Origin of the sequence: Spiroplasma endosymbiont of Andrena trimmerana (assembly GCF_964019575.1) — a bacterium.
Taxonomy (GTDB): domain Bacteria; phylum Bacillota_I; class Bacilli_A; order Mycoplasmatales; family VBWQ01; genus Spiroplasma_E.
Genome location: NZ_OZ026455.1, coordinates 173,015 through 634,387, shown reverse-complemented (window position 1 = coordinate 634,387; position 461,373 = coordinate 173,015). Strand labels below are relative to the sequence as shown.

The window sequence follows — 461,373 nt, the reverse complement described above, 5'->3', positions numbered from 1 at the left end:
AACAATTAAATGATTGTTACCAATTTTAAATTTACCTAAAGTTGGTAATTCTGGGTCATAGTATAAAGAAGGGCTAAAATATGTTCAATTAATGTCACTGCTACGATAAGTAGCTAATGCTTGAACTTGTTGTTGTGCATGTTCTTTTCATGCTTCAGGAAATGCACTTGTTTCTACTAATATTTCATTCTTATCATCTAACAAACTACCAGCACCAACAACAATTAATAACCTTTTAATATTTTGACATTCATGCATGATAGTAATTAAGTTTTTAGCAACTTGCTGATGAATATTTTGGGGATTATCAATAGTAGGGCCGTAAGCACTAATTAAAATATCAACATCATTAACAACCGCTTTAATACTACTTTTATTAGTAAGATCAGCTTTTTTAATGGTCAATCGATTATCATTATTAAGAATTGGCATTTTAATAGGATTTCTAGTAATGGCAACAACTTGATATCCCTGTTTTAAAGCTTCTTTAGTTAAAGCAAGTCCTGATTTTCCTGATGCTCCAATAATTCCAATTTTCATAGTTAATACTCCTTTTCAAACTTAATTTTAACGAAGAGTCAACAATATACTATAGTAATTATAGCATAAGTACACCTTATATTAGGTATTAGTTTGGGTGTTAGTAAATCATAAAATTATGATTTTAATTTATAATATTGCTACTTTTACTCATAAATTTACAATTATATATAATAATTTAATTACAAAAATATTTTTAAAATAAAGTCTTTATTCAAAAAAACAAAAAGATGAAGGAGAAAATATGTTATTTAAAGAAAATACAGAAAATTCAAATGTTACATTTTGTATTAAAAACCCTACTGTAAAATATGAATTTCAATTACATCAAGATAATAATCCATTAGAAATTGAAACACTAGAAAAAGTAACAGTAACTTGTCATCGCGGTGATTATATTATTACAGGAGTTATTGGTGAACATTGAGTTGTTAACCAAAAAAAATTTAAAACTACTTATATTCCAGTTATTAATAATATAAGTAAGGGGGAAGCTTGAGCAAATCCCGATTCTAAAATAAAAATAGTTAATCTTAATAAAGATAATAAAAGTGGAAAATTATCATTACCTTGGGGTCCAAATGGTACTAAAAAAGAAGTACAATATACTAAAGAAGATGTTTTAATTTGAGATGAAGATGGATATTGATATCCTTGCAAAAAATCAGTGTTTGAAAATACTTATTTAATTAGTCAATCTAAAACAGAACTTGAAGAACAATTTCAAAATTTACTTAAATTAACAAATAATGATGATAATTTAGAAACTCAAGATGTAAGTTCAAATAGTGAAACAAGATTGAATGTTAATGAAATTAATAATTTAATGCCTTTATCAACAAATACAACAATATATAATTCACAAACACCAAAAAATTTGAACTAAAAAAATAAAATGTAATAAAAAATATTAATTTAAATAATTAATATTTTTTATTTTCTTAATATTTATCACAAAAAGTATAAAGTAATGATAAGATTGCAGCGCCAATTAGAACATCATTTTGATTATGATTTGCTACTTGCGTAGTAAAACTAGGTAATAAACAAATATTATTAAAAAAATATTGATCAATAATTCTTCCAATATTATTATTTGTTAATGAAAATTGTTCTTTTAATATTTTACAATAATCATTATTATTTTTAATTAGTATTGAAGTTTTTTTAGTAGCACCAACATCAAGATGTAAACCTTTTTTATATAAAGGTAAATTTAAAACTTGATCATTATTTCAAATGTCATATAAATCAAAAATTTTATGTTTTTGAAAAAAATAACTAACTTTATTTTTGAATTTACTTTCATCATTATGATAACTCAAATAGTTTTTTAGCATTAATATCTCAGTTCTAGCACCAAGTAAAATCAAAGATTTAATGTTATGTTTCAATAACTTATTAGTTAAAAATTTAAAAAACTGTTGCTGATGTTTAACAAGCTTTAAATCTTCATTTAAAATATTTGGTTGTGGAATAACAGTTTTAACGAACAAATGTAACTTTTTATTTTGTAAATTACTAACACTTAAATCTTCTTTTTTATTAATAATTAATAATGCAATTGAAAAAATATTTTCAAAATCATGAGCATACGAATTGTTCTTTTTTTATGTAATAAATTACGAAAAGTCTCAAAATCAAAAATAAGAATTGGATATTCAATCTTATCTAAAAATTTACCAATAACATTAATATTTAATTCAATATCTAAGTTATTTATTTTTAATTTTTCCATTGCAATACCTTTTCTAATACATTTATTTGATAAGCGTACTGATTTCACTAACTTCGTTTTTAATAATTTTAGTTTTTGATGGATAACCATAACCAGCAGACACTAAAATTGTAACATGATACTTATTAGGTTCAATAATCTTATTTGATTCTAAGTAAGTTAATAATTGTTGTTCATTAAAACCACCTAATACAACATTATCAATTTCATGAGCAGTTAATAATAATAAAAGATTTTGTAATAAAATAAAAGTTTGACATTGTGCCCAATGATTTATTTGTGTTTTTTTGTCATGATCAAAGAAATTATTAAATGTTGATTTATAAATTTCGTATTGTGGTTTTGTTAAATTACGTCTTTTCATAACAGTATCAACAAATCATTGATTACTAGTATTGAAATTTTCACCACTATAACTTAATAAAATAAATAAATGTGAACAAGTACTAACTTGTTGTTGATTATTTATGATTGGTTGCAATTGTGCTTTAATTTTAGAATTACTAATAACTAAAATTTTTCATGGTTCTAAACCATATGAAGATGGGGTATGACGCACATAGTTAAGAATATCGTTAATTTTACTATCACTAATAATTTTACTAGGATCATAATTACGAATTGATTTACGATTTAAAATTAGACTTTCCAGCTCTTTAACATAAGGCATTGATTTGTCATCTCTTTTCTATAAATTAATTTTACTACTAAAATATTTTTAATTAAAAATCTTTATTCTCTTTTGAGAATAAAGATTTTTGATTTAATGTGATTATTTAATAACTTCAGTAACTTGTCCAGCACCAACAGTTCTTCCACCTTCACGGATTGAGAATTGAGTACCTTTCTCAAGGGCAACTGGGTGAATTAATTCAACAGTAATAGTAACGTTATCACCTGGCATAATTAATTCCGATTTTTCACCTTTATTAATAAAGTCTCCCATACTTCCTGTAACATCAGTTGTACGGAAATAAAATTGTGGTCGATATCCTGGATTAAATGAAGTATGACGTCCACCTTCTTCTTTAGTTAGAATATAAACTTCACCTTTAAATTTAGTATGTGGAGTAACTGATCCTGGTTTAGCAATAACTTGTCCACGTTGAATATCTTCACGTTTAACTCCACGTAATAATACTCCAACGTTATCACCAGCTTGTGCTTCATCTAATAATTTTCTGAACATTTCAATACCAGTAACAACAACTTTTTTAAGACCTTTGTTAATACCAATAATATCAATTTCATCATTAACTTTTAAAGTTCCACGTTCAATTCTTCCAGTAGCTACTGTTCCACGTCCAGTAATAGTGAAAACATCTTCAACAGCTAATAATACTGGTTTATCAACTTCTCTTTTTGGTGTTGGAATTCATTCATCCATTGCTGTTAATAATTCTTTAATTTTTTCTTCTCATTCTTTTTTACCATCTAATGCTCCTCTTGCAGAACCACGAATAATTGGTGTATCATCACCTTCAAATTCATACTTAGTTAGTAATTCACGAATTTCCATTTCAACAAGTTCTAATACGTCATCGTCTACACTTTCCATATCACACTTATTTAAGAATACAACAATTTTTTTAACTCCAACTTGACGTGCCAATAGAATGTGTTCACGTGTTTGTGGCATTGGACCATCAGTTGCAGAAACAACTAACACTGAACCATCCATTTGAGCTGCACCTGTAATCATATTTTTAATGTAGTCAGCGTGACCTGGACAGTCAACGTGTGCATAGTGACGAGTTGGTGTTTCATATTCAACGTGAGCTGTATTAATAGTAATACCACGTGCTTTTTCTTCTGGAGCAGCATCAATAGAAGCATAGTCCTTAAACATACCTTTATATCCATCTGCTTCATGTTTTGAACAATAACTAGTAATTGCAGCAGTTAATGTTGTTTTTCCATGGTCAACGTGACCAATTGTTCCAACATTAACGTGCGGTTTTGTACGTTCAAATTTTTGTTTTGGGCCTGTTGATACAGGCTTTGATTTTTTTACTTCTTTTTCTGCCATTTTTGTTTCCTCCTTGGAAATAATTAATACTTATTTTTATTTAATTAAATTAAACACTAAGATAATTTTAAAGTAAAGTTATTATACTTTCAATTAAATTATTTTATTTTTTAGTAATTCTTCCTTTTTGATATTTACCAGCAACTGCTTCAGCAACTGATTTTGGTGCTTCTTCATAGTGTGAAAAAGACATTGTATATGTTCCACGTCCTTGGGTCATTGAACGTAATTCAGTAGCATAACCAAACATTTCAGATAAAGGCACTTTAGCTTTAACAACTTTACTGTTACCACGCATTTCATCTGCTTCAATAGTACCTCTTTTACCAGAAATTTTACCAACAATAGAACCATAATATTCATCTGGAATAATAACTTCAACATTCATAATTGGTTCTAATAATACTGGTTTTAATAAATCTTTATTATCTTGTAAAGATTTAGAAGCTGCAATATTAAAGGCACGTTCTGAAGAGTCAACAGGGTGGAATGAACCATCATATAATGTTGCTTTAACGTCAATAACTGGATATCCAGCAATTAAACCATTAGCTAATGATTCAATTAATCCTTCTTGTACTGGTTTAATGTATTCACGTGGCACTTTACCACCAACAATTTTATCAACAAACTCAAATCCTTTATCTGGATTTGGTTCAAATTTAATAATAACATGTCCATATTGGCCGCGACCACCTGATTGATGAATATATTTACCCTCAGCGCGCTCACAAACTGCTTTAATTGTTTCACGATAAGCAACTTGTGGATTTCCAATGTTAGTTGCTACTTTAAATTCACGTTTTAAACGATCAGTTAAGATGTCTAAATGCAGTTCTCCCATTCCTGAAATAATTGTCTGTCCTGTTTCTTTGTCTGATGAAACACGGAATGTTGGATCTTCTTCTGCAAGTTTTTGTAAACCTAAACTCATTTTTTCTTGATCAGCTTTTGTTTTTGGTTCAAGCGCTAATGAAATAACTGGTTCTGGAAATACCATTTTTTCTAAAATAACTTCATGTTTTTCATCACATAATGTATCACCAGTAGTTGTATCTTTTAAACCAACAATAGCAGCAATGTCACCAGCATAAACCTTTTTAATTTCGGCACGACTATTGGCATGCATTTGTAAAATTCGACCAACACGCTCTTTTTTTTCTTTAGTTGAGTTTAATACATAACTACCAGATTCTAATGTTCCCGAATATACTCTAAAAAAAGTTAATCTTCCAACAAAAGGGTCAGTCATGATTTTAAATGCCAACGCTGAGAAAGGTTCTTCATCACTAGAATGACGTTCTACTTCTTTTGATGAAACAGGTAATATTCCTTTAATTGCAGGTACATCTAATGGTGAAGGCAAGTAATCAATAACTGCATCTAACATTAATTTAACACCTTTATTTTTAAAGGCACTACCACATAATACTGGGAAAAACTCAGCAGCAATTGTTGCTTTACGAATTACTGTCTTAATTTCAGCAACCGTTACTTCTCTTTCAGCATATTTCATAAAGAAATCATCATCAAAGTGAGAAAGTGCTTCTAATAATTCCTCACGTCTACTTGCAATAACATCTTTAAGTTCTTCAGGAATTGCAATTTCTTTATAATCCTCATTTGGTTTACCATCAAAATGGTATGCTTTCATCTCAATTATATCAATAATTCCATCAAAAGCATCTTCTGCACCAATTGGTCATTGAATTGCATGAGCATTAGCACCAAGACGATCTTTTAATGTTTGAATTGAATGAGCAAAGTCAGCCCCAATTTTATCCATTTTATTTGCAAAAACAATTCTTGGTACATTATACCTAGTTGCTTGATTTCAAACAGTTTCAGTTTGTGGTTCAACTCCAGTTTGCGCGTCTAATACAGCAACTGCTCCGTCTAAAACTCTTAATGAGCGTTCAACTTCAACAGTAAAATCAACGTGACCCGGAGTATCAATAATATTTATTCGATTATTTCTTCAAACAGCAGTTGTTGCAGCTGAAGTAATAGTAATACCACGTTCTTGTTCTTGTTCCATTCAGTCCATAGTTGCGGCACCTTCATGTACCTCACCAATTTTATGAATTTTACCAGTATGGTATAAAACTCTTTCTGTTGTTGTAGTTTTACCAGCATCAATATGAGCCATAATTCCAATATTTCTAGTATTTGCTAGTGAATATTCTCGACCTGATTTTTCTGCCATTTTCTCTCTCCTTTATTATCATTTATAGTGAGCAAAGGCTTTATTAGCTTCAGCCATACGATGAATTTCATCACGTTTTTTAATTGATGAACCATTACCAGTAGCAGCATCCATAATCTCAGCTGCAAGTTTATCTTGCATACTATTACCATATCTTGCTTGTGAATAAGAAACTAATCAACGAATTGCTAAAGTTATCTTACGAGTAGCACTAACTTCAATAGGAACTTGATAGTTTGCGCCACCAATTCTTCGAGTTTTAATTTCTAATTGTGGTGTAATATTAGCAATTGCCTTTTCAAATACTTCTAATGGTACTTGTTGGGTTTTTTCTCCAACAATTTTAAAAGAATTATAAACAATTTTTTGAGCTACACTTTTTTTACCATCAATCATAATGGCGTTAATTAATTGAGTAACAATTTTTGAATCATAAATTGGATCAGCAACTAATTCTCTTTTAATAGCTTGATTTTTACGCATTTAGTTTTACCTCCTTATTTCTTATCTTTTGGTTTTTTAGTTCCGTATTTAGAACGACCTTGATTACGATTTACTACTCCGGCAGTATCAGAATACCCACGAATAACATGGTATCTAACTCCAGGTAAGTCTTTAACTCTCCCACCACGGATTCCAACAATAGCATGTTCTTGCAAATTATGACCTTCTCCAGAAATATAAGCAGTAACTTCCATACCGTTAGTTAAACGAGCACGAACAATTTTTCTTAAAGCTGAGTTAGGTTTTTTTGGTGTTCTTGTAGTAACTACAAGCGCTACACCTTTTTTTTGCGGACTGCTAATTGAAGAAGTTGTTTTTGTTAATGAATTATATGAAACATTTAACGCTGGTGATTTAGATTTGTATTTTTTATCTGTACGTCCTTTACGTAATAGTTGGTTCATTGTTGGCATTAATCGTTAGCCTCCTTTATGATTTTAAAGAATTAATTATATACACAATTCCTAGTGTATCAAAATTTAGTCCAATAAGTATAATACCAGTTTTTAATAGTAATAGTCAAATAAATTTTGAAAAATAATTAGAAAAAAATGACACAATTTAAATTATGTCATTTTAAATTAATATATATTAATTATTTATTCAATAGTATCTGTAAATGTAAATGTTCCTGAAATTTTATCACCTTGTGCTGTAACTGTAAATTTAACTTCACCAGCAACTTGTTTATCTTCTTTTTTCTTATCATTAGTTAAAGTAAAATCAGTACCTACACTAACATCTAATTTAGTTGTTTTTTTAATCGCTGCTGCAACTGCATCAGTAATTTCTTTATTAGTATTTAAATCACCAAAAGTTTTTTCACTATCTACTGCTGTTTTAAGATCATCAACTTTAACATCTTTAATATCTTGCTTATCAGTTTGATCACCACAAGCTACAACTGAAGTAGTAGCTACTGTTGTTAGGGCTAATGCACCCATAAGTCTTAATAAATTTTTCATTTGCATATCTTAGTACCTCCGAAATAGTTATTTACTTATTTTTTGAATTTTAACATACAAGAAAATTAATGTAAAGATTTTTTGCTTTGCACATGTTAATTAACATATAAATTTATATATTCAAATCTTATTTTTTTACTAGTCTTTGATTTTCATTAAATAAGGTTTTTTTAAAAAATGTTATATAATAATAAGTATCATTTAAGGCATGTTTTTATAGCATACTTATGGTAATTGGTGAAGAAAGGGTTGAAAATTTTATGCAAAAAAGTCAGATAGCACGAGCTGTACAAAAAAAATTAGAATTATCAGAAAAAGAATACAAAGAAGTGTTAGAATTTATCTTAGATAAAATTGCTACTGCTTTAATTAAAGGAGAAAAAGTAACACTACGTAACTTTGGAACTTTTACTATTAAATACCGCAAAGCTCGACCGGGAGTAAATCCACAAAATTCAGAACCGATGGCTATTCCTAGAAAGCGAGTAGTTAAATTTAATTCTTGTAAAGCATTAAAAAAGAGAGTTAATGAAGGTAAATAAATATTTTATTTTAGGAATGACTTCAATCAAATATAGATTGTATATTCATTCCTTTTAATTTGTAAAATTAGCAACCTTTTTTAATCTTAAATAATTAAAAAAATACTCTGTTTTAAATGAGTATTTTTTATTTTCTTCATATATTAATATTAAGATATATTTTTATAAATTACTTAATCTATTATATTTTTATTAAGTACTTTTTTTCTGATAAATTAGATATTTGCATTTTTTTATCTTTAGTTGTATGAATAAATGGTTTAGATTTTAAAAATGTATAAATTAATAATGGTAATAATATAAAAGCAGCAAATAAATCAATAAAGCCAAGAAATAAATAAAAATAAAAACCATTATGAGAAACATGTGCAATATAATATCCTAAACTTAAACAAACAATTGGCATTATAATTGTTCGTTGTAAACTAGCAAATAATGACAATTTACCACGATTAATTGATTGATAGAAAATAACAGCAACATAATGTAGTGTAGCTAATGGATAAAAAGCAAACTGCATAATGATATAAACTTTAAAGAATCTTGCCATTTCTAAATCTACGCCAAAGAAATGCATCATATATTGTCCTACTATTACTACTAATAATACTGAACCAATTAGCAACAATAAAAGTAATAAAGTTAAACGTCACATCAATTGTCAAACACGACTAAAGTCCTTTGAACCATAAACATAACCAATTAATGCTCTTGCTCCCTGCGTAATTCCAATAATAGGTGCATTAATTAAAATTAACCAAGGCATAATACCACCATATAATTGAACAAAAACCGGAATACCAGTACTTCCTCCACCATGATAGTCTGGAGGTGGCAATGTATTTAAAATTTTAGTAGTAACCATTGCCAAAATACTTTGGGCAATATTTTGTAATAAAGAAGTTGCACCAATTAATAAAATGCCCGTTACTATTACTCATTTAAGTTTTAAGTGTGCTACTTTAAATCTTAAATTATCGGCACTATATCAAATAATACCTATTGAAAATAAATTAATGCTTGCTCAAGCAATAATAGTTGCATATGCAGTACCTTCCATTCCTAATTTACCAGGAATAACAAAAATAAAATCTAAAGATATATTTACTAAACAAGCTGCAACATTAATTAAAATTGTTCATAACATCATTCCTTCACTACGTAACAATGAAACTAAAAAATAAGCAAAAAAAAGTAATGGTGTAGCAAGAATTAAAATTTGTGAAAATCTAACTGCTTCTTTAATTATTATTTCCCTAATTACTGGATTACTTCCAGCATCACTTCCAGCTTGAAATTCAATAATACTCTGACAACTAAAATACATAATGATCATAAGAACAATAGAAACTAAAAAAGATAATAGAAACCCATTTCCTAAATATTCTGACATTTGTTCTCGTTTATTTTGACCATATGCAATTGAAAACTTAATACCTGTTCCAGTAGCAACCATTAAAGCAAAGGAAACCATCATTGAAGAAGGAACAGCAGCATAAGTAGTAGCAATATTAATAATTTTTAATGCTTGTTCAGCAGTTATCATTATTCCTGAATTTTGATAATTATTATAACGATCAATAATACTTTGTCCACCTCATTGTGTAGCAATTCATTTATCAAAAATTTGATAAGTAGAAAAAATAATTACAGCAATTAAAGGTGGTGTGACCATAATAAAGATTGCTTTTCATGGATTTGCCGTGCTAAAAATAGCTTGTCTTTTCAACTTGTTTATTGAATTTCTTTCTGTTCTTTTATTGAAAGTAACTTTAGCAAGATTTTCTTTTTCCATAATATTATCCTTTCTAACAAAATTAATCTAATTAATATTATATTTTATAAAAGCTCATAACTAAAATATCTATTGCTGTCACAAATAAAAAACATGTTTAGTATTTTAAAAAATGTTAGAAGAAAAAAATTAAAATATAAATTTTTATAAAAAATATAATTACATTATAACCTAATAATAAATAAATATTTAAAAATAATCTCTTTAATTTATTTTTATTTAAAAACTATCATTACTTTCAATTGAAAAAACAATTGGTATTTTATTAGTTTTTCACTTAGTTCCTGTATGAAAATCAGGAGTAATAATAACATAAACCATACCAACTTGTTGATAATAGTTATTAATTACATGTTTAGCAAATTTATCACTAAAATATTGAATTGTGAAATTACCAGTTAAAGGATCACTCTTTAATTGATTAGAAGTATTAATAACATTCTTATTAATTTGTTGATATGTTAAATTAGGATTAACAATAATTGGATCCATTCCTGATAAATCCTTAATTGTATTTAAATCAGAACGCTTATCTGTTAAAGTTACTTTCAAAATGGCTGTTGTTCCTGTTCAATAAGGATCATTAACATCTGCTGTAATTTTAACTCAAATATCACCAGCAACCTGTTCTTCATCATCTGCTGCCACTTTTCCTTCTTCATCACTAAAATAATTAACAGTAAAACCAGCCGCTAACTTATTATTTTCAAATTGCTTAGCACTATTAAAAACAGTTGAATCAATTTCTTGATATTTTTTAGTAGTATCAACTTTAATATTAGATAAATCAGTAAGATTAGTAATCTTATCTAAATTGGCCTTTTGAATTGTTATTCTCAAATATTTAGTTTGACCTTTTCAATAAGGATCATGGTGATCGGCAGTAATTATAACATAAACATCCCCTGGTTCTTGTCCATCGTTATTAATAGTATCTTTATCACCATCATTTTTATAATAATTAACTTGATAACCAGCAGCTAGTTGATGTTGTTTAAATACATCTGCTGTATTATAAATATCTTTATTAATTTCACCATAAGTTGCTCCTAGTGTAAGCGTAAGTTTGATATTGCTTTCTTTAGTTGTTCTAAATAATGATTTTGATATTATTTGTAAATTTTTATGATGATAATTAATCTTATTATCTAATTCACTAGTAACTGATAAATTAGTTGTTGTGATAATTGGTGTAATAACAGTTGTTAAACGGGCGGTTGTCAAAGTTACGAAATAATTTATTATCATATTAGTAACTTATTTCCAAAAATGAATTATTTGAAAAATAATGAAAATTAGACAAAATTACTCTCTTTTCTTAAAACATTAAATTTATATTTTATATTCGACGTATTTAAAAAAAATAAAATATACATTTTGTAAGTTAAATTAAAATTATCAACAAGGAAAAAGACAAGAAATAATCTTGTCTTTTTTTGTAATTGTAAAATTTTAAAATTTTTAATAACAATCTTTAGCACTATTATCAACACGTGTTAGGGAACTAAAAAAGTGAACTACAACACAGTTGTTAAAAATAGTAGCTAGCATGTGGACTTGCATGGATAAATAAAAAGTGGAGTGATACCTAATAAAATATACTAACCATTTAATGGTAATTCTTGGGGTGGGAGCGAATTGGAAACTAGTATATATAGACCTGTTGTAGGGACCCATTGTATTAATTCTATTCTTTATTTAACCAACCTTGCCACTCCCCAGTGAGCAAGTGTTGGTTTTATTTTTTATTTTTTTTGAAAAATTTTTTTGGGCGAGAAAATAAATTTCAAACTTGTAAAAAAAATTGAGCGGTGCCGGTTCAATTAAAATATTAATTTGTTTAACACAAATTAAATAAATATTGAATCGAATGCCTCAATGTTTTTTAAAATTTCACAATTTATTTTTGAGCCCAGTTTTCATGGAATGAATAAAACGAATAGTAGTAGTATTAATAATCTAAACATCAAAATATATGTTCTTTATGCTAGAAGCAACAGAATATATTAGGAAAGGATTATTATGCAAATAGAATTTAAAAAAGAACAAATTGTTAAAGATAAACCACAATCTATTCTTATTGATTATGTTGAATATAAATTATCACTTCCAAAATGAATGATTAAAAATAATTCTTTTATTGTTGATAACAGTTACACATATTGAGTTTTTAATTTAGAAAATATTAAAAGAGAATTAAGTGGTAATGAATTAATAAAATTATTAGAACCATATATTAAAGACCAAAAAATAACTGTTAATAAACCAATTACTCCAAAAGAATATTATCTTAATGATATAAAACTTGAACCATTAACATTTTATGAACAGCATAATAGTTGATTTATGGGTGAAATAACTGATAACAAAACTAAAATTACTAATCCTTGTTTTAAATATAACATTACGTGAGAAGAAAACAGAAAAGGTTTTAAAATAAATAATCCATATAAGCATAATGATTTAGCAATTAATTATATAGTTACTTCTTATAAGGAAATTTCAAATCATAATGAAAAAGTATTTTTGTTGAACATGTAAACAAAATAAATTAGATTATTTATTCTTTAATACTAATGATATAAAAACAAGAAAATATTTTTTAAGAGATAAAAATAGTAAAGCAATTTGTTATGACTGTATTTTAAATATTAAGTTAATTAGGAGGTATAAATATGGATAAAGAATATTTAACTAAAAGAGAAACGATTTGCATACCAGACAGTGATGATATTGAATTTAAAATAGGGCTAATTAAACTGATTGATGATTTAAAAAAAGATAATTTAGTTTGTGGTCATAAAGAATTTATTGAAGAATGTAAATATTGTTGATGTAATTGTGATTTAGAAATTATTAAAACGGTTATTAGAGGTTAACTTAATTAATGCAATATGACTTAATTATTGGAATTGACCCTGCTGGAATTGGTAATAATGGAATGGTTATATATTCAAGTGAAACTAATAATATTGTTTTTAATGAAACATTTAATACATTAACTGTTTTATGAACTAAAAATATGTATAAAGAAAAATTGCAATTAATTAAAGAAAAATTTATTGATAAAAAAATATTAGTTATTGTAGAAAATTTCTTTTTAAGTTCAAAACAATTATTAACTAATCCATTATCAACACCTAAAATTATTGGTGCATTAATGGTATTAGTTCAAGATGTTTTTAACTGAGATTATTTCGAAAATCACCCAAAAAATAAAAATAAAATAACAGATTATAAAGGAAATATAAAATTAACAAAACATGAACAAGATGCTTATAAGCATATTCAATATTATTTAAAAAATCATAAGAAAATATTGATTTTTGATAATTATTTAAGGAATTCTAAAAATGAAAGATAAAGAAAATTATGTCAAATTAAAAGTAAAACTGAGTAACACTATTGAAGCAAAATATTACGAAAAAGGTAATAAGGAATTATATTATAGTGTTCGTGGTCAATGAAATGGATTAAATTATGTTACTTTAATTTTTAATAACCCAAAACTTTATAGACGCTGTATTTTATTAAACAAAAATGATGAAATTTTAGTAACTGGTCAAATCTTTAACACTTTAAACATTCCTAAAAATCGTGCATTTTGTTCAATCAATGTTAAATGATTTAAAAAATGAAAAGAGTAAAAAATGATATTATGAAAAATTTTATTGATAATACCAATATTAATAACATCTATAACACTAATAATAATTTTAATATTTATTATTAAAGAATTAAAAAATGAATATAAAGTATTAAAAATATTAAGTGAAATTGCTAATCAAATTAAAAATAAGGAGAAAAAATAATGATTAAACAAAAATTAATTGATTATATTGAAGAGGAATGAAATATTAATGTACATCATTGTGATTGTTGTGATTATTCTTATGAAAATGATAAACCAGAAAGAATTATGAAATTACTTGAATTAATAAGAAATGGAGAATTTGATAATGAGTAATAATAAAAATGAATTAAAAATTCCTAATTTTATTAAAAGTAATAAAGAATAATAAATGTGGTTATGGTAGATTTTATGCACATAAATGTAATAACTTTTGTAAACAAAAACAAAATAAAAGAGTTAGAAAAGAAAAGTTAAATTATGAATAAAGAAAAATTAATTATTTCTATGAAAGAAAGAATAGATTTATTAAATAATTCATTAATAGAATATTCATCCAAACTTTATGAGTTAGAAAACTGAATTATAAGACTTGAAAGAGGTGAATTTGACTAATGATAATATTACCTACTTTGTTTGAAAATAAAGATGAAATTGAAATATTATCACCATTTCCAAAAGCAATTCATACAAGTAATGATATTAGAGCAATTATTTTAAGACAATACCCAAATGTTAAATCCAAACACATAATTGTTTCTGACCCAGAAAGTAATGTTGCATTAATAGTTGGTGATAATGATGTTTATCAAGGTTGAATTAAAGTAACAATTAAAAAATTAGAAAATTAAAGGAGATTAAATATGACTAAACGCGAATTTTTAATTATAAATGAAATGTAGATGAAAAATTATTTTTTATTGATAATGTTGAATTTTTACATTCAGATACACATATAATTTTTAATTGAAATGATGATTATTGAAGCATTGATTATCATTCAAAAGAGATGAAAAAATTTATAGAACTATTAAATGATTTAAAACAAATTAAAGGAGAATAAAATGCCAAGTATAGAAAATCAATCAAATTATACTTTAACTAAATTAATTAATAGTTCTAAAAAAATTATTTTAGGTTTAGGAACAATTGGATTAGCAAATTATAGTAAATGAACTGAAAACAATATTAATCCTATTATTCCAACAACACCAATTCCAATAACTACTACAACTACAACAGAAGGTCCACCATGATTACTATTAAACAAGCAAGAAAATCAGTCATTAATGGATTGAGATACATATATTAGTTTAAATGCTTATGGTATATCAAATCTTATTAGTGGATTAACTGAGTTAATACCTAATAAATTTGAAACAATAAGAAAAATTTGTAATATGGCTACTGGTGGTTGTTTAATTTCAAGTGGTGTTGCTATGGGTATAAATAATGATTTTATGAATGCTTATGCAGTACCTACCATAGTTGCTGGTGCAAGTGAAATAATCCATAATTTATTACCTATTGAAACTATACATCATAATCAAGAAATGCAAGAAACACCATTTACAAATGAAGCTACAAGATTAATTAATGATAATAGATTTACTATTAATAGTGAAACTGCAAGTCAATATTATGGTAGTGATAATATGAGCGAAGTACCATTAAATCATGATAATGCTTCATTAAATTGAGATTATAATCACATGAGTTTATAAAGGAGGTGAATAATTTATGAATAAAGAAAAATTAATTGAATATTATAATAATGAAATTCAGACATATAAAGAGAGAATGGAACAGTTAAATAAAGAAATGGCCTTATTAGTAAGCATTATAAGTAATTCAAAATCGATGATTGAAAGAATTAATGGTGGTCAATTTGATGAATAATTAAAAATTAAAAATAAATAGTTGAAAGGAAAATATTCAAATGAAAGAATTTTTACATGAATTAATAATTATTGGAACAAGTGTTGGAACATTAATTTGTAGAGAAATTATTGTTTTATTAAAAAGATTTATCACAACTCCAAAACATGTTAGAGCAAATAACAAAATTATTAAACATCAAAAAAAATTAGCAAAGTTAAATGAAAAGATTAATAAAGGAGAAAAATAATATGACAAAAATTGAATTTAATGAAAAATATAGAAAACAAGATATCAGTATTGATAGAGATTTTGATTTACATATTGATAATTGTTTTAAATTTTCTGATATTGATACATTAGAAAATGCAGTTAATGATTATAAAAAATTAATAAGCGAAATGCCACAATTAGTTAAAGATTGATTATTAGGATAAGATTAGGAGAATGTTAAATGTTAGAAAATGAAAATAATGTTCAACAAACAACTGAACCTTTAACTGAAAATAATGCTTCTTCACAAGAAATAGAAAATAAAGTTAATGAAGCAGAAAATAAATTAAATAAACTTAATCAAGAAATTAAAGAAAAAGAAATAATTAATATATTTAAAAAATATCAAGTTAAAAATGAATTTTATGATTATTTAAAATGCTAAATTGTAAAGGTAAGTGCAACTAAATTATTTTTCTATCCAAATATTCGATTGGTGAAAGATAATTTAGTATTTTTCTCGGTTTTTGATTTAAAGACAATATAAATTTATGAACTTCATTTTTATTAGTTTTTGAAAAAATAAATTTTTTAGGAAATTTTTCTCTAATTAAACCATTAGTATTTTCATTAGTACCTCTTTGTCAAGGTGAATATGGATTGGCAAAATAAATTTTTACATCTAAATTTTTTTCAAGTTGTTGTCAATTTGAAAATTCTTTGCCACGATCAAAAGTAATAGTTTTAACAATGTTTTTAGGAAGAATTGATAAATAATAACTGACATTTTTATTAATAACTTTAGTAGTTCTGTTTTTAACTAATATTGCTAAAGTAAATCGTGATACTCTTTCAACTAAAGTTATTAAACATGATTTGCTTTTACCTCGTGATGATACTATAGTATCTCCTTCTCAATGACCAAGTGTTATACGATCATTAACATTTATATCTCGTTCTTTAATTGATTTACCATTAAACTTGCCACGATTTTCTTTAGATTTTCGTTTTTTACCTTTTCTTCTTAAATTTTTACTAGTAACTTTATCAAGCATTCCAAAATAAATTCAAGTATAAATTGTTTTAAAACTAATAACTCATTCTTTATGAAAATTTTTAATTCTGCCATAAATTTGTTCAGGTGATCAACCTAATAGTAATTTTTGTTGTACATATTTTACTAAATTCTTATTTTTAAACTTATGAAAACTAATATGTGATTGTTTTCGATTTTCAGCTTTATTTTGTGCAATTAATGAAAAATAATGATTATTATCTTTATTTCTATTAATTTCTCGAATAATAGTACTAATACTTCGATTAAGATTTTTAGCTATTTCACTAATTTTAAATTTAAATTTCAATTGATTCTCAATATAAATTCTTTCATCTATGCCAAGATGTTTATAACTCATATAAAAACTCCTTACTTTTTTCTAAACTAAATTTAGCATTATGAAATTTTTATATGAGAATTTTTTGCAATTTTATTTACTTGCACTTACAAGTATAACTCAGCTAACAAAAAAATTATTATTTACAAATTCTACTGCTCTTCTGGCAACATTTAATCCAAATATTAAACGCAATAATAAACCCGTCATAAATTCAACACTAATTATTTTATTAAAAGCAATATGGAAAAATAAAATAAAAGTAGTACCATGAAATAAAAAGGCTAAAGTTTTATTATAATTAATATTTAACATAATAAAAGGAATAAATAAAAATAAAGCTTGCAAAATTTCCATAATATCTCAATAAATTAAAGGAAAATAAAATATCATTCGACAACTAATAATAACAATAAATAAAGAAAAACTAAGTAATGAATAAACCACATTATCTTTTATCTTTTCTCAATTTACTCATCACTGAAAATTAAGACCAACTAAAAAAGCTAATAACCCAGGTATCAGTTGTAAAAATCCACCCTCACGAAATGATACATAAAATAAATCTCAATTAAAGTTATCATATCAATATAACTTACTAGTAAGTTGCAAGTTAATACTAACTATTAAAACTATTATTAATAAAATACTAGTAATAACTAAAGTTATTATTTTAACAATATTTCAACTTTTATTACTTAAGGAAAAATGGTTAGTAACAACTTTTACTAATGCACTACCACCAATAATAATTCATATCATTCATTTACCATAATCAAAAAATAATAATTTAAATCATAATCCTATCATATAACCTGTTGTTACATATCCTTCTTTAAAAGCAAAAAAATCTAAATACATAAAACTTGTAACTAAAGATAAAATCATAATAGCTAGTATTAATTTACTATACTCTTTTCAACTAAAATTATTATTGGCACTTAAAAAACCAAATGATATCAATATAACAAATAACATTGGTGAACAAAAATAAGCATTAAAAGCATGTAAACTACCACCAATATTTAAAGTAACATTTTGTACATTATTTCAAACAATAAAAATAGTAGCAAGCACAATAAGTAATCTAATGCCATTATTTCGAAAATTAATTTGTTTAAAATTGATAATATCCATTACTTAAACTCCTCACTATGATCATACATATTTGTCATATCAAAAAAAGGTGTTAAAATTGGCTGACCATCTCAAATTATTGATGGTGAATTAATATCTAATAATCAAACAATAGTAGCTGGAATATCATAAATTTTAATTTTATCTGGAATAATTCCGTGTTTTGGAATACAATTTCCTGCAAAAAGCAAAGGAATTTTTTGTTCAGCATCAGAAGAATGACCATGATATTGTGAAACACCTCCATGATCAGAACTAATAATTAATAAGGTATCTTCTCACATTTCTAAATCTTTTAAATTTTCAATAATACCTCCAATATATTTATCAGTCTGACTAATTGCTTGATAATATTCTTCACTATTTCATTCACGTGAATGACCTGCTAAATCAGGATTAACATAATAAAAAAATGAAAATAAAGGTTTATTACTTAATACGTTTTTGGTATTTTCAAAAGTTTGTTTATCATTTTCTGTTGCACAATAATTACCATTACTACTAATTAAAGTTTTTATATTTTCTTGGCCTTTGGGTTGAAAATTAGCAATCATTTCACCTTCACTAGCATAACCAAATAATTTTTTTGAAGGACCATACTTATCAATAATAGAACTAAAAATACTTACTTGATCAGCTTTTACTTCAGCATGAACAGTATGATGAACATTCCACAAATCTTGATCAACAACACCATGCTTAATAGGATCTGTAGCAAACATAACACTTGCTCAATTTGCAGCAGAAGAAGTTGGTAAAACATCACGTGTTTCCAGTGTATACGCACCATGATGCATTAAATAGTTCATATTTGGACTATAACCACTTTTTAATGCATAACTGGCCATACCATCAACACCCACCATAACTACATGTTTAGGTTTTTTTGCTTTGGGAACCAATTGATTAGTTGGTTCATTTGTTAAATAATCGTTACTATGTGGTACATAATTTAAAATTGGATCATGATAACTATCGTAACTAATAGTTATCATAATCCAAACTACTACTCACACAATATTTATTAGTAAAAAAACAATTATTTTTTTAGAATTAAACATCATAATACACCCTTTTTAATGAAATAATGATTATTAAATTTTACTATAAATAAATTTATGAAGTAACTATATATTAAATTCTGTCAATATCGAGTGAAAATTTCCCAAAAATATTTATCAAAAAAAATAAAAAAGAAGTAAAATTTAACAAATAAAAGTTGCTTTGTTTTGAAAGTAAATATTTTTATATTTACTTTCAAAGGAGAACAAAATTATGAAATATTTTAGTCCAAGTTATTGATTTAAATTGTGAGTATTAACTGCTCCACTTTTAAATAATAAAATACAAGGTATTAATGGTAAGTCAATTGATAATTCAAATATTAAAAATTGAGTTAGAAAAAATACGACTAGTTTAGATTTAGTAAATCAACAATTAAATTTTGCAAGTAATAATCAAACAGATTTTATTATTAACAACCCAACAACAAATAGCAAAATAAATATGAATAAACATCGTCATGAAAAACACAGAAATCGATTAAAAAGAACATTAAATGGTAAAAACGAAATAAGGGGTAGTTGAGGTAAAGTAACTTGTTCATTTACACCAAAAACTTTTGAAGGAATAATAGCTGATTATCATTATTGAAAAGATAATCCTGCATGAGAACTTGGCGAAAAATTTAAAGAGGATATGATGCAACGATATAATTCTAATGATATTTCAATTACTGCAATTTTTCCATGAACATGAAAAGAAATACAACAAGTAGGTAAAACAATTTGAGATAATTTTTCAAAAATTGAAAAAGTATATACAGATAGTTCTAGAAAAGAACGTATAGAAATTGTACTTTATGAAAAACCATTTAATTGATTTGATTTTGAATCAGTAAGAATAATAACAGAAGATGAGAAATATTATCCAAATAATCGTCTTGATAATTTAGAAAATGATTTTCCAGATTGAAATAAAGATATAAAAATTAATTTAGGAAAAATTAATCATAACGTTGATAACGAAATTAAAAGTGCCATAAAGAAAAAATATCATAATTTTAAATTATCAGAAGTTTATTTATTGGATAAATCTAATTACTCACACTTTATTGGCTATTTTGAAAAAAAATAATTGTTGGTACTTTTAGTCCCTATTCTTATGGTTTGACAAAACCAACTTTTACCTATGTAACACAAGATAAATTTAATGAAATTTCAAATATTATAGCAAATGATTCAAAAGTTAAACAATGATTTGCACATATAAATGAATGAAATTCTACTTTACCACAAGCAATCAATAATTCTAAAACATTTAATCCTCAAGCATTATATAATTGAAAAAGACAAGAAAAAGAAATAATAAAAGGTTATATAAGAGATTGAAGTTATATTTCAACTTTAATTGAACATGAATTAAAGTTAGATGAATTAAACAAAAATATTCAAGGAATCAAAGCAGATTTTGAAACTTTAAAAAAACAAGTTAATGAACTTGACAACAGACTTCTAAATCTAGAAAATAAATCAAATTTAAATTGTGAAAACACATTAACTATTGTTAATGGTGCTTTAAATACTATTCCCATAATTGGTAATGTTGTTGGTGGTATTACAACAATGGCTTCTGGTGCTTGTGCTATTGGTGGTGTATAATTTTATTTTTTTATATCTTTAAAATCAATTTTAAGGCATCAAATTTGCTGCTCGACAAACGATTTAAAATTTTATATAGTTAAGTATTCACAAAAATAATCTTTTATAAAAAGAATTTTATCTAATTTTAATTTGGTATTATTAGTATCCATATCTTCAAGGATGGTTTTTATTTGGTATATAAACCTTTTTAGTTTTTATCAACTCTTCTTTGATAATTGGTTTTGGTGCTATTTCTTTTAATTCATATATTTGATGATTATAACTAAGATATAACTCATTAATAAACGATTTAAGTACAATTACATCAGTTCTAGGTTGTATGTATTGAACTTTGCTATTTTTATAAGGAAAATACTTTTTACCATAATATGTTATAGTTGAACCACTATCCGTTTTTCTTTTAGAAAATCTTGAAAGATAAATATTTATTTCTTCTTGGTTTGGAGCTTTAATCATAGCAGATTTATTATTATCAATAGGTAAGGCAAATTGCTTATTAAAAATACTTATATATATTTTAAGAAATTGATTAGCTTCTTCTAAATTTTTAATTTTATTAAGTCTAAGTTCACTAATTAAGCGACTTTGAAGTGTTCCAAATAAGCGTTCGATTCTACCCTTAGCTTGTGGAATGGAAGTTCTAATAATTTCAACACCTAAATCATTACAAGACTTTTGGAATTGAGTATAAGTATCATTTTCCGTGTTTATTTTGCCAGCATCGATTTGTTTTTTATATCCAAAAACTGTTCTATTATCAGTATAAAATGTTTTTGGTATGCCATATTTAGTTAAAATTTGATAAAAAACATTATAATAACCATCTAATGTTTCTTGATGATCAAATCATAGTCCGACAATATTGCCTGTAGCATCATCAATTGCAGCATGTAAAAAAGCTTTTGGTTTATCCTTACCAAATCAATGATGATTACTTGCATCCATTTGAATTAATTCACCAAAATTTGTTCTTCGGTTTCTTGTAGGATGCAAGTTATTTTTCTTATTTTTATGTCTTTTTGGTGAAGTAATTTTTTCTTTAATTAATATAGTATAAAGTGTACTATATGAAATTTTAATTTTTTCTTCATTGTTTAATTTCTCATGGAAATGTTGAAAATTAAAATTATAATATTTGGTTTTATATAAATTTATAATCTTAATTTTGATTTCAAAATTTGTTGTTTTATTAGAAATTTTATTTCGGGATTTATGAATAAAACCAACTTTACCTTCTCTATTGAAAATTTGAATTAATTGGTTAATTCTTCTAATAGTTAGGTTAAGTTTATTCTTAGCTTGATGTTTAGATAATTTATTAATAATAATGTCATTTATAATATTAAACTTATATTTTTCTTTCATAGTCATGCTTCTTTCCATATTTATCACCAAGTATATTTAACTTTACTTTTGGGAAATTTTTGCTCGATAACTAATAGGAAATTATCACTAAATAATGACACTATATATTAAATTCTTGACTTTCATCATCCTCTAACTAATAAACTAACTCCAAGAACAAAACATATTGGTACAATAATAATTAAAAAAATAATTGCAAAATAAACTTGTTCAAAAGGATGAGAAACATAAGTATTTTTAGCCGCTTCTATATCTAGTTGATCTCAATTATAAAACAAATTAATAATACCATAGTGTTTTAAACTTCAAAAACCGTTACCAAGAAAATTATTATAATGATCATTAAAAATAGCTGTTCCAAATAATATTAAACTAATTATTAGAAAAAACAAAGTTAAAATGCATAAGAATAATCCTAGTTTTTGCTTTCAATCCCAAGATGTAACTTTTTTATATTCTACATTTTTATCCATATTTAACACTTACTAAACACTAAGAATATAATCAACGTTTAAAATAACCAAATATTAAAGATAAAACACTAACACCAAGAAAGATAGCAGTTAAAATTACTGTAAATACAATTCCGACAACTACTTGCGCAAGAGGATAAGTTAAAAGCTTATCACTAGTAGCATCTGTTCACATTTGATCATAGCCAGCTTTGCTTAAAAAACTATCAAGTCCTCATATAGAAATAGCATGAAAGCCATTTCCAGCATATTGTGAACTTCCTCCACTTGGGGCTTTAAAATTGGCTGTTGCAATTAAAATTAGTCCTAATGCTAAACAAAGCAAACTAATTACCAGTGAGGCAAAGCCAATTTTTATTCCTCAATTTTGTTTCTTAAAAAGATTTATAAGATTTTTCATTAAGGTTTCTCCTTTACTACCTAATTATTTTATTGTTTTACCAAAATAATGTATTAATTGGTATTATCACAATAAATAAATTATAGCGTAAAATTTTTTTATTATTTAAAAAAATTATGAATAAAAACATAAAAAAATCATTAGTACTTTTACTAATGATTTTTCTATATTATTATATTATTCTTCAATTAATACTTTAATACCAGGGCCCATTGCCGTAGTAATACTTATATTTTTAATATAAGCGCCCTTAACTGCTGCAGGCTTAACTTTTCTTAAAGTGTTAAGAATTGCTAAATAATTATCTTTTAACCCTTCTTGTGCAAATGACACTTTACCAAGAATAACATGAATATTACCTTGTTTATCAACACGATATTCAACTTTACCTTTACGAATATCAGCTATTGCTTTTTGAACATCCATTGTTACTGTTCCTAGTTTTGCTGTAGGCATTAATCCTTTTGGTCCTAATACTCTACCAATTTTTCCTAATTCACCCATCATTTCGGGTGTTGCAATAATAACATCAAAATCAAATCAACCTTTTTGAATTTTTTCAATCATTTCCTTACCACCAACAAAATCAGCTTGACTTTCCATTGCCTCTTTTTGTTTAGTAGTAGTTATCACTAAAACACGTTGTGTTTTTCCAGTCCCTGCTGGTAAAACAATAGAACCACGTAACATTTGATCAGCATGTCTTGGATCAACATTTAAACGAAATGCTGCTTCAACTGTTGCATCAAATTTTAATGATGAAGTTTGTTTAGCTAATTCTAAAGCACGATCAATTGGATAAACTTTAGTGTTATCAACTAATTTTGCAACTGCAAGATATCTTTTACTTCTATTCATATTAAACACCTTGCTTTCCATCTTCAACAGTAATGCCCATATTCTTGGCTGTTCCTGCAACAATTTTAATTGCATCTTCTAAAGAATAAGCATTTAAATCAGGTAATTTAATTTGAGCAATTTCTGTAATTTGAGCAATAGTAAGTGTTCCTACTTTTGTTAATTTAGCATTTGATGAACCTTTTGCAAGTTTCAATGCTCTTTTTAAAAGAAATGTTGTTGGTGCAGTTTTTATTTTAAAGTCGAAAGTTTTATCTTTATATGATGTAATAAAAACTGGAATTGGAACCGGATTAACATCATCTTTTTGATCTTTGGTTTTATCGTTAAATTCTCTACAAAAACGTGGCATATCAATACCGAATGATGCTAAACTAGCACCTGGTTTGGCACTACCAGCTGGTAATTGAATAATACCTTCACGATTAATATTTTTTTTATCTGCCATGAGCAACTCCTCCTAAATGGATTCTCACTGTGGTCCAAACGAATAAATCTTCCACAAGTTTAAACATAATTAAATTCTATTTATATATATATATAAATAGTACTTTACAAATAATAACATCATTATAATTAGTAGTCAAATATATTTTAATTTTATTTTACATAAAAATTAAATAGTTTAAACTAAACTTTAATTTTTTTACAACTATCATATTCTACTTTAATTTCGGTTTGACGACCAAACATATCAACAGAAACTGTTGCAACACCCTTATCTTCATCTAATTTAATAACTTGTCCTTCTCGGCTTTGTAAAGCACCAGAAGTAATATGAACAAAATCATTTAACTCAAAATCACGAATAATTTTTTTTGTCTCTTTAACTTTAGGTTGTGATGAATTTTTAGAATTACGATATAACATTTCATTAACTTCTTTAGTAGAAAGTGGAGTTGGTGGTACACCTTTACCACTAGAACCAATAAAACCATTAATTCCTGTTGTATTACGAATATCATATCAAGTATCTTCGGTTAAAATCATATGAACAAAAATATAACCCGGAAAAATATTTTTTTCAGTTATTTTTTTATCTTTATCTGGTATTGCTTCTTTAACAACTCTAACTTGAAAAATATTATCTTTTAAATTTAATTTTTTTTCAATTTTATTTTTCAAATCAGCAGCAACTTTATCTTCATGACCTTTGTTACAATTAACAATATATCATTGTGCTTGCTCAATTCGATGTTTATGTGTTTCTTCTAATGATGTAGTTTTCACTAAAGGGGTTTCTTTTTTTATTCTTTCGCTCATTTTTTGGCATCTCCATTTTTTACATTATTTTTAATAAAGGTAATACAAATAGTAATAACTGCTCAATTCCATAAAAGAATAGTGCTAAGACAGCAATAAATAATACTGTTGTAATAAATTTATTATTTAATTGTTTTCTTGGTGTTCAACGAGTTCTTCTAATTTCTCTTGATAAGTATAAGAAAAAATATTTATGATAAGTTCTCGCTTCTTTTTTATAATAAAAACGTTCTTCAGGCGTACGATTTTTACGTTCTTTTTCTCAAATTTCGCTAATATTAACCTTTTTATTTTTATCGGCTGTTCGTGGATCAAAACTTGGTTTTCCTTCAGAAGTTCTTTTTGTTCTTAAAGGTTTAATTTTACGTAAAATATTAAATTTACTTTTTAAAAGAGCCAATTTTTCAGGATTAACTTTTGGTTTTTCTTTTGATTTGTCTTCTGCACTCATGAAAATTTCTCCTAACGTGATTCCTTATGTAAAGTATGTTTTTGACAATGTTCACAATATTTTTTTAGTTCCATACGCTCTTTATATTTAATCTTATTTTTGTATGTATGATAATTACGATTTAAACATACAGTACAAATTAAAATTATTTTTTCGTTCATTAAATTCACCTAGAAAATTTAACCATTTTTAATTATATTATTATTTAAAATAAGTGTCAATTTTAAAATATTTTTATTTTAAAAACAAAGTTAAATTTTTAATCTTTCTTTAAAATTCATCATTTCTAAAATAATTGTACAAGAAAAAATAATGTTTTTTTAAAAAAACATTATAATATAAAAACTAATTTTAATTAACCATTAATACTTCCTAAAAGTGGTTGTCTTTCATTGGGTTCTATGATAACTTCTGGCATATCATTATTTGCATTTGTAACAAATTCCGGTTCAAACTCATAATCAGGAATTTTTAACTTTATTCTTTCTCGTTGACTACTATCTTCAATCTCCGTTACTAATTCCACCTTTTTATTTTCGGGAGTATAATTATCTATTCATTCTTTAAACTTTGTCAATGTTGGTCTTCAATCTTTTATTTTTCCGGGTTTAACAAAACTAGGAATTGTTTTATCTGAATGTCTCATTTCAAACTTATCTCAATTATTTTTTTCTAAATACTCATATATTTCCTTTAAATCTTTATTACTTAAAATACCTTTATATAAAGAAAAACTTTTCGTAATGTGTTCTTTTCTTTCATTAATAATTTTAATAATAATTTCCTCTTTACTATTTGAAGTATTAGATTTACTCATTGTAGAAAAATATGTGTGACTAACATCCATCATTGCTGAAATTGACATTAAATTTCCTCCCACAATATTACCATTTGTAAAGTTAATGCCTGCAGTTGCAAAAGTAGTAAGTGATTTTAAGTATTCAATAGTTTTTGTTACTTTTTGAATTTTATATAAATCAAAACCTGATATTCCACTAAGCACTTTAACTAATCCATTTGTACCAGTAAATAATTTATTTAATGCAATAGAAATCATTTCTGGAGTTAATTCATTACTTACAGCATCTTCTGTTAATTGTTCAGCAATTTCAGAATAAAGTCTTTCATCATTTGGTGGTAAAGTAGGAAAAGTAGGTAAATTTGGTTCGGTAGTTGTACTACCACCAGTTTCATTTAAATTATATGCTTGTCAAATAACTCAACCACCAAATGCAGCATATAACATATCAGCTACTCCACTTTTAATTAATTGGTAACGTTTTTCAATATTACTATCCCTAGTAACAGACTTAAGTCCTGCTATTGTTAGTAGAACTCCTGTTGTCGTATTACTTCAATTTTGTGCACTTAATGCTCCTGCTCTAATTGGACCATGAAGATTATTCAACGCTCATTGTACTTCTGTTCATGTTTCTTCTTTATTTATTTTCATTTTATTTATTCCTTTCATAGTTAAAGTAGTTTTAAATTAAATTTTTAATTTTATTGATAAAATGATACATAATTATTCATTAATAATGTTACTAATTGTTCATCTACTAATATTTATTGAGAAAGATGGCCCAATATCAAAAGCACGAGATATAGAACTACTTCTAAGTTGTTGATATATAGTGTTTTCATCATGTCACATAAATATATAAATAACTAATCCTTGTGATTTATGACCTGCAGGTGGCTGATTTACTACTCGTCAAACTGGTAATTGATTATCTTTGTCTTGAATTTTTTTGGTATTAAAGTTTAGTTCATTACTTTTAATTGTTGTTGTATTATTCATAACACTATAAGTTATGCTGTCTGTCGAATTAGCAAAAATTGTTGGATATAAAAATATAAAATTATTTCATGAATCAGCATAATCACTTCATTTTAAAAGCGTAGTTATTTCTGAATTATAATCTATTAGTTTTCCTCCATCTTTTGGAAAACTATGACTTAATGTTAAATTATTATTAGTATCCAAATTTTTGCTATCATATTGTAAATATCCAACGCTAATAATGTTACCAGTACTGTCAACTAAATATCTAATACTTATTTTTTTACTATTATTTTCAATTGAAAAATTATTAATAACAGATTCTAAATTTGGACTATCAATCATATTATTGAAAATATTTTCAGCAATTTTTTCTGCAATGCTTTCATTATTTTTTAAACTACTTTTAATAATAAATTGTTTAACAAAGTCAAGACAAATTCCCCTACTATTTTTTAAATGAGACTGAGCAATATAATATAATCCCAATGTTTCACTTAAATTATCATAGTTCTTAATTACATCAACAATACCTTTTGTTCCGGTTAATGATATATGAGTATTAGCACCACCAAATTGAATAAAAGTAAAATTACTTTTAGACTTTTTATTTGAAATATAAGCTGTTGTTGATATTTTGCTCAAGTTTTGTTTTTGAAAAATTTGCAAATCATTAGTACTTGTTAATTGTTCCTCTTTATAATTAATAGCAGCAATTTCTTTATCAAACTCATTAATAACATCTTTATTTATCTTTTCAGGGTTATAAGTTAATTTAAAATTATCAATATAAATTTCTTTTACATAAGGTTCTAAATTTGGATTATCAATAATACTTTTAATATCAAAAAGATGATATATTCCATCTTTATCTTGACTATTTAAAATAGTACTATTACTTAAATTACCATACGTAGTATTAGTAACCACTTCAGTAATTTCAGTTTTATTTTTATTTTCTTGTTTTAATTTATTAATACTTGTTAAATTATTAGTAATACTAGTGTTAGCAACAATATTAGTTGTTGCTAATGTTAAACTAAGTCCCAACCATAAATGTTTATTTTTTAACATTCTATTTTGCACCTCAGAATTTTATTTTTTAGTAAATCTATTATAAATTTCATTTAATTTTTTTTCATAAATGTTATGGAGTTTTGGTTGATAATATTTCATATCTTTTAACTTTGTTGGTAAATACTGTTGTTGTACATAATCATTAGCATAATCATGTGGAAATTTATATAATTTACCTTCACCTACTGATTTTTTTAATGTTTTAGATCAATTATGCTTCAAATAATCAGGAATTGGATATACTTTTCCTTGTAAAACATCACTATATGCTTTTTGTACTGCCAAATTAGCACTATTTGATTTCTCACTAAGTGCCATTTCAATAACTACTAAACCAAGTGGAATTATACCTTCGGGCATACCAATTTGACGAAAAGTATCAATAGCAGTTTTTACTCTAATTGCTAAAGCAGGATTAGCAAGTCCAATATCTTCGTAAACAATAATCAACATTCTTCTTAATAAAGCTTCATAATCACCAGTTGCTAATAACCTTGCTAAATAATGCAAAGCAGCATTAACATCACTGCCTCTAATTGATTTTTGTAATGCTGACTTTAAATCATGATGTTCATTTCCCTCTTTAGCATTTCAATTACTTGCTTTAGGCATAATAGCATTAATAATATCAATAGTTATGATTTCATTAGGATATAATTTTATTAATATTTCTAAAATATTAATTGCTATTCGTAAATCACCGGTTGCTAAATTACAGATTTTTTCCAAAATTTCATCACTAATATTAAAATTAAAAAATGAATTATTAGTAATTATTTTTTTTAAGCCTAATAACATTTCTTCATTACTAATTGGCTTTAATTCTAATAATAGACATCTACTTCGTAAAGCTGGATTAATTACAAAATAAGGATTTTCAGTAGTACAAGCCATTAAAATAAAATTGCCATGTTCTAAATATTGTAATAATAAATCTTGACGATCACGATTCATGCGTTGTATTTCTTCAATTATAATTATATAAGGTTTAGTATTTTGTGCTATTTTAATTAATTTTTCTAAATTTTCTTTTTTATCAATGGCAGCATTAAATACTCCAAATTCACATTTTAAATCATTAGCTAGTGCTTGAGCAATAGTGGTTTTGCCTGTTCCTGGATTACCATAAAATATTAATGATGTTAAAAACTTCTGATTTAATATTCGATTAATAATTCCATTTTTATCATTTATCAAATGACTTTGACCAATTATATCATTAATAGTAGTTGGTCTTAATATTGTTGCTAGTGGCTTATCCATACTCATCACCTTTGTTTTTAATTTAACGTCGTGAAGTTATTTTAACAATAGAACTAAAATTAATAAAGGTTAAATTATTATTTTTAATATTAACATCCAAGGAATGAAGCATTTTATATTCTTTATCATCATCATATTTAATAATGATACCAATGTTTTTTAAGTGCTGATATTTATCATTTTGTTCAGAAACACTAACAAGTTCAATATTATTTATCTTTTTTATGATATCAAAATTAATTGTCTCTTGAAAATGAATTTGATAGTTATCGCCATCAATATTAATTCCTATATTCATTTCTAAATTAATGTCATTAGTAGGAGAAAAATTATTCATATCATTAATAGCTTCTTGAAATAATAGTGAAATAAGTGAAATAGAATTATCTTTAAAAGTAATTGGATATATTACACCACTAGGAAGAACATTTGGATATAAATCAATAGAATTTAAATCTTTAACATTAAAATTGTTATTTTTAAAGGTTTTTTCATTTGGTTCTTTATTTTGAAATTGAATATTTATTGAAAACTCGATAGTATCTTGCAATTGATTTTTACCAACAATTGTTACTATTATAGATTTTGGTTTTTGATAATTTCCAGTAATCGCATTACTAGTAATAATATAATCTTGATCGTTAAAATCTTGATGTCATTTTTGCTTACCAAACTCATTTATTTTTTTACTAACAAGGAAAGCAATATGATTATCAATATCCACTTTGCTAACATTAGTATTATCTTCAATAGTTATTAATTGATTAATTACACTTTCATCATTTTCCAATACTGTTTTAATAACAGATAATGATTTTTTTGTTCAACTACCTTGAACATTAAAATTAATATTTAATTGACCTTTAATAATTTCACTACTATTTTTAGCACAAATAACAACTGTTATTTTCTTTTTTATCATATAATTATCAAAATTTTTTATTGAATCATAATTAATAACAAAATCACTTTTTGTTACTTTATCTGATAATGATTTTTCTTTATTAATTTCTTCTAAAAATTTCTCTTCAATAATTTTATTGACTTGAGATTCTATTTCATTTTTAGTTCCTTTTGTAGCATCTGACATTACTATTGTTTGTGATGGAATTGTAATTCTATTGTCTAAATCAAAAATATTAAATTTTTCTGGAATAACATCATTTTCAACACTAAAATTGAAATTTAAGTCACAAGGAAGCAAACCATAATTACTACCAAATTGATTAACACTCATTTCAATTTTAAATTGTTTTATTTTTTCTTTATAAGATGGTATTTTTATTGAAAAATTATTTTTAAGTGCATTTTCATCATTAATTTTAATATTAATAGCTGGATTTACTGGTAAATGTAGAAAAAAATTATTAGGAATATCTATTTTATTTGTTTGTAACACATTATCAATCTTTTTTAATAAATCACTAAGATAAAAAATTTTTAGTTTTTTATCAGTAGATATTAAACTAATATTATTTAATTTATCCTTGTAATCTATCAAATTATATTTTTTATTTGTTGGACAATTATTCTTATAATAATCTTCTCAATTTTTATCTTGATTAGGATTTCAGTTGTTGGAATTATTAGTATTTATGGCACTATTTCATTGATTATTTGCAATTATTAAAATCATAGTAGTAATAATTAAAACAACAACAAATAACAAAGAAAAAATTTTAAACCAATGTTTTTTTTCTTGCTTAACATTAGGTTTTTGCTTATAATTTGATTTTTCATTTTGATTAATACCAATTTTATACATTATTTCCTCCACCAAAAATCGATAATAAAACATAAAAAAACTTTATAATGATTAAAAAATCACTACAAAGCAACAGCTAAATTATATAAATAATAATATAACAATAAAACTTATAAATTAATTTTTAAAATTAAAAAAATAAAATTAAAATATAAATTTTATTGTTGTCTTAATTCTATCATAGTAATTTTTTATTAAATATATTTTTTGTAACTATTTTTTAATTTTAACTTTACTCGTGTTCAAGCATTATCAACTTGCTTATAGCTTAAATTTAATTTTTTCATAATTTGATGAACATTATATCCTCTTCGCTTTAATCTTAAAACTTCATTTTCATTAGTAGTAAAATTTGTAATACTAATAACTTCTTCCAAAAATGAAGTATATTCACAATCATTTTTTTGATATGCTAAATTGTAAAGGTAAGTGCAACTAAATTATTTTTCTATCCAAATATTCGATTGGTGAAAGATAATTTAGTATTTTTCTCGGTTTTTAATTTAAAGACAATATAAATTTATGAACTTCATTTTTATTAGTTTTTGAAAAAATAAATTTTTTAGGAAATTTTTCTCTAATTAAACCATTAGTATTTTCATTAGTACCTCTTTGTCAAGGTGAATATGGATTGGCAAAATAAATTTTTACATCTAAATTTTTTTCAAGTTGTTGTCAATTTGAAAATTCTTTGCCACGATCAAAAGTAATAGTTTTAACAATGTTTTTAGGAAGAATTGATAAATAATAACTGACATTTTTATTAATAACTTTAGTAGTTCTGTTTTTAACTAATATTGCTAAAGTAAATCGTGATACTCTTTCAACTAAAGTTATTAAACATGATTTGCTTTTACCTCGTGATGATACTATAGTATCTCCTTCTCAATGACCAAGTGTTATACGATCATTAACATTTATATCTCGTTCTTTAATTGATTTACCATTAAACTTGCCACGATTTTCTTTAGATTTTCGTTTTTTACCTTTTCTTCTTAAATTTTTACTAGTAACTTTATCAAGCATTCCAAAATAAATTCAAGTATAAATTGTTTTAAAACTAATAACTCATTCTTTATGAAAATTTTTAATTCTGCCATAAATTTGTTCAGGTGATCAACCTAATAGTAATTTTTGTTGTACATATTTTACTAAATTCTTATTTTTAAACTTATGAAAACTAATATGTGATTGTTTTCGATTTTCAGCTTTATTTTGTGCAATTAATGAAAAATAATGATTATTATCTTTATTTCTATTAATTTCTCGAATAATAGTACTAATACTTCGATTAAGATTTTTAGCTATTTCACTAATTTTAAATTTAAATTTCAATTGATTCTCAATATAAATTCTTTCATCTATGCCAAGATGTTTATAACTCATATAAAAACTCCTTACTTTTTTCTAAACTAAATTTAGCATTATGAAATTTTTATATGAGAATTTTTTGCAATTTTATTTACTTGCACTTACAAGTATAACTCAGCATTTAAATAATTAATTGTTTGATTTAAATACATTAAATTTCATTTATTAATTGGCAATTGATAATAATCCAAAATAGCGATTAAAATTGCATGTCGTTTAAATGATTTACATTTTTTATAGTATTTAATATGGAATGAAATTTCATTTCAATGCTTAAAACTAAAAATATTATTAAGATCCATTAGTTCCGAAACAATTTCTTCGGGTGTAAAATCAGCATTTGCTGCATAAAAAGATTTGAATTGCTTATTTTGTTTAATTCAATATTTAATCTCATAAATAATCATAAATAATGCAATTACTAATACCATTACCACTGTTAAATCTTTAAATATATTTACCGCATACAATAATTTTCGAAGTTCAAAACTAATTTTTTGATCAGTTTTATCAATAACAGTTAATAATATTGAAAGAATTATTGAAAATATTGATAAAAACAATGCTAATATATCCATAATTCTAATTTTTTGTGTACATTTTAATTTAATATATTTAAATAAATCTTTAACAACAATATTAACATCAATTGTTAATGTTAAATTTTGTATATTTGTTTGTATTTCTTCATACCTAGCTTCTTCTAACTTTTCTTCATCATCATCAAAAAACATAGTTTTCCCTCCATCCTATATCATAATTTTAACATTATCCGTAACTAAAACTAAAAAAATGAACAACTTAAAAAGTTGCTCATTTTTATATTTTAGTAATAGTTTATTTTGGAGTTCAAGTTTTTAATAAATCATTTTTAATATTACCTACTTGTGGCCCATAAATTACTTGAATAGCTGTACCTTTTTTAAAGATACCAACTGCACCAGTTGATTTTAAAATATTATCATCAACTTTAGTTTCATCAAAAACTGTAACACGCAATCTTGTAGCACAATTGTCTAATAATTTAACATTACTTCGTCCACCAAGACCTTTAAAAATATTTTCTAACATATCATTATTTTTATCTTTATTAGTATCAGGTGTTAATGTTTGTTTCTTTGTCATTTCTGCTTGTAAAGTTTTATGAATAGACTCTGCACCATCAAGATAAGTAATTTCAACTTTATTGGCAATTACTTTAATATTTTTAGTTCCACTTAATCTTAATAAAGCTTTTGAATAAATATTTGCATCTTTTAAAGTTGCAACTAATACTTTATCTTTAGCGTTAACATCAATAATATTTAATGCTCCACCAAGTCCAAGTAATAAATTTTCTACTTTTGTTCTACCTTTTTTTGAAGACTTATCTAAAGAACTTTCAACACTTTGTAAAGCTAAGTTGGTTGCTAATTCTCCTTCTTCACGACCTAAAGTTTTGTAATTTCTTCACTTAATAATGTAATAGAACCCAAAGAAATAAGCAGGTGCCATAATTAATCCAGTAGCAAATACTCAATAGAAGCCTGTTTCTTTACCAAGAATACTTGGTAATATTCCAAAGAAAGAAAAGTCAATAAATCCAGCAGCAAAACCTTGACCAACAACTATATTTAATAAATACGCCATCATAAAACTAATTCCTGCCATAAATGCATGGAAAACAAAACATAATGGTGCTACAAATAAGAATGAAAACAACAATGGTTCTGTAACTCCTGTTAAGAAAGAAGTTAGAGCAGCAGATCCTAAAATACCACCAACCATTTTTTTATTTTCTGGTCGTGCTAACATTCATATAGCAAGCGCTGCAAATGGATAACCATATTGCATATATGCAAATCGCCCACTCATAAACATTGTTCCTGGTGTTTGATTCATGTGTCCTACTGCATTAGAAGCAAATTGTCCAAAGAAAATATTGTACGCTCCTACAAATGTGTCAGATCCATTAGTTCACGTACCACCAATTCCAGTATATCAGAAAGGTGCATATTGAACGTGATGCAATCCTGTTGGTATTAATAAACGTTCAGTAATTCCAAAAAACATTGCAATAAATGCTCCACCAACTGTTGGATGAAAATTATCACCAGTTAACTGTCCATCAGTAAGTTGACCTGTATTCATACCAGCTGCTAAGCCATTACCAATTTCTCTAAAAGCAATTAATAACATTGGTCAAATAAAGAAAAAAGCTAATCCCATTCCTATTCCAACAAAAACAGCTAAAATTGGCACAAAACGTTCACCACCAAAAAAAGCTAATACTCTTGGCATACGAATATTGTATGAATGATTATGAACAACTGATACTAATCAACCAACAAGAATGCCACCTAAAACTGAAGTATCAAACGTAGGAAATAATCCTAAGACAGAAGAAAATAAACCAGAAGATTTACCACTTTCTGGAGTAATCTTTGCACCTTCACCTAAACCTCATGGATCAAATCCCAACATTCCTGTTTTAGGATTTCAAAAAAACATGCCACTAATAACTGAAGTCATAACAATAAAAGTAATAAATCCAGAAAGAGCAGCTACACCTTTACTAGCTTTTGCAAAACCAAAAGCAATAGAAATAGCAAAAATCAATCCTAAATTAGCAAAAACAACGTTTCCAGCTGATTGCATAATTGAAAAAATATTAATAATACCAACAAGACTATCATGATTAGGTAATTGCTTTAAAGCACTAGCAACTCCACCACCAATTCCTAACAATAAGCCAGCTATTGGTAATGTGGCTATTGGTAAAACAATGGCTCTTGATAAGTTTTGCATTTTACCAAACATTTTGCCACCTAATTTATTAAAAGTTCCTTTAAAAGTAAAACTAGGATTTTTCTTATCCTCAGGAGTTGTTTGTTTACTATGAAAAAATTTACTCATTTTCTCACCTCCATTCTATATTGTTCTATACAGATAAAAATATTATATATATATATATATATATATAATAGTAAAAACAACAATAAAATAAATAAAAACGATTTTTTTACTACTATAATAGTAATTTCGGAGAAATTTTATAATATATATAGGTATTAACAATAACTACTATAAATTTTAATAATATATTGTAATTAAAAAAATAGTAAGTATTTTAAAACACTTACTATTTTTATTTTTTTAATTTTAAGTATTAATTTAAATTAAACCAAATATCTAAACCAATAAATTTAATAATTAACGTACCAATACAATAAGTAAAAACTAAAGTTGTTAACATATATAAAATTCATGATTCTTTTATTCTTTTATGATCAAGAAATTTATTAAAAGGAATTGCTTTTACAGCAAATCCGCTAGCAATAAAACTAAAAAGATAAATACTTATTTCAATTATTCATTTTATTAAATGTGAATCATGCATATTTATTAACCTCCACTAACCCTTTTAATACGCTCATCAAATACCTTTGTTTCTTGCTCTTTTAAAATTGATGTATATTCAACTTTATCACTAATAATACGAACCATATGTAAATCAGTTACCAAAAGTCCACCAGAAATCGTTAAATTACGAATTTTTTCTTTAATTTTAAATGACATTTTCGATATTTGAATATTAGCAATCAAAGGTGTATGCCATTCAAGAATACCAACATAGCCTTCAGTTGTTTTAACATTAACTCACTGTACTTCTCCATCGAAAAAAATACCATCAGGAGTAATAATTTTAAGATTTAATGCCATACTATCACCTTCAATTATCTCAATTTCTTTGCCTTTTCAATTGCTTGTTCAATAGTTCCTACATATAAAAACGCTTGCTCTGGTAAATCATCACATTCACCATCTAAAATTTGTTTAAAACTATTAACAGTTTTACTAATCGGAATATAAATACCATTTAAACCCGAAAATTTTTCAGCAACATGAAATGGTTGTGAACAAAAATTACGAATTCTTCTTGCTCTAGCTACTATTTTTTTATCTTCTTCACTCAACTCATCCATTCCTAAAATACCAATGATTGGTTCTAATTCAGAAAAACGTTGAATTGTTTCAATAACTCTTTGCGCAACATCATAATGCTCCTGACCAACAATAGCAGGATCTAACATTCTTGATGAAGATTGTAAAGGATGAACAGCAGGATAAAGCCCTAAAGCAGCAATATTACGATCTAAAACAATTTTGGCATCCAAGTGAGTAAATGTTGTCGCAGGAGCTGGATCAGTTAAATCATCAGCTGGTACATATACTGCTTGTACAGATGTAATAGAACCACGTGTTGTTGATACAATACGTTCTTGTAAAGCACCCATTTCTGTCGATAATGTTGGTTGGTACCCTACTGCTGAAGGCATTCTTCCTAATAAAGCTGATACTTCACTACCAGCTTGTGTAAAACGAAATATATTATCAATAAATAATAATACATCTTGTTGTTTTTCATCACGGAAGTATTCAGCAATTGTTAAACCAGTTAATGCAACACGCATTCTAGCACCTGGTGGTTCTGACATTTGACCAAACACTAAAGCAGTTTTACTAATAACACCTGACTCTTGCATTTCATAATATAAATCATTACCCTCACGTGTTCTTTCGCCAACTCCTGAAAAGACAGAAATACCACCATGTTCTTTAGCTATGTTATTAATTAATTCTTGAATTAAAACTGTTTTACCAACTCCAGCTCCACCGAATAAACCAATTTTTCCACCTTTAGCATAAGGTGCTAATAAATCAATAACTTTAATTCCTGTTTCTAAAATTTCAGATTTTGATTGTAATTCATCAAAACTAGGAGGTGTACGATGAATAGGATATTTTAATTTAGTTTTAAGTTCTTTACCATCATCAATGACTTCACCCAATACATTAAAAAGTCTACCCAAAACTTCTTCACCAACAGGAACACTAATTGGTATTCCTAAATCAACTGCTTCAAGACCACGTAGTAATCCTTCAGTTGGACCCATTGAAATACAACGAACACTATCATCACCAATATGTTTTGCAACTTCAACAATTAATTTTTGACCATTATTATCAATACTAATAGCATTATTTAAATTAGGTAAACTATTATCATTAAAACGAATATCAATAACTGGGCCTGAAATTTGAACAATTTTTCCAATATTTCGTTTAGTTGGTAATTGTTTACTAGTTTTAACACTTTCTTTGCTATTAACTACTTTTTTAGTCACTTTTGCTTTTACTTTAGCAATAACTTTAGTGTTATCTTTTTTTAAAGAATTTTTATCACTAACATTTTTTTCTTTAATTGTTATAGATTTTTTACTAGTTGCATTTTTCATTTTAGTTTACTCCTTTATTATGATGATTAGGCATCAGCGCCACCAATAATTTCTGAAATTTCTTGGGTAATAGCACCTTGACGGGCACGATTATAACTTACTAATAATTTATCTTTCATTTCTTTGGCATTATTTGAAGCATTTTCCATTGCTAATCTTCGTAATGCTTGCTCTGACACTTGTGATTCTACTAATGCACCATAAACAATGGCACCAACATATAAAGGAATAGCACTATTAATAACAGTATTAGCGTCTGGTTCAAAATCAGTTTGAATTAAATTACTTTCTTGATTAGTTTTAATAGAAACAATTGGTAATAAATCAATAATTGTTGGAATTGTTGTTACCGTATTTACATATTTTGTATATGCAATTTTAATAGCATCAGTTTCTTTATTATTAAACTTAGAAAGTAACAACAAAGATATCTCTTGCGACTCATTATATGATGATTGAATGTTAATTTCAGTATAAGATTGCATAATTTTACAATGATGATTAGTAAAGTATGAAACTCCTTTACTACCAATAACAACTATTTCATCTTGTGGTTGATATTGTTCTAGTACTAATTTATTTAAATTATTATTAAAACCACCACATAATCCTAAATTAGAATTAAAAACAACTCATATTGTTTTATTAATAACTTGATCCTTTGTTTTTAAATAAATTGAATTACTTAATTTAGGTATTAGTTGATTGAATGTATCATAAACTTCAGAATAATAAGGTTTAATCATCTCAATTCTTTTACCTACTTTTTTTAATTTAGCTGTTGATACTAGTTGCATTGCTTTAGTAATTTTATAACTAGTATTAACAGATTTAATTTTTTGTCTAATTTGTTCCATGCTTTGAGCCATGATATTTCACCTTACCTTCCTAATACATTATTTGAATGTTTTAATTAGTGTTTCCCATTCTTCAAGACTACCATATATTTTAGGATTATAGTCATTTAGCTTATTAGTCAAATTATAAACAACCTGCATAATGCCTTGACTAATGCTCACTTGTAACTCTTCACTAAATGCTTGATCTTGCTGTAACTTTAAATAACTTTTTCGTTGTTGTTTTTGAAAATAAGTTATTACTTCCTTTTTAAAAGAATCCATCATTTCTACTGGTAATCATTTAATTGCCTTATTTTTAATTGCTAATAAAATAATTGCTTGATCAATTTGATTTAATGGTTCATTTTGTTTTTGTTTTAAAATTTCAATGGCACGTTTACCATGTTCAATAACAGCTCTAGTATTTTCATCTAAATCAGAACCAAATTGTGAAAAAGCTTGTAATTCACGAAATTGTGCTAATTCTAATTTTAATGTTCCACCTGCTTGTTTTATTGCTTTAATTTGTGCTGATGAACCTACCCGTGAAACTGATAAACCTACATCAACTGCTGGACGAATTCCGGCATTAAATAATTCTGACATTAAAAAAATTTGACCATCAGTAATTGAAATAACATTAGTAGGAATATATGCAGAAATATCACCGGCTTGTGTTTCAATAATAGGTAAGGCAGTAATACTCCCACCACCATGTTTTTCATTTAATTTAGCTGCACGCTCTAATAAACGTGAATGAAGATAAAAAACATCTCCTGGATAAGCTTCTCTTCCTGGTGGTCTTCTTAATAATAAGGAAATAGCACGATAGGCCACTGCATGTTTACTCAAATCATCATAAACAATTAAGACATCTTTACCTTCTTCCATTCATTCTTCGGCAATAGTTACTCCTGTATAAGGAGCAATATATTGCAAAGGAGCAACTTCACTAGCAGTAGCAACAACAATAGTTGTATACTCCATTGCCCCTAGTTGTGTTAATTTATCAACAATTTGAGCAACAGTTGAAGCTTTTTGACCAATAGCAACATAAACACAAAAGACATTTTTACCCTTTTGATTAATAATAGTATCAATAGCAATCGTTGTTTTTCCAGTTTGACGATCACCAATTATTAACTCTCTTTGACCTTTGCCAATCGGAATCATTGCATCAATTGATAATAATCCTGTTGCTAAAGGTTCTGATACAGATTTTCTAGTCATCACACCCAGCGCTATTCTTTCAATCGGTCTAGTTTTCGTAGTTTTAATTGGACCTTTACCATCAATCTTTTGCCCTAGTGCATTAACAACTCTTCCTAAAAGCATATTACCAACTGGTGTTTCAACAACATTACCTGTTCTACTAACAATATCTCCTTCTTTGATACCTGTGTCATCCCCCATTAAAGTAACACCAACAGCAGTTTCTTCTAAACTCAAAACCATACCATAAATATTACTTTTAGGAAAAAATACTAATTCACCATTAACAGCCTTATCTAAACCATGAATTAGCGCAATTCCATCACCGACAGTAACAACAATGCCTTCCTCATTAGCACTAATTTTTTTACCATAATTTTTAATTTGGCTTTTTATAATTTCTGAAATTTGATTAACATTTAAGGACATTTGTTTTACCTCTATTCATGACTTAATAATTCTTGTTTTAATTGATCAATTTGACCTTTAACGGAACCATCAAAAACTTGATTCCGTACTTTAACTTTAATACCGCCAATTAATGATTTATCAATCTTGTTAACGACTTTAATCTTATGTTTAATGACTTTCTCAATTTTCAATTTTATTTGATTTATTTGTTGGTTTGAAAGTTCTATTACTGAATAAATAATGCCATAGTTTACATCTTGATATTCATTACATAATTTGCGAAATTCTTTTAAAATGAAACGAACACACTGGAAATGATGTTCATCAATCAACAAAAAGAAAAAATTTAACATATATGGTTCAATATGATTTTTAAAAGTTTCACTAATAATTTGTTTACGTGTTTCAATAGTTATATTACTACTACTAGTAATATCAATAAATTCTGGATAAGTAGTAAAAATATCAATTAATTTATTACTTTCTTCAGCAAATTGAGTAATTTTTTTTATTTCTCTTGCTAATTGAAAAAGACCATTACTTCATTGATTAGCTAATCCTTCATCTATCATTTAACTTCACCACTATTCCAAATTCTTAATAAAATCAGTAATTAATTGTTCATGTTTTTTAGCATTCATTTCAGCACCAATAATTTTTTTAGCTGCTTCTAATGCTACTACTTTGATTTCTTCGTTAATCTTTGCTTCTGCCTCTTTACGAGCACGAACTAAATCACGATTTGATTGATTAGTAATACGCATACTCTCTTCTTGCGCTTTATCAATAATTTGTTTACGCTTATTGTAACCATCATTTTGTGCATTAGCAATAATTTCCTGAGCTTCAATTTTAGCAGCTTTTAATATTTGACTAGCTTCACCACGATCTTGATTAGCTAATGATTGCTTGCAAGCAGCATCATCAAGTTTTTCTTTAATTACTAAATGTCGCGAATGTAAAGCCTTACGAAACGGAGCATAAACTCATCTTCAAAGTACCATTAATAAAATTAATGTTGCAAAAATATGAGCAATAAAAACAGGAAGATTGGGAAATAATTGATTAACAATATCATCACCTGATACTAAATCATTGAAATTAAAATTCATAAAATCACCTACTTTTTAATATTTTTTAATACCTTATGCTACAAATATTAAAATTAGAGAAACAACTAATCCATAAATAGCACCTGATTCGGCAATAGCTGCACCAATAACAAATTGTGTTCTAATTTTAGATTCTACTTCAGGATTACGAGCAACCGCTTCAACAGCTTTACCAGCAGCAAAACCTTGACCAATTCCACTTCCTGCACAAGAAATAGTTGAAATTCCAGCTCCAACAAACTTTAAATTCATCAATCCATTAGGATCAGCTGCTAAATGATTAAAAAAATGAAAGACATGTGTCATTACTGTTGTTAATAATTCCATAATAAATAAATTCTCCTTTTTGTGTTTTATTTTTTTTCCATAATTGAACGTTCGGTATAAATTTCTTCTTCATGATTTATTGCTTGTTGTTTACGAAGTTTTTTTGGTAATTTAATAGTAAGTTCTCCCTTATGAGAACTTCCTTCCTCCATTTGTAACTTCCAATAAACAAGAGTTAAGGTGCCAAAAATTAAGGCTTGAATACTTCCAGCAAATAAATCAAAATAAATATGTAAGAATGGTCCAATTACACCAATTAATAAATTCATCTGACCAATAATTGGGATATTACTTCAAATATTAGCAGTTACCCCATAAAGCATTGCCAAAATAATACTTCCACCTAAAATATTACCAAATAAACGAAAAGATAAAGAAATCAAAGGTGCAAATTGAGTAATTAATTCTAGAGGGTTAATAATAAATTTTTTAAAAAATAAAAGTTTCTGAAATTTAATAGCAATATAATATATTCCAATAAAAGTAACTAATGCCATTGATAAAGTAACAGTATACATTGATGACTGTGGTTCAAGACCAATAATCGATAATCAATTACCAATTAAAATATAACCCATTACATATAACAAATAAACTGTCAGGTTTTTATACTTTACACCAAGAACATCAACAACAATTTTTTCAACTGATTTAATTATTAATTCAACAACTAAAACAATACCTCTTGGATCTTCATCAGGCTTCATTCGTTTTACTTTATAATAATAAATATAACTAATAACACTGATAAAGACTGTTGTTATCAAAATTGTTACCAATTGTGGCATAATTTGTAAATAATTCCAACTTTCCAATCCAGCTAAAGTTTCCATTTAAATTCCTTCTTTTAAGTTATTTTTTTGATATACACATAATGTTGCAGTAATAGTAGCAACCATTAATATTGACATTCCGGCAATTATAGTAAAAATATTAGCAAAGTTAAAGAAAATATTCAAAACTATAATTGAACCATAAATTAACATTCTTAATAAGAATCCAAAATATGCTAAGGTTTGTTTTAAATGTATTCCGCTGGTTAATCATTTTGACGATAAATATAAAAAGCATAACCCAATCATACTTCCTATAAAACCAATATTAAATCCAGCAATTAATAACCAATGGTTTGTATTAATTATAACTGTTATAATTAATCCTACATTAATTAATAATCAATAGCATAACATTGTAAAAAGTATTGAAAGAAAAAGGTTATTTCTAATTTTTTTCATTAAAATATTTATTTAGTTCCAAAAATTCGATCACCAGCATCACCCAATCCAGGTACAATATAACCATCATCATTTAATTCTTTATCCAACGCTGCTAAAAAAATCTTAACATCAGGATGATTATGATTAATTTTCTTAATAGCTACTGGTGCTCCTACAATGGAAACTAAAGTAATATTTTTAAAACCTACTTTTTTTAATTCTTTAATAGCAGCGTCAGCAGTACCACCAGTAGCAAGCATTGGATCTAAGATAAATACTAATGCATCACTTATATTTTTAATATTTTTGGGATATTTAAAAAAATATTTTTGTGGTTTTAAAGTTTCTTCATCACGATAAAGACCAACATGACTAATAATTGCATTAGGTACTACATACTCAAATCCATTTGTCATCCCTAATCCTGCTCTTAAAATCGGAGAAAGAATGATTGTCTTGGTTAATGTTTTACCAATAACTTTAGTAATGGGTGTTTCAACTTCAATTTCATCAAGAGGAATATCTTTAAATACTTCATAAGCCATTAACGTTGCAATTTCGCTTAAATTCTCTTTGAAATCTTTTTTTTGGGTTAAGTGATTTCTAATTCTTGTTAATTTATCTTGTATTAAAGGATGATTAACAATAAACAGATTTTTACTACTTTCCACTAAAAACACTCCTTTATCTTTAATGCGTATATTTTCAATAATTTAAAATATATACTAATATGAAATTTTACGCCTTTTAATTTATAAATCAATAAAATAACAATAAAAATAACGAAAAAAGATAAAAGATTTATTCAAAAATTATTTTTTTAATTGTTAATAACATTCTTATAGTTCAAAATTAACTAAATAAAAATATAATTTATAAATTTTATTTTAAAAAATTATAATCTAAAATATAAATTCAATAAATTTCTTTTATTGATATAGAAAATTATACATTTACAATAAACTATTAATAGTAATTTTTGTCTTATTTTTATCAAAAAAATCTTATGTTAAAATTAAAAGATAAAACTTCATACAAGTTTTTAAACTATTATTTTAATTTTAAAATAAATAGTTTTTTTATTTTGAAAGGAGAAAAAATGAAAAAAATTCAAAAATACTTTACATATACAGGTGGAATATTAGGTGGTAGTGCAGCGCTAAGTGGCATAAGTTATTTTTATTATGATTTAATTTCAAAAAATAAGGAAGCTTTATATGATCCAGAAGCAGGAATGGCACTCTTTGGAATAATGGTTAGTATAACAGATTCAACTTTTATTGGAGCATTTTTAGGTTCTAAACTAGGATATGGAATTAGCACTTCCATTTCAAATATTTATGATAAATGTTTTCCAACAAATATTTCTGATATTAATGTTGAAAGTAATAACGAACAACAAATATCTGAAAGAACTCCATTATTAAGAAATAACGATATAACAAGTATTAATGGTGAACAATTACCAATAATTAATCAAAATCATTGTCAATTAACTTTTTCATAAACTTAATAAAAATAAATGTTGGTAATTTACTAACATTTTTTATTTATGATTAAATAACAATAAAAAAAAGTTACTGTTTAACACCCATTTTTTTCATTTCTTCATATAACCTATTATTATTTCTATTATTTCATGTACCAAATTGATGATTAAAAGAAGTAAGCAAAGGATAAGAAAACCCAAGTTCTACTAATTTTTTAATACATTTAAAATAATCTCCTTTTAATGGTAAAACAACTTCAGTAACTTTCTGTTTTCATGGTTGTTTATATTGAATACCACTATAAATATCATTTAATTCAGGAACAATAAAAGCATAAATTCCACCAACACCAACTTCCATAAAATTATGTTTATTTGGATGAGGATATTCAAAAATTTTAATATGCAAAACCAAATGTTCTAGTAAATTACAATAAACTAATCGATCAGCATATTGATATGCAAATGGTGACTTTTGAGCTCATTTGGGAGTAGATAACAAAATTGCTTTATCTTCATCAATATGATGAATATATAAACCTTCTTTTCCCCTTGTTATTCCTTGTGATTTCTTAGACATTGTTGCATCTGAAAAATAATTTTTTGAAATACATCCATATTTATTTTTTAAAAAATTACAAACATTTTCATAATTCATTGTTAATAATTTTTCTACTTCTGACATGCTTACCCCATACTATACTACTTTATTTTTATGATAATAATGAAAATCAAGTTTTCTTTTTTATTACCCAAAATAATATAAATTAATCTTTAACAAAAGCTAAGACAAAACTAAAACTACCATGTAATAAAAAATGATAATCATCTTCAATAGCATTAACATTAATATGAACATCATCAAATGTTTTAATAGATTCTGATAAAGTATGACCTTCTACATTAACAATATAGTCACTATCTTGTTTTGCTGTTGCAACAATAGCATTAATTTTACTTTCAATTAATGATAAACAACGTAAAGCAATTGCTTCACCAAAAGTAGTGGTATTAATTTTAATTTTTTCTTCTTGCTTATCAATATTAACATTACTAATGTCTTTAGCTTTTGATACTAATTTTACACAAGCATTAAAACTACCTTTTAAAAAATTACTATTATTTGAAGCAGATACATTAACAGCAAGTGATTCAAATTTATCAATTTTAGCATACATATCATTATGATTAACAATTGTTATTTTATAATCGGTTCCATTTTCTGGTTTTTTTCCTTCTGGAACTAATTTATTAATTTCAGTTTGTACTTTAGTTTTAAATTTAATTAAAGCTGTATTATAAATATCTTTATTTAATTCAACAGGAGCATTAGTAACTTCCATATTAATATTACTAATATCAACATATTTTTGATTTGCATCATTTACCTTATCACATGCAATAAGTGGTAAAGAAATAATGCTCGTTAAAAACATCGTTTTAAATACTTTTAATATTTTTCTCATAGTTTTTCACCTATTATTCTCTCGAAAAAACTAATCTTCTTAGTTTTAACTTTATATTTCTTAATTATTTTTGATTATTAACTTATTATTATTTTGTTTTCTTGAATATTTTTTATAACTATTTGTTCCAATAAAAATATAGTAAATTAAAATATTAATAGAACCTATTAATACTGATACTAAACCAAAATATAACAATAGGCTAACTTTAAAAGAAGAAAAAGAAAATATAATTCCTAAAGTAATTAAAAAAAAGCCAGTAAATTGAATAAACTTTCAAGTATTAAATTTAAAGTGTTTTTTTGCCATAATTTTGCTCCTAATAATATATTTTGTATAATTATATCATTTTCACAAAAAAAGCAAAATTTTTAATTATTAAATAATAATTGTTATAAACTAATAACATGAACAGCAAAACTAATTGCTTCTTCATATTTATTAAAAAGAAAAAATAAACGTTTATTTTGAAAATTAATTTCAATACCAATATATTTTTGTTTATTTTTTATATAATTATTTTTTTCTCAAAAAAATGTAATACTTTTAACATTAACTAATGGTATTATTTGTAGTTCAAAAGAATCAATAAAATAAAGATTATTTCGTGAAATTAACAAGTCTATTTGATTTAAAGGTATAAAATCTGATGATTTGATAAGATTAATGTCTTTAATTTTATAACGTAAAAATAATTTTTTGGCATCACTATATTCAGTTTTTAAAAGAATATTTTGGCCAGAAATCTTATTAAGATCTTCATACTTTCCCAAAATGACTTTGTCACTATAATAAATATCTTCTTTAATTTTTTCTATTGAAACTGGTAATTCTTTAGTATTTATTTTTTTTAATTTTAAGTATTTATATAAAGTATTTATATCTTTAGGAATTTTTAATATTTTCTTTTGTTTATTTTTTTTAATTAATAAAATTAGTGCAATTAATAAAATCAATATTGTTGTGCATGCAATAATAATTAAAATTATTCATCAATTCATAGTATTATCTCCTTTTTTAATACTGTTATCTAATTATTATCTAATAATTTTATCATTAAAACTATTAAAAATAGTTGATGGTTTATTTGTTAAAATCTCACCTGCTACTCTATACCTTAAGTTAGGCAAGTTTATATTATGATAATCGTTAATTGGTTGTTCATTACTTAAATTACAACTTGTAGCTACTAAAGGCCCTGTTAATTTAATTAATTTTTGAATAAAATGTGAAGCACTAACTCTAATTGCTATTGTCTTTTTATTTCTTCAATATGATGTGTTTAAACTAGGTTGTTTTAAAACTATAACAGTAACTTTACCAGCACTAAAATTATTTATTAAAAATGACTGTAATTGATCGCTAATTATACCAATGCTTTTAGCTTGTTCTCAACTAGCAACTAAAATTGGCAGTTCTTTAGTATAATCACGTTTTTTTATTTGATAAATTTTATTAATAGCTTTGTCATCATTAAATTTACAAACAAGACCATAAATTGTATCTGTTGGTAAAGCAACCACTTCGCCATTAGCAATGATTTGACTAATTTCTTTAATTTTATTTTGCTGTAAAGTTATCATGAAAACACCACTATAAATTTTAACTAAATTATACACCTATTATTTTAAATATAATAGTTGTTTCAAAATAATGAATGCTGAGTTATACTTGTAAGTGCAAGTAAATAAAATTGCAAAAAATTCTCATATAAAAATTTCATAATGCTAAATTTAGTTTAGAAAAAAGTAAGGAGTTTTTATATGAGTGCTAAATTGTAAAGGTAAGTGCAACTAAATTATTTTTCTATCCAAATATTCGATTGGTGAAAGATAATTTAGTTGCACTTACCTTTACAATTTAGCATACTATTAATTTTATATATATGACTAATACTTTTAATATTAGTATTAATCATTTTCTTAAATAAAGAAAGTCACAAATTGATTCAATTATAATTTTGAGTATTGTTTTTATTAGTAAATAAAATGAAAATAAAATGAATTTTAAATTTGTTTTGAAATATCAAAGGGTTTTTTATATATAAAAGGATAATAGGGAACTCGTAATTAGGGATAGGTACTAATTGATTTATTAATAATATTTTTTCATAAATATGACTTTTAATTATAGAACATTCATCAATATCTAAAAATTCTAAATTTAAATTATATTTTTTGATAAATGTTTTTTGAAATGCTCACAAAATAGATTTAATACTATAAAATTTTTCTTGGATATAAAAATTAAATACCACAATTGAATATTGAATTCTTTTTAACATTACTCATTTTATTTTTTCATTAATATTTTTTTCTAATTCATAATTTCATGAATTTTCATTAATATTAATGACAGAAATATTCTTATATTTATCTAAATTATAATTACTATAGATATTTACCTTTTCAATTAATATACAAGGTTTTTGATTTAGTAAATGAAGCTTAAAATTATTACTTAAGTTATTTTTTAGGGAAATAATTAAAATATTAGGGAAATTTACTTTTATAAATGAAGTTATTTGAATTTTATTAGCATAGGAGTCATCAATTAAGAATATATATAAGGGAATGTTTCAGTTCTCATTTGCTATAAAACTTTTATGAAAAGTAATCATTAAAAATTTATTTTGTAAAAGATTAAGATTGGGAAAATAATTATTTTTTAATTGCGAATTTATAATAAAAAGGAGTTGTTGCCCTCATTGGTAGTCACTTTCTATTTTAAAAGTATCATCCAAGGCAAAACTAATATCACTATAATAATTAAATTGTAATTTAAATCAATTATCACTAAGAAAACTATTCAAATTACTTTTAAAAGTATTTGAATATAAAGACACCTGATATTCATAAGTAATAAAAGAAAATATTTTTTGAGTAATGTTACTAATTTCTGAAGTTATATTTGGAAATAATTGACTGTCAACTTTAATATTAAGTAAACAAATGAAATTAAAATAATTGGTTTCAAACTTATCAAAATCGATAGCAAACTCTTTAGCAATTATTAATCTAAAATGTTCGACTTCTTTTTTTATACTTAAGTTTAAATTAAATTCAATTTGTTCATCTTTTTCAAGAAAAAAATTAAGTTTAATTTTTCGTACATGAATTGTTAAAAATCATATTAGTTGATCATCATAATATTTTTTATAACCGATATTGATCATTATAATTTCTATTTTTTTGTATATATAGGTTAGGACTTTATCATTAGTTAAGAGAATTTTTTTATCTTTACTAATAAGTTTTATAATAATAATAATAGCGGTTATAAATCTTAAATGTCATTCATAACCATCTAATTGAAACCCTTTATTATGTTCAAATTTTAATTTTAATCTTAAATTTTGTTCAAAGAAAAAGTTATTCAAGTAAATAATGTCTTTTTTTAAATTATACTTATTTGTGTTACTTATATTGATAAGTCACTCACTACTTAAATATTTTTTTTGTCATACACATATTAAGAACAAATTACTCATTCTAACAAAAGGATATTCATTGGATATGTGGATAAACTGTGTAAGCAAAGTATTTATTGCTATTATTTCATTGTCACCATTAATTACAAAGTAATCTTGCTTTCTGGAAATATTACAATTACTAATTTTTATTAACATTGTATTAATAAAAGTAATATTTCTTTGTAAAGTTCGAAATGTAACATTAAATTTTTCCATTAGAAATGCTATATTAACCGAACAAGAATACTGAAAATATTTTAATATTTCAATGATACGCCACATTAAAACTGCCCCCGTTATCCTAATTGAAAGATTAAATGAGATTTTCCTTTTCAAAAAATAAAATAGTCACCTTTTGAGTGACAAAATTATTGTTCTTAAATTATTTTTATATGTTATAATGCTTGCCAAATAAATAGCATTCTTCATTTATTATTAATATCTTTAATAAATTTGTAATTATATTGTGGTAAATACTTTTTAATAAGAATAGTTAGTGCTTCTTTTTGATCAAAACCAAATTCAAATGATAATAAAAAAGATTTTTCTAAAACTGCATGACATTGTTGAAAAATTACTTCATAAAAATATAATCCTTTATGATCAGCAAATAAAGCTAATTTTGGTTCATATTGTAAATTATGTTTTGAAAAAGTATTTGCTGTCTCATCAATATATGGTGGATTTGAAACAATAATATTAAATTTATGATTTTTAAGATTTGTAAATATATCGCTTTCAACAAAATTAATATTTTTTAGGTTAAAATTATCATTATTAATCTTAGCAATAGTTAATGCATCTTTGCTAATATCACTTGCTACTATATTTCAATTAGGTTTCTTTAACGCTAAACTAATAGCAATAGCACCACTGCCTGTCCCTAAATCTAATACTTTTAAATTATCATTATTAAAAATGTTTTGCGCATAGACAAAAACATTTTTAACTAGTTCTTCGGTTTCATTACGAGGAATTAATACTCTATTATCAACAACAAACTTATGATCAAGAAATCATTGATAACCAATAATATATTGTAAAGGATAGCCAGCAACAAATTTTTTAACTAGTTGTAAATATGATTCTAAAAAATCTATTGCTATTGTTTGACTAAGATTTGCATATAATCAAGATAAATCTTTATTAATAAACTTTAATAAAATTATCTTATTAATTTGTTCATTTTTTTTATTAATTTTTTTTGCTAATAAAAGATAATCTCTATAAGTCATTAATTTATACTCCAAAAATAAATATTTTATTGAAAATTAACAGATGAATTATTATTTCTTGAAGTTTTTTTTATTAAATTATTAACAACGAGAATTAAAACAATAATACTAAAAATAAATAAAAAACTAATTGTTAATAAACAAATAATTGGAAAAAGAATAATGTAACTACAAATACTAATAATAAAACCAAAATTATTAATATTATTACCATTAATATTTCGTAAAAATTCTAAATTTTTTCATAATAAATAATGAAAAATTAAACTAGATGCACTAGCAAATCATAATGTTAAAACTAAAAATAAAATGTGAATAATACCACTACTAAAAGTTAATGTAATAAACGTTCCTAATGCCGCATATAAAAAAATAACTGATATTAAAAACAAAATTTTTGTTCTAGAGTCTAAAATCTTAAAATCCATAATAATTTCTTCCTTTTTTACTTTAATACTGTAATATTTTCATCAATATTTTCTAATTTTTCTTTTTGTTCACTACTAATTAAAGCAATAATAATTTCATCAATATTACCTTCCATAATACGATCTAACTTTAATAAAGATAATCCAATTCGATGATCGGTTACTCTATTTTGTGGATAATTGTATGTTCTAATTTTTTCTGAACGATCACCGCTACCAACAGCTGTTTTTCTTAAATTACCAATTCTTCCCTGTTCTTCTTCAACTTTTTTTTCATAAAGTTTAGCTCTTAATACCCGCATTGCTTTATCTTTATTATCATGTTGACTTCGTCCGTCCTGTGAAGTTACAACAACACCTGTTGGAATATGAGTAATTCTAATTGCTGAATCGGTAGTATTAACATGTTGACCACCAGCACCACTAGAACGATAAGTATCAATTCTTAAATCAGAATTATTTATTTTAATTTCAACTTCATTAACTTCTGGCAATACAGCAACCGTTGCAATTGAAGTATGAACTCGTCCTTGTGATTCGGTTTTTGGAACTCTCTGAACACGATGTCCACCAGCTTCAAACTTTAATTTAGCAAATACATGTTTACCTTTAATCATAAAAGCAATATAACTAAATCCACCATTTATTGCTTCTTTTGCTTCAATAGTTTCAATTTTTCATCGTTGAATTTCACAATACTTACTATACATACGATATAAATCACCAGCAAAAATATTTGCTTCATCGCCACCAACAGCTCCTCTAATTTCAATAATAACATTTTTATCATCATTTATATCTTTAGGAATTAGTGTTAGTTTTAATTCATTTTCTGCTTTTTCTAATTCAATTTCATTTGCTTTAATATCTGTTTTAAGCATTTCACAAAGTTCTTGATCCTGTTCGGTTGCTAATGCCTTTTTTGCTTCAATAATTTCTTTGTTAATTTTTTCATATTTTCAATATTGTTCAATAATTGGTTCTAATCTACTATGTTCTTTTGTTAATTCAGTGTATTTATCACGAGGAATTAATTCGGGATTTTCTAATTGCTTTTCAATTTCACTATATTTTTTAGTAAGTTGCATTAACTGTTCTAATGTTTTTTCATTCATAATATCACACCTGATTTATCTATTCTGATTATTTGTTAAGACACGATGATGACTACGACATCGAGCTTCATATTGTTCTTGCGCACCAATTAAAATAATTTCATCATCATATCTAGCTTCCCGGCCATTAATAATACGTTGTGTTCTTGTTGCTGCTTTACCACATTTTACACAAACAGCATCTAATTTAGTTACAAATTCTGCTAAAGCTAATAATTCTTTAGTAACAGGAAATGGTTCACCACGAAAATCTTGATCTAAACCCGCAACAATAACTTGCTTATTTTGATTTGCTAATGTTTTAATCACTTCAATAATTGATGGTTTAAAAAATTGTACTTCATCAATTGCAACTGCTTCTATTTCTTTATCTACATGTTTTAATATTTGCATTGGATCATCAATTACTATCGCTGTGATAGATACTCCTTTATGACTTACTACTTTTTTAGCATCATAACGAATATCAACCTTGGGTTTAAAAACTAGCACTTTGCGTTTAGCATACTGTAAACGATTTATACGTCGCATAAACTCTTCGGTTTTTCCAGCAAACATACAACCAGTAATTACTTCAATTCATCCCTCATTATAACGACTATACATTTATATCCAACTCCATCTCTAATTTTAATTGTTTGTTAATTCTGGTGATTTACTAGCAATTTTATCTAAACTATCAATCAATTTTTCAACTTCATTAATATTTTGTAAATATGCACCAGCTGCTGTCTGATGACCACCACCACCAAACTTTGCAATAGCATCATTAATTATTCATCTTGCACTACGAACACTAACTTTAATTTTACTATTCATTTGATCATAAGCAGCAATTAATCAAATTTTAATACCATCAATATTTGACATTACATTAACTTGGCTAGTTAAATCTTCTCTAGTTAAAACAACTTCGCCTTTAATATTTAATATTTTATTTTGACTAATAATTTTTGTTTGTAAGTCAGTAATTATTTTATTGTTAAATATTATATAAGCAACACCATTATCAGTAATTTTAAAATTTGATAATATATATCCTTTCAATCTTGCGATTTTTAAACTTTGAATATATAAACTTTGATATAAGTCTAATAAATTAAAATTTTGTTTAACTAAAAAACTAGCAACCTGAAAAGTTTCTTCATTAACAGAGCGATACAAAAATCTACCAGAATCGGTAACTAAACCAAGAAATAAATTTCTAGCTGCTAAAGCAGAAACTTTTAAATTCAATACTTGTGCTCATTTTGCCACTACTTGGCAAGCAGCAGAAGCCTTTTCTTCAATTAAATCAATATCACCATATTTATCAACAATTGGATGATGATCAATTTTAATTATCTTTTTTCCTTCTTCTCAAAATTGACCACTAATTCGTTCGCGATTAGCTGTATCAGTGACTATTACTAGTGCATTTTCATAATCTTCTTTTTTAACAAAAGTTGGTTGTGGAAATAATGATGCCATATGTTCATTTGTTTCGCCTGGAACAAGTACTTTTTTATTTTGAAAATTATCTTCAATAATTTTTTTTAATCCTCATTGTGAACCCAAAGCATCTCCATCAGGATTAATATGACGATGAATAATAATTGGATTACTGATTTTTATTAATTCATAAATTGCTTGTGCTTCTTTTTTAAACTTATTCATATTATATATCCTTTCTATCATGTACCAATTAATTGCTTTGTTTCATCATCAAAAACAAAAATTGAATTTTTAGTAATACTAATTCAACCAACAGTTCCCACTTCTAAATTATCATTATTATTTGTTAAAACTTCAAATTGTTCTGATTTAGTAGTTTCAACCAATAAATATGCTTTTTTATCATCAACTTTAGTAATATTTTTAATAACACCATTAATAATAATTGAATTTTTTAAAAAAGTAAATCGTGGTTTCTTTGCACTAAACAAAATGGCATTTGATTTAAAAGCAATAGTAGAAGCAGTTTTAACATCAAACTTACCTAAATTTACATTATAAAAATATAAATTATGAGCATTTCATTCTCCCTTTGCAATATTAATATGCTGTTCATTTATTTCTTTCAATAAATTTAAAGATAATGGTTTATCAGTGATTTCACTAACATTTCCTTGTTGAATAATTATTTCATTTTCAATAACAGTAACATTAGTCGCTAATAAATTAATATCAACTTGATTATTAGTTGTAAAAATAATAATTATTTTCAAAAATTTTTGTAATTTTTTAATTCAATTTGCTAATTGTTCTTTATTATCAACATTTAAAAGTTCAAATGGGTTATGCAAAATTAAAATTTTAGTAGGTACAATTAATTGTTGAATGATTTTTATTATTTGTCGCTCTACTATTGTTAATTGTGTTAAACGTAGTGACAATAAATGACTTAGTTCTAAATGTTTAAATATCATAACAATATTTTCACTAATTAAATCACGGACATCAATTAACTGTGAATATAAAGTTTGTAATTGTTGTTGATATGTTTCTTTATCTTGTAACTGTGGATTTTTTAAAATTTTATCATGATAAATTTTAATTTCATCTTTAATATTTTTTAAAAGTAAATGCATTTCATCTGGTAAAAGTTGCATTGCCACAAAATCTTGTTTCATATTAAATTTAATTCTTTGTACTTCTGCTAAGTCAATTCACTGGTCTAAAATTTGATCAATTTGACTACGAGTACATTTAATTTGTTGATATGAAACTAAATGATTAAGTTCGCTATTAAAATTTTGATTATGATTGTTACAAGTTTTTAACGTAGTTCTAATTTCACTTCTAGTAGTACTAATCTCTCTATTTAAATAATTATTTATTTCTTTAATAACAAAACTAATTTCTCGTAGTTGAAATTCTCATTTTCTTTCTTTTGGTGGATTACATCCACAAAAACATGGTCCCACTAAACTTTCCAAACTAGAAATACGATCTTGCAAAGATTGTAAAAATAATAAGTTATTATTTGCAATAATATTTTTTTCTTCGGCAGTAAATTTTTTAATTAGAATATCTGTTAATTTTTCACTTCCAGCAAAATTAAATTTCTCTTGAGCAAAGTTTTTATGAAAATGATTAATTTGATATTGATATTCTTTAATAAAATTATTACGAGTGCTTTGTGTTTCATTAATAAAATTTTTAATAATATTAATTAATTTTTCTTTAAAATAACCACTGTCTAAATTTAAACCTGTATTTTTTAAGTTTTCAATATCAGTCTTAATTTTTTGATTAATATTGCTTATTTCTTGTAAAAAGGGTTTATTAGTAATTGCTATTCTTGCTAAGTTACGTTGAATACTAAATAATTTATTTCAACTCTGTAAATGCATACTAACATAAGCCATTTTTCGTTCAAAACCAATACTATTATAAGTAACATCAATATCATCAATTAAAATTTTACCCTCCATAATAGCAGAAGAACCTGCTAGAGCATTAATTAATTTTTCAATATTATCTTCATCATTACTAAAAATTGCCAAGCAACTAGGATATTTTCCTTCAAAACTTCAATCTTTTACGGCTTTTTCAACGGATAAATTAATAATACTAAAATTAAAGTTACTAGTTTGCTCAGTATTATATCTAATACCTTTACTTATTACCAATTTATTAAAATCAGATGATTTTTCCATAAAACCATTCCCTACCTTAAAGTTTTTTATTTCATATACTATTAAAATTATATTCTATATTTATTGGGTTGTATACATACAATATTTTAACTTAATTAATGGTAAATATGTCTGTAAATAATTTTATTTTTAAAGTATAAAAAAAAGAAACTATTATTAGTTTCTAGTTTAATTAAAATTATTTTTTAACTTGTTTAGTATCAGTTAGTTTTAGAACATCTTTTGCTGTTTCTAATACAATAGTTTTAGTATTTTGTGGTTTTGCTTTGTTTATTTCAACAGTTTTTGATTTTGTTTCAACTTGTTTGCTTGCTTTTGTATTAAAGCGTTCAACTCTTCCTTTTGCTGAAACAAATGATTGTTTTCCAGTATAAAATGGATGACAACTTGAACATGTATCAACACGGATTTCTTTACCCTTAGTTGAACCACTTATAAAATTATTGCTACATGTTATACATGTTACTTTAGTTTGAAAATACTCTGGATGGATGCTTGCTTTTGCCATGGTTTCACCTCACTTATAAAATTACTATTAATAAAAAGTACTTAAAAATAATATCATTAACAATATAAAAAAGCAAATAAATATTAATGATAGATAGAGTTTTTATTTTGATAGATTATATTGTAAAAATGTGTTCTAATTCAATTAACTAGAGTAAAATCTTTAAATGATAAAATATTTTCTAAATTATTTTTATAATGTTTAAATTATTTTATAGTAATAGGTTTACTATAAGAATTATAAATCAAATTAATAATATTAACTAATTGAAAGTTAGTTAATTGATTACAACCAAAACCATTACGTTGTACCTTACTAACTACTTGTTGACAATAGCTTTCAAGTTCACTAATAGTTCATAAACAAAGAAAAAGAATGCTTTTCTTGTTTTAATAAAATTATCACTATTAATTTACTGAGATTGTAAACCTTCAATTTGTGCTTGTAATTATTTAATTATCTTCATGTTCTTTTAATTGTTCCTGGTAATACATTATTGTTTCACTAAAATTTATTGGTAAATCAGTTTTCATCATCGTAATTGAAAATCACAATATTTGAAAGTATCTTGTAAATCCTAGATTTTTAACATTTGTGTTTTTGGATTTAATAAACTTAAATTAAAACCTTTAACTTCAAATCCTGCAACATAATACTCATAGTCACTTAATAATTGAGTTTTAATAAAATGTTCTTTTACTGCATAATCATAAGGAACTAGTAAGCTAGTGTTTTGTTTTTTCTTGGTATTTTCTGAAAGCAATTAAATATTTGATTCATAATAAAATAACTTCTTAGCCTCTTAAATGTCCCATCATTGGACAAATTAAAGATGCTACTAAAAATGAACCAAAAAGAAATATTGAAATTCGAATATATCATTGGAATGGTAGAGTTAAAAAGATTGCTGTAACTAAAATAATTCATACTATTTCCAATATGAATTCAATAATTGATATATTACGAAAGAATTTTAAACGAGTTCGACAAATGGCTTTTGGGATTAAATTTTGCATATTAATCCTTCTTTTCTTAATAAGAAATAAAATAAGGTTCTATTTAACCTTATTATTTGTAATAATTAATTTATAGTTGAAAGTAAGGCGAGATAAAGTGTTAAATTTAAATAAACTTGAAGATTACATAATTGCAATTTTACTAACTTTTAAAAATAAAAAAAACTCTATTAATAATTGAAATTCTGATTATTTAATTGAAAATATTATTGTTAATCAATTTTATAAATTTTTTAATGAAATAAATTTTCAAGATACCAATACTATGAATTTAAGAAGTATTATTGACTCAGAAATTAGTGGTATAGCTCAAAATGTAAGAAATTTTAACAAAAAGTTAGGTCTTAATTATGTAGAAGAAGATTTTCTTGATCAACACTATAAAAAACTTAATTTTCAACTTTTAAATAGGGATTTAATACAAATAATATGTTATTGCGAAAGTCTTCTTCTTGATTTTGTTGATAAGAATTTTTTAATCTTTCAAATTCTTTTCCACAATCATTAATAATTTTAAGTATTTCTTCATAAACTCTAACATCTATTATTGGAGTTGATTCACTAATATGGCTTTTAGTTACTATTTTAGGAATTTCTATTCTTTTTCTAGGTTTGGAAATAGGTATAGAGAAAGTCTCTGACATATTTTTATTTTGTTTTAGTGGTATTTTAAGTCTAGTAAAATCTTTTTGTCTTTTTAATAAAACTTCTTTTCTATTTTTAAAAACATTACTAATATATGGTTTTAAATTAACATTAAATTCTTTAAGATCTCTGTTAATACTTCCTGTATTATCCTTAATGACTTTTTCCATTTGATTATATTCATGATTAACACTTTCTATATTATCATCTTGGTACGAAATAATTTCAAATGATAAACAATTGGAACTCAAGTTTATATTTTTATTAGAAAAAAGACCTCAAACCATAATAAAAGAACTTGGAGAATAAGATAAAAGTTCATAACTTCCAAAAACAGGAATTTTAAATTTAATTATTGGTTTCTTTGTTTGACAATGATGACCAAAAAAATCTTGACCATTAACTATTGCTTCTTCAACATCGGATTCTGCAGTATCAAAACTTAATGTAATTTCATCTAACGAAAATTTATCATATAAATAATTTGTATACTCTTCTTCATTAACATTCAAAATATAATTGTCTTCACATTGTTCTACTTCATTTTTAATTTGTTGTTTTTTTGACTCAAAAACATTACTAAGACAGTTATTTCTATTAAAAATCATTATTAGTACCCCCCTTATAAATTGTTAAATTAAATTTCTTAGTAAAATTATATTTTTTATAAAAAACAAAAACAAGTAAATATGAACTTTATTTAATTTTTTTAGTGTTTATATTTCTCTTTAAACCGCCAATACACTTTTTCTTACGATGATATCTTAAATAAGCAACTCCAGTAAGAATAAAAATTGAACGAAATACTGTAAAGACAATTCATGTTGTGTTAAAACCACTAGTACTATGATTAGGGTCTGGATCTGGGATTGGAGTTGGGGGACTAAGAGGAATGAGTGGATCAGGTGGAACTTTAGGATTATTAATTAATTGTAATATTGTGCCATTAATACACTTTAAAAACTTGTCTTGCGCAAAAATAGTGATATTTAAATTTACTCAATTTTTACTTGCTAAAAAATGTTTTAAAGTTGTTTCATCAAATGGTGTCAACACCAATACCATTATCGAAAAATATGTATAATAATTAACTACAGTATTTCTAGTACCAGCATACTTTGAACTGCTCCAATGGCACATAATGATATAAGTGCATGCAAGTACATTCTTTACCTCCTTCCTCTGATAACAAACTTTTACTAGACTAACCTTAAGTAAATAAAAATTCGCTTATTGAAAATGAATTTAAAATTCACTTATATATGTTTTAAGTTTGTTGTATATATTTTAGATATCTACCAAATATTTCCCTCTACCTTAACTATAAATTATTTATCATAATAGAATGTTTTAAATAGTTTTAATATTAAATCATTTACTATTTAAATTTATTAATATCGAAAAAAATATTGAAAAAAATATAAAATTTGATAACCTTTAATCATAAACATATAAGTTTTAAAAAACCTATTACTTTATTTAAAAGTAAATAGGTTTTTTTATTTAGAAATATATTAAAGGAGAAAATAAAGATGTTAGATTTTGCTAAATATTTTGATTTACAAAGTGATGGTGAATATTTTGATTCAATCATGAAAAATATAATTAAAGAAAATAGAAAAAATGAAAATGTAATTAATATTTCAGAAGAAGAATTAATATTAAAAGAAACTAATGATTTCAAAGAATTTAAATCACTAATTGAAAAAGAAATTAAAATGTTTATTTTTAATGATGTAAAAAAAACTCTACAAGAATGAAAATTAAAAAATTTTAAAAAAATTTATGCTCTTGAAGAAAGAAGAATAAAATATAGTCGTCAAAATTATCCAGATGAAGTATTTCAAACTCACTATGCTATTTATCAAAGAATTAATGAATATTTTAACAATGATTATAATACTTTGGTAATTTCTGAAATTTTAAAAAATTTAAAAGAATTAGAAAAAATCTATAAAGAACTTAATAAATTTGATGATGTTTTTACTGATAATTGTTTTTTATTAGAAGAACTATTACCAGAATTTCAAGAAAGTATAAGCAAAAATAGTATGAATGAAATGCAAAACAGAAAAAGAAATATTAAACAATTGGCAAAAGAAAATGAGCAAGAAAATGAAGAATGAGATATAACAGAAGAAGATGAAATTAAAGAATTAAAAAGTAACAATACTAATAGAAAAATTGCTCTTTATGAATTATTAAATAAAAAACTTGATGAAAAAAAGAAACTTAAATTTAAACCTTGAAATAATACTAAACATAAACAAATTGATCAAGAAATTACAAAAATTAAAAAAGAATTACAAACTATTGAAGAACATGAAGAAAATGAAAACAATAAAGTTATTGAACAAATAATTACCGAAGTTAACCAACTAACTACAAGTTCAACCTTCAATTAATACAGATGATGATATGAATAATTATTATGATGAACAAACAACTGTTCAAAAACAATCTTCAACTTTATAAAAAGTATTATATTTAATATAATACTTTTTAATAATTGAAAATCATTAAAATATTTAATAACATTGACATTTTTATTTTTAATATCTATACTGTATATAAATCAAATACAGTTTATAACTCAATTACTTTTGAATAAGTAATTGAGTTATTTATATTTGCTGAGTTATACTTGTAAGTGCAAGTAAATAAAATTGCAAAAAATTCTCATATAAAAATTTCATAATGCTAAATTTAGTTTAGAAAAAAGTAAGGAGTTTTTATATGAGTTATAAACATCTTGGCATAGATGAAAGAATTTATATTGAGAATCAATTGAAATTTAAATTTAAAATTAGTGAAATAGCTAAAAATCTTAATCGAAGTATTAGTACTATTATTCGAGAAATTAATAGAAATAAAGATAATAATCATTATTTTTCATTAATTGCACAAAATAAAGCTGAAAATCGAAAACAATCACATATTAGTTTTCATAAGTTTAAAAATAAGAATTTAGTAAAATATGTACAACAAAAATTACTATTAGGTTGATCACCTGAACAAATTTATGGCAGAATTAAAAATTTTCATAAAGAATGAGTTATTAGTTTTAAAACAATTTATACTTGAATTTATTTTGGAATGCTTGATAAAGTTACTAGTAAAAATTTAAGAAGAAAAGGTAAAAAACGAAAATCTAAAGAAAATCGTGGCAAGTTTAATGGTAAATCAATTAAAGAACGAGATATAAATGTTAATGATCGTATAACACTTGGTCATTGAGAAGGAGATACTATAGTATCATCACGAGGTAAAAGCAAATCATGTTTAATAACTTTAGTTGAAAGAGTATCACGATTTACTTTAGCAATATTAGTTAAAAACAGAACTACTAAAGTTATTAATAAAAATGTCAGTTATTATTTATCAATTCTTCCTAAAAACATTGTTAAAACTATTACTTTTGATCGTGGCAAAGAATTTTCAAATTGACAACAACTTGAAAAAAATTTAGATGTAAAAATTTATTTTGCCAATCCATATTCACCTTGACAAAGAGGTACTAATGAAAATACTAATGGTTTAATTAGAGAAAAATTTCCTAAAAAATTTATTTTTTCAAAAACTAATAAAAATGAAGTTCATAAATTTATATTGTCTTTAAATCAAAAACCGAGAAAAATACTAAATTATCTTTCACCAATCGAATATTTGGATAGAAAAATAATTTAGTTGCACTTACCTTTACAATTTAGCATTTTAAAAAAGGAGAAAGTTAAAAATGACTATCAATGATGATTTAATAAATACAATTTATCATGAGGCAGGACATGCTTTTATAAACTTAGCAAAAGGTATTTCATTATCAGAAGAAGGAATTACTATTAAAAACAATGGCGGTGGTCATACAATGATAGAACCATCAGAAAATGTTTCATTATTATCAATGATATCTTCTAATCTTGCGGGAAAAATTGCGGGAAAAATTATGGTAGGAAAATCAATTCCTCAATCAGCCTCACATGACATACAAAATATTTTAGAATTATTAGATGAACTATCAAAAATAAATTTAAGTCATAAAATACCAAAAATTTTACTAAAACAAACACAAGAAACCGTAAATACATTAATAGAAAATTATAAGACAATACATTTAATTGCAATAATGTGTCTTGTTAAAAAAGAAAATAATAAAGAAGAAATAGAATTTATTTATAAATATAAAGAGTTGCCAAAACACATCAAATGTAAAATAGAACAAGATACAAATTTGAATAATTTTTTAAATTCAGAATTTAATGTTGAAAGTTTTAAAAAATATCAAAATTATAGTTTTGAAGACTTTTTTAAATATGAATTGTTTGAATTTAAGACATTATTAAATTTCTATCCAAATTTAAAATCTGAAGCAAATGCTTATGAAAACTTTAGTAATAAAATAATTGATTTGTGTTTGAAAAATGATTCATTGAAATTAAAAATTATTAAAGAATATACAAAAGTAGTTGAAGAAATTGTTAAAAAATCAATAACAGTAGCAGAAGATTGAAATAATGCATCTATAAATTTTACTGAAACTATTTTAAGTAAAATATTATGAAAAGAAATACCATTTTATTCACAATGAAATAAAACAGATATAGATTTTATTAATCAAGAAAATAGCAAAGTTTCAACAAGTAAAGGTCAAAGTTCTAGTAATAAATTATAAAAAATATAAATCTTAGATACTTTAAAACTTTAGACATATTACGCAACTAATTAATTTTAAAAATTGAAAAAATATTTAATATTTTACTTCATTAATTCATTTATAGTAGTGTTTGGAGAAATTATAAGGTAGTGATGTTATTAATTTTTATCCATATATAATTTCATATATCCTTGAAATGAAATGAAATAAATTATCTTTTATACACTGAAAAAAGTTGTAAAAATATTATAATAAATAAATGACATATTTGAATATGTCACCATAAGTTTAAAAATTTTAAAGAGGTATAAAATGAAAAGAATATTAAATATTTTAAGTTGTTTAATATTTAGTGCATTAACTACTATTAACATTAACGCTTGTGACTTTTTTGATAACAATTCTCACAAATCAAAACCTTTGTATGAAAATGAAGAATGATTTAATGGCACAAGTTCTCAATATGAAGGTAATATTGTAGACAATATCAATATAATGTCTTGAAAAAAATATCATTTAGATTGACAATCATTTATTAAAAAGTATCAATTATTAAATTTTGATGATAAAGCAATTATTAAAGTTGAAATTGCCACATATAAAAACTGTATATGACATAATTTACCATTTCAAATTACAGGACCTAACTTATCAGTTAATACAGCAAAAATTAACACATCAAACAACACAAATGATGAAAAAAACAAAACTTGAAATATAGAATTTATGTATTATTATGGCAGTTGACTTACTCCGTTAGTTTTTATTCATATCTATGCTCAAGCATTTTTTTGATATAGTAATAATGGCAATATATATTTATCTATTCATTTAAAAGAAGAATCAAAAAATGCTGTAGAAGGAACACACTTTAAACTTCAAATAAATAGTGCATATTTAAGCTAAATTTATTAATTATAATAATAAAAAGGGGACAATATAACAATGAATGATGAAGATGAAAAATGTGATTTAGAAGTTAAATCAATTTTAGAAAAACAATATAAAAATGATCAAATCAAAGAGTTCTTAGTAAAACTTATAAATTCAAAAAAAGAAGAAAATAAATTTTATAGTAACTTAGAATTACTAGCGGATGTTTCACTATATTATAAAAAGATTAAAAAAACTGTTAAAATAACAAATAATACTTTGGAAATAATAAGCAAAATTTTAAAATTAAATGATACTGAAATAAATAATTTTTTAAGTTTAAGTTGAAATAAAATTCAAGAAATAACTACAGAAAAAATCATAAATATCGAAGAAATTAATGATTTATTAAATGAACCTTTTGTAAATACTTCATATATTAATCAAAAAAATTTAATATAGATTTCTAATTTAATATCTTTCTAAAATACTTACATTAACCTCATAAATAACACTCAAAAGTATTATAAATACTATTTTATTTTTGAAATAATGTAAAATTATTTTATAAAAGGGGTTAAAGTTTGAAAAAGGGGTATTTTATGAAAAATTTAAAAAGTATACTATCAATTGTAGGTGTTTTAGGATTTACAGCAGCAACAACAAGCAATGTCACTGCATGTATAAGTAATATAACAAGTAATTTTCAAGAAATAACAAATTGAAAAGAAAATAATGGTGAAATTCAAAGCTTAGTTAATAATAAAATACTATTTATGCAGGAACCAAAACTGGCGATGGCAAAGGTAATTTATTTAAAATTACTGATGATGATACAATAACAGCACTATCTAAATGAGATGAAAACAACGGTGAAATATGTAGTCTATTAAACATTAATAATACTATTTATGCAGGAACCAAAACTGGTGATGACAAAGGTAATTTATTTAAAATTACTGATGATGATACAATAACAGCACTATCTGATTGAAAAGATACTAATGGTGAAGTTCGTGGTTTACTAAATGTCAATGGCACAATCTATGTTGGAACTAAAACAACACCTATTAATAATGCATATACAGGAAAGTTAATTAAAATTACAAAAGATGACACAATAACAATATTATCAAAATGAAATGTAAATAATGGTGAAATTTATAGTTTAACTAGTTCAACAAACGAAAGTATTTATATTGGAACCAAAACTGGTGATGGTCAAGGAGATTTATATAAAGTTAAAGAAGATGGTACAAGTACACTAGTAACCAACTGAAAAGAAACTAATGGCGAAGTTTTAAGTCTAGTTAATGACAATAATACAATCTTTGTTGGAACAAGAACTACTGATGGTAAAGGAAGATTATTTAAAGTTGTCTATACAGTAGCAATTGGTATTTTTAGTTGAAGTAGCAGTGGTGGCGAAGTACATAGTTTATTAAATGTCAATGGTATTGTTTACGCTGGAACTAAAATTAGTGATAATAAAGGAAAACTATTTAAAAGTTTAAATCCAGAAGGATAATAAAAACTAATTAATTTAATTTATTAACTTCTTTTAAAAAAACCTAAAATTAAATTTTAGGTTTTTTATTATTTTTATCCTGTATAATTTTCAAACTTACCTCATTTTGGAATAAAAACAGTTACTACTTTTCCTGTTGGGCCGTTTCGATGTTTAGAAATAAGAATTTCAGCAAGATTACTTTCTTGTGAACTTGTTGTTTCTTCACTATTTTTTTCCTTATAATAATCATCACGATATAAAAACATAATTACATCAGCATCTTGTTCAATAGCCCCTGACTCACGTAAATCAGACATTAAAGGACGTTTTTCTTCACGTCTCTCCACCATTCTTGATAATTGTGATAAACAAACAATTGGTACTCTTAATTCTCTTGCCAAAATTTTTAAACTACGAGAAATATTTGAAACTTCTTGTTGACGTGATTCACTATCTCTACCAGTTAATAACTGTAAATAATCAATAATTACTAATTTAATGCTATTTTCACGACTTAATTTTCTTAATTTAGTTTGCAACTCTAAAACTCTTAAACCAGGTGTATCATCAATAATAATTCTTTTTTGTTTCAATTGCTCAGCAGTAGCACTAATACGATTTCAATCAGCCTGTGTAAATTTAGACTTATTACGTAAACGATTAGCATCAAAATGTCCTTGACAAGAAATCATTCTTGTAATTAATTGATCTTTTGGCATTTCTAATGAAAAAATAACAACAACATCGTTTTTATTATCTTGTTCATTAGCAGCATTTAAAGCAAAATTAAGTGCTAAGGCGGTTTTACCCATTGAAGGTCTAGCTGCTAAAATAATTAAGTCACCTCGCTGAAAACCACTAGTAATCATATCCAAATTGTTAATACCTGAACTTGTACCAGTAATATTAACTGTTGATTTTTGTAGTTGTTCAATTTTAGTTACCACATCATCAATGTGTTCACTAATTGGCAACATCTCTTCATGATTACGTTCACTACTTACTTGTACAATTTGAGCTTCAGCAGCAATTAAAACTTCATTAATTGACTTTTCACTTTGTAACTCTTTACCTATATTTTTTAAAGCATTTTCTAATTGTCGTTTAGTAGTTCTTTCAATCAAAATATCAATGTGTTCTTTTAAATTAGCATCAGTAATATATTGAGCCACTAAAGAAGATAAATATTCAATTCCACCAATTTTATCCAAATTATTTTGCTTAACTAATTCTTCGGCAATAGTTGTTATATCAATACCAGAATTATTTTTATAAAGATTGGTAATTGTTTTAAAAATAATTTGATTAGAATTAATTGTAAAATCATGTGGTGCCAATAAATTTAATGCACTTTCACATGCTGGTGATGATTGAATCATCGCACTTAAAACATTAACTTCTGCATTATTTATATATTGACCATTGTTAGACATAATTATTCTCCTAAAACTTCAACCTTTAATTGTGCAATAATTGTAACATCTAATTTAATATTAATGTTAGTTATACCTAATTCATTAATAGGATTAAATTTAACAAATTTATGTTTATCAATTTTAATGTTATATTTTTGCACTAGTTGTTCACAAATTTGTTTTGAAGAAATAGCACCAGAAACTTTACCATTATTACTTTTTAATTTAAATTGTAAAGTAATTAAATCTAATTGTTCTTTAATTTTTTGTAAATCTTCTAATTCCATTTCTCGTTGTATTTTTTTATTTTCAATTACTTTTTGATTAATTTTTAATGCTTCTGTTGTAGCAATTACAGCTAATTTTCTTGGTAATAAATAATTTTTACCATAACCATCACTAACATTAACAACTTCACCTTTTTTACCATAATTTTTAACATCCGTTAAAAGGACAACTTTCATTGTAAACATCTCACTTTCTATTTTAATAATTTTAATACCTTTCAGTAGTAGCACTCTCACTTTGATATACGCCACTTTCAATTAATTTTACCAATTCATCATACAATGCTCTAATTCCCAATTTACTACTTTGGACAGCAGCAGCACTAAAGTGACCACCACCACCTAAGTTTTCACAAATAATTTGAACATTTATTTCACCGTTGCTTCGTGCTGATAAACAAGCACGTCCTTGACGATCATAAGCAATAGTAAATGATGCTTTACAATCACGTAAGTCTAACAACATTTCTGAAATTTGGGCTAAATATGAAGTATGTACTTCTAAGTTTTCATCACCAACAGCAACTAAAAATCCTTTTTTAATTTCTTGGGCGTGACTAATTAAAGCAAATTTATCAATTAGTTCATTTAAACTATTTTTCAATAATCCTTTAACTTTAGAAGGAGAAGCTCCTCAATCAGTTAATAATCCACAGGCTTCAAAAGTTCTTCTTGTTGTTCTTACTTGGAAATTATTAGTATCAATTAAAATACCTGCAAACATTATATTTCATAAAAATTCTGATTCAATATTATTAAAATCATTATAATAAATAATTTCTGTCATTGCTTCAGCTGTTGAAGAAGTTCCTGCATCAATATAAGAAGTAATGGTGCTACTAATTGATTCATCAGAAACACGATGATGATCAATAACAATAATTTTTACAGCTTTACTTAATAAATCAGGACTATCAACACGTTGTGGATTATGAGTATCAACAACAATTAATAAAGTATTTGCATGAAGAAATTTAAGTGCTTGTTTACCTGTAATAAAATTACGACTAATATAACTTTCAGGAACAAGTTCATGAAGAATTTTTAATGTTTTTTCATCAACTTCATTTTGATTAATAACATAATGAGCACTTTTATTTAAGCTTTTAGCAATTTCAATAATAGCTGTTCCTGAAGAAATACTATCAAAATCAGCAGCCGCATGTCCCATAACTAAAATGTTTTCTGCTAATTTTATTTCATTATATAATGATTGTGCAAACATTCTAATATTAATTTTAGATTCTGATTGTTTTGCTTCAATAGTACCTCCAATAAAAACTGTATTACCACCAAATTCACGAATAACTACTTGATCACCACCACGATAAACTGCTAATTCTTTACTTTCAATAGCCAAATCATATAGATCTTTACTAATAGCATTACCATAAGAGAAACCAGCAGATAACGTAATATCTGCTTTAAATTTTTTAACACCTTCTCGAATATTTTTAATAAGTGGAAAGTTATCATTTCTTGCTTTATTAAATTCATTTTGATAAAGTAAAATATTGTAACCATCTTCAATATTACCTAATAATAAACCTGAATAATTATTAGCAAAATCATTTAATTCAGTTTTAATAAATGCTTCAACACGAATTTGATTCTCAACTCTTAATTTTTGTAAAGAATTATAAAAATTATCAATACTAATTACACCAAAAACTAATTTTTCTTGCTGCAATTTATTATATAAGAAATGATATTTAGTTGTTTCTTGTAACAAAATTGTTCTAGTTTGTACTAAATAAATAGCATCATAAAGCATATCTTCAATTTTAAGTGTAATTTGAGTAATATTATTACTAATTAATTGTTCTAAATCTCTTGATAGTTTAACAATTGATTTTCCAATTAGTCTACCTAAACCTTTATCTTCTAAAAATTCACTTACTCACATAATTGATAAATCACTATCTAAAACAATCATACCAACACTACCAAAAGTTAAAGCTTGTGCATTATTTAATTTTATGATTTCAGCTGTGTTAATATAACGATGACGAATTCATAAACTAAATAGAAAAATATAAAGACAAACAATAATAAAATTACCTAAAACTAAACTTAAAATTACAGTAATAGTGACCACTTGTTCTGCTGTCTCAATATTAACAATAAAATAAGTCAAGCCAATTAAAATTTCAACTACTAATCAAACAATCATTATTAAATGATAATTTCTTAACGATTTGAACACTTTGTCACTTCCTTCTAATATTATTAATTATACTATAACACTAATATTAAAAACAGCCATTATCTTTTATGTAATATAATACTATTAAGGTCTTTTTATTTTAATTTTAAACTATTATTTAAAATAAAATATTTTTAAGATAAAAAAATAAATAAAAATTGAGTAAGTTTACAAATCTTACTCAATTTTTTTATCTTGAATATCTTAATAATCCCATGATTTGGGCACGTTTTATATTTTTAGCAATTAAACGTTGATACTTTGGATTAGTACCTGTTGTTCTTGCTGGCAAAATTTTGTTATTATTACCCATAAATTTACTTAGTAATTCAATATCTTTATAATCAATATAAGTAATATTATTTTTAGTAATAAAACAAGATTTTCTTCTTGTAAAATTTCTTGGTTTACCAGTGTTCATAATTATCCTCCTTTAATTATTTAAATCTCAAATGATATCTTCTTCATCAAATTCTATATTTTGAATAGCCGCTTCTTTTTCTTGAAGCTGATTAGTATTAGTAAAGGCAATATCAGTACTATAATTAGGACTTTTAAAAGCATCATCTAAATGAATTTTATTCTCATCTCTTGGTTTTGAATAATTAATATTAGTGTTATTACCACTACTATCTTTTTTACGATTATCTAAAAAAGTAACAGTTTGTGCAACCACTTCAGTAATATATAGTTCTTTTCCATTCTGATCTGTTGATTTTCTTACTGACAGTCTTCCTGAAACTGAAATTAAAGAACCTTTAACTAAATAATTAGTCATATTTTCAGCAACTTTATTTCAAGCCACACATGAAATATAATCAGCTTGATTTTGAATATTATTAACTGCAAGTGTAAAAAAAGTAAAAGGTTTTCCTGTTGAAGTTTGATGTAACTTTAAATCACGAGTGATTCTACCAATTAATGTAACAATATTCATTTTTTATCCTCACTTTTAACTTAGATTTTATTAATCTTTTTGTTCAGTATTCGATGCATTATTATTAGTATTTGTTTTTGAATTTTGGTAATTAGTTTTTGTACGATAAGATGACTCAGTACCAGCGATTGGTCTTGGTTTTCTTTCACCATTTTCATCACGATTATAAGAAGGACGATTTCCTGGTCTTGTTGGTCGAGAGAAAGAACTAGATTCTACTTGGCGTTTTGGTTTAAACTTATTAATTTTTTCACTATCTAAATTAATAACCAAAAAACGCATTACGTCTAATTGTCTTTGTTTATTTAAAGCTACACGATTAAAGTTAGCAATATTTTCTGGTGAAGTTAGCACTTCAATAATAAAATAATGACCCTTAACTTTTTTGTTAATAGGATAAGCAAATTGACGAATAGAATCTTGTTCTTTAGTAATTTTTCCAGCATTTTTAGTTAAAATTTCACAAAATTCTTTTTTAATTAATTGTGCTTTTTCTTGATTTTGATCATCAATGATGTACATAATTTCATAATTATGCTTTTGTTTTAAATCTTCCAATGTTCGAAGACCTCCTTTTGGGCATATGGCTCTGATGAGCAAGGAGTAAATATATTAAGTTTGATTTTTAAATATTTGACTCATACAATATTATAACGTAATTACCTTTAAAGTAAAGGAAAAATAACAATAATTATTAATATAACATGAGAAAAAATGACTAAATAAAAATTTGATTTCAATAAGAAATTTTATTTTATATAATCAATTATTTTTTGCACTATTTCCTTAGGAGTTAAATCATTAGTGTCAATTACTAAAAAATTAAAGTTATTTTTTTCTTTTTCATATCACTGTTCATATTTTTTATTTAATAAACTTCAGTATTCATGAGGTACATGTTTTTCTGATTCACGACCACGAAGGTTTATGCGTTCAATTGTGTTTTTAAGATTTGCTTTTAAATAGACAATTAAATCAGGTTTAATTTGTGGATCAAAATAAAGTGATGAAATAATAACATTATTATAAAAATTTAAATACACTTCATAATCTCTATCATTCATATTGTTTTGAGCTTTTAATACTTCAACGAAAATAGGATCTTCTAAAATACTGCGATCAAAAATAACATTGTTAAAATTTTGTGCTTCTTTTAATTGTTTACTTCGTGCCATCAACATAAATACTTGCATTTTAAAAGCATATTCTAAAGGATTTTGATAAAAATCATCTAAATAGGGATTACTAGTAACTGGCTCGTCCATAATTTTATATTTTAATAATTTTGCTAATTCTCTACTAATAGTGCTCTTACCAACACCAACTACACCAGATAATACAATTTTCATTTTTTGCCTCCCATAATATATGATTACAATTAATTTATCTTAATATATAAATTTTCTCCCTCCAAATAAAAAAACATTTAATAAATTAAATTTTACTTTTACTAAAACTCGTTGCTTATATTTTCAAAGATTAACATAATATCAATTACATTTTTGAAATTATTGATAATACACTTTCTTGATTCTATATACCCTTTAATAACTATATTTATCATAACATAGAATTTATTGATAACGATACTACTACTTTTTAATACCTAAAGAGTTATCAAATAAATCAAATTGATATATTTATAAACTAAATTTTAAAAATAAAAGAGAAGTAAACTACAAACTAAATTACATTAATATAAACAGTAATCACATTAACTATTATATTTTCTTTCAAACTTGCTTGCCGCTTATTTAATTTAAATATACAAGAACTATTTCCCTTTCCATTCTTGATTCATACAAATTACAATCACAGTATACATCATTTTTTATTTATAATTTTGCTGATTTTGATTTAGAACTACTTTTTAAAAACTGATTATCATCATTTATTTTTTGTCTTTCAAATTCATTTGAGTATACAAAATTATTAATATATTTTATATTGTGATTAAAATCTTCTTTAAGAAAATTATTAGTATAAAAATTTTCATCATTTACTTTACACTTTGAGCAATCTTTAGAAACAGCAATTTCTTTCCAGATATTCTCTTTAAATAATTTAATTTCTTCACGATTTTCAATTTCTTTGTCTTGAAATTTTTTAATTTTTTCTTCCAATTCTTTTATTTTTTCTGCAACTAATTCTTCATTTGTAAATATTTTTTCATCTGTTATTAATTCTTTAATATCAATAATAACAGCATCAAAATATGAAAAAGCAGTTTTGTCTAAAATAATACCAAACCCTATACTTGCTAAACCTCAAGAAAGATAATTTTTAAATTGTTTAAGGAATTCTCAAAAACTATTAAATCTATCACTAGTCATTTCATTTTCAATATAAGCTGTAAATAAGGCTCCCATACAACATAAACAACCTAATTTAAAACCGTGTATGATTAAATTTTTCAAAGCATTTTTTCTAATACTTGAAAAAATAGTTGCTATATTTTCGTTTGAATTTACATTTTCAATATCATCATTAATTGATTGATAATTTTGAATAGGCATATTTAAATATCCTCCTTTAACATAAAAAACTCATTACTTTAAAAACCAAGTAATAAGTTAAACAAAAAACTTTAATATAAAATTTTAGAATTATAAGCTAAATTGTAAAGGTAAGTGCAACTAAATTATTTTTCTATCCAAATATTCGATTGGTGAAAGATAATTTAGTATTTTTCTCGGTTTTTGATTTAAAGACAATATAAATTTATGAACTTCATTTTTATTAGTTTTTGAAAAAATAAATTTTTTAGGAAATTTTTCTCTAATTAAACCATTAGTATTTTCATTAGTACCTCTTTGTCAAGGTGAATATGGATTGGCAAAATAAATTTTTACATCTAAATTTTTTTCAAGTTGTTGTCAATTTGAAAATTCTTTGCCACGATCAAAAGTAATAGTTTTAACAATGTTTTTAGGAAGAATTGATAAATAATAACTGACATTTTTATTAATAACTTTAGTAGTTCTGTTTTTAACTAATATTGCTAAAGTAAATCGTGATACTCTTTCAACTAAAGTTATTAAACATGATTTGCTTTTACCTCGTGATGATACTATAGTATCTCCTTCTCAATGACCAAGTGTTATACGATCATTAACATTTATATCTCGTTCTTTAATTGATTTACCATTAAACTTGCCACGATTTTCTTTAGATTTTCGTTTTTTACCTTTTCTTCTTAAATTTTTACTAGTAACTTTATCAAGCATTCCAAAATAAATTCAAGTATAAATTGTTTTAAAACTAATAACTCATTCTTTATGAAAATTTTTAATTCTGCCATAAATTTGTTCAGGTGATCAACCTAATAGTAATTTTTGTTGTACATATTTTACTAAATTCTTATTTTTAAACTTATGAAAACTAATATGTGATTGTTTTCGATTTTCAGCTTTATTTTGTGCAATTAATGAAAAATAATGATTATTATCTTTATTTCTATTAATTTCTCGAATAATAGTACTAATACTTCGATTAAGATTTTTAGCTATTTCACTAATTTTAAATTTAAATTTCAATTGATTCTCAATATAAATTCTTTCATCTATGCCAAGATGTTTATAACTCATATAAAAACTCCTTACTTTTTTCTAAACTAAATTTAGCATTATGAAATTTTTATATGAGAATTTTTTGCAATTTTATTTACTTGCACTTACAAGTATAACTCAGCATATATAGTATTAAAGTAGTATAATACATATAAAGCCAAGAAAGAAGGTGTATTTAATGATTAAAAAGATTAACGATGATCTAAATGATTATATTAGTGAACATCTAAAATATCAAATGCTTAGTTTTAAATTAAGTAATGATGCAAATCAAAAAGGATATCCTGGGTTTGCACGCTTCTTCCAAGTAGAAGCAGCTGATGCTGTTGTTCATATTCGTAAAATTTGTAACTATTTAATGGATCAAGATGCTCAAGTTGAAATTAAAGACATTAAAGTTCCAACTTTTACTACAAAAAACATTGAAGAAGCATTAAAAAAATTAAAATCTACTAAAGAAGAATTACTTGATTTTACTAATAAACTTGTTAAAAGTGCTCGTGAAAATAATGATAATTTAACTGCGAAATTTTATGACTGATTCTTAATTGATTTCTATGAAGAAATTGCTTATGAAAAAGACTTATTGGATTGAATTGCAATGTCTAATAGTAACCTTTATAAAATTGACAAACGTTTACTAAAAACTGAAGAGCCAGATACTTTAAAAGTTATTGTTCCATTTTATGAACCCGAATAAATTTCATATTTAACTCTTAATTTTCACCAAAAATGTATAAAAAAATTATACATTTTTTATTTTTTTTATAAAAATTTGTTGTATTTTTTTGTTTTTCTTCTACTTGATAGTTTAAACTGCAGTTAATATTTCTGCTTTTGTTTCCAAAGGTAATTGAGATTCTATTAAGCCCCTATTCTCTCATTTTTGTTTGCTGTCAATATCGAGTGAAAATTTCCCAAAAATATTTATCAAAAAAAATAAAAAAGAAGTAAAATTTAACAAATAAAAGTTGCTTTGTTTTGAAAGTAAATATTTTTATATTTACTTTCAAAGGAGAACAAAATTATGAAATATTTTAGTCCAAGTTATTGATTTAAATTGTGAGTATTAACTGCTCCACTTTTAAATAATAAAATACAAGGTATTAATGGTAAGTCAATTGATAATTCAAATATTAAAAATTGAGTTAGAAAAAATACGACTAGTTTAGATTTAGTAAATCAACAATTAAATTTTGCAAGTAATAATCAAACAGATTTTATTATTAACAACCCAACAACAAATAGCAAAATAAATATGAATAAACATCGTCATGAAAAACACAGAAATCGATTAAAAAGAACATTAAATGGTAAAAACGAAATAAGGGGTAGTTGAGGTAAAGTAACTTGTTCATTTACACCAAAAACTTTTGAAGGAATAATAGCTGATTATCATTATTGAAAAGATAATCCTGCATGAGAACTTGGCGAAAAATTTAAAGAGGATATGATGCAACGATATAATTCTAATGATATTTCAATTACTGCAATTTTTCCATGAACATGAAAAGAAATACAACAAGTAGGTAAAACAATTTGAGATAATAACAGAAGATGAGAAATATTATCCAAATAATCGTCTTGATAATTTAGAAAATGATTTTCCAGATTGAAATAAAGATATAAAAATTAATTTAGGAAAAATTAATCATAACGTTGATAACGAAATTAAAAGTGCCATAAAGAAAAAATATCATAATTTTAAATTATCAGAAGTTTATTTATTGGATAAATCTAATTACTCACACTTTATTGGCTATTTTGAAAAAAAATAATTGTTGGTACTTTTAGTCCCTATTCTTATGGTTTGACAAAACCAACTTTTACCTATGTAACACAAGATAAATTTAATGAAATTTCAAATATTATAGCAAATGATTCAAAAGTTAAACAATGATTTGCACATATAAATGAATGAAATTCTACTTTACCACAAGCAATCAATAATTCTAAAACATTTAATCCTCAAGCATTATATAATTGAAAAAGACAAGAAAAAGAAATAATAAAAGGTTATATAAGAGATTGAAGTTATATTTCAACTTTAATTGAACATGAATTAAACAAAAATATTCAAGGAATCAAAGCAGATTTTGAAACTTTAAAAAAACAAGTTAATGAACTTGACAACAGACTTCTAAATCTAGAAAATAAATCAAATTTAAATTGTGAAAACACATTAACTATTGTTAATGGTGCTTTAAATACTATTCCCATAATTGGTAATGTTGTTGGTGGTATTACAACAATGGCTTCTGGTGCTTGTGCTATTGGTGGTGTATAATTTTATTTTTTATATCTTTAAAATCAATTTTAAGGCATCAAATTTGCTGCTCGACAAACGATTTAAAATTTTATATAGTTAAGTATTCACAAAAATAATCTTTTATAAAAAGAATTTTATCTAATTTTAATTTGGTATTATTAGTATCCATATCTTCAAGGATGGTTTTTATTTGGTATATAAACCTTTTTAGTTTTTATCAACTCTTCTTTGATAATTGGTTTTGGTGCTATTTCTTTTAATTCATATATTTGATGATTATAACTAAGATATAACTCATTAATAAACGATTTAAGTACAATTACATCAGTTCTAGGTTGTATGTATTGAACTTTGCTATTTTTATAAGGAAAATACTTTTTACCATAATATGTTATAGTTGAACCACTATCCGTTTTTCTTTTAGAAAATCTTGAAAGATAAATATTTATTTCTTCTTGGTTTGGAGCTTTAATCATAGCAGATTTATTATTATCAATAGGTAAGGCAAATTGCTTATTAAAAATACTTATATATATTTTAAGAAATTGATTAGCTTCTTCTAAATTTTTAATTTTATTAAGTCTAAGTTCACTAATTAAGCGACTTTGAAGTGTTCCAAATAAGCGTTCGATTCTACCCTTAGCTTGTGGAATGGAAGTTCTAATAATTTCAACACCTAAATCATTACAAGACTTTTGGAATTGAGTATAAGTATCATTTTCCGTGTTTATTTTGCCAGCATCGATTTGTTTTTTATATCCAAAAACTGTTCTATTATCAGTATAAAATGTTTTTGGTATGCCATATTTAGTTAAAATTTGATAAAAAACATTATAATAACCATCTAATGTTTCTTGATGATCAAATCATAGTCCGACAATATTTCCTGTAGCATCATCAATTGCAGCATGTAAAAAAGCTTTTGGTTTATCCTTACCAAATCAATGATGATTACTTGCATCCATTTGAATTAATTCACCAAAATTTGTTCTTCGGTTTCTTGTAGGATGCAAGTTATTTTTCTTATTTTTATGTCTTTTTGGTGAAGTAATTTTTTCTTTAATTAATATAGTATAAAGTGTACTATATGAAATTTTAATTTTTTCTTCATTGTTTAATTTCTCATGGAAATGTTGAAAATTAAAATTATAATATTTGGTTTTATATAAATTTATAATCTTAATTTTGATTTCAAAATTTGTTGTTTTATTAGAAATTTTATTTCGGGATTTATGAATAAAACCAACTTTACCTTCTCTATTGAAAATTTGAATTAATTGGTTAATTCTTCTAATAGTTAGGTTAAGTTTATTCTTAGCTTGATGTTTAGATAATTTATTAATAATAATGTCATTTATAATATTAAACTTATATTTTTCTTTCATAGTCATGCTTCTTTCCATATTTATCACCAAGTATATTTAACTTTACTTTTGGGAAATTTTCACTCGATAACTAATAGGAAATTATCACTAAATAATGACACTCATTTTTGTTTGCTTGCATTTTTTGATTGTTCTGATAAAGGTTGCTGTAACTCTGGAATTTCAGTACTTATTAATTTTCATACTTCATTTAAAGATGTTAATTTTATTTCTTCTTCATTTATTTCGGTTTGGATTTCAATACTTACTAATTTTGATTGATTAATTGTTCTTAAAGACTCCTATTTTTTTTCCTTTTTTTCTCTAATTGCATTTTCTATTATTTCTTACAGTAATTGGTATTTCTCCAATTCATACAAAATGAATTGGATATTTATTATCTATAACTGGCATTTTTTTAATAACTCTTATATTTTATTTAAATGCATTGTTTAAAAATGATAATTCATCTTCAATATTTAATCTTGGAAATAATAACTCTTTTTTATTAACAGATTTATTAAAAACTTCATTCAAGTTGATATTGACTATTGGTTTAGTAATTTTTAAGACACCCAATTGTTCATGAATTTTTAATGAACTATTAACCAAAATTGGACTTAATAAAGCACTACTAATAATTAAAATATTTGCTAATAAATTTAAAATATTATGTAATTCAATAGTTTTATTATTTTTATGTAAATCTCATGGTTTTGTTAAATCAATTAATTTATTACCACTAGTTATTAATTTAAAAACGACATTAATTGCTTCATGAATTTGATACTCATCCATTTCAATATTAAAATCATTAATAGTACTTTTAATAATTTTAATTATTTCTATTGCTTCTGGTTGTAACTTATTTAAATTAACTTTGGGAATTTTACCATCACAATATTTAATGATCATTGTAACTGTTCGCGAAAGCAAATTACCTAAATCATTAACAAGATAAGAGTTATAACAATTTAAAAATAATTCATGACTATATTTTGCATCATGACCAATAATAATTTCTTTCATTAAAAAAAACCGTAATCCATCTGTACCATAACGATTTACTAATACTAAAGGATCAATAACATTACCTTTTGATTTTGACATTTTTCCTTCTTCATTAGTAATTCAACCGTGGGCCAAAATTCGATTTGGCTGTCTCAAGTTTAATGCCATTAATAAAATTGGCCAATAAATCATATGAAAACGACTAATTTCTTTACCAACTAAATTCACAATTTCACAATTTGAATCTAGTCAAAATTTTTTAAAATTAATGTCATCATCTTGTAAATAACCTAATCCTGTTAAATAATTACTTAATGCATCAATTCAAACATAAATAACATGTTTTGGATCTTCTAATACTGGTACCCCTCAAGTAAAACTCGTTCTAGTAACACTTAAATTTTCTAAACCTGGCGTAATAAAATTATTAATCATTTCCGTTTTACGATTAAGTGGTCATAAAAATAATGGATGTTCATCATAATATTTTAATAATTGTTTAGTATATTTTTCCAATTTTAAAAAATATGATGGTTCTGATAAAGTAGTAATATTACCTTGACATATTTTACATGTATTATTAATTTTATTAATTTGACTATCTGTCAAAAATTCTTCACAAGAAATACAATATGACCCTTCATATTTTCCCAAATAAATATCATTTTGTTTTAATAATTTGCTAAATATTTTCTGAACACTTAAAATATTATTTTTATTAGTTGTTCTAATAAATTTATCATAATCAATATTTAAGTTTTTTCATAAATTCTTAAACCCAACAACAATATCATCAACAAATTTTTGTGGAGTTTGTTTATTTTCATCCGCCTTTTTAGCAATTTTTTGACCATGTTCATCACTTCCAGTTAAAAAGAATACTTCATAACCTTGCATTTTCTTATAGCGAGCTAAAACATCAGCAATAATTGTTGTATAAGCATGTCCCAAGTGTAATTTAGCACTAGGATAATAAATAGGGGTAGTAATATAAAATTTTTTTGTCATTATTTGCTCCTAAATTTAATAATTATAATTTTACATTAAAATAGTATTATTTATTGTAATACTTATTTAAATTAATAATATTTTATTAATTTTTATTTTTTTATAAAATCGAACATTTTTGTTGATATTGATTTTCATTAAAACCATTATCAGAGTTAACAGCATCTATATCAACGTTTAAGTAAAACTGATAATCACTATTTACGTGTGAAATAACACTACTTTTTTCATTATCATAATTATTTACTGGTAAATACTGATTACCGTTACTCATTAATGGTTGATTTTGTAATTTTCTTGAACTTGCAAAATCATATCAATGTCTCAAAAGATCATTTTTTTCTCATTGTCTTCTTTTTTCTTTTTCTATTTTTTCTAAAATATTATTAAGTTTTAAAATTTTTAATCCAACCTTTTTCAATTCTTCTTTTTGATTACTTATATTAACTTTTTCACATACTATTTTGTTAATTCGTTTTTTTTCAAAATTATAATAACCAAAAGTTAAAAACTTAACTAATTTATTCTTAAATTTAAAAATTTTACTTGTTTTTTGTTTTTCGAAAATTTCTAACTTTTTAATACTATTTATATTATAAGAAAGAAATATAGATTGTTTTTTAATATTTGACTGCAATGTTTTTTCACATTTATATTTCTTATTATTAATATAATATAATATTATTTTTATTTTATTAATTTTCTTTTTTAATAAATTAATATCTATTTCTCCATTATCTTTTAAGTATCGATCATCTAAAACATCATAAAAGTGTTCTTCACTATCATAGCTTGTAATAAAATTAAAATCTTGATCTATAAAAGGAAAACTATTATCGATTTTGTATTTCTTCATAATTTTCACTCCTTAAACTTATATAATCTAGTGACTAATTACAATATTTTCTTAATCTTTTATTTTTATTGATTATTAGATAAAATAAAAAAACAAAAATTAATAAATTAAATGCTAATTAAATTTAATATTAAACATTATTTATCTTTAAAAACTTTTTTAAAAATATAATCAACATTTATTAAAAAAATATTATTATTACAACATTCATTTAACTGTTCACTAGTTAAATATTGATTAATATTATTCTTTATTAATACATCTTTAAAATTAATCATTTTATTTTGTGCTTCTAAAGTGCATTTTTGAATAAAATCATAAGCAATTTCACGTGTTATTTTTGGATTATTTTTAATAATAGCCAATAAAACTACTTGTGAAAAATAAAGTTCATTAGCTTTAGCAATATTATTTGCCATGGCACTAGTATTAATTACTAAATTATCTAAAATATTTGTCATTCTATTAATAATAAAATCTAATATATGATAAATATCAGGTAACATAATGCGTTCATTAGAACTATGAGAGATATCACGTTCATACCATAATAAATTATTCTCATATACTATACTATTATAACTTCGAACTAATCTTGCTAAACCACAAATATTTTCAGAACCAATTGGATTTTTTTTATGTGGCATTGAACTTGAACCTTTTTGTGAAATAGAAAATCCCTCTAAAAGTTCATTAACTTCGCTACGTTGACTCAAACGAATTTCTAAAGCTATTTTTTCAATTGTTGTAGCAATTGAACTTAATTGTGTAATTAAAAAAATCAAACGATCACGTTGTACTACCTGCGTAGCACAACTGTCAACTTCCATTTTTCATTTTTTGGCAATAAATTCACTAACTTTTGGCGAAATATGAACAAAATTACCCATAGCACCCATAATTTTAATAACTTCAACTTGTTTTCTTGCCAACTCCAACCTTACTAACTGTCTATTTATTTCATCGTATCATAAAGCAAATTTTAATCCTAATGAAGTTGGTTCACCAAAAATACCATGACTGCGACCAATTACTAATTGATTTTTATATTTAAACGCTAACTCTTTTAATTTAAATTGTAAAGTAATTAAAGCTTTTTCAATAATTTCATTTGAAAATTTTATTTGTAGATTTTGGACACTATCAACCATATCAGTTGAAGTTAAACCATAATGAATTCAACGACTTTCAGTTTTTAAGTTAGCACTTAACATTCTAGTAAACGCAACTACATCATGTTTAGTTTCTAATTCTAATTTATTCATTAATTCAATATCTAACTTAGCATTTTTTTTAATTAATTGAAAATCTTTAAAAGGAATTATATTTAAATGTTGTAATGATTCACAAACATCAATTTGAAAATTCATTCATAAGTTTAAACGATTTTTCATATTTCAAATATTAGTCATTGCTTTTGTTTCGTAACGTTCAATCATTTTTACTCCTTAATAAATATAGTTTGTTTACGATCTGGACCAACAGAAAATATTCTAATTGGAACACCCACCAACTCACTAATTTTTTTTAAATAATTTTTAGCATTTTCTGGTAATTCATCATAACTAGTAATATTAGTAATATCTTCATTTCAGCCAGGCATAGTAATAAAATGTGGTTGACATTTATTAAAGTTATTAATTTGAGAAGGTATGTATCTAATTATTTCGCCATTTAAAGTATAATGCGTACAAATGCTTAATGTTTCAATACCAGTAAGCACGTCTAACAACATAACAGCTAAACTAGTAAATCCATTAATTTGTGCACTATACTTAGCAATAACTGCATCAAATCATCCAATTTTTCTTGGTCTTTTTGAAACTGTGCCATATTCATTACCAGTCATACGAATATAATCTGCTAATTTACCAAAAACTTCACTAGGAAACGCACCAGCACCAACTCTTGTACTGTATGCTTTAGTTACACCAATAATTTCATTAATTGCTTTTAAAGAAATACCTGAACCAATAGCAATTGAACTAGCACTTGGATTAGAAGATGTTACAAAAGGATATGTACCATGATCTAAATCTAATAAAGTACCTTGTGCTCCTTCAAATAATATCTTTTTATTTCTAACTAATTGTTCATTTAAAAATTGACCAGTATCAATAATTAAATCTTTAAAGTATGGTAATAATTCTAATAAACGATTATATATTGTTTGCGCATTAAATTCTTTTTCATATCCATAAACATTTTTTAATATTTTATTTTTAATTAACAAATTATCAGTAATCAATTCTAATAGTCGTTCCTTATCTAATAAATCGCCCATTCGAATTCCAATCCGATTAACTTTATCAGCATAACAAGGTCCAATTCCTTTTTTAGTAGTGCCAATAGCTTTATCACCCTTAATTTTTTCTTCATATTCATCAAATGCTAAATGATAAGGTAAAATAATATGAGCACGATCAGAAATTCGTAAATTTTGACAACTAAAACCAGCAGCTTTTAAATATTCAATTTCAGAAACTAATTTTTCTGGATTAACAACACAACCATTAGCAATAACACAATATGAATCTTTATTAAAGATACCAGAAGGAATAATACTTAATTTATATTTTTGATGATCAAAAACAATTGTATGTCCGGCATTATCACCACCACTTCAACGAACAATAACATCAGAATTTTGACTATAATAGTCAGTTATTTTGCCTTTTCCTTCATCACCTCATTGACAACCAATAATAGCAGTAGTTTTAAATGGTTTTGGTTGATCAATTTTTGATATTAAAATATTTTTAGTATTAACAATTTTATTAGTAATTTTTTGATTTTCTTCTTTTATTATATGTTTTGACTTTTCAAAATCTACTTTCATCTTATTAACGATTGGCTTAAGAGTGTCAGTTTTTATTGATTGCGTTTTTACTTTAGTTGCTTTTTTTACATCTTTAACTTTTGGTTTAATAGTTTTATTAAGTTGTTCAACTTTAGTTTTTGCCTTTTCTACTGTTGGTTTGATTATATTTTTTTTTGCTTTCATATTGTCTCCTTTATACTCAAAAAAAAGTATTTATAAATTTATAAATTAATTATATAATTATTTAATAATGATTATCAAAATATTGTTATTAAAAATAAACTAGTAAAGGAAACTTAAAAAATGAAATGAAATTTTGATAATGACAGTTTTCAAAATGATAATAATGATGATTTTGACAAACTTTGTCCTATTTGTAAGCAGAAATTACTAGAAGCAAAACTTGAAAAAATAAATGAAATAAATCAATATCAGCAAACACAAAATGATATTTTATTAATTGAAGAAATAAAAAAAGAATTAGAAAAAATTAAAAAAGAAAAAGAAACACAACTTTATGTTTACTTATGTAGAAAACATAAAAATGAAAATATTCTTTAATATTTTTATAATATATTAATTATTTTTTATTATATTTATTCATAATATTTTCAAATTTACTATCAGTAATTCAACTACTAATGCTTTCTACAAAAAATTGTTTATGATCGTTTATATTCTTTAACTCATCATTACTAAACTTACTCAAAACTCAATCAGCCGTGTTAAAATTAGGATTTTTACCAACACCAATTCTTAATCTTTGAAAATCTTTACTACCAATTTGATTAAAAATACTTTTAATTCCATTATGACCAGCAGCACTAAATTTTTGTTTGTATTGAAATTGACCAAAATTTAAATCAACTTCATCGTGAATAATTAACACATTTTCAATTTTAATTTTAAAATAATTCATAAAATTTGAAACACAAAAACCTGATAAGTTCATAAAAGTTAATGGTTTTAAAAAAATAACATCAGTGCCATTAACAACAGTTTTAACATATTGACCATTAAATTTAGTTTGATTAATTTTTAATTGTAATGTTTCACAAATCATATTAATAATAATAAAACCAATATTATGACGTGTCAATTCATACTCTTTACCTGGGTTTCCTAATCCAATAACTAATTTCATCTACTTTAAATTTCCTCTTTATTATTTTTTACTATTTTTATTATTAATTTTTTTTATTAATTCATTTGTTTTATCATCATAAACTTTTGTTAATGATTTATTATTAATTGAAGCATCAATCATTTTTGCAATAAAATCAGCAATTGAAATAATTTTTAAGCCATTAAATTTTTTTTCTTCAGAAATTTCAATAGTATTAGTAATAACAACTTCCTTAATAATTCCATCAATAACAGATTGTTTCAAATTTTTTGAAGCTTGCCCACTAAAAATACCATGAGTAGCTAAAATATAAACTGATTTTGCACCATGTTCTTTAATAGCTTTTGCTGCATTAATAATAGTACCACCTGTATCAATCATATCATCAATAATAATAGCATTCTTTTCTTTAACATCTCCTAGTACAAACTTAACTTGACTTTGATTAGGAGTTGTTCTTCTTTTATCAATAATTGCCAAAGGTACACTTAAATAATTACCTAATCTTCGAGCACGAGTAACACCACCATGATCTGGAGATACAACAACTAAATTAGTTAAATTTTCTTCAATTAAATAAGATGCTAAATCTTGAGTTGCTCGTAAATCATCAACAGGAACATCAAAAAATCCTTGTTCTTGTGGTGAATGTAAATCAACAGTAATAACACGATCAACACCCGCAACAGTTAATAAATTTGCAACAAGTTTACAAGTAATAGGTTGTCTACCACCTTGTTTTCGATCTTGACGAGCATAACCAAAATAAGGAATTACTACATGAATTTTAGCAGCAGATGCACGAACTAAAGCATCAACAAAAATTAATAATTCCATTAAATTATCATTAGTTGGCGGCGAAGTTGATTGGATAATATATACCACTTTCCCTCGTACTGATGTTATAGATTGAATGTTAAATTCACCATCAGCAAAACGACTAATTTCTGCTTTTCCAGGTTCAATATTAAGTTTTTTACAAACTTCTTGTGTAAATTTTTGACTAGCACTTAAACCAAAAACTACAATGTTTTCTACATTATTCATTAAATCCTCCTTTACATGTTTCTAAAAAATTATAATTATAATTTCATTATACAATGTTTATTACAATTTAAGTATATTAAATTTAAAGACTATTAATTAAAAATAATTAATAAAAAGTTATATCTTTTGCAAGAAAAAATAAAATCATTATAATAGTTAACGGATAATAAATATTTAAAAATATGTTTATTAATAAACAAGGATTATTGCTGAGGTGTTTTATATACTTATTATCCACATTCTAATATCATTAATTTTAATAATTATTCTGAAAGGTATTTATTATTAATAATAGTAAATAACTGATAAAACATTGAAAATGTTAATTCTTCAGATCTTATTGTTAATGATCAAGATAAGTCGTTAATTAAATTAACGGCTTTTTCTTTGCTATTTAAATAAATACCCAAATTGTTAACTAATGTTTTTCTCTTATTAACAAAGCAACTTCTTACAAATTTTCAAAATAATTGTGGTTCATCAAGTTGAAATTTAGGATTTACTTTAAAATAAACAACACTACTTGTGACATTAGGTATCGGAGTAAAATTATTAGGACTAACATCAAAAATAATTTTAACATCACAATAAAATTGACACATAACAGAAAGATTATTATATACTTTAGTTTTAGGTTTAGCACAAAATCTTTGTGCAACTTCTTTTTGCATCATTAATGTAAATGAATCAAATAATTCAATATTTTCTAATAATTTTAAAACAATTTGTGAAGTAATATAATAAGGCAAATTTGCAATTACATGAATTTTTTGATTTATTGCAAATTCTTCATTAATGATTTTTTTTAAATCTAAATTTAAAAAATCATCATTTATAATTTTTAAATTTTTGTATTCATTTAACTCTTTTTCTAAAACAGGAATTAATTTTTTGTCAATTTCAATTGTTACAACTTTTTGCGCAGTGCTGAGTAATTTATTGGTTAAATGACCAATGCCCGCTCCAATTTCAACAATGCCATCTTCATCTTTAAAATTACTAGTTTTAACAATTTTATCAATTATATTATTATTAATTAAAAAGTTTTGTCCAAACTTTTTAACTGCATGTAAGTCGTATTTTTTCAATATTTTTTTTGGATTTTCCATTATTATTCTCCAATTCACATTTTTAGTTAATTATATACTAGTAATAATTAAACAAATAGTTAGCCAACTAATCATATATGCTAAATTTACTACTAGCAAATCTACATGTGGTAATATTAACATATATCAACTTAATAAATAAATATTAATTTGAGTGGGAAAAGGAGATGATTTTTATATGGCAACAAAAATAGAGGTTGCTAATGACGGACACAATAACCAAGACGTTAATATTGTTTCTCTAGATTTAGGAACAAGAAATTTAATTGTCAGAGTTAATGGAAGGGTTGTTTATAGTCAACCATCAGCAATTGTATTTGATACAGAAAACGGAGAAGTATTCATTGGTGAAGCCGCTTTATTAATGAAAGAAAAAACTCCAGCGAATAAAATTTTCAGAGAACCAATGGCTAATGGTGTTATTAGTGACAATAATGCTTTGATTGCTTTATTAACTGAAATTTTTACACAAATTATTGATGTGAAAGCTGAAAAAATTTGAGAAAATTCAGTAGCGCTTGTAGCTATTCCATCTAAGGTTTATAAATTAGATAGAACTGTTTTACGTGAAATTCTACAAGGAAAAAAAGTAGCTAAAATTCCAATTTATAGCGATAAATTTCCCAAGAGATATAATGAAAGTAATGAAAGCGTAATGAAAGCTGAAAAAGTTGTTATTGTTCCTGAAGTAAAATTGGCAGCTATTGGTGCTGGGGAAGCACTTTGAGATGCTTCAGGAGTATTTATTCTTGATATTGGTGGTGGAACTTCTGACTGTGCCATTTTATCAAGTGGAGAAGTTATTGTTCAAGATTCAATTCCAATTGCTGGAAATGCTATTGAACGTAATATTAAAGAACATTTTGAGAAAATGCACTATATATCTCTTAGCTCAATGGAGGCTGAAAAAACAAAAATTAGTGCTGGTATTTGAATAGATGGTGAAAAAGATAGTGAAAATAAAATTACTATCCATGGAAAAAGTACTAAAACTAAAAAACCTGAACAAATTACAGTTCCTAAGCAAGAAGTAGCTAGAGTAGTTACCGAAGCCTTTGAACCAATTGTTGCACTATGTAGTGACATTATCGATAAAGCTGGACCTGCCTTTTCAGAAATGATTATGAAAGACGGTTTAACTATCACTGGTGGGGGTGCTTTGCTTGAAAATATTACAACTTATCTAAAAAAACGACTAAATTTAGAACATGTGGTATCTGCTAATAATCCAAGAGAGTGTGTAATTAGAGGAACTCAAGCCTATGAAACTCATAAACAAGATGTATATGAAAAAGGATTCATTAGACCAAGTAATTAAAATTCCAGGTGTGTAGAAGGAGGAAAAAAAATGGGATTATTTGATAAAAAACCCAAAGAAAACTTAAATAAAAAAAGTAATATTAAGTCTATTAATGACTACCAATGATTAGCTTTAGATGTCGGAACAGAAAACTTTAAAGCAAGGTATGTTAACATTGGACTTACATATGATGCTCCAACTTATCTTGCTGAAGACTATGAAAAAAATGTTATTCTTTATGGTGAAGAAGCTAAAGCTTTAATTGATAAAACAAATGAAAATGTTGTTATTAAGCGTCCAGTTCGTGATGGTAATATTGCTGATCCAGATGCTTTACAACGTATCCTTGCTAAAATTTTTCAAGATTTTAGACTTGAAATTAAAGATTCAAAACAAGCTGATAAAAACCGTAATTTAATTGTTTTAATGGCAACACCAAGTGAAATTAATTCAGTACAAAGAGAAGCACTAGAAAATATAGTTCATCGTTTAGGAGCACTTCGTGGATTTGTTCAAGAAGAAGTTAAAATGGCAGCATTAGGTTCAGGCCAAGATATTTTTGGAACTGCAATTATGTGTGTTGATATTGGTGGGGGAAGTACTGATATTGCCGTACTTAGCAACGATTCAATCCTATATTCATATACAACACATTGTGCTGGAGACTATTTAACACAAAAAATTCAAGAATACATAGCTAAAAAGCATGCTTTAAAAATTGGTACTAAAGAAGCAGAAGATGTTAAAAAGAACATCGGTTCACTTCTTAAATATCAAGATGAAAAACCATACACTATTTCAGGTGTTTCATTACCTAGATTAGACTCTCAACCAGGAGAAACAATGTCAATTTCTAAAACTATTGAAATTACACCAGAAGAAATTCGCGAAAATGTAATGCAAGTTCAATTTAGAGAACATGTTATTCCATCAATTCGTAGAGTACTAAGAACTTCTGGGGAAAAAGCTGCTGGTAGTGTTAGTGACTTAAAGAAAAAAGGTAAGGGAATCACAATTTGTGGTGGTGGAGCTTACATTAAAAAAATTGATGAATTTATTAAAGAAGAATTGGCTAAGGAATATTTCATCGAAGTTAAAGCTGAAAAAAGTACAAAACCAATTCGTCAAAAATATGAGGGAGATATCTTTGAAGTACGTGTTGCTCAAAATCCTTTAGATAATGTTATTGATGGTTGTGTAAAATATCGTGATACAATTTACAAACAATTAATAGCTGAACAAAATCCTAACCGCGAAATTCTAACAAAAGACGAAGATTTAGGATAAAAAATAAGTTTAAATAAAATGCACTTTTAAAATTTATAGAAGTGCATTTTTTACCTATATAAATAATAAATTACTATATAAAATAAAAAATTAATAATCACGCTTAAAATACATCATTAACTATTTCAAAAAAAATATCATAAAAATCATATAAAATTATTAATACATCTTAAAAGATTTAAAGATTATAAGAGTATTAAACTAAGATATGAAAAGATTACTAACTATTTTAGGGACACTAATTTTAATTAAGAACAAGTTTAACTATTATGGCATGTAGTGAAACCAAACAATAAATACAATCCTTGCCAATACAAGTATCAAAATGAAATGAAAATAATGGTAATGATTTAGTTATCAGTTTCAAAAAAAGCAAACAAAAATATGAAATGCCTAGAAGGTACCAATTAATATTTTTTTCTTTCTGTAATTATTAATTTAAATAAGGAATTTGAAATTATTAATAATAATTTTTTTAAAAGGAGATTTTATGAAAAAATATCGTAAATTTTTTATAATTTTCATAGTTTTATTGGTTACTGGTTTACTTGCTTGAATTATTGTTTGAAGTTGCCAAGCTAATTATAATCGTGATTATTATCTTAGTTTATTACGTTATCGTTGATCATCAGAAATGACTAGTTTTATTAAAGAGAATGAACGAAAAATTAAAAACCCAGCTAGTCAAATGGCAAATAATGAATTTAATAGTTTTTATGATACTGCTAGTAAACCATTACCTTTTCTTGATTTTAATCAATTAGCACATGATTTAACTAATACACGACTAGGAACTCAAAACAATAATGTTGATTGAGAAAAATTATATAAAGATGTTGGTTTAAGTCAACTTGCTACTGAAACAGCAAAAAAAGAACAATTACGTTTTTATAATATTATGGCAGGAGTATATGGTAAAAATAACATTTTACGTTTAATGCAAAGTGTTACTCAAGCACCAATATCAAATAAAAACGTCGTTGCTTATAATCAATATTCTTATCTAATTAATAGTCAACGTCAAATTTATGGTCCAGATTTTGTTAATATTAAAGAAATTATCGCAAACTATCAAGCGGGTTGATGAGCAACTAATAACATAATTAGTGTTAGTACTCATGAATATGGTCATGCTTTCGATAATTTTTTATCATTAACGGATGCTGAACGTAGTACGTTTAATAACAATTGAAATTGACCTAAAAATAATAAAATCGAAAATTGTTTACTTAATAAAAATATTTTTAAAATTAATAATGATTATTCATCTGTTTGAAGAGCACAAAATCACGTGATGAGGCCGCCAATTTCTGATTGTAGTCAATTATTAATGGATTACTTAAATGATAAAGTTAATATTAGTAATAGCGATTATCAAAAAAGATTAGTATTCCCAATGATTATTGTGCAAAGTAATTATGGTCGTATATTTTGAAGCCAAGCGAAACCCTATAAAAAAGGTGAATTTTTTGCCGAAGCCTTTGCTGAATGATTATTAACGCCGCAATCTAGACGAGGGTGAAATTGAGAATTATTAAATGATTTTTTTATTAAAAAATTACCAACTTATTTATAAATTTTTCCATAAAATATTTTAATTAATAAACTTTTTTAATTCTTCTGTTTTTAAAATTCCTAGAATTTTATTAAAATTAATATTATTTATACTAGTTAATCTTAATAATCTTGTATTTTTAATAGTTTTTAATTTATCAAATATCATAGATTTCCTATCTTTTTTAATTTTAATATTTTAATCAAAGAAGTCTATTATATAGAGAAACATGAAGCAATATTAATAAAGGAAAATTATATAAAATAATAACCTAAAAATAAAATAATATTTATTTTTTTACAAATTAATTATTATTAATAAGTTTTATTAATCTTTTTTGTCTAACAAAATAACCAATTAAAATTAAAACTCCAGGAATAACAAATGTTGTTAAACTAAATAAACCTGTTAAAAATAATCATTTTTCTTCAATAAAATAATTATTTAAACAAAGTAAAAAGGGAATCACTTGAAATAGTCCATAAATAATTATTAAAATAATAACTAGTGAAAAATAATTAAAAAATGTAAATATTCCATAAATAATACAGCTAATAAGTAATATTATTGACATAATCATTCCAATTATTAAACCTATTTTAATAAAATTATTATTATTTATCATTTTTTCATTACTCCTTTTTTTACTTTATATAAAATTTTAATATAAAATGTTATAATATTATTATACTACTTATGGGAGAAAGATAATCTAATGCAAAAAATAAATATTTTGTTTAAAAATCAGATTCAAAAGAAAATTAAAGTAAATAATTTATTAAAACATAAAAATCAAATTGTATATTTTTATAATGTAATTGTCTTTAAAACATATATTAGTTTATTATTATTACTATAAATAAAAAATACAAACTTAAAATACTACCAATTGACTTTCCAATTGATAATACTACTACTTTTTCATCTAAATTAATAATTTAACAAGTTAATATTATTAATTTTTTAAAAAATTCTTTAAAAGAATACTATAAAAATAGTAGACACTGCTTATAAAAAAATAAATAATATAAAAACTTTTTTCTAACTAAAAGCAGACTGTAATTCAAAGTTTTACACTTCAAATTACAATCTGCTTTAATAATTTTATATTATAACTTTATTTTAAATATTTAACTAATAATCTATTGCAAATTTCAATCCATACCCTAAACTTCTAGTTAAATAGACATTAGAAAATGACATATCGAATGTTAATTTTGCAGGAAATAAAAATTGAATGTGTCAATCAAGATTATCAAAAAATAATGCAGTAGTTATACCTCTAACAACTTCAGCAGTTGCTAAAAAATCTTGATACGATTCTTTAAATGAAAAATTCATTCTATTATATGCTACTTCTTCATCTGTAATTTTTCCCTCATTAATTTTATTGATTTCTTTTCCCATTATTTTTAAAGGAACAGAAAATACATCATAATGATCTGAACCTCAGTCTATTTTATCTGAACCATTATTTAAAAATCATTCTAATATTCTAATAGATTTTGGTTTTTGAAAAGATTTTAAACCTGTAGAAACTACAAAATCTCAACTTTCATAAGCTGGATTTGATACTGATGAAGTTTTATAACTATGAACAATATCTTTTTTATTTTCACTAAATTCATAAGTTATTTCTTTAACTTCTTTTGGACTATTATTTATATTTAAAAAATTATTTGCATTTGTAAACGCTAAACCAATCGTTCCTAATAATGTTATTAAAGTTTTCATATATATTTTCCTTTCATAAATTAAAATATTACATTTTTATTTTTATAAATATTCCATAATTTATTTTATTAAACTTCTGGAACTCAATTAACTTTTAAATCGTTATTTTCACCAATAAAATGGTTCTTTCCTTCATCTGTTAATGTTAATTTAACATGTGTATCATGTTCTTTTAAATCTTCTGTAGTTAAAGGATCACCATCTACTTTTACAATATTAATCATATTAATATCTAATTTTGAAAAACCATTTTGTTTTTTTAATTCTTTTACTAAAATAGTTTTAAATTCATCAATATCTGCTTTACAATTTACAGTTGGAGTTGTTAAAAATTTTAAGTTTTGTTTAACAAATAAATTTAATGAAACATCATATTCAACTGTTTGATCTACTAGTTCAACTTTATTTGTTTCTTGTTTTACTCCTTTATATAAATTTAATTTAATTTTAATTGTAATAAAATTTTCTGAACCAATAATTAAACCTTGTTGATCTTCTGCAGAATATATTGCTACTAATTCATTTTCTTTAACTTCAATATTTTTATCTTTGGAAATTTTTTGAACTGGAACTGTATTATTAATTGGTACTATAATAGTTGCTAAATCTACTGTTAATTTTGATCAAACAAAATCATATGTATTATTTTCTTCGTTATATTTAATACCAAAACCTTCTAAATTACTAAAGTCATCAACATTATAACTAGAAGCAAATGATTTACTTAAAATACTTTCTGATGTTTTACAAGCAACTATTGCTGTTGTACTTACTGTTGTAAATCCAATCGTTCCTAAAATATTTAATCATTTTTTCATTTTTATAAAAACCCCCTTTTTTTATACACTTATTATATTATTATTTTAAAAAAAAATAAAAAAATACATTTTTAAATGTCAACAATATTTTTTATCGATTAAAATGTATTTTTTATATTTAAAATTATTATTTTAACTGTATAAAAAGTATAAGCCATTAACTATTTTAAAAGTAATAACTTTAACTTTATATAAAAAAAATACAAATTAAAAAACTAATTGTTTTTTAATTTGTTCACTAATTTCTTTACTTTCTAAAACTTCAATTAACTTTAAACCAAATTCAAATACAGCACCAATTGATTTTCCAGTTATAATATTATTATCAACTACTACTTTTTCATCTAAAATAATACTTTTATTTAAACCAATATTAGCGTCTGGAAAATGCGTAATTTTTTTGTTATCTATTAAATTTAATTGCCCTAAAATTTGCGGTGCTGCACAAATAGCAGCAATAAACTTATTACTATCTTTAGCAAAAATAACTAACATTGATTTTAATAATTCATTTTTGCTTAAGTTTTCTACTCCAATTTTACCACCCGGTAAAATTAGCATCTTATAACTTAACAAATCAATATCACTGATTTTCTTTTCACATAAAATAAAAACATTATGACTTGATTTGATTTTTAAGTCATTTTCAATACTTACTAAATCAATAATAATATTAGCCCTTCTTAATAGATCAATAGTAATTATTACTTCACCCATTTCATAGCCTGTTGCTAAAAAAATGGCTACTTTAAACTTCTCATTATTACTCATTATTTCTTTTCAATTCATTATTTAATTTAAAAACATTAATAGCATTTTCCCTAATTGCATTAATAATACTTTGTTTTGGGATCTTCTTTAATTCAGCTATTTTATTAACTGTAAATATTATATTTTCTGGATGATTAATTGTTAATCCATTTTTGGGATTTTTGCCTCTTTTTGGTTCAGGAGTTAAATATGGCGCATCTGTTTCAACTAATATTTTATTAATTGGTATATTTTTTGCTACCTCTTGTAACTTCAAAGCATTTTTATATGTCACATTACCTGCAAAAGAAATATAAAAACCTTGTTTTATAAATTTTTCAGCTATTACTTTTGTTCCCGTAAAACAATGAAGAACACCATTAGTAATATTTTCTTTTTTAATAATTTCAAAAGCATCTTCAAAAGCATTACGAATATGTAATAATACGGGTAATTTATGTTCTTTAGCTAATTTTAGTTGTTCAATAAATCAGTTTTTTTGCAATTGTGGTTCTGTAAATTTATGATAATAATCTAATCCAATTTCACCAATAGCAACTACTTTACCAGTTGCTATTAATTTTTTCAATTCTGAAATAGTATTACTATCGCAAGTATTTACTTCTGTTGGATGAATACCTACAGCTGCATAAAGATTAGGAATTTTTTCTTCACTCTCAAATTCATAAATTTGACTAACAGCTTGCTTACTAGTATTTAAGTCAAAACCAACATTACAAATACTACCAATACTATCACCTGCTGAATAAGCATCAGTTAATAATTTTAATATTTCTGTTTCATCATAATGTTTTGACATTAAATGACAATGAGTATCAAAAATTCCATTATTAGCCATATATTTTACCTTCCCTTTTATTTTCCTAAACAAAATCTTTTAAAAATTTCATCTAATAAATCAGTTTCAAATTTTTTACCTTGCATTTCTAAAATCTTATTTCATGCAGTTTGTAAGTGTACAATAATTAAGTCTATCGAAATATTCTTTTTTAAATCTTTTAATGCTTCTGAAATACTAAGTTCAATTTCATCCAAATATGCTAATTGTCTTGTATTCGCAAAAAGTAATTCTTTATCAAAATTAATTTCAGTAGTTATAATTTTATTTTTTATTCCTAAAATTAGATTTTCAATTTCGCCCATTATTGCACTAACTTTTACCACATTAAAATTATTTTTAATGTCTAATTTTAATTTTAACCTTAAATCCGTTTTATTAATAGCAATAAGGTAATTTTTATGTTTTATTTTTTCTAATAATTGTTTATCCTCAATACTTAAATCTTTTGAACCATCTAGTACTAATATTATTAAATCTGCTTCGTTTAAAGCCTTATGTGATTTATCAATACCTGCTTTTTCGATATCATTTAAAGTATGACGTATACCTGCTGTATCAATTAAATTTAAACTAATATCACCCAAATTAATTTTGCCTTCTACCAGATCTCTTGTTGTTCCTTCTTCATTAGAAACAATAGCTTTATCTTCATTTAAAAGCACATTTAATAGGGAAGATTTTCCAACATTAGGTTTTCCAATAATAACTGTATTAATTCCCTCTTTTATAGTTTTAGTAATTTTACTATGTTCTTTAATAACTTTTATTTTATTTAAAAATTTTTCAACTAAAGGAATAACATTATTAATTGTTTTTTCCTCAACCCCATCGTATTCAGGATAATCAATATTAACTGTTATATTAGCAATTAAAGTTAGTAATTCTGAAGATAATTCATCAATTAGTATTCTTGTTTTACCACTTAAACTATTAATAGCGGTTTTTAAAATAGTATTATTTTCAGCCATAATTAAATCATTAATAGCTTCTGCTTCAATTAAATCAATTTTATCATTTAAATAAGCTCTTCTCGTAAATTCTCCTCTTGTTGCCATTCTCATACCTGTAGATAGTAATAATTGCAAAATTTTTTGTGTTATTAGCACTCCACCATGACAATTAATTTCAATTGTATCTTCACCTGTAAAAGATTTGGGAGCGCGATAACATGCCAAAACAACTTGATCAATTTTATTCTTATTATGATCAATAATATATCCTGTTATTAAAGTGTGACCTTTTTGATTTAAAATATCTTTATCAAAAACCTTATTTAATAGCTCATAAGTATCTTTTCCTGAAATTCTAATAATACTAATTGCTTGATTTAAAGGTGCGGTTGCAATTGCAGTAATAGTATCATTTAACATTTTTTTCCTCTTTTCATTTAAACAATCTAAGATTTTAAATCTTAGATTACTCTAATTTTCCAATCTAATTACTACATGACGGTTATAACCTATACCTTCAGAAAAACTTGATATTCCTTCAATATTTTTAACTATTTCATGTATAATTTTTCTTTGGTTATTAGGCATTGATTCAAAATGAAACATTTCTTTACTTATTCTTATTTTTTTTATAATTTCATATATTCTAATTTTTAAATTTTGTTTTTGAATATTTAAATAATTATTAACATTTATTACTATTTGATAGTTTCTTTTAAATTTTGTTTCTAAATAAGTAATAAGTAAATTTTGTAAAGCACTAATTGTATAACCTTTTTTGCCAATTAAAATTGAATTTTCATTTTTACAATTAATATTATTTCTTCTTGATAATTTTTTATATTAAAAAGTTCCAATAAATCATGTCATTTATCATTCAAATAATTTTTAACATCATTTTCGTTAAAAATAAAAATTTTAGTAATGGTTTTAAATAAACGTTTTTCTATACCTAATTTTATATAAAATGTCTTGGGGGGTAAATTTTTGATAGTTTTTTCTAAATCAATATTTTTTTTAAATGATTTAATTTCCATCTTTTTTTCTCCACATTATAATAAATTACTTATTTTTTTTAGGTTGAACAACTATTTCAGATTTTGTAAATATCTTTTTAATCTTACTTGAAAATGGTGTACTAATTGTACCATTTTTTTTATAACGGCTACGTTTATGTTTATTATAGTAATGAAAACCAAGAGTTTGAAATATTTGTAATATTCCAGAAATAATTCAATAAATGCCTAATCCTGAAGGAGCAACACATACATAAAATAAAAACATAAAAATCATAACGCTTTGAATAATAACTTGTTTTTTTAATGCAGCTTTTGCTTCTTTAGTTTTAATCTTCTGTCGTGAACGATTTAAAAACATCGGTAATAACATAGAAACTAATTGTGTTGGTATATATATAACAATAATTATTAAATACATAAATTGGCCATGGGTAACCATAGTTCATGGTTGTTCAACTAAACTAATAGCACCAACAACAGTATTTTTTAATAAATTAGTTGATTTCATAACAGTAAACATAGCTGTTAAGAAAGGAAGTGATAAAAACATTGGAATAAAAGCAGCCATTGGATTTATTCCTTCTTTTTTATAAATAGCCATTAATTCCATTTGTTGTTTTTGTTTTGCACTTGGATCACGTGAATGTTTATATTTGGCTTGAATTTCGGAAGTTTTCATTTGCACTGATTGCATTTTTTCCTGATTTTGTTGGGCTTTAAAAGTAAATACTAATGTAATAAGTTTAATAATTAAGGTTGTAAAAATAATAGCAAAAATAACACTTACTGATCAATATTTTGAATTTACATCAACTCCACCACTTAATCCAGCAGAAATACTAACTAAGATTCAAGCAATTGGATAAACAAACATTCCAAAGAACGGTGATTTAGTTTGCGTTCAAGCTTCACTTCATGTTCTAATCCCTGTAAATCCATACTCATAAATATTATTACCATTAAAATGAAAAATGTGATTTTTTGCTACATCACTGTTACCAATAAGTAATTCAAAAAAAACAGCCGCTACATTATATTTTTGAAAATCATAAGCTGAAATAACATCACTAGTTGCAACATTAGGATCACCCATAGTCTGACCGCAACCTCAAAGTGTTGACATCAATAAAAAAGTCCCTAAAATAATTTTAGTTCATTTTCATGTTATTTTTAATCAAACGTTTTTTTTCTGTTGTTCAGGAAATAAAAACTTTTTATATTGCATTAATTTTACTCTCCTATAATGGGATTTTCATTAAAAGATGTAATAAAGAACTAAGATTTTCTTCATATGTATTAGATAAATAATTTTTTCTAATCATAATTACTATATCTACTGGTCAATCTTTTTTAATATCTACTAACATTCCTCGTACTTGACGTTTAATCTTATTACGTGCAAAAGCAAAACGAACTAGTTTTTTTCCTACTGATACACCTACTCGTATAGTCTCAAAATCTACTCTATTCATATAATAGATAAAAAATTGACCATTTGAAATACTTTTTCCTTCATTAATTAAATATTTAAAATGATGATTTTTCAAAAGGCGGTATTTTTTTTCCATATTTTGTTCACCTTATTTTATTTTTTAAACTATGCTGTTAATTTTTTACGTCCTCTTTGACGTCTTCTTTTAATAACATTAATCCCTGTTGCAGATTTCATTCTTGCAAAAAAACCATGAGTTTTTTGATGTTTTCTCTTACTTGGTTGATATGTCGGTTTCATTTTTTTCTCCTTTTTTTAAAATTCTAATAAAAAATCTAAAAAATCATTAAGAGTATTCTAACATAATATTTATATCTTAACAAATTATTCTGTTTATTTTTAATAAAAACAATATTAGTTTAACAAAAAAATAAATCATTTATAATATTAAATAATAAATATTATTATTTTTTATTTTTTTTAAAAGTATAATACAGATTATAATTATAAAAAAGTTATTAACATTAATCCACAATTTATCCACAATAATTATATTAATTAAAGAGGTTTTTAAAATGAATGACACTGATAATAAACGAGAAAACTTTCAAAATATTTGAAATAAAGTTAGAAATTTTCTTCAATATGATGAAATGATTGATCCAAGTATTTTTAATAACTATATTAAAAACACTTATATTTATGATATTTTTGAAAATAAATGTTTAATTATTGTTGATTCACTATTTGCAAAAGAAATTTTAACTAAAAATATAACATTTAAAGTTAAAGAAATTTTGGAAAGAATTATTCAACAAAATCTTCAAATTGAATTTTTAGAACTTAATGAAGCAAAGAAACAAAAAATATATGTAGAAAAAGATTTTGTTGAATTTAATAAATTGCAACAAATTAAAAAACAATTTCAATTTAATAACTTTGTTAAAGGTGAATCAAATAACGATGCTTATCAAGCAGCATTTTCAATTACCATAGAACTTGGTAGGTATTGAAATCCCTTATTTATCTATGGTAATTCTGGATTAGGAAAAACACATTTACTTCATGCTATTGAAAATGAAATACTAACAAAATATAATAATCAAAAAAAAGTACTTTACTTATCTTCTGAAGAATTTGGTCGTATGGTACCAGAAATTATTAAACAAAATGTTAATGATATTGAAAAATTTAAAGATTCATTTAATCAATACGATGTTCTTCTAGTTGATGATATTCAATTTTTAGCTAATCGTAGTAAAACAAATGAAATATTTTTTCATATATTTAATAGTTTTGTTAACAAACAAAAACAAATTGTTATTACATCAGATAAACATCCTGATGATTTATATGGTTTTGAAGAAAGAAATGTTTCAAGATTTCAAAGTGGTTTAAGTGTTGGTATTGATTCACCAGATTTTGAAACTTCATTAATTATTTTAAAAGAAAAAATTAAGTCTTTAAATTATGATCCAAGCATTTTTACTGAAGAATCTTTAAGTTTTATTGCTTTAAATTTTAATAGTGATGTTAGAAAATTAGAAGGAGCATTAAATAGATTAATTTTTTACAGCATTTTATATATAAAGCCTAATCATTTAATAGTGCTTGAAGACGTTATGAAAGCTTTTAAAACATCAAATACTTCATTAAAAGAAAAACTAACTATTAAAAAAATTAAAACAATTGTATCTGAATATTATAATATTCCAATCAAATTATTGATTAGTACTTCTAGAGTTAAAACGATAACAATAGCACGCCATGTAGCAATGTATTTAATAAAAACACTTTTAAATGAATCATATACAAAAATTGGTTCTGAATTTGGAGGTAAAGATCATACAACAGTAATGAATGCTTATAACAAAATTAAAAAAAATATTGAAACTAATTATGAATTTAAAAAAAATCTTGAAAGATTATCACGTGAATGTTTAAAACACAATTAATCCACTATTTTAATCATAAATTATTAACATATAAAATCCTGATTTTTTACTGATTTTATAAGTTAAAATTAGTTATTCACATTAATCCACATTTTAATATTATTAATAATTAAATAAATAATAATAATTAATATATATAATATATAATTAATTATTAATGTTTAAAAAATGGGAGATATTTATGAAAATCGAAATCAAAAGTTCTATATTATTCAAAATAATAAAAAAAATAATAAAAATAACAATTTCTAATAACAATTATGAAGAATTATCTTGTTTTTTATTAGAAGTTGAAAAAGAAAAAATAATTTTAACCGCATCTAATGGTAATTTATCATTAAAATATGAACTAAATAATAATGAAAAATATTTAAAAATATTAAATATTGGTTCAGTATTAATTAATACTAAAATTATTTATGATATTTTTAGTAAATTAGAAGATGAATGAATTTTATTTGAACTTAAAATTAATAACTTAATCATTAGTAATTTTAAAAATGATAATAATGATTTTATCTTCAAACTAAGTACGTTGACAATTGAAAAATTTCCAAAAATTAACTTTAATAAAAATATTAAAAATAAAGTATCTTTTAATAAAAGTTTGTTGCAAAATATAAATGAACAAATTGCTTTTGCAACAAATACAAACAATAATAAACCAGCATTAAGTGGAATTAATTTTAAATTTAATGATCAAAAGTTATTTGTTACAGCAACTGATGGATATTGTTTAGCAAAAAAGTGATTTTCTTTTGAAGAAAAATTAGAATTTAGTAATAAAGAGTTTAATATTCCAGTTCATTTATTAAATGAAATTGATAAAATTACTAGTGATTTAAATTCAAATATAAATTTTTATTTTGAAAATGATTATAATTTAATTATTGAAATTGAAAATTTTTTATTTCAAACACGAATGATTGAAGGTACTTATCCAAATACGGATGATATTATTAAAAATATTATAGAAAAAGAAAAAAATATTATTGAAATTAATAACGTTAGAGAATTTTTAAAAATTATTGAATTATCAATAATTTTAGCAAAAAAAGATACTTCACCTATGATTCAATTTTGAATCAATGTGGAAAAAAATGATTTTAAAATTAATTGTTTATCTAATAATGATAGTATAGGTGAAGTAATTGAACAATTTAAAAAATTTCATATTGTGAAATCTAAAAGTTTAAAAGAAGAAATAAAAGTAGTTTTTAATTCAAAATTAATTATTAATGCTTTAAAATCTTTTAATAAATGTAAAAAAGTAAATTTGAAAATTTCTTGACCAAAAAATTATACAATTATTGATAGTGAAGAAGAAACTGGGTTATTACAACTAGTTTTACCAATTGGAGAAAAATAATATGATATAACTAAAATAGTTATTTTTAATTAATAAGCTAAGAAAAGGTAAAAAATAATGAAGAAGAAATTACAATTGTTAAGTATGTTTACTATTTTAATTTTTACTAATTTAAATATAATTGCTTGTAAAAATAAGCAAGATAGTATTAGTCAATTTTATGTTTTAGGGGATAGTTTATCAGATACTGGTGCAGGAACATTTGCACAAAATCAATATTTAGAAAATAGTAATAGTAAATTTAAACATTTTCAATTAGATAAACCTTATTATAATAATTGTTGAAGTAATAATAAAGTAGCTTCACAATTAATTGCTGAAAAATTAAATATTAATTTTAAACCTGGGTGATTATTTAACATCAATGGTAAAACATTTCAAAGTTTGGGTAATAATTATGCTTATGGAGGAGAAGTTGCTGATAGCAGTGATAATAATTTAGATATTATTAAAACTTTTGATTTGTCTCATCAAACACAAATGTTGTTATTACAACATTCTTTACAAAAAAAAGATGTTATTTGAATAGAAATGGGAGCTAATGATATTGGTAATTTAATGAATAAAACAGATCCTATTATTATTAACAGTAAGATTAATAATATAATAAATGAAGAAAAAAAGCAATAAAATTATTAATTAAAAATGGTGCAAATAAAATTATTATTAGTGATGTTCCTGACTTAACATTAACACCAAAAATTAAAAAGATATTACATAATAATCAACAAAAAATACAAATAGCACGTAAAACATGTATTGAATATCAAAAACAATGAAAAAAAATGATATTAGAAATGAAAATAATTTATAAAAATATTATTACACCTTTTTTTCTTTCAAGAGAATTAGCAACTGATATGAATAATTTTAAAAATAAAATTCCAGATGGAATTGTTGAAACTAGTGCTACAATTTGTAAAATGATGTCTAAAGAAACAAAATATTCTTATAAACCAGTTTTTAATTCTGGAGTTAATGAAAGTAATTTAAATAAATATTTTTATTTTGATGAGTTTCATCCAGGTATGTGATTTCATCAACAAATGGCAAATAGTATTATTAATTTAATAGAAAATTTTAAATAGATTTTTTGTTAAATATTTTTAAAAAAGTAATTTATTATTTTTGAATAAAGATTTTTTAATTTTTCTTTTAAAAAAATTATGTTGTTTTAAATCAAAAAAAATGTATAATTTATACATAAAATGTAAAATAATATGCTTATTTTAAAGAATAAAAATTCTTTTTTTTGAATTTATTTTTGAAATTTTAAATATTTTCATTAATTTAATAATGAAAATATTTAATGATGAAAGAGAGTGAAAATAGTGAGCACAAGGACTCCAAATGATTATAATGCTAACTCAATTCAAGTTTTAGAAGGACTAGAAGCAGTTAGAAAACGACCTGGAATGTATATTGGTTCCACTGCAGAAAGAGGATTACATCACTTAGTTTGAGAAATAGTTGATAATGCTGTTGATGAAGTTATTGCCGGTTTTTGTACAAAAATTTCTGTAACTATTACTAAAAATAATGAAATATTAGTAAAAGATAATGGTCGAGGTATTCCTACTGATATACATCCAAAGACTAATATTTCAACAGTAGAAACGGTTTTTACTACATTACATGCTGGTGGAAAATTTGATAATGGTTCTTATAAAGTATCAGGTGGTTTGCATGGTGTTGGTGCTTCAGTAGTAAATGCTTTAAGTAAGTATTTGGAAGTTACTATTTACCGTGATGGTAATATTTTTTTTCAAAAATATATTGAAGGTGGTAAACCAGAATTACCATTGGCAGTTATTGGACAAAGTGATAAAAAAGGAACAACTGTTTTATTTAAACCTGATGAAAGTATTTTTACTGAAACTGTAAATTTTAGTTTTATAATAATTAAAACAAGGTTAAGACAACTTGCTTTTTTAAATAAAGGTTTAACTATTCAAGTTATTGATGAACGTGAAAATAAAGAAGAAACTTTTTGTTATGAAGGGGGCATTAAAGAATATGTTGCCTTTTTAAATAATAAATTTGAACCTTTAAAACATGAAATTATTTATGGAGAGTTTGAAATAAATGGTATAAACACAGAAATAGCTTTTCAATATAATGAAAGTGAAGAATCTCAAATATTTTCATTTTGTAATAATATTAATACACCTGAAGGTGGAACACATGAAGATGGTTTTCGTTTAGCATTAACAAGAGAATTGAATTCTTATGCGAAAAAAAATAATCTTTTAAAAAATAATGATGAAACATTTACTGGTGATGATGTTAAAGAAGGAATTTTAGCAATTATTTCAGTTCAACATCCTAATCCACAATATGAAGGGCAAACTAAAACAAAACTTGGTAATTCTGAAGTTAGAAAAATTGTTTCTAATGTAACTGGAAAAATAATTAATAAATTTTTATTGGAAAACCCTGCTGAAGCAAAAATTATTATTAACAAAGTTATTTTATCAGTAAGTGCACGTTTAGCATCTAAAAAAGCACGTGAGAATATTATGACTTCGAGAAAAAATCCTTTACAATTTTCTAATTTACCTGGTAAATTAGCAGATTGTTCTTCTAAAGAACCAACTAAAACAGAAGTTTTTCTTGTCGAAGGTGAGTCAGCTGGTGGAACTGCAAAGTTGGGAAGAAGTAGAGAAATTCAAGCAATTTTACCATTAAGAGGGAAAATAATTAATGTTGAAAAAGCACGACTTTTAAAAGTTTTTTCTGATGAAGAAATAAATAATCTTATTATTTCCTTTGGCTGTGGTGTTGGTAAAGAATTTAATATTACTAAATTACGTTATCATAAAATTATTATTATGACTGATGCTGATGTTGACGGTTCACATATTAAAACATTATTATTAACATTTTTTTATCGTTACATGCGTCCCTTAATTGATGCTGGTTATATATATATAGCTCAGCCTCCTTTATATAAATTTTATAGTGGTAAATTTGTTAAATATGCATATAATGATCAAGAATTGCAAGAAATTAAAGATAATTTTAATGGAACTAATTTTAACATTCAACGTTATAAAGGTTTAGGAGAAATGAATGCCACACAACTATGAGAAACAACTATGGATCCACAACATAGAATTTTATTACAAGTAAGTATTGATGATGCTTCAGAAGCAGATGAAACTTTTTCAATATTGATGGGGAAAGATGTATTTCCACGAAAAGAATTTATTCAAGAAAATGCTAAATATGTAAAAAACATTGATGCTTAAAAGTTAATAAAATAAAATTAGGAGTTTATATATGAGCGAAATAACTAAAAAAAATGAAACATTTATTTCTAATAAATATGTTCGTAATATATCTGATGAAATGAGAACTAGTTTTTTAGAATATTCAATGTCAGTTATTGTTTCAAGAGCTTTACCAGATGCAAGAGATGGATTGAAACCAGTACATCGTCGAATTTTATATTCTTTAGCAATTTTAGGTATGACATATGATAAACCTTATAAAAAAGCAGCACGTATTGTTGGAGAATGTATTGGAAAATTTCATCCTCATGGTGATATTGCAGTTTATGAAACAATGGTAAGAATGGCACAAGAATTTAATTATCGTTATCCTTTAGCTGATGGCCAAGGTAATTTTGGTTCAATTGATGGTGATAGTGCTGCTGCTATGAGATATACTGAAGTTAGAATGAGTAAAATGGCAGGAGAGTTGGTTAAAGATTTAAATAAAAATACAGTTACTTTTGTTGAAAATTATGATGGTGCTGAAAAAGAGCCTAGTGTTTTACCAGCTTATTTTCCTAATTTATTAGTTAATGGAACAACAGGTATTGCTGTTGGAATGGCAACAAGTATTCCACCACATAACTTAAGAGAAATAGTTGATGCAATTATTTTTGTAGCTCACAATCCTGATTGTGATATTATGGAAATATTAGATATTGTTAAAGGACCTGATTTTCCTACAGGTGCAATGATTTTAGGCGTAAATTCATTTAAAAATGCTTATTTAAACGGAAGATCAACAATAACAGTTCGTAGTAAAACTAAAGTTGAAAAATTATCAAATGGTAAACCTGCAATTATTGTTGAAGAAATACCTTATCAAACTAATAAAACTAATTTAATAAATAATATAGTTAAAGCAGTTCAAGAAAAAAAAGTAAATTATATAACTGATTTGCGAGATGAATCTAATCGTGAAGGAATAAGATTAGTATTAGAAATTAAAAATATTGATTATGCTGAACTTATTTTAAATCAACTATATAAATTTACTTCATTACAAACAACATTCACAATAAATTTATTAGCATTACATAATAAACAACCTAAAGTAATGAATTTAAAAGAAATGATTGAAATTTATATTGAACATCAAATTGAAATTATTCTTAATAAGTCTAATTTTGAATTAAAAAAATATGAACATCAATATCATATTATTTTTGGTCTTGTTAAAGCATTACAAAATATTGATGAAATTATTAAAATAATTAAGGAATCAAAGAAAACAGAAGAAGCATTAACTAATTTACAGAATAAATTTGAATTTTCTGAAAAACAAGCTAAAGCTATTTTAGAAATGAAACTGCAACGTTTAACAGATTTAGAACAAGAAAAATTAAATAATGAATTATCATTTATTAATGAAGAAATTATTCGATTAAGAACTTTAATTAATGAACCTTCTAAGCAAATAGAATTAATGATTTCTCAGTTAACAACAATTAAAGAAAATTATGGTGATGATAGAAGAACTGAAATTATTGAAAATTATGAAGGTGAAATTATTGATGAAGCTTTAATTAAAGAAGAACAGGTGGTTATAACGCTTTCAAAAAGTGGTTATATTAAACGTTTACCTTTAGATACATATAGAACTCAACATCGTGGTGGTGTTGGTGTTAAAGGTGCTGGTGGCACTGATATTAATACTGATGATATTGATAAAGTTTTAATTACTTCAACCCATTCTGATTTGTTAATATTTAGTAATAAAGGAAAAGTTTATCGAATTCGTGCTCATAAGGTACCAAATTACTCAAGAACAGCTAAAGGAACACCAATTGTTAATTTAATAGCAACAGAAAAAAATGAGACTATTAAAACAATAATTGCTATATCAGAAGATTATGATATAAATGCTAATTTATTTTTTGTTACTAAAAAAGGAATTATTAAACGTTCAACTTTAGATCAATTTAAATCTATTTACCAAAATGGTAAGATAGCTATTAAATTGCGTTCAAATGATCAATTAGTAGATGTTCTGAAAACTACAGGTAATAATGAAATAATTATTGCTGTGGCTAATGGACGAGCAGTTAGAATCAATGAAAATCAAGTTAGAGTAATGTCAAGAATAGCCAGCGGAGTAAAAGGAATAGATACAAAAGGTACTCATGTAATTGGAATGTGCTCTAATCAAGATGGTGATTTAGTTGTCTCTATTAGTGACAAAGGTTATGGAAAAATATCACGATTTGAAGAATATCGTTTAGCAAATCGTGGTGGTAAGGGTGTAATTTCAATGAAATTAGCTCAAAAAACAGGAAAATTAATTGGTATAAATTCAATAAATAACACTAATAATAGTAATGATTTATTAATTATGACTTTAAAAGGTACAGTTATTAGATTTTCTTTAGAAGATATAAGAACTACAAGCAGAAATACTATAGGTGTTAAATTAATTAGATTTAAAACAGAAGATGATGCAATTTCTTCAATTGTAACAATCCCAATCACTAAAGAAAAAACTATTTTTATTGATTAATTTAAGAGGTGCTAAAATGATTGATATAGAAAAAATACGTAATAATTTGGAAAAAACTATTAATAAAATAGAAACAAGGGGCCAAAGTTATAAAAACGAAATAAATAAAATTTTTAATTTAGATTTAGAAATAAGAACTTTAAAAACAAAAAATCAAAAATTAGAAGAAACAAGAAATAAGCAATCTAAACAAATTGGTGAATTATTAAAAAATAAAAAAAATGATCAAATAAAAAAAATTAAAGATGATATGATTATTTTAAAAGAAGAAATTATAAAAAATAATTTAAAAATTGTAGATTTAGAAGATAAAATATATGAATTACAGTTAGTAATTCCTAATATACCACATTTTTCAGTTCCACAAGGAAACGATGAAACTAATAATCAAGAAGTTAGAAAATGAGGGAAAATTATTAAAAAAAATAGTAAACCACACTGAGAAATTGCTGAAAAGTTAAATATAATTGATTTTTCAAAAGCAACTAAATTAAGTGGTACTAGATTTATTATGTATAAAAATAAAGGTGCTTTATTAGTTAGAGCATTAATGAATTTTATGATTGATTCTCATTTAAAAAATGGTTATTCTGAATTTTTACCACCATTAATTATTAATAAAGAAAACTTATTTGGTACAGGGCAACTTCCTAAATTTAAAGATGATTTATTTCAATTAAATAATGAACAGTATTTAATTCCAACAGCAGAAGTTCCTTTAACAAATATTTATCGTAATGAAATTATTAATTTTTCTGAATTACCAATAAAAATGTGTGCTTATACACCATGTTTTCGTTCAGAAGTGGGTTCTGCTGGTAGAGATACAAGAGGAATAATTAGATTACATCAATTTAATAAAGTAGAATTAGTTCAAATTGTTGATCCTGAAAAATCTTATGATGCCCTTGAAGAGTTAACTAAAAATGCTGAATTAATTTTACAAAAATTAGATATTCCTTATAGAGTTATTAATTTATGTAGTGGTGATATTGGTTTTAGTGCTGCTAAAACTTATGATTTAGAATTATGATTACCTTCTCAAATGTGTTATCGTGAGGTTTCTTCATGTAGTAATTGTGAAGATTTTCAAGCAAGAAGAATGGAAACTAGAGTTAGTCAAGATAATAAGAAAGTAGTTCCACATACACTAAATGGATCGGGATTAGCTATTGATCGAGTTGTTGCAGCAATTTTAGAAAATTTTTATGTTGAAGAAGATAATGTTGTAAATATACCTATTGTTTTACAACCTTATATGAATAATTTAAAAACTATTTAATTTATAATGTTTCACGTGAAACATTATAAATTAAAAAAAAGTATTTTTTTATAAAAAAATTGTTATAATTAATAATGCCACTGCAACAATTACATTCGAACCGGGTCAGGACCGAAAGGTAGCAGCCATAAGGATTAGGATTGTGTGCGGTGGTTTTATTTTGAAAAATAAAAAAGAGGTTTCTTTAAATGAAAAAACAAAATTATATGGAAATTGCCTTAAAGCTTGCTAAAAAAGCTGCTATTAATGGTGATGTTCCAATTGGTGCAATTATTGTTGATGAAAATGATAATATTATTGGTAGAGGATTTAACAAAAAGGAAAAAGACAAAGATCCAACTCAACATGCGGAAATTATTGCAATAAAAAAAGCATGTAAAAAAATTAATAATTGACGTTTATTAAATTGTACTATTTATACAACATTAGAACCATGTTTAATGTGTGTAGGGGCTTTGTTACAAACAAGAATAAAACATATTGTTTTTGCTTTAAAAGATAGTAAGTTTGGATGCGTTGAATCACTCTATAATTTAACATTAGATAAAAGATTTAATCATCGTAGTGAATATACTTATTCTTTAAACTTAGATAGTAAAGAAATGTTACAAAGTTTTTTTGGAGAAATTCGTAATTTATAATAATTGTTTTTATAACAAATTTTATAAAAAATTGTTAGGATAAATATAGGTGATTTAAATGAAACATAAATCTTTTTATAGAAAGTATCGACCAAATTCTTTTTCAGAAATAATTAGTCAGGATAATATTGTAAGAATATTAAAAAATTCTATTTTAAATAATAGTTTTAATCATGCTTATTTATTTTCAGGCTCAAAAGGTACAGGAAAAACATCAACGGCTAAAATATTTGCTAAAGCAATTAACTGTCAAAATAACATTGATGGAGATGCATGTAATACTTGTGAAAATTGTATAAACATTAGTTCAAATAATTGTATTGATATTTTAGAAATTGATGGTGCTTCCAATAATGGTGTTGATGAAATAAGAAGTATTAGAGATAATATTAACTTATTACCGATGAATTTTAAATATAAAGTTTATATTATTGATGAAGTTCATATGTTAACAACTTCTGCTTTTAACGCATTATTAAAAACCTTAGAAGAACCACCACAACATATTATTTTTATTTTAGTAACAACAGAACCATATAAAGTAATTCCAACTATAATTTCTCGTTGTTTATGATTTGAATTTAAAAAAATTAATGTAAATGAAACTAAAAAACATTTTATTGATGTTTTAACAAAAGAAAAAATTAATTTTGAGGTTGAAGCAGTAGAGGAATTAGCAATATTGAGCGAAGGTTCTTTACGTGATGGTTTAAATTATTTAGAAAAAACATTTAATTATGGTAATAATATAACACTTAAAAATGTTGAAAAAATATTTTCTGTTTTATCAACAAAAAATAAAATATTATTTTTAATTAATATATTTAATTGTAATATTGAGCAAGTAATAAAACAATTAACATTATTTGATGAATATACTATTCAATATAAAAAAAATATTATTGATTTTATTTACATTCTTGAAGAAATATTAATTTATGCTATTACTAAAAAAACAGAATTACTTAAAATGATAAATATTCAACAAGTAAATATTTTTTCTGAAGTAGTAAAATCTGATTTACTTTTAATTTTGAATTCATTTAATGACATTTTAATTCAAGAAGATGTTGATGATTTAAAACCAACATTAATACTAAAAATATTAAATTTAATTAAAAATTTTGAGAATAAATATTCATTAAATTATTTAGAAAAAACAAAAATATCTATTATGAATATAGAAAATAAAAGTATAAATTTAAATAGTAAAGATGAAATAACAAAAATTTTAAAAAAAAGCGAAATAGATAAAAATAATGAAGAATTAACTTCAATTTTAGTAAAAGAAGAAAATACTAGTATTAAAGAAAAAGAAATTTTTGATGTACCAACTGTGAAAAATTTAAAAAATGATGAGATAATTGATAAAGCCATTAATTTAATTTTACAAGCTGATAAAAATATTAGAAAAGAAGTTAGTGAAAAGTGAAAAAATATTTCTAAATTTATTATCATTAATAAATTTAGAAACATAACTAAAGTTTATATAAATACTATTATTGCGGCAGCATCTACTAATGGCATTATTATTATTACCAAAAATATTATTCAATCTGATTTAATAAATCAAAGTTTTTTAAGTAAAGAACATAGAGAATTTTTAAATATTTTATTAGAAAATGAATACATGATTTATGCCCTTGATAAAAATCAATGACAGGAAACAAGAAAAAAATATCAAGAGTTACTAACAAAAAAAATATTACCAAAACCAGTAGATATTGTAATATCAAAACCTGTAATTGAGTCATTTACCAATGTAGATAGAGATCCGACTTTAAATTTTATAAAAAAAATATTTACTGAAATTGAAGAAATATAAAAATATGAGGTGAAAAATATGGATATGAAAAGAATGTTAGCACAAGCACAAGCAATTCAAGGAAAGTTAACAAAATTTAAAAAAGAAGAATTTACTTTTTCTGATATTGATGGTTTAGTTAAAATTATTATAACAGGTGGACGTAAACTAGTTTCAATTAATATTGAAGGATTATTAAAAGAAGCAGAAAATGATTATTCAAGTATTAATGATATGCTACAAACAGAACTAAATAAAGCATTAAAACAAATAGATGAAAAAGAAAAAAATATTGCTGGCAAGTTTTAGAAAAGTTTAGTAATTTTAGCATAGAAAGAGGTAGAAAAATGTTATTTATTACCTTTGAAGGGCCAGAAGGTGCAGGTAAAACTACAGTTTTAAAAATGATTAAAGAACAATTAAAACAAGATGGTTTTGATGTTATTATTACGAGAGAACCAGGTGGTAGCGAAATTTCTGAACAAATAAGACAAGTTATTTTAAATAAAGAAAATACATTAATGGATCCATGAACAGAAGTTTTGCTTTATATTGCAGCTAGAAGACAACATTTAATTGAAAAAATTCTGCCAAATAAAAACAGTAATAAAATCATTATTTCTGATCGTTTTTCTGACTCAACTTTAGCATATCAGGGTTATGCTAGAAATTTAGATATTGATAAAATAAATCTTATTCAAAAACTTATTTTTGAAGATTATCAACCTGATTTGACAGTTTTATTTGATATTAAACCAGAAACAGGTTTACAACGAATTTTATTAAGAAAAGGTGAAAAATTAAATAGATTAGATGAAGAAACATTAGAATTTCATCAAAAAGTATATAATGGTTATAAAAAAATTGCTATTAGTAATCCAAATCGCGTTCATACAATAAATGCTAATTTATCGGAAAAAAAAGTTTTTAATAGTGTTTATGAACTAATCATAAATTTAGTTGAAGAAAAAGGTTTTAAAGAAAAAAAAATTAAAATTAGAGGATCTAATGAAGGAAAATAATGTAATTTTATTTGAAAATGAAGAATCAGAAAATTTTTCTATTTTTGCAATGGAAAATATTCCACAGGTAATTTTATTGTATTCGAAAAATAAAATATTAAATATAAATGTTAGTAATAAGTTAATAAAAAAAATTGTTTGTAAAAATAATAATCAATTAAAAAAATGTACTGAAGAAAATATGTGTCAAAATTGTTTTAAAATTAAAACTAATAGTTATTTTGATTTTAAAAAATTTGATTTTAGTAAAAATAATATTATGAATAAAAATATTGTTTTAGAAATTATTAATGATTTTTCTAAAACTAATTTAGAAAAAGATGCTAATAAAATTTATTTAATAAATCAAATTGAATTTTCTTCAACTTCAGCCTCAAATGTTATGCTTAAAACTTTAGAAGAATTATCTAAAAATATTTATGTAATTTTTACTACCACTAATATTAATCAAATACTCCCTACTATTAAATCTCGTTGTCAATTGATAAATTGTTCAAAAGAAAATGATATATTTGTTAGTAACGATTATGATGATGAACAATTATTAATTTTAAAAATATTTTCAAATACTACTTTTTTGACAGATGAAAGCAGTAAACTTAAATTAAAAAAATATATTGAAATTATTAAACAATTTATTATTAATGATAATGATAAAAAAGTTAACAATCAACTTTTGAATAAAAAAATAATTAGTTTAAAAGAAGAAATTATTTACTTTTTTAGATTTTTTAATTTAGTAGTTTTTAATAAATTAACTTTTCTTTTATTTAAAAAGTATGATTTTAATAATTTTTTTATTGAAAGTTTAGTTAATTTATGAAAAAATAGTAATTTAAAAAACATAGCCTATATTTTAGAACAAATTTCATTTACAATTACTAAATTAAAATTTAATGTTAACTTAAATTTATTAATAAATTCTTTTCTTATTAAGGTAAGTGATAATTAAACTATGGAAAGTACAAAAAAAATTTTAATTTTAAATCAAGATGATAAAAAAATTAAACTTATTCAAAGAAAAGATATGTTTTGTGTTTCTTTGGATACTATTTTATTAAGTAATTTTATTAAAATAAAACCCAGTACTAAAACAATAATTGATTTTGGAACTAATAATGCTGTTATTCCAATAATTTTAGCGGCAAAATTTCAAGGAAAAGTAATTGGTATTGAAATTCAAGAGCCAGCTGTTGAACTTGCTTTAGAAAATATAAAACTTAATAATTTAGAAAAAAGAATTGTCATTGTTCATGAAGACATAAAAATTTATGCTCAAAGAGAAAAAGAAAAAGTTGATTTAATTGTATGTAATCCACCTTTTTTTCCTTTATGAGATAAAAGCAAAGTAAAAGCACAACCTTTAAAAATTCCAGCAAGACATGAAGTATATATTAATTTAGAGGAGATTATTGCTAGCGCAAGTAAATTATTAAAAGACAAAGGGCGATTGGTTATGATAAATAGTGTAGAAAGAATAAACGAAACACTGCTTTTATTAAAAAAATATCAAATTACACCTAAAAAATTACAAATAGTTTATCCTAAAATTAATCAGGCTGCCAATGTTTTTTTAATTGAAGCAGGATTTTTAGCGAAAGAAGGAATGATTGTTTTGCCACCATTGATTTGTCATAATGAAAATAATACTTATATTGATGAAATAGCAAAGTGATATAAATAATCTTAATATAAGTGTAAGGTTAGGTGTTTAAAATGAATATTAATTGATTAAATAAACTTAATAAAAAAATAACTTACTTATTAGCTGTATCAGGTGGTCCAGATAGTATGTTTTTATTAGATAATTTAGTACGTAATGAGTTTAAAATTATTGTTTGTCATGTTAATTATCATAAACGTTGAAGTAGTAATGTTGATGAGCAAATTGTTCGAGAATATTGTACAAATAATAAAATAACTTTAGAAGTAAAAAATATTAAAGAAGAGGAATACAATAAAAAACAAAATTTTCAAAGTCAAGCACGTGTACTTAGATATGATTTTTTTAATGAAATTGCTCAAAAATATCAAGTTTATAATCTTGTTGTAGCACATCATATTTACGATTTACTTGAAACATATATTATTCAAAAACAACGCAAGGCAATAGTTTCTTATTATGGATTAAAATTTAAAACAACATATAAATCTTTATCGGTTTATCGTCCAATGTTAGAATTAAAAAAAGAAGATATTATTGACTATTTAACTTTGTATCATATTAAATATGGATTTGATGAAACAAATGAATTAATTATTTATGAAAGAAATCGAATTAGACAACAACAAATTAATAAACTTACTGATTTTGATATTAATTTAATGTTAAGTGAAATTAAAGAATTAAATAGTGAACAAGAGTTACTGAAAGATGAACTTGAAGTAATTTATAATACCATTATTAATGATGATGTGCTTGCTATTAATGAATTTAAAAAATATGAATTTAAATTACAACAAATGATTATCTATGAATTTTTAAGCCAATATGATGAAGAATTAGTTTTATCTTTAAAAAAGGCTAAAATTAAAGAAATAGTTAGAGTTTTAACTAAATCTAGTAAACCAAATATTACTATTTGTATTTCTGAAAATACTTGAGTTATTAAAGAATATAATTTTGCATATATTAGTGAAAAAAATGAACCAAAACAATTTAGTTATAAAATTTCTAAAATAAATAACTATAATTTTAAGGAAATTACTATTTCTAAAACTGAACCAACAGGTGGTGAATTTCAAGCTTTATATATTAATAAATCAGATTTTCCATTAACAATTAGAACTAATAATGGTGAAGAAGAAATTGAAACACCATTTGGTACAAAAAAAATTAATCGTTTATTTATTGATAATAAAATTCCATATCGTGAACGTATTATATGACCAGTAATCATAAATTCAAGCGGAAAAGTAGTGGCAATTCCAAAATTATCGGTAAATAAAAACAATATTAGTGAGAAACCTAATTTGTATGTGCTAAAATATTATGGTATTATTTAAGAAAATAAATTAGAAATTAAACGTAGGTGAAAAAATAATGCAAACGCGAATTAAAATTAATTGAATGATTGTTGCACTATTCGTTGCTTTTTTAGTATTTGTTGGAATTTTATTGTGATATTTTTTAAGAGGTAATGCTTTAACTTTAGATCAATTTCAATTAGAAACATTACTTAGAGATGGTAAACTCCCTGGCAATAGTAGTAGTGACACTGTTAGTAAAATTGATGGAGTACAAGTTCAATTTTTTGATCATACTACTTATATTACAGGTTTTTTAGGAATTAATGGTAAGGTAAAACGATTTGAAGCGACAGTTTCTGGAACTGCTACAGGTGGTTTTTATCATGATGTTATTGAAAAATTATTCAGAAAAGATAAAGAGGGTAAAGGCTTTGATATTAACCCCACAATTATTAGTGAATTAGTTCCGTTTTGAAAAACATTTTTAATTAGTATGTTTCCGATATTAGTATTAGTTGGTGGTTCATTTTGATTATTTTCTAAAATGAATAAAATGGGTGCCGGTGGTGGCATGAGTCCTTTTTCAATGGGAAAAAGTCGTGCTAAGATTAGAACATCAGATACTAGATTTACTGATGTTGCTGGTATTAAAGAAGAAAAATTGGAATTAGAAGAAGTTGTTCATTTTTTAAAGTTTCCACAAAAATATGCACAAATGGGTGCAAGAGTGCCAAAAGGAGTTCTTCTTGTAGGACCGCCTGGTACTGGTAAGACTTTATTAGCAAAAGCAGTTGCTGGTGAAGCAGGTGTTCCTTTCTTTTCAATTTCTGGTTCTGAATTTGAAGAAGTTTTTGTTGGAGTTGGAGCTTCAAGAATTAGAGAAATGTTTACTACTGCTAAAAAAAGTGCTCCTTGTATTATTTTTATTGATGAAATTGATGCAGTAGGAAGAAAACGTGCCTCAGCTTCAACTGCAACTAATGAACAAACTTTAAACCAATTATTAGTTGAAATGGATGGATTTGAAACTAACTTGGGAGTTATTATTATGGCTGCCACTAACCGTGCTGATGTACTTGATGAAGCGTTATTGCGTCCAGGTAGATTTGATCGTCAAATTTCTTTAAGTTGACCTGATATTAAAGAACGTGAAGCAATTTTACGATTACATGCTCGTAATAAAAATATTTCGCCAAAAGTTAATTTTCAAAGAATAGCAGAGAGAACGCCAGGATTTAGTGGTGCACAATTAGAAAATGTATTAAATGAAGCAACGTTGTTAGCTGTTCGTCATAATAAAACAGTTATTGGTTTAGTAGAAATTGATGAAGCTATTGATAGAGTTGTTGGTGGACCTGCTAAAACTTCAAGAGTAATTACTGATATGGATAAAAAAATAGTATCATATCACGAAGCTGGACATGCTCTTATTGGTTTAAAACTAGAATATGCTTCTAAAGTCCAAAAAGTTACAATAATACCACGTGGACAAGCAGGTGGATATACTATTATGACTCCTAAAGAAGATACTATGTTTTATTCAAAAGTACATTTAAGAGCAACTATTACTGGTTATTTAGGTGGTCGCGCTTCAGAAGAAATTATGTTTGGTAATGCAAATATTACTACTGGTGCTCATGATGATTTAGAAAAAGCAACAAATATTGCCAGAAAAATGATAACTGAATATGGAATGTCATCTGAATTAGGATTAGTTCAATTTGAAAGTCCACGTAATGAGTATTCACCTTTTGCAGCAAATAAGTTTTCTGATGATATTGCATCTAAAATTGATGGAGAAATTAAAAAATTATTAGATGTTTGTTATATTGAAGCAGTAGCAACAATTAAAAAACATAAAGATACATTAGAATTAATTGCTAAATCATTAATGACTTTAGAAACAATTACTGCTGAACAAATAGAATATATTGATAAATATAATAAATTACCAATTGAAGTAATAGAAATGCAAAAAGAAATGCAAAAAAATAGTAAAAATCCTTCCAAAGAGGATAATGAATCAAATGATAAAAAGGAAGATAATAATTCAGGGACTGATGATGATACAATATCAGTTGTTCCTAAGAAGAAATAATTAAATTATTATAATAAAAAACAAAACTTACTATTTTAATATTTTCAATAATGTGTAAGTTTTATTTTCTTTTTTTATTTGGTAAATATAATATAAAAAGTAATAAGGAGAAAAACAATGTTGGAAAAACATGAATTAGTAGAAAAAATATTATTAAGTACTGATGTAATTAATAATAAAATTATTGAACTTGCAAAATCAGTTAATAGTTATTATAAAGATAATAAAGAGCCCATTATTTTAGTAGGGATATTAAGAGGATGTTTACCTTTTTTATCACAATTTATGTTAAATCTTAAGATTGATTGTTTGGTTGATTTTATGTATGTAGAGTCATATTTAGGACAAACAAAGGCGGTAAATAAACCAAAAATAAGAATGGATGTTATTAATAATGTTAAGGGTCGTGATTTATTAATTGTTGAAGATATTATTGATTCAGGTAATTCGTTATTTAAAATTCGTGATCATTTGCAAGAACTTGGAGCAAAATCGGTAAAAATAATTACTCTATTAGATAAGAAATCTAAAAGAATTGCTAAAATTGAAGCTGATTGATATGGTTTTGAAGTTCCTGATCATTTTTTAGTGGGATATGGTCTTGATTACGATGAAAAATTGAGAAACTTACCTTATGTTGGTATTGCTGACCTTAATAAAATTGCAATTTTAGAAAAATGTAAAAAAAGTAGTTAAGTAAATAAGTTTAGAAGTTAATAATAATATTAAAATTTTTATTTTTTAATATAGTTCAAATATAATTAGCATTATTTTATTATGATAAAATTATACTATTAGCAGTTTTTAAGTTGTATAAGAATATTGGAGTTATAATGAGCAATCTTTTTGTTAATGTTTTAAGAGGAATCAAGAAAAGATTATTACAATATTTAGGTATTATAATACTATTAGTTATTGTAATTTCTACTCTTTCTGCGCTTTATAGTACAGCATCAAGAGCTGAATCAGGTTTTTATACAGTATTAAACAATAGTGGTAAATATGACTATCGTATTAATTTACAATTATTAAATAATTATAAAGATACTGCTACTGCAACATCAAGAATCCAAACAATTATCAAAAAACAATTTAAAGATCATCCACAAGAACGAGAAATTGATGAACAGATAGATGAAATTAAAGAAAATAATCTTAGAAATAATAGTTTTCCTACCCTTCCTTCGGGAATAGATATTAATAAAGATTTTGAAAATTATTTGTTAAACTGGGGATTAAGTTATCAAGGAATATTATTTAATGATATTTTAGAAAACGAAGTTAAAGATGATGAAATTTATAATTTGCAACATTATGAATTTGCTAAATCATTTTTTAAAACTTTTGATTATGAAAACGTTATTTCTCTTAAAAAAATTTATTATTCATTAGAAAATGGATTTTATACTTCAGAAAAAAGTGAATCTTTTGATTTTACTCCAAAAAGAAATAATATTAATGAAGTTTATATTTCCGAAGGTATTAAACCTATTAATCCATTAGAAATAGTGATCAATCCTGAATTTGCACGTATTAATAATATTAAATTAAATGATTATATAACAGTTATTGATAAAGTTGAAAAGTTAAAGGTTGTTGGTTTTGGCTATGCTTATTGGGGAATTACTGGTAGTCGTACTGCAACAAATCCTAATCCGACATCTGAAAATACAAGTCCTGTTTATATGTCAAATCAATGGTTTAATAATTTAATAAAAGATTCTACATTTAGAACTAATTTAAATAATATATTTTTATTAAAAGTTAACAATAACGATAGTTATTTTGTTAGTAAGTTAGAAGAACTTTTAATTAAAACTTTTAGTTTTAGTTTTGGTTCAATTATTAGCAGTGATAGTGAAGATATTCGTTCAGGACAAATTTTAGAGAGTTTTAAAATGGAAAATATAATGTTTACGGCAATTACTCTTGTAGTATTATTAGTTATTATTTTTATCATTATGTCATATGTTAGAAAAGAAATTGATTTACAAAAACCACAGATAGGATTATTAAAAGCTCTTGGTTATAGTAATTTTCAAATTGCTATTAGTTTTGTAATTTTAATATTTTTGATAACATTCATTTCTAGTATTATTGGTTTAGGTATTGGTCTAGGATTACAAATATGATTTAATTCGTTAAATAACATTGGGTTTTTTATGCCATTACCAATACTATTTTTTAGTTGGATAGTATTTATTGTAAGTTTAATAATTATTCCTATTATTTTTATAGTAATTAGTTATATGCAATCGGAAACAAAATTACGCGTTAGTCCATTATTATTAATTTATGATAGACCAAGTAATTCAAGTTCTAAACTAATTTCAGTTTTAAAATACCCCTTTCGTTATTGACCATTTAAACAACGTTTAGCAATTGCTTTCACTCTAAAATCGGTTGGAAAACTATTTTTAGTATTTTTTACTTTTATTTTTGTTAGTTTTTTATTACTATTTCAAAGTTCAGCTACTGATTTATTTGATAATAAAATAAACAATTTATATGGATATTACAATAAAGATGTTAAATGAAATACATCAACTTCATCAATGTATACATATACTAATGATTCTAATTTAAGTATTGATAAGCAGGTTTTTGATTGAGTTTCAGAAAAAGATATTGCGAAATATAAAGAAACCGGTACTAATAAATATCATCAATGAGTAGCTGATGATTTTCATATTGATAATGATAGTAAAGCTAAAAAAATTGAAAGTGTTATTATTAATAATAATTTTAAAGATTATTTTATGAATAGCGAAGAAATTAATATCCTTTATCAAAAAACTAAGACTAAATCTGATTGTGAAGATTTTATTAATCCAAAAAAGATACTACCTGAACCATTAATGGAAATTATTTGTCAAAATATTCATCAAATATTTAATTATATTTCAACAAATACAGGTATTAATCCAGAAATAAACCCGTTGCCTGGTATTAGTTTAGGTTTAAATATTTATAATAATAAGTATTATCCAACTATTGAAATAAATTTAAGACCTCCTAATGAATGAAAAGGACATAATCAAGGCCGCATGCTCGCAAAAAAAATTAAAGCAACAGGACTTTATAATGATCCATATCAAGATTTAGTTTGAAAAAATTGATTTAACTTTAAAGAAGCAAAAAATCGTGATATTGATCCTATTTTTAATAATTCTCATAATTTACAAGCACAAAAAGTTACTTATACTGATAATCAAGGACAAAATATAACAACTACAGCTTATATTTTACCAGCAGTTATTTCAAAAACATTATCAATTTTAAATGATTATAAAATTGATGATCACTTTTTAATGTTAGCAAGTTGATATAATTATACAATTCCAGTAATTTATCAAGTTAAAGGAATTATTGAAAATAATTTAGACAATTCGAATGTTTATATTAATCTTGATGATTTACGAACATCTATTGGATTAATAAAACCTTCCCCGTCAGAAGATCCAAAACCAATATCAGATTCTTTTAATCATTGATTATCTAAAGAGAGCAATATTTTTCCATTAAATTATATAAATATTTTGCAACCATCTGCAGAATATACTAAAGAACAAATATTAGCAAAAAATTTAGAACCTATTAATAAAATACCTTTTATTAATGATTTAGTTAAAAGATTATTAGTTGAAATATTTGATGGAATTAGAACAATTATAAATATTACAAAAATTTTAACATTATTTGCTGTAGCTTTTGTATTGGTAATTATTGTTAATATGATTTTAGATAATAATTTATTAATTATTGCAATGATGAAATCTTTGGGTTATCGTGTAAATGAAATTAACAGATTGATTATTGGCTCCTATATTATTGCTTTATTGGTTGCTTTTATTTTAGGTACTATTATTTCTTATGTTGTGTGAAATATTATTACTTTAATTATTGCAACTAAAGCAGGCGTTGTTTTTAATGTGGCTGCTAATCTAGTTACAATTTTATCTTGTTTTGGAATGGTATTTTTAATAATGGTTATTGGCTATGCTGTTGGGTTATATTTAATTAAATACAAACCAGTAACAGCTTTATTACAAGGAAGTTAAAATATTTTTTAAGCATTTCTATATAAATAAGATAAAGTAATTGATAAAATGAGTGTGTTATTTATAAAAGCATGGAATTAAAAAGGAGAAATGATTATGAAAAAAGATAATAAGGAAATTAAAAAAGATGATAAAGACATTGGAAGTAAACAAGTAACTAAAAATAAGTTAGAATCTAGTTTTACAAAGAAGTCAGTATCTAAAACCGAAGGTACAATACCACCAGTAACTCATAAATCTCATGATAAACCAGAATCAAAGGAAGAAATAGAAGCTAATAAAGCTAAATTACAAGCTTTTAAAGATAATCAAAAAGCAATTAAAAAATTAACAAAAACTCATTCAAAAGAAATTTTAGCAGGTAAAATTATATCAATGACTAATAATACTCCTGATACTCAAACTAATGTTATTGAATTATTTGATGTTAAAAAATCTTACTTAACTGGAGACTTAGAATATGAAGTATTAAAAGGAGTTAATTTAAAAATTAAATTAGGTGATTTTGTTGTTATCTTAGGACCATCGGGAAGTGGTAAGACAACATTATTAAATATTATTTCGGGATTGGATAAACCTAATACTGGTGATGTTTTTGTGGCCGGATACAATTTATCTTTATTAAAAGATAGTCATTTAACTAAATTTAGACGAGATAATGTTGGTTTTATTTTTCAACAATACAATTTATTAACTAACTTAACTGCTCGTGAAAATGCTGAAGTTGGTGAAAATCTTGCTAAAAATAAAAATATGAGTATTGATGATATTTTTCAAGTTATTGAAATGGATGAACATATGAATAAGTTTCCAAGTCAATTATCAGGTGGACAACAACAAAGAGTATCGATTGGTAGAGCACTAGCAAAAAATCCGACAATTTTATTTTGTGATGAGCCAACAGGAGCACTTGATGAGGAAATGGGGCGTAAGGTGTTAGAAATTTTATTGGATGTTAATTGAGAATATAAAACATCAATTATTATGGTTACTCATAATCCTAACTTCCAATATGTTGCAAATACTGTTATTAACGTTAAAAATGGTAAAATTATTAGTGTAAAGAATAATGAAAAACCAATGAAACCAAGTGAAATAAATTGAAGTTAATATTATTAATTGCTAAATTGTAAAGGTAAGTGCAACTAAATTATTTTTCTATCCAAATATTCGATTGGTGAAAGATAATTTAGTATTTTTCTCGGTTTTTGATTTAAAGACAATATAAATTTATGAACTTCATTTTTATTAGTTTTTGAAAAAATAAATTTTTTAGGAAATTTTTCTCTAATTAAACCATTAGTATTTTCATTAGTACCTCTTTGTCAAGGTGAATATGGATTGGCAAAATAAATTTTTACATCTAAATTTTTTTCAAGTTGTTGTCAATTTGAAAATTCTTTGCCACGATCAAAAGTAATAGTTTTAACAATGTTTTTAGGAAGAATTGATAAATAATAACTGACATTTTTATTAATAACTTTAGTAGTTCTGTTTTTAACTAATATTGCTAAAGTAAATCGTGATACTCTTTCAACTAAAGTTATTAAACATGATTTGCTTTTACCTCGTGATGATACTATAGTATCTCCTTCTCAATGACCAAGTGTTATACGATCATTAACATTTATATCTCGTTCTTTAATTGATTTACCATTAAACTTGCCACGATTTTCTTTAGATTTTCGTTTTTTACCTTTTCTTCTTAAATTTTTACTAGTAACTTTATCAAGCATTCCAAAATAAATTCAAGTATAAATTGTTTTAAAACTAATAACTCATTCTTTATGAAAATTTTTAATTCTGCCATAAATTTGTTCAGGTGATCAACCTAATAGTAATTTTTGTTGTACATATTTTACTAAATTCTTATTTTTAAACTTATGAAAACTAATATGTGATTGTTTTCGATTTTCAGCTTTATTTTGTGCAATTAATGAAAAATAATGATTATTATCTTTATTTCTATTAATTTCTCGAATAATAGTACTAATACTTCGATTAAGATTTTTAGCTATTTCACTAATTTTAAATTTAAATTTCAATTGATTCTCAATATAAATTCTTTCATCTATGCCAAGATGTTTATAACTCATATAAAAACTCCTTACTTTTTTCTAAACTAAATTTAGCATTATGAAATTTTTATATGAGAATTTTTTGCAATTTTATTTACTTGCACTTACAAGTATAACTCAGCAATTAAATAAACTAACAAATTGTTAATAGAAAAAATATCATAACAAAGGAGTAAAAATATGATATTTTTTGAAACCCCTAGATTAAAAATTAGACAGTGAAAAGATAGTGATTTAGATGAACTTGTTTTATTAAATTCTGATAAAGATGTCATGAAATATTTTTCTAGTACATTATCAAAAGATGATACAGAAAAATATTTTTTGAAAATTAAAAATAATTTAAATAATAATGGATTTGGTTTTTATGCTGTTGAATTTAAAAAAGACAATAAATTTATTGGTTTTATTGGCTTTAGCGAAGTTGATTTTATTGTTGATTTTAGACCATGTATTGAAATTGGTTGGCGTTTTAAAAAAAGTGTTTGAGGTCAAGGAATAGCAACAGAAATAGCTAAAGAATGTTTAAAATATGCAAAAAACAATTTAAAATTAACTGAAATTTATAGTTTTACTAGTATATTAAATATTAAATCAGAAAATGTAATGAAACGAATAGGTATGAAAAAAATAAAAGAATTTTATCATCCAAAAATAAATAAAAGTGATATTTTAGCAAAACATGTTTTATACAAAATTAATATTTAGAAAGTAAAAAATGTTTAATAAATTATCTCTAATTTTTATAGATATCTATTAGTAGAAATATTTAAATTAAACTTTAATCCTTATTATAAATATAAGGGTTTTATTATAAAATTTAAAATTAATTGTTGACAGTAGAATTTGGTATTGAAAATTGATATCATTATGTATAAACCTAAACAATCTTATTTAATTTAATTTTTTTATTTTAAATACTTATTTTAAATACAAAGGATGAAAACAATGAAAGAAACTAAACTTGAAATTAATGGACGTATTTTGACAGAGCAAGAAGCATTAAGATATCAAAAAATACAAGATTTATATAAGCAAAATTATGATATTTATGGGCGTAATTGAGAAAGAAATTATAATTGTGAAACTTTAAATAGCGAATTTAGAAATAAAAATAAAGAAGAGTTAGCAAAATTTGTTGCTAATTTACCTAATGATCAAATTAAAATGGCAGGTAGATTAATGACAAAAAGAGAAATGGGAAAGGGCTCAATCTTTGCTCATTTGCAAGATCAAACAGGTAAATTTCAAATTTATTTAAAACCAGAATATGTTAATCAAAAAAAATTTGAATGATTTGCAGAATATGCAGATTTAGGCGATTTTTTTGGTATTAAAGGTAAGGTTATGAAAACCAATAAAGGAGAACTAACAGTTCAAGTCTATGATATTGTAATGTTATCAAAAGCACTTAGACCTTTACCAGATAAATTTCATGGTTTAACAGATATTGAAGAACGTTATCGACGAAGATATGTAGATTTAATTATGAATCAAGAAACTAAAAAAACATTTTTACAACGTACACAAATTATTAATGAATTAAGAAGTTTTTTAAATAATAAAGGTTATTTAGAAGTTGAAACACCTATTTTACAAGAAGTATATGGTGGTGCTGCCGCTAAACCTTTTATTACTCATCATAATACATTAAAAACCGATTTATATTTACGAATTGCTACTGAATTACATTTAAAAAGATTAATAGTTGGTGGTTTTGAAAAAGTTTATGAAATTGGTAGATTATTTCGTAATGAAGGTATGAGTAAAAAACATAATCCAGAATTTACAACTATTGAAATTTATGTTGCCTATCAAGATATGAAATATATGATGGATTTAACAGAGTCTTGTATAAAACATTTAATTAATATAGTGCATAATAAATTAACATTAGAATATGATGAAAATATATTAAATTTTGAAAAATCATGAAAAAAAATTAGTATGATTGATTCAATTAAAAAAGCTATGATCAAAGATGAAGAGTTTACTAAAATTTTCCAAGAAATTAGTGATATGATTTTAAAATATCATAATATTGAAGATGATAATATTAGAAATATTGAAAAAAATAAAACATTTAAACTTATATTAAAACTTGCAAAAAATTATAAACTTCATATTCCAGATCATTATAATAGTACTGGTCATATTATTAATTTATTTTTTGAATCTTTTGTTGAAGAAACTTTAATTCAACCTACTTTTATTTTTGATTATCCAATTGAAATTTCACCACTTGCTAAATTAAATAAAAATAGTAAAGAGTTTACTGATCGTTTTGAATTATTTATTGCTGGTAGAGAATATGCAAATGCTTATTCGGAACTAAATGATTCTTTGCAACAATATAATCGTTTTGAAGAGCAAGTAAAAGAAAAAAATAGTGGTAATGATGAAGCAGCAACTATGGATTTAGACTTTGTTGAAGCATTGGAGTATGGTATGCCACCAACAGGTGGATTGGGCATTGGTATTGATCGGTTGGTTATGTTAATAACTGGTCAAAATAGTATTAAAGATGTATTATTATTTCCACATATGAAACCCAGAACTGAAAAATAATTTTTGTGATAAATTTTTATTATATAAACATATAATAGTAATTTATCTTTTTTTTAAAAAAAGATAAATTAATTAGTTATAATCAAGATAGTTCTTTAGAATAAGGAGCGTTTTATTGTTATTAACACAAAAGATTGAAAAATATAAGTTTTCAAACCCATTGTTTTATTTAAAAACAATTGATTTTTTATTTTATAAATAAAATTTAGGAGAATAAGATTTATGCCCTGATTTAATGAATTAATAAAAAAATTTAGAAATTATCCTTTAACTGATGAAAATTTAGACGAAGTTGTTGAAACTTTTAAGAATTTTTTTAAAGAATACAATGAAAAAGATAATTTTTTTTCTAATTCAGAAGATACTGATTTTGAAAACCCAAGTACATCAGCACCATTAACTCAATTAAAAGAAAATAAAAAAACTGATTTAGATAAATTAATTAAAGAATTAAGAAATGATTTAAAATATAATTTCTTTTCTTATTTTTGAGAAAAAAAAGAAAATTTAAAATTAATTAGACAATTAGATTATTTTTTAATAGAACTTGATAGTAAAATTAAAGAACAAAATGAAAAATTATTATCCTTGGAGAAAAATAAAACATTAATTGAACAAAATAAAATTAATAAAGTTAGCCAAAATAGTACTGAGTTTACTGAAATCACAGATTATTTTAATCTTTTTAATTTTTTAAGTGAAACAATAAGTAATGATATTATTTTTTTAAAAACAATAAATTTAAACATTTTTGAAAATAAAAAAGAGTTTTTAAAAAAAACACGAGAATTAAAAATAAAAATTAATAAAGAAATTCGTAGGCTATATCAAAAAAATGAGGAATTAGAAAATAAAAAAGAGAAAATTTTTGAAAACCTTTTTAAAGAAGAAGTTATGACTCAATTAATTTTATCTTTTTGAGCATTTAGAATGAAAAGTGGAGATGAATATAAATTAATTTTAAATGAAGATAAAGATTTAAAAAGTAAATTTGATAAAAATTTTGTATTTTTCTTTGAATTAATAGATGACATATTTAACCGATATATTAAAAAAATTATTAAAAATGAAGAAAGAATATACAATGATATATTTGAAAAATATAATGATCGAGAAAAAGAATTAATAAGTGAACAAGAAGAAATTATTAAAACTAAAGATAAAGTGAAAGAAAGTATAGAATTATTTAAAAATGAATTAGAAGAAAAAAAAGAACAAATTAGAATACATGAGAAAGAGATAGCAGAAAAAAGAAAACAAATTGAAAATTTAGAAAAACGAAAGAAAAATATAAAAATTAAAAAAATTACTTACTTGCAAGATTTAGAAGAAAATAAAAATAATATTGAAAATCAAATATTTATTCCAAATATTTCAGATGATAAAAAAGGAAAAAAACAATATTTAAAAGAAATAGATGTAGTGATTAAAAAAAAGAATAGTGATATTAAGAAAAAGAATGATTATATTGCGGAGTTACAATATAATATTACAAGACATGATACCGAGTTAAGTATTAATGATAAAAAAATTAATAAAATTGAGGATAAAATTAATAAAATTGAGGATTTTTTTAAGCAAAATAAACATACGATGATGTTTGAACTTAAAAAAATAAAAGAAAAATGAATTAAAAATATTAGTAAAGATCAAAAAATATTTATTAATTTCTTAAAAGAAGTTAATAAATTAGAAAATATGGAATTTATTAAGATTATTGAAAATTATTGAGAACAAAATGCTGATAGTATTAAAAAATTTAATGAAAATTTTAACATTCAAAATAATTTAGAAAACATAAGAGAAGAAAATGAAAAAATAGAAAATGAATTTAAAAATGATTTCACAACTTTAGAAATTAATTTTAAATTAAAAGAAAAAGAAATAATAGAAAATGCAATTAGAGAAAAAAAGGAAAAAATTCAGGAGTATTTAAGAACAATTAATCAATCAAAATTAGTAAGTATTGAAATCCAAACCGAAATAAATGAAGAAAATGAGAAGCCTAGTTGACAAGATCAAAAAATTGAGGAACAAAATAAAACCATTGAAAAACTAGAATTTCAAATAAATGATTTAGAAAAAAAATTAATTTCAATAAAGGAATTACATGAAGATGAAGTAAAAGATTTATCTACAACATCGGAAAATATTAGAGATTTTTTTGCAATGGAAATTAAAAAAACTACTGAAAATTGTGATAATTTAAAAAATAGTTTAAATAAAAAAAATTCAAAAAAAGAAGAACAAAAAATTAAAAATAAATTAAATGAAGAAGAAATAAAATTAACATCTTTAAATGAAGTATGAAAATTAATAAGTACTGAAATTCCAGAGTTACAGCAACCTTTATCAGAAGAATCAAAAAATGCAAGCAAACAAAAATGAGAGAATATGGGCTTAATAGAATCTCAATTACCTTTGGAAACAAAAGCAGAAATATTAAATACAATTTAAACTAATAAGATTAAATTTATTATTGTATCAAGTTTAATTTATAGAAAGAGAAAAAAAGTACATTAGAAAAAAAAGAGTATTTATTAATAAGAAAAATGAAAAAATAATACAAGTCATTATGAATAATAACTTAGAAAAAGTTAAATTATTAGTTAGGAATGGTGTTAGTATAAATTATGTAATTAAAGATGGTTTCACTATTTTGATGTTAGCTATCAAAGATAATGATTTAGAGATAGTTAAGTATTTAATAGATAATAATGAAATCTTTATCAAGTAAATGAATATGGACATAATGCTTTAATATTAGTCGTTTGAAATAATCATTTGGAAGTCTTTAATTTTTTTTAATGCAAAAACTAACGATATTTTAGATGAAGAAATTTTAGAACAAAATGAAGATAAATTATCAACATATGAAAGTATATTAAAAGAAAATAAAGACAAATTACCAACATATGAAGAAGCAATGAAATTTCAACAAAAAATTAATAAATCTGATTTTTTAAAGATGAAATAGATTGGCAAAAGCAATTATCAATGATAAAAATTTAATTCCTTTTATGATAATAATAATTTTTATTAAAATATTAAAATAAACATTAATATTTTAATTTTAAAAAATGTATTTTTACCTATATGAATTTCCTTTTGCTTTTTATAAAAAAATAAGTTACAATTCTTAGTGGATATTTAATTATTATTTAGTTTAAGGAGAATAACAATCAAATGCGTAAATTAATCACTTTATTTTCAACACTTAGTTTACTTTCTTCTTCTGTGAGTACTATTGTGGCTTGTGGTACTGGAGATGGTTTAAAAATTCAAGCAAATTTTGAAAACGAGCCATCAAACAAAGAAGGTGATCCGTTAGTTGATTATGTTTATAATAAATACTATCAATATGATACTAAACTTTTATACAAACCACTTACTGCATTTATGCAACTAGCAGCAGACAAAATTAGAATTGATCGTAATGCATTAGAAGTTACAGATGCTGCTAGGGATTTTTATAATAGTGACCAATATAAATCAGGTAATTATGAGAGTATTAATTATAATGTTAATAATGATCCAGATAAAGTAATGAATGAACCATTTAGTTGTAAAGATGCAAATGGAAGTCTTTTAGTTTTTGGTTTAACTGATAATGATATATCTAAACAGCAATATTATGGTTATTGATATGTTACATATGAAACAGCAACAGAAGCAGAAAACCCTTCAAAAGTTGCTAAAACTAGTATTGTTTCACCAAAAATTACTGACTTTAAAGATGATAAAAATAAAACTATTTTTAAAAAAGGTTGAATTCATTTATTCTTTATAATGGAAGATTCAAAAATGAACAAGACTTTTAAAATTGATTTTAATATTCAAATTGATGTAATTTTTAGTTTATGAGTTGATAAAAATAAAAAAGAAATAGTTGTTATTAATCCAAATACTATTGATAAAGCTTTGGGTGATGTTGATTTTCGTAACCCAGATAAAGTGGTTCATGAAAGAATAAATAACATGGCTTTTTCAGAATTATAATGATAAATATTAAAATTGTTTGTATTGGCCAGTTGTCACAAACATATTGAAAATCAGCCGCCAAAGATTATTTAGAACGAATTAAAAAGCGAACTAATATTGAAACAAAAAATATTATCGAATCTAAATTAAATTCAATTCCTAATAATATTAAAATTGAAACCAATAAAATCACCGAATACATATCAAAGAATAATGATTATCAATGATTTTTATTAGATTTATCAGGACAATTAATAAGTAGTGAACAATTATCACAGATGATTAATAAAAATCAAATTTATCAACAAGGTAAAATTGGTTTTATTATTGGCGGTAGTAATGGTGTAGCACAAATATTAAAAGACAATATTAATTTAATTAAAATTTCCTTTGGTAAAATAACATTACCTCATCAATTATGTTATGTTGTTTTATTAGAACAAATATATCGTTCATTACAAATACTTAATAATCAAAGTTATCATAAGTAGTAGGTGAAAAAAATGTATAATAAAACTTTATTTGTTGATTCCTCATGATTAGAATTTTTTCAACAAGAATATAAAGAAGCATATTTTACTAAATTATTAGAAGATATTAAAAAGGAATATCAAACTTATCTTTGCTATCCTCAATGAGAAGAAATATTTCAAGCTTTTAAAATAACTCCTTTATCAAAGGTTAAAGTAATAATATTAGGTCAAGATCCTTATCATCAGCCAAATCAAGCTCATGGCTTAGCATTTAGTGTTCAAACAAATACTCCATTACCACCAAGTTTAAAAAACATTTTTCAAGAACTAAAAAATGATTTAAATATTGAAAAAGATAATGATGGTAATTTAACAACTTGAGCTAAACAGGGAGTTTTGCTTTTAAATACAACTTTAACTGTCAGACAAAGTCAACCTAATAGTCATTTACAATATCAATGAGTAACTTTTACTGATCATGTTTTATCATTTTTAAATTTAAACTGTACTAATCTTGTTTTTATTTTATGAGGTAAAAATGCAAGAAATAAAAAAATGCTAATTGATACAGAAAAACATTTTATTATTGAGAGTGCACATCCTTCACCTTTAAGTGCTTATAATGGTTTTTTTAATTCAAGACCATTTAGCAAAACTAATAATTGATTGATTTCAAAAAATAAAACTCCCATTAAGTGATAAAAATCAAAAAATACTAATTTTATTATATGTATTTAAGCAAACAATGTTATGATATATTTGTTAAAATTAATATAGTTTTAAAGAATATTTCGGGAATGGTGGTTATTTAAATGCCCAATAATTTAATATTTAATCACATATTTTCTCAACGATATGATTTAAATACCTTAAATTTATTTAGTAGATCTACAGCTATTTATTTAATTATTACTTTAAGTAGCATAATGTTAGCATATATTTTAATGAATAGTTTTTGAAAATGATTTCGTAAAGATAAATATAAAGGTGTTCGTTTTACTACTAAAAATATTGCTTATATAACAATGTTATCTTCAGTATCAGTTGTGGCAACTATTATTGTTTCTATTACGATACCCATTACAGTATTACCACCAATTAGAATTGCTTTTGAGGGTTTAATGATTAAAATAACCGGTTATATGTTTGGTCCAATTATAGGTATTATTTGTGCTGCAGTAACAGATATTTTAGTAATGTTATTTGTTCCTTCATATATTAGCGTTTATTATATGTTTTGTATTATTTTTACTGGTTTTTTGGCAGGAATTGCTGGAATATTTAAAGTAAAACTAAAAGATTATCCATGAGTTATTTTTGCTTTAATTAATTTTTTTATTATTTTCTTTGCTGGTGGCGGCATGTATATTGTTATTTCAGGTAAGCAATCATCATATTCTATGTCAGGAATTATTGTTAATAAATATGTTCTGGCTAGTATTATGGGTGGTGGCATTATTGGCCTATTAAGTATTTATAGTGTTTTATTTTATTATTTATTGAAAAAAGAAATTTATAGAATTAAAGAAATTTTACCAATTATTTTATTAGCGGTAGTAGCTGAGTATGTAACAACAGTGCTTATAGCCTCCTATGCTGATATGACTTTATTTGATCCTAATGCCAAGGATTATGGAGTAACAGCAATTATGAGAATTGTGCAAGCACCTCTTAAAATTATAATTAATTCAATTATAATTTATGTGACTTGAAGAACCGTTAATCCTTTAATTAATATTGATAATAATAATTATTAAATAAAGGATTTTAAAAATATGAATGAAGAATTTTTTAAAAAAATATCTAAATATTCAAATAAAGATTGTTTAAAAAAATTAAAAATTATTAGTCCAAAATATTTAAACAATAATATTAAGTATATTCATGTAACTGGAACAAATGGTAAAGGTTCAGTATCACGTTTAATTTTTGCTATATTATCACAAACCTTAAAACAAAAAATTGGTTTGTTTACTTCTCCCCATATTGAGTTTGTTAATGAACGAATTATTGTTAATGATAGAATGATTAGTAATCAAGATTTAGTTCGCATTAGAGACTTGATTTTTGATGATATTGAATATTATCAATTAGGTTTTTTTGGTATTTTAACTTTAATTGCATTAATTTATTTTCAAGAACAAAATGTGCAATGAGCAATAATTGAAGTTGGGATTGGTGGAAAAATTGATCCTACAAATATCATTGATGCAACATATGCTATTATCACTTCAATTGGTAAAGATCATCAAGATAGACTTGGTAAAACTACATCTGAAATATTACATCAAAAATTAGGAATAGTAAAACCAACGACAAAAAATATTTTTATTTCAGGTAATTTAAATAATAAATTAAAAAAGCAAATTGATATGGAAGGTTATAAACCTATATATTCTCCAAGATTAATCAACCAACCATACTATCAAGAAAATAAAAAATTAGTTTTAACAGTAATTTCAAAAACATTTTTAGAAATTAATATTAAACAAGCTTTAAAAATCATTAATGATACTAATATTAGATTACGATTTGAGAAATATCAAATTAATGATAAAACTATTTATTTTGATGCTGCTCATAATATTGATGGTATTAAAGCATTAATTAAAACGCTAAAAATTAATAAAATTATTCCTCAACAAATTATATTTTCTTGTTTAAAAAATAAATATCCACAAAAATTAATTAGTTGTTTAAAAAAAGTCTCAGATAATATTATTATTTGTAGTAATAGTAATTTAAATAGTATTACTGGTGAATTTTTTGATTATCAAAAAATGATTGAATGTAGCCCTCATAAAATAATTTTAATTACGGGTTCTTGTTATTTTTTGGCAGATGTTTATAATTATTTAAGAACAAAGAAAATAATTATGATAAAAAATGGTGGTAATTAAATGAATGTGTTGTTATTGAATATAATTAGTGGACTGTTAATTTTAATTACTTTTTTATTGATCACAGTTTTTGATTATAAAGATAATAAAAAAAAGATAAAGCAAATAAAATTTATTTGCTTAAGTGGAATAATGTTAGCATTAGCTGTTTCTTTAAATACAACAGGTGCTTTAATGTTAAAAAGTTTACCATTTTCTAAATATTTTGAAATTAAATTGGGTAATTTTATATTAATTTTAATAGGTTTCTTTTGTGGTGGAATATTAGGGTTTCTTAGTGGTATTGCCAGTGATTTTTTAGGTTTATTATTTAGTACTAGTGGTGCATCACCATGTTTATTTTTTACTTTTACTAGTATTTTATGATGTATATTACCTTACTATTTAGTATTAAATTTTAGTAAAATTTATTATAGTAAAAAGACATTTTATTGATATTTGCCAATTGCTTATGCTATTACTTCATTAATTATTACTGGTACTGATCCTATTGCATTAAAAATCTTATTTCCTGGATTACCACCTTTATGATTAATGTATTTTCCATTAAGAGTTATAAAATATCCTATTGATTTAACGGTTAATGTTTTTTTAATTATTACTTGTTATTCTGCATTAAAGAAAACTTTAAATTTAGAAAATCAATTTAAAAAATATTATTTCGCTACAGATCCGCAATCTTTACAATATAATAGAGTACCTGAAGAATAAATCAAAAAATAATTATTTAATTAAAATTTCTGATATTTTTTGTAACATTTTTAAATTTATCTCTTTATTGAGAATATATTAAATTAATAGTAATTTTTTAATATTACTATTTTAATTTTAATAGCATGTTTATTTTTATTGATATAGAAATCATGTAAAATGATTGTATTAAAATATTAAAGATTAGGTGGTAAAGATATATGAAGAAATTACTAAGTAGTCTAGCAGTAGTAACTTTAATTGGAGTAACAAGTATAAGTGTTGTCACTTGTGGCGGAGAAAGACCTTCACCAGTAGAAAAAACTGATTTAAATACAGTTATTATTAAAAAGGAATTAGGTATTATTTACATTGGTCAATTGGACAAACCAAATAAATCTGAAATTTTAAAAGCTATTAAAGATAAAAATAAAGAAGCAATTGATCTAACTGAAGATGATTTTGATATTAAAAGTTTTATTGACACTACAAAAATTATTATTAATGGTAAAGGTACTTATAAAAACGAAGTTTCTTTAACTTGTACTATTACTAATTTTAAAAAAATTTCTAATTGAGAAGATAATAATGGTGCAGTTCATGCTCTAGTAAATATTAATGGTGTGCTTTATGTGGGAACATCAATTTTTGGTAAAGGAAATTTATATAAAAGTAATAGTGATGGCAAATTTGAATTAATGAATAATTGAAAACAAGACAATGGTGCAGTTTGGGGTTTAACAAATATTAATGGTGTACTTTATGTAGGAACATCAATTGCTAATAAAAAGGGAAATTTATATAAAATAAATACTAATGATATTAATGCTAAGATTGAGCCAGTATCTGGTTGAAAAGATACTAATGGTGAAGTTTCAAGTTTAACAAATGTTGATAGTACACTTTATGTAGGAATAACAAATAATAATGGTGAAGGAAAAATATATAAAAGTAAAGCTGATAAAAGTTTTGGATTGATGCTTGGTTGAGAGAGTACTAATGGTGCAGTTTGAAGTTTAACAAATATTAATGATACTATTTATATAGGAACAATAACTTCTGCTAATAAAGGAAATTTATATATAACTGAAAAAAAATAAAAACATAAAAATGATATCTATCAAAAATTATGAAATTTCAAATAATTAATACTTTTTTAATTATTAATTATTTTCTTTGTTAAAGAGAGTTTTAAATTTAAAAAATTATTTTGTTACAGATTGATATTCTTTACAGTATAATAGAGTATATGAAAACTAAACTTTATTAAGAAGGGTTAATTAAATGATTAAAATTTATGATAGTTTTTCACAAAGATTGCAGCTGCTTGCCCCTAATAAAAAGCAAGTTAATATGTATTTATGTGGTCCTACTGTTTATAACTATATTCATGTTGGCAATATTCGTGGTGTGCTTGTTTTTGATGTTTTACATCGTTTGTTAATTCATCAAAATTATAAAATAAATTATGTTCATAATATTACTGATATTGATGATAAAATTATTAAGAAAGCTGCGGATTTAAAAATAACAGAACAACAAGTTACTGAAAAATATACGTTAGCATATTATGAAGACTTAGAAAAATTAAATATTATTTTTCCTACAAAATTACCAAAAGTAAGTGAATATATTTCAAAGATTATTGAATTTATTAATAAATTAATTATTAAAGATTATGCATATGTTACGGCTGGTGATGTTTATTTTAAAGTTAATAAGTTAAAAGATTATGGAAGTTTGGCACATAAAAATATTGAAGATTTAATTCCAAATTTTAGAATTAAAAATTTAGTTACTAAAGAAAATAATCTAGATTTTGCTTTGTGAAAATCAACAACAATAGGTATTAGTTGAAATAGTCCGTGAGGAAAAGGAAGACCTGGTTGACATACTGAGTGTGCTTGTTTTGTTGAGGATTTATTTAATGGTCAAACTATTGATTTACATGGTGGTGGTGTTGATTTAAAATTTCCTCATCATGAAAATGAACAAGCTCAATTTGTTGCAGCTAATAATAAAAAAATGTCAAATATTTGATGACATAATGGTCATGTTAATATTGCTAATGAAAAAATGTCAAAATCTTTAAATAATTTTATTTTGGTTAAAGAATTTTGTCAGCAACATCACCCGAATGTATTGCGATATTTAATATTAAATCGTGATCATCAACAACCAATTGATTTCAATAAGGAAACAATTGAAAATGGATTAGTGTCAACAAAAAAATATGAAAATGTTTTAAAACAATGAACATATCAAATATTTATTAACAATATAATATGTAATAATAATCATCATTCAATTTATTATCAACAAATTATTAAAAATTTATCAAATAATATTGATACAACTAATACTATTACTTTAATTGAAAATATGATTAAAAAATTAAATGAAGCACTTATTAAAAAAAATTTTAATGAAGAATTTCAAGAAATTTTTTATACTTTTACCTTTGCTTTAAAAATATTAGGATTTGATTTTAAAGTTGGTAATTATTCTGAAAAGATTAAAAATAAAATTAAAATATGAGAACAACTAAAAAAGGAAAAACAATACCAAGAAGCTGATAAAATTCGTCAAGAATTAAAAGATTTGAATATTATTTAAAGGAGCAAAATTATGGCATTACAATATATTTATGGTTATCACCCTATTATTGCTGCATTATCAACATCATCATTAATAAAAATTAAAAAAGTTTTTTTAGTTCAAGATAAGTACCAAGAATTGAAAAAAGATTTAAAAAGTGTAAATATTCCTTATGAAATTATTAGTTTACAAGCAATGAATAATCTATTAGGTACTACTAAACATCAAAATATTGCTGCTAATGTTAAAGACTATCAATATTTTTCTTTTGATGAATTAATTAATATTGGTTCAACATCTAGATTTTTAAGAATTTTAATTTTAGATCGTATTTCTGATCCACATAATTTTGGTTCAATGTTAAGAATTGCAGCGGGTAATGACTTTGATGGTGTAATTGTTTTAAATCGTAATCAATCTGAAATAAACGGTGCAGTTGCAAAGGCTGCAGCCGGTGCTCTAAGTATTATTCCAATTTGTCAAGTTAATAACTTAACTTCCGCAATTAATAATTTACAAGAAAAATATAAATTTTGAATTTTGGCTGCTGCTAAAACAGCAAAAGCAATTGATTATTTTACTATTGATTGTAGTAGCAACTTAGCATTAATTATTGGTAATGAAGGTGAAGGGATAAGTCCAAAGTTATTAAAACATACAGATTATATTGTTCAAATACCAATAAGTCCAAAAATAGAATCATTTAATGCTAGCGTTGCTTGTGGTATTATTGCAAACTATATTTACGTTGAAACGTTAAAATTATCGTAAATTTTAAGAACCTATATTTTTTGATAATATTTAAATTTATGAAAAAATAAAATATTTTTTTTAAAAAGATACTTTTATATTTTAGGTGTAAATGTTTTTTCTTTATTTGCTGAGTTATACTTGTAAGTGCAAGTAAATAAAATTGCAAAAAATTCTCATATAAAAATTTCATAATGCTAAATTTAGTTTAGAAAAAAGTAAGGAGTTTTTATATGAGTTATAAACATCTTGGCATAGATGAAAGAATTTATATTGAGAATCAATTGAAATTTAAATTTAAAATTAGTGAAATAGCTAAAAATCTTAATCGAAGTATTAGTACTATTATTCGAGAAATTAATAGAAATAAAGATAATAATCATTATTTTTCATTAATTGCACAAAATAAAGCTGAAAATCGAAAACAATCACATATTAGTTTTCATAAGTTTAAAAATAAGAATTTAGTAAAATATGTACAACAAAAATTACTATTAGGTTGATCACCTGAACAAATTTATGGCAGAATTAAAAATTTTCATAAAGAATGAGTTATTAGTTTTAAAACAATTTATACTTGAATTTATTTTGGAATGCTTGATAAAGTTACTAGTAAAAATTTAAGAAGAAAAGGTAAAAAACGAAAATCTAAAGAAAATCGTGGCAAGTTTAATGGTAAATCAATTAAAGAACGAGATATAAATGTTAATGATCGTATAACACTTGGTCATTGAGAAGGAGATACTATAGTATCATCACGAGGTAAAAGCAAATCATGTTTAATAACTTTAGTTGAAAGAGTATCACGATTTACTTTAGCAATATTAGTTAAAAACAGAACTACTAAAGTTATTAATAAAAATGTCAGTTATTATTTATCAATTCTTCCTAAAAACATTGTTAAAACTATTACTTTTGATCGTGGCAAAGAATTTTCAAATTGACAACAACTTGAAAAAAATTTAGATGTAAAAATTTATTTTGCCAATCCATATTCACCTTGACAAAGAGGTACTAATGAAAATACTAATGGTTTAATTAGAGAAAAATTTCCTAAAAAATTTATTTTTTCAAAAACTAATAAAAATGAAGTTCATAAATTTATATTGTCTTTAAATCAAAAACCGAGAAAAATACTAAATTATCTTTCACCAATCGAATATTTGGATAGAAAAATAATTTAGTTGCACTTACCTTTACAATTTAGCAAATAAAAAACATTTTCGTCATATTCTTAGATTATGCATATTTAGTTGTTTAGCAATAATAATGATTATTTTAATGAGTACTTTCCCTTCAATATTTTTAAGATAAAATATTTTATATAGATAGAAAGGTATATATGGAAAAATTTAATGAAGAAATAAAAATATTAACGACAATTTTTATTAATAATGCTAATATCAATACTAAAATTAAACAAGAAAAATTTTTAATCAATAATTTTGAATTTTATGGAATTTTAACTAGTAAACGAAAACCATTAGTAAAATTATTTTTAAATAAATGAAATAAAAATTTATCGTTAGTAAATAAAAAACAGTTATTTGAAACATTATATTTACAAAAAAATCGTGAATTTCAATATACAGCAATGGAATTTTTAAATCTTTGATGAAAGAAAAACTTAAGTTTTAATGACTTAGATTGGCTTTTATCGATAATTAAACATAATATTTGATGAGATACTACTGATTATTTTGATAATATTATTGGTGTTCTTATATTTAGCAACAATAATATTAGTGTTAGAGATCAATATTTATTTAAGTTAATAAATGATAGTAATTTTTGAATTCAAAGAATAGCAATTCAATCACAATTAATGTTTAAAGAAAATACTGATTTTAATTTACTATTTGCGTTAATTAAGCCATTGTTATTAACAACAAATTTTTATCTAATACGTTCTATTGGTTGAGCATTGCGTAATGCCAAACGAGTTAATTCACAAAAAATTAATGATTTTATTAAAATTAACAATGTTAGTCAAAAAATAATTGTTGTTATTGATGAACATTAAAATTAAAATTGCTTATAAATAATATTTATAATAATATTCTTAAAATAGTGTAAGATTCACTTAATAGATAGAGAAAAATATTAAAATATAAATATAAGTTTTTGACCTATTTACTTTATTTTAAAGTAAATGGGTTTTTATTTGGAAAGAAAAAGCACATGCCTAATAATTATTCATTGATTGTTAAACCTCTTTTACAAGAAGAACCTATCATTAATAGTAATATTTCATTTTTTAAGACTTTACAAGTAGAATCTAGTACAACAATGATTTCAATAATACCTTCAATAAAAATATCAATTTTAACAGATCATGAAATAAAAGCTTTATCTAAATATCAAATTCAATCATTGCTACCAGAACAAATCCCACTTTTTACAGCAGAACAAATTAAATCATTTAGACCCAAACAAATTCAATGATTTTGATTATGACAAATTCAGTCATTTACAAAAAAACAGATTGCATCATTTACGCCAGAACAAATTCCGTATTTAACATATGAACAAATCCCAATTTTTACACCAGAACAAATCCTTGCGTTTACACCATTGCAAATTTCTGTATTTACGCCAGAACAAATTCCTCTTTTTACAATCGAACAAATCCCTACGTTTACGCCGTTGCAAATTTCTGCTTTTACAAAAGAACAAATTCCAGAATTTACAGAAAAACAGATTGCATCATTTACGCCAGAACAAAAACAAATTTTTACATTAGAGCAGCGTAAATTTTTTGGAAGAAAAATAATTTCAACTTTTAATAAACGCTAAATTGTAAAGGTAAGTGCAACTAAATTATTTTTCTATCCAAATATTCGATTGGTGAAAGATAATTTAGTATTTTTCTCGGTTTTTGATTTAAAGACAATATAAATTTATGAACTTCATTTTTATTAGTTTTTGAAAAAATAAATTTTTTAGGAAATTTTTCTCTAATTAAACCATTAGTATTTTCATTAGTACCTCTTTGTCAAGGTGAATATGGATTGGCAAAATAAATTTTTACATCTAAATTTTTTTCAAGTTGTTGTCAATTTGAAAATTCTTTGCCACGATCAAAAGTAATAGTTTTAACAATGTTTTTAGGAAGAATTGATAAATAATAACTGACATTTTTATTAATAACTTTAGTAGTTCTGTTTTTAACTAATATTGCTAAAGTAAATCGTGATACTCTTTCAACTAAAGTTATTAAACATGATTTGCTTTTACCTCGTGATGATACTATAGTATCTCCTTCTCAATGACCAAGTGTTATACGATCATTAACATTTATATCTCGTTCTTTAATTGATTTACCATTAAACTTGCCACGATTTTCTTTAGATTTTCGTTTTTTACCTTTTCTTCTTAAATTTTTACTAGTAACTTTATCAAGCATTCCAAAATAAATTCAAGTATAAATTGTTTTAAAACTAATAACTCATTCTTTATGAAAATTTTTAATTCTGCCATAAATTTGTTCAGGTGATCAACCTAATAGTAATTTTTGTTGTACATATTTTACTAAATTCTTATTTTTAAACTTATGAAAACTAATATGTGATTGTTTTCGATTTTCAGCTTTATTTTGTGCAATTAATGAAAAATAATGATTATTATCTTTATTTCTATTAATTTCTCGAATAATAGTACTAATACTTCGATTAAGATTTTTAGCTATTTCACTAATTTTAAATTTAAATTTCAATTGATTCTCAATATAAATTCTTTCATCTATGCCAAGATGTTTATAACTCATATAAAAACTCCTTACTTTTTTCTAAACTAAATTTAGCATTATGAAATTTTTATATGAGAATTTTTTGCAATTTTATTTACTTGCACTTACAAGTATAACTCAGCAAACAAAAAAATAATTCATCAATAATTGAACAAGTTGTATCATTTACATCAGAACAAATTCAATCTTTTACGTTATCACAAATTCAGTCATTGACAAGAGAACAAGTTGTATCATTTACAGAAAATCAAATCAAGGCGTTTACTCCTATTCAGATTCAAGCATTGACGCCTATACAAATTAGGTCATTTAATGTTACACAAATTCCATATTTTACATTTATTCAAATTCCATCATTTATGCCATGACAAATTCAGTCCTTAACAAAAGATCAAATTTCAGTTTTTACAGAAGATCAGATTCAAGCATTGACATCAATTCAAATTCAGTCTTTTTGGTCATGACAAATTCAAGCATTGACGCCTATACAAATTAAATCTTTTACATTATTACGAATTTCAAAATTTACAAAAACACAAATTTCATCATTTACAGAACAACAAATTCCATTTTTTAAACCAGAACAAATTCCATTTTTTACACCAGAACAAATTTCATTTTTTACAATAGAACAAATTCGTTCATTTACATCATCACAAATTTTACATTTTACAAAAACACAAATTTCTTCATTTTGGTCATGACAAATTCAATCGTTGACAAAAGAACAGATTCAGTCATTTACAACAGAGCAGATTAAATTTTTTACGTTATCACAAATTCAGTCATTGATAGAAGAACAGATTCAATCATTGACAAAAGTACAAATTGTTTCATTGACAATTGAGCAAGTTTCACATTTAACAAATCAACAAATACCATTATTTACAACTGAACAAATTAAATTATTTACTTCTTGACAAATTTTACATTTTACAACGGATCAAATTAAATCTTTTACATTATTACAAATTCCAATAATTACACCAGCACAAATTCAAATATTTGTATCTACACAAATTATTTTGTTTAGGCCATTACAAGTTTCAGTATTTACATCTACACAAATTTCAGCATTGAAATTTGAACAAATTCGTTCATTGATAATTGAGCAAGTTTCATTTTTTACAAAAGAGCAAGTTTCATTTTTTGCAATCGAACAAGTTTTGGAATTTACAACCGAACAAATTCAATCTTTTATGTTATCACAAATTCAAGCATTGACAGAAAATCAAATTTCATTTTTTACACCTTTGCAAATTCAAGCATTGACGCCTATACAAATTAGGTCATTTAATGTTACACAAATTCCATATTTTACATCTATTCAAATTGTATCATTTTTGCCATCACGAGTTTCAAAATTTATAGAAATACAAATTGTATCTTTTACAAAAGAGCAAATTTCATTGTTTTTACCATCACAAATTACGGCTTTTACTCCTAGCCAGATTCAATCATTTTTGCCGTTGCAAATTCAAGTTTTTACAGAAGAGCAAATTTCATCTTTCATAGATATCCAGATTGAGTCTTTTACATCTATTCAAATTGCATCATTTATAGAAAATCAAATTAAATCGTTTACGCCTATACAAATTAAATTATTTACATCTATTCAAATTGCATCATTTATAGAAAATCAAATTAAATCGTTTACGCCTATACAAATTAAATCATTGACAGAAAATCAAATTCAAGCATTGATATCATCACAAATTGAAGTTTTTACCAAAGAACAGATTCAATCTTTTACAATTAAACAAATTAGTTCATTTTGGTCATGACAAATTCAAATATTGACATCAATTCAAATTTCATTTTTTACAGAAGATCAGATTCAGTTTTTTACGTTATCACAAATTCAGTCATTTACATCTTTGCAAATTCCATTTTTTAAACCAGAACAAATTACTTTATTTATACCAGTACAGATTCAGTTTTTTACGTTATCACAAATTCAGTCATTTACATCTATTCAAATTGCATCATTTATAGAAAATCAAATTAAATCGTTTACGCCTATACAAATTAAATCATTGACAGAAAATCAAATTCAAGCATTGATATCATCACAAATTGAAGTTTTTACCAAAGAACAGATTCAATCTTTTACAATTAAACAAATTAGTTCATTTTGGTCATGACAAATTCAAATATTGACATCAATTCAAATTTCATTTTTTACAGAAGATCAGATTCAGTTTTTTACGTTATCACAAATTCAGTCATTTACATCTATTCAAATTGCATCATTTACAAAAGAACAAGTTTCATCATTTTTGCCATCACAAATTGCGGTTTTTACCAAAGAACAAATTCAATCTTTTATGTTATCACAAATTCAATCATTGACAGAAAATCAAATTTCATTTTTTACACCTTTGCAAATTCAATCTTTTAAACCAGAACAAGTTTCATTTTTTACAAAAGAGCAAATTTCTTGATTTACAGAAAAGCAAATTTCATCATTTACAGAACAACAAATTCAATACTTTACAAAAGAGCAGATTCAATCTTTAATAGGCCAACAAATTCAATCGTTTACAAAGGAGCAAATTCCATGGTTTAGAGCTGACCAACGTAAATTTTTTAAAGTAATAAGAATTCCAATTATTAATAAACTAAAAACTAGTTCATTAATAATTAAAGAAAATCAAATTTTTGTAGAAGAGAAAATTAGAAAAAAAAGTAATCAATGAAGTTTAAAAAAAATTTGATTTTTAGTTATTAGTTTTTTTTCACAACAACTTCAATATTTAGTTTATTTTATATTTTTAAAAAAAATAAAAATCAAATTAAAAAAAGAAGATAATTTTAATGAAAATAGTTTAAATAAAATGTTAGAATCTAAAATTAATTTTATTGAACTTACAAAATCAGAAATTAACAAGGAATCTTTTAATAAAAGTAATATTAAATCATATAATAATCAAGTTTTTTATAGTAATTAAAATAATTATAGTAAATTATTTTTTCTAACTTCGAAGAGAAAGAAAAAAATATAATATAAATACAATTTTTTTTTGGGTACTAAGTTTTCTAAGTTTTTTTATGTTAAAATAATAAAGATTTTATTACTTTACAAGTAATAATAAGTATAAGTAATAATAAAGAAAAAAATGGTGATTTACTTTATGTGAGATCGTAAAATTTTACGAAAAATTAATAAACAAGTTAAGGCAATAATTAGCCTTGATGAAACAATGAGAAAAATTAAAGATGAAGAATTAGCAAATAAAACAGTTGAATTCAGAACCAGATTGGCAGAAGGTGAGACTTTAGATGATATTTTAGTTGAAGCTTTTGCGACAATTAGAGAAGCAGCACGAAGAATTAGTGGATTACATCCATATCCTGTTCAATTAATTGGTGGTATTGTTCTTCATAATGGTGATGTTGCTGAAATGCGAACTGGTGAAGGAAAAACTTTAACTGCTGTGATGCCAATTTATCTAAATGCTTTAAGTAGTAAAGGTGTTCATGTTATTACTGTTAATGAATATTTGGCGGCAAGAGATGCTGAATTAAATCGACCAATTTTAGAATTTTTGGGAATTACTATTGGCGTTAGTCTTCGTGATCATTCTACTAATCAAAAACGTGAAGCGTATTTAAAAGATGTTACATATACAACTAATTCGGAATTAGGCTTTGATTATTTGCGTGATAATATGGTTAAGGTTTATCCAGAAAAAGTTCAACGTCAGCTTAATTATGCTATCATTGATGAGGCGGACTCTGTTTTAATTGATGAATCAAGAACACCTTTAATTATTTCTGGTGGTTCAAAAAATCGTACTCCTTTATATCAAGCATCAGATGTTTTTGCAAAAACTTTAATACCTGAAGATTATAAAATTGATTGAGAATCACGTCAAATTGCATTAACAGTAACGGGTGTTAATAAAGCACAAAAACAGTTTAATTTAAAAAATTTATTTGATATTGATAACTCGGAATTATTTCATCATATTCAAAATGCACTTCGTGCTAATCATGTTTTCAAATTAGATGTAGAATATGTTGTTAAAGATGGTGAAATTGTGCTAGTTGATCAGTTTACTGGTAGATTAATGCCTGGTAGAGTATATAGTGATGGACTTCATCAAGCTTTACAGGCTAAAGAAAATGTTACAATTCAACAAGAAACAACAACAGTAGCTACTATTACTTATCAAAACTTTTTCCGTTTATATAATAAATTAAGTGGTATGACAGGAACTGCTAAAACCGAAGAAGAAGAATTTGTAAAAATTTATAATATGAGAGTAATTAAGATTCCTACTAATAAACCAATTATTCGAGAAGATAAACCCGATCATGTTTTTGCTTCATTAAATGCTAAATTTAAATCTTTAATTGCAGAAGTTAAAGAACGACATACTAAAGGACAACCAATTTTGATTGGTACTGCTAATGTTGATGTATCAGAACGAATTGCTAATATGTTAACTTTGGAAGGAATTAAGCATGAGATTTTAAATGCTAAAAATCATGCTCGTGAAGCTGATATTATTGCTAGAGCTGGTGAAAAAGGATCAATTACTTTAGCAACTAATATGGCAGGACGTGGAACTGATATTAAACTTGGTAAGGGTGTTATTGAACTTGGTGGCCTTGCTGTATTAGGTACCGAAAGAAACGAAGCACGAAGAATTGATAATCAATTACGTGGAAGAGCCGGAAGACAAGGTGATCCTGGATTTTCACGATTTTATGTTTCAATTGAAGATGATTTGATGTTACGTTTTGGTGGTGAAAAATTAAAAAAAGCTTTTGCAAGTTTAGGTGAAGACTATATTAGATCAAAAATGTTAACTAGATCAATTACTAGAGCACAACAAAAAATTGAAGGTATGAATTTTGATGCACGAAAAAACTTATTAGATTATGATAATGTTATTGCTCAGCATCGTGAAGCTACATATCATCAACGTGATAATATTTTACTTGCTGATGATTTATTAGATTTAATCAAAAATATGCACAGAACAGTAGCACGTGATTTACTAAATATTTTTAATAAAGTTGTTGGTAGAGAACAGTTTATTGATTATGATGAATTAGTTAAAGGTATTGAAAATAAATTAATTAAGCCTAATGATTTAATAGCAGAAAAGTTAAATCGATTAAGTACTGAAGAAAATATTGATTTAATTGTTGAAAAATCTTATAATTTTTATCTTGAAAAAAGAGAAAAGTTAAATGATGTTATTATAAAACAAATTGAAAATAGTGTTATTTTACAAACTTTTGATCAATATTGAACTAATCACATTGATGCTTTAAGTAAACTGCGTGCAGGAATCCATTTGCGTGGTTATGCGCAGTTAAATCCCTTACAAGCTTATATTGAGGAAGCTTCAAAATTATTTAATCGTATGAAAATCAATGTTGCTCATCAAGTTATTATTATGTTACATAGCATTGATCCAGAACAACATCAGGTCCGTGGTGGTCAAGATGTATTGGATACAGTATTAGCAAGTAATGTTGAAACTAAAACTAAAATTGGATAATCAATCTTTATTTAAAAAACTAAGTATTAAAATACTTAGTTTTTTAAATATGTTTTTTTATTCTATTTGATTTTTTTCTTTATGTTTTCATGACTTCTTTTTAAATATGTTTTTATTTTTTTTACTGTCATAAGTGACTGAAGTTGTTCAATGGGGGAAATTATTACCTTTAGTAACAGCATTACTATTATTCATGGGTACTAAATTTTTAATATAATTAGTTCCATCTGCTGTGGTGGGGCGTTCATAAACAATAGTTCAATTTAAACTTTCAATTGGATCATTAAGCTTCGGTTGTGCAATAAAATTATGTCAAAACATTAAGGCACCCGCATAATCTCGACGGTATAATTGTGGATTAAAATTATTAATAATTTCTCCTTTATTTCATACTTCTTCAATTTGTTGTGGTGTTCATATTGTTTCTTCTTCTTCATTATTTGTTGAAGAAGTTATGTTTTGATTAATTTCATTTTGTGAATATAGTGCTTTTGCTTCTAGTGACATATATTTCTTTGGGACGGTAACAAAAATGGAGGATATAATTACTTTTTAAACATTTCTTTAAAATTATAGACAAGAAATAATTGTAATTATATGCAATTGTAAATACATCTTACTACTAAATTAAATGAATTACAATTAAAATACAAATATTGAAAAAATCAATAATAAAATTTAATATTTATACACAACAAAAATTCTTATTAACTTTTAATTTAATAAGTTTTTAAAATTTTAATAAAAAAATAAATTAAATTATGTTTTTAAATTTATTTGATTACATTTAAAAATAACCATTTTAATATAAATATTTATGTTATAAGTTCTATTACCAAGCATTTCTTTTAAAATATGTCAAATATTTGTTTCAGTAAAACAACCTATATTTCACTTTGCACCTTGATTTTCAATACCTTGTTTATTATTTTTAAAATATTGTTTTTTTAATTTTTTATGGTTTTTTAATATTTCATTCATATATTTTATTAACTCATCATATTGACCATTTTCAATAAAATTTCTACAAATCTTATATTCATCTCAATATTTTCCTTTATTTCCAGCGATTATTCCAACATATAATTTTTTAACTAAATGGAATTTATCTAAAACAAAATTTGCACCTAAATAATCAGCAACTTCTTTAATTCATCCTGCACTATCTCCACAAATAATAATTTTTGCTTGGTCAAAATTTTCAAAAAATCTATTTCCTTGTTCTTTGATAAATTCAGCAGTTTTTTTAACACCAATTGCTGTTTTTGTTGGTCTTATTATTACATCTGCTCTTTTATTAACTAATTTATGATTAACATTATCTGTACAAAATAATACTAAACGCATTGAATATTTACCAGAATTGCGTTTAAATTTTCAAAATTTTCGATGTCCATCATCAATACTAATATAAATAAATTGATTTGGTTCTAATTTTATTTTAGGAACATCTAATTTATTAACTTGATATTCTTGAAATAATCTACTAATACTTGTTGTACTAAATTTTGTTTGCTTCATAGTATGTAAAATATCAACATATCTTTTTCCGTCAGCAAAATGTTCAATAACATTATTTTTGATATCCTGACAAGTTCTTTTATATTTAGGTAATTCTAATTCTTCATCTAATAAACAAACTCTTACTCATTTTTTTAATTGTTCATCATAATATTTATAATCACGACACTTATAAATAACAAGACCATTGATAGTATTTCTAGTTCTTTCTTTTAATATTCTTCAATCTGTTTTTTCTCATTGATTTTTTATATCATCTCTAAATGATTGATACATTCTTTCAGTTGCTTCTTTTAAAGTTCATAAATAATTAAAACTCATATTTTTTCTCCTAACTATTTTAAAAAAATCTAAATTTATTGTAAATATATTTAAAAAATTAATTTACTTAATTATTATATAAATATATAAGTGTTATTTTAAATAAAATAAAAAATATTTTAAAAAATGCTTTCATATTTAAAATATAATAAACAATTTCAATATAATTAATAGTATAGGTATCAAAAAATAAACGCCTTTAATTTAGGTATTATTTTGAGTTTAAAAGCATACTGTCAATATCGAGTGAAAATTTCCCAAAAATATTTATCAAAAAAAATAAAAAAGAAGTAAAATTTAACAAATAAAAGTTGCTTTGTTTTGAAAGTAAATATTTTTATATTTACTTTCAAAGGAGAACAAAATTATGAAATATTTTAGTCCAAGTTATTGATTTAAATTGTGAGTATTAACTGCTCCACTTTTAAATAATAAAATACAAGGTATTAATGGTAAGTCAATTGATAATTCAAATATTAAAAATTGAGTTAGAAAAAATACGACTAGTTTAGATTTAGTAAATCAACAATTAAATTTTGCAAGTAATAATCAAACAGATTTTATTATTAACAACCCAACAACAAATAGCAAAATAAATATGAATAAACATCGTCATGAAAAACACAGAAATCGATTAAAAAGAACATTAAATGGTAAAAACGAAATAAGGGGTAGTTGAGGTAAAGTAACTTGTTCATTTACACCAAAAACTTTTGAAGGAATAATAGCTGATTATCATTATTGAAAAGATAATCCTGCATGAGAACTTGGCGAAAAATTTAAAGAGGATATGATGCAACGATATAATTCTAATGATATTTCAATTACTGCAATTTTTCCATGAACATGAAAAGAAATACAACAAGTAGGTAAAACAATTTGAGATAATTTTTCAAAAATTGAAAAAGTATATACAGATAGTTCTAGAAAAAAACGTATAGAAATTGTACTTTATGAAAAACCATTTAATTGATTTGATTTTGAATCAGTAAGAATAATAACAGAAGATGAGAAATATTATCCAAATAATCGTCTTGATAATTTAGAAAATGATTTTCCAGATTGAAATAAAGATATAAAAATTAATTTAGGAAAAATTAATCATAACGTTGATAACGAAATTAAAAGTGCCATAAAGAAAAAATATCATAATTTTAAATTATCAGAAGTTTATTTATTGGATAAATCTAATTACTCACACTTTATTGGCTATTTTGAAAAAAAATAATTGTTGGTACTTTTAGTCCCTATTCTTATGGTTTGACAAAACCAACTTTTACCTATGTAACACAAGATAAATTTAATGAAATTTCAAATATTATAGCAAATGATTCAAAAGTTAAACAATGATTTGCACATATAAATGAATGAAATTCTACTTTACCACAAGCAATCAATAATTCTAAAACATTTAATCCTCAAGCATTATATAATTGAAAAAGACAAGAAAAAGAAATAATAAAAGGTTATATAAGAGATTGAAGTTATATTTCAACTTTAATTGAACATGAATTAAAGTTAGATGAATTAAACAAAAATATTCAAGGAATCAAAGCAGATTTTGAAACTTTAAAAAAACAAGTTAATGAACTTGACAACAGACTTCTAAATCTAGAAAATAAATCAAATTTAAATTGTGAAAACACATTAACTATTGTTAATGGTGCTTTAAATACTATTCCCATAATTGGTAATGTTGTTGGTGGTATTACAACAATGGCTTCTGGTGCTTGTGCTATTGGTGGTGTATAATTTTATTTTTTTATATCTTTAAAATCAATTTTAAGGCATCAAATTTGCTGCTCGACAAACGATTTAAAATTTTATATAGTTAAGTATTCACAAAAATAATCTTTTATAAAAAGAATTTTATCTAATTTTAATTTGGTATTATTAGTATCCATATCTTCAAGGATGGTTTTTATTTGGTATATAAACCTTTTTAGTTTTTATCAAATCTTCTTTGATAATTGGTTTTGGTGCTATTTCTTTTAATTCATATATTTGATGATTATAACTAAGATATAACTCATTAATAAACGATTTAAGTACAATTACATCAGTTCTAGGTTGTATGTATTGAACTTTGCTATTTTTATAAGGAAAATACTTTTTACCATAATATGTTATAGTTGAACCACTATCCGTTTTTCTTTTAGAAAATCTTGAAAGATAAGTATTTATTTCTTCTTGGTTTGGAGCTTTAATCATAGCAGATTTATTATTATCAATAGGTAAGGCAAATTGCTTATTAAAAATACTTATATATATTTTAAGAAATTGATTAGCTTCTTCTAAATTTTTAATTTTATTAAGTCTAAGTTCACTAATTAAGCGACTTTGAAGTGTTCCAAATAAGCGTTCGATTCTACCCTTAGCTTGTGGAATGGAAGTTCTAATAATTTCAACACCTAAATCATTACAAGACTTTTGGAATTGAGTATAAGTATCATTTTCCGTGTTTATTTTGCCAGCATCGATTTGTTTTTTATATCCAAAAACTGTTCTATTATCAGTATAAAATGTTTTTGGTATGCCATATTTAGTTAAAATTTGATAAAAAACATTATAATAACCATCTAATGTTTCTTGATGATCAAATCATAGTCCGACAATATTGCCTGTAGCATCATCAATTGCAGCATGTAAAAAAGCTTTTGGTTTATCCTTACCAAATCAATGATGATTACTTGCATCCATTTGAATTAATTCACCAAAATTTGTTCTTCGGTTTCTTGTAGGATGCAAGTTATTTTTCTTATTTTTATGTCTTTTTGGTGAAGTAATTTTTTCTTTAATGCTAAATTGTAAAGGTAAGTGCAACTAAATTATTTTTCTATCCAAATATTCGATTGGTGAAAGATAATTTAGTATTTTTCTCGGTTTTTGATTTAAAGACAATATAAATTTATGAACTTCATTTTTATTAGTTTTTGAAAAAATAAATTTTTTAGGAAATTTTTCTCTAATTAAACCATTAGTATTTTCATTAGTACCTCTTTGTCAAGGTGAATATGGATTGGCAAAATAAATTTTTACATCTAAATTTTTTTCAAGTTGTTGTCAATTTGAAAATTCTTTGCCACGATCAAAAGTAATAGTTTTAACAATGTTTTTAGGAAGAATTGATAAATAATAACTGACATTTTTATTAATAACTTTAGTAGTTCTGTTTTTAACTAATATTGCTAAAGTAAATCGTGATACTCTTTCAACTAAAGTTATTAAACATGATTTGCTTTTACCTCGTGATGATACTATAGTATCTCCTTCTCAATGACCAAGTGTTATACGATCATTAACATTTATATCTCGTTCTTTAATTGATTTACCATTAAACTTGCCACGATTTTCTTTAGATTTTCGTTTTTTACCTTTTCTTCTTAAATTTTTACTAGTAACTTTATCAAGCATTCCAAAATAAATTCAAGTATAAATTGTTTTAAAACTAATAACTCATTCTTTATGAAAATTTTTAATTCTGCCATAAATTTGTTCAGGTGATCAACCTAATAGTAATTTTTGTTGTACATATTTTACTAAATTCTTATTTTTAAACTTATGAAAACTAATATGTGATTGTTTTCGATTTTCAGCTTTATTTTGTGCAATTAATGAAAAATAATGATTATTATCTTTATTTCTATTAATTTCTCGAATAATAGTACTAATACTTCGATTAAGATTTTTAGCTATTTCACTAATTTTAAATTTAAATTTCAATTGATTCTCAATATAAATTCTTTCATCTATGCCAAGATGTTTATAACTCATATAAAAACTCCTTACTTTTTTCTAAACTAAATTTAGCATTATGAAATTTTTATATGAGAATTTTTTGCAATTTTATTTACTTGCACTTACAAGTATAACTCAGCAATTAATATAGTATAAAGTGTACTATATGAAATTTTAATTTTTTCTTCATTGTTTAATTTCTCATGGAAATGTTGAAAATTAAAATTATAATATTTGGTTTTATATAAATTTATAATCTTAATTTTGATTTCAAAATTTGTTGTTTTATTAGAAATTTTATTTCGGGATTTATGAATAAAACCAACTTTACCTTCTCTATTGAAAATTTGAATTAATTGGTTAATTCTTCTAATAGTTAGGTTAAGTTTATTCTTAGCTTGATGTTTAGATAATTTATTAATAATAATGTCATTTATAATATTAAACTTATATTTTTCTTTCATAGTCATGCTTCTTTCCATATTTATCACCAAGTATATTTAACTTTACTTTTGGGAAATTTTTGCTCGATAACTAATAGGAAATTATCACTAAATAATGACACAAAGTTTAAAAGCATACTGTCAATATCGAGTGAAAATTTCCCAAAAATATTTATCAAAAAAAATAAAAAAGAAGTAAAATTTAACAAATAAAAGTTGCTTTGTTTTGAAAGTAAATATTTTTATATTTACTTTCAAAGGAGAACAAAATTATGAAATATTTTAGTCCAAGTTATTGATTTAAATTGTGAGTATTAACTGCTCCACTTTTAAATAATAAAATACAAGGTATTAATGGTAAGTCAATTGATAATTCAAATATTAAAAATTGAGTTAGAAAAAATACGACTAGTTTAGATTTAGTAAATCAACAATTAAATTTTGCAAGTAATAATCAAACAGATTTTATTATTAACAACCCAACAACAAATAGCAAAATAAATATGAATAAACATCGTCATGAAAAACACAGAAATCGATTAAAAAGAACATTAAATGGTAAAAACGAAATAAGGGGTAGTTGAGGTAAAGTAACTTGTTCATTTACACCAAAAACTTTTGAAGGAATAATAGCTGATTATCATTATTGAAAAGATAATCCTGCATGAGAACTTGGCGAAAAATTTAAAGAGGATATGATGCAACGATATAATTCTAATGATATTTCAATTACTGCAATTTTTCCATGAACATGAAAAGAAATACAACAAGTAGGTAAAACAATTTGAGATAATTTTTCAAAAATTGAAAAAGTATATACAGATAGTTCTAGAAAAGAACGTATAGAAATTGTACTTTATGAAAAACCATTTAATTGATTTGATTTTGAATCAGTAAGAATAATAACAGAAGATGAGAAATATTATCCAAATAATCGTCTTGATAATTTAGAAAATGATTTTCCAGATTGAAATAAAGATATAAAAATTAATTTAGGAAAAATTAATCATAACGTTGATAACGAAATTAAAAGTGCCATAAAGAAAAAATATCATAATTTTAAATTATCAGAAGTTTATTTATTGGATAAATCTAATTACTCACACTTTATTGGCTATTTTGAAAAAAAATAATTGTTGGTACTTTTAGTCCCTATTCTTATGGTTTGACAAAACCAACTTTTACCTATGTAACACAAGATAAATTTAATGAAATTTCAAATATTATAGCAAATGATTCAAAAGTTAAACAATGATTTGCACATATAAATGAATGAAATTCTACTTTACCACAAGCAATCAATAATTCTAAAACATTTAATCCTCAAGCATTATATAATTGAAAAAGACAAGAAAAAGAAATAATAAAAGGTTATATAAGAGATTGAAGTTATATTTCAACTTTAATTGAACATGAATTAAACAAAAATATTCAAGGAATCAAAGCAGATTTTGAAACTTTAAAAAAACAAGTTAATGAACTTGACAACAGACTTCTAAATCTAGAAAATAAATCAAATTTAAATTGTGAAAACACATTAACTATTGTTAATGGTGCTTTAAATACTATTCCCATAATTGGTAATGTTGTTGGTGGTATTACAACAATGGCTTCTGGTGCTTGTGCTATTGGTGGTGTATAATTTTATTTTTTATATCTTTAAAATCAATTTTAAGGCATCAAATTTGCTGCTCGACAAACGATTTAAAATTTTATATAGTTAAGTATTCACAAAAATAATCTTTTATAAAAAGAATTTTATCTAATTTTAATTTGGTATTATTAGTATCCATATCTTCAAGGATGGTTTTTATTTGGTATATAAACCTTTTTAGTTTTTATCAACTCTTCTTTGATAATTGGTTTTGGTGCTATTTCTTTTAATTCATATATTTGATGATTATAACTAAGATATAACTCATTAATAAACGATTTAAGTACAATTACATCAGTTCTAGGTTGTATGTATTGAACTTTGCTATTTTTATAAGGAAAATACTTTTTACCATAATATGTTATAGTTGAACCACTATCCGTTTTTCTTTTAGAAAATCTTGAAAGATAAATATTTATTTCTTCTTGGTTTGGAGCTTTAATCATAGCAGATTTATTATTATCAATAGGTAAGGCAAATTGCTTATTAAAAATACTTATATATATTTTAAGAAATTGATTAGCTTCTTCTAAATTTTTAATTTTATTAAGTCTAAGTTCACTAATTAAGCGACTTTGAAGTGTTCCAAATAAGCGTTCGATTCTACCCTTAGCTTGTGGAATGGAAGTTCTAATAATTTCAACACCTAAATCATTACAAGACTTTTGGAATTGAGTATAAGTATCATTTTCCGTGTTTATTTTGCCAGCATCGATTTGTTTTTTATATCCAAAAACTGTTCTATTATCAGTATAAAATGTTTTTGGTATGCCATATTTAGTTAAAATTTGATAAAAAACATTATAATAACCATCTAATGTTTCTTGATGATCAAATCATAGTCCGACAATATTTCCTGTAGCATCATCAATTGCAGCATGTAAAAAAGCTTTTGGTTTATCCTTACCAAATCAATGATGATTACTTGCATCCATTTGAATTAATTCACCAAAATTTGTTCTTCGGTTTCTTGTAGGATGCAAGTTATTTTTCTTATTTTTATGTCTTTTTGGTGAAGTAATTTTTTCTTTAATTAATATAGTATAAAGTGTACTATATGAAATTTTAATTTTTTCTTCATTGTTTAATTTCTCATGGAAATGTTGAAAATTAAAATTATAATATTTGGTTTTATATAAATTTATAATCTTAATTTTGATTTCAAAATTTGTTGTTTTATTAGAAATTTTATTTCGGGATTTATGAATAAAACCAACTTTACCTTCTCTATTGAAAATTTGAATTAATTGGTTAATTCTTCTAATAGTTAGGTTAAGTTTATTCTTAGCTTGATGTTTAGATAATTTATTAATAATAATGTCATTTATAATATTAAACTTATATTTTTCTTTCATAGTCATGCTTCTTTCCATATTTATCACCAAGTATATTTAACTTTACTTTTGGGAAATTTTCACTCGATAACTAATAGGAAATTATCACTAAATAATGACAAAGTTTAAAAGCATACTTGTAAAAATAATCAAAAATAGTATACTTTATAAGTAAAATTAAGGAAAAAAGGAGAATTTATGAGTAAAAAAAGAAGCAAAGTTCGAAAAAAAGTAAAAAATAAGCAAAAACAATTTAAAATGATGAATGATAATTTTGATGAGGAGATGAGGATGTAATTTGTCAAAGAAAAGGATGCAATATTGTATCAGATAATATTGTTCAATTAAGAGTTGACGAAAAAAAAGTAACCAATGTTTTTTTATGTAAAGAACATGCAGATGAACTTGAATATGAATTAGCACCTGAATGGTTAGAAGAAATTAGAAAAGAATTAAAAAATGATGATGAAATTGATAATATAGAACTGTTAGTAAATTATTTATAATAAAGGAGTAAGAAAAATATGAAAACATGAATAAAAACAAATTTAAATAAAATAACATTAGCACTAGCATTAACTGGTGCTACAACTGGAACAATAGGATTAATCATGGGGGGGTGCTTCCCATAATATGGAAAATTCTTATTTAAAACCAAACGGTGAAAGAGTATATGGTGATACTACAATTTGATGAAATAAATGATATAGCCCTGATAAAACTAGATTGTATTTTTCAAAAATTAAACATCATGATGAAGATGTAAAATGAGATGGTACTTACACAAATAATTATTTTGAATAATTAAATTTCTAAGTTAATATAAGAAATATTTTCATTATATTTATCGAATAAATTAATATTTTTTAAATCAATTTCTTGTTTATCTGTTATTAAAATAAAATCATAATTTTCAGCACCAAATATTCCACTAATTTCAATCCGATTTAGATTATTAATCGGATTTTCGATTTGTAATTCAAATTCACTATTATTATCAATTTGTGATATTTCTTTATAAAATTCCAATTTAGAAAATAATTGAGATTTATTTGAACCATATAAATTTAAAGCATTTTCAATTTTATTATTACTAATAATTAATTTTGTAAAATATTTTCCATATTCGCCATTTGCTAATGTTCAATCTGATGGAATTAATGAAGGTATATTATTAGTTTCTAGTTCATTGGTTATAGATAATCAATTAAATTGATTATCGTCTAATTTAAATAATTCATTTTGACTAATATCATTATTTCTTAGTTTAATGTTATTCATATCTGTAAAATCAAAATACTCAGATTTTAATATAACTTTGGTATCTTTAAATCTTCAAATATCTTTACCAGTAGGTTTTATTGGACTCGATTTTAATTCAAAATAATAGGGTAACAAAATTTTATTATCATCATTTAAACCTTTATTAATTGACATAATTGAATAAATATTATTTGATAACATAATTACTAGTTTCTTAAAAATATGAACTTGTGGTAAATTTATATAATTTGGATAATCCAATTTTCATTGTTTAAATAAATTAGTTATTACTTCTTCTGGTTTTTGTCCTTCAAATTTTGCTCTTAACTTTGCAATTTCATTGTCTGGAACACCTTTATCATCATATGTTGCACCATCAAAATTCCTATTATAATTATATGTATAACTTAGCATATCTAATAATAGTTGTTGTAAACTATCATTAGTTGGTGCATCTTGTATTTCAACTTCAATATCATCAAATTTATTATTAGTTGCAACATATTGATAAAATTGACTTTCACCTACAAAATCTCAAACTTCTTTATCTTTTAATTCTTTTTGACTTTTTAGTGGTCATTTACCACCTAAAACATTACTAAATTCATATCCTAATCAAGCATGTGTAACTCTTGCGTTTTTAATAACTTCTTTTCTTGTTTCAGTTCCACTACTAATTTTAATCAAATCTAAAACTGATTTTTCTTGTCCAATAAATTGTTTTGCTAAATTTCAAGGTAAAATTTGTTCACTAAATCATTGTTGTAATATTCTAACTTTTGGTTGAGTTTCAATAGGCATTGATAATAGCGGAAATGCTATCTTATCTTTCACAAATAACTTTGGGTATACTTCCATATTGTCAACTTCACCAAGTACCTTTATATTGCCAAAAATCATGCTTCTAGGCGCTTTAATTTTTAAACCAATAACTTTGGTATCTTTATCTAAGGTTTTTGTAATTTAATAATAATTGGATAACCATCTCTTGTTTTAAAATCTTTAATTTTAATAATAGTAATACTTTTAGTACTTCTTGTTTTTGGATTTTGATAAGGTTGAGAATAGTTATTAATGATATATAAATTATCAATATTATTTTCAGTTAATGGTTCATTAATACTAACTGCATATAATTTAAATTGATTTAATAAATTTATTTCTTGAAAAATTAAATTTTTAATATCAGTCATACTATATTCAATTGTATTGTCATTAATATTAGTACTTGCTCTTTGATTTAATTGCATAGTAAAGTCCGATGTTTCAACAGCAGTAGTTTTTAATAATTTATCAATATCAATAAAACCAATTTTAATAGTATTTGCTGAAAATTTTAAACTATTATTTTCATTATTTTTAAATAAACGTTCAATTTCATAAATATATATTGTTCTTTTTTTAAATTCATCATATGCTCTATTAATATCAGGGTCACTAGTAGCACCCATCATATTAGTAAAATCATAAGGAATATTATCAATTAAATAATCATTTTCTACTTCTGCTTGATTAAGTTTAGTTTGTTTCTGTGGAAACTTCGTTTGTGGTTTGTTGTTGTTTTCCATTGTTCTCTCCTATTAATTGGTTATTTTCGGGATTAAATAATTTTAATTTAACAGTTAAATTATTAATTTCTTGTTCATCATTAATATTAAATGTTTTACTATTTAATAAATCTTTATCTAAACGTACTAATATTTGAATAAATTTAAGAATATCAATATTAAATTGTCATAATTTTTGTTCGATATAATTAATGGTTGAAATATTTACTGCTGTACTTTCAGGTACTGATTGTTGTGCTGATTTCTTTTGGCTTGGTATATGAATACCACAACGTTTAAATATTTCATTAACATTTCAATCGTATATATCAGTTAAATTTTTACCTTTAAAATTACTACTTGTCATATTTATATTTTCATTTTGTTCATTATTATCTCCACCACTTTTAAATAAATAATTTTTAGTAACTAATTCTCTTACTGCTTGTTCTAACGTTGATTGAACATTACCATAAGTTTGATTAAAAATAAATTTAGGTGAGTTTAAAATGGTATCTAAAACAATTTGTTCATAAATAACATCTAATGCTTTAATTTTATCCATTACTTTATCACAATCTGCTAACTCATTTGCTTTATTTCTCATAATTGCTATTGGAATATAATTAATATTTAGTGTTTGTTCTTGCTCTAAATTTGAATTATTAATGTATGATTTAAAAGGTAATGGAAATTGTTTTTTATTATCACTAATACTATAAATTGCACGGTTAATTGTTACTTGTTCATTATTTAATGTATAAATTTCAAATAATCTTACCATTTGTGCATTTTGTTCATAACTATCATAAAAAATAGTACATTGAATTAATTTACCAGTAATATCATAAACTCTTTGTTGTATATCAACGATTTGAAAATATAAATCATCATTAGCAATAAAAATTAAATAACCACTAATTCCTAATTTACTTAATTTAAAAATAGAATTTCAATTTTTTCTATAAAATTCTTGTTTAATTAAATATTGTTTAATAGTTTCATTATTTATTTCTAATGGAGCATTATATAAATTAGCATTATTTTCTGCTACAAAATCAGTAAAATAAGTTTCATGATTAAAATCATTAAAACCAAAATAATTTAAAATTGAAGCATGAGTACTTTTATTTTTATTAGTTAAAAATTTTACTTTTTCATTTTGATTATCACTAATATTATTTTTATCTTTTCTAAAAAATCTACCTAACATAATATTCACCACCTTTCTTAAAATATTTGATTAATTTTTAATACAATTTTTACTATAATAAATATAATTAAACCGGCAACAGCCGAAGATAATAAAACTCCAATTAAACCTAAAATAATTTTTATAATTTTAAAAAACATAATATTATTCCTGTAATTCTTCTAATTTTCATACATTACCTTTTAAATTACCTTTTCCAGTATAAATAGTAATCCATTTTGCATGTTGAACTGATAAAATTACTATATTAGCACTATCATTAAAGGTTTGTATTTGTACACCAGCAATTTTTTTATCAGTTATAATAAATTCTTGAATAGTATAAACTGGATTATATATACTTCAAGAATAATAAACTCTATAATGTTTATTCTCTTGAAAATCATAAGTAATTTGTCAATTATCTCATTTATTTTTTTCTCTTGTTCCTACTTTTTTTCATTTTGGAACATTTGGTGTTGGATTATTTTTTAATTCAATATCTCATTCATTTTCTCTAATTTCATTAGTTTCTAAACTATATGAATTAATTTTAATAGGTTTTTCTATATCAATTTTTTCAGGTGCAATAATATTTAATGTAGCATCACTATTACCAATTTTTCCCGAAGCAATTCTTCAATTTCCAGTACCCGTTACTCTTGGTGATTTAAAAAATATAACTTGTTGATAACCTTGGTCTAATGGTTTTTCATTTGCAACTTCTCATGTTACAAATACTCGATAAATATATTGATACAATGGCGCATATGTAATTTTTCATGTTTTATCATCAATTCTATTACCTATTACTTTTCATTTAATAATTTTAAAATCTGCTAATTTTTTATTTATTTCATTTATACCACCAGCAACTGTTTTATTAGTAGTTTCTAAATTAGGAATTTCTTGACTTATAGCATTTATTTGAAATGCAATAGGAAATTGTGATTTTGTATCTTCTAATTTTTTATCTACTTCTTCTTTTTTATAATAATCAGTTAAATTAGGTATTTTTTCATCAACATATTTCTTATTTGGAATATCTAAATCATCAGTTACAACTGAATTATTTCTATAAATTAAAGTTTTTCCTCCAACATTAGTTTTAATAACTTCATTAACTAATCTTGTAGTACTATCTTTATCATCTTTATTATTAAATATTCTATTTTCATCAACTGAACTTCCACCAGTTGCACTAATTTTATTATTTTCATCAATCTTAATATTTTCACCAGCAATTAATTTATTTTGTTTTTTATCTAATAAATTATTAGTTTCTAGTTTTGTATAGTAATCACGTTCAGTACTATCTTCTACTATAAATTCAGTTGGTGTACCTTTTCCAATATATTGATATATTTTAGAAATAAATCCTGAGTAATATGTTCCAGGTGTAGCACTTGCACGAATTTTATAATTACTGCAAGTTAAATATAATCTAATATTATTAATTTCATCTGAATAAAAAGTATCTAATAGAGTATATGATTTTATTGCAGATTCTTTATCTAATTTAAATATAGATTTTCTAGTATATTTATATTTATAAATATCACTTTCATAAATATAACCTCATATTACTAATATTTCTTTATTTAAATTATCAGTTGAAAGTTCATTTGATATTTCTTTTCATAATGGACTAGTTTCAATATTAAATCAGTTATTTTCTGGTGGTAATGTTCCAATTTCATCTGGTCAATCTAAAATCATTGTTTCAGTTTCTTTATCATAATCTGTTGCAACATAACCTTTATTAACAAATTTACTAACAGGACCTCTATATATTTCATTTTCATTATCATCAACTAAATCATCATATAATTTAATTTGTTTTGATAATGTAAATTCTTTTTGTTGTTCAATTAATTCATCAACTTGATTTCTAGTATAAAATGCTTTTAAGTCAATTTTTTCAATATCTATTTCATCATCATTATAACTTGAAAATATTTGTTTTAATTCTGTTAATCTTGCTCATATTTTCATTCTACTAGATGCTAAATCTCAAACATTAATCGTAGGAGTACTATTTGCACTAAATTGACTACCATTATTAAATTGAATAGTAGCATCAACATTAAATTCAATTGGTGTACGATTAAATACTCAATGTTCAACCATTACATAAACCATATCTCTTAATGTTTCTTTAATTAATTCATCTTTAAAACTATCAAAAGGAAATTTAGATAAAATAAAATCAAGATAAGCATTAATATCATTTTGAGCACGAATAGCAAAAGTTTTAAATCAATCATTAACATTAGGTCATGTCTGTATATATTGCTGTGGGGTTTCTGTAATTTTTCCAGTTAATGGATATCAGTTATTATAATTTTCAAGACTGACATCAGTTCAAAGTTTATTAATCATAATTTATCATTCCTTAAAAAATGCTTTTTTATAATGCTTAGTTTTTGTTTTAGTTTTTCTATGTGATATATGGATAATTTCTTTTTGTAACTTTTTCTTACCTTTTTTTACAACTTGACTATATGCAAATTTTTCTAAATGATGTAATAGTCCAGTGCCAAATAAAGTATTAACTGAAAATTTTAAACCAACACTTTTAAATGATTTATTAATATTTTCAATAGGATTATTAATAACATTTACTACTTTATGATAAGTTCTTATTATTCTAAATATTTCTCTATATACTTTAAAACTATCTCTAATTACTTGTTGTACCACTGGTGGAGCAAATGCTATTGCTTTTAATCATTTATTACGATTAATACCATAACCAATGTATCAACCACTATATCAACGATATCAATGAAATGGATGTATTTGAGTAACAAAAGTTTCTGCTTTAAGAATACTATCAACAACAGTAATTGGTTTATATTTAGGATTGCGATGATAAATAGTAATTGCACATTTATCTAATGACAAAGGTTGAATTTTACAACCCATAAATACTGGTGAATTTAATGGAATTAATTGTGCATGTTTAATTGCTCTTTTTTCTACACTAGTAAATAAATCTGTTACTTTTTCTTTTAATTTATTAATTTTTTCAAATACTTGTTTTTCTAACTTTTCAAATTTTTCTTGTAATTTATATATACTTTCTCGTAATTTTTCAAAATATGGAGTATCTTTTCAAAATTTATTTAAACCTTTTTTTAAATAAAATCTAATATCAAAATATTTAAAATTTTGATTTGCTTTTAAAACAAGTTGATGAATAACATTATTTTTAAAATTAAATTTAATAGAATTAGCACGAATTTTTTGTAAATCTAAAATTAAAGTTTTTCCATATCTATTTTCTGTATGTATTGTATGAACTAAATTTAATCAATCATGCTGATTCATAGATAGTACTTTTTTTAAATCAGTATTAAATTTTTTTAAAAAGTTATTTGCTTTTTCGATATCTTTAATTTTAAACTTTGGAGTTAATTGTGGACTTAATTTTATTAATGTATTTTGTAATAATAAGTAATCTTTTAACTCTTGTGCTTCTAATTTTTGAAAATTATTCTTATATTGTCTTTCAGCAACATAACCTAAATCTCGTAATACTGTTTCACGATTAGGAGTAAAACTATAATTCATTAAATAACGTTTATTACCAATAATTTTATCTGTTAAAATTTCTTTTCCACTTACTTGACTAATAATTTCTTGTAAGTTTTTTGCTTCTTTAATTCCAACTTGTTCTAATGTTTTAGTTTCTTGTGCTAGTTTAATAAATTTAGTTGTACGATAACCACGACTAATTTTATTAAGTCCAGCAAATGCAGGTAGTATATTAAAGAAAGTATTTCATTTTGTTACATTTCCTTTTAAATAATCATAAACTTGATTAATAGTAAAATCAGTTGTAGCATAAATACCAAAATTAATGGCACTTGCACCTAATCCAAGTGCTACGCTTTCACTTAATCCACCAGTAAAAGGAGCAAGTGCTACTGCTATGACTTGTACACCAATCATTTCTAAAATTTCTCATCAAAAACTTTTATTTTCTTGTTGGTTACTTGTTCTAGTATGTTTTGGTTTATTTATGTTTAAAAGTATTGCTGTACTAGTTGTACCAATTGGCATGATATTAATTTCCTTTATTTAAGAGTTATTTTAATTGGATTTGTTGTTCCTTTATAATTTAAGTCATTAACATTTGCAGTAATAGTTATATATAAGTCACCTGCTTTTTGTTTTTGATTACTTACATTAGTTTTTCCTTGTGCATCACTAAAATATTTAATAGTTGGATTTGTTAAATTAGGATTTAATGATTTAAGTTCATTAGTACTTTTTATTTGTGTATTTAATTCACTATTATTGTTATTAACATTTGCAGTAATATCAGTTGTTAAACTTGTAATTTTAGTTTTTAAATCAGTTTTTTCTGTTTTAATAACTCCACATAACATTCAACGTGAAGTTGTTTCATTATTAGAAATATATGGGATTGCTTCTCCAACAACTTCACCAGCAACTTTATATGCTCTTCCTGCTTTATCATCTTTAATAAAATCTACATAAATAATTGTTCTTTCTAACATGTATCTTTTCATTGCTCTTGGTGTTGCTAAAATAAAGGTCATTAATTGTTGTTCATTTTTATCATTAGTAAAAATCATATAGTCATCAAGAACGATTTCACATAGTACACCTTTTACATATAAACTATTTCCATTTAAACGTAATTGTTGAGCTAACTGATTATCGGTAATTAAACCTTTATTATCTGCTAAATAAACTAAACTATCATAGAGACCATTAGTAATAAAAAATTTACTATTTGCAATGTTTCTAAATTGAAACAAAGTATTTCAAGCCGATAACATTGATTTTAAATATCCTATTGGTGTTGTATCATCAATATCTATTTTAGTAGCAGATTTTGCAATTGCTTGTGTATCATCAATTGCTAATTTATCTGCTAAATCATTTGCAACTTCATATTGCATACTATCTAATAAATTTTGTCCATTATTTGCATTTAAATCTACATCTGTAATAATTTCTCCTGCAAGATATTTTTTAGTTATTTTTTTACTAATTTTATCTGTATCAACATATGGTAATTCATATCTTTTGCTTTTATCGTCCCAAGCAATAATTTTAACTTCTGGTTTTTTTGGTTTTTTAACAATAAATTCAATATTTACTGAGTCAACAATTTCAGTAGGGAAAAAGTTTGCCCATGGACTATTTGAAATTTTAAAAAATTCTATAAATTCTGGTGCTTCTACTAATCTCTCTGTATTGTCTAAATTTTGATTAAATGGTACTGACATTTTATTTCTTCCTTTCGTTTATAAATAATTTTTCTTTTTATAATTAATTAAAAAATTTTCTTTATCATTTGTTTTATTATTAATAATTATTTGTTTATTGCCACCTGTATTAATTGTTTGTTTAAATACCGGTTGTTCTTTAATAATTTTTTTAATAGTTTCTTCAATTTTTGAATTTTCTATATTACTTGTTTTAAATTTTAAATAATCATAAAATTCAGTTTTAACTTGATATTTTTTAAATATATTAATCATTTCTTTTTCTTTAATTTCTTGATTAAGTTTATTTAACTTATTTTCTGCTTCATTAACTTTATTTTCTATTTCTTGTGAAGAAGCATTATTTTCAGTTAAAGGTTCAGTTGTTTGTTGAACATTATTTTCATTTTCTAACATTTACATCACCACTTTTTTATTTATTTTCTTTATTAATCTTTTCATTTAACTTTGCTAATTTTTTTGATGTTTTATAATTTTGTTATTTGCTCTAACATGTTTTGGAGTTGTGATAAATCTTTTTAATAAAACAATAATTTCTCTGCAAATTAATGTTCCAACACTTGTTCCAATAATTATTAATTCATGTAAAAATTCTTTCATTTGAATATTTTCCTTTCAACTATTTATTTTTAATTTTTAATTATTCATCAAATTGACCACCATTAATTCTTTCAATCATTGATTGTGAATTACTTATAATTTCTACTAATACAGATATTTCTTTATTGAATTCTTCTATTCTTTCTTTATATGTTTTTATTTGATGATTATAATATTCAATTAATTTTTCTTTATTCATAAATTATTCACCTCCTTTATAAATTCATGTGATTATAATCTCAATTTAATGAAGCATTATCATGATTTAATGGTACTTCGCTCATATTATCACTACCATATTGACTAGTTGTTTCACTATTAATTGTGAATCTATTATCATTAATTAATCTTGCAGTTTCATTATTAAATGGTGTTTCTTGCATTTCTTCAATATGATTTGTAGTTTCCATAGGTAGTAAATTATGGATTATTTCACTTGCACCAGCAATAATAGTAGGTACTGCATAAGCATTATTAAAATCATTATTAATTCCCATTGCTACACCACTTGATATTAAACATCCACCAGTTGCCATATTACAAATCTTTCTTATTGTTTCAAATTTATTAGGTATTAACTCAGTTAATCCACTAATAAGATTTGAAATACCATAAGCATTTAATGAAATATAAGTATCTCAATCCATTAATGACTGATGTTCTTGTTTATTTAATAATAATCATGGAGGACCCTCAGTTGTAGTTGTAGTAGTTATTGGACTTGGTGATGTTGGAATAATAGGATTAATATTATTTTCTATTCATTTACTATAATTTGCTAAACCAATTGTTCCTAAACCTAATAATATTTTTTTAGAACTATTAATTAATTTACTTTTAGTATTTGGTCTTTGATTTAAATTTCATATATCTAAACCTAATTTTTTACCAAATAATAAACTATTAATTGAACCTAATACTGGATTTGCAATTACTTGACCATAATAAGCACTTGTACCAATCATTGCACAAATTGGACTTATTCCAGTTCTAATTAATTTAGTTAAAGTATAATTTGATTGATTTTCTATACTTGGCATTTTATTCTCCTTTAATTTTCTAATTTTTTAACTGTTACTTTAATTCAACCTTGATAAACATCATTATCACCAACTATTAATGCAACATTACTTTCTGGGTCAGAAACAATTATATGTTTTGATTTAACATTTGGGTATTGTCTTAAAATAATTGCTCTAATATCATTACTTGTATGAATTGCTTTTGGAAATGGTGATAATATTTCAATTTCATCTTTATTTTCAAACAAAGTAGGTAATATTATCATTAGTCAAATTCACCTTTTTCTATTTTTTCAATTAATAAATTTAAAATATTTTTGTCCAAATCAGAGTTTGTATAATTAATTTTTTTAGTTCATTTAATTATATCTTTCATATATTTAAGTAATTTTTCTTTATTCATTATTTATTCTCCTTATTTAAATAATATCAACCAATTAATAAACTATCTGCTTCATCATGATTTGATATTTTTATATTTCAATTATTTTCTTTAATAATTTCTTCAGCAACATATATACTTAGTTCTTTATCTCAAGGTCTTAATCAAAAAATAGGTGGGTCATAACGTTCATATCATTTCTTTCATTCACTTGGACTTATTAACATATCTTTTGTTAATAATTTATTAAATTGTCCTGCAATAAAACCACGTAAATGTTCTTGAGTTTCATAACCAATACCATTTTTTGAATTAAAAGTACCACGTTCAATAATTAAATCCAATTCATTATCATTAACTTTTATATCTCAATAAAATTTTCTTTGTCCATCATATTCTTTTAAATTATAACTTTTAACAAATATTGGTTTTCAATTTCAAAAATCATATTTATCATGTAAATAAACTTTTTTTCATAAAGTAAATCCAGTATTTTTAATACTTGGGTCAATTGAAAGTAAATAATTAGTCATTATCAAATCACCGGTCTTTAATTCTGGTTTTAATTGGTTTATAAACTTCTTCATAATATCCGTTTAAGCGATATGTGTTTTTAAGATATTGCATAAATCTTTCTTTATTAATACAATTTTTATGTCTTGATTTATTAATTTCATCAACTTTATTTCTATGTTCTTTATCACCTTGATAACAATGTTCACATACATTTTCTCAGCAGTTTTTTTCACAAGTAAATAAATCATGTTTTTTATCACATACACAACAATCTTCACAACATACTTCTTTATTCATTATTTATTCTCCTTTCTATTATTTCTTTCTTGCTTTATTAATAAATTTATTTAAATAATTTGATTATCACCATCACCTAATTTTTTTAAAAGATATTCATATCTTTTCTTAAAATCTTCACTATCAATATCTCTATCTTGGTAAATTATTTTTTTCAATTTTTTTATTTTATACAAGGTTTTTGGAGAATATATTTCTCCATGCATGCAAAGAAAACATTTCATTATTTATTCTCCTTATTTTCAATTTGATTAGCAATTTCACTTAATATTTTTAATACTTTATATTCATTTTTTAATTCTTTAATAATAAATATTAAAAATATTATTAGTGTTATACTTGTTATTAATATTGGTGCTATTAATAAAATTTCTCATCATATCATTTTTTACTCTTTTCATTTTTTAAATCATTTAACATTAATTGAACAAAATACACGATTTTTAGGAATGTTTAAAGTATTAAAAATTTGACCAGTTACAATAATTTCATCGTTTTTGTTTAATAAAATACATCGGTTATAAAATTTTGGATTATTAAAAATTAAAGTAACATAGTTTAAACCATTTCATTGACCACGAACACTATAATATAATTCTTTATTACCTTTTTCGTAATATTTTGCTTCAATAGTGTTACTTAGTTTTACTGTTAATTTGACATAATTGGCTTTATCTTTCATTTTTATAATTCCTTAAATAGTATTGAATGTGTTTATATGCATCTTGTTCATGTTTTGTTAATTTTATATTTCCTTTATAATTTGTTATTTTATTTTTATTTTTTGGTTGGTTTTCTAGATAATCTCAGTTGAAAACATCTTGTACTAATACCATTAATGAACCAATAATTTTAGGAGTTGCTAATGGATTAGTTAATAATTGTTTTGAACTTAAAAAGAAATTTTCTACAATAACTAATATTTTGTTTTCAAAAAATTGTTCTTTGATTATTGATAATATTCTTTTATAACGATTTTTACTTTCAAAAACATGTGTTGTGTTGAATGTTTCTGTATAAATAATCCTATTTGTTTCATTTGAATATATAACAATTCCATTATTACCAATACCAGCGGGGTCAATCCCAATAATTAAGTCATATTGCATTATTAATCAAATTCACCATTTTTAATTTTTTGATTTAATTGAGATATAAGATTTAATCTTCCATTAAAACAACTTTTTCAAAGTTTAGTTACTTTTTCATCGTCTCTCATTTCTTTATTTCATTCTCATTCATCTTTAAGATATTCAAGTATTTTTTCTTTATTCATATTTATACCTCCTACTTAACCTAATATTTAAAATACAGTCATAACAAATTGCTTTACTATTTTTATCTCTTAAAAAATATTTTCTTGTTTTTATATCATTAGTATTAAAGAATAAATAATCTAATTTATTTTGTTTACATGTTCAACAAAAATACTTTTTCATTATGAGTTGAAATTTCCTTATAAGAAGTAACTATATAATTAATTGGTAAATCATCATGTTTATATGGATTATTTATTTTAAAACCTTTTCTGTTTTCTTCTCACGTAATGTTATATTTAAAACAAGGATTAGTAATTTTAGTTTTGTTATCTGTTATTTCACCCATAAATCAACTATTATGCTGTTCATAAAATGTTAATTGTTCAAGTTTTATATCATTAAGATAATATTCTTTTGGAGCAGTTGGTTTATTAACAGTTATTTTTTGGTCTTTAATATATGGTTCTAATAACTTTATTAATTCATTACCACTTAATTCTTTTTTAATATTTTCTAAATTAAAAACTCAATATGTGTAACTGTTATCAACAATAAAAGAATTATTTTTAATCATTCATTTTGGAAGAGATAATTTATATTCAACATAATCAATAAGAATAGATTGTGGTTTATCTTTAACAATTTGTTCTTTTTTAAATTCTATTTGCATAATAATCCTTTCCTAATATGTTCTGTTGCTTCTAGCATAAAGAACATATATTTTTATTCTTAGATTATTAATAATACTACTATTTGTTTTATTCATTCCAGCAATTTTGGGCTCAAAAATTTTTCAAAAAAAAATAAAAAATAAAACCAACACTTGCTCACTTGGTAGTGGCAAGGTTGGTTAAATAAAGAATAATAGTTGGTCCCCACTCCGGGTCTATATATACTAGTTTCCAATTCGCTCCCACCCCAAGAATTACCATTTAATGGTTAGTATAATTTATTAGGTATCACTCCACTTTTTATTTATCCATGCAAGTCCACATGTTCTAGCTACTATTTTTAACAACTGTGTTGTAGTTCACTTTTTTAGTTCCCTAACACTTGTTGATAATAGCGTTAAAGAGGGTTATTAATTATTAACTTTCTCCTACTTGGTCACTGCGTGTAGTAGATATTTAAAGGGTGCTAATAATAAAAAATTTTAAAATTTTACAATTACAAAAAAAGACAAGATTATTTCTTGTCTTTTTCCTTTGAAAATAATTTTTATTTTATCTTATAAATGTATATTTTTTAAAATACGTCGAATATAAATTTAAGGCTAAAAGAGAATTTAATTTGTCTATCATCATTTTGAAATGGTAATATTGAAAAGAATTTATTTATCTAGTAATTCATCTTCCTACTTTTTTGGGAACCTCCCTATTTCTTTTTTCTACTTTTTTTAATAAAGCATATACAAGAAATTATTAAAACTATAAAATAAAAAAATTCTAATCCTCATGGAATAATGAAAAATAGTTTTTTCCGAATAGTTATCGTAGAAGCAAATTTATAAAAAGCAACATATCCGCCAAAGGAAAAAAATAAAATTGATCCAATAATAAAAAATAATGATATTCATAACATAATTCTAGTTAATATTAAGGAAATAAAATCATTATTTTTTAAAAAAATAAAAGGAAAGGCAACAACACCTAAAATTATGAAACCAAAACCCAATACTGCAATTGTCAGAGTTGGAAAAGTTAAATTGAATTTAAAAAATTTCTTAGTGATTAAATTATCAATAAGGATTAATAAATCAGTAGTTTCTCTTTTAAAGAAAATAATTCATAAAACTCAACTAATTAGTAAAGTTACACTTGTTAATCATGAAAAAATTATAATCATTCAATTATTATAATAGTTAATACTTTTCTTTGTTGAATAATTATCATCAACAGTTTCTTTAAATATCTTTTTTTTCATTTTTAAAAACCTTATAATATTTTATTGTTAATCAATTCTATTAATTTTTCTTTTTTCATAATATCTCTCCAAAACTAACTTATTATTTTTGTGTATATTTTGTTACTGTATTATTGAATGCTTGTTGATAACATTTACCACTGCAATATATAAATTTATCACGATATAAAGAGTCAAATGTATATTCTTTCTCACATGATGAAATATAGCATTTAGTTGTAATAATTGGATAATCTAATTAACCCCCTTTAAATTTATATTATACATTTTACATGATTTCTGTTTTATCATTTTATTAATTATTTTTTTATATTTTAAGTGTTTTATATATTAAAATTTATATTATTTTAAATAGTGCAATAGATTTAGTTAATAAGTTATTAGTATACAATTTTATGAAAAAAGTGTTAAAAAATAATTAAAAGTATGTAAAATATATTTATCTTCTTAAACTTAAGAAGTTATTGGTAAAAATTGAGGAGGATTAATTTATGAAAAAATATTTATCATTATTAATTGCAATATCATTAGTGCCGGTATTTTATTTTATTTATTAATTTAATAATAAAAAATAGTTTCAATTTAAAAATAGTTTCAATTTAAAAATAGTTTAGTTATCGGTGAACATTTTGCAAGTACATTGATAACTTTTTATTTAATTTAAATTTAAAGATAATTGTAATGCTTTGTTTTTTTATAACTTATTGTTTATTTATTTTTTTAAAAAATACTAAAATATATTTATCTTCTTAAATTTTAAGAAGTTATTGGAGAAAACTTGGAGGGTGATTAATTATGAAATCATTATTAACAACATTAAGTATTTTAGCAATTACGGGTAATTTAACTAATGTTATCTTAAATACAAGTTCACAAAAAATTCAATTTTTAGATAATAAAATTCAGCAAGATACAATTTACATTGACAAAGATGGAAAACAAGTGAAAACGAGTGAAGTAGATTTATCAAATATAAATAGCAAAGAGGTTATTCAAATTGGATTTTTTCAAAATCGAGAAGGAATAATTCAAGTTGTTAAAATGCCAGTAACAATAGAAAAAGTATCTGATCATTTACCATCAGAAATTAGATCTTTGAAAAATATGTTTATGGATGCAAGAGCATTTAATCAAGATATTTCAAAATGAAATACATCAAATGTAGTAGATATGAGTTATATGTTTAGTAATGCTTCATCATTTAATCAAAATCTATCAAGTTGAAATATTGCACACGTAACAAATATGAGTTCAATGTTTGCTGGAGCAAAAAAATTTAATCAAGATATTTCAAACTGAGATGTAGTTAATGTAACAACTATGCATGCAATGTTTTATGGTGCTTTATCATTTAATCAAAATTTATCTTGAAATATAATTAATGTGAGAGATATGAGTTCAATGTTTTATGGTGCTTCGTTATTTAATGGTAATATTACAAATTTACTCTATGATAATAATGTAACAAATATGAATAATATGTTTCGAAATTGTTTATCATTTAATCAAGATATTTCGAAGTGAGATACTTCAAAAGTGGTGGATATGGGTTATATGTTTTATAAAGCTTCTTTATTTAATAAAGACTTATCAAAATGAAATGTAAATGAAGTATTATGACATGGATGATTTGCTAAAAATTCAGGATTTGAAAATGATCCTAACAAATGACCCAAATTTAAAAATTAAAATTTTAAAATAATAAATATTTTTTTGTGCCATTTTATTTAATTAGTAAAGTCACTTGCTAATTAGCATTAGCAATATTTTTGCTTTTAGTTGTAATTTTAATTAGATAAAATTTAATATTATTGTAAAATTAAAATAAACAATAGAGGAGTCATAATTATGGCAAGTAAATTTTATGCAGTAAAAAAAGGTAGAGTCATTGGAATATTTGAAAACTGGAATGAATGTGAAACACAAATTAGAGGTTATGCTGGTGCTCAGTATAAAAAATTTGCAACTAAAAAAGAAGCTCAAGATTATTTAGATGATAAAATTCAAATAAAATCTGAAAATCACTATAAATATGAAGTAATAGCATATACTGATGGTAGTTTTAAAGAAGAAATTAATCAATTTTCTTATGGACTTGTTTTCTTAAATAATGGCAAAAAAGATATATTTTATGAAAAATTTGATGATGAAAATTGAGCAAAATTAAGAAATGTTGCTGGAGAAATAATGGGTGCACAAAAGGCAATGCAGTTAGCTTTGGAAAATAATATAAAATCAATTTTAATTTGTCATGATTATGTTGGAATTAGTAAATGATGTACTGGTGAATGAAAAACTACTAAAGTAGAAACAAAGGCATATAAAGCATTTTATGATAAAATAGCAAAAGATGTTAATGTTTATTTTAAATGAGTTAAAGGTCATAGTGGTAATATATATAATGATGAAGCAGATGCTCTTGCTTGAAAAGCATTTAATTTAAAAAAAATGTCTAAACCAATAATTTAAATGTTAAAAAGGTGGTAAATAACATGATTAATAAAAAAATAATATTAGCAACTTGTTTAGGAAATATTATTGGAGGTAGTTTGTTTACTCTTTCTGATCTATATCAAAAAAGAGAACAAAATATTCTTGAATTTGATATTACTTCAGCTATAACAGTGCTTTCAGGATGTTTTACTGGTGCTCTTTTTGGTTTTATTTCAGGTCTTTTTTGTTGTTTAAATGATGAAGAAGATAATGGTGATTATAGAGAATTTTTTGAAAGTCAACAAATCATTGATAACACTCATTCTTTTCAATCTTCAAACGAATTTGCGCCTTTATTGCAAGAATATATTCTTGAAATTAATGATGAACAATTCATTCCTAATAATAATGCAGATCTTGTTTTTAATCCTCGTTTAGTTTATTAAACATAATAAAATTATTCAAAAAATTTAATACCTTGATCATTAATTATTTTATTAATATCAATTTTATTATTAAGGATGTCTCTAATTTTTAAATCGATAGTATTAGCACAATATAAATTAATAATTTCTCTAGTTTTATTATCGTTTAATTGAGTTGGAAAAAAGCGACTTTCAGCTTGCTCATTTTCGGTTGGGTTTAATTCACGATCTAGAAAAATCATAACATCACCTTTATCTAATGTGATACCAACATTAGTAGATTTAATATTACATAAAATAATTTTAACTTTTTTACTTTGAAAATCACTAATAGCTTTAAGCCTTTGTTCATGATTTACTTTACCAGTAATTAATTGATGATTTAATTTATGTTTATCTAAAATGTTACTTAAAATGTTAATTCCTTTATCACTAAAACTACTATAAATAATAATTGAATCATTTTCATTATCATGTAAGTAGTCTAGTAGTCAATTAAATTTTGCTCCTAATTCTTTCATTCCCTCATTAATAGGTGTTGAACAAATAGTTCTTAATTTCGTAAATATTTGTAAAAAAGTTATTTTAGATTTTTTATTATAAAATAATTCTTGTTTCATAGTTTCAAGAGTATCATAATAAATTGCGGTTTGTGCTTTGGGCATAGTTAAAATTAAATCATTTTTAATAATTTTTGGCATTTCATTACGTACATCAATTTGTTTGCGCATAATTGATATTTTTTTAACTAAATAATCAAATTCTGCTGCTAGTTGTGGTTTAACATTTGGTTTTGGTATATTAATAGTTACAAAATTGGTAATACGTTTTCTAATTATTCCAAAATAACGAGCAACAAAATCTCAATAATCAATATTTTTATATAGTTTATTATCAATAATTTTTAATATACCAAAAATATCACTAGGATGATTATTGGCAGGGGTACCAGTTAAACAATAAACTGATGATACTTTATTTGCAACTTCCAAAATTGTTGAACTTTGTGCAGTTTTATAGTTTCTTAAAAAATGTGCTTCATCAATAACTAATGTAAAATCAAATTTAGTTAATAATTTATTTTTTATATCATTTTTAAAAGTGTTTTTAGAAACTACTAAAATACAATTATTACTATTTTTAAATTGATTATATTTTTCTGTTCGCACTTTAGTAATATCATCTTTAATAGTAATACAATTATAGGTGGTTCATTTTTTAATTTCAGGAACCCATGTTAATAAAATAGTTGACTTAGGAACAACAAATAATATTTTATTAGTTTTCATTTCTGATAATGCTGTTAAAATAGTTGGTGTTTTCCCAGTACGCATTTCATTAAATAAGCCAAATCTTTTATTTGCTTTTAAAATTGCAACATCAACACGTTGATAATGTCTTAGTTTAGGATTACCTGGATAATCATTTAAGTTTTTTTCTTGTTGGATTTTTTTTCATGATATTAGTGAGTGTTCATATATTTTTTTTAATTTATCATTATTATTTGTATATTTAAGTAGTATTTCAAGAGCAAACGGAGTATTAAATATTTTAAATTCATTGGTATTATTGATATCAATAATACCTAGTGCATTTAAAATTTCTTTTTTATTTTTTTTCACTTTAATTGTAATATGTTCATTATTAAAACTTATGATTTCTAACATTATTAACCTACTTTAGTGTTTGTATATGATATTAAATATTATAATAAAATTAATATAAATTAAAAAATAATTTATTTTTGTTAGTAAATATTAGATTATTAATAATTTATTTTTAAAAGAATTATAAGTTATTGAATTGTATATAGAAAATAGTATTAATGTATATATCATGTAAATTTATTATATTTATATACAATGTAAAAGAAAAACTAAATATAGTTTTCAATCTATTATTTTTTTAAGAAAGTAATGATTTTTTTTATATTAAATAAAAAAGAAAGGAAGAAGTTAGTGATAGAAACAATTAGAAAGGAATCAAAAATTTTTAAAGAAGAAATCAAAAAAATAGATAGTGTAATAAAAACAAAACAAAACAAAATAATAGTTTTAAAGATTGAAAAACAAAAATTAGAAAAAGAAAGAAAAAAACATTTTGAACAAATTAAAAAAATAGACAAGATTATAAATGCTGAGTTATACTTGTAAGTGCAAGTAAATAAAATTGCAAAAAATTCTCATATAAAAATTTCATAATGCTAAATTTAGTTTAGAAAAAAGTAAGGAGTTTTTATATGAGTTATAAACATCTTGGCATAGATGAAAGAATTTATATTGAGAATCAATTGAAATTTAAATTTAAAATTAGTGAAATAGCTAAAAATCTTAATCGAAGTATTAGTACTATTATTCGAGAAATTAATAGAAATAAAGATAATAATCATTATTTTTCATTAATTGCACAAAATAAAGCTGAAAATCGAAAACAATCACATATTAGTTTTCATAAGTTTAAAAATAAGAATTTAGTAAAATATGTACAACAAAAATTACTATTAGGTTGATCACCTGAACAAATTTATGGCAGAATTAAAAATTTTCATAAAGAATGAGTTATTAGTTTTAAAACAATTTATACTTGAATTTATTTTGGAATGCTTGATAAAGTTACTAGTAAAAATTTAAGAAGAAAAGGTAAAAAACGAAAATCTAAAGAAAATCGTGGCAAGTTTAATGGTAAATCAATTAAAGAACGAGATATAAATGTTAATGATCGTATAACACTTGGTCATTGAGAAGGAGATACTATAGTATCATCACGAGGTAAAAGCAAATCATGTTTAATAACTTTAGTTGAAAGAGTATCACGATTTACTTTAGCAATATTAGTTAAAAACAGAACTACTAAAGTTATTAATAAAAATGTCAGTTATTATTTATCAATTCTTCCTAAAAACATTGTTAAAACTATTACTTTTGATCGTGGCAAAGAATTTTCAAATTGACAACAACTTGAAAAAAATTTAGATGTAAAAATTTATTTTGCCAATCCATATTCACCTTGACAAAGAGGTACTAATGAAAATACTAATGGTTTAATTAGAGAAAAATTTCCTAAAAAATTTATTTTTTCAAAAACTAATAAAAATGAAGTTCATAAATTTATATTGTCTTTAAATCAAAAACCGAGAAAAATACTAAATTATCTTTCACCAATCGAATATTTGGATAGAAAAATAATTTAGTTGCACTTACCTTTACAATTTAGCAAATATTAATGAACTTTATGAAATACAAAAACAAATAGAAAAAAATAGAGAAGAAATATTAAAATTAAAAAATCAATTACCAAATAAACAATTACAAACAACATATATGATAAAAAAATGAAAAGAAAACATAGTGGCATTAGATGAAGAGATATCCAAAGAAATGATACGAGAAGAGAAATTAGATAGTGAAATAAGAGTATTGGAAGTTGAAGGAACAAATATAGAACAGCAAATTGAAAATTTTAATGCTCATGATTTAAATAAAAAATTAATTTTATCAAAGTTAAAATTAAAAACAGCAAGATTAACTGTTAAGTTAGAAAGAAGAACATACAAAACAAAAAGAATATTTTGTAAAATTGCTAGAAATGAACTTGAAATAGCAAATAAATTTTTTTCAATAAAACAAGAAAATTGATGATTATGTCCAAATCTAAAATCAGAAAAAGAGGTTTTAGATGCAAGATTAAAAATAAGATTAAAATTGAAGATGGAAAATATTTGTGATTTAAATCGTAGTATGAGTAGAAGAAATTTAGATATTGCAAAAATAGATAAAAAAATTGCAAAATTAAATTTTAGTATAAATAAAAAAAATATTGAAATTAATGGTTGTCTTGCAGCAGTAAGACAAATTTATAATTCACAAAGTATAAAAACACAAATAAAAATATTATTAAAATCTCCTTTTATTTGATTGAATAAACAATTTCAAAAATATAAATATGAATTAACGTTAAATCAATATCAAGCTCAATTAGAAAAATTAGAAAAAGAAATCCAAAAATTAGAAACAGATAAAGGAGGGCGAAATTTTTCTAATAAATTTTGAGTTATTATTAGTTGTGGTCGTTTTAATAATAATAGAAGCAATGAAATTAAACAACAAAAAAAGGCAAAATTATATGAAATTAAACAAAAGATTTCTGGATTAAGAAATCAAGCAACTATGCAATCTCAACCTTCAACATCTAGACATGCTGTATCTTGAAATGAAATGGATCCTAATCGCTGTTTCAATGAAATTGGATATAACGATGATAGGGGGTTTACTTCTTCGTTTTAATATATTAAATAATTGTAATAATAAAAAAGTGAATTAATAATTCACTTTTTTATTATTATATAATGTATTTTTTCAGTTAATATTTTTAACTAAAATGTGTTATTTTTTTATATTTCATCAAAAGAGAAGTTAATGACTTTACTTTTACATAACTTGGATAGATGGTTGATTTGAATCTGGATGATCTATCGGTTCGCTTTCATTTATTAAGTTTGCATTAAATGGTTGAAAATTAAATTGTTTTATTAATTTTTTAAAACTATAATTTTGTGCTTGTTGATTAGCAAATCTTTCTATTCCTTTTATACTATTGGTTGCTATTTCTTTTGCAATTGAAATTTTTGTTCAAAATCAATCAAAATAAGAAAAAGAAAAAGAAGTAAGAGTATTTTCAAGAATTACTGTCAATAGTGTTAGTGGAAGTGCTTTTTTAATATTTTCTAAATTTATTTCTTTTTCTTCGCCATAAAGACCAGTTAATATATTTTTAAAAATTGATACAAAAAGAAGCATACTAACAGTACTACCATATTTAATAATTTTTGAAAAGTTTTGATTTTTTAAATTTTGTCATAATTTTTCAATGCAAGGTTGAGCAATTTTATCAAAAATTAATTCTTCAATTAAAATACTAGTAAAAAAGATACTTATTCTTTCTATAAAAGATATGAAGTTGAAATTTTCTTCACTAACATGTAAATATAAAAATTGATCTCAAATACTAATACCACCAATTACTAAAGAAAAAGATAAGTATTTTCATTTATTTTTTAAAGAAATAAGTTTGTAATTTAAATAAGATAAATTCATTACTATAACACCACTAATACCACTCATTAATACATCTCAAAAATTATGATAAAGATTTTCAGGTAACTTTTCTTTATGAAAATAATTTTTAGCTTCAAATAATAATACTGATCCGAAAGCAAAATTTAAAAAAATTGTATTAGGTAAAAACATATATTTTGAACTTAAAAATTTTTTAAAAAATTAGGTTTTTCTTTATTTATTGGTAAAAAAGTAGTTAAATCCAAGTCATTTAAATTATTATTGTATTCTCTTTCTTCTTCATTATTGTATATTTTATATTTTGTTTCAATTTTTTTATTTTCATTTAAATTTGATAATTCTAAAATAACTGCACCATCATTTAATATAATTTCTTTCATTAAATATAATTGATTATTAATATTTGCTATTTTTTCATTTAAAACATCACCTGTTATAAATTTCGTATTATATTCTCAATTACCATTAATATCTAATCTTTTTTGTGTTTTTCCACCATAACGATCATCAGTATCCCTTCAATCATTGCTAAAATTAACAATAGTATGTACTGAATCACCATCAAATAATAAATTGTTTAAATTATTATTTTCTCTTGCATTTGTTATTTGAACATCATTTAAAGTTATAATACTTTCAGTACTAGATGAATCATTATGATTTATTGATATATGTGAATTATTAATTCCATTATAATTAATATGTTCATTTATTTTTAATAAAGGTAATTTTTCTGTATTAATCATTTTTTCATCCCTTTCAAAATAAAAAAACCATTTACTTTAAAATGAAAGTAAATGGTTTAAAAAACTTATATTAATTTTTATATTTATTATAAAGAAATAAAACGTATTTCACAATATATTTTTATCTAGTATTTTAAATAAAGTTTATTTAATTTATTTTTTATTAAAAATATAATTGAATATAAACTAAAAAGCAAAAAATATGGAAGAAGCTAAAAAAGCAAAACTATTAAAAATGATATCATAAAGAAATATAATCAAAATAAATATAAAATAATGATAAAAAATCAGAAAAAAAGTTTTAGACAAAGTAGTTTAAATATTAAAAATAATTTAATTATTAGATTCTTTAGTATCATTAAACAATTATCACAGTGAATTCAATTATCATCATAGGCAGTTTGATTTGCTTCTATTTTAATAAAAAACAATTTTGGGTACCCAGAATTGTTTTTAAAGAAAAATTAAAAGTTATTAACGATCATCACCATTATTAATAGTACCTTTAACAATAACATAATCACATTTTGTTAATGCAGATAAATCTTTACCACCAGCATAAGAAATAGCAGATTGTAAATCTTCTTCCATTTCTTTATAAGTATCAGCAATTGAACCTTTATATGGAATAAGTATTTTTTTACCTTCAATATTTTTTGCTTCCGCTTTGTTAAAAATACTTGCTGATCCAAAATATTCTTTGTAAGATTGACCATTTATTGTAACAATTTTGCCAGGTGATTCATCATAACCCGCTAAAATACTTCCTGCCATAATCATAGTGGCACCAAAAGCTATTGCTTTAGCAATATCACCATTACATCTAATACCACCATCTGCAATTAATGGTTTAGTGGTGCTATTGGCAACATCTTGTAAAGCATTTAATTGTCAACCACCTGTACCAAATCCAGTTTTTAGTTTAGTAATACAAGCTTTTCCTGGACCAACACCAAATTTAATTGCATCAGCGCCTCATTTTTCTAAATCTTTAACAGCGGTTTTTGTCATAACGTTACCAGCAATAATAAAAGGTTTAGTATTTGTTTTAGCAAAAGTAGTTTTTATAAATTTAATCATTTCTTCCATAGCATTACTATGACCATGAGCAATATCAATAGTAATAAATTCCGGAATTAGATTCAGTTTGATTAATTGTTCAAGTAACTCTTTATCCTCTTTTTTAACACCAATGCTAATTGAAGCATATAACTTTTGTTCGTGCATACTTTTAATAAATTTAATTTGATCGATATTAAAACGGTGCATTACATAAAAGTAATTATTTTTAGCCAATCAAATACATAATTCTTGGTTAATGACAGCACTCATATTTGCTGGAATAATTGGAATTTTAAAAGTAAAACCATTTAGTTTAACACTGGTATCACATTCTTTTCGTGATTTAACTATTCCTTTATTTGCAATTAGATTTATATCTTCAAAATCAAATTTCACATTCATTTTTTATTTATTCTCCTTAGTCTTTACTAATTGTAATAGTCAAAATATGTACATATTATTTTATAACGTTTTAAATAAAATGCTAAAGGACTAAAACACCATTAGTATTATATATTATTTTTTTGCAATTTAATTATCTTTATTATTAATTAAGTCTGATAATTGATTAATCATTTTCTTTAAATTAGTAATTAATGGGTTATAAACATCAATTTGTGTTAAATCAACACCCGCATCTTTTAAAATATCTAATGGATATTTGCTGCCACCGGCTTTTAAAAAGTTAAGTAAATTTTCTTTTTTGCCGTTTTTAACATCTTCATAAAGTTTATAAGAAACGGTAATTGAAGTAGCATATTTATAAACATAATAAGGTGAGTGGAAAAAATGAAGAATTCGTGGTCATGAGTATCCTTTTGCTTTTTCTTCGTATTTATCTAATGCTTTTTGTCCATATTTATTAGCTGTATTTTCAAATAAATCAGCCAAAATATCGGCGTTTAATGGCACTTCTTTTTCTACTAATTTATGTGCTTCTCATTCAAATTCAGCAAATTGAATTTGACGAAAAAAAGTACCAATTACAGTTTCAATATGAGTTTGTAGTAAGTAAATGCGTTCTTGATTATTTGAGGCTTTATTATATAAATAATCAAAGGCTAGATGTTCATTAACTGTTGAAGCAACTTCAGCTAAAATAATTGGATAGTCAGCATTTGGATATTTTTGATATTTTTCTGAAAATAGGGTGTGAACAGAATGACCTAATTCATGAGCTAGTGTATTAAGTGAATTAATAGTATCATCTCAATTCATTAAAATAATGGGTTCTACGCCATTACCACCCGTTGAATAAGCACCAGTTCGTTTATTTGTGTCTTCATAATAGTCAATTCTACCTGGTAATAATGCTAAGTTTAATTGCTCTAAATATTCATCACCTAAGATACTTAAAATTTCTTTGACTGAATTAATACCTTCTTCAACACTGAATTTTTTGGTTGGTATTGTTGTCATTTTTAAACTAGTATCGGTACTATAAAATTTTTTAAATTTAAAAAATTTACGTTTTAAATTATAAAATTCTTCTACTAAAATAGCGTGTTTCTGTCCTGTTTTTATTAAATTTTCATATAGTATTAATGGTACATCATCACTTAATAGACTATATTCTAAAGTAGTTAAATGTTTTTTATTATCTTTTTCTTTATCGTTGTTACGAATTTTTATTTCTTCAACAGCTACTTCTAAAATGCTTTCATAAACTTGTGCTAATGAATGTTTTTTATTTTTAATATCTTCATAAAATTTTTTTGAAATATCAATTCTTAATTGTTGATCTTTTACTGGATTACTATTTTCTAAAATGTCTAAATATAAAGTTTGTGTTAATTCTTGTTCTTTATTTTGATAATTAAACATTGTTTTTTGTTTATCAGCATAAACCAAACTATCATATAAACCACCAGCAGCACTTCTTGATTTGCTAACTTTGCTTAGTAAAGTTTCATCGTGCTCACTTAAAATAAATTTTTCAAATTTAAAGAAAACTTCCATATCATGTTTATATATCATTAATGAGGGGTCATTATTAATTCAGTTTTTAATAGTTTGTAAACCAATAGTTTTGATTTCTGGTTCAATTCATGCTAACTTTTCCGATAACTTACTTTGTTGAGTCGCAAATAAACTAGATAATTGTTGCAATTCTAAGTTAGTTTGATCTAAATCTCCATAATGTAAATATTGCACAACTTTAGACCCTAACATTGATATTTCTTTGCTAATTGCTAAATATTTTTTAAAGTTATCAATATTATTTAATTTTCCTTTAAAAGTTAAAAGTTGATTGGCAAATTTATCAAACTCAGGTAAAGCTTTTTTTCAAGAGTCATTATTAATAAATAAATGCTTAAAATCTCAGCAGTACTTTTTTTTATCTTTTTCATTTAATTCAGAACGCTTCATAGTTTTTGCTCCATTCTATGGTAATATTACAATACAATAATAATACAATAATATTGTTTAACTTATCTATTTTTGTTGTAATTTTCGAAAATATTAATTCAGATATATTGTAATTATTTTAATATTACCATTTAGGAGTGAAAATATGGATAAAAATATTCTACTTAATGTTAGTAGTAAACTTGAATTAAAATTAAAATTAACAGCGGTATTTGCTGATAAAGTTCCTCATGAATTGATTGCTAAAGAAAAAAAAAATTAACATTAATTTCTGAAGATAAAACTTATTACCTATATTTAGGTGATAGTAAGGGCTTAACTCGTAATGATGTTTATAATTTTTTTGTAAATTTTAGTAGTAATAATAGTCAAGATTTGGATATTGATGTCAAATCTTTTGTTACGAGTAATTTAGATGAAAGTATACTTTTACAAACTATATATGAAGCATTATGATTCGGTACTTTTAAAGAATATACTTTAAAAAGTAAAAACAATGAAGAAAAAAAAGTTAAATATAATGTTGTTTCAACAGCAAAATTCCCTAACTATACTTCACAACAACAAATCGAAATTCAAGGAGAAAGTATTAATTTAGCACGTAATTTCCAAGATATGCCACCTAATTTGTTATATCCCGAAGTTTTTGCAAAAAAAATTCAAGATGCAGCAAAAGGTATTAAAAATTTATCAGTAAAGGTTTTAGGGCAAAAAGAAATAACAGAACTAAATATGAATTTATTATTAGCAGTTAATGCTGGAAGTAATTTTGATGCTCGTGTTGTTGTTTTAGAATATAAAGGTGATCCACAGCATGCCGATGATATTTTAGGATTAGTTGGTAAAGGAATTACTTTTGATAGTGGTGGTTATTCACTAAAACCTTCTTCAGCAATGAAAGGTATGAAATTTGATATGTCGGGTGCAGCTAGTGTATGTAATGCTGCCATTGCTGCTGCTAAATTACAATTAAAAATAAACTTTGTAGCTGTTGCTTGTTTAACAGAAAATAAGATTGGTAGTCATGCTACTTTAGTAGAAACAGTCTTTACTTCAATGAATGGTAAAACTGTAGAAATTAATAATACCGATGCCGAAGGAAGGTTGGTATTAGCAGATGGTATGACATATGCTTTACGTAAAGGAAAAGCAAATCGTATTATTGAATTATCAACTTTAACTGGTGCAATGCTAGTTGCATTAGGTAGTTATATGACTGGTGCTTTTGCTACTGATGATAAATTATTTAATGATTTTGATTTATCATCACAACAAACTAATGAAGAAATTTGAAGAATGCCAATTCATCAACAAAATATTTTAAATATGCGTTCATCTAAAATAGCTGATTTAAGTAATCTTTCTAAAGATCCATATGGTGGTTCATCAAATGCTGCTGCATTTTTAAAAGAATTTAGTGAAGATAAACCATTTTTACATTTAGATATTGCGGGAACTGCTTATAAAAATGATCGTGGTATGGGTGTATTAATTAAAACATTAGTTCAATATATGAAAAATTATAGTACAAGTAAATAAAGTTATAAAAAAGTTATTTAACAATATTTTTAGTTAATTGGTATTGAAATAATATTTGATTCTATTTTTTGTAGTGTTTTTAATAATGGTGGTAGTTGAGAATTATTAATTTTATTAATATTTAATCGATTACTTGTATCAATAGTATCATTTAATTTAATATTTATTTTTTCTAAGATTTTAATGTTTTTATCAAATTTTTCATAATAATTTTTGACTAATTTTTCTAAATTTTCTTCAATAATATTTGAATTTAATTGGAAAATTGAATTGTTTGAGTAAACAGACTGATAATATTTTTAGGAAAATTACATATATAACTTAATGCTTGACAAGTATATGTATTTTTAAATTTTTCTCAACAAAAATCAGTAATATTAAGTTTAAATGAAAAACCAATTTGGGCTATTATTGCAACTATTATATTTTCTTTAGTTATTAGTAGTTTTAAATCTTTTATAAAATCTATTTTTTTGTTAGCACTTATTTGAGCAGTAATAATATCAAAATAACTATCAAGTGTCATTGAAGATACTATTGATATTAATCAAGTAAATAAATATTTAATATTTTTACAAATATTGCTATTGTAGTTATTATTAGGATTTAAAGTTTGTATTTCTAAAATATTTTGTATTTCATTTAAATTAAATTCTAGTTTAATAAAATTTAAATCATATCATCTTTTTAAAGCAGTTATTTTTTCATATTCTAATTCAATATCAGCTTCACTAATAGTAGGTTTATTAATAATTTTTTTAATGCATTGTCATAATAATGAGTGTTTAATATTTTTTAATCCATTTTCAAATAGATTAAATTTTAATTTAAAAATTATTAATGCTAAAAAGGACACAATAATAGTTTCAAGAGCAGTAAAAGTTTTAACAAAGGATGTTGGATTTAAAGGTAAATCATTGGCTATATCGTTTTTTATAATACTTATAGAACTAGCAAAAGCTACTCCGCTAGTGAAAACTGCGAAAGTAGCAATAATTTTTATTAATTCATTAGTAATTATTGAATATGCTTTAAGATTGTTATTAATGTTTTCTTCAATGGTTAATATAATATCATTTTCAGTATTATTATTTAAAAGAGTTTTAAACTTTGTAACTAATTGTTGACATAAGTTTGAAAACTCTTTTATTTGTGTTACTAATGTATTTTTATTTGCTTCAAGAACATTAATTTTAGTTTTTATTTCCTCAAAATTGAGGTTAGATGTTTCAATAGTATTAGTAAATACTTTATCTTTTATTTTATTTCATATTTTATAAAATAAAGTTTTTTCTAATTGACTATTACCGAAATTTGTTAAACATTTCTTTAGAAATGAAACAAAGAGTGAAACAGTAGTATTGCCAAGTACTTCTCATTTAATTAAAGTAGTAAATGCCTTTTTAAAATCTATATCCTCATTACTATTTACTTGAGTGCTAATAATGTTTAAACTAGCAATTATAATAATAGCTGATGATATTCATAGTGACCCCAAAACTAAATGTTTAATTTCTTGGTAAAATCCATTAGTTCAATTTTTAATAGTTTGTCTTCATGTGCTAGTATTATTTGATAGTGGTAATAAAGGTGTGGTTTCAGTTATTAATGATAATGGCATTAGTATTCTCCTTAATTACTTAAAATATTTGTTTTTCTTTTTAATCTTTATAATAAATTCAAATAAAATCAATAATATTTTATACAATATTTACTTTTAATGTTACTTATAAGATTACTATTATCAATATTATAAGTTTTTGTATAAATTAAATAATTAATTATTACTTATTTATATAAGAATAAAAAATAAAATTTGTTGAATATAATGTTAATTTTCAATAATTTCATTAATTTTTTTGACTTTAACTATTTTATTGTATATGATTCATTTATCTTTAAATCATTATTTGTCCTGCTAATTAAGATGGTCACACAAAACATGTGTGTATAAATATTTAGGAGGAAAATAATATATGATCAAAAATATGAGGAAATTATTATCATTAATGTCTATTTTAGGATTTTCAACAGTAACAGTAACAAATGTAGTTGCTTGTACTTCTGCTGATACTTCTATAAAACATGAAACAAAAAAGAATGGACTTACTTGATATCCACCAGATAATATGGAAAATATTATTAAAGATATTAATAATACAATTATTTCAAAAAATGGATGAGTAGCAGATGGTAATTATGAAATACCAATTTCCATGAAGGATTTGATTCAAAAAGAATATGATAAATATTTTACTGGCAAAGAAGGTACTTTAAAACCAATAAAGACTGTTGCTAAAGATGAAAATGCTAAAGATGAAAATATAGTAGATTCTTTTCAAGACATTTATACTAATAGTTCTAATACCGAACAAATTTATCAAACTCAATCACAATCTAAAACTATTACTAATACTAATACTTTTTCTTGAAAAACATTAGAAAAAATTGGAGTTAAAGTTAAAGCTGAATTTAAAATTCCTTGAGTTGGTAAAAGTGATGTTGAAACTAGTGCTGAATTTGGTTCAGAGCAACAAGGAACTAAAACTACTACTGATAGTGAAACATTAACTAATCCAAGTCAATCATTTAAATTAAAATCACATTCAATAGGAACAGTTTTATATACTATTAAGCAAGGAACATATCATAATGAAGGAAAAATTAGTTATCCAGTAAATTTAACTGATACTATTAGTTCTTCATATTATTGATCACAAACGGGTCAATGAAGTAAAAGTGACTATACTATTAAAGATTTGATTAAACTTTTAGTTGATAATGGTTATAAAGAACAACTTAAAATTGGTTCTAACACTTATTCAATTATTTCAACAGATAATCCTGATAACCCAAAAACTGTTTTTTTAAATTTACCTATTTCTTGAGATTCACAGGGTGGAAAATTAAATGTAACATTTGATGAAAAATCTTTATAGTTTAATATCAATATAATCTTAGTTAATCATTAACTTTTTTTAATAAAATTGAAGTTTAAACTTCAATTTTATTTTTTTTGTATTAATAAATAATTAATATTTTTATTTTGTTTAATGAATTTTTCTTCATATTCAGTTTTAATAAATGCTTCATCATTTTTTATTATATTATTATCTTGATGTAGATTAATTGTATATTCTAATAAATTTCATTTATTTTTTTGAAATTCCAAAAGTGAATAATTAAATAAATTATTATTATCTGTTTTAAAGTGAAGTTGTCCATTTTTTATTAAAATTTTTTTGTATATTTCTAAAAATTTTTGGTATGTTAATCTTCTTTTAAAATGTCTTTTTTTAGGTCATGGATCAGAAAAATTTAAATAAATTTTATTAATTTCATTATTGGCAAAAAGTTCTTTTAAATTTATGGCATCTTCTATAATTATTTTTAAATTACATAATTTATTTTCAATTAATTTTTTTAATAGTATAGTTACAATAGAAATGTTTTTTTCAATAGCAATATAATTTTGATTTGAATTTTGTTTAGCAAGATTTATAATGAAATTTTCTTTGCCACTTCCAATTTCAATATTGATTGGATTTTTATTTTGAAATATTTTTTTATTTCATTTCCCTTTGTAATTATAGGGATCATTAATACATAAATTATTATGTGTTAAAATAAATTCTTTTGCTCATGGTTTATTTCTTACTCTCATTGTAATTCCTTTTCTAATTTAATCAACATAGTTGTTATAAAAGTGTAACTTACTAATTTTAGAATTATATCAAAATTGAAGTTTAAATATCTTTTGCCAAAAGAATTTCATTATTATATTTATATCATGTAATATTTTTATTTAAATAAATTTTGTGAAATATTATAATTATATATTACCTTTTACTTTTTTAAAGTAAGAAAATAATAAAAAAATAACGGTATTTTATTATTTTTTTGCTGAGTTATACTTGTAAGTGCAAGTAAATAAAATTGCAAAAAATTCTCATATAAAAATTTCATAATGCTAAATTTAGTTTAGAAAAAAGTAAGGAGTTTTTATATGAGTTATAAACATCTTGGCATAGATGAAAGAATTTATATTGAGAATCAATTGAAATTTAAATTTAAAATTAGTGAAATAGCTAAAAATCTTAATCGAAGTATTAGTACTATTATTCGAGAAATTAATAGAAATAAAGATAATAATCATTATTTTTCATTAATTGCACAAAATAAAGCTGAAAATCGAAAACAATCACATATTAGTTTTCATAAGTTTAAAAATAAGAATTTAGTAAAATATGTACAACAAAAATTACTATTAGGTTGATCACCTGAACAAATTTATGGCAGAATTAAAAATTTTCATAAAGAATGAGTTATTAGTTTTAAAACAATTTATACTTGAATTTATTTTGGAATGCTTGATAAAGTTACTAGTAAAAATTTAAGAAGAAAAGGTAAAAAACGAAAATCTAAAGAAAATCGTGGCAAGTTTAATGGTAAATCAATTAAAGAACGAGATATAAATGTTAATGATCGTATAACACTTGGTCATTGAGAAGGAGATACTATAGTATCATCACGAGGTAAAAGCAAATCATGTTTAATAACTTTAGTTGAAAGAGTATCACGATTTACTTTAGCAATATTAGTTAAAAACAGAACTACTAAAGTTATTAATAAAAATGTCAGTTATTATTTATCAATTCTTCCTAAAAACATTGTTAAAACTATTACTTTTGATCGTGGCAAAGAATTTTCAAATTGACAACAACTTGAAAAAAATTTAGATGTAAAAATTTATTTTGCCAATCCATATTCACCTTGACAAAGAGGTACTAATGAAAATACTAATGGTTTAATTAGAGAAAAATTTCCTAAAAAATTTATTTTTTCAAAAACTAATAAAAATGAAGTTCATAAATTTATATTGTCTTTAAATCAAAAACCGAGAAAAATACTAAATTATCTTTCACCAATCGAATATTTGGATAGAAAAATAATTTAGTTGCACTTACCTTTACAATTTAGCTTTTAATAAAAATCTTTATTTTTTACAACTAAATTAATAGTTAAAAGATTATGAACAAAAAACCCATTATTTTTTTTGTATTTTTTGTATTTTGCTATTCCCTTTTACCATTACACTATGTTATACTTACAAGGCGTGATTGTTATTTATAAATGCTGATACACTGATATCAGTTGTCATTATATCACATGTTTTGTTCTTTATTTTATTAAAAATCGTTCTAAGGAGGATATAGCCAATGGCAATCATAGGAGACAAAGTAAAAATTCGTTTAGAAAGTTATGATCACTCAGCTATTGACCAAATAGCACAGAAAATTAAAGATGTGTTAAAAAAAGAAGGTGCTGAAGTGGTAGGTCCAATTCCATTACCAATTCATAAAGAAATTTTCACTATTCTTCGTTCACCGCATAAACATAAAGATTCACGTGAACAATTTGAAAAGAGAACTCACAAAAGAATTATTGGTGCTCAATTATCACCAAAATCTTTAAATGCTCTAAGTGGACTTACTATCCCTAATAGTGTTAGTATCTCTTTGATAATCGAATCTAAAGATGAAAAAAAATCAACTTTAAATCAAGTATCAAAAAAGATTAATAAAAAAAATTATTAAAATCGATAAATATTAATTATTTACAACATATTCCAAGGAGGAAATTATGAAAGGAATCTTAGGTAAGAAACTAGGAATGTCACAAGTTTTCTTAAACAACGGACAACTAGTTCCAGTAACAATTATCGAAGTACAACCAAATGTAGTAAGTCAAGTTAAAACAAATGTAAAAGACAAATATAGTAGTTTACAACTTGCAACGTTCGATCTTCGCGTTACTTTATCAAACAAACCAACAATCGGACACTTTAAAAAAGCCGACAGCCAACCTAAGCGCTTCGTGAAAGAAATTCGTAACATGAACGGATTTAATCATAAAGATCTTATTAATGTTGCTGACGTATTCACAGCAGGTGAATTCGTTGATGTCCAAGGAACTTCTAAAGGTAAAGGATTTACAGGACGTATTAAACGTCATAATCAATCACGTGGTCCAATGGGTCATGGATCAGGTTTACATCGTCAAATGGGTTCAACAGGTTCTATTAATGCTAACCGTGTGTTTAAATCACAACCAATGCCAGGGCAAATGGGAAATGTTAAACGTAGTGTTGCTAACTTAGAAGTTATTAAAGTAGATAAAGAAAATAATTATCTTTTAGTAAAAGGTTCAGTTCCAGGACCAAAACAAGGCTTTCTTGTTATTAAACAAGCAGTTAAAAAACCAATTCTCAAAACCCCAGTATCATTAGTTGTTAGAAATCAAAATACTACAACCGAAGTTACTGATGGTCAATAAAGTTAATTATGGAGGATAGCAAAATGAAAATTAATGTTGTTAACAACGCTGGAACAAAAGTTAGCGAATTAACTTTAAACGAAAAAATTTGAGGAATTGAACCCCACAAGCAAGCGCAGTTTGATAGTTTATTAAGTTATAATGCTACAAAACGTCAAGGAACACACGCTGTTAAAAGTCGTGCTGAAGTTGCTGGCGGTGGTAGAAAACCATGAAAACAAAAAGGAACAGGGAATGCGCGTCAAGGCTCAATTCGTTCACCACAATGAAAAGGTGGGGGGATTGTTTTTGGACCAAATACTGATCGTAATTATTTAATTGGATTACCAAAAAAAGTAAGAAGATTGGCAATAAAATCAGCATTGGCTGCCAAATTCCAAAATAAAAACATAGTTGTAATTGATGAATTAAACTTTGAAAAACCTTCAACTAAAATTATGTTAGAAACTTTAAAAGTTTTAGAATTAGCAAACAATAAAACACTAATTGTTTCAGGAATAAGCAATAAAGAAACAGTTATTAAATCAGGTCGTAATTTACCTAGAACAACAACAATCGCTGCTAATAGTATTAATATTTACGATTTATTAAATGCTAAAAAAGTATTGTTTACTACTGAGGCAATTAAAATCGTTGAGGAGGCTTTAATTTAATATGCATTTAAGTGAAGTTATAGTAAAACCAGTATTAACTGAGAAAACTTATAAACAAATGGCTGAAGGTATCTATACATTTACTGTTAACCGTAAAGCTAATAAAAGTCACGTTAAAAAAGCCTTTGAACAGATTTTTGAAGTTAAAGTAGCAGACGTTAATATTATTAATAGTAAACCAAAAACTAAAACTGTTGGTAGATTTGTTGGAAAAACATCGGCAGTAAAAAAAGCTCTTATTAAATTAGCTCCTGGTGAACAATTAAGTTTGTTTAGTTCTGAAGAACAAAGCTAATGAGATTGGAAGGAGAAAAAAACAATGGCAATTAGAAAAATTAATCCCACTACTGCAGGAAGACGTAATATGACCGTTCTGGATTACAAACAGAACTTAACTATTGGTAATAGCCCTGAAAAATCTTTATTAGTAAATTTAGTTAAACAAGCTGGTAGAAATAATCAAGGTAAAATTACAGTAAGACATCAAGGTAATGGTCATAAGGTTAAATACCGTATTATTGATTTTAAACGTAACAAAGACAATGTAGTTGGAACAGTTAAAACAATTGAATACGATCCAAATCGTAATGCTAACATTTGTCTTATTTCTTATCTTGATGGTGAAAAGCGTTATATCTTAGCACCAAAAGGAATCAAAGTAGGAGATAAGTTATTAAGTGGTGAAAACGGTGAAAACAGTGATACTGTTAAAATTGATATTACTGTTGGTAACTGTTTACCATTATCACAGATTCCACAAGGAACAGTTGTTCATAATGTTGAATTAAAACCAGGTAAAGGTGGACAAATGGCACGAAGTGCTGGTGGTAGTGTTCAAATTCTTGGTCGTGATGAAACAGCTAAGTATACATTATTAAAATTAACATCAGGTGAAGTTAGAAAAGTATTAAGTAATTGTCGAGCTACAATTGGTACAGTTGGAAATGATGATCATAACTTAGTAAACATTGGTAAAGCGGGAAGAAATCGTTGAAAAGGAATTAGACCTACTGTTCGTGGTAGTGTTATGAATCCAAATGATCACCCACATGGTGGAGGAGAAGGTAAAGCTCCAATCGGAAGAAAAGCTCCAGTAACACCATGAGGTAAAAAAGCATTAGGTTTAAAAACTCGTGATAGTAAAAAAGCATCAAATAAATTAATTGTACGAAGAAGAAATGCAACAAAGTAGGAGGAAAGTAATATATGTCAAGATCTTTAAAAAAAGGACCCTTTGCTGATAGTCATTTATTAAACAAAGTGGAAACTCAAAATAAAAATAAATCAAAAAAAATTATTCAAACTTGATCTCGTCGTTCAACAATTTTCCCACAATTTGTTGGACATACATTCGGTGTACATAATGGCAAAACACATTTACCTGTATATGTAACAGAAGATATGGTTGGTCATAAATTAGGAGAATTCGCACCCACACGTAAGTTTGGTGGTCACGGTTCTGACAAGAAAAAGCGTTAGGAGATAGAAATTATGGAAGCAAAAGCTCATTTAGATAAATTACGCATTAGTCCAAGAAAAGTGCGTTTAGTAGCCGATTTAGTTCGTGATAATGCTGTTGCCAAAGCTCTAGTAATTCTAGCTCATGAAAAAAAACGCGCAGCACAGCCAATTATAAAATTAATTAATTCAGCAGTTGTTAATGCTGCTAATAACTATGGAATGGAAGCCAACAAATTACGTATTAAGGAAATATTTGTAAATGAAGGTCCAACTATGAAAAGATTTATGCCCCGTGCTCATGGTAGAGCATATCAAATCTTAAAAAGAACAAGCAAAATCACTATCGTGGTTAGCGATAATTAGGAGGTAAATAAGTAATATGGGTCACAAAGTTAGTCCAAATGGATTAAGATATGGTATCAATAAAGATTGACAATCACGTTGATATACAACTAGTAACGAAGATTTAGCAAAATGAATTTTAGAAGACCACAAAATTAGAAAAGCACTATTTGCACATTTAAAAACTTCTGGTGTTTCTAAAATTGAAATTGAAAGAACTAAATCACAAATTACCTTATTTATCCACTGTGTTCGTGTTGGTTCAGTTTTAGGGCAAGGCGGTTCAAACATTGAAGTATTAACAACACTAGTTCGTAAAACAATTAAAAATCGTAAAATAGGTATTAGAATTAATGTTGTTGAAATTAAAAATCCTGATATTGATGCGCAAACAATTGCTAATACATTAGCACAACAAATAAGCAATCGTATGTCACATCGTACAACACAAAAATTAGCAATTCGTAAAGCACTTCGTGCTGGAGCAAAGGGAATTAAAACTCGTGTTTCAGGAAGACTTGGTGAAGCGGATATGGCACGTGTTGAAGGTTATTCAGAAAGTAGTGTTCCTTTAGCAACATTACGTAGTAATATTGATTATGCTACTGCTGAGGCAAAAACAACTTTTGGTCAAATTGGTATTAAAGTTTGAGTATATAAAGGTGAAATTTTATCAGGAACTGACTCAACTCAACCTGAAATTATTTCAAAATATAATCAAAGAAATAATAACAATCGCCGAAATAATTACTCACAACAACCACGTAAGGAGGTAAAGTAAGATGGCTATACCTAAGAGATATAAACACTCTTGCGTCCACCGTTTAAGTTATGAAGGAACTGCAAAAGGTTGTAAAACAGTTGCTTTTGGAACTTACGGACTTCGTGCTGAAGAAGGTTCTTACATTACTGAAAGACAAATTGAAGCAGCCAGAGTAGCAATGACACGTTACATGAAACGTGGTGGAAAAGTTTGAATTAGAATCTTTCCACATTTATCAATTACTAGAAAACCAGCGGAAGTACGTATGGGATCAGGAAAAGGTTCAATTGATCATTGAGTTTCAGTAGTAAAAGCAAAAACAGTTATGTTTGAAGTATCATATCCTAATGAAGCAACAGCACGTGAAGCATTGCGTCTTGCAATGCACAAGTTGCCAATCAAATGTAAAATTGTTACTAGAGAAATAAAACCAACAGAAGAAGTAAAGGTTGCTAAAAATTTAACAACAGAATTGGGTGAAGCAAATGGAAATGCAAGTAATTAAAAATAAATCAACTTTAGAATTACAACAACATGAAGAAACTCTTCGTGCGCAATTGTTTGCTTTACGAATTCAAAGTTCGTTAGGTAAACTAGAAACTCCGCATATGATAAATATTCTTCGTAAGGATATTGCTCGTATTAAAACTGAATTAACTATCAGAATTAATAATGGTGAAAAAATCAAACCATTACATATTAATAAAATGGTATTACCAGAAGAAAATAAAGAAAGCAAAAAAACTAAAAAAGTTGCTAAAGTTGATGATAAAAAAGATATTAAAGTTAAAACAATAACTAAATCAGAAGTTATTAAAGAATCAGATAAAATTGCTAAAAAAGAAGTTACTGAAAAAACAACTAAAGCAAAATCATCAAACAAAGAAGTTAAAAAAGTTACTACTACTAAAGTAGAAAAACCATCTAAAAAACCTACAGTTAAGAAAACTGTGACACCAGCTAAGGAGGACAAAGAATAATGACAAATATTATTCCAAGCAAACAACGTAAAACTTTTGTTGGAATTGTAAGTTCTGACAAAAATGATAAAACAATTACTGTTGTTGTTGAAACTTCAAAACGACATCCAATGTACCATAAAAGTTTTAAGTCAACTAAAAAGTATCATGCCCATGATGAAACTAACCAAGCTAAAATTGGTGACAAGGTTGAAATCATTTCAACTCGTCCACTTTCAGCTCTAAAACGCTTCCGTTTGTTAAAGATTATTGAATCTAAAACAAATAAAAAAGCTTAATTAACCAGGAGGATAAGAAAGATGTTACAAAATCTATCGTGAGCCAATGTGGCTGACAACACTGGTATTAAAGAAGTTATGGTTATTAGAGTTTTGGGTGGTAGTACTAAAAAATTTGCTAAAATCGGTGATATTGTTGTTTGTTCAGCAAAATCAGTAACACCTAATAGTGCAATGAAAAAAGGACAAGTTGTTAAAGCAGTTGTCGTACGTAGTAAATTTGGTGTAAAACGTAATGATGGTTCTTGTGTAAAATTTGATGATAATGCAGTAGTAATTATTAAAGAAGATAAAACGCCACGTGGTACTAGAGTATTTGGTGTCTTGGCTCGTGAAGTTAAAGAGCGTGGTTATAATAAAATTGCTTCTTTAGCAGAAGAAATTGTTTAGGAGGATGAAATAAATGGCAAGCAAAAAGAAACCAGTTATTAGTCTTGATACTAAATTAAAAAGAGGCGACCAAATTAAAATCATTGCAGGAAAGCATAAAGGTCATACCGGACCAATTATCCAAGTACTTCGTGAAAAAAATCGTGTTATTATTGAAGGTATTACTGCTAAGAAAAATAAAAAACCTACCCAAAATGATCAAGAAGGTGGAATTGTGGAAGTAAAAACTAGTGTTCACATTTCTAATGTAATGATCCTTGATGGTAAAAAAGATAAAAAAGTAACAAAAATTGGGTACAAAATTGATAAAGATGGCAAAAAAATTCGTATTGCACGAAGATCTGAAACAGAATTACGATAATAAAGGAGTAACAGTATAAAAATGAATCGTTTACAAGAAAAATATAATAAAACTATTATTCCCCAATTGCAAAAAGAATTAAATTTTACATCAATAATGCAAGTACCCAAAATTGAAAAAGTTGTTATTAATATTGGCGTTGGAGATGCAAGTAGTAATCCAAAAGCCATTGATAAATCAGTATCTGAATTATCAAAAATTACTGGTCAAAAACCAATTATCACTAAAGCAAAAAAGTCAATTGCCGGCTTTAAATTAAGAGCAGGAATGCCAATTGGTTGTAAAGTTACATTACGTGGCGAAAAAATGTATGATTTCCTTGATAAATTTATCTCAATTTCTTTACCAAGAATTCGTGATTTTCAAGGTTTATCAGCTAAAGCATTTGATCAAAATGGTAATTACACTGTTGGTATTAAAGAACAAATTATTTTCCCTGAAATTAATTATGAAGAAGTAGATAAAGTTCGTGGTATGGAAATCTCAATTATTACCACAACATCAAATAATGCAACAGCATTATTGTTATTAAAAAAAATAGGATTACCGTTTAAAAAACAAGGAAAGCAGGTGGCATAAGATGGCAAAAACTTCATTAAAAGTAAGACAAGCCCGTAAATCAAAGTTTAGTACGCAAGCATATACACGCTGTCAAAAGTGTGGCCGTCCTCATGCGGTTATTCGTAAATTTATGTTATGCCGTATTTGTTTTCGCGGTTTAGTATACCAAGGACAAATTCCTGGTATTAGAAAAGCATCATGATAGGAGGTATATAATTATGATGACAGATCCAATAAGTAATATTTTAACAGTTATTCGTAATGCTATTAGCGCTGCGGATAGCAGTAAACATCGAGTAGTTAGTGTACCTTCTTCAAAACAACTAGTTAAGATAGCTGATATCTTGCAAAAAAATGGTTATATTGAAAAATATCGTGTTACTAAAGAAAATCCTAGCAAACCTAAATTAGAACTTTTATTAGTTCATACTGGTAAAAGTCCAATTCTTGGTTTAAAAAGAATATCTAAACCAGGATTAAGAATGTATGCAAAATGTGAAGACTTACCAAGTGTGTTAAATGGTTATGGAATTGCAATCATTTCTACATCAAAAGGTATTATGACAAATAAACAAGCAAAAAAACTTGGTCTTGGTGGCGAAGTTCTTGCTTATGTATGATAAGGAGGAAACTATATGTCACGTATTGGTAACCGTATCCTTACCATTCCAGTAAATACTTCAATAACGCTAGATGCAAGTAACTTGTTAACTGTTACAGGAGCAAAAGGTTCTTTAAAAAAACTATTACCAAATGTTATTAAAATTAACGTTGATGAAGAAAAAAAAACAATTACTACAACAAGACCTGATGATAACAAAAAAAATAAACAACTTCACGGAACAACTAATTCATTAATTAATGGAATGTTAGTTGGTGTATCAACAGGTTTCATGAAAGAATTAGAAATAAATGGTGTTGGATATCGTGCTGCTGTTCAAGCTAATATCTTAAATTTAACATTAGGATATTCTCATCCTATTAAGTTTGAAATTCCGCAAGGAATTACCATTGTTGCTCCTAAACCAACAGTATTACAAATTAGTGGTATTGATAAACAATTAATTGGAGAAGTTGCAGCCAAAATTCGTAAATTCCGTAAACCAGAACCATATAAAGGTAAAGGAATTAAATATAAAAATGAACACATTCGTCGTAAGGAAGGAAAAGCTGCTGGTAAAGGTAAATAATCTTATACTGGCACTTAAGGAGAATAGAAAATGATTAATAAACAACAAGCTCGTAAAGTTCGTCATTATCGTATTCGTAGTAAAATTATGGGTACTAGTGAAAGACCACGCTTAAATATCTTTAAATCTAATAATAGTTTTTATGCTCAAATTATTGACGATACTGCTTCAAATACAATTATTGGTGTATCAACATTAACATTTAAAGATTTAGCATCAAAAAGCAATATAGATGCTGCTACTAAACTTGGAGAAACAATTGCTAATTTAGCTATTAAGAAAAAAATTAAAAAAGTGGTTTTTGATCGTGGTGGATATTTATATCATGGTAAAGTGAAAGCATTCGCAGAAGCGGCGCGTAGTGCTGGATTAGAATTCTAAAAAAGGAGAATTAAAAGTATGAGTTTAGAAAATAAAAAAACAATTATTGATGATAAAGAAAATACTGAAGTTCAAAAATCAGTAGCAAAACCTTCTGTTAAAGCAGAAGTAAAAAATCCTGTTGGTAATGAAAATAAAATTAGACATACTAATTCATCACAACCAAGAAATAGCCACGATAAAAAAGAAAATAAAGTTCGTGAACCACGTAAAAATTTTGAACGTAAACCAAAAACTCCAAGTGAATTTATTGAAAAAGTGATTTGAATCAGAAAAATTAACAAAGTAACAACTGGGGGAAGAAGATTGCGTTTCTCTGCTGCTGTTGCTATTGGTAATGGTAAAGGAGTAGTTGGTTTTGGTATATCTAAAGCCAATGAAGTTCCTGATGCAATTAAAAAGGCAATTGAAGCTGCTCACAAAAATTTAACAACAATTACGATAACTAAAAACAATAATTCTATTGTTCATGAAGTTAAAGGTAAATATTGTGGAAGTGAAATTTTATTAAAACCAGCTAAAGAAGGAATCGGAATTAAAGCTGGTGGATCTGCTCGTGATATTTTAGAATTAGCTGGTATTCATAATATTTATTCAAAAGCATTTAGATCTAGAAATAAAATTAATTTAGCTAGAGCAACAATTGCAGGTCTTGGCAATGTTAAACCAGCAGAATATTTTATAAAAAATAAAAATCTTACTACTAAGCGTAGTAATGGTTAGAGGTGGATTATGGAAACAACATTACATAACTTAAAACCAACACCAGGTTCTCGTAAAGACATTAAACGTTTAGGTAGAGGAACTTCATCTGGAAAAGGTAAAACGGCTGGTAAAGGGACAAAAGGACAAAATGCCCGTACCGGTGGTGGAACAAGACCCGGATTTGAAGGAGGACAAACACCACTGTACCGTCGTATTTCAAAACGAGGGTTTACTAACTTTACTACAACCAATTATAGTATTATTAACTTAGAACAAATTGATTTAATTAAAGAGCATGAAATAACACCTGAACTTTTATTTCAATTAAAATTGATTAGAAGTAAAAAAGATGGTATTAAAGTTCTTGGTAAAGGTAAATTAACAACACCAAAAACAATTAAAGCTCATAAATTTTCAAAATCAGTAATTACTGCTATTGAACAAGCCGGAGGAAAAGCGCAGGTGATCTAAGTGTTCACAACAACCCGTGAATTAATAAAAAAGTATAAAGAAGTTATAATTAGAATTTTATTTACCATTTTTATTTTATTTATCTTTCGTGTTGGAGCATTTATTACAGTTCCAGGAGTAACTTTGAATGAAGATTTAAGTAGCAGTAATAGTAGTGGTATTGAATTCTTTAATTTAATTTCAATGTTAGGTGGTGGTGCTATTAGCAGATTTTCTGTTTTTGCACTTGGAGTCTCACCTTACATTACTGCATCAATTATTGTGCAGTTATTATCAACTGATGTTGTTCCTACTTTAACAAGATGGGCTAAATCAGGCGAAAAAGGTAAGAAAAAATTAGAGTTAATGAATCGAGTATTAACTGTTCCCTTTGCTATTATGCAAGGTTTTGCCACTATCTTTGGCTTACAATCTCAACATATTATTAGTGTTGATTGAAGTTCGGGATCGGGAGCAGCCGGACCAGAAGTTTTCTATTATGTATTAATTCCAGCTATTTTACTAGCAGGGACAATGTTATCATTATGAATGGCTGATCAGATTACTAATCGTGGTATTGGTAATGGAATTTCACTAATTATTTTTGGTGGAATTGCTGCTAATTTACCATTTAACTTAGCTTCAACTTTTAAGTATTGAGTAGGACCAGATACTAATAACGGTGTTATTTTTCAAGGGGCTTTAAAATTTGCTCTTTATTTTGCAGCCTTCCTACTGATTATTCTTGTTGTTGTATTCTTTAGTGAATCAGAGCGACACTTACCAATTCAACAAACTGGTAGTGGTTTAACTTTAAAGGGTGATAAAAGTTCTTATTTACCTTTAAAAGTTAACTCAGCCGGAGTAATTCCTGTTATTTTTTCTTCGGCACTAATTACTGCTCCAATGACAGTGGCACAAATTGTTGATCAAAATAGTGGTTTTGCTAATTTTGCTAGAAATTATTTATCTTTACAGTCGTGGCCGGGAATTAGTATTTTTGCTATAATGACGATTATGTTTACTTTCTTATATGCACAAGTGCAAATTAATCCAGAACAAATGGCTAAGAATTTTCAAAAATCAGGAACTTATATTCCTGGCGTTCAGCCAGGGAAGGAAACAGAAATTTATATTAAAAGAATGTTAAATCGTTTAAGTACGATTGGTTCCTTTTTCTTAACTGCTGTTGCAGTAACTCCATTTTTGATTTCTAAATTTACTAATCTACCTTCTTCATTAGCAGTTGGTGGAACTGGATTAATAATTATGGTTGGAGTAGCATTAGATACAACAAAACAAATTAAGGGACGAATTACTCAACATTCATTCTTAAATTATAAGGACAACAAAGATGTTAAAGAACACTTATGGTCTTAGGGGGTAACGATGAATTTAATTATTTTAGGTCCACCAGGATCAGGGAAAGGGACACAGTCACAGTTTCTGAAAGAACAATATAATTTAATGCATTTATCAACTGGTGATTTGTTTCGTGATGAAATCACAAAACAATCACCAGTAGGTAAAAAAGCTCAAACTTATGTTAATAAGGGTCAATATGTTCCTGATGAGATTACAAATGAGATTATTAGTAATACTTTAAAAAATATTAAACATAATTTTATTCTTGATGGTTATCCAAGAACAATCTCACAAGTAGCATCATTAGACAAAGTATTAACAAGTTTGAATGAAACGCTTTCAATGGTATTGTATCTAGATATTAATGAAGAAACAGTTATTAAACGTTTGTCTTCAAGAGTTACTTGTCCTCAATGTAAAGCAATTTATAATCTTAATTTCCTACCACCAAAGATTACTGGTATTTGTGATAATGATGGGGTAAAATTAATTAAGCGAATTGATGATAGTGATGAAAAGATTATCAATCGTTTAAAAACTTACAAAGTAGCAACGGCACCATTGGTAGATTCTTATCAAGAACGTGGACTGTTAAGAACAGTGGATGCCAACCAAGATAATAGTGATATTAAAAAACAAATTAAATCATATTTATCATCATTAAAAGGAAATAAAAATAATGGTTAGCATTAAAAGTCAAAGTGAAATTCAAAATATCAAAGCCGCTAGTCAAGTTGTAGCACTTATTCATAAAGAGTTAGCAAAGATAATAAAAGTTGGGATAACGGGTAAAATACTTGATAAAGTGGCAGCACAAATTATTAAAGAAAATAATGCTGTACCTTCTTTTTTAAATTATCATGGGTTTCCTGCCACAATTTGTGTTTCAGTTAATGAACAATTAATTCATGGCATTCCTAATGATAAACCTTTTAAAATGAATGATATTGTGAAAATTGATGCTGGTGCTGCTGTTAATGGTTATCATGCAGATGCTGCCTTTACAATGTGTGTTGGTGGGAAACCAACACCAGAACAAGCAAAACTTATTAATGTGACTAAAGAATCATTAAATAAAGCAATAGCAATTATTGCACCAGGAGTTAGAATTGGTGATATTAGTAACGCCATTCAAACTTATGTAGAAAGCGAAGGCTTTTATTTACCAACATCATATACTGGGCATGGTATTGGTAAAAAACTCCACGAAGACCCAGCTATTCCTAATGTTGGTAAGCCCAACACTGGAATAAAATTGCAGTCAGGAATGACAATTTGTATTGAACCAATGGTTCAAACAACAACTGATAAAATTCTGGTTTTAAGTGATAAGTGAACAGTAGTTGCTGCTGATAAACAGCAGACTGCTCACTTTGAACACACTATCCTAGTAACTAATGATGGATGTGAAGTACTAACAATACTTAATGAAAATCAAAAAAATAATGAGGAATGTAATTAATGGCTAAACCAAAACAAGTAGTTAAACCCAAAGTTCAAAAAGTAAAAAAAACTAATGATAGTACTATTGAATGTGAAGGTATAGTAATAGAAGTCTTACCTAATGCTAGATTTAAAGTAAAGTTGAATGAATATGACTTTACTCCTATTGTAAGACCATCTGGTCGTATGCAAACACATAAAATTAAAATTATCAAAGGTGATCATGTAAAAGTTGAATTATCAACTTATAATTTAACTGAAGGACGAATTACTTTTCGTAACAGAATGGCTACTACACATTTACCGATAAATAAAGATGATGAAAACAAAGAAAACTAATAGTTTAACAGGAGGAAAATGATGAAAGTACAAGCATCAGTTAAAAAAATTTGTGACAAATGTCAACCAATCAAACGTAAAAAACGTAATGTAATCATTTGTGAAAATCCTAAACATAAGCAACGTCAAGGATAGAAATATTAAGGAGGAAAAATAAATATGACATCAAATACTAATAATGCAAGTCGAAGAATTGCGCAAGTAAATATTCCTGGAAATCAACATACAGTAATTGGTTTAACAAGAATTTATGGAATTGGTCGCAGCAAATCTTCAGAAATATTAAAAGAACTAAAAATTGAAGAAACTAAAAAAATTAATGAATTAACAGAAAAAGAATTAAGTTCAATTAGTCAATTAATTGAAAAGAAATATAAAACTGAAGGTGAACTAAGACGTGAAGTGTCTTTAAACATTAAGAGATTAATGGAAATTGGATGTTATCGTGGTATTCGTCATCGTAAAGGATTACCAGCCAGAGGACAATCAACAAAAACTAATGCAAGAACTTGCAAGGGACCACGTAAAACGGTTGCTAACAAGAAAAAAGCAAGTTAATTAGGAGGAAAAAAATAATGAATATAAAAACAACAGTAAAGAAAAAAATTAAAGTTAATCCTAATTTTATTAAAGCAAAAGCATTTATTAAAGCAAGTTTTAATAATACTATTGTTACTATTACTGATCTTAATGGTAATGTTATTGCTTGATCAAGTGCTGGAGCAGTAGGTTTCAAAGGAACTCGTAAATCAACTCCTCACTCAGCACAGTTAGCAGCTGAAGCTGCAGGTAAAACTGCTATGGAACACGGAGTTAAAATTTTAAGTGTTTTTGTTAATGGAACAGGACCAGGAAGAGAACCATCAATTCGTAGTTTACAAGCAGTAGGTTTTGAAATCAAAGATTTAAATGATGTGACACCAATCCCTCATAATGGTTGTCGTCCACCAAAAAAACCAAGAAAATAAAGTAGGTGAAAATAAAACATGGAACAACAATTTTTAAAACCAAAATTTAGTTTAAACAGTGAAAATAGTGCTATTAATTACAGTGAATTTATTGTGAGTCAATTAGAACGTGGTTATGGAACAACTTTAGCTAATGCCTTAAGAAGAACATTATTATCTTCAGTACCAGGTATTTCTGTATATGCAATTAGAATAAGTGGTGTATCTCATGAATTTACTGCAGTTAAAGGTGTAATTGAAAATGTTTCTGAAATAATTTTAAATGTTAAGGACTTAGTTTTAGCTTTTGCTGGTGATATTCAAAAGGACGAAAAAATTGCTAATTTAAAAATTAGTATTACTGGTGAACAAGATATTACTGCCGGAGATATTATTTGTCCAACTGATGTTAGAGTAGTTAATCCAGAATTAATTATTGCTCGAACAACTTCAAGAAATGTTCTTTTTGAAATGGAATTAATGGTAAAGAAATCTCGTGGTTATTCTTCATTTGAGGAAAATAAAAAAGAAATTGCTAATAGTTCAGGCATTATTGCTATTGATTCAAACTTTTCACCTGTTGAAAAAGTTGATTATAAAATTGAACCTGTAACTAAAACATTAAAGGGTATTGAATATGAAAAATTAATTCTTCGTGTACAAACTAATGGTTCAGTTAAAGCAGCATCAGCTATTGCAATGGCAGCTAAAATTTTAATGAGTCATATTGAGTTTTTTGTTAATTTAGATGATAATGTTAAAAACTTTGAAGTTATTTCAATTACTAATGAGCAAGAAAATAATGATTTAAACAAAGCCTTAGAAGAATTGAATTTAACTGTTCGTTCATACAATTGTTTAAAACGTGATGGTTATAAAACTTTGGGTGATATTGTAACTAAAAGTTTAGATGAAATTAAACAAATTAAACATTTAGGTTCAAAATCAATTAAAGAAATTGAAGATTGTGTATCAAAACATAATTTAGAGTTTTCTATTAAAAACTAAGAAGGAGGATAAGAAAAAATGTCATATATTAACGATATCGGAAGAAATAGTGCTAAAGTAGATGCTGAAATCCGTAATTTAGCAAGTGAATTAATTGTTCATGGAAAATTAGTTTTGTTAGAAAAAAGAGCAAAAAGATTACAAACATTTATTGAACCTTTAGTAACGTTAGCTAAACGTGGTGATTTGCATTCAAGAAGAATGGCAATTGCTAAATTGCGTAAAATTACAACTAAAGAGCATCCAAAGGATGGTGTTATTCCAACATTATTTGGCAATATTGCTGAAAGATATAAAGACCGTAAAGGTGGATATACAAAGTTAATTAAAGTAGATAATAGAACTGGTGATAATGCACCAATGGTATTAATTACTTTTGTTTAATTAAAAATATTAAAGCAAGAAAATTTTGGAAAGAGTAAAGCATTTTTATGTTTTCTCTTTTTTATATGTTGACAATTTTAAATAAAATTGTATTTTTTAATACAATTATTGATAAATATTTTTTTATGGTATTTTTATTATTTCAATGTTATATTACATATATAAGTTTTATTTTATAAAAATTTATAGATTATTACTCCTTATTTTTGTAAGGAGTTTTTAGTTTTTTTAATTAAAAATAAAACTTATATATTTGATCGGGATAGTATTTGGATTATTTGTATATAAAACAATAATTATCAAAAAAATATCAGTCAATAATTAAAATTATTTTTGTAAAGAAATTTACTAGATATAGTAATTTTTAAATATTTATCTCAAATAAAGGAGAAAAAATATGAAAAAAATGGTTGTTGCTAATGCACAAGGTATTGTTGAAGAAAATCTTACTAAGGAACAAAGAGTACTTAATCATTCTAAATTTACTCCAACAGGAATTTTTGTAGTTAAAGGATCAAAAATAACAATAAAATTATTAGAAAATGATGAATCTTTACTTAGCATTTTTATTGGACAATGAGGAAGTTATAAAAATTTAAATGATGGTCAAAGTTTAAAACCAAAAGAGTATGTTATTAATGAAGAAAATCAAACTATTATTTCTGAAATAGAAGGTATGTTATATCTGTATAATAAAAGTGAAAGTACTGATTACGAAGTATTAATTACTGCTGAATCAGAAGTAGAAGATCCAACATTTGTTACTAGTAAAATAATAAATAAAAAATATAATGAAACATTAAATAATAACATTAATTCACGATTTGCTAAAATTATTGTTGAAGATCCAATAGAAGTTCCAACATTTGTTGTTGATACAACAACAAATGAAGAATTTCAACAAATGTTATATGATAATATAGAATCACCATTTGTTGAAATTATTGGAGAACATGTTTTTGGAACATTCCAAATGGAACTTGCAAAAGAATTATGAATAGATGAAGATCCTAATAACTATAATATTAATGAAACATTTACTCGTTTAGATAAGGTTTATGAATTAACAAGTACAGTTAGTGGATTAAATTTAGAATATAATGGTATTGCTCGAAAGGTTAATAATAAAATACATATTACAAATCCTGATACTGGTGCAGGATATGCTAGTGCAACACACTATCATATTATTATTCAACAAGCTACTGGTGCAGGAAAAGCATTATTTAAGAAGAAACCTAATGAGGGTTGATATATATGACATGAGATAGGACACACATTTCAAAATCCACGTTATAAATGAAATGATCTAACTGAAGTTACAGTAAATATTAGTGCGCTTTGAGTTGAAAGAGAATTTGGATTTCAAAATAACTTAATTAAATGACATGCTGATAAAGATATTAAAGAATTCATTTTAAATTCAAATGCTGATAAAAATTTTGATAAACAATCACTTTTTGTTAAATTAGGTATGTTTTGACAATTAGATCAGACCTTTGGAAAATGATTTTATTCAACTTTAAATCAATCTTGTCGATTATTAGATAATAAGTTATTACCAACTGATAATGAATTAAAAAAACAATTTTTTATTCAAATGACTTCAAAAATAGCTAATCGAAATCTAATTCCATTCTTTGCTAAATGAGGAATTAAAGCTGATGAAGATACTGAAAACATTGTAAGTAAATATCCAAAGTTAACAAAAGAGATTTGAAATAATATCTTTGATGGTCATTATGATGATGCTATTGTTGAACATGAATTGCAAAGTTATCAACCAGTGCAAGAAGTAAAAGTTATTAGTTTTTTAGAAAAAAGTATTGGTGATGAAATTTTAAAAAATGAAGTTAAAGAAAATATTATGATGGAAGATAATTTAGAAGTTGAAAGTGTTGAAGATATTTCTTATCAAAAACCTGATTTTCTTGATGAAAAAAGTATTGATACTAATTTTGTAGTTATAGATAGAAATGAAGATTTTGTTGGTAATAAATATCAAATTCCAGTGAAATTAAATTTTGCAAATAGTATATTATTAGAAGGAATGGGACAGGACTTAACACAATATCGAGCAATTATTAATTTAAATAAAACTAAGAAAACATTTTTCATCAGTGGTAATAATGAAAAATTTAATATTGGTTATGGAGGCAGTGATTATATAAAAATTACTATTAAAGATGCTAATGGTAATTCAATTTATAAAAAAGTGGCAGTAGGAAAGGATCCAACATCGGTTTTTGATGATCTTAATGAGATTAATTATAAAAATAATTATATGATTATATTTTGATTTATGGAACCAAAAAGAGGACTTTATTTTGATCCAAGTGTTGGTGAATGAGTTCCTTCAACAACAAAAGATGTAGAATTTGTTGTTAGTGATGATAAACTAATTAAAAAATAATATAAGTTAAAAAAATAAAAATAGAATTTGCTATTAATAGTAAATTCTATTTTTATGACATAGTAATTTTGATTTTTTTGGTTTTATTTTTTATATAGTAAAATTTAGTTTTTTTATATATTTTTTAAAATTATATAAAGTTAGAAAACCTTTATGATATTATTAATTCATAATTTAATAAATGTTTAGTACTAATATGGATATTTTATCTATATTAGTTTCTTTTATGTTTATTAAATTTTACTTTTGATTTGAATAAAAAGGAGAAAATGAAAGATGATATCTATAGAAAATATTAATAATTTAGATATAGAGATATTTATTAAAAATGTAAAAAAATTATTTCAAGAAAAAATTAATACTTATCAACTTATTGATAAATCTTTTAAAGAACTAGAAAATTTTAAAATTGTAGAAGAGATAAAATTAAAATTACAAGATAATCTTGAAATAATAAAAGAAAGATTAATTAACTATGAATATGAAAAAGATGGAGATAGTTTAAAAGATTCTGCAGAATTAAAAAAGATAGAATTGTTTTTAGAAGAATTAGAAAATATAATAGTAAATAATTATGATATTAATATTAGTTATAAATGTGCTAATTTTCTTATTATGAATGATGAAAAGGAACAATTAGTAAAATTATTTAAAGTTAATAATTCAATTTTATTTAAAAGTAAATTAAGTTTTGCATTAGCAAAAAAATTAATTGAAGAAGGAAATATCAAAGGTATAAAATTATTAACTAATAATATTAGTTTAGAAGAAATAATTGATAATGAGAGTAATCTTTTTCATATTGCTGCAAATAATGGTCAAATTGATATTTTAAAATATTTATTATCAATTAATAAAGAATTAATTAATAATAAAAATAAAAAAGGAAAAACACCTATTGAATGTGCTTTCGAATATGCTGCCAAACGTTTTATCAAATATGGTGAATTTGATAATGAAGTTATTGAATTTTTAATTAATAATTCTAATGTTAATTTATTGTTTACTAATAATGAAATATGAAAATCATTAGATCCTAACTCAAATATTAATTCAGTTAAAGGATGAAATATATTCCATATAGTAATACTTTTCGGAAATGTAGATATTGTAAAATTATTAATACAAAAATTAAATGATCAATCATTAATAAATTATGTAGCAGAAAAAATTGGTACTCCTTTACAATGTGCAATTGTAGGTGCTAGTGTTGATACAACCGGTCTACCTAAAGAGGGAATGCCTTGAGTTAATCCATTATCTTATTTTAGATTTATATCAAATAATGATATGGGTATAAAGGACAGTAGAACTAAAATTTTAGTTGAAAATTATAAAGAAATTGCAAAAACATTGCTTTCTATTTTATCTTATGATCAAATTAATTCTAAGGATACTGAAGGAGATAGTCCAATTCATGATTGTGTACTAAGATCTAATGTTGAATTATTAAAATTAGTATTAAACGCAGGTGGTGAAGTAAATATGCAAAATAATTTAGGATATACTCCCTTGCATCAAGCAGTTCTTTATTCTAGGTTTGAAGTAATAGAAGAACTGTTACAAATACCTAATATTGACTTAACAATAAAAGATAAAAGCGGATTAACTGCATACGATTTAATTGTGAAAAAAAGTAATAGAAAAGATAAAATTAAAATAATAAATTTAATAGAAAATTGTCTGTTAAGTAAAAATATTAAATTTGAACGTTTTGTTGAAGTTATTATTGATAATAATATATCTGATAATAATATATTTGATACTAATGGTTATTATGATGAGGTTGATACTGTTTCCTTATTAAGTAATGATGATGATACAAGTGATGTAGACAGTATAATTTGAGAGTCTAATAATAATTTTTCAGATAGTTTAGTTACTGATACTGTTTCTTATACAACAAGATTTTAGTGTTTAAAAATAAACTTTTTTAATAAATCTTAAATATTTTATAAAAATTTAAAAGTGTTATCTAGCAAGTATAATATATATTTAATAAAGTTTATATATAATATATACGAAAAACTAAATATAGTTTTCAATCCATTATTTTTTTTAAAAAAATAATCGATTTTTTTATTTTGAAAGGAAGATTTTGATGCCAGTTACTGAACAAGAAAAACGTAAAAAAGAAAGTTCAGAAATAAAAAAAGTAATTAAAGCCTTTGAAAAAGAAATCGAAGAAAATGATAAGCAAATTAAAAATGAAAAAAAAGAAATAAAAAAATGAGAAAAACTAAAATTAAATATTAATGATGAAAAAAAAGATTTAAGTAAAGAAATTAAAAAACTTAAGATAGCCTTAAATGAAATTGCTAAATTGTAAAGGTAAGTGCAACTAAATTATTTTTCTATCCAAATATTCGATTGGTGAAAGATAATTTAGTATTTTTCTCGGTTTTTGATTTAAAGACAATATAAATTTATGAACTTCATTTTTATTAGTTTTTGAAAAAATAAATTTTTTAGGAAATTTTTCTCTAATTAAACCATTAGTATTTTCATTAGTACCTCTTTGTCAAGGTGAATATGGATTGGCAAAATAAATTTTTACATCTAAATTTTTTTCAAGTTGTTGTCAATTTGAAAATTCTTTGCCACGATCAAAAGTAATAGTTTTAACAATGTTTTTAGGAAGAATTGATAAATAATAACTGACATTTTTATTAATAACTTTAGTAGTTCTGTTTTTAACTAATATTGCTAAAGTAAATCGTGATACTCTTTCAACTAAAGTTATTAAACATGATTTGCTTTTACCTCGTGATGATACTATAGTATCTCCTTCTCAATGACCAAGTGTTATACGATCATTAACATTTATATCTCGTTCTTTAATTGATTTACCATTAAACTTGCCACGATTTTCTTTAGATTTTCGTTTTTTACCTTTTCTTCTTAAATTTTTACTAGTAACTTTATCAAGCATTCCAAAATAAATTCAAGTATAAATTGTTTTAAAACTAATAACTCATTCTTTATGAAAATTTTTAATTCTGCCATAAATTTGTTCAGGTGATCAACCTAATAGTAATTTTTGTTGTACATATTTTACTAAATTCTTATTTTTAAACTTATGAAAACTAATATGTGATTGTTTTCGATTTTCAGCTTTATTTTGTGCAATTAATGAAAAATAATGATTATTATCTTTATTTCTATTAATTTCTCGAATAATAGTACTAATACTTCGATTAAGATTTTTAGCTATTTCACTAATTTTAAATTTAAATTTCAATTGATTCTCAATATAAATTCTTTCATCTATGCCAAGATGTTTATAACTCATATAAAAACTCCTTACTTTTTTCTAAACTAAATTTAGCATTATGAAATTTTTATATGAGAATTTTTTGCAATTTTATTTACTTGCACTTACAAGTATAACTCAGCAATTAAAAATAAATTAAAGGAAAAAAAAGAAAAAAATATTAAATATGAAGAAAAAGAGGTAAAGTTTAAAGAAAAAGATTTAATAAAATTAGAAAATTTAAGAAAAGAAATTGAAAATAAAGTTGAAGTAGAAGAAAAGCAACAACAACAAATACAAGAAAATATAACAAAATTAAAAGAAAATAAACAAGAAATAATAAATCAATTAGAAGAACTTAAAAAAAATGAGAAAGAAATGGAGGAAGAAATAGTCAAATTAAAAGAAACGATTGTTGTTAATGATAATAATGTGAATCTTTTGATTAAAGAAAAAGAAAATGAAATATTAGAAGTAAGATTAAAAATTGCTAATTTATCTGCTAGTTTAAAAAGAAAAGAGAAAGAAATAACATTATTAGAATTTGAAGAATTTAAACATGAACAAATTATTTTAGAAAATAAAGAACAATTAATAAAAGCAAATCATAAATTATATTCAAATAAAAAAACAGAAAATGAAGTTAAAATAGCAGAATTGGAGATCAAAAAAATAAGAAAATTTGTGAAATATATGAATTACAGCATAAACTAAATATAGTGGTTATAGATGATGCAAATATTAATTTTAAAATTTTAAGTTTACTTTTGATAATATGTAGGCTTGAAAAATCTTCTATAAAAATTGTCAAAGAAATTACAACAAAAAAAGATGTCTTAAAACAAATAAAAAATAATTCATTAGAAGAATCAATAGTAATTTCACCAGAAGAAAACGCTACTTCTGTTCAGCAAAATGCAAAACCATGGTTTAAACGTATATATAAACCATTTACTAAACTTTATAGAGGTAGTAAACAAAAACTTACATTAGGATATTATCAAAGGAAAAGAAAAATCTTTAGAAGCGGAAATTAGGAAATTAGAAGCTGAAAAATTAAAAGATTTTTGAAATAAATTTTGATTACTTATGAGCTGTGGTTGTTATAATAATCATGGTAAAACAACAAGAAAAATAGAAGAAAAAAAACGAGAATTAAAAGATATTAAAAAAGAACTAGAAAAATTATCAAAAAATAATGTTTCAAATAATGATCCGCAACCTTCAACTTCATCAGCAGTACCCAGCTCATCTAAAAGTTGAAGTGACAAATTATTGAAATCAACAGAAGAAGTAACAAAAACTGAATCTTTATTAAAAGAAAATTCTAAAAATCTAGATATTTCTTTACATTAATTTTATAGAATAGAAATTTATATAACTTTAATTTATAAACTAAATTTTATTAGAAAATGAACAATAATTTAACTTCAATTTTGAACAGATATTGTTCATTTTTTTCTTTTTTTATAATTTTTATAAATTATAAATTGATATATATAAAATTACTGTTATAATTTTACTAGCATAATATTTAAAATGGAGTTAGAAGTAATATGAGTAAATCTAAAATTTCATTAAGTTTAAAAAATGTTGAATTTCGTTATAAACCAGAATACAATAACGCTGTTGATAATGTTAGTTTTGATATTAATCATGGTGAATATATTACTATAATTGGTCATAATGGTAGTGGTAAGTCAACACTTTCAAAAATTATTATTGGTGTTTTACACAAACAAAAAGGTACAATTCAATTATTTGGTGAAACAATTACTAATAAAAACATTAAACAATTACGTCGTCACTTAGGTATTGTTTTTCAAAATCCTGATAACCAATTTATAGGTTCAACTGTTCGTGATGATATTGCTTTTGGCTTGGAAAATCATTTAGTTGAGCCCAGTGATATGCCAGCAATTATTGACAGAGTTTCTAGGGCAGTGGGTATGGAAAAATATTTAGATCATGAACCACTATGATTATCTGGTGGTCAAAAACAACGTGTAGCTATTGCTTCAGTTTTAGCTTTAGAACCTGATATTATTATTTTTGATGAGGCAACTAGTATGCTTGATCCAAAAGGTAAACGAGAAGTTAAAGAAATTATGTTAAAATTACAAGAACAACGCAATAAAACTATTATTTCTATTACTCATGATATGGATGAAATTATTAATGCCGATAAAATTATTGTTATGAATAAAGGTAAATTAGTTCGTTATGGAACTCCATCTGAAATATTAAAAGAATGAGAGTTTTTACAAAGTATTCATTTAGATATTCCTTTTGTTTTAAAAGTATCGTTAGGTTTAAAAAATAAGGGAATTAATATTAATGAAACATTAAGTGAAGAGGAGCTGATTTCTAGCTTATGTCAATTAAATTCAAAGAAGTAAGTTATACTTATTCTCCAAAAACCCCTTATCAATATCAAGCATTAAAAGATATTACTATTGAAATTGTTGAACAAAAAATAGTTGCTATTATTGGTGAAACTGGCAGTGGTAAATCAACTATGATTCAACATATTAATGGTTTATTAGTTCCAATGGCAGGTTCAGTTGCTATTAATGATTTTATTATTAAGGCTAATCAAAAAAAAATTCGTGATATTAAAAAAATACGTAAACAAATTGGCTTAGTTTTTCAATTTCCCGAATATCAGTTATTTGAAGAAACTATTGAACGAGATATTATGTTTGGACCAGTTAATTTTGGTGAGAAAAAAGATAAAGCACGAGAGTTAGCAAAAAAATATATTAATTTGGTTGGATTAGACGAAACATACTTATCAAGAAGTCCATTTGATTTGTCTGGTGGTCAAAAACGAAGAGTTGCTATTGCTGGTATTTTGGCATTACAAGGTCATACTTTAATTTTAGATGAACCAACAGCAGGACTTGATCCCGATGGTGAAAAAGAATTAATTAATTTATTTTATGATTTAAATCATAAAGAAAATAAAACTATTATTTTAGTAACTCATAATATGAATCATGTACTAATGGTTGCTGATGAAGTTATTGTATTACATAATACACAGATTTATAAAAAAGCAGATCCAATTACTATTTTTAGAGATAAAAAATTAATTACCGAAACCGGAATTGAGCCACCAAAAATTTATAGTTTTTTATATAAATTAGAAGCAGCAGGATTTGATACATCAAAAATTACTGCTAGAAGTGATTCAGAATTAATTGACCAGTTGTCAAAAATATTATCCAAAAAAAATAGCAATAAAAAGTAAGGAGTAATAAATAATGAAAGTTAGTTTTGGTCGTTATTTACCTTTAAATTCAATCATTCATCGTGTAGATCCAAGAATTAAATTACTAGTTTTAATTTGTTTAATTGCTTCACTTTTTTTTCATACTGGTTTTGAAGGTTACGCTCTTATTGGTTTTACTGTCATAACAATTTTCTTTTGTGCAAAATTACCTTTTATGATGTTATTAAAATTAATGCGCCCCATTTTATTTATGGCATTTATTTTATTTATAATTAACTGTTTTTTAACTGATGGCCCTAATGTTGGAATGATTTGACGTTGGCATGGTATTAAAGTATCGTATAAAGCTATATTTGTTAGTATTTATATTGCTCTTAGAATTTATTTAATGATTTTAATTACAACAATTTTAACAACCACAACTCAACCATTAGATTTAACATTAGCATTAGAAGATTTAATGTTACCACTAAAATTAATTAAATTTCCAGTACATATTATTTCAATGATTATTTCTATTGCTCTTCGTTCAATTCCTACATTATTAGATGAAGCGGGCAGAATTTTAAAAGCGCAAGCATCACGTGGTGTAGATTTAAAGAATGGTCATTTTAAAGAAAAAGTTAAATCGTTAGTATCATTAATTATTCCCTTATTAGTTTCTTCATTTCAAAAAGCAGAAGATTTAGCATACGCTATGGATTCAAGGGGTTATGATCCGCAAGGTAAAAGAACACGTTTTCGTCAATACCATATTGATTTTAAAGATATATTTTTCTTTATTATTGGTGTAGGATTGTTAGCATTTCTTATATCTTATACTTATCATCCAGAAATATTTTGAAGAATTCCATTTATTGATGATTATTATTCACAATAATATATGCTAAATTGTAAAGGTAAGTGCAACTAAATTATTTTTCTATCCAAATATTCGATTGGTGAAAGATAATTTAGTATTTTTCTCGGTTTTTGATTTAAAGACAATATAAATTTATGAACTTCATTTTTATTAGTTTTTGAAAAAATAAATTTTTTAGGAAATTTTTCTCTAATTAAACCATTAGTATTTTCATTAGTACCTCTTTGTCAAGGTGAATATGGATTGGCAAAATAAATTTTTACATCTAAATTTTTTTCAAGTTGTTGTCAATTTGAAAATTCTTTGCCACGATCAAAAGTAATAGTTTTAACAATGTTTTTAGGAAGAATTGATAAATAATAACTGACATTTTTATTAATAACTTTAGTAGTTCTGTTTTTAACTAATATTGCTAAAGTAAATCGTGATACTCTTTCAACTAAAGTTATTAAACATGATTTGCTTTTACCTCGTGATGATACTATAGTATCTCCTTCTCAATGACCAAGTGTTATACGATCATTAACATTTATATCTCGTTCTTTAATTGATTTACCATTAAACTTGCCACGATTTTCTTTAGATTTTCGTTTTTTACCTTTTCTTCTTAAATTTTTACTAGTAACTTTATCAAGCATTCCAAAATAAATTCAAGTATAAATTGTTTTAAAACTAATAACTCATTCTTTATGAAAATTTTTAATTCTGCCATAAATTTGTTCAGGTGATCAACCTAATAGTAATTTTTGTTGTACATATTTTACTAAATTCTTATTTTTAAACTTATGAAAACTAATATGTGATTGTTTTCGATTTTCAGCTTTATTTTGTGCAATTAATGAAAAATAATGATTATTATCTTTATTTCTATTAATTTCTCGAATAATAGTACTAATACTTCGATTAAGATTTTTAGCTATTTCACTAATTTTAAATTTAAATTTCAATTGATTCTCAATATAAATTCTTTCATCTATGCCAAGATGTTTATAACTCATATAAAAACTCCTTACTTTTTTCTAAACTAAATTTAGCATTATGAAATTTTTATATGAGAATTTTTTGCAATTTTATTTACTTGCACTTACAAGTATAACTCAGCATATAAAAAAATAATTAAATTTTTATTTATATATTTAGAAAATATTGTCAATATCGAGTGAAAATTTCCCAAAAATATTTATCAAAAAAAATAAAAAAGAAGTAAAATTTAACAAATAAAAGTTGCTTTGTTTTGAAAGTAAATATTTTTATATTTACTTTCAAAGGAGAACAAAATTATGAAATATTTTAGTCCAAGTTATTGATTTAAATTGTGAGTATTAACTGCTCCACTTTTAAATAATAAAATACAAGGTATTAATGGTAAGTCAATTGATAATTCAAATATTAAAAATTGAGTTAGAAAAAATACGACTAGTTTAGATTTAGTAAATCAACAATTAAATTTTGCAAGTAATAATCAAACAGATTTTATTATTAACAACCCAACAACAAATAGCAAAATAAATATGAATAAACATCGTCATGAAAAACACAGAAATCGATTAAAAAGAACATTAAATGGTAAAAACGAAATAAGGGGTAGTTGAGGTAAAGTAACTTGTTCATTTACACCAAAAACTTTTGAAGGAATAATAGCTGATTATCATTATTGAAAAGATAATCCTGCATGAGAACTTGGCGAAAAATTTAAAGAGGATATGATGCAACGATATAATTCTAATGATATTTCAATTACTGCAATTTTTCCATGAACATGAAAAGAAATACAACAAGTAGGTAAAACAATTTGAGATAATTTTTCAAAAATTGAAAAAGTATATACAGATAGTTCTAGAAAAGAACGTATAGAAATTGTACTTTATGAAAAACCATTTAATTGATTTGATTTTGAATCAGTAAGAATAATAACAGAAGATGAGAAATATTATCCAAATAATCGTCTTGATAATTTAGAAAATGATTTTCCAGATTGAAATAAAGATATAAAAATTAATTTAGGAAAAATTAATCATAACGTTGATAACGAAATTAAAAGTGCCATAAAGAAAAAATATCATAATTTTAAATTATCAGAAGTTTATTTATTGGATAAATCTAATTACTCACACTTTATTGGCTATTTTGAAAAAAAATAATTGTTGGTACTTTTAGTCCCTATTCTTATGGTTTGACAAAACCAACTTTTACCTATGTAACACAAGATAAATTTAATGAAATTTCAAATATTATAGCAAATGATTCAAAAGTTAAACAATGATTTGCACATATAAATGAATGAAATTCTACTTTACCACAAGCAATCAATAATTCTAAAACATTTAATCCTCAAGCATTATATAATTGAAAAAGACAAGAAAAAGAAATAATAAAAGGTTATATAAGAGATTGAAGTTATATTTCAACTTTAATTGAACATGAATTAAAGTTAGATGAATTAAACAAAAATATTCAAGGAATCAAAGCAGATTTTGAAACTTTAAAAAAACAAGTTAATGAACTTGACAACAGACTTCTAAATCTAGAAAATAAATCAAATTTAAATTGTGAAAACACATTAACTATTGTTAATGGTGCTTTAAATACTATTCCCATAATTGGTAATGTTGTTGGTGGTATTACAACAATGGCTTCTGGTGCTGGTGCTGTTGGTGGTGTATAATTTTATTTTTTATATCTTTAAAATCAATTTTAAGGCATCAAATTTGCTGCTCGACAAACGATTTAAAATTTTATATAGTTAAGTATTCACAAAAATAATCTTTTATAAAAAGAATTTTATCTAATTTTAATTTGGTATTATTAGTATCCATATCTTCAAGGATGGTTTTTATTTGGTATATAAACCTTTTTAGTTTTTATCAAATCTTCTTTGATAATTGGTTTTGGTGCTATTTCTTTTAATTCATATATTTGATGATTATAACTAAGATATAACTCATTAATAAACGATTTAAGTACAATTACATCAGTTCTAGGTTGTATGTATTGAACTTTGCTATTTTTATAAGGAAAATACTTTTTACCATAATATGTTATAGTTGAACCACTATCCGTTTTTCTTTTAGAAAATCTTGAAAGATAAATATTTATTTCTTCTTGGTTTGGAGCTTTAATCATAGCAGATTTATTATTATCAATAGGTAAGGCAAATTGCTTATTAAAAATACTTATATATATTTTAAGAAATTGATTAGCTTCTTCTAAATTTTTAATTTTATTAAGTCTAAGTTCACTAATTAAGCGACTTTGAAGTGTTCCAAATAAGCGTTCGATTCTACCCTTAGCTTGTGGAATGGAAGTTCTAATAATTTCAACACCTAAATCATTACAAGACTTTTGGAATTGAGTATAAGTATCATTTTCCGTGTTTATTTTGCCAGCATCGATTTGTTTTTTATATCCAAAAACTGTTCTATTATCAGTATAAAATGTTTTTGGTATGCCATATTTAGTTAAAATTTGATAAAAAACATTATAATAACCATCTAATGTTTCTTGATGATCAAATCATAGTCCGACAATATTTCCTGTAGCATCATCAATTGCAGCATGTAAAAAAGCTTTTGGTTTATCCTTACCAAATCAATGATGATTACTTGCATCCATTTGAATTAATTCACCAAAATTTGTTCTTCGGTTTCTTGTAGGATGCAAGTTATTTTTCTTATTTTTATGTCTTTTTGGTGAAGTAATTTTTTCTTTAATTAATATAGTATAAAGTGTACTATATGAAATTTTAATTTTTTCTTCATTGTTTAATTTCTCATGGAAATGTTGAAAATTAAAATTATAATATTTGGTTTTATATAAATTTATAATCTTAATTTTGATTTCAAAATTTGTTGTTTTATTAGAAATTTTATTTTGGGATTTATGAATAAAACCAACTTTACCTTCTCTATTGAAAATTTGAATTAATTGGTTAATTCTTCTAATAGTTAGGTTAAGTTTATTCTTAGCTTGATGTTTAGATAATTTATTAATAATAATGTCATTTATAATATTAAACTTATATTTTTCTTTCATAGTCATGCTTCTTTCCATATTTATCACCAAGTATATTTAACTTTACTTTTGGGAAATTTTTGCTCGATAACTAATAGGAAATTATCACTAAATAATGACAATATTTAGAAAATATTTGTAATTATATTTTTCTTAAGTATAATAATTTTATAAGCTTAATATAGTTTTTAACCCGTTGTCTTATTTTAAAGTATATGGGTTTTTTATTTTTTTAAAAGAGGAGAAATTAAGTATGTCTAGAGAATGAAAATTTGAAAGAAGAGATTTTGAAGAAAATCAGAAACGTATTGAAAAAGAAATCCAAGAAAGAATAAAACAAAATGAAGAAGAAAGAAAATTAGAAAAGGCAAAAAATTTACAAGAAGAATGTAAAAGAGCTGAAGAAGAAAAATTAAAAAAAGAAAATAAACTTATTAAAAAGCTAAATTGTAAAGGTAAGTGCAACTAAATTATTTTTCTATCCAAATATTCGATTGGTGAAAGATAATTTAGTATTTTTCTCGGTTTTTGATTTAAAGACAATATAAATTTATGAACTTCATTTTTATTAGTTTTTGAAAAAATAAATTTTTTAGGAAATTTTTCTCTAATTAAACCATTAGTATTTTCATTAGTACCTCTTTGTCAAGGTGAATATGGATTGGCAAAATAAATTTTTACATCTAAATTTTTTTCAAGTTGTTGTCAATTTGAAAATTCTTTGCCACGATCAAAAGTAATAGTTTTAACAATGTTTTTAGGAAGAATTGATAAATAATAACTGACATTTTTATTAATAACTTTAGTAGTTCTGTTTTTAACTAATATTGCTAAAGTAAATCGTGATACTCTTTCAACTAAAGTTATTAAACATGATTTGCTTTTACCTCGTGATGATACTATAGTATCTCCTTCTCAATGACCAAGTGTTATACGATCATTAACATTTATATCTCGTTCTTTAATTGATTTACCATTAAACTTGCCACGATTTTCTTTAGATTTTCGTTTTTTACCTTTTTTTCTTAAATTTTTACTAGTAACTTTATCAAGCATTCCAAAATAAATTCAAGTATAAATTGTTTTAAAACTAATAACTCATTCTTTATGAAAATTTTTAATTCTGCCATAAATTTGTTCAGGTGATCAACCTAATAGTAATTTTTGTTGTACATATTTTACTAAATTCTTATTTTTAAACTTATGAAAACTAATATGTGATTGTTTTCGATTTTCAGCTTTATTTTGTGCAATTAATGAAAAATAATGATTATTATCTTTATTTCTATTAATTTCTCGAATAATAGTACTAATACTTCGATTAAGATTTTTAGCTATTTCACTAATTTTAAATTTAAATTTCAATTGATTCTCAATATAAATTCTTTCATCTATGCCAAGATGTTTATAACTCATATAAAAACTCCTTACTTTTTTCTAAACTAAATTTAGCATTATGAAATTTTTATATGAGAATTTTTTGCAATTTTATTTACTTGCACTTACAAGTATAACTCAGCAAAAAATTAAAAAAAGTAAAAAACACAAAAATAAAAGACATAAAAATAGAAAAGAAGTAAGCATTTTAAAAGAAAAAAGAAAATTAATATTTTTATAAGTTTTATTTATTTAACTAAGAATACTAGTAATATTTCTTATTTTAGAATAATTATTTATTTTTGTTTGATTTCAAAGAAATACCATTATTATTTGTGATAATTTTTCAATCGTGTTGATTTGTTATGATATAAAATATGTTAATTTTACAAGAGTTTTCTCTTTATTTTCATTTTTATTAAATAAAATATTTTCAATAGGAACACTATTACAAAGCTATTACTGTGACTAGTGTTTTAATCAGTAAACTTCCTAATTTCTAAATATAGTATGGCTTAAAAGTGTATTAGGATATACACACATAGAAAAGGTATTAAGAGTATTTAAATCAATTATTATGATTAATTATTAATTTTAAATTGTTTTCTAATTGTTAATAGTAACATTGTTTTTTATTATTATTACTGTTATATACGAAAATTAGATGATTATTTTTGTAGTTTTATGAAAAAAAATATTAAAAAATCATAAATTTATTGTATAATATTTAACGGTTTTACTTATAGAAACTAATATGGCGACTGTGGCGTAGCGGTCTAGCGCATCAGTTTGTGGAACTGACATTCGCGGGTTCGAATCCCGTCAGTCGCCCCATTTAATAAAATTATGTTTTTTTACTACTCCTTTTTGGAGTTTTTTCTTTTTTAAATAAATATTATTATAAATTTATTTTCGCTTTTTATTTACTAAATAAATAATGGTATAATTATTATGTTTTATGATTTGCAGAAAGTTGAGGTTTAAATGTATATGTACCTTAAAGAAGGGCAAATACTTTCAATTCATGCATATAAGCATAATGGCGATTTATATCGTAGTTGAAATAATTCAATTGTTTTAGAAGATACTGAAAAATATTTAGTTTTAGTAAATGAGAATGTAACAATTACTGAAATTAATGGTCGTAAATGAACAACCGTTGATCCAGCAATTTGGTTATTTTTTAAAAATGATTGATACAATATTATTTGTATGATTCGTAATGATGGTGTTCATTATTATTGTAATATTGCCAGTCCTTTTATTTTAGATTCGCAAACAGTTAAATACATTGATTATGATTTAGATGTTAAAGTATTTCCTAATCGTTCTTATAAACTGTTAGATTTGAAAGAATTTAAAACTAATCGTCGAATATGAAAGTATCCAATACCTTTACAAAATATATTATGACAAAATATAAATAAATTAAAAAAAGGAATTAAGAAAAATGAAATTAATTTATTTAATGATGATGTAATTTTAAATTATTGAAAAAGTTATCAAGACCAAAGTTTACAAAAATAGTAAGAACATATGTTCTTACTATTTTTGATATTAAAACTTTTTATAACTAAATTAAATTTTTTTATAAAATAGGTAATGTTTTTGCATAATTATGTTCTCTCATAATACTGTTTATATTACTTTTTTTACTTTTATCTTCAATACTATTATTTATATTTTGAATATCTATATCATTAAATTGTATTTTCTTTTTGTAATTATGATAATTAATAGCATATGTTTTTAATTTTTTTATTTCTTTAAACATTAAGTTTTTTATTTCTTGTTCAATTTCTTTATTCATTTTTTTACTCCTTTTAAAAATAAAAACCTATTTACTTTGAGAAACAAAGTAAATAGGTTAAAAACTATATTTAGTTTGTAGTTTTTTTAACATTTTTTTTGAAATTTTACAATCAATAAAGATAATATATTTATTTTTAAAATTTAAAAGACAAGATATAATTATTATTAACTATTTAAATTACGTATTATTGTTGATTTATATTGGCTAAATGTTAAGATAAATGTAAAATTAGATACTTAATTATTAATTACATTTAGTTTTTAATAATTTTAAAAATGATTGATAAATAAAATTATTGTTTATAGATTTTAAATTTTTTTTGCATAAGATGTTAAAAATAAAGTACGAATAGTTTACTAGAAATATTGCGAAATAATAATTATAAAAAGGTAAAAGGATGTTAAAATTTTCAAAAACATTATCTAACATTGGTATTTATCTACTTTTGACAACATTAATGCCGGTAATGGTTATTTCTATAATTATGATTTCTTTAAAAGGATTAATGGAAAGTTCTTATGAATTATTATGGAAGTTTGGAGAATGATTACAAGAAGTTTTTGATTCTGGATTAAGTACTATTCAATGATTAGGATGAATTATATTGATAGCTTGTCTAACAACTTATGGTATTCTTATATTTATTTTAGTTATGATAAATTCAAGAAAAGCATTTGAACAAAGAATTGGTTATATTCTTGGTTTAGTAATTGGAGTTGGTTCAATTGTTGTTACATTATTACCATTAATTATTGTTAGTATTGCCAGTCTTGGCAATGGAGTAATAACTTTAGTATTAGGATTATCATTTGTTTTTATTGGATTAAATGGTGGTTTAGTTGCTTGTGGATCATTATTTGGTTTAATTAGTGCAAAAAATATTATAAATTTATGAGATGCAAAGAAAAAGTAGATATAATCTACTATTTGTTATTTATGTATTTACTTCATGGTAATTGTAAATTTGTTAATGTATAATGCATTAATTGTCGATGTATGCTAATAATTAAAACGTTAAATATTGTTACAATAAGTAAAATTCATCAATGATCGTTTAAAGTATTAAAATAATCAAGTTTGCTTTTAAAAACGGCAGTTTCAACTAACATAAATAATGCATTTAAAATGAAAAAAATTAATCAACCAAAACTAAATAGAATAATTAGATAACGATAAAATTTAGTTTGAAAAGTACTACCTTTGACTTTAATTTGATAAACTGTTTCATAAGTATAATGATTAATAGAAAAAGCAAACAAAATTAATAGAATTAAACTATTTATGCCAACTATTAATAAAATATTAATTATTTTTTCACTAGTAGTATTTATTAAAATTGAACCTATTATTATAAATATAATTTGAACAATTAATCACAAAATGCTAACATAAAAAAAACTTTTTTTTGTTCAGTATTTAATTAATTCATTTTCCATTTTGTATCACCATATTAATTTTAGTATATTTTATGCAAATATAGAATAAAATTTATCTTTTTATAATTTTTCATAACATAATAAGTTTGGGAATAACTAAAATTAGAGAGGGAAATAAAATGGCAATTGAAGTAGAAATTAGGCGTATACGTCTAAGACTTGGTTGAAGCATATTTGGGGAAATTAGTAGGTGTTCGTCAAGCAACAATTAGTAGAATTGATTTATATAATCCTGTTCATTGTGCACGAATTATTCTTGATGCATATAATAGAGGAATTATTAATTTTGATGAAAAATATGGTAAAAATAAAGTATAAAAAAATTGTAAATAAATATTAATATTTTTACTGTAGTACATTTTTTTATTTATAGGAGAAATTTATGAAATATTTTTTAAAATTATTAATTATTACTTTGTTAATAAATAGTTCATCAGTAGGATTAATTGGATGTAGTATTCCTAGTGTTGGTGATATTTGAATAATTACTGATGGTGGTGATTTATTCGATAAAGCTTTTAATCAGCAAGTATTAGAAGGTTCAAAAGAGTTTACTAAAACATTTAATGATAATCGTATTATGATTAGTAATTTACCCGGTAATGAAGTTTGAAAAAATAAAAAAATGAAAACGCGTTGAATTATTTCACGAGATAGTACCGTTTCAACTTTACAAAATAATTATAATTTAGCAACATTTGCTGGTGCTAAAACAATTATTGTTGTTGGGTTTAATCATCTTGGTGCATTAACATCAGCTATTCAAAATCAATATAAAAAGTTAGGTGTTCGTTTTATTTTAGTTGATGCTAAATTAGAAAAGCCAGTTGATGTAGCGTGTTTAAGTTATTCAGCAGAACAATCAGGGTTTTTATCAGGATTAGCAGGAGCAATATGATTAGCAGCTAATCATGAAACATATGATGATAATGGTTTAAAAATGTCAACTTTTGGTGGTTTACCAGCTGATACTATTGTTAGTTATATGATGGGTTATTATTGAGGTGTATATTATTTTAATAAATATCGTAATAGCAATGATAATTTATTGGAAATGACTAATGCCATTAGAATTAAAGAGGGTAAGGAAAAAATTGAAAAATGAACTAATAAATTTGATATTCATTTTGATAAAATTGCTAAACAATTTACAGGTAGTTTTGAATCCGGTACAAAATCATCAAAAGCGATAACTTCACAATTAATTAATGGATATAAAGATGATATTGTAATGCCTGTTGCAGGAGCACAAACAATTGATTTAGTATCAGCTGTTAAAAACTCTACTACTAATAGCAAAGCAAAAATTATTGGTGTCGATGTTAATCAAAGTGTTCAATATAGTTATGCTAAAGATATTTTTATTACATCAGCTTTAAAAGGAATTCATAAGTCAGTTAATACTTGATTATGACATTCTTTTAATTTAGATTATAATGAGGATGGTATTAAACCTATTAATGGTGAACAATACTTTGATGGTAGCATACCACAACCAGCATTAGGTGGTCAGCAATATCTTGGAATTGCTAATAATGATTCTATTAGTGCTATTTATAATAACTTAATTATTGATAGTAATGATTATTGACATTTGGCACAAAAAGTAACTGATGCTTATAATAAATTAGTTGCTGATTTAGCTAATGATTCTACTCGTGATAAGTGAGAAAATGCTTGAAAAAATTATGTTGATGAAAGTGTTGAAAAGTATAAACCACAGTTTTAATAAAACTTTACTATATATTTTAAAAAATTTATAATTATTCTTGAATTTTTAAAGAATAAGTTTTATTATCTTATATAATGGTAGTTATGCCATTAAAAGGAGAAACTAGTGTTTAGAGTTAATTGTGAAAATAAGAAAATAATTAATATTAAATACATATATACTGTATTTTTTAATAGTAAGTTATTCCCACCCATTTATTTTCAAAATTTATTTATACACAGTTTTATTTTATTTTGAATAATTGAATTAAGAAAGCAATGTTTTTGCTTTCTTTTTTTATATTTTTTTTATATAAATATTTATATATAATTGTAGGAGGAATATAATAGTATGCGTAAAATTTTTACTGTATTTAGTGCAATATCATTGTCAGTAATAATGATATTACCAATCATTGCTTGCAATAGTCAGTTTAATGATCCAAATATTTATCGAATAACTGTTGTAACTGATGGACATACTATTAATGATGCTTCTTTTAATGAATCATCATATAATGCTGCCCTCAAGTTTAAACAAGAGTTTAATGATTGAACACATAGTGATTATGTTGATCCTCAATATAAAAATAAAAGAGTTGAGGTTTCTTGAGATAATCCCCAATTAACTAATACTGATGATTTAATGACATCATATAATAAAGCCGTTTTCATAAACAGTAAAGTAATTATTGCTTCAGGATTTTTACATCATAATGCTTTGGTTAAAGCACAAAATACTATTTTAAAACATAAAGTGAAATTTATTTTTATTGATGGTGATACTGCAAATAAAGAAGTACCAAAATCTAATAAACAATTGGCTGGTTTACTTTACAAAGCAGAACAATCAGGCTTTTTAGCCGGATTGGCAGGGGCAATATGGTTAACTGCTCATGCTAATCAATATGGTGGACTTGATAATTTAAAAATGTCAACCTATGGTGGACTTGATATTCCAGCAGTTACTAATTATATGTATGGTTATTATTGAGCCATACAGTTTTTTAATAATAAATTTAAAAATAAAGAAGATGAAGAAAAATTAATATCATGAGTTAAAATTTTAAATTCAGATTTTAAAGAATCATTACCAAATATTAAATTTATAACTTCAGGTACTCAATTTAGTGGTGATTTTACTCAAGGTTCACAAGGTTCACAAGCAATTAATGATGATCTTGCTTGACAAAAAACTAATATTATTTTTCCGGTAGCAGGACCACAAACCGAAGATACTTTATCATCATTAAAAAAATCTGGTCAAGGTAAAATTATTGGTGTTGATACAGATCAACAACTTCAATACCCACAATCTGCAGATAGGTTTATTACTTCTGCAGAAAAAGATTTAATTAGTTCAATTAAACTTATGCTCTGAAAATCAGTTGGTAAAACTGATCAGAATCCAGAGCATCCAACTGATCCAACTGCCGATCAAACATTTATTGATGATGCACCATACAGAGGTGGGCCTAATTTTACTGGAATAGCACCAAATAAAGCAATTAAAGATGGTGATAAAGATATTTACACACCATTAATGACAGAAACTACTAATTGATTAGATAAAATTTCTGCTGGATGACAAAAAGTACTCAATTTAAAAGATCATTATTGAATTAATGGTATTAAAAAAGAATATGATCCATTTAAATAATTAAGAGGGGTGATAAAATGCAAGTAAATATTGAAAAACAGAACTTACAATATGCTGTTGAAATGGAAGGTATTACTAAAGTTTTTTTAGATACTATTATTGCTAACAATAATATTTCTATTAAAATTAAAAAAGGAGAAATTCACGCTTTGGTTGGCGAGAATGGTGCAGGTAAATCGACACTAATGTCAATCTTATTTGGACTATATCAACCAACAAAAGGTATTATTAAAATTAATGGTAAAGAAGTAGTAATATCAGGACCAATTAGAGCAGGCGAATTAGGTATTGGAATGGTACATCAACATTTTAAATTAGTTGATAACTTTACTATTTTACAAAATATTATTTTAGGTAGTGAGCCGGTTCATAAATGACAGTGAATTAATTATAAAAAAGCTAAATCTAAAATTTTAGAAATTTCAAAAAAATATAAATTAGACATTAAACTTAATTTAAAAATTGAGAATGCTAGTGTTGGTATGCAACAACGTGTTGAAATTTTAAAAGTTCTTTATCGTGGTGCTAGTATTATTGTACTTGATGAACCAACCGCGGTTTTAACACCACAAGAAATTACTAGTTTATTAACAATTATTGAAGAACTTAGACGTGATGGTAAAACTATTATTTTTATTAGTCATAAATTAGAAGAGGTTAAACAAGTTGCTGATAATGTTACAGTAATTCGTTTAGGTAAAGTTATTGAAACTTTTGAATCTAAGAGTAAAACTAAAGAAGAAATTGCTACTTTGATGGTTGGTAGAGATTTAGTTGATATTAGAAATCAAGGTAATGTTGTATTAGGGCCAGTATTATTAAAAATTGATAATTTATTTGTTCATAAAATTGGTAATAGGAAATCAATAATGGGTCTTTCTGATTTTAGTTTAGAAGTTAAGTCACGAGAAATTGTGGCTATTGCTGGTATTGAAGGTAATGGTCAAACTGAATTAATTTCAGCAATTACTGGTTTGATTAAGCCAGAAAAAGGTGATATTTTTTTTGGTAATAAGAATATGAAACACAGTTCAATTCAAAGTTTATATAAAAGTGGTTTAAGTCATATTCCTGAAGATCGTCATAAATATGGACTTGTTTTAGATTATAATGTTATTGATAATATGGTTTTACAAAATATTAGCGAATATCCTTTTTCTAAGCATGGTTTGATTCGCAGTAAAGCTATTCAATCTTATGCACAAAATATTATTAATAATTATGATGTTCGTGGTAGTAAAAGTGGTTTTGCTTTAGTTAGAGGTTTGTCAGGTGGTAATCAACAAAAAGCGGTTGTTGGTAGAGAATTAACAAGAAAACATAAAATTTTAGTTGTTGCTCAGCCAACACGTGGCTTGGATATTGGTGCTATTGAATATATTCATAGTCGTATTCTTGATGAAAAAAATGAAGGTAATGCAGTATTATTAATTTCTTATGAATTATCAGAAGTTATGTCATTAGCAGATCGAATTGTTGTTTTACATGCTGGTAAAATTACTGGTAATGTTAGTCCTAAAAATGTTACTCGTGAACAATTAGGATTAATGATGGCGGGACAAAAAATGTTAATGGAAGGAAATGAAGATAATGTTTAAACAAAAAACATGATTTTTAAAACGACGAAGTCGTTTATATCTTGGTTCAAAAGAAATGAATAGTAGTCTTACTAAATTTAAGGGTTCAATTTTTGCCATTATTTTTGGATTAATTATTGCTTGTTTTGTTATAATTGGTTCAGGTCAAAATGCTTTTACTTATTTTCAGTTGTTATTAACATATGCTTTTACAAGTTGGCCAGCTAATAATTGAGATAATACTTTAGTTTGATGAGCAATTTATATTGTAGCAGGATTAGCACTAGTTATTTCTTTCCGCTCAAGAATGTTTAATATTGGAGTTGCGGGTCAAATGTTAGCAGCAGGAGCTGTTGTTATCGCAATTGGTGTCCGTTATGACTTATCACAACCATTAGCTATAATTAGCGCGCTTTTTGCTGGAGTATTAGCAGCAATATTGGTGGCGTTGGTAACAGTGTTATTAAAAGTTTTTTTTAATGTTCATGAGGTTGTTACTTCTATTTTATTAAATTGAACAATTTGATATTTAGTAAAATGACTATTTAAAATCAATAAAGATTTATATGATGCTGATCATGGAACATCAGCAACTATTCATGATAGTATGAGTATGAGTATTAATGGTTATAATTGTATACTACCATTATTAATTTCTATTATTTTAATAATAACAGTTTGATTTTTATTGAAAAAAACAACTTTAGGTTATAAAATTCGAACAGTAGGTTTAAATCCATTTGCTGCGGTTTATAGTGGTATTAATCATAAACATTATTGCATAACATCATTTGTTATTTCAGGAGCATTAGCAGGAGTAATGGCTGTTATTTATTACATTGCCAAAAATCCTTCAATTAGTTTTTTAACTGATGATTTACCAACTATTGGTTTTGATAGTATAGCTGTTGCCTTAGTTGGTCAAATTAATCCAATAGGTGTTGTGGGTTCTGCTTTTCTTTGAGGCTTAATTAAGAGTGGTGGTTCAATTGGTTCAGTATTAACATTACCAACAGCAACTGGTGATATTATTTTTGGTGTTATTATTTATTCAGCTGCTTGTGCAGTTTTATTATCTCGTTTACAGCCAATTAAATTTTTAATTCGTTATTTAAATATAGCCTTTGATGGAGAAAAACGAAAAGTTACAAATAGTTTTATTGCCAAGATGTACTATCATTTTATTGAAAATTTTAAAATAAAGAGACAATATAATAAGTTAAAATCAGATTTAATTAAAGAAAAAAATAATAAAATTAATCACTTAAAGATAGAATATAATAAATCATTATCAGATTATGAGTCAAAAGTTAAAAATTTAAAACAAAATCTTTCACAAGAAATTAATAAATTGAAACAAGAATTAAGTGATCAATTAAAGTCATTAAAAAATGAATTAGTTAAAACTAATGATAAAAAATTAAAAGAACAATTAATTTTAAAAAAATGTCAACTTCAAATTACTTATAAAATTGAAACTAAGGAATTAATTAAAAAATATAAAATTGATAAAGAACAATTAAAAGGAAAATATAATAAAATACTATGAGATGATAAGTCAGTAGTTAAAAATTTAAAACAAAATCTTTCACAAGAAATTAATAAAGTTAATAGTGATATCAACTTACAGTTACAAGCAGTTATTAAAAATAAAAATGATAAAGTTGGTGTTAATTGAGCACAATTTTTCCAAGAAAATAAAGCTTTAAATCATTATATATATAAACAATATAATGCAATTTGAAAAAAAGGTAAAATTGGTAATTGAAATAATTTTCAACAAGAAATAAAAACGATTTATGGTGAAAGTTTAAATATGTATATTAATGAAAAAATGAAATATGAAAATAATGTTTATAACTATAAGCAAGATTTAATTCGAGAAATAGTATTATTAAAAAAACAAAAAGCAATATTAGATAAGTCAAGAGTAAAAGACTTAAAATTAAATCTTTATCGAGAAATTAATAAATTGAAACAAGAATTAAGTGATGAATTAAAGTTATTAAAAAATCAAACAGTTAAAACTGACGATAAAAAAATAAAAAAACAATTAATTTTAGCAAAACATCAACTTCAAACTAATTATAAAAATAATGTTAAAGACTTAATTAAAAATTATAAAATTGACAAACAGCAATTAAAAAGTCAAATTATCCCAATTAATAGTAATATTAATATATTAACTAAACAATTTACTAAAAAAGCGGAAATTGAAAAGACAACTTTTATTAATAAATTTACTGATATATTTAAAAATGAACAACAAGCAATTATGAAAATAAAAACTGAAAGAACAGGAGGAAAAAGTTAATGGAAGCACTCAAAATAATTCTTGAACATTCTAGTTTAATTTTTGTTGTTTTAGTACTTGGTGCATTATCTGGATTAATTTCAGAACGTGCTGGTGTTGTTAATATTGGTATTGAAGGAATGATGACAATTGGTGCTCTTGCTTTTTCTTCATTTGGAAAAAATATAGGTGTTAATTGAGGTAATTGATCACAAATTGTTGCTTTATTAGTAGCTGGATTAGCGGGAATGGGATTTGCTTGTTTCCATGCTTTTGCATCAGTTACTTTAAAATCTGATCAAATTATTTCTGGCGTTGCAATTAATATTTTAGCAGCAGCAATTGCAGTTTTTGTTGTTCAGTTACCAGGGAATAATGGTTTTATTTCATTAACAAATATTTATCAATTACCAAAAATTGGTAATAATGAATTTTTTAATTTATATTTATTTTTAGCAATTATAGTTTTAGTAAGTATTGCTATTATTCTAAAATATACTAAATGAGGATTACATCATGTTGCGACTGGTGAAAATCCCAATGCGGTTGATGCTGCAGGAATTAATGTTATTAAACAACGATATGTTGCTGTATTATTATCTGGTTTTTTAGCAGGAATTGCTGGTGGTATTTTTCCAATGTATGCTAGTCAAACTTTTCGTGGGACAGTTAGTGGAAATGGTTTTATTGCTTTAGCTATTTTAATTTTTGGACAATGAAGAGTACCATTGATTACAATTGGTGCTGCCTTATTTGCTATTGTTGAAACAACAGGTGCCAGAATTACGTTTTTACCAAATATTCCTCAATGAATATCAAGTAATTCTGATATATGGAATATATTGCCTTTTGTAACATCTTTATTAGTTTTAGTGTTTACATCAAAATGAAGTAAAACACCAAAAGCATTGGGTATTGCTTTCAATAAATCTAAACGATAAAATTAGTTATTAATAATTTTAATGATGAATTAATTTTGAAATTAAATTTTACTTTTTTAGTAATATTTTCTAAGATTTAATTAAAAATGCTAAATTGTAAAGGTAAGTGCAACTAAATTATTTTTCTATCCAAATATTCGATTGGTGAAAGATAATTTAGTATTTTTCTCGGTTTTTGATTTAAAGACAATATAAATTTATGAACTTCATTTTTATTAGTTTTTGAAAAAATAAATTTTTTAGGAAATTTTTCTCTAATTAAACCATTAGTATTTTCATTAGTACCTCTTTGTCAAGGTGAATATGGATTGGCAAAATAAATTTTTACATCTAAATTTTTTTCAAGTTGTTGTCAATTTGAAAATTCTTTGCCACGATCAAAAGTAATAGTTTTAACAATGTTTTTAGGAAGAATTGATAAATAATAACTGACATTTTTATTAATAACTTTAGTAGTTCTGTTTTTAACTAATATTGCTAAAGTAAATCGTGATACTCTTTCAACTAAAGTTATTAAACATGATTTGCTTTTACCTCGTGATGATACTATAGTATCTCCTTCTCAATGACCAAGTGTTATACGATCATTAACATTTATATCTCGTTCTTTAATTGATTTACCATTAAACTTGCCACGATTTTCTTTAGATTTTCGTTTTTTACCTTTTCTTCTTAAATTTTTACTAGTAACTTTATCAAGCATTCCAAAATAAATTCAAGTATAAATTGTTTTAAAACTAATAACTCATTCTTTATGAAAATTTTTAATTCTGCCATAAATTTGTTCAGGTGATCAACCTAATAGTAATTTTTGTTGTACATATTTTACTAAATTCTTATTTTTAAACTTATGAAAACTAATATGTGATTGTTTTCGATTTTCAGCTTTATTTTGTGCAATTAATGAAAAATAATGATTATTATCTTTATTTCTATTAATTTCTCGAATAATAGTACTAATACTTCGATTAAGATTTTTAGCTATTTCACTAATTTTAAATTTAAATTTCAATTGATTCTCAATATAAATTCTTTCATCTATGCCAAGATGTTTATAACTCATATAAAAACTCCTTACTTTTTTCTAAACTAAATTTAGCATTATGAAATTTTTATATGAGAATTTTTTGCAATTTTATTTACTTGCACTTACAAGTATAACTCAGCAAATATAATAAAATAAAAAATTTTATGGGTATTTTATACTATAAAATTTTTTATTTTATTAAGAATTTGAAAAAAATTGCAATAATACAGTTTTATTTATCAAAAAAAATAAATATAATTTTTGATAGATAGAAAAAATGTGGTAAAAGTTTAAATTAAATTTAATTAATTATGTTTATAGGAGGAGCAAAGCATATGGATAATGAAAGTATAGTTATTAATGTACCTTATTTATTTCAAAAAAATAAAGAAAAAAGACAAGAATATAAGCAAAGACCTGAAGTGAAAGTAAGGAGGAGAGAATATGATAAAAAAAGATATCAGCTTATTAAAGAAAAACAGCGAGAGTATAGTAAATTATGATATTGACGCAATAAAGAAAGGCAACAAGAATATAGAAAAAAATGTTATCAGCTTAATAAAGAACTGGAACTAAAAAATAGTAAATTATGATATCAACGCAATAAAGAAAGGCAACGAGAATATAAACAAAGATCTGAAGTAAAAGCAAGAAAACGAGAATATGATCAAAAACCCGAAGTAAAAGCAAGGAGAAGAGAGTATGATAAAAAGAGATATCAACTTAATAAGGAAAAAAAGCAAAAACAAAGAGAATTACAATCTGGTTATGTTTTTAGTTCAAAACAAAATTTTGATTTAAGCAATTTTAATTGTGATGATATGTGTAGTGAACAAATAAAAAATATTGCATGAGATGTTTTAGAATCACAACTTTATTCAGAAACACAAGAAACAGAATTAGATAAGTTGTTAGAGGAAATAGAATTTGAATATATGGCTAATGAAGAACAAAGTTCGGTACTAAGTAGTGAAAATTTGTTATCTAATTTAATTTATGATAATGTTTGTGGTGAACAAGTTATAAAAGATGTATTAAATAATTTAGAATTAGATCAATTAAATTTATTAGATAAATCTATTGAACAATTGTTACTTAGTGAAAAAATAGCAGAACAAAACTTTGAATGAAATAATAGTATTCTATTTGTAAGTAATTTAGATAGTGATATTTATGATTATAATTCAGTAACGACACTTATTCCTTAATTAAATTTATTTTTAATTGTTAATTTTTACTTAAACTTAAAAAAATAAAATTTTATAGTTGAATTTTTGGGAAACACAAAGTACTTTTTTAATTACAAAACAAGTCTAGTGTAAAATAATTAGGTATAGGAATATTGGGGGTGTTTATTTTATGGCATTATTAGTGGCACATCGTGGATTTCGTTCTACAGAAGGTGAAAATCGAATCATTGATTTCCAAAATGCTTTGAAAATTTGCCAAGCAGTAGAGTTTGATATTCGATTAACAAAAGATAATAAAGTAATTATTTTTCATGATGATACATTTGAAAGAATTGCTAATAATAAAAGTGAGGTTAGTAGTTTATTATATGAAGAAATTATTAATTTGGAATTTTTTAAAAATAATAAAGAATGAATTCCACCATTATTTAATGATTTTATTGAAAAATTAAGTAAAAATTATCAAATGATTAATGTTGAAATTAAAGAAGAAATTAATCGTAAATATACCTCAAATCAACTAATGGTTATTTTTTCAGAAATTAAAAAATTAGAAAAAAAAGTAAAGCTGAAATTATTGTTTCTTCATTTAATCACCAGTTATTAAACGAAATTGTTAAAAGAATTAAATATCCTATGAAAAAAGGTTATTTATTTGAAAATAAAAATGATTTTAGTGAAAGGTATATTAAAAACTTTGATTATTTGCATCCTTCAATTTCCGTAGTTTTAGATTTTGAAATGATTAGTAAGTTAAAAAAATTAAAAAAACCGTTAAATATATGAACATTTAAGAGTGATGAAGAAGCTGTGAAGATAAATGAAATCTATGGTAATCAAGTAGCTGGCTATATTAGTGATAATCCTAAATTATTATGAAAGCAGAAAAATAAATAATGAAGATATTTTTAAGTAAATGTTGAAAAAGTTTTACGCACAACTTGGATAATAAAACTATTTTGATTATTAGCATTTTAGCTTTATCTGATTTATTTGTTTTTAGTGGAGTACTTTATTTACGATATATTATTCCTAACTTTAATCAGTATATTAATTTAAATCAAGATGAGTTTGATTTTGTTGTTGCTATTTATGGTTTTGTTGCTCTTATTTCTAGAATTCCAGGCGGTTGACTTACTGATCGTTTTAGTGCAAAAAAAATAATGATAGTATCACTTATAATAACTGGATTATGTGGTTTATGATGAACATTAATAATTCAACTTAATATGGATAAAAATATACGAATGATTCAATTGTATATTATTTATACAATATGGGGTATTTCGATTGCCGGACTTTTTTGAGCACCACTTTGAAAATTAGTATCACAGAATGTAACAAAAGAACAACAAGGGGTTGCTTATGGTCTTGAAGGCACAGTTTTGGGATTATTTGGTTTAATTTTTATTGCTGGAATTGCAACAGGAATAACAATTTTAACTAAAAATTTACAAAATCAGTATGGTCAAAATGATTTTATTACAAAAATACCATTTTTAGTTTTTGCTTATTTTATTTGTGGTATGGTACTTATAATGGCATTATTAGTTTGAATATTTATTCCTAATAAAAAACGTGAAGAAACAGAAATTATTTGAAAAGAAAAAATAATTTCACTATTTCAACCAATGAAATTTTTGCGAGTTTGACTTTGTGGTATTTTTGTTTTTGGAATGTACATGTTCCAGTCTACTTTTGCATATTATATGAAAGATGCTTTAACAGAAGTTGGTGTTACTGTTGGTGTAGTAACTATTCTTGGTGGAATTCGTTCATATGGTTTAAGATTTTTAGTTGCTAGTCCAATTGGTCGTTGAGCTGATAAGTGAAAGTCTTACGTTTTGGGTTTAATATTTTTATTATTAGTTGGAATGATTGCATGTTCTTTATATGTAGTTATCCCTGGTTGAGGTAATGCTTGATTTTTACAGTCATCAAAAGCAGTTCAAATTTTATTTCAAGTTATAATGTGTTTACTTTTTATGTTTATTGGTTGTGTAGGTTGAGCATTATTGACGTTAAGATTTGTTCAAGTTGGAGAATTACCAATGGAAAAAAATAGTTATGCTAGTACAATATCATTAATTTCTTGAATTGCTTTTACTCCAGATGCTTGATTTAATTATGTTGCTTCAGCCATTGGAAAATTGCCAAATAATTCTTATGTGGTTGACGGTCATCGAAATTATTCATTGCAGGGAATTCAAATTTTATTAATTATTGCTATCGTTTGTGTTTTAGTTGGTTTAATTGCCGGAATAATTATTTATATTTTAAATAAACGAGAGTTAAAGAAACTAAATAAAACTTCATTTCGTTTTCGTGAGTTAGGAAACGTTTAATTATTTAATTAAATTAAATGATAATATTTTATAAAACTTGAAAATAGTATATTAAAGATTCTTTTATAAAAAGAAACATACCATTATTTATATTTTCTTCTTTTTGGTTTATAATAATTTCATGAATTAGTTTAGTTTGGAGGAAAATATGAATATAATTCAATTAAAAAATTTAACTAAAGAATATTCTCCAAATATTGGTTGTTTTGATATTAATCTTTCAATCAACAAAGGTGAAGTTTATGGTTTTATTGGCCCTAATGGTGCTGGAAAAACTACTGTTATTAGACAAATGATAGGTTTTATTAAATCTGATACTGGCTTTGCAAAGATTTTAGATTATGATTGTTGAAAAGAATCGGCAAAAATTATGGAATCTCTTGGCTATTTAGCTGGTGAAGTAACATTGCCTGATTATATGTCAGGAATTGCTTATTTAAAGACAGTAGCTAATATTAGAAAAAATATTTCTTGGGCATATGTTGAAAAATTAATTAATTATTTTGAACTTGATGCAAAAAGAAAAATTAAAAAAATGTCTAAGGATATGAAACAAAAAGTAGCGATTATTTCAGCTTTTATGCATAAACCAAAAGTTTTGGTTTTAGATGAACCAACTTCAGGTTTAGATCCTTTAATGCAAGAAAGGTTTAATACTTTAATTAGAAATTCTAAAAATGAAGGTGCAACAATATTTATGAGTTCCCATATTTTTGGCGAAATTGAAAATATATGTGATAAAGTTGCTGTTATTAAAAAAGGGAAAATAATTTCTGAAATATCAATTAAGGAAATACAAAATTCTGCTAAGAAAAATTATGAAATTAAATTTTCAACAGTGAAAGATTATAATGATTTCTTAAATAAAAAATGAGATATTATTGAAAAAAATAATATAACAAAAGTTATTAAACTGAATGTTTTAAGTACTAATGTTGATAAGTTTTTAAAAGAATTATCGCTTTATAAAGTTGATAATTTTAAAGAATTACCATTTAGTTTAGAAGAATATTTTATTAAATTTTATAAGGATGAGGTAAATTTTAATGATTAATTTTAGATTTGTTAAATCACAATTTAAAAATATTAAAATTCCATTAATATTATTTTTTATAATTTTATGTATTTTAATAGCTCCCATTTTAACACAAGATTATCTTGCTCCAACTATGACATTAATTGGTGAAGAACATGGAGTATCAGGTTTAGGTGGATTAGGTGGCATGAATTATCTTAATTTTGTTTTTTTTGGTATTCCGGGGTTAATATTAATTTTTTCTTTTAGTTTAATTTTAAATCATATTTTGGTTTCTAAAGAAATTGATAAAGGTTATTTAGCTTCATGATTAACAATGCCAATGTCTAGAAAAACTATTTTAAATTCAAAACTTTTTGTTTTGCTTTCTTCAATATTAATATTATATGGTTCAGTTTTTGTTTTTCAATTAATTATTTTTCCAATTAGATTTCAAGATTTTAAGCTTCAAGAATTTGGATATCTTGTTTTATATAATTTGGGTTTAATATTATTGGCTTTACTTTGAGCATCAATTAATTGAACTTTTATTAGTTACTTTAATAAGTCAGTTATTTCTCTTTCAGTAGCAACATGTATTTCAACAGTATTTATTTTGTTTCAAACAATGACATTATTCTCTTCTATGCCTGGACTTGAGTACCTTAAATATTTTAAATATATGACAATTGCTTCTTTATTTAATTCTCCATTTAAGTTTGGTGATATTCCAAATATAACACCCGCTCCCGGTGTTACAGAAGTAGCAAAAGCACCGCTTTTTTCTATTAGAGCATTAGATTTTGCTTGACAATATCCAATAATGTTAATAGTACCTCTTGGTTTATTTCCATTAGGAAATTATTTTCTTATTAAAAAAGATTTATCTTTGTAAATTGATAATATTGTTTAATAAATGAGTTTAATAAAAATATCTTTAAAGTTTTAAAGATATTTTTATTTATTTAATGTCAATAAGATATTACCTTTTTATTAAAATTTTTGATTTTAGTTTTTAAATTTTGGTAATTTATTAGAATTATCAATTTGTGAACCAATAGCAAATTCTTCATGACTTGTTACTTTATTTACATTTCATTTTGAAAGATCTTGGTTAAATGATTTGGTTTCTATGAACATTTTTCTCAAAGAAGTTATTTCTGGTGGTAATTAATTAGGTATTTTTTCAATTGTTCTTGGCATATTAACAACTTGAATTTCTCCTGATATATTTTTAAAAAATCCAATTTGACTAATTTCTTTACTATTTATCTTTGATAAATCTTTTTTCATTAGTTGTTATTTGTTTTCCGTTTTTATCAATATAAATTGTGTCTTGTTGTGTTTTATTTTCAATATAATTAGTTATAATATTATTTTTTGAATAAACTAGTTAAATTACCTGTGGTTGTTGCAAGTGTTAAAACACTTAATGTTTTGATTAATGTTTTCATTAAGATCTCCTTTTTTTGTTTTCCCTAATAACTTCTTAAGTTTAAGAAGTTAATTATAATTTAAGTTGTTTAAAAATAAATTCAATAAGTGTTTAGTTTATGATAGAAATAAAAAATAACTAATTTCATTAATGAAATTAGTTATTTTTAAATATAAAAATTTATTTAAATGGAGAACTATATGGATTGCTATTTGCCCTTCTTTCTCAATGAGAACAACTAGGTGTTTCATTAATTTTGATTTTATTAGTTTCATTCCATGAACTTTTTAACTTTTCACCAGTTTTTAAAACTGTATCAAAAAGTATACCAAAAGTTCCATCATGATAAACAGATGGTTCATTCATACGTACATGCTTTAATTTTTCAAATTCTTGACTTTTTAATGCTTCTCGTTGTTTTCTTTCTTCTTGACAATATGGTCTATTTTTTATTACTTCTATTTGTTTATAATTATTTATTCATATTTTTTCTTCTTTTCGCAATTTTTGTTCTAATGGTCTTATAGTATCATTTGTTTCAATTACTCGTTCTGCTTCTGTTCTTCAATTTATTTGATCTAATTTTTCTCATTCAAAATATATTTTTTGTTGTAAATATTTCCGATTTTCAGAAGAACTTTTCATTTTTCTTTGGCATTCTTCTATTTCTTTTTTATTTCCTTTAGTTAAATTTTTAAACATTTATGTTTCCCACCTTTTTAAAATAAAAACTCATTTACTTTAAAATAAAGTAATGAGTTTTTTATAAACTAAACATTATTTAGTTTTAATAAATTATACTAAAAAACTAAAAAAGGTGTTGATTAAACTTTTTTTAGAATATTTTTTATTTTCTTTAATTAGTATGAAAAGTTATAAAATTAAATTTAATTTTTAAAATAAAAAACTAGTCATTAAGAATATTAATGTTGTTACTAAATTAACAATATATTATAATAACTATTATTATTTAAAAAAAGGAGAATATATGGAAAATAAAGAAAAAATTCCAACAGCTCATATCAAAGCTGCTCGTGATCAAATTGCAAAAGTAGTAATTATGCCAGGTGATCCATTACGTGCTCAATTTATTGCTTCTAATTTTTTACAAGATTGAAAACAAGTAAATAATGTTCGTAATATGTTAATGTTTACTGGAAAATATAAAGGATATAATATTACTATTGCTGCTAGTGGTATGGGTATGCCTTCAATTGGTATATATTCATATGAGTTATTTAAATTTTATGATGTTGACTGTATTATTCGTGTTGGTAGCGCTGGTTCATATCAAAAAGATGTTAAAGTTTATGATATTATTAATACTACTAAAGTATATAGTGAATCTACTTTCGCTAAATATGCTGCTAATATTGATGAAAATCAAATTGAATCTGTTGGTAATATTAGCAAAATTATTAATAAAGTGGCACAAAAAATTGATAATGAATTTGATCAGCAAAAAAATGAAAATTCTTCGTATATAGTAAGTGAAAAAATAAATTTAAGATCGGGTTTAATTCATTCAAGTGATGTATTTTATCGTATTAATGATAATGATTATAAAACTAATCCTTTAATTAGTAAATGCTTAGCAGTAGAAATGGAATCTTTTGCCTTATTTGCTAATGCAAAACATTTAGAAAAAAATGCGGCTTGTTTATTAACAATTTCTGATTCTTTTATTACCGGTGAATCAATTTCAGCAGCATTACGCGAAACTAGTTTTAAAAAAATGATGATTTTAGCTTTAGAATCAGCAGTTGCTTATTATAAAGAAGAGGATATTGATGATAATCTTAGCGATAGAAACTAGTTGTGATGAAACTAGTGTTGCTGTTATTAAAGATAAAAAGGTTTTAAGTAATATTATTGCTTCACAAATTAAGCTTCATCAACAATATGGTGGTGTTGTTCCAGAATTAGCAGCACGAGCTCATAGTGAAAATATTGCTACTGTCTTACAAACAGCAATTGAAAAATCTAACATTTCAATTATGGATATTGATTTTGTTGCTTATACTAATACTCCTGGTCTGGCTAGTTGTTTACACGTAGGTAAAATTATAGCAGAAACTATTGCTGCTTATTTAGAAAAGCCATTGCTTCCGTGTAATCATTTGTATGGACATTTGTATGCTTCTTTAATTAATAATGAATGAGAATTTCCAGTACTTGGTTTATTAGTTAGTGGTGGTCATACACAGTTGATGTTGGCAAATGAACATTTAAATTTCACTATACTTGGTCAAACATTAGATGATGCTGTTGGTGAATGTTATGATAAAGTTGCAAGAATGTTAGGTTTAAAATATCCGGGTGGTCCTGAAATTGAACGAAGTGCTAAATTGGGAAAGCCAACTTATAAATTACCATTACCTAAAAATGATAATAGTTTAGATTTTAGTTTTAGTGGTTTAAAATCAGCCTGTGCTAATTTGATAAATAAAGAAAAAGGTAAGTTACAATTTAATAATTTTGCAACTTCTTTTCAAACAACAGTTATTCAAGTATTGATTAATAAAATTGAATTAGCATTAAAAAAACATAATCCAAAAACTTTAGTTTTAGCAGGAGGAGTTAGTGCTAATCAGCAATTAAGATTAGCAGTATTAGATTTAAAAATTAAATATCCAAATTTAAAAATAATTGTTCCAAAATTAGAATACTGTACTGATAATGCAGCAATGATTGGTATTCTTGCAAGTTATCAAATTGAACATAAGTAAGGGTGAACTCATGATTATTGGTATTATTGGTGAAGCGGGAGTAGGTAAGACAACTGCTACAAATTTTTTTCAAAATAAAGGTGCGTATGTTATTTTTGTTGATAAAATTGTTAAACATATTTATACACTAAAAGAAACAAAAAAAGCATTAATTAATGAATTCGGTGATACTTTTATTAATAATGATAAAACAATTAATAAAATAAAATTACGGTATGAAGCATTTCAACACCCTCATATTTTACGTAAATTAGAAAATATTATTTGACCAAAAATGATAAAAATTGTTGAAGAAGATATTATTCGTAATAAAATACACCAAGAATTAATTGTTATTGATTGTGCAGTATTATTTAATGCAAATTTAAATTTATTAGTTGATAAAATTCTTTTAATTGAGGCTGAGGAAGATAAAAAAATCCAACGAATAAAAGAACGTGATAATGTTAATGATTTACAAGTTATTTCATTATTAAATCAACAAAAAAAATATTTAATTTTAAATAAAGATATTGATTTTATTGTTAAAAATAACGGTACTATTAATGATTTTATTAAACAATTACAAAAAGTTGAAAAAAAGTTATTAACAAATAAAGTATAGAGATTAATGTTTTTTTTACTTTAAAAAACAATAGTAAAATATATTAAATTATTTTTGTATATTAAAATGAAAATTTTCATAATAAAAAAATTAAGAATAATTTTAAAATAGTTGAGGTTAAAAAAATACATAGTAATGTATTTATAAATTACCAAAATTGTTTTTCTTGTAGTAGAATATTTATACAACTAAATAACAAGGAACTTTAGATGTTCGGGAAAAAGATGAGAATTCTTTGCTGCCCCAGCAACTGTGATGTTGATGAACGTTACAAAACCATTGAAGATAAAACTTTGAGAAGGGTAACAAGTAAAATGAAGCTAAGCCAGTAGACCGGTCTAATTTTTTAAGTAATATTATATTCCTGGGTGTGAATTAATGATTATTTTTAATAATTGCTTTTATTTTTTAATATTTGTAATTTTAATAAAGTAATTTTTAATAATGACAACATCCTTTATATAATATAGGGGATGTTTTTAGTTGTGTAATTAAGTAGAGGGGTAATAATAAATGGCAAAAGATAACAAATATTTTCAACAATCACAGTCACCATTAGAATATATTATGAAAAATTTTAATGGAAAAATGCGGTCTGTAAATTGAAATGTAATCAATGATGAAAAAGATTTAGAGGTTTGAAACCGTATTACTCAAAATTTTTGGTTACCAGAAAAAATTCCTGTTTCTAATGACTTAACTTCTTGAAAAACATTAAATCCAAAATGACAAGAGTTAATAACAAGAACATTTACAGGTTTAACTTTATTAGATACAATTCAGGCAACAGTTGGTGATATCGCACAAATACCTAATTCTTTAACTGATCATGAACAAGTTATTTACACAAATTTTGCTTTTATGGTAGCAGTTCATGCTCGATCATACGGAACAATTTTTTCAACTTTATGTTCTAGTGAGCAGATTGAATCTGCTCATGAATGAGTAATTAATAATGAAAGTTTACAAGCCAGAGCACGTGCACTAATTCCTTATTATACAAGTGATGATCCTTTAAAATCCAAAGTAGCTGCCGCTTTAATGCCAGGTTTTTTATTATATGGTGGTTTTTATTTACCATTTTATTTATCTGCTCGTAGTAAATTACCTAATACTTCAGATATTATTAGATTAATTTTACGTGATAAAGTTATTCATAATTATTATAGTGGCTATAAATATCAAAGAAAAGTTGAAAAGTTACCAAAAGAAAAACAAGAAGAAATGAAAAAATTTGTATTTGATTTATTGTTTAAATTAATTGATTTAGAAAAGCAATATTTAACAGAATTATATCAAGAATTTAATTTAGCTGAAGATGCTATTAAGTTTAGTTTATATAATGCTGGTAAGTTTTTACAAAATTTAGGATATGATTCACCTTTTAGTGAAGAACAAACAAGAATTAAGCCAGAAATTTTTAATCAATTATCAGCTCGAGCTGATGAAAATCACGATTTCTTTTCAGGTAATGGTTCATCTTATGTAATGGGCATTACTGTAGAAACGCAAGATGAAGATTGAGAATTTTAATTTTAAAGGAGAAAAAAAATGCATAATGATGTTGTAAAAGTTTCAAACCAAAAAATATTAAAGCCAGAGGGAAAAATTCATGTTGTTTATTTTTCTTCTTTGTCAAATAATACTCATCGTTTTATTCAAAAATTAGAGGTTTTAAATTCAAGAATTCCTCACGATTTACAAGAGGAAATTTTAGTTGATAAAGATTATGTGTTAATAACACCAACATATAGTGGGGGTGGTGATATTAAAGAAGGGGCGGTTCCTAAACAGGTAATTAAATTTTTAAATAATAAGCAAAATCGTAATTTTTGTCGTGGTGTTATTGCGTCGGGGAATACTAATTTTGGTGATACTTTTGCAATTGCCGGGCCAATTCTTTCAAAAAAATTAAATGTCCCACTATTATTTCAATTTGAATTATTAGGAACTAATAATGATGTATCAACAATAAAAAATATATTAGTAGATTTTTGAGATAAAGATAAAAAAAATACCAATGAAATAAATACTTTATCTGGAACTTTAGAAAGTGATGAATATGTTACTTTAAATGCTAGAGCAAAAACTACTAATAATGCACAATTTGATTTGCAAGCAGCACAATCTTATATGAAAAATCATATTAAACCAAATTTATTGCTTTTTAAAACCGTTAAAGAAAGAATAGAATATTTAGTAAAAAATCAATATTATGATGAAACAATAATTAATAAATATTCAATTACGGAAATTGAACGATTAACAAATGAAGCATACAGTTTTAATTATCAGTTTACGAGTTTTATGGGTATTTTAAAATTTTATAATTCTTATGCTTTAAAAAGTTTTAATGGTAAACAATATTTAGAAAATTATGAAGATAGAGTTATTATGAATAGTTTATTTTTCGCTAATGGTAATATTGAACATGCTAGTAAAATTTTAAGACAAATTATGTCTGGTAGATTTCAACCAGCTACTCCCACATTTTTAAATGCAGGGAAAAAACAAAGAGGTGAATACACTTCATGTTATCTTTTACGAATTGAAGATAACATGGAATCAATTGCTCGCGCTATTACTACTTCATTACAGTTATCAAAACGTGGTGGTGGAGTTGCTTTGTGTTTAACAAATTTAAGAGAATTTGGAGCTCCAATTAAAAATATTAAAAATCAAGCAACAGGCGTTATCCCAGTTATGAAAATTCTTGAAGATTCATTTTCATATGCTAATCAATTAGGTCAAAGACAAGGTGCTGGGGCAGTTTATTTAAATGTTCATCATCCAGATATTATGTTATTTTTAGATTCAAAGCGTGAAAATGCAGATGAAAAAATTCGTATTAAGTCAATGTCTTTAGGAGTAGTTATTCCTGATATTACTTTTGAATTAGCAAAAAACAATGAACAGATGGCACTTTTTAGTCCTTATGATATTGCAAAAGTTTATGGTAAAGCAATGACAGATATTTCTATTACTAAAGAGTATTATAATATGTTAAAAAACCCTGAAATTAGTAAAAATTTTATTAGTGCTCGCAAATTATTTCAAATGATTGCTGAATTACATTTTGAAAGTGGATATCCTTATTTATTATTTGATGATACAGTAAATAAAAATAATGCTCATCCCGGTAGAATTGTTATGAGTAATTTGTGCAGTGAAATTATTCAAGTAAGTACAGCTAGTGAATTTAATAGTGATTTAAGTTTTAAAGAAATTGGTGAAGATATTAGTTGTAATTTAGGAAGTATTAATATTGCAAAAGTAATGGAAAGTGGAAGTGAATTTGGTGAGGTTATTTTTCAAGCAATTCATTCATTAGACCACGTATCAAGAAGTAGTGATTTTTCTAGTGCTCCGTCAGTTGCATATGGAAATAAAAAAAATCATGCTTTGGGTTTAGGCGCTATGAATTTACATGGATTTTTAGCAACAAATCATATTTTTTATGATTCAAAAGAAGCAATTGATTTTACTAATATTTTCTTTTATGTTATGGCTTATCATGCTTTTAGTGCTTCAAATAAATTAGCATTAAAATTTGGAAGTTTTGGTGGATTTAAAAATTCAAAATTTGCTGATGGTTCATATTTTGATAAATACATAAAATGTCAGTCAGATAAATGAACTCCTGAAACAAAAAAAATACAAGAATTATTTACAAAATATAACATTATGATTCCAACTCAGAAGCAATGAAAAGAATTAGTAATAAAAATTAAAGAAACGGGATTGGCTAATTCACATTTAATGGCAGTAGCACCCACTGGTTCAATTAGTTATTTATCTTCGTGTACACCAAGTCTACAACCGGTAGTCGCTCCTGTTGAGGTACGAAAAGAAGGGAAATTAGGTCGTGTTTATGTTCCTGCTTATAAGATTGATGATAATAATTTATCATATTACACTGAAGGTGGATATGAATTAGGTCCTAATCCAATTATTGATATTGTAGCAGCTGCACAACAGCACGTTGATCAAGCAATTTCTTTAACTTTATTTATTACTGATAAAGCGACAACTCGTGATTTAAATAAAGCTTATATTAGAGCCTTTAAAAAAGGTTGTTCATCAATTTATTATGTTCGTATTCGTCAAGAGGTTTTAGAGGATAGTGAAAATTATCAATGTAATGTTTGTGTTGTATAAATTAATTAGATTATTGAATAGTAGTTTCAAGTAAAAAATAAATTTGTAACAAATTTAGTAATATATTATTTATTTAATTTAAAAAATAGTGAAATTTTATTTTGGAATATAGGATTTTTAAAAAAAAATTAAAAAATACATAGTAAATTTTAAAATTAAAGTTATAATAATAATTGTAAAAAAAATAATTATTATAACTTTGGAGTGGTACTCAAGAGGCTGAAGAGGACTGATTGCTAATCAGTTAGGACGGGAAACTGTCGCGAGAGTTCGAATCTCTCCCATTCCGCCATTATTTAAAAAGCATTAATTGCTTTTTTTTACTTTTAAATAATAAATTTATTAATAATTAGATATAATTTAATAAAGAACTCTTTATATTAAGGAGAAATCATGCGTAAACGAGTAAACTTACTTTTATCATTAATCTTATATATTGCTTTGATTGCAACAATAGTTTTTGTTATATTTAATTATATTAAATATTCATGAATTATTTTGATGATAATTATTACTTTAACTATTTTAACTGGTATTATTATTTTCATTACCAATCGTATGCAAGATGCAAAACTATCATGAATTATGGTTACCTTATGTTTGCCAATCATCGGTATTTTTTTATATTGAACTTTTGGTCGTCCTTATCGTTATCGACGAAAACAAAAAGCTTATTTAAAAACAAATAGTTATTTTTATACCCAAGAAGATTGAACTTTTGCTAATTCAATTTTAGAATCAAAAAAAATAACTTTGAGTGAAGATACTTTATCTTTATTTAACTATACAACAAGAATTTCTCATCGACCATTTTATAATAATACTGATGTTCAAATTTTAAATAATGGTCCTAATAAATTTGTTAAATTAATTGAAGATTTAAAACAAGCAAAAAGTTATATTTTTATTAATTATTTTATTCTTGGTGAAGGGGAGCTATTAGAAGTAATTATTAATGTTTTAAAAGCAAGGATTGAAGCGGGAGTTAAAGTTTATATGATTTATGATGCTGTTGGTTCATATTTTAATTTATCAAAATATAAAATATGAAAAATGAAAAAAATGGGAATTATTATTCATAAATTTTCACCAGTTAGATTACCATTTATGACAGGAAATTATAATTTTCGTAATCATCGTAAAGATATTATTATTGATGGGAATATTGGCTATGCTGGTGGAGTTAACTTAGCAGATAACTATATTTATCTTTCTGCAAAGTATGGCTTTTGAAGAGATACCCAAATTAGAATTGTTGGGGAAGCTGTTAAATCAATTGATTTAATATTTAGACAAGATTGGCATTTTATTACTGGTAATATTCTTGATATTAGTGCTGAAAAATCTGAAATAAAAATTAAAAATAATATTATTGTCCAAGTAATTGATGATGGACCTATTACTAAAGAAACAATTCAAAAAGATTTATTTATTAAATTTATTAGTAATGCTAAAAAGCGAGTTTGAATTAGTACTCCTTATTTAATTCCAACTAGCGATTTAATTACTGCATTGCGTAATAGTGCTTATTCTGGTGTTGATGTTAGATTATCATTACCCGGAATTACTGATAAATTTTTATCATTAGACATGTCAAGAACTTATTATGATTCATTGATTGAGTCAGGTGTTAAAATTTACGAATATAATAATGTTTTTAACCATTCTAAGTCTGGTATTTTTGATGATGATATTACTATTATTGGTTCAACTAATCTTGATTATCGTAGTCTTTATTCAGATCATCAAACTTTAGTAATTGTTTATGATAGTAAAACAAATAGTGATTTATCTGCTTCATTTGAAAAAGATTTTATTCATTCTAGTTTAATTATTAGTAATCCACTACTACATCGTAGTTTTGCCTATCGGGGTGTATTTTTATTATTGCTTAGAATTTTAGCACCATTATTTTAAAAAAATTTAGTATAATTAGGTAAATATTAATAATAAGGTGGTCATAATTTATGGGTTGAAGTCGACGAATTAAAAAAATTAAAGAATATTTTAGTGATGAAAATCAACCTAATTTGGATATTTCTAAATTATCAGAAGACAATGAAAAAAAAACTCCTTTTTTTAATAGGTTTAAAAAACAAAAAAAATCTAATAAATCTTCTACTTCAACGAATAATAAAAAACGTAATAATATTTTTTTAAATTTTAGAAGAAGATCAACTATTCAAATTATTAAACATTTAGAAAATAAAAATATTTTTAACTTATTTTTTTATACTGATGTTAGTAATATTACTTTAATATTAGAACAAGGAATTAAACCTTCTTCACAAATTAAATTATTGCCAAAGCAAGAATATATTGTTTGAACTTATTTAGAACATGCTACTTATTTAGAATTAGAGTTAGGTAATTCAACACGTCATTTTTTTTGAAAGTGATGTGCAGAGCAAAATGTTGATGTTAATAAAATAGCTATTATTTCTGTTGATATTCATAAACTATTTCAAAGCACTACTAAAGATTGAGGTTTAAATGTTGATACTAATCGTGTTCAAATATATGAAACAATTCCTGTTGAAGCTATTGATTGAATTTTGGTTAAAGATCGCAAAATGTTTCGTTTAGCTAAATTATATATTGATAATCAAAGACTAAAGTTAAAACTTTTCCAAGGAAATAATGGTAATATTACTTTAGGCTCTGATTAAATGGAGGTAAAATTATGCGTTGATCTGCAATTGTAATTATTGCTTTAATTCCTTTTATGACAATAATAATTATTTTATTTATACGTTTAAATCATCGTAATAATCAATATTATAATGTTATCCATGGTGATTTGTTAAGTTTAGTTCCATTGAAAATTGATTTAAAAAATGAAATCATTACTTTTTCTGAACGCTTAGAAGTTTTAAATCGTAAAAAACGAATTTCATTGTTTGTATTTAAATCAATGATGAATCGTAAAACTAAAGTAAAAATTGAAATTTTTATTCAAGATTTATTAGTGAATAAAGTTCCATTTGAGCCATGTCATTTTTCTGTTTCCTTTCAATTAGGAAGTAAAGTTATTGTTTATGATTTATCAATTGATTATTTTGATAATAATAATAAAGTTTTGTATGGTCAAATGCAAAGTAATATTCGTTATAATCGTTTTGCTATTTCACAAGCAATTATTTTACAACAAAATGAGTTAACAGTGGTAAAGTCAGTTTTTGTACAAACTATTTTAGATAATTTTAGTCAAAAAAAATATAATAAAAAAATAAATAGTCAATTTGAATATATGATTTTAATAAAAATAAAAAATTATTTAGCATTAGAAAATATTTTAACTGTTAATAATATTGAACGAATGGAATTATTAATTTCATATTATAGTAAAATAACTTTAGGATTAGATAATACTATTATTTGTAAATATTATGATGGTCAGTTTTTAATTTATTCTAGAAATAAGAAAATAAATTTATATCGATTCCAAAAAAAAATAAATAGTTATATTAAACGTAATTTAGTAGAAAAAAGTAGTTATTTGCAGATTCAAAGTCAAATATTATGTGTTTATGCTTCAGTAAAAACTGATGCTTCAAATGTCTATATATTATATAATAAAATTATTGATAAGAATCAATTAGAAGTAGTACAAAGTAGAGACTTAATTGAAATCAAATTGAAGACAAATGATATTTTAAATTATCCCGATTATAATCATTATTCACTTCTACAATCAGAACAAATGGAAAAATTATTAAGTGTTAGTATTAGACCAGTATATAAAAGTGATAATTCAAATGAGCCAAATTGTTACTATGCTTGATGAAATTTTGTTAAAAATTCTTATTATGTTTCGTTTATTGTTTTGATGCGTAATATTCAAGATTCAGGATTGTGGTGAAAAGTAAATGAGCCTTTATTTATTCAAACATTTGAAAAATTTGCGAAATTAAAACAAGAAAAAAACCTTATTCTTCCTGTTAGTTTAATTGAGTTACAAGATAAAACTATTTTAACAAAGTTAATTGCTCTTGTTAATAAGAGAAAAAATCTTTTTGAAAATTGTGATTTAATTTTTGATTTTCAAGATATTGGTGAAATTAATAGTTGGAATAAGTATGATTCAATTATTAAAACTATTCGTAGTAATAAAATAAAAATTTCTTTTACTCATGATTTACGTCATATTGATAATTTTAAATTAATTAATCATTTTAAACCTGATTATGTAGTTTTAACTTCTAATTTATTAGAACAAGTTACTTTTAGTTTTAGTAAATATATTGATGTTATTATTTGTTTGCATTATTTAAGAATTTTAGGTATTAAAAATATTTTAGCTCGTGGTATTATTAACGTTCCTGAAATTATTATTTTAAAAGGATTAAAGGTTGACTATTTACTAGGAAAAGTATTAGAATCAGAACAAGCAAATAAAGTGCTAGATGCTTTAAATTACCCAAATTATTGGAAGTGACATAAAAGTCAATCAACGAAAGGTGAATAGATCATTATGAATAATGCAAAGAATAAAAATATTACAGCAAGAGAGATTGATTTTGCCAAATGATATACTGATGTTATTAAGCAAGCAGAACTTTGTGATTATGGCGCAGAAAATGGTTCAGCAGCCGGTACCATTATTTTTCGTCCTCGCGGATATGCAATTTGAGAAAATATTCAACATTTATTAAATCAAAGATTTAAAATTTTAAATATTGAAAATGTAATGCTACCACTTTTAATTAGTCAAAAAGCATTTCAAGTTGAAAAAGATCATATTGAGGGTTTTGCACCAGAATGTGCAACTGTAACTAAAGTTGGAAATAATCAATTATCAGAGGAACTAATTATTCGTCCTACTTCAGAAGTTTTATTTTGTCGTCATTTTTCAAAAATAATTAGTTCATATAAACAATTACCATTATTATATAATCAATGATGTAATGTTGTTAGATGAGAAAAAAATACAAAACCATTTTTAAGAACTAGTGAATTTTTATGACAAGAAGGGCATACAATGCATAATAACGATGAAGAAGCAAAAAACTTTACATTAAAAATGATTAAGTTGTATGCTGATTTTGTTGAAAAACAATTAGCAATTAAAGTTATTGTTGGTGCAAAAACAATTCACGAACGTTTTGCTGGGGCAAAAATGACATATACAATTGAAACTATGATGCAAGATGGACAAGCATTACAAGCCGGTACTAGTCATTATTTTGGTCAAGAGTTCACAAAGGTATTTAATATTAAATTTAGTAATAAAGATAATAAACAAGAATTAGGATATCAAACATCATGAGGTGTATCGACAAGATTAATTGGTGCTTTAATTATGGCGCATAGCGATGATCTGGGTTTAGTATTGCCATCTACAATTGCACCGCATCAGATTATGCTTTTAAATTTATCACCTAAAAGTGATAAAGTTAAAATAATTGTTGAAAGAATATTTAAAATTTTAAGTTCTCATTTCCGAGTATTAATAAATGAAGATAATAAAAGTTTTTCTTATAAGAAAAGTGAAAGTCAAATTAAAGGTATTCCAATTACTATTGCAATTGGTGAGCAAGAAATTGAAAACCAAGTAATTAAATTAATTTTACGTCATAATTTAGATACTATTGATGTTGAAATTAATAATGAAAAACTATTAGTAACAACTATTATTAATCAATTAAATAAATTAAATAAAGATTTATTTAATAATTCACAAAAAAAATTAAATACAAGTTTAAAAGAGTTAACAGATTTCAATGAATATCATAAATTAGTTAAAATTCATAAAGGTTTCTTTATTGTACCTTTTTGTGATCAAATAAAGTGTGAAGAAGAAATTAAAAGTTTAACTGGTACAACATCACGTTGTATTCCTTTAGAACCGTATAAAAAACCAAGTAATTGTTTTAAGTGTCAAACTCCTAATAGTGTCTGAACTTATTTTGCAAGATCATATTAAAATTAGTAAGTTAAATAGAAATAAAATAGAGGAAAGATAATTATTTGTTCTTAAATTATTATTGAGGTGATAATAATGAAAGAACAAATAAGTGCTGATAAGCAACTAATTGCTGCTATTTTTGTTAAATATGAACAAGCAAAATTAACATTAGCAAATAATAATTTTAAAGAAAATTATGTTTTGAAAGAGGATAGTGTTCACTATGCTAATAAGATAGCGATAAATAAAGAATTAAAAAATTATGAGAAACATGTGCAAATTGTTGATACAGTTTTAGCATTATTACCAAAAAATGAATATAGTTATATTGTTAGAACGTTCTTAGTTAAATCAAATAAAAATTGATGAAAAAAATATTATCATATCAAAGAATATGAAAAATTAGAAAAAACGACTATTAAGCGTTTTTTATACTTATATTTAATTTAAGGATATAAAATGAATATTAATAGTATTGATTTATTGAATTCGCGTAGTTTTTTAGAACAAAAACTGAATTTAACGAGTGATGTAAAAAACAGCCCCATTTATGAAAAAGAATTATTTTTAATTCCAAGATTTACAGTGGTTGGTTTTCCGATCCAAACTTTGCAAAAAAGCAGTTATTATTATATTGAATTTCAAATTGTAGAAGCATATAGTTATGATTTTGATATTAACAAAGAACCAAGTGAAGGATTACTTGACGATGTAACGTTTCAATATGATTTGAATTATAGTAATATTAAGCAAGCAAGTGGACAACTTGTGATATCTAAATCAATTAAGTGAGTATTTCTTACTTCTTCATATTTAGAATTACTTGAAAATAATAAACTTGGTCCATATGCTGATATTTCTTTTTTACATATGGTTATGAAAACTTATAAGATAATTTTACCAGCAATAGCAATTAAAAAAGATAATATAAATATTTTAAATTATAGTTTTAATTGTAAAAAACCTAGTAATTTAAAGCAAGTTCGTCATATTAATAATAAACATAATTATGGAACACTTAGTTTTTACTTTAATAGTAATCCACAGTATCAATTACAAATTAAACCAAAAATGTTTATTACAACAAATTTTAATTTGGAAATTAAAAATCCCATTATTTTAACGACAAATTTCTCTGATAAAGGATTTTATCATATTTTTTCTAAAAAGATTATGAAGAACATGATAGTTGGTGGAAAATCAAGATTAGATGAGGTTTTTAAGTTTTCTGGTAATAATATTAATACTGCAAATATAGTGCCAATAAGAATAAAACGTTATCTAGTATCACATTTTCCAAAAGTAAAAGATTATTATGATGATAAAGAAACAATATTACGTAAAATATTAATATTTAATAATAATTTTGATTTACAACAAAATACATCATTAAATATTAATGAAAATCTATCAAAATTTTATCAAAATAATAAAATACCAGCTTTTTTATTACGTAATAAAAAAAATATTGATGAATATTATTTAGAATTTTATAGTACTATTTATAATAGCATTGTAAATAAAATAGTATTGAATGATGAAATAGGAAAAAATCAATTTGATTTACCAAGATTTGAATGTTTTCACTTTAATATAAATATTCCATTTAATTTTCAAACCTTTTTTAAATATGATATTAATTTAAAATTTATTGAAGAAAGTAGTGAACCAATTATTGGTGGTCCATATCATTCTATTTTTATTAAAAAATTAATAAGAAATAATAGTGAAAATTGAGTGGCAACCACTAATTTTAGTTTAACTTACAATGAAATATTAAAATTTTATAGTAGTGATAACTTTAGTTTTATTGATTATAAGTATTTAATTCATAGTCAAATAAAGGTATAAAATGTTTATACGTAGGTTACAAATTAGCATTTTAATTATTACTATCACTATTACATTAAGTATTATGTTATTTTTTATTATCAAAAATTTTTCAACTAATAAAAATTTAAATGAAATGGTAAAAGAATATGATGTAGAATTAGAGACCGTAGATGATAAAAAAGAAAATTTAAATCCAGACATAGTTGTAGAAGCTATTGATATTAAAAAATTAAATGAAAGTATTACAATTATTTTAGATAAAAATAGTACTATCTTAGCAAATCAGTCACAGATTATATATAAAATACAATTTAATCAAAATTTATTTCAATACATATTTTTAAAGTTAATTATTAAAACATTTCCACAATGAAAAATTAATAATTTTATTTTTCATTTTAATATTTTAAATAATGCTGTATGAGTTGAATATAATACTAATTTAAAACTAGATTATTTAGAATGATATTTTAAAATAACAAATAAAATTTAATGCTCTATGTTATACTAAGTATAACTATTAATAAAAATGATTTAAATTAGGAGTGAATTTATGGATATTTTAAGTGAAATTCATCAAATTATTAAAAAAGATTATCCAGAAATTAAAGAAAAAATTACACCCAAAACTAAATTTAAAGATGTAAAAATTGACTCTCTTAAATTAGTAATGATTGTTATTAAAATAGAAGAAAAACATAATGTAAAAATTAATGATAATAAATTACTGGATTTACAAACAAAAACAGTTCAAGATTTAATAAATGAAATTGAAAGATTAGTAGCAATTGAAAATAAAAAAAAGTAATATTATATTTTATCAGGAGATTAGTATGAATAAAAATTTTGAAAATATTATCCAAAAGTTGAAAGATAAAGACTATCGTTTAACTGATGTTCGTAAAGCAGTTATTAAAGTATTAACGCTTAAGCAACATGTTAGTATTAATGATATTATTAGTTTTTTAACAAAAGAAGGTAATGATAATATTAATATTATGAGTATTTATAATACTATTGATTTATTAATGACAGAACATATTATTCATGCTAATGTTTTTGAAGGAAAACAAATAATTTATGAACTATCAGAAAATACCGTTCATATTATTTGTAATTTTTGTAATAAAATTATTCATGCCTCTTTCGAAGATAAACAACAAATTTCACCATTACAAGAAGAAAAACTTGAAAAATTAGCAACTAAAAATAATTTTTATTTTTCACATTATAAGTTAGAAATTCATGGAATTTGTGATAAATGTGAATTAAAAATAAAAAAAATGAAATTTTAATTGAACTTAAAACTTCTTTCGCGTAAAATTGAACATGTACTATTTAAATTAAATATTTTAGGGGTGTAGTTCAATGGTAGAACATCGGCCTTCAGATCCGAGTGTTGTGGGTTCGAGTCCTGCCACCCCTGCCATTATTAAAAATCACTTTTAAATGTTTCTCATAAAAGTGAATTTTTTATTATTATAATTTTGGTAACTTATCTTTATCTAAATTAAAAGCAACAAAACTGAAGGTTCCAATTCCTGTATGAGCACAAATTACGTTTGCTAAATTAATAGTTTTGACGTTTTTAATGCCATAATCTTTAACAAATTTTGTAATTTTTTCTATTTCTTTTGCTTCAGCAAAAGCATGAATAATGTAAAAGAGAGTAATGCTTTCTATTTTTTTACTTTTATTAATTTCTTTAAGAGTATTTTTAATTGCTTTATCTCATGTTCTTGTTTTATCAAATTTATCAATGGTTCCGTCAAAAGATAAAATTGGAGTTATTTTTAACATAGTAGCTAAGGCTGCTGCTGATTTTGAAATTCTACCACCACGAACTAAATAATTTAAATCATAAGGTAAAATAAATGCTATATAGTTATCTCTTATTAATTTTAGTGCTTCTATAATATCATTAACATTATTTTTTTCGTTAAGTGACATTTGATATGCTTTTTTAACTAATAGTCAGTTAATAACTGAAACACCATTACTATCAAAAACAAAAACTTTATCTTTAAAATTAGATTCTTTTGATAACATAGTAGCAGTGTTATATTGACCCGATAACCCCTTTGATAAAGGAATAAAAATAATCTTTTCAAATTTAGTTAAAGCATCTTCTCAAATTATACTCATTTGACCAAGTGGTGTTTGCGAAGTTTTGGCAGATTGTTTTTTATGAACTATTCTATTATAGAATTCTTCATCCTCTAGAATGTTAGGGTCATCAGTAATAGTTGTATCATCACTAAAAGTGATTAATAATGGACAAAATCCAATATTCATTTCTTTTAAATCTTTAATTGAAAATCCTGAAGAGGAATCAGCAACAATACCAATTTTTTTTTTCAATTTTCTCACCCTAACTATAATATTTTTTACTTATTTATTAAATTATAACATATATTTTTTACTTAAAAATGGACTTTCATCGTTGAAAGATATATAAAATAGTTAATATGTTGTTTTTGGGGTGGTTGATTCTTGTTTCTTAGATTTTTTATCAGAACATTAATTTTAAAAAACTGAATGTATTCTAAAAACAATTGTGTTATATAATTAACACTAATTTTGACATGAAAGGATTTTATTAATAAGTTAAATATTTTTTCAAAATTAAAAATTATTAAAGACGGAAAAAATATTTTTCAATTAGATATCTAACAAAATATATTAAATCAAAACTATCAGCATATTACTTTTTTAAAAATCAAGAAAAATTTATATAAATAAGTCAAAAAAATAAAACTCATTAAGTAATGCTAAATTGTAAAGGTAAGTGCAACTAAATTATTTTTCTATCCAAATATTCGATTGGTGAAAGATAATTTAGTATTTTTCTCGGTTTTTGATTTAAAGACAATATAAATTTATGAACTTCATTTTTATTAGTTTTTGAAAAAATAAATTTTTTAGGAAATTTTTCTCTAATTAAACCATTAGTATTTTCATTAGTACCTCTTTGTCAAGGTGAATATGGATTGGCAAAATAAATTTTTACATCTAAATTTTTTTCAAGTTGTTGTCAATTTGAAAATTCTTTGCCACGATCAAAAGTAATAGTTTTAACAATGTTTTTAGGAAGAATTGATAAATAATAACTGACATTTTTATTAATAACTTTAGTAGTTCTGTTTTTAACTAATATTGCTAAAGTAAATCGTGATACTCTTTCAACTAAAGTTATTAAACATGATTTGCTTTTACCTCGTGATGATACTATAGTATCTCCTTCTCAATGACCAAGTGTTATACGATCATTAACATTTATATCTCGTTCTTTAATTGATTTACCATTAAACTTGCCACGATTTTCTTTAGATTTTCGTTTTTTACCTTTTCTTCTTAAATTTTTACTAGTAACTTTATCAAGCATTCCAAAATAAATTCAAGTATAAATTGTTTTAAAACTAATAACTCATTCTTTATGAAAATTTTTAATTCTGCCATAAATTTGTTCAGGTGATCAACCTAATAGTAATTTTTGTTGTACATATTTTACTAAATTCTTATTTTTAAACTTATGAAAACTAATATGTGATTGTTTTCGATTTTCAGCTTTATTTTGTGCAATTAATGAAAAATAATGATTATTATCTTTATTTCTATTAATTTCTCGAATAATAGTACTAATACTTCGATTAAGATTTTTAGCTATTTCACTAATTTTAAATTTAAATTTCAATTGATTCTCAATATAAATTCTTTCATCTATGCCAAGATGTTTATAACTCATATAAAAACTCCTTACTTTTTTCTAAACTAAATTTAGCATTATGAAATTTTTATATGAGAATTTTTTGCAATTTTATTTACTTGCACTTACAAGTATAACTCAGCTAATAAAAATAAAAAAATCCAAATAAATGAATGACCACTTAAAAACTCAAATCAATATTGAAATATTGATGAAAATATTAATGATGTAAATCAATATGTTGTGTTTTTTCTAATTATCAAAGAATATATTTTAAATTTCTAAAACCCCGATATTTTTATATCAAATCTGTTTTATTTCATAAATCATATAAAATGATTACATTATGAAAAATTTAAAGATTTAAAGAGAGGGTTATATTATGAAAAAGAAAATTATTAAAACAATCATTGCATCAACTGCATTAACTAGTGGTATTCCTGCTGAAAGTGGTATTTTAACTAAAATAGAAACTGAAACAGAAAATGAATTAGAAGAAAAAGATAAAAGAGCAAATTCTACAAAAAAAAGAGTTAAAAGACAAACTCCACCAAGTTTACAAAAAGCAATGACAACAATTAATATTGGTCAAATTGAAGCGAATGATAAACAACATATTATTCAAAGATTAAGAGAAATTAATCATCCAATTTTATCTAGAGAAGATTTTTAGAAAATATTGAATTTGAAAACATTACAAATATTAATGCAACAGTACATGCTGGTATTAACATTTACGATCAAAATCCCGCAAGAAATATTCCAAAAAATTTAAATTTTACTATTAACTTTACACCTCGAAGATTAAAATTATCAAGTATTCTTATTAGAACTGAGTTAGGAGAATTGTTAGATAATGCACCATTAACAATAATAGAGAGATTAAATTTTTTAAATCCCGATTTGCATTTACGTTATCCTAGTTTTACAAATAGACATCCTATAGGCATAAATAATTTTCAAATTTTATCAGAAAATGTTTATGATTTTCAATAGAATAATCCTCATATTGTTTTTGATAGTGATTTAAATGTAACTTTTACTATTAATGAACAAAGCGTAAGATTATCGACTTTACTTAGAAATACTAATTTAGGACAAATTAGACGTAATGATCCGAGTACTATTATGGAAAGGTTATGAGAATTAAATCCTGATTTAGTTTTTCATTTCGACTTTGTGCCGGGTATAGATTTCTCTCCATTTTTAACTTCAACTACATTAATAATTCCGCTATCACATATGTTTCGTCCAAACAGTATAATATTTACAGAAAATTTGAATATTATTTATGATTGTGATTTTAGTGTTACTTTTACTACACTTGAAGATATATCAAATTATAAACCAAGTAATTTGCAGACCACTACAACAACAACCCCTTCACCTTCAGCAGGTGGAAGCGCTGTTTTGCCATCAACATCTGAACAATCTTTTAACATTGGAACTAGTTCTAGAAATAGAAATCAACACAGTAATCAAAGTACAGGCTCTAGAACAAATCAGAAACCAAAGTGTGATATTTTAAAAACACAAATTATTGATCAAAAATTATTAGATATTTATTACACCACATCTACAGAAAGTAAAAATAATGTAAGAAAAAAACTAACAGAAATTTATGGACAACATTTTACTGATGCTAGTTGAACACAATTTGAAAAAATTGTTGAATTGCATAAATATGGAATCGTTTTTATAAAACCTAATAAAAATGAATATTTATTAAAAGGTCTAGCCACTACCACAACTATGAGTATTCCACCTGCATATAAAGTTGTTAAATGAATAAGTTCTCCACAAGCTACAACAGTAGTTGAAACAGAAGAAGCAGTGCCTTTATTAGAGGTTGGTGAAGAAGGTGCGATTGCTATTGGCGAAGAGGTTGTTGAAGGTGGTGCATCTGTTATGATTGAAGGAGGGCCTATTGGATGAGTTGTGGGTGGAGTAATTATAGTTGGTGGAATAGCATATTTAGTGTATAATTGATCGCATGCTCATAATGCTGATATCAATTCCCATAATCAATATAATAAAATAGAAAAATATTACATACCTTTAGACAATAAAACTCCACAATATACAGAATCAAGTAAAATTAAATTAGGTATTAGTAATGATATGTGAATAAAATTAGCAGAAATTTATCAAGATAATAAAGATGACTATCAACTTTTTGAAAAAAAAATTTTAAGTGAAATTACTAAATTTCCACAATTGATAGGAACCTTAGCAAATAGTTTAAGTGATAGTAATTTAAAAACTTTGGTTAAAGTTATGTATAATAATTTTTCAGAAATAAACATTTTTTATATGATGACCAATCAACATGGATGAAAGATTGTAACAAATGCTGTTGGAAATTACTTAGAAATTGAACCAGAATAAAGTTAATAAATTTTCCTATAAAAGAATTATAAAACATAACATATTAGGCTTATTTCATAATTAAAATTTTAATTTTGGAATAAGTCATAATAATAATTATGAAAATTTTTTTATTTTTAGTAAAATTAAGTGTAAAATTAATAATATTATAAAGAAGTGGAAGTGACAAAATGAGTCAAAACATTATTTTTGCTTTTGAAATTATTGCCTTAATTATCGCTATATTATTAGTAATTTTAGGTTTATTACAAGGTAAAAAAAATCATAATGGACTTGGTGCTTTAAGTGGGGGTAATCAAGAATTATTTGCTAGTACTAAAGAACGTGGTTGAAGTAAGTTATTTTCTATTGCCACTTTAGTATTAGGTATATCGTTATTTACTATGGCAATAATAGTAAGAATTCTTATTAATACTATTGGAGTTATAAATTAATGATAATTATTTTATAAAAAGGCACACTAAAATGTGCCTTTTTATAAATTTTAAAAGATAGATTATAATTAATTATATAATTAGGATAAAGTTGGGATTGATTGAAATGAAGCAAGAGATTATTAATGAGTTACAAAATAGTATTACACCTTTATCAACGGTTGATTTAACAGTGAAACTTAATATTACTAATCATCATCAACAGCAAGAACTTATTGCTGATTTAGAAGAATTGAAAAATAGTGAAATTATTTTGGAAAATAAAGAACAACAATTTTATATGCTAAAAAATAATAATTTATTTATTGGTAAAATTCAAATTACTAAAAAAGGATTTGGATTTGTTAAATTATTAAATAGTGAAGAAGAATATTACGTTAATATAAAAAACATAAATAATGCGTTAAATAATGATGAAGTATTATGTAAGTTAGTAAAAATTAATAATCAGAATGATGAGGCTGTAGTATTAAAAATTATTAAACGTGATACTAATCTTCTTGTTGGTACTGTTATTGTTAATGCAGATACGAAAGTAAAAACATTATTAATTCAAAATGCAAAGTTACAACAGTATGAAGTTAATATTTTAAATCCTGATAAAGCGTTAGAAAATAATATTGTTGTTGCAAAAATTAAAAATTTTGAACAAAATATTTTTAATGTTACTATTACTAAAATATTGGGTAATATTAATGATCCTGGTGTTGATATTTTAGCTGTTATTTATGAAATTGGCATTAAAGCACAATTTGATGTTGAAACATTAGCAGCAACAGATAAGGTGCCAGTAACAGTTTTAGAATCAGATAAAATTGGTCGTATTGATTTGACTAAAGAGTTATTAGTTACAATTGATGGTAAAGATGCTAAAGATTTTGATGATGCTATTTGTGTTACTAAACTAGCTAATGGTAATTATCGTTTAATTGTAGCTATTGCTGATGTTAGTCATTATGTAACAGAAAATAGTCCTTTAGATGAAGAGGCATTTAATCGCGGTACATCTGTTTACTTAGCAGATCGTGTTATTCCTATGTTACCAACGCAGTTATCAAATGGTATTTGTTCTTTAAATGAACAAGTAGAACGTTTATGTATGGTTTGTGATATGGAAATTGATAAGAATGGTTTAACAGTAAAACATAAAATTTATCAGGCATTTATGAAATCAGCAAGAAGAATGAATTATGACGAAGTAAATGATGGATATAATGGTAAAAATCCAAATTTTATTAAAACACATCCACAAATTTGAGAAATGTTACTAAAAGCAAAAGAATTGCACCAAATTTTATGAAAGTTTAAACAAGATGCTGGAGTAATTGATTTTGAAATTAATGAAGCAAAAACAATTATTAATGACAATGGAGAAGTAACTGATATTATTTTAAGAACTCGTGATATCGCTGAAAAATTAATTGAAAGTTTTATGATTAGAGCTAATGAAGTAGTTGCTAAAACTGTATTTGATATGAAATTACCTTTTATTTATCGTGTTCATGAACATCCTCGTTCTAAAAAAATGCATCAAATGGTTACAATTCTGAAATTAATGGGCATTAAACTAAATCCAAAAATCACAAATATTAGTTCAAAAGATTTACAATTATTATTAAATTCTTTAAAACAATTACCAACATTTCAAGTTTTATCAACTTTATTATTAAGAAGTATGGAAAAAGCACAGTATACTAATAAATGTATTGGCCATTTTGGACTTGCTAGTGATTATTATACACATTTTACTTCGCCAATTAGACGTTATCCTGATTTAATAGTTCATCGTTTATTGCGCCAATATATAGTTAAAAGAGAAATAAATGCTAAAATAATTGAGAAATATCAAAGTTTTACTAATTGAGCTGCTGAGCAATCTAGTAATATGGAATTAAAAGCATTAGAGTGTGAACGAGCTGTAGATCAAATGAAAAAAGCAGAATACATGATGCAATTTATTGGTCATAAATTTGAAGGTATAATTTCTAGTGTAACTGGCTTTGGATTATTTGTTGAGTTAGATAATACAATTGAGGGTTTAATTAGAATTTCAGACATGACTGATGATTATTATATTTTTAATGAAAAAGCAATGATTTTGTTTGGTGAAAGAAAACGAAAACAGTATGCTCTTGGTCAAAAGGTCAGTGTTCTTGTTAAAAGTGCAAATAAAGTTGCTAGAACTATTGATTTTATTTTAGAAGAAAATGGTCAGCAAAATAAAAACCGTGATAAAAATAATAATAATCAATCATCAAAAATGTATAAAGCAAATAATTTTAAATATAGAAAAAAGATAAAACTAAATGGTAAAGTTAAAAAAAATAAAAGTGAAAAGAAAAATGGAGTAAAAAAATGAAAATACAAGGGCAAAAAAGATTAATTCAACAAAGCAATCTTAACATTGAATGCTATTATTATAATTATTTTAAATCGCCAGGCTTAAAACAATATCCGGATTTATTATGAGTTAATGAAGATTATAACTTAATTAAGCAAGTAAATATTGAACAAGATACTGTAATAAGATTAGCAACTAATTTATTTGAAGTTGGTCAAAAATTTAATTTGTTTGAAAATTTAGATTATTTTATTATGATGCCAAAAAAACCTACTTCAGTTAGTAGTTTAGAATTAGTAATAATTGAATTAGTTAAAATTATTAAAAAAAAATTAAATTATGAGATATTATTTATTAATAATATTTTCCAAGTTGATAACTACCGTAAATTTTGAGAAAATAAATTAAAAGTTAGCGAAAGACAAATGGAAATTACTAATAAAATTCATTTATTACCTAAATATATTAAATTTTTTAATAAAAAAAACATTATTATTATTGATGATATAGTTGCCTCAGGGATTTCTATTGCCCAAACTATTTTAGAAATTATCAATAATAACAATGATTTTAAAATTAAAGCTTTGTGTTATGGTTCAGTTTATAATTGAGAAGAAATTTATAAATAGTTAAAAGAGTTTCCTAATTTTTTTCTTTTTTTCTTCTAATGAGTCTGATTCAGATATATTATAAGAATCTTCAATATTATTTATAAATGCATAATTAATTTCAGCATTAATTTGATTTTTAGCAATAAGTTTTAAAATAAAATCAGCAGTATCTGCTTCTAAAGCAAATGTGTAAATTTCAAATTCATCTTCATTAATAATTTCCGTTTTCGTAGAAATTTTTAAAATATGATTTTGTTCATCAATAATAATTTTGCAAACCTCAAGTTTTTTACCAGTTAAAATCTTATAAATAATTACTTTATCATTATTATTTTTATCAAAACCCAAATCGCCTTGATAAAATTGACTATTTTTTACTGCTGTTGGTTTAGTATTTAACTCTCCTGCCATGTCCTTAGACTCCTTTCAGTTGTTTATTAATATATAAAATTAACAAAAACCCGTAAAACAAATATAAAATCTATTTCTTGGGTCGCTATACAACAAATATTAATTTTATGTTTAATTTTACATTAATCATTGCTAGAAAAACTATTGATTAATCTAACCTTCATTAAATTATAGCATGTTCTTAATAAAAAACAAATTTAAGTAAGTATTTCAGTATTTATGAAATTATTATTATATAATCTAATTATAAAGTTTATGAAAATAATGGTGGAAACAATGAAAATAATTGCAAAAAATAAAAAAGCGTACTTTAATTATGAATTATTAGAAAAATTAGAAGTGGGAATTGTTTTGACTGGTTCTGAAATTAAATCAATTCGTTTAGGTAATGTATCTTTACAGGATAGTTATGTAACTTTTAGTAATAATGAAGCTTATATTATTAATATGAACATTACTACTTATAAATTTACTACTAGTTATATACTTGATCCATTAAGAAAAAGAAAATTACTTTTAAATGCTCGTGAAATTAAAAAAATTCAACAAGAACAAAAGCAAAAAAACTTAACTGTTGTTCCAACAATGATATATTTAAATAGTAAAAGTAGAGCAAAGTTAGAAATAGCATTGGCTCGTGGTAAAAAAAATTATGATAAAAGAGAGACCATTAAAAATCGTGATGCAGTAAGACAAATCAAAAAATAATAATTTAATTAAGAAAGGAAAAAACTATGATAATATGATTACCTTTCTTAATAATCTTTTGTTTATTTACAAGTTTTTATTTATTTTTTCTTTTTAAGCAAAAGATAAATAAGTGGCAATGATTATTTATTAGTTATTATTTTTTTCTTTATCTTGGTATTAATAGTTTAAAAGCTATTAATAATTTTTTAGTTTTATCATTAACTAATTTAGTAACTGAAGCAATTAGTATTACAGTGATTATTTCGTTTACTGTAATTATTTTTGCTATACCAGCTACTTTTTTTACTGCAAAATTTAAAAAAAGAAAGTTGTATATTTGATGAATGCATAGTTGACTTTTGGTTACTTGCTGTTTAGTTTTAATTGTACCAAATTTTTGTTCTTTGATTTTGTTAAATATTGCGTTAGGAATGAGTACTGCATCATTGGGAGTTCATGAATTAATGTTCAATGAACAATATTTTGTAAAATCACATGCTTTTTTAACTTTTACTATACTTATTGTTCCGGGATTATTGGCAAGTTTAATTATTATACCAATTAATATGCTTACGCTTAATATTTCAACTATTACAATTTCAAAAATCAGTTATTTTATTATTGCTGCTTTGTGTTTTTTCATTTTGACTTTTTTCATGTCTTTTCTTTTGCGAGAAGATCCAAAAAATATGGGTATGCATGATGAAATAGTTTTAAAAAAAATTAAAACTTTTTCTCAATGAAAAATAATAATTTTAATTATCTTTGGATTAACTATTTATTTAATTTATTAGCTGAGTTATACTTGTAAGTGCAAGTAAATAAAATTGCAAAAAATTCTCATATAAAAATTTCATAATGCTAAATTTAGTTTAGAAAAAAGTAAGGAGTTTTTATATGAGTTATAAACATCTTGGCATAGATGAAAGAATTTATATTGAGAATCAATTGAAATTTAAATTTAAAATTAGTGAAATAGCTAAAAATCTTAATCGAAGTATTAGTACTATTATTCGAGAAATTAATAGAAATAAAGATAATAATCATTATTTTTCATTAATTGCACAAAATAAAGCTGAAAATCGAAAACAATCACATATTAGTTTTCATAAGTTTAAAAATAAGAATTTAGTAAAATATGTACAACAAAAATTACTATTAGGTTGATCACCTGAACAAATTTATGGCAGAATTAAAAATTTTCATAAAGAATGAGTTATTAGTTTTAAAACAATTTATACTTGAATTTATTTTGGAATGCTTGATAAAGTTACTAGTAAAAATTTAAGAAGAAAAGGTAAAAAACGAAAATCTAAAGAAAATCGTGGCAAGTTTAATGGTAAATCAATTAAAGAACGAGATATAAATGTTAATGATCGTATAACACTTGGTCATTGAGAAGGAGATACTATAGTATCATCACGAGGTAAAAGCAAATCATGTTTAATAACTTTAGTTGAAAGAGTATCACGATTTACTTTAGCAATATTAGTTAAAAACAGAACTACTAAAGTTATTAATAAAAATGTCAGTTATTATTTATCAATTCTTCCTAAAAACATTGTTAAAACTATTACTTTTGATCGTGGCAAAGAATTTTCAAATTGACAACAACTTGAAAAAAATTTAGATGTAAAAATTTATTTTGCCAATCCATATTCACCTTGACAAAGAGGTACTAATGAAAATACTAATGGTTTAATTAGAGAAAAATTTCCTAAAAAATTTATTTTTTCAAAAACTAATAAAAATGAAGTTCATAAATTTATATTGTCTTTAAATCAAAAACCGAGAAAAATACTAAATTATCTTTCACCAATCGAATATTTGGATAGAAAAATAATTTAGTTGCACTTACCTTTACAATTTAGCATTATTTAATGAATTCTCAATTTTTTAATTATAAAATAAGTAATATTGATCAAAGATGGCATGTTTATAAAACTTTATTTACTACTTTGCCACAAGTAATTGGTGTTTTTTTATTGGGATGATGATTATATTATTTTTTCAGTGCTAATATTGCTTTATATTTTGGTTTTGGAATCTATATAGTAAGTATTATGATTAGTTTAGTAACTATTAATATTTACGCAGTTTTGATTTCACAAATTTTATCCAATATTGCTTTTGGCATTTGCAGTTTTGTTATATATAGTTTGGTTTTAGATTGAAATTATCGACAATTAATGCCTATCACAGGAATTTATGCATCATGTATAGCTATTTTAACTTGTAGTGTTGATTTACTCGATAGTTTTATTAATTATAATTTAATTACTTTAAATAATGAAATAATGTTTTATATTGGTAATATTATTGCGTTATTAACTGTTATTAGTTTAATATTTATTACGTTATTTTCTTCAAATTATTGAGTGACAGAAAAGCATCATGTTTTAACAAATCACAATTGAAATAAAATTTAAGTATATTAAATACTTTACTACATAAAATTATATAAAATATGGTCATGCCATTATAAAAAAATAAGAATTTAAGAGAGGTTTTTTTATGTCTGAAAAAAGTAAAAAAAAGAAAATTATTACTGCAATTGTTGGTGGTACTACTTTAGTTGGTGGAGCCACTGCTGGTATTTTGTATACTTCTGATATAGAAGCAAAAAACGAGGAAGAAAATGAAAAAGAAAAAAAATAAAATCACAATCTAATCCAAAGATTTTATTACCTAAACCACCAAATTCAAATAGACAATCAAATCGTTATAAATATACAATAATACAACAACAAGATACAATTTACGTTGATAGTAATGGAGAAGAGCAAACAACTAGTAAAATAGACTTATCAGATATAAAAACTATTGAAATTGTTCAAATTGGATTTTATGAAAATAAAATTGGAGAAATTCAAGCTGTTAAAATGCCAAAAACAATTCAAAAAGTGCCAGATCAGTTACCATCAGAAATAACAAGTACAAAACAGATGTTTCAAAGTGCTTCATCATTTGATCAAGATATTTCGGGTTGAGATGTTTCAAATGTTACAGATATGAGTGATATGTTTGCATATGCAACTTCATTTAATCAGAATATTTCAGTTTGAAGAGTAGAAAAAGTAAAAATTATGAGAGGTATGTTTTTTAATGCACATGCTTTTGATCAAAATATTTCAAGTTGAAATGTAAATAAAGTGACAGATATGCATGGTATGTTTGCTGGTGCAAGAAAATTTAATCAAGATATTTCGGGTTGAGATGTTTCAAATGTAATAACTATGCATTCTATGTTTGCCGGTGCAATAACGTTTGATCAAAATTTATCACAATGAAATGTTTCAAAAGTAATAATTCATGATAATTTTGCCATTAATTCTTGAATTAGTAATAGCATTGATAAATTGCCAAATTTTAATTTTTAGATTTTATAATTTATGATGAAAGTTTGAAAGAATTATTAGTAATTTTTAAGAAAACCAAAAATTGCTTTATAGTAGAAAGTAATGTATAATATTAGCGGGGATGTTCTGGTTTCGACAGGAGTGAACAACTAATTGTGGCAGTGGTTTGGTAGACCATAATACTACGAGGTTTCATAACCGGAAAACAAACTAAAACCGTAGTACCTAACTGATTCACAACAAAGTTAAACAACTTTGGATTTGGTTTAGGAAATCAAGCAGTTTTACCTGCTTAATTACTTAAGAAGTAAATACTACCGTTACTAATAGCAAGTTTATCATTATTAGTAACGTATCATAGGATAAACTAGAAAAAATGATGTTAATAAATTTTTTCGAATTTCCATTAACTAGCTATTCATAATTTCGTATAATTTATTATTAAATAGTGATTTTTCTAAATTATACTAAACTGTAGATACAGTTAGTCAGTTAACTTTTGGACGCGGGTTCGATCCCCGCCATCTCCACCATAAATTAAATGCACAATTGTGCTTTTTTTATTATTTAATTTAATAATTAATTATAAATACCTTTATAAAATTTTAATTAGTGAAATAAATAATAAAAAAATATTTAAATATTTTATGAATAATATTGTAAAACAAGTTGCAAATAGTAACTAGTCTTGGTAATATTGAAAAGTCTTTAAATTTTTTTAATTATATTTGGAGCCGTGGCCAAGTGGTTTAAGGCATAAGTCTGCAAAACTTTGATCGTCGGTTCGAATCCGATCGGCTCCTCCAAAATATTAATAATATTTGCAAATATACTTGTAAATATTACTTTTAATAAGTTATAATTGATTAGGTTTAATGATTTAATGAGTTACTATAAATTTTAGTAATTAAATGCGCCTGTAGATCAATTGGATAGATCGTTTGACTACGGATCAAAAGGTTGTGGGTTCAAGTCCTGCCAGGCGCACCATCGGGATGTGGCTCAGCTTGGTAGAGCGCTCGGTTTGGGACCGAGAGGTCGCAGGTTCGAATCCTGTCTTCCCGACCATTATTAAATAAGGGCCCTTAGCTCATTTGGTAGAGCGCCTGCCTTGCACGCAGGAGGTGGTCGGTTCGATCCCGATAGGGTCCACCATTATATATCGGTTAAACATTTAAACTAAAACTGGCGAGGTAGCTCAGTTGATTAGAGCGTTCGGTTCATACCCGAGAGGCCATGGGTTTGAGTCCCATCCCCGCTACCATAGTCTAGGACCCTTAGCTTAGTTGGTTAAAGCTCCCGGCTCATAACCGGGCGAGCATTGGTTCGAATCCGATAGGGTCCACCATACTTAAATACTCGGAGGCTTACCCAAGTCCGGTTGAAGGGAACAGTCTTGAAAACTGTCAGTGCGCAAGTGCTCGAGGGTTCGAATCCCTCAGCCTCCTCCATTATTATTAAATTTTATACATCGCGGAGTGGGGAAGTGGTATCCCGTCGGGCTCATAATCCGAAGATCATTGGTTCAAATCCAGTCTCCGCAACCACGGTCTTGTGGTAAAGTGGTTAATACGCCTCCCTGTCACGGAGGAGATCGCGGGTTCGATCCCCGTCAAGACCGCCATTTAGAAAATAAAACATAAGCAGTATTAATTTAGAGAGTAAGTAAAAGGTCTTACTCTTTTTTTTATTGGTATAATGAATAATTATTTTACTCATTATGGAAGAAAGTTTTTGATTGATTAAGTAAATTAAGAATATTAAAATACACGTATAGTTTAAATAATAAATATAATTTTATTTAAATTTAACTATTATTAAATAATAGTTTTTAATTTTTAAAAAGGAGCGAAAATATGATAAATAATTTATTAATTTTTAATAACTCATCTTTAAGTATCGTAATTAGCAATAATGTTGAGACATTGATACCAGTGAATAATGCATTAACATTAGAAAATGGTATCAATGAACCAATTTTAAAAAATATATTATCATTAAATTTTTTATATAATATTGAAATGACTTCTAAAGAACAACTACAATTACTAACGGCAGAACAATTACAATTATTAACGCAAAAACACATTAAAATGTTTAATAAAAAACAAATTCAAGCATTTACAGAAGAACAAATACCACATTTCACAAAAGAACAAATTCAAGTATTTACTTTACAACAAGTTTCATGATTTACTAAAAAACAACTTGCAGCCTTTACACCGGCACAAGTTTTAAAGTTTAAGAATAAAAGAATCAAAAAAATAATTCAAAGAGAACAATTTCAAACATTTACATTAAAACCAATAAAAGTAACTTCATTAAGTTTAAATAGAAAAAAAACGTTCGACTCGTTCGAATTTACAAATGTATACTAGTCAGAAAATTAAATCATTAACAGAAAAGGAAATTTCAGAATTTACACCAGAACAAATTCAAGCATTAACACTAAAACAAATTCAATCATTCACAAACGAACAAATTCAAGCATTTAGTCCAAAACAAATTTTATGATTTGCACCATGACAGATTAGATTATTTACATCTGATCAAATTTCATGATTTAGACCAAGTCAGATTACAGATTTTACTAAACTACAAATTCAATCATTATCATTAGAACAAATACAAATATTCAGTCGTGCATACATTGATTCTTTTACATCTGATCAAATTTCATGATTTACACCAGAACAAATACCAAAATTTGAACGAGGACAAATTCAAGCATTTACTCCTGACCAAATTTCATGATTTAATCAAGAACAATTGGCAACATTTAAATTAGAGTCAGAGCAAGTTGAAAACAATAAATTAGTTTCAATGTCTTTTTGAATTTTACCTATTTTTTCTCTTTGTTTAGTTGGAGGTTTAATAGGTTTTATTTTAAAAAAAATTAGAACTAATTTTAAATCAAATAATAACTTAGAAAGAAATAATGCAAATAAATCACAAGAATTAATAAATATAAATAATGAAGAAGAAATATTAATTATGGATAATATTGAATTACAATCTGTATGTGATGAAAATGTAGAAAATCTAAATAATGAAGTTGATAAGTGAAAACAAATAATCTCAATAGATTTATCATATTCTCACTCAAAATTAGCAAGTGCAAATATTTCTGGATACTCCATATAATCGAAAAAATATTTAAACAATATTATATTAGCTAAATTGTAAAGGTAAGTGCAACTAAATTATTTTTCTATCCAAATATTCGATTGGTGAAAGATAATTTAGTATTTTTCTCGGTTTTTGATTTAAAGACAATATAAATTTATGAACTTCATTTTTATTAGTTTTTGAAAAAATAAATTTTTTAGGAAATTTTTCTCTAATTAAACCATTAGTATTTTCATTAGTACCTCTTTGTCAAGGTGAATATGGATTGGCAAAATAAATTTTTACATCTAAATTTTTTTCAAGTTGTTGTCAATTTGAAAATTCTTTGCCACGATCAAAAGTAATAGTTTTAACAATGTTTTTAGGAAGAATTGATAAATAATAACTGACATTTTTATTAATAACTTTAGTAGTTCTGTTTTTAACTAATATTGCTAAAGTAAATCGTGATACTCTTTCAATTAAAGTTATTAAACATGATTTGCTTTTACCTCGTGATGATACTATAGTATCTCCTTCTCAATGACCAAGTGTTATACGATCATTAACATTTATATCTCGTTCTTTAATTGATTTACCATTAAACTTGCCACGATTTTCTTTAGATTTTCGTTTTTTACCTTTTCTTCTTAAATTTTTACTAGTAACTTTATCAAGCATTCCAAAATAAATTCAAGTATAAATTGTTTTAAAACTAATAACTCATTCTTTATGAAAATTTTTAATTCTGCCATAAATTTGTTCAGGTGATCAACCTAATAGTAATTTTTGTTGTACATATTTTACTAAATTCTTATTTTTAAACTTATGAAAACTAATATGTGATTGTTTTCGATTTTCAGCTTTATTTTGTGCAATTAATGAAAAATAATGATTATTATCTTTATTTCTATTAATTTCTCGAATAATAGTACTAATACTTCGATTAAGATTTTTAGCTATTTCACTAATTTTAAATTTAAATTTCAATTGATTCTCAATATAAATTCTTTCATCTATGCCAAGATGTTTATAACTCATATAAAAACTCCTTACTTTTTTCTAAACTAAATTTAGCATTATGAAATTTTTATATGAGAATTTTTTGCAATTTTATTTACTTGCACTTACAAGTATAACTCAGCATTATTAAAATAAACAATAATTATTGAAAATTATTGTTTATTTTTCATATTACTTGTAGTTAAAAATAGATATTATTAATTATGTTTGTATTTATTTTAAAATAATAATTTGATTATTTTATATATTTAAAATTCGGATATAAGTTAACTATATAGTTTTTAAATAAAATGCATTATAATTATTTTATAGGATGGGTGAAAGATATGGATAAATCATTAGATAAACAATTTTTAACTACAAGTAATCTTATTGGTCAAAAAGAGTTAAAGAAATTAAAGGAAACTCCTTTACCTTCATTATTAGATTTAAATTTAACAAGAGTTTACTTTACTAGTCTTGGTGATGGTTTTTCGCGAATATTTATTTTAACTATTCAAATTTTTTGAATTGGCTTGATTTTTTTTAATGGCATTGGTTTTGGTCAATTGGTTGCTAATCTTCCTGGTATACCATCAGCACCAGTTTTTCAAAGTGCAATATTAAAAGTAGTAGCAATGTTAGTTACTGTTTTATTTGCTTTTATAATTTTAATTATGATTTTACCCGTTTTTTTATCTAAAACTATTAGAGGTATTGGTTTAAGTTGTTTATTTTTTTTAATATTTGGTTCTATTGTTAATTTAATAATTATTGGTATTAGTTTTTTTATGTTTTCTTATAGTGACAGTCCTTATCGAATCACAGTATTGATTTTCGCGGTTATAGCACTCTTATTATGATGAATTGCTATTTTGCATTGATGATTAAATACTATTGAAAATAAAAAATATTTAATTAAAAGTATTATTAAAATGTATGAATTAAGTTTTAGATAATGGAAATTTAGGTGAATAATATATGGCTAAAAAGAAAGATAATGATGATTGAAGAAAACTAAATAATATTACTAAATACGTTACTGGTAAAGTAGAACCAGTAAAAGTAAAAAAAACTTTTCTGACAATAACTATTTCTTTAATTATGATAATTTGTTTAGCAATTAGCACTTTTTTTATTGCTCTTGCTATGCAGAGTGCTTTTAATATTGGTGATTTTAAACAAAATATTCCAGAAGAATCAATTATTGTTGATATGAATGATGTTCCAATTGATAGTAGTAATAAAAATTTACGTTTGCCATTTTTTGAAGAAGAATCAAAAAAACAAGTTTTTGATTTATTAATAAAAGAATCTTGATGAGATAGTTTTTTTCCAACTAATATTACTAATTATGATTTCACTTTTTATAAACCCAATAGTAATGATGAATTAGATAAGAGTTTAATTAAAACTGATGGTGTTACTAAATTTGATTTAAAATTAAAGTTACAATCTTCATTTATTGAATTTAAAATACCAGTAATTGCATTAATTAAAAATACTGCTAAATTTTATGAAAAATTTATGATGTTTAATCAATTTGAAGGAAAATTTAGTAAACATGTTTCAGGAAAATTTCCAAATGGTAGTGATTATTTGCAAGAACAATGAACACATGGTTATTTACCAACTAATTTTTATTATGCGGATAAAATTGATAATACTGTTATTTATAAAACAATCGAAGATGAAATTAATAAATTTATTAATGATTATAAAGAAGAATTTGCTAGTGATACTCATCTTTATCCAATAATATCAACAATTCCTTTAGCAGATATTGATTTTAATGATGTAGCTACTATTAAACCATATTTCGAACTAGTTCATAATCCCGAATTAAATTATGTTGGTAATGCTGTGAATAGTTCCAAAGAATATGTTAATCTTTATTCATATTCTTCAAATTTTCCATTAAAACCTTTTTATATAACATATGTTTCTAATCCAAATGTTGTTTATGATTTCATTGATTTAAAACCAACAAGTATTGAAGAGGTTATTGATTATCTTAAAGTTAATCCTATTGATTTTGTTCCTTTTAGTATGGTACAAGAAGCAGTAGATAGTGATGAATCATTAATAAAATATAGTCCTCCACATATATTATTGACTAGTGATAATAGTGGTAATCATTTTAAATATAAGGAATTGAGTTATTATTTTGGCTTTTCAAATTCAATAAATAATAGTATTGAAAATATTAATGTTAATGATTATATTAATATTGGTGATTTAGAAACTTTTTTAGAAAATAAATATTGACAAGAAATGTATCAATTTGCAAAAAATAATTCTACTTTTTTCTTATTAGATTATCCTGATTCGACGGTTGATCCAAATATTAATTGAAATTTTGTTATTAAATCACTTGCTACTTTTAAAGGATATTTTGTTAAAGCTTTAAAGGTGCAAATTAATGAGTTAAGTGCTTTTACTTTTTTAGATATTGATGGTAATAATTTATCATTAAAGGCAACTGATATTATTAAGACTAATGATATTAAAAAAATTAGATTTCATATTGGAAAAGATTTGATAAGCAGTGACTATGTTCCCAAGCCCCATAGTTTTAATTTTACTTTAAAAGTAAAGTGAATTTAAATACTTAAAAATAAGTATTGATTTTATGAAAATGGGTTAAATTTTGATAACTATAATTTAATATTCATACTACTTATATAAAATAGTTTTAATTATATAGGTTATTAATTGTAAAATTAATATAAATTTGTTATTATTCTTGTGTATAAAAAATATAAATAATATAGTAGTTTTTAACCCATTGTTTGTTGAGATAAAAGCAAATGGGTTTTTATTTTGAAAGGAAAATTATAAATGATATTGCAAAAATATAAAAAATTAAAATTAGTAACCTTATTTTTATTTATTTTAACTATTTTAATTATGGTAATTGGTTTAATGTTAATTGGTTTTTCTAATTTTAATAAAAGTTTTTTTGAACATCTTAAATTATATAAAGAAAAAAGACTTATTATAGAAATAACAATAGAAATAACAAATGGATTTAGTTTATTAAATTATATGAGTGTAAATTATATTTTAAATCATTCTGCAGAAAATATATGTTCATCAGTAGTTCATAATTATGATGGTTATTATGATTGAGTTCAATTACAAATTGGAGTTATTTTTTGTATAATTTTAACTCCAATTTTTGGATTTTTTACTATTGCATTAACTTTTTTAATTATTGGTTTAAAAGTAAAAATAAAAAATAATAATTTTTGAGATGCAATCCAAAAATGTGAAATAATTAACAGTTATTATGTTCATTAGGTATTTTGTTTTTAAAATATATTAAGTATTATTTTTAGTGAATCAACAAAATGTTTTATTTTATATAATGATTTATAATGATTTATAATTTCTTATTTATTTAAAAAATATTTTTAATAATTATTTAAATTTGGATGGTCAAAGTTAAATCATTATTTTTTTGTTTTTAATTTTGCCATATTATATTTTAAAAAAATAAATTTAAATTTGATAATTTTGTAAAATTGAACACTTATAATTTTGATTTATATCAGATACTATTATTAAGTTTTAATACCTAAAATAAGTTATAATATAAATAAAAAATAAGGGGTGTTAGATATATGGAAGAAAAAAAAGATGACTTAAAAAATACTCCATTGTCAAATGTTGATAATAGTATTATCAAACCAAATAATGATAATCCATCATTTAAAGATATTGAAGAACAACGTTTTACTACTTATAATCCGTTATTAAGTGATAGTATTAAATTTAAAAGAATGTATTGAAGTTCAAAAATGGAAAATATTGCTCGTATTTTGTTACTTACAGTTTCTTGTTTTCATTTAATTTTTTCTTATTTTTTAGCTAACAATTTGGTTAATCAAATTTTGAGTAATAAAGGTAGTAACATGAACCCAACTTATATAATTTATATATTTTTAATTATAACTCTGGGATTTAATTTTATATTTTATTTACCAGTAGCGATTGGTCGCACTGCTAGTGCTATGTTTGGATGATCAATTGTTTATATTATTTTAGCAATTGCTTATTTTATAGTTTTAGAAGTATTTTGTACAATTTTGTTAGTGGTTAATGGATTAGTAAATGAAACTGTTTCTGCAGAAGTTCCAATATTTATGATTATTGTTTTACTAATAACTGTTTTATGATTAATTGCTGCTTGTTTATTAATTGTTAAAAGTGATGATGTAAGAAGAGAATTAAGTGTCGAATAAATAATAAGTAAAGGAGAATATAAATGAGTACAGATAGTTTACTTTCTAAGCGAATTGAACAATTAATTAAAGTAATTAGCGCTGATGTTTATGAAAAAGAAACTGTTTTTAAACTTGCTATTTTGGCGTTATTATCAGGAGAATCAATATTTTTATTAGGATTACCAGGAATTGCTAAATCATTAATTTCACGACGAATTAAATATGCGCTCCATGATGGGCGAAATTTTGAATATTTAATGAATCGTTTTTCTACTCCAGAAGAAATTTTTGGACCAATCTCAATCAAAGATTTATTAAAAGGTAACTATGTAAGAATTATTGATCAATATTTGCCTGCTGTTGATATTGCTTTTTTGGATGAAATTTGAAAAGCAGGCCCTTCAATTCAAAATACATTACTAACTATTATTAATGAAAAAATCTTTCGTAATGGTGGTGTTGATATCAAAGTACCATTAAAACTATTAATTTCAGCTTCCAATGAGTTACCAGAAAGTGGTAAAGGTTTAGAAGCTTTATTTGATCGTTTTATTATTAGAATGATAGTTTATGGTTTAACTAATGAAGAAAATTTTAATGATATGTTAGAAAGTATTACTAGTTTAGAAGTAAAAGTTCCACTTGAATTACAAATTAAAACTTCTGAATATGAAAAGTGATTAAAAGAATTGGAAACTACTGTTACTTTAAGCAAAGAAACATTAAATTTTATTTCTCGTTTTCGTAAAATTTTAACAGAAGCAACTAATGGTAAAGCTTACATTTCTGATCGAAGATGAAAAAAAATTGCTAAATTAATAAAAGCTTCAGCTTATTATAATGGTAGAACAACTACTGATAAGCCTGATTTATTGATTATTCCTTACTGTATTTGAGATAATGAAGATCAAGAAAAAGAGTATACAAAACTTTTCAATGAAGCATATTGTGAAGATTTAACTTACACATTGAAACAAAATCAGATTGAACTGGAAAGTGAGTTGGAAACATTAAGTAATAATGCCGAAAACATTAAAGATAGTCAAAATCAACCATCTATTTACTCCAATCCATTTTCTGAACAAATTAAAGGCATATATTATCGTTTATTATGACATAGTGATGAGTTTCCAATTTGTTTTATTAGTAGAAAGGATTTTCAGTTATTATTACGACGTAATAAAAAGAGTCATAATATTCAATTATTTTATGGTAAAAGTTTAAGTAAAATGGAAGGTAATCAGAAGTTTGAGTTGCAATTAAAGAATTCTAGTGAATTAATAAATATTACAAATAATTCTATAATTCAAGTTGAATTAACTAATACTGATAGTAAATCACAATTTGGAAATATTAATAGTCAAATGAAAGATTTAAAGCAACAAATTAATGAATTAAAAGTACATTTTGAACAAGAATATCATCGTTTAAGTAAAACCGATTCTATATTTTTTGATGAACAATTTAAATCACTATTAGAAATGGCATTTTTTGATAAAATTTCACAAATACCAGAAGCAGAAACCGAAACGACTCTTTCATCAGAATCACTAACTGAAGATTCACCAATAACTATTTCAAATGTTAATGATACTAATAATAATAATTCTGATATTAATTAAGATAGGTGATTATTATGGAACAATTAATTGAATCCCATGTTTCACAAATTTTAGAAACTAAATTGAAAAAAATGTCTTTATCAGAAACAAATTTGAGTAGTTTTACTTGATTTAAAAAAAATTTTGCTTGATTAGCTCCAGAATTTGATCAACAAATTAGTCATTTTTATTTAAATGAAGTTTTAGAAAAAAGTAAAAATATTGTTATTAGTCCCATCATTAAAAGAGAATTACGATTATATTTCTGAGTTATGATTAATGGTATTGATAGATTAAAAAATAATTGACAAGAAATTTACACTAGGGCAAAAATTCTTGATTCACCAATGATTAATTATTTTCATTATTTTCAAGAAAAATTTAAGGATCGTAAACTTAATAGTAAATTAACTTTTGATAATTTTATAAGACATTGAGAAAGTTTAATTGTTCAAAGAATTGTAAATTATAAATTATTTGAAACTATGCAAATGCGTCAAAAATATTTAACAATGTGAAGTAATAATATTAAAATTATTAATGAAGTAAGACATATTGTTGGTTTTGCTTGAAATTTTTTTGGACGATTTTGAGAAGGAGATTTAAATGATTTTAAAAAAATTAATTTAAATACTATTATACAATATGGTGAAATTTTAAATAAGAATCCATCTATTATTGAAATTGCTAGACTACTTGGTCGTTGAAAAGGAATTTCGGGTTTAACAGAAAAGCAGGTTCATCAAAAAGTACAAATTGAATATCAATTAAAGCCATTAGGAAAATGGCCTGAAGAAATAGTAGGAATTACCGAGGGTAAAGATTTAGAACATTTATTACCATTAGAATTAGTTAATCTTGCTATTCCAGAGTTAAATGCTATTTTTTATAAAAAATTTGTTGAAGAAAAGTTAGCAATTACAGAGTTTGAATCAATGGATTTAGTTGCCACTGAACATCTTGTTGAAGAAGTTGTAGAAGTACCAATTCCCGAAAGTGAAGGCCCTTTTATCTTATGCATTGATACATCTAAATCGATGAGTCATAGTCCAGAAATTATTGCAAAATCAATTGCGCTTGCTATTAGTAAAATTGCTTTACAAGAAAAAAGACCATGCTATATGATCAATTTTTCTGGTAAATTTGAAACTTATGATTTATCTAATTTAGTTTCATCAATTCCCAATCTAATTCATTTTTTAGGTCATAGTTTTAAAGGACATACTAATATTAATCCAGCTATTAGTCACGCTTTAACAATTATGCAATCTAAAACATATCATAATGCAGACTTATTGGTAGTTTCTGATTTTTTATCTGCTAATATTACTAAAAATAATATTAATTTAATGTTGCAACTAAAAGCAAAAGCTAATCGCTTTCATGCTATTAATATTGCTTCTTCAACATTGTCTAATAATTTTAAAAAATATTTTACTAATTATTGACATTATGATCCTCGCGATCCATTTGCTGCGCGAAAAATTGCATTAAATTTAGTTAAAACTAAAAATAAATCTTAATCTTAATTTTGATAGTTATTTTTTTGCTTTAATAATGATAAAATATTATTAGAGTGAAAAAGTAAACTGATAATGAGAGATGGATAATATGAAAAAAAATAATTTAATTTTAAGCAAAACATTAGTTATTATTAGTGTTTTAACAGTAACAATTAGTTTATCAATTTTTCCATTATTTAATTGAGGTGTTCCATTAAAAAACAATATTGCTATTATTATTGCTTTAATCGTTAATAAAGAACCAATTACTAGTAGTTTTTATAAACAATTAATGACTAGTGATAGTATAGTTTCTTTATATACTTTTGGAACATTATTGATTTTTAATTTAACTTATTTAATACCATTAATTTTTATTAAAAAACCTTTTTCAAGATCAGTTTTTGCTATACACATGTTATTAATAACCTTAGTATTGATACTTTTTGTATTAGTACTTTTTAATTACTTTAATATTAGAAATTTTCAAACTATTCCTTTTAAAGATTTATGAACAATTCCTTGAGCAGGTATTGGTTTAAGTTTACTTACTATTTTTTGATATGGCTTAAAAAATTTATGAGTTAATCCTCCACAGTTATCAAAAAAAAGTAATGATTATAGTAAAAACAAAAAAGAAGAAATTAAAAGTGATGATTTACCATCATATGAAGATTTACAATTACAATTAAAAATGTTAAAAAAACAATTAAAAGAAGTTAGAAATATTAAAGGTAAGAAATAATAAAAGTTATTTTAGATTTTTAATTAGATCATTAGCAAACTTTGTTTTTTGATATTTGTTGTTGGTTGATTACTATAGTTAGGTGAATTTATTTCATTTTTACTTGAGTTTAAAATTCATGATTGCAAATATTCTTTCACTTCTAGATTCACTTTATTTATTGATTCTCAAAAATTATCTATACATTCAATTTTAGCACCATTTTCTATTAGAAACTTAACTCCCTCTATATTATTATTATCAGCAATTAGAATTAAGGCAGTTTTACCATTTTGATTTGTATGATTAATATCAGCGTTATTTTCTACTAAAAATTTAATAACATCTAAGTGATTATTTTGAGCAGCTCGTGTTAAAGCACTTTCTTTATTATAATTAATTATATGGTTAACATCGGCATCGTTTTCAACTAAAAATTTAACTATATTTAAATATCCTTTTTTGGCGGCTTTTGTTAAAGCGCTATTACCACTACCAATTTTTATATTTTTTTGAAAAGAATTTTCTTTTATTCTATAAGTATAAGTAAAAATATCTGAATTTGTATAGTTGACATTAGCATTATTTAGTAATAAAAGTTTAATTTTTTCTAAATCATTTTCTTTTACTGCATTCATTAATTGTTTATTTTTTTCTCTTTCTCTTGCTTGTGGTGAACATGATTTCAAAAATTTAATTACATCTAAATGACCATTTTCAATAGCTCGATCTAAAGCAGTTTCACCACGTAAATTTATTTGATTAACATCTGCATCGTTTTCAACTAAAAATTTAACTATATTTAAATACCCTTTTTTGGCGACTTTTGTTAAAGCGCTATTACCACTAGTATTTTTATCTGGATAAGAAGTCACTTTACCGGTAAGTTTTTTACAAATGGAATATTTAAAGTTTCTATAATTGACATCAGCGCCATTTTTTACTAATTTCATAGTTTTTTTAAAATTACCTTCTTCAATAGCAATCATTAATTTCTCATTTTTAGTCATATCTTTTAATGCTCCTTTTCTTCTAACAATTTAATAAAAATCCTAATATAGAAAATATCTATACTAGGAATAAACAATTATTAAATTAATAAAATTATAATTTATTTTTTTAATCTATCAATTAATATGCTTTTTTGTATTTTTAAGGTTTTGAATATTTAATTAAAAATAATTTAAAGAATGTAAATAAATGATTATAAAATAAGTGTTTTGTATAGTTTGATTTAATTATTATTTTATAGTAGTGTATTATCAATAGTAATTATAATATTTGCAAAATTAGCCTTTTAATAGATTTATTTATTAATAAGGTTTTTTAATATTATAATTTATATTTTAAATTAACATTTTTATGAGGAGAAATTTTAATGCCAAGATTAGAACATTTAGAAAAAGAAAGAATAAACAAATTTCTTATTTTACTAAAAAATAGTGATGAAATAAAATTTTTTTTAATGATTATAAAGAAGTCATATTAAATGGTGAATGTCAATATATGAATTTTTTTTATGATTTAGATGAATTTTTAAAAGATATAGAAAAAATTAGAGAACAATTAAGAGCAGAAACGGCTCCTGATAATAAAAAAATAAAAAAAATAAATTCTTTTTTTTAAAAAAGGAAAATAATAAAAAAATGTTTTTAATAGAAAACTTAGAAAAGAAAGCAAATATGTTGGAAGAAATACATAATATTTTATTAGAACTACGTGATAATGCACCAAAACGGGAAATGGAACATATTATTTATTTAAAAATATTATTATTATTATATTTTAATGATACTACTATAGAAGGCAAAACGTTAGATTTTTCTGAATATGAACAATGAAAAAAGATATTTATTGAATTTGCTAATATAAAAATGAATGAACTTGAAGGAATTGATTTAGAAAATATTAAAATAATAACTAATACAGTACAAACTTTATTTTTAGATGTATTTCGTGATGAAACTTTTCAAAACAAACATGAATTGGAAGTTATAAAAGTAAAAAATTTAATGGAAAAATTTATTTATGAAACAATTAATAGTAAAGAAATATTAAGTTTTCAAGTAGCGTTTGCCAATCATAAATTAGTTAATGAACAATATAACAATCTAAAAGATAATCAAGAATCAGTTCTAAAAGAAATTAATTTAAAAATAAAAGTTATTACAGATAAAATAGAAAAAAACAATATGAAGCTACAAAAAATAAAAAACATATGATTTTATAAGATTTGAAAATGTAGACAGTTAAAGAAAAGTAACAAAAATTGAGAAATTAAATTAGGTGAAAAGATTGCAGAAAAAGAATTTTTTTTAAAAAAATTTAAAGATCTTTATACTAAATCACTAGATCAGTCAACACTTAAAAAAGCAGAATTGGATTTATCTGCTAAACTATTAGCATTTTATTTAGAACAAAACAAATCTAAAAATTTAAAATTTTCTGAATATGAAGTGTGAAAAGTCGAATTTATTGCTACATGTGAAAAAGTAATTAAAAATCTTGAATTTAATAGTTTAAAAATAGAGTTAATTAGTAATTTTGCAGTAACTTTATTTAAAGATGTTTTAAAAAATATTGAACTTCAAAAAAAATACGAAATTAAAGTTATTAATGATGATAATGATTTATCATCTCAATTAGATTCTGATACATGTCTTGTTTCTGAAAGCGGCATTAGTGAGTGAAGTGATAGTTTTGGTGAAAGTATTAATATTGATATGAATATTAATTTTCATTCTCCTAAACAAACAATTGTAACATAAGTTATTAATAAAATAAATTATTAAAATTATAGATATTGAATTTTTATAAAATATAAATAAATTATCGGATTAAATAGTGGGTTATAGAGATATATTTGAACTAATGGAAAGAATGATAAAAATGGATATTAAACTTATAAACAAATGAGAAGTAATAATTAAATTAATAATATATTCACAAGCAATAAGAGAATATCAAGAGTATTTTAATGTTTTACAAGAATTAGAAAAAGAACGTATAACTAGATTAGAAGATCTTGAAAATAAAAAACAAGAAATAATAGAAAAAATAAATAATAAACAATTAGTAATTCCAATTATTACTGCATTATTAAATTGTTGAAGAAGAAATAAAATTCAAGATTTTGATTTTTTGATTAAAAAATTGAAAGTTAAAACTCCTCATAATAATATGAGAAAAGTATGACGTAATGTTTGAAAAGAAATATTAACTTATTATTGTGATGGTGATTTAACTAAGACAATTAATTCCGAAGAGTTTAAAGAATGACAGGATAAATTTATCGAAAATTGTGAATCATTAATTGAAAAATGAAAAGGTAAAGAAAAATATAAATTGATATTAGATACTTGTAAAAAATTATGTGAGATTGTCAAAAGTTTAGTAAATGATGTGTGTAGTGATCATGAATTTCAAAGAAGTGAATCATTAAATATTATTGGTAATAATATATTTTTACAAGCAAATATTGCTAAAGAAAATGGGTCTACTGATTTATCAAATAATAATTGAAAAGAAAAAATTAGAAGAGACTCAAATCACTTAATGCCAAAAACTGAAAAACCTTGTTGAAGAAGATATGTAATTAGAAGATAATTAGTAAAAAAATAAATATATATTTAAATAAATTAAAAAATAAGTTTTAACCCCTTGTTATTTTTTACTTTTATATGCTATTATTGTATAGGTAACGGCTCGGTAGCTCAGTTGGTAGAGCATTCGCCTGAAGAGCGAAGTGTCAGTGGTTCGAATCCGCTTCGAGCCACCATTATTTAAAATATAGGCAATTAAGCCTTTTTTTTAATTATTTTTCTTAGATTTAGGTTTAAGTTAAAATTTTAGGTATAATAGTGTCATTAGCAATTTTAAACAATTAATAATTCTAGAAAGAAGGGTATTAGTGTCTAAAATTTTAGTTTTAAATAATGCAAAAATAATTAGCATTAAGAAAATAATAAATAATGGTTTTTTAGTAATTAAAGATAATTTAATTTTCCAAATTAATGAAGGAAAGTATAATTATGAATTTCAAGATGCTCAGGTTATTGAATGTCATAATCAAACAATAATACCTGGTTTTATTGATTTACATGTACATGGAGGTTATGGCTATAGTTTAATGGATGGTACCATTGAATCAATTAATAATTTTGCAAAATTAGTTCCAAAAGAGGGAGTAACAAAGTTTTGTTATGCAACAGTTACTGCCAGTAAAAAAGAAATTGATAATATTCTTTCAGTATTTGCTAAGTATATGAAAACAGAAAATAAAGGTAACAAGGCACGAATTATTGGTGCATATTTAGAAGGACCTTTTATCTCAGAATTACAAAAAGGAGCACATACTCCGTCATTACTTCATGTTCCTGATCTTAATTTAGTAAAATCTTGAAATATAATTAGTAACAAAAATTTAAAATTTATTGTTTATGCTCCTGAGATAGATCCTAATTTAAATAATAAAAATTCAAATTTTATTTCTTCATTAATTAAAAATAATATTATTCCTAGTGTTGGTCATAGTAATGCTACTTTTAAAGAAATAACTAAAACTGTTGAATATGGTTTAACGCATATTACCCATCTTTATAATGCAATGAGTCCCTATAATCATCGCGATCCTGGTGTTGTTCCAGCATCATTATATTATGATCAATTAGTTACTGAGTTAATTTGTGATGGAATTCATGTTGATATTGATATTTTAGCAATAACATATAAAATTAAAGGTGCCGATGGAATTTGTATGATTACTGATGCCATGAGTGCAAAGGGACAGCCTGATGGTAAGTATTTATTGGGACCATTACCTGTCATTAAAAGTAATAATAAGGTTACTGTTGAAGCAACCGGAAAATTGGCAGGCAGCATTGCAACAATGATTGCTGGTTTTAAAAATTTATTAAAAATTACTAATAATAATTGACAAGATTGCATCAAAATGGCCTCTTATAATAGTGCTAAACAAGTAGGAATTGCAAATAAAACGGGTGATATTGTTATTGGTAAATTAGCAGATATTATTGTATTAACTAAGAATAATGATATTTTTTTAACAATATGCGAAGGAAAAATTGCGTATCAACAAGAATAAGTAAGTAATGTAAGGGGTTTTTAAATTATGAAATTAATTATTTTAAAAGATAAAACTGAGGTTGCTCAATTATTAAGTAAAATTATTATTGATATTATTAAAGTTAAACCAAATGCTATTTTAGGATTAGCAACAGGAAGTAGTCCAATTGAAACATATAATTTATTAATAGCAGATGCAAAAAATAACAAAAGAGATTGATCAAAAGTTGTAACATTTAATTTAGATGAATATGTTGGTTTAACTCCAGATCATGTAAAAAGTTATCGTTATTTTATGAATCATCAATTATTTAATCATATTAAAAGTCTTAATTTAAAAAATACGTATGTTCCTAAAGGTATTGGTGATTTAGACCAAAATGTGGAAGAATATGAAAAATTATTAAAAGAAAAAGGACCAATTGATTTACAAATATTGGGTTTAGGTACTAATGGTCATATTGCTTTTAATGAACCAGGTACTCTTGCAAGTAGTAAAACACATGTTGTTAATTTAACTAAAGAAACAATTGAAGCTAATAAAAGATTTTTTTCTAAAGTTGAAGATGTACCAACCAAAGCTGTTACGATGGGCATTCATACTATTTTACAAGCTAAATTGATTGTTTTAATTGCTACAGGAACTAATAAAGCACAAGCTATTCGAGAGTTAGTTGAAGGTAAAGTTTCTCCAAATTATCCATGTACTTTTTTACAAAATCATGATGATGTTACAATTATTATTGATGAAGAAGCAGCAGCATTATTAAAACCAACTATATCAAAAAAAAAATTAACTTAAAGGAGAAACAAATGGAACGTAAAAAGATTATTATTGGAAATTGAAAAATGTATAAAAATATAGAAGAAACTCAATTTTTTTTAAATGAATTTAATAAATTAATAAAAACTAAAAATATTAAATATGATTATGGAATAGCAGCTAGTTTTACTAATTTACCCTTACTAAAAATGAATAAAACTTCTGCTTTAATTATTGCAGCTCAAAATTGTCATTATGAAACCGAAGGTGCATATACTGGTGAAATTTCAATTAAGATGCTAAAAGATATGATGGTTAGTCATGTTATTATTGGTCATTCTGAACGCAGAATGTATTTTAATGAAGTAGATGAAACAATAAATAAAAAAATACATTCACTATTTAATGCTAATATTATACCAATTTTATGTTGTGGTGAAACTTTAAACCAATATGAAAATAAAGAAACTAATGAAGTAATTAAAAATCAAATTAAGTTAGCATTAAAAAATATTAAAGCAGAAAATATTGCTAAGTTAGTAATTGCCTATGAGCCAATATGAGCAATTGGTACTGGTAAAACAGCAACAGCTCAACAAGCCCAAACGGTTTGTAAAATGATTCGTGAATTTATTAGTGAATTATATAATAAAAATGTTGCAGAACAAGTACGTATTCAGTATGGTGGTTCAGTAAAACCCGATAATATTAAATTAATACTTTCTGAACCCGACATTGATGGTGCATTAGTTGGAGGTGCTTCATTAGTACCACAATCTTTTTTTGATTTACTAATTTAACTCTATTTAAATTACTAATAAAAATAAGGAGTTAACTAAACATGGAATTATCAAAGATACAAATTAAAAGTATGTGAACAAAACTAACAAAAAAAATTAAACATCGTGCCTTTCCGGCAACCACTTTTGTCAATGCTTTTAGGAATAAGTCAGAAATTTTAGCATTGTTTAGCAAAAATGGTGAAGACACTAATCAATTAGAACAAATTGGCTTTATTATTTGTACTAAAACTATTTTTGCTCCTAGTAGTGATAGTATTGTTAGTGACAAAGGTATTGTTACTAATGAATATTTTACTGGTGAAGTAATTGATGTTAATAATACTCTTATTCCTAATACTTATATTCATTTAGTTAAGGTTAATAGTGGACCAATCGTTATTAACGATATTCCATTGTATTTAACTATCAATGAAAGTCATCATCAATCATTAGTTAATAATAAAATTGGTGCTAAATTATTTATAAATAGTTTGATGAAACAATTAAATTATAAAACTTCTAATTTTAGTTCTATTTCTATTACTGAACAAAATTTTATTGTTGCTCTTAATAATTTAAAGATAAATAGAAAACAAATATTGCAAAGTGAATTTATCATTAATTCTTTATTAGAACAAAAATTATCATTAGAACAGTTAATTTTATTGCAAAATAAAAAAGAATATAGTTATTTAAAAAAATTTAATGAAGTTGAATTACAAGAAATTATTAATTTGCAAAAAATAGCAGTTGTTGCTATTAAAACTAATAAAGATCAGCGAAAAATAACATTAATAGCAGGTAATAAACAACGAATTGAAAACTTTTTTATTAATGCTAAAAAACCAATCATTAATGCTATTAATGCTATTAATAAAAAAATTAGAGCAATTAATCAGCCCGAAAATATTCAACCAATAGCACCGATAACTAATATTACTAATTATCAAGATTTATGACAATTACAAAAAATTCATAAAGAACTATTGAAGTCATTTTCAAAATGGCGGATAGTATCTCAAGATATATTAGAAAATTTATCACAGACTTTTGCTTATGGTTATTATTCAGAAGTCATTGATAATTTGAAAATTACTCATTATTCTTTTAATAATGATTTATTAGATTATAATTTAATGGAAATTAAAGGACACAATTTATTAGCTAATAGTAGTAATACTATTTTATTTCTTTCTAATAATATTAGTGATAATCCTAGTATGGTTATTTTATTAAGTGAAGATTTAAAATCAATTTGTGATTTAAAAACAATAATTACTAAAATTACTAAAAAGCAATCTATTAAAATAGTCTTTAAAAAAGATATTGTTATTTTGAGTACTGTTCATTATCAATGTATTACTGATTTTATTACTAAAATGATTACTATTTTTAAATCTGATAATTTTAAACATCAGTTACAAGTTATTAAATAAAATATGAGGTGAAATTTATGAAAACAAAACAACCAATATTACTATGTATTTTAGATGGTTTTGGTATTGCAAAATCTAGTTCAACTAATGCTATTAGTTCTGCAACAAAACCTAATTTGGATTATTTATTAAAAACTTATCCGCATACTGAAGTTTCAGCTTCTGGCCTTGCAGTTGGTTTACCAGAAGGACAAATGGGCAACTCTGAAGTTGGACATTTACAAATTGGTGCCGGTAGAGTAATTTATCAGTCATTAACATTAATTAATAAGTCAATAAATGATAAAACATTTTTTAAAAATGAAACAATATTGTCAGCAATTAATCATGCCAAAAAGAATAATAGTAATGTTCATATTATTGGTTTACTAAGTGATGGTGGAGTACATGCTCATATTAATCATATTTTAGCATTATTAGAAATTGCTAAACAACAAAATTTTAAGAATGTTTATGTTCATGCTATTTTAGATGGTCGTGATACAAAAGCTGATATTTCTAAAATTTATATTGAACAGTTATTAAAAACTATGAAACAATTAGGCATTGGTATGCTTGCTACTATTTCAGGAAGATATTATGCTATGGATCGCGATAAACGTTGAGATCGTTTAAAAATAGCATATGATGTAATAGTTAATCATGAAGGTGCTTCATTTATTGATCCTATTGCTTATGTTAATGCAGAATATAGCGCTGGTCGTAATGATGAATTTATTATGCCTGCTTATAATTCTGAAATTAATAATGGTAATATTAGGAATAACGATAGCATTATTTTTGCTAATTTCCGTCCTGATCGTGCAATTCAATTAGCATCAGCATTAACAAATAATAAATATGATTTTAATATTAGTATGAAAATACCAACATTAAAAAATACTTTTTTTATTTCAATGATGGAATATGCTAAAAGTGTTAAACCACAAGGTGTTATTTTTCCACCTATATCAATGCTTGATGCTTTAGGGGAATGATTAAGTAAAAATCAATATCATCAATTACGAATTGCTGAAACTGAAAAATATGCACACGTAACTTATTTTTTTGATGGTGGTGTTGATGTTGAATATCCACTATCAACAAGAATTTTAATTCCTTCACCAAAAGTAGCAACTTATGACTTAAAACCAGAAATGAGTGCTCGCGAAATTACTACTCGTTTAGAAAGTGAAATTTCTAAAAACATATATGATGTTATGGTTTTAAATTTTGCTAATCCTGATATGGTTGGTCATACTGGTGTTTTAAATGCTGCCATTGATGCGATTGATGTTATTGATGAATGTATTGGAAAATTGTATCAAGCAATAAAAAAAGTGAATGGTATTTTAATGATTACTGCTGATCATGGTAATGCTGAAATCATGATTGATAAAGAGGGTAATCCTAATAAAAAACATACATCGCAACCAGTACCATTTATTATTTGTAAAACAGGATTAAAATTAAAATCAGGTGGTTGCTTAGCAAATATTGCTCCAACGCTATTAGACGTTTTGGGTTTAGTTAAACCAACTGTTATGACCAGTGAGTCTTTAATTATTAAATAGAAATATATTGATTTTTCTTTTTATTGATAAGTGCTTGTTTTAAGAATATAAAAGTATTAAAATATAGGCATATGAATTAAATATAGTGTTTCCCCTTTTATTTTTTTAAATAAATATAAGGGGTTTATTATATTTAGTTCCTATATTATTTTAGAAATCTATACATTTATTAAAAATTATGGAGGTAAAGTATGCCATTATCAGAAACAGTAGAATATCGAGAACTTAATGACTTTCTACAAAAATCATTAAGTTCTAAAAAAGATGAATCATCACCCAATATAACTTTAAATAGTTTGGAAGTTAAGATTGATGATATAAAAACACAATTAGATAGTAGTTTAAAAGAATATATTATTGAACTTGTATATGTAGATGAAAAGGGACGTTTAGTAAAAAATACTAATGATGAAAATGTTAGTATTATTCAACAACCACCTTTAGCAATTAATAGTGATCAATTACAACAACTAGTAATAGTAAAAGAAAAATTAGATAGTTCTCTAGTACATTTATATCGAACTAAAAAAGAAAATGATAAGATTATTCTTGAATATTTAGGTAAAAAAGAATTACCGGCATTATTATTAAAAACTCAATCAGAATCCAATAATTTAAATAATGAAGAATATAAAGAAGAGTTAGATGATCTTAATGTTAATATTATAAAAAGATCTGAAGAGCCTATGAAATTATCATTTGCTGAAAATGGAACGTGTTATTTGTTTATTGATAATAAAAACAAAACAATTGTTCCTGTAGATGTAAATGATGCTAAGGAATTTAAAAACTTTGTAGCCAAAAAATGTCCTCGTAATGGTAGTATAAATATTGAAGTTGATAAAAATGGAAAGATTTTGTTTGCATATATTATTGATAACCAGACTCATAAGAGGAAAGATATAAAAATTGATGAAAAATTAATTGATACTCTTGAAAGAGTAATTAGTACAGCCTCTTCTTTACATTCACAACATTCACAAAATAATTCTGTTGCACCTAAAAAAGAAGTACAAAGTAATAATTCTTTTCCTGCAAAGGAAATTAATGGTACTGAAGCACCATCAAAACCAGTAGAACAAAACGTTAAGTCAGTTTTATCTACACCAACACCATAAATGTAATAATTAAAGGAGAAAATATAAAAATGCCACTAATGGAAAATTTTAAATGATTTACAAACATTATGAGAAGTATATATCAATCAGAAATAAGTGATGTTGAAGATATTGCTATTGAAGTAGAGGATGACCTATATTCAAAAAAGAATACACTTAATATTTTGAAGAATTCTTCTTTCAATATTAATCCATTAAAAGTAAAAAAAATAGTTAGTTTAAATCAAGATGGAAAATTTGTTGTTGATAGTGGTTCATTAGTTAATACTATATTATTAGTGATGAATCATTAATTCAAAATGATCAAAGTATATTTAAAAAAGACCAATTAGTTTTCGTTGACGATGAAACTGACAATACTAAAATTAAAGTATATAAAATTTTATTTGATGAATCTGAAGGTGAAATAAGACCTGAATTAGGATTATTAGGAAGTATAAATTTATTAAAATTTAATGAAATTTTTATAAATTCTGGACTGTTTAAAGAAAATGATGTTTTAATTAATCAAAAGATTAAAAGTTTATTAGATACTCCACAGTTGCGAAATCCATTTGAACAATCAAACCCAGTTTGAGATGTGGAACAGTATAAAATTAATGATTATTCTTCAAATAGTACAATGATCGAAGATTTTAAAAAACATTTAAACTTAGTGAATGTTGAAAAAGACTATTTTATTTATCGTCAAGGAAATGAAATTTTTATTAAAAATGTTACTGATCCAAATGATACTTTTATAATCTCAACAACTGCTCAAAGTATTACTGATAATGATATTTTTTATTTAAATAAAAAGATTAACGAAAATGGAGAAATTTTTTGAGAAACCTATAAAATAACAAAAAAACCTGTTCTAGGATGATTATATGATAATGTAAAATATCAAGGACATAAAGTTAAATCTTTAACCGACCAGCAATTTGATGATTTAAAAGCATTAAGTACTCCTCCACAATTGGGATTTACTATAGAACCAACAATTAATATTGGATTAGCATCTGTTGTTAAAGAAGAACAAGAAGAGTTGCTATGCGTTTTTTAGTTATTGCACCAGAAGTGTTACCAGAAGATTTACCTGAACCTTTATCGATTACAAATAATATCATTGAAACATTACAAAATAATAGCATAGAAGGTTTGTATAGTTTAGTAATAGAAGATGGTAAAATAAAAATATCAGATGCTAAATCAGATCCAGAAAATGTAATTTTTGAACAAGAACTTTCTCGGGATAATAAAAAAATATGAAATGATATAGAAGTTGCTGGTAAGTATCAAAAAGTATACTTTGCAAAAAACCCAAGTAATAATTTAGTAGAAAAATGAGTAGTTATTGCTGATCAAAATCAACTACAATGTATTGGAACACTTTCTTTATTAGAGTTAAGAAAAAGTTTTGCAAATAATAATTTATTTCCTAATGGATTAAAGGGTATTCACTGTGGAGAAAATGGATCACAAGTTAAAGTGGCAATAGCTGCTGCTGAACAGGTAATATCACCAAAACCATCAGCTACAAAATTATCTCCAGTTATCGTTAAAAATGTTATTAATTTAAAATGAGATGATAGTAGAGAATTATGAGATTTAAACATAACAACTGATGAGCAAACATTGGATAAAAAATTAAAATTAGAAAAAGATGAAAATGATATTTTGAAAAATTTAATAGATAAAAATAATAATGCAAATACTGTTATTTTATTTAATAAGTGTGATGGAAAATTTTTAAGAGCATATTATTTTGATGAAAATAATAAAAAAGTAAATTGCTCTAATAAGTTAAGTGATGAAGATAAAGAACAACTTAGTATCATAAATCAGAAAGCAAAAGTAAGAGTATCAGAAACAAGAACAGTAAGACCAATACATGATTTAAAATCAAACTTATTTTCAAAAAATATTAAAACTTTTAATTTTAATATTTTTAATGGAAAATGTTATGTTTTATGTAATGATGAACTTGGAATTCCATTAAAAGCAGAAGTGAAACTTAGTCCTGAACAAATTCGTGCATTATCATATTTAACTAAAAATGAAGTTGATTTTTCTTTAACTTTTGATAAAGATGATAATTTTAAAAGTATAAGTTATATCTTTTATAGAGATGAAGTAAAACAAAATGTAACTATTAACAGAAAAGATTTATCTAATAGTAATAATTTTAATCAAAAAACGATTGAAACTGATGAATTAATGGAAGCAATAATTACTGCTCTTAATAATCCTGAAAGTTTAATACCAGAGGATGATGGAGTAACTCCAAAACCATGAAATAGTGATACTGCTGCTAAAGTTAATGATACATCATCACCAAGTAGTACAACTCAACATTCACAACAACAACAAATGTAATTAAATCATCATTATTTTAGAAGCACAAATAAAAAATATTTGTGCTTTTTTGATTCTAAACAATATTTTTTTCTGTATAATAATTAGTGAAATATTAAAGAAAGAAGGAATTAACAAATATGTCTTGCATTATTGATATTAGAGCACTACAAGTAATAGACTCAAGAGGAAATCCAACTATTCAAGTTGAATGTTGAACTGAAGATGGTGGATACGGGATTGCTTTAGTGCCATCAGGTGCTTCAACAGGTACTAGAGAAGCTTTAGAACTACGAGACAAAGATACTAAAGTTTATGGTGGACTTGGTGTTATGAAAGCTATTAAAAATATTAATGAAAATATTGCCGAAGCCATTATTGGTTTGGAAGTTACTAATCAAAGATTAATTGATCAAACAATGATTAAGTTAGATGGAACAGAAAATAAAACAAAATTAGGTGCCAATGCTATTTTAGGGGTATCATTAGCAGTTGCTAAAGCTGCCGCTGATGAATTATATGTGCCCTTATATACATACTTAGGTGGTACTAATGCTTGTCAGTTGCCAGTCCCAATGTTAAATGTAATTAATGGTGGTGCTCATGCTGATAATAATATTGACTTTCAAGAATTTTTAATAATGCCAGTTGGTGCTAAAACATTTTCAAAGGCAATCCAAATGGCTGCTGAAACTTTTCATGCTTTAAAAAGTATTTTAAAAGGTAAGGGTTTAGTTACTGCAGTTGGTGATGAAGGTGGTTTTGCTCCTAATTTAAAATCAACTGAAGAAGCATTAGATTTAATTGTTGAAGCTATTAAAAAAGCGGGTTACACTCCAAATAAAGATATAAAAATTGCTATGGATTGTGCATCATCAGAGATTTATAAAAATGGTAAATATGTTTTTGGCAATAAAGATGGTAAAAGTAAAAATACTGAAAAATTATTAACTTCAGCGCAACTAGTAGATTATTTAGTTGATTTAACTAAAAAATATCCAATTATTTCAATTGAAGATGGTTTGGCTGAAGGTGATTGAGAAGGATTTAAATTATTATTAGAAAAATCAGAAGGTAAATTCCAAGTTGTTGGTGATGATTTATTCGTTACTAATCCAAAAATTATTAAAGAAGGAATTATTAAAAACGTTGCTAATTCAGTATTAATTAAACTAAATCAAATTGGAACATTAACTGAAACTATGGAGGCTATTGAAATGTGTCAAAAAGCTGGGTGAACAGCAGTAGTATCTCATCGTTCTGGGGAAACTGAAGATACAACGATTGCTGACTTAGCAGTAGCTTTTAATACTGGACAAATTAAAACAGGTTCAATGTCAAGAACTGATCGTGTTGCAAAATATAATCGTTTATTAACAATTGAAGCCGATTTAGCAGATCAAGCTAAATTTTTAGGTGACGATGTATTTTATAATATTAATTAATTAAAATCATATTTTATGGTTAAATTTACTGATATCCTTTTTAATTTTAAACAAATTATAATAATTATCACTAAAATAATGTAATTAGAAGAGAGGATGACTAAATATGCAAGAATTAAATAAAAGAAGAATTGGAATCTTAACTTCTGGTGGTGATTCACCAGGTATGAATAATGTTATTAATGCAGTATATAAGACTTTTCGTGGTATAAATCATGAAAATAGTAAAATTGCTACTGCTGATAAAAGACCATTTGAATTAGTTTTAATAAAAAATGGTTATAAAGGAATAATGACAAATGACATTCACGTTATTGATAACAATTGAGCAAATTTAATTGATCTAGGAACTGAGATGGGGGGAACAATCATTGGGTCTGCTCGTTTTAGAGAATTTGAGCAAGAAGAAACTCGTAAAAAATGTATTGAAATTTTAAAATCTAAAAAAATTGAAGGTTTAATTGCTATTGGTGGTGATGGCACATATAATGGTTTGCAAAAATTAAGTAATGAAGCAGCTATTCAATGTGTGGGTATTCCAGGTACTATTGATAATGATATTAGTTCAAGTGAGTTTACTATTGGTTTTGATACCGCTCTTAATACAATTGTTGAAAATCTTGATAAAATTCGTCAAACTGCTAATTCTCACGGAAGAATTATGATTGTTGAAGTAATGGGTCGTAATTGTGGTGACCTTGCTCTTCACAGTGCTGCTGCTGCAAATTGTGATTTAGTTGCAACTAAAGATTTAGGAATTGGAGAACAGTCATTGATTGATATTATTAAACAGTTGTACACTAAAAAACAACGTCGTTCATTAGTAATAGTAGTAACTGAACGTCAATATGATGTTAATAAAATAGCTAAAATCATTGAAAAGGATACTGATTGTGAAACAAGAGCAGTAATATTGGGTCAAATTCAACGTGGGGGAACACCAAGTGCATTTGATCGTTATTTAGCAACAATGATGGGTATTTTTGCTGCTGAAAGATTTGCAAATAGTAATAAATCTAGTATTTGTATTGGATTACAAGATAATAAATTAGTAGCTATTGAAATTCAAGATGCATTAAACACACCTTCAATAAATAAAAATAACGTTGCTAATAAAATTTTACGTTTGTCAGGAGTTATTTTTAAAAAAAATACTTAATAAAAAGAGGTGAATAATTTGATATCAATTATAAAAAGAACTAAATGTGTAACTACTTTAGGACCTGCTTCAAATTCTGCTGATGTTATTAAACAACTAATAGAAAATGGCTCAATTTGTGGGCGTTTAAATTTTTCTCATGGTACTCATGATGAACATTTAGCAAGGGTTTTAATGATTAGAGAAGTATCTAAACAATTAAATGTACCAGTTGCTATTATGTTAGATACTAGAGGTCCGGAAGTTAGAACACATACCTTTACAAAGGGTAGTGTAGAAATCAAAAAAAATGAAATTATTACGATAATTGATAATAAAGAGATTATTGGTACTGCGGATAAGTTTTCTGTAAATTATGGTAATTTAGCAAAGGATATTAAAGTTAATGATAATTTACTAGTAGATGATGGTAAATTAACATTAAAGGTTACAGCGGTTAAAGACCATACTGTTATTTGTCAAGCTTTAAATACACATACTATTAAAGATCGTCGTGCTATTAATATTCCAAATGTTAAATTATCTTTACCTTTTATTTCTGAAAAAGATAGAGCAGATTTAATTTTTGGTTGTCAGCAAAAAGTAGATTATGTTGCTGCATCATTTGTTTGTTCAGCAGCTGATATTAAAGAAATCCGCAAAGTTTTAGATGATAATGATGGTAAACATATTCAAATCATTGCTAAAATTGAATCACAATTAGCAGTTAATAATTTTGATGAAATTTTAAAAGAATCAGATGCTATTATGGTTGCTCGTGGTGATTTAGGAGTTGAAATTCCTTTTGAAAAAGTTCCTTTTTTAGAACGTGAATGAATTAAAAAATGTCGTACTGTTAACAAACCGATAATTGTTGCTACGCAAATGCTAGATTCAATGATAGATAACCCTCATCCAACACGTGCTGAAGTTACTGATGTTTGGGTTGCTATGGATTGGGGAGCAACATGTACAATGTTATCGGGTGAATCTGCTAATGGTAACTATCCTGTGTTATCAATTGCAACAATGAGTAAAATTCTTGTTGATGCTGAAAGTCATCAAGAACAGATTAAAATTGCTACTGATTTATTGCATACAAAAGATCAATTAGTTGCTAAAACTATTAAAAAAATTATTGAAGAAAAACCACAATATTTAATTACTAATAGTCAAGATAGTAATTATATTAGAACTATTGCTAATGCTCATTTGCCAGTTTATATAATTCCTATTGTTAATAATGTTATTGATTATAATAAATTTGCAATAAACTTTGGAATTTATACTTTTTTAGCAACTGAAGGAATTCCAGTAGAATTAAGTAATTCTTCGCAATTAGTTAAAAGCATTAGTAGCACTTATATAATCCCTACTAAATCAAAAGTATTAGTAGTAGATATTAATAATAATACTAATCCTTTTACAACTTTTATTGTTAAATAACCTAGTACTACTGAGGTAAATTAGAAAAGGAATTAGGTAAAACATGAAAATTAATGTAATTAAATTAAATGGCAAAACGATGACTTATAATATTGAAAATCCAATTACTGGTTATCAATTATTAAAACAGGAAAATGAAAATATAGATTCTTCAATTATTGCTTTTACTCTGAATGGACAATTAAAAGATTTATATTGAGAAATTAAAGAAGATGCTGAAATCAAGTTTATTAAAAAAGATGATGCTTTAGGATGAACTATTTTAAATTATGGATGTGCTATGATTTTAGCTCATACTATTAAATTAATGTATCCACAAGCGTTAATTACGATTGCTAATACTAATGATAATGGTTTTTATTTAGATTTTGATTATGAAAAACGACTTTCTAATGATGAATTAATTAAAATTGAAGAGAAAATGCGTGAAATTTTAATAAAAAATATTGAAATTAAAAGAGTTTGTCAAACTAAAGAAGAATCTTTAAAAACTCATAAAGACAATCCTTTTGCTTTAGAATATATTAAATTAAATCATGTTAATGGATTAAAATGCTCTTATTTAGTTGATAATAAAACTTTAGTAGTAGCATCGGGTGTTGCTATTAATAATTCTTCATCAATAAAAGATTTTAAATTATTAAGTATTACTGGTGCATATTGATTAGGAAATGATAAAAATAAACAATTACAGCGCATTTCTGGAATTTGTGATTATTCAAAAGTAAAATTAGTAGATAAACTTAATGAACTTGAAGAACAAAAAAATCGTGATCATCGTAAACTAGGTAAAGAATTAAGTATTTTTACTTTTAATGATGATTGTGGTAAAGGATTACCTATATTTTTACCAAATGGTATGGTTATTAAAAAAGTTTTGCAGGAATATTTGAGAAAACAAGAATTTATGTGAGATTATCAAGAAGTAGCGACACCAGTTTTAGGTTCTGTTGAATTATATAAAAAAAGTGGTCATTGAGATCATTATCGTGAAAATATGTTTACTCCAATTAAAAAAGAAGAAGAACAATTGGTATTAAGACCAATGACTTGTCCTCATCACTGTATGATTTATAAAAGTGCTCTTCGTAGTTATAAAGATTTGCCTTTGCGTTTAAGTGAACATGCTTTATTATATCGTTATGAAGCAAGTGGGGCTTTAACTGGTTTAGAACGAGTAAGAAGTATGGAATTAACCGATTCTCATATTTTTGTTAGATTTGATCAAATGAAAACAGAGTTTAAACGTTGTTATCAGTTAATTGCTGAGGTTTTAAAAACTTTAAATATTAAAATTGATTATTTATCATTATCTTTACGAGATCCTGCTGATAAAGAAAAATATTTTAATGATGATAAAATGTGAAATCAAGCAGAAACAGCATTACGTGAAGTATTAGATGAATTACAATTAGAGTATAAACCAATGATTGGTGAGGCTGCTTTTTATGGACCAAAATTTGATGTTCAAATTAAAACAGCATTAGGTCATGAAATTACAATATCTACTATTCAATTCGATTTCTTATTACCGAAAAAGTTTAATTTAACTTATATTGATGAAAATAATAATGAAATAAATCCAGTTATTGTTCATCGAGGATTAATTGGTACATATGAACGTTTTATTGCCACATTATTAGAACAAAATAAAGGTGTTTTTCCACTATGATTAGCACCAAGGCAAATTGCAATTTTACCAATAAATGAAAAAGAAAAAACCTTAGAATATGCTAATAAATTATTGCAAACTTGTAAACAACATAATTTACGAACTGAAATTATTAGCAGTGGAACTATTGGCAAACGTATTGTTGAAACACAAACTCAAAAAATTCCTTATCAAATTATTATTGGTGATAAGGAAATAGAAAATAATAATTTAAGTTATCGTCAGTATGGTCAAAAAGAAAGTAAAATTGTTACTTTATCAGAATTTTTAAAATTATTAACAAAACAAGTTGATAATAAAATATAATTATAAAAATTAAAAAACCATTTAAGGTTCTAATTCTTAAATGGTTTTTTTAGTTAATTAAGCAATTTAATTTTACCAAGTATATTAGTAAAATTTAAACCATTTTTTTATACGAAAAAAATATTTATATTTTTAGTATTATTTTCATGTCAATATCGAGTGAAAATTTCCCAAAAATATTTATCAAAAAAAATAAAAAAGAAGTAAAATTTAACAAATAAAAGTTGCTTTGTTTTGAAAGTAAATATTTTTATATTTACTTTCAAAGGAGAACAAAATTATGAAATATTTTAGTCCAAGTTATTGATTTAAATTGTGAGTATTAACTGCTCCACTTTTAAATAATAAAATACAAGGTATTAATGGTAAGTCAATTGATAATTCAAATATTAAAAATTGAGTTAGAAAAAATACGACTAGTTTAGATTTAGTAAATCAACAATTAAATTTTGCAAGTAATAATCAAACAGATTTTATTATTAACAACCCAACAACAAATAGCAAAATAAATATGAATAAACATCGTCATGAAAAACACAGAAATCGATTAAAAAGAACATTAAATGGTAAAAACGAAATAAGGGGTAGTTGAGGTAAAGTAACTTGTTCATTTACACCAAAAACTTTTGAAGGAATAATAGCTGATTATCATTATTGAAAAGATAATCCTGCATGAGAACTTGGCGAAAAATTTAAAGAGGATATGATGCAACGATATAATTCTAATGATATTTCAATTACTGCAATTTTTCCATGAACATGAAAAGAAATACAACAAGTAGGTAAAACAATTTGAGATAATTTTTCAAAAATTGAAAAAGTATATACAGATAGTTCTAGAAAAGAACGTATAGAAATTGTACTTTATGAAAAACCATTTAATTGATTTGATTTTGAATCAGTAAGAATAATAACAGAAGATGAGAAATATTATCCAAATAATCGTCTTGATAATTTAGAAAATGATTTTCCAGATTGAAATAAAGATATAAAAATTAATTTAGGAAAAATTAATCATAACGTTGATAACGAAATTAAAAGTGCCATAAAGAAAAAATATCATAATTTTAAATTATCAGAAGTTTATTTATTGGATAAATCTAATTACTCACACTTTATTGGCTATTTTGAAAAAAAATAATTGTTGGTACTTTTAGTCCCTATTCTTATGGTTTGACAAAACCAACTTTTACCTATGTAACACAAGATAAATTTAATGAAATTTCAAATATTATAGCAAATGATTCAAAAGTTAAACAATGATTTGCACATATAAATGAATGAAATTCTACTTTACCACAAGCAATCAATAATTCTAAAACATTTAATCCTCAAGCATTATATAATTGAAAAAGACAAGAAAAAGAAATAATAAAAGGTTATATAAGAGATTGAAGTTATATTTCAACTTTAATTGAACATGAATTAAAGTTAGATGAATTAAACAAAAATATTCAAGGAATCAAAGCAGATTTTGAAACTTTAAAAAAACAAGTTAATGAACTTGACAACAGACTTCTAAATCTAGAAAATAAATCAAATTTAAATTGTGAAAACACATTAACTATTGTTAATGGTGCTTTAAATACTATTCCCATAATTGGTAATGTTGTTGGTGGTATTACAACAATGGCTTCTGGTGCTTGTGCTATTGGTGGTGTATAATTTTATTTTTTATATCTTTAAAATCAATTTTAAGGCATCAAATTTGCTGCTCGACAAACGATTTAAAATTTTATATAGTTAAGTATTCACAAAAATAATCTTTTATAAAAAGAATTTTATCTAATTTTAATTTGGTATTATTAGTATCCATATCTTCAAGGATGGTTTTTATTTGGTATATAAACCTTTTTAGTTTTTATCAACTCTTCTTTGATAATTGGTTTTGGTGCTATTTCTTTTAATTCATATATTTGATGATTATAACTAAGATATAACTCATTAATAAACGATTTAAGTACAATTACATCAGTTCTAGGTTGTATGTATTGAACTTTGCTATTTTTATAAGGAAAATACTTTTTACCATAATATGTTATAGTTGAACCACTATCCGTTTTTCTTTTAGAAAATCTTGAAAGATAAATATTTATTTCTTCTTGGTTTGGAGCTTTAATCATAGCAGATTTATTATTATCAATAGGTAAGGCAAATTGCTTATTAAAAATACTTATATATATTTTAAGAAATTGATTAGCTTCTTCTAAATTTTTAATTTTATTAAGTCTAAGTTCACTAATTAAGCGACTTTGAAGTGTTCCAAATAAGCGTTCGATTCTACCCTTAGCTTGTGGAATGGAAGTTCTAATAATTTCAACACCTAAATCATTACAAGACTTTTGGAATTGAGTATAAGTATCATTTTCCGTGTTTATTTTGCCAGCATCGATTTGTTTTTTATATCCAAAAACTGTTCTATTATCAGTATAAAATGTTTTTGGTATGCCATATTTAGTTAAAATTTGATAAAAAACATTATAATAACCATCTAATGTTTCTTGATGATCAAATCATAGTCCGACAATATTGCCTGTAGCATCATCAATTGCAGCATGTAAAAAAGCTTTTGGTTTATCCTTACCAAATCAATGATGATTACTTGCATCCATTTGAATTAATTCACCAAAATTTGTTCTTCGGTTTCTTGTAGGATGCAAGTTATTTTTCTTATTTTTATGTCTTTTTGGTGAAGTAATTTTTTCTTTAATTAATATAGTATAAAGTGTACTATATGAAATTTTAATTTTTTCTTCATTGTTTAATTTCTCATGGAAATGTTGAAAATTAAAATTATAATATTTGGTTTTATATAAGCTGAGTTATACTTGTAAGTGCAAGTAAATAAAATTGCAAAAAATTCTCATATAAAAATTTCATAATGCTAAATTTAGTTTAGAAAAAAGTAAGGAGTTTTTATATGAGTTATAAACATCTTGGCATAGATGAAAGAATTTATATTGAGAATCAATTGAAATTTAAATTTAAAATTAGTGAAATAGCTAAAAATCTTAATCGAAGTATTAGTACTATTATTCGAGAAATTAATAGAAATAAAGATAATAATCATTATTTTTCATTAATTGCACAAAATAAAGCTGAAAATCGAAAACAATCACATATTAGTTTTCATAAGTTTAAAAATAAGAATTTAGTAAAATATGTACAACAAAAATTACTATTAGGTTGATCACCTGAACAAATTTATGGCAGAATTAAAAATTTTCATAAAGAATGAGTTATTAGTTTTAAAACAATTTATACTTGAATTTATTTTGGAATGCTTGATAAAGTTACTAGTAAAAATTTAAGAAGAAAAGGTAAAAAACGAAAATCTAAAGAAAATCGTGGCAAGTTTAATGGTAAATCAATTAAAGAACGAGATATAAATGTTAATGATCGTATAACACTTGGTCATTGAGAAGGAGATACTATAGTATCATCACGAGGTAAAAGCAAATCATGTTTAATAACTTTAGTTGAAAGAGTATCACGATTTACTTTAGCAATATTAGTTAAAAACAGAACTACTAAAGTTATTAATAAAAATGTCAGTTATTATTTATCAATTCTTCCTAAAAACATTGTTAAAACTATTACTTTTGATCGTGGCAAAGAATTTTCAAATTGACAACAACTTGAAAAAAATTTAGATGTAAAAATTTATTTTGCCAATCCATATTCACCTTGACAAAGAGGTACTAATGAAAATACTAATGGTTTAATTAGAGAAAAATTTCCTAAAAAATTTATTTTTTCAAAAACTAATAAAAATGAAGTTCATAAATTTATATTGTCTTTAAATCAAAAACCGAGAAAAATACTAAATTATCTTTCACCAATCGAATATTTGGATAGAAAAATAATTTAGTTGCACTTACCTTTACAATTTAGCATAAATTTATAATCTTAATTTTGATTTCAAAATTTGTTGTTTTATTAGAAATTTTATTTCGGGATTTATGAATAAAACCAACTTTACCTTCTCTATTGAAAATTTGAATTAATTGGTTAATTCTTCTAATAGTTAGGTTAAGTTTATTCTTAGCTTGATGTTTAGATAATTTATTAATAATAATGTCATTTATAATATTAAACTTATATTTTTCTTTCATAGTCATGCTTCTTTCCATATTTATCACCAAGTATATTTAACTTTACTTTTGGGAAATTTTTGCTCGATAACTAATAGGAAATTATCACTAAATAATGACATTTTAGTATTATTTTCATTGACATTGGGTTTTGTTTTCTGTAAGATACTTATTGTGCCCGAAAATAAATGGGTTACAAACTAGAAAAAACGATCTTTGAAAACTAAATAGAACAAGAATTAATCCGTCAATTTTTTATTAAAAATTAAATAAGTCAGACATCATCTTTTAACAAAAACAATTTTATTGAGAGTTTGATCCTGGCTCAGGATTAACGCTGGCGGCATGCCTAATACATGCAAGTCGAACGAAAGTAGCAATACTTTAGTGGCGAACGGGTGAGTAACACGTATCTAACCTACCATTTAGTGGGGAATAACTGTTGGAAACGACAGCTAATACCGCATATGTTATTTATTTGCAATGATAAATAATGAAAGGAGCATTTGCTTCGCTAATTGATGGGGATGCGGTGCATTAACTAGTTGGTAAGGTAATGGCTTACCAAGGTAACGATGCGTAGCCGATCTGAGAGGATGAACGGCCACATTGGGACTGAGACACGGCCCAAACTTCTACGGAAGGCAGCAGTAGGGAATTTTTCACAATGGGCGAAAGCCTGATGGAGCAATGCCGCGTGACTGATGAAGGTCTTCGGATTGTAAAGGTCTGTTGTAAGGGAAGAAGTGCTAGAATAGGAAATGATTTTAGTATCGACCATACCTTACCAGAAAGCCACGGCTAACTATGTGCCAGCAGCCGCGGTAATACATAGGTGGCAAGCGTTATCCGGATTTATTGGGCGTAAAGCGTGCGTAGACGGTTTTGCAAGTCTGAGGTTAAATTTAGGGGCTCAACCCCTAACCGCCTTGGAAACTACATTACTAGAGTATAGGAGAGGTTAGTGGAATTTCATGTGTAGCGGTGGAATGCGTAGATATATGAAGGAACACCAGTGGCGAAGGCGGCTAACTGGCCTATTACTGACGTTGTGGCACGAAAGCGTGGGGAGCAAATAGGATTAGATACCCTAGTAGTCCACGCCGTAAACGATGAGTACTAAGTGTTGCCATGAGGCAGTGCTGTAGCTAACGCATTAAGTACTCCGCCTGAGTAGTATGCTCGCAAGAGTGAAACTCAAAGGAATTGACGGGGACCCGCACAAGCGGTGGAGCATGTGGTTTAATTCGAAGCAACGCGAAGAACCTTACCAGGTCTTGACATACCTTGCGAAGCTATAGAGATATAGTAGAGGTTAACAAGGATACAGGTGGTGCATGGTTGTCGTCAGTTCGTGTCGTGAGATGTTTGGTTAAGTTCAGCAACGAACGCAACCCTTGTCCTTAGTTGCCAGCATTAAGTTGGGGACTCTAAGGAGACTGCTAGTGTAAGCTAGAGGAAGGTGGGGACGACGTCAAATCATCATGCCCCTTATGACCTGGGCTACACACGTGCTACAATGGCTGATACAAAGAGTCGCTAAACCGCGAGGTCAAGCAAATCTCAAAAAGTCAGTCTCAGTCCGGATTGAAGTCTGCAACTCGACTTCATGAAGTCGGAATCGCTAGTAATCGCGAATCAGCAATGTCGCGGTGAATACGTTCTCGGGTCTTGTACACACCGCCCGTCAAACCACGAGAGTTGGCAATGCCAGAAGTCGGTGTCCTAACCGTAAGGAGGGAGCTGCCAAAGGCAGGGTTGATGATTGGGGTTAAGTCGTAACAAGGTATCCCTACCGGAAGGTGGGGATGGATCACCTCCTTTCTATGGAGTTTAGTTTCTAATAAGAAACCAAGACAACAAGAAAAATTAGATGGATGATTTATTGGATTACTTCTTTTGTTCTGTTTAGTTTTCAGGGATTGTTTTCTCTGAGCAATTGTTCTTTAAAAACTGGATAATAGACATCTTTTAAAAAAAATAAGATAATTTTTATCTTGCAATAGGATATTCTAAAAATAAATTATTAAGAGCGTATGGTGGATGCCTTGGAATTGGAAGACGATGAAGGACGCGATTACCTGCGATAAGCTTCGGGGAGCTGGAAATAAGCTTTGATCCGGAGATGTCCGAATGGGGAAACCCACTATCTTTAATCAGATAGTACTGTACAATGAATTCATAGTTGTACAGAGTGATACCTAGAGAATTGAAACATCTTAGTACCTAGAGGAAAAGAAAGCGAATGCGATTCCCTTAGTAGCGGCGAGCGAAAAGGGAGCAGCCTAAACCAGTCGTCAGACTGGGGTTATAGGACTGTCTATTAGGTTCGACCTATGAAGAGTTACAAAATTTATATATAGCAGAAGTTGTTGGGAAGCAACGCCATAGATGGTGAAAGCCCAGTATGCGAAATGTATAAATCTCTTGACAGTATCCTGAGTACGGCGAGGCACGTGGAACCTTGTCGGAATTTGCGCAGACCACTGCGTAAGGCTAAATACTAACCAATTACCGATAGTGAACCAGTACCGTGAGGGAAAGGTGAAAAGTACCCCGAGAGGGGAGTGAAATAGTTTCTGAAACCATATGCTTACAACAAGTCGGAGCCCGTTAATGGGTGACGGCGTGCCTTTTGTAGAATGAGCCGGCGAGTTACGATTACATGCAAGGTTAAGTTGAAAAGACGGAGCCGAAGTGAAAGCGAGCCTGAATAGGGCGTTTAGTATGTGGTCGTAGACCCGAAACCAGGTGATCTAGCCATGAGCAGGTTGAAGTTAATGTAACAGTTAATGGAGGACCGAACCAACGTTCGTTGAAAAGACCGTGGATGACTTGTGGCTAGCGGTGAAATTCCAATCGAACCTGGAGATAGCTGGTTCTCCCCGATATAGTTTTAGGACTAGCGTCAGAATTAGTGCAATGGAGGTAAAGCTCTGAATGTATGATGGCCCCACCTCGGGGTACTGAATGCAATTAAACTGCGAATGCCATTGTTACATATCTGGCAGTCAGTCTATGGGTGATAAGGTCCATGGACGTGAGGGAAACAGCCCAGATCATCAGCTAAGGTCCCCAAATCAATGCTAAGTGGAAAACGATGTGGAATTGTTCAGACAGCTAGGAGGTTGGCTTAGAAGCAGCCATCCTTTAAAGAGTGCGTAACAGCTCACTAGTCGAATGATTCTGCGCGGAAAATGTACCGGGGCTAAGCATTGTACCGAAGCTATGGGTCTATATATATGTTTACATATATTGTGGGCGGTAGGGGAGCGTTCTAATCTGCGACGAAGTTAGACCGGAAGGACTAGTGGAGCGTTTAGAAGTGAGAATGCCGGCGTGAGTAACGATTGAAGGTGAGAATCCTTCATGCCGATTGACCAAGGTTTCCTGGGCTAGGTTCGTCCACCCAGGGTTAGTCAGGACCTAAGGCGAGGCCGAAAGGCGTAGTCGATGGATAACAGGTTGATATTCCTGTACCACCATGGTGACTGATGGAATGACGGAGAAGGCTAAAATGTCCCAGTGGTTGGTAGTGCTGGGCTAAGTACAAAGAGGGTTGTGTAGGCAAATCCGCACAGCGTTAACCTTGAAGTACGATGGGGAGTGAACGGTTCGCTTAGTAACGAAGCATTTGATGCCATACTTCCAAGAAAAGTTTCTAAAGACATCACCATGGTGCCTGTACCGAGAACGGACACACGTGGTCAAGGAGAATATCCTAAGGCAAGCGAGATAACTATAGCTAAGGAACTCTGCAAAATAACCCCGTAAGTTAGCGAGAAGGGGAGCTCATAGCAATATGAGTCGCAGTGAAGAGGTCCGAGCGACTGTTTAGCAAAAACACAGCTCTCTGCTAAGTCGTAAGACGATGTATAGGGGGTGACGCCTGCCCAGTGCTGGAAGGTTAAAGAGATTTGTTAGCGTAAGCGAAGCTTTGAACTGAAGCCCCAGTGAACGGCGGCCGTAACTATAACGGTCCTAAGGTAGCGAAATTCCTTGTCAGGTAAGTTCTGACCCGCACGAAAGGCGTAACGATCCGGACGCTGTCTCGGCTATAGACTCGGTGAAATCTTAGTACCTGTGAAGATGCAGGTTACCCGCGATTAGACGGAAAGACCCCGTGGAGCTTTACTACAACTTGATATTGAATTTTGGTGTAGTTTGTACAGCATAGGTGGGAGACGTTGATATGCAGACGCTAGTAGGCATGGAGTCACCATTGGGATACCACCCTTGCTATATTGAAATTCTAACTTGAGACCATAATCTGGTCTAAGGACAGTGTCTGGTGGGTAGTTTGACTGGGGCGGTCGCCTCCTAAAAAGTAACGGAGGCGCCCAAAGGTACCCTCAATATGAATGGAAATCATATGTAGAGCGCAAAGGTAAAAGGGTGCTTGACTGCGAGACATACAAGTCGAGCAGGAACGAAAGTTGGGCTTAGTGATCCGGCGGTGCTGTGTGGAAAGGCCGTCGCTCAACGGATAAAAGTTACCCCGGGGATAACAGGCTAATCTCTCCCAATAGTTCATATAGACGGGGAGGTTTGGCACCTCGATGTCGGCTCATCGCATCCTGGAGGTGTAGTCGCTTCCAAGGGTTGGGCTGTTCGCCCATTAAAGCGGTACGCGAGCTGGGTTCAGAACGTCGTGAGACAGTTTGGTCCCTATCTGTCGTGGGCGCAAGAAATTTGAGGAAAGCTGTTCCTAGTACGAGAGGACCGGAATGGACCTACCTCTGGTGCACCAGTTGTCACGCCAGTGGCACAGCTGGGTAGCTATGTAGGGCATGAATAAGCGCTGAAAGCATCTAAGCGCGAAGTCAGTTCCAAGATGAGATTTCTCATTCGAAAGAAGTAAGATCCCTTGAATACTACAAGGTTGATAGGTCAGGTGTGTAAGCATAGTGATATGTTCAGCTTACTGATACTAATAGATCGAGGATTTATTGAAGAATATATTCTCTATTGCAAATCAAAAGTAATCAAATTTAAAGATGTCTGTTTCTAGTTTTTAGGGAGCAATTGCTAAACTATTTGGTGTCCATGGCGGAGTGGTCACACCTGTTCCCATCTCGAACACAGCAGTTAAGCACTCCAGCGGCGAAAATACCAGCAATGGGAAAATAGCACGATGCCAAATTTTTTTTATTGTTAATCTTAATGTAAAAATTAAGATTTTTTTAATTTTTACATTAAAATAAGTAAAAAAATTTATTTTTAATTTATGATTGTTTTAAACCACTTATACGCTCTGCTATTGATAAATCATTTTTTATTCATCAATAAATAGTAATAATAAATCCAATTAATGATATATAAGTTATATATTGTAGTAAACTGCAAAGTCCATAGATTAGTTTTTCTTTACGATTTGATCCAACATTAATTCCGGTGACGATTTCACCAACGGATCTAATATTAAAAATTCATAAAATAGCATTAATAATAAATAAAAAATTATTAATTAAACTTTTAATTAAACGTTTTGTTTGCATATTATTCTCCTTTAAACCAAGTAATAGGGGCTTTGCCCCTCGTTGCTTCGCAACTCACCCCAGCGGGGCTAAACCCCGCGGCCAACCCAACAAAAGGTTCTTTGTTGGTTCCGGCCATTTTTTTTAATTTTTATCTCCCTTTTTCTTTAAAATATTATCCAATTTATCTAAACCAGCAGACTTAATATCACTATAAGTCATATCAATACTACTTGCTTCTTTAAGGTATTTCTTAGGTGACAATTCACTTTTAAGTTCATGCACATAATGTAAAGCACGTGAATTATACCTTTTTAACCAATGTCTAGGAAAAAATAAAGTCATAGCCATTGCTTCACCACTATAACTTGGAGGCATAATACCTCTTTTAATCATTTTCTTTGTTCTACGACGTGAAAATACTACTTTATTATAATCCTCAATATTAGTATATAAATTAAGATTAAATATAACAATAAAACCCAAAAAACGCATACGTTTAACTTGAACAACATACTCTACTTTTTCTCTTGCTTGTACTGGTATTCTATTAGGGTGTTGTTCAATCAAATACATTGTACCATTAAACATGTGACCTATTAACTTACAAAATTGTCCTAAACTTTCTTGTTGATTTTTAAACTGTACTCCTAAATCATTAGAATTTATTTTTAATGCTAATTCATCTAAAATTATTAAATCTTGTTCCTCAAAAGCATAATTACTTGCTAACTGATTAAAAGTAAAAACATCGTTATAATTAACCAAATAAGAATAACCAGTCTTTAACTTAATAGGGAAAGGACTAACTACTCGTTTCTTATGAGTTTGTGCTAAACAACAAGCAAGGGCAGATTTGCCAGTTCTTGGAGGTGCTGAAATAATATAACTACCAACTCGTTTTAAAATTTTAACATTACGAATAGTTATAAGAATTGGATAAATAATTATAATCAAACCTATAACTAATAACACATAACCATATCAAGGCATAATAAACTCCTAACCTATAATTAAACTAATTGCTCTAACAAATAATCATAAAGGTATAATATTTTCTATTCCACTAACAATATCAACATTTAAAGCAGTACTAATCGTATCTGAAAAAATGTGTCCTAATAAACTATCTGTTGTAAAAAGAAATTGTCTTAATGGCTCAACTGGTAAAACTTTACCAACAACTCCATAAAGTACTCATCTAAAAGCATTACGTAAATGTCCAAAAACATCATATCAACTTGGTCTTTCATACTCAGGATTAAAAGGACTATTTGGTGGTACTGGCGTTATATTTTCACTTGAAAAAATATTGATTTGACCAAAATTCAACTGTGATGAAAAAGTTGGTCTAGTTGATTCACCATGAACATCAAAAAATACTGTTAAATGTCTTAAATTTGGAACACGAATAGGCATGGTAACAAAATTATATAAATCTTGTTGATAAATATCATTATCCACTTTACCTTTAAAAACATATTTTGTATCACCAACATAATCTAAAAAACTAAAAGTAAAATTAGCAGTAAAAGTTTTAAAATATTCATATTCAAAATAAAACATAAAACCTTGAATATAAAAACTTAAAGGTTTATCAATTTCAAAATTTAACTGTGTTTGAAAATTTATAATACTTTTACCAGTATTAACAAAATTTAAATTATTAGTATTATTCTTTGCAACATAATTATGATTAAACATAATACGTGAAAATTTATCTAATTGTTTTCTATTAAAAGTATAAACGCCAGTTCCCATATCTATCATTTGTGACGGAACACCAACTGTATCACTATAATAATAACACGTATATAAACCCTCATTATTACCTATAAATTCACCACTTACTAATTTTAAATCCGGTTGGTCAACATCAAAATAAGCAGAATTTCATGGTATTGTTGCTCAATCATCAAAATTATGATACTTAACATGTTTAACCATTTCTTTTGTAATATCATAATTAACGACATTAGGGTCATTTGAAACAATTAAACTAGTTGGTGCTTGAACAGAAGTATTTACAACAAAAAACAATTTAGCAAATTTAAATCACATAATTATTTACCAAACAAACATCTTAAAACTCATCATAAACCATAAAATATAATAAATCCAATAAAAAACTGCGTTCCATAAACTACTAAATTTCATAAAATAGTAGTAAATTGGTCAACTGGACTTCCTATAAACATAGTTCAATAATCAACTATACATTGATGTATTTTATTGTAAATATCTCAAACACTCATACTTAACACCTACCCAAACAATGACCTAAAAATAAATTTAATACTACGATAAATAAAATTAAAAAATACACCTAATACCAACCAAAAAGTCAAATTAAACAAAATATAAACTTCATCAGTAATATTAGTTTGATTTAAAAATATACTAATATCATTACTAGAAAATATAAAAATTAAATGCAATATACTATTCACAAAATCACTCATAATTAAGTACCTACAAACTTTCCTTTTTTATTTTCAACACCCTTAGCCTTATTTCTTAAACGTTTTCTTTCATGTTGCTTAGCAATTTGCTTTCCAACAAATTTTGAACCACCTTTAATATTTTTATAACTTTGTTTTACAGTCCCCGATGTAGAAACTGGCTGAATATCAATATTTAAAAAAACTGACATTGCAAACTTTATTAAAAGAATAAAAGCAACAAAAGTTCCCAAATTAAAACCTAAATCTGCCATTGGTAAATTTCAAAATTTCATAAAAATTTGTCCAAATAGTTCTAAAACTTTTGAAATAAAAGCAACACCCATAATAAACTACTCCTATATTATTTTTAATAATTGCTGAGTTATACTTGTAAGTGCAAGTAAATAAAATTGCAAAAAATTCTCATATAAAAATTTCATAATGCTAAATTTAGTTTAGAAAAAAGTAAGGAGTTTTTATATGAGTTATAAACATCTTGGCATAGATGAAAGAATTTATATTGAGAATCAATTGAAATTTAAATTTAAAATTAGTGAAATAGCTAAAAATCTTAATCGAAGTATTAGTACTATTATTCGAGAAATTAATAGAAATAAAGATAATAATCATTATTTTTCATTAATTGCACAAAATAAAGCTGAAAATCGAAAACAATCACATATTAGTTTTCATAAGTTTAAAAATAAGAATTTAGTAAAATATGTACAACAAAAATTACTATTAGGTTGATCACCTGAACAAATTTATGGCAGAATTAAAAATTTTCATAAAGAATGAGTTATTAGTTTTAAAACAATTTATACTTGAATTTATTTTGGAATGCTTGATAAAGTTACTAGTAAAAATTTAAGAAGAAAAGGTAAAAAACGAAAATCTAAAGAAAATCGTGGCAAGTTTAATGGTAAATCAATTAAAGAACGAGATATAAATGTTAATGATCGTATAACACTTGGTCATTGAGAAGGAGATACTATAGTATCATCACGAGGTAAAAGCAAATCATGTTTAATAACTTTAGTTGAAAGAGTATCACGATTTACTTTAGCAATATTAGTTAAAAACAGAACTACTAAAGTTATTAATAAAAATGTCAGTTATTATTTATCAATTCTTCCTAAAAACATTGTTAAAACTATTACTTTTGATCGTGGCAAAGAATTTTCAAATTGACAACAACTTGAAAAAAATTTAGATGTAAAAATTTATTTTGCCAATCCATATTCACCTTGACAAAGAGGTACTAATGAAAATACTAATGGTTTAATTAGAGAAAAATTTCCTAAAAAATTTATTTTTTCAAAAACTAATAAAAATGAAGTTCATAAATTTATATTGTCTTTAAATCAAAAACCGAGAAAAATACTAAATTATCTTTCACCAATCGAATATTTGGATAGAAAAATAATTTAGTTGCACTTACCTTTACAATTTAGCAATTTTAAAATTAATGAAAAAGTAAAAAGCACTAAAATAATTGCTAACAATGGTGCTGGCATTGAAACTATTTGTTGTGAACTATCACCAAAAATAAAACTTTTAATAACCAAAGACAAATTATGTAAACCAGAAAAATCAGTAATATAACTTTGCAAAATATTTTGCACAATATTATTTAAAGAAGGTAAAAGTTTACCTAAGTTTACCTAATAAAGGAAAAACAAAAATTATTGCAAAAAATAATTTAATCATAACTATTACCTCCTAAAAAACCTAATAATTTCTATCTAAATCCACGAATAATATGTCCTATGAATTCTTTAATAAATACTAAAACCATCATAAATATTGGAATTAAGACTGGTCAATTTGTCATTATTGAATCACCAGCAAATACTCAATTAAAAACATAACTAAAAGATTCTAATAATTTTTGACCAATACCTCCAATCATTTCTATTAAAGCACTTAAACCTTTTGGCATACTAATCACCTCCCTCCTCTAACTCTTTTCTTGCTCTTTCTTTACGTTTTTGTTCTTTACAATATCAACAATCAGGTTCAATTACCTCATGTTTTTTATGTTTAAATTTTCAAACTAACTTTTTAATAGAATCTTTAAAAAATCAAGAAGTTCCCAGAACAGCAATTATCACAACTAGTCATTTAACCATTATTTTTTACCTCCTAAAAAATTATTAAAACTCATATTTTCACTTAATCTTTGTTCAAAATTTCTTTTTGCCTTTTTCTTATGCAACTTTTGTCTTGGCATATTTTTTCATTTATCTTTTTTCATTTTAAACACCACCTAACGTATAAGCATAAGAATAATCCCAGTTTAAACTTGCTCTATCTAAATTAATCTCCGATATACTATCATCATTTAAATCAACATCAACCATACTGTTATTTGTACTTTGATAATCATTAATACTAGCATTAATTAATCTTGCTCTTTCATCAGTAAACACTTCTTGTAATTCTGTATTATTATGTGTACTTCCCAAAGGTAACAATAAAGTATTAATAATCTCACTTGCTCCGGCAATAATAGTAGGAATAGCAAAATAATTACTAAAATCATTATTAATACCCATAGCAACACCACTACTAATCAAACAACCACCAGTACCCATATTTGCTATCTTTCTTATATTTTGAAACCTATTAGGTATTAATTCAGTTAAACCACTAATAACATTTGCTATACCAAAACTATTTAAAGATATATAAGTATCTCAATCTACAAAAGGCATATCAATTATTGGTTTAACAGTTGTAAAGGGTGAATAAGTTGGTCTTGGTGGTTCAGTAGGACAAGGTGGTCAAAAACATGGTTCATCTCTTAATAAAGAAACTGACTTATCTACACACTGCACAAACTTAGCATAATTAACTAAACCAATTGTTCCTAAACCTAAAAATATCTTTTTATAATTATTAATCACTTTATTTCTAGTAGTGGGTCTTTGATTAATATTTCATATATCAATTCCTAACTTCTTACTAAATAACAAAGAATTAATAGAACCTAATACTGGGTCTTTTAAATATTGACCATAATAAGCACTAACTCCAACCATAGCACTTAATGGACTTAATCCAGTTCTTAAAATTTTAGTTAAAGTATAATTACTAGTTTGCTCTAATACATTAGGCATAAATAAAACTCCTTACTTTATATACTAATAAGGAGCTTATATATGAACTATAATCTAATTCATTGGGGCTTAAAATGAAAAATATATAATCCATATATAAGCCCCTTATTTAATTATTTGTTGATATATTATTTTCATTCAGTAATATCTACAATAGTACCGGATAAATCCAATTTTAAATCATAATAATTACCAACTTTAAAACTAAGTTTATGTAAATATTGTGTAAAATCATTAACTACTAACGGATTATATCATTTATCCCGTACTTTACCGGTAGGTATATTAGTTTGTTTATTAATTTCTAAAAAGGTTAAAACATCAAATTTCAAATTTTGACCTTGATTATTTTTATCAGGTATCATTCTATTTTTATCAATATTAACTAATTGAACTTTGAACATAAAAATTACCAACTCTTTCTATATAAAATATAAATTGAATTGGCAAACAATTATAAATAATTAAATTAAAAATACATAACTATAAAATTAATTTAATAAATAAAAAGTTCTTAATATTAATATTTAACTATCCCGGACAAGGAATTGTTACCAATTCAAATAAGTTAAATAAAATTTTAAAAACTAATTTAAAACATATTTACTTATGTGTAAATAATATCATAATTAAACAAAATATCAATAAATATACAACAAAAAAGTAAGCATTATCATTTCTTGTCCGAAAAACAATAATACTTACCATAATTAAAGTATAACAAAATCACAAAAAAATACAAATATAGTATTATTTTACTGTCAATATCGAGTGAAAATTTCCCAAAAATATTTATCAAAAAAAATAAAAAAGAAGTAAAATTTAACAAATAAAAGTTGCTTTGTTTTGAAAGTAAATATTTTTATATTTACTTTCAAAGGAGAACAAAATTATGAAATATTTTAGTCCAAGTTATTGATTTAAATTGTGAGTATTAACTGCTCCACTTTTAAATAATAAAATACAAGGTATTAATGGTAAGTCAATTGATAATTCAAATATTAAAAATTGAGTTAGAAAAAATACGACTAGTTTAGATTTAGTAAATCAACAATTAAATTTTGCAAGTAATAATCAAACAGATTTTATTATTAACAACCCAACAACAAATAGCAAAATAAATATGAATAAACATCGTCATGAAAAACACAGAAATCGATTAAAAAGAACATTAAATGGTAAAAACGAAATAAGGGGTAGTTGAGGTAAAGTAACTTGTTCATTTACACCAAAAACTTTTGAAGGAATAATAGCTGATTATCATTATTGAAAAGATAATCCTGCATGAGAACTTGGCGAAAAATTTAAAGAGGATATGATGCAACGATATAATTCTAATGATATTTCAATTACTGCAATTTTTCCATGAACATGAAAAGAAATACAACAAGTAGGTAAAACAATTTGAGATAATTTTTCAAAAATTGAAAAAGTATATACAGATAGTTCTAGAAAAGAACGTATAGAAATTGTACTTTATGAAAAACCATTTAATTGATTTGATTTTGAATCAGTAAGAATAATAACAGAAGATGAGAAATATTATCCAAATAATCGTCTTGATAATTTAGAAAATGATTTTCCAGATTGAAATAAAGATATAAAAATTAATTTAGGAAAAATTAATCATAACGTTGATAACGAAATTAAAAGTGCCATAAAGAAAAAATATCATAATTTTAAATTATCAGAAGTTTATTTATTGGATAAATCTAATTACTCACACTTTATTGGCTATTTTGAAAAAAAATAATTGTTGGTACTTTTAGTCCCTATTCTTATGGTTTGACAAAACCAACTTTTACCTATGTAACACAAGATAAATTTAATGAAATTTCAAATATTATAGCAAATGATTCAAAAGTTAAACAATGATTTGCACATATAAATGAATGAAATTCTACTTTACCACAAGCAATCAATAATTCTAAAACATTTAATCCTCAAGCATTATATAATTGAAAAAGACAAGAAAAAGAAATAATAAAAGGTTATATAAGAGATTGAAGTTATATTTCAACTTTAATTGAACATGAATTAAACAAAAATATTCAAGGAATCAAAGCAGATTTTGAAACTTTAAAAAAACAAGTTAATGAACTTGACAACAGACTTCTAAATCTAGAAAATAAATCAAATTTAAATTGTGAAAACACATTAACTATTGTTAATGGTGCTTTAAATACTATTCCCATAATTGGTAATGTTGTTGGTGGTATTACAACAATGGCTTCTGGTGCTTGTGCTATTGGTGGTGTATAATTTTATTTTTTATATCTTTAAAATCAATTTTAAGGCATCAAATTTGCTGCTCGACAAACGATTTAAAATTTTATATAGTTAAGTATTCACAAAAATAATCTTTTATAAAAAGAATTTTATCTAATTTTAATTTGGTATTATTAGTATCCATATCTTCAAGGATGGTTTTTATTTGGTATATAAACCTTTTTAGTTTTTATCAACTCTTCTTTGATAATTGGTTTTGGTGCTATTTCTTTTAATTCATATATTTGATGATTATAACTAAGATATAACTCATTAATAAACGATTTAAGTACAATTACATCAGTTCTAGGTTGTATGTATTGAACTTTGCTATTTTTATAAGGAAAATACTTTTTACCATAATATGTTATAGTTGAACCACTATCCGTTTTTCTTTTAGAAAATCTTGAAAGATAAATATTTATTTCTTCTTGGTTTGGAGCTTTAATCATAGCAGATTTATTATTATCAATAGGTAAGGCAAATTGCTTATTAAAAATACTTATATATATTTTAAGAAATTGATTAGCTTCTTCTAAATTTTTAATTTTATTAAGTCTAAGTTCACTAATTAAGCGACTTTGAAGTGTTCCAAATAAGCGTTCGATTCTACCCTTAGCTTGTGGAATGGAAGTTCTAATAATTTCAACACCTAAATCATTACAAGACTTTTGGAATTGAGTATAAGTATCATTTTCCGTGTTTATTTTGCCAGCATCGATTTGTTTTTTATATCCAAAAACTGTTCTATTATCAGTATAAAATGTTTTTGGTATGCCATATTTAGTTAAAATTTGATAAAAAACATTATAATAACCATCTAATGTTTCTTGATGATCAAATCATAGTCCGACAATATTTCCTGTAGCATCATCAATTGCAGCATGTAAAAAAGCTTTTGGTTTATCCTTACCAAATCAATGATGATTACTTGCATCCATTTGAATTAATTCACCAAAATTTGTTCTTCGGTTTCTTGTAGGATGCAAGTTATTTTTCTTATTTTTATGTCTTTTTGGTGAAGTAATTTTTTCTTTAATTAATATAGTATAAAGTGTACTATATGAAATTTTAATTTTTTCTTCATTGTTTAATTTCTCATGGAAATGTTGAAAATTAAAATTATAATATTTGGTTTTATATAAATTTATAATCTTAATTTTGATTTCAAAATTTGTTGTTTTATTAGAAATTTTATTTCGGGATTTATGAATAAAACCAACTTTACCTTCTCTATTGAAAATTTGAATTAATTGGTTAATTCTTCTAATAGTTAGGTTAAGTTTATTCTTAGCTTGATGTTTAGATAATTTATTAATAATAATGTCATTTATAATATTAAACTTATATTTTTCTTTCATAGTCATGCTTCTTTCCATATTTATCACCAAGTATATTTAACTTTACTTTTGGGAAATTTTCACTCGATAACTAATAGGAAATTATCACTAAATAATGACAAAAAGTATTATTTTACTGTCAATATCGAGTGAAAATTTCCCAAAAATATTTATCAAAAAAAATAAAAAAGAAGTAAAATTTAACAAATAAAAGTTGCTTTGTTTTGAAAGTAAATATTTTTATATTTACTTTCAAAGGAGAACAAAATTATGAAATATTTTAGTCCAAGTTATTGATTTAAATTGTGAGTATTAACTGCTCCACTTTTAAATAATAAAATACAAGGTATTAATGGTAAGTCAATTGATAATTCAAATATTAAAAATTGAGTTAGAAAAAATACGACTAGTTTAGATTTAGTAAATCAACAATTAAATTTTGCAAGTAATAATCAAACAGATTTTATTATTAACAACCCAACAACAAATAGCAAAATAAATATGAATAAACATCGTCATGAAAAACACAGAAATCGATTAAAAAGAACATTAAATGGTAAAAACGAAATAAGGGGTAGTTGAGGTAAAGTAACTTGTTCATTTACACCAAAAACTTTTGAAGGAATAATAGCTGATTATCATTATTGAAAAGATAATCCTGCATGAGAACTTGGCGAAAAATTTAAAGAGGATATGATGCAACGATATAATTCTAATGATATTTCAATTACTGCAATTTTTCCATGAACATGAAAAGAAATACAACAAGTAGGTAAAACAATTTGAGATAATTTTTCAAAAATTGAAAAAGTATATACAGATAGTTCTAGAAAAGAACGTATAGAAATTGTACTTTATGAAAAACCATTTAATTGATTTGATTTTGAATCAGTAAGAATAATAACAGAAGATGAGAAATATTATCCAAATAATCGTCTTGATAATTTAGAAAATGATTTTCCAGATTGAAATAAAGATATAAAAATTAATTTAGGAAAAATTAATCATAACGTTGATAACGAAATTAAAAGTGCCATAAAGAAAAAATATCATAATTTTAAATTATCAGAAGTTTATTTATTGGATAAATCTAATTACTCACACTTTATTGGCTATTTTGAAAAAAAATAATTGTTGGTACTTTTAGTCCCTATTCTTATGGTTTGACAAAACCAACTTTTACCTATGTAACACAAGATAAATTTAATGAAATTTCAAATATTATAGCAAATGATTCAAAAGTTAAACAATGATTTGCACATATAAATGAATGAAATTCTACTTTACCACAAGCAATCAATAATTCTAAAACATTTAATCCTCAAGCATTATATAATTGAAAAAGACAAGAAAAAGAAATAATAAAAGGTTATATAAGAGATTGAAGTTATATTTCAACTTTAATTGAACATGAATTAAAGTTAGATGAATTAAACAAAAATATTCAAGGAATCAAAGCAGATTTTGAAACTTTAAAAAAACAAGTTAATGAACTTGACAACAGACTTCTAAATCTAGAAAATAAATCAAATTTAAATGTTGTTGGTGGTATTACAACAATGGCTTCTGGTGCTTGTGCTATTGGTGGTGTATAATTTTATTTTTTTATATCTTTAAAATCAATTTTAAGCCATCAAATTTGCTGCTCGACAAACGATTTAAAATTTTATATAGTTAAGTATTCACAAAAATAATCTTTTATAAAAAGAATTTTATCTAATTTTAATTTGGTATTATTAGTATCCATATCTTCAAGGATGGTTTTTATTTGGTATATAAACCTTTTTAGTTTTTATCAACTCTTCTTTGATAATTGGTTTTGGTGCTATTTCTTTTAATTCATATATTTGATGATTATAACTAAGATATAACTCATTAATAAACGATTTAAGTACAATTACATCAGTTCTAGGTTGTATGTATTGAACTTTGCTATTTTTATAAGGAAAATACTTTTTACCATAATATGTTATAGTTGAACCACTATCCGTTTTTCTTTTAGAAAATCTTGAAAGATAAATATTTATTTCTTCTTGGTTTGGAGCTTTAATCATAGCAGATTTATTATTATCAATAGGTAAGGCAAATTGCTTATTAAAAATACTTATATATATTTTAAGAAATTGATTAGCTTCTTCTAAATTTTTAATTTTATTAAGTCTAAGTTCACTAATTAAGCGACTTTGAAGTGTTCCAAATAAGCGTTCGATTCTACCCTTAGCTTGTGGAATGGAAGTTCTAATAATTTCAACACCTAAATCATTACAAGACTTTTGGAATTGAGTATAAGTATCATTTTCCGTGTTTATTTTGCCAGCATCGATTTGTTTTTTATATCCAAAAACTGTTCTATTATCAGTATAAAATGTTTTTGGTATGCCATATTTAGTTAAAATTTGATAAAAAACATTATAATAACCATCTAATGTTTCTTGATGATCAAATCATAGTCCGACAATATTTCCTGTAGCATCATCAATTGCAGCATGTAAAAAAGCTTTTGGTTTATCCTTACCAAATCAATGATGATTACTTGCATCCATTTGAATTAATTCACCAAAATTTGTTCTTCGGTTTCTTGTAGGATGCAAGTTATTTTTCTTATTTTTATGTCTTTTTGGTGAAGTAATTTTTTCTTTAATTAATATAGTATAAAGTGTACTATATGAAATTTTAATTTTTTCTTCATTGTTTAATTTCTCATGGAAATGTTGAAAATTAAAATTATAATATTTGGTTTTATATAAATTTATAATCTTAATTTTGATTTCAAAATTTGTTGTTTTATTAGAAATTTTATTTCGGGATTTATGAATAAAACCAACTTTACCTTCTCTATTGAAAATTTGAATTAATTGGTTAATTCTTCTAATAGTTAGGTTAAGTTTATTCTTAGCTTGATGTTTAGATAATTTATTAATAATAATGTCATTTATAATATTAAACTTATATTTTTCTTTCATAGTCATGCTTCTTTCCATATTTATCACCAAGTATATTTAACTTTACTTTTGGGAAATTTTCACTCGATAACTAATAGGAAATTATCACTAAATAATGACAAAAGTATTATTTTACTGTCAATATCGAGTGAAAATTTCCCAAAAATATTTATCAAAAAAAATAAAAAAGAAGTAAAATTTAACAAATAAAAGTTGCTTTGTTTTGAAAGTAAATATTTTTATATTTACTTTCAAAGGAGAACAAAATTATGAAATATTTTAGTCCAAGTTATTGATTTAAATTGTGAGTATTAACTGCTCCACTTTTAAATAATAAAATACAAGGTATTAATGGTAAGTCAATTGATAATTCAAATATTAAAAATTGAGTTAGAAAAAATACGACTAGTTTAGATTTAGTAAATCAACAATTAAATTTTGCAAGTAATAATCAAACAGATTTTATTATTAACAACCCAACAACAAATAGCAAAATAAATATGAATAAACATCGTCATGAAAAACACAGAAATCGATTAAAAAGAACATTAAATGGTAAAAACGAAATAAGGGGTAGTTGAGGTAAAGTAACTTGTTCATTTACACCAAAAACTTTTGAAGGAATAATAGCTGATTATCATTATTGAAAAGATAATCCTGCATGAGAACTTGGCGAAAAATTTAAAGAGGATATGATGCAACGATATAATTCTAATGATATTTCAATTACTGCAATTTTTCCATGAACATGAAAAGAAATACAACAAGTAGGTAAAACAATTTGAGATAATTTTTCAAAAATTGAAAAAGTATATACAGATAGTTCTAGAAAAGAACGTATAGAAATTGTACTTTATGAAAAACCATTTAATTGATTTGATTTTGAATCAGTAAGAATAATAACAGAAGATGAGAAATATTATCCAAATAATCGTCTTGATAATTTAGAAAATGATTTTCCAGATTGAAATAAAGATATAAAAATTAATTTAGGAAAAATTAATCATAACGTTGATAACGAAATTAAAAGTGCCATAAAGAAAAAATATCATAATTTTAAATTATCAGAAGTTTATTTATTGGATAAATCTAATTACTCACACTTTATTGGCTATTTTGAAAAAAAATAATTGTTGGTACTTTTAGTCCCTATTCTTATGGTTTGACAAAACCAACTTTTACCTATGTAACACAAGATAAATTTAATGAAATTTCAAATATTATAGCAAATGATTCAAAAGTTAAACAATGATTTGCACATATAAATGAATGAAATTCTACTTTACCACAAGCAATCAATAATTCTAAAACATTTAATCCTCAAGCATTATATAATTGAAAAAGACAAGAAAAAGAAATAATAAAAGGTTATATAAGAGATTGAAGTTATATTTCAACTTTAATTGAACATGAATTAAACAAAAATATTCAAGGAATCAAAGCAGATTTTGAAACTTTAAAAAAACAAGTTAATGAACTTGACAACAGACTTCTAAATCTAGAAAATAAATCAAATTTAAATTGTGAAAACACATTAACTATTGTTAATGGTGCTTTAAATACTATTCCCATAATTGGTAATGTTGTTGGTGGTATTACAACAATGGCTTCTGGTGCTTGTGCTATTGGTGGTGTATAATTTTATTTTTTATATCTTTAAAATCAATTTTAAGGCATCAAATTTGCTGCTCGACAAACGATTTAAAATTTTATATAGTTAAGTATTCACAAAAATAATCTTTTATAAAAAGAATTTTATCTAATTTTAATTTGGTATTATTAGTATCCATATCTTCAAGGATGGTTTTTATTTGGTATATAAACCTTTTTAGTTTTTATCAACTCTTCTTTGATAATTGGTTTTGGTGCTATTTCTTTTAATTCATATATTTGATGATTATAACTAAGATATAACTCATTAATAAACGATTTAAGTACAATTACATCAGTTCTAGGTTGTATGTATTGAACTTTGCTATTTTTATAAGGAAAATACTTTTTACCATAATATGTTATAGTTGAACCACTATCCGTTTTTCTTTTAGAAAATCTTGAAAGATAAATATTTATTTCTTCTTGGTTTGGAGCTTTAATCATAGCAGATTTATTATTATCAATAGGTAAGGCAAATTGCTTATTAAAAATACTTATATATATTTTAAGAAATTGATTAGCTTCTTCTAAATTTTTAATTTTATTAAGTCTAAGTTCACTAATTAAGCGACTTTGAAGTGTTCCAAATAAGCGTTCGATTCTACCCTTAGCTTGTGGAATGGAAGTTCTAATAATTTCAACACCTAAATCATTACAAGACTTTTGGAATTGAGTATAAGTATCATTTTCCGTGTTTATTTTGCCAGCATCGATTTGTTTTTTATATCCAAAAACTGTTCTATTATCAGTATAAAATGTTTTTGGTATGCCATATTTAGTTAAAATTTGATAAAAAACATTATAATAACCATCTAATGTTTCTTGATGATCAAATCATAGTCCGACAATATTTCCTGTAGCATCATCAATTGCAGCATGTAAAAAAGCTTTTGGTTTATCCTTACCAAATCAATGATGATTACTTGCATCCATTTGAATTAATTCACCAAAATTTGTTCTTCGGTTTCTTGTAGGATGCAAGTTATTTTTCTTATTTTTATGTCTTTTTGGTGAAGTAATTTTTTCTTTAATTAATATAGTATAAAGTGTACTATATGAAATTTTAATTTTTTCTTCATTGTTTAATTTCTCATGGAAATGTTGAAAATTAAAATTATAATATTTGGTTTTATATAAATTTATAATCTTAATTTTGATTTCAAAATTTGTTGTTTTATTAGAAATTTTATTTCGGGATTTATGAATAAAACCAACTTTACCTTCTCTATTGAAAATTTGAATTAATTGGTTAATTCTTCTAATAGTTAGGTTAAGTTTATTCTTAGCTTGATGTTTAGATAATTTATTAATAATAATGTCATTTATAATATTAAACTTATATTTTTCTTTCATAGTCATGCTTCTTTCCATATTTATCACCAAGTATATTTAACTTTACTTTTGGGAAATTTTCACTCGATAACTAATAGGAAATTATCACTAAATAATGACAAAAAGTATTATTTTACTGTCAATATCGAGTGAAAATTTCCCAAAAATATTTATCAAAAAAAATAAAAAAGAAGTAAAATTTAACAAATAAAAGTTGCTTTGTTTTGAAAGTAAATATTTTTATATTTACTTTCAAAGGAGAACAAAATTATGAAATATTTTAGTCCAAGTTATTGATTTAAATTGTGAGTATTAACTGCTCCACTTTTAAATAATAAAATACAAGGTATTAATGGTAAGTCAATTGATAATTCAAATATTAAAAATTGAGTTAGAAAAAATACGACTAGTTTAGATTTAGTAAATCAACAATTAAATTTTGCAAGTAATAATCAAACAGATTTTATTATTAACAACCCAACAACAAATAGCAAAATAAATATGAATAAACATCGTCATGAAAAACACAGAAATCGATTAAAAAGAACATTAAATGGTAAAAACGAAATAAGGGGTAGTTGAGGTAAAGTAACTTGTTCATTTACACCAAAAACTTTTGAAGGAATAATAGCTGATTATCATTATTGAAAAGATAATCCTGCATGAGAACTTGGCGAAAAATTTAAAGAGGATATGATGCAACGATATAATTCTAATGATATTTCAATTACTGCAATTTTTCCATGAACATGAAAAGAAATACAACAAGTAGGTAAAACAATTTGAGATAATTTTTCAAAAATTGAAAAAGTATATACAGATAGTTCTAGAAAAGAACGTATAGAAATTGTACTTTATGAAAAACCATTTAATTGATTTGATTTTGAATCAGTAAGAATAATAACAGAAGATGAGAAATATTATCCAAATAATCGTCTTGATAATTTAGAAAATGATTTTCCAGATTGAAATAAAGATATAAAAATTAATTTAGGAAAAATTAATCATAACGTTGATAACGAAATTAAAAGTGCCATAAAGAAAAAATATCATAATTTTAAATTATCAGAAGTTTATTTATTGGATAAATCTAATTACTCACACTTTATTGGCTATTTTGAAAAAAAATAATTGTTGGTACTTTTAGTCCCTATTCTTATGGTTTGACAAAACCAACTTTTACCTATGTAACACAAGATAAATTTAATGAAATTTCAAATATTATAGCAAATGATTCAAAAGTTAAACAATGATTTGCACATATAAATGAATGAAATTCTACTTTACCACAAGCAATCAATAATTCTAAAACATTTAATCCTCAAGCATTATATAATTGAAAAAGACAAGAAAAAGAAATAATAAAAGGTTATATAAGAGATTGAAGTTATATTTCAACTTTAATTGAACATGAATTAAACAAAAATATTCAAGGAATCAAAGCAGATTTTGAAACTTTAAAAAAACAAGTTAATGAACTTGACAACAGACTTCTAAATCTAGAAAATAAATCAAATTTAAATTGTGAAAACACATTAACTATTGTTAATGGTGCTTTAAATACTATTCCCATAATTGGTAATGTTGTTGGTGGTATTACAACAATGGCTTCTGGTGCTTGTGCTATTGGTGGTGTATAATTTTATTTTTTATATCTTTAAAATCAATTTTAAGGCATCAAATTTGCTGCTCGACAAACGATTTAAAATTTTATATAGTTAAGTATTCACAAAAATAATCTTTTATAAAAAGAATTTTATCTAATTTTAATTTGGTATTATTAGTATCCATATCTTCAAGGATGGTTTTTATTTGGTATATAAACCTTTTTAGTTTTTATCAACTCTTCTTTGATAATTGGTTTTGGTGCTATTTCTTTTAATTCATATATTTGATGATTATAACTAAGATATAACTCATTAATAAACGATTTAAGTACAATTACATCAGTTCTAGGTTGTATGTATTGAACTTTGCTATTTTTATAAGGAAAATACTTTTTACCATAATATGTTATAGTTGAACCACTATCCGTTTTTCTTTTAGAAAATCTTGAAAGATAAATATTTATTTCTTCTTGGTTTGGAGCTTTAATCATAGCAGATTTATTATTATCAATAGGTAAGGCAAATTGCTTATTAAAAATACTTATATATATTTTAAGAAATTGATTAGCTTCTTCTAAATTTTTAATTTTATTAAGTCTAAGTTCACTAATTAAGCGACTTTGAAGTGTTCCAAATAAGCGTTCGATTCTACCCTTAGCTTGTGGAATGGAAGTTCTAATAATTTCAACACCTAAATCATTACAAGACTTTTGGAATTGAGTATAAGTATCATTTTCCGTGTTTATTTTGCCAGCATCGATTTGTTTTTTATATCCAAAAACTGTTCTATTATCAGTATAAAATGTTTTTGGTATGCCATATTTAGTTAAAATTTGATAAAAAACATTATAATAACCATCTAATGTTTCTTGATGATCAAATCATAGTCCGACAATATTTCCTGTAGCATCATCAATTGCAGCATGTAAAAAAGCTTTTGGTTTATCCTTACCAAATCAATGATGATTACTTGCATCCATTTGAATTAATTCACCAAAATTTGTTCTTCGGTTTCTTGTAGGATGCAAGTTATTTTTCTTATTTTTATGTCTTTTTGGTGAAGTAATTTTTTCTTTAATTAATATAGTATAAAGTGTACTATATGAAATTTTAATTTTTTCTTCATTGTTTAATTTCTCATGGAAATGTTGAAAATTAAAATTATAATATTTGGTTTTATATAAATTTATAATCTTAATTTTGATTTCAAAATTTGTTGTTTTATTAGAAATTTTATTTCGGGATTTATGAATAAAACCAACTTTACCTTCTCTATTGAAAATTTGAATTAATTGGTTAATTCTTCTAATAGTTAGGTTAAGTTTATTCTTAGCTTGATGTTTAGATAATTTATTAATAATAATGTCATTTATAATATTAAACTTATATTTTTCTTTCATAGTCATGCTTCTTTCCATATTTATCACCAAGTATATTTAACTTTACTTTTGGGAAATTTTCACTCGATAACTAATAGGAAATTATCACTAAATAATGACAAAAAGTATTATTTTACTTGAAAAAATTTAAAATTAATGTAAAATTCGTTTATTTAAAAATATTTTTTCAATTTTACTTTTATCAAAAACTTTATAAATGCTGAGTTATACTTGTAAGTGCAAGTAAATAAAATTGCAAAAAATTCTCATATAAAAATTTCATAATGCTAAATTTAGTTTAGAAAAAAGTAAGGAGTTTTTATATGAGTTATAAACATCTTGGCATAGATGAAAGAATTTATATTGAGAATCAATTGAAATTTAAATTTAAAATTAGTGAAATAGCTAAAAATCTTAATCGAAGTATTAGTACTATTATTCGAGAAATTAATAGAAATAAAGATAATAATCATTATTTTTCATTAATTGCACAAAATAAAGCTGAAAATCGAAAACAATCACATATTAGTTTTCATAAGTTTAAAAATAAGAATTTAGTAAAATATGTACAACAAAAATTACTATTAGGTTGATCACCTGAACAAATTTATGGCAGAATTAAAAATTTTCATAAAGAATGAGTTATTAGTTTTAAAACAATTTATACTTGAATTTATTTTGGAATGCTTGATAAAGTTACTAGTAAAAATTTAAGAAGAAAAGGTAAAAAACGAAAATCTAAAGAAAATCGTGGCAAGTTTAATGGTAAATCAATTAAAGAACGAGATATAAATGTTAATGATCGTATAACACTTGGTCATTGAGAAGGAGATACTATAGTATCATCACGAGGTAAAAGCAAATCATGTTTAATAACTTTAGTTGAAAGAGTATCACGATTTACTTTAGCAATATTAGTTAAAAACAGAACTACTAAAGTTATTAATAAAAATGTCAGTTATTATTTATCAATTCTTCCTAAAAACATTGTTAAAACTATTACTTTTGATCGTGGCAAAGAATTTTCAAATTGACAACAACTTGAAAAAAATTTAGATGTAAAAATTTATTTTGCCAATCCATATTCACCTTGACAAAGAGGTACTAATGAAAATACTAATGGTTTAATTAGAGAAAAATTTCCTAAAAAATTTATTTTTTCAAAAACTAATAAAAATGAAGTTCATAAATTTATATTGTCTTTAAATCAAAAACCGAGAAAAATACTAAATTATCTTTCACCAATCGAATATTTGGATAGAAAAATAATTTAGTTGCACTTACCTTTACAATTTAGCAAATAAAATCTAAAATATCATTTCTATTAAATTTATTTTTTAATCAATATCTAAATCGTAAACTTTCTAAACTAATATAATAGTTAAAATCTTTAAAGTAATCACAACTAGCAATATAATCATAACTTCCGCCAATTAAATAAGTAACACCTTGTTCATTTGATTTAGTTTTAAATAAATAAAATTCTTTTGCTTTTTCACATGCTTGTACTAATTCTTGTAAACTTAACATTTTAGTACCACGAACTACAAGCGGATTTTTACAATTTCTACTAAAAGAATATGCTTGAATACCAACATCTTTTTGATTTAAAGATTTAATATTTTCTTGTACTTTTGTTACATATTTACTCAAATATTTAACCACAAATTCATTTGTACCTTTATGTACAACTTTTAAATCAATACCTTTATTATTACCAACATGTGGTCATCATTTAGTTATCATACTATAAGGTATTTTACGATTAAATAATATATGAAAATGAACTGCACCACGCTTTTGATATTCATAAACATAAAAATATCTTAATTCACCTAAATATTTAGAACGTTTAGGGTCATTTCATCAACGTTTTAAACGTTTAAAGAATAATTGTAAATCATGTTTTGCTTTTCTAATATCAGTTTCATTTTTATGATAAGTTAAAGTTAAAAAACTTAAAACTTTTGCATTATAAAAATTATGTAATGCTTTTTGAACTAATTTACATTTAGTACGAACATTATTATTTCTTAATTTAGTAATATTACCAATATTCTTTATACCTAATTTATTTCTTTCATTTTTTAAAATATCAATAGGTAAAACAACATTTTTAACATAACAAGCATAAAAAATTTTTTTAACATAAAAATTATATGAAATATTCATTTATAATCATCTCGGACAAGAATTTTTAATAAAATTAAATGATTTATAAAAAAATATAAATCTTTAATAAGCATATCATAAAAAAATGATAAAATTTTAATTATCATTAAAAATTAAAAAAAGAGGTATTTATGAAAATTTTTAAACGCATTATTAGTTCTATTTCTATACTTTTATGTATCACAATTATTTGAATTCCTATTCATTTTTTCTTAAAAACTTTAATGTATGGAGATAAACGAGAAAATCAAAAAAATAAAAAAGAAAACATCAACTAAGATGTTTTTTTAAAATTCTAAACTTGCGGTGAAAAATGATACTTAACTAAAGTATATTATACTTTATTTTTTTATTTTTTAACTATTAATTTTAAAAAAATAGTTATATTGAACAAAAATATTGGATTATAAAATAAAAAATTATCTTTAAAATAATATAATATATTTATATTAGAAATATAGTTATTAACTAAATTCAATCATATACTAGTTATAATTACTTATTTATTTTATCTAAAACACCATTAATGTATTTATAAGCATCATTTGGACAATAAGCTTTAGTTATAATAATAGCTTCATTAATAATAATTTTTTTATCTGTTTTAGTATGGACAATTTCATACACTGCTAAAATTAAAATTGCTTGTTCAATTGGTTTTAAATTTTCAAAATCTCATCCTTGTTTTAAATTATTATTGATTAAATCTATTAAATCATATTCATAATCAATTATTTTATTTAATATCTCACATTGTTCAGTAATTAAACTCTTACCTTCTTCTTCAAAAAGAAATTGTTTAAACGATTGTTGTGATTGGCCTTCAAGGAAATATTGATATAATACTTCCATCATGCCAATTCTTTTATGATGCTGGGTTATCTTCTTTTGTTCTTGCATTGTTGATTTCTACTTCCTTAGTTTGAGCAATAAATATTATATGAATATTTAATAAAAATAAATTTAAAGCTGATTCAGTACGTCTTAAAATTAAATTATTAATTTTATTTTTTAAATTTACTAAATCTTCATTTGGATTAACAATTAATTTTATTCGCACAACAATATTATTATTAATAGCAGTAATATCATTTGTTTCTAACATTAGAACTTCAACATCTTCTAATGTTAATTGATAGTTATCATTAATTAATAACATATAAATAAATTTTTTAATAATTAACGAAGATAATTTTAATGTTCCAACTTTACTTTCTTCAATAAGTATTTCCATAATATTCACCTTTCTTAAGCGCGAGTTTTGTATTTCCCTTCATCTGTACTTACTACAATTTTATCACCATTATTAATAAACATTGGTACTTGTAATTGTAAACCAGTTTCTAAAATAGCTGTTTTTGTTGTATTAGAAACACTATTTCCCTTTACTCCTGGTGGAGCATCAACAACCGCTAATACTACCGAAGGAGGTAAATCAATACCTAATATTTCTAAATTTTTATAAACCCTTAATGATACTTCATTACCAGGAACTAAAAATTTTTTTTCTCATGATAAGCGTGATTGATCAATCCTAATTTCATTATAATCTTCATTATCCATAAAAACTGAATACATACCATCATCATAACTATAAATTGCTGGTCGTTTATCAATAATAGCTGGATAAACTGTATCACCACCAGTAAAAGTAATACTAATAATAGCTTGTGTTCTTAAATTTTTTGCTTTTACTTTCACATGCGCTTGTCCACGTCCACTTTTAGAATGTGCTGATTCAATAACTATTAAAATATCAGTTTTATTATGTAAAAAAGTAATTCCTGGTTTAAAATCATTAACGTTAATCATTTTTATTTTTTCTCCTTTCAAATATCAATTTCACGAGATGATTTTGTTAAAATTTGATAACCATCTTTGGTAACTAAAATATCATCTTCAATTCTAACACCACCTAAATTAGGAATATAAATACCTGGTTCAACAGTAATAACCATTCCCGGAACTAAAATAGTAGATTCATTTTTAATAACTCAAGGTGATTCATGAATTTCAATACCAAGTCCATGACCAGTACCATGAGTAAAATATTGTTCATAACCCTTTTCTTTAATATATTCTCTACAAATCTTATCAATTTCACCAATAGCTATACCCGGCTTTACAGCCTTAATTCCTGCCATTTGTGCTGACTTAACTATTTCATGAATTTCAATTAATTTTGGATTAACTTTACCAATCGCAAAAGTTCTAGTCATATCTGAACAAAAACCTTCATATACACAACCAAAGTCACAAGTAATTAACTCATTATTGCCAATTTTTTTATTACTAGCTTTACCATGAGGCATTGCTCCTCTTTCTCCAGAAGCAACAATAGTATCAAATGATGCTTTTGTTGCACCATTTTTAACAAATGAACGTAATATTATATCTTCAACATCTTTTTCACTAACACCAGGTCGGATAAAGTTTAAAACTTCATTAAAAGCCAAATCACCAATAGCACAAGCTTTTGCAATTCGTGCAATTTCGATTTCATCTTTAATCATTCTTAGTGAACTAACATAAATTGGAACAAATTCAATATCTTTAATTTCTTGCTTTCAACTTTCTAATTGAGCAATAGTAATATATTCTGCTTCAAAACCAATTTTTTTAATTTTTTGTGATTTTAATAAATCTTTCAATGAAGAAAAAATATTACTAAATTGAATGCATTTAACATTTTTGGCATTTTCTTTTCCCTCAGTAATATATCTTCCATCTAATAATAAATTTGCATCATTTTTGCTAATCAATAAATAACCTAACGTTGAAATAAAATCACTATATCAAAAGCGATTTTCGGGAGAATAAAATAACATAGCATCTATTTTATTTTTGGTTAATATTGTTTCAATAATTTCTTTTTTATTTAAATTTTTCATTTTAAATTCAATCCTTTTAATAAATCATTAATTAATAACTAAGTATATTGTACTGCAAATTAAAGAAAAGAAATAAGTAAAACTTATTTCTTTTCTTTATGTAGTGTATGTTGATTACAACGAGAACAATGTTTTTTTGTTTCTAATTTTTCAGGCTTAGTTTTTTTATTACGATCAGCAATATAATTTTCTTCTTTGCAAACTTCACATCTTAAAGTTAATCCATCACGCATTGTGCGCCTCCTTAATAATAATTGAGTTATATACAATACAATATTATTGCATAATTAAATAGTTAGTTCAATTAAATAAAGGAATTATTTTTAAACTTCCTTATATGAAAAAATGTTACTAATATTAAAAATAAAAAATATCAGTAACTAGGTAATTATTTAAATAATATTATTTAAAACACTTGATATCAATATAAGTCATCAGTTTTATACTGTGTAAAAATACTAACTGTTTTATTATATCTATTAATTTCGCCATTCATTCCATCAGGAATACTTTTAGTATTAACTTCTAAATTCTCAATTTTGTTTATATTTGCATCAATATTAAGAACATAATTTGTATTATTTAATGTTTTAACGAAAAAATTAGTTGAAGATTTACCCTTATTTTCTTGATTATTTAATAATTTTATTTCACTTATTTCATTAGTTAAATTTATTGTTTTTAATACAACTAATTCATTTTCAGAATTAAGATTTCTCTCAATTATTCTAACTGTCATTTTTTGTTGTCGATCAAATAAAAGTAATAATTGACTATTAATATTCAATAAATCATAATCATCAGAAATTTCAAAATTATATTTTCCTTTAATAACTTGACCTGATGAATCAATAATTTGAATATTTTTACTATCTTCTTTTAAAATATATGTTTTACTATTTAATCTAATAATATCAATTCCATAAAGATCTAATTCAGAATATGTATTACTTACATAATCATAAATTAATACTTGATTATTATCATCTTTAATTACTCAAACTTCCCTATTAGTTTTAAAAAAATATTTTGCTGTTCACGATAATTTATTAATAGTAAAATCGGAATTACTTATTAAAAGACTATAGTCTCCATTATCTGACTTAATAATAACTTCATCATCACGAATATAGTTAATTTCTTTTATTGTATGAAATAAAGAAACAAATTTTAATGGCATTAATTTTTGATCTTTTACTTCTCCAAGAGTAAGTATAGTGTGATTTAAAATTTTTGTTTCAATTAAAAATTTTGTATTACTAATTGCTGTTACCTTGCCATAAAGATTAAATTCTTTAAATATTTCTATTTTTAATGAAGTTAAAACACCATTAGAAGTTAATAAATACAGGTTTTTGGTAGATTTTTCTGTTAAAATTCCGTAATTTCCTCCTTGACCATTAGTGAATTCAGTGAATCTTACATGATCAGGATTAGAAATTTCTTGAAACTTCTTATCTTTATCTAAAAATCATAATTGATTTCCATTAATCACTAAACCAAGATTATTATTAAAAAAATAAAATTTACCTTTTTTATTCAAATTAATTAAAGAAATATCATCTTTATTTTGTTGAAGATTACATTTTAAATCTTGTAACTGATTAGCATTCGTACCTATATTATTAGTATTTAAAATACTACTTAAACTGCTAACAGTTGTTGCAAGTGTTAAAACACTTAATGTTTTTAATAATGCTTTCATGATGAAAACCCCCTTTTTCCCCATTAACTTCTTAAATTTAAGAAGTTAATTACATTTTAATTTTCAAAAAAAATAAATGCAATAAAAAATTAATATTAAAGTATTCTAATCTATTTTCTAAAAAATATTTTTTATCAAAACCATTCTCCTTTTTAAAATCTTTAATTTGACAAATTTTAAAATATGCTTATCAAATAACTTCTATTTACAATTAATTTATTTTCATAAAATTAATAAATCCATTACTTAAAACTAAAGTAATGGATTAATTTTTATATTAAACTAATAATATATTTATAATGTTATTTTTGGTAATTCTTTTCTAAAGATTAAATAATACATACCAGGTAATAAAATACCACCACCAATAAAATTACCAAATAAGGTTGGAAGTTGTACTTGATAACCAAATTGTAAAAAGTCATTAAATCCACTATGAATTCCATAAATATTAAACAAAGGTCCTAATCCTCAAACATAAGAATTTGCTACAACGTGAGAAAAACCAGATAAGGCAAAAACCATAATTACTAATCCTATTAATAAAAATTTAGCAGTAGATGAACGAGTGGCATGAGAAATATAAACACTTCCTGCTACTAAAAAATTACATAATATACCACTAAAAAAGGCTTTTCATCAAGACATTACTAATTTATGATTAAAAATACTAACAGCATTATCCAAAAAAGCTTGATTATCAAAAAATCCTGCTCATCATGTAAATAATGAAAGAATAAAACAACCTATAAAATTACCAATTAATACTACTAGTAAGTTAATTAACATTCTTGTTAACTTAACTTGTTTTTTTATTAATGGCATAAATATCATGGAATTAGAAGTAAAAAGTTCACCACCCATAAAGACAATCATAGTAATTGCTAAAGTAAAAATAAAACCAAATGTTAAATTTTTAATACCATTATCACTTAATCCTCTACTACCAAAAATAGCCGCAATATAAGCAATACCAACAAAAAGTCCGGCCGCAATACCCATTAAAAAAGTTTTTAATAACGGACTTTGTGCTTTCTTTAATGCATACTTATAAACAGCAATATAAGTTTCAATACTTGTTAATGTTTCTTCATTATTCATATTTTCTACACTTGTATTCACGAATAAACTACTCCTATCTTTTATTTAATAGCAGCAAAAGCTGTTTCTAAAGTTTCTTTAATAATTGCACAAGATTTATCAAATGCCGTTTGCTCTTCTTTCGTTAATGGTAACTGAACTACTCTTTTTCAACCTTTTTCGTAAAGTATTGTTGGTACACCAATATAAAAACCTTGCTGTCCATATTCTCCTTGTAAATAAGCACCCGCTACTAAAACGTGATTTTGTCCTTCAAGGATATTTCTTACTAATAATGCCAATGCTGCACCAATACCATAAAAAGTTGCGCGTTTTAATTTAATAATTTTATAAGCTCTTTGTGCTACTTCTTTTCTTAATTCTTCTAAATCTTTTTCTTTAATTCTACCTTCAGTAATTTTTTGATAAACAGTTTTATTACCTACCGAAACCGAACTTCAAGGAATCATTGAAGAATCACCATGTTCACCAATTACATAAGCAGCAACTGACTTTGGATTAACTGCAATTTTTTCTCCAATTAAATATTGTAAACGTAAGGTATCTAAAATTGTACCAGAACCTAATACTTGATGATAATCAAATTGTGTAATTTTTTGATAAACAGTTGTCATTATATCAACAGGATTAGATGCAATAATAGTAACACCTTTAAATCCTGATTTTTTAATTTCTAAAGCAATGCTCTTCATAATTTTGGCATTATCTGCTACCATATTTAATCTTGTTTCACCATCTTTTTGTGGTCTTCCAGCAGTAATAACAATAATATCAGCATCTTTACAATCACTGTAATTTCCAGCCTTAATTGAAATAAAAGGATGATCTAAAGCTGCTTGACAATCAGCAAAATCAATCGCATTACCTTCAGCTATACCTTCAAAAGCATCAATTAATACATATTCTTGGGCTAAACCTTGATTAATGGCACTGTAAATAAAACTACTACCAACAGCTCCACATCCAACAAGGACAATTTTTCGTTTTGCCATATTTACCTCCATATTTTTTGCATTTCATGTAACAGTACTTTATCCTCGGCACTATTTTAATAACTTACTTTTTAAAATAAAAGTTACAATGATATGTAATATTTTTATTATGCTTTTTATATAAGAATGTTAAAAAAATAAAAATCTAATTAACAAGGACAAAAATTTATTACATTTTTATCTTACCACTATTTTAATAAAAAAATAAAACTTATTTTTTTATTAAAATAAGTTTTATTTTTTCTTTTAAATTTTTGTTTTTCAATTAATAACAATCCCTTTTGGTCTAGTAAAAGCAAGTAACGAAGGACGAATACCTTGTACGCCAAGACCTGAATCCTTAACACCAACAAAAGAAAAGTGATCGGGACCACGTTGTGACTGATCATTAATATTAACACTTCCAACTTCTAATAATTTACCAATACTCATTGCACTATTAATATTAGTAGTAAAAACAGAAGCTTGTAAACCATATTGTGAATCATTTGTAATATTAATTGCTTCTTTTACTTCATCAAAAATAATAATCGGCAACAATGGTGCAAAAGGTTCTTCTCATGCTAAATTCATTTTTGTTGTTACGTCAGTAATAATAGTTGGTCACATTAAATTTTCTTTAAATTTATTACCAATTAAACAATTGGCTCCTTTATCTAAAGCATCTTTAATTAATTTTTTAGCATTATCAACTGTTGGTTGATCAATAACAGGAGTAATATCACAATCATCTGTGGGCAAACCAACAGTTAATTTTTCAACTTTTTCTTTTAAAATTGGAATTAATTTGCTACTAATTGTTCTTTGTACTAACACTCTCTTAATAGCAGTACATCGTTGTCCTGAATAACTAAATGCACCTTTAATGATTTTGGTTGCTGTATCTTCAAGATCAGCATCATTAAGCACTATTGCTGGATCTTTACCTCCTAATTCTAAAATCAAATCAGCTTTTAAAGATTTCTGTGAAATACGATTACCAACAACAGCACTACCAGTAAAAGAAATAACATTAATTGCTTCATTTTCAACTAAACTATCACCAATTTCACTACCTTTACCACTTATAGCATTAAAAACACCATTAGGAATGTTAGCTTCTTTGGCTAATTTAGCTAAGTGTAATCCCACCAATGATCCTTGTGTTGCAGGTTTAAAAACAACACTATTACCGGTCACAAGTGCTGGAAATATTTTAGAAACTGATAAATTTATCGGATAATTAAAAGGGGAAATAGCAAGAACAATTCCTTTTGGTACGTATTCAAAAATAGCTAATTTGTTCATACTTCCTCAACTATCACCTGTATAAGATTCAGGATGAAGACGTAATGCTTCTTGTAAAGTATATTCAATATATTCAACTGTTCTATCAATTTCACTGCAAGCCGCTTTTGTGCCTTTAGCAATTTCATTGGTCATTAATTCAGCAAGTATTAATTTATCGCGAATAATTAATTGTTTTCAAGAATTTAAAAAAGAAATTCTTTTTAAAATAGGCATTTGTTCTCAATTTTTTTGAGCAAATTTTGCAAATTCATATACTTTTTTAATTTCAACTTTAGTTAAGGCAGGAACTTGGCCTGCTATTTTATTAGTAGTGGGGTTAATAACTGATATTCAATTACCATTTTCATACAACTCACCATTAATTAGAGATTGATATTTAATAATATTATTTGTCATCTATACTTCCTCCTTAAATCACTACTATAATAATTATAGCATTGATATAAGTCCTATCCTATTCACTCTTAACTAAAATTATTATTTAAATTTATATTATGAAAATCAAAAAAACTAATTCTTTAAAAAAGTTCATAATTTTCAATAAAAAAGTTTATTTTAAATACCATTGTTGCTTTCTTTTGTATTAAAATTTTCTGATATTGATGATATATCAGCATCAATAACATCAGTTTTTAAATCAATCACTAAATTATTACCACCAGCAATAATATCATCAGCAACTACTTTGCCAGTTCCTTCATTTACCTTGCTAAGATTAATGTCACTTGCTTTAATCACTAATCATTTTTCTTTTTTCGTTAATATATTAATAAAAGATGTTGCTGGTGATAAGAAGGTTTTAATAATACTAATACTTTTACTTTTAGGAACTTTTATTACTTTATTACCTTTTGTTGTTCGTGAAGTTTGTTCAATAGTATTGAATAACATTCGTTTAATTGTTCCAACTGATGTTAACATTGCATAAATATCATTACTATTACCACAAGCCATTCCTACCACTTCATCTTCTTCAGAATTAATTTTCAAAGCTTTAACACCTGTTGCAGTTTTAGTTAATAATGGAACTTTCGTTTCTAAATATTTTAAAGTCATACCCTTGCGAGTACTAATAACAATAAAATCATGACCGGTAGTACTATTAACACTAATAACACTATCGTTCTCTTTTAACTTAACATATTTGGCGGTTTTATTAAATCTAGTAGTTGCTAACTCTAAAAGTGGCATTCTTTTAATTAAACCATATCTAGTAGCGACTACTATATTTACATTTGGCTGTTCAAAACTATTAACTTGCGCAACACTAATAATTTTTTCATTTCCTTCAAGTTTACATAACGTATTAACATGAATACCATTATCTTTTCATTTATTTTCTTCTAATTTAAAAATTGGTATTAAAAAATAATTACCTTTATTTGTAAAAAATAATAAATTATTAAAATTATTGAACATTGCTCCACCAATAATAACATCATTTGGCTTACGTCCAAAATCTTGATAATCAAGATTTTGTAAAAATACTTTACTACTTATTACCTTAATTCAACCATCATAACTAATACTAACAAATACATTTTCTTGTCGCAATGTTGCTTTTTCATCAATTGTAATTTCAGAAATTTCACCTTGAATTTGTGATTTTCTTAATCCAGAAAAATGAGAATTAATTTGTTCTAACTCAGTAATAATAACTTGACGTAGTGAATTTTCATTATTAAGAATTTCTTGTAAAACAATAATTTTACTTTCAATATCTGCTTTTTCTAAAACTAATGATTGAATATCAGTAGCAGTTAAACGATATAAACGCAATTGTACAATTGCTTCTGCTTGAATATCAGTAAAATTAAAAGCTGATATTAAATTTAATTTTGCTTGCATACGGTCAGTTGATGTTCTAATAATTTTAATTACTTTATCAACTTCACTTAATGCAATAACTAAACCATTAACAATCTCTAATCTTCGTTCTAATTGTGCTAAGTCATATTGTGAACGCTTAGTAACAACATCAATTTGATGATTAATATAAAAATCTAACATATTAATTAAACTCATTTGTACTGGTTTTTTGTTAGCGATTGCTACTAAATTAAAGTTATAATAAATTTGTAAATTGGTATTTTTAAATAAATAATTTAAAATTTCTTGCGGTTTACTATCTTCTACTAAATCAATAACTATTCGTAAACCAAAACGATCCGTTTCATCACGTACTTCTTTAATACCATGAATTTTTGCTAATGTTTTAACATCATCAATTTTTTTAATCAAATCTTGTTTAATAACTTCAAATGGAATTTCGGTAATAATTATTTGTGGAATTTCACCTTCATTATTAATATGAGTTTTAGCACGAATTGCAATTCGCCCTTTACCAGAACGATAAGCTTCTTTAATACCTTTAATACCTTGAATAATTCCTCCGGTTGGAAAGTCAGGACCCTTAATAACACGCATTAATTCGCTTAAATTACATTGTGGATTATTAATTCTCATGACAATTGCATTAATTACTTCTTGTAAATTATGAGGTGGAATATTAGTTGCCATTCCAACAGCAATTCCAGAAGCACCATTTACTAATAAATTTGGAAAATAGGCAGGTAAAACTGTTGGTTCTGTTTCTGATTCATCAAAATTTTTAATTAAACTAACAGTATTTTTCTTAATATCCTTCAATAATAATTCTGAAATTAATGATAAACGCGCTTCTGTATATCGCATCGCAGCAGGATTATCACCATCAATTGAACCTTTATTACCATGCATTTGTACTAATGGTCATGCTACCTTTCACTCTTGTGCCATTCTACACATAGCAGCATAAACCGCTGTATCACCATGAGGATGATATTTACCAATTACTTCTCCAACAACACGAGCTGCTTTTTTATATGCTTTATCATTGGTTAAACCCAAATCATTCATAGCATGCAAAATTCGACGTTGAACTGGTTTCAAACCATCACGGATATCGGGCAATGCTCGTTCTAAAATAATATATTTGGCATATCGACCAAAACGTTCTGCAACAATATCATCAATAGGATAAGATAAAATTTGTTCATTATTTTGTTGAATCTCTTCTTTACTATTCATAACTTATAAACTCCTTTTTCTTAATAATCACTAGCTTCAAAAGAAATATTTTCTTCAATTCATTTTCGTCTTTTTTCTGGTTTATCACCCATTAATATTTGAATTTCTGTTTCTGCTGATAGAGCATCCTCAATAGTAATTTTAATTAATTGACGGACATTTGGATCCATAGTTGTTTCTCATAATTGTTCAGCATTCATTTCTCCTAAACCTTTATAACGTTGCAGGTCATATTTACCTTTAATTGTTTCAACTTTATCTTTTAATTCTAACTCATTTCAAACATATACATGTTTCTCTTGCTCTTCTTCTTTAAAAGAAATTTTAAATAAAGGCGGTAATGCAATATAAATATTACCCGAAGTAATTAAATCTCGCATATAACGATAGAAAAAAGTTAGTAATAAAATTTGAATATGGGCACCATCAGTATCGGCATCAGTCATAATAATGACTTTATTATAATTACAATTTTCAATACTAAATTCGTTACCAACACCAGCACCAATCGCATTAATAATCATACTAATTTCCTCATTATTAAAAAGATCAATTACTTTAGTTTTTTCGGCATTAATTACTTTTCCTTTTAACGGTAATATCGCTTGGAACTTACGATCACGACCTGACTTGGCACTGCCACCAGCGGAATCTCCTTCCACTAAAAATAATTCATTAATGTTAGGATTTTTACTTTGTGCAGGCACCAATTTACCTACTAAAAATTTTTGCGTATCTTTACTTTTATTACGCAATGATTCGCGTTCTTTTCTTAAAGCATTACGAATATCACGAGCCTTAATGGCTTTATCAATAATTTTTTTAGCAGCATCACTATTTTCGTGAAGTCAAAATGAAAATCTTTCATTAACAATATTATCAACAACAATTCTTGCTTCGGGCGTTCCTAATTTACCTTTTGTTTGACCTTCATATTGAATTAAATTTTCAGGAATACGCAACGAAACAATAGCAACCAAACCTTCTCGCAAATCATTACCTTCTAAATTTTTATCTTTTGCTTTTAATAATTCTTGTTTTCTTGCATATTCATTAATAGCTTTCGTTAAACCACTTTTAAAACCAACTAAATGACTTCCACCATCAACAGTTTTAACATTATTAGCAAACCCTACTAACGTTTCACTATAATCTTCAGTATATTGTAATACAATTTCAACGTCAATATTATTTTGTTTACCTTTTAAACTAACAATTGGTGATAAATTTTTTTTATCTTTATTTAAATATTGCATGAAAGCAACTAAGCCATTTTCATAATGAAAAGTTTCTTCAGTACCTGTCCTCTTATCAATTAATTGAATACTTAAATCATTAATTAAAAAAGCACTTTCACGTAAATGTTGTTCAAATAAATGAACATTTCAATCACAACCTAGAAAAACACGATGAAAATCAGGTAAAAATTGTACCCTAGTTCCTGTTTTATAAGTGCTACCAATCATTTTTAAACTTTGATCAATCTTACCACCATTTTTAAATTTAATTTCATGAATTTTTTTATCACGATGAATAGTAACAATCATTCAATTACTTAAAGCATTTACTACTGAAGCACCAACACCATGTAAACCACCCGAGGTTTTATAACTATTAGTGTCAAATTTTCCACCAGCATGTAAAACCGTATAAATAACTTCGGGAGTACTTTTTTTTGAAGCATGCATACCAGTTGGAACACCACGACCATTGTCTTCAACAGTAACTGACTTATCAAAATTAATAGTAACAACAATACTAGTACAAAAGCCAGCTAATGCTTCATCAATACCATTATCAACAATTTCTCAAACTAGATGATGAAGACCACGATTATCAGTAGAACCAATATACATTCCAGGTCTTTTTCTAACTGCTTCTAGACCTTCTAAAATTTGAATTGATGATTCATTATAAACACTGCTTTTTGGTTTATTTGCCATGAAAAAAACTCCTTACTACAATTTATTTCATTTTCATTTTATCATATATTTATTTATTTAAAGATAATGTCGATAAAAGAACTAAATCAATTTTATAATTTAAAGTTAAAGGTTTCTATACAAAATTTAATATAATACATTTAAAATAAATATTTATCTAATAATTTTTAATTATTAATAAAACAGTTATAAAATAAATATAAAAAAACTATTAACTTTTAATTAATTTAAAAGTTAATATTTGAATCATAAAAAAAATAAATATAATAATCTTATAAAGATTATAGAATTTTATCGCTTATTTATTTTAATATTTACAAAGTAAATGGGTTTTTATTGTTAAAGGAGGAAAAAAATGAATGACGATTTAAATGAAAAATTAATAAATAGTGCTTGAAATGGTGATTTAGATACAATTAATATTTTACTGACAAATAATGGTGCTGATGTTAATTATTTAACTATAAATAATTTTAGTGCTTTAACACTAGCCGCCTGAAATGGACACTTAAATATCGTTAAAACTTTACTAGAAAATGGTGCTAATATCAATCATGCTAATATATTTGGTAATACTGCTTTATTATTAGCTGCTGAAAATAATCATATTGAAATAGTTAATACACTAATAGAAAATAACGCTAATATTAATCATGAAAATAATGGTAATGAAACTGCTTTATTATTAGCTGCTAAAAATGGACACTTAAATATCGTTAATGTATTAATAACACATAATGCCAATGTTAATCATATAAATGAAGATAATGATGAAACCGCTTTAATCTTAGCCGCCAGAAACGGACACCATGAAATCATTAATCTCTTAATCGATAATTTTGCTAATATTAATCATGAAAATCGTTATGGTGATACAGCTTTAATATGAACCGTTAGAAACGGACACTTAAATATTGTTAATAGCTTAATAATGCAACATAATATTAATATTAATCATGAAAATATAGAAGGTTACACTGCTTTCAAGTGAGCCGCCAGAAACGGATATTTAGATATAGCTAATGTTATAATAGCGCATAATGCTAATGCTGATCATACAAATCAAATGAATAATAATGCTTTAGTATGAAGCGCGCGAAATGGTTATCTAAATATAGTTAATAGTTTAATAGTACATAATACCAATATTAATTATGTAAATGAAAAAGGTGATACAGTTTTAATATGAAGTACTTGAAAAGGTTATTTGGAAATAGTTAACACTTTACTAACAAAAAATGTTAATGTTAATTATTCAGATCAATCTGGTTATAGTCCTTTAATGATAGCTGCTGAAAATGGTTTTTTAGAAATTACTAATGCTTTAATAGAAAATAACGCTAATCTTAATTATGCAAATCAAAATGGTAATACAGCTTTAATGATGGCCAATAAAAATAACCATATAAAAATAGCAAGAATAATCGAGCAAATAAATCAACTAAATCAACTAAAAGCAGAAAATTTAATAAATGCTAAAGAAATGATACTAAACATTAATAAGGCTTTAAATGAACAACTAAAAAAACTAATGAAATAAAAGATAATCAAAATGATAATGAAATTTGAAAAAATAATCAAGAAGAAATTATTGAAATCATTGATAACTATGAACATAATTTAAATCAAAAACTTAAAAATATTAATTCAGAACTTAATAATCATTCTCTAAAAAAAGATTTTATTAATATTATCAAGTTTGGAAAAGAAAATTATTCATTATTACATATAGCAGTATTAAATGATTGACAAAAATTAGTAACTTATTTAATAAATGAATGACCAGTTGATATTGATTATAAAGATAATTCAGGAAATTCGGCATGAAATCATGCTTGTATGTTATTACAATCAAAAAATACTTTGACTATTAAAAAAGAACATCAATTAACTTATAAAAATAAAGTATTTATAAAACAATTAATTCCTTCATCTCCAAATTGAAATCCAATTGAAAAAAAAGAAATTAATAAAAATGCCAGTGAAAATAGAAAAAAAATTATTGACTATTATATGCCAAAAGATAAAAATAGTATTGAAAGTTGAGAACATATTAGTAGTATCGATTTACAAATGCAAAATTCTTTCACAAACGAAAGCAATACCTTAAAATTTTCAATATCTTAAAACATTAAGATATTTTTTATCTAATTTTTGATATTTTTACATTAGTAACTTAGATAAATATCTTATTTACGTTATTATTTATTTCTTAATAATATATTATTCAAAACTATGTAATTCTTTTCATAGTTTTTCTAAAATTACTTTTGATTTAACTAATGATGAAAGTTCTGTTTTTGTAGCATTTTGCAATAATTGTCAAGTTGGAAATTGCTGTAATATTTTATTTTGTAATTGTAAACCAATTCCTGGTACTGATGATAAAACACTACTTATCATTGATTGACTTCGTTTTGTTTTATGATATTTAATTGCATAATTATGAACTTGATCTTGTAATTTACTCAAAAATAAAAAACAAGCATCAGTTTTAGGAATATTAATAATTTGCATTTTATCATTTATAATTTTATCAGTTTGATGTTTTTTATTTTTAACTAATCCAATAATAGGAATTGTTAAGTTTAATAATGTTAGTTGTTCTAATGTAGCACTAATTTGTGGTTTTCCACCATCAACAATAATTAAATCAGGAAGTGGCAATTTATTAATAACTAAGTGATGATATCTACGATAAATCATTTCACAAAAACGATGATAATCATCAATAATTTTTGGATCTAATAAAAATTTGCGATAATCATTAAAACTAGGATTACCATTCTTATAAACAATCATACCGCCAACACTAGCACTTTGTTGAAGATTAGAAACATCAAAAACCTCTAAATGATTTAAATTAGGAATTTTTAATCATTGTGATAATACTTTCATCATATTTAACGGTGCATTAAATTGATTAGTTTGTAAATAATTATTTCATGCGTAAATGGCATTGGTTTTTGCCAATGTTAAAATATGTTCTTTTGTTCCTTTAATTGGATTAATAAATTTTATTTGTGGAAATAATAATTTTAATTGTTTTAAATCAATATTTGATGGTAAATATATTTCATTTGGCAATGTATTTTTACTATATAGTTGTTGACAATAATTACGAATTAAATCTTGAATTTCTAAGTAATTATTTTGAACTATTTGTTCATCTTTAGCTTGCAATTCACCATTACGATAAAATAAAGTAATTAAAACAACCATTTCATCTTCAATTAAAAAATTAATAAAATCGCGATTTCCATAATCTTGAAACTCAACAACTTGTTGTGATAAAAATAAATCTATTTTTGATAACAAAATTTTAATACGATTAGCATTTTCAAATTGTAAGTTTTCAACACTAATATTCATATTATTAATTAATATTTTTTTAACAGCAGTAACATTCCCTTTGAAAAATTGATCAATTTTACTAATCATATCTTCATAATAAGTAATAGGTACCGATTTAAAACAAGCACCAGAACATTGCTGTAAATGATAATATAAACAAGGTTTACCAAGATTACCAGCACATTTTCGTAATGGAAAAATTCGTTCCAATAACTTTAAAATTTCACGCGCACCAGTACCATCGGGAAATGGTCCATAATAATGTCCCTCTTTTTTAGTAGCACTACGTACATAACGATATTGTGGATCACGATTATTAGTAATTTGAATATAAGGATATTTTTTATCATCTGCTAACAAAATATTATATTTAGGATGATGTTTTTTAATCAATGTTTGTTCTAAAATTAAAGCCTCTTTTTCATTAGATGTCGTAATGTATTCAACATCATGAATATCATTAACTAATAACATTGTTTTAAAATTACTGGCTTTATTTAAATATGAAGTTACTCGTTTTTTTAATGAATTAGCTTTACCAACATAAATTAAATTATTATGTATATCTTTAAATAAATAACATCCAGCAATATTAGGTAAAAGTTTAATTTTCATTTGTAGTAAAGATTTTTCTGCCATTAGTTCACCTAAATTTATTAACAAATTAAAAGATACTTTGATTTTAACATTAATATAATGTTTTATCCTAAAGTAAATTCTTAATTTTATTCATTATTAATTACTTATGATTCGTTATTAATAATAGTTTCGTTATCATTAAGAATTTCACGATTTAAAATACTATCTTCTAAACTTTTTTTAACTACCAGAGTACCTTTGCTATTACTCATTACATCTTTTTGTTTTTCAGGGTCAATTTTACCAAAAGGAGTTAAATAACTATTTTCATTAAAATAAACAATAGGCGAAGAAGGTTTATTGATAATGTCACTATTATCATTTTGTTTTATTTCATTTTGTTTTATTTCTGCTTTTTTTACTGGTGATATAGGCGGTTCCTTCTTTGATTCCTTATTAAAACTATTTTCTTTTCTAAAAGATTTTTTAACTTGTTTATCAATTAATAATTTTTCTTTTTTTAACTTAATATGTTTTTGTTTTAAATCAGCATTTATTTTATTTTTTTGCTTTTTATTTTTATTATTAATAATAATTTGTTTAATAATTTGTTTCATTTTGCTAAAGAAAATAAAAGGTTTATTAAAAATAAATAAACAAGTTAAAGAAAAAATACTAATAAAATTTGCAATTAAATTAGTAACAAAAAAACCATAATTAAAAATACCTATTAAAACATTACTAATAATGCCACCAGTAGCATATGCTGGAAAAAAGGTTTCAACACTAAAATCTTTAAAAGAAATTGGTGAAGCAAAAAAACCTAGATAATTATTTATACCATTTGTATTTCATCATGTTTTAACGTATATTTCACTAATATTTAATAGGTTTAAATTATAATAACTAGTTCATAAATTATTCTTTCCTAAAATTATTAAAGTTAAAGTTTGCGTTGTCCAACAACTAATCACTAAAAATAAAAAATAAACAAAAATATACTTCAATTTAAATTGCATGCGATAACCAAAAGCTAAAGGAATAATCATTAAAAAAAGAAAGAAATAAACAGCATATTTCATTCACCCAAATAAAAAAGAAAAAAGAAAATCATCAAGTACTTTACCAATTATTGAAAATCTAGTTAAACTAACCATTAGGAAAAAGAAGATTACTAATAAGAAAAAAAGTAATCCAACTTCATCACCACGAGATTGAGATTTTGATATTTTAATGCCATTTTTAATCATAAGAACATCACCTCTTAACATTCTCCACAAAATAACTTATAAAAATAGTATAACATAATTGATATATGTAATATCTTTCTATAATCGATTTTTGATTTATTATTGCAAAAAACAATATTAATTTTTTAATACTTTTATCATAAAAAATGTATTATTTAAATTTCATATTCATTATTTTCTAGATTTTAAAAATTTAAAATAAATCATTTTTCTTATTTATATTTATTTAACAATTAATTTATATAATATTATATAATCATTGTAAACTTAATATAAGTTTTACCCGTTGCTTTATTTAAAGTAAAATGGGTTTTTATTTTCTAATTTTAAAGGGGACATAAACAATGTGGGGTTTTAATAAAAATAAAAAAGAAGAACAAGAAAGACAAAGAGAAGCTGAAAAACAAGCAGAACAACTACGAAAAATTGAAAGAGACCAAGCTAGATTAAAAGCCGAAAGAGAAGAAAGACAAAAACAAAAAGAAGAAAGAGAAAGAGAAGAAAAAAATAGAAAAGCTGAAGAAGAAAGCCAACGTGTAAAAGAAGCAAATGAATATATGGAAAAACAAAGAATAGAAAGAGAAGAAAAACGAGAAAAAATTTTTCAAGAAAAATTAAAAGAAGATCGAACTAAAGAATTAAGAGAACGTGCAGAAGCAGAAAATGCAGCAAAAATAAAAGGTAAAGGACATTATAATCCATGAAATTTTTAAATTTTAAATTTTTCTATTAATTTATATAATGTAGTTTACAAAGTTATTAGATTTTTAATTAATAAAATAAAAAATTTCTTCAACCAAAACTAATATACCAGTTGAAGAAATTTTTTTATTACTTTCAAATTCTCCAGCAATAATTTTCATGTTTTTTTACTAAATGCACTATAAATTATTTTCAATAGCTTTTAGTAATTTTCTAAACTAGTTCTAATTTACTAAACATTATATAAATTTTAAAATTAGTTTAAATATGAAAAATTATATAAGTTAAGGTTAATGATAATATCATTAACCTTAAATTTCATTAACAACTGTTAAAATCATAGGTAACTTACCAGTTTCTTTTTTAATATAATCTTGTAAGTCATTTTTCATTTTAGTCTTAACTTCACTAAGACTAAAAGCATTATTAGTTTTATATTTTTCAATAACATTAATAATAATGTTTTGCAATTTTTTCAACATTTCTTCATTATTAGTTAAATAAACAACACCACGCATTTGTGCATCAATTAAAGAAACAATTTCTTTAGTTTTACGATTTATTGTCACTCCTGTAATTAAAATACCATCACGTTGTAATTGTTTTCTTTCACTAATAACAATGGAACCAATATCACCAACACCAATACCATCTACATATACATCACCAGTTTTTATTAAGTTATCTGTTGTTTTATTAGTAGCATTTTTATCATTAAAACGAGAAGGACGTGCAACATACTGTTTAACAAAATTATCAATTAATTTACCATTTTCAAAAGTAATAACTTCACCATTATCATGAATTAAAGCATTGTTATGTAATACACCAGCATCAATGGCTGCTGCTTGTGCTGCTACAAAATCTTTATATAAACCTTTAACTGGCAAAAAATATTTTGGTTCAATAATATTAACCATTAACTTAATATCTTCATAAGAAGCATTTAAACTTCAAGCTTGTTTTTCTGATATATTAATAACTTTAACATCAGTACGTGCTAAGTCATCTAATAAGGCTGCATGAGCCAATTCATTTCCTGGAATTGGTGGAGTTGCTAAAATTATTGTATCTTGGGATTCAAGTTTTAAATAATCATCATTACCAATAGCAATTTTATTCATTCTAGTAAATAAACGCTCACCACTACCAGTAACAATAATTACTGTATCTTTAGTACCAATTGTTTGTGCTAAATTAATAATTTGTGATTTATCAATATTGAAAGCGTTTAAATCATTAACTTTTAATAAAATATCATATAAAGTTGCACCATAAACTGCAATTTTACGTTTAGAGTCAGTTTCTTTAATAGCATTAAGAATTTCACTAACACGATATAAATCTTGATCATAACATGCAAGAATAACCCTTCCTGGTGCTTCTTTTAATACTGGCTCAATAATAGTTTGAATTTTATGCTTAGGAGCTGTAAAAGCTTTTCTATTGGCACATGTTGCTTCACTAATTAATAATAAAACATCATTTTTAGAAACACTAGCTAAATGTTGAATATCAGTAGTAAAATCACTACGATGTTCACCATCAAAAATATAATCACCCGTATAAACAATTGTTTCATTTAATTTAATATTTTCACCATTATTTACAGTTAGAACAAAACCTAAACTACCTGGAATTGAAGTAGTTGTTTTAAATGTTTTAACAACAACATTACCAAATGATACTTTTTGTTCGGGTTCAATAGTTTTAATTATAATTTCATTTTGATTAATAAAACGAAAACGTTCTAATTTCTGCTTAATCATAAAATCAGTTAGTTTACTAGTAAAGATTGGAACTTTATACTCGGGTTTTATTTTATTAAAATCTTTTAAAATATAAGGTAGTGCTCCAAAAGCATCATCAGATGGTTTTGAAATAAATATACCTTGAATACGATGTTTATTTTCTTTTAAATATGTATAATCTGGAATAATAATATCAATTCCTAAAATTTCTCTTTCTGGGAGTCTAATGCCGGCATCAAATACAAATATCTTATCATTTACTTCAACAACATATAAGTTTTTACCACGTTCATCTAATCCACCCAGAGCAAATACTTTTATCTTTGCCATGTTTTCACCAGTTTTCTACTTTCTTTATTTTTATTTTATAAAATTTAATATCTTAGAAGAACATAAAAATTAAAACTTTAAGTTAAATTCCCAAGATGCTGCTATATTATGTTATTAGTATTTTAACACTAATTTAATAATAAAACTGTAATTAATTTTCATTAAAAATAGTTTCAAATTATTTATCAATAATTTCTAAGCTAAGCTTACTATTATCTTCAACTTTAATTACTCGAACTTTAATTATATCATTGATTTTAACGACATTATTTAAATTATCAATACGTTTATTAAATTTTTTTGAAAATTCTGAAATATGAATTAAACCATCAATCTTATCTTGTAAATTAACAAAAACACCAAAATTAACAATTTTTACAACTTTACTATCAAATTCAGAACCGATTTTAATTTGAACAGGATTAACAATACTTTCAATAATTTGTCAAGCTTTATCAATGGCTGATTGTTCATTATGATAAATCATCAATCGTCCATCATCTTCAATATCAATTTTAACATTATCACAGTCGGTAATAATTTTATTAATAACTTTCCCACCAACACCAATAATATCACGAATTTTATCAATTGGAATTAACTTTTGAATAATTTTTGGAGCATTAGGTGCCAATGTAGTTCTAGGTTTTTTAATTACTTCATTCATGTTTGCTAATACTTGTAATCTCGCAATTCTGGCTTTTTCTAAAGCTTGTGTAATAATATTAAAATCAATACCAGTAATTTTAATATCCATTTGTAAAGCACAAATACCATTAGCTGTTCCTGCCACTTTAAAATCCATATCACCTAAGTGATCTTCTAATCCTTGAATGTCAGTTAAAATTGTAAAATCTTTTTCTTCTTTAATTAAACCCATGGCAATACCAGCAATTGCAGCTCTAATCGGTACACCACCAGCCATTAATGCCATTGATGAAGCACAAATTGCTGCTTGTGAAGTTGAACCATTTGATGCTAATACTTCTGATACTAATCTAATTGTATAAGGAAAATCTTTTTCAAGAGGAATAATTTGTAATAATGCTTTTTCACCAAGGGCGCCATGACCAATCTCACGTCGTGAAGGAACACCCATTCTTCCGGTTTCACCAACAGAAAATGGAGGAAAATTATAATGATGAATAAAACGTTTATACTCTTCTTTACCTAATCCATCAATAATTTGATGTTCCGCAAGTGCACCCAAAGTTAAAACTGATAAAACTTGTGTTTCACCACGAGTAAACATTGCACTACCATGAACAATAGGTAAAACATCAATCATACTTGTTAATTTTCTAATATCATCTGCTTTTCGTCCATCAACTCGTACATTATTTTTTAAAATCATAGTACGCATTGCTTTTTGTAATAATTGATCAATACTTTTGCGTAAATTATGAATAGTTGTTTCTTCACCAACATTTAAAACTTCTTGATTAAATTTATTTTTAAAACTTTGAAATGTTTCTTCAACTAAATTTTTAATCAAGTTGCTTCGACTTTTTTTATCAACAGTAGTACTAATTTTACTAATTTGTGATTGACAATTTGTTTCTACAAATTGTTCAATATTAACAGGAATTAATGCTAACTGTGGTTTAAATTTATTTGGTTTTAATTTTTCAATGATACTTTCTTGAAAAATTATTAATTTAATAATATGTTCATGTGCAAATTTTAATGCTTTAATCATATCTTTTTCTAAAATATCATGACATCCAGCTTCAACCATATTGATGGCATCTTTTGTTCCACCAACAATCAATTCCATTTTTGAATTTAATAATTGCTCTTGTGTTGGATTAAGGACAAGTTCATCATTTATTTTACCAACAACAACAGTAGCACTAGGACCCTGAAATGGCAAACTACTTAATCCTAAAGCAAGTGAAGTACCAAAAGCTGCATTTACTCTAACATCACAAGCATCATCTAACGCAAAAACATTATTTACAACTTGCACTTCATTAACAAAACCTTTTGGAAATAATGGACGGATTGAACGATCAATTAATCTAGCACATAGTGTTGCATATTCACTAGGTCGACCTTCACGCTTTAAAAAACCACCTGGAATCTTACCAACTGAATATAACTTTTCTTGAAAAACTATTTGTAATGGAAAAAAATCTTGATTATTAATAACTTCATTATATGATACAGTTGTTAATACAACTGTATTTCCATAAGTAATTTTTACTGATTTTTCTGCTAAATTAGCCATTGTACCTAATTCAACAATTAATTCATATTTTCCTTCTTTAAAAAGGAATTTTTCTTTTAACATTATTTACTCCTTAGCTTCCATTTTTTGTCGCAACTATGAGCATTATAGCATAATAAAATGTTAAAATAAGTTATAGAACAATTTTATTTTAGGAGGTCATAACTTATGTTTAAACATAAAATTCAAAATGAAATTTCAATTTCAAATAAAGACTTTGATAAAATTAAAAATAAAGCTTTAATTATTGATGTTCGTGATGTTGCTGAATATCAAATTTTAAAAAAAATAACAAATGATAATGGTGAACTTAATATTGTTAATATTCCTTACTATGATTTGATTAAAAATCCTAGTAAATATATTGAAAACAAAAATCAAGTGATTATAACTATTTGTAATGCAGGAAATCGTTCAACTGCTGCTGCACTAACACTCAGAGAATTGGGCTATACTAACACTTATGTTTTAATTAATGGTATTTATGGATATTACAAAAAATAACTTATTTCTCATTATTTAATTTAATAAGATCATTAATAGCAATACTTAAATTATTACAATAAGTTCCTAAGACTAAACTAACACTATCGTCTTGGTCTAAAATACCACGATTTTTAATTTTTTTAAGATTATTAAAATTAATTTTTGAATGATCAATAATCTCTACCTTAATTTTATTTGCTGTTGCTGTTGTCTCTTTAATATTATCAATTCCCCCTAAATCAACAATAAAATTTTGTAATTTAAATGGGAATTTTTGTGGTTTATTAATAGGTTTTGAACTACTTTCTTGTTGATTGCGTAATTTTTTAGCTGTACTAACATTTCATATTCAAATCCCAATACTAGCCACAGCAAATAACAATGCAATAACTAATAATACTATTTGTCAAATTGGCATGATTACCTTCCTTAATTAATATATTTTTAAATATTTTCTTAATCTTCTTGAATAAAAGCTTTTTTTACTTTAACAAGTAAAGAATAATGATTAAGTCGATATTCTAAAACTTGTAACGTTAATTCTGATAATTTAATTGTTACCTTATCATTTAGTTTATCATTAAAATCAAAAGTATCAACAATTAATTTTCCAAAATCACTCAATTTACTATCTTTTTGAATATTTTTCAAAGTAATTTCATGATTTTCATCCAAAATTAGTGGTGAATTTAAACTGCGATAACTATTATTATCTACTGGAGCAATTTCATGAAATTGCATTAAGTTATGATTTGAAATTAAAACAGCACCACCAAGTGATTTCATTAAACCCGTCGAACCAGTTCTTGTTGCAATAACTAAACCAGAACCACGAAAGTTTTCAAATAATTGATTATTAATTAACACTTGACATGAAAGAGTTGTTGTTAAATTAACAAATTTAACTTCATTAATAGCATATAAAATCTTATTATTAATATTTACTTCTAATAATGAAAATTTATTTACTATTAAATTATTATCATTATTAGCAATTCACATTAATACTTTGTCAACTTCTGTGTTTAAAAAGTTTTCATAAAAACCAAGATTACCACATTTAAAACTAACAAACTTAACAGTATTGAGCATATTATTATAATCATGAACAGCTTTTAAAAATGTTCCATCACCGCCAATAATAAAAACAATATCTGGAAAAGAAGTATCTTCAAGTGCTTTAAGGGCCAATAACTTGGCCCTTAATTCCTTAGCTAATGATTGAGAATTCTCATATTTATTAGCAATAATTGTAAATTTATAATTTTTCATCATGTATTCCAATCATATTTCAATTAAAATATTTCACAAGAATCTTCAAATTCGTTTTCAATAGAACCACGTAAAAATAATTCAATCTCGTCTTCATTATAACCAATTTGAATACGTTGTTTATTTTCTTGAACAATAATTGGACGTTTTAAAACAGTTGGTGAAGTTTTAATTAAATCAAAAACTTGTAACATTGTTAACTTTTCAATATTAATAGCATGTGTTTTAATAAACTTTGCTCTTGTTGAAATAATATCACCAACACCATTTGGTACAAATCTTAATAATAATTTAATTTCAGTATCGGTCAATGGATTATGGATAATATTACGTTTAATATATGGAATTTTATGTTTATCAAAAAATTGAATAACTTTTTTTGAAGACAAACAACTTGGCGAAACATATATTTTAATCATGACAATACCCCTCTTTGCTTTTAGACTACATTTGATTTAAATACTCTTTTTTAAAATTAATATTTTTTTATCTTTAAAAGATAAAAGTTAATAAACTCTACATTACTATAATAATATATATTTCCACACTATCTTTGACCAAACTTAGAAAATAAGTACATGAAAGACCTTTTCCGCTATATCCTTCACCCACATATTATATCATATTATTTTTTGAAAAATAGATACTTTTATTCCTTAAATTTTATAAAAAAATTTAACATATATTTTACTATCAAATTTTATTAATAATTTGAATTATAATATAATGAAATTATAAAATTAAATTTTCTTTATTTTAAAGTAAATAATTAAAAATAAATAATTTTTATGCGTAAAAAAACAAGGAGTTAACTAAACATGCCTATTCAAAATAATAACAGTAAATATTTTAAAGAATTCATAATTGGAACTATAATTAGTTCCACCGGAATATTATTAACTGGTCTTAGTTTATCAACTATTTTATTTTTTTATGATAATACAAGAAATGGAAAATCAATATAAAGATAAATTAAATACTATTTTAAATCCAAATAATTTAGTAGTATGCATAATGGGTTCTGTACCTTTAATTCATAGTTTAAACATAACACAAGTTGGTAATAAAAAAATAACAAATGCCACTAAAGGATTAGTAGAAAATATGCTAGTATCATTTTCAAAATCTAAAAATAGAACTCCTTTATTAGCAAATAATGATGTAACGAACATCAATAACTTTGAATTACAAAACCCAGTCAATAATATAAATAATAAAGTAACAATTAATACTTTATAAATATTTATCTTTTAAAGACAAATAAAATTTAATTTAAATAGCTTAATAAATTAAACTGATCTTATCATTTTAATTGATTCTGTTGTTATATCAATACCAGAATCGTGTGTGTCATTATTTAGTGATAATTTCCTATTAGTTATCGAGTGAAAATTTCCCAAAAGTAAAGTTAAATATACTTGGTGATAAATATGGAAAGAAGCATGACTATGAAAGAAAAATATAAGTTTAATATTATAAATGACATTATTATTAATAAATTATCTAAACATCAAGCTAAGAATAAACTTAACCTAACTATTAGAAGAATTAACCAATTAATTCAAATTTTCAATAGAGAAGGTAAAGTTGGTTTTATTCATAAATCCCGAAATAAAATTTCTAATAAAACAACAAATTTTGAAATCAAAATTAAGATTATAAATTTATATAAAACCAAATATTATAATTTTAATTTTCAACATTTCCATGAGAAATTAAACAATGAAGAAAAAATTAAAATTTCATATAGTACACTTTATACTATATTAATTAAAGAAAAAATTACTTCACCAAAAAGACATAAAAATAAGAAAAATAACTTGCATCCTACAAGAAACCGAAGAACAAATTTTGGTGAATTAATTCAAATGGATGCAAGTAATCATCATTGATTTGGTAAGGATAAACCAAAAGCTTTTTTACATGCTGCAATTGATGATGCTACAGGAAATATTGTCGGACTATGATTTGATCATCAAGAAACATTAGATGGTTATTATAATGTTTTTTATCAAATTTTAACTAAATATGGCATACCAAAAACATTTTATACTGATAATAGAACAGTTTTTGGATATAAAAAAACAAATCGATGCTGGCAAAATAAACACGGAAAATGATACTTATACTCAATTCCAAAAGTCTTGTAATGATTTAGGTGTTGAAATTATTAGAACTTCCATTCCACAAGCTAAGGGTAGAATCGAACGCTTATTTGGAACACTTCAAAGTCGCTTAATTAGTGAACTTAGACTTAATAAAATTAAAAATTTAGAAGAAGCTAATCAATTTCTTAAAATATATATAAGTATTTTTAATAAGCAATTTGCCTTACCTATTGATAATAATAAATCTGCTATGATTAAAGCTTCAAACCAAGAAGAAATAAATATTTATCTTTCAAGATTTTCTAAAAGAAAAACGGATAGTGGTTCAACTATAACATATTATGGTAAAAAGTATTTTCCTTATAAAAATAGCAAAGTTCAATACATACAACCTAGAACTGATGTAATTGTACTTAAATCGTTTATTAATGAGTTATATCTTAGTTATAATCATCAAATATATGAATTAAAAGAAATAGCACCAAAACCAATTATCAAAGAAGAGTTGATAAAAACTAAAAAGGTTTATATACCAAATAAAAACCATCCTTGAAGATATGGATACTAATAATACCAAATTAAAATTAGATAAAATTCTTTTTATAAAAGATTATTTTTGTGAATACTTAACTATATAAAATTTTAAATCGTTTGTCGAGCAGCAAATTTGATGGCTTAAAATTGATTTTAAAGATATAAAAAAATAAAATTATACACCACCAATAGCACAAGCACCAGAAGCCATTGTTGTAATACCACCAACAACATTTAAATTTGATTTATTTTCTAGATTTAGAAGTCTGTTGTCAAGTTCATTAACTTGTTTTTTTAAAGTTTCAAAATCTGCTTTGATTCCTTGAATATTTTTGTTTAATTCATCTAACTTTAATTCATGTTCAATTAAAGTTGAAATATAACTTCAATCTCTTATATAACCTTTTATTATTTCTTTTTCTTGTCTTTTTCAATTATATAATGCTTGAGGATTAAATGTTTTAGAATTATTGATTGCTTGTGGTAAAGTAGAATTTCATTCATTTATATGTGCAAATCATTGTTTAACTTTTGAATCATTTGCTATAATATTTGAAATTTCATTAAATTTATCTTGTGTTACATAGGTAAAAGTTGGTTTTGTCAAACCATAAGAATAGGGACTAAAAGTACCAACAATTATTTTTTTTCAAAATAGCCAATAAAGTGTGAGTAATTAGATTTATCCAATAAATAAACTTCTGATAATTTAAAATTATGATATTTTTTCTTTATGGCACTTTTAATTTCGTTATCAACGTTATGATTAATTTTTCCTAAATTAATTTTTATATCTTTATTTCAATCTGGAAAATCATTTTCTAAATTATCAAGACGATTATTTGGATAATATTTCTCATCTTCTGTTATTATTCTTACTGATTCAAAATCAAATCAATTAAATGGTTTTTCATAAAGTACAATTTCTATACGTTCTTTTCTAGAACTATCTGTATATACTTTTTCAATTTTTGAAAAATTATCTCAAATTGTTTTACCTACTTGTTGTATTTCTTTTCATGTTCATGGAAAAATTGCAGTAATTGAAATATCATTAGAATTATATCGTTGCATCATATCCTCTTTAAATTTTTCGCCAAGTTCTCATGCAGGATTATCTTTTCAATAATGATAATCAGCTATTATTCCTTCAAAAGTTTTTGGTGTAAATGAACAAGTTACTTTACCTCAACTACCCCTTATTTCGTTTTTACCATTTAATGTTCTTTTTAATCGATTTCTGTGTTTTTCATGACGATGTTTATTCATATTTATTTTGCTATTTGTTGTTGGGTTGTTAATAATAAAATCTGTTTGATTATTACTTGCAAAATTTAATTGTTGATTTACTAAATCTAAACTAGTCGTATTTTTTCTAACTCAATTTTTAATATTTGAATTATCAATTGACTTACCATTAATACCTTGTATTTTATTATTTAAAAGTGGAGCAGTTAATACTCACAATTTAAATCAATAACTTGGACTAAAATATTTCATAATTTTGTTCTCCTTTGAAAGTAAATATAAAAATATTTACTTTCAAAACAAAGCAACTTTTATTTGTTAAATTTTACTTCTTTTTTATTTTTTTTGATAAATATTTTTGGGAAATTTTCACTCGATATTGACATACCAGAATCGTTAGATTTTCTAAGAGTGGCTTTACTTTAGTAAATGGTTCTACTTCTGAAAGTTGTTTTTTTGTTTCAATTTCTACTTCTATCTTAAAATTATCTAAACTAGAATCTGAAATAGATGATTTATTTTCATTAATTTTTATTTTTAATTCACTTTCTCTTACTATTAGTGTTTCTATATCTTTATCAAGTTTATCTAAACTAATGGCATTTAATGAATTTAATTTATCACTTTTTTCTTTTTGAAGTATTTCTAAATCAGTTAATGGTTGCATATTTTCAATTGAAATATTTTTTAATTTTTCTCTTTGTTGTTTAATTTTTAGTATTGTATTTTCTAATAAAAATTGTTTTTGACTATTAGTCACTTTGAAATCTTCTATTTCTTTAGTACTATTCTTTTTGCTTAATTGTGCTTTTAATACTAGTCAATTTTCCTTTAATATATTTGTCTCTTTTTTATGTTTTAATATCTCATTAAACAAATCTTTTTCTTGTTTTATTTTTTTTTCATTTGCCATTCGTAAATCAGTAATTTCTTTATTTATATTACTTCGATTAACAAATTCTTTATCTAATTTTTTTTGAACACTTTTGTAATTACAAAAAATGCCAAAAGTTAATAGTGAAATAACACGACGTCAAATACTATCTCTTCAATCTTGTAAAACTATAATATTTTGAAAAATATTTTCTGAATCTTTTAGTTTTAAACTAATATTTTCTTCATTACTTTTAATTTCTTTTTCTAAACAAGAAATTGAATTAGTTTTTGCATCTATATTGTCATTTAATGTTTTAATATTTAAATTTATTTCATCTATTTTTGTGATTAATTGTTCTTTAGAACTTTCATTATCATTCAAAATAGATTGTATTTGACCTTTATTTGCATCAATGTCTGTTGTTAATTGTTCCTTGTTTTTTTCTAATCTTTCAATTTCTAATTCAATTTCTGATTTTTGTTTTATTAATGCAATTAAATTTTCTAAACTTTGTAATTCCGCTTTCAATTCTTCTTTTTTTAAAATTTCTTTTTTTAAATTTAATATTTTAGTTTTTTCTTCTTGTAATTTTGTCATATTTTCTTTTAATGCTTTTAAACTACCATTAAAAAAAGATGATTCTTGAATTATTTCTTTTAAATTAAATAATTCATTTCTAATTCTTTCTAAGGTTCTTCTGTTATCTACTTTGTCTAGATTTCTGTTTTTTATATCTTTATCAGTTTCTTTACTTTCAACTTCTAAAGTATATATATTTTCATTAACTGCTTTTAATTTATCAGTCATCTGATTAACATATTGTTCAATAAATGTTTTTTTATCTTCACTATCTTTGATATTTCTTAATTGACTTTCAGCTTTCTTCAATATATCTTCTAGTTGTTTTCTTTCAAATTCAAAACTTGCTTGTTTTTTGGCAATATTTTGTTTCTTGATTTCTAATTCCTCAAGTTTTAACCCAAGAGTTTGAAGATATTCTTTCACATTGTTTCGATCTTTTATTTTCTTTAAATATTTTTGTAAATCATCCTTATATTTTCTTCTCCAAATAACATAAAAAAACTCCTTTATAAAGTAAAAAACCCATTACTCTTAAAAAATAAAAGCTATGGGTCAAAAACTATTTTTAATTTATGTTTTTATTATATCAAAATCAAACAAATTTTAATATAATTAATTGAATTATTTAACTTTATCATTGATAATTAATTATATTAAAAAATTAATTTGGAGGAAGCAAAATATATGGCTCGTATTATATCTGGAATAACTAGCACTGGAAAATTAACTCTTGGTAACTACTTGGGAGCAATTAATAATTTTCTAAAATTGCAAGAAGAACATGAACTCTTAATATTTGTTGCAAATTTACATGGATTAACACTACCAATAAAAGCACAAGAATTAAGAGATAATATTAAAGATATTGCCGCTTGATATTTTGCTGCTGGTATTATACCAAATAAATCTCATATTTTTATTCAATCTGATGTTTTAGCCCATAGTCAATTAGGATATATATTATTATGTAATAGTTATGTCGGTGAATTAGAACGAATGACACAATTTAAAGATAAAAGTCAAAAAATGACAAATCAACAAAATAAAACGATTAGTATTCCAACAGGTATTCTTACATATCCAGCATTAATGGCTGCTGATATTTTACTATATGACGCTGATTTTGTGCCAGTTGGTGTTGATCAAACTCAACATTTAGAATTGACAAAAACTTTAGCAACAAGAATGAATAACAATTATAAAACTGATTTATTCAAAATTCCTAAAATAATTATTGATAAACAAGCACAGAAAATTATGAGTTTACAAGAGCCTGAAAAAAAAATGTCAAAATCTGATACTAATCTAAAAAATACTATTTTTTTAAGCGATAGCAAACAAGAAGTTACCAATAAAATTAAAAAAGCAGTTACTGATTCAGAAAATATTATTAAATTTGATCCAGAACATAAGCCTGGAGTTAGTAATTTATTAACTATTTATGCTAGCATTACTAAAAAAGATATCAAAACTTGTGAACAATACTTCAGCAATCACAATTATGGTTTTTTAAAAGAAGAAGTAATTAAAGTAATAAATGATTTATTAGAACCAATGCAAAAAAAACACCAAGAACTTATTAATGAAAAATCATCACAATTAGCAAAATATTTAGAAGAAGGTGCAAATTTTGCTAATAATATTGCTACTAAAAAATTAAACTTTGTTCAAGACACAATGGGTATTAATTTTATCGAGAAAGAAAGATAGGAGGAAGAGACAATGTCTTTATACAATAAAAAACAAAAACATTTAATCCTAGTTGATTTAGATGGTACTCTATTAAAAAGTGGTGGTCGAGAAATTCATATTAATACTAAAAAAGCACTAATTGATGCTCAAAAACAAGGTCATATTGTTTGTATTGTCACTGGTCGACCTTATCGTGGATCAATTAAATTTTATCGTGAATTAGGTCTTAATACATTACTATGCAATTTTAATGGTGGCCATATTCATGATCCAAAAATCAAAAAATTCAAACGATTAGTTTTTCCAATTTCTGAAACAATTGTTAAACATATTTTAAATGAAGACTATATTTTTCAACAAATTGAAAACGCGGTTATTGAATATTACAACAAAGCAGTATGTTGAAAAAAAGATGATTTCTTTGAAACTTATTTTCATTTAGATACTATTGAAAATGATACTTTTACAATTAGTAAATTAATTCGTGATTGAAAAGGGAGCACTAATGCCATTTTAATTGAATTTAAAGAAAATACTAATCTTGATCAAGTATATCGTGACTTGGAAAAATATTCAAACTCAATTAAGGTAAATACTTGAAATCGTTATGATAATAATAAACTAATCTTTGAAATTTCAAGTAAATTTATTGATAAAGGAATGACAGCTCGCATTTTGGCTCAATATTATAATGTTGATATTAGAGATGTTATTGCTTATGGTGATGAAATTAATGATAAAGAAATGTTGATGGAAGTTGGCTATGGTGTAGCAATGAAAAATGGTAATATTGTTATTAAAAGTATTGCCAATGATATTACTACTAAAACTAATGATGAGGGTGGCGTTGGTGATCATTTATCAAAATTATTAAATCTTTATGAAGAAAGTGAAATTTATATTTAATGGAAATGAAAATATATTAACTATTATTTCTATATTTGTAATATGATATAGTTTTTAAACATTAATATAAGTTTTTAACCTATTTACTTTATTTTTAAAGTAAATAGGTTTTTATTTAAAAAAGTTTTTTATAAATTTAATATACTAAAATAAAAAACCTATTGTTTTATTTTTCAAAACAATAGGACATTAATTATATTAAACTTCTACTAAATATAAATATTTTAATACTATTAATACAAAAAACTATAAAACTTCTAAAGGCAAGAAGTCAAAAATTTCTGGGTGATTGGCACAAAACTTTAATTCCGAATCATTTTTTTGTTCTTCAATTTTAATTTTTAATTCATTTAATTGCTTTTTTATTTTAAGTAATTGAGCAGGTGCTGGTGGTTGTTTATCTCATTCATCAAATAATATTTTACCTGTTTTAAAAAGTTTTTCATACTGACATTTTAAACAACTATTTTGCTGTGATTCATGATCATGGATATTTTTGCCAAACATAAAATTACCTACTTTCCTCAATTCTTTTACCAAGTATATAGGGGCTTTGCCCCTCGTTGCTTCGCAACTCACCCCAGTGGCGTAAACGCCACAGCCAACCAGAACCTTGGTTGGTTGGCTTCGACCAATAATATAGGTTTACTCTATTTTAACATCTTTCTTATTTTTCTTAGAATATTTATTTCTATAATAACAAGTACGGCATACAGTATTTTGAGTTTCTTTCTTTTCAGTTTGTAATATATTATCCAACTTATCTAATCCTACTGCTCTAATATCATCAACAGTAAAATCTAATGCTTGTGATTGTTCATAGTCTTTAACAGTACTTAATTCACTCTTTAAAGAATGAATATAATTTAAAGCACGACTATTATATCTTTGTAAATAAGACCTAGGAAATCATAAACTAAAAGTCATAGTTTCACCACTATAACTAGGTGGTAATCCACCACGTTTAATTATTCGCTTTGTTTGTCTTTTAGATAATACAACTTTATTATAATCATCAACATTAGTATAAATATTTAGTTTAAACTTAACTAAAAATAACAAAATACGCATTCTTTTAACTTGCACAATATATTCCACTTTTTCACGTGCTTGTTTTGGTATTCTATCGGGGTGTTGTTCAATCATATACATAATTCCATTAAAATTATGACCTATTAATTTACAAAACATTCCTAAACTTTCTTGTGTTTCTTTAAATTCGGGCGACAAATCATTACTATTAATTTTCAAACCTAACTCATCTAAAACAACCATATCACACTCTTTAAAAGCATAATTACTATTTAATTGATTAAATTTAAAAACATCATCATAAGAACAGCGATAACTATATTCATTACGAACTTTAATAGGAATAGGACTTACTACCCTACCCTTATGTTTTTGTGCTAAACAACAAGCAAGAGCAGATTTACCAGTACGTGGTGGTGCTGAAATAATATAACTACCTACACGTTGTAATATCTTTATATTTTTTCTAGTTATTAAAAATGGATAAAGTATTATTAATAATATAACTCCTAAAAGTAAATAACCATATCAAGGCATTATTTAACCACCTTACTTTTATTTTTAAACTTATTTTTAATTCAAAAACAAAAATCTACAAAATATGAACTTAAAATAAAAGGAAAAATAAAATTTTTGAACCAAAACTAGCATTTTCAAAAAATAACTTTAATTTATCTACATCAAAATCAAAAAATAACGCAGTAAACGATGATATTAAAAAACAAAAAATAACTCCACTACAAATTTCAAATAAATCTTTCTTTTTCATAATAAACTCCTAACCAACTAAAAATCCAACTGCTTTTAAAAATACTCATAAAGTTAAAACTTGTTCTAAACCACTAGTAAAATCAACATTTAAAACAGAACTAATAGTATCATCAAAAATACGCCTCAATAATCCATCAAGTTTAGTAAAAAATTCTCTTAATGGTTCAACTGGTAAAACTTTACCAACAACACCATAAAGTACTCATCTAAAAGCATTACGCAAATGACCAAAAACATCATATCAACTAACACGCTCATACTCAGGGTTAAAAGGACTATTTGGCGGAACTGGTGTTACTTTCTCACTTGAAAAAATATTAATTTGACCAAATGAAACCTCTGGTGGAATAGTTAAATTTGTAGTTCCATGAATATCAAAAAATACAGTTAAATGTCTTAAATTTGGAACACGAACCGGCATAGTAACAAAATTATACAAATCTTGCATATAAACATCATTACCAATCTTTCCTTTAAAAACATATTTTGTATCACCAACATAATCTAAAAAACTAAAAGAAAAATCACCAGTAAATGTAGAAAAAGCCTCATAATTAAAATAAAACATAAAACCTTGAATATAAAAACTTAAAGGTTTATCAATTTCAAAATTTAATTCAAAACGTAAATTTAAAGGTTTAACTCAATGATTTACATTATGAATAAGAAGTCGATTTTTTTTACCATATTGAATAAAATTATGATTGAACATAATACGGGAAATATCATCTAACTGATATCTCCTAAAAGAATAAACACCAGTTCCAGTATTAAGTGTTGTCTTTTTAACACCTACAACATCACTTTGATATTCAAAATCCAAATCATTATCTACACCACCTATAATTTCACCACTAACTAATTTTAAATCCGGTTGGTCAATGTCAAAATAAGCAGAATTTCATGGAATAGTTGCTCAATCATTAAAATCATTATACTTAACGTGTTTAATCATTTCTTTTTTAATATCATAATTAACAACATTAGGGTCATTTGAAACAATTAAAGAAGTTGGTGCTTGAACAGAAGTATTTACAACAAAAAACAATTTAGCAAATTTAAATCACATAATTATTTACCAAACAAACATTTTAAAATTCACCATGAACCATAAAACAAAACAAATCCAATAAAAAACTGTGTTCCATAAACTACTAAATTTCATAAAATAGTAGTAAAATCATCAACTGGATTACCTATAAACATAGTTCAATAATCAACTATACATTGATGTATTTTATTGTAAATTTCTAAAACACTCATACTTAACACCTACCCAAACAATGACCTAAAAACAAATTTAATAACACGATAAATAAAATTAAAAATACACCTAATACCAATCAAAAAGTCAAATTAAACAAAATATAAACTTCATCAGTAATATTAGTTTGATTTAAAAATATACCAATATCATTACTAGAAAATATAAAAATAAAATGCAATATACTAATAACAAAATTAGACATAATTAATCACCAATACCAAAGTCACGAGTTGAACTACCAGTAAACTTATTACCGCCAGCACCACCTTTAAACTTACCTTGTTGTTTATTTCTTGTTTTTACTTTTTCAACGCGTCTTTGATAACTCTTAGCAATTTGTTGACCAGTACCAACACCCAAAGAAACAGAACTTTTACCAATGAACTTAACAGCATATCCTAAACCTAATGTTGGTAACATTAATTCGGGTAAAATAACCCTAAATGCAAATCTAAGCAAAATCAAAAATATCATTAACGTACCTAAATTAAAACCTAAATCACCAAGTGGAAAACTAAAAAACTTCATAAAAATTGAAGCAAATAATTGCATAACAGTTGTAATAAAAGGTATAAACATAATTTCACATCCTAATGTCTTGTAAATCTAAATAATCCTAAAATTAAATAAAATACAAAACTAACATTTATTAAAGCAAGAATAGGCAAAGGTAAAGTGTATAAACTATCATAAAAAAACGACTTAATAAAAAGTGTCACAGTATGTAATCCAGCAAAAGAACTTAAATACTGCATATAAATAGTTTGTACCAAAGTATTAACAACTGGTAAAAGTCTACCCAATAATGGTAAAACAAAAACCAAACTAAAAAATAACTTTACCATTTGCTTACTCCTTTCTAATTACTAATGAGTTCCATGGATAATATGACCAACAAACTGCTTAATAAATACAAGAACCATAAATACAATTGAAATTAACACTGGTCAATTTGTAAGTGTTCCACCATCACCAGTAGTAAATACTCAACCAAAAATATAAGTAAAAGCATTTAATAATTGTTGTCCTACACCACCTATCATGGTTAATAATGCTGATAGTCCAGCGGGCATATTAATCACCCCCTTTCTCTAATTCTTTTTGTTGTTTTTCCATTTCTAATTTACGTTTCTTCTTTTCAAAATCTTTACGACAAAAAATACAATCAGGCTCACTATCATTCTCCTTTACATGTTTTCTATGTTTATATTTTTCTATACCTTCACGTATTCAATTTCTACAAAATCAAAGAATTAAACAAAAACCACCAATATATAACACATATTTTATAATTTCTTTCATATCCATTATTTATCACTTCCTTTTTTTCTTTTTTTTTAAAAATCAATTAAACTAAATAACTCATAAAAAATTACTAAAACAAAAAGTAAAATATTAATGCCTAAATCTAAACCAATAAAAAAATCAAAATTACCATTTATAATATTATGTATTTCAGCAACAGTTCAAACCATAGAAAAAAACCAACAATAAAACAAAAAAACATGAAATTTAGGAGTGTCATACCACTTTTTTTTAATTTCTTTATTTTCCATTATTAAACACCACCTAATGTATAAGCATAAGAATAATCCCAATTTAAACTTGCTCTATCTAAATTAATCTCCGACATATTATCATCATTTAAATCAACATCAACCATACTGTCATTTGTACTTTGATAATCACTAACACTAGCATTAATTAATCTTGCTCTTTCATCTGTAAATATTTCTTGTAATTCACTGTTATTATGTGTACTTCCCAATGGCAATAATAAAGTATTAATAATCTCACTTGCACCGGCAATAATCGTAGGAATAGCAAAATAATTATTAAAATTATTATTAATACCCATAGCAACACCACTACTAATCAAACATCCACCAGTACCCATATTTGCTATCTTTCTTATATTTTGAAATCTATTAGGGATTAACTCAGTTAAACCACTAATAACATTTGCTATACCAAAACTATTTAAAGATATATAAGTATCTCAATCTACAAAAGGAACATCAATTATCGGTTTAACAGTTGTAAATGGTGGATACGTTGTTTTAGGTGGTTCAGTAGGACATGGTGGTCAAAAACAAGGTTCATCTCTTAATAAAGAAACTAACTTATCTACATACTGAACAAACTTAGCATAATTTATTAAACCAATTGTTCCTAAACCTAAAAATATCTTTTTATAACTATTAATAACTTTATTTCTAGTAGTTAGTCTTTGATTAATATTCCATATATCAATTCCTAACTTTTTACTAAATAACAAAGAATTAATAGAACCTAATACTGGGTCTTTTAAATATTGACCATAATAAGCACTAACTCCAACCATAGCACTTAATGGACTTAATCCAATTCTTAAAATTTTAGTTAAAGTATAATTACTAGTTTGTTCTAACTCATTAGGCATAAATAAAACTCCTTACTTTATTAATAAGGAGCTTATATATGAATTATAATCTAATCCATTAGGGGCTTAAAATGAAAAATATATAATCCATATATAAGCCCCTTATTTAATTTTTATTTTATACATTATTTTCATTCAGTAATATCTACAATAGTACCGGATAAATCCAAAACTAAATTATAATAATTACCAACTTTTAAATTTAATTTATGTAAATATTTTGAAAAATCATTAACAACTGTTGGATTATACCATTTGTCTCTTACTTTACCAGTAGGTATATTTGTTTGTTTATTAATTTCCAAAAAAGTTAAAACATCAAAATTTAAAAACTTACCTTGATTATTTTTATCGGGTATCATTTTATCTTTTTCAATATTAACTAATTGAGTTTTAAACATAAAAATTGCCAATCCTTTCTATAAATTTTAATAAAAAAAATAATAGATTGAATTGGCAAACAATTAAGTAATTAAATTAAAAATATTATAAATACAAAATTAATTTAATAAATAAAAAGTTTTTAATATTAATATTTAACTATTCCTCGCATGGAACTGTTACCAATTCAAATAAGTAAAATATTATTTAAAAACTAATCTAAAACAATATAAACTTATAAATTAATAATATCAAATATTATAAAAAAATCAATAAATATAAAAATGAAAAAGTAAGTAATATTTTATTCCATGCGAGTAAAATAAACATTACTTACTATAATAAAAGTATAACAAAAACAAAATAAAATACAAATATAGTATATATATTACTTGAAAAAATTTAAAATTAATGTAGAATACGATTTTTTAAAAATATTTTTTCAATTTTAGTTTTATCAAAAACTTTATAAAGAAAATCTAAAACTTCATTTTTATTAAATTTATTTTTTAATCAATACCTAAATCTTAAACTATCTAAACTTATATAATAGTTAAAATCTTTAAAATAATCACTAGTAACAACATAATCATAACTTCCGCCAATTAATTGAGTATTACCTTGTTCATTTGGTTTAGTTTTAAATAAATAAAATTCTTTTGCTTTTTCACATGCTTGTACTAATTTTTGTAAACTTAACATTTTAGTACCACGAACTACAAGCGGATTTTTACAATTTCTACTAAAAGAATATGCTTGAATACCAACATCTTTTTGATTTAAAGATTTAATATTTTCTTGTACTTTTGTTACATATTTACTCAAATATTTAACCACAAATTCATTTGTACCTTTATGTACAACTTTTAAATCAATACCTTTATTATTACCAACATGTGGTCATCATTTAGTTATCATACTATAAGGTATTTTACGATTAAATAATATATGAAAATGTACGGCTCCTCGTTTTTGATATTCATAAACATAAAAATATCTTAATTCACCTAAATGTTTAGAACGTTTAGGGTCATTTCATCAACGTTTTAAACGTTTAAAAAATAATTGTAAATCATGTTTTGCTTTTCTAATATCAGTTTCATTTTTATGATAAGTTAAAGTTAAAAAACTTAAAATTCTTGCATTATAAAAATTATGTAATGCTTTTTGAACTAATTTACATTTAGTACGAACGTTATTATTTCTTAACTTAGTAATATTACCAATATTCTTTATACCTAATTTATTTCTTTCATTTTTTAACATATCAATAGGTAAAACAACATTTTTAACATAACAAGCATAAAAAATTTTTTTAACATAAAAATTATATGAAATATTCATTTATAAACATTCCTCGCATGAAATTTTTATAAAAATAAAATTGAATGATTTATAAATAAATATAAATCTTTATATATCTTATCATAGAAAATAAAAAAAGTATCAAACTTTACACTTGCGGTGAAAAATGATACTTAACTTAAATTTATTATACCAAATAATAAAAAAGGAGAAATAATTCTCCTTTTTAACTAGTAAAATGTTATAAAACCGTTGGTAAATAATGTAAGAAAAAACTATTTTCTAATTCTCATCCTCAATCACGCTGATTCTGAGGTGTTAAAATTCATCTAGCAAAACTTTCGGCAAAAAATTCATCATCAAGATTTATATTATATTTACCATTAAATCAGGCACTACGACCATAATTACTATTAACTGTTATTAAACCAAATAATAATTCTTGCTTAATATTAGTTAATTTTGCTTGTTGACCTAAATAATCAATTAAATATCAAGTACGATCATAAATTTGTTTGTTATCATTGTTAACAGTTAGTTTATGAGAAACTGATGTCATATTAGTATTAAAATCACTATAACTGCTATCTGGTCACTTTCAATTAGCATTAAATGAATTTCTTTCATCAGCACTTAAACCAATAAAATTACTTAAAGCATGACCATATTCGTGAGTTGTAACACTAATTATTTGATCTGAAGATCAAAATCCCTCTTGAAATTGTTGATCAATTAAATTAATATTTGCAAATTCAGGACCATAACCCATACGTTGATTATCAGCTTCTGAATTAAAAGCAGTTCATGCTACTGTGCTATCACTTACAGCAACTGGTGCTACTTTTTGAATTAGTTTAATAACAGTGTTTTTATGAAAAACTTTAGCAAAAATATTATAAAAACGTAATTGTTGTTGCTCTGCTAATTGTAATTGTTCATTATTTAAACCAGCTTTTTTATACATTTCAACTCAATTAACATCAATGGTTTTACCACCAATTTTAGTATGAGTTAAATCATATTGTAAACTATCATAATTACTTCAAATTACATCACTTTTATTATTATCATACAAGTTATTAAATTCATCAATACTTTCTTTACTTGCCATTTGATGGATTTTATATTCATATTTTTTTACCATCTTTGCATCTTCTGGTGAAAGTTTTCATTTTAATAAACTAGCATTAGCATCATGCTTATTTAAATAGACATAATGATCACTGTCTGGAGAAAACGTTAACATTAAACCATTAACTGTTACAAGATTTAATGCTGCAATCATAGTTACTAATTTAATACCTTTTTTCATAATTAACCTCCCCTTCATATCATAATTATAATTATGATTTTACATTGTAGCATTTAAATAAAAATCCTGCACTAACTATTCTCATTTATTTTTAATTTTTTTATTAGTAAAAATTTCAACTTCAAAAACAGCAAATTCTTTGCGAACCTTTATAACTTTAAATGAAAAATTTCGAAATTTTAAAAGTGGACTATTTTTCCTTACTTTCTTTACTTTTGTTTTGAACATATATCATTCTTGGACAGTTTGTTTATTATAATTTGGAGGTTTTCTTTTTAAATAACGTTTAAATAATACTTCAAGTTTTGAAGAACCATCAACACGAAACTTATGTGTTCCTATTTCTTGTATCAATCCAATTTCATCAGTTTCATCATAAATTTCACCAACTAATTCTTCAAGAATATCTTCAAGTGTAATAATACCATTAAAATCTTTTTTATCTTTATTATTGCAGACAATAGCCATATGCATTCTTTCGGTTTGTAAAATTTCCAATGCTTCATTTAACTTAGTACGCTTAGAAATAAAAATTGCTGGTAACATTAATTGTAATAAATCTGGATTTTCATTTTCTAACATATTAATAATAAATTCTTTAATATTTAAAATACCAATTACATTTTGATTAACATGATCTAAAACAGGAATTCTACTATATTTTTCTTCTAAATATAGATGTTTAATAACTTTAGGTGGCGTATCATCATAAATATATTTAATTTTACTTTTGGGATGCATAGCTTGAAAAACTGATTTTTCATCAAATTTAATTGCAGATTCAATTAAATCACGTTCTGCTTTTTCAAGAACTCCTTCTCTTTCAATTATTGAAATCAATTCAATAAGTTCTTGTTCAGAACTTGTTGGTTTTTTACTTTTAAATTGAAATAAAGTAACAATAAAAGTTATTGGATAAAAAATAATATTAAGAATATACAAAATATATGCATAATTTAAAGCTATTGTCTCAGGATGTAATTTTGCAACACTTTTAGGTATAATTTCACCAATAATTAAAACAACAATTGCTGAAACTAAAGTTGATATTAAAGGACCATAAGTAGGAGAAACATGAAAAGAATCAATAAATAATATGGTACTTAAAGTACCAATTCCAACATTAATTACTGTGTTACCAAGTAAAATTGTTGTTAAAGTTACATTATAATTTTTAACTAACTTAAATACAATATTAGCACGACGACTTTTCTTACTACGTAATTTACCAATAGATTTAATTCTTATAACATTTAAAGAAGTTAATGATGTTTCAGCAGATGAATAAAAACCACTTAAAAATAATAAAACTAGCAATATTATTAAATAAATATACCAATTACTGTCCATATAGAAAAAAACTACTCCTTTTGATTTTTATATTGTTATTAAGATTATAACATAGTATACTTAGTACGTTATATTTAATTATTAATTTATTACTCATATAACTTTATGATATTATATTGAAGGTGATGAAAATAAATGCGTAAAAAATTTGGACTAATAGCAGCCTTAATAATAGGCATAACAACTAGTTTACAAGTTAGTGCTTGTACAGATGATTCAAAATATCAAGAATTTATTAGTGATGTTAATAGTGGGCATGCTTTTTTTGGCATACTTGGTGCTGCTGATAATCCACTTTCTAAGCAAATTATTGACGGTTTACACACAATGCAAATCAAAAATAATAATGTGCCAAGTAAATGAGATAACTGATTAACAGAAAAGAAAACTGAAATAAACAGTGTTACTACTAATGGGACTATTGATATTAAAATTTATGAAAAATCTCCTTATGCCAACCCTAGTAGTGATATTGTTAACCAATTTTGAAATGATAAAAAAATTAGTTGACAACAACAAATTTATCATTGACTACTTGACCATAAAATTTCTGATAATAGTTCAGCACCTGTTGCTGATTCAGGTGTCAAGGAAATTCAAAATCCTGTTGATAAAGAAAGAGCATTTAAAGCTTTACCAATTGTTTTTATTGTTAATAAAGGTAAACTAATAACTGTTGGCCAAGAATGAGGAACTATTGATAGTCCAAATCAGTTTTTTGATCAACTAACAGCTTTAATCACAGGTAATCTATTAAAAACTGCTGCTAAAAAAACTATATAATTTTTAAAAGAAGATATATAATTATCTTCTTTTACTTTTTTATTTCTTAATATTGATTATTCCATTTTTTATAAATTAATTTAACTAAGATACGTGTTTATTTTTTATTGTATTTTATTTATAAGGTGCTAAAATTTTAGTAGATAAGCAGATTTAGTAAAAATAACAATAATTCTAAACATTTCTAACTCATTACTTTTTTTAAAGTAATGAGTTTTATAGTTAAAAAGAGGTATCTAAAATGAATGATTTACTTATTAATAATACCAGTGAATTGGTAACTTTTAATACTAACAGTACAGATCCTACTAATATAAAAAATATTACTTGAAAAAATTCTATTCAAGAACACAAAAATAAAGTTGAACAAACATATCAAATTTTTTTAAAATCACAAGAATGAGGAAAAAAGTTAAGACAACAAATAACAACACCATTAACAACAACTAAAATTAAAAACAGACATAAAAAAAGAAGCACAAATATATTAGTCTCAACACTAACAACAGAACAAATACAAAGTTTTACAGTTCAACAAATACAATCATTTTTACCTGAACAAATTCAAGCATTAATGGTGCATCAAATTGAACAATTTACATTTTGACAAATCTCTGCTTTTACAAAAGAGCAAATGCAAAGTTTCACAAATGAACAAATACAATCATTTACACCTATACAAATTCCATGATTTACAGAAGAACAAAAAGAAGTATTTTGACCAAAACAAGTAATCACAAAGATTAACACTATGGATTTGCAAACTCAATCAACAACAAGTGAATTTAAACCAAATTTACCAAAAATGTAAAAAAAGCTTGTAACTTTTAAGTTACAAGCTTTTTAAAAATTAATTTTTAAACAAATTATATTGATATAAAATTAAATTTTTGACTACTATTAATAGTAAAATCTCGTTTACCATTTTCATTTATTTCTTGAATATTAAAAAACTATCAAAACTAATACTATGTTTTAATATTAAAGTTCAGTATTACCAAAAGTATTATATGTTCTAGGAAATCCAATAACAACTACTTCTTGTAATGAATCAACTTCATTTTGCGTTATTTTTTTATATAAACCATTCTTTCATTTTTTAATAATATCACTAAAAAATAAACAAGTAAACTATTACTAAAATGATATAACTAACATAGTATCTTTACTAATTTTTTTTAATTTATCTATTTTACTTAAACTATTATTTAAAATAGTTTCTAAACAAAATTCAATCTTTAAAAAAGAAAAACTGTAAAAAAGAATTAAACCATCCTTTTTATTTTTCATTTTAACTATCTAATTTTGTTCTTGTAAAAATGTTAATAATTGCTGAATTGCTGAATTACGATGAGAAATTTTATTTTTATCTGCCAATGACAATTCACCTAAAGTAGCATGTACTACTGGAACATAAAATATTTGATCGTAACCAAAACCATCATTACCTTTTATCTCAGTAGTGATTTCACCTTCAAGTTTACCAATAAATGCTTTAGTAATCTTATGATCAAAATCAACATAAGCAATAGCAGAAATAAATACTGCTGCACGATTAGTTTCACCTTCCATTTGTTCTAAAATGTCTAACATTGCATCATGATAGGACATTTCTCCCTTTCATCGTGCTGAGTTAATACCAGGAAAATTATTTAAAGCTAATATTTCTAACCCTGAATCATCAGCAATTACAGGACCATTCACTAATTTTGCAAGTGTTGTTGCTTTTAAAATTGCATTTTCAATAAATGATGTACCTGTTTCATTAATTTCAAGAGGAGAATTAAGATCTAACATTGATTTGACATTATATCCCTTTGTATGTAAGATACTCTTTAATTCATTAATTTTACCGATATTATTAGATGCAAACCATAAGGTTTTAGCAGTCATTAATAATCAATCCCTTCACGAGCAATTTGACCTTTTTCAAAATAATGTTTAATTGATTTAACTTCACTAATTAAATTAGCACATTGCTCTAAGGCAAAAGATGCATATCTACCAGATAATGCAATTTCAATATGTGATTTTTTATTTTTTAAAATTTCAATTAAGTCTTGTTCTTTAATCAAATTATTTTGAATACACCCTAAAATTTCATCAACAACAATAAGATCAGTATTATCACTTTGACTTAACAGTTTTAATCTAGTAAGACCATAATTAGTTTCTTGTTTTAATTTATTTTTTTCTTCTTCATCCATTTCTCAAAAAAATTTTTGCGAAGATTCATAAAAACTTTCAATTTTAAGTTTAGTATTTTGTTTTAAAAAATTAATTTCACCAGAAGGACGATTTTTTAAAAAACGTAAGTAACTAACATTAAGATTATTACCCAATGCTCTAATTACCATACCATTAAGAATTGAGGTTTTACCTCTTCCTTCACCTTTATAAATATGAATATAACCTTTTTTTAACATACTATCACTTACTTTCAATATTTTTTATTTAATAAATTGTATAATTTTATTACGGACAATACAAGCAAAATAGAGGTGTCATTTTGAAATTTAAAACTATTAAACCACCATATCAATTAGAGATATTAAAAACAAAAGGTTTAACCAATGACTTATTTTTAGTAAATAAACATTTTTTTTAAAACAATCTAAAGATATTTTGCAACCTTTTTTGAATTTTACAAATCAAATTAATGTTATTAAATTAATTAAATCAAAAAAATTTACATTACCTATTAATGAAGTCAATATTAATAATAATAAACTATTAACCTTAATGCCATATTATCATAATTTAATTAATTTAAGCGAACAAATAATTAATAAACAAATATTAGAACAAATTTCATCATTGGTAAAACAACTACATAATATTAAATTTGATAATAAATCATTAATTAAAACTTGAAAAGGTTTAGAACAACTTAATTTATACTGTAATTTAACTACTAGTAATCCTTGCTTAGAAAAAATAACCAGTGAGGTAATCAAATGAATTGCTACTTATCAACCAACAACAATTGTTTTATCTCATAATGATTTAACATTAAATAATTTTGTTAAAAAAAATAATTGTTGATATTTAATTGATTGAGATTTTGCTTGTTGAAACGACGAATTATTTGATATTGCCTCTTTTGCTTCTGAAAGTTTAACTTCTGAAACCGAAATTAATACTTGATTTAATTGTTTTAATTTAAATAATGAACAAATAATTATTGCTAAAAAATGAATGAATTATCAAAATTTAATTTGATATTATTGAGCTTGTTATTTATACGAACAAACTAATTTAAACATATATAAAGAAATTAGTGAAAGTAAATTAACTAATCTATTAAAATAAGTTATTTAAATAATTCATCATTTTAAGCCTGATTATGTAGTTTTAACTTCTTAACAAATTGAACCATAATTAGGTAATTTATTAGTAGTCTGTTTTTTTTGTTCAATTTGTTTTCCTTGTAAATTTATTTCTACTATATTATTAACAGCTGAAATGTTTGATTCTATTTCAATAACTATACATTTATTATTTGAAGCGTGTTCTTGTAACAATGGCATTCTTTCATCATTTACAATTTGACAATTATCATTTGAAGTAATATTTTTTTGTAAATTTTCTTTATAATCACAGTTTGCGCAAATTTCATTATTATCTTTTATTTGATTTATAAATTCTTTTACTCAATATTTCATTATTTATTTACTCCCTTTTTTCTTTTTTATTTTTCATTAGCATATACAATAAAATTAAATTTTATTGGAAATAGTTTTTAATAAATAGTATTTATAATGTTAATAATTATTGTAAATATAAAGAATATCACAATTATTATGGCTTTAATAATTTACTACTAGAATTAGCAAAATATTTAATTGTTTCTATTAAATCTTTATCCACTTGTTTTTTTAAATCATCTAAATTAGTAAACTTTAAATTATCACGAAGAAAATCTAAAAATCTAACTTTAATGATTTTTCCATATAAATCTTGATTAAAGTTTAATAAGTAAGTTTCAACTAACGGCTTATTATTACGTAACATAATTACTGTCATACTTTGATATCATTTATTATCTACTTCAGTAAGCGTAATATAAGTAGCAAGACCCGGTAATGCATAGTTTGTTAATAACGATAAATTAGCAGTTGGAAAATTAATCGTTCTAGCCTCTTTAATACCATGAACTACTTTACCACTAATTGTATATGGCTCTTGTTGTAAACAAAGATTAGCACTACTAATATCTTTATTTTGTAAAAGTTGTTTAATATAAGTTGAAGAAACTTTGTTATTATTAACAATAATATCATTACAAAGATAAACTTGTAATGAAGATTGTTGTAATGTTTTAATATTACCTTGCCCTTGATAACCAAACCTAATATTTGGATTAACAACTACTGCTTTAACATTATTTGCCAATAATCACGAAATAAATTGCTCTGGTGAAAGTGTTGCTATTTCTTTACTAAACTTAATTTCCCAATAATAATCAAAATTGTATTTAGCAATTGTTTTAATTTTATCTTCATTACTTAATAAAACCTCATTATTTTTATTACTAATTACACTTTGTGGTTTTCTATCAAAACTAATAATACATGTTTGATAATTATTTATTGTTGAATTAACTAATAATTGTTTAAATAGGGCTTGATGACCTTGATGAATACCATCAAAAAAACCTCAACAAGCAATAATTGGTTTAGACATCAATTTTTGATTTTGAATATTTAGATTTTTCAATTTTAATATCTTCATTACATTTAAAACCTCATTGGCTTACGTATAAATTATTTTTTTGATTACGATAAATAGCTAATGGCAAATGTTCAGAATTAACAACTAAAACATATGGCTCATTAGTGCTATCAATAACTAAAGGTTTACCATCAATAACACTTTTACTATTATCAACAACAATCGCTGGCATAATATTTTTAACACCATCATAAATACTAATATGATTTTTACTAACTGTTTCTTCATTAATAACATCTAAATTTAGGGCATTACTTAAATCAAAACCCGATTGATGAATTCTTCTCAAATAAGTTAAAGTTGCTGATGTATGTAAAATTCTAGCAATGTCAGTAACCAAAGCTCGAACATAAGTTCCTTTTGAACATACTACTTCAAAAGTAACTAAATCATTATTAAAACTAATTAATTTTAAAGATTTAATATAAACCTTACGTTTTGGTAATTCAACAAGAATATTCTCACGAGCATATTCATAAAGTTTTTTACCATTAATTTTAACTGCTGCATAAGCAGGAATTATTTGCTCATATTGACGATTATTATAAAATTCAAGTGCTTTAACAATTTCTGATTCTTTTAAATCAAGATGTGGTTTTGATTCAATAATTTTACCAGTAATATCGCCGGTGTCGGTTTTTAAAAATAGTTGCATTTTTGCAATGTAAACTTTATCACTTTTTAAAATAAAATCACTAATTTTGGTTGCTTCATTCACAAGTACTACCATTAGTCCTGTTGCTAAAGGATCTAACGTACCTGTATGACCAATTTTATTTAATTTCAAACGTTTTTTAATAACAACAAGACAATCTTGTGATGTCATAAATGAAGGTTTATCTATTAATAATATATAATCTTTTAACATGCGTTTCACCTACTTTACTTCTTTATCAGAAGTAACTTCTTGATACTTTTCAACATGTTTACAATTTGGATAATTAGTACACCCTAAAAATTTTCGATTTTGTTTTGAAGATTTAACAACCATTCAACCATCTGTACATACTAAACAAGGTTTAATTTTTTCTAATTGTTTTTGAATATATCGACATTTTGGAAATGCTGAACAACCGTTAAATTTACCATATCTTCCTGTTCTTTGCACAAGTGGGGCACCACAAAGTGGACAATCTTGATCTAATAAAACCGGTTTAATTTTAAACTCAGTCATTTTATCAAAAGCATCATCAATCCTTGGTTCAAACTTAACTCAAAAGTCTTTTACCACTTGATGCATATCAAAATTACCATGAGCAATTTGATCTAATTGAGTTTCAACTTGTGAAGTATATGTCTCATTAATAATATCATAAAAAAACTCTTGAAGTTTATCATTAGTTAAAAGACCTTTCTCAGTAGCTTTAAAAGACTTATTTTCAATAATAACATAACCGCGTTCTTTAATAGTGTTCATAATTGGATTATAAGTCGATGGTCGACCAATTCCTAGTTCTTCTAATGTTTTAATTAATTTAGCTTCTGTGTATCTTGGTTTTGGTTTAGTAAAGTGTTGCTGTAAATTTACTGACTCAACTTTAATAATTTGATTTTTTTCAAATTTTGGTAAAACTAAAAGTTCTTCATTTTCAAGACTTTCTACATCAAGCATTAAAAATGCTTTAAACTTGATTTGTTGTCCTGTTAAACGAAATTGATAATCATTATTTTTAAATAAAACAGTAGTACTAATTAATTGTGCTGGTGCCATTAATGAACTAAGGGCACGAAAATAAATTAAATTATAAAGTTTTAATTGATCTTTATTTAAAAAATCAATAGCACGTTTATTATTCATTGTTAAATCAGTTGGTCTGATTGCTTCATGAGCATCTTGCACATTTTTTTTATTAGTCTGTTCTTTCTTCTGTCCAAGATATTGTTCACCATATTTATTAACAATTAATGTTTTGGCATTTTCAATAAATTTATCATTTAAACGTATTGAATCAGTACGAGGATAACTAATAAATCCAGTAAGTGTTCCATTAACATCAATTCCTTCATACAATTGCTGAGCAATAAGCGTTGTTTTAGCAGTACTAAAATTTAATTGTGTTGATGCTGCTTGTAATAAACTACTAGTAGTAAATGGATTTAATGAATTACGCTTACGATTTTGTTCAGTAACAGAAATTACTTGATAACTATCACTTAATGCATTTTTAATAGCAACTGCTTCTTGTTCATTATTAATAACTAACAGTTCTTCTTTATATTTTTCACAATTTAATATTATTTTTTTTTGATAAGTACTATTAATTGTTCAAAATTCTTTACTAATAAAATTAATAATTTCACGTTCTCTTGTTGCTATTAATTTTAATGCTACTGATTGTACTCTCCCTGCACTACGTGAACCGATCTTCTTTTGTAATAGATTACTTAAGCGAAAACCAATGATACGATCAACCATTCTTCTTGCTTCTTGACTACGAACTAATGGTAAATCAATACTATGTGGAGATTTAAATGCTGTTAAAATTGCATCTTTAGTAATTTCATTAAAAGTTATTCGTGATGATATATTACTTGTTGCTAATACTTGATCTAAATGATAAGCAATTGCTTCTCCTTCACGATCATGATCGGTTGCTAGATAAACATGAGTAATACTTTTTAATTTACTTTTTAATTCTTTTACCTTTGGCATTTTTTTGCGATCAATTTTGTAAATTGGTTCAAAAGTTTCTAAATCAATTCCCAAACCATATTGACCTTTAATTGCTAAATTACGAATGTGTCCATCCGAAGATAACACTAAATAATCATTACCTAAATATGATTGTACTGCTTTACTTTTAACTGGAGATTCCATGATTACTAATTTTGATGGCATCTTATATCTTCCTCTATATATAATTTATTAGCTTTATTCAAATACTATTTTGTAATATATATAACTTTAACGCGAAAGTCAATATTTTTTTGGATATATGCTTTTTTATAAAAATTTTAAATAACTTATTAACAATTAATATATAAATTATGCTATATTTATTTAGTAAAAATTTAATATAAGTTTTTATCCTATTTATTTTTGTAAATAAATAGGTTTTTATTTTGATTTGAAAGGAACATAAAAATGAAATTTTTAAACACAAATGAGAGCGAAATTAATTCTGAAATACTTTCTAATTTATTACAATCAATACTTCCAAATAATCCTCTTACAGTGGGACTAGTATGTCTTGCTGGTGGAATTGGTTACTATTCATGAAATTTTTACAAAAATAAAAAACAAGAATTAAATATAAAAGTAATACAAAAAAATGATGAAAAGAAAACTACATTAAACTCAAATAATCTAACAAATCAATCAAGTAATATAAGTAAATATGAATATAATATGATATTAAATGATGCAACTAAAATTAATCAAATAATTTTAGATAATAACAATAGCAAAAATGTTGAAGAACAATATGATATGCTAAATGATGCTAAATCAGAAATAAATGTTGAAGAACAATATGATATGTTAAATGATGCTAAATCAGAAATAAACAAAGAAGATGAATGGGTAATAATTGATAATCAATCTAATGTAAAAAATACTATTCATAAAAATATTTTATAGACTATATTTTATAAAATATTAAAAAGAAAAAAAGTTAAAAGAATGAGTTTAATTAAAATTAATTAAAACTCATTCTTTTTAATTTATTTATAAAGAAGAACCTACATTATTTTTAGTTTCTAACATTGTCTGATCTAACATACCATTATTACAAGTTTCTGAACTAGTAAATATTGATAAAGTTTCTTTATCATCATTATCATGTTCACTATCAGTAGTACCACCACTTTCTGATAATGATCCTGATTGATTACCATTAACAGTATTATTACCACTCACTAGAATATTGCTATTACCATTTTGAGAAAAACTAGGAATTTGCAATAAAGTAGGAATTTCAAAACTACCACCATAATTTCCTAATTTTAATTCAAATTTCTTGACACCAGCAACAACAATACTACCATTATCATTATCAATTTTATATTTTTTATTTTTAATTGTAATTTTATATTTTTCTAATAATTGCTTAAGATCTTTTTCATATAACATTGGGATTCCTATTTTTTTTGCATTTTCTAAATCATTTTCATTAATAACATATTCTCCTACTTCAAACTTAGAAGGTAATTCACGATATCATTTGATTTTAAATTGATTTTTTTCTAAAAGTGCAAGTAATTTTGCTTCTAATGTTATTATTCTAATATTTATTTCTTTAAGTTTTAAACTCATTCCATGCTTATTTTCATAATCATTAAATTGTTTTTTTAATTTTTTTAATCTTTGACTTCAAATATCTATACTAGTATTTAGTTCTTTATTTACTTTCTTTAAAGAACTAGTTTTTTTAATTATTTCATCTTTTTTTGTTTCCATTATTTCTTTACATTTTTGATTTTCTTCTGCAAGTTGTTTTTTTAAATTTTCTTCATCACTTACTTGTATTTCTTCTGCTTTATTATTTTCTAATGAAATTTCAGTTTTTGACAAAGGAAAAACTTCTTTAATTATTTCTAATACTTTATTATTACTAATATTATTGTTGGCATTACCCACCGTCTTTATTAAAAAAAAAGTATCATTTCCATTTTTTCTTGACTTAATTGATCGCATTCATTTTGTAATTTATTTATAATGGTATTTCAATCTTGAAATAATGAATAATATTTTTCTCTACTGAAATGTCCAAAACTAATATTTTTAAATTGTTTTCTCAATTGTTTTCTTCTCAATTCTGTTTGTTCAACATCACTGATACTATTACTACATAAATTTCTAACTATAAATTCTTCTTTTGTTATATTATTTATTTTACTTGTAAGCTGTTTTCATTGTTCTCTGGCATTAGTAAAACGATTTCATCAATGTGGTTCTATATTTAATACTTCTTGAATTAGTCAAACATTATAAACACCAAAAATATTAAATGATTGGGTACGTAAAGAATCAATTTTTGCTTTTAATTCTATTTCTCTTTTTCTTCAATCTAACGCCTTTTGTTTAATAGTATTAATAGTCATCTCAGTTGCTAAATCATTAAAATTAGTAATTTCCTCAACTAAATTTTGATAAGGAATATGAATATTTTTTTCTTCATTAATAGTACTTTCTTCTTTTTCTTTTTCTAATTCTTTTAATTCTAATTCTATTAGTTTTAAATTTTGCATTTCAGTAATACTTGGACTATTTATTAAAGTTTTTTGTCTTCCTCTATTTTGATTTTTTTTGGCATTTACTTTCTCATCCTATCTATATATTCTCGAATTTTCTAATTGTAAACTTTAAACTAAAAATAAACCAATGCCTTACTTTTATTAAAATTAACTAAAAATAAAAAAAACTTTAATGAGTGTTTGCTCATTATAGTTTTTAAGTACTATTTTTAGTTAATGTGAATAATTATAACATCAAAAAAATAAATGAAAACATTTTTTTAAAATTTATCATTATTTAGTGACAACTTCCTATTAGTTATCAAGTAAAATTTTCCAAAAGTAAAAGAGAAATACAAATTTATAATTTAAATTTTCAACATTTTGCTGAGTTATACTTGTAAGTGCAAGTAAATAAAATTGCAAAAAATTCTCATATAAAAATTTCATAATGCTAAATTTAGTTTAGAAAAAAGTAAGGAGTTTTTATATGAGTTATAAACATCTTGGCATAGATGAAAGAATTTATATTGAGAATCAATTGAAATTTAAATTTAAAATTAGTGAAATAGCTAAAAATCTTAATCGAAGTATTAGTACTATTATTCGAGAAATTAATAGAAATAAAGATAATAATCATTATTTTTCATTAATTGCACAAAATAAAGCTGAAAATCGAAAACAATCACATATTAGTTTTCATAAGTTTAAAAATAAGAATTTAGTAAAATATGTACAACAAAAATTACTATTAGGTTGATCACCTGAACAAATTTATGGCAGAATTAAAAATTTTCATAAAGAATGAGTTATTAGTTTTAAAACAATTTATACTTGAATTTATTTTGGAATGCTTGATAAAGTTACTAGTAAAAATTTAAGAAGAAAAGGTAAAAAACGAAAATCTAAAGAAAATCGTGGCAAGTTTAATGGTAAATCAATTAAAGAACGAGATATAAATGTTAATGATCGTATAACACTTGGTCATTGAGAAGGAGATACTATAGTATCATCACGAGGTAAAAGCAAATCATGTTTAATAACTTTAGTTGAAAGAGTATCACGATTTACTTTAGCAATATTAGTTAAAAACAGAACTACTAAAGTTATTAATAAAAATGTCAGTTATTATTTATCAATTCTTCCTAAAAACATTGTTAAAACTATTACTTTTGATCGTGGCAAAGAATTTTCAAATTGACAACAACTTGAAAAAAATTTAGATGTAAAAATTTATTTTGCCAATCCATATTCACCTTGACAAAGAGGTACTAATGAAAATACTAATGGTTTAATTAGAGAAAAATTTCCTAAAAAATTTATTTTTTCAAAAACTAATAAAAATGAAGTTCATAAATTTATATTGTCTTTAAATCAAAAACCGAGAAAAATACTAAATTATCTTTCACCAATCGAATATTTGGATAGAAAAATAATTTAGTTGCACTTACCTTTACAATTTAGCTTTTTTAAAAAATAATTAATGAAAAAAATAAAAGTTTCATATAACACACTTTATAATATATTAATCAAAAAAAATTACTTATAACTAACAAAAAATTATATAACAAATTTTAATGAATTAATTTTTAAATTTTGGTAATTTGTTAGGATTATCAATTCCTGAATTAACACTAAAATTTTTATGTTCTGTTACTTTTTCTACATTTCATTTTGAAAGATCTTGATTAAAATCTTTAGCATTATAAAACATATAACTCATATCTTCTACATTAGATACATTTCATTCTGATATATCTTGATTAAATATTGAAAATCAATCAAAAACATTGCTAAACATAAAACCCATAGATTTTACTTTTGAAGTATCTCATTTTCCAATATTTTGATTAAATTGCTTTGCACCTTCAAACATAGCTGACATATTTGTTACATTAGAAGTATTTCAATTTGAAATATTTTGTTTAAAAGATATAGCACTAGAAAACATACTACTCATATCTTTTACATTTGAAGTATTTCAAGATGAAATATCTTGATTAAATTGCTGTGCACCTTGAAACATACATGACATATTTGTTACTTTTGAAGTATCTCACTTTGAAAGATCTTGATTAAATAACATAGCACCATAAAACATACTACTCATATCTTTTACATTTGAAGTATTTCAAGATGAAATATCTTGATTAAATTTTTCAGTAAAACCAAAAGCACTAGAAAACATATTTTTTAAAGATGTTATTTCTTGTGGTAATTGATTAGGTACTTTCTCAACTGTTACTGGCATTCTGACAACTTGAATTTCTTCTTTCTCATTTTTATAAAATCCAATTTGAACAATTTCTTTAGTTTTTATAAGTAATAAATCATGTGCATTAGTTGTTTGTTCTTTTCCATCTTCATCAATGTAAATTGTATCTTGTTGAGTTTTATTTTGAATATAGTTAGTTGTAATATTATTTTTTTGTATAGTTGAGTTTAAGAAATTCGTTAAATTTCCTGCGGTTGTTGCAAGTGTTAAAAAACTTAATGTTGTTAATAATTTTTTCATAACTTAATTCTCCTTTGGACTCTATCCTTATAAATTTCTCATATTTCCCATTTTACTTTTTTTATTTGATTTTTTGGATTCAATATTTTATACAAGTTAATAATACATTAAATTTATAAAAAGTTATTAACTAATTAAATATTGTAAATAAATACTTACTTTTTTAAATTTAACTATTTAATAAAAAAATATTTACATAATACAAATTAGTTTTTATTTAAAAATAATCTTTATTACATAAAATATTTTATTTAATGACATACTCTAATTATATATAGATAATATTCAATATTTTTTTACTTTTTCTTTCTTCTTTTTAATACAAATATTGGAATAACAATTGCAAAAAATATTAAAGCAGTAAAACCAATAGTAATAATCATACATATTCTATTTATCTTTTTTTTGTATTGATTTAACTCTTGTGGATTAATAATTTCATAGCCATAATAACTTATAATATTACGTTTACGAAATTTAAAAATAACAATATTAATCATATGAATAAAGAAAATAACACCTAAAATAATTGTTAAAGTTATTGCATCTTTAATAATATCAGGAACATTAACTGTTCATTTTTGAATAATAAAAGTTAATTTCTGACCACTAATCAAAAACATAATGCCAATAATAATACCAAGAACAATATAACTACTAATACTTATTCAATTAATAATTATCAAGTTAGCATGAATTTTACGATAATTTCTAATTATAAAATTAGGAGGTAATAATGACCCTTTTAATGTTCTTTCAATATATAAATCCACTTCTCTTCTTAATGTCACAAATTCAATAATATTAATTAAAATAATAGTAAGAGCAATAATTGCTAATGGAATAGTAATTACAGGATGAGGAATAATTTTTATGTTAATCATACCAAAATATAAACCAATAAAAGTTGAAGCAATAATTAATGTCATAACACCAATAAATAATAAAATTAATTGTTTTAGCTTCTCTGATTTAATTTCTCTGCTAATTGGTTTTGGAATTTTAAAACTATTTTTATAACTAACTATTTCCATAGTATTAAATGTTTGTGGTTGATCATAATACATATCTTTTTCTTTAGTAAAGTTTTCATTGATCGGCACTGTCTTTTTTTCTTGTAAAGGTATTATATAAGAACTAGTAACTTGTATATTTTTACCATCATATTTTTTTTCATTATAATCATTTTCATTAAAATCAGAATTATGAATATTTTCTTTATTTTTATTAATTGGTGGTACAACATTGCTAAAATAAGTATTATTATTAGTTGATTTTTGATAACCTTCTTTATCTGATAACCTATTTTTTTGTGAAAAAAATTTATCAAATAATTTAAATTTTATTTTAGACATATACATCACCTACATTTAATTAGTTAAAATATTTTTTTGTCTTTTTAGAAATATGTTTACTTGAATAAAATTTTCTTTGTAATTTGGCAATTTCATGTTCAATTTCCAAAATTTTATCTTCAAATTGATAATCTTTTTCTTCTAAACTTAAGTATCCTTTAATAGAAATCCTTTTGCGTAAATACATTATTAATAAAATTGATAATAATAACAGAAAAATCAAAAGTGCTAACCCACCCATTGAATATAAAAAAGTAGTAATTGGAATCTCAAAACCTAAAAACTTAATGGTATTAGTACTACTATCATCACTTACTACTGCTAACACTAATTTCACCTCATACATTAGTATATAAATATTATAACAAAAACACCAAATCTAATTAATATTATCTATTTAATAGTTTATTTTCTGTTATAATAATTATTTTAATAATAAAAAAGAATATTAATAATATTCTTTTTCATATGTTCATCCTTCGCTACGTAAATATTTTGCTGCAACAAATTGTGCAAATATTGCTAGAAACAGGCCAAAGAAAGTAATCAATAATAAAACTGTATAATCAAGAATTGGACGATTAATTAAAAATAAATCTTCTGGTGGGCGCTGTAACTCTAAAATAAATCTAATTAAATTTCATCCAAAAAAGTAAAGTCCCATTTGAACACCTGCATGCATCATTCGATAATGATGTGGATTATTTATTTCATAAAGTTTTTTGCTTTTATTTATATAATCATTAATTTTCTTACCAGAAGGTTTGACTTCTGCTAATGCTTTATTTACTACATTTTTTGGTACTTGATTATAATAGTAAACTTCATTTCACATTTTAGTTCAAGTCAAATGTTTTGGGTCACGATTTACTTTATTTCAATATTTTGGATTAAAAGTTATTTTTCCTCAGTATTTAAAATTATTTTTAAAATCAAATTGAAACTTATCTGGCTCTACTTTTCATGGCTTTTTACCAAATCATTTACCAAGATTTGGAACAACAAGTGTAATCACTAATCATAATCCTAAATTAGCAATTGATTCATAAAGAAATATTGGTGCACGATAAACAATTTCACCATTAATAGTTTCTGGAGTGCCACTTGGTCCACCATTTAATTTAAAACAATTATCACGAATAAAAGCAGGTAATCATGATAATGAATCATAATTTACAACGTTACCAAGTAATTCATGATTAAAGAAATTACCTCAACGTCCTAATACCTGTCCTAATAAAATATTAGGAATAATTAAATCACCATATATTCATAATGATATTTTATACTTACGACCAACAAAGTAAAAAATAATTGCACCAGCAATAATTCCAAATAAAACACCACCATGAATAGACATCCCTGGTTTTCAAAATGCAAATTTTTCAAAAAAACTAATTGACTTATTAGGATCATCCTTGCCAAGAAAACTAGCACCAAATAATGAAGCAGGAATAATAAATATTATTGATCATGCTAAAGAATCAGTAGGAACACGATAACGTTTAAATTTTACTCAAGAAGCAATAATTGAAGCAAAAATACCCGACATAATAGCAAATGCATAAACATGAAACCATCCACCATAAGTATCAGTAATGCCGTGAGGTCCAACAAAATCTAAATTTAACATAACAAACACCTCACTTACAAGACCATCTTTTAATATAGAATACCATAATAGAATACCATAACTAACTAAGAATCACAATATAAATAAAGGCAAACAATACATATTACATATATAATTTTGATAAAGTGTAATTGTAATTCACATTTTTTTAGATTTTTTATTGTATATTATTTTTTGCAAATATAAACTTAAATTAAGATTTACCAAAAAACAAATACAAAAAATAATGTATTTTTGCTAAATCTTAATTTAATTTTAAAAAAAGGAGGGAATAAAAATGAAATTTAAACAATTGTTATTAATTACCACTGTTACAAGTTTAGGGATGATATTATCAAATAATAAAATAATTAATAGCAATCAAAATACTACTTTTTTAAATAAAAACAATGTTTCTAAAATTAGCTTTAACAAAATGACAGGCACTACTGGTGAAATTAATAGTTTAACTTTTAAGGGGGAACAAACTTATGCCGTTAATAGTGAAGGTATTGTTTATAAAAGTGACAATGGTCAATCTTTTGAAGAAATAAATTTACTTAATTATGATTATAAAATAAAATCACTAATTACAACACCTAATGGCACAATTTATGTTGGAACTTATAATGAAAAAAATAATGAATTAAAAGTTTATATTCTTAAAAATGATCAACTTGCTGAAAAATATACTTTAAGTTCATATCAATTATTAGCAATGACTTTTGACAAAGAAAATAATATTTATATAGGAACAAATCAAGGGGTATATACTAATTCAAGTCCAACAACTGAATTAGAAAAAATAGATGGGGCAACAGGTAGCATTACAGTTTTAAAAACAACTAAAAATGGCTTAATTTATGCTGGTAATACAGAAGGAATGATTTTTAAAAGTATTGGGGGTAATCCTTTTAATTTAGTTGAGCAACTAAAAGATGGTGGTATTACAAGTATTGCTGTTGATAATAAAGAAACAATCTTTGTTACTAACAACAGTAAAAAAGTTTATTATAAACGTGTTACTATTGCTAATTTTTTACCATATAAGCAAACTTTAGAAACAATAAATACAACAGTAATAACTTTTGGAACAGGGGTTTTAGTTGGTGATAAAGATGGTAATATATGAAAAAGTTATCAAGAAAAAAACTTCACTTTATTCTATGAAAATAAATTTAATTCAATTAATGAATTGATTTATAATTCTAATAATTTTACTATTTATGCAACAACTACTGATGGAATATATAAAAATAACTAATTTTAAGTTAGTTCTTTTTTAAAAAAATTGTAATACTTATTGAAAATTTAATAGTAAAATTATAAATCATTTTAATTTTTTATAATTTTGTTTATTCATAAAACATCTCTAATAAAATATTAGAGATGTTTTTAAAGATACTTTATAAATATATTAAACTTATATATTTGCTTGTAAATTTGATTTATATAAAAAACTATTACTATTTTTTAACTTTAATTTTATTTCTTTAAAAAAATCAAATCTTTCTTTTTCTTTATAATCATTAGAAAATATTTCTAAAGTTTCAGCATCAGATTTTTCATAAAAATGATATATATTATTGAATACTTGCTCTTGTGTTTCTTCTTCTTTTATTACTCGATATATAAAATTAAGAACTGAACACATTTTTCGATATTTATTATCTTTTCTTAAAGCATTATTAAATTTTTCTTTTTGTTTAGTATTCATTTTTGATATTTTTGAACTATTTTTAACGTTTGTTATATCAATTTCTTCATCGACTAAATAAACTATTTGATCTAAAAAATTTAATACTAATTCATCTACATCTTTTGATTTATATTTTTTTAAGGTTTCTAAATAAGTATCTGCTAAATTAATTGCTAATAAATTTAAAAAATTATTTAAAACTTTTGTTTTTAAATTTTTATTGATATTTAAATCCATTATCAAAACTCCTTAAAATCACCTTCAATAGAGTGATTATATCAATTTTAACCTCATATTTTTGTAAATACAATATTACTTTATTTTTTTTGTCATTATTTAGTGATAATTTCCTATTAGTTATCGAGCAAAAATTTCCCAAAAGTAAAGTTAAATATACTTGGTGATAAATATGGAAAGAAGCATGACTATGAAAGAAAAATATAAGTTTAATATTATAAATGACATTATTATTAATAAATTATCTAAACATCAAGCTAAGAATAAACTTAACCTAACTATTAGAAGAATTAACCAATTAATTCAAATTTTCAATAGAGAAGGTAAAGTTGGTTTTATTCATAAATCCCGAAATAAAATTTCTAATAAAACAACAAATTTTGAAATCAAAATTAAGATTATAAATTTATATAAAACCAAATATTATAATTTTAATTTTCAACATTTCCATGAGAAATTAAACAATGAAGAAAAAATTAAAATTTCATATAGTACACTTTATACTATATTAATTAAAGAAAAAATTACTTCACCAAAAAGACATAAAAATAAGAAAAATAACTTGCATCCTACAAGAAACCGAAGAACAAATTTTGGTGAATTAATTCAAATGGATGCAAGTAATCATCATTGATTTGGTAAGGATAAACCAAAAGCTTTTTTACATGCTGCAATTGATGATGCTACAGGCAATATTGTCGGACTATGATTTGATCATCAAGAAACATTAGATGGTTATTATAATGTTTTTTATCAAATTTTAACTAAATATGGCATACCAAAAACATTTTATACTGATAATAGAACAGTTTTTGGATATAAAAAACAAATCGATGCTGGCAAAATAAACACGGAAAATGATACTTATACTCAATTCCAAAAGTCTTGTAATGATTTAGGTGTTGAAATTATTAGAACTTCCATTCCACAAGCTAAGGGTAGAATCGAACGCTTATTTGGAACACTTCAAAGTCGCTTAATTAGTGAACTTAGACTTAATAAAATTAAAAATTTAGAAGAAGCTAATCAATTTCTTAAAATATATATAAGTATTTTTAATAAGCAATTTGCCTTACCTATTGATAATAATAAATCTGCTATGATTAAAGCTCCAAACCAAGAAGAAATAAATATTTATCTTTCAAGATTTTCTAAAAGAAAAACGGATAGTGGTTCAACTATAACATATTATGGTAAAAAGTATTTTCCTTATAAAAATAGCAAAGTTCAATACATACAACCTAGAACTGATGTAATTGTACTTAAATCGTTTATTAATGAGTTATATCTTAGTTATAATCATCAAATATATGAATTAAAAGAAATAGCACCAAAACCAATTATCAAAGAAGATTTGATAAAAACTAAAAAGGTTTATATACCAAATAAAAACCATCCTTGAAGATATGGATACTAATAATACCAAATTAAAATTAGATAAAATTCTTTTTATAAAAGATTATTTTTGTGAATACTTAACTATATAAAATTTTAAATCGTTTGTCGAGCAGCAAATTTGATGCCTTAAAATTGATTTTAAAGATATAAAAAAATAAAATTATACACCACCAATAGCACAAGCACCAGAAGCCATTGTTGTAATACCACCAACAACATTACCAATTATGGGAATAGTATTTAAAGCACCATTAACAATAGTTAATGTGTTTTCACAATTTAAATTTGATTTATTTTCTAGATTTAGAAGTCTGTTGTCAAGTTCATTAACTTGTTTTTTTAAAGTTTCAAAATCTGCTTTGATTCCTTGAATATTTTTGTTTAATTCATCTAACTTTAATTCATGTTCAATTAAAGTTGAAATATAACTTCAATCTCTTATATAACCTTTTATTATTTCTTTTTCTTGTCTTTTTCAATTATATAATGCTTGAGGATTAAATGTTTTAGAATTATTGATTGCTTGTGGTAAAGTAGAATTTCATTCATTTATATGTGCAAATCATTGTTTAACTTTTGAATCATTTGCTATAATATTTGAAATTTCATTAAATTTATCTTGTGTTACATAGGTAAAAGTTGGTTTTGTCAAACCATAAGAATAGGGACTAAAAGTACCAACAATTATTTTTTTTCAAAATAGCCAATAAAGTGTGAGTAATTAGATTTATCCAATAAATAAACTTCTGATAATTTAAAATTATGATATTTTTTCTTTATGGCACTTTTAATTTCGTTATCAACGTTATGATTAATTTTTCCTAAATTAATTTTTATATCTTTGCTGAGTTATACTTGTAAGTGCAAGTAAATAAAATTGCAAAAAATTCTCATATAAAAATTTCATAATGCTAAATTTAGTTTAGAAAAAAGTAAGGAGTTTTTATATGAGTTATAAACATCTTGGCATAGATGAAAGAATTTATATTGAGAATCAATTGAAATTTAAATTTAAAATTAGTGAAATAGCTAAAAATCTTAATCGAAGTATTAGTACTATTATTCGAGAAATTAATAGAAATAAAGATAATAATCATTATTTTTCATTAATTGCACAAAATAAAGCTGAAAATCGAAAACAATCACATATTAGTTTTCATAAGTTTAAAAATAAGAATTTAGTAAAATATGTACAACAAAAATTACTATTAGGTTGATCACCTGAACAAATTTATGGCAGAATTAAAAATTTTCATAAAGAATGAGTTATTAGTTTTAAAACAATTTATACTTGAATTTATTTTGGAATGCTTGATAAAGTTACTAGTAAAAATTTAAGAAGAAAAGGTAAAAAACGAAAATCTAAAGAAAATCGTGGCAAGTTTAATGGTAAATCAATTAAAGAACGAGATATAAATGTTAATGATCGTATAACACTTGGTCATTGAGAAGGAGATACTATAGTATCATCACGAGGTAAAAGCAAATCATGTTTAATAACTTTAGTTGAAAGAGTATCACGATTTACTTTAGCAATATTAGTTAAAAACAGAACTACTAAAGTTATTAATAAAAATGTCAGTTATTATTTATCAATTCTTCCTAAAAACATTGTTAAAACTATTACTTTTGATCGTGGCAAAGAATTTTCAAATTGACAACAACTTGAAAAAAATTTAGATGTAAAAATTTATTTTGCCAATCCATATTCACCTTGACAAAGAGGTACTAATGAAAATACTAATGGTTTAATTAGAGAAAAATTTCCTAAAAAATTTATTTTTTCAAAAACTAATAAAAATGAAGTTCATAAATTTATATTGTCTTTAAATCAAAAACCGAGAAAAATACTAAATTATCTTTCACCAATCGAATATTTGGATAGAAAAATAATTTAGTTGCACTTACCTTTACAATTTAGCTTTATTTCAATCTGGAAAATCATTTTCTAAATTATCAAGACGATTATTTGGATAATATTTCTCATCTTCTGTTATTATTCTTACTGATTCAAAATCAAATCAATTAAATGGTTTTTCATAAAGTACAATTTCTATACGTTCTTTTCTAGAACTATCTGTATATACTTTTTCAATTTTTGAAAAATTATCTCAAATTGTTTTACCTACTTGTTGTATTTCTTTTCATGTTCATGGAAAAATTGCAGTAATTGAAATATCATTAGAATTATATCGTTGCATCATATCCTCTTTAAATTTTTCGCCAAGTTCTCATGCAGGATTATCTTTTCAATAATGATAATCAGCTATTATTCCTTCAAAAGTTTTTGGTGTAAATGAACAAGTTACTTTACCTCAACTACCCCTTATTTCGTTTTTACCATTTAATGTTCTTTTTAATCGATTTCTGTGTTTTTCATGACGATGTTTATTCATATTTATTTTGCTATTTGTTGTTGGGTTGTTAATAATAAAATCTGTTTGATTATTACTTGCAAAATTTAATTGTTGATTTACTAAATCTAAACTAGTCGTATTTTTTCTAACTCAATTTTTAATATTTGAATTATCAATTGACTTACCATTAATACCTTGTATTTTATTATTTAAAAGTGGAGCAGTTAATACTCACAATTTAAATCAATAACTTGGACTAAAATATTTCATAATTTTGTTCTCCTTTGAAAGTAAATATAAAAATATTTACTTTCAAAACAAAGCAACTTTTATTTGTTAAATTTTACTTCTTTTTTATTTTTTTTGATAAATATTTTTGGGAAATTTTCACTCGATATTGACATATTACTTTATTTTTTTACCTTTAATTCGTTTTCTTTTAAGTTCCAATTCTAATTTAGGATTATTATCATGTTTTAAATAATAATTTTGTCTATTTATAGTTAATTTATTTTCTAATATTAACCCTAATCTTTTAGTTTTTTCTTCAGCTAATTCTTTTTGTAATTTTCTGTCTTTTTCATTTTCAAGTGATTCATGTTTAAATCTAGAATCTTGTAAATCTTTTTCATGTTGTCTTTGCTTTTCTTTATCAATTAATTTTGCTTCAATCTTAGCTCTATTTTCTATATACTTTTTAATACTTTTAAAAATAGAAATTGGGTTCAAACAATCAATTATTTTTAATAAAATTTTCACATAACCCCCTACTCCCCATTTAAGTAATTATTATTAATTACTTATTATAAATTAAAATTTTATCAATTTCTTAGGGAATTGTTTTTTTATTATATCATTTTATTTAAACTTGCTTTTAATTTATTTTTCTATGAATACTAGATTTATTATAGAAAATTATATCATTTTATTTATAAAAATTATAAATAAAATGATATAATAAAAAATATAAATAAATTATTTATAAAACTTTGAAATGGGGAATATAAAATGATTAATAACATAAAAAATATGATTAAAAATTACTCTAGAGAAATTGAGTGTCACGCAATAATAAAAAATAATTTAGAAAATAATCATTTAAAAAGTCAAGAGAATTTAATTAATATTGAAATGCAAAAAAAATTACATAAAAATTAAAATGGAAATAATTGCAGAATTAAAAAAATACTATATATTTAACATAAAATTGTGAGAAATCTCATTTTTATTTCAAAATATGCTTTATGAAAATAAAAAATTAATTGACTTAAATAGATCAATTAATTTTTTATTTTCAAATAATCCAATTTAGAAAAAAACAAAGCAAATATTTATAACTTTTTTATTAATTTTCTTCATCTATTTTTAAAACAGCACGAAATGCTTCTGGTGGTAATTCAACATTACCAATCGATTTCATTTTTTTCTTTCCTTCTTTTTGTTTTTCTAAAAGTTTTCTTTTTCTTGTAATATCACCACCATAACATTTAGCAATAACATCTTTTCTAACTGCTTGCACAGTTTGACGAGCAATAATTTTATTATTAATAGCAGCCTGAATAGCAACTTCAAAATTTTGTTTTGGAATTAATTTTTTTAATTTTTCACATAAAACACGCCCACGATCATAAGCAAAATCCTTATGAACAATAACAGATAATGCATCAACAATATTACCTGCTAATAAAATATCCATTTTCACTAATTTACTTTCCTGATAACCAATTAATTCATAATCTAATGAAGCATAACCTTTTGATATTGATTTTAATTTATCAAAAAAATCAATGACAATTTCATTCAGTGGCATATTATAAATAAGAGTTCTTCGTAAATTATCAGCATATTTTAAATCTAAATAAGTTCCGCGTTTATCCTGACATAATTGCATCAATGCACCAACATATTGTTCTGGTGTCATTATTGTTACTTGCACAAATGGTTCTTCTACACTTTTAATTGTCTGCACAGTTGGTCATTTTGCTGGATTATCAATTATTAACTTTTCACCATTAGTTAAATTTACTTCATAAATTACAGAAGGAGCTGTTGAAATTAAAACTAAATTATATTCACGCTCTAAACGTTCTTGAATAACATCCATATGTAATAACCCTAAAAAACCACAACGAAAACCAAAACCTAATGCTTGTGATGTTTCAGCAGTAAAAATTAATGAGGCATCCGATAATTGAATTTTATATAATGCATCCTTTAATTCTTGATATTTATTAGTATCAATTGGATATAAACCACAATAAACCATTGGTTTTAAAGTTTTATAACCCGGTAATGGTGCATCAGCAGGATTAATAACACTAGTAATCGTATCACCAACATGAATATCACTAATTATTTTAATTGCACCACTAATTCAACCAACTTCACCAGCTGTTAACATTTCTCTCTTTTCTTCTTTTGGTGTGCGTACTCCTAATTCAGTAATTTCATATTCGGCACCAGTTGACATCATTCTTACTTTATCGCCAACTTTAATTACACCAGTTTTAATTCTAATAAATGCCATCACTCCACGATATTTATCATATAATGAATCAAAAATTAAAGCACGCAATGGTTCATTATCATCAGCATCAATTGGATAAGGAATATATTTAATAACTGCTTCTAAAACATCGCGAATATTAATACCTGTTTTTGCAGAAATTAAAGGCGCATAATCAGCAGGTAAACCCAATACTTTTTCAATTTCTTCCTTAACTTTTTCTGGTTCAGCACTTGGTAAATCTATTTTATTAATAACAGGAATAATTTCTAAATCATTATCTAATGCTAAATATACATTTGCTAAAGTTTGTGCTTCAATACCCTGAGCAGCATCAACTACTAAAATGGCACCTTCACATGCTGCTAAACTACGCGATACTTCATAAGTAAAGTCAACATGACCTGGAGTATCAATTAAGTGAAGCAAATAAGTATGACCATCTAATGATTGATATTTAAGTTGTACACTATTTAGTTTAATTGTAATGCCACGTTCACGTTCTAAATCTAGTGAATCTAACAATTGATTTTTCATTTCCCTTTTTGAAACAGCATTAGTTAATTCTAAAATACGATCAGCCAAAGTTGATTTACCATGATCAATATGGGCAATAATTGAAAAATTTCTAATGTATTTTTTATCGATACTCATAATATTATTTATTCACCTATCTTTTGCTTATAAACTATTTACTATGTTTTAGTATACCAAAGTTTAAATAAAATTAAATCGAAAGTTGCAGATAATGTTATAAATATATTAAACTATCACTTAACAATATATGAAAAGATATATACATAAATAACTAGTTTTTAAAATCATGTAAAATTATAATAACAAAAAATAAAGGAGGGGGGTTGTTAATAATATGAAAAAAATATTAACAACATTAAGTATTTTAGCAATTACAATTACTGTTGGAAATGTAAATAATGTTAATTTAAATAGTAGTTGGCAACAAAATGTACATATAATTAATAAAACTCAACAGGACACAATTTACATTGACAAAGATGGAGAACAAATAACAACTAATGAAACAGATTTATCAAATATAAATAGCAAAGAAATTGTTCAAATTGGATTTTATAAAAACATTATTAATCAAATTCAAGTGGTTAAAATGCCAAAAACAATTCAAAAAGTGCCAGATCAATTACCATCAGAAATAACATCATTAAAACATATGTTTTGAGATGCTATTGTCTTCAATCAAGATATTTCAAAGTGAGACATTTCAAAAGTAACAGATTTAAGTCTTATCTTTCAAAATGCCATTGCATTTAATCAAAGTCTTGCAGATTGAAATACATCAAATGTAATAAATATGAATTCAATGTTTGCTGATGCTTTAACATTTAATCAAAATATTTCAAATTGAAATACTTCTAATGTAACAAATATGAATAAAATGTTTTTTAATGCAAGATCATTCAATCAAAACCTTTCAAAATCAAATGTAAAAAAAATAATAGAACACAGTAATTTTGCTACTGGCTCAAAAATTTATAATCCCAGTAAATTACCAAAATTTAAACAATAAAAAAATTTAATAAGAAAAAGATAAGGTGGTAAATAATTATGAGAAAACTGCTAAGATTTATATTATCTTTAATGGTTGCAACACCAACAAGTATTAGTTTAGTTGCTTGTGGAGGAGCAGTATATCCTGTACATAAAAAAGATTTAAAAGGTTTATCTGATAACTTAGACATTACAACACTTGATAATAATGTAAAAGTTTTTAAAGTTGAATTAATTAATAAATTAAGAAAAAAAACATTTTCAAATTTACAACTAAGCGATGTAAAAATTAGTAAAAATAATAATATACCTCTACAAGATGCTGATATTAAAAATAGAAAATTAATTATAAAAATAATTGCATTAAGTACTTCTATAAACTTTACTGGTGAAAAAACGATAAATATAAATATTACAACCACACAAGAGAAAAAAGACTTAAATTTACTTATAGCAAATCAAAACCTAGGATTTATTAAAATTTTAGCAAAAAATTTAATTCCAACCAAAGAGGAACTTTTAATTGGTATCAAAAGCATAAATTATGATGCTAGTATTTTAACTATTAATGATTTTAATATTAAAGGGTCTATTAATACTACAAGTGCTATAATTGAAGGAACTGTGACTATAAAGGTGAAATTACTTTAAGTTATAGACAAGAATTTGATTTTAATATATGAAATTTTCTAGATATTCTTGTAATGGGTCATATGAAAAATAAAGGTTATTGATTGGAAAATATGAAACTTAATATTAAAAATAATGAAATTTTATCAAATGATAAAATTTCATTAATAAATTTAACTAAGACCTTTGAAACTTCTGAACAAACAGAACTTAAAAATAATACAAACCTTGAACAACAACTTAGTACACAAGAATACGATAAAGAAGTAACAAATACTTATTCTGTTACTAATACATATGATGTTGGTATAAGTGAAAAAATATCAATACCTTTTGAAGAAACAACCTTTAATTTTAACTTTAGCCATAGTACCACAAATACAAATTCTGAATCAGTAACATTAAAATATCCATCTCAAAAAATAAATGTATTACCTCATAAAAAGGTAAATATAGATTATGATATATTTTTAAATAATACTAAATCTGACTATATTCTAACTTTAAAATTAGATAAGAGTTCAACTTTTTCTGGAAATTTATATTATTGAGAAGATAATGTTAATAAAGGTTGACAAACATATAATTTCTATGAGCTTCTAACAGAATTAAATAAAAATCAATTTGCTAATAATTGTTTAATGTATGCTAATAATAACGAATTATATTATTCTATTCCATTAACCTTATATGGTAAATCTAATGAATTAGATGTTACAGTCAATCCAGAACAACCAATTTAAAGTTTATATAAAATATTTAATTCAAAAATAACATTTTTTAAAATAAAACTGCTCAATTGAGCAGTTTTTTTAAATATTTTTTTATTCAACTTTAAAATTATTAAAACAACACCAACAAAAGAAAATTATTATGAAAATCATTAATAAGTGCTAAAAATATATAATTTATATCAGAAAATTATTTTTAATTAATTACTAAATTATTAAAAATAACTAAAATTTTTCTAGATTTAAAAGGAGAAAGAAAAAAGGGAGATTGTCAAAAATCCGGAATAAATTAAATCGTTGTAGTCTTATTATATTTTAGACAAGAAATAATTTGGATTTTTATGAAATTGTAAATTTATCTTACTACTAATTTAAAAATATTACAATTAAAATACTCAATTTTATAAATTATAAAAACATTTTAATAATTTAATTAACATAAATATATAACAAAAATTCTTATTAACTTTTAATTTAATAAGTTTTTTTAATTTTTTATTTTAAAATAAGTAAAATTATGTTTTTAAATTTATTTGATTACATTTAAAAATAACCATTTTTATATAAATAAAAATACTATATGTTCTATTAACAATCATTTCTTTTAAAACATGTCAAATATTTGTTTCAGTAAAACAACCAATATTTCATTTTGCACCTTGATTAACAATACCTTTTTTATTATTTTTAAAATATTGTTTTTTTAACTTTTTATGATTATCTAATTCTTTATATAAATAATCAATTAATTGTTCATATTGACCATTATTAATGAAATCTTTACAATTATTATATTCACTTCAATATTTTCCTTTATTTCCCGCCATTATACCAAGATATAATGTTCTAATTAAATGGAATTTATCTAAAACAAACTCAGCACCAAGATAATCTGCTACATCTTTAATTCATCCAGCACTATCTCCACAAATAATTATTTTTGCTTGTTCAACATTTTCATAAAATTTTTGACAATGTTCTCAGCAGTTTTTTTAACTCCAATTGCTGTTCTTGTTGGTCTAATAATTGCTTTTACTCTTTTATTTTGTACTTTATGATTAATATTATCTGTATATGTTGTTATTAATCTCATAGAGTGTTTTATACCTTTACGTTTAAAATCTCAAAACTTTCGATGTCCATCATCAATTGCTACAAAAATAGGTTGATTTTTTTCTAATTTTACTTTTACTGGATTTGCTTCAATTACTTCTAAATTTTTAAAAACTCTATGAACAGTACTAACACTAATACCTGCTTTTTTACAAATAGCACAAATATCATGATATCTTTTTCCATCAGCAAAATATTCAATAATAGTTTGTTCAACATCTTCACCAATTCTTTTATATTTAGGTAATTCTAGTCATTCATCAACTAAACAAACACGAACTCATTTTTGTAATTTTTCATCAAAATATTCATAAATTCTTCTTTTATAAGTTACTAATCCATACATTATTTTTCTTGTTCGATATTGATAATCAACAATTTTATATTTCTTTTTATCTCTTGTATTTTTTATTCTTCAATCTCATTTTTCTCATTTTTTTGTTATATGTTCTAAAACTAATTTATCAATTTTTGCACTTTGTTCTCTAAAATTTCATTTATAATTAAAATTCACATTTACTTCTCCTAACTATTTTAAAAAAATCTAAATTTATTGTAAATATATTTAAAAAATTAATTTACTTAATTATTATATAAATATATAAGTGTAATTTTAAATAAAATAAAAATTATTTAAAAAATAACTTTCATATTTGCTATATAATAAACAATTTCAATATAATTAATAGTATAGGTCTCATAAAATAAATGCCTTTAATTTAGGCGTTTATTTTGCATTTAAAAGCATACTGTCAATATCGAGTGAAAATTTCCCAAAAATATTTATCAAAAAAAATAAAAAAGAAGTAAAATTTAACAAATAAAAGTTGCTTTGTTTTGAAAGTAAATATTTTTATATTTACTTTCAAAGGAGAACAAAATTATGAAATATTTTAGTCCAAGTTATTGATTTAAATTGTGAGTATTAACTGCTCCACTTTTAAATAATAAAATACAAGGTATTAATGGTAAGTCAATTGATAATTCAAATATTAAAAATTGAGTTAGAAAAAATACGACTAGTTTAGATTTAGTAAATCAACAATTAAATTTTGCAAGTAATAATCAAACAGATTTTATTATTAACAACCCAACAACAAATAGCAAAATAAATATGAATAAACATCGTCATGAAAAACACAGAAATCGATTAAAAAGAACATTAAATGGTAAAAACGAAATAAGGGGTAGTTGAGGTAAAGTAACTTGTTCATTTACACCAAAAACTTTTGAAGGAATAATAGCTGATTATCATTATTGAAAAGATAATCCTGCATGAGAACTTGGCGAAAAATTTAAAGAGGATATGATGCAACGATATAATTCTAATGATATTTCAATTACTGCAATTTTTCCATGAACATGAAAAGAAATACAACAAGTAGGTAAAACAATTTGAGATAATTTTTCAAAAATTGAAAAAGTATATACAGATAGTTCTAGAAAAGAACGTATAGAAATTGTACTTTATGAAAAACCATTTAATTGATTTGATTTTGAATCAGTAAGAATAATAACAGAAGATGAGAAATATTATCCAAATAATCGTCTTGATAATTTAGAAAATGATTTTCCAGATTGAAATAAAGATATAAAAATTAATTTAGGAAAAATTAATCATAACGTTGATAACGAAATTAAAAGTGCCATAAAGAAAAAATATCATAATTTTAAATTATCAGAAGTTTATTTATTGGATAAATCTAATTACTCACACTTTATTGGCTATTTTGAAAAAAAATAATTGTTGGTACTTTTAGTCCCTATTCTTATGGTTTGACAAAACCAACTTTTACCTATGTAACACAAGATAAATTTAATGAAATTTCAAATATTATAGCAAATGATTCAAAAGTTAAACAATGATTTGCACATATAAATGAATGAAATTCTACTTTACCACAAGCAATCAATAATTCTAAAACATTTAATCCTCAAGCATTATATAATTGAAAAAGACAAGAAAAAGAAATAATAAAAGGTTATATAAGAGATTGAAGTTATATTTCAACTTTAATTGAACATGAATTAAAGTTAGATGAATTAAACAAAAATATTCAAGGAATCAAAGCAGATTTTGAAACTTTAAAAAAACAAGTTAATGAACTTGACAACAGACTTCTAAATCTAGAAAATAAATCAAATTTAAATTGTGAAAACACATTAACTATTGTTAATGGTGCTTTAAATACTATTCCCATAATTGGTAATGTTGTTGGTGGTATTACAACAATGGCTTCTGGTGCTTGTGCTATTGGTGGTGTATAATTTTATTTTTTTATATCTTTAAAATCAATTTTAAGGCATCAAATTTGCTGCTCGACAAACGATTTAAAATTTTATATAGTTAAGTATTCACAAAAATAATCTTTTATAAAAAGAATTTTATCTAATTTTAATTTGGTATTATTAGTATCCATATCTTCAAGGATGGTTTTTATTTGGTATATAAACCTTTTTAGTTTTTATCAACTCTTCTTTGATAATTGGTTTTGGTGCTATTTCTTTTAATTCATATATTTGATGATTATAACTAAGATATAACTCATTAATAAACGATTTAAGTACAATTACATCAGTTCTAGGTTGTATGTATTGAACTTTGCTATTTTTATAAGGAAAATACTTTTTACCATAATATGTTATAGTTGAACCACTATCCGTTTTTCTTTTAGAAAATCTTGAAAGATAAATATTTATTTCTTCTTGGTTTGGAGCTTTAATCATAGCAGATTTATTATTATCAATAGGTAAGGCAAATTGCTTATTAAAAATACTTATATATATTTTAAGAAATTGATTAGCTTCTTCTAAATTTTTAATTTTATTAAGTCTAAGTTCACTAATTAAGCGACTTTGAAGTGTTCCAAATAAGCGTTCGATTCTACCCTTAGCTTGTGGAATGGAAGTTCTAATAATTTCAACACCTAAATCATTACAAGACTTTTGGAATTGAGTATAAGTATCATTTTCCGTGTTTATTTTGCCAGCATCGATTTGTTTTTTTATATCCAAAAACTGTTCTATTATCAGTATAAAATGTTTTTGGTATGCCATATTTAGTTAAAATTTGATAAAAAACATTATAATAACCATCTAATGTTTCTTGATGATCAAATCATAGTCCGACAATATTGCCTGTAGCATCATCAATTGCAGCATGTAAAAAAGCTTTTGGTTTATCCTTACCAAATCAATGATGATTACTTGCATCCATTTGAATTAATTCACCAAAATTTGTTCTTCGGTTTCTTGTAGGATGCAAGTTATTTTTCTTATTTTTATGTCTTTTTGGTGAAGTAATTTTTTCTTTAATTAATATAGTATAAAGTGTACTATATGAAATTTTAATTTTTTCTTCATTGTTTAATTTCTCATGGAAATGTTGAAAATTAAAATTATAATATTTGGTTTTATATAAATTTATAATCTTAATTTTGATTTCAAAATTTGTTGTTTTATTAGAAATTTTATTTCGGGATTTATGAATAAAACCAACTTTACCTTCTCTATTGAAAATTTGAATTAATTGGTTAATTCTTCTAATAGTTAGGTTAAGTTTATTCTTAGCTTGATGTTTAGATAATTTATTAATAATAATGTCATTTATAATATTAAACTTATATTTTTCTTTCATAGTCATGCTTCTTTCCATATTTATCACCAAGTATATTTAACTTTACTTTTGGGAAATTTTTGCTCGATAACTAATAGGAAATTATCACTAAATAATGACATATGACAAAGCATACTGTCAATATCGAGTGAAAATTTCCCAAAAATATTTATCAAAAAAAATAAAAAAGAAGTAAAATTTAACAAATAAAAGTTGCTTTGTTTTGAAAGTAAATATTTTTATATTTACTTTCAAAGGAGAACAAAATTATGAAATATTTTAGTCCAAGTTATTGATTTAAATTGTGAGTATTAACTGCTCCACTTTTAAATAATAAAATACAAGGTATTAATGGTAAGTCAATTGATAATTCAAATATTAAAAATTGAGTTAGAAAAAATACGACTAGTTTAGATTTAGTAAATCAACAATTAAATTTTGCAAGTAATAATCAAACAGATTTTATTATTAACAACCCAACAACAAATAGCAAAATAAATATGAATAAACATCGTCATGAAAAACACAGAAATCGATTAAAAAGAACATTAAATGGTAAAAACGAAATAAGGGGTAGTTGAGGTAAAGTAACTTGTTCATTTACACCAAAAACTTTTGAAGGAATAATAGCTGATTATCATTATTGAAAAGATAATCCTGCATGAGAACTTGGCGAAAAATTTAAAGAGGATATGATGCAACGATATAATTCTAATGATATTTCAATTACTGCAATTTTTCCATGAACATGAAAAGAAATACAACAAGTAGGTAAAACAATTTGAGATAATTTTTCAAAAATTGAAAAAGTATATACAGATAGTTCTAGAAAAGAACGTATAGAAATTGTACTTTATGAAAAACCATTTAATTGATTTGATTTTGAATCAGTAAGAATAATAACAGAAGATGAGAAATATTATCCAAATAATCGTCTTGATAATTTAGAAAATGATTTTCCAGATTGAAATAAAGATATAAAAATTAATTTAGGAAAAATTAATCATAACGTTGATAACGAAATTAAAAGTGCCATAAAGAAAAAATATCATAATTTTAAATTATCAGAAGTTTATTTATTGGATAAATCTAATTACTCACACTTTATTGGCTATTTTGAAAAAAAATAATTGTTGGTACTTTTAGTCCCTATTCTTATGGTTTGACAAAACCAACTTTTACCTATGTAACACAAGATAAATTTAATGAAATTTCAAATATTATAGCAAATGATTCAAAAGTTAAACAATGATTTGCACATATAAATGAATGAAATTCTACTTTACCACAAGCAATCAATAATTCTAAAACATTTAATCCTCAAGCATTATATAATTGAAAAAGACAAGAAAAAGAAATAATAAAAGGTTATATAAGAGATTGAAGTTATATTTCAACTTTAATTGAACATGAATTAAAGTTAGATGAATTAAACAAAAATATTCAAGGATGTCAATATCGAGTGAAAATTTCCCAAAAATATTTATCAAAAAAAATAAAAAAGAAGTAAAATTTAACAAATAAAAGTTGCTTTGTTTTGAAAGTAAATATTTTTATATTTACTTTCAAAGGAGAACAAAATTATGAAATATTTTAGTCCAAGTTATTGATTTAAATTGTGAGTATTAACTGCTCCACTTTTAAATAATAAAATACAAGGTATTAATGGTAAGTCAATTGATAATTCAAATATTAAAAATTGAGTTAGAAAAAATACGACTAGTTTAGATTTAGTAAATCAACAATTAAATTTTGCAAGTAATAATCAAACAGATTTTATTATTAACAACCCAACAACAAATAGCAAAATAAATATGAATAAACATCGTCATGAAAAACACAGAAATCGATTAAAAAGAACATTAAATGGTAAAAACGAAATAAGGGGTAGTTGAGGTAAAGTAACTTGTTCATTTACACCAAAAACTTTTGAAGGAATAATAGCTGATTATCATTATTGAAAAGATAATCCTGCATGAGAACTTGGCGAAAAATTTAAAGAGGATATGATGCAACGATATAATTCTAATGATATTTCAATTACTGCAATTTTTCCATGAACATGAAAAGAAATACAACAAGTAGGTAAAACAATTTGAGATAATTTTTCAAAAATTGAAAAAGTATATACAGATAGTTCTAGAAAAGAACGTATAGAAATTGTACTTTATGAAAAACCATTTAATTGATTTGATTTTGAATCAGTAAGAATAATAACAGAAGATGAGAAATATTATCCAAATAATCGTCTTGATAATTTAGAAAATGATTTTCCAGATTGAAATAAAGATATAAAAATTAATTTAGGAAAAATTAATCATAACGTTGATAACGAAATTAAAAGTGCCATAAAGAAAAAATATCATAATTTTAAATTATCAGAAGTTTATTTATTGGATAAATCTAATTACTCACACTTTATTGGCTATTTTGAAAAAAAATAATTGTTGGTACTTTTAGTCCCTATTCTTATGGTTTGACAAAACCAACTTTTACCTATGTAACACAAGATAAATTTAATGAAATTTCAAATATTATAGCAAATGATTCAAAAGTTAAACAATGATTTGCACATATAAATGAATGAAATTCTACTTTACCACAAGCAATCAATAATTCTAAAACATTTAATCCTCAAGCATTATATAATTGAAAAAGACAAGAAAAAGAAATAATAAAAGGTTATATAAGAGATTGAAGTTATATTTCAACTTTAATTGAACATGAATTAAAGTTAGATGAATTAAACAAAAATATTCAAGGAATCAAAGCAGATTTTGAAACTTTAAAAAAACAAGTTAATGAACTTGACAACAGACTTCTAAATCTAGAAAATAAATCAAATTTAAATTGTGAAAACACATTAACTATTGTTAATGGTGCTTTAAATACTATTCCCATAATTGGTAATGTTGTTGGTGGTATTACAACAATGGCTTCTGGTGCTTGTGCTATTGGTGGTGTATAATTTTATTTTTTTATATCTTTAAAATCAATTTTAAGGCATCAAATTTGCTGCTCGACAAACGATTTAAAATTTTATATAGTTAAGTATTCACAAAAATAATCTTTTATAAAAAGAATTTTATCTAATTTTAATTTGGTATTATTAGTATCCATATCTTCAAGGATGGTTTTTATTTGGTATATAAACCTTTTTAGTTTTTATCAACTCTTCTTTGATAATTGGTTTTGGTGCTATTTCTTTTAATTCATATATTTGATGATTATAACTAAGATATAACTCATTAATAAACGATTTAAGTACAATTACATCAGTTCTAGGTTGTATGTATTGAACTTTGCTATTTTTATAAGGAAAATACTTTTTACCATAATATGTTATAGTTGAACCACTATCCGTTTTTCTTTTAGAAAATCTTGAAAGATAAATATTTATTTCTTCTTGGTTTGGAGCTTTAATCATAGCAGATTTATTATTATCAATAGGTAAGGCAAATTGCTTATTAAAAATACTTATATATATTTTAAGAAATTGATTAGCTTCTTCTAAATTTTTAATTTTATTAAGTCTAAGTTCACTAATTAAGCGACTTTGAAGTGTTCCAAATAAGCGTTCGATTCTACCCTTAGCTTGTGGAATGGAAGTTCTAATAATTTCAACACCTAAATCATTACAAGACTTTTGGAATTGAGTATAAGTATCATTTTCCGTGTTTATTTTGCCAGCATCGATTTGTTTTTTTATATCCAAAAACTGTTCTATTATCAGTATAAAATGTTTTTGGTATGCCATATTTAGTTAAAATTTGATAAAAAACATTATAATAACCATCTAATGTTTCTTGATGATCAAATCATAGTCCGACAATATTGCCTGTAGCATCATCAATTGCAGCATGTAAAAAAGCTTTTGGTTTATCCTTACCAAATCAATGATGATTACTTGCATCCATTTGAATTAATTCACCAAAATTTGTTCTTCGGTTTCTTGTAGGATGCAAGTTATTTTTCTTATTTTTATGTCTTTTTGGTGAAGTAATTTTTTCTTTAATTAATATAGTATAAAGTGTACTATATGAAATTTTAATTTTTTCTTCATTGTTTAATTTCTCATGGAAATGTTGAAAATTAAAATTATAATATTTGGTTTTATATAAATTTATAATCTTAATTTTGATTTCAAAATTTGTTGTTTTATTAGAAATTTTATTTCGGGATTTATGAATAAAACCAACTTTACCTTCTCTATTGAAAATTTGAATTAATTGGTTAATTCTTCTAATAGTTAGGTTAAGTTTATTCTTAGCTTGATGTTTAGATAATTTATTAATAATAATGTCATTTATAATATTAAACTTATATTTTTCTTTCATAGTCATGCTTCTTTCCATATTTATCACCAAGTATATTTAACTTTACTTTTGGGAAATTTTTGCTCGATAACTAATAGGAAATTATCACTAAATAATGACATATGACAAAGCATACTTGTAAAAATAATCAAAAATAGTACAATTTATAAGTAAAATCAAGGAAAAAGGAGAAAAAAATGAAAACATTAGAATTGGAATATAATTGAGTTTTTAATTTTTTAAAATCTGCACAAATTAATAATGGTAATGAAGAAGTAATTAAAAATAAAGTTGAACTAGCAAAAACTACAATTAATGATATGAATAATGAAATAACAAAAATTAAAAAACAACCAAAAGTTAAAAATTTTTTTATTACACTTTTTAGTTTTGGGATTATTAACAAAAACAAAGAAAATAAAAAGAAAATTTTTGAAATTAATGAAAAAATAAAAAGATTAAATAAAGAAATTAACATATGAAATTTAATTTTTAAAAAAAGACAAAAAAATACTAATATTCAAAATCTAGTAAATCATATAAATAAAACGCCAAATAATGAACAAAATCATTATTATTCAAATAATCGTACAGTTTTATAAAATTTAAAAAAGGAGTAATTTAATATGAAAACATGAATAAAAACAAATTTAAGTAAAATAACATTAGCATTAGCACTAACTGGTGCTACAACTGGAACAATAGGATTAATCATGGGGGGTGCTTACCCATGAAAATAATTTCAAATATTCATATGAAAAACCAGACCATAGTATAGTTTTTGGTAAGTATCAAATTTGAGTTGATAAAACAACTTCATCAGATGTATTTTCACTATATTTTTCATCTGTTAAACAACATAAAGTTGATATAGAATGGGATGGTAAATATCCAAATGGATATTTTGATTGATAATTAAATTTCTAAATTTATATAAGAGATATTTTCATTATATTTATCGAATAAATTAATATTTTTTAAATCAATTTCTTGTTTCTCTGTTATTAAAATTAAATCATAATTTCCAGAACCAAATATTCCGCTAATTTCAATCCGATTTAAATTATTAATCGGATTTTCAATTTGTAATTCAAATTCAATATTATTATCAATTTGTGAAATTTCTTTATAAAATTCTAATTTAGAAAATAATTGAGATTTATTTGAACCATATAAATTTAAAACATTTTCAATTTTAATTTTATTAATAATTACTCTTGTAAAATATTTTCCATATTCTCCATTTCCTAATGTTCAATCAGCAGGAATTAATGACGGAATATTATTACTTTCTAATTCATTGGTAATAGATAATCAATTAAATTGATTATCATCTAGTTTAAATAATTCATTTTGACTAATATCATTATTTTTTAAATTAATATTATTAATATCTGTAAAATCAAAATATTTAGATTTTAATATTACCTTTACATCTTTAAATTCTCAAACTTTACCAGTATCTGTATGTATAGGATTTGATTTTAATTCAAAATAATAAGGTAATAAAATTTTATTATCGTCATTTAATCCTTTATTAATTGACATATTTGAATAGATATTATTTGATAACATAATAATTAATTGTTTAAATATTTGAACTTGTGGTAAATTTATATAATTTGGATAATCTAATTTTCATTCTTTAAATAAATTAGTAATAACATCATCAGGCTTTTGACCTTCAAATTTTTGTCTTAATTTAGCAATATCATTTTTAGGATTTCCGTTTTCATATACAGCACCATCAAAATTTCTGTTATAAGTATATGTATAAGTTAACATATCTAATAATACTTTTTGTAAACTATCAATTGGTGGTTTATCATTTACTTCAATTTCAATTGAATTAAAGTTCTGTGATAACTCAATAGCAATATATTTACTAGGATATGGTGGGGTTGGTTCTCTATGACTATATAATATATATTGTTCATTCTTTTTCATTTCAAAATCAGCTAATTTTTAGGTACTGGTGCTGGTCCATCATATTTACCAATTTTAGCATATGTTATTTTTGCATTATTAATAATTTCTTTTTTTGTTTCAGTTCCTCCACCAATAGCAATTAAATCTAAAACTGATTTTTCTTGTCCTATAAATTGTTTTGCTAAATTTCATGGTAATATTTGTTCACTAAATCATTGTTGTAATATTCTAACTTTTGGTTGAGTTTCAATAGGCATTGATAACAGCGGAAATGCTATCTTATCCTTGACAAATAACTTTGGGTATACTTCCTATTGTCAACTTCACCAAGTACCTTTATATTGCCAAAAATCATGCTTCTAGGGGCTTTAATTTTTAAACCAATTGCTTTTGTATCTTTATCTAATGGTTTTTGTAATTTAATAATAATTGGATAACCATCTCTTGTTTTAAAATCTTTAATTTTAATACTTTAATTTTAATAATAGTTATACTTTTAGTACTTCTTGTTTTTGGGTTTTGATAAGGTTGAGAATAATTATTAATGATATATAAATTATCAATATTATTTTCAGTTAAAGGTTCATTAATAGAAACTGCATATAATTTAAATTGATTTAATAAATTTATTTCTTGAAAAATTAAATTTTTAATATCAGTCATACTATATTCAATAGTATTATCATTAATATTAGTGCTTGCTCTTTGATTTAATTGCATAGTAAAGTCTGATGTTTCAGCCGCAGTAGTTTTTAATACTTTATCGATATCAATAAAACCAATTTTAATAGTATTTGCTGAAAATCTTAAACTATTATTTTCATTATTTTTAAATAAACGTTCAATTTCATAAATATATAAAGTTCTTAGTTTAAATTCATCATATGCTCTTTTAAGCTCAGGGTCACCTTTGCTACTCATAAGATTAGTAAAGTGCTGAGTTATACTTGTAAGTGCAAGTAAATAAAATTGCAAAAAATTCTCATATAAAAATTTCATAATGCTAAATTTAGTTTAGAAAAAAGTAAGGAGTTTTTATATGAGTTATAAACATCTTGGCATAGATGAAAGAATTTATATTGAGAATCAATTGAAATTTAAATTTAAAATTAGTGAAATAGCTAAAAATCTTAATCGAAGTATTAGTACTATTATTCGAGAAATTAATAGAAATAAAGATAATAATCATTATTTTTCATTAATTGCACAAAATAAAGCTGAAAATCGAAAACAATCACATATTAGTTTTCATAAGTTTAAAAATAAGAATTTAGTAAAATATGTACAACAAAAATTACTATTAGGTTGATCACCTGAACAAATTTATGGCAGAATTAAAAATTTTCATAAAGAATGAGTTATTAGTTTTAAAACAATTTATACTTGAATTTATTTTGGAATGCTTGATAAAGTTACTAGTAAAAATTTAAGAAGAAAAGGTAAAAAACGAAAATCTAAAGAAAATCGTGGCAAGTTTAATGGTAAATCAATTAAAGAACGAGATATAAATGTTAATGATCGTATAACACTTGGTCATTGAGAAGGAGATACTATAGTATCATCACGAGGTAAAAGCAAATCATGTTTAATAACTTTAGTTGAAAGAGTATCACGATTTACTTTAGCAATATTAGTTAAAAACAGAACTACTAAAGTTATTAATAAAAATGTCAGTTATTATTTATCAATTCTTCCTAAAAACATTGTTAAAACTATTACTTTTGATCGTGGCAAAGAATTTTCAAATTGACAACAACTTGAAAAAAATTTAGATGTAAAAATTTATTTTGCCAATCCATATTCACCTTGACAAAGAGGTACTAATGAAAATACTAATGGTTTAATTAGAGAAAAATTTCCTAAAAAATTTATTTTTTCAAAAACTAATAAAAATGAAGTTCATAAATTTATATTGTCTTTAAATCAAAAACCGAGAAAAATACTAAATTATCTTTCACCAATCGAATATTTGGATAGAAAAATAATTTAGTTGCACTTACCTTTACAATTTAGCAAGTCATAAGGAATATTATCAATTAAATAATCATTTTCTACTTCTGCTTGATTGAGTTTAGTTTGTTTCTGTGGAAACTTAGTTTGTGGTTTGTTGTTGTTTTCCATTGTTCTCTCCTATTAATTGGTTATTTTCGGGATTAAATAATTTTAATTTCACGGTTAAGTTATTAATTTCTTGTTCATCATTAATATTAAAGGTTTTACTATTTAATAAGTCTTTATCAACACTTACTAATATTTGAATAAATTTAAGAATATCAATATTAAATTGTCATAATTTTTGTTCAATATAATTAATAGTTGAAATATTTACAGCTGTACTTTCGGGAACTGATTGTTGTGCAGATTTCTTTTGACTTGGTATATGAATTCCACAACGTTTAAATATTTCATTAACATTTCAATCGTATATATCAGTTAAATTTTTACCTTTAAAGTTGCTACTTGTCATATTAATATTTTCGTTTTGTTCGTTATTATCACCACCACTTTTAAATAAATAATTTTTAGTAACTAATTCTCTTACTGCTTGTTCTAACGTTGATTGAACATTACCATAAGTTTGATTAAAAATAAATTTAGGTGAGTTTAAAATAGTATCTAAAACAATTTGTTCATAAATAACATCTAATGCTTTAATTTTATCCATTACTTTATTACAATCTGCTAATTCATTTGCTTTATTTCGCATAATTGCTATTGGAATATAATTAATATTTAGTATTTGTTCTTGTTCTAAATTAGGATTATTAATGAATGATTTAAAATCTAATGGAAATTGTTTTTTATTATCACTAATACTATAAATTGCACGATTAATAGTTACTTGTTCATTATTTAATGTATAAATTTCAAATAATCTTACCATTTGTGCATTTTGTTCATAACTATCATAAAAAATAGTACATTGAATTAATTTACCAGTAATATCATAAACTCTTTGTTGTATATCAACTACTTGAAAATATAAATCATCATTAGCAATAAAAATTAAATAACCACTAATTCCTAATTTACTTAATTTAAAAATAGAATTTCAATTTTTTCTATAAAACTCTTGTTTAATTAAATATTGTTTAATAGTTTCATTATTAATATCTAATGGAGCATTATATAAATTAGCATTATTTTCAGCTACAAAATCAGTAAAATAAGTTTCATGGTTAAAATCATTAAAACCAAAATAATTTAAAATAGAAGCATGTGTACTTTTATTTTTATTAGTTAAAAATTTTACTTTTTCATTTTGATTATCACTAATATTACTTTTTTCTTTTCTTTTAAATAGACTTAACATAATATTCACCACCTTTTTTTAAAATATTTGATTAATTTTTAATACAATTTTTACAATAATGAATATAATTAAACCAGCAACCGCAGAAGATAATAAAACTCCTATTAAACCTAAAATAATTTTTATAATTTTAAAAAACATAATATTATTCCTGTAATTCTTCTAATTTTCATACATTACCTTTTAAATTACCTTTTCCACTATAAATAGTAATCAATTTTGCATGTTGAACTGATAAAATTACTATATTAGCACTATCATTAAAGGTTTGTATTTGTACACCAGCAATTTTTTTATCAGTTATAATAAATTCTTGAATAGTATAAACTGGATTATATATACTTCAAGAATAATAAACTCTATAATGTTTATTTTCTTGAAAATCATAAGTAATTTGTCAATTATCTCATTTATTTTTTTCTCTTGTTCCTACTTCTTTTCATTGTTGATTACTTGGACTTGGTGTTGGATTATTTTTTAATTCAATATCTCAATTATTTTCTTCTATTTCATTAGTTTCTAAACTTTTTGAATTAATTTTTATAGGTTTATCTATATTAATTACACTTGGTGAAGTAATATCTAATGTATTACTAGTAATTTGATAAGTATTTTCTTTTAATTCCTCAAAACTAAATATAGCACCACCATCAATTTCACATTTAATAAATAAACTTCATTTATTAGTCGCTTTAGTATAATCAGCATTAAGAATTAAAGAAGCATCTTTATTATCAATTTTACCAATTAAAAGAGTTCATACACCAGTTCCAACAGCTTTAGCTGATTTAAACGTTAACATTAATGGATAACCATTTTGTAATGGTGCAAGTCTTTCTCATGTTATAAATACACGATATGTTTTACCAAGATGAATATCAAAATTATCTCATGTTCTATTATCAACTCTATTTCCTATTACAACTCAATTTTCTTTATTTTGTTTTTTATCAATATTTGCTTTATTTTCATTAATAGCACCAACAATAGTTTTATTAGTAGTTTCTAATGTAGAAACATCAGAAGCAATAACATATGTTTGAAAAGCAATTGGAAACTTTTTTTCTGTTTCTTTTAATTTTTCATCTATATATTTTTATTTGGAATATCTAAATCATCAGTTATAACTGGATTATTTCTATAAATTAAAGTTTTTCCACCAACATTAGTTTTAATAATATCATTAACTAATCTTGTAGTACTATCTTTATCATCTTTATTATTAAATATTCTATTTTCATCAACTGAACTTCCACCAGTAGCACTAATTTTATTATTTTCATCAATAGTTATATTAGTACCAGCAATTAATTTATCTTGTTTTTATCTAATAAATTATTAGTTTCTAGTTTTGTATAGTAATCACGTTCAGTATTTTCTTCTGCTATAAATTCAGTTGCTGTTCCAGTACTTATATATTGATATATATTAGAAATAAAACCTGAGTAATATGTTCCAGGTGTAGCACTTGCACGAATTTTATAATTACTGCAAGTTAAATATAATCTAATATTATTAGTTTCATCTGAATAAAAAGTATCTAATAGAGTATATGATTTTATTGCAGATTCTTCATCTAATTTAAATATAGATTTTCTAGTATATTTATATTTATAAATATCACTCTCATAAATATAACCTCATATTACTAATATTTCTTTATTTAAATTATCAGTTGAAAGTTCATTAGATATCTCTTTTCATAATGGACTAGTTTCAATATTAAATCAGTTATTTTTAATATCATCAATATTTTGTTTATTAATCTCAATTTTATTTTCTAATAATTTAATACTATTTTCATTTGTAGTAATTCTTTTTTGTTGTTTTGCAGAAAAGTCACATGTTGCAGCATGGGTAAAATCACCAATTTGTGGATTATTTTGTAATGCTTCTGGTGGTAATGTTCCAATTTCATTAGGTCAATCTAAAATCATAGTTTCAGTTTTTGGATCATATTCTGTTGCAACATAACCTTTATTTATTAAATTTGTAACTGGTCCTCTATATGTTTCATTTTTATTACCATTAATAGTATCATCATATAATTTTATTTGCTTTGATAATGTAAATTCTTTTTGTTCTTGAATTAATTCATCAACTTGGTTTCTAGTATAAAATGCTTTTAAGTCAATTTTTTCAACATCTATTTCATCATTATTATAATTTGCAAATATTTGTTTTAATTCTGTTAATCTTGCTCATATTTTCATTCTACTAGGAGCTAAATCTCAAATATTAATCGTAGGAGTACTACTTGCACTAAATTGATTACCATTATTAAATTGAATAGTAGCATCAACATTAAATTCAATTGGTGTACGATTAAATACTCAATGTTCAACCATTACATAAACCATATCTCTTAACGTTTCTTTAATTAATTTATCTTTAAAACTATCAAAAGGAAATTTAGATAAAATAAAATCAAGATAAGCATTAATATCATTTTGAGCACGAATAGCAAATGTTTTAAATCAATCATGAACATTTGGTCATGTATTTTTATATTGTCGTGGTGTTTCTGTAATTTTTCCAGTTAATGGATATCAGTTATTATAATTTTCTAAACTGACATCAGTTCAAAGTTTATTAATCATATTTTATCATTCCTTAAAAAATGCTTTTTTATAACGTTTGGTTTTTGATTTAGTTTTTCTATGTGATATATGTATAATTTCTTTTTGTAATTTTTTCTTTCCTTTTTTTACAACTTGATTATATGCAAATTTTTCTAAATGTCTTAACAATCCAGTACCAAATACAGTATTAACTGAGAATCTTAAACCCACCCTTTTAAATGATTTATTGACATTATCAATAGGATTATTAATAACATTAACTACTTTATGATAAGTTCTAATTGTCCTTAATATTTGCCTATAAATTTTAAAACTATCTTTAATCATTTGTTGTACAACTGGTGGAGCAAAAGCAATACTTTTTAATCATTTATTTTGACTAACTCCATATCCAATATATCAACCGCTATATCATCTATATCAATGAAATGGATGTATTTGAATAACAAAAGTTTCTGCTTTGATAATACTATCAATAACTACAATTGGTTTATATTTAGGATTACGATGATAAATAGTAATTCCACATTTATCTAATGATAAAGGTTGAATTTTACAAGCCATAAATACTTGTGAATTTAATGGAATTAATTGTGCATGTTTAATTGCTTTCTTTTCAGCACTTGTAAATACATCAATTGCTTTTTCTTTTAATTTATTAATTTTTTCAAATGCTTGTTTTTCTAATTTTTCGAATTTCTCTTGTAATTTATAAATATTTATTCTTATCTTTTCAAAATATGAAGTATCTTTTCAAAATTTATTTAAACCTTTTTTAAAATAAAATTTAATATCAAAATATTTAAAAGTTTGATTTGCTTTTAATACTAATTTATGAATTGAACTATTTTTAAAATTAAATTTAATTGCATTAGCACGAATTTTTTGTAAATCTAAAATTAAAGATTTTCCATATCTATTTTCTGCATGTATTGTATGAACTAAATTTAATCAGTCATGTTGGTTCATTTTTAATACTTCTTTTAAATCAGTATTATATTTTTGTAAAAAATTGTTTGCTTTATCAATATCTTTAATTTTAAATTTAGGAGTTAACTGTGGACTTAACTTTATTAATTCATTTTGTAATAATAAATAATTTTTTAATTCTTGTGCTTCTAATTTTGCAAAATTATTTTTATATTGTCTTTCAGCAACAAAACCTAAATTTTGTATTATTGTTTCGCGATTTGGAGCATGGTTATAATTAAATAAATAACGTTTATTTCCAATAATTTTATCTGTTAAAAATTGTTTTTCACTTACTTGACTAATGATTTCTTGTAAATTTTTTGCTTTTTTAATACCAATTTGTTCTAATGTTTTAGTTTTTTCTGCTAAACTAATAAATTTAGTTGTACGATAACCACGACTAATTCTATTAAGTCCAGCAAATGCAGGTAATATATTAAAAAAAGTATTTAATGGTGTAACATTTCCTTTTAAATAATCATAAACTTGATTAATAGTAAAATCAGTTAAAAACTCTACACCAACAACACTAATACTAGCAAGTAAATCACTTGCACCTAAACCAAGTGCTAAACTTTCACTTAATCCACCAGTAAAAGGAGCAAGTGCTACTGCTATTACTTGTACACCAATCATTTCTAAAATTTCTCATCATCAACTTTTATGTTCTTGTTGTTGACTTGTTCTAGTATGTTTTGGTTTATTTATGTTTAAAAGTATTGCTGTACTAGTTGTACCAATTGGCATAATAATTATCCTTATTTAAGAGTTATTTTAATTGGGTTTGTTGAACCTTGATAAGTTGCATCATTAATATCAGCAGTAATTACTACATATAAATCCCCTGCTTTTTGATTTTGATTACTTACATCAGTTTTACCTTGTGCATCACTAAAATATTTAATAGTTGGATTTGTTAAATTAGGATTTAATGATTTAAGTTCATTAGTACTTTTTATTTGTGTATTTAATTCACTATTATTGTTATTAACATTTGCAGTAATATCAGTTGTTAAAGTTGTTATTTTACTACTTAAATCAGTTTTATTAATAATTCCACATAACATTCAACGTGATGTTTCTTCTTTTTTAGAAATATAAGGTATTGATTCACCTAATACTTCACCACCAACTTTATATGCTCTACCAAGTTTACCATCAGCAATTTCTTGTACATATACTATTGTTTGTTGTAACATATATCTTTTCATTGCTCTTGGGGTTGCTAAAACAAATGGCATAATTTGTTGTTTTTTACTTGTACTATCAGTAAAAGTCATATAATCATCCATTACAATTTGACATAATACGCCTTTAATATATAAATCATTTCCATTTAATCTTAATTGTTGAGCAATTTGATTATCAGTAATTAAACCTTTATTATTTGCTAAATAAACAATAGTATCATAAAGATTATTAGTAATAAAGAAACGACAATTAGCAGTATTTCTCAATTGAAACAAAGTATTTCATGCATCTAACATTGATTTTAAATATCCAACTGGTGATGTATCACTAATTATTACTTTAGTTGCCTTTTCACTAATTACTTGTGTATCGTCAGTTGCTAGTTTATCTGCTAAATCATTAGCAACTTCATATTGCATACTTTCTAATAAATTTTGTCCATTTTCAGCATTTAAATCAACAGCAGCAATAGTTTCACCAGCAACATATAATTTTTCAATTATTTGTGGAATAGTATCGGTTTGTGCATAACTAACATCTACTCTTTGACTTTTATCATTTCAAGCAATTACCTTAATTGATGGGTCTTTTGGAACTTTAATAATAAATTCAATTTTTGTAGAATTTACTATTTCAATAGGAAAAAAGTTTGCTCATGGACTATTTGATTGTTTAAAAAACTCAATAAATTCGGGTGCTTCTACTAATTTTTGTGTATTATCTAAATTTTTTTGAATATTAATTGCCATTTTTATATTCCTTTCTGTTATAAGTGATTTTTCTTTTTATAATCCAATAAACTACTTTTTGTTATTGAATTTTGTTGATTTGTTATTATTGTTTCTTGTTTACCACCTGTATTAATTGTTTCTTTAAATACTGGTTGTTCTTTAATTATTTTTTTAATAGTTTCTTCAATTTTTGAATTTTCTATATTACTAGTTTTAAATTTTAAAAATTCATAAAATTCATTTTTAACTTGATATTTTTTAAATATATTAATTATTTCTTTTTCTTTAATTTCTTGATTAAGTTTATTTAACTTATTTTCTAATTCAACAATCTTAATTTCTTGCTCTTGTTGTAAATTATTATTTTCAGTTAATGGTTCAGTATTTTGTTCAACATTAGTTTCATTTTCTAACATTTAAATCACACCTTTATTATTTATTTTCTTTCCCATTAATTTTTCATTAAGTTTTGCTAATTTTTTTTGATGTTTCATTACTTTATTATTTCTTCTAATATGTTTTGGAGTTGTAATAAATCTTTTAAATCAAACAATTAATTCTCTACAAATTAATGTTCCTACACTTGTTCCAATAATAATTAATTCATGTAAAAATTCTTTCATTTTTATTTATTCCTTTCAATTATTTCTTTTTAATTATTCATCAAATTGACCACTATTAATTCTTTCAATCATTGATTTTGAATTACTTATAATAGTTACTAATAAAGATATTTCTTTATTTAATTGTTCCATTCTTTCTTTATATGTCTGAATTTCATTGTTATAATATTCAATCAATTTTTCTTTATTCATTAGTTATCATCTCCTTTATAAACTATCATATGTAGTTGGTCTTTCATATAAAACATCACTACTTCCACTATTATTACTAATAGCATCACTATTAATTAATCTTCTTGTTTCATTTGTAAATGATGTTTCTTGCATTTCTTGGTTATGATTTGTAGTTTCCATAGGTAATAAATTATGTATAATTTCACTTGCACCAGCAACTATTGTTGGTACTGCATAAGCATTATTGAAATCATTATTAATCCCCATAGCAACACCACTACTAATCAAACATCCACCAGTTGCCATATTACATATTTTTCTTATTACTTCAAATCTATTAGGTATTAATTCACTTAATCCACCAATTAGATTTGATATACCATAAGTACTTAAACTAATATATGTATCTCAATCCATTTGTTGTTTATTATCATTAGTTAATAATAATGGTCATGGTGGTGTTTCTGTGGTAGTAGTTGTTAATCAAGGTACTGGTTCAGGATTAGGATTGATTTTTGTAAATTTTGCATAATTAATTAAACCAATAGTTCCTAAACCTAATAATATTTTTTTACTTGAATTTAATATTTTCTTTTTAGTACTTGGCATTTGATTTAAGTTTCATATATCAATTCCTAACTTTTTACTAAATAATAAAGCATTAATACTTCCTAATACTGGATTACCAATAATTTGACCATAATAAGCACTTGTACCAATCATTGCTGATAATGGACTTATTCCAATTCTTATTATTTTTAATAAAGTATAGTTATTTGATTGTACATTGGTGTCATTTGGCATTATCATTTACTCCTTCATTTTTTTGTTTAATAAATACTTCAACTCAACCTGTATAGTGAACGTTATCACCAACTAGAATAGCAGTATTTGCATGTGGTTGAGAAACAACTAAATATTCAGCAATAACATTAGGGTATTTTCATAAAATAATTGCTTTTATATCATTACTATCTGTTAAATCTTTTGGATTTGGTGAAAATATGTCTATTTTATCTTGACCAAATAAATCTGTTAATTTAATCATTATCAAAGTCTCCATTTCCCAAATTTCCTCAACTCTTTAGACTTCATTTGTTGAGTAATTCTTTTCAACAACTATAACAATGTTTATCTATAGAATTTTGTGTTTTTTTATTGCATATAGAACATTTATTCATTATTTTTTATCCTTTTTTTTCTAACTCTTTTATTTTGTTTTTGCTTACATAAGTTATTACATTTATGGGCATAAACTCTACCATAACCACATTTATTATTCTTTTTGATTTTTATTATCATTATTTTTAAATGTTTCTTCTTTTTCATCTCAATACAATTTAGTGTTTGCTTCTATTCACTTCTCAAAAGAATTTAACTTTAATTTATTCATTATCAAATTCACCATTTGCTATTTTTATAATTATTTTAAGTAAATTTGGAGCACAACATGTATCTATTTTCCCAAGATATATACTATTTCTTAATTCTTTAATTATTTTTTCTTTATATTCATTAATATATTTTTGAGCCATTTTTCTTCTTATATTTTCAACTTTTATCATATGTTCATCACAAAAATATCTTATTTGTACATTATCTTTATCTAATTTTGTTGGTAAATTATTACAATTTGTTATATGTTTACCAAGTTCATTAACTTCACTAAAACAACACGGTATATTTTCTTTATTCATTATTTTTTCTCCTTTATTTCTAATAATTTTTCTAAAACATAATGATTTTTATCAAATTCTTTAATAAGTCATTTTTTTGTTTCTATGTGATTGTTAGTAACAAGAATTAATCTTTCTATTATATAAATTAATTCTTTTTTATCTGCTCTATCAAAAATTACTTTTAAAATTTCATCTAACATTATTATTTCTCCTTATTTTTATTTAAATTCATAACTAATATTTCTAAACAATTCATACATCAATAATTAGTTAATCAAATTCTTTTATTACAATATTTACATTTATTCATTTTTACTCTTTTCATTTTTTAAATCATTTAACATTAATTGAACAAAATGCACGATTTTTAGGAATGTTTAAAGTATTAAAAATTTGACCAGTTACAATAATTTCATCGTTTTTGTTTAATAAAATACATCGGTTATAAAATTTTGGGTTATTAAAAATTAAAGTAACATAGTTTAAACCATTTCATTGACCACGAACACTATAATATAATTCTTTATTACCTTTTTCGTAATGCTTTGCTTCAATAGTGTTACTTAGTTTTACTGTTAATTTGACATAATTTGCTTTCTCTTTCATTTTTATAATTCCTTAAATAATATTGAATATGCTTATAAGCATCTTGTTCATGTTTTGTTAATTTTATATTTCCTTTATAATTTTCTATTTTAGTTTTATTTTTAGGATGATTTTCTAAATAATCTCAGTTCATAATATCTTCTACTAATACCATTAATGCGCCAATAACTTTAGGTGTTGCTAATGGATTAGTTAGTAATTGTTTTGAACTTAAAAAGAAATTTTCTACAATAACTAATATTTCGTTTTCAAAAAATTGTTCTTTGATTATTGATAGTATTCTTTTATAACGATTTTTACTTTCAAAAACATGTGTTGTGTTGAATGTTTCTGTATAAATAATCCTATTTGTTTCATTTGAATATATAACAATTCCATTATTACCAATACCAGCGGGGTCAATCCCAATAATTAAGTCATATTGCATTATATTAAAAATACTTTTTCATTATGAGTTGAAATTTCCTTATACGAAGTAACTATATAATTAATTGGTAAATCATTATGATTATATGGATTATTTATTTTAAAACCTTTTCTATTTTCTTCTCACGTAATGTTATATTTAAAACAAGGATTAATAATTTTAGTTTTGTTATCTGTTATTTCACCAATAAATCAACTATTATGTTTTTCATAAAATGTTAATTGTTCAAGTTTGATATCATTAAGATAATATTCTTTTGGAGTAATTGGCTGATTAACAGTTATTTTTTGGTCTTTAATATATGGTTCTAATAATTTTATTAATTCATTACCACTTAATTCTCTTTTAATATTTTCTAAATTAAAAACTCAATATGTATATTTATCATCAGCAATAAAACTATTATTTTTAACCATTCATTTTGGACATTGTAATTTATATTCACCATAATCAATAAGAATAGATTGTGGTCTATCTTTTACAATTTGTTCTTTTTTAAATTCTATTTGCATAATTAATCACTTCTACATCAATCACAAACATATCCATATGGGTTTGTATAATCTAAATGTTCAGCAATATCATAATCATCTTTAAATTTTCTAATATCGTGTTGTTCTGATTCTAATTCTGTTTTAAAGTAATAAAGCATATTAATTTTGTCATCTTCATATAATTCATTACATTCAACACATCTTTTTCTTCTTTTTTTAATTTTATTACCAATCTTTCTTAGTGTTTCATAATCAAGAATTTCTATTGCCATAATAATCCTTTCTTAATATGTTCTGTTGCTTCTAGCATAAAGAACATATATTTTGATTTTTTATATTATTAATAACTACTACTATTCGTTTTATTCATTCTGCAAATTCTGGGCTCAAAAATAAATTGTGAAATTTTAAAAAACATTGAGGCATTCGATTCAATATTTATTTAATTTATGTTTAATGCTGAGTTATACTTGTAAGTGCAAGTAAATAAAATTGCAAAAAATTCTCATATAAAAATTTCATAATGCTAAATTTAGTTTAGAAAAAAGTAAGGAGTTTTTATATGAGTTATAAACATCTTGGCATAGATGAAAGAATTTATATTGAGAATCAATTGAAATTTAAATTTAAAATTAGTGAAATAGCTAAAAATCTTAATCGAAGTATTAGTACTATTATTCGAGAAATTAATAGAAATAAAGATAATAATCATTATTTTTCATTAATTGCACAAAATAAAGCTGAAAATCGAAAACAATCACATATTAGTTTTCATAAGTTTAAAAATAAGAATTTAGTAAAATATGTACAACAAAAATTACTATTAGGTTGATCACCTGAACAAATTTATGGCAGAATTAAAAATTTTCATAAAGAATGAGTTATTAGTTTTAAAACAATTTATACTTGAATTTATTTTGGAATGCTTGATAAAGTTACTAGTAAAAATTTAAGAAGAAAAGGTAAAAAACGAAAATCTAAAGAAAATCGTGGCAAGTTTAATGGTAAATCAATTAAAGAACGAGATATAAATGTTAATGATCGTATAACACTTGGTCATTGAGAAGGAGATACTATAGTATCATCACGAGGTAAAAGCAAATCATGTTTAATAACTTTAGTTGAAAGAGTATCACGATTTACTTTAGCAATATTAGTTAAAAACAGAACTACTAAAGTTATTAATAAAAATGTCAGTTATTATTTATCAATTCTTCCTAAAAACATTGTTAAAACTATTACTTTTGATCGTGGCAAAGAATTTTCAAATTGACAACAACTTGAAAAAAATTTAGATGTAAAAATTTATTTTGCCAATCCATATTCACCTTGACAAAGAGGTACTAATGAAAATACTAATGGTTTAATTAGAGAAAAATTTCCTAAAAAATTTATTTTTTCAAAAACTAATAAAAATGAAGTTCATAAATTTATATTGTCTTTAAATCAAAAACCGAGAAAAATACTAAATTATCTTTCACCAATCGAATATTTGGATAGAAAAATAATTTAGTTGCACTTACCTTTACAATTTAGCTAATAAATTAATATTTTAATTGAACCGGCACTGCTCAATTTTTTTTACAAGTTTGAAATTTATTTTCTCGCCCAAAAAAATTTTTCAAAAAAAATAAAAAATAAAACCAACACTTGCCACTCCCAGTGAGCAAGTGTTGGTTAAATAAAGAATAGAATTAATACAATGGGTCCCTACAACAGGTCTATATACACTAGTTTCCAATTCGCTCCCACCCCAAGAATTACCATTAATGGTTAGTATATTTTATTAGGTATCACTCCACTTTTTATTTATCCATGCAAGTCCACATGTTCTAGCTACTATTTTTAACAACTGTGTTGTAGTTCACTTTTTTAGTTCCCTAACACGTGTTGATAATAGTGCTAAAGATTGTTATTAAAAATTTTAAAATTTTACAATTACAAAAAAAGACAAGATTATTTCTTGTCTTTTTCCTTGTTGATAATTTTAATTTAACTTACAAAATGTATATTTTATTTTTTTTAAATACGTCGAATATAAAATATAAATTTAATGTTTTAAGAAAAGAGAGTAATTTTGTCTAATTTTCATTATTTTTCAAATAATTCATTTTTGGAAATAAGTTACTAATATGATAATAAATTATTTCGTAACTTTGACAACCGCCCAGAAAAAATATGAAAAATATAAAAACTTTATTTAAATTAATGACAGCAGTTATTTTAACAACAGTTAGTACAGGCTCACTCATTGCATGTCAATCAGATGATATTCTAAAAATGAATATGCAAGTACAAAAAGATTTTAATTTTTTAGATTCAAATAATAATTCAACAATCAAATTAGATATCTATCAAAATAATATAACTAAATTAACAAAATGAAACTCTATTCAACTAAACAATATTACTGCCAGCAATTTATTAGAAAATGATAGCGAAACTACTAAAGCTAAATCTGCTGATGCTGCTAACTTTTTAGTTGATATTTTAAAATTAAAAGCAGTTAGTGGTCAAGGAAAATATAGACTTTTTAAACATAGTGATACACAATCCATTAAGATGAAAGTTAAATCTTACTCACCAATAATTAATAAAAAAATAGATCATACAGATTATATAATTACAGGTGGTACAGTAACTATATTTTTTTTAAAAAATAATAAACAATTATCTGACAATTATTTATTAAATATTTTATCCAAACCAAATGATGGTCTTGTATTACCTAAATTACCAACCACATCTAAGGTATCATTAAATAACTTTAATGATATTCCAGAATTTAAAATTGGACAACCTAAATCAAAATTATTAGTTGATACAGATTTAACAAACTATCTAAAAAGTCCAATTTATTCTTTCTCCTAAAGAATTGCTGATCTTATGAAACAAGGTGACCACTTTAAAGTTAAAGTAAGTAAGTCCGTAAATGATGGAACTTATTTTGCAAAAGGTGATGTTATTAAAGTAAAATTTTCAATTGGTGAAATTCAATTTAATAGTGAATATACGCTAACTATTATTTAAAATGCTGAGTGCTAAATTGTAAAGGTAAGTGCAACTAAATTATTTTTCTATCCAAATATTCGATTGGTGAAAGATAATTTAGTATTTTTCTCGGTTTTTGATTTAAAGACAATATAAATTTATGAACTTCATTTTTATTAGTTTTTGAAAAAATAAATTTTTTAGGAAATTTTTCTCTAATTAAACCATTAGTATTTTCATTAGTACCTCTTTGTCAAGGTGAATATGGATTGGCAAAATAAATTTTTACATCTAAATTTTTTTCAAGTTGTTGTCAATTTGAAAATTCTTTGCCACGATCAAAAGTAATAGTTTTAACAATGTTTTTAGGAAGAATTGATAAATAATAACTGACATTTTTATTAATAACTTTAGTAGTTCTGTTTTTAACTAATATTGCTAAAGTAAATCGTGATACTCTTTCAACTAAAGTTATTAAACATGATTTGCTTTTACCTCGTGATGATACTATAGTATCTCCTTCTCAATGACCAAGTGTTATACGATCATTAACATTTATATCTCGTTCTTTAATTGATTTACCATTAAACTTGCCACGATTTTCTTTAGATTTTCGTTTTTTACCTTTTCTTCTTAAATTTTTACTAGTAACTTTATCAAGCATTCCAAAATAAATTCAAGTATAAATTGTTTTAAAACTAATAACTCATTCTTTATGAAAATTTTTAATTCTGCCATAAATTTGTTCAGGTGATCAACCTAATAGTAATTTTTGTTGTACATATTTTACTAAATTCTTATTTTTAAACTTATGAAAACTAATATGTGATTGTTTTCGATTTTCAGCTTTATTTTGTGCAATTAATGAAAAATAATGATTATTATCTTTATTTCTATTAATTTCTCGAATAATAGTACTAATACTTCGATTAAGATTTTTAGCTATTTCACTAATTTTAAATTTAAATTTCAATTGATTCTCAATATAAATTCTTTCATCTATGCCAAGATGTTTATAACTCATATAAAAACTCCTTACTTTTTTCTAAACTAAATTTAGCATTATGAAATTTTTATATGAGAATTTTTTGCAATTTTATTTACTTGCACTTACAAGTATAACTCAGCTTAATTTTTTTATTCATAAAACCTTTTTCTCCTTATTTTAATTAAAAACCCTTTACCTTAAAACTTAAGTAAATGGGTATAAACTTATATTAAGTTTATAAAATTATACCATATTGTCTATATTAGATATAAATAATGGATAATAAGTAAAGAATACACTTATTTTACAATTAAATACCATTACAAAACAAATTTAAATAAAAAGATCAATTGATCTTTTTACTTTTAATAATTAAAATAATTTATTATATGTCAATTATTCATAATTAAATTAGGAAGTGACAAAATGTTAAACTTAAATAAATTAAAAGATTATATATTTGAAGTTTTATTAATTTTTAAAAAATCAAAAAAAATAATTAACAATTTTGATTCTGATTATTTAATTGAAAATATTATTATTAATCAATTTTCCAAATTCTTTAATGAACTAAATTTTCAAAATATAAATACTATGAATCTAAGAAGTTTTATTGAATCAGAAATTGATGGAACAGCACAAAATATAAGAAATTTAAACAAAAATTTAGGGCTAGAATATATAGAAGAAAAGATTCTTGATGAACACCATAAAAAACTAAACTATAAACTTTCAAATAGAGACTCATTAAAACAATTATTTAATGAATGAATAGAAATTAATAGTTTTTTAAATAATTTAAAATCTAAAAAAATTAATATCAGAAAATTAGAATTTGGAGATAAAAATGAACAAATTATTAACTATGCCAATAATTTATATTCAATAAATGAAAGATTTCTTAAAAAAATAAATCAAGTAATAATAAATAAAAAAGAAAAAAAGTGAAAATATACTTTAGATTATTTAAAAATATTAATTGCAACCAATATTAATAATTCTAATTTAAATAATCTAAAAAAATATATTGATATAAATAAAAAACTTATTGATGAAATAATAAATTTTGAAGAAAATAACAAAATACCTTTCAGAAATGACCCAGAGCATAATAAATTTATTACAAACTATTCTTATAAAGAATGTCTGTTTTATCTTTTTATTCAATCATTATTTTCTCTCTTCATCACAAAAATAATTAATTTAATACCAAATATTTTATGATCTTTTGAATAACTATTCTAAAACAGTTATTTTTTTATTTTTTAAATAATCAAATTCTTGATCATTTCAAAAACTATAATTTGATCTAATTTTATTTTTACTAAGAGCATAATAAAGTGGAATAGCAACAAAATAAGCAAAGATAGCTTGAATACTATCAGTAATTAATTCATTAACTGTAATAGCATAATCTTGATAAATTACTAAATAAGACAATGGGTAAATAAGTAGTAAAATAGCAGCAAAAAAGAAAGTATAAACAGTACTTCATCAATATTTATTAATTAATAACTTAATAACAAAAAACATTAAAATTCTAATAAAAATTGTAATAGGAATAACCACAATTTTAACACCACTAATTAAATCAAAAATGCCACCCGCAATTGGTCCTGCAAATAACAGCATTGGCCCTTCAAAAAAAGCACAAAATGGAATAAAAACAGCATCAAATAATTGCAAAGTAGAATTTCCACCAAATAAACTAGTAATTGCTCAACCAAAAAGAAAAGTTGAACAATAACCAATTGTTACTAATAAACCAGTAATAATACCAGTCATTGCTAAATATTTAATTGAGCGAAAACGATACATCTTTTCCTCCTAGATTACCAAAAAATATTAGTTATTTTTTTACTATTTAAAGATAAAACCAATTGCAATTGGATTAATTTTAGAACCATAGTAACAAGCTGCTATAATTTCTTTTTTACCTGCTGGTTGAATAACTTTAATTACTATGTTATTAGTTTTAGTGGCAACAATAATACCTAATTTATTTATTGCAACAATTGTTCCTGGCAGAGCATTTGATAATTCATTAGTTACTGCTACTTGATGAATTTTGTATATACTATCATTCAACGTAGTATAAGCAATTGGTGTATTATACAATCCACGAACATGACATGAAATTAATTGTGCTGAAAGATTTCAATTAATTTTTTCATCACTTCTTTTAATATTTAAACCAAAAGTTACTTTATTTTCATCTTGTTCTTGTTCTTCAATTTCATTATTAATGATTTTTAATAAATATTTTATTAACATATTTTGTGCTAAAGTTATCAACTTATTAACTAAAGAAGTATATGTATCCTCAATACCAATTGAAACTTGTTCTTGAACATAAATTGCTCCTGCATCCATTTTACTTACCATTTTCATTAATGTAATACCAGTAGTTTGTAATCCATTAATAATTGCTCATTGAATAGGGGCACCACCACGCAATGATGGTAATAATGAAGCATGAATATTTAAACATTTATATTTTGGTAAATTTAAAATTGCTTTTGGTAAAAATTGACCATAAGCACAAGTAAGAATAACATCAATATTTAATAATTGTAAATCTTTTAAACTTTCAATAATATTTTCGGGTTGGAAAACAGGAATTTGATATTTTTGTGCCAATTGTTTAATTGCTAAAGGAACAACTTCTTGTTTACGACCAATTTTACGATCTGGCTGACAAACAACACCAACTATTTCAATTTCATTTTTCATTGTTAATAACAATGTTTTTAAAATATTTTCAGAAAAAAAAGAAGAACCCATAAATAAAATTTTAAATTTTTTCATAATTTTCGCCCTCAATTTTTGCTTTGTACATTTCAATAATATTTTTTACATGTCAGAATAATACTACCATACCTAAAGTATCTTGAGCACAATATTTTAACATATTTTCACGAAAATTATGAATTCAATTAGTTAAACTAATGTTATTTTCAACTCTTCTACGAAAAACTTCTGATGCCATATCTCCTTTTTTAATAACTAATCCTTCATAAGAAAAGGAAGGTTCAAATGCTGGTAAAGTTTTTTTAATTGAAAGAGAACCATAAAACTGTTCTTTATAAATTTTAAATTCTTTAAAAAAATCTTGTAAATCAATAGTACCATCATGAATTAATGATAATTTATTTTTATATTGAGGGTAATAATAAGCTAATTTTTTAAGAACAGATTTCTCAAATGATTGATTATAAGCAACATACGTACCCTTACCATGAATATTAATTAAATCATAACATAATTTTTTTGTTAACATTTCTCTTGGATCATCATTGCCATCTGCTAAAAATTCATAATGTTTAATTGATTTATAAGTTTTAAAATCAAAATCTGGTGCTAATAACACATGGACAGAATATTGAAAAGGAATTTGTTGATATGGTTTACTATTTTTAAACTTAGGTATTGCAGATTTCATAGTCTCAAAATCATACATATAAATTGGATATTGGTACTTTTTGTATTCAATTTTTAAATCAACAAATTTATTGCCATCAATTAATTTTTCACCATTTTTAATTACATCATATTGTCTTAAATGTAAATTAGACTTTGTTAAAAATGGTAATAATCTTTCATCATTAATTTCTAAGAAATCTTCTTCATAATATCACAATGCTTTCTTAGTTTTTCTTAAACGATATAATTCAAAAATAGTATTATGAATAGAAAAATATTTAAAAATATGAGGACAAAATTGATTACTATTTTCATGACAATAAGGTAAAGTTAATAATTTAACTATTTCGTCAATATCACTAATTTTAATAATATTCTTAATATTTTCATATTGTAATTTCAAATTATTATTTAAAATTTCATCTTGAATTGATTCAAAAAGACTAAAACTTTTTTTAGTATTTGGACTTTTTTGCCAAGTTGATCCATTAACAATAAATAATTCATTTAAATCTATTTTTTCTTTCTTAACATAATTATTATTTAAATACATAATATAAGTATTAACTACTTTAATTCCACATTTGGTTAAAATATCATACTGATAAAGTAAATCTCACATATGTTCTTCTTTAACTCAAGTTACTGCTTTTACTTCAATTAAATCCCAACCATCATTATTTCGCTTTAAAATATCACACTTAGTAACACAACCCTGATATTCAAATCTTGGTTCAAATAAAACATCATACTCTTTATTATTAATAATTTCTATAACATTACTACCCAGTTCAGACTCAAAATTAAAACAAGAATATTTTACTTTAAAATATTCTTGAGCATAGTGCCCAGTTTCAATACCATCTGCAATTGTTTCACCAAGATAAAATTCAGAATCATCTTCTTCATTATAATTATTTTCAAATGTATCATCGTCTAAATCAGAAATAGTAATTAAATTAGATTTAAATTTACTACTTGTTTTAGTATGCGTTAGTTCAACAAAATTTATTATCTTTTTCTCTTCAATTAAATGCTTAGCTAAAGCATAATTTTTTGCATTTAAAAATCATGAAAGTTTTCGACAAATACGGAAATGCTTATAATCATCTTTATAAATTTTCATTACATATCACCCAATTGCCTACTTTAAAATAAAGATTTATTTATCTTTTCATCCAGAAAATTTATCATGAATTGCAATTTTAGGTTTTTCTAAATTTTTAGCACGTGTTTTATTTTCTTTATTTTGTAAACGTTCTTCTTCAATTGCAAGTTTAACGCCTTCATTTTCTTTTTTAATTGCTGCTTTTTCTTCTGCTGTCTTTCTTTTTATTTTAATTTTACCACTACGTTTTTTTGACATTTCAATTTTCTTAAGTGTTTCTTCTAAATCTAATTCACAATTTACTTTTCAAATTGTTTCAAATTCTTTCTTTGATAATTGTTTAGTAAACCCTTCTACCTCAAATGCTTTAGTTGCAAATAAATCATTTTTCTTAGAATCATATAATTTTACAATTACATCAAAAACATCACGATAGCGATATTCTTTACTACTACGTGAAACTACTTGTTCAAATTCTACTGTTTTATGTTGCAATTTTAATTCATCACGCATAAAGGATTTAATAATATTTTTTACTTCTTTTTGACGTTGTTTTTTCTCTTCTTTTTTCTTCTTTTTTGCTGAAATGGTTGTAAAAATAAAAATTATTAAAACTACTCCTATAAGCGCTAACATTCATCATTGACTAGATAAATTTCCCATTTTTTATTCCTCTTTTTTGATTTATAAATTTTCCTCGATTACTGCTAATAGTTTAGTTGGACTCATCGGTGAAATTGTTAAAATTAAATTAACATCTTTTTTAATTACAAAATAAAGATGTGTTTTATTTACTCTAATATATTTAAAACTTTTTGTCTCTTCAATATCATAAGACTCATTAATCAATTTTAAACAATATTCACGTAATTGGATATCATTTAAGTCTTGCAATTTTAATCTTGTTCTAATCCTACCAATACTATGGTAAGAAAATTGATAAGGGTTACGAAAATAGTAACTCATTTATTTACCACACCTACATTTATCATTAAAGTTTTTAAACAAATAATTTACATTAAAAGTGTAAAAAAATTAAAATATACTATTAACAAAAAGCTAACACATTAATTATACTGAAAAAATAAAAAATATTATACAACATTTATGATTTTTGTTATAATTATTTTTGTTGTAATTAATCTATAAAACATGTTCAAAACAAAAAAGGAGAAAAAATGGCTAACATTGCATCACAAATTAAAAGAATTAAAACAAACCAAAAAAGAAATGAAATTAATAAAAGTTATAAATCTAAAGTTAAAACTGCTTTAAAAAAAGCTGAAATATCAATAAAAAACAAAGCAGAAAATGCTGCAGTACTTGTTAATGAAGTATGTAGTTTAATTGATAAAGCTGTTGTTAAAGACATTTATCACATTAATAAAGCTGCTCGTCAAAAATCTAAAATTATGACTAAATTAGCAAAAGCAAAATAACTATAATTTATTTTAAAAAGAGACACTATTAATAGTGTCTCTTTTTAAAATATAATTGATATTTTTAAACTAAATTTTTGTTTTAATAAAATACCAAATTTAAAAACTATTTAGCTAATAATGTAAAGTTAGAACTTGATGCTCTAATCTCAGCAAAAATTTTATTTTTTTGAAATTCATCTGATGTATCCATAACTATAAAAATACTAAAAATACTAATATCTAATTTATTACGATCAAATGTACTGTGAATTTTATAAATAGAGGCACCATTTTTAGTAATAATATTAATAATTTCGCTAATAGTACTATTATTAATTTTACCGTTAACTGAAAAAGGAACTCGTCGATGTGAACTAATTAAGGCGCTATTAATAATTGTTCCTAATGTAGTAATATCAACATTACCACCACTAATTACACAAACAACATTTTTATCTTTACCAATGATTTTATCTAATTTACCAGAAAGAATAGCAGCAACACTAACAGCGCCACTATCTTCAGTTACAATTTTACATTTTTCTAATAAAAATAACATTGCTTGCGCAATTTCTTCTTCGCTAACAGTAACAACTTTATCAACATTTTTCTTTAAAATATTAAATGTTAATTCTCCTGTTTGTTTAACAGTAATTCCATCAGCAATTGAACTTTTACCTTGAATTTTAAATGGTTTTCCTTGTTTTAAAGCTTGATTATAAGAATCAACATTTTGTGCCTCAATCCCAATAAATTTAATATTTGGATTTTTACTTTTTAAATAAATTGAAATACCACTTAAAAGTCCTCCTCCAATTGGAACTAAACAATAATCAATTTCTTTACCCATTGCATTCATTTGCTCATATATTTCTAAACCAATTGTACCTTGACCAGCAATAACAAAATTATCATCATATGGATGAACTAACGTTAACCCTTCTTCTTTTTCAAGTCTTAATGCTTCAGACATTGCATCATCAAACATATTACCACAAAGTTTAACAGTACATTTAGCACCACCAAATTCTTTAGTAGCAGCAATTTTGGCTAGTGGTGCTGTTAAAGGCATAACTATCTTGGATACTAAATTTAAACTTGAAGCTGCTAAAGCGACTCCTTGTGCATGATTACCAGCACTAGCAGCAATTAAACCCTTTGCTTGCTGTTCCTTTGATAAATTAAGAATTTTATTTAAAGTTCCTCTAATTTTAAAACTACCTGTTTTTTGTAAATTTTCTAACTTTAAAAATATATTATTACCAGAAAATGAAGAAAGTTTATCTGCTTTTATCAAACTTGTCTTACTAATTTTATCTTTAATTTTTGAATACGTTTCTTCAATTACTTCTTCACTTACTAAATTTTCCAAAATGGTTCCTCCTGAGTTTCTATCTAATTTCTCAAATATAATTAATTATACAATATAATAACTTTTATTTATAAAACAACAAAAGTAATCATTAATAGTATATGGTTTTATAATTAAATGGGATTTGAATTCATAAATGTTGATTTAAAGCATATGTTAAATTGCTATACTACATAATCACTATTTTCAAATCTATATTATATATACATGAAAAACAAAAATTAAAAAATATTTTTCCAAAATATTTAGAATTAATACTGTTTATTTTATTGTTACAAATTTCAATAATTGCTTTTTAACACTTAATTATAGTACAATCTAATGCAGGAGGTATTATATATGGAAAATAATGAACAAAATAAGAAAAAAATAGATAAATCTCGGCCACTAGTAGAAATTTTAAATCTAACAAAGGAATATAAAAATAAAATAGCATTAGATAAAGTTAATTTAACTATTAATCCTGGCGATCGAATTGGAATCATTGGTGCAAATGGTAGTGGTAAATCAACTTTAAGTGAAATTATTGGTGGTATTCGTAAACCAACATCTGGTGAAATAATTCGTCAAGAACATCTAGTAAATGGTTTACAATTTCAAGAATCTAGATATCCGGCCGGAATATCTGTTATGGATATGATTAAATATTATTTACATACTTTTAATATTTCAATGAAAGAAGATGAACTATTAGAGTTACTGAAGACATACCAATTACTTGGAATTGAAAATAAGTTTATTCAAACACTTTCGGGTGGACAACAACAACGTTTAAATATTTTACTTGCTGTTATTCATGATCCTGATCTAGTTATTTTAGATGAAGTTTCCACAGGATTAGATATTGAAGTTCGTTCAGAAATTTTTGAATTTTTTAGAAAAAATATTATTGACAAAAATAAGACAATGATCTTAGTTACTCATAATATGAGCGAAGTTGAAGAATTTTGTGAAAAGTATATTTACATTCATAATGGAATTATAAAAGAAGCAGGAAATGTTAAAGATATTGTTAAAAAATATGGTTCAGTTCATAACTTTACATGAAAAATGTTTGATAAAAATAAAAAAGCTGATTTAAAAAAACAATATGAAGAAATAAAAAAAGAAAATGCTGAAATCAAAAAAAAATAAGAAAAAAAATAAATGAATTCATAAAGCCAAAATGCCCGAAAAAAGTCGACCATTAATAAACTTAATGTTTAAATATTATTATCGAGGATTTTTTGTACCCTTCTTTTTAGTTTTATTTCCAATTCTAATGTTGTTCTTAGAAGGTTTTGCTTTTAAACAAATGGAAGGTGATACTGTAAAAAGTTTACATACTTTAGTTGGTTCAATTTCAATGTTACAACCAATGGCAGTAGGAATTTTCATTATTCCACAAACAATTGTTGAATTTAAAAATAGTGTTTTAATGAAGCGAATTGGAGCAACAAATATTAAACCAATTTTCTTTGTTCTTTCAGTTATGATAATTGGATTTTTCTTTATGATAGCGACATTCTTATGATCTTTATTATGAGCTGGAATTATGTTTGGTGGTACTTATGGGTGAAATAATATAGTAACAGCAAATTTTATTGGAGAATCTATCCCATTTATTATCTTAATTTTCTTTTCATCAATGGGTTTAGGAATGTTATTGGCCTCAATTTTCAAATCAGTAACTGCTTTAGTTGCAGCATCAAATGTAATTTATTTTCCGGTTGCACTTTTAAGTGGGGTATTTTTCCCAGCTGAGTTAATTAATAGTAGTCCCGTTTTAAAATACGCAACTTACTTTAATCCATTTAAATACGCTATGGATCCATTTATTCAAGCTTGAAGTGGAACAAGTTTTACTTTTACAACAACTTATGGAATATATCTAGGAGTTGCGGCTTGGATTGATTGGTATTTACACAATAGTTGCAAGTTCAAAATTACGTTGACAAGCATAAGATATTAAATCTAATAATTAAAAATAATAAAATTAAAAAGGACTAAAAGTCCTTTTTAATTTTATTATTTAAATAAATCACTATTACGTCAAAATTTATGATCTTTTGTATCTTTTTTATTATCATTATCTAAACTATCATCAAAAAGTGATGGATCGATTTCATAGGGTTTACCACTTAAAGCATTATTAATAGCATTTTGATATTCCGAATTGGCTCTCATAATTTTATTACGATCAATTTTTGGATTAAGAATAGCAATAACTAGTATAATAGCAATTGGTAAAATTGCTGATGCTGCTGTAATATATGTTAATATTTGAAAAGCTTTAAAAGTTGCTAATCCTTTTAATCAAGGTAAAGCATTAGGATTAATTTCATCACCTTTATCTAAAAAAGAAATAAATGTTCTTAATAATGAATCATTTGTTGTCATATAAATTAAATTTGAAATTGTATAAATTATTCAAAAAATTAAAATAACTATTAAAAAATATGATGTTCGATATAAATCACGACCTAATTTTGGTGGTTTTAAAATTGAATATAAAAAGCCTCCATTTAAAACTATTGTTGTGACAATAGTGAAAACTATAGTTTTTGATTGTTGTGTAAAATTATAATAAACAGGTAATGTACTATTATTTTTAATTTGAAAAGTACCTGCTATAAAATAAGTTAGTATATAAGTAGCTATTGCTAGCACTGTTGTTAATAAGAAAAAAGCTGATAATATTTTCTTTAAAAGTGGAATATATTTTGGTTTATTCATATACGGGTAAAATTTAGGATTTGTGGCGGGATGTTGCGGTAATACACCTAACTTCGCTAAATTTGCTAAACTATTATTATCAAGATTATTAATATTTAAATTATTACCTAGATTTCCAATGCCACCAATATTAGGATTTGTATCAACATTATTATCAACATTCTGATTATTTGGAGTAACACTTGGCTTAACCTCAGTAGCATCATCACTAAAATTATTTAATGCAGTAATTTGATCATTTAATTCATTAAAAGTATTATTATCAAACTGTCTTATTCGTTCAAGACTTTCTTTTTCCACAGTCTTACAAATATTAGTAATTGTAACTATTAATAAGTTACGCTCTTCAAGAATTTCAATACGATTTTTAGGAGAACTTTTAGTAATACTCAAACTACGATTTACCAAATTAGAAATTAACTGCAAAAATTCTATTGCATACTTTTTATCTTTTAATTCTTTTAGTTCTTTTTCAAGAAAAAATAAATTAGAAATTTGTAATTCTAAAATTTTTAAAAGTTCTTCATTAGCAAAAATAGATTTTCTAACAATTAAATTATTTAAACTGTTATATATAGTACTTGATATTTCATAGTATAATGCAACATTTAAATCTTCTTCTGAGTACACTTTTTCAGTTTTTTTCTTTGTAACTCTTTTTACTTTTGGTTTAACCAATGTAATGTCACTATTTTCTTCTACTAACTTTTTTTCTGTAATATCAGTATTTTTATTACTTTTCATTATATGTATCACCTCTTGAGTTTAAAACATCTATAATTATATACTAAATATTCAAAAAAAATAAATCAATTGCAATATTTTTATTAAACTTTCCTTTTTTGATATTGTAATCTAATTCATATAATTTTAACAAAATATTATTAATATTTAAATTAATATTTAAATATTGTTCTAATATTTTTACTTGAAACTTAGAAATATTTAATATATTGGAAATATCTTCATTACTTTTTTTTTGTTTAACTAAAATTTTGATATCTCTAATTAATTCTAATTGATATACAAGAATATTAATCAATTTAATTTTATCATAATTAATAACATTATAATAGTTATATTGTCTTCAAAAATTGTTATAATCTTTTTTTAATATATATTCAACAGTTTTAAAAATATTTGTTTCAAAATATTTAGGAACCACCTCAATAATAATATCTGAAGTTATTTTTTTTCCAATTAATCTTAATTTTGATAACTCATTTAAAATAATACTGACATCATTTGGCAAGTATTCTAAAAGAAAATTAGTTGCTTCTTGAGTAATGTTAATTTTAAAACTATTGCAAACTTTATTAATTAATAATAATAATTGTGATTTTGTATAATTTTTAATTTTGATAATATTAAATTGTTGAAATTCTCTACTAATTTTAAAATCAACATTTAAACTTTTAATAATTATCATTGTTTTTTGATTATGATTAAGCAAAGCATTAACAAATTTTTTTTCTTTAATATATTTTTGTCATAAATTACTGCTATCATTAATTACGATTACTTTATTTTCTTCAAATATACTCATAATTTGAATTTCATTAATAATATTAACAATTGTATCCTCTTGTAATTCATATAGATTATAATCATAATTTTCTTTTTTATGATTTTTTTTAATTAATTGTTCAATATTTTTTCTTACTAAATACTCATCTTGACCATGAACAATATAAACCATGTTTCCAACCTCACAAAATTATTAATATATTTTATGTTAATGTTATAATATCATAATGTTTCATATATAATCACACTTTTATTTTTTCCTCAATAATAAACTTTTTTAAGATTATTCAGTGTTTCAATATTTGAAAAATACTTTCGTTTTTGATAATATTCCAAATTTGAACTTTTATCTTATATAGTAATTATTATATCTAATGTTTTAAAACATTATCACTTTTCAACTAAATTATAAAGATCTTCAGCAACCGCTTGATGCACTAATGTTGTTGGATGAACTTCATCAAAGAAGAAATAATTATTTAATGTTTCTTTTGTTGAACCATTAACATATGTTGCTGTAACAGCACCATCTAATGCCATATGAGCATAATCAGATTCAATTGCATTTTGAGTAATATTTTTACCTTCTTGTTGAAATATCAGTGCATATTTACTTAATTCTTCTCTTAAACTAAATCTTCTAATAAAATTAGGATAATTAGTTGTATATAAAAATATCTCGTGATTTCAAAGTGTTTTATAAGCATCAGATAATTGTTTTGCTAAAACTTGCGATTTAGTTCCATAATATTTTGGGACAAGACTAAAATCTGGAACATCAGTAGCAACAATATGTTGGATGCCTTTATTAATTAATTCTTGAATTATATCTCCTTCTTTTATAATTGCATTATAAATAATATCAAGTCCTTTATAATAGTTACCACTATCAATAGCAGCCAACATATCATTATTTCCTGATTCAAGAAAGACTAAATCATCACTTTGTAAATCTTGATGTTGAGATAAAAAAGCAGCCATTTGATGTTGAAGGCTAAAACGATTTGAATAAAATGTTCCTGTTCATGAATCATTTTCAGCTGCAACAGCACCCCCAACCGCATAGTTATTACCAAATTGCTCATAAGTTGCTGCATCATTTAAAATCGTATATTTTCATCCTGCTTGTAAGTTTAAATGTAATTTATTAGCTAAAATTTCAGCTGCAACCTTACCATTACTGAAAGAGCGATTTAAATAATATGGATCTCCTAATTCTACTTGAGCGACTCATCAAGGTGCTAATGGTGATTTTTGGACAAAGTCACTCCCAGCTCCAACAAAACTCCCAGTATCAGAAAGACTATCACCAAGAATGTATAATTGATGATAATCAATAACTGTTTTTTTCTTCCTTAATATTGGATGTAATAGTAGTTATTAACATTTAAGGTAACAACAAAATTTTTAATAAATGATTTATTTTTTTCATATTTTTCCCCTTTTGTTTTAATTATATATTTTTTAGTTTCTTTTCTAAAAAGTAATTTTCTTTTAATTATTCAATACTTTTTACTAAATATTCATATTGAACATGAATAATATAAATACTATTTCTAATCTCACAATATTATTATATCAGTTTATATTAACGTTATAATACCATAATGTTTCATATATATTCTTATAATCACAGTTTTATTTTTTCCCGAATAATAAACTTGAGAATTAATTTTTTTAAGATTATTCAATGTTTCAATATTCGGAAACTGTCTTCGTTTTTGATAATGTCCGGAAATTAATGCTATTTCTGGATTAAGAGTTTTTAAAAAACTAATAGTTGATGAAGTTTTTGAACCATGATGAGGAACTTGTAAAATATTAATTTTACTTAATACATGGGTGTTAACTAATAAATTTTCGGTTTGTTCTTCAATATCACCAGTAAATAAAATTTTATAATTATAAACTTTTAATAACAAAACTAAACTTTTATTATTTTCAGAAACATATTGCAAATTAAAACCATAAACTAAATTATGAATTGGATTAAAACCATCAATAATATATTGCGATAATTGATTGGTATTTTCATAAATTTTATCTATTTTTAATTTCATTTTCAAAAATCCAATATTACTAATATGATCTAAATCATGATGAGTTAAAAATACTGCTTTTAAACTATGAATTCCTTTTGCTGAAAGATAATTATAAATAGTTGGATTATTTGGTTTTAAATCTTCTGTGCCCGCATCAATTAAAATAGCAGATTTATTATAAGGACTAGTTAATAAAAAGCTCATAGCATTACCAACATTAATCATCGTTAATTCATAATAAGGTTTAATAATACTATTCATTCATAATGTTGAAAGTAAAACAAAATTAATAATAATAACTGTTAACATTCTTCAATTAAAATATCGTCAACAGTTATAAATAACTATTAAAATTAAAAAATAAAGTTGTAAAATTCAAATTTCAATTTGAAAAGTCGGAATTCAAATATTACTCATATTTATTAACTTAATAATAATAATTAAAAAATTTAAAATTGAATTTAAAAATAAATTTAAAAATAAAATAACATCACAAAAAATAATGATTGGTGTAAAAAATAATAAATATGCAACAGTTAACAAACTAAAACCATGATTTATTTGTCACTGAATAGGAATAGTGAATAAAAATAAAACAATATTAATCAATAATAATCTAATCCAATAACTATATTTTTTAAATTTATTATTAATAAATAAAATCAAAAAAGTAATACCAAAAGAAACTTGAAATCCTAAAAGATAGAATTGTAAAGGTCATAAACAAAGACAACAATAAGCACTAAAACTAAGAATAGAAATTGGATGAATAGTTTTTTTATTAAATTTTAAAATACAACTAAAAATTAAAAAAAATAATGCTTTCATTGCTGCAATAGATCAATTAAGTAAATATAAATAAAAACATAAAATTGCAAAGCAAATTAAAAGTTTAATTAATTCATTTTTGATAAATCAAAAACTTTTTTTTAAAAAAACAAAGAAAAAATTAATGTGTAAACCACTAACAACAATAATTGGAGTAATACCAAACTTATTAAAAATGGTAAAAATAGATTTATTTTCTTCGGTTTGCTGACCAAATAATAATAATTTAGTTCAAGTTTTAATTTCCTTTGGAAAAGTATTTATATAATTAAAAAAAATACTTCTAAGAGTTTTTCCAAAAACAACTTTTACTTTATTTTCATTAACTACTATTTGTTTATTAACATTATTAGCATTTAAAAATAATTTAAAATCAAACTCATAAAAATTATTAATAGTTTTTAAATCTTTAGTTTGACCTTTAAAAATAAGTGTATCATCTAATTGGGCATTAATAGTATACTACATATTATTAATATAATAATGTGATAATAAATAATATTTTTTTCATCCTTCTTGTACTATCAAATAATTTGGATGGGTTTCTACTACTTTCAAATTAACATTTTCAATATTTATATGTTCATCTTTTTTAAAGTTAATGTTAACTAAGGAAGTAAAAGTAAATACTAATAATAAAAAGAAATACTTATAAAATGATTGCTTTTTAAAAAAAATAAAATACAAAATAATAATTATTATTAATAATAAAACTAAACCACTAAATATCGTAAAACTTGATAAAAAGAAAACTAAAAATATTAGAAATAAAACTAATAAAGCATGATAAGTAAACATCATTAAAAACTAATAAATTTATGCATCAATTGTATATATTTTCTTTTTGTAGTTATTAATAATTTTTCTAAATTCTCTAACAATTGTTTTGCATTTAAATTTTTTTTATTAAATAATAATAATACTTTTTTGGCATCTTGACTATTTAAACCTAAATTAATTAAAGGCTCTAAAGTAATAGTATAACGGGAATAATATTTAATAGCATTATTTCTTGGTGATAATATTAATTTATAATTTTCACTAATATTTTGATTTAGATTTAATGCTAAAATGTCAAAATAAACATTAGAAATATTTAAAGTATTAATTAAATTAATAATACTTATTTTTGAATTAAGAATTTTAACATAATATTTATTTCGTATACATAAATCTTCTCTAATTGGTAAATGTTCTTTAATTTCAACAGTAATAGTAATAATTTTTGTATCATTTTTTCCTTACTAACTATTTCATTTTCATTAAAATTTTTAATCAACTTTAATACAACTAATCCATTACTTGCAAGAAAAAGAATTGTCAATGTTATAATTAATAATCTCATTTAATTTCACCTCAATAATTATTAAAAATGAGATAAGCAATTTCCTTTTTTTATTTTTTTTAATATAATAAAATAAAAAAGATAATGCAAAGGCTGATAATAATGACAAAAATAAAAACTGATGGTAAGAAATGAGAAAATAATTTTATAAAAATAATTAAAAATAAAACATTTATTAAATGATGCAAATATAATTCTATTATATTAATATTAGGAACTTCATTAATACTAAATATTATTTATATCCCAAAATTCTTAAATGGTACTACTAATCAAAATAGCGTTACTACTAATATTGAAATTACAGCTATCAACGGCAAGGAAACTATTCTTGAAAAAACTAATTATATTACTACTTTTAATACACTTGGTAATTTACTAAGTGCTTGTTCTAATGATTTTACTGTTGAAAAAAGTCAAATTGGAAGATTTTTGGTTGCTGTAAAAGGTAAAAAAGGTACTCAAGAAGATAAAAAATTTTGATACATTGAGCACTGAAATGGTAAAGAATTTATTGATTTTTCAGTAGGTATCGATGATATTAAATTGGAAAATAATGAAATTTTTCAACTTGAATTAAAATAAAAGTTTTTTATAATTCTTTAATCTTGGCATTGATTAAAATTTTTTGATTTTGATACTTTTCTAATTTCTGCTTTTCTATTTCAACTTTTGTTGGTGGTGCCTTTGCTAAAAATTGTTGGTTACTTAAAATATCTTTACTACGTTTTATTTCATTTTCAATATAAACTAATTCCTCTTTTAATTTTGCTAATTGTTCTTCTTTATTAAATAAATTTGAAACATTAATTTTTATTACTGCTGAATTAATAATTTTAATTATTTTATTATTAACAGACAACGGACTATCACTAATAGTAACAATTTGACTATTAGTTAATTGTAATAAATAAGGATTTAAAGTATTTTTTTCTAATTCAAAAAAAGAATTAGTCGTATTGATATGAATAGTTAACGGTAATTTTAAAGATAAATTAAGTTCTTTACGAATTTCTCGAATATTACCAATAATTTCAATTAATATTTCAACAAATTGTGTTACATCTTTTGTTTTTTCCATAACTTTAACTTTAGGAAACTTATTTGTTAAAATGCTATTTTTATACCCCATTTCTTCATAGATTGCTTCTGTGATAAAGGGAATAAAGGGATGAACCATAATAATAATTTGTTGTAAAACATAATATAATGTTTGTAATGAGTTACTTTGTTGCTCTTGATTTTGTAAATTAACTTTATTTAATTCAATATATCAAGAACAATATTTATTTCATATAAAATTTGATAGTGCTTTAACTACTAAAACAAATTCATATTTTTCCATATATTGCTCTACATAAATAATCAATTGATTAAGTTCTTGTAAAATTCATTGATCAATAAATGATAATGAATTATTATAGACAATATTTTCATCCAATTGAAACTTATCATCAATATTCATTAGTACATAACGTGCAGCGTTTCATAACTTATTATTGAAATTTCAAGCTGACTCAACTTTAGTAATACTAAATCTTAAATCTTGACCTGGAGCACAATTGCTAACTAAAAAGTAACGTAAAGCATCCGCACCATACTTTTTAATAACTTCCATTGGATCAATTCCATTATTTAATGATTTTGACATTTTTCTACCTTGTTCATCACGAATTAAACCATGAATTAAAACATTAGTAAATGGTTTTTGATTAGTAAATTTTCAACCCATAAACATCATTCGTGCAACTCAAAAAAATAAAATATCATAAGCAGTAACTAATACTGATATTGGATAATATTTTTGCAAATCAACATTTTTTTGTGGTCAACCCAAGGTTACAAAAGGTCATAAACCGCTAGAAAATCATGTATCTAATACGTCTGATTCTTGAATATAATCGTTAATTGGTGATGGTGGGTTAGTATCAACATAAATTTTCTTAGTTTTTTTATGATATCAAACTGGAAGCGAATGACCTCATCACAATTGACGAGAAATACATCAATCTTGAATATTATTTAATCACTGCAAAAGTTGTTGTTCAAATAATATTGGATGAAAATCAATCTTTGTTTTCTTATTTTTTTGTTTATCAATAATCATTTCAACTAATGGTTTCATTTTTATGAATCATTGTTGTGATAAATATGGTTCAATAATAGCATTACTTCTTTCTGAATAACCAACTTGATGAAGATGGTCTTCAACCTTTACAACTAAATCTTCTTTTCTTAATTGTTCAACTAATTGTTTACGACATACCATTCGATCTTGATTAATATATGATTGTGCTAATTCATTCATAGTTCCATCAACATTCATACAAATAGGCATTGCTAAATTGTGACGTAATGCAATTTCATAGTCATTAGCATCATGTGCTGGTGTGCATTTCATAGCACCTGTTCCAAAATTCATATCAACATAATCATCAGCAATGACTTTAATTAACATTTTATTAGCCGGATTAACAACCATTTTACCAATAAATTGTAAATAACGTTTATCTTTACTATTTACAACTATACACTGATCAGCAAACATTGTTTCTGGTCTGGTAGTAGCAATAGTAATAAATTCACTACTATTTTCTATAAAATATTTTAAATAATACATTTTTCCTTTTGTTTCATGATAATTTACTTCAATATTAGAAATAGCGGTTTTTAATTCTGGATCTCAATTTACTATCTTTTTTCCTCGATAAACTAAACCTTCTTTATATAACTTTACAAATACTTCATTAACTGCTTGCTTAACATTTTCATCTAAAGTAAATACTTCATGCGAATAATCTAATGCTAAACCAAGTTTTGCTCACTGTTTTCTTATGTTTTGTGCATATTCTGTTTTTCATTTTCATGCTTGTTGTAAAAATTTATCTTTACCTAATTCTTGCAAATTAAGTTTTTGTTCTTCTTTAATACGTTGTGCAACTTTAACTTGCGTGGCAATGCCAGCATGATCCATACCAGGTATAAATAAAGTATTAAATCCTTGTAAACGTTTATAACGAATTAATAAATCTTGGATAGTACTATCTCAAGCATGACCTAAATGTAAAAGTCCGGTTACATTAGGTGGTGGTAAGATAATAGAAAATGTAGGATTAATAGAACTAACATTTGCCTTAAATAATCCAGATTTTACTCATTGTTCATAACGATCCTTTTCAATTTCAATATGATTATATTTTTTGTTTAAATTTCTATTCATTTGTTATACTCCTTTTTAAAATAAAAAAATATTCCACAAATAGGAACGTTTTTTAACGCGGTACCATCCTAATTCATTTACAAAGTAAATGCACTTAATTATTATTTAAATTACTAATAATATAAGTTACCTTCAAATTAAACTTGCTTAGTTTACAGCAACCACTAAGTCTCTAAATTACCATTTAATTTTACTCTTTTATATTTTAAATTAATTATGTATTTTATTTTACATTGTTAATTTTAAAAAACAAGACATTTGAGAAAAGAAAAAATCTAAATATTAAAATTATCTTTTTTAACAACAGGAGTTGATGTTTTCATAGACTGCATGCAGTCTAATTTATTTTTTATATTTTGATCAAAATCACACAATAAAGGAGTATCATCTTTTTTTATTGTCTTTTTTTGATATGCTTGTTTTTCTAATAATTTTATTTTTCTTTGTTCTGGTGTTAAGTTATTTCACCATTTTTTTGCCTCATTTTTAACAACATCTACTTGTTTGGGGGTTAAAGTATTTCATCATTGTTTTGGATTTTTGATTATTTGTTCTCTTTGTTGATTAAATCAATCAATAACTTTTTGATAATCTTCCTTGAAAATTGATTCTTCATGTATTAAAACTTCATCTAAAATACTAGATAATATTTCACTATCCTCTAATATCTTTTGTTCATCATTTATAGCTTTTGATTTTGACTTATCAAAATCAATAAAAATTTCTTTTATTTTAATATTTTTTCACTTTTCAATTTCATCTCTTTTATTAAAAATTGCATGAGGTATATTAATTTCATAATCATAAAAAAAGTTTTTTTATTTCATGCATAAGTTAATCCTAATTTTTCATAAAATTCACCGACAGTAACATTAGTTGGATCTGATAATAAAATAAGGTTTTCGATATTATTGCTATGACATATCTCAAAAATTTTGTAAATAAGTAAACTACCATATTGTTGCTTACGATATTTTTCTTCAATAAATATACTTTCTAAAATAGCTTCTTTTTTTTCTAAATCAATAATAAGTATTGCGTCACCGATTTTATTATTAAATTCATCAATTAATGCTGAGTTATACTTGTAAGTGCAAGTAAATAAAATTGCAAAAAATTCTCATATAAAAATTTCATAATGCTAAATTTAGTTTAGAAAAAAGTAAGGAGTTTTTATATGAGTTATAAACATCTTGGCATAGATGAAAGAATTTATATTGAGAATCAATTGAAATTTAAATTTAAAATTAGTGAAATAGCTAAAAATCTTAATCGAAGTATTAGTACTATTATTCGAGAAATTAATAGAAATAAAGATAATAATCATTATTTTTCATTAATTGCACAAAATAAAGCTGAAAATCGAAAACAATCACATATTAGTTTTCATAAGTTTAAAAATAAGAATTTAGTAAAATATGTACAACAAAAATTACTATTAGGTTGATCACCTGAACAAATTTATGGCAGAATTAAAAATTTTCATAAAGAATGAGTTATTAGTTTTAAAACAATTTATACTTGAATTTATTTTGGAATGCTTGATAAAGTTACTAGTAAAAATTTAAGAAGAAAAGGTAAAAAACGAAAATCTAAAGAAAATCGTGGCAAGTTTAATGGTAAATCAATTAAAGAACGAGATATAAATGTTAATGATCGTATAACACTTGGTCATTGAGAAGGAGATACTATAGTATCATCACGAGGTAAAAGCAAATCATGTTTAATAACTTTAGTTGAAAGAGTATCACGATTTACTTTAGCAATATTAGTTAAAAACAGAACTACTAAAGTTATTAATAAAAATGTCAGTTATTATTTATCAATTCTTCCTAAAAACATTGTTAAAACTATTACTTTTGATCGTGGCAAAGAATTTTCAAATTGACAACAACTTGAAAAAAATTTAGATGTAAAAATTTATTTTGCCAATCCATATTCACCTTGACAAAGAGGTACTAATGAAAATACTAATGGTTTAATTAGAGAAAAATTTCCTAAAAAATTTATTTTTTCAAAAACTAATAAAAATGAAGTTCATAAATTTATATTGTCTTTAAATCAAAAACCGAGAAAAATACTAAATTATCTTTCACCAATCGAATATTTGGATAGAAAAATAATTTAGTTGCACTTACCTTTACAATTTAGCATATATTTGATTTGAATCAACACCAGCGAACAAAACACCATCTCTATCAATAATTAATCGTTTAATTTCATGACCTGTATTTAAAATTTTAGAATACATACTTCCACTATTAATTTGATAAATATTACCATTATCAGAACCAGCAAAAATAGTTCCAATAGTATCTACGACTAAACTTTTTATTGACCCAGCATCATTTTGTTCTTTAATTAATTGAAAATCATTTACACCATTACTTTTATAAATTTTACCATGATTATTAGCTCCAGCAAAAACAGAACCATCTTCACCTATTGCTAAACTATTAATATAATCATGTGTTCCTAACATATGATTAACGTTACTATTTTTATCAATGCTATACACACCATCATCATTCCCAACATAAACAATGCCGGTTTTTTTATTAACCGCTAAAGCTCATATTCAATTTGTTGAATCTGGCAATAAAATTTTTTCAAATTTATGTATTCCATCACTTTTATAAACAGAACCAGAATCAGTTCCAACATAAACATTATCTTCATTATCAATTACTATATTTCTGGCAGTTTTACCAGCATCTAATCCTTCTATTAAAGTTTCTACTCCTGTAGTACTAAGTTTATAAACTCTATCTTCTTGTGTTCTAAAAATATTACTTTGTGAATCAACACCCAAAGCATAAATTTTTTCATTTGCTATTTTTTTATTTAATAAAACAGATGAATCAGATAAATTATGAAATGTAATAGAATCTAATTTTATATCATAAGAACTACCACTAGCACAAAACTGAGAAGAATTATGACCTGCATATTGACAATAAATATTATTATCATCGTGCCATATACATAAATATATATGAATTCGATTTTGAGCCATAAAAATTCAAAAATTATTTTCAAACTTAAAATTAAAAGTATCATTATTTAATACTACAGGATCATTAAATGGAGGAGCAATATACTCAGGAATAGATTTATTAATTTTATTAGTCATTAAACTTAGATTATTGTTAATAACAGGACCATTAGTTAATTTAATATAAGAATTATTAAATGAAAGGCTAGGTCATAATAGACAAAATTCTTCTCATCTTTTTGCATATTTTGTTCAATTAATTAAAGTGTAGTTTTCTGATTTAAAATCTTCTCAACTATTAGTTCCATCAAATGATTGAGAATTAAATATATTAATATTTTTACTTAAATTCGTATTATTAAATTTATGATAATAAATTTCAATTACATTATTATCTTTATCAAAAATATAATTAATTGAATAATCTCTTGCATCATTAGAAAAGGGCAATTCATTAATTAGTTTATAAACTTTTTCTTTATCAACAATTAAATTAATAATCTCATTAGTTAAACTTTTATTAAAACTATTTTTAATACTAATTTTACTAATAAAATCCTTTCCTAAACTATCAGCTACACCTTTAGTAATTTTATTTTCGTGTACTGCTTTAACAATATAATATAAACCTAATGTTTCATTTAGATTATTACTGTGTTCAACTTTATCAGCACCTACTTGATTTGAAATATCAATATGACTATTTAATCCTCCAAATTGAATATATTGTCAATCATTATTATCACCTTCAAAATAATTATTATCATAAATACTTTCATTAGATATATTTTTTTTATCTTTAGTTTTTGTCACTTTTTTATAGTTAATCATTTCTTGTTTTGTATTTTCAATATTTAACTTATCCTTTTCTAAAATAAGTGTAGAATCATAATTTAAATTACCATCATTATCAACAAAAAAACTTCTCTAGCATTAAATATCATTGCTCAACTTATAATTAGCATGATTTGTATCATAACTGTAAAATTTTTGATCTAAATTTGATTGATTAGTAATTCAATTACTATTTGTTAAATAATTATATTGATTATTAAATAAATGAGTTAAGGGCTCATTTGTTGATTCTTTTTTTGGTAGTAAGGAATTTTTTTTAACAACATTATTATCCATTTTATTACTATCATTATTAATAATGTTACTATTAATAATGTTACTTGTGAAAAGTAATGATGCTAAAGTACTTATTGTAAATATACTTAATATTTTTTTCATAGTTTTGCCCTCCTAAGAAATAGAACAACAAAATGGTTTAACATTTGATTTAACTTCATCATAAATTGGATCGGTATTTATTTTTTCATAAATAGGTTGTTCTTCTACTTTTTTTGTAATATTTGATGGTTTAATTTCATTAGTTTCTTCGGTCGTTACTTTCATATTATTTTCACTTGTTTTATTTCTTGGTGGTAATTGTGGAGGAACATTATTACCAACTGAACTCAATGAAGTTGTTTCATCTTTTACATTTTCATAAATAAATTTTTCAAAAATAGTTTTTTCTTTTATTTCTTCATAAATATGATCATCTTGATTAAAATATAAAGGATTATCAATTGAACTATTTTGATAATTTAAAAACATTTTAATAGTCTTAAATAAAAAAATATTGTCTTCTTTTAGTTTTTTCATCTCTTCTTCTATATCAAGAATTTCTTTTCTTAATTTTTGTAATTCTTTATTTTTCTTTTTAAAGTACTTTTTAAGATACTTATTATAAAATTTTCTTATAAACTTTAACATTTTCTTTCTCCTTTTTATAAAAAAATAAAAAAATTTTAAAACAATCATGCTTTTTTTATTTTTTTATTATTTCTTAATTTCTTTTTTAATTCCAAAATGATTTTATTAGTTCTGGTGTTATTACTATTTTTATATATTTACTTAAACTTATTTTTAAAATTCTTTCAAAAAATAAAAATTTCTTATAATAAAGGTATGTCAAAATTTTTAATGTCCGTATTTATTTAGTTATTTAAAATTTAATTATTATAAAAGTTTAATTATAACTAAAAATAAAAAAAATCATTACTTCTACCATCCTCTAAAATCACACCAGTAACTATAATAATTGTATATTAAATACAATAAAAATAAAACGATAAATATGAATTTATTTGCTAAAATATAATAAAATTTTTTTAACATTTTTTAAACAAAATTTATTAAAATAAAATCTATTATTAAAAAGGGATTTTTATATTATCCATGTGGTTCAAATGTCGGATGAGGTACATTTTCTACTTTAGAATTAATAATATTTTTATTTCAAGGAATTACTTTATAAAATACATAAGCACAAATAAAATCAGCTGATTTACTTAAACACGAAATCATAATTACCATTTTAATACTTAAGTCAGTTCACTGCAATAAAGCAAAAGTAATAAAAATATCAATAAATCAAATTAAAAATAGATCAGCAATACTAATAATTAAAGTATAGCCACCAGCATAAAGAAAACTAAATAATGGTTGCATCATATTAATGAAAAAATAAGTTACTGCTGAAAAAGCCATATATCAAACTGCAAGTTTCATAGCATTATTAGATAAATTTGGAAATAATACTTTTGGAACTCAAAAAGCACTACCCAAAATAATTAAAGCAATAACAGTTGAAATAGCAAAACTCAATTTTAATATCTTGTTAGCATTTTCTTTAGCCAGTACTAGTTCTCCTGAACCTAACTTGCTACCAACAGCATATCCAACTAAAGCATTATATCCCCTAAAAGTAGAATAAAAAATAGCAACAACACTACCAACAATTTGCACAGCGGCAACAACTTCAGTATCACCAAAATGAGAATATAAAGCTGTTAACATTACTACTGAAACACCAAATAATACTTGACTAGCAAATAAAGGAATAAAAGTAATAATATATTTTTTATGTAAATCTTTTGTAAATTTAAAAATATTTCAATTAGGAGCATAAATTGGTTTTTTATAAATTAAATAACCTAACAATATAAAACATTCTACTGCTCTTGAAATAATTAAACTTATTGCTAATCCTTCAATACCTAATTGTGGTCCCCCACTATATGGTAATGATAAAATACAAACTAAAAATGTATTTAAGAGTAATGAGCAAATAGAAGTTATCAATGGTGTTTTAACATTACCACATGTATTCATAGTAATTGACATAATAAAAGCAAAACCTAACAATGGGTAATTTCAAGCAATTAATTTACTATATTCTTCAGCAATACCAATAGCATTTTCATGAGAATTATCTTCAGCACCAAGAATTACTCCCATAATTTGTTTGCTAAATAATTCTAATATTACAACAAAAAATATTGAAAAAATTAAAGTATAAAATAATTTTATATTAGTAGTTTCTTGAATTTTCTTCTTATCTTTAATACCTAAATATTGAGCAGTAAAAATATTACCGGTAGCAACGATAGCAAAAAAGATATATCAAACCATATCATAAATATTACTTGATGATGCAACTCCAGCAATAGCATCATCATTTCCAAATTGACCAACCACAAAATTATTCATTAAGTTTATTAATGTTTCAATTAAAGATTGTGCACAAATTGGAATCATAAATAATAATGCCATTTTATAAAAGTTTAAATTATCTTTGTTTAATGTTTTCATATTATCTCACCCAATTTAAAAATTTAATATAATAAAAAAATATATTAATGTTATTATTTAATATTTTGTTATATTTTTAACGAATAATTGCTTGAAATTTTTTCTTTAATATTTCTTGAATAATACTTATTTGTCCACTTACTTTTGTTTCATCTAATTGTTCTTCTTGACTATTAAATTTCAAATTAAAAGTTAATGAGTGTTGATTTTGTGATTTTAATTTTTCATCATTATAAAAATCTACCAAAGATATTTGTTCTAAAAAATCAATATTTGCAAATATTATAGCATTTTTTACATCAGAAAATTGAATATCGCTATTAACAATAATTGATATATCACGACTTAAAGCATTAAATTTTGATCAAAGCTTAAATTTAGAAACTACTTTTTGTTGTTCTTCTATGATTTTAACTAACTTACTACAATTAATTTCTGCTAAGAATATTTTTTCAACATTCATTATTTTTTCAGTTTGTGGATGCAGTGCGCCAATAGTAGCAATATGTTCTTGCTCATAAAAAATATCTGCGCTTAAATACGGATGCATTAAAGAATTATTATTTGTTTTATAAACAATAGAGTTAAATAAATTTGGCATAACTTTTGCTAAAAAACCATCTAAAAAACCTTTAATAAAATAATACGTACTATTAGTAATTCTATTAGTATTAATTTTTGGTCAAAAATTATCCATAATCATAAAAGCTAAATGATGATTATCATCAGTTTCATCACCTGTATAAATAGTTTCATCAGTAAAAATTTTTAATTGTGTTTCTTTACGTGCATAATTATATTGACAAATTCTTAATAAACTATCTGTCAAACTAAAACGCATAACTTCTCTTGTTAATGTCAAAGGTGCTTCTAATTTTACAGGTATTTTATATTTAAAAAAATTAAAATCATTTAATCTCTGCATACTTGTTAAACTATATGTTTTTACTTGATTAAAACCATAACTTGTTAAATGTTGTCTTCACTTCATCATTAAATTTTCCATTGCCGTTGGTGACTTAAATGATACATTAAATTGTGGTTTAATAACTGGTAATTTATCATATCCAAATACTCTGGCAACTTCTTCACTAAAATCATTAGCATTATTTAAATCACTACGATGATTAGGAACTGTTACTTTTAAAATTTCTTGATTTTTTGCATTAATTTCAATTTGACAACCAATAATAGTCAAATAATTAATTATTTCATTAACCCCAAAATTTGTACCTAAAATTTTATTAATAAAATTAAAATTAAAATTGATCACTTTTGTTTTAACTTGATAAGGAACATCATTACTAAAACCAGTAATTTCATATTTAACTTGTAATTGTCCTAAAATAAACAAATAACGTTGTAAAGCAATTAAATAATAATCAGGAACAACTGGTCTTGTTAAACGTTCTAATAATGTATTAATAAGAGCACCATGTCGCTTTGCTTGTTTACTCATTAAGGTAACATCAGGATTAATTGAAAATATAAAAACTTCTTTGGAACTTGGTTTAACTTCATATTCAATATTATGACTAACTCCTAAAACACTAAAAGCCAAATATTTATCATGTAATAAAATATCACCCTCTTTAATTTGCAAATTACCTTCTGGGTATGATTTAGGTGAAATATTTAAAGATGGTTTTTTTAAAACATCGGCACTAAAAGTAATTAAGGGTTGACCCAATTCTAACATTACTAAATGAATAATATCTTCTGATAAAGTTTTGGGTACAATATTTGCAAGTTGTAGTGTTCTTCTAATTCAAATTGGTGTTATTACAGATTTATCATCAAATTCAATCTTTAATGTTGCTAAAGCTTGAATTTTACCATTAAGAACACTAACTTGACTTTTATTATCAAATTTTCCTATACTACTAACTTCCATGTTTTTTAAAGGAATTTTAAAATAACCGCTTAATTCTCTAGCAATACTATAAATCCCCAAACAATCACTACGATTTACTGTTAAATCAATAAAAAAAATTGTATCATCTAAATTTAAATATTGTAATGGATTAATATTACCAACCATTGCATCATCTGGTAAATGAATAATACCACTTAATTCTTCTTTATTCTGAACAATACCACTTAATCCTAATTCTGTTAATGAACAAAGCATTCCTGAAGAAACAACGTCTTGAATTGTTCTTTCAACAATAGTAAGACCATTACCTAAAGTACTTCCTATCCTTGCTACAACAACTTTAATACCAATAACTACATTTGCTGCACCACAAACTATAGTTAACATTTCAGTGCCTACTGTTACTTCACAAATATTTAATTTATTTGATTTAGGATGTTTAGTAATTTTAGTAATTTGACCAACAACTAAGTTTGTATTACTGAACATTAAATTTTTTACTTGATCAACCTCAAAACCCAAACTATTTAAAGCATCAACGATTTCATAATCTTTAATGCTATTAATATTCAATCACTGCGAAATGATTTTACGTGAAACTATCATTTTATTTTATACTCCTTTTAATTTTTAAAATTGTTTTAAGAATCGAAAATCATTATTATAAAATAATCTGATATCGTCAATGCCATATTTAATCATAGTAATTCTTTCAATGCCTACACCAAAGGCAAAACCTGCTGTTGTTTCATCTAAACCAGCAGCAATAAAAACATTTGGATGAATCATACCAGCACCTAAAACTTCAATTCAACCAGTATACTTACATAATGAACAACCTTCTGTATTACATTTTGGGCAACTTACATCTACTTCAACTGAAGGCTCCGTAAATGGGAAATAACTAGGACGTAATCTTGTTTTAGTTTCCATACCAAAAAATTGCTGACAAAAATAATTTAATGTTCATTTTAAATTTGCAAAAGTAATATTAGATCCAACTAAAAACCCATCAACTTGCATAAATTGGTGAGAATGAGTAATATCATCATCATCTTTTCGATAAACATTTCCTAAACTAATAATAGCCGTGGTTTCTTTTGAATTTTTATCTTGCTCGCTAAGAATGCGTGCAGTCATATTTGTAGCGTGTGTTCTTAATAATCAACGATTAAGTTTGTCATTATTATTTTCAAGATAAAAAGTATCTTGCATATCTCTTGCTGGATGATCAAATGGTAAATTTAAGCGATTAAAATTATATTCTTCATTTTCTACTTCATTACCACTAATGATTTGATAACCCAAATTTTTAAAAATTTCAGATATTTCGGTAACAGTTTTTAATAAAGGATTGGTGTGACCAATATTAAAATCAATACCCGGTAGTGTTAAATCAATTTCTGAAGATTTAAGACGCTCATTAATGTTATCTTTCTCAATTTCATTAAATTTTTTTATTATATATTCATTAATTTCTTTTTTTAATTTATTAGCTGCTTGACCAATTTCAATTCTAAAATTATGAGGAAACTTTTCTAAAGATTTTAATATATTATTAATATCCGAATTTTTACCTAAATATTGTGATTTTAAAACTTGCAATTTATGTAAATCAGCAACTTCATCAATATTATTAAATGCTTGCTGTCTAATAATTTCTAATCTTTTTTTTAAATCGTTAACCGCTAACATTCTATTCCTCCATTAATTTATTAATATGTATAATTAAATTTTTATAATTCAAAATAAGTATAATTTATTTTAATATATTACTAGTAAATAAGCAATACGTTACTATTGCTACACTTGTTGCTAAATTTAATGATTCAACATTAAAAGAAGTTGGAATAAAAATATTACTATTAATTTTATCTTTATACTTTTTATTAATACCTTGTCCTTCATTGCCAAATAAAAAAGCATTCTTTTGCTTAAAGGTAATTTCAGATAAATTAGTACTATTATCTTCATGTAGAAATGTACCATAAATCATATAATTTGCATTTTTTACTTTTAATAAAAATTGATCAAAATTTTCATAATACACATTAGTATAAAAAATAGCTCCTTGACTTGCACTAATTACTTTGTGATTATATAAATCAACGCTTTCATTTGATAAATATACTTCAGAAATATTAAAAGCAGTAACACTGCGTAAAATATTTCCTAAATTACCTGGATCTTGAATTGTATCAATTAGAATAATATGAGAAGAATAAAAATAATTTAAAGGTTTAACAATATTACAAACGCCAATTATTGGTTGTGGTGTTTTTTGTTGTGAAATTTTTTTAATAATCATACTATTTACAACAATAACTTCAATATTATTACAAGTTTTTAATAAATTTGCATATTTGTCTAAATACTTCTCATCAACATATACTGCAAGTAATCTTTTTTTTAATAATGCAATACTAATTAAATGTTCTCCTTCAATTAAAAACTTTTTTTTAACATTGCGATGTTTTCTTTCATGTAATAAAACTAATTCTTGAATTATTGGATTTTTAAGTGAGGTTATTTGTTTCATCCATAACTCCTTGTTTTAATATTTTTTGACAATCTTGAAAATCTGGACAATATTGAGCAACAAAATTTCAAAATGTTTTTTTATGATGAGCATGAATTATATGCGTTAACTCATGAATTATAACATAATCAATTACAGCATAATCAAAATGAATTAATTTATAATTAAGTGTAATGATTTTAGTATTTGGTTGACAAACACCTCATTTATTTAACATCGAACGAATTTTTAGTACTGAAAACTCAATATTGATAATTTCTGATCAATATTGTAAGCGACTCATAAAAATATTTTTTGACTCTTCTTTTAAAAATTTTTGAATTTTAATTAATATTTGCTTATCATCTTGAATATTTGTGCATACTACCAAATTATTAAATTCAAAATAAATAATGGTTTTTTTTGAATGATACTTAGTAATTAATTTATATTTTTTACTTAAAAAATAAAGATAACTGTCATTATTATTAATAACAATATTAGGTTTTAATATAGTTTTCTTTTTTAAAATTTTAGGTAAACTTTTTAAAATGAAATCTTCAATTAATTTTTCTTGCATAAAAAATGGAGCACTAATAATAATTTGATCGTTGCGCACTTTTAAATACATATGTTTTTGTTGTTTATATGTAATAATGTACTCTCATTTTGTATTATTATAATTGAAAATTTTAACATTAGTCATTTTAATCTCCTAAATAAAACGATCACTTATTTCCATTAATAATTTTGTGATTGTCGTAAATGATTTATTTCATTTTTATAAATATAACAAGAAATAATGTCTTCACTATTAAAATTACATTTTTTACCAATTGTAAAATAAATATTTAATAATTCAAAAAAATCATTACTTGATTTTGATTTAAAAAGAGTTGTAACAAAAGCAAATAAATCAATGAATGCAAGATTAAGATCTTGATAATTTGTTTTTTCTGAAAAACTAAAATTTTGAAAATCAATATTAAGGCTATTACCGATACTAAGAATAAAATGAAGACTATCAATATATTCTTCAAGCATTACTGATTTTTCACTACTTGGTTTTGAACTTCAATATTTAAAACATCTTTGTTCATTTGCAAATTCACCTAATTCAACTAAAAGTGCTAAAAATCTAGAATTTAATGTTTTAATATCGCTAACACCACGATTAATAATTATTTTTTTATCTAACTCATTTTGAAGTTGGATAATTGTTAAAAATTGTTTTGAATTTAACATAATTAACTCACTTTCTTTTTTTAATTATTAATTAAGATTTCATTATTTTTTTATCTTTTAAATTTAATTTTTTATAAAATTTTGTAATTAATGATTTTTTATCTTTATAAATAGGATTAATTTTTGTTCCTTTTTCTAAATAAAAAGGAGATAAAGTTTTTATAATAAAAATATATGTTAAAACTAGTAATGAAATACCAACAACAGACATAAATGTAAAACGTAAAATTGGTAACCACACTGAAGTGTCTAATACTTTTTTACCAAAACTTGCTGTATAACCAGCATTACCAATAAATAAGTAATTAGTACCAAAAGAAGTATTAAAAATAAAAACACCACTACCAAATAAAGTTAAATATAATATACTTTTTTTGATATATATTTTGTCATATTCAATATGACCATATAAATATAAAAGTAAATAAGAAAAAAGAATAATAATATGAATAAAATAATAATTTCAATAAAGAAAATGCTGTGGACCAAAAACTCATTTTGTTTTATCTGGTAATAAAAATGCCAAAATAACAGAACCAATTAAAGGAAAAGTAATATTAAATAAACTTTTATTAGGAATAATTAATAGTATACCACTAGTAATATTTAATACCGAACATAATTGAAAAGGAAAATAATCATACCATTGATAATTATCACCATTCAATCCATGAACAATATAAAAACTAATATATAAAAGTATTTGAAAAATACCTAAACTACATTTAAAACTATAGCACTTACTTAAATTAGCATAAAACCTTTTAAAAATAAATAAACTAATTATCAAGAATAATGATATAGATAAGCCAATTCAATAATACATACCAAATAAAGGATTAATAACTGCTTGTGGATTACCATCAAAAAATCCAAGAAAAACAAATTGCATAATGGCCCCCTCTTTTTTTAAATTTCTTTCTTATTTTTATACTAAGAAGCGAATTTATTTTTTAATTTTACCATTAAATATATTATAAAACAAAGTTTGTGATAAAAAAATATTCTTTGAAATTTATATTAAATACATTTCTAAAACTTATCATAATTTTATATAAATTATGCAATTAATTATTTTGCTAAAGCAGATTTTGATGCCAAAACTAATTTTTCAAATTCTTCTGGTTGATTAATTGATAACTCAGACAATATTTTACGATTAAGATTAATATTAGCTTTATTTAAACCATCAATAAAACGTGAATATGATAAATCATAATTACGAACAGCTGCATTAATTCTTTGAATTCATAACTTGCGAAACTCACGTTTACAATTTTTACGATCACGATAAGCATATGCTAATGAGTTCATTACTTGTTCATTTGCTGTACGATATAAACTATGTTTTGCTCCATAATATCCTTTTGCTGCTTTTAGTATTTTTTTACGACGATGATTAGTTGTATAACCACCTTTAACTCTAGCCATTTATTTTGTCACCTTCCTAAATTAAATCTTTTAAACGCTTATAGTCAGAAGCAGATACTTCACTTCACCCACGTAATTGACGTTTTTGTTTTGTTGTTTTATTTTGAGCTAAGTGAGAAACAAAAGCACCACTACGCATTCATTTACCACTTCCTGTTACTTTAATTCTTTTTTTTAAAGCTTTTTTTGCTTTCATTTTTGGCATATTTTACCTCCTATTGTTAATTTTCTTGATTTTTCTTTTTTGGAAAAAGATAAATAGTTTGTATATTTTTTTCTTTTTTATCAAAGTTTTTATCATAAATACAAATATCTTCTAATTCTTTATAAAATTTTGTAATTACTTCAAATCCTGCTTCAGGATTATGTAATTCACGACCACGATATTTTAATGTAACTTTTACTTTGTTACCATTACTTAGAAATTTACGAGCCTTATTTGCCTTTGTTTTAATGTCATTGTTATCAATAACAACACTTAGTCGAATTTCTTTTTCTTCAACAATTGTTAATTTTTGTGCTTTTTTAACTTCTTTTTCCTTTTTTTGTTGTTCAAAACGATATGTATCAAATTTAAACATTTTACAAACAGGTGGTTTAGCATTTGGTGATATACATAATAGGTCATATCCTAAATCTTCTGCTTTTTTTAAAGCATCATTTTTTTTCATTAAACCATAATTAGTACCATCATTACCAATTAATAAAAATTCATAAAAGGGAATATTACTATTTCATAAATTATCATTATTTTTAAAAGCCATACATACCTCCTTTAATTTGCATAAATAAAAGTGTGCTAAAACGCACACTCACCACTACAAAACTTTATTTTAAAAATAAAAATTTAAAGCATTGAACCTATAACAACTTAGCTATCAGGTGAGCGTAAAAACTACTTTCTTTATGTCAAGTATTATTATATTAGATTTTTAATAAATTACAAGATTTTTTTAATATGTGTCATTATTTAGTGATAATTTCCTATTAGTTATCGAGCAAAAATTTCCCAAAAGTAAAGTTAAATATACTTGGTGATAAATATGGAAAGAAGCATGACTATGAAAGAAAAATATAAGTTTAATATTATAAATGACATTATTATTAATAAATTATCTAAACATCAAGCTAAGAATAAACTTAACCTAACTATTAGAAGAATTAACCAATTAATTCAAATTTTCAATAGAGAAGGTAAAGTTGGTTTTATTCATAAATCCCGAAATAAAATTTCTAATAAAACAACAAATTTTGAAATCAAAATTAAGATTATAAATTTATATAAAACCAAATATTATAATTTTAATTTTCAACATTTCCATGAGAAATTAAACAATGAAGAAAAAATTAAAATTTCATATAGTACACTTTATACTATATTAATTAAAGAAAAAATTACTTCACCAAAAAGACATAAAAATAAGAAAAATAACTTGCATCCTACAAGAAACCGAAGAACAAATTTTGGTGAATTAATTCAAATGGATGCAAGTAATCATCATTGATTTGGTAAGGATAAACCAAAAGCTTTTTTACATGCTGCAATTGATGATGCTACAGGCAATATTGTCGGACTATGATTTGATCATCAAGAAACATTAGATGGTTATTATAATGTTTTTTATCAAATTTTAACTAAATATGGCATACCAAAAACATTTTATACTGATAATAGAACAGTTTTTGGATATAAAAAACAAATCGATGCTGGCAAAATAAACACGGAAAATGATACTTATACTCAATTCCAAAAGTCTTGTAATGATTTAGGTGTTGAAATTATTAGAACTTCCATTCCACAAGCTAAGGGTAGAATCGAACGCTTATTTGGAACACTTCAAAGTCGCTTAATTAGTGAACTTAGACTTAATAAAATTAAAAATTTAGAAGAAGCTAATCAATTTCTTAAAATATATATAAGTATTTTTAATAAGCAATTTGCCTTACCTATTGATAATAATAAATCTGCTATGATTAAAGCTCCAAACCAAGAAGAAATAAATATTTATCTTTCAAGATTTTCTAAAAGAAAAACGGATAGTGGTTCAACTATAACATAT

At 24.2% G+C, this 461,373-nt stretch carries 493 protein-coding genes, 13 tRNA genes, 3 rRNA genes, 2 other RNA genes, 8 pseudogenes and 1 riboswitch (2 of these 520 only partly in view); of the genes and pseudogenes, 257 read left to right on the top strand and 262 right to left on the bottom strand.

Annotation, left to right across the window (positions count from 1 at the left end):
* Positions 1 to 540 carry the 5' portion of an NAD(P)-dependent oxidoreductase gene (locus tag AACL03_RS03700; protein WP_339039365.1) on the bottom strand. 111 nt of this gene lie to the left of the window's left edge, so the window shows 540 of its 651 coding nt (coding positions 1–540); its start codon is at positions 538 to 540; the stop codon falls past the left edge of the window.
* A gap of 244 nt (positions 541 to 784) precedes the next feature.
* Between AACL03_RS03700 and AACL03_RS03695 the strand changes: the two genes are divergently transcribed.
* Entirely contained in the window at positions 785 to 1,426 is a 642-nt protein-coding gene (locus AACL03_RS03695) for a PGDYG domain-containing protein (RefSeq protein ID WP_338958683.1), read from the top strand.
* 55 nt (positions 1,427 to 1,481) lie between these two features.
* Here the strand turns inward: AACL03_RS03695 and AACL03_RS03690 are convergent, their stop codons facing one another.
* The 8 genes from AACL03_RS03690 to AACL03_RS03655 all read right to left on the bottom strand — a co-directional run bounded on the left by AACL03_RS03690 (position 1,482) and on the right by AACL03_RS03655 (position 7,988).
* The gene (locus AACL03_RS03690; protein ID WP_339039363.1) at positions 1,482 to 2,036 is read right to left on the bottom strand and encodes a hypothetical protein; all 555 of its coding nucleotides are present in this window, start codon (positions 2,034 to 2,036) and stop codon (positions 1,482 to 1,484) included.
* A gap of 56 nt (positions 2,037 to 2,092) precedes the next feature.
* Positions 2,093 to 2,278 carry a hypothetical protein gene (locus tag AACL03_RS03685; protein ID WP_339039361.1) on the bottom strand — a complete coding sequence of 62 codons (186 nt, stop codon included), beginning with the start codon at positions 2,276 to 2,278 and terminating at the stop codon, positions 2,093 to 2,095.
* A gap of 22 nt (positions 2,279 to 2,300) precedes the next feature.
* Positions 2,301 to 2,948 (bottom strand): nitroreductase family protein, encoded by a 648-nt coding sequence (locus tag AACL03_RS03680; protein ID WP_252320126.1) that lies wholly within the window; start codon positions 2,946 to 2,948, stop codon positions 2,301 to 2,303.
* A 102-nt stretch (positions 2,949 to 3,050) separates the two neighbouring features.
* Positions 3,051 to 4,307, bottom strand: a complete 1,257-nt coding sequence (gene tuf / locus AACL03_RS03675; RefSeq protein ID WP_286641788.1) for an elongation factor Tu — start codon at positions 4,305 to 4,307, stop codon at positions 3,051 to 3,053.
* Between the two features lie 103 nt (positions 4,308 to 4,410).
* The gene (gene fusA / locus AACL03_RS03670; RefSeq protein WP_338958672.1) at positions 4,411 to 6,513 is read right to left on the bottom strand and encodes an elongation factor G; all 2,103 of its coding nucleotides are present in this window, start codon (positions 6,511 to 6,513) and stop codon (positions 4,411 to 4,413) included.
* Between the two features lie 15 nt (positions 6,514 to 6,528).
* The gene (gene rpsG, locus AACL03_RS03665; RefSeq protein WP_174481359.1) at positions 6,529 to 6,996 is read right to left on the bottom strand and encodes a 30S ribosomal protein S7; all 468 of its coding nucleotides are present in this window, start codon (positions 6,994 to 6,996) and stop codon (positions 6,529 to 6,531) included.
* A 14-nt stretch (positions 6,997 to 7,010) separates the two neighbouring features.
* Complete coding sequence (gene rpsL, locus AACL03_RS03660) at positions 7,011 to 7,430, bottom strand: 30S ribosomal protein S12 (RefSeq protein ID WP_252320120.1); 420 nt, start codon at positions 7,428 to 7,430, stop codon at positions 7,011 to 7,013.
* Between the two features lie 186 nt (positions 7,431 to 7,616).
* The gene (locus tag AACL03_RS03655) at positions 7,617 to 7,988 is read right to left on the bottom strand and encodes a spiralin repeat-containing protein (protein WP_339039357.1); all 372 of its coding nucleotides are present in this window, start codon (positions 7,986 to 7,988) and stop codon (positions 7,617 to 7,619) included.
* A gap of 254 nt (positions 7,989 to 8,242) precedes the next feature.
* Here AACL03_RS03655 and AACL03_RS03650 point away from each other — a divergent pair, with 254 nt between their 5' ends.
* A complete protein-coding gene (locus tag AACL03_RS03650; protein ID WP_174481356.1) occupies positions 8,243 to 8,524 on the top strand; it encodes an HU family DNA-binding protein in 282 nt (93 codons plus the stop codon).
* Positions 8,525 to 8,705: 181 nt separating this feature from the next.
* Here the strand turns inward: AACL03_RS03650 and AACL03_RS03645 are convergent, their stop codons facing one another.
* A complete protein-coding gene (locus AACL03_RS03645) occupies positions 8,706 to 10,319 on the bottom strand; it encodes an MATE family efflux transporter (protein WP_339039354.1) in 1,614 nt (537 codons plus the stop codon).
* A gap of 219 nt (positions 10,320 to 10,538) precedes the next feature.
* Positions 10,539 to 11,567, bottom strand: coding sequence for a hypothetical protein (locus AACL03_RS03640; protein WP_339039352.1), 1,029 nt, complete (start codon positions 11,565 to 11,567; stop codon positions 10,539 to 10,541).
* A 630-nt stretch (positions 11,568 to 12,197) separates the two neighbouring features.
* Here AACL03_RS03640 and AACL03_RS03635 point away from each other — a divergent pair.
* From AACL03_RS03635 to AACL03_RS03570, 14 genes are all read left to right on the top strand, one after another.
* Positions 12,198 to 12,329, top strand: coding sequence for a hypothetical protein (locus tag AACL03_RS03635; protein WP_339039350.1), 132 nt, complete (start codon positions 12,198 to 12,200; stop codon positions 12,327 to 12,329).
* Positions 12,330 to 12,341: 12 nt separating this feature from the next.
* Positions 12,342 to 12,860 carry a hypothetical protein gene (locus AACL03_RS03630; RefSeq protein ID WP_338956794.1) on the top strand — a complete coding sequence of 173 codons (519 nt, stop codon included), beginning with the start codon at positions 12,342 to 12,344 and terminating at the stop codon, positions 12,858 to 12,860.
* Positions 12,861 to 12,994: 134 nt separating this feature from the next.
* On the top strand, positions 12,995 to 13,198 hold the full coding sequence (locus AACL03_RS03625) for a hypothetical protein (protein ID WP_338956796.1): 204 nt from the start codon (positions 12,995 to 12,997) through the stop codon (positions 13,196 to 13,198).
* Positions 13,199 to 13,206: 8 nt separating this feature from the next.
* Positions 13,207 to 13,683, top strand: a complete 477-nt coding sequence (locus tag AACL03_RS03620; protein ID WP_338979827.1) for a hypothetical protein — start codon at positions 13,207 to 13,209, stop codon at positions 13,681 to 13,683.
* Positions 13,673 to 13,966 carry a hypothetical protein gene (locus AACL03_RS03615; RefSeq protein WP_338956800.1) on the top strand — a complete coding sequence of 98 codons (294 nt, stop codon included), beginning with the start codon at positions 13,673 to 13,675 and terminating at the stop codon, positions 13,964 to 13,966. The genes AACL03_RS03620 and AACL03_RS03615 overlap by 11 nt, the downstream gene beginning before the upstream one ends.
* A 3-nt stretch (positions 13,967 to 13,969) precedes the next feature.
* Complete coding sequence (locus tag AACL03_RS03610) at positions 13,970 to 14,131, top strand: hypothetical protein (RefSeq protein WP_338958885.1); 162 nt, start codon at positions 13,970 to 13,972, stop codon at positions 14,129 to 14,131.
* On the top strand, positions 14,131 to 14,286 hold the full coding sequence (locus tag AACL03_RS03605) for a hypothetical protein (protein WP_338956806.1): 156 nt from the start codon (positions 14,131 to 14,133) through the stop codon (positions 14,284 to 14,286). Before AACL03_RS03610 ends, AACL03_RS03605 begins: the two co-directional genes overlap by 1 nt.
* 144 nt (positions 14,287 to 14,430) lie before the next feature.
* Entirely contained in the window at positions 14,431 to 14,565 is a 135-nt protein-coding gene (locus AACL03_RS03600; RefSeq protein WP_338956809.1) for a hypothetical protein, read from the top strand.
* Positions 14,565 to 14,801, top strand: a complete 237-nt coding sequence (locus AACL03_RS03595; RefSeq protein ID WP_174480108.1) for a hypothetical protein — start codon at positions 14,565 to 14,567, stop codon at positions 14,799 to 14,801. The genes AACL03_RS03600 and AACL03_RS03595 overlap by 1 nt, the downstream gene beginning before the upstream one ends.
* A 213-nt stretch (positions 14,802 to 15,014) precedes the next feature.
* Positions 15,015 to 15,674 (top strand): hypothetical protein, encoded by a 660-nt coding sequence (locus tag AACL03_RS03590; protein WP_339039346.1) that lies wholly within the window; start codon positions 15,015 to 15,017, stop codon positions 15,672 to 15,674.
* A gap of 16 nt (positions 15,675 to 15,690) precedes the next feature.
* A complete protein-coding gene (locus AACL03_RS03585; protein ID WP_174481559.1) occupies positions 15,691 to 15,849 on the top strand; it encodes a hypothetical protein in 159 nt (52 codons plus the stop codon).
* 40 nt (positions 15,850 to 15,889) lie between these two features.
* Complete coding sequence (locus AACL03_RS03580) at positions 15,890 to 16,078, top strand: hypothetical protein (RefSeq protein ID WP_174481134.1); 189 nt, start codon at positions 15,890 to 15,892, stop codon at positions 16,076 to 16,078.
* A gap of 1 nt (position 16,079) precedes the next feature.
* Entirely contained in the window at positions 16,080 to 16,265 is a 186-nt protein-coding gene (locus tag AACL03_RS03575) for a hypothetical protein (RefSeq protein WP_281748210.1), read from the top strand.
* Positions 16,266 to 16,282: 17 nt separating this feature from the next.
* Positions 16,283 to 16,486 (top strand): hypothetical protein, encoded by a 204-nt coding sequence (locus AACL03_RS03570; RefSeq protein WP_339039344.1) that lies wholly within the window; start codon positions 16,283 to 16,285, stop codon positions 16,484 to 16,486.
* A gap of 19 nt (positions 16,487 to 16,505) precedes the next feature.
* Here the strand turns inward: AACL03_RS03570 and AACL03_RS03565 are convergent, their stop codons facing one another.
* The 3 genes from AACL03_RS03565 to AACL03_RS03555 form a co-directional block, all read right to left on the bottom strand.
* Complete coding sequence (locus tag AACL03_RS03565; protein WP_339038665.1) at positions 16,506 to 17,456, bottom strand: IS30 family transposase; 951 nt, start codon at positions 17,454 to 17,456, stop codon at positions 16,506 to 16,508.
* Positions 17,457 to 17,528: 72 nt separating this feature from the next.
* Positions 17,529 to 18,572: a hypothetical protein gene (locus AACL03_RS03560; protein ID WP_339039342.1), complete on the bottom strand. Its 1,044-nt coding sequence runs from the start codon at positions 18,570 to 18,572 to the stop codon at positions 17,529 to 17,531.
* Complete coding sequence (locus AACL03_RS03555; RefSeq protein ID WP_339039340.1) at positions 18,572 to 19,567, bottom strand: alkaline phosphatase; 996 nt, start codon at positions 19,565 to 19,567, stop codon at positions 18,572 to 18,574. Before AACL03_RS03555 ends, AACL03_RS03560 begins: the two co-directional genes overlap by 1 nt.
* Positions 19,568 to 19,847: 280 nt before the next feature.
* Between AACL03_RS03555 and AACL03_RS03550 the strand changes: the two genes are divergently transcribed.
* Both AACL03_RS03550 and AACL03_RS03545 read left to right on the top strand, forming a co-directional pair.
* Entirely contained in the window at positions 19,848 to 20,708 is an 861-nt protein-coding gene (locus AACL03_RS03550; RefSeq protein ID WP_339038780.1) for a hypothetical protein, read from the top strand.
* Between the two features lie 32 nt (positions 20,709 to 20,740).
* On the top strand, positions 20,741 to 21,232 hold the full coding sequence (locus AACL03_RS03545; protein ID WP_338980346.1) for a hypothetical protein: 492 nt from the start codon (positions 20,741 to 20,743) through the stop codon (positions 21,230 to 21,232).
* Between the two features lie 141 nt (positions 21,233 to 21,373).
* Here the strand turns inward: AACL03_RS03545 and AACL03_RS03540 are convergent, their stop codons facing one another.
* The 27 genes from AACL03_RS03540 to upp all read right to left on the bottom strand — a co-directional run bounded on the left by AACL03_RS03540 (position 21,374) and on the right by upp (position 44,372).
* The gene (locus AACL03_RS03540) at positions 21,374 to 22,618 is read right to left on the bottom strand and encodes an ISNCY family transposase (RefSeq protein ID WP_339038837.1); all 1,245 of its coding nucleotides are present in this window, start codon (positions 22,616 to 22,618) and stop codon (positions 21,374 to 21,376) included.
* An 89-nt stretch (positions 22,619 to 22,707) separates the two neighbouring features.
* A complete protein-coding gene (locus AACL03_RS03535) occupies positions 22,708 to 23,073 on the bottom strand; it encodes a hypothetical protein (protein ID WP_338958650.1) in 366 nt (121 codons plus the stop codon).
* 19 nt (positions 23,074 to 23,092) lie between these two features.
* Positions 23,093 to 23,473 carry a hypothetical protein gene (locus tag AACL03_RS03530; protein ID WP_174481436.1) on the bottom strand — a complete coding sequence of 127 codons (381 nt, stop codon included), beginning with the start codon at positions 23,471 to 23,473 and terminating at the stop codon, positions 23,093 to 23,095.
* 177 nt (positions 23,474 to 23,650) lie between these two features.
* Positions 23,651 to 24,331, bottom strand: coding sequence for a 50S ribosomal protein L1 (gene rplA, locus AACL03_RS03525; RefSeq protein WP_338958648.1), 681 nt, complete (start codon positions 24,329 to 24,331; stop codon positions 23,651 to 23,653).
* A 1-nt stretch (position 24,332) separates the two neighbouring features.
* Positions 24,333 to 24,779, bottom strand: a complete 447-nt coding sequence (rplK, locus tag AACL03_RS03520; protein ID WP_338958646.1) for a 50S ribosomal protein L11 — start codon at positions 24,777 to 24,779, stop codon at positions 24,333 to 24,335.
* Positions 24,780 to 24,961: 182 nt separating this feature from the next.
* Positions 24,962 to 25,594 carry a transcription termination/antitermination protein NusG gene (gene nusG / locus AACL03_RS03515; protein ID WP_338980176.1) on the bottom strand — a complete coding sequence of 211 codons (633 nt, stop codon included), beginning with the start codon at positions 25,592 to 25,594 and terminating at the stop codon, positions 24,962 to 24,964.
* Between the two features lie 19 nt (positions 25,595 to 25,613).
* On the bottom strand, positions 25,614 to 26,045 hold the full coding sequence (gene secE, locus AACL03_RS03510) for a preprotein translocase subunit SecE (protein ID WP_338958642.1): 432 nt from the start codon (positions 26,043 to 26,045) through the stop codon (positions 25,614 to 25,616).
* An 11-nt stretch (positions 26,046 to 26,056) separates the two neighbouring features.
* A complete protein-coding gene (gene rpmG, locus AACL03_RS03505) occupies positions 26,057 to 26,206 on the bottom strand; it encodes a 50S ribosomal protein L33 (RefSeq protein ID WP_174481441.1) in 150 nt (49 codons plus the stop codon).
* A gap of 194 nt (positions 26,207 to 26,400) precedes the next feature.
* Entirely contained in the window at positions 26,401 to 27,498 is a 1,098-nt protein-coding gene (locus AACL03_RS03500) for a hypothetical protein (RefSeq protein ID WP_339039336.1), read from the bottom strand.
* A 72-nt stretch (positions 27,499 to 27,570) separates the two neighbouring features.
* Positions 27,571 to 28,902, bottom strand: coding sequence for a hypothetical protein (locus AACL03_RS03495; protein ID WP_339039334.1), 1,332 nt, complete (start codon positions 28,900 to 28,902; stop codon positions 27,571 to 27,573).
* Between the two features lie 21 nt (positions 28,903 to 28,923).
* The gene (locus tag AACL03_RS03490; protein WP_339039332.1) at positions 28,924 to 30,168 is read right to left on the bottom strand and encodes a replication-associated recombination protein A; all 1,245 of its coding nucleotides are present in this window, start codon (positions 30,166 to 30,168) and stop codon (positions 28,924 to 28,926) included.
* Positions 30,169 to 30,190: 22 nt separating this feature from the next.
* Positions 30,191 to 31,933: a hypothetical protein gene (locus AACL03_RS03485; RefSeq protein ID WP_339039330.1), complete on the bottom strand. Its 1,743-nt coding sequence runs from the start codon at positions 31,931 to 31,933 to the stop codon at positions 30,191 to 30,193.
* A 194-nt stretch (positions 31,934 to 32,127) separates the two neighbouring features.
* The gene (locus tag AACL03_RS03480; protein ID WP_339039328.1) at positions 32,128 to 32,310 is read right to left on the bottom strand and encodes a hypothetical protein; all 183 of its coding nucleotides are present in this window, start codon (positions 32,308 to 32,310) and stop codon (positions 32,128 to 32,130) included.
* A gap of 121 nt (positions 32,311 to 32,431) precedes the next feature.
* On the bottom strand, positions 32,432 to 33,319 hold the full coding sequence (locus tag AACL03_RS03475) for an IS30 family transposase (RefSeq protein ID WP_339039326.1): 888 nt from the start codon (positions 33,317 to 33,319) through the stop codon (positions 32,432 to 32,434).
* Positions 33,320 to 33,405: 86 nt separating this feature from the next.
* A complete protein-coding gene (locus AACL03_RS03470; protein ID WP_339039324.1) occupies positions 33,406 to 34,038 on the bottom strand; it encodes a hypothetical protein in 633 nt (210 codons plus the stop codon).
* Between the two features lie 103 nt (positions 34,039 to 34,141).
* Positions 34,142 to 36,199 carry a PTS transporter subunit EIIC gene (locus tag AACL03_RS03465; RefSeq protein ID WP_339039322.1) on the bottom strand — a complete coding sequence of 686 codons (2,058 nt, stop codon included), beginning with the start codon at positions 36,197 to 36,199 and terminating at the stop codon, positions 34,142 to 34,144.
* A 253-nt stretch (positions 36,200 to 36,452) separates the two neighbouring features.
* The gene (locus tag AACL03_RS03460; RefSeq protein ID WP_174480957.1) at positions 36,453 to 36,683 is read right to left on the bottom strand and encodes a hypothetical protein; all 231 of its coding nucleotides are present in this window, start codon (positions 36,681 to 36,683) and stop codon (positions 36,453 to 36,455) included.
* Between the two features lie 5 nt (positions 36,684 to 36,688).
* Entirely contained in the window at positions 36,689 to 37,102 is a 414-nt protein-coding gene (locus AACL03_RS03455) for a hypothetical protein (protein WP_339039320.1), read from the bottom strand.
* Entirely contained in the window at positions 37,021 to 38,583 is a 1,563-nt protein-coding gene (gene atpD / locus AACL03_RS03450) for a F0F1 ATP synthase subunit beta (RefSeq protein WP_338958299.1), read from the bottom strand. The genes AACL03_RS03455 and atpD overlap by 82 nt, the downstream gene beginning before the upstream one ends.
* A gap of 26 nt (positions 38,584 to 38,609) precedes the next feature.
* Positions 38,610 to 39,452 (bottom strand): ATP synthase F1 subunit gamma, encoded by an 843-nt coding sequence (atpG, locus tag AACL03_RS03445; protein ID WP_339039318.1) that lies wholly within the window; start codon positions 39,450 to 39,452, stop codon positions 38,610 to 38,612.
* A 27-nt stretch (positions 39,453 to 39,479) separates the two neighbouring features.
* Entirely contained in the window at positions 39,480 to 41,063 is a 1,584-nt protein-coding gene (gene atpA, locus AACL03_RS03440) for a F0F1 ATP synthase subunit alpha (RefSeq protein WP_339039316.1), read from the bottom strand.
* Between the two features lie 11 nt (positions 41,064 to 41,074).
* Entirely contained in the window at positions 41,075 to 41,617 is a 543-nt protein-coding gene (locus tag AACL03_RS03435; RefSeq protein ID WP_252319360.1) for a F0F1 ATP synthase subunit delta, read from the bottom strand.
* A 12-nt stretch (positions 41,618 to 41,629) separates the two neighbouring features.
* Positions 41,630 to 42,157 (bottom strand): F0F1 ATP synthase subunit B, encoded by a 528-nt coding sequence (atpF, locus tag AACL03_RS03430; protein ID WP_281749184.1) that lies wholly within the window; start codon positions 42,155 to 42,157, stop codon positions 41,630 to 41,632.
* A 33-nt stretch (positions 42,158 to 42,190) separates the two neighbouring features.
* Positions 42,191 to 42,463 carry an ATP synthase F0 subunit C gene (atpE, locus tag AACL03_RS03425; RefSeq protein ID WP_339039313.1) on the bottom strand — a complete coding sequence of 91 codons (273 nt, stop codon included), beginning with the start codon at positions 42,461 to 42,463 and terminating at the stop codon, positions 42,191 to 42,193.
* Between the two features lie 47 nt (positions 42,464 to 42,510).
* Entirely contained in the window at positions 42,511 to 43,317 is an 807-nt protein-coding gene (locus AACL03_RS03420) for a F0F1 ATP synthase subunit A (RefSeq protein WP_338958309.1), read from the bottom strand.
* On the bottom strand, positions 43,318 to 43,674 hold the full coding sequence (locus AACL03_RS03415; RefSeq protein ID WP_174480965.1) for a hypothetical protein: 357 nt from the start codon (positions 43,672 to 43,674) through the stop codon (positions 43,318 to 43,320).
* Between the two features lie 53 nt (positions 43,675 to 43,727).
* The gene (gene upp, locus AACL03_RS03410; RefSeq protein ID WP_308699596.1) at positions 43,728 to 44,372 is read right to left on the bottom strand and encodes a uracil phosphoribosyltransferase; all 645 of its coding nucleotides are present in this window, start codon (positions 44,370 to 44,372) and stop codon (positions 43,728 to 43,730) included.
* A 428-nt stretch (positions 44,373 to 44,800) separates the two neighbouring features.
* On the opposite strand from upp, the gene AACL03_RS03405 reads away from it, so the two are divergent.
* A complete protein-coding gene (locus AACL03_RS03405; RefSeq protein ID WP_338980295.1) occupies positions 44,801 to 45,208 on the top strand; it encodes a hypothetical protein in 408 nt (135 codons plus the stop codon).
* A 70-nt stretch (positions 45,209 to 45,278) separates the two neighbouring features.
* On the opposite strand, the gene AACL03_RS03400 is transcribed toward AACL03_RS03405, so the two are convergent.
* The 15 genes from AACL03_RS03400 to AACL03_RS03330 form a co-directional block, all read right to left on the bottom strand.
* On the bottom strand, positions 45,279 to 45,875 hold the full coding sequence (locus AACL03_RS03400; RefSeq protein WP_338958315.1) for a hypothetical protein: 597 nt from the start codon (positions 45,873 to 45,875) through the stop codon (positions 45,279 to 45,281).
* An 82-nt stretch (positions 45,876 to 45,957) separates the two neighbouring features.
* Positions 45,958 to 46,656, bottom strand: a complete 699-nt coding sequence (locus tag AACL03_RS03395; protein WP_338958318.1) for a hypothetical protein — start codon at positions 46,654 to 46,656, stop codon at positions 45,958 to 45,960.
* A 60-nt stretch (positions 46,657 to 46,716) separates the two neighbouring features.
* Positions 46,717 to 46,965 (bottom strand): hypothetical protein, encoded by a 249-nt coding sequence (locus AACL03_RS03390; protein WP_252319347.1) that lies wholly within the window; start codon positions 46,963 to 46,965, stop codon positions 46,717 to 46,719.
* A gap of 83 nt (positions 46,966 to 47,048) precedes the next feature.
* Positions 47,049 to 47,657, bottom strand: a complete 609-nt coding sequence (locus AACL03_RS03385) for a hypothetical protein (protein ID WP_339039309.1) — start codon at positions 47,655 to 47,657, stop codon at positions 47,049 to 47,051.
* 36 nt (positions 47,658 to 47,693) lie between these two features.
* A complete protein-coding gene (locus AACL03_RS03380) occupies positions 47,694 to 48,239 on the bottom strand; it encodes an L-threonylcarbamoyladenylate synthase (RefSeq protein WP_339039307.1) in 546 nt (181 codons plus the stop codon).
* A gap of 254 nt (positions 48,240 to 48,493) precedes the next feature.
* Positions 48,494 to 49,831 carry a hypothetical protein gene (locus AACL03_RS03375; protein ID WP_339039305.1) on the bottom strand — a complete coding sequence of 446 codons (1,338 nt, stop codon included), beginning with the start codon at positions 49,829 to 49,831 and terminating at the stop codon, positions 48,494 to 48,496.
* Between the two features lie 692 nt (positions 49,832 to 50,523).
* Positions 50,524 to 51,363: a peptide chain release factor N(5)-glutamine methyltransferase gene (gene prmC / locus AACL03_RS03370; protein WP_339039303.1), complete on the bottom strand. Its 840-nt coding sequence runs from the start codon at positions 51,361 to 51,363 to the stop codon at positions 50,524 to 50,526.
* A 26-nt stretch (positions 51,364 to 51,389) separates the two neighbouring features.
* Positions 51,390 to 51,791 carry a hypothetical protein gene (locus tag AACL03_RS03365; protein WP_338958335.1) on the bottom strand — a complete coding sequence of 134 codons (402 nt, stop codon included), beginning with the start codon at positions 51,789 to 51,791 and terminating at the stop codon, positions 51,390 to 51,392.
* 17 nt (positions 51,792 to 51,808) lie between these two features.
* A complete protein-coding gene (prfA, locus tag AACL03_RS03360) occupies positions 51,809 to 52,906 on the bottom strand; it encodes a peptide chain release factor 1 (protein ID WP_338958338.1) in 1,098 nt (365 codons plus the stop codon).
* Between the two features lie 15 nt (positions 52,907 to 52,921).
* Entirely contained in the window at positions 52,922 to 53,512 is a 591-nt protein-coding gene (locus AACL03_RS03355; RefSeq protein WP_281749194.1) for a thymidine kinase, read from the bottom strand.
* A gap of 24 nt (positions 53,513 to 53,536) precedes the next feature.
* Positions 53,537 to 54,562 carry a bifunctional oligoribonuclease/PAP phosphatase NrnA gene (locus AACL03_RS03350; RefSeq protein ID WP_339039300.1) on the bottom strand — a complete coding sequence of 342 codons (1,026 nt, stop codon included), beginning with the start codon at positions 54,560 to 54,562 and terminating at the stop codon, positions 53,537 to 53,539.
* A 14-nt stretch (positions 54,563 to 54,576) separates the two neighbouring features.
* On the bottom strand, positions 54,577 to 56,547 hold the full coding sequence (locus AACL03_RS03345; RefSeq protein WP_339039298.1) for a hypothetical protein: 1,971 nt from the start codon (positions 56,545 to 56,547) through the stop codon (positions 54,577 to 54,579).
* Between the two features lie 178 nt (positions 56,548 to 56,725).
* Positions 56,726 to 57,055 (bottom strand): 50S ribosomal protein L31, encoded by a 330-nt coding sequence (gene rpmE / locus AACL03_RS09995; protein ID WP_368862541.1) that lies wholly within the window; start codon positions 57,053 to 57,055, stop codon positions 56,726 to 56,728.
* Between the two features lie 1,405 nt (positions 57,056 to 58,460).
* Positions 58,461 to 59,324, bottom strand: coding sequence for a hypothetical protein (locus AACL03_RS03335; protein ID WP_339039296.1), 864 nt, complete (start codon positions 59,322 to 59,324; stop codon positions 58,461 to 58,463).
* A gap of 88 nt (positions 59,325 to 59,412) precedes the next feature.
* A complete protein-coding gene (locus AACL03_RS03330) occupies positions 59,413 to 59,781 on the bottom strand; it encodes a hypothetical protein (protein WP_339039294.1) in 369 nt (122 codons plus the stop codon).
* A 467-nt stretch (positions 59,782 to 60,248) separates the two neighbouring features.
* Here AACL03_RS03330 and AACL03_RS03325 point away from each other — a divergent pair, with 467 nt between their 5' ends.
* The 6 genes from AACL03_RS03325 to AACL03_RS03300 all read left to right on the top strand — a co-directional run bounded on the left by AACL03_RS03325 (position 60,249) and on the right by AACL03_RS03300 (position 65,082).
* Entirely contained in the window at positions 60,249 to 61,121 is an 873-nt protein-coding gene (locus AACL03_RS03325; RefSeq protein WP_339039292.1) for a hypothetical protein, read from the top strand.
* Between the two features lie 331 nt (positions 61,122 to 61,452).
* On the top strand, positions 61,453 to 62,403 hold the full coding sequence (locus AACL03_RS03320; RefSeq protein WP_339038665.1) for an IS30 family transposase: 951 nt from the start codon (positions 61,453 to 61,455) through the stop codon (positions 62,401 to 62,403).
* Between the two features lie 49 nt (positions 62,404 to 62,452).
* Positions 62,453 to 63,385: a hypothetical protein gene (locus AACL03_RS03315; protein ID WP_339039290.1), complete on the top strand. Its 933-nt coding sequence runs from the start codon at positions 62,453 to 62,455 to the stop codon at positions 63,383 to 63,385.
* A gap of 294 nt (positions 63,386 to 63,679) precedes the next feature.
* A complete protein-coding gene (locus tag AACL03_RS03310) occupies positions 63,680 to 64,273 on the top strand; it encodes a hypothetical protein (RefSeq protein ID WP_339039287.1) in 594 nt (197 codons plus the stop codon).
* Positions 64,274 to 64,312: 39 nt separating this feature from the next.
* The gene (locus AACL03_RS03305) at positions 64,313 to 64,702 is read left to right on the top strand and encodes a hypothetical protein (RefSeq protein WP_339039284.1); all 390 of its coding nucleotides are present in this window, start codon (positions 64,313 to 64,315) and stop codon (positions 64,700 to 64,702) included.
* A gap of 140 nt (positions 64,703 to 64,842) precedes the next feature.
* Positions 64,843 to 65,082, top strand: a complete 240-nt coding sequence (locus AACL03_RS03300) for a hypothetical protein (protein ID WP_339039283.1) — start codon at positions 64,843 to 64,845, stop codon at positions 65,080 to 65,082.
* A 67-nt stretch (positions 65,083 to 65,149) separates the two neighbouring features.
* Here AACL03_RS03300 and AACL03_RS03295 read toward each other — a convergent pair whose 3' ends face one another.
* The 10 genes from AACL03_RS03295 to AACL03_RS03250 form a co-directional block, all read right to left on the bottom strand.
* On the bottom strand, positions 65,150 to 65,275 hold the full coding sequence (locus tag AACL03_RS03295) for a hypothetical protein (RefSeq protein ID WP_339039281.1): 126 nt from the start codon (positions 65,273 to 65,275) through the stop codon (positions 65,150 to 65,152).
* A gap of 567 nt (positions 65,276 to 65,842) precedes the next feature.
* Positions 65,843 to 67,183, bottom strand: coding sequence for a replicative DNA helicase (gene dnaB, locus AACL03_RS03290; RefSeq protein WP_252320077.1), 1,341 nt, complete (start codon positions 67,181 to 67,183; stop codon positions 65,843 to 65,845).
* A gap of 2 nt (positions 67,184 to 67,185) precedes the next feature.
* Positions 67,186 to 67,629, bottom strand: coding sequence for a 50S ribosomal protein L9 (gene rplI, locus AACL03_RS03285; protein ID WP_338980262.1), 444 nt, complete (start codon positions 67,627 to 67,629; stop codon positions 67,186 to 67,188).
* A 31-nt stretch (positions 67,630 to 67,660) separates the two neighbouring features.
* Entirely contained in the window at positions 67,661 to 69,658 is a 1,998-nt protein-coding gene (locus AACL03_RS03280; RefSeq protein ID WP_252320081.1) for a DHH family phosphoesterase, read from the bottom strand.
* 190 nt (positions 69,659 to 69,848) lie between these two features.
* Positions 69,849 to 70,079, bottom strand: coding sequence for a 30S ribosomal protein S18 (gene rpsR / locus AACL03_RS03275; protein WP_174481285.1), 231 nt, complete (start codon positions 70,077 to 70,079; stop codon positions 69,849 to 69,851).
* A 12-nt stretch (positions 70,080 to 70,091) separates the two neighbouring features.
* A complete protein-coding gene (locus AACL03_RS03270; protein ID WP_174481286.1) occupies positions 70,092 to 70,595 on the bottom strand; it encodes a single-stranded DNA-binding protein in 504 nt (167 codons plus the stop codon).
* A 30-nt stretch (positions 70,596 to 70,625) separates the two neighbouring features.
* Positions 70,626 to 71,153: a 30S ribosomal protein S6 gene (rpsF, locus tag AACL03_RS03265; RefSeq protein ID WP_339039277.1), complete on the bottom strand. Its 528-nt coding sequence runs from the start codon at positions 71,151 to 71,153 to the stop codon at positions 70,626 to 70,628.
* 191 nt (positions 71,154 to 71,344) lie between these two features.
* Entirely contained in the window at positions 71,345 to 71,944 is a 600-nt protein-coding gene (locus AACL03_RS03260; RefSeq protein ID WP_339039275.1) for a deoxynucleoside kinase, read from the bottom strand.
* Positions 71,945 to 72,430: 486 nt separating this feature from the next.
* Positions 72,431 to 73,111, bottom strand: a complete 681-nt coding sequence (locus AACL03_RS03255; RefSeq protein WP_339039273.1) for a hypothetical protein — start codon at positions 73,109 to 73,111, stop codon at positions 72,431 to 72,433.
* 120 nt (positions 73,112 to 73,231) lie between these two features.
* Entirely contained in the window at positions 73,232 to 74,182 is a 951-nt protein-coding gene (locus tag AACL03_RS03250; RefSeq protein WP_339038665.1) for an IS30 family transposase, read from the bottom strand.
* A gap of 160 nt (positions 74,183 to 74,342) precedes the next feature.
* On the opposite strand from AACL03_RS03250, the gene AACL03_RS03245 reads away from it, so the two are divergent.
* The 3 genes from AACL03_RS03245 to AACL03_RS03235 all read left to right on the top strand — a co-directional run bounded on the left by AACL03_RS03245 (position 74,343) and on the right by AACL03_RS03235 (position 76,451).
* Entirely contained in the window at positions 74,343 to 74,864 is a 522-nt protein-coding gene (locus AACL03_RS03245; protein WP_174481292.1) for a ferritin-like domain-containing protein, read from the top strand.
* 327 nt (positions 74,865 to 75,191) lie between these two features.
* Positions 75,192 to 75,743, top strand: coding sequence for a hypothetical protein (locus tag AACL03_RS03240; protein ID WP_339038839.1), 552 nt, complete (start codon positions 75,192 to 75,194; stop codon positions 75,741 to 75,743).
* A 231-nt stretch (positions 75,744 to 75,974) separates the two neighbouring features.
* Entirely contained in the window at positions 75,975 to 76,451 is a 477-nt protein-coding gene (locus AACL03_RS03235; protein ID WP_339038835.1) for a hypothetical protein, read from the top strand.
* A gap of 140 nt (positions 76,452 to 76,591) precedes the next feature.
* Here AACL03_RS03235 and AACL03_RS03230 read toward each other — a convergent pair whose 3' ends face one another.
* From AACL03_RS03230 to AACL03_RS03210, 5 genes are all read right to left on the bottom strand, one after another.
* Positions 76,592 to 77,836 (bottom strand): ISNCY family transposase, encoded by a 1,245-nt coding sequence (locus tag AACL03_RS03230; protein WP_339038837.1) that lies wholly within the window; start codon positions 77,834 to 77,836, stop codon positions 76,592 to 76,594.
* 396 nt (positions 77,837 to 78,232) lie between these two features.
* Entirely contained in the window at positions 78,233 to 79,816 is a 1,584-nt protein-coding gene (gene metG / locus AACL03_RS03225) for a methionine--tRNA ligase (protein WP_339039271.1), read from the bottom strand.
* A gap of 100 nt (positions 79,817 to 79,916) precedes the next feature.
* Positions 79,917 to 80,672 (bottom strand): hypothetical protein, encoded by a 756-nt coding sequence (locus tag AACL03_RS03220; protein WP_339039269.1) that lies wholly within the window; start codon positions 80,670 to 80,672, stop codon positions 79,917 to 79,919.
* A 137-nt stretch (positions 80,673 to 80,809) separates the two neighbouring features.
* Entirely contained in the window at positions 80,810 to 82,111 is a 1,302-nt protein-coding gene (purB, locus tag AACL03_RS03215; protein WP_339039266.1) for an adenylosuccinate lyase, read from the bottom strand.
* Between the two features lie 2 nt (positions 82,112 to 82,113).
* Positions 82,114 to 83,676, bottom strand: coding sequence for an adenylosuccinate synthase (locus AACL03_RS03210; RefSeq protein WP_339039264.1), 1,563 nt, complete (start codon positions 83,674 to 83,676; stop codon positions 82,114 to 82,116).
* 120 nt (positions 83,677 to 83,796) lie between these two features.
* On the opposite strand from AACL03_RS03210, the gene AACL03_RS03205 reads away from it, so the two are divergent.
* Positions 83,797 to 84,054 carry a hypothetical protein gene (locus tag AACL03_RS03205; RefSeq protein ID WP_252320612.1) on the top strand — a complete coding sequence of 86 codons (258 nt, stop codon included), beginning with the start codon at positions 83,797 to 83,799 and terminating at the stop codon, positions 84,052 to 84,054.
* Positions 84,055 to 84,073: 19 nt separating this feature from the next.
* Here the strand turns inward: AACL03_RS03205 and pth are convergent, their stop codons facing one another.
* The 3 genes from pth to rsmA all read right to left on the bottom strand — a co-directional run bounded on the left by pth (position 84,074) and on the right by rsmA (position 86,775).
* Entirely contained in the window at positions 84,074 to 84,637 is a 564-nt protein-coding gene (pth, locus tag AACL03_RS03200; RefSeq protein WP_338958416.1) for an aminoacyl-tRNA hydrolase, read from the bottom strand.
* Between the two features lie 21 nt (positions 84,638 to 84,658).
* Positions 84,659 to 85,666 carry a ribose-phosphate diphosphokinase gene (locus AACL03_RS03195; protein ID WP_339039261.1) on the bottom strand — a complete coding sequence of 336 codons (1,008 nt, stop codon included), beginning with the start codon at positions 85,664 to 85,666 and terminating at the stop codon, positions 84,659 to 84,661.
* A 263-nt stretch (positions 85,667 to 85,929) separates the two neighbouring features.
* Entirely contained in the window at positions 85,930 to 86,775 is an 846-nt protein-coding gene (gene rsmA / locus AACL03_RS03190) for a 16S rRNA (adenine(1518)-N(6)/adenine(1519)-N(6))-dimethyltransferase RsmA (protein ID WP_338978412.1), read from the bottom strand.
* Between the two features lie 178 nt (positions 86,776 to 86,953).
* Here rsmA and AACL03_RS03185 point away from each other — a divergent pair, with 178 nt between their 5' ends.
* The 3 genes from AACL03_RS03185 (at position 86,954) to AACL03_RS03175 (ending at position 90,938) form a co-directional block, all read left to right on the top strand.
* Positions 86,954 to 88,093, top strand: a complete 1,140-nt coding sequence (locus tag AACL03_RS03185; protein ID WP_338958423.1) for a rod shape-determining protein — start codon at positions 86,954 to 86,956, stop codon at positions 88,091 to 88,093.
* Between the two features lie 30 nt (positions 88,094 to 88,123).
* Entirely contained in the window at positions 88,124 to 89,362 is a 1,239-nt protein-coding gene (locus AACL03_RS03180) for a rod shape-determining protein (protein ID WP_338958426.1), read from the top strand.
* A gap of 490 nt (positions 89,363 to 89,852) precedes the next feature.
* Positions 89,853 to 90,938 (top strand): hypothetical protein, encoded by a 1,086-nt coding sequence (locus AACL03_RS03175; protein WP_339039258.1) that lies wholly within the window; start codon positions 89,853 to 89,855, stop codon positions 90,936 to 90,938.
* A gap of 18 nt (positions 90,939 to 90,956) precedes the next feature.
* On the opposite strand, the gene AACL03_RS03170 is transcribed toward AACL03_RS03175, so the two are convergent.
* From AACL03_RS03170 to rpmH, 12 genes are all read right to left on the bottom strand, one after another.
* Positions 90,957 to 91,085 (bottom strand): hypothetical protein, encoded by a 129-nt coding sequence (locus tag AACL03_RS03170; RefSeq protein ID WP_338958431.1) that lies wholly within the window; start codon positions 91,083 to 91,085, stop codon positions 90,957 to 90,959.
* A 136-nt stretch (positions 91,086 to 91,221) separates the two neighbouring features.
* Positions 91,222 to 91,542, bottom strand: a complete 321-nt coding sequence (locus AACL03_RS03165) for a hypothetical protein (RefSeq protein WP_338958434.1) — start codon at positions 91,540 to 91,542, stop codon at positions 91,222 to 91,224.
* Positions 91,543 to 92,051: 509 nt separating this feature from the next.
* Entirely contained in the window at positions 92,052 to 92,651 is a 600-nt protein-coding gene (locus AACL03_RS03160; RefSeq protein ID WP_338958437.1) for a hypothetical protein, read from the bottom strand.
* A gap of 68 nt (positions 92,652 to 92,719) precedes the next feature.
* Positions 92,720 to 93,469, bottom strand: a complete 750-nt coding sequence (locus AACL03_RS03155; protein ID WP_338958440.1) for a lipoprotein — start codon at positions 93,467 to 93,469, stop codon at positions 92,720 to 92,722.
* A gap of 207 nt (positions 93,470 to 93,676) precedes the next feature.
* The gene (locus tag AACL03_RS03150; protein WP_338958442.1) at positions 93,677 to 94,240 is read right to left on the bottom strand and encodes a DJ-1 family glyoxalase III; all 564 of its coding nucleotides are present in this window, start codon (positions 94,238 to 94,240) and stop codon (positions 93,677 to 93,679) included.
* Positions 94,233 to 95,078, bottom strand: coding sequence for a TatD family hydrolase (locus AACL03_RS03145; protein ID WP_339039253.1), 846 nt, complete (start codon positions 95,076 to 95,078; stop codon positions 94,233 to 94,235). Before AACL03_RS03145 ends, AACL03_RS03150 begins: the two co-directional genes overlap by 8 nt.
* A gap of 17 nt (positions 95,079 to 95,095) precedes the next feature.
* On the bottom strand, positions 95,096 to 96,451 hold the full coding sequence (gene mnmE / locus AACL03_RS03140; protein ID WP_252319038.1) for a tRNA uridine-5-carboxymethylaminomethyl(34) synthesis GTPase MnmE: 1,356 nt from the start codon (positions 96,449 to 96,451) through the stop codon (positions 95,096 to 95,098).
* 51 nt (positions 96,452 to 96,502) lie between these two features.
* Positions 96,503 to 96,664 carry a R3H domain-containing nucleic acid-binding protein gene (locus tag AACL03_RS09990; protein ID WP_422397984.1) on the bottom strand — a complete coding sequence of 54 codons (162 nt, stop codon included), beginning with the start codon at positions 96,662 to 96,664 and terminating at the stop codon, positions 96,503 to 96,505.
* Positions 96,665 to 96,816: 152 nt separating this feature from the next.
* The gene (locus tag AACL03_RS03135; protein WP_339039250.1) at positions 96,817 to 97,068 is read right to left on the bottom strand and encodes a hypothetical protein; all 252 of its coding nucleotides are present in this window, start codon (positions 97,066 to 97,068) and stop codon (positions 96,817 to 96,819) included.
* A 25-nt stretch (positions 97,069 to 97,093) separates the two neighbouring features.
* Positions 97,094 to 98,275 carry a membrane protein insertase YidC gene (gene yidC / locus AACL03_RS03130; protein WP_338987930.1) on the bottom strand — a complete coding sequence of 394 codons (1,182 nt, stop codon included), beginning with the start codon at positions 98,273 to 98,275 and terminating at the stop codon, positions 97,094 to 97,096.
* A gap of 13 nt (positions 98,276 to 98,288) precedes the next feature.
* Complete coding sequence (rnpA, locus tag AACL03_RS03125) at positions 98,289 to 98,618, bottom strand: ribonuclease P protein component (RefSeq protein ID WP_174481422.1); 330 nt, start codon at positions 98,616 to 98,618, stop codon at positions 98,289 to 98,291.
* A 29-nt stretch (positions 98,619 to 98,647) separates the two neighbouring features.
* Positions 98,648 to 98,782 carry a 50S ribosomal protein L34 gene (gene rpmH / locus AACL03_RS03120; RefSeq protein ID WP_174481423.1) on the bottom strand — a complete coding sequence of 45 codons (135 nt, stop codon included), beginning with the start codon at positions 98,780 to 98,782 and terminating at the stop codon, positions 98,648 to 98,650.
* A 275-nt stretch (positions 98,783 to 99,057) separates the two neighbouring features.
* Here rpmH and dnaA point away from each other — a divergent pair, with 275 nt between their 5' ends.
* The 19 genes from dnaA (at position 99,058) to AACL03_RS03025 (ending at position 122,566) form a co-directional block, all read left to right on the top strand.
* Positions 99,058 to 100,437, top strand: a complete 1,380-nt coding sequence (gene dnaA / locus AACL03_RS03115) for a chromosomal replication initiator protein DnaA (protein ID WP_339039247.1) — start codon at positions 99,058 to 99,060, stop codon at positions 100,435 to 100,437.
* A 181-nt stretch (positions 100,438 to 100,618) separates the two neighbouring features.
* The gene (gene dnaN / locus AACL03_RS03110; protein WP_252319050.1) at positions 100,619 to 101,806 is read left to right on the top strand and encodes a DNA polymerase III subunit beta; all 1,188 of its coding nucleotides are present in this window, start codon (positions 100,619 to 100,621) and stop codon (positions 101,804 to 101,806) included.
* A gap of 57 nt (positions 101,807 to 101,863) precedes the next feature.
* Complete coding sequence (locus AACL03_RS03105) at positions 101,864 to 102,436, top strand: SGNH/GDSL hydrolase family protein (RefSeq protein WP_339039245.1); 573 nt, start codon at positions 101,864 to 101,866, stop codon at positions 102,434 to 102,436.
* Between the two features lie 155 nt (positions 102,437 to 102,591).
* Positions 102,592 to 102,894 (top strand): hypothetical protein, encoded by a 303-nt coding sequence (locus AACL03_RS03100; RefSeq protein WP_339039244.1) that lies wholly within the window; start codon positions 102,592 to 102,594, stop codon positions 102,892 to 102,894.
* 240 nt (positions 102,895 to 103,134) lie between these two features.
* Positions 103,135 to 105,057 (top strand): DNA topoisomerase (ATP-hydrolyzing) subunit B, encoded by a 1,923-nt coding sequence (gyrB, locus tag AACL03_RS03095; RefSeq protein ID WP_422397983.1) that lies wholly within the window; start codon positions 103,135 to 103,137, stop codon positions 105,055 to 105,057.
* A 31-nt stretch (positions 105,058 to 105,088) separates the two neighbouring features.
* Positions 105,089 to 107,578 carry a DNA gyrase subunit A gene (gene gyrA / locus AACL03_RS03090; RefSeq protein WP_339039240.1) on the top strand — a complete coding sequence of 830 codons (2,490 nt, stop codon included), beginning with the start codon at positions 105,089 to 105,091 and terminating at the stop codon, positions 107,576 to 107,578.
* A 16-nt stretch (positions 107,579 to 107,594) separates the two neighbouring features.
* The gene (gene serS, locus AACL03_RS03085) at positions 107,595 to 108,860 is read left to right on the top strand and encodes a serine--tRNA ligase (protein ID WP_339039237.1); all 1,266 of its coding nucleotides are present in this window, start codon (positions 107,595 to 107,597) and stop codon (positions 108,858 to 108,860) included.
* 69 nt (positions 108,861 to 108,929) lie between these two features.
* Positions 108,930 to 109,024, top strand: an RNA gene (gene ffs / locus AACL03_RS03080) — signal recognition particle sRNA small type.
* 24 nt (positions 109,025 to 109,048) lie between these two features.
* Positions 109,049 to 109,501: a nucleoside deaminase gene (locus AACL03_RS03075; RefSeq protein WP_338974350.1), complete on the top strand. Its 453-nt coding sequence runs from the start codon at positions 109,049 to 109,051 to the stop codon at positions 109,499 to 109,501.
* Positions 109,502 to 109,559: 58 nt separating this feature from the next.
* Positions 109,560 to 111,326, top strand: coding sequence for a DNA polymerase III subunit gamma/tau (gene dnaX / locus AACL03_RS03070; RefSeq protein ID WP_339039234.1), 1,767 nt, complete (start codon positions 109,560 to 109,562; stop codon positions 111,324 to 111,326).
* A gap of 18 nt (positions 111,327 to 111,344) precedes the next feature.
* On the top strand, positions 111,345 to 111,614 hold the full coding sequence (locus tag AACL03_RS03065) for a YbaB/EbfC family nucleoid-associated protein (protein WP_210368440.1): 270 nt from the start codon (positions 111,345 to 111,347) through the stop codon (positions 111,612 to 111,614).
* Positions 111,615 to 111,652: 38 nt separating this feature from the next.
* A complete protein-coding gene (gene tmk, locus AACL03_RS03060; protein ID WP_338961563.1) occupies positions 111,653 to 112,327 on the top strand; it encodes a dTMP kinase in 675 nt (224 codons plus the stop codon).
* Entirely contained in the window at positions 112,314 to 113,279 is a 966-nt protein-coding gene (locus tag AACL03_RS03055; RefSeq protein ID WP_252319072.1) for a hypothetical protein, read from the top strand. Before tmk ends, AACL03_RS03055 begins: the two co-directional genes overlap by 14 nt.
* 3 nt (positions 113,280 to 113,282) lie before the next feature.
* Complete coding sequence (locus AACL03_RS03050; RefSeq protein WP_339039232.1) at positions 113,283 to 114,011, top strand: tRNA1(Val) (adenine(37)-N6)-methyltransferase; 729 nt, start codon at positions 113,283 to 113,285, stop codon at positions 114,009 to 114,011.
* 32 nt (positions 114,012 to 114,043) lie between these two features.
* Positions 114,044 to 115,333, top strand: a complete 1,290-nt coding sequence (tilS, locus tag AACL03_RS03045) for a tRNA lysidine(34) synthetase TilS (protein WP_339039231.1) — start codon at positions 114,044 to 114,046, stop codon at positions 115,331 to 115,333.
* A 37-nt stretch (positions 115,334 to 115,370) separates the two neighbouring features.
* Positions 115,371 to 117,395: an ATP-dependent zinc metalloprotease FtsH gene (ftsH, locus tag AACL03_RS03040; protein ID WP_338958483.1), complete on the top strand. Its 2,025-nt coding sequence runs from the start codon at positions 115,371 to 115,373 to the stop codon at positions 117,393 to 117,395.
* A gap of 117 nt (positions 117,396 to 117,512) precedes the next feature.
* Complete coding sequence (hpt, locus tag AACL03_RS03035) at positions 117,513 to 118,091, top strand: hypoxanthine phosphoribosyltransferase (protein WP_338958485.1); 579 nt, start codon at positions 117,513 to 117,515, stop codon at positions 118,089 to 118,091.
* Positions 118,092 to 118,228: 137 nt separating this feature from the next.
* The gene (locus AACL03_RS03030; RefSeq protein ID WP_339039229.1) at positions 118,229 to 121,456 is read left to right on the top strand and encodes an ABC transporter permease; all 3,228 of its coding nucleotides are present in this window, start codon (positions 118,229 to 118,231) and stop codon (positions 121,454 to 121,456) included.
* Between the two features lie 96 nt (positions 121,457 to 121,552).
* On the top strand, positions 121,553 to 122,566 hold the full coding sequence (locus tag AACL03_RS03025) for an ABC transporter ATP-binding protein (RefSeq protein WP_339039227.1): 1,014 nt from the start codon (positions 121,553 to 121,555) through the stop codon (positions 122,564 to 122,566).
* Between the two features lie 35 nt (positions 122,567 to 122,601).
* Here AACL03_RS03025 and AACL03_RS03020 read toward each other — a convergent pair whose 3' ends face one another.
* Complete coding sequence (locus AACL03_RS03020; protein WP_339038665.1) at positions 122,602 to 123,552, bottom strand: IS30 family transposase; 951 nt, start codon at positions 123,550 to 123,552, stop codon at positions 122,602 to 122,604.
* Between the two features lie 162 nt (positions 123,553 to 123,714).
* Here AACL03_RS03020 and AACL03_RS03015 point away from each other — a divergent pair, with 162 nt between their 5' ends.
* From AACL03_RS03015 to AACL03_RS02945, 16 genes are all read left to right on the top strand, one after another.
* Complete coding sequence (locus tag AACL03_RS03015; protein ID WP_339039225.1) at positions 123,715 to 124,242, top strand: GNAT family N-acetyltransferase; 528 nt, start codon at positions 123,715 to 123,717, stop codon at positions 124,240 to 124,242.
* A gap of 240 nt (positions 124,243 to 124,482) precedes the next feature.
* Positions 124,483 to 126,102, top strand: coding sequence for a lysine--tRNA ligase (locus AACL03_RS03010; protein ID WP_339039223.1), 1,620 nt, complete (start codon positions 124,483 to 124,485; stop codon positions 126,100 to 126,102).
* Positions 126,103 to 126,324: 222 nt separating this feature from the next.
* The gene (locus AACL03_RS03005) at positions 126,325 to 128,559 is read left to right on the top strand and encodes a hypothetical protein (protein ID WP_339039221.1); all 2,235 of its coding nucleotides are present in this window, start codon (positions 126,325 to 126,327) and stop codon (positions 128,557 to 128,559) included.
* Positions 128,560 to 128,677: 118 nt separating this feature from the next.
* On the top strand, positions 128,678 to 128,839 hold the full coding sequence (locus tag AACL03_RS09985; RefSeq protein WP_174481339.1) for an ankyrin repeat domain-containing protein: 162 nt from the start codon (positions 128,678 to 128,680) through the stop codon (positions 128,837 to 128,839).
* A 449-nt stretch (positions 128,840 to 129,288) separates the two neighbouring features.
* Positions 129,289 to 130,101, top strand: coding sequence for a hypothetical protein (locus AACL03_RS03000; protein WP_339039219.1), 813 nt, complete (start codon positions 129,289 to 129,291; stop codon positions 130,099 to 130,101).
* A complete protein-coding gene (locus tag AACL03_RS02995; RefSeq protein WP_252320439.1) occupies positions 130,101 to 130,574 on the top strand; it encodes a 23S rRNA (pseudouridine(1915)-N(3))-methyltransferase RlmH in 474 nt (157 codons plus the stop codon). The genes AACL03_RS03000 and AACL03_RS02995 overlap by 1 nt, the downstream gene beginning before the upstream one ends.
* A gap of 12 nt (positions 130,575 to 130,586) precedes the next feature.
* The gene (locus tag AACL03_RS02990; protein WP_174481457.1) at positions 130,587 to 131,258 is read left to right on the top strand and encodes a uracil-DNA glycosylase; all 672 of its coding nucleotides are present in this window, start codon (positions 130,587 to 130,589) and stop codon (positions 131,256 to 131,258) included.
* 110 nt (positions 131,259 to 131,368) lie between these two features.
* Positions 131,369 to 132,313 carry a hypothetical protein gene (locus tag AACL03_RS02985; RefSeq protein ID WP_339039217.1) on the top strand — a complete coding sequence of 315 codons (945 nt, stop codon included), beginning with the start codon at positions 131,369 to 131,371 and terminating at the stop codon, positions 132,311 to 132,313.
* An 18-nt stretch (positions 132,314 to 132,331) separates the two neighbouring features.
* Positions 132,332 to 133,456 carry a bifunctional folylpolyglutamate synthase/dihydrofolate synthase gene (locus AACL03_RS02980; RefSeq protein WP_339039215.1) on the top strand — a complete coding sequence of 375 codons (1,125 nt, stop codon included), beginning with the start codon at positions 132,332 to 132,334 and terminating at the stop codon, positions 133,454 to 133,456.
* Positions 133,457 to 133,588: 132 nt separating this feature from the next.
* Positions 133,589 to 134,167: a hypothetical protein gene (locus AACL03_RS02975; RefSeq protein ID WP_339039212.1), complete on the top strand. Its 579-nt coding sequence runs from the start codon at positions 133,589 to 133,591 to the stop codon at positions 134,165 to 134,167.
* Between the two features lie 200 nt (positions 134,168 to 134,367).
* Complete coding sequence (locus tag AACL03_RS02970; protein WP_339039210.1) at positions 134,368 to 135,246, top strand: hypothetical protein; 879 nt, start codon at positions 134,368 to 134,370, stop codon at positions 135,244 to 135,246.
* Positions 135,247 to 135,430: 184 nt separating this feature from the next.
* Positions 135,431 to 136,762, top strand: a complete 1,332-nt coding sequence (gene cysS, locus AACL03_RS02965; protein ID WP_339039208.1) for a cysteine--tRNA ligase — start codon at positions 135,431 to 135,433, stop codon at positions 136,760 to 136,762.
* Positions 136,763 to 136,774: 12 nt separating this feature from the next.
* On the top strand, positions 136,775 to 137,515 hold the full coding sequence (rlmB, locus tag AACL03_RS02960; protein ID WP_338958587.1) for a 23S rRNA (guanosine(2251)-2'-O)-methyltransferase RlmB: 741 nt from the start codon (positions 136,775 to 136,777) through the stop codon (positions 137,513 to 137,515).
* Positions 137,516 to 137,727: 212 nt separating this feature from the next.
* Positions 137,728 to 138,678, top strand: a complete 951-nt coding sequence (locus AACL03_RS02955; protein ID WP_339038665.1) for an IS30 family transposase — start codon at positions 137,728 to 137,730, stop codon at positions 138,676 to 138,678.
* A 158-nt stretch (positions 138,679 to 138,836) separates the two neighbouring features.
* Positions 138,837 to 139,517, top strand: a complete 681-nt coding sequence (locus AACL03_RS02950; RefSeq protein WP_252319372.1) for a DNA alkylation repair protein — start codon at positions 138,837 to 138,839, stop codon at positions 139,515 to 139,517.
* 158 nt (positions 139,518 to 139,675) lie between these two features.
* Positions 139,676 to 140,290, top strand: a complete 615-nt coding sequence (locus AACL03_RS02945) for a hypothetical protein (protein ID WP_339039205.1) — start codon at positions 139,676 to 139,678, stop codon at positions 140,288 to 140,290.
* Between the two features lie 19 nt (positions 140,291 to 140,309).
* Here AACL03_RS02945 and AACL03_RS02940 read toward each other — a convergent pair whose 3' ends face one another.
* On the bottom strand, positions 140,310 to 141,260 hold the full coding sequence (locus AACL03_RS02940; RefSeq protein WP_339038665.1) for an IS30 family transposase: 951 nt from the start codon (positions 141,258 to 141,260) through the stop codon (positions 140,310 to 140,312).
* A 194-nt stretch (positions 141,261 to 141,454) separates the two neighbouring features.
* On the opposite strand from AACL03_RS02940, the gene AACL03_RS02935 reads away from it, so the two are divergent.
* Positions 141,455 to 144,193, top strand: a complete 2,739-nt coding sequence (locus tag AACL03_RS02935) for a hypothetical protein (protein WP_339039203.1) — start codon at positions 141,455 to 141,457, stop codon at positions 144,191 to 144,193.
* A 183-nt stretch (positions 144,194 to 144,376) separates the two neighbouring features.
* Positions 144,377 to 146,761 carry a preprotein translocase subunit SecA gene (gene secA, locus AACL03_RS02930; RefSeq protein WP_339039201.1) on the top strand — a complete coding sequence of 795 codons (2,385 nt, stop codon included), beginning with the start codon at positions 144,377 to 144,379 and terminating at the stop codon, positions 146,759 to 146,761.
* Between the two features lie 57 nt (positions 146,762 to 146,818).
* Here the strand turns inward: secA and AACL03_RS02925 are convergent, their stop codons facing one another.
* Positions 146,819 to 147,268 (bottom strand): hypothetical protein, encoded by a 450-nt coding sequence (locus AACL03_RS02925; protein WP_338958251.1) that lies wholly within the window; start codon positions 147,266 to 147,268, stop codon positions 146,819 to 146,821.
* A gap of 252 nt (positions 147,269 to 147,520) precedes the next feature.
* The gene (locus AACL03_RS02920) at positions 147,521 to 148,603 is read right to left on the bottom strand and encodes an Mbov_0401 family ICE element transposase-like protein (protein WP_339039198.1); all 1,083 of its coding nucleotides are present in this window, start codon (positions 148,601 to 148,603) and stop codon (positions 147,521 to 147,523) included.
* 367 nt (positions 148,604 to 148,970) lie between these two features.
* Here AACL03_RS02920 and AACL03_RS02915 point away from each other — a divergent pair, with 367 nt between their 5' ends.
* Positions 148,971 to 149,831 (top strand): hypothetical protein, encoded by an 861-nt coding sequence (locus AACL03_RS02915; RefSeq protein WP_339039196.1) that lies wholly within the window; start codon positions 148,971 to 148,973, stop codon positions 149,829 to 149,831.
* 32 nt (positions 149,832 to 149,863) lie between these two features.
* On the top strand, positions 149,864 to 150,355 hold the full coding sequence (locus tag AACL03_RS02910; protein WP_338980346.1) for a hypothetical protein: 492 nt from the start codon (positions 149,864 to 149,866) through the stop codon (positions 150,353 to 150,355).
* A 141-nt stretch (positions 150,356 to 150,496) separates the two neighbouring features.
* On the opposite strand, the pseudogene AACL03_RS02905 reads toward AACL03_RS02910, so the two are convergent.
* The 3 genes and pseudogenes from AACL03_RS02905 to AACL03_RS02895 all read right to left on the bottom strand — a co-directional run.
* Positions 150,497 to 151,402 (bottom strand): annotated as a pseudogene (locus AACL03_RS02905) (ISNCY family transposase); the annotation flags it as partial.
* A 24-nt stretch (positions 151,403 to 151,426) separates the two neighbouring features.
* A complete protein-coding gene (locus tag AACL03_RS02900; protein ID WP_339038665.1) occupies positions 151,427 to 152,377 on the bottom strand; it encodes an IS30 family transposase in 951 nt (316 codons plus the stop codon).
* Positions 152,378 to 152,475: 98 nt separating this feature from the next.
* Positions 152,476 to 152,823: pseudogene (locus tag AACL03_RS02895) on the bottom strand (ISNCY family transposase); the annotation flags it as partial.
* A 233-nt stretch (positions 152,824 to 153,056) separates the two neighbouring features.
* On the opposite strand from AACL03_RS02895, the gene AACL03_RS02890 reads away from it, so the two are divergent.
* Together AACL03_RS02890 and AACL03_RS02885 are read left to right on the top strand one after the other, a co-directional pair.
* Complete coding sequence (locus AACL03_RS02890) at positions 153,057 to 153,917, top strand: hypothetical protein (RefSeq protein WP_339038780.1); 861 nt, start codon at positions 153,057 to 153,059, stop codon at positions 153,915 to 153,917.
* 32 nt (positions 153,918 to 153,949) lie between these two features.
* Positions 153,950 to 154,426, top strand: a complete 477-nt coding sequence (locus tag AACL03_RS02885) for a hypothetical protein (protein ID WP_339038835.1) — start codon at positions 153,950 to 153,952, stop codon at positions 154,424 to 154,426.
* A 140-nt stretch (positions 154,427 to 154,566) separates the two neighbouring features.
* Here the strand turns inward: AACL03_RS02885 and AACL03_RS02880 are convergent, their stop codons facing one another.
* On the bottom strand, positions 154,567 to 155,811 hold the full coding sequence (locus AACL03_RS02880) for an ISNCY family transposase (protein ID WP_339038837.1): 1,245 nt from the start codon (positions 155,809 to 155,811) through the stop codon (positions 154,567 to 154,569).
* 594 nt (positions 155,812 to 156,405) lie between these two features.
* On the opposite strand from AACL03_RS02880, the gene AACL03_RS02875 reads away from it, so the two are divergent.
* A complete protein-coding gene (locus AACL03_RS02875) occupies positions 156,406 to 156,576 on the top strand; it encodes a hypothetical protein (protein ID WP_339039190.1) in 171 nt (56 codons plus the stop codon).
* On the opposite strand, the gene AACL03_RS02870 is transcribed toward AACL03_RS02875, so the two are convergent.
* The 22 genes from AACL03_RS02870 to AACL03_RS02765 all read right to left on the bottom strand — a co-directional run bounded on the left by AACL03_RS02870 (position 156,577) and on the right by AACL03_RS02765 (position 169,940).
* On the bottom strand, positions 156,577 to 157,935 hold the full coding sequence (locus tag AACL03_RS02870; RefSeq protein ID WP_339039188.1) for a hypothetical protein: 1,359 nt from the start codon (positions 157,933 to 157,935) through the stop codon (positions 156,577 to 156,579).
* A 47-nt stretch (positions 157,936 to 157,982) separates the two neighbouring features.
* Positions 157,983 to 158,603, bottom strand: a complete 621-nt coding sequence (locus AACL03_RS02865) for a hypothetical protein (protein ID WP_339039186.1) — start codon at positions 158,601 to 158,603, stop codon at positions 157,983 to 157,985.
* On the bottom strand, positions 158,554 to 159,795 hold the full coding sequence (locus AACL03_RS02860) for a hypothetical protein (RefSeq protein ID WP_339039184.1): 1,242 nt from the start codon (positions 159,793 to 159,795) through the stop codon (positions 158,554 to 158,556). The genes AACL03_RS02865 and AACL03_RS02860 overlap by 50 nt, the downstream gene beginning before the upstream one ends.
* 17 nt (positions 159,796 to 159,812) lie before the next feature.
* Positions 159,813 to 159,935, bottom strand: coding sequence for a hypothetical protein (locus AACL03_RS02855; RefSeq protein WP_255495889.1), 123 nt, complete (start codon positions 159,933 to 159,935; stop codon positions 159,813 to 159,815).
* Positions 159,936 to 159,939: 4 nt separating this feature from the next.
* The gene (locus AACL03_RS02850; protein WP_339039182.1) at positions 159,940 to 162,156 is read right to left on the bottom strand and encodes a hypothetical protein; all 2,217 of its coding nucleotides are present in this window, start codon (positions 162,154 to 162,156) and stop codon (positions 159,940 to 159,942) included.
* Between the two features lie 3 nt (positions 162,157 to 162,159).
* Positions 162,160 to 163,842 (bottom strand): hypothetical protein, encoded by a 1,683-nt coding sequence (locus AACL03_RS02845; protein ID WP_339039179.1) that lies wholly within the window; start codon positions 163,840 to 163,842, stop codon positions 162,160 to 162,162.
* Between the two features lie 14 nt (positions 163,843 to 163,856).
* Positions 163,857 to 165,041, bottom strand: a complete 1,185-nt coding sequence (locus tag AACL03_RS02840) for a hypothetical protein (RefSeq protein ID WP_339039176.1) — start codon at positions 165,039 to 165,041, stop codon at positions 163,857 to 163,859.
* A gap of 18 nt (positions 165,042 to 165,059) precedes the next feature.
* Positions 165,060 to 165,437 carry a hypothetical protein gene (locus AACL03_RS02835; protein WP_339039174.1) on the bottom strand — a complete coding sequence of 126 codons (378 nt, stop codon included), beginning with the start codon at positions 165,435 to 165,437 and terminating at the stop codon, positions 165,060 to 165,062.
* A 54-nt stretch (positions 165,438 to 165,491) separates the two neighbouring features.
* Positions 165,492 to 165,641: a hypothetical protein gene (locus AACL03_RS02830; RefSeq protein WP_210368150.1), complete on the bottom strand. Its 150-nt coding sequence runs from the start codon at positions 165,639 to 165,641 to the stop codon at positions 165,492 to 165,494.
* A 40-nt stretch (positions 165,642 to 165,681) separates the two neighbouring features.
* Entirely contained in the window at positions 165,682 to 165,840 is a 159-nt protein-coding gene (locus AACL03_RS02825) for a hypothetical protein (protein ID WP_338957615.1), read from the bottom strand.
* A gap of 16 nt (positions 165,841 to 165,856) precedes the next feature.
* Positions 165,857 to 166,681, bottom strand: a complete 825-nt coding sequence (locus tag AACL03_RS02820) for a hypothetical protein (protein WP_339039170.1) — start codon at positions 166,679 to 166,681, stop codon at positions 165,857 to 165,859.
* 11 nt (positions 166,682 to 166,692) lie between these two features.
* Positions 166,693 to 166,929, bottom strand: coding sequence for a hypothetical protein (locus AACL03_RS02815; protein ID WP_281748585.1), 237 nt, complete (start codon positions 166,927 to 166,929; stop codon positions 166,693 to 166,695).
* Complete coding sequence (locus AACL03_RS02810; protein WP_339038671.1) at positions 166,929 to 167,066, bottom strand: hypothetical protein; 138 nt, start codon at positions 167,064 to 167,066, stop codon at positions 166,929 to 166,931. The genes AACL03_RS02815 and AACL03_RS02810 overlap by 1 nt, the downstream gene beginning before the upstream one ends.
* Positions 167,066 to 167,578, bottom strand: a complete 513-nt coding sequence (locus AACL03_RS02805; protein ID WP_338957560.1) for a hypothetical protein — start codon at positions 167,576 to 167,578, stop codon at positions 167,066 to 167,068. Before AACL03_RS02805 ends, AACL03_RS02810 begins: the two co-directional genes overlap by 1 nt.
* A complete protein-coding gene (locus AACL03_RS02800; protein WP_338957561.1) occupies positions 167,571 to 167,858 on the bottom strand; it encodes a hypothetical protein in 288 nt (95 codons plus the stop codon). The genes AACL03_RS02805 and AACL03_RS02800 overlap by 8 nt, the downstream gene beginning before the upstream one ends.
* 50 nt (positions 167,859 to 167,908) lie before the next feature.
* Positions 167,909 to 168,082, bottom strand: coding sequence for a hypothetical protein (locus AACL03_RS02795; RefSeq protein ID WP_339039168.1), 174 nt, complete (start codon positions 168,080 to 168,082; stop codon positions 167,909 to 167,911).
* The gene (locus AACL03_RS02790; RefSeq protein WP_338957563.1) at positions 168,082 to 168,243 is read right to left on the bottom strand and encodes a hypothetical protein; all 162 of its coding nucleotides are present in this window, start codon (positions 168,241 to 168,243) and stop codon (positions 168,082 to 168,084) included. Before AACL03_RS02790 ends, AACL03_RS02795 begins: the two co-directional genes overlap by 1 nt.
* Positions 168,244 to 168,246: 3 nt before the next feature.
* Complete coding sequence (locus tag AACL03_RS02785) at positions 168,247 to 168,540, bottom strand: hypothetical protein (RefSeq protein WP_338957564.1); 294 nt, start codon at positions 168,538 to 168,540, stop codon at positions 168,247 to 168,249.
* Complete coding sequence (locus tag AACL03_RS02780) at positions 168,530 to 168,967, bottom strand: hypothetical protein (RefSeq protein WP_338957565.1); 438 nt, start codon at positions 168,965 to 168,967, stop codon at positions 168,530 to 168,532. The genes AACL03_RS02785 and AACL03_RS02780 overlap by 11 nt, the downstream gene beginning before the upstream one ends.
* Positions 168,968 to 168,969: 2 nt before the next feature.
* On the bottom strand, positions 168,970 to 169,134 hold the full coding sequence (locus AACL03_RS02775; RefSeq protein WP_338957566.1) for a hypothetical protein: 165 nt from the start codon (positions 169,132 to 169,134) through the stop codon (positions 168,970 to 168,972).
* 134 nt (positions 169,135 to 169,268) lie between these two features.
* Positions 169,269 to 169,787, bottom strand: a complete 519-nt coding sequence (locus AACL03_RS02770; RefSeq protein ID WP_338958598.1) for a hypothetical protein — start codon at positions 169,785 to 169,787, stop codon at positions 169,269 to 169,271.
* A gap of 12 nt (positions 169,788 to 169,799) precedes the next feature.
* Complete coding sequence (locus AACL03_RS02765) at positions 169,800 to 169,940, bottom strand: hypothetical protein (RefSeq protein ID WP_339039166.1); 141 nt, start codon at positions 169,938 to 169,940, stop codon at positions 169,800 to 169,802.
* 1,895 nt (positions 169,941 to 171,835) lie between these two features.
* Between AACL03_RS02765 and AACL03_RS02760 the strand changes: the two genes are divergently transcribed.
* The 3 genes from AACL03_RS02760 to AACL03_RS02750 all read left to right on the top strand — a co-directional run bounded on the left by AACL03_RS02760 (position 171,836) and on the right by AACL03_RS02750 (position 173,919).
* Positions 171,836 to 172,729 carry a BspA family leucine-rich repeat surface protein gene (locus AACL03_RS02760; RefSeq protein WP_339039164.1) on the top strand — a complete coding sequence of 298 codons (894 nt, stop codon included), beginning with the start codon at positions 171,836 to 171,838 and terminating at the stop codon, positions 172,727 to 172,729.
* A 159-nt stretch (positions 172,730 to 172,888) separates the two neighbouring features.
* Positions 172,889 to 173,509 carry a ribonuclease H family protein gene (locus AACL03_RS02755; RefSeq protein ID WP_339039162.1) on the top strand — a complete coding sequence of 207 codons (621 nt, stop codon included), beginning with the start codon at positions 172,889 to 172,891 and terminating at the stop codon, positions 173,507 to 173,509.
* A gap of 11 nt (positions 173,510 to 173,520) precedes the next feature.
* Positions 173,521 to 173,919: a hypothetical protein gene (locus tag AACL03_RS02750; protein ID WP_339039160.1), complete on the top strand. Its 399-nt coding sequence runs from the start codon at positions 173,521 to 173,523 to the stop codon at positions 173,917 to 173,919.
* Positions 173,920 to 173,930: 11 nt separating this feature from the next.
* On the opposite strand, the gene AACL03_RS02745 is transcribed toward AACL03_RS02750, so the two are convergent.
* Positions 173,931 to 175,565 carry a DEAD/DEAH box helicase gene (locus AACL03_RS02745; RefSeq protein WP_339039158.1) on the bottom strand — a complete coding sequence of 545 codons (1,635 nt, stop codon included), beginning with the start codon at positions 175,563 to 175,565 and terminating at the stop codon, positions 173,931 to 173,933.
* Between the two features lie 291 nt (positions 175,566 to 175,856).
* Between AACL03_RS02745 and AACL03_RS02740 the strand changes: the two genes are divergently transcribed.
* The 3 genes from AACL03_RS02740 (at position 175,857) to AACL03_RS02730 (ending at position 178,181) form a co-directional block, all read left to right on the top strand.
* Entirely contained in the window at positions 175,857 to 176,051 is a 195-nt protein-coding gene (locus AACL03_RS02740; protein ID WP_339039156.1) for a hypothetical protein, read from the top strand.
* Positions 176,052 to 176,137: 86 nt separating this feature from the next.
* On the top strand, positions 176,138 to 177,088 hold the full coding sequence (locus AACL03_RS02735; protein WP_339038665.1) for an IS30 family transposase: 951 nt from the start codon (positions 176,138 to 176,140) through the stop codon (positions 177,086 to 177,088).
* A 130-nt stretch (positions 177,089 to 177,218) separates the two neighbouring features.
* Entirely contained in the window at positions 177,219 to 178,181 is a 963-nt protein-coding gene (locus tag AACL03_RS02730; protein ID WP_339039154.1) for a hypothetical protein, read from the top strand.
* A 144-nt stretch (positions 178,182 to 178,325) separates the two neighbouring features.
* Here the strand turns inward: AACL03_RS02730 and AACL03_RS02725 are convergent, their stop codons facing one another.
* From AACL03_RS02725 to pepF, 4 genes are all read right to left on the bottom strand, one after another.
* Positions 178,326 to 179,144, bottom strand: coding sequence for a hypothetical protein (locus AACL03_RS02725; RefSeq protein WP_339039152.1), 819 nt, complete (start codon positions 179,142 to 179,144; stop codon positions 178,326 to 178,328).
* An 11-nt stretch (positions 179,145 to 179,155) separates the two neighbouring features.
* Positions 179,156 to 179,719, bottom strand: a complete 564-nt coding sequence (locus AACL03_RS02720) for a hypothetical protein (protein ID WP_339039150.1) — start codon at positions 179,717 to 179,719, stop codon at positions 179,156 to 179,158.
* 474 nt (positions 179,720 to 180,193) lie between these two features.
* Positions 180,194 to 181,183: a GMP reductase gene (locus AACL03_RS02715; RefSeq protein ID WP_339039147.1), complete on the bottom strand. Its 990-nt coding sequence runs from the start codon at positions 181,181 to 181,183 to the stop codon at positions 180,194 to 180,196.
* A 129-nt stretch (positions 181,184 to 181,312) separates the two neighbouring features.
* Positions 181,313 to 183,151: an oligoendopeptidase F gene (gene pepF, locus AACL03_RS02710; RefSeq protein WP_338958228.1), complete on the bottom strand. Its 1,839-nt coding sequence runs from the start codon at positions 183,149 to 183,151 to the stop codon at positions 181,313 to 181,315.
* A 375-nt stretch (positions 183,152 to 183,526) separates the two neighbouring features.
* On the opposite strand from pepF, the gene AACL03_RS02705 reads away from it, so the two are divergent.
* Complete coding sequence (locus AACL03_RS02705; protein ID WP_339039145.1) at positions 183,527 to 184,690, top strand: peptidase M17; 1,164 nt, start codon at positions 183,527 to 183,529, stop codon at positions 184,688 to 184,690.
* Positions 184,691 to 184,943: 253 nt separating this feature from the next.
* Here AACL03_RS02705 and AACL03_RS02700 read toward each other — a convergent pair whose 3' ends face one another.
* Positions 184,944 to 186,311, bottom strand: a complete 1,368-nt coding sequence (locus tag AACL03_RS02700) for a hypothetical protein (RefSeq protein WP_339039143.1) — start codon at positions 186,309 to 186,311, stop codon at positions 184,944 to 184,946.
* Positions 186,312 to 186,666: 355 nt separating this feature from the next.
* Here AACL03_RS02700 and AACL03_RS02695 point away from each other — a divergent pair, with 355 nt between their 5' ends.
* On the top strand, positions 186,667 to 187,629 hold the full coding sequence (locus AACL03_RS02695; protein ID WP_339039141.1) for an ETX/MTX2 family pore-forming toxin: 963 nt from the start codon (positions 186,667 to 186,669) through the stop codon (positions 187,627 to 187,629).
* A 68-nt stretch (positions 187,630 to 187,697) separates the two neighbouring features.
* Here AACL03_RS02695 and trmB read toward each other — a convergent pair whose 3' ends face one another.
* Positions 187,698 to 188,354 (bottom strand): tRNA (guanosine(46)-N7)-methyltransferase TrmB, encoded by a 657-nt coding sequence (gene trmB / locus AACL03_RS02690; RefSeq protein ID WP_339039139.1) that lies wholly within the window; start codon positions 188,352 to 188,354, stop codon positions 187,698 to 187,700.
* Between the two features lie 342 nt (positions 188,355 to 188,696).
* Between trmB and AACL03_RS02685 the strand changes: the two genes are divergently transcribed.
* The 33 genes and pseudogenes from AACL03_RS02685 to AACL03_RS02525 all read left to right on the top strand — a co-directional run bounded on the left by AACL03_RS02685 (position 188,697) and on the right by AACL03_RS02525 (position 209,769).
* Positions 188,697 to 189,647 carry an IS30 family transposase gene (locus AACL03_RS02685; protein WP_339038665.1) on the top strand — a complete coding sequence of 317 codons (951 nt, stop codon included), beginning with the start codon at positions 188,697 to 188,699 and terminating at the stop codon, positions 189,645 to 189,647.
* A gap of 268 nt (positions 189,648 to 189,915) precedes the next feature.
* Positions 189,916 to 190,218 (top strand): annotated as a pseudogene (gene rpsJ / locus AACL03_RS02680) (30S ribosomal protein S10); the annotation flags it as partial.
* Between the two features lie 115 nt (positions 190,219 to 190,333).
* Entirely contained in the window at positions 190,334 to 191,026 is a 693-nt protein-coding gene (gene rplC, locus AACL03_RS02675; RefSeq protein WP_174480934.1) for a 50S ribosomal protein L3, read from the top strand.
* Positions 191,027 to 191,049: 23 nt separating this feature from the next.
* On the top strand, positions 191,050 to 191,679 hold the full coding sequence (gene rplD / locus AACL03_RS02670; RefSeq protein WP_281748516.1) for a 50S ribosomal protein L4: 630 nt from the start codon (positions 191,050 to 191,052) through the stop codon (positions 191,677 to 191,679).
* Position 191,680: 1 nt separating this feature from the next.
* Positions 191,681 to 191,974 carry a 50S ribosomal protein L23 gene (rplW, locus tag AACL03_RS02665; protein WP_252319250.1) on the top strand — a complete coding sequence of 98 codons (294 nt, stop codon included), beginning with the start codon at positions 191,681 to 191,683 and terminating at the stop codon, positions 191,972 to 191,974.
* 24 nt (positions 191,975 to 191,998) lie between these two features.
* Positions 191,999 to 192,871, top strand: coding sequence for a 50S ribosomal protein L2 (gene rplB / locus AACL03_RS02660; protein WP_339039135.1), 873 nt, complete (start codon positions 191,999 to 192,001; stop codon positions 192,869 to 192,871).
* A gap of 14 nt (positions 192,872 to 192,885) precedes the next feature.
* On the top strand, positions 192,886 to 193,158 hold the full coding sequence (gene rpsS / locus AACL03_RS02655; RefSeq protein ID WP_174480930.1) for a 30S ribosomal protein S19: 273 nt from the start codon (positions 192,886 to 192,888) through the stop codon (positions 193,156 to 193,158).
* Positions 193,159 to 193,170: 12 nt separating this feature from the next.
* Positions 193,171 to 193,503 carry a 50S ribosomal protein L22 gene (gene rplV / locus AACL03_RS02650; RefSeq protein ID WP_339039133.1) on the top strand — a complete coding sequence of 111 codons (333 nt, stop codon included), beginning with the start codon at positions 193,171 to 193,173 and terminating at the stop codon, positions 193,501 to 193,503.
* A gap of 16 nt (positions 193,504 to 193,519) precedes the next feature.
* Entirely contained in the window at positions 193,520 to 194,263 is a 744-nt protein-coding gene (rpsC, locus tag AACL03_RS02645; protein WP_338958185.1) for a 30S ribosomal protein S3, read from the top strand.
* 1 nt (position 194,264) lies between these two features.
* Complete coding sequence (gene rplP, locus AACL03_RS02640) at positions 194,265 to 194,750, top strand: 50S ribosomal protein L16 (RefSeq protein WP_339039131.1); 486 nt, start codon at positions 194,265 to 194,267, stop codon at positions 194,748 to 194,750.
* Positions 194,731 to 195,225, top strand: coding sequence for a 50S ribosomal protein L29 (gene rpmC / locus AACL03_RS02635; RefSeq protein ID WP_339039129.1), 495 nt, complete (start codon positions 194,731 to 194,733; stop codon positions 195,223 to 195,225). The genes rplP and rpmC overlap by 20 nt, the downstream gene beginning before the upstream one ends.
* A complete protein-coding gene (gene rpsQ, locus AACL03_RS02630) occupies positions 195,225 to 195,503 on the top strand; it encodes a 30S ribosomal protein S17 (RefSeq protein WP_174480925.1) in 279 nt (92 codons plus the stop codon). Before rpmC ends, rpsQ begins: the two co-directional genes overlap by 1 nt.
* A gap of 21 nt (positions 195,504 to 195,524) precedes the next feature.
* Positions 195,525 to 195,893 (top strand): 50S ribosomal protein L14, encoded by a 369-nt coding sequence (gene rplN, locus AACL03_RS02625; RefSeq protein ID WP_174480924.1) that lies wholly within the window; start codon positions 195,525 to 195,527, stop codon positions 195,891 to 195,893.
* Between the two features lie 13 nt (positions 195,894 to 195,906).
* Complete coding sequence (gene rplX / locus AACL03_RS02620; RefSeq protein WP_252319242.1) at positions 195,907 to 196,254, top strand: 50S ribosomal protein L24; 348 nt, start codon at positions 195,907 to 195,909, stop codon at positions 196,252 to 196,254.
* A 21-nt stretch (positions 196,255 to 196,275) separates the two neighbouring features.
* Complete coding sequence (rplE, locus tag AACL03_RS02615; protein WP_338958174.1) at positions 196,276 to 196,833, top strand: 50S ribosomal protein L5; 558 nt, start codon at positions 196,276 to 196,278, stop codon at positions 196,831 to 196,833.
* A 1-nt stretch (position 196,834) separates the two neighbouring features.
* On the top strand, positions 196,835 to 197,020 hold the full coding sequence (locus AACL03_RS02610) for a type Z 30S ribosomal protein S14 (RefSeq protein WP_174480921.1): 186 nt from the start codon (positions 196,835 to 196,837) through the stop codon (positions 197,018 to 197,020).
* Positions 197,021 to 197,033: 13 nt separating this feature from the next.
* Positions 197,034 to 197,438: a 30S ribosomal protein S8 gene (rpsH, locus tag AACL03_RS02605; RefSeq protein WP_174480920.1), complete on the top strand. Its 405-nt coding sequence runs from the start codon at positions 197,034 to 197,036 to the stop codon at positions 197,436 to 197,438.
* Between the two features lie 12 nt (positions 197,439 to 197,450).
* Positions 197,451 to 198,005, top strand: coding sequence for a 50S ribosomal protein L6 (rplF, locus tag AACL03_RS02600; RefSeq protein WP_252319239.1), 555 nt, complete (start codon positions 197,451 to 197,453; stop codon positions 198,003 to 198,005).
* Between the two features lie 30 nt (positions 198,006 to 198,035).
* Positions 198,036 to 198,386, top strand: coding sequence for a 50S ribosomal protein L18 (gene rplR, locus AACL03_RS02595; RefSeq protein WP_174480918.1), 351 nt, complete (start codon positions 198,036 to 198,038; stop codon positions 198,384 to 198,386).
* An 18-nt stretch (positions 198,387 to 198,404) separates the two neighbouring features.
* The gene (rpsE, locus tag AACL03_RS02590; RefSeq protein WP_339039124.1) at positions 198,405 to 199,109 is read left to right on the top strand and encodes a 30S ribosomal protein S5; all 705 of its coding nucleotides are present in this window, start codon (positions 198,405 to 198,407) and stop codon (positions 199,107 to 199,109) included.
* 9 nt (positions 199,110 to 199,118) lie between these two features.
* Positions 199,119 to 199,562, top strand: a complete 444-nt coding sequence (gene rplO, locus AACL03_RS02585; protein ID WP_339039121.1) for a 50S ribosomal protein L15 — start codon at positions 199,119 to 199,121, stop codon at positions 199,560 to 199,562.
* A complete protein-coding gene (secY, locus tag AACL03_RS02580; RefSeq protein WP_338958165.1) occupies positions 199,563 to 200,921 on the top strand; it encodes a preprotein translocase subunit SecY in 1,359 nt (452 codons plus the stop codon). It abuts the gene before it with no gap.
* Between the two features lie 9 nt (positions 200,922 to 200,930).
* Positions 200,931 to 201,593, top strand: coding sequence for an adenylate kinase (locus tag AACL03_RS02575; RefSeq protein ID WP_339039119.1), 663 nt, complete (start codon positions 200,931 to 200,933; stop codon positions 201,591 to 201,593).
* Complete coding sequence (map, locus tag AACL03_RS02570; protein ID WP_338958159.1) at positions 201,586 to 202,368, top strand: type I methionyl aminopeptidase; 783 nt, start codon at positions 201,586 to 201,588, stop codon at positions 202,366 to 202,368. Before AACL03_RS02575 ends, map begins: the two co-directional genes overlap by 8 nt.
* Positions 202,368 to 202,688 carry a translation initiation factor IF-1 gene (gene infA / locus AACL03_RS09980; protein WP_348774424.1) on the top strand — a complete coding sequence of 107 codons (321 nt, stop codon included), beginning with the start codon at positions 202,368 to 202,370 and terminating at the stop codon, positions 202,686 to 202,688. Before map ends, infA begins: the two co-directional genes overlap by 1 nt.
* 21 nt (positions 202,689 to 202,709) lie before the next feature.
* Positions 202,710 to 202,823: a 50S ribosomal protein L36 gene (rpmJ, locus tag AACL03_RS02560; protein WP_174480911.1), complete on the top strand. Its 114-nt coding sequence runs from the start codon at positions 202,710 to 202,712 to the stop codon at positions 202,821 to 202,823.
* A gap of 24 nt (positions 202,824 to 202,847) precedes the next feature.
* Positions 202,848 to 203,246, top strand: coding sequence for a 30S ribosomal protein S13 (rpsM, locus tag AACL03_RS02555; protein ID WP_174480910.1), 399 nt, complete (start codon positions 202,848 to 202,850; stop codon positions 203,244 to 203,246).
* Positions 203,247 to 203,263: 17 nt separating this feature from the next.
* Positions 203,264 to 203,656, top strand: coding sequence for a 30S ribosomal protein S11 (gene rpsK / locus AACL03_RS02550; RefSeq protein WP_252319229.1), 393 nt, complete (start codon positions 203,264 to 203,266; stop codon positions 203,654 to 203,656).
* Positions 203,657 to 203,674: 18 nt separating this feature from the next.
* Positions 203,675 to 204,643: a DNA-directed RNA polymerase subunit alpha gene (locus AACL03_RS02545; protein ID WP_339039114.1), complete on the top strand. Its 969-nt coding sequence runs from the start codon at positions 203,675 to 203,677 to the stop codon at positions 204,641 to 204,643.
* 18 nt (positions 204,644 to 204,661) lie between these two features.
* Positions 204,662 to 205,027, top strand: coding sequence for a 50S ribosomal protein L17 (gene rplQ / locus AACL03_RS02540; protein ID WP_252319218.1), 366 nt, complete (start codon positions 204,662 to 204,664; stop codon positions 205,025 to 205,027).
* Between the two features lie 397 nt (positions 205,028 to 205,424).
* Positions 205,425 to 207,440: a M60 family metallopeptidase gene (locus AACL03_RS02535; RefSeq protein ID WP_339039112.1), complete on the top strand. Its 2,016-nt coding sequence runs from the start codon at positions 205,425 to 205,427 to the stop codon at positions 207,438 to 207,440.
* Positions 207,441 to 207,716: 276 nt separating this feature from the next.
* Positions 207,717 to 209,354 carry an ankyrin repeat domain-containing protein gene (locus AACL03_RS02530; RefSeq protein ID WP_339039110.1) on the top strand — a complete coding sequence of 546 codons (1,638 nt, stop codon included), beginning with the start codon at positions 207,717 to 207,719 and terminating at the stop codon, positions 209,352 to 209,354.
* Positions 209,355 to 209,541: 187 nt separating this feature from the next.
* Complete coding sequence (locus tag AACL03_RS02525) at positions 209,542 to 209,769, top strand: hypothetical protein (protein ID WP_339039109.1); 228 nt, start codon at positions 209,542 to 209,544, stop codon at positions 209,767 to 209,769.
* A gap of 12 nt (positions 209,770 to 209,781) precedes the next feature.
* Here the strand turns inward: AACL03_RS02525 and AACL03_RS02520 are convergent, their stop codons facing one another.
* A complete protein-coding gene (locus tag AACL03_RS02520) occupies positions 209,782 to 210,732 on the bottom strand; it encodes an IS30 family transposase (RefSeq protein WP_339038665.1) in 951 nt (316 codons plus the stop codon).
* 339 nt (positions 210,733 to 211,071) lie between these two features.
* Here AACL03_RS02520 and AACL03_RS02515 point away from each other — a divergent pair, with 339 nt between their 5' ends.
* The 6 genes from AACL03_RS02515 to AACL03_RS02490 all read left to right on the top strand — a co-directional run bounded on the left by AACL03_RS02515 (position 211,072) and on the right by AACL03_RS02490 (position 214,808).
* Entirely contained in the window at positions 211,072 to 211,407 is a 336-nt protein-coding gene (locus tag AACL03_RS02515; RefSeq protein WP_339039106.1) for a hypothetical protein, read from the top strand.
* Positions 211,408 to 211,412: 5 nt separating this feature from the next.
* Positions 211,413 to 211,730, top strand: coding sequence for a hypothetical protein (locus AACL03_RS02510; protein ID WP_339039103.1), 318 nt, complete (start codon positions 211,413 to 211,415; stop codon positions 211,728 to 211,730).
* 52 nt (positions 211,731 to 211,782) lie between these two features.
* On the top strand, positions 211,783 to 212,049 hold the full coding sequence (locus tag AACL03_RS02505) for a hypothetical protein (protein ID WP_339039101.1): 267 nt from the start codon (positions 211,783 to 211,785) through the stop codon (positions 212,047 to 212,049).
* Positions 212,050 to 212,249: 200 nt separating this feature from the next.
* Complete coding sequence (locus tag AACL03_RS02500; RefSeq protein WP_252320168.1) at positions 212,250 to 213,092, top strand: energy-coupling factor transporter ATPase; 843 nt, start codon at positions 212,250 to 212,252, stop codon at positions 213,090 to 213,092.
* On the top strand, positions 213,068 to 213,946 hold the full coding sequence (locus AACL03_RS02495) for an energy-coupling factor transporter ATPase (protein ID WP_281748539.1): 879 nt from the start codon (positions 213,068 to 213,070) through the stop codon (positions 213,944 to 213,946). The genes AACL03_RS02500 and AACL03_RS02495 overlap by 25 nt, the downstream gene beginning before the upstream one ends.
* 13 nt (positions 213,947 to 213,959) lie before the next feature.
* On the top strand, positions 213,960 to 214,808 hold the full coding sequence (locus tag AACL03_RS02490) for an energy-coupling factor transporter transmembrane component T family protein (protein ID WP_281748540.1): 849 nt from the start codon (positions 213,960 to 213,962) through the stop codon (positions 214,806 to 214,808).
* Positions 214,809 to 214,837: 29 nt separating this feature from the next.
* On the opposite strand, the gene AACL03_RS02485 is transcribed toward AACL03_RS02490, so the two are convergent.
* Positions 214,838 to 215,788: an IS30 family transposase gene (locus AACL03_RS02485; protein WP_339038665.1), complete on the bottom strand. Its 951-nt coding sequence runs from the start codon at positions 215,786 to 215,788 to the stop codon at positions 214,838 to 214,840.
* 282 nt (positions 215,789 to 216,070) lie between these two features.
* On the opposite strand from AACL03_RS02485, the gene AACL03_RS02480 reads away from it, so the two are divergent.
* Together AACL03_RS02480 and AACL03_RS02475 are read left to right on the top strand one after the other, a co-directional pair.
* On the top strand, positions 216,071 to 216,931 hold the full coding sequence (locus tag AACL03_RS02480) for a hypothetical protein (RefSeq protein WP_339038780.1): 861 nt from the start codon (positions 216,071 to 216,073) through the stop codon (positions 216,929 to 216,931).
* Between the two features lie 32 nt (positions 216,932 to 216,963).
* Complete coding sequence (locus tag AACL03_RS02475) at positions 216,964 to 217,455, top strand: hypothetical protein (protein WP_339039097.1); 492 nt, start codon at positions 216,964 to 216,966, stop codon at positions 217,453 to 217,455.
* Positions 217,456 to 217,595: 140 nt separating this feature from the next.
* On the opposite strand, the gene AACL03_RS02470 is transcribed toward AACL03_RS02475, so the two are convergent.
* Positions 217,596 to 218,840 (bottom strand): ISNCY family transposase, encoded by a 1,245-nt coding sequence (locus AACL03_RS02470; protein WP_339039095.1) that lies wholly within the window; start codon positions 218,838 to 218,840, stop codon positions 217,596 to 217,598.
* A gap of 214 nt (positions 218,841 to 219,054) precedes the next feature.
* Here AACL03_RS02470 and AACL03_RS02465 point away from each other — a divergent pair, with 214 nt between their 5' ends.
* Positions 219,055 to 219,270, top strand: coding sequence for a hypothetical protein (locus AACL03_RS02465; protein ID WP_339039093.1), 216 nt, complete (start codon positions 219,055 to 219,057; stop codon positions 219,268 to 219,270).
* Here the strand turns inward: AACL03_RS02465 and AACL03_RS02460 are convergent.
* Positions 219,267 to 220,217 (bottom strand): IS30 family transposase, encoded by a 951-nt coding sequence (locus AACL03_RS02460; RefSeq protein WP_339039091.1) that lies wholly within the window; start codon positions 220,215 to 220,217, stop codon positions 219,267 to 219,269. The genes AACL03_RS02465 and AACL03_RS02460 overlap by 4 nt on opposite strands.
* A gap of 718 nt (positions 220,218 to 220,935) precedes the next feature.
* On the opposite strand from AACL03_RS02460, the gene AACL03_RS02455 reads away from it, so the two are divergent.
* Both AACL03_RS02455 and AACL03_RS02450 read left to right on the top strand, forming a co-directional pair.
* Positions 220,936 to 221,012, top strand: a tRNA-His gene (locus AACL03_RS02455).
* A 156-nt stretch (positions 221,013 to 221,168) separates the two neighbouring features.
* Entirely contained in the window at positions 221,169 to 221,705 is a 537-nt protein-coding gene (locus tag AACL03_RS02450; RefSeq protein WP_338958122.1) for a DUF402 domain-containing protein, read from the top strand.
* Between the two features lie 61 nt (positions 221,706 to 221,766).
* Here AACL03_RS02450 and AACL03_RS02445 read toward each other — a convergent pair whose 3' ends face one another.
* On the bottom strand, positions 221,767 to 221,988 hold the full coding sequence (locus AACL03_RS02445; RefSeq protein WP_338958120.1) for a hypothetical protein: 222 nt from the start codon (positions 221,986 to 221,988) through the stop codon (positions 221,767 to 221,769).
* 400 nt (positions 221,989 to 222,388) lie between these two features.
* Between AACL03_RS02445 and AACL03_RS02440 the strand changes: the two genes are divergently transcribed.
* Positions 222,389 to 222,904 (top strand): hypothetical protein, encoded by a 516-nt coding sequence (locus tag AACL03_RS02440; RefSeq protein WP_252320148.1) that lies wholly within the window; start codon positions 222,389 to 222,391, stop codon positions 222,902 to 222,904.
* Between the two features lie 10 nt (positions 222,905 to 222,914).
* On the opposite strand, the gene AACL03_RS02435 is transcribed toward AACL03_RS02440, so the two are convergent.
* Positions 222,915 to 223,427, bottom strand: a complete 513-nt coding sequence (locus AACL03_RS02435; protein WP_252320146.1) for a hypothetical protein — start codon at positions 223,425 to 223,427, stop codon at positions 222,915 to 222,917.
* A gap of 174 nt (positions 223,428 to 223,601) precedes the next feature.
* Between AACL03_RS02435 and AACL03_RS02430 the strand changes: the two genes are divergently transcribed.
* The 6 genes from AACL03_RS02430 (at position 223,602) to AACL03_RS02405 (ending at position 231,608) form a co-directional block, all read left to right on the top strand.
* Entirely contained in the window at positions 223,602 to 223,745 is a 144-nt protein-coding gene (locus tag AACL03_RS02430) for a hypothetical protein (RefSeq protein WP_339039088.1), read from the top strand.
* A 64-nt stretch (positions 223,746 to 223,809) separates the two neighbouring features.
* The gene (locus AACL03_RS02425) at positions 223,810 to 225,156 is read left to right on the top strand and encodes a BMP family ABC transporter substrate-binding protein (RefSeq protein WP_339039086.1); all 1,347 of its coding nucleotides are present in this window, start codon (positions 223,810 to 223,812) and stop codon (positions 225,154 to 225,156) included.
* A gap of 333 nt (positions 225,157 to 225,489) precedes the next feature.
* Complete coding sequence (locus tag AACL03_RS02420; protein WP_339039084.1) at positions 225,490 to 226,797, top strand: BMP family ABC transporter substrate-binding protein; 1,308 nt, start codon at positions 225,490 to 225,492, stop codon at positions 226,795 to 226,797.
* A 17-nt stretch (positions 226,798 to 226,814) separates the two neighbouring features.
* On the top strand, positions 226,815 to 228,395 hold the full coding sequence (locus AACL03_RS02415) for an ABC transporter ATP-binding protein (protein ID WP_338958106.1): 1,581 nt from the start codon (positions 226,815 to 226,817) through the stop codon (positions 228,393 to 228,395).
* Positions 228,388 to 230,688 (top strand): ABC transporter permease subunit, encoded by a 2,301-nt coding sequence (locus AACL03_RS02410; RefSeq protein WP_339039081.1) that lies wholly within the window; start codon positions 228,388 to 228,390, stop codon positions 230,686 to 230,688. The genes AACL03_RS02415 and AACL03_RS02410 overlap by 8 nt, the downstream gene beginning before the upstream one ends.
* Entirely contained in the window at positions 230,688 to 231,608 is a 921-nt protein-coding gene (locus AACL03_RS02405; protein WP_252319468.1) for an ABC transporter permease, read from the top strand. Before AACL03_RS02410 ends, AACL03_RS02405 begins: the two co-directional genes overlap by 1 nt.
* A gap of 112 nt (positions 231,609 to 231,720) precedes the next feature.
* On the opposite strand, the gene AACL03_RS02400 is transcribed toward AACL03_RS02405, so the two are convergent.
* Positions 231,721 to 232,671 carry an IS30 family transposase gene (locus AACL03_RS02400; protein ID WP_339038665.1) on the bottom strand — a complete coding sequence of 317 codons (951 nt, stop codon included), beginning with the start codon at positions 232,669 to 232,671 and terminating at the stop codon, positions 231,721 to 231,723.
* A gap of 299 nt (positions 232,672 to 232,970) precedes the next feature.
* Between AACL03_RS02400 and AACL03_RS02395 the strand changes: the two genes are divergently transcribed.
* The 6 genes from AACL03_RS02395 (at position 232,971) to AACL03_RS02370 (ending at position 238,080) form a co-directional block, all read left to right on the top strand.
* On the top strand, positions 232,971 to 233,843 hold the full coding sequence (locus AACL03_RS02395) for a hypothetical protein (RefSeq protein ID WP_339039079.1): 873 nt from the start codon (positions 232,971 to 232,973) through the stop codon (positions 233,841 to 233,843).
* 151 nt (positions 233,844 to 233,994) lie between these two features.
* Positions 233,995 to 234,432 (top strand): glycerophosphodiester phosphodiesterase family protein, encoded by a 438-nt coding sequence (locus AACL03_RS02390; RefSeq protein WP_339039077.1) that lies wholly within the window; start codon positions 233,995 to 233,997, stop codon positions 234,430 to 234,432.
* Positions 234,433 to 234,461: 29 nt separating this feature from the next.
* Positions 234,462 to 234,722, top strand: a complete 261-nt coding sequence (locus AACL03_RS02385; protein ID WP_338958078.1) for a hypothetical protein — start codon at positions 234,462 to 234,464, stop codon at positions 234,720 to 234,722.
* On the top strand, positions 234,722 to 236,170 hold the full coding sequence (locus AACL03_RS02380; RefSeq protein WP_339039074.1) for an MFS transporter: 1,449 nt from the start codon (positions 234,722 to 234,724) through the stop codon (positions 236,168 to 236,170). Before AACL03_RS02385 ends, AACL03_RS02380 begins: the two co-directional genes overlap by 1 nt.
* A gap of 148 nt (positions 236,171 to 236,318) precedes the next feature.
* Complete coding sequence (locus AACL03_RS02375; protein ID WP_339039072.1) at positions 236,319 to 237,224, top strand: ABC transporter ATP-binding protein; 906 nt, start codon at positions 236,319 to 236,321, stop codon at positions 237,222 to 237,224.
* Positions 237,217 to 238,080, top strand: a complete 864-nt coding sequence (locus AACL03_RS02370) for an ABC transporter permease (protein WP_339039070.1) — start codon at positions 237,217 to 237,219, stop codon at positions 238,078 to 238,080. The genes AACL03_RS02375 and AACL03_RS02370 overlap by 8 nt, the downstream gene beginning before the upstream one ends.
* Positions 238,081 to 238,193: 113 nt before the next feature.
* Here the strand turns inward: AACL03_RS02370 and AACL03_RS02365 are convergent, their stop codons facing one another.
* From AACL03_RS02365 to AACL03_RS02355, 3 genes are all read right to left on the bottom strand, one after another.
* Complete coding sequence (locus tag AACL03_RS02365; RefSeq protein WP_339039068.1) at positions 238,194 to 238,325, bottom strand: BspA family leucine-rich repeat surface protein; 132 nt, start codon at positions 238,323 to 238,325, stop codon at positions 238,194 to 238,196.
* A gap of 30 nt (positions 238,326 to 238,355) precedes the next feature.
* Complete coding sequence (locus AACL03_RS02360) at positions 238,356 to 238,478, bottom strand: hypothetical protein (RefSeq protein WP_338958064.1); 123 nt, start codon at positions 238,476 to 238,478, stop codon at positions 238,356 to 238,358.
* 322 nt (positions 238,479 to 238,800) lie between these two features.
* The gene (locus AACL03_RS02355; RefSeq protein ID WP_338958062.1) at positions 238,801 to 239,322 is read right to left on the bottom strand and encodes a hypothetical protein; all 522 of its coding nucleotides are present in this window, start codon (positions 239,320 to 239,322) and stop codon (positions 238,801 to 238,803) included.
* 286 nt (positions 239,323 to 239,608) lie between these two features.
* Here AACL03_RS02355 and AACL03_RS02350 point away from each other — a divergent pair, with 286 nt between their 5' ends.
* The 16 genes from AACL03_RS02350 (at position 239,609) to AACL03_RS02275 (ending at position 255,281) form a co-directional block, all read left to right on the top strand.
* The gene (locus AACL03_RS02350; RefSeq protein WP_338958059.1) at positions 239,609 to 240,436 is read left to right on the top strand and encodes a purine-nucleoside phosphorylase; all 828 of its coding nucleotides are present in this window, start codon (positions 239,609 to 239,611) and stop codon (positions 240,434 to 240,436) included.
* On the top strand, positions 240,411 to 241,349 hold the full coding sequence (tsaD, locus tag AACL03_RS02345) for a tRNA (adenosine(37)-N6)-threonylcarbamoyltransferase complex transferase subunit TsaD (protein WP_338958057.1): 939 nt from the start codon (positions 240,411 to 240,413) through the stop codon (positions 241,347 to 241,349). Before AACL03_RS02350 ends, tsaD begins: the two co-directional genes overlap by 26 nt.
* 10 nt (positions 241,350 to 241,359) lie before the next feature.
* A complete protein-coding gene (gene coaE / locus AACL03_RS02340; protein WP_338958054.1) occupies positions 241,360 to 241,953 on the top strand; it encodes a dephospho-CoA kinase in 594 nt (197 codons plus the stop codon).
* Positions 241,954 to 242,143: 190 nt separating this feature from the next.
* A riboswitch (cobalamin riboswitch) is annotated at positions 242,144 to 242,309 on the top strand.
* Between the two features lie 157 nt (positions 242,310 to 242,466).
* Positions 242,467 to 243,486: a class 1b ribonucleoside-diphosphate reductase subunit beta gene (nrdF, locus tag AACL03_RS02335; RefSeq protein WP_252319910.1), complete on the top strand. Its 1,020-nt coding sequence runs from the start codon at positions 242,467 to 242,469 to the stop codon at positions 243,484 to 243,486.
* Between the two features lie 18 nt (positions 243,487 to 243,504).
* Entirely contained in the window at positions 243,505 to 246,111 is a 2,607-nt protein-coding gene (gene nrdE / locus AACL03_RS02330; RefSeq protein ID WP_339039066.1) for a class 1b ribonucleoside-diphosphate reductase subunit alpha, read from the top strand.
* 201 nt (positions 246,112 to 246,312) lie between these two features.
* Positions 246,313 to 246,403 (top strand) — tRNA-Ser (locus tag AACL03_RS02325).
* Positions 246,404 to 246,504: 101 nt separating this feature from the next.
* Entirely contained in the window at positions 246,505 to 248,028 is a 1,524-nt protein-coding gene (gene cls, locus AACL03_RS02320; RefSeq protein ID WP_339039064.1) for a cardiolipin synthase, read from the top strand.
* A 50-nt stretch (positions 248,029 to 248,078) separates the two neighbouring features.
* Positions 248,079 to 248,780, top strand: coding sequence for an acetyltransferase (locus AACL03_RS02315; protein WP_252319916.1), 702 nt, complete (start codon positions 248,079 to 248,081; stop codon positions 248,778 to 248,780).
* 14 nt (positions 248,781 to 248,794) lie between these two features.
* Complete coding sequence (locus AACL03_RS02310) at positions 248,795 to 250,579, top strand: hypothetical protein (RefSeq protein WP_339039061.1); 1,785 nt, start codon at positions 248,795 to 248,797, stop codon at positions 250,577 to 250,579.
* Positions 250,580 to 250,585: 6 nt separating this feature from the next.
* On the top strand, positions 250,586 to 252,037 hold the full coding sequence (gene proS, locus AACL03_RS02305; protein ID WP_338958038.1) for a proline--tRNA ligase: 1,452 nt from the start codon (positions 250,586 to 250,588) through the stop codon (positions 252,035 to 252,037).
* A 75-nt stretch (positions 252,038 to 252,112) separates the two neighbouring features.
* A complete protein-coding gene (locus tag AACL03_RS02300) occupies positions 252,113 to 252,469 on the top strand; it encodes an MG284/MPN403 family protein (RefSeq protein WP_339039059.1) in 357 nt (118 codons plus the stop codon).
* 9 nt (positions 252,470 to 252,478) lie between these two features.
* The gene (locus AACL03_RS02295; protein ID WP_339039057.1) at positions 252,479 to 253,870 is read left to right on the top strand and encodes a hypothetical protein; all 1,392 of its coding nucleotides are present in this window, start codon (positions 252,479 to 252,481) and stop codon (positions 253,868 to 253,870) included.
* Between the two features lies 1 nt (position 253,871).
* Positions 253,872 to 254,345 (top strand): hypothetical protein, encoded by a 474-nt coding sequence (locus tag AACL03_RS02290; RefSeq protein WP_338958030.1) that lies wholly within the window; start codon positions 253,872 to 253,874, stop codon positions 254,343 to 254,345.
* Between the two features lie 60 nt (positions 254,346 to 254,405).
* Positions 254,406 to 254,660 carry an acyl carrier protein gene (locus tag AACL03_RS02285; RefSeq protein ID WP_174480328.1) on the top strand — a complete coding sequence of 85 codons (255 nt, stop codon included), beginning with the start codon at positions 254,406 to 254,408 and terminating at the stop codon, positions 254,658 to 254,660.
* Between the two features lie 25 nt (positions 254,661 to 254,685).
* The gene (locus tag AACL03_RS02280; protein ID WP_252319930.1) at positions 254,686 to 255,147 is read left to right on the top strand and encodes a Fur family transcriptional regulator; all 462 of its coding nucleotides are present in this window, start codon (positions 254,686 to 254,688) and stop codon (positions 255,145 to 255,147) included.
* Positions 255,148 to 255,206: 59 nt separating this feature from the next.
* Positions 255,207 to 255,281, top strand: a tRNA-Trp gene (locus AACL03_RS02275).
* A gap of 50 nt (positions 255,282 to 255,331) precedes the next feature.
* Here AACL03_RS02275 and AACL03_RS02270 read toward each other — a convergent pair.
* Positions 255,332 to 256,213, bottom strand: a complete 882-nt coding sequence (locus AACL03_RS02270) for a DegV family protein (protein WP_338958025.1) — start codon at positions 256,211 to 256,213, stop codon at positions 255,332 to 255,334.
* Between the two features lie 433 nt (positions 256,214 to 256,646).
* Entirely contained in the window at positions 256,647 to 257,597 is a 951-nt protein-coding gene (locus AACL03_RS02265) for an IS30 family transposase (RefSeq protein WP_339038665.1), read from the bottom strand.
* A 343-nt stretch (positions 257,598 to 257,940) separates the two neighbouring features.
* Here AACL03_RS02265 and AACL03_RS02260 point away from each other — a divergent pair, with 343 nt between their 5' ends.
* From AACL03_RS02260 to AACL03_RS02235, 6 genes are all read left to right on the top strand, one after another.
* Entirely contained in the window at positions 257,941 to 258,231 is a 291-nt protein-coding gene (locus AACL03_RS02260) for a hypothetical protein (protein WP_339039054.1), read from the top strand.
* 173 nt (positions 258,232 to 258,404) lie between these two features.
* Positions 258,405 to 258,554: a hypothetical protein gene (locus tag AACL03_RS02255; RefSeq protein ID WP_339039052.1), complete on the top strand. Its 150-nt coding sequence runs from the start codon at positions 258,405 to 258,407 to the stop codon at positions 258,552 to 258,554.
* 132 nt (positions 258,555 to 258,686) lie between these two features.
* Positions 258,687 to 259,946, top strand: coding sequence for a hypothetical protein (locus AACL03_RS02250; protein WP_339039050.1), 1,260 nt, complete (start codon positions 258,687 to 258,689; stop codon positions 259,944 to 259,946).
* 170 nt (positions 259,947 to 260,116) lie between these two features.
* Entirely contained in the window at positions 260,117 to 260,380 is a 264-nt protein-coding gene (gene secG / locus AACL03_RS02245; protein ID WP_174480339.1) for a preprotein translocase subunit SecG, read from the top strand.
* A gap of 106 nt (positions 260,381 to 260,486) precedes the next feature.
* Positions 260,487 to 262,763 (top strand): ribonuclease R, encoded by a 2,277-nt coding sequence (rnr, locus tag AACL03_RS02240; RefSeq protein WP_338958016.1) that lies wholly within the window; start codon positions 260,487 to 260,489, stop codon positions 262,761 to 262,763.
* Positions 262,736 to 263,350, top strand: coding sequence for a hypothetical protein (locus tag AACL03_RS02235; RefSeq protein ID WP_338958013.1), 615 nt, complete (start codon positions 262,736 to 262,738; stop codon positions 263,348 to 263,350). The genes rnr and AACL03_RS02235 overlap by 28 nt, the downstream gene beginning before the upstream one ends.
* On the opposite strand, the gene AACL03_RS02230 is transcribed toward AACL03_RS02235, so the two are convergent.
* Entirely contained in the window at positions 263,351 to 263,743 is a 393-nt protein-coding gene (locus tag AACL03_RS02230) for a hypothetical protein (protein ID WP_174480342.1), read from the bottom strand.
* Positions 263,744 to 264,019: 276 nt separating this feature from the next.
* Between AACL03_RS02230 and smpB the strand changes: the two genes are divergently transcribed.
* The 18 genes from smpB (at position 264,020) to AACL03_RS02140 (ending at position 270,936) form a co-directional block, all read left to right on the top strand.
* Complete coding sequence (gene smpB, locus AACL03_RS02225; RefSeq protein WP_252320720.1) at positions 264,020 to 264,451, top strand: SsrA-binding protein; 432 nt, start codon at positions 264,020 to 264,022, stop codon at positions 264,449 to 264,451.
* 446 nt (positions 264,452 to 264,897) lie between these two features.
* The gene (locus AACL03_RS02220; RefSeq protein ID WP_339039047.1) at positions 264,898 to 265,227 is read left to right on the top strand and encodes a hypothetical protein; all 330 of its coding nucleotides are present in this window, start codon (positions 264,898 to 264,900) and stop codon (positions 265,225 to 265,227) included.
* 103 nt (positions 265,228 to 265,330) lie between these two features.
* Positions 265,331 to 266,281 carry an IS30 family transposase gene (locus tag AACL03_RS02215; RefSeq protein WP_339038665.1) on the top strand — a complete coding sequence of 317 codons (951 nt, stop codon included), beginning with the start codon at positions 265,331 to 265,333 and terminating at the stop codon, positions 266,279 to 266,281.
* 137 nt (positions 266,282 to 266,418) lie between these two features.
* Positions 266,419 to 266,862: a hypothetical protein gene (locus AACL03_RS02210; protein WP_338980421.1), complete on the top strand. Its 444-nt coding sequence runs from the start codon at positions 266,419 to 266,421 to the stop codon at positions 266,860 to 266,862.
* An 85-nt stretch (positions 266,863 to 266,947) separates the two neighbouring features.
* Complete coding sequence (locus tag AACL03_RS02205) at positions 266,948 to 267,091, top strand: MspA/MspB/MIB-like signal-anchor domain-contatining protein (protein ID WP_286642118.1); 144 nt, start codon at positions 266,948 to 266,950, stop codon at positions 267,089 to 267,091.
* 224 nt (positions 267,092 to 267,315) lie between these two features.
* Positions 267,316 to 267,813 (top strand): BspA family leucine-rich repeat surface protein, encoded by a 498-nt coding sequence (locus AACL03_RS02200; RefSeq protein ID WP_338957998.1) that lies wholly within the window; start codon positions 267,316 to 267,318, stop codon positions 267,811 to 267,813.
* Positions 267,814 to 267,909: 96 nt separating this feature from the next.
* Positions 267,910 to 268,325, top strand: a transfer-messenger RNA (tmRNA) gene (ssrA, locus tag AACL03_RS02195).
* Between the two features lie 197 nt (positions 268,326 to 268,522).
* Positions 268,523 to 268,598: transfer RNA gene (locus AACL03_RS02190), tRNA-Cys, on the top strand.
* A 107-nt stretch (positions 268,599 to 268,705) separates the two neighbouring features.
* Positions 268,706 to 268,782: transfer RNA gene (locus tag AACL03_RS02185), tRNA-Arg, on the top strand.
* 1 nt (position 268,783) lies between these two features.
* Positions 268,784 to 268,860 (top strand) — tRNA-Pro (locus AACL03_RS02180).
* Between the two features lie 11 nt (positions 268,861 to 268,871).
* Positions 268,872 to 268,947, top strand: a tRNA-Ala gene (locus AACL03_RS02175).
* A 32-nt stretch (positions 268,948 to 268,979) separates the two neighbouring features.
* A tRNA-Met gene (locus AACL03_RS02170) sits at positions 268,980 to 269,056 on the top strand.
* A 7-nt stretch (positions 269,057 to 269,063) separates the two neighbouring features.
* Positions 269,064 to 269,140 (top strand) — tRNA-Ile (locus AACL03_RS02165).
* A 13-nt stretch (positions 269,141 to 269,153) separates the two neighbouring features.
* Positions 269,154 to 269,243, top strand: a tRNA-Ser gene (locus AACL03_RS02160).
* A 21-nt stretch (positions 269,244 to 269,264) separates the two neighbouring features.
* Positions 269,265 to 269,339, top strand: a tRNA-Met gene (locus tag AACL03_RS02155).
* A gap of 1 nt (position 269,340) precedes the next feature.
* Positions 269,341 to 269,416: transfer RNA gene (locus tag AACL03_RS02150), tRNA-Asp, on the top strand.
* 232 nt (positions 269,417 to 269,648) lie between these two features.
* Entirely contained in the window at positions 269,649 to 270,170 is a 522-nt protein-coding gene (locus tag AACL03_RS02145; RefSeq protein WP_339039044.1) for a hypothetical protein, read from the top strand.
* Positions 270,160 to 270,936, top strand: a complete 777-nt coding sequence (locus AACL03_RS02140; RefSeq protein ID WP_339039042.1) for a hypothetical protein — start codon at positions 270,160 to 270,162, stop codon at positions 270,934 to 270,936. Before AACL03_RS02145 ends, AACL03_RS02140 begins: the two co-directional genes overlap by 11 nt.
* A gap of 54 nt (positions 270,937 to 270,990) precedes the next feature.
* Here AACL03_RS02140 and AACL03_RS02135 read toward each other — a convergent pair whose 3' ends face one another.
* Positions 270,991 to 271,941 (bottom strand): IS30 family transposase, encoded by a 951-nt coding sequence (locus AACL03_RS02135; RefSeq protein ID WP_339039040.1) that lies wholly within the window; start codon positions 271,939 to 271,941, stop codon positions 270,991 to 270,993.
* Between the two features lie 308 nt (positions 271,942 to 272,249).
* On the opposite strand from AACL03_RS02135, the gene AACL03_RS02130 reads away from it, so the two are divergent.
* From AACL03_RS02130 to AACL03_RS02100, 7 genes are all read left to right on the top strand, one after another.
* Positions 272,250 to 272,861: a hypothetical protein gene (locus AACL03_RS02130; RefSeq protein ID WP_338957994.1), complete on the top strand. Its 612-nt coding sequence runs from the start codon at positions 272,250 to 272,252 to the stop codon at positions 272,859 to 272,861.
* A 22-nt stretch (positions 272,862 to 272,883) separates the two neighbouring features.
* Entirely contained in the window at positions 272,884 to 274,509 is a 1,626-nt protein-coding gene (locus tag AACL03_RS02125; RefSeq protein ID WP_339039039.1) for a hypothetical protein, read from the top strand.
* 234 nt (positions 274,510 to 274,743) lie between these two features.
* Positions 274,744 to 275,205: a hypothetical protein gene (locus tag AACL03_RS02120; protein WP_338957920.1), complete on the top strand. Its 462-nt coding sequence runs from the start codon at positions 274,744 to 274,746 to the stop codon at positions 275,203 to 275,205.
* Between the two features lie 323 nt (positions 275,206 to 275,528).
* Positions 275,529 to 276,149, top strand: a complete 621-nt coding sequence (locus tag AACL03_RS02115; RefSeq protein WP_252319172.1) for a hypothetical protein — start codon at positions 275,529 to 275,531, stop codon at positions 276,147 to 276,149.
* A 23-nt stretch (positions 276,150 to 276,172) separates the two neighbouring features.
* Positions 276,173 to 277,753, top strand: coding sequence for an AAA family ATPase (locus tag AACL03_RS02110; protein ID WP_338957914.1), 1,581 nt, complete (start codon positions 276,173 to 276,175; stop codon positions 277,751 to 277,753).
* 14 nt (positions 277,754 to 277,767) lie between these two features.
* Entirely contained in the window at positions 277,768 to 279,255 is a 1,488-nt protein-coding gene (locus AACL03_RS02105; RefSeq protein WP_339039037.1) for a VWA domain-containing protein, read from the top strand.
* An 88-nt stretch (positions 279,256 to 279,343) separates the two neighbouring features.
* Positions 279,344 to 279,979: a hypothetical protein gene (locus AACL03_RS02100; protein ID WP_338957910.1), complete on the top strand. Its 636-nt coding sequence runs from the start codon at positions 279,344 to 279,346 to the stop codon at positions 279,977 to 279,979.
* 23 nt (positions 279,980 to 280,002) lie between these two features.
* Here AACL03_RS02100 and AACL03_RS02095 read toward each other — a convergent pair whose 3' ends face one another.
* Complete coding sequence (locus AACL03_RS02095) at positions 280,003 to 280,968, bottom strand: ankyrin repeat domain-containing protein (protein ID WP_339039035.1); 966 nt, start codon at positions 280,966 to 280,968, stop codon at positions 280,003 to 280,005.
* Between the two features lie 636 nt (positions 280,969 to 281,604).
* On the opposite strand from AACL03_RS02095, the gene AACL03_RS02090 reads away from it, so the two are divergent.
* The 18 genes from AACL03_RS02090 (at position 281,605) to AACL03_RS02005 (ending at position 300,704) form a co-directional block, all read left to right on the top strand.
* Positions 281,605 to 282,726 carry a hypothetical protein gene (locus AACL03_RS02090; RefSeq protein ID WP_339039033.1) on the top strand — a complete coding sequence of 374 codons (1,122 nt, stop codon included), beginning with the start codon at positions 281,605 to 281,607 and terminating at the stop codon, positions 282,724 to 282,726.
* Positions 282,727 to 282,829: 103 nt separating this feature from the next.
* Complete coding sequence (locus AACL03_RS02085; protein ID WP_339039031.1) at positions 282,830 to 283,564, top strand: hypothetical protein; 735 nt, start codon at positions 282,830 to 282,832, stop codon at positions 283,562 to 283,564.
* Between the two features lie 96 nt (positions 283,565 to 283,660).
* A tRNA-Phe gene (locus AACL03_RS02080) sits at positions 283,661 to 283,736 on the top strand.
* A gap of 132 nt (positions 283,737 to 283,868) precedes the next feature.
* The gene (gene nagA / locus AACL03_RS02075) at positions 283,869 to 285,062 is read left to right on the top strand and encodes an N-acetylglucosamine-6-phosphate deacetylase (protein ID WP_338957892.1); all 1,194 of its coding nucleotides are present in this window, start codon (positions 283,869 to 283,871) and stop codon (positions 285,060 to 285,062) included.
* 27 nt (positions 285,063 to 285,089) lie between these two features.
* Complete coding sequence (gene nagB / locus AACL03_RS02070) at positions 285,090 to 285,845, top strand: glucosamine-6-phosphate deaminase (protein WP_339039029.1); 756 nt, start codon at positions 285,090 to 285,092, stop codon at positions 285,843 to 285,845.
* Between the two features lie 11 nt (positions 285,846 to 285,856).
* Positions 285,857 to 286,606, top strand: coding sequence for a triose-phosphate isomerase (gene tpiA / locus AACL03_RS02065; RefSeq protein WP_339039027.1), 750 nt, complete (start codon positions 285,857 to 285,859; stop codon positions 286,604 to 286,606).
* A 41-nt stretch (positions 286,607 to 286,647) separates the two neighbouring features.
* A complete protein-coding gene (locus AACL03_RS02060; RefSeq protein ID WP_339039025.1) occupies positions 286,648 to 288,024 on the top strand; it encodes a hypothetical protein in 1,377 nt (458 codons plus the stop codon).
* A gap of 17 nt (positions 288,025 to 288,041) precedes the next feature.
* Complete coding sequence (gene gpmI, locus AACL03_RS02055; protein ID WP_339039023.1) at positions 288,042 to 289,577, top strand: 2,3-bisphosphoglycerate-independent phosphoglycerate mutase; 1,536 nt, start codon at positions 288,042 to 288,044, stop codon at positions 289,575 to 289,577.
* Between the two features lie 191 nt (positions 289,578 to 289,768).
* Positions 289,769 to 290,695 carry a hypothetical protein gene (locus tag AACL03_RS02050; protein WP_339039021.1) on the top strand — a complete coding sequence of 309 codons (927 nt, stop codon included), beginning with the start codon at positions 289,769 to 289,771 and terminating at the stop codon, positions 290,693 to 290,695.
* A 29-nt stretch (positions 290,696 to 290,724) separates the two neighbouring features.
* Positions 290,725 to 290,988 (top strand): hypothetical protein, encoded by a 264-nt coding sequence (locus AACL03_RS02045; RefSeq protein ID WP_338980440.1) that lies wholly within the window; start codon positions 290,725 to 290,727, stop codon positions 290,986 to 290,988.
* Between the two features lie 248 nt (positions 290,989 to 291,236).
* Complete coding sequence (locus tag AACL03_RS02040) at positions 291,237 to 291,740, top strand: hypothetical protein (RefSeq protein ID WP_339039019.1); 504 nt, start codon at positions 291,237 to 291,239, stop codon at positions 291,738 to 291,740.
* Positions 291,728 to 293,053: a hypothetical protein gene (locus tag AACL03_RS02035; protein ID WP_339039017.1), complete on the top strand. Its 1,326-nt coding sequence runs from the start codon at positions 291,728 to 291,730 to the stop codon at positions 293,051 to 293,053. The genes AACL03_RS02040 and AACL03_RS02035 overlap by 13 nt, the downstream gene beginning before the upstream one ends.
* 119 nt (positions 293,054 to 293,172) lie before the next feature.
* On the top strand, positions 293,173 to 294,477 hold the full coding sequence (eno, locus tag AACL03_RS02030; protein WP_338957874.1) for a phosphopyruvate hydratase: 1,305 nt from the start codon (positions 293,173 to 293,175) through the stop codon (positions 294,475 to 294,477).
* Positions 294,478 to 294,583: 106 nt separating this feature from the next.
* Positions 294,584 to 295,636 carry an ATP-dependent 6-phosphofructokinase gene (locus tag AACL03_RS02025; protein ID WP_252319488.1) on the top strand — a complete coding sequence of 351 codons (1,053 nt, stop codon included), beginning with the start codon at positions 294,584 to 294,586 and terminating at the stop codon, positions 295,634 to 295,636.
* 18 nt (positions 295,637 to 295,654) lie between these two features.
* Positions 295,655 to 297,061: a pyruvate kinase gene (gene pyk, locus AACL03_RS02020; RefSeq protein WP_339039014.1), complete on the top strand. Its 1,407-nt coding sequence runs from the start codon at positions 295,655 to 295,657 to the stop codon at positions 297,059 to 297,061.
* Between the two features lie 43 nt (positions 297,062 to 297,104).
* Positions 297,105 to 299,039 carry a threonine--tRNA ligase gene (gene thrS / locus AACL03_RS02015; RefSeq protein WP_338957869.1) on the top strand — a complete coding sequence of 645 codons (1,935 nt, stop codon included), beginning with the start codon at positions 297,105 to 297,107 and terminating at the stop codon, positions 299,037 to 299,039.
* A 280-nt stretch (positions 299,040 to 299,319) separates the two neighbouring features.
* Positions 299,320 to 300,180, top strand: coding sequence for a hypothetical protein (locus AACL03_RS02010; RefSeq protein ID WP_339038780.1), 861 nt, complete (start codon positions 299,320 to 299,322; stop codon positions 300,178 to 300,180).
* 32 nt (positions 300,181 to 300,212) lie between these two features.
* Positions 300,213 to 300,704, top strand: coding sequence for a hypothetical protein (locus AACL03_RS02005; RefSeq protein WP_338980346.1), 492 nt, complete (start codon positions 300,213 to 300,215; stop codon positions 300,702 to 300,704).
* A 140-nt stretch (positions 300,705 to 300,844) separates the two neighbouring features.
* On the opposite strand, the pseudogene AACL03_RS02000 reads toward AACL03_RS02005, so the two are convergent.
* A pseudogene (locus AACL03_RS02000) lies at positions 300,845 to 301,861 on the bottom strand (ISNCY family transposase); the annotation flags it as partial.
* A 98-nt stretch (positions 301,862 to 301,959) separates the two neighbouring features.
* Between AACL03_RS02000 and AACL03_RS01995 the strand changes: the two are divergent.
* Positions 301,960 to 302,910, top strand: coding sequence for an IS30 family transposase (locus tag AACL03_RS01995; protein WP_339038665.1), 951 nt, complete (start codon positions 301,960 to 301,962; stop codon positions 302,908 to 302,910).
* Between the two features lie 25 nt (positions 302,911 to 302,935).
* Here the strand turns inward: AACL03_RS01995 and AACL03_RS01990 are convergent.
* Positions 302,936 to 303,172: pseudogene (locus AACL03_RS01990) on the bottom strand (ISNCY family transposase); the annotation flags it as partial.
* A gap of 263 nt (positions 303,173 to 303,435) precedes the next feature.
* Here AACL03_RS01990 and AACL03_RS01985 point away from each other — a divergent pair.
* The 3 genes from AACL03_RS01985 (at position 303,436) to rrf (ending at position 308,276) form a co-directional block, all read left to right on the top strand.
* Positions 303,436 to 304,957 (top strand): 16S ribosomal RNA (locus AACL03_RS01985).
* Between the two features lie 192 nt (positions 304,958 to 305,149).
* A 23S ribosomal RNA gene (locus AACL03_RS01980) occupies positions 305,150 to 308,087 on the top strand.
* Between the two features lie 82 nt (positions 308,088 to 308,169).
* Positions 308,170 to 308,276 (top strand): 5S ribosomal RNA (gene rrf / locus AACL03_RS01975).
* The 16S, 23S and 5S rRNA genes sit together here, the layout of an rRNA operon.
* A gap of 82 nt (positions 308,277 to 308,358) precedes the next feature.
* On the opposite strand, the gene AACL03_RS01970 is transcribed toward rrf, so the two are convergent.
* From AACL03_RS01970 to AACL03_RS01945, 6 genes are read right to left on the bottom strand one after another with little or no spacing between them, the layout of a single operon-like run.
* Entirely contained in the window at positions 308,359 to 308,721 is a 363-nt protein-coding gene (locus tag AACL03_RS01970; protein ID WP_339039009.1) for a hypothetical protein, read from the bottom strand.
* A gap of 33 nt (positions 308,722 to 308,754) precedes the next feature.
* Positions 308,755 to 309,603 (bottom strand): hypothetical protein, encoded by an 849-nt coding sequence (locus AACL03_RS01965; RefSeq protein ID WP_339038750.1) that lies wholly within the window; start codon positions 309,601 to 309,603, stop codon positions 308,755 to 308,757.
* Positions 309,604 to 309,612: 9 nt separating this feature from the next.
* On the bottom strand, positions 309,613 to 310,671 hold the full coding sequence (locus AACL03_RS01960) for a hypothetical protein (protein ID WP_339039007.1): 1,059 nt from the start codon (positions 310,669 to 310,671) through the stop codon (positions 309,613 to 309,615).
* A 2-nt stretch (positions 310,672 to 310,673) separates the two neighbouring features.
* A complete protein-coding gene (locus AACL03_RS01955; protein ID WP_338956933.1) occupies positions 310,674 to 310,865 on the bottom strand; it encodes a hypothetical protein in 192 nt (63 codons plus the stop codon).
* 9 nt (positions 310,866 to 310,874) lie between these two features.
* Positions 310,875 to 311,072 carry a hypothetical protein gene (locus tag AACL03_RS01950; protein ID WP_339038745.1) on the bottom strand — a complete coding sequence of 66 codons (198 nt, stop codon included), beginning with the start codon at positions 311,070 to 311,072 and terminating at the stop codon, positions 310,875 to 310,877.
* Positions 311,073 to 311,074: 2 nt separating this feature from the next.
* Positions 311,075 to 311,398, bottom strand: coding sequence for a hypothetical protein (locus AACL03_RS01945; protein WP_339039005.1), 324 nt, complete (start codon positions 311,396 to 311,398; stop codon positions 311,075 to 311,077).
* Between the two features lie 136 nt (positions 311,399 to 311,534).
* Here AACL03_RS01945 and AACL03_RS01940 point away from each other — a divergent pair, with 136 nt between their 5' ends.
* Positions 311,535 to 312,485, top strand: coding sequence for an IS30 family transposase (locus AACL03_RS01940; RefSeq protein WP_339038665.1), 951 nt, complete (start codon positions 311,535 to 311,537; stop codon positions 312,483 to 312,485).
* Here the strand turns inward: AACL03_RS01940 and AACL03_RS01935 are convergent.
* The 6 genes from AACL03_RS01935 to AACL03_RS01910 all read right to left on the bottom strand — a co-directional run bounded on the left by AACL03_RS01935 (position 312,482) and on the right by AACL03_RS01910 (position 314,580).
* Positions 312,482 to 312,667, bottom strand: coding sequence for a hypothetical protein (locus tag AACL03_RS01935; RefSeq protein WP_339039003.1), 186 nt, complete (start codon positions 312,665 to 312,667; stop codon positions 312,482 to 312,484). The two genes, AACL03_RS01940 and AACL03_RS01935, sit on opposite strands and share 4 nt — an antisense overlap.
* Before the next feature lie 128 nt (positions 312,668 to 312,795).
* Positions 312,796 to 312,996: a hypothetical protein gene (locus AACL03_RS01930; RefSeq protein ID WP_338956925.1), complete on the bottom strand. Its 201-nt coding sequence runs from the start codon at positions 312,994 to 312,996 to the stop codon at positions 312,796 to 312,798.
* Between the two features lies 1 nt (position 312,997).
* Positions 312,998 to 313,186 carry a hypothetical protein gene (locus AACL03_RS01925; protein WP_339039001.1) on the bottom strand — a complete coding sequence of 63 codons (189 nt, stop codon included), beginning with the start codon at positions 313,184 to 313,186 and terminating at the stop codon, positions 312,998 to 313,000.
* Positions 313,186 to 313,311, bottom strand: coding sequence for a hypothetical protein (locus AACL03_RS01920; RefSeq protein ID WP_339038736.1), 126 nt, complete (start codon positions 313,309 to 313,311; stop codon positions 313,186 to 313,188). Before AACL03_RS01920 ends, AACL03_RS01925 begins: the two co-directional genes overlap by 1 nt.
* A gap of 1 nt (position 313,312) precedes the next feature.
* Positions 313,313 to 314,176, bottom strand: a complete 864-nt coding sequence (locus AACL03_RS01915; protein ID WP_339038999.1) for a hypothetical protein — start codon at positions 314,174 to 314,176, stop codon at positions 313,313 to 313,315.
* 128 nt (positions 314,177 to 314,304) lie between these two features.
* Positions 314,305 to 314,580, bottom strand: coding sequence for a hypothetical protein (locus AACL03_RS01910; RefSeq protein ID WP_252321084.1), 276 nt, complete (start codon positions 314,578 to 314,580; stop codon positions 314,305 to 314,307).
* A gap of 488 nt (positions 314,581 to 315,068) precedes the next feature.
* Here AACL03_RS01910 and AACL03_RS01905 point away from each other — a divergent pair, with 488 nt between their 5' ends.
* Both AACL03_RS01905 and AACL03_RS01900 read left to right on the top strand, forming a co-directional pair.
* Positions 315,069 to 315,929, top strand: coding sequence for a hypothetical protein (locus AACL03_RS01905; protein WP_339038780.1), 861 nt, complete (start codon positions 315,069 to 315,071; stop codon positions 315,927 to 315,929).
* A gap of 32 nt (positions 315,930 to 315,961) precedes the next feature.
* Positions 315,962 to 316,438, top strand: coding sequence for a hypothetical protein (locus AACL03_RS01900; RefSeq protein WP_339038835.1), 477 nt, complete (start codon positions 315,962 to 315,964; stop codon positions 316,436 to 316,438).
* Between the two features lie 140 nt (positions 316,439 to 316,578).
* Here the strand turns inward: AACL03_RS01900 and AACL03_RS01895 are convergent, their stop codons facing one another.
* The gene (locus AACL03_RS01895) at positions 316,579 to 317,823 is read right to left on the bottom strand and encodes an ISNCY family transposase (RefSeq protein ID WP_339038837.1); all 1,245 of its coding nucleotides are present in this window, start codon (positions 317,821 to 317,823) and stop codon (positions 316,579 to 316,581) included.
* Positions 317,824 to 318,054: 231 nt separating this feature from the next.
* Between AACL03_RS01895 and AACL03_RS01890 the strand changes: the two genes are divergently transcribed.
* Positions 318,055 to 318,915 (top strand): hypothetical protein, encoded by an 861-nt coding sequence (locus tag AACL03_RS01890; protein WP_339038780.1) that lies wholly within the window; start codon positions 318,055 to 318,057, stop codon positions 318,913 to 318,915.
* A 32-nt stretch (positions 318,916 to 318,947) separates the two neighbouring features.
* Positions 318,948 to 319,379, top strand: coding sequence for a hypothetical protein (locus AACL03_RS01885; RefSeq protein WP_339038973.1), 432 nt, complete (start codon positions 318,948 to 318,950; stop codon positions 319,377 to 319,379).
* 141 nt (positions 319,380 to 319,520) lie between these two features.
* Here the strand turns inward: AACL03_RS01885 and AACL03_RS01880 are convergent, their stop codons facing one another.
* Entirely contained in the window at positions 319,521 to 320,765 is a 1,245-nt protein-coding gene (locus AACL03_RS01880; protein WP_339038837.1) for an ISNCY family transposase, read from the bottom strand.
* Between the two features lie 230 nt (positions 320,766 to 320,995).
* Here AACL03_RS01880 and AACL03_RS01875 point away from each other — a divergent pair, with 230 nt between their 5' ends.
* Together AACL03_RS01875 and AACL03_RS01870 are read left to right on the top strand one after the other, a co-directional pair.
* Positions 320,996 to 321,856 (top strand): hypothetical protein, encoded by an 861-nt coding sequence (locus AACL03_RS01875; RefSeq protein ID WP_339038780.1) that lies wholly within the window; start codon positions 320,996 to 320,998, stop codon positions 321,854 to 321,856.
* 32 nt (positions 321,857 to 321,888) lie between these two features.
* Positions 321,889 to 322,365, top strand: coding sequence for a hypothetical protein (locus AACL03_RS01870; RefSeq protein ID WP_339038835.1), 477 nt, complete (start codon positions 321,889 to 321,891; stop codon positions 322,363 to 322,365).
* A gap of 140 nt (positions 322,366 to 322,505) precedes the next feature.
* On the opposite strand, the gene AACL03_RS01865 is transcribed toward AACL03_RS01870, so the two are convergent.
* Complete coding sequence (locus tag AACL03_RS01865) at positions 322,506 to 323,750, bottom strand: ISNCY family transposase (RefSeq protein ID WP_339038837.1); 1,245 nt, start codon at positions 323,748 to 323,750, stop codon at positions 322,506 to 322,508.
* 231 nt (positions 323,751 to 323,981) lie between these two features.
* Here AACL03_RS01865 and AACL03_RS01860 point away from each other — a divergent pair, with 231 nt between their 5' ends.
* Both AACL03_RS01860 and AACL03_RS01855 read left to right on the top strand, forming a co-directional pair.
* Positions 323,982 to 324,842 (top strand): hypothetical protein, encoded by an 861-nt coding sequence (locus AACL03_RS01860; RefSeq protein ID WP_339038780.1) that lies wholly within the window; start codon positions 323,982 to 323,984, stop codon positions 324,840 to 324,842.
* A 32-nt stretch (positions 324,843 to 324,874) separates the two neighbouring features.
* Entirely contained in the window at positions 324,875 to 325,351 is a 477-nt protein-coding gene (locus AACL03_RS01855; protein WP_339038835.1) for a hypothetical protein, read from the top strand.
* A gap of 140 nt (positions 325,352 to 325,491) precedes the next feature.
* Here AACL03_RS01855 and AACL03_RS01850 read toward each other — a convergent pair whose 3' ends face one another.
* Positions 325,492 to 326,736 carry an ISNCY family transposase gene (locus tag AACL03_RS01850; RefSeq protein WP_339038837.1) on the bottom strand — a complete coding sequence of 415 codons (1,245 nt, stop codon included), beginning with the start codon at positions 326,734 to 326,736 and terminating at the stop codon, positions 325,492 to 325,494.
* Between the two features lie 284 nt (positions 326,737 to 327,020).
* Here AACL03_RS01850 and AACL03_RS01845 point away from each other — a divergent pair, with 284 nt between their 5' ends.
* Positions 327,021 to 327,971: an IS30 family transposase gene (locus AACL03_RS01845; protein ID WP_339038665.1), complete on the top strand. Its 951-nt coding sequence runs from the start codon at positions 327,021 to 327,023 to the stop codon at positions 327,969 to 327,971.
* Between the two features lie 19 nt (positions 327,972 to 327,990).
* On the opposite strand, the gene AACL03_RS01840 is transcribed toward AACL03_RS01845, so the two are convergent.
* The 12 genes from AACL03_RS01840 to parE form a co-directional block, all read right to left on the bottom strand.
* On the bottom strand, positions 327,991 to 328,869 hold the full coding sequence (locus tag AACL03_RS01840; RefSeq protein WP_339038997.1) for a rolling circle replication-associated protein: 879 nt from the start codon (positions 328,867 to 328,869) through the stop codon (positions 327,991 to 327,993).
* A gap of 495 nt (positions 328,870 to 329,364) precedes the next feature.
* Positions 329,365 to 329,769 (bottom strand): transcription antitermination factor NusB, encoded by a 405-nt coding sequence (nusB, locus tag AACL03_RS01835; RefSeq protein ID WP_338959222.1) that lies wholly within the window; start codon positions 329,767 to 329,769, stop codon positions 329,365 to 329,367.
* Positions 329,735 to 330,103: a hypothetical protein gene (locus tag AACL03_RS01830; protein WP_338959220.1), complete on the bottom strand. Its 369-nt coding sequence runs from the start codon at positions 330,101 to 330,103 to the stop codon at positions 329,735 to 329,737. The genes nusB and AACL03_RS01830 overlap by 35 nt, the downstream gene beginning before the upstream one ends.
* 14 nt (positions 330,104 to 330,117) lie before the next feature.
* Entirely contained in the window at positions 330,118 to 330,681 is a 564-nt protein-coding gene (gene efp, locus AACL03_RS01825) for an elongation factor P (RefSeq protein WP_174481165.1), read from the bottom strand.
* A gap of 2 nt (positions 330,682 to 330,683) precedes the next feature.
* Entirely contained in the window at positions 330,684 to 331,760 is a 1,077-nt protein-coding gene (locus tag AACL03_RS01820) for a M24 family metallopeptidase (RefSeq protein ID WP_252320433.1), read from the bottom strand.
* A gap of 83 nt (positions 331,761 to 331,843) precedes the next feature.
* Positions 331,844 to 331,993, bottom strand: coding sequence for a 50S ribosomal protein L33 (rpmG, locus tag AACL03_RS01815; RefSeq protein ID WP_174481164.1), 150 nt, complete (start codon positions 331,991 to 331,993; stop codon positions 331,844 to 331,846).
* Positions 331,994 to 332,166: 173 nt separating this feature from the next.
* Positions 332,167 to 333,465, bottom strand: coding sequence for a hypothetical protein (locus tag AACL03_RS01810; protein ID WP_339038994.1), 1,299 nt, complete (start codon positions 333,463 to 333,465; stop codon positions 332,167 to 332,169).
* Positions 333,466 to 333,759: 294 nt separating this feature from the next.
* Positions 333,760 to 334,587, bottom strand: coding sequence for a formate/nitrite transporter family protein (locus tag AACL03_RS01805; RefSeq protein ID WP_338988374.1), 828 nt, complete (start codon positions 334,585 to 334,587; stop codon positions 333,760 to 333,762).
* Between the two features lie 20 nt (positions 334,588 to 334,607).
* Positions 334,608 to 335,558, bottom strand: coding sequence for an L-lactate dehydrogenase (locus AACL03_RS01800; RefSeq protein ID WP_339038992.1), 951 nt, complete (start codon positions 335,556 to 335,558; stop codon positions 334,608 to 334,610).
* Between the two features lie 246 nt (positions 335,559 to 335,804).
* Positions 335,805 to 337,244 (bottom strand): NADP-dependent glyceraldehyde-3-phosphate dehydrogenase, encoded by a 1,440-nt coding sequence (locus AACL03_RS01795; RefSeq protein WP_338980611.1) that lies wholly within the window; start codon positions 337,242 to 337,244, stop codon positions 335,805 to 335,807.
* Positions 337,245 to 337,403: 159 nt separating this feature from the next.
* Positions 337,404 to 339,917 carry a DNA topoisomerase IV subunit A gene (gene parC, locus AACL03_RS01790; RefSeq protein ID WP_338959200.1) on the bottom strand — a complete coding sequence of 838 codons (2,514 nt, stop codon included), beginning with the start codon at positions 339,915 to 339,917 and terminating at the stop codon, positions 337,404 to 337,406.
* 20 nt (positions 339,918 to 339,937) lie between these two features.
* The gene (parE, locus tag AACL03_RS01785) at positions 339,938 to 341,860 is read right to left on the bottom strand and encodes a DNA topoisomerase IV subunit B (protein ID WP_338959197.1); all 1,923 of its coding nucleotides are present in this window, start codon (positions 341,858 to 341,860) and stop codon (positions 339,938 to 339,940) included.
* Between the two features lie 355 nt (positions 341,861 to 342,215).
* Between parE and AACL03_RS01780 the strand changes: the two genes are divergently transcribed.
* Entirely contained in the window at positions 342,216 to 343,400 is a 1,185-nt protein-coding gene (locus tag AACL03_RS01780; protein ID WP_339038989.1) for an ankyrin repeat domain-containing protein, read from the top strand.
* Between the two features lie 299 nt (positions 343,401 to 343,699).
* Positions 343,700 to 343,987 carry a hypothetical protein gene (locus tag AACL03_RS01775; RefSeq protein WP_339038987.1) on the top strand — a complete coding sequence of 96 codons (288 nt, stop codon included), beginning with the start codon at positions 343,700 to 343,702 and terminating at the stop codon, positions 343,985 to 343,987.
* Positions 343,988 to 344,083: 96 nt separating this feature from the next.
* Here AACL03_RS01775 and uvrC read toward each other — a convergent pair whose 3' ends face one another.
* Complete coding sequence (gene uvrC / locus AACL03_RS01770) at positions 344,084 to 345,853, bottom strand: excinuclease ABC subunit UvrC (RefSeq protein WP_339038985.1); 1,770 nt, start codon at positions 345,851 to 345,853, stop codon at positions 344,084 to 344,086.
* 104 nt (positions 345,854 to 345,957) lie between these two features.
* Complete coding sequence (locus tag AACL03_RS01765; RefSeq protein WP_339038983.1) at positions 345,958 to 347,043, bottom strand: hypothetical protein; 1,086 nt, start codon at positions 347,041 to 347,043, stop codon at positions 345,958 to 345,960.
* 344 nt (positions 347,044 to 347,387) lie between these two features.
* Here AACL03_RS01765 and AACL03_RS01760 point away from each other — a divergent pair, with 344 nt between their 5' ends.
* A complete protein-coding gene (locus AACL03_RS01760) occupies positions 347,388 to 347,756 on the top strand; it encodes a hypothetical protein (protein ID WP_339038981.1) in 369 nt (122 codons plus the stop codon).
* 300 nt (positions 347,757 to 348,056) lie between these two features.
* Here AACL03_RS01760 and AACL03_RS01755 read toward each other — a convergent pair whose 3' ends face one another.
* Positions 348,057 to 349,826 (bottom strand): ribonuclease J, encoded by a 1,770-nt coding sequence (locus AACL03_RS01755; RefSeq protein WP_338979593.1) that lies wholly within the window; start codon positions 349,824 to 349,826, stop codon positions 348,057 to 348,059.
* 178 nt (positions 349,827 to 350,004) lie between these two features.
* Positions 350,005 to 352,119, bottom strand: coding sequence for a polyribonucleotide nucleotidyltransferase (locus tag AACL03_RS01750; RefSeq protein ID WP_338959181.1), 2,115 nt, complete (start codon positions 352,117 to 352,119; stop codon positions 350,005 to 350,007).
* Positions 352,120 to 352,224: 105 nt separating this feature from the next.
* Between AACL03_RS01750 and AACL03_RS01745 the strand changes: the two genes are divergently transcribed.
* A complete protein-coding gene (locus tag AACL03_RS01745; protein ID WP_252320544.1) occupies positions 352,225 to 352,560 on the top strand; it encodes a rhodanese-like domain-containing protein in 336 nt (111 codons plus the stop codon).
* A 1-nt stretch (position 352,561) separates the two neighbouring features.
* On the opposite strand, the gene AACL03_RS01740 is transcribed toward AACL03_RS01745, so the two are convergent.
* From AACL03_RS01740 to AACL03_RS01730, 3 genes are read right to left on the bottom strand one after another with little or no spacing between them, the layout of a single operon-like run.
* Positions 352,562 to 352,960 carry a hypothetical protein gene (locus AACL03_RS01740; RefSeq protein ID WP_338959176.1) on the bottom strand — a complete coding sequence of 133 codons (399 nt, stop codon included), beginning with the start codon at positions 352,958 to 352,960 and terminating at the stop codon, positions 352,562 to 352,564.
* Between the two features lie 38 nt (positions 352,961 to 352,998).
* Positions 352,999 to 353,814 (bottom strand): NAD(+)/NADH kinase, encoded by an 816-nt coding sequence (locus AACL03_RS01735; RefSeq protein WP_339038977.1) that lies wholly within the window; start codon positions 353,812 to 353,814, stop codon positions 352,999 to 353,001.
* Positions 353,815 to 353,837: 23 nt separating this feature from the next.
* Complete coding sequence (locus AACL03_RS01730; protein ID WP_174481244.1) at positions 353,838 to 354,233, bottom strand: Spx/MgsR family RNA polymerase-binding regulatory protein; 396 nt, start codon at positions 354,231 to 354,233, stop codon at positions 353,838 to 353,840.
* Between the two features lie 514 nt (positions 354,234 to 354,747).
* On the opposite strand from AACL03_RS01730, the gene AACL03_RS01725 reads away from it, so the two are divergent.
* Together AACL03_RS01725 and AACL03_RS09975 are read left to right on the top strand one after the other, a co-directional pair.
* The gene (locus AACL03_RS01725) at positions 354,748 to 355,053 is read left to right on the top strand and encodes a hypothetical protein (RefSeq protein WP_338959168.1); all 306 of its coding nucleotides are present in this window, start codon (positions 354,748 to 354,750) and stop codon (positions 355,051 to 355,053) included.
* Between the two features lie 191 nt (positions 355,054 to 355,244).
* Positions 355,245 to 356,490, top strand: a pseudogene (locus AACL03_RS09975) (ISNCY family transposase).
* Between the two features lie 141 nt (positions 356,491 to 356,631).
* Here the strand turns inward: AACL03_RS09975 and AACL03_RS01710 are convergent.
* The 3 genes from AACL03_RS01710 to AACL03_RS01700 form a co-directional block, all read right to left on the bottom strand.
* Complete coding sequence (locus tag AACL03_RS01710) at positions 356,632 to 357,063, bottom strand: hypothetical protein (RefSeq protein WP_339038973.1); 432 nt, start codon at positions 357,061 to 357,063, stop codon at positions 356,632 to 356,634.
* A gap of 32 nt (positions 357,064 to 357,095) precedes the next feature.
* Positions 357,096 to 357,956: a hypothetical protein gene (locus tag AACL03_RS01705; protein ID WP_339038780.1), complete on the bottom strand. Its 861-nt coding sequence runs from the start codon at positions 357,954 to 357,956 to the stop codon at positions 357,096 to 357,098.
* A 73-nt stretch (positions 357,957 to 358,029) separates the two neighbouring features.
* A complete protein-coding gene (locus AACL03_RS01700) occupies positions 358,030 to 359,586 on the bottom strand; it encodes a hypothetical protein (RefSeq protein WP_339038971.1) in 1,557 nt (518 codons plus the stop codon).
* Positions 359,587 to 359,847: 261 nt separating this feature from the next.
* Here AACL03_RS01700 and trpS point away from each other — a divergent pair, with 261 nt between their 5' ends.
* Together trpS and AACL03_RS01690 are read left to right on the top strand one after the other, a co-directional pair.
* Positions 359,848 to 360,873: a tryptophan--tRNA ligase gene (gene trpS / locus AACL03_RS01695; protein WP_339038969.1), complete on the top strand. Its 1,026-nt coding sequence runs from the start codon at positions 359,848 to 359,850 to the stop codon at positions 360,871 to 360,873.
* A gap of 12 nt (positions 360,874 to 360,885) precedes the next feature.
* The gene (locus AACL03_RS01690; RefSeq protein WP_339038967.1) at positions 360,886 to 361,761 is read left to right on the top strand and encodes a Cof-type HAD-IIB family hydrolase; all 876 of its coding nucleotides are present in this window, start codon (positions 360,886 to 360,888) and stop codon (positions 361,759 to 361,761) included.
* A gap of 246 nt (positions 361,762 to 362,007) precedes the next feature.
* On the opposite strand, the gene AACL03_RS01685 is transcribed toward AACL03_RS01690, so the two are convergent.
* The 16 genes from AACL03_RS01685 to AACL03_RS01610 form a co-directional block, all read right to left on the bottom strand.
* Positions 362,008 to 362,268 (bottom strand): hypothetical protein, encoded by a 261-nt coding sequence (locus AACL03_RS01685; protein ID WP_338959160.1) that lies wholly within the window; start codon positions 362,266 to 362,268, stop codon positions 362,008 to 362,010.
* Between the two features lie 138 nt (positions 362,269 to 362,406).
* Entirely contained in the window at positions 362,407 to 363,330 is a 924-nt protein-coding gene (locus AACL03_RS01680; RefSeq protein ID WP_339038682.1) for a hypothetical protein, read from the bottom strand.
* Between the two features lie 70 nt (positions 363,331 to 363,400).
* Positions 363,401 to 363,562, bottom strand: coding sequence for a hypothetical protein (locus AACL03_RS01675; protein WP_339038684.1), 162 nt, complete (start codon positions 363,560 to 363,562; stop codon positions 363,401 to 363,403).
* Positions 363,563 to 363,571: 9 nt separating this feature from the next.
* Entirely contained in the window at positions 363,572 to 364,633 is a 1,062-nt protein-coding gene (locus tag AACL03_RS01670) for a hypothetical protein (RefSeq protein WP_339038686.1), read from the bottom strand.
* A 2-nt stretch (positions 364,634 to 364,635) separates the two neighbouring features.
* Entirely contained in the window at positions 364,636 to 364,827 is a 192-nt protein-coding gene (locus AACL03_RS01665) for a hypothetical protein (RefSeq protein WP_174479934.1), read from the bottom strand.
* Positions 364,828 to 364,829: 2 nt separating this feature from the next.
* Positions 364,830 to 365,033 carry a hypothetical protein gene (locus AACL03_RS01660; protein ID WP_339038688.1) on the bottom strand — a complete coding sequence of 68 codons (204 nt, stop codon included), beginning with the start codon at positions 365,031 to 365,033 and terminating at the stop codon, positions 364,830 to 364,832.
* Between the two features lie 2 nt (positions 365,034 to 365,035).
* Positions 365,036 to 365,410: a hypothetical protein gene (locus tag AACL03_RS01655; protein ID WP_338960394.1), complete on the bottom strand. Its 375-nt coding sequence runs from the start codon at positions 365,408 to 365,410 to the stop codon at positions 365,036 to 365,038.
* An 11-nt stretch (positions 365,411 to 365,421) separates the two neighbouring features.
* Positions 365,422 to 365,676 (bottom strand): hypothetical protein, encoded by a 255-nt coding sequence (locus AACL03_RS01650; RefSeq protein ID WP_174480864.1) that lies wholly within the window; start codon positions 365,674 to 365,676, stop codon positions 365,422 to 365,424.
* A gap of 21 nt (positions 365,677 to 365,697) precedes the next feature.
* Positions 365,698 to 365,904 (bottom strand): hypothetical protein, encoded by a 207-nt coding sequence (locus AACL03_RS01645; protein WP_174480862.1) that lies wholly within the window; start codon positions 365,902 to 365,904, stop codon positions 365,698 to 365,700.
* A gap of 1 nt (position 365,905) precedes the next feature.
* A complete protein-coding gene (locus AACL03_RS01640) occupies positions 365,906 to 366,139 on the bottom strand; it encodes a hypothetical protein (RefSeq protein WP_338960396.1) in 234 nt (77 codons plus the stop codon).
* Positions 366,140 to 366,168: 29 nt separating this feature from the next.
* On the bottom strand, positions 366,169 to 366,387 hold the full coding sequence (locus tag AACL03_RS01635) for a hypothetical protein (RefSeq protein ID WP_339038691.1): 219 nt from the start codon (positions 366,385 to 366,387) through the stop codon (positions 366,169 to 366,171).
* Between the two features lie 2 nt (positions 366,388 to 366,389).
* The gene (locus AACL03_RS01630) at positions 366,390 to 367,253 is read right to left on the bottom strand and encodes a hypothetical protein (protein ID WP_339038965.1); all 864 of its coding nucleotides are present in this window, start codon (positions 367,251 to 367,253) and stop codon (positions 366,390 to 366,392) included.
* A gap of 125 nt (positions 367,254 to 367,378) precedes the next feature.
* Positions 367,379 to 367,654 (bottom strand): hypothetical protein, encoded by a 276-nt coding sequence (locus tag AACL03_RS01625; RefSeq protein ID WP_338974505.1) that lies wholly within the window; start codon positions 367,652 to 367,654, stop codon positions 367,379 to 367,381.
* 388 nt (positions 367,655 to 368,042) lie between these two features.
* On the bottom strand, positions 368,043 to 368,978 hold the full coding sequence (locus AACL03_RS01620) for a rolling circle replication-associated protein (protein WP_339038695.1): 936 nt from the start codon (positions 368,976 to 368,978) through the stop codon (positions 368,043 to 368,045).
* A 202-nt stretch (positions 368,979 to 369,180) separates the two neighbouring features.
* Positions 369,181 to 370,251 (bottom strand): hypothetical protein, encoded by a 1,071-nt coding sequence (locus AACL03_RS01615; RefSeq protein WP_339038964.1) that lies wholly within the window; start codon positions 370,249 to 370,251, stop codon positions 369,181 to 369,183.
* 75 nt (positions 370,252 to 370,326) lie between these two features.
* On the bottom strand, positions 370,327 to 371,601 hold the full coding sequence (locus AACL03_RS01610) for a hemolysin family protein (RefSeq protein WP_252320658.1): 1,275 nt from the start codon (positions 371,599 to 371,601) through the stop codon (positions 370,327 to 370,329).
* Positions 371,602 to 371,736: 135 nt separating this feature from the next.
* On the opposite strand from AACL03_RS01610, the gene AACL03_RS01605 reads away from it, so the two are divergent.
* Positions 371,737 to 372,384 carry a hypothetical protein gene (locus tag AACL03_RS01605; RefSeq protein WP_339038961.1) on the top strand — a complete coding sequence of 216 codons (648 nt, stop codon included), beginning with the start codon at positions 371,737 to 371,739 and terminating at the stop codon, positions 372,382 to 372,384.
* A gap of 241 nt (positions 372,385 to 372,625) precedes the next feature.
* Positions 372,626 to 373,195, top strand: a complete 570-nt coding sequence (locus AACL03_RS01600) for a hypothetical protein (protein ID WP_339038959.1) — start codon at positions 372,626 to 372,628, stop codon at positions 373,193 to 373,195.
* 488 nt (positions 373,196 to 373,683) lie between these two features.
* On the opposite strand, the gene rdgB is transcribed toward AACL03_RS01600, so the two are convergent.
* Positions 373,684 to 374,277, bottom strand: coding sequence for an RdgB/HAM1 family non-canonical purine NTP pyrophosphatase (rdgB, locus tag AACL03_RS01595; RefSeq protein WP_338979608.1), 594 nt, complete (start codon positions 374,275 to 374,277; stop codon positions 373,684 to 373,686).
* A complete protein-coding gene (locus AACL03_RS01590) occupies positions 374,277 to 374,810 on the bottom strand; it encodes a cob(I)yrinic acid a,c-diamide adenosyltransferase (protein WP_338959145.1) in 534 nt (177 codons plus the stop codon). The genes rdgB and AACL03_RS01590 overlap by 1 nt, the downstream gene beginning before the upstream one ends.
* Before the next feature lie 199 nt (positions 374,811 to 375,009).
* Here AACL03_RS01590 and AACL03_RS01585 point away from each other — a divergent pair, with 199 nt between their 5' ends.
* Positions 375,010 to 375,696 carry a phosphotransferase gene (locus AACL03_RS01585; protein WP_339038957.1) on the top strand — a complete coding sequence of 229 codons (687 nt, stop codon included), beginning with the start codon at positions 375,010 to 375,012 and terminating at the stop codon, positions 375,694 to 375,696.
* Between the two features lie 50 nt (positions 375,697 to 375,746).
* On the opposite strand, the gene AACL03_RS01580 is transcribed toward AACL03_RS01585, so the two are convergent.
* The 4 genes from AACL03_RS01580 to topA form a co-directional block, all read right to left on the bottom strand.
* Positions 375,747 to 376,049 carry a hypothetical protein gene (locus AACL03_RS01580; RefSeq protein WP_252320869.1) on the bottom strand — a complete coding sequence of 101 codons (303 nt, stop codon included), beginning with the start codon at positions 376,047 to 376,049 and terminating at the stop codon, positions 375,747 to 375,749.
* Positions 376,050 to 376,185: 136 nt separating this feature from the next.
* Positions 376,186 to 377,070: a riboflavin biosynthesis protein RibF gene (ribF, locus tag AACL03_RS01575; protein WP_338959141.1), complete on the bottom strand. Its 885-nt coding sequence runs from the start codon at positions 377,068 to 377,070 to the stop codon at positions 376,186 to 376,188.
* Complete coding sequence (gene truB / locus AACL03_RS01570; RefSeq protein WP_339038954.1) at positions 377,063 to 377,986, bottom strand: tRNA pseudouridine(55) synthase TruB; 924 nt, start codon at positions 377,984 to 377,986, stop codon at positions 377,063 to 377,065. The genes ribF and truB overlap by 8 nt, the downstream gene beginning before the upstream one ends.
* 9 nt (positions 377,987 to 377,995) lie before the next feature.
* Positions 377,996 to 379,957, bottom strand: coding sequence for a type I DNA topoisomerase (topA, locus tag AACL03_RS01565; protein WP_339038952.1), 1,962 nt, complete (start codon positions 379,955 to 379,957; stop codon positions 377,996 to 377,998).
* Between the two features lie 246 nt (positions 379,958 to 380,203).
* Here topA and AACL03_RS01560 point away from each other — a divergent pair, with 246 nt between their 5' ends.
* Positions 380,204 to 380,698, top strand: a complete 495-nt coding sequence (locus AACL03_RS01560) for a hypothetical protein (RefSeq protein WP_339038950.1) — start codon at positions 380,204 to 380,206, stop codon at positions 380,696 to 380,698.
* 87 nt (positions 380,699 to 380,785) lie between these two features.
* Here the strand turns inward: AACL03_RS01560 and AACL03_RS01555 are convergent, their stop codons facing one another.
* Both AACL03_RS01555 and AACL03_RS01550 read right to left on the bottom strand, forming a co-directional pair.
* The gene (locus tag AACL03_RS01555) at positions 380,786 to 381,754 is read right to left on the bottom strand and encodes a hypothetical protein (RefSeq protein WP_339038948.1); all 969 of its coding nucleotides are present in this window, start codon (positions 381,752 to 381,754) and stop codon (positions 380,786 to 380,788) included.
* The gene (locus tag AACL03_RS01550) at positions 381,706 to 382,308 is read right to left on the bottom strand and encodes a hypothetical protein (RefSeq protein WP_339038946.1); all 603 of its coding nucleotides are present in this window, start codon (positions 382,306 to 382,308) and stop codon (positions 381,706 to 381,708) included. Before AACL03_RS01550 ends, AACL03_RS01555 begins: the two co-directional genes overlap by 49 nt.
* Before the next feature lie 475 nt (positions 382,309 to 382,783).
* On the opposite strand from AACL03_RS01550, the gene AACL03_RS01545 reads away from it, so the two are divergent.
* Entirely contained in the window at positions 382,784 to 383,734 is a 951-nt protein-coding gene (locus AACL03_RS01545) for an IS30 family transposase (RefSeq protein ID WP_339038665.1), read from the top strand.
* A gap of 141 nt (positions 383,735 to 383,875) precedes the next feature.
* Here AACL03_RS01545 and AACL03_RS01540 read toward each other — a convergent pair whose 3' ends face one another.
* The 4 genes from AACL03_RS01540 to AACL03_RS01525 form a co-directional block, all read right to left on the bottom strand.
* Positions 383,876 to 384,808, bottom strand: a complete 933-nt coding sequence (locus AACL03_RS01540) for a BspA family leucine-rich repeat surface protein (RefSeq protein WP_339038944.1) — start codon at positions 384,806 to 384,808, stop codon at positions 383,876 to 383,878.
* Positions 384,809 to 385,104: 296 nt separating this feature from the next.
* Positions 385,105 to 386,163 carry an MSC_0882 family membrane protein gene (locus AACL03_RS01535; RefSeq protein WP_338980692.1) on the bottom strand — a complete coding sequence of 353 codons (1,059 nt, stop codon included), beginning with the start codon at positions 386,161 to 386,163 and terminating at the stop codon, positions 385,105 to 385,107.
* Positions 386,164 to 386,182: 19 nt separating this feature from the next.
* Positions 386,183 to 386,491: a hypothetical protein gene (locus AACL03_RS01530; protein ID WP_174480536.1), complete on the bottom strand. Its 309-nt coding sequence runs from the start codon at positions 386,489 to 386,491 to the stop codon at positions 386,183 to 386,185.
* A 120-nt stretch (positions 386,492 to 386,611) separates the two neighbouring features.
* Entirely contained in the window at positions 386,612 to 387,796 is a 1,185-nt protein-coding gene (locus tag AACL03_RS01525) for a prolipoprotein diacylglyceryl transferase (protein ID WP_339038941.1), read from the bottom strand.
* A gap of 277 nt (positions 387,797 to 388,073) precedes the next feature.
* On the opposite strand from AACL03_RS01525, the gene AACL03_RS01520 reads away from it, so the two are divergent.
* A complete protein-coding gene (locus AACL03_RS01520; RefSeq protein WP_339038939.1) occupies positions 388,074 to 389,039 on the top strand; it encodes a hypothetical protein in 966 nt (321 codons plus the stop codon).
* Positions 389,040 to 389,198: 159 nt separating this feature from the next.
* On the opposite strand, the gene AACL03_RS01515 is transcribed toward AACL03_RS01520, so the two are convergent.
* Positions 389,199 to 389,711 carry a hypothetical protein gene (locus AACL03_RS01515; RefSeq protein ID WP_338980700.1) on the bottom strand — a complete coding sequence of 171 codons (513 nt, stop codon included), beginning with the start codon at positions 389,709 to 389,711 and terminating at the stop codon, positions 389,199 to 389,201.
* Positions 389,712 to 389,883: 172 nt separating this feature from the next.
* On the opposite strand from AACL03_RS01515, the gene AACL03_RS01510 reads away from it, so the two are divergent.
* A complete protein-coding gene (locus tag AACL03_RS01510) occupies positions 389,884 to 391,128 on the top strand; it encodes an ISNCY family transposase (RefSeq protein WP_339038937.1) in 1,245 nt (414 codons plus the stop codon).
* 141 nt (positions 391,129 to 391,269) lie between these two features.
* On the opposite strand, the gene AACL03_RS01505 is transcribed toward AACL03_RS01510, so the two are convergent.
* Entirely contained in the window at positions 391,270 to 391,761 is a 492-nt protein-coding gene (locus AACL03_RS01505) for a hypothetical protein (protein WP_338980346.1), read from the bottom strand.
* A gap of 295 nt (positions 391,762 to 392,056) precedes the next feature.
* Between AACL03_RS01505 and AACL03_RS01500 the strand changes: the two genes are divergently transcribed.
* Positions 392,057 to 393,007 (top strand): IS30 family transposase, encoded by a 951-nt coding sequence (locus tag AACL03_RS01500; RefSeq protein ID WP_339038665.1) that lies wholly within the window; start codon positions 392,057 to 392,059, stop codon positions 393,005 to 393,007.
* A gap of 12 nt (positions 393,008 to 393,019) precedes the next feature.
* On the opposite strand, the gene AACL03_RS01495 is transcribed toward AACL03_RS01500, so the two are convergent.
* Both AACL03_RS01495 and AACL03_RS01490 read right to left on the bottom strand, forming a co-directional pair.
* Positions 393,020 to 393,736, bottom strand: coding sequence for a hypothetical protein (locus AACL03_RS01495; protein ID WP_339038935.1), 717 nt, complete (start codon positions 393,734 to 393,736; stop codon positions 393,020 to 393,022).
* Between the two features lie 135 nt (positions 393,737 to 393,871).
* Positions 393,872 to 394,225: a hypothetical protein gene (locus AACL03_RS01490; RefSeq protein WP_339038933.1), complete on the bottom strand. Its 354-nt coding sequence runs from the start codon at positions 394,223 to 394,225 to the stop codon at positions 393,872 to 393,874.
* A 249-nt stretch (positions 394,226 to 394,474) separates the two neighbouring features.
* Between AACL03_RS01490 and AACL03_RS01485 the strand changes: the two genes are divergently transcribed.
* A complete protein-coding gene (locus AACL03_RS01485) occupies positions 394,475 to 394,624 on the top strand; it encodes a hypothetical protein (RefSeq protein WP_339038931.1) in 150 nt (49 codons plus the stop codon).
* A 187-nt stretch (positions 394,625 to 394,811) separates the two neighbouring features.
* Here the strand turns inward: AACL03_RS01485 and lepA are convergent, their stop codons facing one another.
* Positions 394,812 to 396,620, bottom strand: coding sequence for a translation elongation factor 4 (gene lepA, locus AACL03_RS01480; RefSeq protein WP_422397462.1), 1,809 nt, complete (start codon positions 396,618 to 396,620; stop codon positions 394,812 to 394,814).
* A 223-nt stretch (positions 396,621 to 396,843) separates the two neighbouring features.
* Between lepA and AACL03_RS01475 the strand changes: the two genes are divergently transcribed.
* The 3 genes from AACL03_RS01475 (at position 396,844) to AACL03_RS01465 (ending at position 398,872) form a co-directional block, all read left to right on the top strand.
* Positions 396,844 to 397,518: a BspA family leucine-rich repeat surface protein gene (locus AACL03_RS01475; protein WP_338959110.1), complete on the top strand. Its 675-nt coding sequence runs from the start codon at positions 396,844 to 396,846 to the stop codon at positions 397,516 to 397,518.
* A gap of 38 nt (positions 397,519 to 397,556) precedes the next feature.
* A complete protein-coding gene (locus AACL03_RS01470; protein ID WP_339038928.1) occupies positions 397,557 to 398,150 on the top strand; it encodes a hypothetical protein in 594 nt (197 codons plus the stop codon).
* 92 nt (positions 398,151 to 398,242) lie between these two features.
* Positions 398,243 to 398,872, top strand: coding sequence for an ETX/MTX2 family pore-forming toxin (locus AACL03_RS01465; RefSeq protein WP_339040162.1), 630 nt, complete (start codon positions 398,243 to 398,245; stop codon positions 398,870 to 398,872).
* 503 nt (positions 398,873 to 399,375) lie between these two features.
* On the opposite strand, the gene AACL03_RS01460 is transcribed toward AACL03_RS01465, so the two are convergent.
* Both AACL03_RS01460 and AACL03_RS01455 read right to left on the bottom strand, forming a co-directional pair.
* On the bottom strand, positions 399,376 to 399,687 hold the full coding sequence (locus tag AACL03_RS01460) for a hypothetical protein (protein ID WP_339038926.1): 312 nt from the start codon (positions 399,685 to 399,687) through the stop codon (positions 399,376 to 399,378).
* Between the two features lie 107 nt (positions 399,688 to 399,794).
* Complete coding sequence (locus tag AACL03_RS01455; protein ID WP_339038924.1) at positions 399,795 to 400,487, bottom strand: UPF0236 family transposase-like protein; 693 nt, start codon at positions 400,485 to 400,487, stop codon at positions 399,795 to 399,797.
* A 369-nt stretch (positions 400,488 to 400,856) separates the two neighbouring features.
* On the opposite strand from AACL03_RS01455, the gene AACL03_RS01450 reads away from it, so the two are divergent.
* Both AACL03_RS01450 and AACL03_RS01445 read left to right on the top strand, forming a co-directional pair.
* Entirely contained in the window at positions 400,857 to 401,717 is an 861-nt protein-coding gene (locus tag AACL03_RS01450; RefSeq protein WP_339038780.1) for a hypothetical protein, read from the top strand.
* 32 nt (positions 401,718 to 401,749) lie between these two features.
* Complete coding sequence (locus AACL03_RS01445; RefSeq protein WP_338980346.1) at positions 401,750 to 402,241, top strand: hypothetical protein; 492 nt, start codon at positions 401,750 to 401,752, stop codon at positions 402,239 to 402,241.
* A 141-nt stretch (positions 402,242 to 402,382) separates the two neighbouring features.
* On the opposite strand, the pseudogene AACL03_RS09970 reads toward AACL03_RS01445, so the two are convergent.
* Positions 402,383 to 403,628: pseudogene (locus tag AACL03_RS09970) on the bottom strand (ISNCY family transposase).
* A gap of 230 nt (positions 403,629 to 403,858) precedes the next feature.
* Between AACL03_RS09970 and AACL03_RS01430 the strand changes: the two are divergent.
* The 4 genes from AACL03_RS01430 to AACL03_RS01415 all read left to right on the top strand — a co-directional run bounded on the left by AACL03_RS01430 (position 403,859) and on the right by AACL03_RS01415 (position 406,557).
* Positions 403,859 to 404,719: a hypothetical protein gene (locus tag AACL03_RS01430; RefSeq protein WP_339038780.1), complete on the top strand. Its 861-nt coding sequence runs from the start codon at positions 403,859 to 403,861 to the stop codon at positions 404,717 to 404,719.
* Between the two features lie 32 nt (positions 404,720 to 404,751).
* The gene (locus AACL03_RS01425) at positions 404,752 to 405,099 is read left to right on the top strand and encodes a hypothetical protein (RefSeq protein WP_339038922.1); all 348 of its coding nucleotides are present in this window, start codon (positions 404,752 to 404,754) and stop codon (positions 405,097 to 405,099) included.
* A gap of 73 nt (positions 405,100 to 405,172) precedes the next feature.
* Entirely contained in the window at positions 405,173 to 406,033 is an 861-nt protein-coding gene (locus AACL03_RS01420) for a hypothetical protein (protein WP_339038780.1), read from the top strand.
* Between the two features lie 32 nt (positions 406,034 to 406,065).
* Positions 406,066 to 406,557, top strand: coding sequence for a hypothetical protein (locus tag AACL03_RS01415; RefSeq protein WP_338980346.1), 492 nt, complete (start codon positions 406,066 to 406,068; stop codon positions 406,555 to 406,557).
* Positions 406,558 to 406,698: 141 nt separating this feature from the next.
* Here AACL03_RS01415 and AACL03_RS09965 read toward each other — a convergent pair.
* A pseudogene (locus tag AACL03_RS09965) lies at positions 406,699 to 407,944 on the bottom strand (ISNCY family transposase).
* Positions 407,945 to 408,102: 158 nt separating this feature from the next.
* Between AACL03_RS09965 and AACL03_RS01400 the strand changes: the two are divergent.
* Together AACL03_RS01400 and AACL03_RS01395 are read left to right on the top strand one after the other, a co-directional pair.
* Positions 408,103 to 408,507: a hypothetical protein gene (locus AACL03_RS01400; RefSeq protein ID WP_339038919.1), complete on the top strand. Its 405-nt coding sequence runs from the start codon at positions 408,103 to 408,105 to the stop codon at positions 408,505 to 408,507.
* 118 nt (positions 408,508 to 408,625) lie between these two features.
* Positions 408,626 to 408,820 carry a hypothetical protein gene (locus AACL03_RS01395; protein ID WP_339038918.1) on the top strand — a complete coding sequence of 65 codons (195 nt, stop codon included), beginning with the start codon at positions 408,626 to 408,628 and terminating at the stop codon, positions 408,818 to 408,820.
* Here AACL03_RS01395 and AACL03_RS01390 read toward each other — a convergent pair whose 3' ends face one another.
* The 3 genes from AACL03_RS01390 to AACL03_RS01380 all read right to left on the bottom strand — a co-directional run bounded on the left by AACL03_RS01390 (position 408,821) and on the right by AACL03_RS01380 (position 410,833).
* On the bottom strand, positions 408,821 to 409,852 hold the full coding sequence (locus AACL03_RS01390; protein ID WP_339038916.1) for a hypothetical protein: 1,032 nt from the start codon (positions 409,850 to 409,852) through the stop codon (positions 408,821 to 408,823).
* An 11-nt stretch (positions 409,853 to 409,863) separates the two neighbouring features.
* Positions 409,864 to 410,091: a hypothetical protein gene (locus AACL03_RS01385; protein ID WP_339038914.1), complete on the bottom strand. Its 228-nt coding sequence runs from the start codon at positions 410,089 to 410,091 to the stop codon at positions 409,864 to 409,866.
* Positions 410,092 to 410,236: 145 nt separating this feature from the next.
* A complete protein-coding gene (locus AACL03_RS01380) occupies positions 410,237 to 410,833 on the bottom strand; it encodes a hypothetical protein (protein ID WP_339038912.1) in 597 nt (198 codons plus the stop codon).
* 40 nt (positions 410,834 to 410,873) lie between these two features.
* Here AACL03_RS01380 and AACL03_RS01375 point away from each other — a divergent pair, with 40 nt between their 5' ends.
* Positions 410,874 to 411,824 (top strand): IS30 family transposase, encoded by a 951-nt coding sequence (locus tag AACL03_RS01375; protein WP_339038665.1) that lies wholly within the window; start codon positions 410,874 to 410,876, stop codon positions 411,822 to 411,824.
* On the opposite strand, the gene AACL03_RS01370 is transcribed toward AACL03_RS01375, so the two are convergent.
* The 18 genes from AACL03_RS01370 to AACL03_RS01285 all read right to left on the bottom strand — a co-directional run bounded on the left by AACL03_RS01370 (position 411,821) and on the right by AACL03_RS01285 (position 422,898).
* Positions 411,821 to 411,955 (bottom strand): hypothetical protein, encoded by a 135-nt coding sequence (locus AACL03_RS01370; RefSeq protein ID WP_339038910.1) that lies wholly within the window; start codon positions 411,953 to 411,955, stop codon positions 411,821 to 411,823. The two genes, AACL03_RS01375 and AACL03_RS01370, sit on opposite strands and share 4 nt — an antisense overlap.
* Positions 411,927 to 413,147 (bottom strand): hypothetical protein, encoded by a 1,221-nt coding sequence (locus tag AACL03_RS01365; RefSeq protein WP_339038908.1) that lies wholly within the window; start codon positions 413,145 to 413,147, stop codon positions 411,927 to 411,929. The genes AACL03_RS01370 and AACL03_RS01365 overlap by 29 nt, the downstream gene beginning before the upstream one ends.
* A gap of 18 nt (positions 413,148 to 413,165) precedes the next feature.
* The gene (locus tag AACL03_RS01360; RefSeq protein WP_255495889.1) at positions 413,166 to 413,288 is read right to left on the bottom strand and encodes a hypothetical protein; all 123 of its coding nucleotides are present in this window, start codon (positions 413,286 to 413,288) and stop codon (positions 413,166 to 413,168) included.
* Positions 413,289 to 413,292: 4 nt separating this feature from the next.
* A complete protein-coding gene (locus AACL03_RS01355; protein WP_339038906.1) occupies positions 413,293 to 413,949 on the bottom strand; it encodes a hypothetical protein in 657 nt (218 codons plus the stop codon).
* Between the two features lie 505 nt (positions 413,950 to 414,454).
* Positions 414,455 to 415,747, bottom strand: a complete 1,293-nt coding sequence (locus AACL03_RS01350; protein ID WP_339038904.1) for a hypothetical protein — start codon at positions 415,745 to 415,747, stop codon at positions 414,455 to 414,457.
* Positions 415,748 to 415,750: 3 nt separating this feature from the next.
* Positions 415,751 to 417,448 carry a hypothetical protein gene (locus AACL03_RS01345; RefSeq protein WP_339038902.1) on the bottom strand — a complete coding sequence of 566 codons (1,698 nt, stop codon included), beginning with the start codon at positions 417,446 to 417,448 and terminating at the stop codon, positions 415,751 to 415,753.
* Between the two features lie 11 nt (positions 417,449 to 417,459).
* Complete coding sequence (locus AACL03_RS01340) at positions 417,460 to 418,641, bottom strand: hypothetical protein (RefSeq protein ID WP_339038900.1); 1,182 nt, start codon at positions 418,639 to 418,641, stop codon at positions 417,460 to 417,462.
* A 17-nt stretch (positions 418,642 to 418,658) separates the two neighbouring features.
* Entirely contained in the window at positions 418,659 to 419,039 is a 381-nt protein-coding gene (locus tag AACL03_RS01335) for a hypothetical protein (RefSeq protein ID WP_339038898.1), read from the bottom strand.
* On the bottom strand, positions 419,040 to 419,246 hold the full coding sequence (locus tag AACL03_RS01330) for a hypothetical protein (protein WP_339038896.1): 207 nt from the start codon (positions 419,244 to 419,246) through the stop codon (positions 419,040 to 419,042).
* A 33-nt stretch (positions 419,247 to 419,279) separates the two neighbouring features.
* Entirely contained in the window at positions 419,280 to 419,438 is a 159-nt protein-coding gene (locus tag AACL03_RS01325; RefSeq protein ID WP_339038894.1) for a hypothetical protein, read from the bottom strand.
* Between the two features lie 15 nt (positions 419,439 to 419,453).
* On the bottom strand, positions 419,454 to 420,224 hold the full coding sequence (locus tag AACL03_RS01320) for a hypothetical protein (RefSeq protein ID WP_339038892.1): 771 nt from the start codon (positions 420,222 to 420,224) through the stop codon (positions 419,454 to 419,456).
* On the bottom strand, positions 420,193 to 420,468 hold the full coding sequence (locus AACL03_RS01315; RefSeq protein ID WP_339038890.1) for a hypothetical protein: 276 nt from the start codon (positions 420,466 to 420,468) through the stop codon (positions 420,193 to 420,195). Before AACL03_RS01315 ends, AACL03_RS01320 begins: the two co-directional genes overlap by 32 nt.
* A gap of 337 nt (positions 420,469 to 420,805) precedes the next feature.
* Positions 420,806 to 421,117 (bottom strand): hypothetical protein, encoded by a 312-nt coding sequence (locus AACL03_RS01310; protein WP_339038888.1) that lies wholly within the window; start codon positions 421,115 to 421,117, stop codon positions 420,806 to 420,808.
* Positions 421,117 to 421,299: a hypothetical protein gene (locus AACL03_RS01305; RefSeq protein ID WP_339038886.1), complete on the bottom strand. Its 183-nt coding sequence runs from the start codon at positions 421,297 to 421,299 to the stop codon at positions 421,117 to 421,119. Before AACL03_RS01305 ends, AACL03_RS01310 begins: the two co-directional genes overlap by 1 nt.
* 112 nt (positions 421,300 to 421,411) lie before the next feature.
* Positions 421,412 to 421,705 (bottom strand): hypothetical protein, encoded by a 294-nt coding sequence (locus AACL03_RS01300; RefSeq protein ID WP_339038884.1) that lies wholly within the window; start codon positions 421,703 to 421,705, stop codon positions 421,412 to 421,414.
* Complete coding sequence (locus AACL03_RS01295) at positions 421,659 to 422,132, bottom strand: hypothetical protein (RefSeq protein WP_339038882.1); 474 nt, start codon at positions 422,130 to 422,132, stop codon at positions 421,659 to 421,661. The genes AACL03_RS01300 and AACL03_RS01295 overlap by 47 nt, the downstream gene beginning before the upstream one ends.
* Positions 422,132 to 422,644 (bottom strand): hypothetical protein, encoded by a 513-nt coding sequence (locus AACL03_RS01290; RefSeq protein ID WP_339038880.1) that lies wholly within the window; start codon positions 422,642 to 422,644, stop codon positions 422,132 to 422,134. The genes AACL03_RS01295 and AACL03_RS01290 overlap by 1 nt, the downstream gene beginning before the upstream one ends.
* Positions 422,645 to 422,646: 2 nt before the next feature.
* Entirely contained in the window at positions 422,647 to 422,898 is a 252-nt protein-coding gene (locus AACL03_RS01285) for a hypothetical protein (RefSeq protein WP_339038878.1), read from the bottom strand.
* 290 nt (positions 422,899 to 423,188) lie between these two features.
* On the opposite strand from AACL03_RS01285, the gene AACL03_RS01280 reads away from it, so the two are divergent.
* From AACL03_RS01280 to AACL03_RS01270, 3 genes are all read left to right on the top strand, one after another.
* Positions 423,189 to 424,139, top strand: coding sequence for an IS30 family transposase (locus AACL03_RS01280; protein ID WP_339038665.1), 951 nt, complete (start codon positions 423,189 to 423,191; stop codon positions 424,137 to 424,139).
* A 665-nt stretch (positions 424,140 to 424,804) separates the two neighbouring features.
* On the top strand, positions 424,805 to 425,497 hold the full coding sequence (locus tag AACL03_RS01275; RefSeq protein ID WP_339038876.1) for a hypothetical protein: 693 nt from the start codon (positions 424,805 to 424,807) through the stop codon (positions 425,495 to 425,497).
* 15 nt (positions 425,498 to 425,512) lie between these two features.
* Positions 425,513 to 425,656: a hypothetical protein gene (locus tag AACL03_RS01270; RefSeq protein ID WP_286641345.1), complete on the top strand. Its 144-nt coding sequence runs from the start codon at positions 425,513 to 425,515 to the stop codon at positions 425,654 to 425,656.
* 34 nt (positions 425,657 to 425,690) lie between these two features.
* On the opposite strand, the gene AACL03_RS01265 is transcribed toward AACL03_RS01270, so the two are convergent.
* Entirely contained in the window at positions 425,691 to 426,641 is a 951-nt protein-coding gene (locus AACL03_RS01265; RefSeq protein WP_339038665.1) for an IS30 family transposase, read from the bottom strand.
* A gap of 390 nt (positions 426,642 to 427,031) precedes the next feature.
* On the opposite strand from AACL03_RS01265, the gene AACL03_RS01260 reads away from it, so the two are divergent.
* The gene (locus AACL03_RS01260; RefSeq protein ID WP_339038874.1) at positions 427,032 to 427,841 is read left to right on the top strand and encodes a hypothetical protein; all 810 of its coding nucleotides are present in this window, start codon (positions 427,032 to 427,034) and stop codon (positions 427,839 to 427,841) included.
* On the opposite strand, the gene AACL03_RS01255 is transcribed toward AACL03_RS01260, so the two are convergent.
* The 5 genes from AACL03_RS01255 to AACL03_RS01235 are packed head-to-tail and all read right to left on the bottom strand — an operon-like array spanning position 427,842 to position 432,102.
* Positions 427,842 to 428,423, bottom strand: a complete 582-nt coding sequence (locus AACL03_RS01255) for a hypothetical protein (protein ID WP_286641343.1) — start codon at positions 428,421 to 428,423, stop codon at positions 427,842 to 427,844.
* Between the two features lie 42 nt (positions 428,424 to 428,465).
* Positions 428,466 to 429,413 carry a methionyl-tRNA formyltransferase gene (gene fmt, locus AACL03_RS01250; protein ID WP_339038872.1) on the bottom strand — a complete coding sequence of 316 codons (948 nt, stop codon included), beginning with the start codon at positions 429,411 to 429,413 and terminating at the stop codon, positions 428,466 to 428,468.
* Positions 429,400 to 431,154, bottom strand: coding sequence for a DUF2779 domain-containing protein (locus AACL03_RS01245; RefSeq protein WP_338959094.1), 1,755 nt, complete (start codon positions 431,152 to 431,154; stop codon positions 429,400 to 429,402). The genes fmt and AACL03_RS01245 overlap by 14 nt, the downstream gene beginning before the upstream one ends.
* 36 nt (positions 431,155 to 431,190) lie before the next feature.
* Entirely contained in the window at positions 431,191 to 431,799 is a 609-nt protein-coding gene (locus tag AACL03_RS01240; protein WP_339038870.1) for a hypothetical protein, read from the bottom strand.
* Positions 431,800 to 431,820: 21 nt separating this feature from the next.
* On the bottom strand, positions 431,821 to 432,102 hold the full coding sequence (locus tag AACL03_RS01235; protein ID WP_174480491.1) for a hypothetical protein: 282 nt from the start codon (positions 432,100 to 432,102) through the stop codon (positions 431,821 to 431,823).
* A 212-nt stretch (positions 432,103 to 432,314) separates the two neighbouring features.
* Between AACL03_RS01235 and rpsT the strand changes: the two genes are divergently transcribed.
* Positions 432,315 to 432,575: a 30S ribosomal protein S20 gene (gene rpsT / locus AACL03_RS01230; protein WP_338959088.1), complete on the top strand. Its 261-nt coding sequence runs from the start codon at positions 432,315 to 432,317 to the stop codon at positions 432,573 to 432,575.
* 106 nt (positions 432,576 to 432,681) lie between these two features.
* Here the strand turns inward: rpsT and ilvA are convergent, their stop codons facing one another.
* Complete coding sequence (ilvA, locus tag AACL03_RS01225; RefSeq protein ID WP_339038868.1) at positions 432,682 to 433,929, bottom strand: threonine ammonia-lyase; 1,248 nt, start codon at positions 433,927 to 433,929, stop codon at positions 432,682 to 432,684.
* 339 nt (positions 433,930 to 434,268) lie between these two features.
* Between ilvA and AACL03_RS01220 the strand changes: the two genes are divergently transcribed.
* Together AACL03_RS01220 and AACL03_RS01215 are read left to right on the top strand one after the other, a co-directional pair.
* A complete protein-coding gene (locus AACL03_RS01220; protein ID WP_339038867.1) occupies positions 434,269 to 435,063 on the top strand; it encodes an ABC transporter ATP-binding protein in 795 nt (264 codons plus the stop codon).
* Positions 435,064 to 435,094: 31 nt separating this feature from the next.
* On the top strand, positions 435,095 to 435,880 hold the full coding sequence (locus AACL03_RS01215; protein ID WP_339038865.1) for an ABC transporter permease: 786 nt from the start codon (positions 435,095 to 435,097) through the stop codon (positions 435,878 to 435,880).
* A 56-nt stretch (positions 435,881 to 435,936) separates the two neighbouring features.
* Here the strand turns inward: AACL03_RS01215 and AACL03_RS01210 are convergent, their stop codons facing one another.
* The 4 genes from AACL03_RS01210 to AACL03_RS01195 all read right to left on the bottom strand — a co-directional run bounded on the left by AACL03_RS01210 (position 435,937) and on the right by AACL03_RS01195 (position 441,260).
* Complete coding sequence (locus AACL03_RS01210; protein WP_339038863.1) at positions 435,937 to 437,388, bottom strand: hypothetical protein; 1,452 nt, start codon at positions 437,386 to 437,388, stop codon at positions 435,937 to 435,939.
* Between the two features lie 43 nt (positions 437,389 to 437,431).
* Positions 437,432 to 438,343 (bottom strand): DNA polymerase III subunit delta, encoded by a 912-nt coding sequence (gene holA / locus AACL03_RS01205; protein WP_338959077.1) that lies wholly within the window; start codon positions 438,341 to 438,343, stop codon positions 437,432 to 437,434.
* A gap of 215 nt (positions 438,344 to 438,558) precedes the next feature.
* Complete coding sequence (locus tag AACL03_RS01200) at positions 438,559 to 439,488, bottom strand: SGNH/GDSL hydrolase family protein (RefSeq protein ID WP_339040161.1); 930 nt, start codon at positions 439,486 to 439,488, stop codon at positions 438,559 to 438,561.
* Positions 439,489 to 439,754: 266 nt separating this feature from the next.
* A complete protein-coding gene (locus tag AACL03_RS01195) occupies positions 439,755 to 441,260 on the bottom strand; it encodes a ComEC/Rec2 family competence protein (protein ID WP_339040160.1) in 1,506 nt (501 codons plus the stop codon).
* Between the two features lie 1,228 nt (positions 441,261 to 442,488).
* Between AACL03_RS01195 and AACL03_RS01190 the strand changes: the two genes are divergently transcribed.
* On the top strand, positions 442,489 to 442,971 hold the full coding sequence (locus tag AACL03_RS01190; protein ID WP_338959066.1) for a hypothetical protein: 483 nt from the start codon (positions 442,489 to 442,491) through the stop codon (positions 442,969 to 442,971).
* Positions 442,972 to 442,978: 7 nt separating this feature from the next.
* On the opposite strand, the gene AACL03_RS01185 is transcribed toward AACL03_RS01190, so the two are convergent.
* Together AACL03_RS01185 and AACL03_RS09960 are read right to left on the bottom strand one after the other, a co-directional pair.
* Entirely contained in the window at positions 442,979 to 445,606 is a 2,628-nt protein-coding gene (locus AACL03_RS01185) for a valine--tRNA ligase (RefSeq protein WP_339038861.1), read from the bottom strand.
* Between the two features lie 727 nt (positions 445,607 to 446,333).
* Entirely contained in the window at positions 446,334 to 446,654 is a 321-nt protein-coding gene (locus AACL03_RS09960; RefSeq protein ID WP_422397982.1) for a GNAT family N-acetyltransferase, read from the bottom strand.
* Positions 446,655 to 446,783: 129 nt separating this feature from the next.
* Here AACL03_RS09960 and AACL03_RS01180 point away from each other — a divergent pair, with 129 nt between their 5' ends.
* On the top strand, positions 446,784 to 447,734 hold the full coding sequence (locus tag AACL03_RS01180; protein WP_339038665.1) for an IS30 family transposase: 951 nt from the start codon (positions 446,784 to 446,786) through the stop codon (positions 447,732 to 447,734).
* A 12-nt stretch (positions 447,735 to 447,746) separates the two neighbouring features.
* Here the strand turns inward: AACL03_RS01180 and AACL03_RS01175 are convergent, their stop codons facing one another.
* From AACL03_RS01175 to infC, 13 genes are all read right to left on the bottom strand, one after another.
* Positions 447,747 to 449,432 carry a hypothetical protein gene (locus tag AACL03_RS01175; protein WP_339038859.1) on the bottom strand — a complete coding sequence of 562 codons (1,686 nt, stop codon included), beginning with the start codon at positions 449,430 to 449,432 and terminating at the stop codon, positions 447,747 to 447,749.
* A 102-nt stretch (positions 449,433 to 449,534) separates the two neighbouring features.
* Positions 449,535 to 449,834, bottom strand: coding sequence for a hypothetical protein (locus AACL03_RS01170; protein ID WP_339038857.1), 300 nt, complete (start codon positions 449,832 to 449,834; stop codon positions 449,535 to 449,537).
* A gap of 12 nt (positions 449,835 to 449,846) precedes the next feature.
* Complete coding sequence (locus AACL03_RS01165) at positions 449,847 to 450,362, bottom strand: hypothetical protein (RefSeq protein ID WP_338959046.1); 516 nt, start codon at positions 450,360 to 450,362, stop codon at positions 449,847 to 449,849.
* 459 nt (positions 450,363 to 450,821) lie between these two features.
* The gene (locus AACL03_RS01160) at positions 450,822 to 452,243 is read right to left on the bottom strand and encodes an MATE family efflux transporter (RefSeq protein WP_338959043.1); all 1,422 of its coding nucleotides are present in this window, start codon (positions 452,241 to 452,243) and stop codon (positions 450,822 to 450,824) included.
* A gap of 76 nt (positions 452,244 to 452,319) precedes the next feature.
* Complete coding sequence (pheT, locus tag AACL03_RS01155; protein ID WP_339038855.1) at positions 452,320 to 454,725, bottom strand: phenylalanine--tRNA ligase subunit beta; 2,406 nt, start codon at positions 454,723 to 454,725, stop codon at positions 452,320 to 452,322.
* Between the two features lie 24 nt (positions 454,726 to 454,749).
* Positions 454,750 to 455,814, bottom strand: a complete 1,065-nt coding sequence (gene pheS, locus AACL03_RS01150; protein ID WP_339038853.1) for a phenylalanine--tRNA ligase subunit alpha — start codon at positions 455,812 to 455,814, stop codon at positions 454,750 to 454,752.
* Between the two features lie 64 nt (positions 455,815 to 455,878).
* The gene (locus tag AACL03_RS01145; protein ID WP_338959038.1) at positions 455,879 to 456,658 is read right to left on the bottom strand and encodes an RNA methyltransferase; all 780 of its coding nucleotides are present in this window, start codon (positions 456,656 to 456,658) and stop codon (positions 455,879 to 455,881) included.
* On the bottom strand, positions 456,636 to 457,343 hold the full coding sequence (locus AACL03_RS01140; protein WP_338959036.1) for a SprT family zinc-dependent metalloprotease: 708 nt from the start codon (positions 457,341 to 457,343) through the stop codon (positions 456,636 to 456,638). Before AACL03_RS01140 ends, AACL03_RS01145 begins: the two co-directional genes overlap by 23 nt.
* Before the next feature lie 35 nt (positions 457,344 to 457,378).
* Positions 457,379 to 457,882 carry a dUTP diphosphatase gene (locus AACL03_RS01135; protein ID WP_338959033.1) on the bottom strand — a complete coding sequence of 168 codons (504 nt, stop codon included), beginning with the start codon at positions 457,880 to 457,882 and terminating at the stop codon, positions 457,379 to 457,381.
* A gap of 31 nt (positions 457,883 to 457,913) precedes the next feature.
* A complete protein-coding gene (locus AACL03_RS01130) occupies positions 457,914 to 458,774 on the bottom strand; it encodes a hypothetical protein (protein ID WP_339038850.1) in 861 nt (286 codons plus the stop codon).
* Positions 458,775 to 458,953: 179 nt separating this feature from the next.
* A complete protein-coding gene (gene rplT, locus AACL03_RS01125; RefSeq protein WP_252320320.1) occupies positions 458,954 to 459,313 on the bottom strand; it encodes a 50S ribosomal protein L20 in 360 nt (119 codons plus the stop codon).
* 16 nt (positions 459,314 to 459,329) lie between these two features.
* A complete protein-coding gene (gene rpmI, locus AACL03_RS01120; RefSeq protein ID WP_338959025.1) occupies positions 459,330 to 459,518 on the bottom strand; it encodes a 50S ribosomal protein L35 in 189 nt (62 codons plus the stop codon).
* Between the two features lie 16 nt (positions 459,519 to 459,534).
* Positions 459,535 to 460,077 (bottom strand): translation initiation factor IF-3, encoded by a 543-nt coding sequence (infC, locus tag AACL03_RS01115; RefSeq protein WP_174480738.1) that lies wholly within the window; start codon positions 460,075 to 460,077, stop codon positions 459,535 to 459,537.
* 279 nt (positions 460,078 to 460,356) lie between these two features.
* Here infC and AACL03_RS01110 point away from each other — a divergent pair, with 279 nt between their 5' ends.
* Positions 460,357 to 461,373 carry the 5' portion of an ISNCY family transposase gene (locus AACL03_RS01110; protein ID WP_339038837.1) on the top strand. 228 nt of this gene lie beyond the right edge of the window, so only the first 1,017 of its 1,245 coding nucleotides appear in the window; its start codon is at positions 460,357 to 460,359; its stop codon lies off the right edge, out of view.